Raw genomic sequence first — 461,373 nt, forward strand, 5'->3', positions numbered from 1 at the left:
ATTATTCAAACAACCATTTCAACCATTAAATATCCCTGATTGCATATTATTAGGTACAGCAGACATTCGCCAAGCTTACCTAGCTGGTCTTGCTGATGCAGATGGTTGTCATTCTCAAGGCGTTTTAGTTGCTTCAATTCACGAGAGATTTTTACAGCAAATTCAAGCACTTTACGCATCCCTGGGAATTACAACCCGGATGTGTAGTTCAATTCGCAAGCGGACTAGTAAATGGGAAGGTGAATTAGTCACAGTTGGTGAAGCGGCATATCAATCTGTTGAAAACTGCTTTGAAAAATATTCCCTGCAATTTTCTAGCCAAAAACGTCAAACCCCAAAATCATTTAAAGATCATGGTTTCCCGAAAACTATGGTACGTCCGATTATTAACTCCTATCAGTATGGATGGAGTAATAATCAGGAGCAAATGATACTCCCTACCTTGAAAAAATATCTTCCTGAAGCGACTGAATTAGTTCCAGTCAAGGTTTTAGGAGTAGAAATGAATGTACGGACTGCACAAACCTATGATATTGAAGTTGCCAGTATCCATGAATTTGTTTGTGAAGGCATTTTAGTTTCTAACAGTGCCGGTATGCGTCAATTCGTTTCTGAAGATGAACAAGGCGCAACTGCTAAAGATAACCTCTGGCAACAGGATGCAGAAGGTAGCTGGCGCATAGATCCAGAGCGTGATTCTTTGCGGATGTCCAACCATACACGAGTCTTTCACCGCAAACCAACCTTAGAAGAATCCATTGCTGCTGTACGTAAACAATACTATAGCGGTGAAGGGGCAATTCAATGGGCTGGTGAAGCAGTTGCTAGAGCTAATGCTGATTTATTAAATACACCAGAAATCAAAAAAGACTTTTTGCAAGCTTACGAGCAAGGAAAAGCTAAAGCATGGATACAAGAAAGTTACCCAAATATTGATGATCAAGAATTAGAACATCGTTTGGGTAGATATGGTTTAAACCCGTGTGGTATTTTATAATACTTGCCTCACGTAAAAAACCTCGCAAATACGGGGAAAGCTGAGAAGCTAATCCCGTGGTAATCAATAGAACTAAAAAGCTATTGACACCGTACAGCGTAGAGAGTGAAACTAGATGGCAATGTAAATCCTTTTCTAGAATATAAACTCTCCAAGAGTGTGGGGATACGTAATTCATACGTATAAAAGGTACGCGGAGCTACAGGGAATGTAGAACCTGTAGAACTAGAGGATAAAAAGCCTTTAGGATAACAAAACTGGAGATAATAGGTGCTAATTTCCACTGTAATCTTTCGGAGGTGCATCTAAACCAACTAGATCCTGACAACTATAAAGAACAAGAAGAAGCATTTACCGCTGGGGCGCTTTCTGTCGTCGCCCTCTTAAATCATCAATTCCTAGAACCCCGCTATCAATACAGCCGGGAATTAGATCCCATTGTCGGTGTATCCTTCACTGGTTTATTTGACTTCTTTGTTCATGCTTTTGGTTCAGAGTGGTTACGCTGGTGGGAAGCAGGAAGACCAGAAACCCCCCAAGGACTGATATTTAAAAGTGGTGAGCAAAAATATCTCAACCGCTGGAAAGATGTAGTTCATAAAGTAGTGTGGGAATATTGCGATCGCCATCACATCAAACGCCCTAACCGTTGTACTACGGTCCAACCAGCCGGCACAAAATCCCTTTTAACAGGAGCATCTCCCGGTTGGCATCCCCCCAAGGCACAAAGATTCATCCGTCGCATTACCTTCCGTAAAAATGACCCCGTAGCCCTAGCTTGTATAGACTATGGTTACAACATCATCCCCTCCCAATCTGACAAAGACGAAACCGGCAACCTACTCAACGATCCTTTTGATCCTCGGTGTACAGAATGGTTAGTAGAAATCCCCGTTGCTGTATCTTGGGCAGATTTACCCGGTGCTGACGTAATTGATGTATCTCAGTTTTCTGCCTTAGCGCAGTTAGACTTCATTATGCAAGTACAAAATCACTATGTCACTCATAACACCTCAGCTACTTTGGAACTACGTTCTGAAGAAGTTGAAATTTTGGGAACGCGTATCTATGAAGCCATCCAAAATGATGAAGGCTATATTTCTGCTGCATTGTTAGCCCGATTTGACGATTTGCAATCCTTTCCCCGTTTACCCTTTGAACCAATAGACAAAGCCACATATCAAAGTTTGTCTCAAGAAGTTAAAGCCAGACGGAAAACAGATGATTTCTGTGGGGCGCTAAGTCGTTACGATTTAGGGGAATTATCAGAAGCTGGCCCTAGTGGTTGTGATTCTGATAAATGTATGTTCCCAGAACAGCCACCCACATCATAAAACAAATCCGTTTGAGCTATACCATTTCTCAAAGCCCCCTCCTCGCAAGCGGGGTGGGGGTTGGGGGTGGGGTTTTATACCTGACTCCTGTTATATGTTCTCAATTTTATATTCAATAATATGAGTTGAGCTAATCCATTCCCCTTTTTCGCTATAGCTACGAATTAAGCGTTGACGTTCATTTTCTCTAACTAACCAACCAGCTTCCAGAAAAAAAGGTTTTCTCAGTTCCAGTTGCAAAGGAACATTACTAGAAGTTCCATCTGGTAATAACAAAATTTGTCGCGGAATTCCTTCCGTCTCCGAAATGATTTTATTTCCTTCTATTCTGGCTTTTGCAGTAATAATTTGGGATTGAAAAGATAACTTTTGTTCTAAATAGCCATCACCTATTTTTTGAACTTCTAAATAAGTAGGGAATATTTCCGATTGTCTCAAGTCCGAGTAAACTGTATGAGCTTGTCCTTGCCAAGTACCAATTAACTGTTCTCCGGTCAGTTGAGGACGTTCGTAAGCATCTGTAGAACTGCGAAATTCTCTAATCAGCGTTAAATTAATGAAATTGCCTTGTTGATCATATAATTGTACTAAACGCGATCGCCGATTATCATCCACAAAGCCATATTCAGCCCCAAATTCAGAAAAAGGCGCTAATTGCAACGTTCCTTTAGAAAAAGCTCCTGTGGCAAAAAAGATATTCTCTTTTCCTAAATAACGATATTCCTGTTGATAATCCTGAATAGGAGGACTATCATAATTACTAGAATCAAAACGACGCAATCTAAAAAGTACAGCTTGATTATTATCAAACCCTTCTAAATTTAAAATACTCGGAGTAGAATCTAATATTTCACCGTCGCGGGAAATTTTAGTAAATGAACCACGCCATTCACCTAAATTTTTGAGGAAATTTTCCCAATTGCTTGCCATAATTTAATGTTTAATTTAAATAGTTTATTTTAATTAAATACTGGCTGAAAGTCAAGGTTAATGATGTCAGTGATAATTTGACCAATGATAAATATCATCCAGCTAAATATTATCTGCTCTGTTGCTAGTTGCTTATTAGCCAGTATCTGTTAAGATTAATGAAGAATTAATAATTTTTTACAGCAATACTTGGAGAGTGTAATGTTTATTAGTGAATTATCGCCCCTATTTCAAGAACTTGCCCAACATCCAGTTTCATTTTTGGGTGGATTCGTTTCTGGTGTCCTCCGACTCAACCTCACCGAAGATCCTGTCAAAAGTTGGCTAAATAAAAAGGGTTGTGGAAATAGCTCTAACAACCTGAGTACAGGGGTGCAAAACGGCAAAGCCAATGGACCGCAACAAATTACAATTGACTAAATAACGCAAGTTATTAGTTATTTACAATTTATGCTGGTAATGGGTAAAATTCTTACCTGTTACCTATTACTTACGCAGTAAATTAACTAAAATTTACCAAAAAATCAAGATTTAATTGGCGGTATGTCATAGAATAGTGACAAACTCAGAAGTGCCTGTAAACTTCAGCAGTTATAAAGAAATAATTAAGAGTCCGATTATCTATCGTCGTGATCATTCTGAAGTTAGAACAAAGGAACAGAATGGAATTAAAGTGATTCAGATAAGTTTATCAGATTAGCTCATCCGAAAGTTTGATATTTAGGCAATCACAAACTATATTCTGTGATAAAACTGCACGATAAACCGTGAAATCTGCCCTTGTGTCAGTTAATATTGTAGTCTGTGGGTGCAACTAGCCAAAGTGACCAAAAACTTGTTGAGCAAGGATATTGCCAGAGACTTGTTTTGATGATAGGGTAGGTTGAGTTGCTATTTTCAAGAAAAAACCCCCAGTGGAAGTTAGCCAGCTAGGGGAGTTTAGTTATCAGGGTGCATCTACCAATTAAATGTTCTCAAGTGCATAACGATCCTCCGGATAAATTTATTTTTAACAAGTTTGTTTTGAGTTCGGGAGTCAACTACCCAGAGGTTTTTGGCAACATTGGGAAAAGAAAAAAACCCCCAGTGGAAGTTAGCCAGCTAGGGGAGTTTAATTATCAGGGTGCATCTACCAATTTAGTATTCTGGCATTAACTTGTAAATTCCGGATAGGCAGTAGATATTTTCTCTAAAATCTCTAACCATAAGGATACTAGAAACAAAAAAATCCCCAACTGGAAGTTAGCCAGCTAGGGAAGTTAGTTATCAGGGTGCATCTACTTATTAACTGTTCTGGTGTTCTATGTAATGCTCCGGGAAAAAATGGGTAGATGGCAATAATTGTGTTGTCCTAACCATAAACAAAAAAACCCCCAGAGGTGTTAGCCAGCTAGGGGAAGTTAGTTATCAGGGTGCATCTACTTATTAACTGTTCTAGGGTTCTATGTGATATTCCGGAAAAAAATGGGTGGATGGCAATAATTGTGTTGTCCTAACCATAAACAAAAAAACCCCCAGAGGTGTTAGCCAGCTAGGGGAAGTTAGTTATCAGGGTGCATCTACTTATTAACTGTTCTAGGGTTCTATGTGATATTCCGGAAAAAAATGGATGTATAGCAATAATTATGTTGTGCTAACCATAAACAAGAAAAAACCCCCAGAGGTGTTAGCCAGCTAGGGGAAGTTAGTTATCAGGGTGCATCTACTTATTAAATGTTCAATGTTTTTAACTTATGCTCCGGAAAAAATTACCCGCTTATTGTTGTTTGTCACATACGGAAAAAATTCCTGTGGCTGGTAGCTGGGTAGGGGAGTTAATTGTTAGGATCTCATCTACTTAATAGTTTATATACAAATAATTGTAAACGTTCTTGGCAACCAAGAGCGTTTTTTATTTGCCAGAATAAAAAAAGAAAACCCCTAGTGAGTTTTAACCAACTAGGGGAATTGAAGATCAAGGTGCATCTACCAATAAACAGTTCTCCACGGGGATCAAGCAATCCGGATAAAGTAGTAGCAGCGGAACAGGCACAAAACCGTTCTATAAAACTAGATTAAGATCAATAGCAATGCACATCTGAAACATTAGAATGACAAAATACATCTAAGGTATTAGCAGGATTAGCCACTTGTGACGTGATTCCCAAAAGTAATACTGCTAATTTTTCATGTTTCCTTGTGTAAATTAAACAGGATCATGTTTACCGATGCCAGAACAGTTAATGTTTAAGGCATATAATCACAATGGATAGAAATTGTGCGATTCGTTGTTAGCTGAATCACGGTATCCAGCCCGTACATAAGCTAACCAACCCAATCTAATCATGGAAAAAGGCTGAACTCTCGGTCTGATATGGGTGAAAGTCCCATCTGCCAGACTCAGGTATGACTCCCTATCTGCCTACGATGACCCGACTCGGTTTCGGGAGGTCGAAGCTAGGAACAGGGCGCAATCAGACATCCGTTGTGGGTTGACACTGGTGCTAACGGGGAGTTCCCACGGTGAAACAGAGCCTAGAAAAGCGACCTACCCATAAGCAGGACACAACACCAAGAACCTGACTTCATTGGAGCTAATCCCCGCCGCATCTCGGTTTCAATAGCGGCAAGAGTCCAGGGAATCCAATGGTTGAAATGGCTACACCTAACGGAACTAACAATCAACCGAGGGAACGAATAAAAACGGGTTGAGGGTCTAAGGGCGGTCGAACCCTAAGTAGGCTGGACGAGCAGCGGAACTCCTTTAATTCGGGTAGGACAGACCGTAATTGGTCTGAGGTGTTCAGAATACACAAATTGGAACAGAGCATGATTAGACACAGAGACAACTCTAGTGAATCCTGGAAGACGTTGCCTTGGAAGAAATTCCGCCGTAACTTATTCCGCCTACAAAAACGAGTGTACAAAGCGGTTCAAGTTGGAGACAAGCGTAAAGCTAAGTCCCTACAAAAGCTGATTCTGAAATCTACCGCAGCAAGATTACTGGCTATCCGTCAAGTATCACAGCTAAACGCCGGGAAAAAGACCGCAGGAATTGATGGCAAAAAGTCCCTTACCTTTAAGGAACGCTTTGAGCTTAATGAACTGCTAAAAGCATCCGTTAGCAACTGGAAACACCAGGGGCTAAGAGAAATACCTATCCCTAAAAAGGACGGCACTATCAGGATGTTGAAAATCCCTACTATTGCTGATAGGGCGTATCAATGCCTTATCAAATACGCATTAGAACCAGCACACGAGGCAACTTTCCACGCTAGGAGCTACGGGTTTAGGACGGGACGCTCGGCACATGACGCGCAAAAAGCCCTGTTTGACAATTTACGCTCATCAAGCAATGGAATAGACAAACGAGTTATAGAACTCGATATCGAAAAATGCTTTGACAGGATAAACCACACCGCCATAATGGACAGACTCATCGCTCCTTATAGCATAAGACAGGGAATTTTTCGCTGTCTCAAAGCCGGAGTCAATCCAGAATTTCCCGAACAAGGAACACCACAAGGCGGAGTGGTAAGTCCACTTTTAGCTAACATCGCCTTAAATGGGATTGAAAGTATTCATAGATATCACAGGACATCTAGCTTCAGAATTACAGACAAGACCTCAAGGGAACATATTATTGAGCCAACAATCCGGTACGCGGATGATATGGTAATAATACTTAGACCCCAAGACGATGCCACAGAAATACTTGACAAAATCAGTCAGTTCCTAGCAGAGCGGGGAATGAAAGTCAGTGAGAAAAAGACAAAGCTAACCGCCACGACAGATGGGTTTGATTTCCTCGGCTGGCACTTCAAAGTCCAGAAAAACGGGAAGTTTAGATGCGTTCCATCAGTGGACAACTTTAAATCTTTTCGCAAGAAAGTAAAACACATCGTTAACAACTCGAATTATGGAGCTACCACAAAGGCTGAGAAATTAGCCCCAGTAGTTAGAGGTTGGAGAAATTACCACCGCTTCTGCAAGATGGATGGGTCTAGAAACTCTTTATCCCATATCAAAACAAGAGCTTTCAGGGTATTCAATAAGGAAACTAAACAGAACCGCCATACCTGTAAGCAATTAATAGATAAGGCATTCCCATCAGTTCCTTACTCCGAAAACAAACACATCAATGTTAAAGGTGAGAAATCACCCTACGACGGAGATTTGAGTTATTGGAGCGAACGTAACAGCAAGCTCTATAACAACGATACCTCTAAAGCCCTTAAACGGCAAAGCCATAAATGCGGTCATTGTGGTCTAAAAATGCTTAGTGATGAGAAGGTACATTTACATCATGTTGATGGAAACCACCAAAACTGGAAAACTAAAAACCTTCTAGCCATTCACTTTCATCTGCCACGATTACATACACATGAGCAAAAGCGAAAGCTAAGAACATCGGAAGCTGGGTGCGGTGAAAGTCGCACGCCCAGATTTAACAGAGAGGGGCGGGAAATAATATTCCCCCTCGACTCTACCTAAATGTGGCTTATAAACTGCTGAATGTACGAAAGCAATTTGTACGGTTGGCTCATCGGCAAGTTACACCCGTGGACAAAAAGTAGTCTTTTACCTTAGTGGAAGCGGGAAATAAACAGCAATGTATGGCTTGCGCCACGCTGTGCTATCAGCATTGTCTAAGTTTTATGGAGCAGAAATTGTGACCCAGGAATTTCACCTTTCCGCAACGCCTGTGGGGCAAAATGACTATCTAGTGCGGACGGAACAAGTTGCACCTGGGGTACCGGTGGCAGAAGAACTGGTGCATTGGCCTGTGGCTGAGTGGTTAGCGGCGGCAGGAGATTTAATGGATGATCCTTTGCAGTTAGTATTGCAGGGGAATATGGCAGCCAGAAACTCTGTTAACTTGGTGGCCTTGGGTCAGGAGTTGTATAATGCGCTGTTTCAAGGATCTCTTAGAGATAGTTGGATTACTGCCCAAGGGATTGCCCAAAATCACCAACAGGTACTACGGCTAAGATTAGGACTCAAGGATACGAGGTTGGCGCGGTTGCCTTGGGAAGTCATGCACGCAGGTGATAATGGCGGGCGCTGCCTACGTCCCTTAGTTACTGGTCCTGATATTACCTTTGCCCGTTACCAAACTGGTCTAGCCCCAGCATCGCGGTTGCTAACTCATAATATCCCCACGTCGTCGGAAGCACGGGGGGTAAGAGTGCTAATGGTAATTTCCTCGCCTACTGACTTAGCACGGCTGGATTTGCTCAAACAAGAAGCCATCAACCTGAAAGCAGAACTGCACCGCCAAGCATTAAGAGTGGCTGATGGTAATCATTATCTACCAGAAATTGAATTGACTGTTCTTGACGGGCCGGGTAGGGAAGAACTCACTCAATCTTTGGAACAGGGAAATTACCATATTTTCCACTATTCTGGTCATAGCAACTTGGGGGCAAATGGTGGGCAAATTTATTTGGTAAGTAAAAAAACTGGTTTAACAGAAACTCTGAATGGGGATGATTTAGCTGGGTTACTAGTTAATAATAATATTCAAATGGCAGTGTTTAACTCCTGCTTGGGGGCATATCGGGCTAAGTCCGAGACGGGGGAAGACTCAGGAGAACGGAATTTAACTGAAAGTTTGGTAAAACGGGGAATTAGAAGTATTTTGGCGATGTCAGAACGGATACCTGATGAGGTGGCTCTGACGTTGACACAATTGTTTTACCGCAATTTGAGTCAAGGCTATGCTTTAGATTTATGTATAAGTCGGGTCCGTCAAGGGTTAATTTCTGCCTATGGTTCTCAACAGATGTACTGGGCTTTACCGATTTTGTATCTTCAGCGAGAATTTGATGGTTATTTAACTCCACAAGTTAATTTATCTAGACATATAGCTACGCCACGCGGGCTATCGGAGTTACTGAACCAATATCAGCCTCCCCAGGAAACAAATAATTATAACTATTCTGATTTGGGAACTAATCCAGAGATTTCTTTAGCTATTGATGATATTCTCAATCCTAATTTTGGCGAGGAAATAACGGAGGTAGACTGGCTAGGGGAAGATACTTGGGGTGATCTGGTTGATGAAATTGAGTATGATGACCCCAGCTATAATGAAGATTCGGCTATAGTTTCGGATTTGTTTCGTCAACTTGGTAATCCGATTGCTAAAACAGAAGAACCAAGGATGAAGGCGGAATTAATCGCAGATAATCATCATTATCTGTCGGAAATGCAGGTTTCCCAGCCGCAACAAAATTTAGATTGGGGAAATGTCCCCACTCAGATTACTCCAACTCCGTTGAATCTGGAGCAGCGTGAGGTAAATCCTCAGTTATCACCTTCACTGGTGCCTCAACAGGGTAATCGCTTTCATCGGCAAAAATGGGCAGCCAGAGGCGGACTGCCCTTACTGTTGTTATATGGTTTGGTGGGAGCAAGTGCAATTACTATTATCCTTGGTATTGGTTGGTGGTGGCATCAACGACAAGCTCAGAAGTCTTCTGATATTCCGCCGATTCCTGGACAAAATTTTGCCAATAATCAGTATCCAAGGATTAATTTAGCTAATTCAGCTACGGGAATTGTGACGGCTATGGCTACGACGCAGTTGAGTCAAGGTAATTTAAAGGCTGGGTTGGATGCTATTAATGAATTACTGAATCGTGGTGCTTTTACGGGTGCGGAAACGGCTTTAAATTTGATTCCTGCTCAGGATACTGATAATCCATCTGTGAACTTTTTCCGTGGGCGTTTAGCTTGGCAGTCAGTACAAACGAAAAATAATAAATATAGTATTGATGATGCTCGTCGTTATTGGGCTAGGGCTGTAGAAAAGCAGCCAGATTCTCTTTTGTATAGTAATTCGTTAGGATTTGCCTATTATGCGGAGAATAATCTTAATTATGCCAATGATGCTTGGTTCAAATCACTGAACTTAGCCTTAAAACCCCAGGAGAATAAAAATTCTAGCCCCATGAAATATCCACAAATAGCTGGAGAACCGGAAGCTTTGACGGCTTATGCTGGGTTAGCTTTGGGTTTATATAAATCTGCTAAAAGTCAACCCGCTGATAAACGCCAGCAATATTTACAGGAAGCGATTAAACTCCGGCAAATGGTCATTCAAAATGCGCCCGCAGACTTTACTATTGAGAGGTTATCACAAAATTGGCTATGGACTGAACAGGCGATCGCAGATTGGCGATTGCTTTTGCAAGAAAATAGTCCATAATTAGAAACGTAAAAAAGTGGTAAATTCCATATATCAAGCTGAAATGTCATAACTATGGCTATATTTACAGTGTGAGACAGTCAGTAACTCAGCCCGAAAGGGACTGAGCTTGTAAGAAATTGCCAGCTGTACTGACCAGTCTAAGTCTTCACTGACTACGTTTTTTGAGTCACGACACCATGGGATGCGTAGCTAGTTCCCTGCTCTGTCATTTGCAATTAAACAGTTTTAAAGTCACTGAAACAGTGTTGCAAGTCTAAAGAGCTTCTTAAAACATTGACGTTCGCGCCAGCGTGCCGGAGGCATTCAGCTAACATCACCCCGAAAGGGAGGCACATCGCGTGCAACACATTATGCGTACAGAGTTGGGAAATTTGAATCGGTAATTGTCCCGTTGAAAGTACACCACAAAAGTACCCCGAATTTCTTAACTCCAAGGCGGTAATGAAAAAAGATTCAAAGCGGTTAAAACCGCCCTTGTCGTTTTCCTCTCACCGGCTAAAGCCGCTGAGTTTCCCTCTTACCGGGTATTCTTATGAATCTGGTATATATAAACAACGCTATTGGAAGTCAGGAATCAAAAAAAATGAAAAAAGTAGAAGCCATTATCCGTCCATTTAAGCTGGATGAAGTTAAAATTGCCCTAGTTAATGCGGGTATTGTCGGGATGACAGTTTCTGAAGTTCGAGGTTTCGGGCGGCAAAAAGGGCAAACTGAACGCTATCGAGGTTCGGAATACACCGTAGAATTTCTCCAAAAACTGAAGGTGGAAATCGTTGTTGAAGATGCCCAAGTTGATATGGTTGTAGATAAGATTATCTCCGCAGCCCGTACTGGTGAAATTGGTGATGGTAAAATTTTCATCTCCTCTGTTGAACAAATTGTCCGCATTCGCACAGGAGAAAAGAATACAGAAGCCGTATAAGTAGTAAATATTGGGTGAAAAATGGGCGTTGCTGAGTCTGTAAATATGAAAACAGGAAATCAGCAGCACCTTTTTTAATGTTTAACTAGGGCTTGCCAAATGTGGGTTTGAGTTGTGTTTGGTCTGTACCATAACCTAATTGCCAATTGTTTACTTGTGTGAGGTCATTTATTTGACCTTCAAGAATCAATTTGATGGTAATTCGTGTTTGCAAATATCCTTTAACTAAATAATGTCCTGGTTGAGCATTAATTTCATCTATAGTTTGACTGGGATTGGTCATAATTCCACAGAAGGTTTTATTAACTGGCAAATTAATTGTCATAAACCGATCATATACATAATTATTTGGCAGCATAAATATAGCGTATACATTATGCTCACCTAACCAAGGATGAACTACAACTTTTTCAGGATGAATATAAGATTTTGTAATTTGGCTGACCATAAATCCTTCTTGCTTACAGGAAAAGGTTGGTAATTTATCCAAAAACTTATCACAGCCAATAATCGCAACTAAAATTAAGGAAAAGCAGAAATAAGTGAGTTGACGGTTTCGCACTGCTATTATTAATGATTATGTTTTTGCTTATAGTCTCTATTTTACTCAGACATTTAAAATAATTGTATTGAATTTTGCCAGAAGTTGGGCATAATACTGTTTATGTTTGCACTTTTTGGCTGAATGTAACTAATGAAAAGGGTATTTTTTCAAAAACTTAGATTGTGGTGGTTATTCCTGATCTATTGCGGCCTTGTCTGGTGTATTGTCATCCTATTGCCAGTATCGGCAAATTCTATTAATACCCTTCAACAACAACAGCAACAAGTTCAGCAACAACGTCAGAATATTATTCAGGAACAAAATCGTTTAACTAATTTGCAAACAGAAGCGCAAAAACATCTCGGCGGTTTGAGCCAAAATCTGCAAGTGACTAATAATTACATTCAAGATAGCGAAATAAAATTACAACAAGCTAACCAATTTCTTCAACAGTTAGAAGCTGATTTATCTATTGCTAAACGTGATTATCAAAATCGCCAAATAGCCACAGTGGCAAGATTGCGGTTTCTCCAACGTTCACCAACTTCTCAAGGTTGGGCAGTTTTATTGCAAAGTCAAAATATTAACGATTTTATCAGTCGTCGTTATCGCCTCAAGTTAGTTTATCAGGCAGATAAAGGAATTTTAGCCAAACTATCTCAACAGGCAAATTTATTAATTCAACAAAGAACAAAAGTAGCCGGACAGAAAAATCAAATTGCTTTAATTAGAGAGCAATTATTCGCCCAAAAAGCCGATTATCAAACTCAAGCACAATCACAAACGGAATTAGTGCAACGTTTAAATAATGATCGATTGTCCTTAGAAGCCGCCCAAAATCAACTAGAACAAGATTCCCAAAATCTCACTGTTTTAATTCAACAAAAAATTGCCGAACAAAAAGCGAGAGAAGCAGCTAGGGCGAAAACCGCTAGTAAAAATGTCATTATTCCCGGTACAGGTATCTTTGCGTTTCCCAGCGATGCACCCACCAGTAGCCCCTTTGGTTGGCGTGTACATCCTATTTTGGGTTATCGGCGTTTTCATGCCGGTTTGGACTTTGCAGCCAGCTATGGGAGTACAATTCGCGCCGCAGATTCAGGTACGGTGATTTTTGCGGGTTGGTATGGGGGTTACGGTAAAGCTGTAATTATCAGTCACAGCAAGGGAATCACCACTCTCTATGGACACACCAGCGAATTATATGTAAGTGAAGGACAAACTGTACAAAAAGGACAAGTGATCGCTGCTGTCGGTTCTACAGGCTTCTCCACAGGGCCTCACCTCCATTTTGAAGTCCGCCGTGATGGTACACCTGTTGACCCAGCAAATTATTTATAATTAAATTTTGTTTAAATTTAAAAAGTATGTTATACTGCGAAATGTGTAAGGGCGCGTGGCTCAGTGGATAGAGCAACAGGTTCCGGTCCTGTCGATCGGGGGTTCGAATCCCTCCGCGCTCATTTTTTGATTTTTATTACAATGACATACCAGTTCCGAGCCTTGTAGAAAAAGTTTTGGTTGGAATTTGTGCCGGAAGAAGCGAAAACAAAACAATCAAACAAATAAGAGACGATTTAAACGCAATCGGATACAAAATAAGTAAAAGAGATGTGAGTGGAGTTTTGAGCGCACATGAAGAACATACGGGAGATGACATGAAATTAAATGGGATCGGTGAATAAAAATGCTGCTTAACTATCAGTACCGTACATATCCAGATACCAATCAAAAACTACAATTAAATAGTTGGTTAAGAATTTGTCGTTACTGGTACAACAAGCAATTAGGAGACAGGTTCGACTGGTATCAGCAGAATCGCACGTCAATTAATTCTTGTCCGTTAATTTGCTCAATACCAATACTGCGAGATAAACCCAGCTATTACTTACAGAAAAAACAATTACCCTTTATTAAAAAAGATTTAATAAAGGTAAGCTACTCTGGTGAACTACTTGACTTTACAAGTGTTCCATCTCAGACTTTACAGGATGTATCAAAACGTGTAGAGTTGTCCTTTTCTCGCTTTCTCGAAGGTGATTGTAAAGGGAATCACAGTGGTAAACCACGTTTTAAAAATGCTGCACGTTATCGCACAATAAAGATTGAAGGACAAGCTATTACTATTGAGCGTATTGAAAAAGATTGGTTGTTTTTATCTTTTTCAAAATTAAAAGGTTGGGTAAAAATTCGATTACACCGCCCATTGCCCAATGGATTTACGCTAAAAAATGCACTTTTAACAAATAAGTCTGATGGTTGGTATATTACCATCTGCTTGGAAGATCCGAATGTGCCGATTTTTATTCCAGAAGAATCAATCCCTACTTGGGATAATACTCTTGGACTGGATGCGGTATTGCATGAAGATGATTATTTGGCAACATCGGAGAATACTAAATTACCTTCTTTGAAGTCTTTCAGAAAATCAGAGAAGCGATTGGCTAAGGTTTCTAATCGCAAGTCTGCTAAAAAGAAAGGTAGCAAACAACGTCGTAAGCTCGCTAAACGAGAAGGTCGTGAACATCAACGTATTGCTAGGGCAAGGAAAGACCACTCGTTCAAAACTGCTCATGGGTTAGTACGTATTGGTAAAAAAGTCATTGTTCACGAAGATTTAAATTTAAAGGCTTTATCGAAACGGAATAAAGCTAAAAAAGACGAAGATGGTAAATATTTACCAAACGGACAATCAGCTAAGTCTGGGCTAAACAAGTCCTGGAATGATGCTGCATTTGGACAATTTTTCACAATCCTAGAATACATAGCTGAAAAAGCTGGGACTAGGGTAATAGCAGTAAAACCTGCATATACTTCTCAATTACTCGCATATCGAGATGAATTTATCTTCACTGATTGTAGTATCCGCGAGTATTGGGATGCAAAAGAATTGCTTTGGGTTGACCGAGATGTCAATGCTTCTATCAACGTAAAGCGCGTTGGGCTGGGACTGTTCCCAACGATAAAACGCCGTAAAGGGAATCCGGTAGTGGGTGAATCTACTACTAATAGTACCTCTAAGGAAGTTCTGGTAATATTAAGAATGTGCCAGAAGCCTACACCGACCTGTACTCAGGCGGTGTAGGTAGTTCACTAGCCTACACTGACTCTTTGAGTACAGTGTAGAAATATTTCACACATTCTGGGGAGCAGGAATATGATCGGGAGCAACTTCTGAACGAGGAAAAGTAGGTAAATCAATACCGCCATGATTTGTGTAGCGGTTCTTGAGTGCTAAACGATAACTCACACTTTGCAATTCGGCTTGCAATTGGCGATTTTCTCGTTGTAGGATTGTAACTTTGTCTCGTACTGGTGTCATGCGTTCCTCAAACTTCCGACGGTAAATTTGAGGTAATTCCTGTACTACCTGCTCCAACATTCGACTACGATCAGTTAGTTCTTGTACAGACTGGCGTAATTGGTGAATCTCAGTATCACGATTCGTAATTTGCTCTTGGTAGAACGTTACCTGCTCTTCCACAGCTTGGATTTGTTCTCTTAAAGCCTGTAATTGGCCTAAATCTACTTCTGGCTCGGATTTTGGCGGTGTAAAGTTTGTATTACCCTTGACTAGCCGGAATAGTTCTTGAGACAACTGTTGGACTAATTGATCTCGCAGTTGCAAGTCTTGACGCAACTGGGATATTTCCGTAGACAGTTCTTGGATGTTTGGTATATCAGATTGGCTCACAGTTACTTAAAGCTCTTACTTAATATATATACAGTTATACTTGATTTTTGACTTGCGCCGATTTTATCACATCCGGGGCAATCTGAGGAAAATAATTTAAAGATTTTTATTGTTCAAGTTGCGTTGCTGAACTTGAAACATGAATTAGTAGGGGTAAAGTATTGGTCATTGCTGTCAACTTAACGTAAAACCTATTACCCGACTAGGAATGATAGCGTAGCGTAAGCCATATTCCCAGTCTCATAGCAAAAGTCATCTAAAGATGACTGAATAACCGGAAAATTGTTTAAATTGTTCAGTAAGAGACTTCCAATTAAAAAAATATCCCAAAATTTCTTGTGGTGCGGGCATCTGGTCCCCTAATAATATAAGGAGGGCCCAGATGCCCATCCCACAAAATTGGATAGCGAAGCGCTGCTGCAAGCAGTTCATCTTTTTTGTGTAGTTCTCTAAACTAAAGTTTACTTTGGTTATTAGCCCTGAAATATGGCTTACGCCACGCTACGCTATTATTTCTGGGCGGGTGTGGAAGCTAACAGATAAGTAGGGGCGTATTGCAATACGCCCCTACTTAAGTTGACACCTATGAAGCTCTTGCTTTACCCCTACGATAGATGTAGTTTTTCTCACTACATATACTTAATATTGAGAATGTTAATGGGTAAGTCTGTTGACACTCTCACTGGCTTTAGCCGCTGAGATTCTTGGTTCAACGAGTCCACTTAACTTAGAACCCTTGCGGTATCTAAGCCAGAGGTGGTTCTCTCCCCAAGCGTTAACTTTCCCTCTGCCCGAAGGTAGTTGCATTACTGCAAATTTTGCTTGCTAGGGGCGTATTGCAATACGCCCGTACAATTCTGTGTTGTCTAGCTCCCATGAAGATTTTACCTATTCGGAGGGTAGTCACTAAAACTATGGAATAGAACCCTATATCCTCAATTGTCAAGGACCAGAAAAGCCGTTAGGCAGTTAGGTTTTTATACAGGTTGATTACCATTCCTGTTGTGAATAGTATAACATCATCAAATACAAAGGCGATAAACCTTTGCTCATTTTAACCAATCTTTATAAAAAGAAAAACTCTATGCGCTTTATTACCGCACGAGTCGCTTATATCTCAGGTCTAAAGACACTGAGTTTTACGCTTACCGGATATCTCTATAAATCACGAATTTCCTGATATCGCAGCATGACGCAAGCCATACTGCTGAAATCCTAACTAATCACTTCGGAAAATGTGGTTATTAAGCTGCTACAACAACTTCTTCTGCTGCTTTTTCTTGGTGAACTTCTTGTTTGACGGTCATATAACGAATTACGTCTTCGCTCAATCGCATTGCCCGTTCCATGATAGCAATTATAGTTCCAGGACCGGTGTAATTCATTTGGATATAAATGCCATCACGATGTCTTTGAATTTCATAAGCGAGACGACGCTTACCACGGGTTTGAATTTCAATATTCTCAGCGCCGTGTTCACGAATTAAGTTTTCGTATTTGGCAATTTGTTGTACTACCTGTTCATCTCCCAAGTCAGGACGCAGGATGTACATGGTTTCGTAAACTGTGGTCATGTTCTTTAATTTACCTTTTGGACAAAATGGCTGAAGAGGTGTTAATTCATACAAATATTGCTGTGAGCGACACTTTTATTGATCAACATCTCAAGCAACAAGGAATTTTAACAATTTTTTAGCCATTCTACACTAACACAATTTTGAGCAAGATTTGTCCACTGTTTAATAGTTGATCAATTAAATTTATCAGATTTTCCATATTTATCTTATAATCTTACCAGTTTTCAATGGCAATCATTAACCACATTCTGCAAAAAAGAAAGCATATTTAAGGATATTTGTCAAACTTATGGCGCAGCGATATGTGCGAGTTCAAAGTCAAGAAGGGAAGATTTACTATGGTTTGCTCCAGCTTTCTATGAATGTAGAAGTGCTAGATGCTCCACCCTGGTTGGATGGTCAACCTACGGATTTAATCCTACCATCCAACTCCTATACAATTTTAGCCCCTTGTTCACCTTCCAAAATTGTGGGAGTAGGCAAGAATTATGCGGATCATGCAGCGGAAATGGGAACACCTGTACCTGCTGAACCGCTGATTTTTTTCAAACCTTCTACATCTGTGATTGCATCGGCAGGAGAAATTAAGTATCCCTATCAGTCCCAAAGGGTAGACTATGAAGGAGAATTGGCGTTAGTGATTGGCGATCGCACAAATGATTGTACCCCAGCCCAAGCCCAAAGTAAAATTTGGGGTTATACCATTGCCAATGATGTCACAGCCAGAGATTTACAAAAAAAAGATCCCCAATGGACAAGAGCCAAAGGTTTTGATACTTTTTGTCCAATAGGTCCTTGGATTGTCCGTGAATTAAACCCAGGGGCTAGATTACAGACATTTTTGAATGATAGTTCCTACCCAGTTCAGTCTGCTTGTATTGATCAAATGGTCTTTCCCCCAGATTTTTTGGTGTCTTATATTAGTCAAGTGATGACTTTATTACCTGGGGATATAGTATTAACTGGTACACCTATGGGGGTAGGAGCTTTGCAAATAGGCGATCGCATCCGTGTGGAAATTGAGGGAATTGGTCGCCTAGAAAACACAGTTATCCGTCGTTAGCTGTTAGCGTACCTGCATATGCACTGCATCGGAAATCGCGGGAATTTCTGCATATTTCCCCATTAATGACTGAGCAACGGAATAAACAACCGCTGCTACTATCCCCATAAAAATGGTTGTATAAAGTGTTTGCATAGCAAATCCACTACCAGGAACTAATTTGACAATATCGGTCAAAATGCTACATAAAAAGATCACAATATCTAAAATGATGGCTTGCATCGTGTTAAAACGAATAAAATGGGAAATTTTCTCGTTTCTGACCACTAGCAGCCATAAAGCAAAGAAAATAATCATTCCCGCATAGCGGACACCATAATAAATTCTTAACAGTGGTAACAGAGGTAAAAATATCAGTCCTAAAAGTGGAAAATCATTCAGCAAAAACTGACCGAAAGCAAACACCTCAATTAAAGGCAGTAAATAAGGTAAACAAGCCAAAGCTCGATCTGGAAAAGTTGTAGACCCGCGCAAAGACATTTTGTGTTCTCCTGTGGCTAAATTTCAACAGCTATTGAGCTTAGGATAACGCAGATACTCTACCTTGCTGGCAAATCCAATGTTTCAACTGCGCTCAACAACCATTATTCTATATTGGCGACACGAAAACCCATTACACATTCGTATTGATCTGGTTGTTGTTCAGTAAATTTATTAATTGCTTGACCACAGCGCAGTTTACCCCCACCCCAGCGTGGTTGTCCGCTACCATTTGCCAGTAAACAAGACTGACAAACTTTTTCCGGGCTAAGGATTTGATTTTCCATTAAAATAACTAACATCTAAACCCCTCCTTTTCTGAAATGGAGCAACCTATATTAATGGTTTAGGAAAAAATTTTGTTAATTGGATTTACTTTTATTGTATCTTATATATCCGAGACTTTTGTTCCTTTTAGTACAAATTAATACATAAATTCAGATAACCAGGTTTATTAAATTCAAAGATTCCGATATGATGACACTTCCAGTTATCACAGGTTTTCAGCTTAAATTCTTATAATAAACAAATTGCCTGATTTATAACTTTGGTAATAGGTCTAAACTCAATCTCCATTTTTGTCAACCTCCATAAGGATAATAAACGTGACTAAAACGAACTCAGACATTCTCAAAAACTCAGATCCTGCCATTAATGAACTAATTAACCAAGAATTACAGCGTCAACGTGACCACTTGGAATTAATTGCTAGTGAAAACTTTACCTCTGCTGCCGTATTAGCTGCCCAAGGGTCGGCATTAACCAATAAATACGCCGAAGGATTACCTGGTAAACGCTACTATGGCGGTTGCGAGTTTGTTGATAAAATCGAACAAATAGCCATTGACCGAGCTAAACAGTTATTTGGTGCGGCTCATGCCAATGTTCAACCTCATTCTGGCGCACAAGCTAATTTTGCTGTTTTCCTGACTCTGCTGCAACCAGGAGACAAAATTATGGGTATGGATTTATCTCACGGGGGACACCTTACCCACGGTTCACCGGTGAACGTCTCTGGTAAATGGTTTCAAGTCTGTCATTATGGAGTAAGTAAAGAAACTGAACAGTTAGACTATGACCAAATTCGGGATTTAGCTATTAAAGAACGGCCTAAACTGTTAATTTGTGGTTATTCAGCCTATCCTCGGATTATTGACTTTGAAAAGTTCCGCAGTATTGCTGATGAAGTTGGTGCTTACTTACTCGCAGATATTGCTCACATTGCTGGTTTAGTCGCTACAGGTCATCATCCTAACCCGCTGCCTTATTGTGATGTTGTCACCACTACAACTCACAAAACCTTACGCGGACCTCGCGGGGGCTTGATTTTAACCCGTGATGCTGAATTGGGTAAAAAGCTGGATAAATCAGTTTTCCCAGGTACTCAAGGTGGACCACTAGAACACGTAATTGCTGGTAAAGCTGTAGCTTTTGGTGAAGCTCTCAAACCTGAGTTTACCAACTATTCTGGACAAGTAATTGCCAATGCTCGCGCTTTAGCTACTCAATTACAAGATAGAGGCTTTAAGTTAGTATCGGGTGGTACGGATAATCACCTCATGCTAGTAGATTTACGTTCTGTTGGCATGACTGGAAAGAAAGGAGATCAGTTAGTCAGCACTGTTAATATTACTGCCAATAAAAATACAGTTCCTTTTGATACGGAATCACCTTTTGTTACCAGTGGTTTAAGATTGGGTTCACCTGCTATGACTACCAGAGGTTTAGGTGTGGCAGAATTTACGGAAATTGGCAATATTATTGCTGACCGTTTACTCTCTCCAGAGTCGGATACAGTAACTAAGGATTGTTTACAAAGAGTGGCAGCATTGTGCGATCGCTTCCCATTATATCCTCATCTGGAAATTCCTGTACCAGCCATAGTTTAAACAACTTTGGATTAGTAGGGTGGGCAATGCCCACCTTCCATCCTCTCTATACCTCAGTTTTCATTATAAATTTGTGCTTGACAAAGTTCTGAGTTTTGACTATGCTTATGTTATGAGTGGAGAATCGTGCGCCCATATATTTAGGGTGTTTATTTGTCTGAATCAGGATGTCCAGGATTTAAGGATTTTCAGGATGATTTTGTTTATCTGTGATTTATTGATAAGATTATTTGTCTGCATCAGGATGTCCACCGATTTAAGGATTTTCAGGATGATGTTTTTTGATTATCTGTGATTTATTGATAAGATTATTTGTCTGCATCAGGATTTCCACCGATTTCAGGATTTTCAGGATGATTTTGTTTGATTATCTGTGATTTATTGATAAGATTATTTGTCTGAATCAGGATGTCCAGGATTTAAGGATTTTCAGGATGATGTTGTTTGTTTATCTGTGATTTATTGCAATACCTTAGCCAAATTACGAGGGTGAGATGATAATGCTTTAACCATGACCTCCCGTTTCTCGCTCTTGCTTGGCAAAAACAATCAGCCTTAAAAATTCCTTAAAGGTTTCCGACAAGGATTTTTTAAATGTATTGACGGGGTAGATAAGGGTTTTAGATTCTAAATTACCTTTTCCTAGAAACGCTTATGTATGCTTATTTTTGCCGTTTTTGCCAAAAATTATCAAGGCTCTTATTTTGGCAATAGTATTGTTATTGATAAGATTATTTGTCTGCATCAGGATGTCCAGGATTTAAGGATTTTCAGGATGATGTTGTTTGTTTATCTGTGATTTATTGATAAGATTATTTGTCTGCATCAGGATGTCCAGGATTTAAGGATTTTCAGGATGATGTTGTTTGTTTATCTGTGATTTATTGATAAGATTATTTGTCTGCATCAGGATGTCCAGGATTTAAGGATTTTCAGGATGATGTTGTTTGTTTATCTGTGATTTATTGATAAGATTATTTGTCTGCATCAGGATGTCCAGGATTTAAGGATTTTCAAGATGATGTTGTTTGTTTATCTGTGATTTATTGATAAGATTATTTGTCTGCATCAGGATGTCCAGGATTTAAGGATTTTCAGGATGATGTTGTTTGTTTGATGTTAGATTTTTTGAGAATATTTATTTTATAGTTTACCAAGAATCCACAATAACAATCCTGTAAATCCTTAAATCGGTGTAAATCCTGATTCAGACAATATTTTTATTGATTGCTGACTATTAACTTTAACATCTTTCCCATGACCAAGAATCCACAATAACAATCCTGAAAATCCTTAAATCCTGAAAATCCTGATTCAGACAATTCCCATGACCAAGAATCCACAAATAACAATCCTGAAAATCCTTAAATCCTGAAAATCCTGATTCAGACAATTCCCATTACAAAGAATCCACAAATAACAATCCTAAAAATCCTTAAATCCTGAAAATCCTGATTCAGACAATTCCCATGACCAAGAATCCACAATAACAATCCTGAAAATCCTTAAATCCTGGACATCCTGATTCAGACAATATTGTGTTTAAAAGCTACTGCAAAACGTTCAATTCCTGCTAAATCAGCATGAATGGAAATATTGCCATAATTACCATTATTTTCTAACAATTCTCGCACCGTTTCCGCCTGTCCTGCCATCATTTCAATTAACCACACCCCTCCAGGACGCAAATAACCAGGGGAAACATTAATTAAATGACGAATATAGTCTAAACCATCTGCACCACCATCTAAAGCTAAATGGGGTTCATGTTTCACCACTTCTGGCTGTAAACTGAGGACAGTATCACTAGGGATATAGGGCGGATTTGATATCATACCGCTAAATTGACCTTTGAGAGATTCTAGGGGTTGCCACCAAGAACCTTGATAAAATTGAATCCGTTTCCCAAAACCCAAATTTTCCGCGTTGGTTTGAGCAACAGCTAAAGCGGCTGGACTAATATCTACAGCATGAATAGTGGCATTTATGAATACTTCAGCTAGTCCCAGCGCGATCGCACCGCTACCAGTCCCCAAATCTGCCCAGTGACCTGCTTGTATTTGATTATTAGCAGCAGATATAGCCAAATCAATCAATATTTCTGTTTCTGGTCTAGGAATTAAGACCGCAGGGGAAACTGTGAGTTGAAACTTTCGCCAAGCTGTCGTCCCCGCAATATACTGAACTGGTAAATGATCATGTAATCGTCTTTGCCACAATTGCTCTAATTCGGTTAAAGACAATTGTAGGGGGATTTGATGCCATGTTTTGAAAGACTCTAAACGCAGTGCCAAACGGTCTAAATTAGCTATTGTTAATAATAACCAATCTACCTCCATTGGGGATATATCCGCGGCTGTAGCTGCTTGAATTGCAGTTTTTCGCCACTGCCAAAGTTCTAATCCAGAAACTATTTGATTTGGCTTTAACATATCAGGAGGTAAAGATTATTTTCTATTTTTTGGGTTGAGCGGGAGCTAGAGAACGAATAAATTCTATTGATTCCTGTGAGGGAAACAATAAAATCTTATTAGTGTTGGGATCATTACTACTATTGAGTGTTTCAATCACGTTATACAAATCTAAGACTTGAATTTCCGTATTAGTTGATTCTTGTGGTTTGGCCTTTTTAAAGGCTTCTAAAAGAGCCACTGCTTGTTCTTTTTCAAAATAGAAAGGAATGAACCGCTCTTTTCCTTGAGGAATTGTCAGATAGCTGTTTTCTTTCTTGAATTTTGGCACAAACAAAGGAATACCATTAAATTTTTTGTCTGTTTTATCAGTGGTATTCAACATAGTTGTTGCCTGCTTAACTTGTTGTTGAGTAGGAACTAAAGTAAAAACTAAATTAGAGTCTTTTTTCTTGTTATTTTCTACTACTAATTTATAGTAATCTGCTAAAGAAACAGGCTTAATTTGGATAGTGCTTGCTAACTGAGAATTTTCCTTTTTAAGCCGATTTTCTAGGAAAGTTTGAGCATCTTTCTTACTAAGAAAAAAGCCTATTTGGGAAATAGTTTTGGATTGGTTTTTTCTGGAGATGACTACAAATTCTCCTTGGGAATTAGTCAGGGTAAAAACGGGTACTTCTCGTAAAGTTTTTACCACCTGCTCCTCTGGTAGAGCTAGGGCTTGTAGATTATTTATTCCCAATATGCCGGCAAACATCACACTACTAGCCAAACCTAATGTTAAGCCCCAACGTACGAATAATTTCATGATCACTCATCCCCCTCAATAATTTTATTAATGCCAGCAACTAGACAAATTGTGAGATTTATGTACCAATAACCAGTTTTAGTTATATAGCAAGCCATGTAATTTACAAAAAACTTATGGTCGCTATTTGGTATCAATTCTCAATTCTCAAAATAGGATTTTGTCAAACCTTTTGGTGATGATGATATTATTACCTCTAGAAATTGAATATAGGCACTAAAGTTATCTTATTTTTATTTTTGCTTGGCTATTCATTTCCATTATCCCACCCAAAAGCCTGAAAACCCTATTATATGTCTTCTCTAAAAAGAAGGAAGATCCTGGTGTTTTACCATTGCATCCTATATTTCAGTGCCGCTCTGATTCTATCTAACGTTCCAAAAACTACCAAACAGGAGTTTAGGGAAGTTTCAAAAATAAACAGTATCAAAACAACTTTTCCTCTCCCCGCTCTCTGTTATGTGTTATACTTGACTAAGTAAAAGGTAACTATATGGTTCTTCTAGGGATTGCACGGTACTGGATTTAATGGCATCTAAATAACGCAATAATAACTGGACTTGTGGAAAATTGGGACGATAGGAGAGATTACCTTGTTTTTCAAATAGGGGTGGAGAGTTTATGCCTGCTGTGAGGGAAGCAATCTCTTTGTAGTCGGGATTTTCCTGGGAATTATGGGTCAGCCAAAGGTGATCTGAAGCCGCAGGAATTAAGCCTGGTGGTAGTTCACCCTCCAAGAAAGCTAGTAATCGCTGTTGACAGATGCGGGTATTAATACCACGACTTTCAAATAACTGCAAGACTTCACCAAAGGATAAAGAACGGTTGGGTAATAGTTTTAGCAATTCAGAAAATAAGAAATAATCTGTGTATTGCTGTTTAGGTATGTCTAAAACTTGGGGATGTAAAGGTAACATGGTTAAACCTAGTGCAACTCGACTACAATTGGGAGCGCCGTTTTCACCTAGATATAAGTCTTGAATAATCTTGGCATTAGGCAGTTTTTGCCGTAACCATCGGTTAATAGTGCCGACAGAAGCCACACCACCGCTGAGGACAGCTTGATTAATAGCTTCGGTGGGAATACCACGGGCTACTAATAATTTGTTCAGCTCTCGATTGAGACGACGGACAAAGGGAACAAAGACTTGACTTTCTAAATCTCGGCGCTGTAATACCCAGCGTTGATCGGCAAATTCTAGGGTAAAGGTTTCTTGGTGTTGTAAAATCAATTTCAAGGCCAAAGCTGCATCTAATAAAGCTTGTCCTAGGAGAGAACTTTCTAAACGTTGCTGGAGACGAATTCGCGCTTCTGTATCTGGTTCTCCAACTTTAGGTAGTGTTAAAGCTTCTAAACCTAAATTAGAAAATTGCATTTGGTCTAAGCCAGGAATGGAAGGTTGCCAATGCCAAGGATTAGCATTTGCAGGTTCATGATTAGATTGTCCAAGTTGACGGGGTTCGCGGGATTTTGGTGGGAGTAGTAACTGACAAATAATATCCTGTTCAATGCCTTTGCCAGAGTAGGCAAAATTGTGCAGCATGAAGTCTTTATATGTCAAGTTTTCCAGATTTGCTGGTATAGCTACTAAGGTCATTTCTACCTGCGTTGCCCCAATATTAATTGCTAAGGTGTTACCTAATAAGGGATAATCGCTAGTTTTTAAAGCCCGTAAACCCTGATTTTCACTAATTCGGATAGATTGACCATTAGCACTGTCTAATTCTGGTAGTAAACTAGCGATCGCTTCTTCTACAAAAAAGATTTGTTGGGGATGAGAAACAAGTTCACTAGTGACAACCGCTTCCCGAACATTAAAGCGATATTGTTCAGTCCAACTAGAAGGACAAGTACAAATGACACCAGCGATATTCTTAATTACTTGGGAAAAAGTTGGTGTATTCATCCCCACTGCATTAGCAATTAAAGCTGGGGTGGTACTAGTTTGACTAGACCTAAGAGTTGATAGTAGCTTAGAAAGCGATCGCACAACCCAAATTAATGGCCCTGCGGAAAACTCATTTAATTGCAACATTGGTTCCCATTTTTGTCGTTCTTGCTGGTAGGGAACTGCTATTTGTAAATAAGGCTTTAACTGTGCTGAATAAAGATGAGAGGAAAAATCTGATTCTCCACTTTTCCCTGGATGAGAACCTGAATTAGTCGGTAAATAAACTTCTGCTGGTAAACGGAATGATTGCTGAAAAGCCGAACCATCAACTTGACTTTCTGCTGACCAATAAATCGGATAAACTACCAATTTAGAGCGATTCAATAAAGCAGCAGAAATTCCCGTCGTCCCAATATCAATTCCTAAATACCAAGTTGCATCTAAAGTATCTGCTGGAAGATGATTATTTTCATCATTGGGAATTGAAGTTTGCGGAATAGTAATTGGAGATTGCTGACTAGTGATTGAAGATGGGGGAAAATCTTCTTTTTCATCTTTTATATATGTCTGAGTTATTAAACTTAAATCTACTTCCTGACTGGGAACTATATTTACATTATCAACCTGACTTTCAGAATCTAACTTAGTTATAGATTCCCCAGAATAATTTAATGGTTGATCAAAATTATCTAAATCTTGATCTAATTGTTGCAACTGATTGGCATCTAAAGTAATTTGTGGAATACCAGGATCATCATTATCTAACAAAGACAGTAAATTTTCTTCAGAATCAGCCGCAACAAAGTTATCCAAAGGTAGATATTTATTTTCCGGTTCTGTTCCTGAATTATCTAATTGATTGACGACTTCTAATGGTGCTTGTTCATTACCAGTATCTACCAACAAATCAGTCAAAACTATAATTGTATCAACAGGATTTGCTGCTTCTGGAAGTTGCTCTAATTCTGTTTCTTCTGGTGAAAATGTGAGATCAGGCTCTGGAGGAATAGGAGAAATTATTGCTTGCGGCTCCGAGTTCTCATTATCATCTTTTAGTAATAATAGTAACTCTTCTCTTGGTTCTGCTAATATAGTGCTATCAGCTATATTAGCAACTGTTAAATTATTAATTTCTACTGTTGAGAAATCATTAATGACAACTTCGGAATCAATAGATAAAATTTGATCTTCTTTAAGTAGAATATCATGAGAAAATGAAAGATTCAGCGGTGAAGAAATTTCAGTATTAAAGAAACTTGCATAAAGTTTATCTACTTCATCAGTATTTGTTAACTGTAAATTTTTTGCAGATTGTGATTGATCTTGTAAAAACTCTGTATCCAGATGAATTGGCACTATTTCCGCAGTAGGAATTTCGATAGATACATCTTTTGAAGGTATTAATTCTGCAACTTCAAGTCCAGGAGATTCAGCTAATAATGGTGATGCCGAGACTATTTCAGTATTTACATGAGAAATAGAAGGTTCATTAATCAAAACTTGCTGTTGTAAATATTGAGTCAAATTATTGAGGAAATCTGCCATCAATTGTTCACCTTGCATCCCCTTATCGTGCATTTTAGCTAGTGCTTGGGACAAGGAATGATAGTAGGTATTAATATTACGTTCTAGGGCTTCAAAAATAGTATTGACAGTTCCATCTAGAGACAGTAACCGTTGGTCTAAATTACGAGCTAAATTTGCTAACTGCTCTACCCGTTCTGCTGATTCTAAAATAGGTTGAATAGCCGAGGTCATTGCTTCTAAATTCTGCAAATCAGGGTTAATTATTAGCTCAGAATTTGATTTTAAATGTGGTACTAAACGACCCATGAGGACTTCTAAAAATTCAGAAATCATCTCCTCTTGGTTGGCTAACTGCTGGCTTAATGAAGAGTTTTGCAGTCGCTTTTGCTCTAGTTGTCTAATTTCTTGAATCAAATCTGCTCTTTCTGCCAACAGCCTGGACAATTCCGCTTGTAAAGGCTGAAATAAAACAGTTAATTCTTGTTTGGTTTGTACTGTTTCAATACTACTTAACTCTGGTGAATCCGAGGAAGGTTCTAAAATAGATGAGACATTACTCTGTTGATTAAATTGTGTCAACAGAGATGAAAATGCTGGTGTGGGTGATGGGTTGGTGGTTTCTGGGAGGACATTATCTTTTGATCCTTCATCCTCGCCCAGTTGTACCAAAAAGTTACGCACTCGTTCTAAAACCTCTTTTTCCTGTTGTCCCTGCTTAGGCAGGAATTTAGAAAGACCTTTGGCACTATTAGACAGTAAGTGATCAATATCTGCAATTAGTTGGTGAATTTCATCAGTATGGTAAGTCACGTTAAATTACCTTAGTTAAAAATGTAGGTTGATTTGCAAGGGAATGACAATTACAGAAGTTTCGAGTATCAAAATTTGTTACTGGCACTTCTAAGGCTAATTATGTTATTACTAGTAGGTTGTAGGATGTAGCCATATTTACTCATGGAGACAGTGAATAAGATTTTAGAAGATTAAGGTTTAACTAGTTTTTAACCGCAGAGCGCGGTCTACGAGATTGCGTGGTGTTGGTCATACACTCCCGTTAGGGATACACGAAAATTAAATAATACTTCTATATTAGTCAATATTGTCAATCAGTATTTACGAGAACAACAGGCAAGAATAAAAGAGGAAAAGGTTATGGTGTCAAATTTTGCGTCCTTTTTACAGATATATACTAAATTAAAAATTAAAAAAGCAGATAATACAGGCTTTTAAGTATTTTTAATGATTGGTTGACTAACACAGTCCTGTATTAGTACAAATTGGCGTAAATAAACTAACCGTGACAAATCTCCCAAAAGCTGATTCCATATTCATTTTGACTTTTGACTTCTAACTTTTGACTTATGGCGGTATACACTTGAATGAGGTACAAAATTGACAAATCCTATTTTTACTTTTTTATATAACATAGTTGGTCTGATCTGAGACAATCTCTGTTAAAGGCGGTTATATTTTAATGACTTAGGTTTAAAATAACTATCTTAGTGTTGTGATAATAGCAGCTTTAATAATCAAAATGCCCTGATGGAAGAACGATATAATACACACAATACATCTCATACATGGATGATTTCAGCCCCATTTTTTCAAGCCTTGCCAGAACCAGGCGTGGAAAAAGCTCTGATTCATCTTGTTACACGAACTCACCCAGCTAACCAAGTAATTTTACTGGAAAATGACTGGGGGGGTTCAGTATACTTCATTATGAGTGGATGGGTTAAAATCCGTACCTACAATTTAGATGGGAAAGAGGTAACACTAAATATTATTGGCAGTGGGGAATTATTTGGGGAAATGGCAGCACTAGATGAGGTTCCTCGTTCTACTGATGTCATTACTCTGGTACCGACGATGATTGCGAGTATACCTGCTCAGGATTTTGTGCATTTGCTGCAAACAGAACCTTTAGCAGGAATGAGATTGGCGCAATTAATGGCTAAAAGGTTGCGACAAGTCAACAGAAGATTGCGTTTGCGGGAATCAGATAGTCAGTCACGAGTGGCTGATACCTTGCTGTTTTTGGCCGAGGGGCAAAGAAAAGAAGACAATACAGGTAAGGAAATTCCTAATTTACCCCACCGCGAGTTAAGTAGTTTAAGTGGATTAGCACGGGAAACTGTGACAAGAGTGCTGACAAAATTAGAGAAAAAGGGTTTGATTGTCAGGGAGCAAGATAGAATTCGGATTCCTGATTGGTCAGCTTTGGAAAAAACCATAGTTTAATTTAGTAGCCCAGCATGAGTATTGTTGATTCCCTACCAGAAGAACCAGAGAAGGATTCATCTTCTGAATCTCTTTCCCAACCTCGATTACAGTACCAACCTCTCAAAGTTGAGAGTACCTTGAGGATGGTGGAAACGGCTTTTTTAGCCAGTACAGCAAGTTTAATTTGGTTTATTAATTTTTATTTTCCTTTGGGTCCAGTATTACGGGTGTTTTTTCCTATTCCTATTGCTTTGGTTTATTTACGTTGGGGTAAACGGGCAGCTTGGATGGCAGCCCTGACTTCTGGGTTGTTGTTGTCTGTGTTGATGGGTCCGGTTCGCAGTTTGTTATTTGTCATGCCTTTTGGCTTGATGGGTGTGCTATTGGGGGCGACTTGGTATCGTCGTGTTCCCTGGATTGTTTCGATGACTTTAGGGACGTTGTTGGGGACGTTGGGGGTATTTTTTAGACTGTGGTTTCTGTCTGTGTTATCCGGGGAAGATTTATGGGTTTATGTGATTAATCAGGTAACAGAAATTATTGAATGGATTTTTTTAAAGTTGGAATTGTTAATGACTCCCAATTTATTATTAATTCAATTAGGAGCGATCGCTCTCATTCTTTTTAATAATTTTATTTACTTGTTTATAGTTCATCTGACTGCTTGGTTACTTTTGGATCGCTTAGGAAATTCTATTCCCCGTCCACCTCATTGGGTGCAAGTTTTGATGGATTATGAATAAGTCTGAACTATGATTTTTTTGATTAAGTAGGTGAACAAAATAAAAACAAGGGATATTGCGTTTTGTAAAATGGCTGAAACTCAATCAGAATCTCGCATTGGGACAACTTTATATATCGTTACATACCCTTAAATTTTTCTGTTCACCTACTTAATTTGATTTAGATGATAGTCTGAACTATGATTTTTGTGATTAACTTGATTTAGATGATAGTCTGAACTATAATTTTTGTGATTAATTTGATTTAGATGATTCATCATACGAATCATAAAAATCATACAAATCACAGTTCGGAATGATTATTGTCTGAACTATGATTTTTGTGATTAATTTGATTTAGATGATTCATCATACGAATCATAAAAATCATACAAATCACAGTTCGGAATGATTATTGTCTGAACTATGATTTTTGTGATTAATTTGATTTAGATGATTCATCATACAAATCATAAAAATCATACAAATCACAGTTCAGAATGATTATTGTCTGAACTATGATTTCTGTGATTAATTTGATTTAGATGATTCATCATACGAATCATAAAAATCATACAAATCACAGTTCGGAATGATTATTGTCTGAACTATGATTTTTGTGATTAATTTGATTTAGATGATTCATCATACAAATCATAAAAATCATACAAATCACAGTTCAGAATGATTATTGTCTGAACTATGATTTCTGTGATTAATTTGATTTAGATGATTCATCATACGAATCATAAAAATCATACAAATCACAGTTCGGAATGATTATTGTCTGAACTATGATTTCTGTGATTAATTTGATTTAGATGATTCATCATACGAATCATAAAAATCATACAAATCACAGTTCGGAATGATTATTGTCTGAACTATGATTTTTGTGATTAACTTGATTTAGATGATTCATCATACGAATCATAAAAATCATACAAATCACAGTTCGGAATGATTATTGTCTGAACTATGATTTCTGTGATTAATTTGATTTAGATGATTCATCATACGAATCATAAAAATCATACAAATCACAGTTCGGAATGATTATTGTCTGAACTATGATTTCTGTGATTAATTTGATTTAGATGATTCATCATACGAATCATAAAAATCATACAAATCACAGTTCAGAATGATTATTGTCTGAACTATGATTTCTGTGATTAATTTGATTTAGATGATTCATCATACGAATCATAAAAATCATACAAATCACAGTTCAGAATGATTATTGTCTGAACTATGATTTTTGTGATTAATTTGATTTAGATGATTCATCATACGAATCATAAAAATCATACAAATCATACAAATCACAGTTCGGAATGATTATTGTCTGAACTATGATTTCTGTGATTAATTTGATTTAGATGATTCATCATACGAATCATAAAAATCATACAAATCACAGTTCAGAATGATTATTGTCTGAACTATGATTTTTGTGATTAATTTGATTTAGATGATTCATCATACAAATCATAAAAATCATACAAATCACAGTTCGGAATGATTATTGTCTGAACTATGATTTTTGTGATTAACTTGATTTAGATGATTCATCATACGAATCATAAAAATCATACAAATCACAGTTCGGAATGATTATTGTCTGAACTATGATTTTTGTGATTAATTTGATTTAGATGATTCATCATACAAATCATAAAAATCATACAAATCACAGTTCGGAATGATTATTGTCTGAACTATGATTTTTGTGATTAACTTGATTTAGATGATTCATCATACGAATCATAAAAATCATACAAATCACAGTTCGGAATGATTATTGTCTGAACTATGATTTCTGTGATTAATTTGATTTAGATGATTCATCATACGAATCATAAAAATCATACAAATCACAGTTCGGAATGATTATTGTCTGAACTATGATTTCTGTGATTAATTTGATTTAGATGATTCATCATACGAATCATAAAAATCATACAAATCACAGTTCGGAATGATTATTGTCTGAACTATGATTTCTGTGATTAATTTGATTTAGATGATTCATCATACGAATCATAAAAATCATACAAATCACAGTTCAGAATGATTATTGTCTGAACTATGATTTCTGTGATTAATTTGATTTAGATGATTCATCATACGAATCATAAAAATCATAAAAATCACAGTTCGGAATGATTATTGTCTGAACTATGATTTCTGTGATTAATTTGATTTAGATGATTCATCATACGAATCATAAAAATCATACAAATCACAGTTCAGAATGATTATTGTCTGAACTATGATTTTTGTGATTAATTTGATTTAGATGATTCATCATACGAATCATAAAAATCATAAAAATCACAGTTCGGAATGATTATTGTCTGAACTATGATTTTTGTGATTAATTTGATTTAGATGATTCATCATACAAATCATAAAAATCATACAAATCACAGTTCAGAATGATTATTGTCTGAACTATGATTTCTGTGATTAATTTGATTTAGATGATTCATCATACGAATCATAAAAATCATACAAATCACAGTTCGGAATGATTATTGTCTGAACTATGATTTTTGTGATTAATTTGATTTAGATGATTCATCATACGAATCATACAAATCATACAAATCATACAAATCACAGTTCGGAATGATTATTGTCTGAACTATGATTTCTGTGATTAATTTGATTTAGATGATTCATCATACGAATCATAAAAATCATACAAATCACAGTTCGGAATGATTATTGTCTGAACTATGATTTTTGTGATTAACTTGATTTAGATGATTCATCATACGAATCATAAAAATCATACAAATCACAGTTCGGAATGATTATTGTCTGAACTATGATTTTTGTGATTAACTTGATTTAGATGATTCATCATACGAATCATAAAAATCATACAAATCACAGTTCGGAATGATTATTGTCTGAACTATGATTTTTGTGATTAACTTGATTTAGATGATTCATCATACGAATCATAAAAATCATACAAATCACAGTTCAGAATGATTATTGTCTGAACTATGATTTCTGTGATTAATTTGATTTAGATGATTCATCATACGAATCATACAAATCATAAAAATCATACAAATCACAGTTCGGAATGATTATTGTCTGAACTATGATTTTTGTGATTAACTTGATTTAGATGATTCATCATACGAATCATAAAAATCATACAAATCACAGTTCGGAATGATTATTGTCTGAACTATGATTTTTGTGATTAACTTGATTTAGATGATTCATCATACGAATCATAAAAATCATACAAATCACAGTTCGGAATGATTATTGTCTGAACTATGATTTTTGTGATTAACTTGATTTAGATGATTCATCATACGAATCATAAAAATCATACAAATCACAGTTCAGAATGATTATTGTCTGAACTATGATTTTTGTGATTAATTTGATTTAGATGATTCATCATACGAATCATAAAAATCATACAAATCACAGTTCAGAATGATTATTGTCTGAACTATGATTTTTGTGATTAATTTGATTTAGATGATTCATCATACGAATCATAAAAATCATACAAATCACAGTTCGGAATGATTATTGTCTGAACTATGATTTCTGTGATTAATTTGATTTAGATGATTCATCATACGAATCATAAAAATCATACAAATCACAGTTCAGAATGATTATTGTCTGAACTATGATTTCTGTGATTAATTTGATTTAGATGATTCATCATACGAATCATAAAAATCATACAAATCACAGTTCAGAATGATTATTGTCTGAACTATGATTTCTGTGATTAATTTGATTTAGATGATTCATCATACGAATCATAAAAATCATACAAATCACAGTTCAGAATGATTATTGTCTGAACTATGATTTTTGTGATTAATTTGATTTAGATGATTCATCATACAAATCATACAAATCATACAAATCACAGTTCAGAATGATTATTGTCTGAACTATGATTTTTGTGATTAATTTGATTTAGATGATTCATCATACAAATCATACAAATCATACAAATCATACAAATCATACAAATCATACAAATCATACAAATCATACAAATCATACAAATCATACAAATCACAGTTCAGAATGATTAATATTTACACACAAGTTCCCCAAGGGGAAGTATGGCTCAATCGTTATCGGGGTAAATTACCGCTATTTGCTTGTGTTTTAGGATTTACAGAAACTGGTCTAATTCCTGGTATTTCTGCGGCTGGGTTGACTCCAGATGATCGTCAATATACGGCTTGTGCTGATGCGGAATTTCTCTATTACGGTGGTGAACATCAACCCAAGTACCCTCTGCCACCTTTGACTTCGGGGGCTTCTCCTGTGCTGATTTCGCGGGCAGTGGTGGCTAATTTAAATATCCCTGTTTACTTGTTTAATGCGGGATTACCACATACTCCACCTGTACCATTAATTGATTTGGGTGGTGCGCCGGCTAGGTGTTTAAGTCAAGGTGCGGCTATGGATATAGATATTGTTAAACATTTACTGGCACAAGGTTTACTTTGGGGTTCTCAATTAAGTTCTCAATTGAGTTCTCATGGGTATTTAATTCTCAGCGAGTGCGTTGTTGGTGGCACAACAACCGCTTTGGCAGTTTTAACTGGTTTGGGGATTGATGCTGTCGGTAAAGTTAACAGTAGCCATCCTGTCTGTAATCATGGGCAAAAATGGGATTTAGTGCAAGCTGGATTGGCAAAAATGCCCCATTCCGGTGATCCTTTAGCACTGGTGGCAGCGGTAGGTGATCCTATGCAGGTGGTAGTAGCCGGAATGGCGATCGCTGGTAGTCGGAGTTGTGGGGTATTATTGGGTGGAGGTACACAAATGTTAGCAGTTTATGCTTTAATTCAAGCGATCGCCCACAAGTATTCTTTATTTTGGCAACCCAGAGAAATTGTCATCGGTACAACCCGTTGGGTAGCAGAAGATCCTACAGGTGCAACAGTTGATTTAGCCCAGAGTTTAAACAAAGATAGTATTCCTCCCTTGTTAGCTACACAATTAAGTTTTGCTAATTCTCGATACCCCCAACTTCAAGCTTATGAACGGGGTTTTGTCAAAGAAGGTATTGGTGCGGGTGCAGCTTGTATCGCTGCTTCTTTAACTCAAAATTGGCAACAAAATCAACTATTAGCAGCTATTGAAGCCCAACTTGAGCAACTTAGCACCAATCAATCAACTTAATAAATTTGACTAGAAAGTGAGCTACGCTTAAAAATATCTGACCCTCTATCCTTATTCCCCATCTTATGGACTAACGCCATGATTACCAACCTTATCCCACAACTGGATGATAGCATTGAAGAACAACGCATCATCATCAATAATGTGACTTGGCAACAATATGAAACCCTCAGAGCTACCCTAGATAATATTCCAGGGTTACGCATGACTTACCTAGAAGGCACTTTAGAACTAATGAATCCATCTAAAAAACACGAATTAGACAAAAAAACAATTGCGCGTTTAGTCGAAATCTACGTCTTAGAGATGGATATTGATTTAACAGGCTATGGTTCTACCACATTTCGCAAACAAATCAAAGCCAGAGGATTAGAACCAGATGAATGTTACTGTTTTGGACAAATCAAAGAAGTTCCCGATATTGCCATAGAAGTTGTTTTATCTAGTGGAGGAATTGATAAATTATCTGTTTATCAAGGTTTAGCAATTCCCGAAGTTTGGTTTTGGCAAAATAATCAATTTGCTGTATATCATTTACGTCAGGAAGGCTATGAATTAATTAACCGCAGTGAATTTCTCCCTGAATTAGATTTAACTATTTTAGCTCAATATGTCCAATTGCCCCATCAAACTCAAGCTGTAAAAGCCTATCGAGATAGTTTACGGTAAAAATGATTGAGGATAGCTATATTCACCCACTGTAAAATCCATGGACCGACGATCTTTTTTATTGGGTACAAGTACCTTAGCACTTGCTCAAGTCATCACAGGATGCGGAACAAACCAGCAACCGCTCTTAAATGTACAATTATTAAAAGACTCTATACCTGGTCAGGTAGTTAATCAGTTTCGGAAAACTGTAACTGAAGGGGGAAAATTAAAATTTACCCCAATTAATCAACTTCAGGATCTATTTAAATTATTACAAACTTGGCAACATCCACAAATCAATAATCAGCAAGGATTGACTCGTTATATCCCATTTAGTCAAAATCAAAAATCACCGACCGCCAATTTAGTCACATTGGGAGATTATTGGTTACAAGCAGCCATTAATCAAAAACTAATTCAACCATTGGAAACAGCAAATATCAAAAATTTAGCTAACTTAAATGAAAAATGGCAACAAATAGTTAAGCGTGATGCCCAAGGTAATATTTGGGCTGTTCCTTATAGTTGGGGGAATACAGTAATTATTTATAATCAAGAAAAGTTTCAACAGTTGGGTTGGAAACCACCAACAGATTGGAGTGATTTATGGCGGAGTGAATTGCAAAATCGGATTTCTTTACTGAATCATCCTCGAGAAGTAATTGGTTTGGTTCTGAAGAAATTAGGAAAATCTTATAATACAGAAAATCTTCATCAAATCTCTTCTTTAAAATCAGAATTAAAAACATTAAATCAACAAGTAAAATTTTATGACTCTAAAAACTATTTAGAACCATTAATTACTGGAGATACTTGGTTAGCAGTTGGTTGGTCTGGTGACATTATCCCAGTAATCAGTCGTTATCAAAAATTTGCCGCAGTTGTTCCCCAATCAGGAACAGCAATTTGGGCTAATTTATGGGTAAGTCCCACAGGTGTTAGTAATAATAATTTAGCATATCAATGGCTAGACTTTTGTTTACAACCCAAGACATCTAAACAAATTGCCTTACTAACTAAAAGCAATTCTCCTATTGACAATACTATGGTCGCAGGGGATATTGATCAGCGGTTACAGAACTTATTATTGACTGATTCAGAAATTTTTGCCAAAAGTGAATTTTTACTTCCCTTATCTTCAGCAGCTATGAAAGAGTACGAAGATTTATTTATCAAGATGAAAAAATCATGATTTTATAAGGAATAACTAAAACTAACTTTGCTTTGACTATTCATCTGAAGCCGACAGGAAGAAGGGCTTTGAGGGAAATTACAGGTGTAAGTTGCTAAAGGTTCTTTTTCGTAATTAAAAATTCGGATATTGTAACCAGATTGACTGGCTAGGCTACCTAAACGATTCACAAAAACATACTTTTGTACATAGTCTAATAAACCAGGCGCAGAGACGCGAAGAGTATTTTGAGTATTTTTGTGTTTGGGACTGAAGCCAAAACGATTAAAAAAGCCAGAAGAACAACCTGATTTTTCTGGTATTTTTTTATTATCCCAAACAAAAGTATTTAATTAGGAAATATTAGTTTTAAGGACTTCGTAATCCTTAAATTCCTTTAAAAATTGATGTGGATTAACTATTTGTATTTGTTGGTAATTTTTTAAAGGTAATAGGTGTTCTCTGTCTAAACTTATGATGTAATCAGCTTTACTTTCTAAAGCTGCGGCCAATATCATATTGTCTTTTATATCTATATCATCTAATTTGTAGCAAGTGTAATCACCCGATATGATAATTATATTTGATTTTATGCCACTAAAAAAATTCCGAACATAATTTTCGGTGAAACCATGTTTTAGTCTAGTAGCAACATCTTGAATTTCTAAAAATATTTGAGGGCTTAAAATAGCCAAAAAATTGCCCTCGCGTAAGTTATCTATAACTTTTACGGGGGCGCTTGTTGTACTTCTTGATTTAAAAGATGCTAAATAAACAGAGGTATCAATTACAGCCCTAACCTTGGTTTCCATTGGAAGTAGAATATTTTACGGTTTTTATCGCTATCTAACCTCCTGTCAGAATGAAAGAACTTAATACGTTTTATTCTGAACACTAAAGGAAAGACAAAATTTCTTTTGCTTCCTTAATTCTACTAATTTCCAAAGGTTTTGACCGTAATTCTCTCACTTCATCTGTTATATCCGCAGATTCTACTGTGTCAATAATTACATCTTGATAATGTTTAAGAGCTTCTGTCAACGCATTTAAGCCTTTTTGAAGAGTCAGGTTTACAAATTGCTGTTTTTCTTTGATAGTTGACTCTATTGAAGTTAATTGTTTTGTCAATTCTTCAATGTTACTTAATTCATTTTCCAGATTCTCTGATGACACAGTGTTGGTATAATAATCCCAGTCAGTTTCAATTTGATTTGCTCTTTCTTGGAACTTTTGGCTAATTTGCAGAAATAAATTTCCGAAATCAAGATATATTTTTGTTGCGTGAGCTTGGGGTTTGCAGTCTATCTGCTTTGGTAAATCTGCGATTAATTGAGAAACGTCGCGCTCTAGTGTCAGCATTTTTTTATGCTCTTAGCTTGACAATGGGATATAAAGATGTTGTTTGTATTTTACCCCACTTTACCCAACTTACCCAACCTTTTGATTTAAAATATTTAGAATTGATTATCAAGAATTATTCCCTGTTCTCAACAAGAGTGCTAGGCTTGACGGTATTCGGGGCAATGGCACGATAAAATTCTATAACGATAAATTGCAATAAAGGTCTAAATGGCAGAAACACTATTTTTCAACGCCCTGCGGGAAGCTATTGACGAAGAAATGGCACGCGATTCCAGCGTATTCATTATGGGTGAGGACGTAGGACACTACGGCGGTTCTTATAAGGTTACTAAAGATCTACACAAAAAATATGGTGATCTGCGAGTTTTAGATACCCCCATTGCTGAAAATAGCTTTACAGGGATGGCTGTAGGGGCAGCTATGACGGGATTAAGACCAATCATTGAAGGGATGAATATGGGCTTTCTGCTCCTGGCCTTCAACCAAATTTCTAATAATGCGGGTATGTTACGCTACACTTCCGGTGGTAACTTTACAATCCCTATGGTGATTCGTGGTCCTGGGGGTGTGGGTAGACAATTAGGTGCGGAACATTCCCAACGTCTAGAAGCTTATTTTCAAGCTGTTCCTGGTTTAAAAATTGTGGCTTGTTCCACACCTTATAACGCTAAAGGATTGCTCAAAGCAGCTATCCGCGATCATAACCCAGTGTTATTTTTTGAACACGTTTTACTTTATAACTTAAAAGAAGACCTACCAGAAACAGAATATGTCCTCCCGTTAGATAAGGCTGAGGTTGTCCGTCAAGGTAAAGATGTAACAATTCTCACTTATTCGCGGATGCGGTATCATGTCCTGCAAGCTGTGAAATCTTTGGAAAAAGAAGGTTATGATCCAGAAGTTATTGACTTAATTTCCTTAAAACCTCTTGATTTTGAGACTATTGGCGCATCAATTCGGAAAACCCACCGGGTGATTGTTGTCGAAGAGTGCATGAGAACTGGGGGTATTGGTGCAGAATTAGTCGCATCTATTAATGACCGCTTATTTGATGAATTAGATGCACCTGTTCTGCGGCTTTCTTCTCAAGATATTCCTACACCTTACAACGGTAATCTTGAGCGCTTAACTATTATCCAACCAGAACAAATCGTGGAAGCGGTTCAAAAAATGGTGGCTTTGCGAGTTTAGAAAATTGTCAGTAGTCAGTTGTTCGTTGTCAGTTGCTATGAACCACTGACAAATGACCACTGACAACTGACCAAACTTCTCTCACAACTGGCAAAAAGAACGTTATTATAACCTTTGTCAGTTGTGAGTGATGGTATGCAAAAACAGCGATCGCTATTAGCATTAATTATAGTATTGGTAATCGCCGCTATTACGGTGATTGTGACAATTCCTGTCCCCTTGGGATTAGACTTACGGGGGGGTTCACAGCTCACCATTCAGGTGAAACCAACGGCGGAAATTCCGCAAATCACCGAAAGAGAATTGGAAGCTGTAAAAAAAGTAGTCGAAGGGCGGATTAATGGTCTTGGTGTTTCCGAACCATTAATTCAAACTATAGGTACAGATAAGATTTCCGTGCAATTACCTGGTGTCAATGACCCAGAACAAGCTGAACGGGTATTAGGCGGTACAGCGCAGTTAGAGTTCCGGATCCAAAAACCGAATACAGAAACTCAACTTTTTGCTTTTCAGGTGACACGGAACGACCTAAAAACCAAGCGGGAAGAGTTGAAAAAGACGAAAGATCAAACTGCAATTGATAAAAATAAGGAAGAGTTACAAAAAAGTAATCAAGCAGTTGCTGAATTGTTTGAAAGTACCAACCCACCCCTAACGGGTAAATATCTCAAGGATGCCTACGGTGAACCCAATCAAGGGACAAACTGGAATGTGGCTATCCGTTTTGATCCAAAGGGTGGTGAACTCTTTGCTGGACTGACAAAAGACCTGGCTGGTACGGGTCGGAGTATTGGTATTTTCCTAGATAATGAAATGATCAGTTCACCCACCGTCGGGGTAGAACACGCTGCTACTGGGATTACTGGTGGTGCTGCTATCATTACAGGTAATTTTAAAGCCCAAGAAGCCAATGATTTAGGAGTACAGTTACGCGGGGGTGCATTACCTGTTCCTGTGGAAATTGTCGAAAGAAGAACAGTAGGAGCTACTTTAGGGAAAGATAGTATTCAAAGAAGCGTATATGCTGGTATTGGTGGTCTGACCTTAGTATTAATATTCATGGTGTTGTACTATCGCCTACCAGGAATGATAGCAAATGTGTCACTATTGATTTACTCACTACTGACTTGGGCAGCATTTTGTTTACTAAGTGTCACCCTCACCTTACCAGGAATTGCTGGTTTTATTCTCAGTATTGGTATGGCTGTTGATGCTAACGTCTTGATTTTTGAACGCACTAGAGAAGAATTACAAGCAGGTAAATCTTTGTATCGTTCTGTAGAATCTGGTTTTTACCGAGCCTTTTCTAGTATTTTAGATAGTAACGTAACTACCTGGATTGCTTGTGCTGCATTATTTTGGTTAGGTTCAGGGTTAGTAAAAGGCTTTGCCCTTACATTAGCTTTAGGCGTAGGGGTGAGTATGTTCACCGCAATTACTTGTAGTCGCACTTTGATGTTTTTAGTTATTTCTATTCCCTCTTTGCGGAAAACAGAATTTTATGCTCCTAATGTGCCAACAGCGAATAAGACAGGAGTGGCACAATGAGATTAGATATTAACAAAGCCAGGGGTACTTGGTGGACTATTTCCGCTACTATTATTCTGGTCGGTATCATCTCTATGGTGATATCTTCATTGAATCCCAATATCAAAGCACCTCTGCGTCCCAGCTTAGACTTTATTGGGGGAACAAGGTTGCAACTTGTCCGAGACTGTGGCAAACCTGGTAACTGTGACCAACCAATAGATATCAATGTTGTGCGAGAAGTGGCTAAATCCCAGGGACTGGGAGATAGTAGCATTCAGTTAATTTCTGAAAATGGCCAAGAAAATGGCATCACTATTCGCAGCAAAAAACTCGAAGCCGAACAAAAATCAAATTTGCAAAATGCGTTAAGTGAAAAAATTGGGGCTTTTGACCCGAAAAAAAATCTAGATGACTCTGTTGGTGCGACATTAGGAAAAGAGTTATTTACTTCTGGGGTCTTAGCTTTAATAGTTTCCTTTGTCGGGATTACTGTTTACATGGCTTTCCGGTTTCAATTGGATTATGCCTTGTTAGCTATTGTGGCGTTGTTTCACGATATTCTGATTACAACTGGGGTTTTCTCAATTTTAGGCTTAGTTTTTGGTGTTGAAGTAGATAGCCTTTTTATTGTAGCTTTGCTGACTATTACAGGGTTTTCAGTTAATGATACTGTCGTAATTTATGACCGGATTCGGGAAACTATTAAACTTCATCCCGAACAACCAATTGCTCAGGTTGTTGATGATGCCGTTAACCAAACTTTATCTAGGTCAATCAACACAACTTTAACAGTTCTATTGACATTATCTGCTATTTTCTTTTTTGGTGGAGAAACTCTCCATTATTTCTCTCTAGCCTTAATTGTGGGCTTTGTAATGGGGGCTTATTCTAGTATTTTCATCGCTAGTACACTCCTAATTTGGTGGAGAGAACGGAGTGAAAATTATCCAGTTGAAACCCCTATAAGTTCCCCAGAAATTTAAATTTATGAATGGGTGATTGGTGATTGGTAATTATTAATTACTACCCAATTCCCAGAATTTAAAAAAGTTGAAAATCCAAGAAAGATTTTTGAATTTGGAATTAATTTCTTATCTATGGATAACCCTGAAGAATCACAAATTGAGCCAGAAGCATTAGTATTAGATCCTCTTTTTGCTGAACAAATACAAAAACTACATAGACTGACAGTATATGGCAGATGGTTATTTTCTCTCTGTTTATGGTTAATAATTGCCCCTTTGTGCTTGTGGGATTTACGAGTTGAAATTTCTTTACTGCAACAATATTTTACTTGGGTAGGATTACGATATGCACTAATTTTTCATCCTCTATCCACTCTTGGTTTAAGTTTATGTATTGCCATGACAACTTCTGTTTTAGTCTGGCAAAGTCGCAATATTCTTTGGGGATTACCATTAGAAGAACAGGAAAATTTAAAAAAGCAAGTTTATCGAATTCGTCAACAAGGATCTTCTCACCCTCTATGGAAGTGGGTATGCGAAAATAATCTACCAAAATAATCAATTACCGTGATTAATGACTATAGTAGGGAACAGGGAACAGGGAATAGAGTTAAAAGTCTTTTTCTGTATGGTTTTTTAGGAAAATTTTGTATCTCATTCAACTGCATACCGCTATATAATTAATCACTATTAAAAATAATTAAAATATGATAACTTTATGTTGAAAGCAGAAGCACAATGGCTGGGAAAAATGATTTATTCCCTAGATGAAAATACCGTATTTCCTTTGTTAAACCTTGGTAGTTCTAGTGAGAAATTTCGAGAACAGGAGCAACCCTGGATACATGAATTTCTATTTAAACCTGCTAAAATTAATGGTAATTTAGTGATTCATGCTGATTTAAAACAGGATACTGGTATTAACTTAATAGGAGATTTAAATGATCCAGTCTTTTTAAAGAGTATTTCTGAATTAAATATTAAATCGGTTATTTGTTCTAATTTACTAGAACATCTTCTTAATAAAGAAGAAATTTGTCAAAATATTAGTTCTATTATTCCTGTCAATGGTTATTTATTTCTCACAGTTCCTTATCAATTTCCTTTACATTTAGATCCCATTGATACTTTGTTTCGTCCTAATATTGAGCAATTGTGTGAGCTTTTCCCTGAGTTGGAAATAGTCAATGCAGAAATTATTGCTGGGGGAAAATTATATAAATGCACATCTATTCCACCTGTTTTATATGTAATGCTGATGATGATAAGATTACTGTTACCCATGTATCAACCACTACAATGGCTAAATTCGTTACGCTATAGTTTATGGTTATTTAGAAATATTTCTGTTACTTGTGTGGTTTTGAAAAAAACTGAGAAACCCAACCCCCAAACTCCCTCCCCACCAAGAATGCCAGGGTAATCTACTCTTAGGGATAACTAATTATGACTGCATAAAATGCTTTGGAATTAGCTAAACAAGGTGATACTCAAACTATTACTACCGTAATGAGCGATCGCTAACGAAGGAGAGATAGGGTTTTATTGCGTGATGGTATTCGTACTGTTAGGTTTGATGCTAGTGAGTGCTGTAATCGTCCTATGGATGTTGTTACAGAGTTTTTAAATTTGTTTTAATCGCCAGGATTTTATGCTTTTAAACAACTATATAAAATCTCTTTCCATCTTGGTATATCAATTTCCCAAACCACAGTTATATTTGGTTGTTTGTCAAGAACACCTAATTGATCAACCACTGTCATCCCACGAGTTAAATCACTTATTGTTTCTACATCCACAAAATATTTTCCTTGACGGGTAACAATGGCTGGATCAAGAGCAACTGCCATTGCTACTGGATCTGCTAGTGTTAATCCCATAGCTCCTTGCAGATTGATAGAAGCTTCAATAGCAACTCGATTGCTATTCACTGCTAAAAGTGACTTCTGTGTTCCGAAAGCCGCAATCATATCAATTTCAGTTGAGGTTAACGCAGCAGCATATCGGCTAAGTTCCCAACCAACCATTTCCATCGGCATTCCGCTATGAAAAACTACCTTTGCTGCTTCTGGATCTACCCAAATATTGTACTCGGCAGCAGGTGTAACATTGCCCACCGTATTGGCAGCCCCACCCATGACTACACAGCGATGAACGAGAGAAGCTATTTCAGGAGCGCGACTTAATGCGATAGCGATATTTGTCAGAGGTCCTAAAGTGACGAGGGTAATTTCACCAGGATAAGTTTTTAGTAAATCTATGATTGCATCAGTTGCATCTGACAGTTGAGGTTTGAGATGTGAATCAGGATAATACATATTTCCCATGCCATCTTTGCCATGAAACCATTCAGCATAATTACTTTCTCTGAGAATTGGTTTTTTGCATCCAACATACACAGGTGTATTGGCTTTACAAGTTTCTAAAGTGTGAAGTGCATTTTTCAACCCCTGTTCAACAGGCACATTTCCATTAACAATTGTGATGCCAACAACTTCCACATCTGTCCACGAATGAGCCATCATAATTGCCACCGCATCATCAGAAGCAGTATCTGTATCAATTAGTAGTTTACGCATAAAAAATGTAACTTTCCTTATAGTTAAGAAGACAATCAATTTATCGAATATACCAAGTTAGTGGCACAGAGTAGAGCTACAGTAAGTAGAAAGCGATAGCGAACGCATTGCGTCCCGGAGGGAACTAGCGCGACCTAGGAATCGCTTCCCCCTTCGTAGACATTGCCCCTACCAATATTTCCCCCAATAAAATTATCAATTACTACCCCAAACAAATATAATAAGGTCAAAATATGGAATTTCTTTTTGTTTACGTCACTTGTAAAGTTGGAACGCAGCGCGTAACATATTAGAAAAAGGATTGAGTACGGCGGGTCACGTCGGAACTAACGCCTCGGGAGAGACTGATCAATACTTGAGTGGGGAAACTCCTTCAAGCAAATCAACTCGTGGAAAGAGGAAGCCCAAAGAGTGATCTTTGGAATCCCCACCTTCAACGAAGTAAGGTGGGGAGGATGTCAATTGCAGAATTAACAGCTAAAGTAAAATCAGTACACTCTTATCAAGTACCTTGTGTGGTGGCTTTACCAATTGAGGCAGGAAATGAGGATTATCTGAATTGGCTAATGGCAGAAACCAAGGCTACAGATATCACCAAATAGTTGCAAATTTTACGTTACCCCATTATTGAGGGAAACTAGAGAGCGATTCCTACGGAGCGCTTCGCTATCGCTACCCTAATGAACAAAGCCTTAGAACCTAAAGGAATTGCAGTACAAGTAAACATCACAGGTGAAAGTATAATAGTAATCGGGGAAGGACTTGTATAGTTTAAAGTGACAGTTCCAGGACATGAAACCTTATTAGGTAGTCTTCTATCTAATACTTCCAATGCTTTTCCTAGTTATCCTGAACCTGAATTAAAGCGTATTTGAAACTCTATTTTAATAACATCAAGCTGACAGGTAATAAACATGACTCCGGTAACTCATCGTTTTATTAAAACCAACAACATTGAGATGCACATTGCCGAACAAGGGCAGGGTAAACTAGTCATCTTATGTCATGGTTTTCCCGAAAGTTGGTACTCTTGGCGACATCAGTTATCTGCATTAGCTGAAGCAGGATTTCATGTGGTAGCACCAGATCAACGCGGCTATGGGCAGACAGACAGACCAGCAGCCATTGAAGATTACAATATTTTTGAGTTGGTGGGTGATATCGTTGGTCTAGTTAATGCTTTAGGTGAAGAACAAGCATTTATCGTTGGACATGATTGGGGTGCAGTTGTGGCCTGGTATTGTGCCTTGCTCCGTCCAGATATTTTCCGTTCTCTCACCCTGCTTAGTGTGCCTTATCAACCCCGTACCTGGGATAATATAAGACCGACAGAAGCGATGAAACTGATGGCAGGTGAGCAAGAATTTTATCAACTAAACTTTCAAGAACCAGGTAAAGCAGAAGCAGAACTAGAATCAGATGTGCGGACAAATATACTTTCAATGCTTTACTCTGCATCAGGAGATCCACCACCTGCTAAACGTTGGCGTTTTCTCTACAACAAGTCAGAAAAATTAACAAATAGGTCTTTACCAGATCAACTTCCTACTTGGTTAACAGAGCAGGATATTGACTTTTTCACCTCTGAGTTTGAACGAACTGGTTTCCGGGGAGGACTGAATTGGTATCGCAATATAGATAGAAATTGGGAACTAACACATTTTCTCAGTGGGGCAAAGATTTACCAACCAGTACTGTTTGTGGCAGGAGAAGTAGATGCAGTAATTACGATGTACCATGAAGCATTTGATAACTTAGAACACAATGTACCTAATTTAAAGCAGAAGGTATTGCTACCGGGGGTTGGTCACTGGATTCAACAAGAACGCTCAATTGAAGTTAACAAACTGCTGATTCAGTTTTTGACAGATCAAATGGGTAATTAGAAAATAATTGTAACTTTTCTCTTTTAGAAAATTATTATAGCGATTCCTATGATCGCTGAAGGCATTGCTTTAATAATTTTCAGCATTGACGGAAATAGGCGATAGCGAAGCGCTCCGTAGGAATCGCTTTACTTTGAATAGTAGGAACGATTTGCGTTCAATTGGTCAAAACTGTTGAATTGCGTAGCATTGTGGATAGATAGGTATACTTGTAAAAAGTCGCTAAATCTTCCAAAAAAATGATTTTATCTGGCAATTTCTATACTAAAAGCTATTTAACTTATTATTAATGTTACTAAATATACTTTTAAGTATTGGTTTCTATGCAATACTCTATACCTAAATCAAAGTTTTAACCATATTCTGTCATCTTACAAACTAAGGTTTTGTAATACTTGTTTCTGATGGTACATTCGCTAGATTTACTAAAATAACGAGGTACAAAAATGACTGGCAGTAAAAGAATTAAAATTCGCAAATTAGATTCAATAACAGTGGGAATGGTTTCATTCTACTCTCTAGCTAATAGTAATCAAACTACATTGGTTCATATTTCTAGTAATTTTATAGATGATATGTTTGTCCATAGGCATCAAACAGATCAACTATTAGTAGTGAAGGGACAAATTTTAATAACTAGTCTACACAACCGTGAATATCAATATACATTTTTAAGTGAAAAAGAACCAACAATTATTACAATTCCTCCAGGAGTATTACATGGTGCAATTAATTTGAGTGAAGAACCCTGTATAGTCGTTAATGCTATTTTACACGACGGACAAACCCATGAGAAAGATTATCGTCCAATCAAGCCTCCTTTACCTTATGATATAGATTGGGCGCAAAAATTATTTAGAGATTATGCTTCTACAAATCGAGAGATATAGGAATATTGTTGTGCAAAAGTTGTAGATTTTGGCCCCATTTCCTTGTTCATCAATTTCGATATAAGCCTGTACTTCCATATTAAAATATTCTTCATCCCAATTCGACATTTCATAAATATGCCAAGTTCCAGTAAATTCCATGATTTGATGCTCCAGAAAATAAATTAAATAAAAAAGCCAATCAAGAATTATATTACATCACTTTTTACTAAAAATCTCCTCTAGGGTTAGGGGTTTACCCGCAAGTTCAGAAGCTAAATCTCTGAGTTTAAACAAACTTTCAAAATGTCCTTCCTAAGAGGGTGTTTGATAGCGTTCACGAAGTGTGCCGTATCCCTGCGGGAGCCGGAGGCATCAGGCATAGCGTGGCGTTAGCCATAAAGTATTAAATAAAACCAATAATCTCCAAAAACCTAACCCCCCTACCCCCATTCCCTTGTAGGGAATGGGGATTTTAAAGCCTCTCTCCTTATAGGGGAGAGGTTTACAAGAGGGGTTAATTTATACCTTGAAAACTTTTAAAACATCCTCTAACGCACCCTCCAAATACTAGAATTTTAAAATAGGATCTTGAATGTTGCATATCTATATACATAATTACTATTTTTGGGGAAAATATGCCATAACAGAAACGAAGATACTCCGATCATTGGGTGTTTATAGATGATGAAATATTCTCAGATTCAATTTAGCCAAAGCCTTGCGGATATTGATCTTTACCAAGTCCAAGAACTGTTTAATCTGGCTGCTTTTTGGGCAAAAGGACGCAGTATTAAGGATTGGGGTATAGCTATTGCTAACAGTGAACCTGTTATTTCTATCTGGGATAGGGAATTATTAATTGGTTTTGCCAGAGCCACTTCTGATGGCATCTATCGCGCTACGATTTGGGATGTTGTCATTCATCCAGAATATCAAGGTAAGGGACTGGGCATCAAGTTGGTAGAAACGGTTTTAAGTCATCCCCGGATGCAAAAGGTAGAGCGTGTATACTTGATGACAACTCACCAACAGGAATTTTATGAAAAGATTGGTTTTCAAGCAAATAACACGACGACAATGGTTTTAAACAATCAGTCTAATTTTGATGCTTTTATGACTGAGGAGATTTGTTTGCAACAGTCTCTATAGGCATGGATATTTGCAGTCTAGTTAACTGTGGTGTATCTTCTTTGTTAGTGGGGAAAGACAAAATTTCTAACTTTCCTCCCATTAATTCTACTAAACTTTGATTAATTGCCAGTTTCATTCCTGCTGACAAAACTATATTTTTCTGATTTGTTTGATGTTCCGATTTCATTAAATCTATAGATTCACTTATAATTACTGTCTCAGTCGGTACGTCTAACCAAATATTTGCATAATTACCTGTTAATGATAAATTGCTAGAAAGATAAATATTGCCTTCTTCCATTTTATCAATTGTGGTATTTATCAAATTTATTAATACTTGTTTGAGCCAATGGTAATCTGCTAAAATGTGAATTTCTGAATCTGACGGTGAAAGAACGAAAGGATAATTACGGTTGACTGCTAATAGATAGGTTAAGTTATAAATTTCTTCTAAAAATTCACTTAATTGTAAAGTCTGAATATCTAATTTATTTCTACCAGATTCGATTTTAGAAACATTCAGAATCTCATCAATTAGTTTTAATAATTTTAGTGATTTTTGGTGAGCTTGGCCGATAAATTCCCGCTCTTCTTCGGGATTTTCACATAAATCTGCCAAAATCAATTGATGTAATCCTATGATACTACTTAATGGCGATCGCAATTCATGACTAATTCTAGCTAAAAACCCCGCTTGAAACTGACTCATTTCCCGCGCTTGATGATATGCGAGTTGAGTTTGCTGCAATTCTTGTAAAAGTGGGTTTTCTTGCTGTTGTGGCGCATTTTGAATGGAAATGGATGGAGATTTAACGGACTGTAGGAATAATTTACAAATACCTATTCCTAATCCTACTCCTGTTCCTAAATATAGCCAGTTACTAAAGTTCATAATTATCTAATTTAATACTACCTTGTCTTAAAATCTGCCAGTTATTTTCTGTCCATTTAGCAACGGTGGAAGGTATTCCCAAACCCTGATATTCTATAGCTTCTAATGTTAAAACCTCTGGAAATTGAGCTTCTATTTCGGCTTTGGTTTCTAAAGCTGGTTGACCTGATAAATTAGCGCTAGTTGTAGCCATTGGACCTGTTTGCGCTAAAATAGTTTGGGCAATTGGATTATTTGGGACTCTAATACCAATAGTGCTAGGATCATGGGGATTCATGACTTGGGGAATTTTATCACTAGCTGGTAATACTAAGGTTAATGCACCTGGCCAGTATTGATTCACAATTTTTTGCCAAATTTGATATTCTATCTCGCTACCTTGAACATAATCCCATAAATCTTCGGCTTTGGCTGCCATTAAAATCAAGGGTTTATCGAAACTGCGTTGTTTTGCCGCATAAATTAATTCTGCTTGTGTGGGTATAGTGGCTAATGCAGGGACGGTATCTGTGGGAAAACTGATGAGTTTTCCAGTTTTTGCAGCTTCTATAAGTCCTGATAATGAAAGGTTCATAAGTAGGGTTTTTCTGTTGGTGTTTTGAACTGGGGATGATTTTTTTGATATTATTATAATAGTAGAAATGGGGTTTAAAAACATGACTCAACTAACACCAAAACAACCAGCAAGCACGAGAGAAACACCCTCATGCTGTACATTGTATGTTTCGGTTGAATGAAATTGGAGCAGTTGGGAGAATATGATCGAGGGTTATTTTTGTTATTATTAATTTAATATAGTCATAAAATTGGAGTTTAAACCCATGACACAACTAACACCAAAAACAGCAAGAAGAAGAGGAAGGATTTTTCCTGAACTGACTTTATCACCGGAAGAATTAGCTAGACGTAAAGCAGAAGATGAACAATTTTATCAACGTTGTTGGGCAATTTTTGAAAAATTGCTTCCTGAGTTGATAAAAGATCATTATGGTTGGTATATTGCCATAGAACCCGATAGTGGTGATTATTTCGTTAATCAAAATAAGGAAGTTGCTAGTAAGAAAGCAAGGGAGAAACATCCTAATCTGATACATTTTTTATTTGGCATCAATGAAACTGGAGTAACTGGGAGAATATGATCGAGGGTTATTTTGGTGATGGGGGGCGGTTATTTTTTGAGGTTGAATTAATTACTACTGATGGCTTAAATCTGCCTGTGGATACTTTGTTTGATACTGGTTTCACAGGCTTTATGGCTATTAATAAACAAGATTTACAAGGTCTAAATTGGCCATTTATATCTAAGGAAAAGTTAAGAACTGCACAGGGAGAGTCGAGATTTGATCTTTATTCTGGTAAGGTGATTTTGGATAATCAAGAGTATAAAATTCCTGTTTATGCTGGAGATGAATTAACGGAAATTTTATTGGGTTCAGCGTGGTTGGAGTTTTTGCCTTTGGTGGTGAATTTTCAACAGAGTATTTTGACTTTGGGATGATTTTTTTGATAAAATTAAAATTAGTTGATAGTTAACCGTTAATCTTGCCAGTAGAGGTAATTTTATGCAATTGGAAATTCAGCTTGATGATGACTGTGTTCAAAAACTTGCGTATATTCAGGAACAGACTAATCAAGATTTTAGTGAAGCTATTAAACAAGCTATTGAAAAATACTATAACCAAGTTCAAACTAATAATAAACCGCCTTTAGCAATATTTAAAGAACTTGGTTTAGTCGGATGTTTTAATGGTGATTCTGATCTGTCTGTTACTTATAAAACAAAAATGGCTGACTATCTTCAGGATAAACAAAAAGAAGAGCGATTATGATTATTGTTGATACTGGTGCTTTATTAGCGTTGTTTAACCAAAGAGATACTTATCATTTTCAAGCACAAATTGCATTTAATAATATTTCAGAACCACTAATTTCAACTTATCCAGTAGTTACTGAAACTTGTTATATGTTAACACAATTTGCTAGTGATACAGCCTCATTCAATTTTTTAAAAAGTTTTTGTTTAGGTGCTTTTGAGATTTTTTATCTTGAAAAGTATCATGTTGAAAGGATAATTGAATTAATGGAAAATTACGCAAATTTACCAATGGATTTAGCAGATGCTTCGCTGGTTGTACTTGCTGAACATCTGCAAAATGGGCGGATTTTTACAAAAGAAGGGAACAGGGAACAGGGAACAGGGAACAGGGAACAGGGAACAGATAAGAAACACTCATTTGCACCAGTTTAAAGCTCAGTCAAAAAAAAGATGTTTTTACAAGATGCGTAGCACGAAAAAAAACAGTGTCATTATCTCAATCTCATGTTTTTAAACATGAGTTTTTCCTGTTAGAAAGTTGCCCGTTCCCTGTTCCCTCTGAATGTTGATAGAAGAGATTTTAATACTTACCGATGGAATAAAACTAATTCATTTGAAAATTTGTTTTTTTGACAAGCATAAAAGATGCAAAGAAGAGGGTTATTTTTAATTAATTGGTAAATCTCGTAGGTAGTAAAATTTATCTGTTTTCCCATCGTTTGCTTTTTCTCTTCCTAAGTAACCTGTTAATGGTGATGATAGTTCTATTAAAATTTCGTGCATTTCTCCTGGTTTTAATGGTTGTGGTGGGTTTGAACCGAAATATGCACCATCTAAAGTATCAACTCCAGCAGATTCTATTCCTGAGTTTTGTAGATAGTTTTTGACAAGTTGGATAATGTGCGATCGCAATTTAATCTCTTTTTCTATTTTATCTATATATTCATTAATTTTATCATCAATTTGCCCCGGTTCTAAGTATTTCTGTAATTCAATTAAGTTTATTGCACCTGGATATTTTGCTTTGAGTTCTACTAATTTTTGTAATGTCATAGCTTTGATAATACTGACTTTCCATTGTTGTGATGATTTTTGAGTATCTGAGGTAGCGTTACCTGGTCCTATTACCAATTTGGCCGAGTTGATAAATTGTTCTCTACCTAAGTGCATTCCACCAAGTTTAATTAATTCCTCAACTGTACGGCTAGGAATACTTTTACCTGCTTTACATTCACAAACTAAAGCATAAGGTTGTGAACAATATAAGTCTAAACCTCCTGCACCTCCTTTATAAGCAGTTTCAACTTTAAATCCTAAAAAATCAAGGCTATCCCGTGCGATATTTTCAAAGTCTGTACCCGCTTGATAGTTGCTTTTTTTCTCTTCTAGTTCTATGCTTCTATCTCCTAATGTTGTAATTGTTTTTATCCAATCCAGACTTTGATCTAATTTTGTAATAGGTGGAACACTATACCAGCCTAGAAATTGCTTAATGTCGTGATTAAGTTTTTCAATATCTGGATTGGTTGCTGAAATATTTTGACATTGAAACTGTAAGGTTTCTATATTTTGGTATGGAGAAATATTTCCAGACAAAATTAAGCTTTTTCGGTTGCTAAAACTAGAATCAGAAACCACAGAAATATCATTTTCACTTGCATGATTTACTATATCTTCAGATTTAGTCCAATAAAATGAACCTGTATCAGTTGGTATATTAACTATGCAATGTTTGGAAAGATAGTAAACTCGCAATATCAATAATTTGAGAAATTTCTGCTGTTCAAATATCTTTTCTAAAGCAGTCAAATTCCAAATTGTTGATTGTGCAATTTTCGGTAAAAGATCCTTTTGCTCAGGATTAATACGCCATTGATATTCACAACGCGCCCAAAATTTAAGATGAATAGGATATGTTGAATATTTAGCTAAGGCATTTTTAGCTTTTGCTAAATATTCAGGTTGATAGTATTCCTCTAAGCTGAGATTATCTGGAAGTTTTTGAGATGGATATAACCAAAATGATTTACCTTCATTTTGAAACTGCTTAAAAGGTACTACAATCAATTTCCCCAAAGCCAGCATTTCTATATCAAAAGCTGGTAATTGAATTCCATTCATTATTTGAATATTCATATCACACCGGCGCACTCAAAATTTCACAAATTAATAGATTATCAGCAGCAAGACTTAAATCTTTCACAAATTGAGTTACCTCTTCTTTGGTAAATCCATAGTCTTCAGCTTGTTCATAAATTTTTTGAATCGCTACTAGAGGTTTAATATCATTTTTTTTCAAAACGACTACTTCACCACCTTGCTGTTTTTCCAGTTTTTCTTTAAGCTCATATCCAGTTTTCCAATTGCGAGGAACATCAGTAGAACGTACTAAACAACCACGAGTAATTCCATATTTATGATAATCTAATAATCTCCTAATTACTGCATTAAATGTATTTCCATTTGTTGTTTCACATATTCTTACACCAATTTTTACCTCGCATATATTTAAGCAGTCATAACCAGAGATAATAAAATGTAAATCATGTGTTGCATCAGCAATTTTTTTAACTTCTTGAATTACTACATCTGCTGTACCACCATTAGGAATCATAGTCATAGCACAGAGAATTATTGCTGCTAACTGATCATCCTCTTTCATTGGTACACGAATTTGTTTAAGTAACTCTTGATAGGTTTCTAAAAATTGTTTATTTTTATCTAGTGGTAATGGGGGATCTACTGGTTCGTTACCTTTTGTTCCCAGTGGTTGAATAATTACCTTTTCAAACTCGTCAGCGCACCAGATCATCAAAGAACGCGCACCAGCAGATTCACTAGCAATATGTCTAATTTTGCTTTCCTCAAAAGGATATAAATGAGGATAATCTTGAGAATTGAGGCTATTATTTTTATAAAACCAATCTAGTCTGAGCTTAACCAATTCTATAGTTTCTTCAGTAGTAGGTGGTTTGGCTCTAACTGCTCTTTGACCAACTCGATCTGGAATACCACTTCCCATTTGCTCAATTTCTCGCCATGTGTCACTAATAACGCAGCAAATCAGAATTACATTACTACATTGAAAGTAGATTTGATCGATACATTTAGCAATTGTTTGAGCAGGACTATCTCCAGAATCATTATCAGTACCAGCACTATCAAGTTGATCAAAACAAATTACCACTGGTAATGATGCTACTTCAGCTAATTTGCAAATTTGCTGTATCATCCAGATAGATTTATCTTCTTGTATATCAAGTGAAAATTCTGGTAATCCTATTGTTTTAAGCTCTGAATTATCCTCTCCTTTAATCCAAGCTAAAGAAATTTGAGCAATTTTTACATTTTTCAAAAGTAGAAATAATAGTGCTTTTAAAAAGTTGAAATCAATTCCAGTTTGATTTTCTAAAATTGCTTCAACTAATTCATCAAAAAAGCTTAATAGAGTGGTTTTAGTTTGACTTGCTACAATATATTTTCGTAATTCATCAGGTGAATTACATTTTTCAATATATGAGCGATATTTATCCTCAAACTCTGTTCCTTTTAAAGTATTAATTGCTGCTGCTGCTAATTTTTGCCATTGAGTGATTCCTTTACTATTTTGATATGTAAAACTATCAGCTAAGTATAAACGTACATGAGAGTTAATTCGTTTGGGATTAGCACAAGGACCAATATAGGCAAAAATAGAATCTCCTTCTTGTGTTATTTTTTTCCATACCCTATGTATAATATGACTTTTGCCAGTACCTCGATCACCTTTAATTGTAATTCCAATTTTACTAGAATACTTTTTACGTACCTCAGAAATTGCATCAAATATTCTTTCGTCAATATGTTGATTCAGTCCAGATAAATCAGTAATAACATCACCCCAAACTTCATTAGCTGTTATTACTGATTTCAGTCGAAAAGGATTTGCAGATTCTTTACGTGCCTTATCAAGTAAGGCATATTTATCTGTATTTGACATTTTAATTATTTTCCTATTTGACAATTACAATGGTTTACTAACGAAAAATAGAAGCCCTCTTATTTCACTATTAATAGAGTCTTTTTTCTGTTCTTCAGTCGCTCCTCGTGCTTCTCCACTTTGGAGATATAATAATTTCTCTGCTTGCATATCCATGATCCAAGTATTAAATTGATCGCGTTGTAAACGATTTTCTACCTCTTTGCGTATCTGCCAAATAGGAACTAACCCAGCATGACTATAGCTTTTATCTAGCTTGTTAAATAAATCAATAATCTCTGACTTAAACTCCTCATAAGAACCAATCACCCCACCAACAGAAACAACCGACGCAGCTATCACAACTGTATCCTTACCTATCCACCGTAACAACGCATTAGCTGCCCAAGTCCCAACAATAGTTCCCTCAAACTTAAACTCACCACTACGCAAACCCGCACCCAACACATCTAAACCGATTGGTGACTTGAGAGTATAACCAGTCCTAGAAATAGTAACAGCCCCCTGTCCCTGCAAATCCTCTAAAATATCCTTATAGTCCGCCATTTTCTGACCCTTAGCTACTATCCGCTTCGTCAGCAAACCTTTTTGCACTTCTTGTTGACTTGCTCCTAAATCCCATAAGGCAAGCAACAAGCGTGTTTGAGCATACAAAGTCTGTGAATTCTTTTGTTCAGCGTTCATATTTGGTATCCTACTTAACTAAAAGATATTATATGTATTTTATTTGTTACTTGGATAAACTTCAAACAATAAAGTTCAAACAATATTGACTATTTTGATATAAATAAGACAAAAATCAATATTTTTTTAGAGCCAATTATCATATTTTTATATTCTTACTTAACAAAAAATTACTGATGATAAAAATAATAAATCAATATTCATAATTTATACCGCAAATACCCTGAGCCAAAAAACTGAATTGCATATTTCCTCAGAGGTAAATAAGTAATCTTCGCTTATATCAGCAGCAAGATGGAAGACTAACAAAAATAGTTCATGATTACATACAAATACTAGACCCATATTTTTCTAGGTACAAAAAAACAACCAAAAGCCCAACTCTATCTTTGCATTAGTACGGAGATTAAAAAGTCGTAAATAATGGGAATAAAAAATGCAGATTATATATAAAGAGCGTAAATTCGGATTACGCGTGCAAGCAATACTGTTGTCAACATTACTCTCAGTGCTTTTATTAACAGGCTGTGGCGGTGGTTCTCGAAACGCATCAGTACCACCACCTGTTGATGATACAGCAGGAAGAAACATGAGCGATCGCTCTTTAGTTAATCAACCCGAAGCTAAAAAAGGTTTATCCACAGGTCAGACGTTTGCACTTTTAGGAGGAGCAGCGGCTCTTTACTATCTCTATAACAAACAAAAAAACGCTCAAGGAACAGGAGAGAAAGGCAAATATTACCTTTCTAAAAATGGGCGCGTATATTACCGCGACGAGCAAAACCGCGCTCACTGGGTAACTCCCCCCCCTGGTGGTATTCGTGTTCCCGAATCAGAAGCACAACGGTATCAAGATTTTCAAGGCTATAACGGACGCACCACAGGTCGGGATCTCACTCAAGTCCCAGATGCACGACAATAAGGAGACAGATCATGGTTAACGAATTTTTGCAAAAAGCGAAAGATTTTTTCGTAGGGTTGGGCGATAAACGAGAAGAAGAAGATACACGTCCACCTCGTGAAAATCCCTACAGCGACCCCGCAAACCAAGGCAACTTTGGCAATGTCCGTCCCGCTAGTGAAGACCCCTATGGCGACCCCGCCGACCAAGGCAACTTTGGCAATGTTCGCCCCGCTAGTGAAGACCCCTATGGCGACCCCGCCGACCAAGGCAATTTTGGTAATGTTCGTCCCGCTAGTGAAGACCCCTATGGCGACCCCGCTGACGAGGAAAATTAACTTTTGACATTTGGTGGCAAAGAATGTAGAGACGCTATCCAATCTTGTGGGATGGGCATCCTGCCCGTCCTGATATTATTAGCAGGCAAGACTTGTACTGAGCTTGTCGAAGTATGCCTGCACCACAAGAAATTTTGGGATATTTTTTTATTTGGAAGTCTCCAAAATCTCCAACGCCCTAGTAATATTTCCCCTCACCGACTCCGCCGAAGTCTGCAAAGCTGCTCTTTCTTGATCATTAATATTCACTTCCACAATTTTTCTAATGCCCTCATTGCCTAAGAAACAAGGAACACCAATTACCACATCATTTAAACCATATTCCCCTTGCACATAAGCCGCCATTGGTAACAACCGCGATTCATTTAATAATATTGACTGCACCATCATACAAGTTGCTGAAGCCGGCGCAAAAAATGCCCCCCCAGTTTGCATTAACTCCACAATTTCTGCTCCACTATTGCGAGTTCTAGCGACTAAATTATCAATGGTTTCTTGACTTAATAATTCTGTAATGGGAATCCCATTTACTGTGGCATAGCGAGATAAAGGAACCATTAAATCTCCATGACTTCCTAATACCATTGCTTTCACATCTGCGGGTAAAACTCCTAATTCTAAAGCCACAAAAGTTGCAAATCTAGCAGAATCTAAAACCCCAGCCATACCCATAACTCGACTTTTTGGTAAACCCGTAGTTTGCCAAGTTAAATAAGTCATCACATCCAAAGGATTTGTGACTACTATAAAAATAGCATTGGGAGAATGAGCGATAGCATTTTTAGCCGCATTTACCACAATTTTGGCATTGACTTTCAGCAAATCATCCCGACTCATACCTGGTTTGCGGGGAAAACCTGCCGTAATCACCACAATATTTGAATTAGCCGTATCTGCATAATTAATAGTCCCGCTAATTTGCCGATTATGGGACTCAATTCCCCGCGCTTCCAGCAAATCTAACGCCAAACCTTGAGGCATTCCGTCCACAATATCCAACAATACCACATCAGCCAGATTTTTCTGGGCAATGCGTTGGGCTAAAGTGCTTCCAACTCTACCCGCACCCACAATAGTCACACGAGGAGAATTATAAACAATTGGGGAAGAGGGAGAATAAGACATAATTTCTGAAGTGATTGCAATTATTCCATCATTGTAGGGTGGGTTAGTGACCACGTAACCCACCATGCTACTGACTTTTTCCCTAATATAGCGGTTTCTAAACGTATCAGGTATATCATAGCCCCCTCCTCGCTTGCGGGGAGGGGGTTGGGGGGTGGGGTTCTTGTATATTAAACAAACTCTTCTAACTGTTCTAACTTTAACCAAATATTTGGCGTTGGCACTTGTCCAAACTTGACCAAAGCATAATCACCCTTGATATCCACAATTTCCCCTTGAGTTTCAAACAAATAACTAGGAAAGCGGGAATCACTAGCTTTAGCTTCTAAACTATTTTCCAACTTCTCCCGAATAGCCCGCACCATATTTCCTTTTTTAACAGCCATAATTTCCCCTCGTTCTCAAATAAATGCTTGTAATCAGAATTTTATCTTAGTACCCAAAGATAAAAGCATAATTTCTTTCCTGAAAACAAATAACCGTCTACCTTGCTGGTAAGCGGTTTCAAAGAAAAATCTTATATTATTTTTACCTAGTTCTTCCTTATCAGTTTCATCATAACAAATCCCGAAGCAATTGTCAACCCCCCAATACTCTATTTTCGCGCGTGATTTATTTGCAAATTCTGTGAGAGGTTGCTGATTTTTCTATCCATTAGAGACTTCCAATTAAAAAAATATCCCAAAATTTCTTGTGGTGCGGGCATCTTGCCCGCTAATAATACAAGGACGGGCAAGATGCCCATCCCACAAAATTGGATAATCTTTTTTGTGGAGTTCTCTTACTAGACAAACCTAGCTATTGACATTACCAGATGCTCTTATAAATGTTGGGTTTCCTCACGTCAACCCAACCTACGATTAGATAAACGGTGTTAAGTCTAAATGTTCTTCAATTTGGGTAGCTAAAGCATCTAAAATTTGTTCTCGCTGTTCTCGATAGTTAGCTACACCTGTGGGTAAAGATTTCAAACCCCGTTGTTGACGCAGACGATTTACCCAAGCCCGTCTCCAAGGGCCATTATCAAAAATTCCATGTAGATAAGTTCCCCAAATTGATTGACAACTATCTACTAACCCTAAATTAGCATCATCAAATAAGGGTTGACAAGATTTTTGTTCACCTGGGTTTTCTACGCGTGATAGCGAAGCAATGTTGCTAACAGTTCGCCCTTGGTGGATTTCAAACCCACTGACAGGTAAGCCCGCTTGGGGATAATTGGAAGTAACTTGACGCTGACGGGCAATTTTTTGACCTGTAATTACGGTTTTTACTGGTAATAAATTTAGCCCTTGATATTTACCCGCTTGTCCTTCCATTCCTTCAGGATCAGCAATAGTTTGCCCCAGCATTTGGAAACCGCCACAAATACCTAAAACTGTGCCACCAGAAGCTGCATAGTTTTGAATTGCTTCTGCCATACCGCTTTTTTGCAAGGTAATTAAATCGGCAATTGTGGTTTTTGTTCCTGGAATAATTACTGCATCTGGATGTCCTAAATCTTGCTTAGGATGCAAATATTTTACCGTAACAGATGGTTCTGATTCCAAGGGGTCAAAATCGGTAAAATTGGCAATTCTGGGTAACCGAATGACAGCAATATTTAATTCAGAGTTGGCTTTTGCTGGTTTCCGTTCTAATAAGTCCAAGGAATCTTCCGCTGGGAAAACTTGGTCTAAATAGGGAATCACCCCGACAACAGGTATACCTGTGCGTTCTTCTAACCATTTGATTCCCGGTTCGAGAATTGATCTCTGTCCTCGGAATTTGTTAATCACAACTCCTTTAATTAATGCGCGTTCATCTTCATCTAATAGTTCTAATGTTCCGACCACATGAGCAAATGCTCCACCTCGATCAATATCAACTACTAATAGTGTGGGTGCATTCAAATGTTTCGCAACCCGCATATTAGTTAAATCACGGTGTTTGAGATTAATTTCGGCAGGACTACCAGCACCCTCACAAACGAGAGCATCAAACTCTGTTGATAGGTGTTGTAGACATTCTTTGATGGTTTGCCAACCTAGTTCAAAATATTTTTCATAGTAGTCTGTGGCACTGACTGTACCTATGGCTTTACCTTTGAGGATGATTTGGGATGTCATATCCCCTTGGGGTTTAAGTAAAATGGGATTCATTTCTACTGACGGTGCTATTCCCGCAGCCCAAGCTTGCACTGCTTGAGCATAGCCAATTTCGCCCCCACTGGCTGTCACATAGGCATTTAAAGCCATATTTTGACCTTTAAAGGGAGATACTCGCCAGCCGCGTCGGGAAAGAATCCGACAAATGGCTGTGGTTATCAGTGATTTCCCTGCGTGGGATGTTGTTCCCACTACCATGATTGATTTCATTTTTAACTACAATTTAGTATGTTGAGATTCGTATAACTATGGGGGACAGATGCCCACCCCACAAGAGTTGTAATCAAAACCAATGATCAACATCGGTCAAAAGGGTAAACGTAACCAACGAGTTATAAAATCATTGTAGCGATCGCTCAGGGAAGGACTACCCCGCTTGTGATCTTTTAACTTAGTGATCAATTGATGACCCATAGGAGTTAGACGAAAACTATCTGTAATTCCCTGTCCATCAACTTCTCTCCGCAATACTCCGACATCAATTAACCAGGCTAAAGCGTTTTCACAGGTCAATTCTGATAATGGGCGGTTGGTGTAATTCTGCTTAACTCCTTTATCCATTGCTATAGCACCTAACTGGATGCTTTGGCTAGTCATGGCTACAAACAAATTCAGGTTAAAGGGTGAACAGATTAGCGATCGCTCGGCTCTGTCTAGGGCTTTACTAGTATAAACTAAGGGCTTGAAGTTGGGAAAATCCACGGTCGGCATTTTTTTAATCACTCTAAGTTGGGCTTTTTCTCAATAATTGGAAAATAAATACTTCTAATTGAGGATATTTAATCAACTATTTATTTAAATATTGTAAATTATTGTAAAATTTTTATTGCATAAAGATTTTAAACAGGACAAGGTGAATCATGGCTCTAGCAATTGGTACAGATGCACCTGCATTTACCACTAAAGACACTAACGGCAACACAGTTTCATTATCTGATTTTAAAGGTAAGACCGTTGTTCTCTACTTTTACCCTAAAGATGACACACCTGGCTGCACCAAACAAGCTCAAAGCTTCCGGGATGCCCAACCTGATTATCAAGTTAAAGATATTGTCGTGTTGGGAGTAAGTGCTGATGATGAATCTTCTCACCAAGCATTCACAGCTAAATATAATTTGAATTTCCCCTTACTAGCTGATACCAACAAATCTCTAATTACCGCTTATAATGTTGATGGTGGTGGTTATGCCAAGCGGGTTACCTACGTAATTGATAGTAGCGGCAAAATCATCCATGTTGATGCTACCGTTAATACACCCACCCACGCAAGTGATATTTTAACAGCACTTGGTTTGTAAGCATTAAGGAATCCGTAGGGGCGCAGGGCCTGCGCCCCAACCTACGCAGATCCTGCGCCCCAAATTATCCAAAGCAGGTGTTATTTACCTGCTGATGGTAAAATTTGTAAAGGGAATAAATTTTGACCAGATGTAATTCCTAATGCACCTGAGTTTTGTTGGATCTGAGGCTGAAGAAGTTTCTGTTGTGCAGATCTAAATGCGGTTGCGGCTAGGTCTAACTGTTGACTTTGTTGATCAGCATTCCATTGCACAGTCCCGATTTGTGCTTGATGAATCATGTTCATCATATCGAAACCTGACCCATTACCAGACAAAGCATTGCTATTCCGGTCACTCTCTAAACTACCAAAGGGTTGATTTGTATCAGCTAAGGTGGGTTCTGTAACTAACATAGAAGCAAAGCTAATACCAGCGATAGTGGCAAGAATAATTTTGTGAACTGGTAAAAATGATTTTCTCATGAAATTTCTCCTTATAATCTTACGCGAGAGTCCGACGGAGTTGGGGTTGAATAGTGAGTAAAGCCACGATTGCGAAACCCAGTAACACTAACAACGCTCCCCCAAAGGTAACATCACCCCAAAAAGCGTGCATTACTATATCATTTAATCCCCAACTGCTGTGTAGATACAAATAGCGAATTGGTTCAATGGCATAGCTGAGAGGATTAAGGGTAGCAATAACCTGTAACCAACCAGGCATAAAAGATAAAGGTGCTAAGGCTGTACTGGCAAATAATAGCGGTAGGTTAGTGACAAAAATTACGGCGATAAGTTCAATGTGTCCTGGTAATGCAAAAGCCAAACCGAGAGAAATGGCAGTTACGCCTAAAGCCAGGAGCAGGACAATGAGAGCGATCGCACACAATCCTGTAAAATTAGGTAAACCAGCCCCTATAAATGCCGCTGCTGCTACAATTACTGCTGCTTGGAGTAAACTTTGGCTAATAATAAAAATAGCAGACGCAAAAACAATTGAAAAGCGCGAGGCTAAGGGTGCAACCAGCAAGCGATTTAGAAAGCCAAATTCCCTGTCAAACATCACAGGTAAACCGGCATTTAAAGCCCCAGCAAAGGCGGTAAATACTATTACACCCGCTGCTAGAAATTGCCCGTAATTTGTCGTAGTCCCAAATAATCCTTTAGGCGCATTTTGGAATAATGCCCCAAATAAAACTAACCACATGACGGGCTGAATAATCCCGGCTATCAGGCTAGAAGGACGGCGTTGGAGTTGAATAAACAGACGACGGGTTAAGGCAAAAGTTTCTTGAACAATTTCTCCCAGGAAACTGGAATTGGTATCGGCAACTACAGTAGATGCGGTTAATTGTTGCCAATTCATCACTACTTTATCATTATTCATAGAGAAAACTAAAATTAAACGGTATCAATTATAAACATCTCTGCAATTCTTAATTAGCAAAGAATATTTATAATTCTTAATACTATATTATAGCGAAAATCATTACAGTATATTGCAGGTATATCAAATCCAGATTTTATTATTTTCTGGTTTCGGCAAAGGGTCTGAAGGCGAGGATGCCAATTTTGCTAAAATCTTAAAATATATTGCGATAGTTCTTCCTCATCAACTTTATGATAACAGATTTAAAATCATCTGTCAAGTGTTTTATGCTCTTATTTTGGCGACGCGATAAAAGTAGATTATGCAAATATTTTTCTGGATTGTTATCTGATGCTTTTGAAATAATTGTCTGAATCAGGATTTCCAGGATTTGAGGATGTACAGGATGATATGTTTGACACTCTCACTGGCTAAAGCCGCTGAGATTCTTGGTTCAACGAGTCCACTTAACTTAGAACCCTTGCGGTATCTAAGCCAGAGGTGGTTCTCTCCCCAAGCGTTAACTTTCCCTCTGCCCGAAGGTAGTTGCATTACTGCAAATTTTGCTTGAGTTTAAATTCTGTGTTGTCTAGCTCCCATGAAGATTTTACCTATTCGGAGGGTAGTCACTAAAACTATGGAATAGAACCCTATATCCTCAATTGTCAAGGTACAGAAAAGCCGTTAGGCAGTTAGGTTTTTATACAGGTTGATTACCATTCCTGTTGTGAACAGTATAACACCATTGAGAGCAAAGATAACAAAACTTCGCGCACCTCAACCAATCTTCATGAAAAGAAAGACTCTATGCGCTTTATTACCGCAGGATTCGCTTATATCTCACGTATAAAGACACTGAGCTTTACGCTTAACGGATGCTCTTGTAATTGTTGTGGATGATTTATGAGTTTTACTTTAATTATTGCGTCATTTTGCATCTACGCAGGTTTCTATCTAGGGTTTTAGTAATTGTTATTAATGGGTTTTTGTAAGTTAATGATAAATTACGCAAATCACAATTGGTTTTGTGAGAATTTCCCATAAAATCGCAGTATATTAAACTCAAGCATGATTTTATTCAGGATTTTAGTGATTTATCAAGTATTTTTCTACTTGTAATCCTGTAAATCCTTAAATCCTGGACATCCTGATATGGCTTACGCTACGCTTCGCTATCAGACAATTTTATTATTATGTATTGTTATCTGATGCTTCTGCTTGCTGTTGCAAAAATTCTTGAATAGATGACAATAGCTCAGGATTGGTTTCTATTTGTTCTAGCATTGCTAATGCTGTTTCTGGATTAAGTTCGGGAAGGTTTTCTTGTTGTGCGAGTGCTTGGAGAATAATAAACAATGTTTGTTTATCGCAATCAAAAAGCTATAGTATGCCTATTTAATCATAATTACTTAAAACTTTCAATACCATTTTCTGTACTATGTATCACAATTATAACTGTTTTCGGTCGGATGAAATACAATTGAGGGCGGGGAAACCCCGCCTCATTCTATTGCATACCTCTATAATTAATTATGAGTGAAACCTTATTTAGTGTTGAAAATCTCCGTGTAGCTTATCCTCAACGCAGTGGAGAAGAAGAAAGCTGGGCTGTTGATGATGTATCTTTTACACTTCAACCAGGTGAAAGAATGGGCTTGGTGGGTGAGTCTGGTTGTGGTAAATCTACGATTGGCAGGGCAATCATGCGTTTGTTGCCTGCCTCAAGCCGCACTGAGGGATTAGTAAATTTTCAGGGGCAATCTGTATTGTATTTGACACCAATTCAAATGCGGAAGTTTCGGGGTGAAGCGATAGCTTTAATTTTCCAAGACCCGATGACGCGCCTTGATCCGTTGATGACAATTGGCAATCATTGTATTGAAACTCTACAAGCCCATTTACCGGAATTATCCAAACAGCAAGCGAAGGAAAAGGCTTTAGCTACTTTGGAAAAGGTAAAAATTCCTGCTAGTCGTTGGAGTCAGTATCCCCATGAGTTTAGCGGAGGAATGCGTCAACGGGTAGCTATTGCTTTGGCTTTGTTGTTGAGTCCTAAGTTAATTATTGCGGATGAACCAACAACGAGTTTAGATGTGACTGTTTCTGCTCAAATTCTCCAAGAACTAACGCGATTGTGTGGGGAGGAAAATATGGGATTATTGTTAATTTCCCATGATTTAGCCATGGTGGGGGAATATTGCGATCGCATTGGAGTCATGTATCAGGGTAAAATGGTAGAAATGGGGAAAACGGAAACTGTTTTTGCTCATCCTCAGCATGAATATACTCAATCTTTATTAAAAGCAGCTTTACATATTCAAGCGGTAGAAGGTAATGGGGAATTGGTAATTGGTAATGGGAAAGAAAGTCAATCACCCATTTTAAAAATTACAGAACTCAAGCAGCATTATACGATAGAACCGAATTTTATTGAACGCATATTTAAGGGAGAAGGACAAACAATTAAAGCTGTAGATGGAATTAACTTAGAATTGTATTCTGGGGAAATTTTAGGATTGGTCGGAGAGTCCGGTTGTGGAAAAAGTACGCTTTCAAGAACTATTTTACAATTGATTAGTCCGACATCTGGAAAAGTCGAATTTTTAGGACAGGAATTAACAAGTTTATCCCGGCAAGAAATCCGTTCTTCTCGCAGACAAATCCAAATGATCTTTCAAGATCCTCATGCTTGTTTAAATCCAGCTATGACGGTAGGACAAAGTATTGCAGACCCTTTATTAATTCATAATTTAGCTAATACCGCAAAAGCTAAAGAACAAGTTTTATGGATGTTGGAAAAAGTGGGTTTAACACCCGCAGAATTATATTATCAACGTTATCCCTCCGATTTATCTGGGGGACAACAACAACGGGTCGCTATAGCAAGGGCTTTAATTACTCGTCCAAAACTGATAATATGTGATGAACCGGTGAGTATGCTAGATGCTAGTGTGCAAACCCAAGTTCTTGATTTGATGTTACAACTAAAGGCAGAATTTGATTTAACCTATTTGTTTATTACCCATGATTTATGGTTAGCGCGGTTTTTGTGCGATCGCATCGCCGTGATGAATGGTGGTAAAATAGTTGAATTAGGACAGACTAAACAAATTTTTGCTCACCCTCAACATCCCTACACCCAAACCCTCTTAGCTGCTGCACCTCTCCTAGCAAAAGCTTGAAATTAGGAGTAGGGGCAATCCCCCCGTGGTTGCCCCTCTTGTGAAGTCAGGAGAAGGAAGAATAAAGAAAATTACCCATTACCCATTACCAAACTAATTAATGTCTAAAAATATTCCTGCCAATACTTACAAAAATAGGATTCATGCCGCAGATAAATGGCAAGAGAGAATATCACAAATAGCATATCGCTTTAATCGCCAATATGAAAATCAAAAGTTTGATGTCCCTGACGAAGTGGAAGCAATGCCAATTTTTCGGGAATGGATTAATGGCAGATTAAATGAGAGAATAGTTTCACCATTTTGGGAAGTTGCTCAACCTCAAAAAAACGAACATTGTTTGGATATTGGTTGCGGTGTCAGTTTTTTAATCTATCCTTGGAGAGATTGGCAAGCATTCTTTTATGGGCAAGAAATTAGTAGTATAGCTAGAGATACTCTCAACTCCCGTGGTTCACAATTAAACTCGAAGTTGTTCAAAGGTGTTGAGTTGGGACCATCTCATCATCTAAACTATGATGACAGTCAATTTGATTTAGTAATTGCCACAGGGTTTAGTTGTTATTTTCCCCTAGAATATTGGCAAGCCGTTTTAGTGGAAGTCAAACGAGTATTAAAACCAGGAGGGCATTTTATTTTTGATATTCTGAATTCAGAACAACCTTTAGCAGAAGATTGGGCTGTGCTGGAAACTTATTTGGGTGCAGAGGTGTTTCTTGAACCCGTCGCGGAGTGGGAAAAAACCATTAAAGCTGGGGATGCTAAGATAGTTAAGCGGCAATTAGGCGAATTGTTCGAGTTGTACAAAGTGCGGTTTTGAGAGAACATTATCAATAAATAGTCTCTTAACGCTGTATTATTTTTAAATATTTTATCAATAATTTTGCCCAAATACCAGCAATGATCATCCGCCATGCCTCAGAAACTGACTTACCCGCTATTGTCGCCATTTATAACGCTTCTGTTCCTGGCCGCATGGCCACTGCTGATTTAGAACCTGTGACTGTGGAAAGCCGTTTGACTTGGTTTAATGGACGAGTTCCCTCAAAATTCCCTTTGTGGGTAATAGAAACCGAGGGGGTAATTGCTGGCTGGTTAAGTTTTCAATCATTCTACGGTAGACCAGCTTACTATTCTACAGCGGAAATTAGTATTTACATTTCTCCAGATTTTCAAGGACGTGGTTTGGGAAAACAACTTTTAGAAAAAGCAATTCAGGAAAGTCCCAATTTAGGTTTAAAGACTTTAGTTAGTTTTATTTTCGCTCACAATCAACCCAGTTTAAAGTTATTTGCTTGGTTCGGTTTTCAAGCTTGGGGAAATTTACCGAAAATTGCTGATTTGGACGGTGTGGAACGGGATTTGATGATTTTGGGTTTGCGTGTGATGTAGGGAATATGGAAAATGCTTATTTATTGGGAATTTTTCTCAATTTGTTGGTAATCTTCAGGTGTATCAATATCAATTGCACCCAAAGGAAAGGGAATACTAAAAACTTCGTGATAGTGGTTTTTAATTAATTTTTTTGCGCCTACATCCTCACTCAAAATTGCTAATTCCGAGAAAAAAATCTGACTAAATAAAACAGGCACACCTAATGTATCTGCGTATTCACAAGCAATGATGGGTTTCTTTGTAGAATGGTATGTTGCGACTAAATGATTGATAATTTCCGCAGAAAGAAACGGTTGATCAAAAACAGTAATAACTACTGCATCTATGGTAGGATAACAATTTGCAAGTGAGATAATTCCGCAGCGAATTGATGAACTCATTCCCAAATGCCAATCTGGATTTTCAACTATTCTCACACTAGCTTCCCTAATTTCAGAACGGATATTTTCTGCATTTGCTCCTAATACTACTATTATAGGGTTGCACACCGAAGCGATCGCATTTTTAATTGTATGATTAACTAAACTTTCTCCCTGATAGGATAAAAGTTGTTTTGGTGAACCCATGCGGGTTGATGCCCCTGCGGCTAGAATAATAATAGCAATATTTGATTCAGTCATTTTTCTGATAACACTGGACTTTGATTAATTTTAATTTCTCCGGCTTGATTTCGGTAGTGAATTGGTTCAGTCCGGTCTTTTAAAAACCCACCATTACGGTTTTTAAGTATAGCTTGAATTTCTGCAACAATGGATAATGCTATTGCTTCTGGTGTTTCTGCACCAATATCCATACCCACAGGAGCATATAACTTTTGTAATTGTTTAGAAGTAAATTCTTCACCATCTTTCTGTAAATCTGTGAGTAATCTTTCAGTTCGCTGCTTTGAACCCAAACAACCTAAATATTTGAGATTAGATGGTATTAGTAATTTCAAAATTTCTAAATCATCAAAGTAATTATGAGTCATTATTACCGCAAAAGTATATTCATTAATAGATATTTGTTGATATAAAATTTCTCGACGTGTGAGCATAACTTCATCAGCCATAATAAACCGTTCTTTACTTGTTTCTATGGCTCGACAATCAATAATTTTTACCTGCCAACCTAATGCTTTTGCAAAGTTGGCTACTGGAATAGCGTCACGTCCAGCACCAAAAATAATTAAGTTTGGTGGTGGTTTAATCAACTCCATAAAAACATTAACTTCACCTGATAAAAGTTGATATTTATGAAAACTTGAATTTTGATTTTTTAATGCTAATTGTGCATCTTTAATTAAGACTTGAGTTAAAGCAGATTCAACAATATTACTATTTACAGCACCATCATAATTGAGGATTAACCGCGCTCCTACCTGAACATTTATTGTCCCTGCAACAGCGAAAACAGTAGCAATAATTCCTGGTTGCTGATTGCAAAAACATTGATGAATAAAAGTTAAGGGATTAACTAGATCATCTTCAACAAGATGCTCAATCAGAACATCTACCACACCATTACAACCCAAACCAAAACCCCAAATAATATCTTCATCAGCACTAGTGTCATAAGTAACAACTTTTATCTGTCCATCTGCCATTAAGCGAGTATGCTCACATACATCGTTTTCTAGACAGCCACCGCTAATTGTTCCTACTATTTTACCTGATGATGTCATCAGCATCCGCGCCCCTGGTTGACGATAGGTAGAACCTTGAACATTGACAACTGTTGCTAAAAATACCTTTTCACTATTGTGTTGACTATTTACAAATTCTGTAATAATAGAATTTATCTCTTTCATCTTTACAGCCTGACAGGTATAGGTTTTTTACAATTGGGTTTTATGCAGGACGAAAGAAGACAAGGAAGGAAAGTAGACAAGGGAGTGTGAAGTGAAAGAACCGGAAAATTCTGCCCGCTATGTTCGCTGTGGGAGCAATCATCACTTATTACCAATTAGCCAACTTTCTGGATGATTAATCAGTTTTAATTCTTCTTTGTTCTTCTTCCTTGTCCACTTTCCCTCTTTGTCTGCCAAGTCTGGCCCCTATTATAAATCTCAATGTCAAAAACCTACACCTGTCAGGGGTGGGGTTCATGTACCTCATTCAATCAAGAACCGCTGTAATTTTCATTATTTTATAAAAACAAGTTGTTCGCCTTTATTGACTAAAAAAACACCGGATTTTCCAAAGTCAACCATAAAAATCTTATTATTAAGAGAGTAAAATAGATTCTCATAAATGCCAGTAGCTAATATTTGTTGTGTTTGCTCTGGATTTAAATCACATAATAATCTCTCATCTTCAATAGTTTGTAAATCAGAAATTATGATTGTGGACATTATTTTATTTCCTTTAAATTAACTGAAATAATTAACCGTAAATCCAAGTATTTGTTGTCCGAGAATAATCTACTTATATTTATTTACCTTGACTATTACATTTTTACATTATTCTCTTATCAAGAACCTAAAAGTTGTATAGGAATATCTTTTTTCTTAGACATAAGTTCATGAATTTTGTCTTTTATTTCAATTAGTCTAAACTCCAGTAAGTTAGAGGCAGAGCTTTCTACTATTCATTCCCATACAGAGCATGGGAACGAGGAAATAATGTTGTTGATTAAAAACCCGTTAGAGGGTGTTTGAAAAGTATTAAATAAAACCAATAATCTCCAAAAACCTAACCCCCCTGCCCCCCTTCCCTTGTAGGGAAGGGGGGTTTCAAAGCCTCTCTCCGCTTCGGGGAGAGGTTTACAAGAGGGGTTAATTTATACCTTGAAAACTTTTAAAACATCCTCTTATATATGGGCGCACTATTTTCCACCCATAACATATAGGATAAAACAATTTTCACGTCTTGTCAAGTCTTAACGATAAAATTCTGCAAAAATCCTTTTCTGTTTCTTTGCGCCTTTACGTGAGAAAAAGAATTTAATTTCCCACAGAGACGCAAAAACACAATCAAATAAACTTATCCGGCGTAATTGGTAAATCACGGATGCGTTTACCTGTAGCATGATAAACAGCATTAGCAATAGCAGCGGAAACACCTGTAATCCCAATTTCACCGACACCACGAACCCCAGCCCGGTTAAAATTCAAATCAGGTTCACCCACAAAACTCACATCAATGCGGGGAATATCTGCATGAGTTGGGTAATGGTAAGTACCCAGATCATAAACCACCGGATAACCGATATGAGGATCAAAGCGGCAATCTTCCATCAAAGCTTGACCGATACCCATAATTACAGCCCCTCGGACTTGAGAAGCTGCGGTTTTAGCATTCATCACCTTGCCAATATTCATCACAGACACCCACCGCGTCACCTGTAAGCGGCTGATTTCTTCATCAAGGCTGATTTCGCAAAAATGTGCGCCCCAGGACTGGAAAGCCCATTTTTTGCCCTCTGAGCCGGGAGCAGAAGCGCCTGTAGCTTCAAAAGCAGCCCGTTGGGACTGACGCAAAGTTGCAAAGGCTTCTGGGGCGGTTTTAGCTTGGGCAGTTTTCAAAACTTCCTCACAGGCTACCATTACTGCTGGAATCAGGGTGGCTGTCATTTGCGAACCACCAGCGATACTACCGTTAGGGAATAAAGAATCACCCAGTTCCACTTGCACCTTTTCCACAGGTAGTCCTAATCCTGCGGCTGCTGTACTGGCAATAATGGTATATGCACCTGTACCCATGTCATTACCGCTGGTGAGAATATGAGCTGTACCATCTGCTAATAGCCTGATTTTAACTGAGGCTGCACCCCGTAAACCGGGAAAAGTGGAAGCAGCCATACCCCAACCAATGAGTTTACCATCGCGGGATAGAGAACGGGGTTTTTTAGTTCTATTTTCCCAACCAAATTGTTTTGCACCCACCCGCAAACATTCCCCAAAATGTTTAGCAGAGAAAGGTAAACCTTGGCTTTGATGTTCTTTCGTTTCGTTCTTTAGCCGTAATTCTACTGGGTCTATTCCCAAATCCCAAGCCAGTTCATCCATTGCTGACTCTAAAGCATACAAACCGGGATTTTCTCCAGGCGCTCGCATAAAGGTAGGTGTACCAATATTCATGACTCCTAATTCTTGCAGAGTTCGCAAATTTGGAGCAGCATACATTACCGGGGTAATCCCTGTACATGGTTCAGTAAAAACATCCACAGGAGAAGTATAAGATTTTGCTGTATGTTCAATTCCCCGCAAACTACCATCAGCATTTGCCGCTAAACTAATGGTTTGCTCAGTTGCGGAACGGTGTCCAGCATTTGCCGTCATTTGTCTGCGGCTGAGAACCACTTTCAATGGCCGCTGAAGTTTACGAGCTGCTGCTGCACAGAGAATAGCGTGTGGCCAGGGAAAGGCTTTAGAACCAAATCCCCCGCCTAAAAATGGTGTAATAATTCTTACTTGTTCTGGGGCAAGTCCAAATAATTCTGAATATGTATTTTGGCTACCTTTTACCCACTGAGTCGGTTCATAGATGGTGAGAGAGTGGGAATTTTGCCACTGGGCAATAATGGCATGAGGTTCCATTGGTGCGTGTAGTTCCGTAGCTGTTTTGTAGGTGGCGGTAATTTTCGCTGCTGCACCTGCCATTATATCGGTCGAATTACCCGTGGCAAAACTACCTTTGGCAAATTTCATGTCTTCTCCAAACATGGATGGAGCATTTTTTAAGGTGACTTGTTGGGGATCTAAAATTGGCTTTTGGCTGGTATATTCAACTTTGACTAAATGGGCTGCTTCTTTTGCTTGTTCAAAGGTATCTGCTACTACTAAACCAATAATTTGCCCTGCGTAGTGAATTTGGTCATCTGCTAATGGTAGTCGCGCTTCGTAAATTTTAGAATTGACAAAGTTGTTACTAGGCTTAAAAATCTGAGGGGCATTTTTATGAGTGAAAACCGCAATTACCCCCGGTACTGTTTCTGCTGCTTGGGTGTTGATACTTTGAATATTCCCATTGGCAATACTAGCAGTGACGAGATAACCATGAACTAAATTCGGTATTTGGTGTTCAGCGGCATAGGTGGCTGTACCTGTTACTTTTGCCTGTCCATCTTTACGGTTAATGCCAGTCCCAATTACTTGATTCATGCTATCCCTCCTCCTTGAGCAGAAACCGTGAGAGCGCGACGAATTGCCCGTTTTGTCAGTTCAACTTTATAACCATTGTCAGCTAGGGGTTGCGCTGCTTCTAAGGCGATATTTGCAGCTTGGGTAAATGTGGAAATATCGGCAGATTTACCAATTAAAAACTTTTCGGCTGCTGTGGCTCGCCAAGGCTTATGTGCAACTCCGCCCATGGCTAAACGGACATCTTTAATTTTATCATCAACAATTTCCACAGCAGCAGCTACAGATATTAAAGCAAAAGAATAGGAAGTGCGATCGCGCAGTTTTAAATAAACTCCTGACTTGGCAAAAGCTAGAGGAGGTAAAATCACAGAAGTAATTAATTCTCCTGGTGCTAAATTACTATCTTTTTGTGGTGTATTTTCTGGTAAACGGTGGAAATCTACAAAGGGAATTTGCCTTTTATCTTGTGGTCCTGCTACTTCTACCACCGCATCTAAAGCCGTCAGAGCCACACACATATCAGAAGGATGAACTGCCACACATTGATCACTAGCACCGAGAATAGCGTGCATTCTGTTAATTCCCGTAGCTGCCGGACAACCAGTTCCCGGCTGGCGTTTGTTGCAAGGGAAAGCAGGATCGTAGTAATAGGGACAACGAGTTTTTTGTAAGAGATTACCGCCAACTGTGGCTATGTTGCGAATTTGTTGAGATGCACCAGAGAGAATCGCCCTGGTTAACATGGGGTAATTACGGCGAATATCAGTATTATCAGCTACAGCCGTATTTGTCACCAAAGCTCCCAACCGCAGACTACCATTAGCCATTTTTTCGATCTTCTGCATCTGTAAGCGGGAGATATCAATCAGTTGTGATGGCTCTTTGACGAAGGCTTTAAGAAGATCAACTAAATTTGTCCCCCCACCAATAAACATAGCATTTTGATCAGCAACGGCTCGGTTGACGGCATCTTTTACCGTGGTAGCCCGAACATAAGTAAAGTTATTCATGATCCTTGTATTCCCTGGGATTCACTGACCATTACATTTGCCATAGGAGAGGGGGGTTTTTGGCCAATTGCTTGCTGGACTGCGGCAACAATGCCGTTGTAAGCACTACACCGACAGAGATTCCCACTCAATCGCTCCTTGATTTCTGCGTCTGAAAGTTCAACTAATTGGGGAGGAGTATTCAAATCTGAAGTTACAGCACTGGCACAACCGCGTTTAACTTCCTCTAGTAGTGCCACAGAGGCGCAAATTTGCCCTGGTGTGCAGTAACCACATTGAAAGCCATCATTTTCAATAAAGGCTGTCTGCATGGGATGGAGAGTATCCCCTGTTGCCAGTCCTTCAATGGTGACAATTTTTTTATCTTCCTGCATGACCGCCAAAGAAAGACAAGAATATACTCGTTGTCCATCAATCAGCACTGTACAAGCTCCACACTGACCATGATCACATCCTTTTTTGCTGCCTACTAATCCCAAACGTTCCCGTAGGGCATCGAGGAGAGTCACACGCGGCTCAATACTTAGGGGGCGTTGTTCACCATTAACATTGAGTATTATATTCATTTCACCATTGCCTTACGTCCTAATCCCAGAATAATGTAGTGTTTCGTAGTCAAAAGTAGGAATAAGCATCTTTGCTGTGGAGTTTTTTGAAATCAGTAAGTTTACCGCCAATTCTTTTCCCGTCTACCCTTATCTCTAGCCTAGTCGCAGATTGCACTACAACTCGACCTGAGACACCTTGACAACAGGCTCCTAGAGTAGTTTCTTTGGCTACACTTTCTTGATTCAGCAATGCAGGAACATTTTTTGGTTAGCTTATTGAGAATAGGACTTACCCATTGACAAAAAATATCAAATATGTATTGCTGTGAAAATCAACGGATAAGTAGGGGCGTATTGCAATACGCCCCTACCCCACCTTAACTAATTCTCAAGTTACGGTATTGATGACACCTTCACTTTCATTCCCTAATCTATCCACAGCGCATACTGCATAAGTTCCGGGGGTGACTGTAGCAAAGGTAGTTCCAGCAGATAAAATTCGGTGAATTATCCAATTATTACTATTTTGCACATACAGTGTCCAAGAACGCACGGGTTGATCATTTCCCGGTTCCCAGTTTAATTTACCATCAATAAACTTGAGGTTTTGGGGAGGTGGTGGCGTTGTCGGATTTTGCCATAACAGACTAGGAACTAAAGCAGGTTTGGAATAATCGCTTTTGAATTGGTCAGCTATGCTTTGGCGATTTTCTTGAATACTACTCATACTAAAAAAGATATTACCCAAGGAAAGATTACCCGCTAAATTTCGAGAAATCTGTATTTGCTTGGCAATTTCGCTATTTTTCCAGTCTTTACCATCTAGTTGTCCCAGATTGTTGCCTGCATAAACGTGACGCTGCTTAATGTTAATTTCAGTCCACCACTTTAGCAATACTTCGTAGCTTTGTTTGGTTTGGTCGGTACGCCAGTAGAGTTGAGGAGCAATATAATCTATCCAGCCTTGTTGTAACCATTTTTTAGAATCTGCATAAAGGACATTATAGGCATCTAAACCGACAATTCCCGCAGGTTCTCCTGAACGATAAATCCCAAAGGGACTAATTCCAAATTTAACATGAGACTTGGTGGCTTTAATTCCTTGAGCAAGTCGCATTACCATTTGATTGACGTTTTCCCGTCTCCAATTTTCTAAACTCAGTTTACCTCCACTAGCTTGATAAGCTGCGTAAGTTTTATGGTCAGGGAAAGATTGACCAGATATGGGATAGGGATAAAAATAATCATCTAGATGAATGGCATCTAAATCATAACGCCGGACAACATCAATAATGACATCATAAGCTCTGTCTTGAACGATTTTTGCACCGGGGTCCATCCATTGTTGAGTACCCCATTGATAAACTAGTTCTGGGTTGGTAACTGCGATGTGGGGATAAACAGGGGAAATTTTACTGTTGGCTCTAGCGCGGTAGGGATTGAACCAAGCGTGTAATTCAATATTGCGTTTATGACATTCAGCGATCGCAAACTCCAAAGGATCATAAAATGGTATTGGTGCTTTTCCCTGAGTTCCTGTGAGCCAAGCACTCCAAGGTTCTAACTCGGAAGCATATAAAGCATCACCTTCTGGTCTAACCTGCAAAACTAAAGCATTGAAATTCAAAGCTTGTAACTGTTTAATAATCTCTAGCAATTCCGCTTTTTGCTGTTCTACACTTAGTCCTGATTTAGAAGGCCAATCACTATTCCACACAGACGCAACCCAAGCCCCCCGAAATTCCCGACGATGACTCACTTTAACAGTCTCAGACGTTTTAGATGGGGGAATAACAATATAATCAGAGGGGATTTTTGCGGCTTTTCCCAAATATACTAAAACCTGATAAACCATTACTGCTACATCTGCACGGGTAGCGGCTGTTTTATAATTCAGGATTTTTCTGTTGGGATAACTCACCACCCAACCAGCGCGAGTTGCTAAAGCTATTTGATTAATTCCATAGTAGGGAATTAAAGATCCATCTTGATAAATTTCTGCCAGTTGATTTACTAAGTCCAGGTCAACTTTACCAGCAATTTCTAAGCCATTGACCATTGCTACCAAGGCATCACCTCTAGCAATACTGTCATCTAAGCCGAAACGCCTATTCGGATAACCTGTCAAAAATCCAGTTTCATAAACTTTTTTAATCGCGTTTATTGCCCAATGAGTCTGAGGAACATCCACAAAAGGCACATATTCCCGTTTGACTGGTTGAGAAAAAACTGAAGCGATAATGGCCGCAAACTCAGCCCGTGTTACAGGACTATTGGGGCGACAAGTTCCATCAGGATAACCACTGAGAATTCGCCTGGCTGCTAAAGCTTCAATAAATGGTTTAGACCAATGACTTTGAATATCGGAGAATGTTATAGGAGTAGATACCATATTTAATTAGATAAGTAGGTTAGCATTGAAAATTGTTGTTATGGCAAGGCAAGAGGCAAGAGGCAAAAGGCAAGATTGAAGAGGTTTTAGGAGATTTTACTTTTCTTTACATACCTTTAAATTTTTATGTTCACCTACTTAGTTGCATCTTCTCTTAATTTAACAATATTTCCGCTATAATTGCTAATTTTCTCCTCATTCACTTCGATATATAAGTTTTTTTTATCATCCGTTTGCGAAAAAAGTTCCTGACCATGTTTATTGATAATATCTGGGGTTCATTCTCAAGATTATTGAGAATCTAGTCAATAAGCCAACGATTTTACTAGGGTATTGACATCTGTAAATTTTGTGCTATTGTCAAGGTATACGATCTGAAAGTATTCATATCTAAAATTCAATATTCTCTAGAATCATCCTGTTGTCGTTGAGAGTTGAAGCGACACAAAGTTTACATATTAACACTAAATAGCCTAATAAAAAAGAATTCACCGAGTCAGAATCAATGAGTGAGGGTATTAAACCCGCTTATTCATCTACTAGTCGTGCGGAATTCATTCTGACTCGGTGACTCGGTGATTCCTGAATTCTCTTTGATAAAATAATGATATTTGTTATCTGTAATTTTAGTGAGTGAGTATAATTCGTGATAAATTAATTACGAATTGGCAAGTAATACCAGTTAACATGAATAATCGTCGGTTGCTAGAAGTAAGCGAATACGTATGCTTAGGGTTGTCAATATCGGGAACAATAGTAGCTACAGTGACGCAACAAGTGGTTTATGCGGTTATTCCCCTAAATTTAAGCATGGCTTTTAATTTAGTCAATCGTTATAAGTTTAATTATTCCCAATTACAATTACAAATTGACCAATTACAGACAAATTTGCAAAATATTACTGAAGAATTTCATCAAATCACTAAAACCATGAATACATCTAATCAACGTTTAGAACAAATCGTAGCTTGGAGACAACAACTAAGCCAAATTATTGACCAAACAATTGAGATTGCAATTAATGACCGTTTAGGGGAAATCGAGACTTATAAACAACAAATTAGTCAAGCCGTTGATCAGAAATTTCAAGCATTAGCTCAAAAATTAAATAGAGAATTTAACGGACTTAATCAACAACTTAGAACTGTTAATAATCGGTTGCAGGAGTTAGATAGTTCTCTGGTAAATTTGAATTCCACTGTTGAAAAAGACGAATATTTAAACAATATTTCCGAATTAAAAGCTGAATTATCACAAATTAATCAAGAGATACAGGTCGTTAATTCTCGATTTGCAGAATTTGAGATCTCTATCAAAAATGGTTATCAAAGCACTCAGCAGCAATTAGCAGAATTACGCGATAATCAACAAAATCAAAATCTGGAATTTACCCAGATTTATGAAAAAATTGAAATTGTAAATTCTCGATTTGAACAAATTGATAATTCAACACATAAATTACAGCAAATAATTCTAGAACAAAGCCAAGAAATCAGTGAAATTAAAGAAAAGCAGAAAAGTGAAAGCTCTAAAATTAATGATATCCTGGATGCTATTAACCACCGATTGACAAAATTAGATGGATTAACAGAATTAGATAGTTTATTTACAGCTTTAATACAACCGTTACAGATAGAAAATAAATCAAATTTGCTCACAAATCAAATCACAGCAGAACCAAGCGAAGAAGTAGGGGAAATATTCACAATTAATAACTTGGATTCTCTGAGCGATTCTCTTGATGAATCTTTCGATGCATTGACAGAATTAAATACTTGGTTAAACCCGTCACAGGTAGCAAATCCATCAAATTTGCAAAAATCAGATAACTATCCAGAAAAATCAGAAATACCGAACATAATTCCTACCACATCTATATTAGATGACAAAACCGGAAAATTAGTAACTGTTGGGACTCTTAAAGGACATCAAAGTAAAGTTCTCTCTGTCGCTTTTAGTCCCAATGGTAGGTTTTTAGCAAGTGGCAGTGATGATAAGATAATTAAATTGTGGGATTTAGCCAAAGAGGAACACCTGACTCTGAAAGGACATGGAGAGTCTTCTGGGTCTAGAGGGATTAATTCATTAGCTTTTAGTCCAGATAGTAGAATTTTAGCCAGTGGAAGTGATGACAAAACTATTAAATTGTGGGATGTAAGTATAGGAATAGAAATTTTCACTTTTCCAGAACAAGAAGAAAGAATTTATGCTATCTCATTTAATCCGTCGGGAAAAATATTAGCCAGTGGTAGTAAAGATAAGACTGTGAAAATATGGTCACTAGAAACAGGAAAAGAAACTTACTCTTTCAAAGGTCATACAGATGATGTTTTGTGTGTGGCTTTTAGTCCTGACGGTAAACTATTAGCTAGTGGTGCAGGTGGTAATGATAAAACTATCAAAATTTTACAATTAGCTGAAAATAAAGTGAAAACTTTAACAGGACATTCTGATTGGTTTGGAGGGATTACTTCTTTGGCCTTTAGTCCAGACGGAAAAATTTTAATGAGTGGTAGTCAAGATAATACTATCAAACTTTGGAATGTAGAAACTAGTCAAGAAATTAGAACTTTATTAGGACATTCTGATACTATTTGTGCTGTTGCATATAGTCCAAATGGACAGATTTTAGCTAGTGCGAGTAAAGATAAGATGGTGAAATTATGGTCAGTTGCTAATGGTGAAGAAATTTCTAGCGTAAAATGCAATGATTCAGTGATTTATTCCATTGCCTTCAGTCCAGATGGTAAAATGTTAGCTGCTGGGAATGGAGATACAACTATTACGCTCTTTCCTGTAGCATAATTTGTGATCACAGGGAACAGGGAACAGGGAACAGGGAACAGGGAACAGGGAACACCGAAACAGGGAAGAGAATTGAAAGTCTTTTGCTGTATGTTTCTTTAGGTAAATTTTGTATTTCATGCAACCGCATACCGCTATATTAATCAGCGGAAACGAGGAAGTCTGCAATAGTGGAGATTATTTAAATGCTGTTATATTTAAGAATTGAAAATTTTGCTTTAGTTGATCATCTGGAATTGGATTTTGGTGCAGGTTTGAATGTTTTAACAGGGGAAACTGGCGCTGGAAAATCAATTATCTTAGATGCCATTGATGCGGTTTTAGGTGGTAAAGTCTCTAGTCGGGTGATTCGGACTGGCACAAATCGTGCTATTGTGGAAGCAACTTTTAGTGTGACTCCGCCTCTAGCTGCTTGGTTAAATGAACAAGAAATTGATTTAACAGATGATAATGCTGTGATCATTAGTCGAGAAATTACTACCACTACCACTAATATTCGCAGTCGGTCACGAGTGAATGGGGTACTGGTAAATCGTCCCTTAATGGGAGGACTACGGAACTTCTTAGTAGAAATTACGGCACAAGGACAAACAGTACAAGTGGGACAATCTGCCCAAGTTCGAGATTGGGTAGATTTATATGGTGGTGATACTTTATGGCAAAAACGCCAAAATGTCGCTGCTGCTTTTATTGTCTATCAACAAGCCCGTCAAGCCCTGGAAAAACGCCGGACATCGGAACGGGAACGACTGCAACAATTGGATTTACTCACCTATCAAGTGCAAGAATTGGGTGGGGCTAATCTTGATGATGCCCAGGAAATGGAACAGTTAAATCAAGAACGGGACCGCCTGAATCATGTTGTGGATTTACAACAAATGAGTTATAAGGTTTATCAGGCTTTGTATCAAGATGATCAGGAAACTCGCACTGCGGCTGATTTATTAGCCGATGGGGAGATGACATTAACTCACATGGTGGCGTATGATTCTCAATTACAATCTATGCTAGAATTGGTGCGAGATGCGATCGCAGCAGTCATGGAAGTTGGTAAACAAATTAATATTTATGGGGAAAGTTTAGAAGCAGACCCTCAACGGTTGGAGGAGGTGGAGGAACGAGTCCGGGAATTAAAACAAATTTGTCGCAAATATGGACCAACTCTGACGGAAGCTATTGCTTATTATGAAAAAATTCAAAGTGAGTTAGCCCAATTAAATAATAGTGAACAATCTATAGAAACCTTAGAACAACAAGAAAAATTATATTTACAAGAACTCCAGCAAGTTAGTTACCAATTAACCCAATTACGTCAGCAAAGTGCGGCTAATTTAGAATCTCGGTTACTAGCGGAACTCAAACCATTAGCTATGGATAAGGTGAAATTTCAAGTGGAAATTGTCCCCGTCTCTCCCACAGCTACAGGTGCAGATAAAATTACTTTTATGTTTAGTCCTAATCCTGGTGAACCTATTCAACCATTAACAGAAATTGCTTCTGGTGGGGAAATGAGCCGATTTTTACTAGCGTTAAAAGCTTGTTTTCACCGAGGGAATGAAGTCGGAACGATGATCTTTGATGAAATTGATGTAGGGGTTTCTGGTAGAGTTGCCCAAGCTATAGCGGAAAAATTGCACCAACTTAGTCAAGGACATCAAGTATTATGTGTCACCCATCAACCTCTAATTGCCGCCATGGCAGATCGTCATTTTCGTGTTGATAAACTAGTAATTAATAAAACCCGAAATAGTAATGATGAACAGCGGACTGTGGTGAGAGTCACCAGTTTAGATAATTTAACTACCCGCAGAGAAGAATTAGCGCAGTTAGCCGGTGGTAAATCTGCCAACGAAGCTATCTCCTTTGCAGAATCCTTATTATTACAAGCTGCGAATCATCGGGAAACTCAGCAACCAAAATAACCGATACAAACAGTTTTTTGAAAACCACAGAATCCATTGATGGATACATCTTTATCAGCGTTCATCAGCGTTTATCCGCGTTCACTTATTCTTAATATTATCGGGTAGCGACCGTAGTTAATCGCTACCCTACAAAAGTGTTATTTATCGAATCGCTGTAAGACCCCCGTCTCAAGGTCTCCTAGGCGGGGGATGTAAAGCGGTTCAAAACGCAGCACTAGGCAGATCAATATTGAGCGTTAGCGAAATAGAATCTGCATAGTAGCTAAGTTTTTAACAAATCATGATATACTATTTATGTACCATAGTTAGACATAAATGATCGTATTTGAGGCAAAACTTGAAGGACTTGACGAGCAGTATCGAGCGCTTGATGAAGCGATTAGAACTGCTCGTTTTGTGCGGAATAGTTGCCTAAGATACTGGATGGACAATAAGGGCATTGGACGCTATGACCTGAATAAGTTCTGCGCTGTACTTGCTGCTAATATTGAGTTTCCTTGGGTATGCAAATTAAACTCAATGGCCAGACAAGCCAGTGCAGAAAGAGCGTGGTCTGCTATTGCTAGGTTTTTTGATAACTGCAAGAAATGCAAACCAGGGAAGAAAGGTTTTCCAAAGTTTAAGAAAGAACAAACACACGGTTCTGTTGAATACAAAACCTGTGGTTGGAAACTTTCTGACGACCGCAGGTACATCACTTTTACCGATGGATTTGAAGCAGGAACATTTAAACTTTGGGGAACTCGTGACCTACATTTCTACCAACTCAAACAGTTTAAAAGAGTGCGGGTTGTGCGTCGTGCTGATGGGTATTATGCCCAGTTTTGCATTGACCAAGAACGAGTAGAAAGGCGTGAACCAACGGGTAAGACTATTGGTATTGATGTGGGATTGAACCATTTCTACACCGATAGTAACGGTGAAACAATCGCCAATCCTAGACATCTTCGCCAGAGTGAGAAGTCTTTAAAACGATTGCAACGCCGGATGTCCAAGACTAAAAAGGGTTCTCAAAATAGAGTCAAGTTGAGAAATAAACTGGCGCGTAAGCACCTGAAAGTAAGTCGCCAACGTAAAGACTTTGCTGTAAAAACAGCAAGGTGCGTAGTGAAGTCTAACGACCTTGTGGCGTATGAAGATTTGATGGTGCGGAATATGGTCAAGAATCACCGATTGGCGAAATCAATTAATGATGCGTCATGGTCGTTGTTCCGTGAATGGGTTGAGTATTTTGGTAAAGTGTTTGGTGTGGTAACTGTTGCCGTGCCGCCCCACTTCACCTCACAAAACTGCTCAAATTGTGGGCAAGTGGTTAAGAAAACCCTTAGCACTAGAACCCATATATGCCCGCATTGTGGACATACACAAGATCGCGATGGGAACGCAGCGCGGAACATACTAGAAAAAGGTCTAAGTACGGTGGGTCACACCGGAACTAACGCCTCTGGAGAGACTGACCAATACTTGAGTGAGGTAACTCCTTCAAGCAAGTCAACTCGTGGAAAGAGGAAACCCAAAGAGCGATCTTTGGAATCCCCACCCTCTACGGAGTAGGGTGGGGAGGATGTCAACTAAACACTTACTTATGCAGGAATCAAGACTGTATCAATGACATGAATAACGCCATTATCAGCAGCAATATCTGGTGTTGCTACAGTAGCATTATTTATCTTCACACCATGAGAAGCGTCAATTTTTACATCTGAACCCTCTACAGTAGTAGCTGATTTAAGTTTAGCTACATCAGCAGCTAATACTTTACCAGAAACAACATGATAAGTCAGGATTTTCTGGAGCTTGGGAATATCCTTCAGTAAAGAATCTACCGTGCCTTTTGGCAGTTTAGCAAACGCCTCATCAGTAGGTGCAAAAAGAGTAAATGGTCCATCACCTTTGAGAGTATCAACTAACCCAGCGGCTTTAACCGCAGCAATTAAGGTACTGAAAGAGCCAGCTTTTACAGCAGTATCAACAATGTCAGCCATGTTTTTTCACTAATTTCTCAACATTTCCTGACTAATGTAAACATTTCTATAGTGGATTTAATCTATCTTTGGATATGTACTTAAGCTCAAGGCAGAATTTAGAATTTAGAATTTAGAATTTAGAATTTAGAATTTAGAATTTAGAATTTAGAATTTAGAATGAATACAGCCCACATTCCGCACTTCATTTTGTAATACATCAAGATTACCAATATCGGGCTAATAATGGTCAGATAGGGATCACATAACCACCAGGAAAAACCAGGATTAATACTTAATAAAACTACCCCAATTTAGTAACATTTTTTGAAGTATTAGTATGTGACATTTTGAAGTGCGGAATGCCGGCTGTAGGGGAAAGTATAGATTACACAAAAAGCGATAAAGGAGGAGTTGGCATCATCTTTAAGTTTTTGCTCTATTTATGTTAAAATTTTAGGACTATAGGTTTTCTAGCTCTGGTAAGGTACGTATTCAGTAAACCACAAACCTTTAAAAACCAACGTAAAACCAATAGTTTCAGCCATTAAAAATACTCCTTATTCATGATTAGTAATAGAGCGTTGATAAAATGAAAGACATATTTTTTGATGCCTTTAAAATAATACGGAACTCTTTAACAAGTCCTTTAGAGAACTCCATAATTACCCGAAGCAATAGTGATACTGGTAGGACTCTTTATTCTCGTGGATCTTATGAATCATCAGAACTAGATACAGAAAATAGAAGGTTAAAAAATGAAATTACCATTAGCCCTATGTTCAAGTTGGGGTTTTGGGCAGCATTAGTTTTAACAAGTGCTTCTTTGGTTTTATCGTTTTTCCTTCTGCCTAAAGACGCGCAAACTATATTATCTGAGCAGCAAAAGCAACTTTTTGAAACCTGTAATACTACTTGGAAAATGGGATTTGGAGCGATTATTGGTTTGATAGGAGGTAAGGCAACTTAGCTTAAGCGTTACCTCTTTTTGTCAATTTTCGTGGATTCACATCTTGCATAAATAAAAATTGATATTGATGTGGTTCAATTACATAGTATTAAGCCTTTTCTCCTGACCTGTCTCCTACTTCACGAATTCGGCTCTTCGGTACTTGCTATGCTAAACTATTAAACAAAATGCCAGTTTAATAAGCATCTAATTCGGAAATTCTCAAAGTTTTTAAATCCATATCCGTGTCACTTGAACATCCTCCCACATATCGAATAAATCCCCTTGTCAATAGGGTTTGAGATGCGCTAACCCTGCATTCCATAAGGGTTTGTTTGATTATTTCTTGTGTTCGTCCACTTAAAATTGCATTTAGTTTACTTTGATCTAAATCTACTAATACCGCACAGTAATTTCCATGTCCTTTCTTCAAAGCTATTTCATCAATTCCTAGTCTTTTCAGATTTATAGGTTTTAAATTTGGTAGTTCTGACGATGCGTCTTTTAACATTCTTTCTATTTCGTCTTCTGTTACTATACCTTTTGCTGCTACACTATGAATATCATTTTCTGAAACTTCTTGTATCGTCTTATGTGCAAGACGGTTTGTATAGGTTCTTTTCTTTTTTACAAAATCTAAATCTTCACTAAACGGTTTTTTACATTTTTCACATTTAAACTGTCGGCGATTAATTTCTAAAAATACTTCTTTTTCTCCAAACGGGAGATCCTTAATAATATGTCTATGATTTTGATGTAATTTATGGCTGGTTGTGCCACACTTAGGACAGGTAGCAAATGACTTTTCTTGTTCAATTTGTAAAATCATCCCAATTCCAGTGTGAAGACGATGTGATATAACTTTTACATCGCTTAAATCAAGAATCTCTGTTAGAACTTTAATATCTCTTTTACCAGTCATAGCACTAATTTCATCTAAAAATAATCTGCATTGTATTTATAGTTAATAACAAATATTCTTTATATGTCAACCTTTACAGCACTTTTAGATATTTATTGATACATTTTGTAATATTTTTTAGTGAGCGTAGCTAATAGTTTGGCATAACAACTACCGAAGAGCCACGAATTCTATGTTTTTAACATCTATACACTTTCTAAGTGAGTTTCAAGAAGAGATAAAGTCAAGACTGCTAGGGGTCTTGCGAAAAATTATTCCATTATCTGTGAACTATGAGTATGAAGGCTTGATTTTACGGATTGTGAATCATAGTGAAATTCTATCAAAAAGTGACCTTATTGAGCTAGGAAATTTCATTACTCAAGAACTTGATCTTTTTAGTATCGAGGAGTTCTCTTTGCTTGAAAGTATAATAATAGACACGAAAAAAGATTTAAATGTAGAAGGCTTTTGGAGGGCTAAATTTTCTAAAAATAAGAATAATCCAAAGGAAACTACTGGTGTCTATGCCTGGATTTTTTTAAATGCTGCTTACCTAACTACACTTAAAGATTTCAAAACAACTTTAGCGCATGAATATGGACACCATTGGACAATACTATACTTTATTAAGAATCATGGGTTTCAACTAGAACAAAGGCTATCGGATCAATACTATCAACTTCGAGGACTAAACAACAAAGATTATGCTCCCGATTATACTAAAGGTTGGCTGAGGTGTGATAGAGAAATTATAGCGGAGGATTATCGTGTAATTTCTGCTTATTCACCTCACAATCAAGAACATAGAATGGCTAGTGATTCAGGCATCGAACTAACGTTTCCTAATGAAGAAATCAAGTTATATATAAAAGGGCTAAAACAACAACAGTAAATCTATGTAACCTGAATCCATACTAACTAGTATTTTGATCCAAAGCAGGCATAATCTATGCTACTGGTATTTGTAGTTATCAAAACCAGTAAATTCATTTGTTGGCAAATAGGTTAGAAATCTTTTAGATTTTTTACGCTGTTGTGCCAACACAAAGCCTTAAGATTTGATAATAGCTCTGAATGGTCTGTAATAAATACCCTTTGCCTTGGGACGAACTTCGGATATACAACCATCTGTACTAATGTTAATGCTTGTTTCATCCTCTTTTTCCAGGTCTTCTTTGGCTACACTAAAAAATATTCCATTCTTTGCGTCCTGCAATTTCTCCTCTAGATACCTAATTTTTCTTCTAGGAGCGCCTGCCTCCTTAGCATTTTCAAGGAGTTGTTTAAGTCTATCGATTGTTACACGCATAATTTTGTTCCTCAAATAGTTCAAAGGCTTTAGGTATAAAAACCTTCACAGCTTTCCATACATTGGAACCGTTAATAGAAAGACTGAGTTTTTGAGCGTTTTAATGATTCTTTCACATCCTTAATTAAACCGTGGATTTTGTTTACAATGGTCTGTTGTATGTATAACTTATATGTAAATTTTATGTAAAAGTTGTGTTAGAGTTAGATCCGACATTCCGTACTTCATAATGTAGTATGAGCCTTTTCAAGAATTATTCTTAATAAGGGTCAAAGGCTTACGTATTAAAACTTGAAATATTTGGCTCTTCGGTGCTTACTATGCTAAATTAACCAATAAAATCTTAAAATCCTTGCCATATAAGGATTATAGGTTGATTGGACATAAATTTGGCATCAAAAACAATAAAGTCCTTTATTTATAAGGGTTCTGGGGTAAATAAACTCATATTTGGCATAACAAATACCGAAGAGCCAAATATTTGATAAAATATGTATTTTTAAGGACAATAAAAAATAAAATTAAGGAAACATTCGCATATTACAAAATAAAGTGCGGAATATGGGTTAGATAATGTAAAACTTTTACAAAAGTCATTGTGAGTGAGTAATGAGCCGATCACATCGAGCATCAAAAGAAGGAATTCAAAAGCTTTATCAAACATTTTATATTTATGGTAGAACGCAGGATTACCTAGCTGGAACAGTAGGGTGTACTCGACAAACTGTAAACAAATTTTTAGCAGGACGACCTATTGATAAGCGATTATTTCAAGCTCTGTGTGATGAGTTACGGTTGAACTGGCAAGATATTGCTGAACTAGAGATGGAAGAATATGAAAATTCCAGGACTGTTGGTAGTATTAATAGAACCAGGAATACTTTTGCATTCGCAACTGAAGAAACTATATCAATACCTCTAAAAGAAGGACAAGACAGTAACCAAACTATTGTTACATATATTACCAATGGCGGGGAATTTGTTATTAAAATCCCAGGTGATATTAATAGCTTTTTACAAAATGTTGAAGAACAAAATATTTGGCTGGAAGCTGTAAAGAGAACTTCAGGTGATCAAAATGTAAAAATAGTTAAAATTGAAAGAGGTAGTATCAAAATAATCTTTAATGTTTCTCAAGATGGGATTAAAAACCTAGCGAAACTAATTAACTCAGGCAAACTTGAGGACAACCTAGACTGCGATCGCCTCATTACCGTAGACGATCGCTCTCATCATTAGTATCATTCCCCACTCAAAACAGACTCAACTGCTTTCCCACATCACCTTGAGGCTCAACAACCGAAAGTAACTCATCTCGTTTTTTAGCCATCAACTCCAAATAATACCCACTGGAATAGGCTTCAGAATTAGTCAATCCCGTAATTCCTTGATAAAACGTGACAACATCCCCAGTATTACCCAGAACCAAAAGAGCCTTTTCACCTTTCTTAATTTTCCGAGTAACCTGTAACTGCCTATCTTTTCCTTTGACTTTGAACTCGTAAATTATCATGGCTGCGACCTAAACACCACGAAGCTGTGCTAACTCACAGAGCATAATCTTGTCAATAGGACAAACTTTCAGTGGAGGCTAAAGCCTCTGGCTGGCTTTCATCCCTTGCCTAAAGGACAGTTAAGTTTTTCCGCCACGCTCCAAAACTTAACTTCAAGGGTTTTCAGCCTAGTCTCTTATAAGATTTTAGCTCTAGATTATCCTGTAATAAAATCTATATGTGCAGCTACAAGCATTTGTGCTTGTCTTAAAATGTTGCCAAATAAATAAGTAGGAATTTGCCAAGCTACTACTGTCCTTTCTTTAATAACATCCTGGATGCTAATTGATATTAATTCATACTCTGACGGCTCTCCTTCAACTGCACCAGACCAAGTAAAAGCTAATAAGAAATCATCATGTCCTGGTAAAGATGCAACCAAGCACTCTTCTGGGACTGCGTGGCAATTAATCCCGTGTTCATTTACAAGCGCTACTAATTTCTGAAAATTATTTGAATTCATTATTTATATATTGCATTGCATTAACAGCAGCTACTATCAAATTTCTAGGTGACGTGAGTAAAAATTTCCGTGTCTGTTTAAAGTTGGAAGTTTTTACTCCAGTTCATCCAAAAATATGATTACTAATATTACTCGGCATTAGCAATAATGGCTACAGTTATGAATAAAAATTTAGGGGTAATCTCCCTCTGGTTGTTTTCATTAACAAAAAAACAATCACAGGGCTGTTACCCCTATATATTCTGAGAAAAGTTAATATTTCTCAACTACTCAGCAGTTACCAATTCAGTGCTGCCTTTGGCACGTTTCCGGGTTAAGGTGTTGTAAACCATGATACCAATGGCTTTAATTAAGTTACCTTCTAATTCTTGGAACATTTTCATGTTGATTGTAAAAGCAGCATTTGCTTCTTCTGTAATGCGATCGCCTGTAGTATCATCAATGGGCATAGCATCTAAATTTTGCCGATACTGGGCTTTAAATGCCTTTTCATCGGTAATATCTGCAAACTCATAAAAGGCAGTCCCTTCACCTTCTCCCAGTTTCATCGCAGTTTGAGCAATACCTTTAAGGATTTGTCCCCCAGATAAGTCACCTAAATAACGGGTATAAGAATGAGCAATTAATAATTCTGGTTCGGTAGCGGAAATTTCCCGAATCCGCTTTACATAAGCCGCACCCGCAGCAGATAATTTGATTTCCTCCCGCCAGTTATAACCAAAGTAGTAATGAAGATCCTGCTCTAAGGTATGCTTACGGTTAAGTTCAGGAAAATAGATTTTACTCAAAATTGGGTGATGCTTGTGTTTCTCCATTTCCTCTTCCATAGCTGAGTAAATGAAGTAAAAGTTAGCAACCAACTTGCGGTAAGAGTTTTTTTCCACAACCCCTTTTAAAAAACACTTGACAAAACCTACGTTTTCTGCCATAGTGTGTGCTTTCTTTGTACCTATACGTAATTTGCTGGCTAAATTGCTGCTCATATTAAAAATTATCAACTGTAAAAAAATTAACTGTTGGCGTTTTTTGGAGATAATGGTGAAAAAACCCCATTAAAACCTTAGACTAAAACTATTTGATGAGAATTTATATTAAAAATCATTAAGCAATCAGTCTATTTGGCGTTTCATTAACGTCAACAATAATGGCGGAAGGTGCTATTCTCCTGTGTGATTGTGTGTGGAGTTTCTAAATTTATGGTTTCATCAATGGCTCGGACTCAAGGCTATGTTTCAGAATTGGTGACAAGTGTGGAAAATAGTTGGATGTTAAATTCTATCGCACTACCCACCAATGCTTTATTCGGTACAGATGGGATTCGCAGTAAGGTGGGGGAGTTGCTCAATGCACCTTTGGCTTTACAAGTGGGTTTTTGGGCAGGGATTGTTTTGCGTAGTCATGCTCCTCATTCAGGACCAATTATTCTGGGACAAGACTCCAGAAACTCCAGTGATATGTTAGCTATGGCTTTAAGTGCTGGGTTAACTGCTGCTGGTGTGGAAGTCTGGTATTTGGGATTATGTCCTACTCCTTGCGTAGCCTATCTGGCTAGTATTACTAATGCCATTGGTGGAATCATGATTTCCGCCAGCCACAATCCCCCAGAAGACAACGGAATTAAAATCTTTGATGGCGATGGTGGTAAGTTACCCAAAGCTCTCCAAGGCGAAATTGAGGCAGGATTACGAGGTCAATTATCCCCAGATTTGCGGACGAATAATTGCGGTAGACATTATGCCCGGACAGAGTTAATTAAAACCTATAGCCAATCTATTACAACACCGTTAGCATCTGGACTCAATCTCCAGGGGATGAAGATTGTTTTGGATTTGGCTTGGGGTGCGGCTGTGGGTTTAGCTCCAGCAGTATTTACGGAAATGGGTGCTGAGGTTATTTGTTTACATAATGAGGCAGATGGCGATCGCATTAATGTTAATTGCGGTTCTACACATTTGGATATTCTCCAAGCCGCTGTCAAGGAACATCAAGCCGACATGGGTTTTGCTTTTGATGGTGATGCAGATCGGGTTTTAGCTGTGGATAATACGGGCAGATCAGTTAATGGTGATTACATTCTTTACCTGTGGGGTCGCCATTTACAACAAAGGCAACAATTACCAGATAATCTGATAGTTTCCACTGTTATGGCGAATTTAGGCTTTGAAAAGGCTTGGCAACAATTAGGTGGTAAACTAATTCGTACCGCGGTGGGTGATCAATATGTGCAAGCCGAAATGCGGAAAACTGGGGGGATGTTGGGAGGAGAACAATCAGGACATATCCTTTGTAGTCATTATGCCATGACTGGAGATGGTTTATTAACAGCTTTACACATTGCGGCTGTGGTAAAGGAGGCTAATCTGTCTCTGGGAGAAATGGTAGATCAAAGTTTCCAAACCTATCCGCAAATATTAAAAAATGTGCGCGTCTTAGATCGGGAACGACGCTTAGGATGGGAAAGTTGTCAACCTCTCCAACAAGCGATCGCAAAAGCTGAAGTCGCAATGGGTGATCATGGTAGAATCCTGGTGCGAGCTTCGGGAACAGAACCGGTAATTAGAGTTATGGTAGAAGCAGCAAATGCTGAAATTGTCCACCATTGGACAAATGAATTAGTCTCACAAGTTGAACAACACCTGGCGTGACGTACTCCACACACTCCTAAGAGTGAGACGTGGGACTTCTGCTGTTTGTGTTAAAATTTTGTTGCCAACCGCGACAGTCCGATAGGATAATCGGTCTTTTGTGTCATACTGTCACAGTAGAATATAGATGTCTTTTTAGAATACAGGGAATCTTACATGACTCTTCGTCTTGGTGATACAGTACCTAACTTTACTCAAGCCTCCACCCATGGGGAAATTGATTTTTACGCCTGGGCTGGTGATAGCTGGGTGGTACTATTTTCTCATCCTGCTGACTTTACACCAGTTTGCACGACCGAACTCGGCACAGTTGCCAAACTCAAACCAGAATTTGACAAACGCAATGTGAAAGCGATCGCATTGAGTGTTGATGATGTAGACTCTCATAATGGTTGGGTAGGTGATATTGAAGAAACCCAAAGCACCACTCTCAATTACCCAATTTTGGCAGATCCAGATCGTAAGGTTTCTGAACTTTATGACATGATTCACCCCAACGCAGCGGCTACTGTTACCGTGCGTTCAGTTTTCGTAATTGACAACAATAAAAAACTCCGTCTAACCTTTACCTATCCTCCCAGCACTGGACGCAATTTTGATGAAATTTTGCGCGTCATTGATTCTCTGCAATTAACTGATAATTACAGTGTTGCTACTCCCGCAGACTGGAAAGATGGTGAAGATGTGGTGATTGTGCCATCTTTGAAAGATCCTGAAGTCCTCAAAGCTAAGTTTCCTAAAGGTTATGCAGAAATTAAACCTTATTTGCGGATGACTCCTCAACCTAACAAGTAAGTTTTCAATGTCGGGTGGGTTATGCTGTTGTTAACCCACCAGGGGATTGCGGGAAGGCTGGGAGCCGCGTCTCTTTAGAGCGCGGGGGAAAGCCTACCCGTGCGGTTTTAACCGCTTCCAATATTCTCAACCATGATGCGGGTCATTAATATATCTTTCTATAGTATCAGCAGCAACGTTTCCAGCAGTTGAAAAGAAATAGCTACTAGTCCAAAGTGACGGTAGCTTTTTTAATTCTGGGAACTCTTTTCTTAGATAATTAGATGAGCGTCCTTTAAATGCTTTAACTACCTGAAATATTGCATCAGTTGGATGAATCTCTACAAATAAATGAATATGATCTGGCGCAACTTCTAACGCACGAATATTCCAATCTTTTTCAATAGCTAATAATGATCATCAATGGAAAGCAGCCAATAAAGTTGTTAACACCGCTGAGGCAATTGTCCAAGAGGATTTAAATGTCACGGCTATGAAGTCCCGTTGCAAACCCAAAAGGCAGCAAGGACGATTTATGGCTAATGGTCAGGCTGCAAAACGTGGGTTAAATCGCTCTATTTCTGATGCTAGTTGGGGTGAATTATTTTCTAAAATCGCTTGGTTAGCATTGAAGTCTGGTAAACCAGTATTATCCGTTAATCAATCATTTACTTCTCAAGAATGTTCAGCTTGTCATCATATTAGTCAAGCTAATAGAAATGGCGAAAAGTTTATTTGTGAAAACTGCGGTCATATTGACCATGCTGATACTCAAGCCTCTCGGACAATTTTACAAAGAGCTAATTTAAAATTCGTCAGTATAAGACGTAAAAACCTATCGGGGGACTCTCGAAAAGTTACGCTTGTCAGAGATGATTCTGCCAGTAATGGCAAACAGGATCAGGGCAAGAACCGTACATCTAAGGTAATACCTGAAAAGCGGATATTATTCGAGCAGTTGTCTTTACAATTGTTTGATTAAGAATCCCCGCGTCTTTAGACCGGGGAGTGTCAACATTACTTGTATTATTGGTGTGGTGATTGAAAGTAGGAATTTTTTTCACGCAGAGGCACAGAGAGTAAGAGTTTGACGGCTATTTAAATCATCTCAAAGGATAAATTATGACTTTTGAGAAAATCATGGCTGAAATGATCTACCACATTGGTATCACTCAATTCTAAATTGTAGAAATCTGCAAACTCATGATCAATATATGGTCCTGCGTGCCAAGTTCCTACCTCTAATTTAATAAAACAATTTCCCGGAATCCGAAAAGCTGCAATTTCTGATAACACAGGTTCATTCATATCATTATTAGGTGGACAAACTGCAATTAACCATTCTTTACCATCCAAAGAACCTAAACATTGAGTGCATTTACTATGACGAGTAATTTGATGAAATTTTCGGCCATTTTCCTGCAACCGCATAATATAAAAATGGGGAATACCATTTTTTAAATTTAACTGTGCATCTTCTTGATCGAAATTTTCTCCATCTTTACTTGCATATATCACTTGTCCATAAAGTTGAAAATTTGCTGGTGTAATTAATTGAGACTGCAATTTTTGAATTGTTGGTAATGCACTCATAACTTCTTTCCTCAATATTTTATTTACATACAATCTAACAACGCCTGTTTAAATTCTGCTGCTGTTTGAAAATAAATTTGCGGTTTTTCCTGCAAAGCTAAATCTATCACCTTTGCTAACTTTTGGGGAATACCTTGATGACGTTGAAGAATAGGAACAGGATTATTTTGCAAAACCGATAACCAAGGATCACCTGTAAAATCACGGGGAAAATATCCCGTCAACATATTATACAAACAAGCTGCCGTTGCCCATACATCAATTTCTGGTAATTCATCTTTGAAATTTAGCACCTGTTGACGGGGCATAAATGCAGGTGTTCCCATCTTTGTCCCTGTTAAAGTTTGTCCACTTAACCCAGCTAAATCAAACGCTTTAGATAAACCATAATCGCCTATTTTTACCACTATCTTATCGTTTATTTTACTAATAAAAATATTATTTGGTTTTAAATCTTGATGAACTAAACCCTGACCTTTAGTTATTATGCCATCAACTGATTTAATATCGGGAATTTCGACTTCATGGGCATATATTAAACCGTCGAGAACTTGCAAAGTTACATCTACGGCAATATCCACAGGTAAACGCCACCCGGATCTTTGCATTAAGTCCCAAACATTACCCCCTGAAAAATATTCCATTGTAAAAAAGAAAGTATTTTCCACAAAGCCATAATCTAACAATTGCACAATATGAGGATGTTGTAAAATCTTGATATTTTCTGTTTCTCTCAAAAACATTTCTATCCCCTGTTTTTGAGTCGCAACCGCAGGTAACATGATCTTAATAGCGATGGATCTCTTAGTTTGGGTATGCTTGGCTAAAAATACTTCTCCAAAGTCACCTTTACCTAATGACTTGATTAAATTATAGCCAGATATACTTTGAAGACTGACATTACCACTTTGAGCTAAATTTAGAAGCTTTTTAGTAATGTTTAAAAATTTTATTTTATCATTTTCTTCTTGAACAGGTAAATCTGGGATTTTGTTTAATTCTTCTTCTACTTGTACACCAATCTTAAAAAGAATATCACCCAATTTAATTTCATCACCATCTTGTAAATTATATTCGGGAAAGGTTAATTTTACAGCTTCCTTTGCTAGTTGTTGTTTTTGTCTTTGTCCAATATTTTTGCCGTTTACAAAAGTACCATTTAAACTTCCTAAATCTCGCACACGAATATCTGGAGGATTAATATCAAGTAAACAGTGGTAGCGGGAAATAGTCATATCAACCTTATCCGCTATTTGCAGGTTGCAATCATCGTTTCTGCCAACAATACAAGTGCTGCGAGATTCAAAAGTATATTGTTGTCCAGACAGTTTACCCTGTGTGATGGTAAGTGTAATTTTAGATGGCATTTTTAATAATTAATAATTTAACTTTTAACTAGTGCTTATGCAAAGTTAATTTATATAGCATAACAGATTCATGAATACTTGAGTTTTTACGGAAAATATTTTTTATTATATGCCTAAAAAGCTCTGCGTATGCTCTTGGGAGCTAAATAATAAAAAAGGGAGAAGAAAAATATATTCCTTTCCCTAATTTTTAATTCAGTAAAATTTAGATTTTACCAATACTGTGTAGTCCTAAAATAATCCCTGCTCCTAAAATATGCCCAAAGGAAGCAGTTGCTAGTACCGCAGGTAAACCAAAACCACCAAAAAATTGAGGTGCTGGTAATTCTGGTTTAGCGTTAGGTTGCTGGATAGTAAATTTACCTACAGCAATCGCAAAAATATTGGCAATAATCATAATTATGCCAATATTAGGACTCCATTCTAGAGATGTGGTAACTGTAGCTAGTAAGCTTGAAGTCAACATCTAATTTACTCCTGATATGCTTGGATGCTTGACAATATCATCTAAATATTAAGTAATAAAAATCTATATCATTGCTTACTTTGTAGCTAATTTTAACATTTGTTTTCACTTCACAATAGAAACAGTTGCTGTACTTAATAGAAATTTTTGATCTTTGTTGTCATGGGATGGTATCTGGAAAGCCTAGTAGTTGCTAAGATAAGAGTAATTATTTCCTGGATTGATCATGTCCTCAACTCTTGATTCCTTACCACCTGCACTAAATAAAATCGTCCACCGCTTTCAACGTGCTACAGAACCTAAACGACGCTATGAACAGTTAATATGGTATGCTCAAAGGTTACCAGAGTTCCCTGAAACTGCGAAACTTCCAGAAAATAAAGTTCCGGGTTGTGTTTCTCAGGTGTATGTTACGGCATCATTAGAAGATGATAAAGTCATGTTTCAGGGTGATTCTGATTCCCAATTAACTAAGGGATTGTTAGCATTATTAATAGAAGGATTAAATGGATCAACACCTACAGAAATAGTCCAACTTACTCCTGATTTTATTCAAGAAACTGGCTTAAATGTGAGTTTGACACCTTCCCGTGCTAATGGGTTTTACAATATTTTCAAAACAATGCAAAAAAAAGCTTTGGAATCTAAATTAGTAAATTAGGACTTGGGGAAAAAATAAAGTTTTTTTAAAGTTTTAGTTGAAGAAGGAGTCACCGAGTCAGTAGCCACCGAGTCAGAATCAATCAGTCGAGGATTCAGACCTGCGACTGATTAAAGACCACCAAATCGCAGATTTGGTGGGGGTGCAAAAACGCCGGTTATTCATCCGCCACTCGCACAGAATACCCAACTGAATTCTGACTCCTGAATTCTGTTTGATAAAGTTTAACTCGTTCCCATACAGAGTATGGGAACGAGATATTATCTATAGCGTTCCGTATCTGGGAATTGATAAATTATGCTCCTTCTGAGCGGTCAATTTTCTGACCAGGAGAAGATTCATAAAGAGCATCTAACTGTTCCCGCGCATCATCAAGATTAATTGAACGCATGACCAACAGTGGTTCTTTAATCATATTACCTGCACTATCTAACAATTCAGGATGGGGGACATACTGCTTTCTAGCTGCATAATAACCAAAGCCACCTTGTGATGATTGGTTAGTTGGATAAGTTCGTTCCCTATCGAAACTGAACATGATCAGATTCCGAATTAAATTACCAACAGCCATGAATGCCAAAACGGTGAAAGCTAAAATATAAAGTAGGTGTAGCATTAGATTTTCCTCCAGAACAGCAAAGGTTCAAATGTTATTTGGTAAAACTTAAAACTCCGCAAAGAAATAATTTACGGTAAAAGAAAATGTAAAATTCTTTACTTGTGCGCTTATGTTATATGATGCAATCCTTATATTCATATTAAGGTAACATGAGATACATTATTTTTTATGAAAAGAATGTTAAGAATTGTCTAGTATCTTTACAATTTTCACTTTATTTAGATTTCGTCAAGGGGGTGATTATTCCTTGGACTGACCTAAACGCATTCCCACACTCCAACATTCTGTAACTAATTGATGCCAAGGCATTACAGTTGCCATATCAATTCCCACTTCTTGATCAGTTGCGTTGAACAACATCTTTGCCGTGTTGAGTTCATGTTGTGCATCCTTAACTCGCTTTAGTAAGTTTAGTTGCTCTTGTTCACTCATGAATTGAATTCTCTCATTTTCCAGAATTTGACGATATCGCTCAAACCAATATTGAAAATCGTCTAACAGTGGTTCTAAGACTGATTTGAGTAAATCAGCATTTGATAGACTCGAGTCCCCCATATATGAGAAGCATATTTCCTAATTCTTTTTTTATATTAACATTCTTTACGACTCTTAACAATCAGTTCAGAATTGCTCACATCAAAAAAGCTTGTAACTTGGTATCTGAAGCACAATTATATAAATTTGGCAATAAGTTTGTAAAGCTCCTTGGGGGTAAATCTAGATACCTCTGAAGGAATAAATCAGTCAGGAGTCAGGAGCGTCCCGGAGGGATATAGGGACGAAGAACACGAAGGAAGAAGAAAGAAGGGAGGAAGGAGGACATATTGTTTTTTTGTTTCCTGTCCCATACTCGTAGTTGGGCTAAATTAGGAAAAACTATAGCCAGTGGACTATTATTTAGTTTGTAAAGATATTTTTTGTCAAGTTTATTTTTATCACTTCGTTAAAAGTTTAACAGCCGATGTCGCCAAATCAAGAAACCCAACCAGCCGAAAAAATCTATTTACCCCGTACCAGCGAATCAGAAACATTAAAAAAGATTCGTCACACAGCTTCGCATATCATGGCAATGGCAGTGCAAAAGCTGTTTCCTAAAGCGCAAGTTACAATTGGACCTTGGATTGAAAATGGGTTTTATTATGACTTTGATAGTCCAGAACCCTTTAGCGATAAGGATTTGAAAACCATTCAAAAAGAAATGGTGAAGATTATTAATCGCAAATTGCCATTAGTTCGGGAAGAAGTTAGTAGAGAAGAAGCACAAAGCCGCATTGAAGCTATTAAAGAACCCTATAAGCTGGAAATTCTCGGAGATATTAAAGAAGAACCCATCACAATTTACCATTTAGGAGATCTATGGTGGGATTTGTGCGCTGGTCCCCACCTCGAAAATACTAGCGAAATTAATCCCAAAGCTATAGAATTAGAAAGCGTCGCTGGTGCTTATTGGCGGGGCAATGAGAATAATGCCCAATTACAGCGCATTTATGCCACTGCTTGGGAAACTCCCGAACAACTTGCAGAGTATAAACGCCGGAAAGAAGAAGCCCTGCGCCGTGACCATCGTAAACTAGGGAAAGAACTAGGATTGTTTATCTTTTCTGATTTAGTCGGTCCTGGTTTACCTTTGTGGACTCCTAAAGGGACTTTACTCAAAACGATTTTAGAAGACTTCCTCAAAAAAGAACAATTAAAACGGGGTTATTTACCTGTATCTACTCCTCACATTGCCAGAGTTGATTTGTTTAAAACATCTGGACACTGGCAGAAATACAAGGAAGATATGTTTCCTTTAATGGCTGAAGATGAGGAAGCAAGAGCCATAGAACAGGGTTTTGTCCTCAAGCCAATGAACTGTCCTTTCCATATCCAAATATACAAGAGTGAATTACGCTCTTATCGGGAATTACCGATGCGTTTGGCAGAATTTGGCACAGTTTACCGTTATGAACAATCGGGAGAATTGGGTGGTTTAACCAGAGTGCGCGGTTTTACTGTTGATGATTCTCACTTGTTTGTGACTCCTGAACAGCTAGACAGTGAATTTCTCAATGTTGTAGATTTGATTTTGAGCGTTTTCAAAAGTCTGCAATTAAAGAATTTTAAAGCTAGACTCAGTTTCCGTGATCCTACCAGTGATAAGTATATTGGTTCCGATGAAGCTTGGGATAAAGCTGAGGGGGCGATTCGTCGCGCTGTGGAACAGTTGGGAATGGATTATTTTGAAGGGATTGGGGAAGCGGCTTTTTATGGACCAAAGCTTGATTTTATCTTCAGTGATGCTTTAGAACGGGAATGGCAATTGGGAACTGTCCAGGTAGATTATAATTTGCCGGAACGTTTTGATTTAGAATACGTGGCTGAAGATGGTTCGCGCAAACGTCCGGTAATGATTCACCGCGCCCCTTTTGGATCTTTAGAACGGTTAATTGGGATTTTAATTGAAGAGTATGCGGGTGATTTTCCGTTATGGTTAGCACCTGTGCAAATTAGGCTTTTACCTGTCGGTGATGTTCAGTTAGATTTTACCAAAGAGGTGGCAGCAAAGATGGTGGCGTTGGGTATTCGGGCGGAAGTTGATTTAAGTGGCGATCGCTTGGGTAAGTTGATTCGCAACGCCGAAAAGGATAAAATACCTGTAATGGCCGTGGTTGGTGCCAAGGAAGTGGAAGCCAATAGTTTGAGTATTCGTACCCGTGCTTCTGGGGAATTGGGAGTAATCACCGTAGATGAAGTTGCGGGTAAAATTACAGAAGCGATTACTAACTTTAGTAACTTCTAAAACAACTACGAGGGTAAAGCCAGCGCTTCATTGGTGTCAACTTAAGTAAGGGCGTATTGCAATACGCCCCTACTTATCCGTTGGCTTCCACACCTGTCAGGGAATTTATTCCCTGTCTAATAGCTCAAGTCCACGCTTAGTGGATTTGTGGAATTTTCCAATTGTTTAGTTATCAAAAGACAACTTTGGCTATTAGCAAGGAACTTGAGTTCATTGCGGGATGTAGGTTTTACGTTAAGTTGACACCAATAAGCATTGCTAAAGCCCTACATAAATCGAAGAGGATTGCCATGACTATAAATATAATCTTGAAACCTTAAAATTTTCTGCGCTCCTGTGTGAAAAAATTATCTTTTTACCCAGCAAAATCCCAAAATTTTTACTTATCATCAAGCAGATTCATCTAGTCAATCATTAGCATAAGATTTACTTAGGTATATATTCTCTTATGCTAATCTAGGGAAGAAACTTATAAAGAAATTGTTACAAAGTTTAGTAGAATGACCTCATTACACAAATGAGTATTTTTTCTTATTGACATGATAGCGGATCAATTTCCTTGGCTTACCGCAATTGTCCTATTTCCCCTCCTGGCATCCTTTCTTATCCCTGTATTGCCTGATAAAGATGGCAAACTTGTCCGTTGGTATGCACTGGGCGTAGGTATTGCCGACTTTGTTTTGATGTGTTACGCCTTTTGGAAGCATTACGATGCCAGTAATACCAGTTTTCAACTCGTAGAAAATTATGCCTGGATGCCCCAGATAGGACTCCACTGGGCAGTTTCCGTTGATGGCATTTCCGCACCGTTGGTACTTTTAGCGGGCTTTGTTACCACATTGGCGATTTTTTCAGCTTGGCAAGTTGACCGCAGACCAAAGCTTTTCTATTTTCTCATGCTTGTGTTGTATTCTGCACAGGTTGGGGTATTTGTCGCCCAAGACTTACTGTTATTTTTCATCATGTGGGAAGTTGAACTAATTCCCGTATATTTACTAGTTTGTATTTGGGGTGGACAACGGCGACGCTACGCAGCTACAAAATTTTTACTTTATACCGCAGCAGCTTCTATATTTATCTTGGTAGCAGCCCTAGGATTGGGCTTCAATGGTGGCGGAAATGTCACTTTTGATGTTGCAGAACTGGCACAAAAACAATATCCCCTCACGCTGCAACTGTTACTATATGCAGGTTTGTTAATTGCCTTCGGCGTAAAATTGGCAATTTTCCCCTTCCATACTTGGCTACCTGATGCCCACGGTGAAGCATCTTCTCCCGTATCTATGATTTTGGCGGGCGTGTTGTTGAAAATGGGTGGATATGGACTAATTCGCCTGAATCTTGACCTGCTTGCCGATGCTCATGTTTACTTTGCCCCGGTTTTGGCTATTCTCGGTGTTGTCAATATTATCTATGGTGCTTTAAATTCTTTTGCCCAAACGAATATGAAACGGCGTTTGGCTAATTCATCAATTTCCCACATGGGTTTTGTATTACTAGGAATTGCATCTTTCACCGATTTGGGCATCAACGGCGCAATGTTGCAAATGATCTCCCATGGCTTAATTGCTTCCGTGTTGTTCTTTTTGGCTGGTGTAACTTATGACCGTTCCCGCACAATGGTAATGGCAGAAATGGGCGGTATTGGTCAAGCCATGCCAAAAGTATTTGCGCTCTTTACAATGGGAGCAATGGCATCTTTGGCGTTACCAGGAATGAGTGGCTTTGTGAGTGAACTGGCGATTTTTATCGGCATCACAACTAGCGATGTTTACACTTCCACATTCTGCACTGTCACGGTTTTTCTAGCCGCTGTGGGAGTTATTCTCACACCTATTTATCTACTTTCTATGCTGCGTCAAGTATTTTACGGTTCTGGAGCAGCCCTGATGTGCGATATTAACAATGTCGGCTTTGAAAATCTCGAAGATGAAGGAACGGCTTGTTTTGGTACAGATTGTCTCCTCCCTGGGGAAACTTTATATACTGATGCCAGACCCCGTGAAGTGTTTATTGCCACCTGTTTTCTGGTGTTGATTATTGGCATTGGTTTCTATCCGAAAGTGGCTATGCAGATGTATGACGCGAAAACTGTAGCTATCAATACTCATGTTCGCCAATCTTATACGATCATTTCCCAAACTAATCCTCGTGTTTATGCCAGTGGATTCTTAAATCCGCAAATTCCAGCAACCGAGTTAACACCTGTCTTGGGAACATTAAAATAGGCAACTAACGACTAAGAGAAGTATGGAGAACTTGACACTCTCCTACTCCTTGAATATTTATCAAATTACTTAACTTCATATTGAGGACAAAGAGAGTTAAGATACTCAAGGTTTCCTAACTTTTTCTATAAAATTATTGCCCTAATTAAACTCATGAATGCTGCTCCCTTAATTCGCTTTACATTTTTATCACTCATAACAGTTTTGGGGCTGCTATCACCTGCCTATGCTGAGGCAAAAAAGCCATTAAATCCTGTTAGTCAAACAAAACCCACTACTCCAACAAAACCCACTACTCAAACAAAACCCGCTACTCAAACAAAACCTGCTACTCCAGCAAAACCAACTACTCCAGTCAATCCCGTTAATACAGATCAGCCTAACACCCTCAGCCCAACTGGAATAAGTGGTAATATCTTAAGTATTGAGGGAGGCGATCGCTTAATCAAAGAGGCAGAGCAAGCAGTTACTAGTCAAAACTACACCCTAGCTATCAAAAAATTCCAAGAAGCTCGCCAAGTTTATAATCAATTATCCAGCATTTATCAAGACCTCAATGCTAGTTTTACAGGTATTGACATTCGTGCCGCTGATTCTCACCGCAAGAATGCCTTAGCAACTGCCCAAAAACGAGATGAAGCCACCTATCAATTAGCCCTAGTACATCGAGCGCAAAATCAGCCAGAATTAGCTATACCTTTGCTAGTGCAAATCATTAAAAGTCAAAACCCTACCAGAGAATTAGGTAAAAAAGCTTATCAACAATTATTAGAATTAGGTTTTGTAGATGTACCCTTTCCCCGTCAAGGTAATAAATAATTGGCAAAGGGTAACAGGCAACAGTCAACCGCAACATATCTGTTAATAATAGAGAAGTAAGTTTTTTCAGAAATTGCAATGATAAGTCCGCAGCAAGTCGAGGAAATGATCAAGGCAGGGCTGCCAGATGCCCAAGTGCAAGTACAAGACTTGACAGGTGGTGGTGATCACTATCAGGTAACAGTAGTTTCATCGCAGTTTGCAGATAAAAGACTGGTGCAACAACACCAACTAGTTTATGGCGCATTGCAACAAGCCCTGTCAAGCGAAGCCATTCATGCTTTAGCTCTTAAAACCTACAGTCCCGCAGATTGGCAAGCAGCAAACTAATTTGAGATTGAGGATTTTGCATTGAGAAAACAAAATCTAAAATTGTATCAACTATTGACTTTCACAAAATAAAGGAAATAACTAATCATGACCCCAGAAACCAAAGCAAAAATTGATAACTTAGTACAACAAAACAAAATTATGGTTTTCATGAAGGGCAACAAATTAATGCCCCAATGTGGTTTCTCTAATAATGTCGTGCAAATTCTCAATACCTTGGGAGTTCCCTTTGAAACCCTAGACGTACTTGCAGATTCTGAAGTTCGTCAAGGCATCAAAGAATATTCCAACTGGCCAACAATTCCCCAAGTATACGTTAATGGTGAATTCCTGGGCGGTTCTGATATTCTGATTGAAATGTACAACAAAGGTGAATTACAAGAAACAGTAGAAGTAGCTCTAGCTTCTTAATATCATTTTTTAGGTGTAGGTTGGGTTAAGAGGATGTTTTAAAAGTCTCTTGTGGTGTATCAAATATTTTTAGATCCCCCTAAATCCCCCTTAAAAAGGGGGACTTTGATTCTAGTTCCCCCCTCAGAAAGGGGGGTTAGGGGGGATCAGTAAATGCCTAAAATCACCACCCAAAACTTTTCAAACAACCTCTAAGGAACGCAACCCAACACCTGATTTTTATTAGCTACAATTGCAAATTTATTTTTAAATATTAAATTATTTATTACTAATATCTTTTACCAAAACTATGAATAATAAAACAAAGATAGAAGATTGTGGTTATACGTTTATAGGTTCAGCCGTTGATAATGTAGTTCGCCATTTTGAAGGCCAATCATCTCTACAATTATATCCTGACTTTCGAGAACGGCGAGAACGTGCTAATGAATTATTATTTGAGTTAGTTGGTAAACAACCTGGCTTATTTTATATTCGTCGTCAAGGAACTGGAAAAGAACCAGGAGAAGAAATTTGGGAGTTAATTATTGCCACAGACCAAGATAACTTTCAACTACCAAAAAGATTAAAAAAATTAGAAAAAACTTTAGGATTTAAAGCTGCTATTCGTCAAGATGGATATGGCGGATTTAAAATTTTATCAGCTTATTTACTACATGAATTGCGGGGAAATATTGACGGCTATGCTTTACCTTATTGGTTGCGGTTAATCCCCAATAATCAACATCGTCTAGATATTCCCAAACCATTATTGGCAAAAATTAAAAATATGCCAATTTGCGGAAATCATGTCCCCACAGAAGATCAACTTAAAGCCTGGAAAGCATTTTTAAAAGTTGAAGAACGCATTGCTAAATCACGGCAATTTTGTGTATCTTTCCGAATTTATCATAATGGCTCAAATTCTCGACAAATCGCTTTAGAAGTTAAAGTTAATTCAGCTACCCTTAACGGTTCTGACGAAAATATTTTAGGGATAGAGAACTTTTGGGAACGGGTAAGAAAAGCCAAAAATCAAGAAGTTAAATTTTTAGATTCTGTACCCACAGACAGAAATCGTCGTAACAGTCGTCAATTAGGAACTATTGAAAAAATTGATCAAAAAAATAATTTGATTCATGTTCGATTAGAACGGGAAATAATCGAATATATAGCCAAAGGTAATTATCAACTTCCCAATAAAGGCTATTTATTTTTTGATGCTGCTGGAGATATCAAACAAATTGAACGGAAAGAAAAAGCCTTAGAACAATTAAAACAAGGACGCACTCAAAATCCCTATTTAGGTAACTTTCTATTTGACGCTTCCCAAGCCAGACCGATTATCAAAAGGATTAAACTTCAATCAAAAGACTTATTATTATCTACCGCTAATGCTGGACAAAAAGCCGCAGTGGAAAAAGTCCTTTCCGCAGAGGATTTAGTGCTGATTCAAGGACCTCCAGGTACAGGTAAAACTACCGTAATTGCAGAGATTTGCTATCAGGTAGCATTGCGCGGTGGACGAACATTAATTACATCTCAAGCCAATTTAGCAGTTGATAACGCCCTCAGTCGCTTAGTTCACAATCCCGTTATTCGCGCTATCAGAAAAGGACGAGCCGAAAAAGTGGGAGAGGAAGGACAACCATTTTTAGAAGATCAAGTAATTGGTACATGGCTACAAAATACCGCGACTGACTGCGAAAATAATCTCAGTCAACGTCACGAAAATATTAAAATCTTAAATCAATTATTACCATTATCATCACGATTTACAGACTATTTTCTCGCGGAGGCAGAAGTAAATCACCAACAGAATGAACTCAAGAATGAAAAACTAAATTTAGAAGCATCTTATCAAAAACAAGAACTTGAATATAATCAAACTTTAGTAAATAAAAATGAAATTGCATCCTTAATTACTGGGTTAGAAAATATTCTCAAAAATCCCACTAATATAGATTGGGAATCTTCAGAAATTAACAATTTTTTACCACAAATTAAACCTTATACAGAAAATAACCAACAAGTAGAGGATTTTCGGGAAAATGTGCGTCAAGCTATTAAATGTATTGAGGAACTTGGTTTTGTCCGTCCGGGATTTGGTGCATTTGGGTTAGCAGTTTGGTTACAGGAAAATATCACAACTCATATTTCTCAATTTAAACCAGGATTAAAGGATGCTAATGATGTTGGTTTAGCTATTTCAGAAGTAGCAAAATTAGTTTATATTTGTCAACAGCATTCTGTATCTTTGGAGAAATTAGAAACAGATCATCAAAATTCTCATGACCAAAACGATTTACAGTCAACAATTCAAATTTGGGAAAATCGCAAACGAGAAATTGATTATATTGTTGAAGCCATTGTCGAATGGAAATCTACAGCTTACAATAACTTGTATCAAGCATTGAAAGAATGTCAAGAATCTGATTTTGAATTAACAGAAAGTATGGTGGGTTTACCATTAGGTCTATTAATGTTTGCTAAGACATTAAAATTAACTATTGTTCCTAAAAATTATCAAATCAGTTTACCAGATTGGGGAGTATTAACAAAAGCCATATCTTATGAAATAGCGGGTAACTTTACTGATAGAAAAGGGAAAAAACATGATTTTAGTTATTTTTTACAAGAAAGTTTTAGTCAAATTCCTATAGTATTATCAAAAATTGATCAAATTCAATGGCAAACAACCTATCAAAAACTCCAAAATTATCAACTCCTGCACCCAAAACAGCGAAAATTGCTAGTTGAAAATACTCAAGTCTTTTTAATTAGATTAGAAAAAACTTATGGTAAATCCTTTGAATGGAATAATATTGAAGCTACTCTTACCCGCATTACCCAAGAATTACTAGATATTATCTTAGTTTATGCCCGTCAATGTGTTTTAAGACTTAAAACTGAAGCTGAACAACAATTAGAAATTTTACAAGAACAATTTCAAGAACTTCCGCAAAATACAATTTCTTCAGAAGAAATATCTGAAGCTAAATCTCAGGTAAAGAAAACTAAAGAAGCTGCTAATTTAAAATTAGCAGAAGTTATTAATAAATTACAAGCACTTCATAAACAGCAAAATATCCCGCTGCCATTACGGATTTTAGCAGAAAAATATCTAACTAGACAAGCAAATATTTGGGAAAAACCCCGGGAATTTTGTCAACAAGTCAAGTTTTGGGAAAATCGCATCAATGAAATAGAACCTCTAATTTCATCATTAGCACCTTTTACTATTTTAGAAACAATTAAAGACTCTTTAAATCAGGAGTTTACAAATTCACAAGCAGAAGCTGATATTTATCAACAACAAGTTGCAGAATTACGAATCATAATATCTGATTTAGAACAGCAATTACAATTACAGTTATCAGATAGTTTGATTAGAGAACGGAATTGGTGGCAATCCATTTGGCAAACTATACCAGATAAATTAAAACCAGAATTATCTAATGATAATTTATGTGACCCAGACTCTTTAGTCAGTATTCAAAATAAATTTAAGTCATGGAAACGACAGCTAAAAAGTGAAGAAAATTATCTGCACAAATATCAAAATTTTGTGCAAGATTGGGTTGCAAAACTCCGTCAACCGTCAGAACGAGATAGTCAAGATCTCAGACGAATTTATTTAGATAATGCTAATGTAGTGGGGATTACTTGTGTTCAAGCTGCTAATTATAATTTCTCAGAAGAATTTCAATCTTTTGATGTTGTGATTATTGATGAAGTTAGTAAATGCACTCCTCCAGAGTTACTAATTCCGGCGTTGAAAGGTAAAAAATTAGTCATGGTAGGAGATCATCGGCAATTACCACCCATGCTTGATACTAGCACTGTGGAAGAAGTTGCTAAAGCAATGGGTAATACTAGAGAAGAATTGCAATTTTTAGAAGAATCATTATTTAAAAGTCAGTTTGAAACCGCTGATAAAAGCATTAAAAAAATGCTAAATACTCAATATCGAATGCACCCGATGATTATGGGTGCAATTAATCAATTTTATCATGGTAAATTGGAATGTGGGATTTTAGAACCTGATACCAAACGCGCTCATAATTTAGCAGGGGAAGTTATTCAATCTGATCATCATCTATGCTGGGTGAAAATGCCTAGAGAAAATGAGTTTCAAGAAGAACGAAATGGAACTTCATTTTTTAATACTAAAGAAATTGATGTGATTGAAAGTATTTGTCAGCAATTTGAAACTGTTTGGGTTCATAAAGTTGCGAATGGAGAACCAAAAAAAGAAATAGCTGTAATTACATTTTATGGCGCTCAATTAAGAAAAATTGATGAACGCTTACAATCTGAACTTTTTCCTTCTTTACAAATTAGAACGGGTACAGTTGACAGATTTCAAGGTATGGAAAGACCAGTGGTAATTGTGAGTATGGTAAGAAATAATCAACAAGGAGATGTGGGATTTGCCAATAAACCAGAACGGGTAAATGTGGCTTTTTCTCGCGCTCAAGAATTACTGGTAATTGTCGGTTGTCACGATTTATTTACAGCTAAACCCGGTACAGTAGGTAATATGTATTCTCAAGTTGCAAATACTGTTAATGATCATGGAGGGTTTATTGATGTTTCCTGCTTCTGTAGTTAAAAAAATTGATGAAAATCTGAAATATATAGTTGAGAAAATTGAAGCTGAAAGTTCTGGTTTGTCAGTTTTAGCAGCGCGTCAGTTTCGCTATACTGTGACTCAAAATTCTCTAGAATTGACTATTAAAGAACCTCGCAATTTTAATATCTTAGAAGAGTTTATTATTCGGGCTGGTATGGAGTTTAATCCTCCGCCTACAGCTAATGACTTAGCATCTATCTTAGGGCTGGATTCTGTCTTTGTTAAAAGTACCATTGCTAATTTGCAATCTTTACAAACTCTAGCAGATACACCTCAAATTACTGTCACAGCAGAAGGTAGTTTATTTTATGCCCAGGGTTCTGTGCCTAAGCCTCCATACACTGTGCAAATTTATGCAATTACTGATAATTTAGCCGGGAAAATTATATTTCAATATGAATCATTGGAAGATATTGCAATTAATCAGCCAGATTTATCAGAATTCGTGAATATTGAAGCAAAAAATCCAGCAATTTCTAGTTTAAAACTTGCAGATATTCAGGACATGGTGCAAGCTTCTAATTTACCTCTTCATGTCCCCACAGAAGGTAAATTTATTACTGATTTTAAAGTGCGAGGTATTACACAAACTATGGGGAAAAATATCTCCCTGTTTGTGATTTATGATAGTAATCAAGATAAATTAAATATCCAAATTAGAAGCGGTAAGGAAATTTTGGAAGTTGCGACAAAGAAGATTGCTCAATTGTACAGTGCAGAAAAACTATCTCTAGAAGAATTGTGTCAATTATCGGAAGAAACTAATTCTCCGTAGGTTGGGTTGACGCTCATGTTACCCAACATTTACTCGACTTGGTTGGGTTTGGTCTTCGTTCTACCCAACCTACAATTCAGTTTTAATCGTTTATATAAACTTAAGCATAAATATTTACAATAAATAAAAGGAAAATTCCCCTCAGCAGTATGAAACTGGAGGGGTTTGATCATATCAATTGCAGTATTTCCCAAATTCCATCCCCCTATACCCCATTGACCGCTGCAAAAATTGTGCTACAATCGTCTGCGGTAATAGGCTAATCAACAAAATCAGATCATCCTTTAGTAGTAGCCATGTTGTTTTTCAGGTTCCGGTTGAACCATGGCGAAGTTAGATACATCATGCAAGTAACGGCTGGCTTCCTCTTCTAAGCGATGAACCCAATATGGTTCCATGATGTTACTATGTCGAAGTGCGGCAAGGTATCCATCCAAATACATCCGCATATCATCCATACGATAACCACGGTTCCATAATTCGATGAAGGCATCGGTAAGTCTCTGGTAGTAACGGATTGCTTGTGTGTCTTGGAGCATAACTGCTGTATTAGTCTCTTTGGTATGAGAATTGTAGATGATGATTCACGCTCAATGAAGTATCACTTCATTCCTATGTATTAACTCATAAGTTAATATTTTCACCTTGGGTGAGACCCCCCAGCAGCTAACAACTTAATTAGATCCTACGCCAAAAAATTGGAACTATGGTAATTTTGTAAGGTATATTTACGATTTTTTTGTCAAAAGTTTGATCTGATATTATGGCGTTAGCCATATATTTACAATCACAAAGGGTAATTGATTTTTATCCAATTTTTGGCGCGGTTTCCTTTGGAAATACAAATCTAGCCATTAGGGCATAAATCTGTAAAATTAAGTTTGAGAATTTATTAGCTGTTTCCGGGACTAATAACAAACCATGTCTACCTTTGGTCGTAATCGGGTGTGATTTTTATGCTACTCCCTTTGGTAAATGATTGTTCTATTAAGTTTACCATATCTCTTAAGGAGTAGGACAGATAACCATAAATAAACTTTAATGATAGGGGTTAGGAGTCACCGAGTCAGGAGTCAGGGGTTAGGAGTCACCGAGTCAGGAGTCACCGAGTCAGGAGGAAGTAAGAATGGAGTCAGGAGGAAGTAAGAATGGAGTCAGGAGGAAGTAAGAATGGAGTCAGGAGGAAGTAAGAATGGAGGAAGTAATTGTGCTATTTAACTTTTTGAAGTAAATTTTGTACCTGATTCTAGTTCATAGTGCTACAAGTGATGGGGAAGTAATTTTATTTACCTATTACCGCTGCAAAATGGATTAATAGTAACTTGAGCTAATATAATATAAACGTAATAAAAATTTAATAAAGCTACTAGCATGGCTGCAAATAAAGTAAAAAATAAATTTTTTGCAAGGTTTTTTAAAGGAAATGTGAAGGCTGTGCCTATGGAAGTAACAAAAACTACAAAACCTTGAGCATGAGATTGTTAATTTGAGATTCATCAACGCTAAGGGGTCTTACCACTGTGGGTTCGGTTTGTATAGAAATTGTTGAGGGGAATCCCCATCTGAGGTCCTTGTTGGGTTGGCACTTGCAACAACTAGAATACCGAGTTCATCAAGCTGCCAGTATTTATCAAGCAAAAGAAGTATTTTTGGGACATCAACCCACTCTAGTCATTCTAGATGCGGATTTATCAGATGGTGATGGTGTGGAGTTTTGTCGCTGGTTGCATCGTCAACAACAGCCTCTAATTCTCATGTTATCTGCTCGAACTAATGAAGCTGATATTGTTGCGGGCTTAAAAGCGGGAGCAGATGACTATTTAAGCAAACCTTTTGGAATGCAAGAATTTTTGGCTCGGGTTGAGGCAATTATTCGCCGTAACCGGACACCGACCGCACCGGCTCATTTAGATTATGGTAGTTTGCAAATTGATTTAGTCCAGCGTCGTGTTCGTTTCCAAGGGGAGTTTATTGACTTAACACCCCAGGAATTCAGTTTATTGTATGTCTTGGCACAAGCTGGAGGAATGCCTTTAAGTAGATCGGAATTATTACGTCGTGCTTGGCCTGACGCTATTGATAACCCACGCACCATTGATACTCATGTTTTATCGCTGCGGAAGAAGGTGGAACTTGATCCGCGTCAACCCAGCTTAATCCAAACTATTCGCAATGTTGGATACCGATTTAACATGGAAATTTTGAACACCAATATTCCGCAAACGCCAGCAAAATTACCAAGAGAGAGATTTACTAATCAGTTACCTGTATTGACTACTCAAAGTTCTTAGCCTCTTTCTGGCGATTTTAAACTGTTAGCAAGAGGTGCTTCTAAGGAGATTTATTAAGTCCATTCTGCTACTGCTTGAGTTTCCGCTTGAGTTAAACTGGCTGCTAAGTTACCCCAATCTATTTCAGCGGCAGGTTGATTGATAACTAATTGACCTTGCTGAAGATGTAAGAGGTGAGTACAAAACTCTTGTGCTAGATCAATTTGACGATTTACCATCAAAATCGCCGAGGAAGGGGGTTGATTTAGGTTGGTGAGGATGTCCATTAAAGGACCAGATGTGGCATTGTCTAAGGCTGATGTAGGCTCATCTAAGAGTAAAATCTGGGGTTCGGTAACTAGGGCGCGAGCGATCGCAATTAACTGTTTTTGTCCGCTGGAAAGTTGTACTTCAGTCCGTCCTAACCATTGTTCAGGAATTTGGAGTTGTTCTTGCCAATAACTGACTTTTTCCTGAATAATTGGCTGCGGTAGACCCCGGAGAATTAAAGGATAAGCTAAAGCCTGTGCAACTGTCATCCCCAATAGTTTAGATTCTTGTTGTACCAGCATCACCTGTTGACGGAGTTGGATAACGGGAATTTGGCGATATTCCTGATTTTTCAGATAGATTTTTCCGCTGCTGGGTTCATTTAAGCGGTTAATGAGACGTAACAAAGAAGTTTTACCAGCACCAGATTCACCGACAATTACCAAGCGATCGCCAGGTGACACATTAAAGGAAATATCCTGTAGAATCGGGTATTGGTGTTGATGCTGTAACCGCCGATAAAAATTAACAGATTCTAGCCTGAGCATAGGGAATAAGTGATAATTAATAATTAACAAGTGCTATAACCCAATTAATTATCTGCTCATTTAAGACGAAAAAACCCTATGTTAGCAGGAACAACTTTGCAGAATGGAAAATATACCATCCTCCAGGAAATAGGGCGGGGCGGATTTGGTGTTACATTCAAAGCTATGCACCACTATTTAGGTCAAGAAGTGGTGATGAAAACAATGAATGAGAAATTGCGGAAACACCCCGATTTTTCCAAATTTCAGCGCCAATTTCAAGATGAAGCTAGGAGATTGGCCGCTTGTGTTCATCCTCATATTGTCCGAGTCAGCGACTTTTTTGAGGAAGATACTTTATCTTATATGGTGATGGAATACGTCCGTGGAGACACTTTAGGTGCAGCATTTGTGTTACCAGGAATACCTCTAGCAGAAGCCACAGCTATTCATTATATCCGCCAAATAGGTGCAGCATTGCAGGTGGTACATAATAATGGTTTATTGCACCGAGATGTTAAACCAGATAATATTATTTTGCGTCAAGGAACGCAGGAAGTAGTGCTAATTGATTTTGGCATTGCTAGAGAATTTAATAATGGGGTAAAACAGACACATACAGGTTTGGTTAGTGAAGGATATGCACCCATTGAACAGTATTTAACTCAAGCGAAGCGCACAGCAGCTACTGATGTTTATGGTTTAGCCGCAACTTTATATGCACTGTTAACAGCACAAGTTCCCATTCCTGCATTATTACGTGACCGGGAACAAATGCCCTCTCCTCGTGAACTACAACCCCATCTGAGTGGAGCTGTTAATCAAGCAGTTAATCGGGGAATGGCTGTAGAACCCCATTTTCGCCCTACTTCAGTAGCAGAATGGCTGCAACTACTACCAGGAAATGGGCTGAATGTCACATCACCAAGTTTACCTACCCAAGCAGTAGCTACTATTAATTTATCAGATTTAAAATCAGAAGATTTACTTAAAAAAGCTCCTTCCCATCCTATTGCGACACCATTAAAAGTTGCAAATATAGGAAAAAAAGCAGGTGTATCTAAGGGAGTTATTAGCATTAGTATCGCCTTAGTTGCAGCTACAGCAGGTTTTAGTATGACGCGGATATTATCAAAACCTAATTTGCAATCATCACCTAAACCAGTTTTTGAACAATCTACTTACGAGTCTAATCCACCCAAGCCTGTTATTGTCATACCACCAGCAGCTACAAATCAAAAAATTCAAAATTCCTCTTTGGGCGAATCTGCACCAGTACCTAGTGTGAGGAGAAAACGCAGAAATATTCGTGTTTCCCCAGAACCAATTCCTACTAGTAATTCTGAGGAAAAAGCACCTGAGAATAAGGACTCTCAACCCACACCAAAGCCAAAGACCACAATCAAGCAATCAACACCAGTTGTTACTTCTGCACCTTCCTTAATGGATACTTTGCGTGAGGCCAAAGAATCCCAGAAAGCTTCTCCTCCTTCGGAAAATACTGCACCAAAATCTCGTCCCGTAGTTACTCCACCCCAGGAATCTCAACCAGAAAATTCTTCTTCTGTGGTAGTTCCAACAGTAGAAACAAACCCCAATCAAGCGCCGGAAAGTCAGCAGCAAAAGGAAGAAAAGCCGCAATAATAATGGCAACAATAATGGCAACGGAGAGGGGGGGATTTGAACCCCCGTTGGGTTTCCCCAAAACGCATTTCGAGTGCGTCACCATCAACCACTCGGACACCTCTCCAAAAAAAAACTTGTGGCACTGGCCATTCTAACATATAGGAGTCAGGAGTTCAAGGAGGAAGAAAGATTTAAATTCAATAGATTAATATCAAGTTAAGTAGGTAGGGACAATTAAATATAATATGGGCAGGTAAGAAGCCCACCCCACAAGAAGCATGATATTTTTGTGGGGTGGGCTTCTAGTCTGCCCAAAGTCAACAATATTATTTTGATATTTATTTCAGCCTATTTTTGACACTCTCAGGTCTAAAGACACTGAGATTCTCCAGACAGAATTAGTTTAATCTAATTCTCGTTACGGTGGTCAAATATCGAAAGAGTGAGTTTACTTAAATTGAGTCTAAGTTTTCCCGTTACTTTTATCGTTTCTAATTGTCAACTTAAGCTCAAACCTTTGTCTTGCAAGGAACACAAGTTCAACTTGTTCCCATACTCTGTATGGGAATGAATTTTAGAAGGCTCTGCTTTCAATGAATAAAGAGGCACCAGCCTCTGTGATGGCATTCCCAGTCGGAGACTGGGAACGAGATATGGTAAGAGTTTGAGCTTAAGTTGACACCAATGGCTGAATGTGGGTTGTATTATTAGCAGGCAAGAATGCCTGCACCACAAGAGAATTTGGGATATTTTTTTATTTGGAAGTCTCGATAGTATTTTTTTAGGTAAGTAGCATAAATTATTGAATTTTGAGAAGGTGCGTTACAAGTTGTACCGCACCCTTTTTGTCTCATTTCTGGGCGATCATATTCATATCCCAAGTATACAAACCAATTTGGTGAGGAACTCTCACAAATCGGCCTGTACGATGCCCCCTAGATAGTTCATTGAGAACCTTATTTTTGACCTCTCTGACTTCCTCTGCATCTAGATGTCCATAAATACCATTAACTATCTCATTCACATTGAAAATTCGTCCCGCATTTTGTTCTAGAAACAAGGTCAGAGCATCAATTAAAAATTGACCATCAAATTGTGCCAACATGGGAACTACTTTCATCTGGGGTTTGACGAAATGTTTGTTGGTTTTGCTGGATTTAATGCTCCTAGATATTCCCTTACCCTGAATTGGTCCTAGTGCATTTAAATCTAAGGTATAACAACCAGGTTCATTAGGAATCGCTGACCAATAACCACTTTCTCTCCCCTGAGTTAGAGATGATTGGACTCTACCTTTGACAACTTTAAAAATAGTAGACTCTAAATCACCATAGAGCGATCGCACAACAAAATCTATGTGACAGACAGTCCCCACATATTCATGCAATAGCTTTTTCAGTGCTTCCATGCGAGTCATATTTTCATAGTGAGCAAGCATGGGAATTTCTTCCCCTTTACCGAGATAGTGACGACGCTGGAAGGAAAAATTTCCTGAGTCTCTAACTTCATTAAAGGAATGATCTACTTTGAAAGAGTCTAATTTAGGAATTTCTGACTCTATAGAATCCAAATATTCCAGATGAGAACCGTGATTAGGAGACAACAACAACAGTGAATCTTCTTCAACTGGCTCAACTTGGTTGTTGTCATCACTATAAGACCAAGTAGACAACAAAGATTCTACATTATCTAATTGCGATCGCGCCTCTATAAATAGACGTTGGTACTTTTGTGCGAGACTCCCATAGTAATCTCGCAATTCCAACAATGGCGTAATAAATACATCGGGTGGAGCTTGTAATTGTCCTGGAGAATTCATAGGGATTCACTCAACCTAAATCTATATTGCTGGTATAAGTCATGGCTCTAGGCTTGCTTGGTGTAGATACCTGGAGTGATTTTTTAGGAGGTTGGGGAGGACGACAACTTTCACAGTATAAAGGACGAGTTCCAAAAGTTTCCCGCTTTGTAGCCTGATTACATTCCTTACAAACAAAGTTGAAAACTCGCGTGTGAATCTGCCTTTTGTGCGCTCGGACAGTATATTCTCTAACATCAATTACTTTGGTTGCCATAATTAATAATTGCTAATCTCAATCCTCTTTATATAGCTATTCAAGCAAATGAAACTGTATCAGTGTGTGTTTTTAGAGAAGTTTTCCAATTTTTGGGAAAGTCCTATCTAAGTCAGGGATACAAACTGCTATTTCCGATATATTAACAGTGAATGAGATATATTTGCTCATCTCTTACATAAAAGCATGAAAAGGAATATAGGCTAAATTTGTTGCACTCATAACTCTTAAATACAAGAATGTCTTTTAGCATCTATCTTGAGAATTAACTATATAAACCATATTCCGCACTTCATTTTGTAATATGCGAATGTTTCCTTAATTTTATTTTTTATTGTCATTAAAAATACATAGTTTATCAAATATTTCCAGTTTTAATACGTAAGCCTTTGACCCTTATTAAGAATAATTCTTGAAAAGTCTCATACTATATTATGAAGTGCGGAATGTCGGATATAATTGGAAACATATTTTTAGGCCCATTTTAAACTCAGGGTAATTGATAGTGAGTTATTCTCTGCTCTAATCAGCACAAAAAAATGAAGGATGAAATGATTGTAAAATCCTTCATCCTTCCCAATTTAGTCTCCAAAAAGGCCATTAACCAAGACGAACCTTCACAGCTTTGTGTTTTTCCGACTCAGCTTTAGGAATAGTCAGATGGAGAATTCCATTCTTATATTCGGCCTCTACTTTTTCATTATCGACAACAGCAGGCAAGGTAATTAACCGTTGGAACTTGCCATAACGAAACTCAGAGCGAGTCATACCCTCGGCTTCCGTTGTCGTTTCCGATTTGCGCTCACCGCTAATAGAAACCGATTCGGGAGTGACTTCGACATCAAGATCCTTTGCGTCCAAGCCTGGTATTTCTACCCTCAACTGCAAATCACTATCAGTTTCTACAATTTCAGCAGGAGGAATGAAAGTTAATCCTATTTTCTCACTGGCATCAGGTGGTAATAATTGTTCAAACAACCGATCCATTTGTTGCCGGATAATACCCATTTCAGGGAATGGTTCCCAGCGTTCTATTTCCCGTAAAGGGTTCCAACGGACAAGTGTCATAACCATCTCCTCAAAAATCTATAATTTGATTTTCTGATTCGGCAAGACTAAATCTTCAGCTTCTGATCTGGTAAACAATAATACTACTAACAAAACTTCTAACTTTTAACTTCTTGAAGCCTAATCTCTTGCTTCCTAATTAAATGGTAGCACTAAACAATTAATTGATTACAGTTCGGTTTTATAGATATAATTGTCGTAATAACCGTATTATTTAGCTAATAATTCCATGTTTATATTTTAGAATGAAAATGGGGGTGTTACTACTATTTTTTAGACAAAATTATCTTAAATATGGAACTGTAAAGATTGAATTATACTATTAAGTAAAATGCTTTTATCTGTATTGATGAAAAAATGATCTCCATCTATCTGATGTAAACAAAAAGAGGCAAGAGTTTGCTCTTTCCATCCAAAAAGAGCAGTATAACTAACTGTTGGGTCTTGTAAACCACCAAAGGCAGTAATAGGAGAATCTAGCGGAGGTTGAGGAGTATACACATAGGATTCTAAAACTTTAAAATCAGCGCGGATAATCGGCAAAAACATCTGCATCAATTCGGCATTTTTCAGCACTGCGCTCGAAATTCCATTAAACTGGGATATTGCAGTTAAAAAATCCGGATCTGGTAATTGAGAAATTGGCGGTTTTTCAGCAGTAAACTGTGGTGCTTGACGGGCGGCAATAATAAGATGTAAAGGGTGAAAATTATATTCAGAACGCAGTAGCTTAGTTAACTCAAAACTAATTAATGAACCCATACTATAACCGAAAAAAGCAAAAGGTTTATCTAGATAGGGGATGATATTGATAGCTATTGCTCTAACTAAAGGTTGAATTTCTGTGTATGCAGGTGATTTGATTTGTCTTCCTCTACCGGGAATTTCGATAGGACATAATTCCATAGTTTTGGGTAAATAATTAGCCCAAGTCCGAAAAACTGTGGCACTACCACCAGCATAAGCAAAACAAAATAGGCGTAATTTGGCTTGAGGATTGGGTTGAGGGCAAGTTACCCAAAGGGTGAAGGTAGTTTTGATTGTCATCACGTAAAATAGGAGAAAATGATATAATTTAACAGGATTTTTGAGATATATTCATTTAATCAGCATCAAATAAATAAATAATTCTCACTCGATGAAAATTTACTCTTTTAATTACTGACTCAATTGGCAATATGCAAGCAACTGATAAAAAGTCACATAAAAAAGCATGGGCTGGGGCAATATCTCAACCTGCAACAGAATTTGCTGCTACTCAATTACCCATTCTCGCTGGCAGAATCCCCGATGGTTTACGGGGTACACTGTACCGCAATGGACCAGCACGACTAGAACGGAATGGTATGAGGGTGGGACATTGGTTTGATGGAGATGGGGCAATTCTCGCGGTTAATTTCACCAATGTAGAACCAGTTGGAGTTTATCGCTATGTGCAAACAACTGGTTATCAAGAAGAAACTACTGCGGGTAAATTGCTTTATGGTAATTATGGCATGACTGCACCAGGAATTATTTGGAATCAATGGATAAAACCCGTAAAAAATGCAGCTAATACTTCCGTTTTAGCGTTACCTGATAAACTTCTCGCATTGTGGGAAGGTGGTAAACCTCATGCTTTAGATTTGCAAACTTTAGAAAGTTGTGGTGAAGATGATTTAGGATATTTAACTAAAGGATTAAGCTATTCTGCACATTGTAAACAGGATGGAAATACAGGGGAAATTTTTAATTTTGGTGTGACTCCTGCCTTAAATGCCATACTTAATATTTATAAAAGTGACTCCACTGGCAAAATTATCAAAACAGCAACACATCAATTGAAAGGAGTACCAATAATACATGATTTTGTTTTAGCGGGACAGTATTTAATTTTTTTTATCAGCCCAGTCCGGTTAAATCTTTGGCCTGTTTTGCTAGGAACAAGTAATTATAGTGACTCTCTAGAATGGCTTCCCAAATTAGGAACTCAGATCATAGTCTTTAACAGAGAAAGTTTATCTTTAGTTAGTCAGGGAGAAACTGAATCTTGGTTTCAATGGCATTTTGCTAATGGTTATGTAGATGCTACTGGTGCAGTAATTGTAGATATTGCCCGTTATGAAGATTTTCAAACTAATCAATATTTACGAGAGGTAGCTACAGGGGAAACTCACACAATTGCTAAGAGTACATTTTCCCAAGTGCAACTTAATCCTCTCACGGGAAAAGTAATTAAAATTGAACAACTTTCGGATAAACATTGTGAGTTTCCTAGTGTTCCTCAACAAAATGTAGGTCAATTTTCTCGCTATACCTATATGTCTGGATTTCAACCAGGAACAGATATGGCTAAGGAGATTGTCAATACTATTGCTTGTTTTGATCATCAAACTGGAAATTTAATAGCAGCGAATATAGGAGAAAATCGCTATCCTTCTGAACCTATTTATGTGCAAGATTCGCAAAAATCTGATCAAGGTTGGTTGTTAACAGTGATTTATGACGGTAATACTCACAGTAGCGAAGTTTGGGTATTTGCCAGCGACGCGCTAAATCAAGAACCTGTTTGTAAATTGGGATTACCCAGCGTTATTCCTCATAGTTTTCATGGTACATGGAAACCTGCTAATACACCAGGCGACTAGAAGTCGCGGCTAAACAGACAAAACCCACCTTCGTGGGTTTCAAATTCCTGGAGTCCGCGTAGCGTGTTATGAGCTAAAAAACATCTAATTTACATAATCAAATTAAATATAACTCTTGTGGGGTGGGCATCTTGCCCGCCCAGAATTAAATATAACTCTTGTGGGGTAGGCATCTTGCCCGCAGCTTAATTTTTTTAATCATTGGGTATATTTGCTTTATTTTTTGATTGTAAAGTTTTGTAAAGATATAGATAATAAGACTCTGCTTTGACAGAAGAACTCATAGAAGCAAAAATTAATTACCCAATTCTATGAATCTTCAACAAGCAGAATTATATCAACGTCTTCAAGAATTTTCTTTAGATGAAAAAAATGTTTCTTTCTCTTTTAGTCAGAGGTTAGCAAGGGAGAATAACTGGACATTTGAATATACTCAACGTGTAATTGATGAATATAAAAAGTTTGCTGTTATTGCTGTTTTTGCTGGACACCCAGTTACACCTTCTGATCAAGTAGATCAAGTTTGGCATTTACATTTAACATATACTCAGTCTTATTGGGATGATTTTTGTGGAATATTAGGAATAGAACTAGATCATGGTCCGACTCGTGGTGGTAACAAAGAATATAATAAATTTAATAATTGGTATCTGAATACTGTAGATACTTATAAACAGTTTTTTGAAGAAACTCCACCCATAGATATTTGGCCAGCTTCTCATATTCGTTTTGATAAAGAAGCTAATTTTCAGCGTGTAGATACTCAGAGAAATTGGATTTTAGCCAAACCTAATTTGAAGTCTCTCAATATAAATATTTCTCGTTTTATTCCTCAGAAATTTTATCTATCATTCTTGTTTACCTTGACATTAATTTTCACAAATTCTCGGATTTTATTAGCATCTAATAACACTAATTCCCAAACTTCTCAAGGTTCCGAAAATACTATTGTAGTCGGGTTTTTAATAGCGATCGCTTGTTTTGTGATCTTTTTTGTTTGTAGTGGTGGTGGTGGTAGCAGTGGCGGTGGTGGTAGCAGTCGTGGTGGTGGTTGCGGTGGTGGAGGTTGCGGTGGTGGAGGTTGCGGTGGTGGAGGCTGCGGTGGTGGAGGCTGCGGTGGTGGAGGCTGCGGTGGTGGCGGTTAATCGTCTTATAGGCTATTGATTTTTATCTCATACAGAGAAAAGGAAAATATGAAGAAGGTTTTGATCAAAAGAATTGGGTTTTGTTTAATTGCTATCTTGGTAACAGTGCTGATTACATTTACTCATGCTGTTGCACAGGAAGTACCATTTTATTGGGACTATATCAACGTTAATATTGACGTACAAACTAACGGAGATATGTTAGTTACGGAAGAACAAAAGTATGTGTTTAAATCAGATTACTCTAATCAACGATATCGTTATATTCGTTTAGATAAAGTTGATGAAATTAAGGATGTAACAGTTCAAGAGAATAATAAAATCATTCCTAGTGAAACTGGAATTGAAAATAATCAATTTTGGATTCGTTGGCAACATCAATTAAAACCACCAGAATCACATATATTTGTTTTAAAATATCGTGTAATTGGGGGATTACATATCAACAATGAAAATACTCAAGTTTACTGGAAAGCCATTTTTGCTGACCGTAAAGCCCCAATTCAAGCAGCAAAGGTTCGGGTACAATTACCAGAAGCTTTATCTGGTAAAGTATTGGAATTTATGAAATTTGGGACTCCAGCTACAGCCCGTCAAGTAAATCCTAGAATATTTGAATTTGTTGCTAATCAGCCTATTTTACCAAAAGAAATTCTGGAAGTTCAAATTAAATTTCCTAGCGAAATTCTCAATATTAGTAAACCTCATTGGCAACAAAGCAACTTCTGGGGCAGTTGGAAAATTATACTTGCTGGGTTATTTGTGCTGGTCTTTTTTTAACAAAAATAGGTTTAGCAATTAATAATCGTCAATGTCCTCAATGCAAAAAAAATACTCTCAACTGGACTTATCAATTATTTGATGTTACAACCATTAAGGAATATGAATTAAATAAAGTGCAAAAGTAGGGTGTGTTAGCGACAGCGTAACGCACCATTTCAGGTTAAGTCAGAATTGTAGGTTATTAAATTTGCGTTCCTAAAGGAAAAATAAAAGTCATCAGATTCATCCAAGAGGGCAAAAATTGTTCTGACAACAACAAGGATTAAAAAGCGATTACATTAATTAGTGAAAGTAAAATCATAGCCCGCCTGGGAATGAATTCCCAGTCTAATAGCCAAAGTAAAATCATAGCCCGCCTGGGAATGAATTCCCAGTCTAATAGCTAAAGTTATCTTTAGATAACTAAATATCCCAAAAATCTTTAGTCCACTTCAGCAGACTTTGGTTATTAGCCCTGAAATATGGCTTACGCTGAGGGGATGTGAAAGCCAACGGATAAGTAAGGACGTATTGGAATACACCCTTATTTAAGTGGACACTTATGAGCAGTGCTAAACCCTTACCTGCTTAAATCAAATAATTAAGCCGTTTTGAGTATACATCAATAAAATGGATGAATTAGAACTAAAAATCCTCCAACTTATTCAAGAAACCTGTCAACATCCCAGTGGTAGTCTTGCCCGTCAAAAAGGACTCAATCAAATTATTTTATTGATTCAAAAAACAGGTAAATTATTGCGGGGTACAGGTATACCTGATGCCGAAGAAGCTTTACAGGAAACTTGGTGGTATTTTTGCCGCAATCTCTGTGAAGCAACTACCGCCAAAGAACCATATAATCCTGAAAAAGCTAGTGTAATAACTTGGATTAATAATTATTTAAGTTATCGCTTGCAAGATAAAAAGATTAGTTTTTATGAACAAAAAAAGAAATTTAATTTCCTGTTAGAAGACAATGAACAACAAATAGATCCTGCAAATTTAATTCCTGCACCACCAGAACCAAGACCAATATTAAATGAAATTCAAGAATGGTTGAAAAATGAATCTACCCAACTGCAACGTATTCATATTAGAGATCGTCCAGATGTTAATTGTTATGTTTTAATTACCCGTCGTTTACCACCAGAAACAGGTTGGATAGATTTATCTGTAGAGTTTGATATACCTGTAGCAACTCTCAGCAATTTCTATCAACGTCAATGCTTTCCCCGTCTTCTCAATTTTGGTAAATCCCAAGCTTATTTTGATAGCGAAGGTTACTTTGATATATAAATTATGAATTATTACACTGAACAACAAAGCATTTCTATTCCTATTTCCGCAAAGTTCCGAAATACGGCTTTGCAATTTGCCCAAGAACAACCAAATCAACAAAAAGCTAAACTCATATATCTGAATACTTTAGCCGTACAAGTTGTTAATAATTACTTGCAAATGTTAGATATTTCCACCACATTAGAAGCTAGTCAGAGTTGGGATGTTTGGGGAAGAATGGCTGGAGATGTTGCAGATTTAGTATTAACTGGAATTGGACATTTAGAATGTAGATATATCAGAACAGGAGAAGAAGTTTGTCCTATTCCTCCGGAAGTTTGGCATCATCGTTTTGGTTATGTAGTAGTAGAAATTAATCAAACCTGCCAAGAAGGAAAAATCAGAGGCTTTTTAGCACAAATTACCACAACAGAAATCAACCTAGAACAGTTACAACCATTAGAAACATTCATAGAATATTATCATCAATTTTCTGGTGTGCAGTTGCGACAATGGTTAGAAGGAATATATACATCTCAATGGCAAAGTGTAGAAGAATTAGCTTTACAAAAAAGCCCACAATTAGCTTTTCGTTCTCCACAAGTCAGAGGATTTGAAATAGATACATCCAAAAAAGTTTGGCAAGTTATTGAACAATTGTATCCCCAGCGAAGTTGGGAAAAAATCTTACCATCAAGATTATTATCAAATTTAGATAGAGAAGTAAACGATATTCTTGTTTATCTTTTACAAACTACCAATGATGAAGAAATTCGTTGGACTCTAGCAGAAGTTTTATGGACAATTACACCCAATCATCCTGTAATTACTGCTAGACGGATTATGGATTTAGGAATGCAGTTAGCAGGAAATTCTGTAGCTTTAATGGTGGCTATTTTACCCAAAATAGATAAAACTTATGCTGTGCTTTTGCGGGTATATCCAATGGGAACTAAACCCTATTTACCAGCAGATTTACAATTAGCAGGATTATATGAAAATGGAGAGGCATTTTTAGAAGTAAAAGCCAGAGAACAACGAGATAATTACATTCAATTAAAATTTTGTGCTGAATTGGGTGAAAAATTCCAAATTCGGGTTACTCTAAATGATGCAACCATTACAGAAAAATTTGTCATTTAGTCAAGCAAATCAATTAGACATCTCCCAGATTGAATGTAGAGCCGAGAATCTCTACCCAGGTCACGTCTCTACAAGGGTTTCAGGTCACGCGTATTTAATTTTTACCAGATGTCTATTAGAGGATGAATGAACAAGTTTTTAATGTATAAACAAACCCCTCTTGTAAACCTCTCCCCGAAGCGCGGAGAGGCTTTGAAACCCCCCTTCCCTCCTAGGGAAGGGGGGCAGGGGGGTTAGGTTTTTGGAGATTATCGGTAAACACAATGGGTAAGCTGATCATATTCGAGATTGGAGAAGGTAGTTTTGAAACAGGATTTCCTGTCAAAATCAGAATTGGGGAAGACGGTAAACCCCATTTCGCAGAAATTTCTGGCAGGTTCCCCCCAGATTTAGAAATTCCTCGAACCTATTATGAATGGCAATCAGCTTATTATAAATTGCCTGGTAATTGGTTAATTACTGTTCCCCAAACCCAAATAACTAACGTATCTACCACAGAAGTTTGTCATATTGCTGCTCAAAAATTCCAATCTAGGTTTAATAATTGGTTAAATCAACCATCTGTGAGAAAATTAGAAAGGCAATTTTTACAAAAAATTGGTGAATGGGATCATGTTCGCTTTATTTTACAAACACAAGATTCACTACTAAGAAAACTGCCTTGGCATTTGTGGGAAATATTTCAAATAAGTCATATTCAACCAGAGGTTGTGATTAGTTCAGAGTATGAACCATCAAAAATTCAATTAAAAAGTCCGGTGAAAATTCTGGCTATTTTTGGAAATAGTCAAGGAATAGATATTCAACCAGATTTACAAGCATTGACGGCAAAATTACCAGGTGCAATTATTGAACCTTTGCTGCAACCATCACGCCAAGAAATTGTTAAAAAATTATGGAATCAACCTTGGGATATTTTATTTTTTGCTGGACATAGTTCTAGTGAAAAAGATGGTAGTTGGGGAGAAATTCAAATTAATGAAACTGAAATTTTATCACTTTTACAGTTACGGCATAGTTTAGGATATGCTGTTAAAAAAGGATTGAAATTAGCTATTTTTAATTCTTGTGATGGTTTAGGACTAGCGCGTAATTTAGCTGATTTACGCATACCTTATACAATTGTTATGAGAGAACCTATTCCTGATATTGTCGCTCAACATTTTCTAGAATATTTTCTCACAGTTTTTGCATCTGGAGAATCTTTATATACATCTGTACAACAAGCCCGTGTGCGGTTACAGGAAGAATTAGAAAGTCAATATCCTTGTGCTTCTTGGATACCTGTAATTTTTCAAAATCCAGCCGCAGCATTACTTAAATATCCCCAACCTCGCAATTTCCAAAAAATAGGTTTACAGTCAGTTATAGCTACGATGTTATTAGGAATTTTTGGGACTATTGTATGGCTAAGTTTCCAAGAAATAAAATTGCAAAATCGGTTTAGTTATGGTGAAAAAATATTATTTAATTCTCCAACTAATTTAGATAAAGAAGCAGCTATAAAAGCATTTTGGTGGAAAAATTACCATCAAGCTATTAAAAAATTCACTAAATATTTACAAGAATATCCCGATGATCCAGAAGCGAGCATATATTTAGAAAATGCCAAGATTGGTAATAAGAAAGTTATCAAAATTGGTGTAGCTGTACCGATAGGAAGTAATCGTCCCGTAGCACAAGAAATTCTGCGAGGGGTTGCACAAGCTCAACAAGAGATTAATCATGATAGTGGTGTAAATGGTAGGTTTTTACAAATCCAAATTGCTAATGATGATAATCACCCAGAAATAGCTCAAGAAATTGCTAAAAGATTTGTTGAAAGTGCGGATATTCTAGCTGTAATTGGTCATAATAGTAGTGATGCAAGTATACCCGCTTCTAATATATATCAAGCTGGAAAGTTGGTGATGATTTCTCCAACTAGTACCTCTATAATATTAACAGCTAAGACAGGTAAGCAGGATGATAATTATATTTATAGAACTGTCGTTAGTTCTGAGGTTATTGCCGAAGCTTTGGCTGAATATGCTGAAAATAATCAAAAAAGCAAGATAGTGATTTGTAATGATTTTCAAGCAACAGATCAATCTTTCTACCAGACTTTTATTAATGCTATTAATAAAAGAAAATTAGCGCTAATAAGTGATATTAGTTGTGATTTTGCGGCTGATAACTTCCAACCTGAGCAAATTATTCAAAGTGCAATTAAAGAAAATGTTAATACTATTATGATGAGTCCTCACGTTGATAAAATTCATCAAGCTATCAAACTAGCTGAAAGTAATCAAGGTAAGTTACTTTTATTAGGAAATCCCAGTTTACAAACACAAAAAACTCTAGCTGCTGGTAATATAGTTAATGGGATGATTATGGCAGTTCCTTGGCAAATTGGTATTGTAGATAATCAAGAATTTGTAAAAAATGCTAATCATCTTTGGGGTAAAAAAAAGTTAATTACTTGGCGTACGGCTATGGCTTTTGATGCTACTAAAATAGTGGTTAATGCTATACAAAAAAAGGGGAGTACGAGAACAGATATTCAACAAGCTTTAAGTAGTAATAAGTTTTCTTTTTTAGGTGTAACAGGAACAATTAAGTTTTCACAATGGGGCGATACCTTTGGTAGCCGAAGGCATCGCATCGGTAATGCTGTGTTAGTTCAAATACAACCAGATCCCCAAGCCCCCACAGGTTATAATTTTATGGAAAAATAGTATACAATAATTCAGTATAATAGTGTAAAAATATTGTGGGGTGGGCATCTTACCCACCATTGTCCACCAATTATAAAATGTTCTGTAAAAGTAAGTTGTAATTATTTGACTAATGACTCAACAAAACCGCATTGGTATTATTTTAGGGACTCGTCCCGAAGCAATTAAACTAGCTCCAGTAATTCAGGTTTTTCAAAATTCTCCAGATTTTGAATTGCAAGTAATTCTGACAGGACAACATCGAGAAATGGTTGAACAAGTGATGAAATTGTTCAAACTTAAAGCCGATTGGAATTTAGAGATTATGCAGCGTCAGCAATCTCTGAGTGATATTACTTGTCGAAGTTTACAAGGTTTAGAAGCATTATTTCAAGCGCAAAAGTTAGATTTTGTAATTGTTCAAGGAGATACAACAACAGCCTTTGCAGCAACCTTAGCAGCATTTTATCAGCAAATTCCTGTTGGTCATGTGGAAGCAGGTTTAAGAACTGATGATTTATTTAATCCCTTTCCAGAAGAAGCTAATAGAAGATTAATTTCCCAACTCACACAATTACATTTTGCTCCTACTACCTTAGCTGTAGAAAACTTACAACGTTCTGGAGTCTTAGGAGAAATTCATCTCACAGGTAATACAGTTATTGATGCCTTGTTAAATGTGGCTGCTAAAAAACCAGCTTGTGATATTCCGGGTTTAGATTGGCATCAATATAGGACAATATTGGCAACAGTTCATCGTCGAGAAAATTGGGGAGAACCTCTGCAAGATATTGCTCAAAGTTTCTTGCAAATTTTAGAGCAATTTCCTGATACAGCCTTATTACTACCATTACATAAAAATCCCACAGTTAGAGAACCATTACAAGAGTTGTTAGGGAATAATCCGCGAATTTTCTTAACAGAACCCTTAGATTATGCTGAATTAGTGGGGGCTATCGAGCGATCGCATTTAATATTAACAGATTCTGGTGGTTTACAAGAAGAAGCCCCCAGTCTTGGTAAACCAGTGTTAGTTCTCAGAGATACTACAGAAAGACCAGAAGCAGTTACCGCAGGGACAGCCAAACTCGTGGGTACACAAACCGCAAATATTGTCACAGCCGCTAGTGAACTACTCAGCAACCCCGACGCTTATACTAAAATGGCCACCGCCATTAATCCCTTTGGCGATGGCCATGCAGCAGAACGCATCCTACAACTGGTCAAAAATTATTTAGAGACTTCCAATTAAAAAAATATCCTCAAATTTCTTGTGGTGCGGGCCGAAAAGTTCCCTAATAATACAAGGACGGGCAAGATGCCCATCCCACAAGATTGGATAATTTATTTTTTGGAATTCTCTTAGAGGATATTTTAAAAGTCTCTCATGGTGTATCAAATATTGTTTTACCCCTCCCTAACCCTCCCCTTAGAAAGGTGAGGGGACTTGATTCTCCTTAGTTCCCCCTTGGAAAGGGGGGACTAAGGGGGGTAAGCAATCACACCTGATATCACTTTTCAACGTGTCGCTTATATCTCAGCACTAAAGTGATTGAGCTTTACGCTTACCAGGTAATACTGTAAGGCATCTCTTGTGGGGTGGGCATCTGGTTCCCCCATGTGTTTAAATACCTAAAGCTCTCCGAGTTTGATAACCAACAACGCCATCTACACGTAGTCCGTTACGTCTTTGGAAGTGACGAATTGAGTTAATGGTTCGTGAGCCGTAAACACCATCAACTCTAATACCTAAAGCTCTTTGGATTTCTCTGACTCGTTCACCTCTTGAGCCGTATCCTACTTTTACCCTACCACCAACACCGGATCCAGAACGATATCTGTGGTGAGAACGACCAGGAGTGTTACCAATCCATCTTTCAGCAGCATAGTATCCTCGGTAACGTCCCGAAGAAATTCTTGCAAATCCATTTCTCACACTACCAGTTTCACCAATGTACGCACCATTACGGACACAAGCTACAGATGAATTTTCAGTGCTAGGTCCTGTGCGAAGATAAAGACAACTTCCATTAGTGCTGACATATTCGGCAGAAGCAAACTGCATTTGAGCAACTGTAGCTAGTAATATAGTCACGCCGGTGAAGGTTAACCATGCAGAAGATTTAAAAATTTTCCGCCAATTAAATGACGATTTGGAAAGATTTAATGCGAAAATTTCATTTGGTAGTTCATCTTCTATATACATATATGAATAAGCCAAATATTCCATAATCACCTGCTCCTTTATATGAATTTTTGCGATACTTTTGTCTAGTTCTGATCTTCATTAATTTTATACTTCTTCAGGACAATATGTTGGCTACTATATTCCGCCATTTGAACTGTCACATCAGGTATTTGTAATGAAATCATCAATTACTCATGATGGTGAGTAGTTTTATTTCCCTAAACCATGAGAAGTGAGAAAACTATCAGCCCGAATTGGACTACCATTGCGCCAAATTTCTATTTTTTCTGGGCTGATTAAGTAGGAAAAAGTACCGTTATCTGCCTGATATTTGTTATTATCAACTTTCCAAGCTAGAAGTTTTAAAATTTGATTTGGTTCTTGTTTCAATTTCCCCAAATAAAATAACTGACCATTTTCTTCACAAACTTTGATACTGACTGTTGCTGTCTCTCCTGTCATAATTATAGTCCCCTTGCAATCAGTATTATTACTTATAGGTAAAACTTGTTTTGGAGTTGGGATAACTGGTTGATTTACTGGTGTTTTCGCAATGATGGCGGACTGTAATAAACTAATAGGATTAATAGCTAAACGACCATCTGCATAAAATTCAAAATGCAAATGAGGGGCGGTGCTATTGCCTGTTGAACCCATTTCGGCAATAATTTGACCTTGTTTGACCTGTTGACCTTTACTGACTAATAAACGGCTATTGTGTCCGTAAACCGTCACATTGCCATTAAAATGTTTAATTTCAATAAAATTGCCTAATCCCCAATCATCCCAACCAGCTTTCACGACTGTACCAGCAGCAGCAGCCAAAATTGGAGTCCCTTTTGCACCAGCAATATCAATTCCCTCATGTTTATACTTAATGAAACCTTGAGAAAGAACCCCTTGAGTAGGCCAAATTAAGTTAGTCGTAGCTGGGGGGTTAATTAGAGAAACTGTCTGAGTTAAAGCTGGGGAAACTATATTTAACACTAAAGAGCAGGAGATGACAGCCATCAAAGCATAATTACAAAAGCGGTAGATATTAACTTTTTTCATCTGTTTCTAGCCTAATGATTGCTATAGCAGCGAAAAGGAAATTAAAGCCGACTGCTTTAAATGGAGAAATGCTATAGTTAATTGCTATTTCAGTCTCAAATGTGTCACATCAGGACAATTAGCTGGTTAAATTGACAACTTGTACAAATTTACTATTTCCCAAACCTCTTTCCTTGTCATCAGGATAATTTTCAACGCCAACCTAACCTGATTAAGCTGAAACAATCAGATTTTCTAAAAAACCTATTTCTAATTCTGATGCAGGTTTACCACCACCATCTATATTGGGAGGTATAACTATAAAGATTTCATCAAAACGACCAGCACTAAACAATTTTGGGGGTAATTTTTCTCTAGGTCTTTTCTGGTATATTACTAATATTAATTCTATGAACTACCTCTAGTTAGCTTCGCTTGAACTAGAGGTTTCTGCATCCTCTAGTTTGTTATTAGCAGAGTTACTTTGAGATTTTTGACGCTTCTTTTCCCCTAGTTGCCTCATGCTTCCTGCTTGTTTGCGGGTACGTGAAGTAGAGCTAGAAAGATCAGCGTCTGCGAGGCTAGTTCCTAGCCCCGGCAGAGTACCTTTTGCCCAATAAAGCATCACCTCGGCAGCGGCAATATCCCTATCCTGAACATACCCACAGACACCGCACTCATGCACTCGGATGTCGAGTGTTTTCTTATGCTGATTTCCGCATTTCGGACAGGTTTGACTGGGTTTTACTTGACGGGTTGGGACTTCCACAAAGACACCACCAATTTGTTCGACTTTGTATTTAATAGATGCTCGAAGCATACCAAAACCTACGTCAAGGATTGACTTATTTAACCCAGCTTTTTGCTTTTTACGCTTACCTTTTTTCGCTTTACTGGTCATGTTCTTGACTTCTAGTTTTTCCGTTGCAATGAAGCTATTACTGCTGATTATTTCTACTGCAACTTGATGTACCCAATTTTGACGTTGGTTAGCAACTCGTGCGATTAGCAAACTAACTTTCGCTTGGGCTTTTTTATATCTTCTAGAAGCCTTGATTTTTTTGTTTCTATTTGGTGCGCGTTTGCGTCTCTTCTCTTTAGAAGCTTTTTTGATTTTCTGTTCAGCAATTCTATAAAACTTAGGAGCATCAATTTGTTGATGATTTTCCCCGTCGGTAATTGATAATGCTGATTTACAACCTAAGTCAATTCCCACCGCACCAATAGGTAAAATCTCTGGTTTTAGAACTTGCTCTAAAACATTAACTGTTATAGAGGCGTACCATTTACCATTGCGAAAAACGATAGTACAAGTAGTAGCCTTTCCCCAGTATTTAGCTTGACCCCGCATCTGAATCTTACCAATTTTGGATAGATTCAGATACCCATTCTCGCCATTAGATTCTACTTTAAATCCCGCAGGATCTGGATATGTCCACCCAGAATAATGCCTAATTGATTTGAATCTAGGGCGTTTACCTAATCCTTTGAACCAACGTTCAAAAGCAAAATCAACCCGCTTTAAAGTCGCCTGTAAAGCATGGCTAGGAAGCTCTTTGTATTCTACCCAGACTTCTTTAAACGCTGGCAAACAATTCTGTTGCTCAAAATAATCAACCTTGTGATTAAACTTTTGATATTGAGTGAATCTGTTATTGACTGCGGCGTTGTATAAGTCTTTGTGTAACTTTCGGTGATACCGCAGGATTTGTTCTGTTTGAGTATTTGGATATAAACGAAAAGTCATTCTTCTTGTAGCCACAGTTTAATCACCCCCTTGCTTTGTTTATCTGTATGTGTATACAATTAGGATAACACATATTTGAGAAAAATATATGGCTAGAACCGAGAAAGTTATTGTAAGACTCACTAAGCAAGAAAAAGAAAAAATAGAAAAATATGCTAAATATCTAGGGGTTTCTATGTCCGAGGTCATTCAAGATTACATAAAATCGCTACCAAATAAAGATTAGCTTATTAAATAAAGATTGGTTATTTTCGCTTTGCTGCAATAACCCGCTCTAATCCCTACCTTATGGGTACATTGAAGGTAGGGACTGCCGCGATGCGTTCAATTATCGACAAGCTCAGTACAAGTCTGGTCCCCTAATAATACAGGGACGGGCAAGATGCCCATCCCACAAAATTGGATAGCGAAGCGCTGCTGCAAGCAGTTCATCTTTTTTGTGGAGTTCTCTAAAGTATATTCAGACATCATGAAAACACTATTATTAATTATGGATTTTGTATGACGAGAGAAGCCCATGACCAATTTGCGAAAGAATATCTAGAGGAATTATTAAAACCTTTAGGTCAAGTAGACATTGGTAAAGACATAAAAAGCGAAGTTAGAGAAATAGATATTTGGTTTATTCCCAATCAATTAAAACCTGTAACTTCCGATTTAGGATTATTAGCAAAAATGGCGGTTACAAGCTGTCTATTTGAACCTTTTCGCAATCCTCCCAATGAAATGACAATTAGAAGTTGTATGTCAAAATTATACAGCCTTCATGAAGAATTGTTTAGACAAGCAAAAAGAGAAAATCGGCGGATAATGGAAACCGAGTTCCCTGTTTTATGGATTTTAACACCAACCTGCTCAAAAAATAAACTAGATGGATTTAGAGCTACACTCAAAGATGATTGGGAAACAGGAGTTTATTTTCTAGGAGAATCGCATAAAACCGCAATTGTCGCAATTAACCAATTACCCAAAAATCAGGATACACTATGGTTAAGGGTGTTAGGTAATGGGGAAACCCAAAAACAAGCAGTACAAGAACTAATCACAGTTTCCACAGAAAACCAGCGTAATTATCTACTGGAAATGTTAGCATCTTGGCGTAAAAATATAGAGATTAACACTAATATCAACGATGAAGATAGGGAGTTGATTATGACTTTATCACCAGCATATCTCAAACAACGCGAGGAATGGCGACAAGAGGGACTACAAACGGGACTGCAAACGGGACTGCAAACGGGACTACAAACGGGATTGCAAACGGGAAGACAAGAAGAATTGCGGTTAATAGTAGGAAGTTTACTAACAGCACGTTTTGGTAATTTAGATGAGCAATTATTAGCTGTTGTTACTCCTATTATGGAACTTTCTCTCACAGAAAGAACTGATTTATTCCTCAATTTATCTCAGTTGTCTCGTGAGGAATTATTAGCTAAATTCCCCATTAAATAACCCATTTTTGTAGGTTGGGTAGAACGAAGTGAAACCCAACAAGTTAGCCCAAATGTTGGGTTTCGTACCTCAATCCAACCTACCCTACACCGTTAATAATTGTTTGACAGCAGCATTGATGATTTTTTCGCTCTCTGTTTGAGTTTGTGTTAGTTTGGTTTCTAGTTCATCACATAGTTTCATTAATTTATCTACTTTTGTAACTATGCGTTTTTGTTCATTAAGAGCAGGGAGAGGAACTAAAATTAGTTTTAGTTTAGCTGCTTTTATTCCTTCAGCAGTCATTCCCGTTGCTTTATTACGAATAAAATCTTGCACGATAGAACTCATTAAAGCAAATTTTAAATAGGGTGAAAATAGGTCAGCAAAAATTTGAAAATCAATTTCGTTTAATTTATTAATTACTTGGCGGATAAGAGTGCCATTTTTCATATAATTATAGGCATCCTCAAATACCGCCCTAATAACAAACCCGCGAGGGTTTTTATCTTGATAGGTATTCGCGTCTTTTAGAGTTTTGAATAAAACATTATCCACAAAATCCAGTAAAGTATCCCCCGTCATTCCTTCCGAGTCTGTAGCCCAATTTCGCCACCTTAAAGCCTCTGGAATAGGAGAATGGTAATGATCATCTAACAATTCATATTCGGCTTCTCTGTCGTCAAAAATCTTGAGAAAAATCATCCATACTAATTGACTAATGCGTTGGGCATCACCATCCACACCAGCATCTTTACGCATGATGTCTTGGATAGTTTTAATTGTGGTACTAATTGACATTTTTTATAAACTATATTCCGCACTGCGATTAATATTACACCAAGTCGGGCAAATATAATTCACTATCAGGATATCCACCGATTATCAGGAATTAATATTTGTCTGAATCAGGATATCCAGGATTAGAGGATTATCAGGATTAATATTTGTCTGAATCAGGATATCTGGTTACTGAGCGACTTGTACTGAGCGAAGCCGAAGTAAGTCGAAGTACAGAATTAGAGGATTATCATGATTATTTTATTAATCTTAACAAACATCCTGTAAATCCGGAAATCCTGGACATCCTGATTCAGACAAAATTATGATGCCATGTAAAGTTGATTTTTTAACTCCTGTAATGCCTCTAAATACTTTTGTTTGCTGCCAAATATTTTATTGACAATTTCTGGAAGCGTACCTATTTTATCAAACGGTTGCACATTTAAAATATTTAGGTGTTCAATATTTTCAATCCCTTCATCTGCATATTTATCTAAAAGTGCATCTATAACCGCACGGGCTTTTTGACTATATTGATGAAAGTAATCACGCTCACGTACCTTTTTAGCCCGTTCCTTACGACTTAATGCAGGTTGGTCAAAAGCTACATGACAAATTAAATCAAAAGGATCAAAATCTTTCCCTACTTCCTCCGCTAAAGCTTCTAATAAAATTCCCTGTTCATTCAATTCTTGAATAATAGCTTGTTTCTGTGCTGCTGCACTCCAACGCCGCAGAAATTTATCTAAAGTCGTAAATTCTTGCTGGACAGTTTTGCGGGTATAGTCCTTAATAGATTCGGTGATTAATTTACCATCTTTACCATAATAAAGAGTCCTTTCAGAAATTATTGCAGCATCTACACCTACAGGTACAAATTTAACTCGCTTTTGTCCTGGTTTTTCAGGTAAATCATCAACATTATCTCCACTATCTGGACTACCATCATAATCATCTGGAGGTACGGGAGATTGCCCTGTTTTTGGTTCGTATATTTGTACAGGTTCACCATCAAAATCTGGATCATCAAACTTTTTAGTGGCTTTTTTGAAATCTATAATTGTGAAATATTTTTTATCAAATTCTTCATTAATTCGTGTTCCTCTACCAATAATTTGTTTAAACTCAGTCGGTGAATTAATATCTTTATCTAAAACAATTAATTTACAGGTTTGGGCATCTATTCCTGTAGTCATTAATTTAGATGTTGTCACAATCACAGGATAGGGACTTTCTGGTAAAATGAAATTATCTAATTCTGCTTTTCCCTGTTCATCATCTCCCGTAATTCGCATAATATATTTACGATTTTGGGAAACTAAATCACTATTTTCATTAATTAAGGCACAGCGCATTCTTTCTGCGTGGTCTATATCTTCACAAAAAACAATGGTTTTATCAAATCTGTTGGTAGCTTTAAGAAATTCGGTAATTTTCTTAGCTACTAAAATATCTCGGTTTTCTAATACCAATGTGCGGTTAATATCTTTTTGGGTGTAAAGTTTATCTTCAATTAATTGATTATATTTATCTAATTCTCCCGGTGCTGGTTGCCACCCTTCTAAATCTTTATCAATGTCAATTCTGACAACTTTATAGGGGGCTAAAAATCCATCTTCTATGCCTTGTTTGAGAGAATAAATATAAATTGGTTCGCCAAAATAATCTATGTTAGAAACTTCTTTAGTTTCTTTAGGTGTAGCTGTTAAACCGATTTGGGTTGCAGCAGTAAAGTATTCTAAAATTTCTCGCCATGCAGAATCATCAGCCGCGCTACCGCGATGACATTCATCAATGACAATTAAATCAAAAAATCCCCTAGAGAATTGTTTATAGATATTTTTAGATTCTTCTGTTCCTGATACACCTTGATAAAGGGCTAAATAAATTTCATAAGATTTATCTACCTGACGTTTAGTGATTTTCGTCATAGCAGAACCAAAGGGTTTAAAATCGTTGGTTTTAGTTTGGTCTATGAGAATATTTCTATCTGCTAAAAATAAGATTCTCGTCTTGATTTTAGATTTCCATAATCGCCAAATAATTTGAAAAGCCGTGAAGGTTTTACCCGTACCTGTAGCCATAACTAATAATATCCGATTTTCACCTTTAGCAATGGCTTCTACAGTTTTATTAATAGCAATTTCTTGATAATAACGGGGGAATTTACCACTACCATCATCATAATAACTTTGGGTAACAATAGGCTGCAATTGATCATCAATATTTTTCCATTGACAGTAACGTTGCCATAATTCTGCCGGTGTGGGAAAACTATCTAAAGGAATTTCTCTTGCCATTATTCCTGATGTCACAGTTCTATCATGTTCTAAAAATGCGTCACCATTGCAACTATAAACAAAGGGAATATCTAATATTTCTGCATAGTTGAGTGCTTGCTGCATTCCACTACCAAAACTGTGATTATTATCTTTAGCTTCAATGACAGCAATTTTGATATTAGGTTTGTAATAAAGAATATAATCAGCACGTTTACTTTCTCCTCGTGTGACTAATTTACCTCTTACATAGACCCGACCGGCGGTAAAAGTTACTTCTTCACGGATTTGGGTATGTAAATCCCATCCTGCTGTTTGCACTATGGCAGGGGTGATGTATTTGGTACAAATGTCACGTTCGCTGAGGGATTTTTTGTCAAATTCCATGTAGGTAAAGTGTATTAACTATAATTAATGGGGACAACGTAGCTATATTATTTAGTCTACCCAATACCTGGTGTAATTTACATTTGTGACTAATACACCCTACAATGAGTATTAACTTATATTCTGTAAGATATTTACGCATAATACCCTATAAAGTTATAATTAGACATAAACTTCTTAATCAGGGTAACTATGCGCTTTTTAATGAGAATTGCCGGCTTTGGTTTGCTGATTTTAGGTATTTACTTGGTTGGGAAAAATATATTCTTTACAACCAACGTCTATCCTTACTGGTGGCGAGGAATTTCCGCTGATATTTCAGTGTTATCACTAACATTAGGTGTACTCATGCTAGTTTTCTTCTCAGAAAGTATGAAAAATCTAGGATGGATTGCTATTTCTGTGGGTATTATGGCGGTATTTATTAGTAGTCGTGCAATTCTTAGTCCTACCAGTTTATGGCAATTTTTTCTCTCCTTAATTTGTATTACCTCTGGTTATAAAATGTTCACAACTGGATACTCACCTTTTTGATTTTGTTGCTCAGGAGTTAAAGGAGTATTGGCTTCTCAACTCCTATTTTATGTTTAATTTTCTATTTCCATAGGTGGACGGACACACAAATATATCAAAGGCCCGAACAAAGGAATTGTAAATAACCAAAATAACTGATTATTTTGCCAACCCCGTCGCGTCATATCATCTCCTAACAAAGTGGGAAATAATAAACTCAACATCACAAAATCTAAACTCATAACATGAATAAATCGGCTATTTTGCCACTGTTGCCCAAAATTACCCCAATCTCCTTGTAAACCAGATGCTAATAAAATCGCCGCACCTATAGTTAATAAAAGTCCAAAAATACGGGAATCTAGTATTTTGAGAAATAAATTTTTTTCACCTACAAACTTTTGATTAGGTGATCTTAAAGCCAAATATGGTAAAAGCATAAAAGCACCAAGAGCAAAAGAACCAATAGCAAACGGCCAAGCAGGTATTTTTTGACCTCTGCCATCAAAAAAAACTACGGCACTATAGATCAAAGGCCAAATCCCCATGATATTAAATAAAGATATAATCAGAGGATTAATTCCTTGCCAATTTCCTGTAGAGAGATTTTTAATCAACTCAAAAGTATCAGGTTGTTCAGGAGGAGCAAAGAAAAAGGCATAGGAAATAAATCCTAGCCATAATAGACCAAAAATGATTTTTCTAATCATGAATTTAGGGAAATTAACTAAAAGCTTCCGAGAGATAATCTGCCGCTGCTGCAACTACAGCGATCGCACTCTCATAGTTTAACCGAGTTGGACCCAAAACCCCCACACTTCCCACAGGTACAGAACCTCGACGATAAATAGCAGAAATTAAAGTACAAGTCCGAATAGGTTCGAGAGGATTTTCTGTACCAATCCGCACCGTTACCTTAGACTTATTTGGATCGTCCATTCCCGCTTCTTCACAAATTAAATGCCAAAGTTGGTCTTGTTCCTCTTCCAATAAGTGGATAATAGTCTGTACCTGCTGTACCTGAGAAAACTCTGGTTGGCGTAAAACCTCTCCAATCCCTCGTACCATAATTTGTGTAGTTGTCGGTGCCAGAGCGCGATGAGTCAATTCTACCAAAGAACTTTTTAATAATTCGCCATAACTTTGAAACTCTTGATCCAATTCACTCCAATCCAGATAGCCTAATTCTAATAAACTCCGTCCTCGTAAGTGAGTATTTAAAAAGTTAGAAACAATCTGCAATTGATGATCAATTACCTCAGCTTCCGGTTTATTTTCTGAAGTTGGTGGAAATAAATCCATCACCTTAGAATGGGTTTCATAACTATCTGTCACCACAATCAACATAATCTTCCCCGATTCAACTTGCACCAATTGCAAATGTCGTAACTTTGCTGTGGTGGTTTGGGGCATAGTAATCAAAGTAATGCAGCCGCTTAATGTTGCTAAAATTTGAGCAGCACCTTGTAATAACGCCTCCAAACTCCAATCTTCCCAATGCAGATGTTTTTGTAATGCTGTTTCTACTTCTTTACCTAAAGTTTCTGATGGTTTAATAAGTTGATCAACATAAATACGATAACCAGAATCAGAAGGAATTCTGCCCGCAGAAGTATGTGGTTGATAAAGTAACCCCGATTTTTCTAAAACACCCATCACACTGCGAATCGTAGCAGAGCTAACACCTAAATCAAAACCTTCAATTAAAGCCTTAGAACCCACAGGCTCTGCTGTAGCAATATACTGCCGGACAGTTGCCCAAAGTATATTCTGTTGCCGATTAGTCAGGTGAAGTTGCATAGGTGATATTTTTACTGAAGGCAAATCTTAATCAAAATTTGAGAAAATATGTGATTTTCACCACAAAACTGGAAAAAAATAATTAGTTATTAATTAACTTAAGATAGCAAATTATATACTTATATTGTATTAATTAAACACAAAATTTACCTTTAGCATTTATTTGCTGTATTTGTCATAAGACCTCGCGGTAAGTGGGAAACGAGCGCGTCTTTAGACCTGAGAGGGAAGCGACTCGTGCGGTTTTAACCGCCTTGAATGTTTTTTCATTACCGCCTTGGAGTTAAGAAATTCGGGGTACTTTTGTGGTGTACTTTCAACGGGACAATTACCGATTCAAATTTCCCAACTCTGTACGCATAATGTTTTGCTCACTCATAGCCTCCCATTTCTGGGGTAATGTTAGCTTCGACCAGTTATAAGAGCTTGTTAGACTTGCAACACTGTTTCAGTGACCTTAAAACTGTTTAATTGCAAATGACAGAGCAGGGAACTAGCTTCGCATTCCGGGGTGTCGTGACTCAAATAACGGCTACCTATTTCTAGGTGGTCTGGTCAGTACAGCTTGTTTGATTACTCTTGCAAGCTCAGTCCCTTTAGGGCTGGGTTACTGACTGCTACATAGCTGAAACCCAAAAAGAGGATAGATTTCTATGTCTTTCGGTATTATCTCATAGTCCGTTAACATAAGTTGTGGTTTTAACTACATAATCTCAAGAAGCAACGCGATTTTGTGAGGATTGATAAAAATCTTGGTATTCTCTTTCTTCTACTTTCAAATTTGTTCGTTTCGGCATATTTCGCCCCCTAAATCCCCCAATTTTGGGGCAAGACCAGGAAGACCAGGAAGACCAGGAAGGATAGTAGACAAGGAGGATTTTATCCACAGAATACTCGGTTTATGGGTTGTTTTGTTACCAATCATCCATTCGTTTGTCCGGTTTTCCTCCCTTGTCACCTTGTCTGCCTTCCCAAGTCTTGAATTTTGGGGGACTTTGAAAATTCTTGTTCCCCCAATTTTGGGGGTTAGGGGGCGATTCAATCACTTGTGTGTACACGGTAGCTTATCAAGGGGGTTAGGGAATATCTGAGAGTGTTTGATACACCATGAAGGACTTGTTCATTCATCCTCTCAGGCTTCTACAGCTATTTTTTTAACTTTTAATCAAGTAATTATGATATTTAGAACGACATGAAAAAAAAACGATAAATCCCTAAAATATGGACTTTGGGCGGGGAAACCCCGCCCCTACTGTTTTTTAATATTGGGGAACTGAAGGATCAACAAAAATTGAGTAAGCGGAAATACCACCCGTAATATTTTTAACTTGTGTAAATCCTTGAGTAACTAACCACTGACACATTTGAGCCGAGCGGATACCATGATGACAGAGAACAAGAGTTTCTGCGGATTGATCAAAGCGGATAGAAACTTGCCCACTCCATTGCTCATATTCACTCAGAGGAAGATTGACAAATCCATCTATCCGTGATAAAGCAAGTTCCTGGGGTTCACGCACATCTATTAACTGAAGCGTTTCTTCATCACTGGAAAGACGTTTTGCTAGTTCCTGGACAGTAATTTCGGAAAAAGGTTGATCAAATGATGTATCTGTCATGCAATTTTTCTAAAAAATCCTATACTATTCATGTTGGCAGAAAACCTAGAAAATATAAATAATTTTATGAACAGTCAATACTCAACAAAAAATATTAGACTTGGTTTCCTGGTTGCTGGTGTCATCACCCTGCTATTAATTGGTATAGCTGGTTTTTACTGGTTTTCGGGGAAAAATCCCGTTAATCTGCTGATTCAGAAGTCTCAACCCAGTGGTGCCATATTTGTTTCCAAGTCCTCACCCGCAATGGTTTCATTATTGGTAAATCCTGACGCTTTACAGACAATAGAACCAAAAGGAGAATTTTCTCAACTCAAAAATCGGTTACTAGCGCAAAGTAATATAGATTATCAAAATGATATTAAACCCTGGTTGAGTGATGAAGTTACCCTAGCTGTAACTACCATAGATATAGACCGTGACCCAGACAACGGACTCCAAACTGGGTATTTAATGGCACTCGCAACTGCAAAACCTCAGAAAAGCCGCGAGTTTTTAGAGTTGTTATTTTCTAATCGGGCTTTTAGTGGGGCTAATTTAGAGGTTGAACGGTACAAAGGTGTAAAGGTTATTCATGATCACCCAGAATATTTATCACAATCCAAAATCCAAAATAGTTTAGCTGGTGCAGTTGTTAATAATTTTGTTTTGCTGGCAAATCATCCCCAAGTTATCAAAGCAGCAATTAATAATTTACAAGCACCAGATTTAAACTTAATTAGTTCTCTTGAATATCAAAAAGCTACTCAACAAATTCCTAAAAATGCTGTAGCAGTAACTTTCTTGAATTTGCCCATAGTTGCCAAGTGGCAAGGTTTAGAATTGGCAAAATCAACTTATAATAGCCAAATTCTATCTTTAGTCTTAAATTCCCAAGGCTTGTTAGCAGAAAGCACATTTTTAACAACCTCAGAAATTGTCCCTCCATCTTTGCCACTATCTCAACCTGTAGCAGCATTACAATATATTCCAGAATCAACAGCTTTGGCGATCGCTGGCACAAATTTGAGTAATTTAGGTAATAGCAATTTAGCAAAACTGTGGCAACAAGGAACAGCAACTATCTACGGTGATAGTGAAGATACTATTTCTCGATTACTAAAACCTTGGGGAGATATCCAAAAAAACTGGGGTTTAAACTTTAATCAGGATATTTTCAATTGGGTAAAAGGAGAATATGCTTTAGCTTTATTGCCTAATTCAGAAAATCCAACTCCTCATTGGTTATTTGTCGTCGAAAAAACTCCAGAATTGGCATCAGGTATAGCACATTTAGATCATATTGCTAGGAAGGGCAGTTTAAATGTTAGTTCCTTAACTTTAGATGAACAGAAAGTATCTGCTTGGACAGAGATTACAGCTACAACTGAAAAGAATACATCTATTAATGTTGATGCAAAAATTAAAGGAGTGCATACAACTTTAGATAATTATGAAGTTTTTAGTTCTGACTTAAAGACACTCAAAGCAGCTTTGAGTCAAAAGCAAAAATCTCTCCTAGAAAATCCCCAATTTCAACATAGTATGGCTGTAATTCCCCAACCTAACCAAGGATATATTTATCTAGACTGGGAAAACAGTCAAGATATTCTCAAACGTCAACTACCTTTGCTTAAATTTGTAGAAGTTTTAGGTAAACCATTATTCAATAATTTAAAATCGCTGACAGTTAGCAGTTATAGCAGTGAACCAGGAACACTCAAAGGAGGTGTATTCTTGCAACTGCATTAAATAATCAAAGCGCAAGAATTTTTAATCACCAATTACCAATCTCTAATCCCCAAGTCACGATAATATAGGAAAGTAGCTTGTTGTGCTATCAAAGGGTACTATCTCAATGTTCTCTAGACTCCGTGCCGATTTTCGCATCATCTTTGAACGTGACCCCGCAGCCCGGAATTGGTTGGAGGTTCTGTTTTGCTATCCAGGTTTGCAGGCCCTAATTTTCCACCGCTTTGCCCACTGGTGGCATAGTATTGGTATTCCCTTCTTTCCCCGCTTGATTTCTCATATTGCCCGGTTTTTAACTGGTATTGAAATTCACCCAGGGGCTGTAATTGGTGAAGGAGTATTTATTGACCACGGAATGGGAGTAGTTATTGGAGAAACAGCTATTATCGGCAACTACGCGCTGATTTATCAAGGTGTCACCCTGGGGGGAACAGGTAAGGAAAGTGGTAAACGTCACCCCACATTGGGCGAAAATGTCGTGGTTGGCGCTGGTGCAAAAGTTTTAGGAAATATCGAAATTGGTAATAATGTTCGCATTGGTGCAGGTTCAGTGGTATTGAGAGATGTACCATCTAGTTGTACCGTTGTCGGTGTGCCTGGACGCATTATTTACCGTTCTGGCGTTCGCGTTGCACCTTTAGAACATAGTAATTTACCAGACTCGGAAGCTCAAGTAATTCGCACCTTAGTTGATCGCATTGAAGCATTAGAAGCACAAATTCAAGCTTTGCAAACTCCCGCAAAAACTCCGGTTTTAATTGGTCAATTCCTGCAAGCAGATGAATTACCAAAAGAACATAATTTTTGTAATCTTCGAGATAAACAGATTCAAGAATTTTTTGATGGTGCAGGAATTTAAAAAACCAAAAATTAAAATTATGGGTTTATTGCTTCAGTTAACCATTCCTGGTTTTCTGTATGGTGATAAACCCATCTATTTTGGGGTTCACCCCGCAATTCTAAATGATCTACTGTGATCGGTTCAAGTAATAATAAACAAAAATTTTCTACTGGTTGAATAGTGTCTGGTACTGGTGGTGTAAATGCTTCTGGTGTTGTCACTCTCGCTTTACCAGAATCAGGCCAAGCAAATTGTAATCTAGCTGCATCACTTAATTCTTGCCAAATTTTAATTCTCGCAGGTTGCAAATTGGGGTGAGAATTAGCAGTAATTAAAGTTAATTTTCCAGCAATCCGAAATTGTTCTCTGGTATGAGGAAAATACCAACAAATTTCCGCTGCTGGCTGTTTTGATATTTGTTCAGCTTTTTCACTACGGATATCGGTGATAAATTTTAGTTGGTTGCTATTGTCTAGAAAGCCACGAAAAACGACGGTACGATTCGCAGGAAAACCATTTTCTCGCACCGTTGCTAGTTGGACATAGCGGGAATAAACAAGACTGCGGTTTTTATGTAGTGCGCGAGTAATCAGACTGCGCCAAGGTGGAAGAGACATTTTAGATATAGTCATAATTTACACATCATAAGACATAGCGCAAAGTGATAAATTTTGCAATCTTCCATCCTTTAACTATTTTTAACTATAGCGGTATGCACTTGAATGAGATACATCATAGCCATAAAGTCAATAACTATTGATTATTATTAGAGATATAAGGATATACTAAATATCCAATAACCCATATCGTTTTTGTAAAGATAATAACTTCATCCTTGCTTCCCCAGCATTATCAGCCAAATCAGCAAACTCCACAAACCGCCGTAATTCCTTTTTTAATAAATTCCGTTCGACTTCAATAGTTTCTCTATCCAAATCTGGCGGTAAAACAATCATATCAAAAATAGTTGCCCGTTCCTTGCCAGGGTGAGGACGTAAAACCCTGCCCCGACGTTGGATAAATTGCCGGGGATTTCCTGAACTTGATAAAATCACTGCGGTTTGAATTGCGGGAATATCCACACCTTCATCTAAACAACGAATGGCTACTAAACCTTGTAATTCTCCACTCTCAAATTGACAACGTAAAGTTTCCCTTTCCTCCAAAGAAGTCTCTGCTGTATAGGTACTAATTTTATAACCTAATTCTCCTCCCAAAAGTTGAGAAACAGCTTTGAGTTGACGTAAAGAGTAACGTTGTCCAATTTCTTGAGAACCATCACTACAATAAAATAATGTATGGGTAGTTTCTCGACGACTTTCCATTAACTCTTGTAAGGCTATTAATTTATTTTCCGCAGTTCCAATTAACCGCGCCCTTTGCATTAATAATGATTTAATATCTTCGTTTTCTTCAAAATCTCCCGCTTCACCTATATCTCGTTCTCGATACAGTAAAGAACGCCCAATTTTTTTAGTTAATTTTAAATAGGCTATACTCTCAGTTTCTGTTAATTCTACTAATATGGGATGATAATTATAATGGACTAATGCACCTTGAGAAATTGCATCTTGTAAATTAAATTCAGGTTGGAGAACTGGACCAAAATAATCTAATAAAGATTGTGTTCCCCCGTCATCAAAATATCTTTCTGGTGTGGCTGATAAAGCTAGACGTAAACCAACTTTTCGCGGTAAACTTTCTTCTAACTTAGGCGCGCCTAAATTATGTGCCTCGTCGCCAATAATCAAAGTTTTTGGCGGAAAATATTTAAGTTGTGTTTGAAAACCATCACCTATTAAAGTCGAGTTAGTGGTAATTACTGTCACGAAATCTTGAGAACCAGAACACAGATTGTAGATTTGTGTAGAAAGTTGACCTTGCCAACTGCGTAAATTATCAAATGCTAAAATTGGCTGTAAGTTAAATTTCTCACATTCCCTAGCCCACTGGGTAACAAGATGACGATAAGGACACACCACCAACAAGACTTGTAAACCAATTTGCTGGTACAATTCACAAGCGATCGCTAATGCAGTAATAGTCTTACCACTACCAGTAGCCATTTTTAAAGTCCCCCTACCATGATTAGCAAACCAGCTAGTCACAGCCTGATGTTGATATCCCCGTAATTGCAGAGATAAAGGCATTTTCGGACATCCCGGTAATGATTTATTAACTTGATAACTACCTTTTTTCTCCCCCACGTAAGGTAACTTGAGTTTAAAAGTAGGCAATTTCTGGACTGCATTTCGCGTTAAGTACATAGATTTGCAAATTGGTAATTGGTAATTATCGGTAGGGGTTTAGCACTGCTCATAGGTGTCAACTTAAGTAAGGGCGTATTGCAATACGCCCCTACTTATCCGTTGGCTTCCACACCCGCCCAGAAATGATAGCGTAGCGTGGCGTAAGCCATATTTCAGGGCTAATAGCCAAAGTCTACTAAAGTAGACTAAAGATTTTCGGAATATTTAGTCATCTTTAGATGACTTTAGCTATTAGACTGGGAATTCATTCCCAGTCGGGTAATAAGTTTTACGTTAAGTTGACACCTATGAGTTTTTGCTAAACCCCTACAGTCTATAACTGACATATTTTAGTTATAATTACGCCAAATCCCAACTAAAGAACCTTGCACTTCTACTTGCATTGCCGATACTTCTATCGGATGATAATTAGGATTTGCAGGTTTGAGAGTGACAAGATCATCATGGCGATAAAAACGTTTTAAAGTTGTTCCGTGGCCTTCCACCCTTGCAGCGACAATAGTTCCATTTTTTAACTGATTGGGTTCAGCGACAGGACGCAAAAATACTACATCACCATCTGCTATTAAATCTTCAATCATACTATCCCCAGCGACCCGTAAAGCGTAGCTTTGGGGAGGTAATGATAAATTAGCCAAATCCAAATGTTCCACCACATCTGTGAACGGTTCTATCAAACCACCTGCCGCAATAGTTCCTAAAATTGGTACACCTTGTTTAGGAGGATGAAGGATACGAAGAGTTCTAGCTCTCCCTTCATTCCAGCCAATATAACCCTTATTGCGTAAATGTTCCAACCGACTTTGAATGGGTGCAGGAGATTTCAAATTCATCCCTTGCATCATTTGGCGAATCGAGGGAGAATGTTGATTTAACCTGATATATTCAACCAACCATTCATATAGTTCTTTTTGAGGATCTGTGAGACGTTCCATAATTTTTTCACCGAAGTAAATAATAAATGCCCATAGAACATTGGTACTACAAAAATCTTCCCTTAACAAGCTTTAATTAAATATTCATGATAATTGGTAACTGATAATGAGTAACCTAAGTTGCTAAACAGATAACAGGTAAAAATTTCATCAATTACCAATTACCCATCACCAATTACCAATTACCAATCCGTCATTCTGCTCCTAAAACACTGGCAAGTAAAGCTTTTTGAGCGTGGAGGCGATTTTCTGCCTGATCCCAAACTCGTGATTGTGAACCTTCAATTACTTCTTGAGTAATTTCTTCACCACGATGGGCTGGTAAGCAGTGTAAAACAATTGCCTCTGGATCTGCAAGACTTAATAATTGTTCAGAAATTTGATAGGGTTGGAAAACAGGAAAACGATTATTAGCTTGGGTTTCTTGTCCCATACTTGCCCAAACATCAGTGTAAAGTACAGATGCACCTTTGGCTGCTGCTTCAGGATCATGAGTCAGAATAACTTCAGTTTTTTTATTCGCTATTTCTCGAGTTTTTTCCACAATTTCTGCATCTGGGGCATATCCTGACGGGAAAGCTATTCTCACATTCATTCCCACCAAAGCACAACCCAACATCAGGGAATTAGCAACATTATTCCCATCACCGACATAGGTTAATGTTAAACCAGCTAAAGTCCCAAACTTTTCTTGAATGGTCATTAAATCAGCCAATATTTGACAAGGGTGTTCTAAATCTGTGAGGGCATTGATCACAGGAATCTTCGCATATTTGGCAAATGTTTCCAATTCTTGTTGGGCAAAGGTGCGAATTGCCAAAACATCCAAATAACGATCTAACACTCTAGCAGTATCCTGGATAGGTTCTCCACGACTCACCTGAGTGACATTGGGATGAAGATCAATTACCTGTCCCCCCAGTTGGTACATTGCCACTGTGAAGCTGACTCTAGTGCGGGTTGAAGCTTTGGAAAACAATAAACCTAGAACCTTATTACAATGCAACTTGAGTTTTCCCGACTTGAGTTGAGTGGCTAATTCCAGAAGTTCTTGCAGTTCTCCAGAACTTAGATCCGCTAAACTTAATAAATCTCTGCCTATCAATGCTGTCATGCTTGATTATCTATAAAAAACTATACCAAATATTTTTGCATCAATCTACAACATGAGGGCTAGTTTTCCCGATTTTTGGCAACCAGAAAAATATTTGGTTTACCCTCTAGACAAATCATATCCCTATGCTATAATATGGAATCGGTGGGCAAATAAAAAGTTTCCCTAGCAAAATCGCCAGCATAGCACAGTGGTAGTGCATCCGACTTGTAATCGGAAGGTCGTAGGTTCAAATCCAACTGCTGGCCCTAACGAAACCCTTGAGAAATCAGGGGTTTTGTCGTTTCAATGCCCTGTTATATTAACCTTTTGATATTTCTCCATCGTGCCGCAACACTTTAGAATTTAATGGAAAATGACAGAATAATAGATCAACTTTAGATCCCACATTCCGCACTTCATTGTGTAGTACAGGCACGAGTGTAATAACCCACATTCCGCACTTCATTGTGTAGTACAGGCACGAGTGTAATAAGTAGCAGAAATAGGTTAAACATAAACACATAGTTTAGTTAGTAATAAATATAGACAGTAATATAAAGATTGCCAACGAATTCAAATTAATCAGGTATTGACAATAAATTCAGAAGAAAAAATGAGAAAATGAGTCTGGATGAAATCAAAATACCAAAAAATATGAATAACCAAAAAGAAGAGTTGGAAAGTAAAAACTTAGATCACTTAGGAATAATAGCAGGAATAATAGATGAAATAGGAATAGTAGAAAAAATCAATGAGATATTTTTGGTAGATAGCCTCAGAGAAAGTAAATACAGGAGAAGTAGTCAAAGCAATCATTCTCAATGGACTGGGTTTTGTATCAAGACCATTATATTTATTCCCTGATTTTTTTCAGGATAAACCCATAGAACATTTAATAAAAGAAGGCATAAAAGCATCAGATTTAAATGATGATAAAATAGGTAGAGTAATGGATAAGCTTTACAAATATGGATTAACAAAAATATTCCTAATCATTGCCTTAGAAGTAGTCAAGAAATTTGGGATAGAAACTAAATATTCCCATTTAGATTCAAGCTCATTACATTTACATGGAGAGTATAAAAATTGCCTAAATAATGGAGAAAAAGAACAAGTAATAAACAAAGAAAATCCGATTAATATCACACAGGGCTATTCCCGTGACCACCGCCCAGACTTAAAACAATGTATATTAGATTTAATAGTAAGTAGTGATGGAGATATACCTTTATTTTTTAGAGGGGCATCAGGAAACGAATCAGATAAAGCCGTATTCGCTCACATTTTAGTGGAATATTCTAAACAAATAGATTTTGATAGCATAATGGTCGCCGACAGTGCATTATACAGTGAAAATAATTTAAAGTTAATGGTGAATATGAACTGGATAAGTCGAGTCCCATTATCCATTAAAAAAGCTAAAAACTTGGGTTATAGCATCGATAAGTAAAGAACTGAAACCAAGTGATATCAAAGGATATAGCTATCAAGAAGAAAAAGTATCTTACGGGGGAATAGAGCAAAGATGGTTATTAATTGAAAGCACAGAAAGAAAAAAAGCGGATTTAAAGAAATTAACCAAAAAAATCGCAGAAGAGTTTCTGAAAACTAATAAACAGCTAGTCAAGTTAGAAAAAGAAGATTTTTGTTCAAGATCTTTAGCAGAATTAAAAATTAAAGACCTGGCGGCAAAATTAAAATATCATCAAATATCGGACATAGAAATTACCGAAAAATTAAATAAAGTACAAACAGTAGTTTATCAAGTCAAAGGTAAATTAATAGAAAATCAAGAATTAATTACAAAACATGAAAATTCTTGTGGTCGATTTATTTTATTCTTCGAATATTTTAGACACAACCAAATTAGCACCAACAGAAATATTGAGAATATATAAAGAACAGCAATCAACAGAGCGAGGATTTAGATTTATCAAAGACCCGTTATTTTTTGCCGATAGTCTTTTTGTGAAGAATCCAGAAAGAGTAGAGACAATGATGATGTTAATGGCATTGTGTCTTTTGGTTTATAATCTGGGACAAAGACAATTACGAATCGCATTAAAAGCACAAAAAGCTACTGTTAAAAATCAACTGAATAAACCCACAGAATCTCCCACATTAAGGTGGATATTTCAATGTTTTCAGGGGATTCATATTCTCATCACACAAGGAGTTGATAGGATTCTTAATTTAACGAATGAACATTGTAGGATATGACAATTCCTACCTAATTCTTGTCAAAAATATTATTTATTGTGTTAGTTGCCGAATCTATAATTCCCTATTGCATAGTTTATAGATCCAGGCAAAAAATGGATGAATCTTCAAAGTGTAGGAATGGTAGAATATATAAGAAAAGTCAATGGAAAAACAAAAGTTGAAACCCGTTATTATATTAGTAGTTTGACGGATAATGCGAAATTATTAGGAGAATCAGTGAGGAGTCATTGGGGTATAGAAAACTCATTACATTGGGTTTTGGATGTAGCTTTAAGAGAAGATGATTGTAGGATAAGAAAGGATAATGCACCGCAAAATTTTGCAGTTCTACGTCATATAGCAGTAAATGCCGTAGGAAAAGAAAAAAGCCAAAAACTAGGAATTAAAAATAAACAGGTTTGTGCAGGATGGGATAATGAATATTTAGAGAAAATTTTAGAATGGATCTGATAAAAGTCAGAATATTTAGATAAACATAAATAATTTATTCTCACCAGATTCTCAAAAGAATCTAGATTTATGATGTCAAAAATCTAGATATTCAGAGAATTAATATATAGAAATGAACAAAATCAATTCATTATTGAAAATAACTAATTACTCTAAATTTATTAAATTTTTAGGATATTAATAAAGGACTTAATAAGCATTTCAATTTCATTTTATGTTTTTCTTTGTCTAAATACACTAATATAACATTTTGTCAACATAATTTTAGATGCGTTTCCCCTGCCCGACTTCTTAATTAAATTTTTTGTAAATAATGAACATCATTCAAAGAAGTCGGGGATCTCAAAGTATTGAATACAACACCAAAAATTTTCAAACATCCTCTTACAGAAAATTCATAACTGCTATATAATAGAATTCCAAATTATTTCCCAGATTTTACTCAAAATTAAAATTTAATGACGCGCTTTATACATGATAAATTCGCCAAAGACTATCTAGAAGAATTATTAAAAGATTACGGAGAAGTCAAAGCATCAGAAAAAGTCTCAGGAGAAATTAAAGAAATAGATGTTTTATTCACACCTGCTAAACAACAAAGTTCTAAATTACAAATACTGGGGTTACTAGGAAGACTTGCCGAAAATCCTGCAATAATAGAACCATACCGCAATCCAGCTTCTAGCGATGAAATCTGCGACTGTATTCTCAAATTATTAGAAGTCAAGGCTTCATTGCGACGAGAAGCCAAAGCCAATAAAATCAAACTTCAGGAGTCAGAAATTCCTAAATTGTGGATTTTAACCCCCACCATATCTGAAACTCGTTTATCTAGCTTTGGAACTATCCAAAAAGAAGGTTGGTTATCGGGAGTACATTTTTTAGCAGATGCCATGCGTTCAGCAATTGTGGCAATACACCAACTACCACAAACACCAGATACTTTATGGTTGAGGCTTTTGGGTAGGGGAAGCGTACAATCACAAGCAATTATCGAGTTGCAAGCGTTACCATTAGATCACCCTTACCAAAAAGCCACCCTGGAATTAGTTTACAACTTGCGCGAAAATTTGAGAGTAAATCAAGAACTAGAAACAGATGATAGGGAGTTAATTATGCGACTAGAACCACTTTATCAAAGAAATAGAGAACAAGCTAAAGAAGAAGGAAGACAAGAAGGAAAGCAAGAAGGAAAGCAAGAAGGAGAAAAAAACTTAATACTGCGTCTGCTACATCGTCGGATTGGGGAAATTGATTTGTTATTAATCGAGCGAATTACAGGATTATCAATTGAACAGTTAGAAAATTTAGGAGAGGCGTTATTAGACTTTTCTAGTGTTGCTGATTTAGAAGCTTGGTTAACCCAACACTCAATCTAATTCATTTTGATTATTCGGGAGTTAATCATGCAATTAGAACCATTTTTCAAACAACCTATACTTGTCATAATCTAAAAACATTAAATCAGGTAGGTTGGGTTGACGTTAGGAAACCCAACATTTACAGACGTTTGTTGGGTTGCGCTGTCGCTTAACCCAACCTACAAAAACTCTTAACCAAACAGTATTGTAATCATTAATGGCTCTTCGGTATTTGTTATGCCAAATATGAGTTTATTTACCCCAGAACCCTTATAAATAAAGGACTTTATTGTTTTTGATGCCAAATTTATGTCGAATTAACCTATAATCCTTATATGGCAAGGATTTTAAGATTTTATTGGTTAATTTAGCATAGTAAGTACCGAAGAGCCTCATTAATAAGTTCCACTTGCTAAACTAAAAGGGTGTAATGCAATGGAAAAACCTATTTAAAATATCAAATCCTAAAAACATGAACAGCCTCAAAACTCTTTGTAAAACTCTAGCTATTAGTACAGGAATCTTTTTATTATCTGTGCCTACTACCTACGGGATACCACCAAAACCGTTGTTAACTGCCAAAACAACTTACAATCAAACAGGTTGTTGGGATGCAACTTATTATTTTACAATCAAATTACCAGAATCTCTGGCTAATTAATATATGTCCAGTCCGGCCAATTCCACCAGCACAATGCACAACTACTTTTTCATTTTGTTTATCTGCTGTGATTAAAAAAGGCAGGATTTTTTGTGTGAGTATTTCTAAATCGGATAAATGAAAATCTTCAATTGGTGACCAACAAACTTGTTGATTACCAAATTCTTGCTGATATATATCTAAAAGATGAGCATAATTAGCTAGTTGTTTTTCACTAAGTAAACAACAAACTCGCTGAATGTTTTGAGATTTCATAAACTCAATCCAATCATACACCTGATGAGCAGCATATCCAGGACGAGAAGCACCAAAAACTATTGTTTCTTGTTCCCAAGCAGGGGCAAATTTGTACATTTTCAACTAGCTAAATTTTGAATTTTTTTAATTGCTCATCATCTGATTCTTGTCTAAAAGAGACTACCATTTCATTCAATGCTTCCATATCAATTAAAAAAGCATCATGTCCGTGAGTTGATTTCAGTAATCCTAGTTGAGCATGAGGAATTAAATCTACTAATTCTTGTTGTTCTACTGGAGGATAAAGAACATCAGAATCAATGGAGATAATTAAAGTCCGTTGTTTGATACTTTGCAAAACAGATTGATAATCTTTTCTGTTCCAACTAACATCATGACTATCCATTGCATGAGTTAATGTAATATAAGTATTAGCATCAAAACGTTCTATTAGTTTTTGACCTTGATATTGTAAATAACTAGCGATCGCAAATTGATTAGATTCATCCTGCTGTCTGCCAAAACGATTTGTAAAACTCTCCCAATAACGATAGGTAATCATTGCCATCATCCGCGCTACCGCTAATCCTTGGACTGGTGGTGTATCAATTGTATAGTTCCCACCTTGCCAATTGCGATCGCTATAAATTGCCTGTCTTTGGGCTTCACTCAAGCCAATAGACCAAGCTGAATGTCTTCCAGGTGATGCCATTGGTGCGATCGCTCTCACCTTTTCTGGATATAATAAAGCCCATTCTAAAACTTGCATTCCACCCAATGAACCGCCAATTGCTAACCGTAGAGATTTAACTTCCAGATATTCTAATAGTGCAGCTTGGAGGTTAACCATATCCCTAATTGTAATTCTGGGAAAAGATCCACCATAAACCTCAGGGGAAACGCATCTAAATTATTTTGACAAAATGTAACTTATATGAATACAGAAAAAGGATGATATCAGTAGATTGGTATCAAGGTAATAAACATACGTAAAGAAAATTTGATGGTAAATTTCGTTTCTAGAAGAATCAATAAAATGGTATGAAGTGGTATTATCTTTTGAATTAAAAGAGATAATACCAGAAAATGAAGCTACCACCAAAAATCACAATAGTAGATCACTTTAAAGATTTAGAAGATAAGAGAGTAGAACGGACAAAAAGGCATGAATTAATTGATATAGTCACGATTGCCATTTGTGCAGTAATATGTGGAGCAGATAGTTGGGTATTGATGGAGACTTATGGAAAAAAGAAAGAAGAATGGCTAAAGCAATTAAAGGACTTAATAAGCATTTCAATTTCATTTTATGTTTTTCTTTGTCTAAATACACTAATATAACATTTTGTCAACATAATTTTAGATGCGTTTCCCCTGCATAAAACGATTTCCATATTTAGTAAAGATATCAGCGATCGCTTGATTGTGAGTTAATTTATGTGCTATATAACACAACACTCCCACTAATGAAATCTCACATTAGGAACTGTTGATTGGAGTCTAGTAATCCCGATTTGGATAGGTTCTGTTCCTGGAGTTCTTATTGGTGCTAAACTTTGTGAAATTACCCCTCAACGTCCACTAAGATTTATTATCTATAGCATTTTAATGATGGTAAGTTGGAAATTAGTTGCACAAGCATAATTAATTATCTCTACATTTGCATTTTAATTGACTTGCCCAAATAATAAATTAAATGTCCCTCGTTCATAAATAATAAATAACCCCAACCCAATTAATACAAAAGGGACAATAGCCTGACCATAACGACTTAAAATATAACTAATGTTAGGTTGACGAGTTAATAAATAAGCGATACCGCACCAAACTCCTACCATGCTGAAAAATACAGCTAAAATAATTCCTAACCTGGCAAAATCTTGACCAGCAAATAAGGGTATGTAAATACTAATATTATCACCCCCATTAGCAACTGTCACAGCCGCAACTTTATAAGTATTGGGATGTAAAATGCTTGATATAAAAGAAGATTGAGGGCTATACTGTTCAGTATTCACTGTCTGAACTTCTCCGCTTTCTTCTTCCCGATTTACTAATTGTTTAATTCCAATTGCAATTGGTAATATTCCTAATAATCCAATCCATTCTCGCTGGATGACTAAACCACCAAAAAACCCTGGTAAACTGAGGATAATAATAGCTGTAAAACCAAGATATTGACCGATAAAAATATGTCTACGCCGAAAAGTTCTATCTATTTGCGAAAAAAATAGTAGTAAAATAATGATATCGTCAATATTAGTGGCAGCAAAGGCAATTATGCCTTCTGTAAAAGCAGTAGCAAACTTATTCATGGTAAAATTGCATAATATAACACCCGGATTTCTCACAAAGAAAAGAAAAAAGGGGTCAAAAACTGCGAAAATGTATATGTAGAAAGCATTTGAGCAGTTATAAAGTATGACCCCAGTAAGAATAGATCGTATACCAAAACAGTTCACTTTTAAACAAGAAAAACTTCCTCCAGTAGTAGTTAATTTCCAGGGTGGACAAGTAACATCAGATGCACCTTCTTTGTTTAATTGCGGAAATAGATCGAAAGTTACAAATAATATCACGGTTAGCCAAGTGTTTCCAAGACTACAGAAATCCAAATAAGACATTGCATCCTGTAGAAAGTCTATTAGCACAACGAATCTATGGCTTAATTATGGGATATGAAGACTTAAACGACCATGAAGAATTACGCCATGATCCAATGTTTGCTCTGGCATTAGGAAAAAATATTAGTCAAGAGAATGAACCATTTATATTGGCAGGAAAAAGTACGTTAAACAGGATAGAACATTGTCCTGAAAATGTAGAACAAGGTGCGAAAAGTCGTTACCATAAAATTAGTCATTGTCAAGAAGAAATTGAAAAATTATTTGTAGACATATTTTTAGAATCTTATTCATCACCACCAAAACAAATAACCTTAGATTTGGACGTAACAGATGATTTAGTGCATGGAAATCAAGAACAAGCTTTTTTTAATACTTATTATGGAGGATATTGCTATGCACCACTTTATATTTTCTGTGGAAAACATTTATTAGCAGCGAAACTTAGGGCTTCAAATGTAGATCCAGCGGAGGGAGCATTATCAGAATTACAAAGAGTCATTCAACAAATACGTGCGAAATGGAATAAAAAACTCTATTTAGTATAAAACTATTGACTATCAAACCCATGAATCTTGGAGTCGTAGTCGTCGTGTAGTCACTAAAGTTGAGTATGGGGCAAAAGGAACTAATATCCGTTTTGTTGTCACCTCAATTCCTGCTAATAGAATGTCTCCAAGTGAAGTTTATACCAAAAAATATTGTCCTAGAGGTGAAATGGAAAATCGCTTTAAGGAACAAAAATTAGAATTATTTAGTGATAGAACCAGTACCCATACATTTGCAGGTAATCAACTACGTTTGTGGTTCTCTTCCATTGCTTATGTTTTGATGAATGCTTTGCGAAATAAATGTTTGGTTAAAACTGAATTACACAATGCTCAAGTTGGCACTATCCGTACCAAGTTATTGAAGTTAGGAGCTTTGATTACTGTGAGTACCCGGCGAGTTTTAATTGCGATTAATAGTTCTTGTCCCTACCAGCATATTTATGCTACTGCTTACCGTTATTTGCAGTTGTTACCAAATCCTGGTTAATTCTTTTGGAACGATTATTTCTGAATTTTTAAATTTTATTTAGGTTTGGGAGAAAAGTTTTTTTTCACTCTTTTTTGTCATGTCTGATTTTAATACTCAATTAGTTATATCAGTATATTTTGTCTGAATACTCTTTATATTTAACGAAAGTTCTTAAATATATACTGAAGAGATTTCCTTTTTTCATCTTTGCTACTTATGTATTAAATAAACTTCCTTTTTTTCGTTCTTTATCAATGATTTTTTTCACTTGTGAGAAATCCGGGTTAGCAGCACTGATCAGTTCTACCCGTGTAACTATCACTCGTCTGCTGGGACAATTGGAACAGGAGGGATTGATTGATAGACTTCCCCTGCATCGAATTATCGTGAAACAAGAGGATATTTGGTATTACGAAATTTAATTTGGAAAATACCAAAAAATAACTCTGTGAAGGGTAACCGTTCACGGGGGTACTTGGTGACTCAAATCCCGTAAAATCCAAGATGTGAAGTAGTTACAGCTATGAAAATCACTTGCTAATCCATCTGGAATACAAATGAATAACTACGCAAAACACAGCAGTATTTATAACTTATTTAGGGGCATGAACTTGTGGGAGTAGAGAAAGAGAAGGTTGACTCCCACGCGCAGATATAATAGCTGAGTTCATTACGAAGGATTCCAAATCGAAATTTATGAAAATCATCCTACCTGGATTGAACAACGATATGCTTCCGAAGTTAGTCTTTCTTCCGATCCTGATTTCTATATATATGATGGATTACATGGACATTATGAAAAGGTATTGATTCGGTACAAACACTTATGTTAAGCTATGTAGTAACAAATAGAATCTAGTTATATATTTTGCATCCCACCTTGATTAACCAGGAGTATCAAAAATGCCAGTATGTTTACCTGAATTTGTGGAAAACCCGGAAAATCGTTGTCCGGTAATTCTCTTGCTTGATACCTCTAGCTCAATGTCAGGACAACCTATCCAGGAGTTAAATAGAGGTTTGGCAGCTTTAAAAGAAGATGTGATGAAAGATGCTCAAGCTTCTTTAAGTGTAGAAGTTGCTATTGTCACCTTTGGACCGGTGAAACTAACGCAAGATTTTGTCACCATTGATAATTTTACACCGCCCAAGCTAGAAACAGAGGGTGTGACACCAATGGGTGAAGCCATAGAATACGCTTTGGATTTATTAGAAACCCGCAAACAGTCTTATAAGGATAACGGAGTTCTCTATTATCGTCCTTGGGTATTTTTAATTACCGATGGTGCGCCTACAGATGCTTGGGAGGGTGCAGCGCAAAGGGTGAGGGAAGAAGAAGCACAGCGCCGAATGTTGTTTTTTACTGTTGGTATTCAAGGTGCAGATATGAACAAACTTAGACAAATTGCCCCTCCAGAACGTCCTCCAGTGATGCTGAATGGCTTAGATTTTCGTTCTTTATTTGTTTGGCTTTCCACTTCCATGAAACGGGTTTCTAGTGGCAAAGTAGGGGAAGCTGTGGCATTACCGCCGGTGGGATGGGGTCAAATTACTACTTAGAGAGTGTTTTAAAAGTCTATCATGATAGTAGATCCCCCTAAATCCCCCTTGAAAAGGGGGACTTTGAAGAATTTAGCCCCCCTTTCTAAGGGGGGTTGGGGGGGATCAATCAGTGTGATACTACAACCAAAAACTTTTGAAACATACTCTTAAATTTAAAGATTAGATTTTGAGGATTTATTTATTGTGGGTTGGAAAGCTATAGCGCGTTCTGCTGTGGGAACGAGTCATCAAGAGCAAAAAATACCTTGTCAAGACTGCGGAAATTATCGCATTTTTAATGATGTGATTGTTGGCGCGGTTGCTGACGGTGCTGGGAGTGCTAAATATTCTCATTTTGGTTCTGAATTGGCGGTAGAGACTGTAATTAAATGCTTTGCTGATATTAATGAACTTCCTGATAAACAAGGTTTTTCTCAACCACTTTCGGAAATTGAAGCTAAGGAAGTTTTTACTAAGTTTGTCAAAGATGTTATTACTGCGTTAAACAAAAAAGCAGATAATAATGATTATTCTATTCATGATTTAGCTTGTACTCTTTTAGTTTTTGCAGCGACTTCTGAATGGGTTGCAGCTATGCAAATTGGGGATGGATTTATGGTGGTGCGTTTCCAAGATGCAGAATATCAATTGTTGTTTGAACCAGATAAGGGGGAATTTTTCAACGAAACAACTTTTGTGACTTCAGTTAATGCGCTGGAGGAAATGCAGGTAAAGGTGATTTTAGGAAAGCAAGAGTTTATTTGTGCTTCTACTGATGGATTAGAAAAAGTGGCGATTCGCTTGAGTGACTGGAAACCTCATGCGCCATTCTTTAAGCCTTTTGAGGAATATTTGCGAGAACCTGCTAAACCAGAAGATGATGAAAAATATGTAATTGATTTTCTCAATTCTGAAAGGTTAAATTCTCGCACTGATGATGATAAAACTTTGCTTTTGTGTCTTTTTGAAGAAGATATTTAGTAGATAAGAACCTCTCCCTAACCCTCTCCTAAGAGGAGAGGGGACATGAAAAGATAAGTTGTGAAAGGGGGCATTTTAAAGCCTCTCCCCTTGCAGGGGTATTTTATAAGAACCTCTCCCTAGCCTTCTCCTAAGAGGAGAGGGGACATGAAAAAATGAGTTTTCATACAGGGAGTTTTAAAGCCTCTCCCCTTGCAGGGGAGAGGTTTGGAGAGGGGTCTAAAATTGATTTTGCAACTTTTCAAATACCATTTGATATTTATTTCAACCCATCTAATTAAAATTATATGACAGTTCTTACCTGTGCCATTACAGGAAAATCAATTACTCTATTGGGTGAAGAGATTGCTAATAGTGGTGAAGCGAAAGTTTGGCGAACTAATCAAAAAGGTTATTTAGCGAAAATTTACCATTCTCCAACACCTGAACGGGTGCAGAAGTTAGCGGTAATGATAGCACATCCGCCCACAGAACCAAATTCCCATCTTAATCATGTTTCTTTTGCTTGGCCTAAGTCAGTTTTGAAAAATGCTCAGGGGGATTTTGTGGGCTTTTTGATGCCAGAAATTAAGGATGGAAAAGAACTTCTTGATGTTTATAATCCCCGTCGTCGTCAAGCTTTGAAACTTGAAATTGATTGGCGGTTTTTGCACACAACGGCGCTGAATATTGTCTCAATTATTGAAGCATTGCACGCTGCTGGTTATGTTTTGGGAGATATTAAACCACAAAATATTTTAGTTAATAATCGGGCTTTACCTTCAATTATTGATACAGATTCTTTTCAGGTGAAAAATCCAAAAAACGGTAAGGTTTATTATTGTTTAGTTGGTTCAGAGGGATATACACCACCGGAACTGATTGGAAAAGATTTTGATAGGATTGAGCAAACGGAAGTACATGATAGATTCCGGTTAGGAGTAATTATCTATCAATTATTATTTGGTGGTAATAATCCTTTTCAGGGAAAATGGACTGGTGCGGGGGAAACTCCAGATATAAATGAACTTATCTGTCAGGGTTTATGGGTTAATGGGTCAACTAATTTAATTGCAGCAGTAGCAAGAACAATTCCCCTGGAGATTGTTCATCCAGAGATTCAGCAATGTTTTCTGAAATGCTTTAATGATGGGTATAAAAATCCTAATTTCCGCCCTACGGCTAGGAAGTGGTTGGAGGCGTTAAAAGTAGGGAATGATAGGCTAACTATTTGCGGCACGGTAGATAATCATTACTATAGCCGAACTTATGGTAAATGCTATTGGTGCGATCGCTTTGCAAAACTTGGTATTGATATTTTTCCTGGTGTTGTGAAAGCAAAACCATCTGCTGTGGTTGAATCAATATCACAACCACGAGTTATTAGTAATCAATTCATAGGAAACCTACTGCAAACCTTCACTGGTCATTCTAACTGGGTTTTTTCAGTAGCATACAGCCCCGATGGTCAAACCCTGGCTAATGGGAGTGGTGACAACACTATCAAACTGTGGGATGTAAAAACGGGAAACCTACTGCAAACCCTCAAAGGTCATTCTCACCAGGTTAGGTCAGTAGCATACAGCCCCGATGGTCAAACCTTAGCTAGTGGGAGTGTTGACAGGACTATCAAACTGTGGGATGTAAAAACGGGAAACCTACTGCAAACCCTCAAAGGTCATTCTCACCAGGTTAGGTCAGTAGCATACAGCCCCGATGGTCAAACTCTAGCTAGTGGGAGTTATGACAACACTATCAAACTGTGGAATGTAAACACGGGAAACCTACTGCAAACCCTTGAAGGTCATTCTGACTGGGTTATTTCAGTAGCATACAGCCCCGATGGTCAAACCTTAGCTAGTGGGAGTATTGACAGGACTATCAAACTGTGGAATGTAAACACGGGAAACCTACTGCAAACCCTTGAAGGTCATTCTGACTGGGTTATTTCAGTAGCATACAGCCCCGATGGTCAAACGGTCGCTAGTGGGAGTAATGACAATACTATCAAACTGTGGAATGTAAACACGGGAAACCTACTGCAAACCTTCGCTGCTCATTCTAGATCGGTTATTTCAGTAGCATACAGCCCCGATGGTCAAACGGTCGCTAGTGGGAGTAATGACAATACTATCAAACTGTGGAATGTAAAAACGGGAAAGCTACTGCAAACCTTCACTGCTCATTCTAGCTCGGTTCTTTCAGTAGCATACAGCCCCGACGGTCAAACCCTGGCTAGTGGGAGTAGTGACAACACTATCAAGATTTGGCGGTTAAAGTAGTCATTGATAAGGTTTTATTAGCAATGGTCTATTTTAACATCCTGTAAATCCTAAAATCCTGGACATCCTGATTCAGACAATTTTACTAACCTATTTCCTCACCATAAATCTATGAATCATAATGATGATAATGATTTGGAGGAAAATATATTCTTGATTCTGGATAAGAGTTGTCTGAATCAGGATAACCAGGATTTAAGGATGTACACCGATTGTTATTTGTAGGTTTTCTGTGAATAGTTAATGGTTATAAATTCTGATTCAGAGAAAAATATATTTTCTATCATTCACAACAACCTATATTTTCTAAAAAACATCCTGTTAATCCTTTAATCGGTGGACATCCTGATTCAGACAATTAAAAAAGTTTCTTCCCCTGAATTACCTGCAAACTCCCACCAGCATATAAAATAGGTGACTGAACATCAAAACCATTTTCTCTTAACAAACCAGGTAAATCCGTTTTCAACAATTCCCAAGCCGTCTCGGTTTCAAACAACCAGAAAAATACCGCCAACCCCGGCCAAAATATCGGATTTGTGGGAGTGTGAAAATCCACCAAAGTAAACACTCCCCCCGGTTTTAACACCCGATAAACCTCTGCAATGATTTTTCGTAGTTGTTCCGGCTGCATTTCATGTAAAGCTGCGCTAGTATGGACAACATCAAATGAATTATCTGCAAAAGGCATATCCTCAGCAAACGCTTCTACATACATAGCATTTGTTACATTCTTCTTTGCTCGCTGTAGAGATAAGCTCGAAGCATCCAAGCCCGTGACATTTTCTGAAAGATTTACCAGAAATCTAGTAACTTGACCACTACCACAACATAAATCTAAAATATGAGGATCTGATTGTAGTTTTAAATTTTGTAAAGCCAATTGACGAAACCGGACTTCACCACCTACACTCACAGCCGCTAACCGAGAAATACCATCATATAGCCATTGATATCTGTAACTCAAATTTCTAAAAATTGTTGCCATTGTTTTTTTCCTGCCGATAAAGCTTTATATTTAATAAAGATATATTGTTAACAGTAGTAAAAAATCTGCAAAGATTGGGGGAAAGTAACTGCTATGGGTCGTATAGGGGTATTATTACTTAATCTAGGTGGTCCCGACAAACTCGAAGATGTCGGACCTTTCTTGTATAATCTGTTTTCTGATCCCGAAATTATCCGCTTACCATTTAGTTGGATGCAAAAACCTCTAGCTTGGTTTATTGCTAAACGTAGAGAAAAAACATCTCAAGCAAATTATAAAGAAATCGGTGGCGGTTCTCCATTGCGGCGCATGACAGAAGAGCAAGGAGAAGCCATTAAAGCCCAACTAGGTAAATTAGGACAAGAAGCTAATATCTATGTGGGAATGCGTTATTGGCATCCTTACACAGAAGAAGCGATCGCCCAACTGACTCAAGATAACATTGATAAGTTAGTAATTCTCCCACTTTACCCCCAGTTCTCTATCAGCACCAGTGGTTCTAGTTTCCGGTTATTAGAACAACTATGGAAAGAAAACCCCAAACTCCAAAATCTCGAATATACTGTCATTGCCTCCTGGTACAAAGAACCAGGTTATCTGCAAGCAATGGCAGAACTCATAATTGGGGAACTTGAGAAATTTCCTCATCCTGAGAACGTGCATATTTTCTTTAGCGCCCACGGTGTCCCCAGGAGCTACGTAGAAGAAGCTGGCGACCCCTATCAGCAAGAAATTGAGGAATGTACATACTTAATTATGCAAACCCTCGACCGTGCCAATCCCCACACCCTAGCCTATCAAAGTCGAGTTGGCCCTGTAGAATGGCTACAACCATATACAGAAGATGCGCTAAAAGAACTCGGTGCAAAAGGCGTGAAAGATTTGGTAGTTGTCCCCATTAGTTTTGTTTCTGAACACATCGAAACACTCCAAGAAATTGACATTGAATATCGAGAAATAGCTGAAGAAGCAGGAATACACAACTTCGGACGTGTCCCTGCTCCCAACACCAACCCAGTGTTTATTAAAGCCCTATCTGACTTGATAATTGATGCTCTTGAGCAACCTGATTTAAAACTCTCTCAAGTCACTCAAATGAAGAAAAGGGTAAAAATGTATCCCCAAGAACGTTGGGCATGGGGAATCACTACCAGCGCCGAAGTCTGGAATGGTCGGATAGCCATGCTAGGATTTATCGGGCTGATTATTGAGTTAGTCACTGGTAAAGGCTTACTGCACGTTGTTGGACTTTTACATTAGACATCTGGTAGAAATGAAATGTGCGGTTTTTAGAACCCTTGTAGAGACGTTCCATGGAACTTCTCTACAATCTTTTTCACAAGATGTTTACTAATCTTTCTCATTGATAATTGTCAATTATCAATTTTTAACTTTATACCAGCTATATCAGTATTTCGCGCTAAGAATAGCCACCCAGAGGAGGACTAAAGCAATTAATCCTCCTTTACGAGGAGCATCCACAGCAAAAAAAACCAGTGTAATACACAAGACATCTTGCTTATAAACCACCAATTAAGGCAACTAACCAGCTTGGTGTTTGAGTCGCTGAAGCAACAGCTAAACCCATTAAAGCTCCGACGAAGGGAGACAAAAATAAATGAACCTGCTGTACTATTCTCTGGCCAATCAGTTTTTTGGAAGCGAATAGTTCAAATAAAGACCAACTGGTTAACAACCCGATCAAAATATGGGGAGAAATACGTGATAATACTGGCATTTGTGACCAGAGTTCTTCACCTTGGAGGATGCCAATCATTAGTAAAGGTACACCTATTCTCATCCCAGCAGCAGCACCAGCAGATAGTATGGCGAGAATTTCAATCATGGGCATATATCCCTGACTTCACTAAATTAGCAAAGGTGCTTTGTTTATACCAACTCTTATTAATAAGGGCTGCTGATCAAGACTAATTAAAATTAACATAGTCATAGCAGATACAGATTTAATTTCTATATATACACTTTTGTAGCCTATGCCTTTCTGTTTTGAGTATAGTAATAAAGCGTATATTTTTTCTCACTTTGCAACACAAAAAAAAGTAAGTAGTTAGGCAATAGTCAAGAGGCAATAGGCTAATGACTAATGACTAATGACTAATGACTAATGACTAATTCTAAATACCCAGTCGTTGATAAACTTGTTCTAAATGCTTGAGATGATGTAGTGGATCAAAACAGGCTTCTATCTCTGCGGGTGACAAGCTTTGAGTGACGCGAGGGTCTTTGCTGATTAAATCACGAAAGTTGCCTTCCGGTTTGTTCCAAGCAATGTGGGCGCTTTCTTGGACTATGCTATAGGCTTCTTCCCGGTTAAGTCCTTTGTCAATTAAGGTGAGTAATACTCTTTGACTAAAGACTACTCCACCATAACAGTTGAGATTTCGGGCCATGTTTTCGGGATAAACCAACAGGTTATTTACCAAATTGGTGATTTCATGCAGCATGAAATGAGTCAAAATGCAAGCATCCGGTAAAACTACCCGTTCTACGGAACTGTGGGAAATATCCCGTTCGTGCCACAAAGCGACGTTTTCTAATACTGCACCAGCATGACTTCTTACCAGTCGCGCCATCCCTGTTAACCGTTCAGACCGGATAGGATTACGCTTGTGAGGCATAGCACTAGAGCCTTTTTGCCCTTTGGAGAAAAATTCCTCAACTTCTAAAACGTCTGTTTTTTGCAAGTTGCGAATTTCTACAGCAAAGCGTTCTATGGATGCAGCCAGTAATGCTAACTGTTGAACAAAATCAGCATGAATATCGCGGGAAATTACCTGAGTGGATGCAGTATCGGGTTTAAGTCCAAGTTTTGCACAAGCGATCGCTTCTACACGCGGTTCAATATGGGCGTAAGTTCCCACAGCACCGGATATTTTCCCTACAGCAATGGTTTTTTTGAGAATTTGCAGCCGTTCTTGGTGTCGTAACACTTCTGCTAACCAACCAGCTAATTTAAAACCAAAGGTAATTGGTTCAGCGTGAATACCATGCGATCGCCCAATCATGACCGTATTCCGATGTGCTGTGGCTTTTTTACGAATTGCCTCAATTACGTCTTCCAGGCGTTTTAACAACAGATCCAAACTAGCCACTAATTGTAGCGCTAAAGCAGTATCTAAGACATCAGAACTAGTTAAACCTAAGTGAATATAGCGTCCTGCCTCACCTACATATTCATTAACATTTGTTAAAAAAGCAATCACATCATGACGGACTTCCGCCTCAATTTCTAGCACCCGCTTCGGGTCAAAATTCGCCTTAGCCTTAATTTCCTCTACTGCTGCTGCTGGAATATAACCCAGTTCTGCCTGTGCTTCGCAAACTGCGATCTCTACATCTAGCCAGGTTTTCAGCTTATAGGTTTCACTCCACAAATCGCCCATTTCGGGCAAGGTATAACGCTCAATCACATTCGGGCATCTAATACAACTGTCATATTTTACATTGGAAATTACCTACTATAAAGCATATCGCTACCAGATAACCGTCATATTTCCATTGTGAAAATCTTTATTCATAAAACTTCGCGGGATGTGGGAAACTCAGTCACAAAGCGTGCTGAGAGGGAAACGGCACGAGCGGTTTTAACCGCAGTCAGTATTTTTGGAACAAATGAGTCGTCCCTATGGGTTAGGACTGGTCGCTGGCAGGCCTATTGAATATCTTTTTGACACTCTCAGGTCTAAAGACACTGAGATTCTACAGACAGAATTAGTTTAATCTAATTCTCGTTACGATGGTCAAACACCGTCTAGTGAGTTTACTTAAATTGAGTTTAAGTTTTCCCGTTACTTTTTTTAAGATATTCGCTGCTCCATTAAGATCAGCATTTACTAAAAACTTTTCACCTGTTAAGTAAAGTCCTCTCAAAATTCGTCTCCCAGATGCTTTCCACCCTTGGGGTTGTTCACCGTACTTGGGTAGGGAGTCTCCATCTAAAAAACTCGATTTTGAAGTATAACTCTCCTCTGTCAGATGAAAGTTGATCCCATATTGGCAACACAGTTGATTAAGTCGATCTTTCAACTTACCTAATGGCATTTGAACAAATTTTTGATTGTTCAAGTTACCCATATTGGAGTTCATTTTAAACCCATCGTTCCAACCTAAAACTAAGTTACCTATTTTATTTTTGAGGCAGTGATCAATAATCAACCTTGCACTTTTGTTGATCCCATCTCTCATTTGATGGTTTCGTTTTCTGGTAACTCGATCTAACCAACTGTCCCAGTAGTCACTTGACTTGCCTTCTTTTTTAGTAGAGACTTTTTTATTCCAGAGTTGATTGTCAGCTTTTAGTTTTCTTGAGTCAATTAAAAAAGAATTTCCTAAAGTATCTACACAGGCTGCTAAATTATCGGCAGTTCCCAAATCAATTGATAGGGCTTCACTAATATTTAAGTCAGTTATCTCTGGCTCAACCAAATAAGACAACTCCAGGTAAAAAGCCCCATTTTTGGGTAATATAGTCAACTCTTTGATCTTTGAGAAATCTAAGTTAATTGGCATCGGGAGAAAGAATTCAGATATTCCAAACCATCTTTTTACTGTCAACCCTAAAGGAAATCTAATTTGATTATTTTCAAGAGTTGGCTTACCCGCTCCAGTGTTGGGAAACGCAACTTTAAAAAGTTTAGATCCTTCGAGGTAACTAGGAGGCTTAGGTCTAAAAAGTAACTCACCTTTGTTGAACTTGTTTTTTAATTCTTTAAAGGATTTAAAAGCTTCGCTCACTGAAATTAGTGTTTGTTGAGCAACTACCGAAGGTAGTGAACTTGCTAATTTGGTCTTGCTCACAGTTGACTCATATATTAGGTCAAATTTACCAGTTAGTAACTTACCAGTTTTAAAAAGTGTTTGTCTAGCAAAATAGACCCCTGAGTTATAGAGTTTACCCGATTGTTGACAAAGATACTCTAATATTGCTTTAGTATCTTTATTAGGGGATAATAGGACTTGTTGAACTCCCATTAAGAGTTTATTTTTGACCATAATTTGGATTTTTACTATTATATTTATGATCTCACAAAATGATAAATTAATCAAGAAGAACGTAGGCGACTAAAGTCGCACGAGTCGCTTATATCTCAGGTCTGAAGACGCTGAGTTTTACGCTTACCGAGAGATTTATAATTTTTTGCAACCTCAAACATTTGTCTGCTCAGAGGATACTACAATTGTTGAAGCAACTCAAATAGCTTTAGGGCAATCGCACAAATACGTATATGAACCAATTGTAATTACAGATCAATCTTATCAGTATGGATTATTAGATTTTCATCATTTACTTTTAGCCAACTCCCAAATTCATGTTTTAACATTAAATCGCCTGCAAAAAGAAAAAGAAAAAGCTAGAGCAGCTAAAGCTGATTTTCGTGATCTTCAGCATAACTATAGCCGATTATTACAAAATGACAAAATGATCGCCTTGGGACAATTAGTAGCTGGTATCGCCCATGAAATCAATAATCCTATGAATTTTATTTATGGCAACCTTAATTATGCCATTGAATATGTGCAAGATCTACTTTTTATGATGGAATGTTATCAACAAAATAAACCGTATTCTGATGTATTATTTCAAGCCAAAGAAAAAGGAATTGAAATAGAATTTATCAGAGAAGATTTGCCAAAATTATTATCTTCTATGAAAGTTGGAGCTACAAGAGTAAATGAAATTGTCTTATCTTTACGTAACTTTTCTAGACTAGATCAAGCAGAAATTAAGAGTGTTGATATTCATGAAGGTATAGAGAATGCTTTAATAATTCTTAAACATAATTTAAAGGCTAAACCTGATCGTTTGGAAATTGAACTAATTAAAGAATATGATAATTTACCTCTAATATATTGCTATGCAGGGCAGCTAAATCAGGTATTTATGAATATTATTGCCAATGCAATTGATGCTCTTTCTGAAAGTAATAATTTGATTTTAAAAACCCGTAAAAAGCTGCAAATTCGGATTCAGACAGAACTAACTGATGATAATCATGTTGTTATTCGTATTAGCGATAATGGATCAGGTATTCCAGAGGAAGTCCAAAAGCGATTATTTGAACCATTTTTTACGACCAAGGCTGTTGGGAAAGGGACAGGATTGGGATTATCAATTAGCTATCAAATTGTAGTTGAACAACATGGTGGTGAACTTTACTGTATATCTACTTCTGAAGAAGGTTCTGAGTTTATTATCAAAATCCCAGTTGTCTCCCATAACTCAAAATAAATACAGCAAAATTCAAGAGTTGGGACTGCAATCTCGGCAAAATTCTCAGTAATCAGTTAGAAATTAGTAGTTTCGTAGCGAATGCATTCAGAAGTTACAATAATCGCCATAGCTTAAGGATGAATTTGACTTAAAATAAAACGTAGACGATCATAATCATCTTTGAGTAACATACTCAGATGTCGTCCAGCTTTAATCAACCATTCTCGGTCAGTTTTACGTAACTGATATATTCCTCGAATAGCGGCTGCGGCTAAAGAATCTACTGGCGCACCACTAATTAAAAGTAATGTTCGTAAAAAATCTAATTTTTCCGTAAACTGAATAATTTCTTCTGCTTGACAGTGATTAACAGCTTGATGAATTTGTGGCGGACGGGGTGGCAAATATTGATACATTTTGCTGTTATTACTATTTATAGATTTTTCCTTAAATCCCACAATCGCCGCTCGAAATTCAGTTTTGAGCATGGAAAATATTTGCGGTTGTTCCTCACGCAAAGCTTCTAAAGATAATCCTAGCGCAACTGCCCGATGTACAGAATCAATAGGCATAGTTGTAGCATGATAAACTACAGCATAAACTTGATTACCAGATTCTTCATCCACAGCGCAGACCCAACTCCCAAAAGGTGGCATTGGAGGAAAACTCAAGTCTTCTGGTTCTAAACACTGAGCTAAAAATTCTGTACTTGTGGTTTCAATAATCTCTGCAAAGTGATGAGAATGGCGATTTTCAGTGGCAAACTGTGGTAAAGGCAGACGCATAAGCAATTAAAAATTAAGAATTAAAAATGAAGAAATATATTAGTCAATAGTTTTAGATAACTCCAAAAAATAAATTATCCAATATTGTGGGATGGGCATCTTGCCCGTCCTGATATTATTAGCAGGCAAGATGGCTACACCACAAGAAATTCTGGGCTATTTTTTTACTTGCAAATCTCTTAGCAAAAAAACTAATAACCACTGACTAATGACTATTTCCCTTTTTTCTGGACTGTAATTTCAACCGGTTCTAATTCTGTGAGACGGAAAGTAATTATTTTATCCCAATTGCCACCTTCAAATAATACAGCTACTTTACCATCACTAACTCTTTGTACAAGTCCTTCAGACCGATAATATGTATCTGCGGGATTTTTGACGCGAACAGTTGCTCCAGGCAAGATCATCATATTTACCTTCATTTATTAGTTTCCTATTCATAGCTTAATGCTTATGGTAGGGAATAGGGAACAGGGAACAGGGAATAGGGAACAGGGAATAGGGAACAGGGAACAGGGAACAGGGAATAGTTGACCAATGACCAATGACCAATGACTAATGACTAATGACTAATGACTAATGACTAATGACTAATGACTAATGACCAATGACCAATGACCAATGACCAATGACCAATGACCAATGACTAATGACTAATGACTAATGACCAATGACCAATGACCAATGACTAATGACTAATAATACTTTTGCCGTTGACGATAATTAGCTACAGATTCTACTATGCCGATAGAAATAAAGTTAGTTAGCATAGCTGAACGCCCATAACTCATCCACGGCAAGGGAATTCCCGCTACAGGAGCTAAACCCACAGTCATACCAACATTAACAATCAGTTGAAACACAATCATGGATAAAACACCAATAGCCAAAAGTGAGCCAAAGTTATCTTTAGCTGTTTGTGCTACATGAAGCAAACGGAAGCAAATTAAGAAAAAGACAGATAATAGAATTAAGCAACCCACAAGACCAAATTCTTCAGCAACAGCCGAAAAAATAAAATCTGTATGCTGTTCAGGAACAAAATTCAGTTGAGTCATAGGACCTTTAAACAAACCCCAGCCCCAAACTTCACCGGCACCAATGGCAATGCGAGATTGAATCAAGTGATAACCAGCACCAAGAGGATCATGTTCAGGGTTAATAAATACACTAAGACGGTTTTTTTGATATGCCTTTAATACATGATTCCAGGCAAAAAGGCCTAATTCACCACCAAGCATATTCAGACAGAATGAAGTAATAGCTGCAATACCAAATCGCTTCCAGGGGAGACTAAACCAACCGACTATCCCCATCGCTACTGCCCATATTAAACCTAATACACTGAGTGATATATCTTTAGATAAAAATATTGGCGTTGATAATGGCCAAGAGATACTAAATAGGATTGCTGCTATTACCGGGGAAACCATAAGTATTAACCAGCAAGGGTTAGCATTTGCCCAGTACAACATTCCTAAAAATATTGCCCCAAAAACAAGAGATGTCGCTAAATCTGGCTGTAAAAATACCAATGCCCAAGGTACAGCAGTAATTGCCAAGACACGAAAAACACTCTCTAATGTAGAGGCTGTACGCCGATGTAGCAAGGCTGCTAAGGTGATGATTAATCCTATTTTGGCAAATTCTGAGGGTTGGACATTAAAACCAGCAATACTAATCCAACGCTGTGCGCCTTTGGCACTAGTACCAGCGATCATGACAATTATTAAACTAAAATTCGTTAGTCCGTAGGTGAACCAATGCCACTGCATGAGGTTTTCATAGCGGCAACGAGCTAAAAATAAGGCAATAGTTGAGCCAATAGCGGCTATCAACCAGTGCCACCACCAGTCAGTTACAGGTTGCTTCAGTTCTGTACTCAGAATCATCAGCCCACCGAACATACTAACAGCAACAGGTAGAACAAATAGTAGCCCATCCATTTGTTGCCAGGGCTTAAACCAAGATAGCCAACTAATTTTAGGGAACGAAGGTTTTGATAACATTGTGTGAGGAGGAGAGCTTTAAACGGTAATGGGTAATGGGTAATGGGTAATGGGTAATGGGTAATGGGTAATGGGTAATGGGTAATGGGTAATGGGTAATGGGTAATGGGTAATGGGTAATGGGTAATGGGTAATGGGTAATGGGTAATGGGTAATAAATTCTTCCCAATTACCAATTACCCATTACCAATCACCAGATTTTATGTCAAAGCATTAACTGATACTTTACCTGCTACAGTGAAAGCGATCGCTGTTAGTGCTTTGGCTGCGGCTGAGTTGGGTTCACCAATAACTATCGGTACACCAGTATCACCGCCAATTCGGGTGGAAATTTCTAATGGTACACATCCTAACAGAGGGACTCCTAATTCTGCGGCTGTTTTGGAACCACCACCAGAACCAAAAATGTCATATTGCTTATCGGGTTGATCTGGGGGGATAAAATAGCTCATATTTTCCACAATTCCCAAAACTGGGACATTTAGCTGCTGGAACATCCGCAACCCTTTTCGGGAATCCAACAAAGCTACAGTTTGTGGTGTGGTGACAATTACTACTCCTGCCATTGGCACAGATTGGGCTAAAGTTAACTGAGCATCTCCAGTTCCTGGGGGCATATCCACAATTAAATAGTCCAGTTCTCCCCATTCGACTTGATAGAGAAACTGACGAATCACACCATTGAGCATAGGACCACGCCAAATTACTGGCTGATCTCGGTCAATTAAAAAACCCATTGAAACCAGCTTTACACCATGATTAAATGCTGGTTCGAGGATGTCCCCTGCTGCCGTAGAACGGACATTAATTTCAGAATCGCTCAAACCCAACATTGTGGGATCATTGGGTCCATAAATATCAGCATCTAATAAACCAACTTTTGCCCCGGTTTGTGCTAGAGCAACTGCAATATTTACAGCCACTGTACTTTTACCAACACCACCTTTACCACTGGAAATAGCAATAATATTTTTTACCCCAGCAATACCAGTCCGGTCAGGTAGGCTTTTTTGTTGAGGTGTTTCTGCTGTTACTTCTACGCTGATATCTGTAACACCTGGTAGTTTTTGAACAGCTTTTTTACAATCTTCGACAATAAATTCCCGTAGGGGACAAGCAGGAGTAGTTAACACCAAAGTGAAACTAACCTTGCCACCGTCAATTTTGACGTTGCGAATCATATTCAGTTCTACCAGACTTTTGCGAAGTTCTGGATCTTCTACTGGTCGCAACACTTCTAGGACTGAGTGGGAATCTAAGACATCATACATATTGTGTTTACCGTTGCCGCTTACTATAAAGCTTAAAAAATTTTCATTGACAGATACTAGAATCTTAACTTTATTGGGGCAATTGTTCAGTTGTCAGTTGTCAGTTGTCAGTTGTCAGTTGTCAGTTGTCAGTGGTAAGGAATTTTCTGTTTAATTCCTCTAAAAATCAAAGCAACTACCATTTAGAGATTTTTTTTGGGACAATGCTGGGTTTTCTACGGATTCTATCAGCGCACGAGCTACCTGATCTACATAGGGACGAGATAAACACCAAATTAGCGGTGATAACCAACCACGTAAAGTTACAGAATAAGACAAGTAAGATCCACAGACGCTTGATTCTACTTGATATATGACTCTTTCCTCAATTCCTGGAATGGTTAGAATGCGGATACTTAGCATCTGTTTGGGATTGACTCGTTCCACAAAAATCTGGATGGGAATAGGCCAAAACCTTGTGAATGCTTGAAAAATCAAGCCCGGTTTGGGGACTAATCCTAATGGAACGTTGGTACTCTTGAGGAGGGGATGCCAGGAAACATCTGTTAAGTCCACCACTTTCTGCCATAGTTCGTCTACAGATGCAGAACTAATCTCCCGATATGTTCGCACCAAAGATGCACAAAATCGCCGCCGTTTATGGTGAATGAGTTTGGATAACCAACTGGGCATTGTTTTGATCTGTTCCATACTACTTTGACAATGCTTAACATTACTTTACATCTTGCCTGGTAACTATGAGATTTGAGAAAATTCTCCTCAAACTCTTCTTTGTGGAAAAAATATGCAGAAAAACTGTAACCAAAATAATAAGATTATTTCTATAACTGTCAAAACGGCTCTTCAGATATGATATGTGTAAGTTGGAATGAAAATTTGAAGACGTTTTGAACAGTTGTGTTTTGACGGATAATAAAAAACTGTTTTGGCAAAATTAAGCCGGATTTGTCAGTAACCCAGCCCTAAAGGGACTGAGCTTCCCGCATAACGTGAGGTTTTGTAAATCTCACTGCTGACAAGTTTTGACAACAAAAATTTGTAATTGTTTGGAAATTGTAATTTTAGGTTCGGGAATCTATGTTAACCAACGCGCAAACCCCCACTATCACAAAAGAATCATCTGATCTTCTCCCTGGTGTCAATGCTCAGGCTAGAGTTAGTCAGTTTATGCAGAATGTGCAGGATGAGATTACCCAAGGGTTAGAGAAATTAGATGGTCTTGGCAAGTTTCAAGAAGATAGTTGGCAGCGTCCAGAAGGGGGTGGTGGGCGATCGCGTGTACTCCGTGATGGGGCAATTTTTGAACAAGCAGGTGTGAATTTTTCTGAAGTTTGGGGTTCTCATTTACCTCCTTCGATTTTAGCCCAACGTCCTGAAGCCGCAGGACATGGTTTTTATGCAACGGGTACTTCTTTGGTGTTGCATCCACGGAATCCTTATGTGCCTACAGTTCATTTAAATTACCGCTATTTTGAAGCTGGCCCTGTTTGGTGGTTTGGTGGTGGTGCGGATTTAACACCTTATTACCCCTTTGCTGAGGACGCGAAACATTTTCATAACACTTTCAAACAAGCTTGTGATCAACACCATCCTGAATACTATCCAGTGTTTAAGCGTTGGTGCGATGAATATTTTTATTTGAAACATCGGGATGAAAACCGGGGAATTGGTGGTTTATTTTTAGATTACCAAGATGGTCAAGGTTCTATCTATCGCGGCCCAGATCCCCATGGAGAAGCGGCTATTTATAGTGATCAGGTAGGCACGTTACCGTCGCGGAGTTGGGAAGATATATTTGCTTTAGTTCAAGATTGTGCTGGAGCATTTTTACCTGCTTATGCTCCAATTGCAGAACGCCGACAGGGGATGGAATATGGCGATCGCCAACGGAATTTTCAATTATACCGTCGCGGTAGATATGTGGAATTTAACCTAGTTTATGACCGGGGAACAATTTTTGGACTCCAAACCAACGGACGCACAGAATCAATTCTCATGTCTCTACCACCGTTAGTGCGTTGGGAATATGGCTACCAACCAGAACCTAATTCTCCTGAAGCCGAGTTATACGAGACTTTCCTCAAGCCTCAAGATTGGATAAACTGGAAAAATGGGTAATGGGTAATGGGTAATGGGTAATCATCAATCATAAGACCTCGCGGTAAGTGGGAAGCTCAGTGGCTGTCTTCCCTGAGAGTGTCAATATCGTTAAACACCATGATGTTAAGGTACACTAGTAAGCAAGTGTCATTTTCTATAAATGGTTTGATACTTGCTGCATTTGTGAGTGTATTGATTAGCCAATATTAGTAAAAAAGTATCGGTTCAGTGATTAATATAGATCAAAAAATCTTTACAACTGAAGACGGTCATACCATTATGGTATTGGCACCTGCTGGTCGCTTAGATATTACTACTGCTTGGCAATTCCGTCTCAAACTACAGGAATGTATTTCTAAACACAGTCCTCATGTTGTTGTTAATCTAAGCCAAGTAAATTTTATTGATAGTTCTGGTCTGACTTCTTTGTTAGCTGGAATGCGTGAAGCTGATAAAGTTAATGGCAGTTTTCGGATTTGTAATGTTCATCCAGAAGCCAGACTGGTGTTTGAAGTAACAATGATGGATACCGTATTTGAAATCTTTGATACTGAAGAACAAGTTTTACAGACTCCGGTACGAAGTCTGGCTAGTTCTTGACATCCTCCCCACCTTACTTCGTTGAAGGTGGGGATTCCAAAGATCACTCTTTGGGCTTCCTCTTTCCACGAGTTGATTTGCATAAAATTTGTGAACTGCTTTTTTATCTGACCTTCACGAATTAGGTCTGATTAGTTCATACTAGATAATAGCAATAAGTCTTTACTAAAATTTTCTTTGTGAATAACGTCCGTACAGTATCTGATACAAAAAGAACCTTTTACACCCTCCATACCAGGCCAATTAACACTATTTACCGCCGGGTAGTGGAAGAATTGATGGTAGAAATGCACCTGCTATCAGTCAATGTTGATTTTAGCTACAATGCGATTTATGCCTTGGGCGTTGTCACAAGCTTTGACCGCTTCATGGACGGCTACCAACCAGAACAGGATCAAGAGTCAATTTTCCGAGCTATTTGTCAGGCTGTGGAACAAGACCCCCAGCGCTACCGACAGGATGCCTTAAGATTGCAAGCTTTAGCTGCTAGTTTACCAGCTAAGGACTTAATTGCTGGTTTGAGTCAAGCAACTTCTCTAAATCAGGATGTAGATTTGCAAAAGCAACTAGAGGTGGTTGCTGGAAATACCAACTTTAAATACAGTCGGTTATTTGGTATTGGTTTATTTGCATTATTAGTACAGTCAGATCCCGAACTTGTCAAAGATGATCAACGAAAGGCTGAAGCACTAAAAGCGATCGCTAACGGGTTACATCTCTCTGAAGATAAACTCATCAAAGATTTAGAACTGTACAGTTCTAACCTAGAAAAAATGGCGCAAGCACTCATAGTCATGGCCGATATAGTGTCAGCAGATCGCAAAAAGCGGGATGCTTTAAAGCAAGCTTAACTACCAGCACCATCTCGTACCAATGAATAATTTTTGAACGGGATCAGCTAAAACGCATTTAATTTAAATATTCGGGCGGGCAAGATGCCCACCCCACAATATTTAAACTCCTAATGGGTTGTCTAATTTAAATGCGGAACAGCTTATTCGCATCGAATAAACCCCTAGATAGCAAAAAGCCCGCTGACACATTGAAGTGTATAGCGGGCTTAAAAAATTATTGAAAATGGAGCTTATGGGAGTCGAACCCATGTCCAAATTGGATATTAACTCTCCACTCGTTCACAGGTTTAGCCTTTCTGACCCTCAAGGCGGGAATCGTTCATTATCCCGAACGTAGGATGCTCTGATTTAATCTTAACCATCAAGCCAACCAGAGAACGCTTGAATAGTGCATCCGTTGGGGGTTAGGTCTTTAATCCTTAACGGAGTCAAATTAAAGACGCTCGAACCTATTAGAGGTTTCTTAGGCAGCTACTAGAGCTTCCCGACGAGCAAATTTTACGATATTGTTCGCATTTACTTTTTTTTCGAGTCATTGATTTCCGAGAGGTAACTCGCTCTCGACCTGAATCACAGAGTAGCTTTCGCCAACCTGTCGAAACCGTTAAAGCCCCATGTACTTCACACCTTTATTATAGTACGCAATTTTGCCAATTGACAATTAAAAAAATAGTTATTTGATTTTTGGCATAGATTAAAGGTAGAGATAGATAATTTATAACTAATTCTAATAAGCCATGACTAGCCAAACACTGATTCAGCCGGCAGAAATCGTCCATTTATCAGGTATCAGTTGGCACACTTATGAAAGTTTGCTAAATGAACTTAGTTCCACTAACCATTTTCGCTTAACTTATTATCGGGGTAATTTGGAAATTATGGCTCCTTCACCTGAACGCGAACGTTATAAGAAAATTGTTGGTCGTTTTGTAGAAACTTTAGCGGAAGAATTGGAATTGGATATTGATCCTCTAGGTTCTACAACTTTCAAACGTCCAGAAATATCTGGTGGAGAACCTGATGAATGTTTCTATATCAAAAATGTTAAGTTCATTCAAGGTAAAACCAGAATTAATTTACAACAAGATCCACCACCTGATTTAGTTGTAGAGATTTATATTACTAGCAGTTCAAAAGATCGTTTTGCAGTTTATGCAGAAATGAGAGTACCAGAAATTTGGCGATATGATGGAAAGGTGTTTACTATCAATATTTTAGAAGATGGTAAATATATAGTTGTTGAAGAAAGTTTAGCTTTTCCTAATTTACCTTTAACAGAAATTTCTAATTTCTTAGAAAATGCTGGTAGTAAAAAATATTTAGATTTAGTTAGGGAATTTAGAGATTGGGTAAGGAGTCAAATTCATTTATGATCATGATCAAATTATGTGGTAAATCACAATGACTAAACGAAAAATTCTCCAGAAAGAACGTGAATATACCTTTCTTTAGTTCTTATTTTGAAATTTCCTATCCACTGGCAGAAATTTTAGCTTAATCAGCAGAAGCCCCACGTCTCACTATACCGGAGCGTGGGATGAATGCGCGTGAGTTGAGTTGCGTAGCTAGAATTGTATTTGAGCGTAGCGAAAACAAAGAAGGCTACAGCGACGAAACGTAGCTTGCTTCTCGCCCTGCGAGTACAAAATATTGATTTTATGTTATAAGACCTCGCGGTAAGCGTAAAACTCAGCGGCTTTAGCCCTGAGAGTGTCAATGGGTTATGCCTTAGAGGATGTTTGAAAAGTTTTGGGCGAATATAAAGATGCCTCCGGCACGCTTCGCGTAGCTTGCTTCCCGAAGGGTACGCTACTACACAAGCAAAGTCCAGATGGTGCGTGGACTAACGAAAAATTAAGGTTATTTAACCCACGAAGGTGGGTTTTGTCTGTGTAGCTGTGACTTCTAGTCGCCAGGTGGGTATAAATTAGACTTTTCAAACACCCTCTTAGAGGATATTTTAAAATTGTTTCTTGTTTCCTGCTATATCTAATTTATTACTGATTGGGCTTCCTGATACATAATTTCCTGGAAGTGAATCATATCTTTTTGAGGATCAGCCAAACTAACCTTCACTAATAAATTTTCTCCCAAATTGACAGAACGCCGGAAGGACATAGGCAACTGTAAACCCAAATCCTCTAATAAAATTAGTGCTAAATTGCTATCTTCTCGTAACCACATTAATACTGTTACCTGCCAAACTTGTTCAGGATGACGACGTAAATATTCTAAAGCGTAATATCTATTAGTTTGTCGTTCCACCATTGTCGCTTCTTGAGTGGTACTCAGAACTGTCATCATCACTTCTTTAAGTTGTTCAGCAGAGAAGGGTAAGCCTTCACCACGTAAATGCGCTTTTAGTTGGAAGTGGGTGAGTAAGTCACTATAACGGCGAATGGGGGAGGTAGCTTGTGTATAGGTATCCAAACCCAAGCCAGCGTGACGCACAGGTGTAATGCTCATTTCACTCTTAGGCATACAGCGGCGCATAGCGCAGGAACGCACAAAACCGGCGGGAAGTTGCAGTAATTCTTCGTCTGGGGGTAATTCTGGTTGGGGTTGTCCGCGAAAGGGGAGAGGGATATTATGGGTTTGACCATAACGCGCTGCGACTTCCCCAGCGAGAATCATCATTTCTGCGACTAATTGCCGAGAAGAGGAATCATCTAAAACATCAATATTGATATCATCGTCTTTGACTTTGATCATCGCTTCGGGCATATTGATACTGATAGCGCCTTGACCATAACGCCAAGTTTTGCGGATTTTTGCCCAATTAGCGATCGCTTCAATTTCTGGTTCTGCTTGTACTCCCAACTCCAACATCTCATTCACATCTTCATAGGTGAGACGATAGGTAGGCTTAATTAAACCAGTGTGGATACAATAATCTTCCACAGCCCCAAATTCATCTAAAATCACCCCAAAACTGAGGGCGCAACACACTTGCCCCTGTACCAAACTCATTGGCCCTGTAGCCAATACCTCTGGAAACATGGGAATCATCCCTGTGGGTAAATATACCGTACTACCCCGTTTTCTGGCTTCTAAATCTAACTCATCATCTGGGATTAATAATCTAGTAGGATCAGCGATATGTACCCATAACCGTTCTTTACCATCTGGTAATATTTCCCAACTCAAACCATCGTCTATTTCTGTCGTGCTTTCATCATCAATGGTATATACCTTGAGATGTGTGAGATCAAGACGGTTTGTATCTAAATCTGTAGGAGGGAAATCCAAACGTTCTTGCGCCACTTCTAATACCTGATGAGGAAATTGAACGGAAATTGATGAACGGCGCAGGAACAGGTTTTCATGGAGACTCCACAAACCCAAATCTATCAAGAGTTGAAAGGCCGCCTGGGGCGTAGCAGAACGTCCCAGCATATTCATAGTTTCTAACACTGCAACTGGGGGCGGACAAGCACGAGCTAAAGAGTCGTAATTTACCTTGAGCATTACAACATCTGCAAGTAGAGTTGCATACTTCTCTATTGCATCTAAACGCTGGCGATCCCATCGTTGCCATTCTACTGCTTCGCCCCGTAGTGCCTGTTCTACACGGGCTAAAAATTCCTGCTGTCCCTTTGCTTTTTGAGATTCTACTTCAATCTGGTGTTTGCGTTCAGCTATTTGTGCCGCGCTGCGGGGTTCGTAAGCGTCTCCTTTTTGTTTGAAATAGAGTTTATCTTCCGATAACAAACAATGGGCTGCATAACACTGGGGAGGTGTAGATTCCGAAAATAATATATTTGCCATTTGGCTGGGAGTGACAGTTTCCCCATCTTCAATGAGTAGTTCCCAAGCTACTTCCAGACTCGATGGGTCTAGATAAGGCTGGACTTGACTTAAAAACTCAGCAATTTCGCTAGGTTTATAGGTCTGTCCGTTAACTGTGTAGGTACATTGGCGCGGTGCAAGGCTGTGGGATTGACCCCTTTCATCTACTACAAACCAACGAGTCTTACCGTCTGGACGATCTACCACTCCTAGACGGCGATCGCTTTGAACCCTAAATTCAACTAACGTCCCCTTATCCACAACTGTCGCACTTTAATATTTTTAGATTTTTAAACTGGAGATTTTAGATTAAATAACGGGTATTTAATCCTTTATCTAATAATTTCCTATGAGGAATGCTATGACAATTGACAAATTCATCCCCAAATTTAGCGATATCGTACCATCTTTGAGTATGAATTTATTAAATGTTTTTGGCAATTTCCGATTATTAAATCTTAAATTTTAGATTTTGGACTCAAAGTAACCGGGCAATATCTCTACAACTGTTACTTTTTTTAGATAATAATCCAAAATCCAAAATCCAAAATATTCTTAACCTTCGGCGTTAATAAAAGGCAACAAAGCCACAATGCGAGAGCGTTTAATCGCTAGAGTTAGAGCGCGTTGTTGCTGACAGGTTAAACCAGTGATTCTCCGAGGCAGGATTTTACCACGTTCGGTAAGAAACTTCCGCAACAAGTCTACATCTTTGTAATCAATGGGGTCTCCGGGCTTAATGGGAGAAAGGCGACGACGATAGTAACTCATTCTTACTTAATTTCCTTGTGAACAGTGTGTTTGTTGCAGTGGGTACAGAACTTTTTCAGTTCTAAGCGGTTGGTTGTGTTCCGACGGTTTTTAGTGCTGGTATAACGGGATACACCACGGGAACGTTTATCTGGATTTGTTCGACACTCGGTGCATTCTAGTGTCACTATTATGCGCGCACCTTTACTCTTAGCCATAAATCTTACAAACTGTAAAGCCTGGAGATAATTAACACAAATGGTTATTATCTCACATTTCGCTGAATTTTTTCAACTAGTCTTTTAATTTTTATATCTAATGAATAACCACGTTGGGAAGAAACTATGATAGTTCTAAAAAAGCGGTCGTGGAAAGCCTGACGCATTTGAGTATCCGATAAAGCTGCACCTCCGTCTATGATTAGAGGCAGCAATAGCACGACAGCAGCAGGATTGAGAATAATATTCCCCAAGAAAATGGATAATAACAAGCTAGAAAAGCAAATAACCCCTTCTCTGAGCAATAATGTCTGAAATTGGGGGATTCTATTGACTATTTCCCCATTTGCGATTTCTAGCACCTTTAAATCAAATGCCCAACGTCCTAAACTTTGTCCTTGATTGTTGTAAACTATGATGACGCGGAAAATGATCCAAGCAAAAATAAAAATAAAGATTTGTCCAAATTGAATACCGATTTGGTTACTTCTGACGATAGAACTGAGAAACCATGCACCAAAGAAGTCAACTGCTAAGGCCATGCCTCGACGGGTAATATCCCCTCTTTGGTAGTGTCTTCGATTTACTTTAACAAGAGTCATAGCCTTTACCTCGCTGGTGGTAGGATAGCAATTTTATTTAAACTTGTATCAATATCTCTTAACAATTTAAAATCATCCTCTGATAAAGGATAACTATTACTACTAACTAAGAGGATGTTTGAAAAGTTTTGGGCGAATATAATTCGCTACTACACAAGCAAAGTCCAGATGGTGCGTGGACTAACGAAAAATTAAGGTTATTTAACCCACGAAGGTGGGTTTTGTCTGTGTAGCTGTGACTTCTAGTCGCCAGGTGGGTATAAATTAGACTTTTCAAACACCCTCTAAGGTCTAGATTTTCTATCAAACTATAATTTTGCCAGACAGAGTTAACTTTTTTAGTAAAATTGTACTAATTTGGTAATCCCAGATTATAATATTATATGAGGCTTGCTAAAGGTGCTTCTGGACAAATTAGATTGATGTATTTAGTCAATTCAGAAATTTGTGTAATTAAGCCTGTGTGGATTTATAGTCATGAACAGTTCACAAAACGCCCTGCTGACGCAGATTTAAAGAGCGTGACTAGGGAAATATTAGACTATTAATTTCGGCTATTTTACTTATTTATTAACAACTTCATTTAATGCTTCATGAATAACATCATCACTCACACCATGTCGTTTTAAACTAGCAATTAAAGCATTAACTGTATTATTTTCTAATTTTTCTAAATCTGCTCTCATTCCCTGTCCAATGTATGCTCGAATCAAAGGTTGATAACCAGAAAAACCAAGTATGGGTGCAAGTTGTTTCAATTCTTCTACTACATCTTCTGGTATTCTTAGAGTAACCGTAATCATGGGGCGATTTTTGTCTAAGCGTTGTTTTAATGTTTCAATCTTCATAATATTCTCGCTCCTTGCGTGTGGCTTTACGCGCTGAAATAATTCTAATTACATCATCTTCAAATTCGATATGGACTACAAATAAAAGATTCCAACGGGTATCTAAACCAATAATGGCATCTCTGGCTTCATCATTGCGACTAGCATCTACTATTTTGATGAATGGATCAAAAAATGCCTCTGCTGCTTGTTGAAAGGTTATTCCATTGTGTTTACTGGGGTTATTTCGACTTTTTTCCTCGTTCCAGACGAAGGTAATACCATTTAAAATAAAGTAGACATCCATAAAATAAATGATAGATTACTGTATTTACATTGTCAATATGGTATGTTATATATTGACAACTTTTAGAAAAATATTCTATGGTATACAGCTTGAGCTAAAATAAGCCTATGAGCAATTTAGAAAACGTCACAATTCATCAATTTAGAGGACTTCGAGATTTAGAACTAAAGGATATTGGACGGATTAACCTACTTGTTGGTATTAACAACTCAGGTAAAACCAGTGTTCTAGAAGCATTATCTGTTTACTGTCATCCATTAGATATTAAAGTATGGCTCAGTACAGCACGTCAACGAGAACAGGATATTAGAGTATCCCGTACTCAGTCAATTGATGCACTAAGATGGTTATTTACACATAATTCTGCGTCTATTGTAGAACCTGATAAACCTATTATTCTTATTTCTAGTACAGGTTTATTTTCCGTAGAAAAGTTAATAGCAAGATATGAAGAAATGGAGGGAATATGGTTATCTGAAGAAAGAGATATAATAAATCCCATTGATAGAAACGAAGAAGAAATTGAAAATGAGCAGGAAATTGAAAATGAATATAGCCCAGGAGTTAGGAAAGGAATAGATTTAAAAATAGAGGTATTTACAAATGATCATCATTTAAGTTTAATTGATCAATCACCTAACTTTACTGAAAATTTTTTGCTATGGGAGGATGAACCTTTATATAGATTATCTGGAACTAGAGAGCCTAGCTTAAATACTTCTATAGTTACTCCATCATCTCATCGTTCAACAATTGGTCAGTTTCGATTACTTACAGAAGCTAGATTTCAAAATTTTAAATCTGATGTAGTGAAATTATTACAACAGATGGATAAAAATATTTCTGACATAGAAATTTTGTTATCCCCAGAGTCTATGAATTCTCGATTTAATATATATATTCAACATGAAAGACTGGGACTTGCACCAGTTAGCACTTTTGGTGATGGTATCCGTCGCTTATTACATATAGCTCTTAAACTTGCCAGTGTCAAAGGTGGTATTCTCTTAATTGATGAATTGGAATCAACAATTCATACAGAAGCCTTGCAAAATTCTTTTCAATGGTTAGTTAAATGGTGTACAGAAATGGATGTTCAATTATTTGCAACTACCCATAGTCTTGAAGCTGTTGATGCTTTATTAGAAGTTACTGAATCAGATTCAGATTTAGTGCTTTATCGCTTAGAACCAAAGGAAGAAAAAACAAAAGTAGTTAGACATGATGGACATAGATTAAGACGTTTAAGAGAAGAATTAGGTCAGGAGGTTCGTTGGTGAATCGGCAATATGTTTTAATTGGTGTTGAGGGGAATCATGATCAGGCTTTTATATCTAAGATTTTGTGTAAATTATTAGGCTTCTCTAAATTTGATGGGAAGATATCAGAACTAGATCCTTTTTGGCGGAAATTTATCCCTAATTACCCTAAAGGGGGAAATTTATATGTAAGACTTGATATGCCTGCAATTTTGTATACAGAAACTTTATCAGTCGCTTTATATGCAGGTGAAGGAAGTAATTTAATTACTAATTTGAATGATAAATTATCTGATATTGATTATTCTACTCTTTTAGCTTTTGCAATTATAGCTGATGCTGATGACGATACACCTAACAAAGTTGCAGAAAAATATCATCATGGTTTTCAAAAATATTTTCCTAATTTTCCTATTACAGTCAATGCAACTGGTAATGTCATAGCAGGTTCACCAAAATTAGGAATTTACATATTACCAGATAATTCTCAACAAGGAGTTTTAGATACTTTGATATGTGACTGTGGAGATTTAGTTTATCCTGAATATATGCAAAGAGCGAGAGAGTATGTAGATAGATTTTCTGAAGAAGAGAGAAAGAAAAAGCCTTTAAAATGGAAACCTTTTGATCAAGAAAAGGCGATAATTGCTACAGTGGTAAGTGTTCTAAAACCTGGTAAAACTAATCAAACAAGTATTAGTGATAACGGTTGGATTAGTTCTGAAACAGAATCTCAAATTCCAGCAATTCAAAATTTAACTAATTTTTTCAGGGATTTGTTGAATTTAGAACCTTGAATAATACCCTATAATTCTATACCTTATCTCTCGCAGGTGGCACAATACCAAGCTTATTTAACCCGGCATCAATATCTCTCAACAACTTAAAATCATCCTCCGGTAAAGGATAACTATTACTACTAACTAAACCCCCAACAGGCTGTTTTTCTAAAAATGCAAATGCTTGGCGAAATTGTTGCGGTTCTGCCTTAATTGGGGCATCAAAATGACAGGGAATAATCCATTTAAAATCCCAATTAGCAACTTTATCAGCCCAATTTATTGTTTCCTGCGGTGCGCGATTTAAAATCAAACTTTGTAAAATTGGCGCAACAAATACACGCCCATTTCCTCGTAAAATATCAAATGAATCTTGCCAATTTTCCCGCCATTGGAAAGGGAAAAACCCGAAATAGGCTTTGCGCGAACGTTCTGGGGCTTTTTCGGCATCACGCCATACTTCACTCCATGTAGGTACTTCTAACACACTGGGGCTGAAATATAAGGCGAATAATGTTACCCGTTGCCACCCTTTAAGGCGATTTGCTGGGCTATCTGTAACCATGTCAAAGGCTTTATTCTTAGCGTGGTAGAGTAAGGGATAGGGGTCAAGTTGGACAATTGCTGGTGGCTCTGCTGGTACTGAAACTATAGTATCTGTAAGTAGGAGGGTGTGCGATCGCTTGTGAAAAAAAGCCACCTCTGCAAACTTACCCAAACCTAAATCAATGGGTCCTAGTATCGCATAATCAAAATCCTCAGCAAAAGGGGCTTCCTGGCTATTTTCAGGCAGTATCTGAGTGCGTTTACCTGGTAAACCCAACCAACTTAAAGGCAGATTGATCGGAAAACTCCATTGTCCGGGCGCAACAAAAACCTGTGCATTGGTAAAACGTCGCGCAAAAGGACCAACAAAAACTTTATGTTCTATTCCCGATATCGTGGGCAAAATAATATACTTAACATCGCCGTGTTTTACCACCAACTCATTCAGCAAACGGACACATTCTCCCGTGGGTGCGACGGGTGCATAAACCAGCAAACCGCCTTTTTCTAGCTTAACTACAGTCATGCGAATTGGCACAACTACGTAGAAAATTCCCTGTAATTGATCAAAGGTCCAAATGGTATCTTTGACAACTTCTTTACGGATAGTACGCCGTTGACCATAAGGATAAATTGGCACAACAGGCCAAAACCGCCACGAAAAATCCTGGGGATGAATTTTTTCTATGTCTTCACTTTCCACCACTTTGCGAACCTCTCTCAATTCCCAATACTCAAATTTTTGTTTGCTTTTCTAAATTTGGAGTTTAGCAAATTATGGGGGTAATCAACATAAGATTATTTATTTTTTAGAAAGATTGGGTTTTTCACCAGGAGTGATTTTCATATCCCAGCTTGAGTTAATACCTCACTCAAATCAGCAACTAAATCTAAATTTTCTGCCCATTCTGTTAAATAACCATAATCCAAATTATCTCCTTGTAACTTAATTATCCCCAAAACATCACGCCATTGTTTTTCTAATTTACTTCCTTTTCCCCCACGCAGTTTTTGTAAAATAATATCTTCGGCTGAAGCTATCCAAAAAGCAGGTATTCCATCTAAATCAATTAATATTATCCTATTCATTTGTGATCTACTATAAGGTGAATTATCCGTAATATATATATCAGCATTAGCAATAGTTTCTGTATGGGTAATATTTAACATATTACCATAACCATTTTGTAAATATTCTACCGCACTGGCTAGACAATAATATCCAGCGGCTTCTAAAGTTTTTACCAGCAAATCTATTTGATTTAGTTTAATTTCTATCACCAAATCTAAATCACGAGTAGAACGTGGTTCTCCATGAATAGAACTAGCAACACCTTCACTAACATAGTAATCAATATTAATTGATTCAAAAAGTTGATGTAATTCACCTGCTAAAGAAATTGAATCTTGAATCCACATATTTTCATTAATACCTTTTGGTTGAAAATCATTAGTAAATTTTTCTCCTAATACAGCACGGGTAAATTTATTTCTAATTTCTTCTATTGTTAAATTACGATGTCTAAATTTAATTCCAGTCAGACATAGTTTTTTTACTCCCTTATCATGGGAAATAAACATTTCTAGGCGTTGTTTTAAAGTTAATTCTCTCAACCTATTAAACAAACAAATATCAGCTTCTATGGCTGTATCTGGGCTTTGGGGTTGATAATTAGACTTGGGAAGTGTTGGAAAAGACAAGTTTGATTTTCTCAGCATAGTTTAGAGGTTGGAGATATTAGAAAATACTTATAAAAACTGATTACTATGTGTATTGATAGAAAAATCAATGGATATGAACAATAGTCAATGTTTATGCAAGTTATTCAATTAATTACTTAGAGGATGTTTGAAAAGTTTTGGGCGAATATAAAGATGCCTCCGGCACGCTTCGCGAACGCTACTACACAAGCAAAGTCCAGATGGTGCGTGGACTAACGAAAAATTAAGGTTCTTTAACCCACGAAGGTGGGTTTTGTCTGTGTAGCTGCGACTTCTAGTCGCCAGGTGGGTATAAATTAGACTTTTCAAACACCCTCTTATTTTTATTTAAACATTTTTTTAACTCTTCTGCCAATTCAAATAAAAAATCTGGCTGATGTTTAATTATCAAGTCTGTAATCCGAAGACAATATTTAGGTTTGTTGTCATTAAAATTTAATTGAGTTTCACACAATTCTTGAAACACACTTTGAATAACATCTGCACCATGAACCTTAAATAACCAATTATCATTTTCTACACCTTTAAGCAAATATTGTTTTTCTTGCTGAATTTTATCAAAACATTCTTGAACTTGAGTGCTAGTAATAGGTGATTTTAACCATTTAGAATCTGCATTTTCAACACCAATTTCAGTTAATATTTTCTCTCGTTCTTTATTAATTATCACTGATATTGCTTCTGGGTGAAGTATGTAATTTTCATACATAGGTCGTTCTAAGAAATTAAAACCGCTCCTCTCTAAGTCTTTAAGCTGAGTAATTGTCTTACCTTCTCTATCAAATATAAATATAGATTTCTCTGGTATTAAACTTATTCCTGATGTGAGTTGCTTATGAAGTCTAGCAACAAGAGATGTGTGTTTACCATCTAATAGACCAGATACACTATCTACAGGTAAAATTTTCATGCCTTTCAATGACATTTCTGCTAAAAATTTCTCTATGATTAGCGGAAAACATTTTTTCTCAGTCGGACCTTCCACCCAAAGAACACTATCAGCACCAAAAACGTCTGATAATCTAACCCCTAGTTCATCTAGAATTTCCTTTTGGGACTTTATATCTATTTCACGTATAACTGATGCAGTTGTTTCACAATTTTCATATTTCAGCTTGATAATCTTAGAAGGATCTGCCGTTGTGATAATATCTGGTGAATGAGTAGCAATAAAATATTGATGCTGGGGAAATTGTTTAATAGTCTCTATCATCTTTTTAGCTGCACCTGGATGTAAAAATGATTGTGGTTCATCAATAATTAATGTTCTAGGTTCTTCCGAACAAACTAGGATATATACAATTGCTAAAACTTGACTAACGCCACTTCCACATGAAGATAGAGGAAGTGATAAATCATCTCTGTTAAGTTGAGTATCTAGCGTCCAAACTATAATTTCAACATTTGAATTATCTCTTGGTACTACAGAAATCCATTTTATTTCCTCCATAATTTCTGAAACTAATTTATTGAATTTTGCAAACATCCCTGGATTTTTGCCTTGTAAAATACATATTACTTCAGCAAGATTAGAAGCATCTGATTTGAGTTGATCATTATTTTCAAATTTGCAAATATCTATATTAAGGCGTTCAGCTTTAAATTTATAGATACTACTTGAAAATGTCTTGAACATTTGATAGCCTATACTATCATAAAATTCTGCTTTATAGCTACGATGCCTATATATATCACCATCTTCTGTATCTTTAGTAATATCGTATGAAAAAGAAATTTTTTCATTATCTTTATATTCAATTCTATAGAAAGAATTGCCATCACTCTTAAATTCTGTTGGAAAAGACTCAAAATTAAGTAACTTTTCCAAATCTTTATTCTTCATTTTTCTACCAGCGAATAAAAAGAACTGTATTTCCAATGAATCATGTTCTAGTTTTTTATTAAATTGTTGCAATGCTTCAGACATATATCGATCAAATTTATCTTCAGGATGTTCTTGAGGTTCATATCCATCTTCATCTTCATACTGATATTGATCTTTAGAACCAATTGAAGATACTCCTTTGCGTGCAGGTATTCCAACATTGGGAGAGAACTGTTTGATAAAATTTCGGACTTCTTCTGTGCTAATCTCCCAAATAATTGCTATTTTCGATTCTTCTTCTAAAGTCACTCCCTTATTTGGTAATGTTTTTAAACTTCTATGCTGCTGATCTTTAAAATCCAGAGTCAGCACCTCAAGTAAAGATGTTTTGCCCGCATTATTTTTTCCAACAATAATATTGACCCCTGGCGTAAATTCCATTACCCCAGAGTCGAAATAAGACTTATAATTAAATACTTGAAGTTTCTTGATGTACATTTTGTGTTATTTATTTACTCGGTTAATCCTAATATTAGCAATTTTACTTAAATTTGACAAGTAAAATAGAATAAATACAGCACAGCATTGTATAAAATACTCGACAGATGTTAATGATAAAGAGCGTTAGCTTAACTAAGCGCTAAAATAATTAAAAATTAGGAGATCAACAAATGACATTAGGAAATTTAGCAATTGTTAGAAATGGAAAAATAGAATTACTAGATCCTCTATCTATCCCAGAAGGAACAAAAGTATTTATTATTCCTATTCTAGCAGAAGAAAATAATCCAGAAGAAACAGAAAACTGGGATAATTTCTCTTTAAATAACTTAAATAAATGTTATGCAGAGAATGAACCAGAATATACATTAGAATCAATCAAAGAATATAATCCTGATTATGAAAAATTATCTCACTTTGTCTGAAAAATATTCTGCACCATTTTCTTCTCCACCTTATCAGCAGCAATATCCAACTCTACAACCTCACCATCACTTAAAAACCACCCCAAAGCCCCAATATTATCTTTCACTTGTTCCACACTTTTAGCACCAGGAATGGGAATTGTCCCTTTACTAATACACCAATTAATCGCCACTTGAGACATAGTTTTATTTCTATTATTTGCTATTTCCTGCAAACAGCCTAAAAGCGGTTTCATTCCTGGTAATAACTGCTTACATAAAAAACCCCGAATACCTTTAGGAAAACTACTATTTTCGGAAAACTTCCCAGTTAATAAACCCAAGCCTAAAGGACTATAAGCAATTAATTTAATTCCCAAATCATCACAAACTTCTTTTAAACCTAATTCCGTGACTGGATAAGTAGATAAAAGTGAATATTGTACCTGCAAAGTTTTAATAGATATGCCTCTTTCCTGAAATCTTTGATGTACCCATAAAAGTCTTTTTGTGCCGTAATTAGATAAACCGACACCTTTCACCAAACCTTGCTTATATAAATCTGCTAAACCATCTAATAAACCCACCTCTTGCCAAGGTGCATAATTAGCGGTAGACCAGTGCATTTGCACCAAATCAACATTTTTACCTAATCTTTTTGCCGAAGCATTACAAGCTGATATAATTGAGTTTCTTGTCCATCTCCAAGGATAAGCAGCTAACTTAGTCGCAATGCAAATATTCTCTTTATCTATGCCTGGATATTCTTGGGCAAATTTTCCTAAAAGTAACTCACTGCGTCCCTTTAATCTGCCTGTCCCGTAGGAATCGCCCGTATCAAATAAAGTGATACCATTGCCAACACAGAGATTAAATACCTCTTGCAACTGGTTATCCATGCTTTCATTGTATCCCCAGAGCAGTTGGTTTCCCCAAGCCCAAGTTCCGCATCCCATCAGAGGTAGATTTAGTGATTGGTCAGTTTGCATACTCAAGAAGTAGTTTATGGTTTTATTTAATGATATTATGGATAGTATCCATTTTTTTCAGAATTAAGTAAATGAGGTAATTATGGAACAAACAATTACTATTACCTTTACCCCAGAAGGAAACCTAGAACTTCCTCCAGAAATTCGAGAACAGTTTGTTAATGGTGAAAAATATTCAGTTACGATAAATGAAAATGGTATTTTTTTTAGAAAAGCTCCTAAATTTGATTGGCAGGAATTAAGGAAGAGAAGAGAAGCCGTAAATGATCCTCATCCTTTAACAACAGCAGAAATTTGTGAAATTGTCCGAGAAGTTCGCCAAGAAAATACTCAATAATGAAAGTAGTTTTAGATACAAATATTTGGGTATCTGCTATCATTTGGGGTGGTATTCCTGATCAGATTTTACTTTTACGTGAACAACAAAAACTAACAATTGTTATGTCTCAAGAATTGTTAGATGAATTGGAAAGCACATTCAATAAAAGAAAACTAGCACCAAAATTAAAAGCATTAAGTTTAACAGTTCCCACAGTCATCAATCTTATTCAAGAATCAGTGATTTTTTATCCTATTCAACAATTGAATGTTCCTGAACTAAGAGATGCAGATGATAATATTATTTTGGCTACTGCTATTGCTGCTAAAGCTGATGTGATTATTACAGGTGATCAAGATTTACTAATTTTATTTGCATATCAAGGAATTGCAATTAGAACAGCAAAAGATTTCTTGAACGAATATCAAATTTAATTTAATTCACGATTTATTACACGAAACGTATCCTTATTATTCACCATATCAAATCAAGTAAATGCCCATTATTATTTGCCCTGGAATTCATGAACCAGCATTAACAGAAAGCTTTATCCAAGCGTGCTTACATCAAAGTGGTGAAAGCGTTAGCAATGTAAAGCAAGTAGATATACTGATTTTTCCTGGACAGGGTTATTTAACTTTATCAACATTTCATATTTTACATTTTTTGTGCGATTCCTTCGGAGCGCCTAGCTATCGCCTGAGTAATAAGCTAAAATCGCCTGTTATGTTCATTTGCTTTAGTGCTGGTGTAATTGGAGGTATAGGTGCGGCCACAGCCTGGCAACTTTTGGGAGGTCATGTTCAAGCTTTTATTGCCATTGATGGTTGGGGAGTCCCTCTAGTGGGTAACTTTCCTATTCACCGTTTAAGTCATGATCATTTCACCCATTGGACTTCAGCTTACCTCGGCATGGGCGAAAATAACTTTTACGCCGAGCCAGCAGTTGACCATTTAGCAATGTGGCAGTCCCCCCAATCTGTCCAAGGGCAGTGGGTAAACCCCTCTTTTGGTTTCTCTCCCCCCAAAAATTACCTCAGTGCATCTGAATTTCTCAATCTCATATTAGAACGCTATAAAGAGAAATAGTAATTATTTATCCCCCATTCCCAAGTATCTAATGTTTCCCACTGAACCTACTACCGTTAACAATGGTTTTGCCGCATTACTGAAAAACAGGGGTTTTATGCTTCTGTGGATTGGTCAACTGATTTCTCAATTGGCAGATAAGGTGTTCTTTGTCTTAATGATTGCCTTACTCAAACTATACTTGCCTGTTAATGACCTAGGGCAAGACGGCCGCTTTTATTTGTATATGGCATTTACAGTGCCAGCAATGTTGTTTGGTTCTGCCGGTGGTGTGATAGTTGACCGTGTACCAAAAAAACTGATTATGGTCGGTTCAGATGTGGTGCGGGGGATATTCATGTTGTTAATTCCCTTCCTGCCACGAGAATTTGCAATTCTGTTATTCTTTACCTTTGCCATATCCACCGTTACCCAGTTTTTTGCTCCCGCAGAACAAGCTTCAATTCCGCTGTTGGTGAAAAGAGAGAGTTTAATGGCTGCCAATGCCTTATTTAGTAGCACAATGATGGCAGCATTAATTATTGGTAATGCAGTGGCTACTCCCATGTTGAATTGGTTTGAAAGCTTTAATCAAGGCTTTGGTAAAGAATTGGTAGTGGGCTGCTTGTATCTGCTTTCTGCCGTAATTATGATGCCAATTCATTTTCAAGAACGCAAACATATTGATAAAAACGCAGCCGCAATTAATCCCTGGGCTGAATTTTTGCTAGGACTGCGCTATCTCAAACAAAATCGGCTGGTGTGGAATGCCATGCTACAAATTGTCACATTATACTGTGTATTTGCCGCCTTGATAGAATTAGCCATTGGCATGGCGGCGAGGTTACATTTAGCACCAGAAGAATTTAGCTCTTTTGTAGCTGCGGCTGGGGTGGGTATGGTGATAGGGGCTGCTATTTTGGGGAATTTTGGACATCGCTTACATGATAAACCCTTGCCCTTAATTGGGTTTTTGATTATGGCTTTTTCATTAAGTTTATTCGTCTTTATTGATAACCAACCCCTAGCATTAGGAGTCTGCATTTTCTTGGGCGTGGGTGCGGCTATTATCAACGTGCCAATGCAAACATTAATTCAGCAACAAACACCACCAGAAATGCACGGTAAGGTATTTGGATTTCAAAATCATGCCATTAACATCGCCCTTACTGCACCTCTGCTAATTACAACAAAGCTAGTTAATGCCTTTGGTTTATCAGCAGTTTTGTTAGGAATGAGTATAGTTGTCGGGGCTGTTGGTTTCTGGACTTGGCAAAATACTCGGCGGGTATTGCAAGATGTGATCTAAAAATTGTACAATTATAATTCCTTCTCAATGCTAATAAATATAGCTTTCTTGTGCAATTGTGAGAATTCTTACATTAAAATGAAGTTTTAAATACAGAATCTAAGCGTTAATTTTAGCTATACTTTGAGGTTAACCGTGCTTTCGTCTTCTCAAATCAGTCCCCCAAAATCTGAAAATCACAACCAGTCTTCTGTCTCTAACTCCCCAGTTGTCTTACCCCAACGGGCATCTGGCGGTTTTGCACTCATAGATAGTCTTCTCCGTCACGGCGTTGAGCATATTTTTGGTTATCCCGGTGGCGCAATTCTGCCAATTTATGATGACCTCTACAAAATAGAAGCGGCGGGTGCAGTCAAACATATCTTAGTTAGACACGAACAAGGTGCGGCACACGCCGCTGACGGTTATGCTCGTGCTACTGGTAAAGTTGGAATATGCTTTGGTACTTCTGGTCCTGGAGCAACCAACTTAGTTACAGGTATTGCTACGGCTTACATGGATTCTATTCCCATGATTGTAGTCACGGGACAAGTACCTAGAGCTTCTATTGGTACAGATGCTTTCCAAGAAACAGATATTTACGGGATTACCTTACCCATTGTCAAGCATTCCTATGTAGTCCGTAATACTAAGGATATGGCACGGATTGTCGCGGAAGCTTTTCATATTGCCAGCACGGGGAGACCGGGACCTGTTTTAATTGATGTTCCTAAAGATGTGGCACTAGAAGAATTTGATTATATACCTGTAGAACCTGGTTCAATTAAATTACCTGGCTATCGTCCTACAGTCAAGGGAAATCCTCGGCAAATTAATGCCGCCATTCAATTAATTCGTGAAAGTCGCCGCCCATTGTTGTATGTTGGGGGAGGAGCGATCGCCGCCAATGCCCACGAAGAAATCAAGGAACTGGCAGAATTATTTAATATCCCCGTCACCACTACCTTAATGGGTATCGGTGCATTTGACGAACATCATCCCCTCTCCTTGGGAATGTTGGGAATGCACGGCACAGCTTACGCAAACTTTGCCGTTACAGATTGCGATTTATTAATTTGCGTTGGGGCGAGATTTGATGACCGAGTTACAGGTAAATTAGATGAATTTGCCTCTTTAGCTAAAGTCATTCACATTGATATTGACCCCGCAGAAGTCGGTAAAAACCGCGTTCCTGAAGTTCCCATTGTCGGTGATGTTAAAAACGTCTTAAAAGACTTATTACGCCGATGTCAAGACGCAAATACTAAAGCTACACCTAACCAAAACCAAGAATGGTTAAACTTGATTAACCGTTGGCGACAAGATTACCCTTTAATTGTCCCTCATTACGCTGACAGTATTTCCCCCCAAGAGGTCATTGTTGAAGTTTCCAACCAAGCCCCCCACGCATTTTATACTACAGATGTTGGTCAACATCAAATGTGGGCTGCCCAATTCCTCAAAAATGGACCAAGACGCTGGATTTCTAGCGCCGGTTTAGGAACAATGGGTTTTGGTGTTCCTGCGGCTATGGGTGCAAAAGTGGCTTTTCCTGACGAAGAAGTTATCTGTATCAGCGGTGATGCCAGTTTCCAAATGTGTTTGCAAGAGTTAGGAACATTAGCACAATATGGCATTAATGTCAAGACTTTAATCTTAAATAATGGTTGGCAGGGAATGGTGCGTCAGTGGCAAGAAGCTTTCTATGGACAGCGTTATTCATCTTCTAACATGGAAGTAGGAATGCCAGATATTGAGCTTTTAGCACAGGCTTATGGTATCAAGGGGATGGTAATTACTAAACGGGAAGAGTTGGCAGATAAAATTGCCGAAATGCTGGCACACAATGGACCCGTGATTGTGAATGTCCACGTTACCAGAGATGAAAATTGTTATCCAATGGTAGCCCCTGGTAAGAATAACTCGCAAATGGTTGGTTTACCTAAGCCGACACCAAGAAACGCAGTTGAATCAATTGCTTGTAGTAATTGTGGGACCCAAAACCAACCTAATCATAATTTCTGTGGTGAGTGTGGAACTAAGTTGTAGTTAGATTTTGTAGGGGTAAAGCGTAATGTGCTTTACCCTTGTGTGGAATTGTGATGTGATTTTCAATCAATAGATGCCAATTCAACGGATTGTAAAGGTTTTGTCTTATCTGCAATTTTCTTATTGATTTCTGACCCTATTGAATTATTACTACTAGGATTTATCCCCGCAGATGAGTTATTTTGTTCTTCATCAGTGGTAACTTCATGGATGATCATGCGATTGCACGGAATCGTATCTGATATAATAGCGCTTGCCATCATCCCAGTGTGGATTTCCATTTGCGCTGCTGGAGGAACTTCAAACACTAGCCTTTGTCCAGGAAATACAACCCTTTCAAAGTACCAGTTAGGAATATTGGAGATACGAGCCACCTGGATCTTACTCGTAGCGTTGACGTAGCAGCAGAGAATCTTCCCCGAATGCTCCGGTGGTAGAGGATCTAATATCTGAGCCATAACTGCTGAGGAGCTTATTTGCGCCACAATTTTACATTACATCAGTAAAGCTAACACCCGATGATCCCAAGTTACTGTAACTGCGACTACCAACTGCAATTTTCTGCATTATTTCTATCTAAAGTTATGTTTTTTTTATAAACATTTCCTGAAAAATCGGAGATCTAGGAATTATTTGTAAATAGTTCTTCCTCGTCTATTTTATCATAACAGATTCTCAACCTGTTGTCAACCCCTGAATACTCTTTTTTGGGCTTTTGTCTGAATCAGGATTTACAGGATGGTTTTTTGGTTAACATCAGGATTTGAGGAGTTTATGAACTGACATTGTCTGAATCAGGATTTTCAGGATTTAAGGATTTACAGGATGGTTTTTGGTTAACATCAGGATTTGAGGAGTTTATGAACTGACATTGTCTGAATCAGGATTTTCAGGATTTAAGGATTTACAGGATGGTTTTTGGTTAACATCAGGATTTGAGGAGTTTATGAACTGACATTGTCTGAATCAGGATTTTCAGGATTTAAGGATTTACAGGATGGTTTTTGGTTAACATCAGGATTTGAGGAGTTTATGAACTGACATTGTCTGAATCAGGATATCCAGGATTTAAGGATTTACAGGATGGTTTGTTGGTTAACATCAGGATTTGAGGAGTTTATGAACTGACATTGTCTGAATCAGGATATCCAGGATTTAAGGATTTACAGGATGGTTTGTTGGTTAACATCAGGATTTGAGGAGTTTATGAACTGACATTGTCTGAATCAGGATTTTCAGGATGGTTTTTTGTTGACATCAGGATTTGAGGAGTTTATGAACTGACATTGTCTGAATCAGGATTTACAGGATTTAAGGATTTACAGGATGGTTTTTTGTTGACATCAGGATTTGAGGAGTTTCTGAACTGACAATAAATGTAAAATATGTTTCAAGCATATTTTTCTTAGGAGTTTAGCTATAGAATGTGTCAGAAAACAGAAATATATCAAACAAACAGATTTTCAATATCTAAAACCCCCTAAGAAAACCATCCTGAAAATCCTCAAATCCTGAAAATCCTGATTCAGACAGTTGATAGAATGTGTCAGAGAACAGAAATATATCAAACAAACAGATTTTCAATATTTAAAACCCCCTAAAAAACCATCCTGAAAATCCTCAAATCCTGAAAATCCTGATTCAGACAGTTGATAGAATGTGTCAGAGAACAGAAATATATCAAAAAAAGAGATTTTCAATATCTAAAACCCCCTAAGAAAACCATCCTGAAAATCCTCAAATCCTGAAAATCCTGATTCAGACAGTTGATAGAATGTGTCAGAGAACAGAAATATATCAAACAAACAGATTTTCAATATTTAAAACCCCCTAAAAAACCATCCTGAAAATCCTCAAATCCTGAAAATCCTGATTCAGACAGTTGATAGAATGTGTCAGAGAACAGAAATATATCAAAAAAAGAGATTTTCAATATCTAAAACCCCCTAAGAAAACCATCCTGAAAATCCTCAAATCCTGAAAATCCTGATTCAGACAGTTGATAGAATGTGTCAGAGAACAGAAATATATCAAAAAAAGAGATTTTCAATATCTAAAACCCCCTAAGAAAACCATCCTGAAAATCCTCAAATCCTGAAAATCCTGATTCAGACACGGAACGGCTCTACTTTTTCACCAGATGTCTAATCAGCCAAATAAAATTGACATACTCCCCATCCTAGAAGGGTGAGGATTCTGGATTCAAACAACAGTTGCGGGCATAACCCGTCTTACACTATCTCGCCCAACAGACAATGCCCTGCCTGTTCTCACCATTATATCAAAAAGCCGTCCTAGAAGGACGGGGCTTTAAACCCAAATTTTTGGTAAATATTGGTAGATTAATATTAAGCCCACAAAATCCCTGACAATTGGTAAGATGGCAGTTGAAATAACCATGATGGAAAACCGAATTCTTTACGTTCGCCTTCCCTGTAACCCTATCTTTCCTATTGGGGTTGTTTATCTTAGTGATCACGTCCACAAGCAATTCCCCAGCATTGAACAGCGGATTTTTGACTTAGGCACAGTCCCACCGCTAGATTATGCCACTGCCCTAGATACCTGTATTGATGAATTCAAACCCACACTAATAGTATTTTCTTGGCGAGATATTCAAATATATGCACCAGTAGGCGGTCGTGGCGGAAATCCCCTGCAAAACGCTTTTGAATTTTATTATGCCAAAAACCCATTCATCAAATTACGTGGGGCATTGGGCGGGTTAAGAATCTTTATTGCTTATTATGTAGAATTGTGGCGTAACCTAGGTTTAGTTAAACGCGGATTAAAACGCGCCCAAAAATATCACTCTCAAGCCCGTGTAGTTTTGGGTGGTGGTGCAGTTAGTGTGTTTTATGAACAGTTGGGTAAAAGTTCACCGCCAGGAACTATTATTTCTGTAGGTGAAGGAGAAATCCTGCTAACCAAATTACTAAGTGGTGAAGATTTTCGGGACGAGCGTTGCTATGTGGTGGGAGAAAATCAACCACGAGAACGTCTTATCCATGAACAACCCACACCATTAGAAAAAACCGCTTGTAACTATGACTACATAGAAACCATCTGGCCGGAATTTAATTATTACCTGCAAGATCAAGATTTTTATGTCGGTGTGCAAACCAAACGTGGTTGTCCCCATAATTGCTGTTATTGCGTCTATACTGTAGTTGAGGGTAAACAAGTTCGCATTAATCCGGCTGATGAAGTCGTGGCTGAAATCCGGCAATTATATAATCGTGGTGTTCGTAACTTTTGGTTTACTGATGCTCAATTTATCCCTGCCCGTAAATTCATTGATGATGCTGTAGAACTGTTACAAAAGATTGTCAATTCTGGCATGACCGATATAAACTGGGCAGCATACATCAGAGCAGATAACTTGACACCAGAGTTGTGTGAGTTGATGGCAAAAACGGGAATGAATTATTTTGAAATCGGCATCACTAGCGGTTCTCAAGAACTTGTTCGCAAAATGCGAATGGGTTATAACCTGCGAACTGTTTTGCAAAATTGCCGTGATTTAAAGGCGGCTGGTTTCAATGATTTAGTTTCTGTCAATTACTCTTTTAATGTGATTGATGAACGTCACGAAACTATTCGCCAAACTATCGCTTATCACCGCGAACTAGAACGGATTTTTGGAGCTGATAAAGTTGAACCTGCTATTTTCTTTATTGGACTCCAACCCCATACCCACTTAGAAGAATATGCTTTTAAAGAGGGTATTCTCAAACCAGGTTATGATCCCATGAGTTTAATGCCTTGGACAGCGAAAAAACTCCTGTGGAATCCTGAACCTTTAGGTTCTTTCTTTGGTGAAGTTTGCTTACAAGCTTGGCGACAAAATCCTAATGACTTTGGACGAGAAGTGATGAATATTTTAGAAGCTAAATTGGGTTGTGCTGATTTAGAAACAGCTCTTTCCGCACCAATAGATAAACCAGAGAAACAGTTAGCAGGCGTATCTTAGAAAACATATACATTTTCATTGTCAGGGTTTAGCATTGTTTATTGGTGTCAACTTAACGTAAAATCCATAGCCCGCCTGGGAATGATAGCGTAGCTTGGCGTAAGCCATATTCCCAGCCTAATAGCTCAAGTCATGTAAAGATAACTAAGATATCCCAAAAAATCTTTAGTAAACTTTAGTTTACTTTGGTTATTAGCTCTGAACTATGGCTTACGCCACGCTACGCTATCAGTTCTGGGCTGGTGTGGAATCTAACGGATAGGTAGGGGCGTATTGCAATACGCCCCTACTAAGTTGACACCAATGAGCATTGCTAAACCCCTATTCCTGAAATCCCCAATCCTTAATTCCATGTTACAAGGTTCAATTCTCCAACAATTAGAAGCCTCTCACCGCCATAGTGCTAGACCAATTCATTTTGGCGTGTACTATAAAAATACCTTAGTTTCCCTCTGTCATGCCTTGGAAGACCATGTTTTAACTAAGGATAATGGACCATTGGTAATTACGGCTTTTCAACAGGGTACATGGTATCTGGAAGAGGCGCAAAGATATGCAGATATGGCGCAACACAGCCGCGAAATTGTGATTATGGCGACGGCTGATTCTGGCTTTGCTGAACATCCTACGGGAAAATTACCTAATATTAATTTAGTGGGATTGGCTACAGATGATCCGGTGGCGCAGGAGTGGCACTTGATTATTTTGGCTCCTGACTACACAGCAATGGTAATTTGTCAAGAATTATCTGAAGCTGATTATGGGGTTGGGGGTTTGCCAACTTGCGATTTAGAGCGTAAATTCTACGGTTTATGGACATTTGAACCGGAATTAGTCGAAGAAACCGCAGAGTTAGCGATCGCTCATATCAAAGACTATCATCCTGAACTAGCACTTAAACTTAGTCAATATAAACAGGCAATTCACCCAGCTATATGTCCAGCGGCAGAAGTGGCTACCGTCGTCACTCGTGTTGTTGACTACCTGAAAATAGGACAAGGTAACTTACCTATTCTCACAGCATCCCACCAACAATTTCTAGATCGTAACTTGGTATCTAACGAAATTCAAGCATTTTTGCGGATGGCGCAATTGATTGATCTAGCAGATACCAGTAATCCTATGGCCGCATCAGAAGTGGCATCTGTCGCGGAAACAATGGGGCAATTATTGGATTTACCTGCATGGCAAATTAAAAGACTACGCCTTGCGGCTTTGTTACATCGCCTAGACCCACTGCAAAACGCTGAAAGTCTGATTACTCCCAGTCACATCAGAAACACTTATCAAGAAGAAGCTCCCAGTTGTCCCTTAGCTTGTCCCCTAGTCCCAGGAGCGCAAGCATTACGAATAATGCCCCGATTACGGGCTATAGCTCAAATTATTACCCACCAAAGCGAATGGTGGAATGGGACAGGTGAACCCGCCGGTTTAGCTGCTGATGATATTCCCTTGGAATCACGAATTTTGTCTTTGATATCAGAATTTCAGATCCAAGTGAATCAGTATAAATACTCAAATAAAGGCGGAACAGAGATATTTTCTCAGGCTTTAGATCAGTGCCGAAAACAACAATCTACCCGCTTTGATCCTAAACTTGTAGATACATTAACTTTATTAGTTATGGGTTTACAGCAGGGACTTGATTTACCCATAATGACACCTAAAGTCAGCAGTGGACTATGGTTACTTGATTCTCGTTGGGATAGTCACAGCAAAGATAGTGAACAAATTTCAATTTACAGCAAATGAATGAAAAATTACAGATGATTGGACCTAACAAACAACTTCCCGGTGCAAATTTAGAAGATGAGGATCTATCTCACCTAGATTTAAGGAAGATAAATTTAACAGGGGCTACCTTGGTGGGAACTAACTTCACTGGTTCTCAACTGGAAGGTGGCCATTTTGAAGGTGCTAATTTCATGGGCGCTAACCTACAAGAAGCTGACTTGCGGGCTAACCTTATGGGTACAAATTTGATGCAAGCTAACTTGACAAATGCGGACTTACGGGGTAGTAATTTGCGGGGTAGTAACTTGATGGGGGCAATCCTTAATGATGCGTCTTTAGCAGGTGCTTTTTTAAGTGGTGCTAATTTAAGGAATGTAAATTTGCAAGGTGTTGATTTACGCGGTGCGGATTTACGCGGTGCAAATTTAACGGGGGCTAATCTCAAAGGTGCAGATTTAAGTAGTGCAGATTTACAAGGGGCTTTATTAATTGAAGCGAATCTTGAAGAAGCTGATCTACGAGCAGCAAACTTAGCAGGAGCGAATTTAACAGGAGCGAATTTACTCTGTGCTGAATTAGATGCAGTGAAGTTAAATGGTGCAAATTTAGATGGGGTATGTTTGGTAGGAACAGTTCTAGAAACTAGTACGATAGGGCATAATTAAAAATTAAAAATTAAAAAGCAAACGATACAGGCTTTTCAGCTATTTTTAATAGTTGCTTGACAAATAAGGTTCTGTACTAATACAATGCGGCATCATTAAATAAGAATAATGTAATTCTCTCTCGCTTTAATTGTTTTAGAGTATCAAATCAAGTAACTTTTGTGTATGAAAACTTAGATCCCCGACTTCTTGAAGAAGTCGGGGATCTAAACCTTTGCATAATGATATTATTACAAGTGTTCTTTAAAATATTCAACCGCTTCATGAACATTATCCCCACATCTATTCCTGATATCTTTCTGTTAGAACCCCAAGTATTTCTAGATTCACGGGGCTTTTTTTTGGAATCATACAATCAAAAAATATTCACAGAAAAACTGGGAATCACAGCCAACTTCATCCAAGATAATCACTCAAAATCTGAATGCAATGTGCTGCGAGGATTACATTATCAAATCATCCAACCTCAAGGTAAACTAGTCCGCACCATTGTGGGGACAATCTTTGATGTTGCGGTAGATGTGAGAAAAAACTCCCCTACATTTAGACAATGGGTAGGTTATGAACTTAGTGCCGAAAACAAACGCCAATTGTGGATACCACCAGGTTTTGCCCATGGCTTTCTCGTACTTTCAGAAATTGCCGAAGTTCTATATAAAGCTACAGATTATTATGCACCAAAAGGCGATCGCGCAATACTTTGGAATGACCCAGATTTAGCTATAGATTGGCCTTTAAAAACACCCCCAATTTTATCCGCAAAAGACAGTAACGCTCAAACATTCAAAAATGCCGAAGTTTATGAATAAATCAATATTACTAATAGGTAGTAATGGACAAGTTGGGACAGAATTACAAAACACCCTTTCCCCCAACTACAAAGTTATTGCCGTTACCCGTCCACAAATAGACCTAACCCAAGCTGATAATTTACGCCAAATTATCAGAGAAAACCAACCAGAAATCATCATTAACGCTGCTGCTTACACCGCAGTAGACAAAGCCGAAAGCGAACCAGAACTGGCTACAGCCATCAATGCTATGGCTCCCCAAATTATCGCTGAAGAAAGTCAAAAATTAGGAAGTTTCTTAATTCATCTTTCCACAGATTACGTATTCAATGGCAAGAGTCACTATCCCTATCAAGAAACCGATATTACCAATCCAGTGAGTGTATACGGGCAGACAAAATTAGCGGGAGAAATAGCAATTCAAAAAGCTTGTTCCCAGTATATGATTCTCCGTACAGCTTGGGTTTATGGAACTTATGGAAAAAGTAACTTTGTTAAAACCATGTTACGACTTGGTAAAGAAAGACCAGAAGTGAGAGTCGTTGCAGATCAAATTGGTAGTCCAACTTGGGCAAAAGATATAGCTTTAACAATTACCCAAATTATCCCCCAATTAACTCTAGAACTCACAGGTACTTATCACTATACAAATAGTGGTGTAGCCAGTTGGTATGACTTTGCCATAGCTATCTTTGAAGAAGCAGAAAAACTCGGTTTTCCCCTAAAAATTAACCAAGTTATCCCTATTACCACCCCCGAATATCCGACACCAGCAAAACGTCCTGCTTATTCTATCCTTGCTTGTGAGAAAATATCCAAAGTCTTGGGAACTCATCCTCCCCATTGGCGACAAAGACTAATATTAATGTTAAAAGAATTACAAGAACAATCTCTATGAAAGCCTTAATTTTATCCGGTGGAAAAGGGACAAGATTACGCCCATTAACATATACTGGCGCAAAACAACTTGTCCCAGTTGCCAATAAACCTATTTTATGGTACGGCATTGAAGAAATGGCTGCTGCGGGGATTACTGATATTGGGATTATTATCAGCCCAGAAACAGGGGAAGAAGTCAAGAATAAAACTGGAAATGGCGAAAAGTTCGGTGTTAACATCACCTATATTTTACAAGAAAAACCAGCAGGATTAGCCCAAGCTGTTCAAGTTGCCCGTCCTTTTTTAAAAGATTCCCCATTTGTGATGTATTTGGGAGATAACCTCATTCAAAAAGGGGATTTAATTTCATTTTTAGCTAAATTTACCCAACAAGAACCAGATGCTTTAATTCTGTTGCATGAAGTCACAAATCCCAGTGCTTTTGGGGTGGCAAAGGTAGATGAAAAAGGCAGAGTATTACAGTTAATTGAAAAACCCAAAATTCCCCCTTCAAATTTAGCCTTGGTAGGGGTTTACTTCTTTTCACCAGTTATCCATGATGCAATTTCTCTGATTAAACCTTCAGCTAGAGGAGAATTAGAAATTACTGATGCTATTCAATGTTTAATAGCTCAAGAAAAGGAAGTTTTAGCTTGTAATCTTGACGGTTGGTGGTTAGATACAGGTAAGAAAGATGATTTATTAGAAGCTAACCGATTAATTCTAGATACCTATTTAAAAACATCAATTTTAAGCGATATTGATCCCAAAACCCAGATTACAGGAAGAGTACAAATTGGGGCTAAATCTCAAATTATCAACTGTACAATTCGTGGACCTGTGGTAATTGGTGATAATTGTTATTTAGAAAATTGTTTTATCGGTCCTTATAGTAGTATCGCCGACAATTCAACACTCATAGAAACAGATTTAGAACACAGTGTGGTTTTAGAAGGTGCTAAAATCACTGGAATTCAGCAACGGATTATTGATAGCCTAATCGGACAACGCGCCCAATTAACTATTGCCCCCCGTCGCCCTAAAGCATTACGTTTTTTAATTGGTGATGATTCTCAAATTGAATTAACTTGAATGGGTAATGGGTAATGGGTAATGGGTAATGGGTAATGGGTAGTAATCACCTATTACCAATCACCTATTACCTATTACCAAATTTAAGTTCCCACCGCACCGGAGTAAATTAAACCCCGCTGCATATCCAGAGTTAAAATTGCACCATCTTTAATTACCTGTGTTGCTTCCTTCACACCCACAATCACCGGTACACCAAGACGTAAACCAATAACTGCGGCATGACTTGTGAGACTTTCCTCTTCAGTAATAATCCCCCCGGCTTTGCGAATGGCTTCTACAAAATCAACACCAGTGCGGGATGCTACCAAAATATCTCCAGGGGTAAAATTACTGGCATCCATAGCATTATGAACTACTCTAGCGCGGCCACTTACTGAACCTTGACCTAGACCAATTCCCTGACCGAGGATAGCAGTAACTATTTCCACCTTAATCAAGTCTGTTGAGCCAGAAACACCCTGAAGTGTCCCCGCAGTCATCACAACTAAATCACCTTCAGTTAAAAGGTTTTTTTCCTGGGCTACATTGATAGCTGCTTGGAATGTTTGACCAGTAGAAGGTAATTCCAGCACCAACAGCGGTTTGACACCCCATACCATCTGTAACTGTCGCGCCACGTTGACATGAGGTGTGATAGCTAAAATTGGCGTTTTAGGACGGAACTTAGAAACGTTGCGGGCTGTAGCCCCGGTTTGTGTCAAAGTCATAATTGCTGCTGCGCCCAAACTTTCAGCAATTTGACTGACGGCTTGGCTAATCGCATTGGGAATTGAACGCCTGTTATCTCTTGATAAACGGGAGTTGGTGTTAAGGATTTCTTCCTGTTCAATACGTTCGGCGATTCTGGCCATTGTCGCTACTGCTTCGACCGCGAAACTACCAACAGCGGTTTCATTGGAAAGCATCACCGCATCTGTCCCGTCTAAAATCGCATTGGCGACATCAGATACTTCTGCACGAGTGGGACGGGGGTTGCTGACCATGCTATCTAGCATTTGGGTAGCGGTAATGATGGGAATACCCAAACGGTTGGCTGTAGCAATGAGGCGTTTTTGCAACACTGGTACATCTTCCGCTGGTAGTTCCACCCCTAAGTCACCTCTAGCCACCATTACGCCGTCGCACAAAGACAGAACTGCTTCCATTTGTTCAATGGCTTCGTGCTTTTCGATTTTGGCAATTACAGGGACATTTTTGCCAGCGCTGGAAATTAGTTCTTTAATTTCGATAATGTCCTGGGGATTACGGACAAAGGACAGGGCTACCCAATCCACACCTTGATCTAAACCGAACATCAGATCCTCTCGGTCTTTGTCGGTCATGGCTTTGATGGATAAGTAAACTCCTGGGAAGTTAACACCTTTGTTGTTGGAAAGTTTACCAGGAACTGTTACCCGACAATGTAAATCACCTTTTTCGTGGTTAATCTCCTCGACTACCATTTCGACTTTGCCATCATCAAGGAGGATATTTGAACCAACGGGGACTTCATCTGCTAAATAATCGTAGGTAACGCAGCTTATTTCCTGAGTTCCTTCTATGGGGCGATTTGTTAAGGTGAAGCGATCGCCTTTTGCTAAAATTATAGAACCAGTTTCAAACCGCCCCAAGCGAATTTTTGGCCCCTGTAAATCTTGCAGAATTGCTACTGGTCTATTAAGTTCAAAAGCGGTTTGCCGAATTAACCGAATACTACGCTGATGGTCGGCATGAGTTCCGTGGGAAAAGTTTAGCCGCAGGGTTGTTGCACCCGCTTCAATAATCGCTTTCAGCATTTCTGGGCTGCTGGTAGCAGGTCCGACAGTAGCAACAATTTTAGTTCGGCGCTGAGAATCTCTTAATTGCGTCATGGGCTGGGTTCAAGATTTTTGGGATCTACCTGGGAATTAATCGTAAATGTTTTCTCATCCCATTTGAGATTTGAGATTTTGGATGATGAAAGACTGACTGTAGCAGCAAATCATTTTTCCATTTATCGCCATCATTTTACAAATTGGGATGAATTAAACGGACTCTCTCTTTTAGTCACTGCTATATCAATGTTATAGGCAGTTAGAGAGGTAATTATGGTATAGATTTGATATCGTACACTAATCTGATTGGCAAGCTTCCTCAAAGAGAGTTTTTTGCTTAAAGCACTGGTTTAGACAAGAATCATAGCCTCATTTATTGATTCTTCAGCAAGATTGTAAATAAATCTTGCTTTACATAACTTTACTCTTAACTAAGATTAATAGTATGATCCGTAAAGATTGATTATTAAAGGAGTTAAGAATGCTCACGTCGGAGGCACAGAAGCCACTGACAATTCCCCCCAAAGAACTTTTATCACCTCCTGGTGATTTTAACCCCACATTACTGATGTTTTTAGTTGTGGTGATGATGTTAGTTTTGTCTAACTTTGGGTATTGGCTTTGGGAATGGCCGCATTGGTTGTGTTTTAGTGTGAATACTCTAGCATTACATTGTTCAGGAACAGTGATTCATGATGCTTGTCACCAGTCTGCCCATCGCAATCGAATTGTTAACGCTATCTTGGGGCATTGTAGTGCTTTAATTCTAGTTTTCGCTTTTCCAGTATTTACACGAGTACATTTACAGCATCATGGTAATGTTAATCACCCAAAAGATGACCCAGATCATTATGTTTCAACTGGTGGTCCACTGTGGTTAATTGCGGTGAGATTTTTGTACCATGAAATATTTTTCTTTCAGAGACGGTTATGGCGTAATTATGAACTACTAGAATGGTTTATTAGTCGCTTAATTGTCATTACTATTGTTTATATTTCTGTCCAATATCATTTTTTGGGCTATATTCTTAACTTTTGGTTTATTCCCGCTTTTATAGTGGGGATAACATTGGGGTTATTTTTCGATTATTTACCCCACCGTCCCTTTGTAGAACGCAGTCGCTGGAAAAATGCTCGCGTCTATCCTGGTAAAGTTCTGAATATCCTGATTTTGGGGCAAAATTATCATTTAATTCATCATCTGTGGCCTTCGATTCCTTGGTATAATTACCAGCCGGCTTATTATTTGATGAAGCCGTTATTGGATGAAAAAGGTAGTCCGCAAACTTCTGGGTTATTGCAGAAGAAGGACTTTTTTGAGTTTGTCTATGATGTTTTCATAGGTATTCATTTTCATCAGCATCATGATTGATGTGGTTTTCTACATCTGAAGTTGTAATTTGGGCGGGCAAGATGCCCACCCCACAATATTTATTCAATTTGCCTTTTTTTCCAATAATTTGGTCTTCGCTTTCCATGGGCGATGCCTGCGGCGAGCGAAGCTATCGCAATTACCCAAATAAACTCCTCTAATTCTCCGGAGAAAATGAGGTATGGAAACCCCTGGATGACGTAACGACGTACCCCTAAAATTGTGTGTTGCGTTCCTAAATTGGGATTTTGTTGTATTTTTTCCAGAGCTTCTTCTACTTGAGATAGTAAATCCAGCCCCAATCCTATCTTTTGATCTTCATAGTAAGCGATAGCGCTATCAAACTCCTGATAGCTTCGGTGTGGATAATAATTGGCTTCACGAATACTTCTCTCGCAACTTAGAAAATACTTGATTCGATGATTCACCAATAGCTTTTCCGCTCAGGATTTCGTCTAATCTTCCAGTTAATTCTCTATCCCAAGCAACCTCTACATCATCATCTATACTTTCTTCTAGAGCATGAATTAAAAAGTAGGCAAGTTCTGCCCGATCTTTTATGGAGAGTTGAGAGAGTTCAACTTTGAGTTTTCGGCAACTTTTCTAACTACTTCATCCATAATTTTTCTACTTACTAGAATGCTTTTTGATTTATTGTATTAAATATCCGTTCCTAAACTCTGCGCGTAAATCACCTCAATATTGCTACTAAACTCCAATTTATCTAAGGATTCTGTAACCAATGATCGCCCGATTTTCTATTTTAGACAAACGCTGTGACTATAATATATAAACTATTAGCTTAGTAATCTACAGTAATTATACGTAATAGCATGATTTAATCAACCTAAAAACCAGGTCAGAAAACCCAACCAGCATTGTTGGGTTATTTTACTTCAATTCTTGCCTATGCTGCTTGACAAACTGTTGCTTCTGGAAGTGCATCACCCGCAGCTTCATAAGCAATAATAAGAGAGTCTAAGGCTTCTATTCCATTCGTTACTGCTAACTCGTAAGTATCTCCATGAGTGCGCCATTTTTGTCCGGGAAAATCAGGGAATCCTACTAAAAAGCAATTATCTTCCTCAGTCCACTGGATAATCATTTGGTACTTGAGTTTATTCATCTTTTTTCTTATCCACTATTGACTCTATTGCCTGTTTTACTTCTTTTTCTTGATAGCGTTTAGCATCTGCTCCGTCTTTGCCTGAAATCGTTACCTTTCCATAATATAAGTGATGTATCCAGTTCGTATGACTTCCTTTTCCTGGTAGTTCTGTAAAACCAGCCTGGACAAGCATTTGCTTTAGTTCTCTAATGTTTTTAGGCATAATTTATAAGATTTAAATATTAAGTTATCAAATAATTTATTAGTAATATTGAGTAAGTCTCAACTAGTTAATAATTTAACATGATTTTAGTGAAAGGTCAAACAAATTACGCAAATTTGTCCTAATTTGTTGATACTTTCTGCATTCTTTCCGATCAAAACCTGTTGACGGCAGAATTCAGTAATGGCTGCTGGTGAATCTTTTGCAACACACTTTTCTGTTTGAATTTCACAAATATCTTTTAGTATGACACCGCTGGATTCTACTCTTGTAATCATAGTCAGATTTATTTTATCAAATATCTGTCCCTAAACTCTGAGCATAAATCACTTCAATATTGCTACCAAATTCCAATTTATCTCAGGACTTTGTAAAAACACAAAACCCTGATAATCCGTCACATACTTCCATATTTTTGGAAAATAACCTTCACTAGTGACAATGACAAGCGGCTCTTCACCTTTGGTGAGAATATTCAAAAAAGCATCTAACTTCACACATACACCAGTCCCCCGATGAGTGAAAATACTCCCACCAATAGCAGCAGGTTGAGCAGCCGCGTCACCACTGTAATAGCTCATTTGGCGCTAACTTTTACTTATGTTATTGACCTGCTAATTTTAAACTTTCGTCTCCACTGCGTGTTGTGAGGTTTGTAACTTCTGCGGTAAACTCCAATCTGGACGCAGTTTAGCTGCTTGACGTAAATAAACGTGATGAATTGGGGTAGAAGTTGGTAAATTGGCGTGAATGAGAAAGCGAATGCAGCGCGGTAAACTGCCTTCAACGTGCATTTGTTGAACATCTAACATCACTACACTATCCCATAAAGGACGACTGCGAGCGATCGCCGCTGGAAAGATAGCATCTAAATCCTTGGTCACGGAAAAAGTCACACTAATCATATCGTCTGGTTGGAGTTGATTTCTTTGCTCCAATTCATCTAATAATTCTGTCACTGAATCTCGAATTGCTTCGACACTGTTTTCTGCAACAGTTGTTGCACCACGAATTGCTCGCATTTGCCATTCCACTATCAAAATCCTCCTTAATTTAGTCATTGGTCATTAGTCATTGGTCATTAGTCATTAGTACAAAGACTATTTTTGACTTTTGACTTCTGACTTTTGACTTTTACTTTATGGCCGATATAACCACATGGGTAAACCACTTGTAGACACTTCAAATTCTAGCCAATCAATTCCAGCACTAATAACTGATTTAGCTTGACGACTTCCTGGGAGAAAACGACTCCAGAAGGGTTTTTGTTCTTCTAGCGTATAGCAAAGAGTTTTCTCAGGATCAAGTCCTACTAATTCCGCTGTCCATCGTCGTGCATCTTCTTCTGTTCCCAATCGGTCTACAACGCCCAATGCTAAGGCTTGCTGTCCAGTAAAAATCCTCCCATCGGCAAAGCTTTTTACCTTTTCTACAGTGAGTGAACGAGCCTCTGCTATCGTTTCCACAAATTGCTGATAGCTACAATCAATCAATTCTTGCAGAATAGTTTGTTCCGGTTCTGTCAGTTGCCGATCAAAAGCTAATATATCTTTGTAGGGACCTGACTTAATGACTTTAAAGGAAACACCAATTTTTTCCAGTAATACTTCTAGATTATTTCCTCGCAGAATCACCCCAATACTGCCTGTAATCGTGCCTGGATTCGCCATAATATGTTCTGCCCCCATACCAATATAAACGCCTCCAGAGGCGGAAATATTGCCAAAACTGGCGACAATCTTCGTTTTTTTAGCTAATCTCTTCATGGCACTGTATATTTCTTGGGAATCTCCTACTGTCCCCCCAGGACTATCAATGCGTAGTAGTAAAGCGGGAAATTTACTTTCTTCTACGGTTTTCAGGGCTGCTAGGACGTGCTTACGGGTTGCACCAGCGATCGCACCGCTTACTTCAATCCGCGCAATTTGTTTCCGAAAGTTGGGCTTAAAAGGCCAAATCATGGGCAATTAAATAACTTTTTAATCTTTGTGAATATCTTTAATATAGAACCCCCAGCGTGAAGCTAACGGGCTTTACCTTTAATCCGATTGGGAATTAGGGATTGAAAAGGGGACAGGGAGCAACAATTTTTTTATTTTGAATTGTTTTCTCCGCTCCTGGCTGTGAATAAAAGTTAGTAGCTAGATCATTATTGAAAAGCTTTAGGAAATTTTTAGATTTGATGTGTAGTTTTATTTGGTATGTTTAAGGGGCAAAAGACAAGTATTGAAAAATATTCGCTTTTACTAAATATAGACATCTGAAAATATTGTGTCGTACCACTGCACTACACAAGCATTTGGGAAAATAAGGATCTTAAAAAACAGAATTTTTCAGCACAAAGTCAATAGCTTTTAGAAAAATTAGCTACAATTAACAATTGGTTAAGATTATTTGTTTTTGATTGTGTAACTCATCAACACTGATTTGATGCGTTATTAACTTTTAAGAGTCGGTGCGGAGAATTTGATAGCGGTAATAAACGTAGATATCAAATAACGCCCCGACAAAGCCGCAAGTCAAACCAATTGTCAGGAGACCGTTGAGGGAACTACCACTGCCGAAAGTGGCGAGAAAATGCAGAATTTGGATAGAGACATCCGAAATCATCCCTTGTAGACCAGGAACATAACTAAAAAGGGATAAAACCACCAACAAACCACCCACGAGGAAGACAGGCACAAGAAAACTAAAAATGGTGGTGAGGATGAGAGAGCGAAAAAAGTTACTAAAAATAGTCATAAGACCTCGCAGTAAGTGGGAACCTCAGTGTCTTTAGACCTGAGAGGGAAGCGACACGTGCGGTTTTAACCGCTGTGGATATTAAAATTGAAACCAGATTTTTGATTGGAATCTGGAAACCAACTCCCATTTCTGGGGTGATGTTAGCAACGACTGCGTTATAAGAGCTTGTTAGACTTGCAACACTGTTTCTGTTACCTTAAAACTGTTTAATTGCAAATGACAGAGCAGGGAACTAGCTATGCCTGACGGCACGCTGGCGCGAACGCATTCGGTGGGTGTCGTGACTCAAATAACGGCTACCCTTCGACTACCCTTCGACATCGCTCAGGGTGGTCTGGTCAGCACGGCTTGCTTGATTACTCTTGCAAGCCCAGTCCCTTTAGGGCTGGGTTACTGACTGTGAGACCGAGGTAGTGGGTAACTTGAGAGAGCGGAAAAATTTATCTGCTACTTTCTACAATACTAGCGATCGCTCTCAAACATTCATTTCGTCAAGAATCTTAAGTTTTCATTAAATTGTACGGGTAATAGTTATCCCAAGTGCATTGGATATTTTTGATATTTAAAATCTGTAACCCCCTTAATAAATAAGGATTTATCTCTCAGTGTGCAGTTTACCAGAAGTAAAAACACTGTAAAAACCTGCTCAATTTTATGAGACTAGCCGTAAACTAAGTTAATAATTCGATGAACAAGCAAAACGCTGATAGGACAGCGTAGCTGCTAGTAATAAAGATATGAAAAATGCTTCTACAAATCCTCAACGGATTTTATTTTTACACCCCAACTTTCCCGCTCAATTTCGCCACTTGGCTACCGCTTTAGCCCAAAATAGCAATTACCAAGTTGTATTTGGCACTAATCGTCAGGAAGGAACAATACCTGGTGTATTTAAAGCCATATATCAACCTTCCCGTCAAGCTACTGCACCAACTCATCATTATGTCCGTAATTTAGAAAATGCGGTTATTACAGGACAAGCTGTATATAGGATGACAGAACAACTTAAAGCACAGGGTTTTGTACCAGACATAGTTTATGGTCATTCTGGTTGGGGTCCAACATTATTTATGAAAGAAATTTTTCCCAAAGCGAAATTATTGTGTTTCTTTGAATGGTTTTATCACGCTCACGGGTCTGATGCCGATTTTGACCCCAGCGAGCCTCTAAGTATAGATGATAAATGTCGAATTTCTGTAAAAAATGCCCCAATTTTGATGGACTTATATGGTTGTGATCGCGGACTTGCGCCCACTAATTGGCAACGTCAACAATTTCCTTCAGAATATCATAGTAAAATTACTGTATGTCACGATGGTATTGATACTAATTTTTTTAAACCCAACCCCGGAGCTAAATTAGTTTTACCCCGTATTCATCTTGATCTTTCCCACGTAGAAGAATTAGTAACTTATGTAGGTAGGGGAATGGAACCTTATCGAGGATTTCCCCAGTTTATGGAAGCAGTCGCCTTAATTCAACAACGACGACCTCACACTCATGTTGTAGTTGTGGGAGAAGATAGAGTAGCCTATGGAAAAAATCTCCCCGATGGTAAGACTTATAAACAGTTAATGTTAGAAAAGTTAGATTTGGATTTATCTAGATTGCACTTTACGGGTAGACTTCCTTACAATGAATATCTGCAAGTATTACAAGCTTCCTCAGCCCATATTTATTTAACCCGTCCATTTGTTTTATCCTGGTCAATGTTAGAAGCCATGTCCACTGGATGTTTATTAGTAGCTTCTAATACTCCGCCAGTTTTAGAGGTAATTAAAGATGGAAAAAATGGACTGTTGGTAGATTTCTTTTCTCCCCGGGAAATTGCTCAAAGGGTAGATGAAGCTTTAGATAATTCCGAAGATATGATATCTATTCGTACCAAAGCGCGAAAAACAATTATCCAGAATTATGATTTAGATACCCTTTTACCACAGCATTTAGATTGGTTACTAGGTAAAAAAACCATCGTTAAGTCTCATGGGTTTGCTAAGTAATGTGATTGACACAGCGCAGCCACAGAAAATTCAACTAATGCAGGTAAGCCGCAGGTATCGCTTCTTGGTAGAATTCAAGTATGCACCATAACATGACCCATTTTAGAGATCAATATCCTTAGTGTTAAAAATCATTGTAGGGGCAAAGTGTCAACTTAAGTAGGGGCGTATTGCAATACGCCCCTACTTGTATACGCCCCTAGTTATATACACCCCTAGTTATCCGTTGACTTCCACACCCGTCAGGGAATTTATTCCCTGTCTAATAGCTCAAGTCCACACTTAGTGGACTAAGGAATCTTTCAAGTGTTTAGTCATCAAAAGACAACTTTGGCTATGAGCAAGGAACTTGAGTTCCTATTGGGATTTAGGTTTTACGTTAAGTTGACACCAATGAGCAATGCTCTTCCCCTACCTAGTTCATATATTTATTGTTGATTCTACTCCCAATTACCAGTAACCAATGACCAAATCCAGTTTAGGAACATGGAGTCAGCGATTGCTGGCCGCGATTTTTTTAGGTGGACAAGTCTTATTTCACCTAATCCAAGGTAAAATTCACCGTCGTAATACCCTAGAACAATTGGCAATGGTGGGGCCAGACTCCCTATTTATTGCCTTATTGACAGCTATATTTGTCGGTGCTGTATTTACAATTCAGGTAGCACGGGAATTTATCAACTTTGGGGCTGGAAACCTCGTTGGTGGCGTGTTAGCCGTAGCATTAACCAGAGAACTTACCCCCGTATTGACAGCGGTAATTTTAGCAGGAAGAGTAGGTTCAGCCTTTGCGGCAGAAATCGGCACAATGAAAGTCACAGAACAAATAGATGCTCTGTTAATGTTAAAAACAGATCCGATTGATTATTTAGTCATTCCCCGGCTTCTGGCTTGCTTAATCATGCTACCTATTTTAACTTTGCTATCCTTAATAACAGGAATGTCTGGAGGAATGCTTATAGCCACTCGTATTTACAACCTTTCCGATACAGTATTTTTAGACTCAGCGCGGGACTTTCTCGATATATGGGATATTGGCAGTGCTATGATTAAAGCTTGTTGCTTTGGTGTATTAATCGCCATTATCGGTTGTAGTTGGGGCTTGACCACTACTGGAGGTGCTAAAGGTGTAGGACAATCAACTACAACGGCTGTTGTCACTGCCTTACTAGTTATATTTGTTAGCAACTTCTTTCTCTCTTGGGTGATGTTTCAAGGTCCAGGTAGTGGATTAAAACATTAAGGGTGATTTAGAGTTAAGAGAAAGTAATTATGAATTATAGAAATAGGAGAAAAGATTTTGACTAGTTCATTGACACCTAAAATCACATCAACAGTGGAACTGAAGCCAAGTTACAATATTCCTGTTGTTTTGGTGCTGGTTGCTATTCCCGTACTGTTGATACAACCTTGGATAGGTGGCATATTAACCCTATTAGGTTTGTTTTTGATGTTGCAAGCTGTAACACTGCGCTTTCAATTTACTGCTACCGATTTTGATCTTTATAGAGGAGAGAAGTTAATTCGGCGTTTTCCTTACCAAGAATGGCAAAACTGGCGGATATTCTGGAATCCGGTACCCATTTTGTTCTATTTTAAGGAAGTTAACAGTATTCACTTTTTGCCAATTTTGTTTGACCCCAAAACCTTAAAATCTTGTTTAGAAGAACGTTGTCCAAGGATTGATTAGGTTTTGGAGCTATTCGATTGTATATTTTGTGAAAGATATTTTTTGGATCATGGGAAATTTGGTACTCAATCATGTATGAATTATATTATGCCTATGACACGCTGCGCGAATGTGCATAGACGCGAAAGGTAAGAGTTTTGAATATTAAAGTCAAAGAATTTCATGGCGAAAATTTAGATTATTATTTATGAACCCAGAGGAATCTCAAACTCCAGAATCAATAGATGAGTGGTTGGAACAAATAGAAGTGCAACCCCCTACAGATAAAATGTCTGAAACTCCATCTACTGATTTAGAATTAGAAACTGAAGAATTGAATCAGGAAGTAGATTTTAATTCAGCCATTATTGACGCAACGACTCTAGAATTGGAAAACTCAGTATATACACAAGCAGCGGCAAGATTAACCCATTTGCAGCAAAGGTCATTAGACCTAAACGCGGAAATTGCTCAATTGGAAACTACGTATAAAACCCTTCAAAGTCAAGTTAGTGTTACTCAAACTGCACTTTCACAAGTTGTCCAAGAGTCATTATCACAGTTAGAACAACGCAAACAAGCTTTACAAATTTCTGTAGAACAACTCGAACGTCGTCAAGAACGGATTCGCAATGAAATGCGGACTACATTTGCGGGAACATCTCAAGATATAGCAATTCGGGTACAGGGTTTTAAAGACTATCTCACAGGCAGTTTACAAGATTTGGCATCATCAGCGGAACAAATGCAACTTGTACAACCAGTGAAAGAACGGGAAAAACCAGCACCCAGAGAAGCAAAACCTGTTAAAGAACAGTCCGAAATGCCACAACTTGGACAGCAGCAGTTTCAGGATACTACTAAAAAAATCCGTCGCTTGCTTGACCAATACCGCAACCAACCAGATTACTATGGACCACCTTGGCAGTTACGCCGCACCTTTGAACCAATTCATGCAGAAAAAATCTCAAATTGGTTGTTTACTTTAGGTGGACGGGGTGCTTTGCGGACAATGGGTAGCCGCTTACAAAATATTTTAATTGCTTCGTCGGCAATTTCGATATTGCATCAATTATATGGCGACCGTGTGCGAACTCTAATTTTAGCCAATACACCGGAACGTTTAGGCGAATGGCGGCGGGGTTTACAAGATTGTTTAGGTATCGCTCGTCCTGATTTTGGACCTGATAGAGGCGTGGTATTATTTGAAGCCCCAACAGCGTTGGCTCAGAAAGCAGAAAGATTAGTTAAAGCCAATCAAATGCCTTTCATTATTATTGATGATTCTGAAGAACAAATCAGTTTAGCTTTGCTACAATTCCCTCTCTGGTTAGCTTTTGCCCCTGACCCAAAAACTATGAAAGATCGGGATTTTGATGATGATTTTTAATTAGTCAGTGGTCAGTGGTCAGTGGCAAAACAACTGACAACTAACAACTGACAACTAACAACTGACAACTAACAACTGACAACTGACAAACTTATGTTTATTTGGTTAACTTTGTGTGTAGTAGTGATTTTATTAGCTTACCTCTTTGGTTCTTTTCCGACTGGATATATTGCCGGGAAGCTATTAAAAGGAATTGATATTCGAGAAGTTGGTTCTGGTTCAACAGGGGCAACTAATGTTCTGAGAACTTTAGGCAAAGGTCCTGGAGCATTTGTGTTATTAATTGATGCTTTCAAGGGAGTATTAGCAATAAATCTAGCTTATGCTTTATGTACTATTGAACCCGTTCAAAATTTAATTCCAGCAAATATCAATATTGAAATTTGGCAACCTTATTTAGTCACATTAGCTGGATTTGCTGCCCTTTTAGGACATAGTAAATCAATCTTTCTTGGCTTTACAGGTGGTAAATCTGTGGCTACTGGTGTGGGAATTTTATTAGCTATAAGTTGGCAAGTAGGATTATCAACATTAGGGGTTTTTGCTGTCGTATTTGCCATTTCTAGAATTGTGTCTTTGAGTTCTATTGCTGGGGCTGTAGCGGTTTCTATTTTAATGGTAATTTTCCAGCAACCTTTAGCCTATATTCTTCTTGGTATTGCTGGTGGTTTATATGTCATTATCCGTCACCGCACTAATATTGAGCGATTAATTGCGGGTACAGAACCGAAAATTGGGCAGAAAGTAGAAACAGAAGAGAATTCAAACTTAACAATTCAAAATTAGCAGCTACAACTTTACACTAAGAGAACTCCACAAAAAAATGAACTGCTTGCAGCAGCGCTAGTTCCCTCCGGGACGCTCTCGCGTTCGCTATCCAATGGTATCTTGCCCGTCCTTGTATTATTAGGGGACCAGATGCCCGCACTACAAGAAATTTTAGGATATTTTTTAAATTGGAAGTCTCTAAGAGGATGTTTTAAAAGTTTTCAAGGTATAAATTAACCCCTCTGGTAAACCTCTCCCCTATAAGGAGAGAGGCTTTAAAATCCCCCTTCCCTTGTAGGGAAGGGGGGTCTGACAAGTGTAGGTTTTTTACATTGAGATTGATAATAGGGGCCAGACTTGGCAGACAAGGAGGGAAAGTGGACAAGGAGGAAGGAGAAAGAAGAATTAAAACCTATGAAGATAGGGAACATATCGGGCAGAATTTTCCGGTTCTTTTTCTTCATACTCCCTTGTCTACTTTCCTTCCTTGTCTTCCAAGTCCAGCATAAAACCCAATTGTAAAAAACCTACACCTGTCAGGGAAGGGGGGTAGGGGGGTTAGGTTTTTGGAGATTATTGGTTTTATTTAATACTTTATGGCTAACGCCACGCTATGCCTTCGGCACACTTCGTGAACGCTATCAAACACCCTCTAACTGAGGAGGTTCATTGAACGCGGATAAACGCAGATAAAAATGTGTTAATCAATGGATTTTAGAATTCTGTGCAGTATGTTTAATCGCTAATGGGTGCAGGACTAATAAAAAATTGTAGAGACGTTCAGGCTGAACGTCTCTTAATTAAGATTCCATTAGGGAGCTAAAGCGTTACCACGAATCAAACTACCAATGGTTTTGGCAGTAATTTTTAATTGGGTAAAGGGGTTAGCGGGAACTACAGTTTTATAAAGATAACTATCAAAAGTTAGCTTTTGTACATCCAAATCATCACACATTTCTACAAATGCTTCGCGGGTAGCATCGGAACGATAGAAGACGTTTTGGAGAATGTCTAATACTTTGTAGGTGAGTCCGTATTTCTTATCCCAACGCTTGATGTATACCTTGAGGTCGCCTTCTGTGGGAATCTGCGCCCCACCGTTAGCGGCTTCTACTATGGCTTCAGCACACATTCTACCAGATTTGGCGGCGAAATAAATACCTTCACCGGAGGACTTGGTAACATAACCAGCCGCATCTCCTACCAAGGCAATCCGTCCAACGACGCGACGGGGACGGGGATGTTCAGGAATGGGGTGAGCTTCTACTCTAATGATTGTACCGCCGGCTAGTTTTTCGGCAGCACGGGCGCGAATACCTGCTTGTAATTGTTTGATACTGGTTTTATTGACGTGCATTGTACCAGTACCTACTGCGACGTGATCATGTTTGGGGAATACCCAAGCGTAGAAGTCGGTAGAAACATCATCGCCAACGTACATTTCGGCGAGTTCGTTGTAATAGGCCATTTTGTCTTCGGGAAGACGAATGCGTTCTTGGAAAGCGATCGCATAATTGTAATCCCCTGCATCCATATCCTTAGCAATGCGGGAATTTGCCCCGTCAGCACCAACGATTAAATCCACCTTTAGGGTTTTAGTAACGCCCTGTACCCCTTCTCCTGAGTGGTCAACGTAATGGATTGTATAGGGGTCTTTATTGTTGCCAGGAATATCAACTTTATGAACGGTAGCGTTAATTAAATTTGTACCTAATTTTACCGCTCTGTCCCGCAAAAAGCCATCCAGCACTTCTCTACGGCACATTCCTATATATTCATCTTCATTTATCAAATTGATATCAACCTCACGATTAGAGGGAGAAATCATTTTCATTTTCCGGACCCGACGGTCAATAATTTCTGGTGGTAAGTCAAACTCCTGCACCATGCACAGGGGAATAGCACCCCCACAAGGTTTGACGTTATCTAATTTTCGTTCAAACAAATAAGTTTCAATTCCAGCTTTAGCTAGTGTTTCAGCAGTGCATGAACCCGCAGGGCCAGAACCAACAACAGCAACCCGTAGTGTCAAAGGTTTTCTCCCAATTATAAATATTTTCCCAAAGTATCCTATCACGGACTTTTGTCCGAAATCCCGCTTACGGTTCAGGTTTTGACAGAAATACAATATTCCTTAACATTTCGACATAAAAACTACATATTTTTGGATCTTATGCTAAGATAGTTTTGAGAAAAAGCGCGTAATCGTCATTGTTTCGCAAGTATACTGATTTAAGCAAAATTATAATAATCCAAGCATAAATTAGTTTGGTGAATGCGGCTGAGATTTCACAAGATTATTAAAAACCTAAATTTGTAAGGTTTTAGCACTGCTGAACCCCTACTTATCTTCCTGCATACTTCTAACAATTTTTGTGACGATTTTTCTAGGAATAAACCTTACACATTTTGCCATCATTTTATTCATAAAATTAAATTCTGTCATTATTATAATGTGAGGCGATGAGTCTAATTAGTAATTTGCTAACTATTCTTCACTTGTGATACACTCAACGAGAGTTAATCTGTAGCCTTTGCAATGAGAGTTAATCTATCGCGTTTGGCTACAGCGTGTAAATCTACTGAGAAATAACCGATCCCATCCTCCTGTTGAAGTAAAAAGTAAAGTCTAGTTTTGTCTAGGTTTTATATAGTAGCAAAACACCTTTTGGGAGAAATCTTAACTTACAGCACTTCCCGGTGTTATGAGGTACATATCTAGCTGGCAAGATGCCCGCATCACAAGAGTTTCATAATTCAACTTTGTACCTCATCTTCAGCGGAAAACGCTGTATATGTTTGTTGATTAATATTAGTTAGTAAAAAAGTATCGTCATGGGATCTCACAAAAACGAAGAGAAGAAAGGAGAATATTCGATGTTCCAATGCGAAAAAGTTTTCCTAGAGCAGTTAGAACCCACGACATCACTAGAATACCAGTGGGATTTAGTATTTGATGATGAACGAAGAGTTAGGTGGAAAGGTTTTTATACTGGACCTCTGACTTTGACCACTGAAAAAATTGCAGCACTGTGTCTAAAGCTTTTGGGGATAGACATCACAGAATTGCAAAAAGTAGCATCTCAGGAATTACAGCCTACTCCCCTCGGAAAGAATTGGCCAGCCCTAATCATGCACTCACAAACCCCCGATGTCAAATCCTTTGAACAAGATCTCCTCGATCTGATGAATGGTCCGACTCCTTTAGACCACACAACTTATGCTGAAGCTCGTTCCGCTTATTTTGCGCGACAACAGGATCTAGCGATTGGTCGTACTAACCCGTGGAAAACCGCAGTTGAATTGGAGAAGATTAATGCCATTGAAATTCCGGGTATTGATTACTACTACCTTTCCCATGCGCTGCTGCTACTTGCTGAAGAGCATCTAATCTCACCCAGTTTAGAAATTAATCAGATCCTTGAGTTTTTGAGAAGCAACGAATATACGATTGTTCGCGTATATAACCTGGAGAAAGAGATGCAAATATTTCTTATCTGGCTAAAGCGCTTGGCAAATTTAGAAAACCTATCTATAGACACCAATACTCCTGATGTAGCTCAATCTTGGAATCGCAAAAGTATACTCTATCCAACAGTTCGAGACGCACTGGCACTGGAAACAATTTTACTAAACCACTCCCCTCGACATATATTAGAGGTTGAATCACGTTCTTCACTTTTATATAAAAAACTAAACCTGACGATTCCCGTACTACCGGGCTATACAATTGAACGTTCGGGAGAAGATATAGACTCTTTTGTTCAGCAAACAATTCAGGCCACAAGGTTGCTCAAGACAAGATATGGACTTGAACGCGCTTGTCTAAAAGCTTCCGAAGCAGCTGATGGCGCACGTATTTTTGCGGGTCTTGATCTCAGAGATGAATTGAAAATCGAGGATCTTGCCAAGGATGCTTATCAGCATGGAGATGACTATCTCCTCGAAGCACATATTGAATATCTGCAAGTTAACGTAGGTGGACAAATGCTGAAAACTACACCCTCTGCACATATCCGTTGGGGAGAGGTTGCAGAAGGTTTAACCCTGCAAATGACACAGGGAACTTCCTGGAAAGGTAATATTTATATCAACGAAGCAGTTGGGGATTTATTCGGAGTCTCCAAAGCACATTATCAGATTATTGCTGAAACAATGAACGATTTTCTATGTGCCTTTCAAAGTAAAAACCTTGGCTTAATGATTGCCGGCTTTGATTTCGCTATTGGTAGAATCGGGGGAGTATTTGAGGACGAGGTGCTGGTAGCCGCACAAGACCCGAATGTTTCTTTCAATGGTGCCGAATGTCTCAGAATCTTTAGAGAAAAGGTTAAGGATCACCACTTATGGACAGATGATCACTTTTATGCAGTTACCAGGGTGATACGTCCAACCCTTCAGGGCACACTCCCCGTTATTCGACAAATCACTGATGTTGTTACTGATACAGAAACTTATGCCACCACGATTGCCTCAATTCCTGGTTGTTGGGGTATGATCGCGGTGGCAAATAGAGATCCTGAAGAAGTGCTCAAAAAGCTTTCTTCTCTTTATGATTCTTTGATTCGTCAGAATCTCATTACCTGAGTTTTCCATTCTTAATTAGGGTTTGCTGAATAAGTCTTTTCGTAAGGACTAGGAGTCAGGAGTCACCGAGTCAGGAGTCACCGAGTCAGGAGGAATAAGGGACTTCCAAGAAATAAATTATCCCAATAAACGAACCACAGAGGCACAGAGAACACAGAGAGAGAATTTTTGCGTCAGTTTTGGGACATTTTTTTATTTGGAAGTCCCTAAAGAGGAGGAATAAAGAGGAGGAAGAAGAAGGAAGAGAAGGTTGGACAATTAGTCCTCAAATTTACGCGATTATTTTTGATGAAAATGCCAGGGTTTTAAACATCTATTGTCAATAATCTTGCACTTGTTTGGTTATAAAACCCTGCAAACCTTTATCTATCAACCCTTTTGCTTTCTTTTTTGCAAACCCTAATTAGACATCTCCAGAAAGGAAATACGCCTATCGTAGAAGCGGGTAGGAATTCTCGGATCTACATTTTTTTTGGAGGTGTCTATTGTATCCTACCTTCCGCACCCTAAACTGTCACACAACGAAAATTGGTTGTTTGGAGATTTGGTTTTAGCGAACTGCTTGCAGCAGCACTAGTTCCCTGCGGGACGCTCCGCGTAGTTTGCTTCCCGTAGGATACGCTATCGCCTGCCAATATTTTTTGATATTAGTATAAAATTTAATAATCATGGTTAATTTGTACAGTGTATAATTCCTAAAAATTTTCCTCATGACAAGATTCTTAAATCAATTTCTTTAATACAAAGTTCTCTCTGTGATATTATCAATCGTATGTTGTACTGTCTCAATATACCTACCATTTTTGAGCCTCGTAATCAATCAAATTTTCTTGGCTTTTATATGGTCATGTTATTTAAACCGTGTTACATTAATCAGTGAAAGACGCAATCCATAGTGTAGTTTAAGATGATTCATGAATCAGTAGCAAGCTCTATAGGTCAAACACCCTTAGTATCTTTGTCTAGATTATTCCCCTATAAAAACATTAAAGTTATAGCAAAACTGGAGTTTTTAAATCCTGGAGGTAGTATTAAAGACCGTCCGGCTCGCTTTATTATTGAACAAGGGTTGCAGGATGGAAGCATTTCTAGAAAAACCCACCTAATTGAAAGTACGTCTGGGAACTTAGGTATTGCCTTGGCCATGCTGGCACGAGTCCACGAGCTTAAATTCACGTGTGTAGTAGATCCCAAAATATCAACAGTGAACTTACAGATGTTGAAGCTTTTGGGGGCTAATATTGAGATGGTTGACACACCTGACAATCAAGGCGGCTATCTACAGTCTAGAATTAAACGGGTGCAGGAATTATTAAAGACCATTCCCCAAAGTTATTGGATTAACCAGTATGCTAACGAACTTAACTGGAAGGCACATTACTATGGAACTGGCGCTGAAATTGTTTCCAGTCTAGACCACCCCATTGATTGTCTGATCATTGCTACCAGTACCACAGGAACACTATTGGGAGTGTCGAAACGTCTCCGTCAGGAGTTTCCTAACTTGCGAGTTGTTGCCGTGGATGCTGTGGGTTCGGTTATTTTTGGGGCACAACCAGGCGCGAGGGAGATACCTGGCATTGGTGCAAGTCGGGTACCTGAACTTAGCAGTCAGCTTGAAGTAGATGAAGTTATCTACGTTAACGATAGAGAGTCCGCTTTGGGGTGTCGCGCTCTTCTTGAACATGAAGGTATTTTTGCTGGTGGTTCTTCAGGGTCAGTGATTGCCGCTATTCAGAAACTCATCCCGACTTTGCCTTCTTCTTACCGTGTCCTCACTATTTTACCTGATCGAGGAGAACGGTACTTAAATTCAGTCTATGACGATAACTGGTTAATGCAATTGCCCACGCCACTAACAACGGCTAAACTACCTGATATGATCACCCAGATGGTCTAGTTTGCAAACGAATCTAGCACTTATCCCCAGCAAAAAAAATATGACCTCCCAACTTACACAACCGCCAAAGATTCTTTATCTGAGCAAATCAGACATTATTCAACTGTGCGGAAATTCTTCTCAGTTGTACATAGATGCAGTCAGCCATGCTCTTGTTCTTCATGCTGAGGGCAAAATTGTCCAACCCCTCAAGCCATATTTGCGCTGGCGCGGTGATGAAAATCATATTGCTGACCGGATAATAGCCATGCCGGCCTATTTGGGTGGTGATAACCCAGTCGCTGGTTTAAAGTGGGTTGGAAGTAAGCATGATAATCCTTCTGTACACGGTATAGACCGAGCTAGTGCGATCATCATTCTGAATGACACCCAAACTCATTACCCAATTGCTATTCTTGAGGGCAGTCTAATCAGCGGTATGCGAACCGCGGCTGTTACTTCGGTAGCGGCTAAGTACCTAGCGCGAACAGGTTTTTCTCGTGTAACCTGCATTGGCTGTGGACCCATTGCCAAGATGCAACTATTGACAATTCTTGAGCAATTCCCTTTAATTACTACCATTTATCTATTCGACCTCAACTCCCTCGCTGCTAAGAATTTAGTTCTTGAGCTAAACCAACACTTCCCAGGAGTAGAATACCATATTGCAGCAACGGCAGAGGAAGCAGTGCGCCAGGGCGAGGTGGTTATAACCTGTACGGTTACGGACAAACCCTATATACCCTACGAATGGCTGCAAAAAGGAACTTTTGTGAGCAATATTTCCATTATGGACCTACACAAAGAGGTCTTCTTGAAAGCTGATAAGGTAGTAGTGGACGACTGGGAACAATCCAATCGTGAGAAGAAAATAATTAATCAGTTAGTAATTGAAGGGAGCTTTTCCCGCGAGCATCTACACGCGGAACTAGGTGAAATAATCCTTGGAAACCGATCAGGTCGGGAGTCAAATGAAGAAATCATCGTTCTTAATCCCATGGGAATGGCAATTGAAGATATGGCTTGTTCCCAAAGCATCTACGAGAAAGCCCTGGCTACGGGGGTTGGCTTTTGGTTGAATCTTGATTAAGGGCAAATCACAAATTGGACAGGGAGATAATATTTAATATCAATGCAACGGGATACAAGTGTTGGCATTGTGTTATGTAAATCTCAATCAGTTGTATACTACTTGAATTTTAAAGGAGTTGTCAGGTGCTAAGTATTAATCAGTTACAGGAAAAGTCCTCAAATTTACAAGATCGGAGTTGGCCTCCTGTCAACAAATTTCAGGGTTTCAGCGGTTTAATCAAAGACTTTCTTTATTTAGATGTAACTCAGCAATATGAAATATTAGCTAAAAGCAGGGATAACTCTGAAGAACATGGTAAATTTATTCACGAAAGTTTAGGATTAATTTATGCCTATGTACTCGGTTATGAAGATAGCCCTTGCTATATCACGACCAATGAAGAATTAGAAATAAAATTACAGCAATTAAAGATTGTTTTAGAAAGAGAATTAATGAATTATTGGTTAGATATACCAGCAATTCCCCAACAGCTAAATCAGGGGGAAGCGGTTGATTATCTTAACAAAAAAATACTTGATAATTCCGGCGTTTACCATGAACTATTTGATTATATTGCGACAAAGGCCTCAAAAACGGCTGTTATAACTTTTTTACAAAATGAAGTCATCCGCAATGAGGTGGTTGATGATGAGGTAGCTTTACTGGTAAAGGGTTTACAAGGGCTACTAAAAAAGGTAGTTGCATCAAATCTTTGGGATGAGTGCGGTCGTGGCAAGCTTAATGATTTCCACACATATTGGTTAAGAATGTTGTTGGAAGAATTAAATGGTTGGAATCAACTATCTGATTATCGAAAACTAACGAGTCCCTGGTACGCTAAGATAACATCAAACTCATTTAATATGCTGTTGACACGTCCAGGATACAAATATATGGCATATGGAGCTTTCTTGGTATTTGAAAGTTGGGTGCATCCACATTTTGAAAGAATTATTGCGGGTTTAAAAAGAGTTGGTATTGATCAGGAAGATTTGAGTGTTTATTTTACTGCTCACCTAGCCATTGATCAATATCACACAAGAGAGTTACTTGCCGGTATAGCTAATCAAGAGCCGAGGTTAAATCAAGCAGAAGTTGACCAAATTCTTCTGGGATCACATTTAGCAATAGCAGCGGGAACAGCACAGTATGGGCGGATGTTGTCTTATCTTTCAACTCTCAAATAGTAAGCTGTTCGGAATTTAAACTGTATAACTTAAAACAAGTTTAATTATTGTGGGGTGGGACTCCTTACCCGCCCTGTTTATTTTGTACAACATTACCTCCAAAAGTCTTTGCCACAAAATCATTATGACTAATACCGTGGAATTGCCAGAGCAACAGACAGATTTTAGATCCGATAAAATACAGATTATTTTATTGTTCGTAGCAGTATTTACTTTATCACTAGCAGCAATCTTAATCAAATTTAGCGAACAATATATTGGTCCTAATGCTACGATTTTCAATCGCTTCTGGATAGCCACTTTTATTCTAGGACTGTGGAAAGGTGGTAAATATTTAGCTTCTCAACTATTCCAAGATACTTCCAGTGTAAAAGAAAGTTATACAATATTCGATATATCACTATTGGTGTTAACGGCTATCTTAATTTCACTTTCCCAGCTTTCCTGGGCTTGGTCTATAACTACAACAAGCGTTGCTAACGCGAATTTATTACATAATATGACCCCAATTTTCACCATATTAGGGGGATGGCTGCTATTAAATTATTCCTTTAACAGTAAATTTCTCATCGGTATGGTTTTAGCTATAGGAGGAGCTATAACTATTAGCATTCAAGATTTACAAATTTCTACAGATCATCTGAATGGTGATAGTTTAGCTTTACTATCTGCTATATTTTTTGGAGCTAACAATTTAGTGGTAGAAAAATTAAGAGTCAAGTTTTCGACAATAAGCATATTATTATGGTCTTGTTTTTTCCGAATATTTTTGACATTTCCAGTAGTGATATTAACTGAAGATAAAATTTTCCCATCTTCCTGGCAGGGATGGTTACCAGTCATCTTTCTAGCTATTTTCTGCCAAGTGATTGGTTCGGGGATTCTCTTCTATAGCCTCAAACACTTCTCTTCAGGATTTATTTCTTTGTTCCTTCTGCTTGAGCCGATCATTGCTACAATTCTTGCATGGATCTTCTTTGGTGAAGATTTAAGTCTCCTAAATGGGTTAGCTTTTATTGTAGTTTTAGTTGGTATATATGTCGCTAAATCTGCTCAAGAATCTGATGGTGAGGTTAACCCTCTTCCGTCAAAATAAGTACCTGGAAAAAATTAATTACACAAACATCAGGGCTGAAATCCTTGACTGGTAAAGAATTGGTAAATAACTAATATGTAATTAATTCTGTCTAGGTACTTATGAATCTGAATCGCAAAAATAATTGCCTAATTTCCAAATCCAGATGAAACATTAATAAATCGCCAAGAACTTTATGTGGCGTTAAAATTCGTTTTTATGACAAGGGGACAGGGAAGAGGTCTTGGGAGATTTTACTTTTTATTACTTATCTTCTTGCATACTTCTGACAATTTTCGTCACCATTTTCCTAGGAATAAACCGCACACATTTTGACATAAGTTTATTCATGAAACCAGGAATAATAATAGTTTTTCCTTTAATTAAAGCATCATAACCAATCTGTGCAACCGTTTCCGCATCCATCATTTTTTTACCTTTAAGCATTTTAGAATCAGCCATGCCGCTTCTTTCATGAAATGCTGATACAGTAGAACCCGGACAAAGAACTGTTACAGTTACACCTGTACCTTCTAATTCATTAGCGATCGCTTCTGAAAATGATAAAATATAGGCTTTAGTGGCAAAATACACTGCCATTAACGGACCTGGTTGAAATGCAGCCGCAGAAGCAACATTTAATATCTTGCCATGACCTTGTTTAACCATTTGTTTGAGAAATAACTTGGTTAAATGGGTTAAACAAACTAAATTTACCTGTAACATTTCCAGTTCGGTACTGAGGTTAGTTTCATTAAATAATCCATGATTTCCAAACCCGGCATTATTTACTAAAATATCAACCTTAATTCCAGCCTCTTGCAACTCTGTAAAAATTTCTTCTGGAGATGTGGATATAGATAAATCTTTGATAATAGGTTTAACAGAAACCCCAAACTCTTCTTGAAAATCAACAGCTATTTTCGTAAGTTTTTCACCTACCCTATCTACCAATACAAGATTGTAATTTTCACGAGCAAAAATCCGGGCTAACTGATAACCAATACCATTGGCTGAACCCGTAATTAAAACAGTTCCCTGACATTTTACGTTCATTTTAAAAAAGTTAATTAGCTAGGCACGGTTTACCCGTGCCAATACCATTAGGCAAGAGTCAAGAAACCAGTTTGCACTAAATAGGATGTATAAGTCATCAACAATTGAGAATCAATAGGAGGACAAACAATAGAACTGCCTTTTAGTGCTTCTAGAGTTTCTTCACAACTAATAATTGGTCTTCTAGCTTGTAAATACAAATCAGGAATAGTGATTTGTTCATCAGACCAACGTTCTAGTAAAAACGGACGCAAAGTGTATAAAGGATTATCTTGAGATGTCACATTATTAATTAACTCTGCTTGCCATTCTTCGTAGGGAATCATCTTCAATGAAAATCCAAAAGAACGCACCCAATCAACCAAAGATTTTAAGGAAGCAGGTTGAGGATGTTGTAAGTGAAAAGCCTTACCTACAGATGTTTCTTGTCGAGAAAGATAAACAACAGATTTGCTCACATAATCAACAGGAGACATATCTAACATATAATCTACATCAGGAAAAGATCCCATTTGTAGACAACCTTTAATCATCAAATTGATAAAGTCATGGGTATTACAAATCCCAGTTTTGCTATCTCCAGAAATTAAAGGAGGTCGGTGAATAGTAATAGGTAATCCTCGACTACCAGCAATTTTCACTAATTTTTCCGACACCCATTTAGTTTGGGAATAACCGAGAAAAATGCCTTCCCAGTCATCAAAACTATCCTGCTCTTTAACTACCTGACCAGCATAGGCACTTGACTCAAATACAGCCACACTAGAAACATAATGCAATGGCTTCACTTTCGTTTGACAAGCTAAACGCAAAACTTCCTGTGTCCCTAAAACATTGGCTGTTTTTAATGCTGAGTAAGGATAAACATAATTCAGTAAAGCTGCACTATGATAAATAGTATCAATATTAGCGGCTAAACTTTCAAATTGTTCTGCACCAATTCCCAAATGTGGCTGTGCTAAATCACCAATGATAGGGATAATACGGCTACTATATTCATCTTGCCAAATTCCATATTGTTGCAAATTATTTTCTAATTTGCTTTTACCTTCTTCCACATTACTAGCACGAACCAAGCAATAAAGAGTTGCTTCAGATACTTCTAGCAATTCCTTGATGATAAAAGCCCCTAAATAACCCGTTCCTCCGGTTAAAAAGATATTTTTGGGGTTAGTGATAAAAACTGTATTACCTACAGGTTGAATAGTAGGGTCTAGGACAGCTTCCGCAGCTAAATCTAGAAGAGGAGGAGCAAAACTAACAGGGGAATTTGTCCCTGAATCTTTTGCTTGAGAATCATCAGTTGATTCTTCTGACAACCGTTGAGAAAGGGCTGCAATATTGGGATAATGCCAAAGTAAAATAGGAGAGGGTTTAAATCCTAGTAATTCTTCTAATTTACTAATGATCATCATGGCTTGAGCGGAATCCAAACCATAATTTTCTAAATTTTCATTAACATCAATTTCTGCGGTTTCTACTCCGACAACTTCCGCGAGATGAGAAACTAGAAATGCTTGAATACTTTCAGCATTATAAGACTGTTTTAAACTCATTTTTACTTCTCCAATATAGAAGGAATTGGTTGATATTGACTGTAATAAGCAGGCATTTGCAAACCTTGCATTTTTAAACTGTGGCTGCGATATAAAAACCCAGCCCCTTTCATAATTTGGTTAGCAACATCAACAACATGACGATGATTAGGTTCTGACAAATATGAACCACGTACCCAGTCATTGAAGCCACCCATAGCTGGTCCACACCAAATTTGATAATCAACTTCCCGACCTTTTTCACCAGTGCTAGACCAGCGGGAAGATAATCCTAAATACCAGCGAAAGATTACAGCCATTTTGAGTTTAGGATTGTTAACAGCTTTCCCCAATTTTTCTGGATTCTTTTGGGATAAATAAGCCGCTGCACCTTCCCAAACTTCTGCAAGACTTTTACGGAAAATTTGTTTTTCTAACTTATCTTTTTCTGCTTGCGGAATCTGTTCAATAGAGTCGTAAGTGCGATATAATTCATACAATTTTTGCGCTCGCATGGGAAACATTGTCCCCCGTTTGAGAACTTGTAATTTCACTCCCATTTCAAACATATCGGCTGCGGGAGCCATAATCATATCCGCCATTTCTGCTTGTGCTAATAACTTTTTAGTATGTTCACAAGCACCAGACTCAACACAAGATTGATTAATTGAACCAGTCATTATATAAGCAGCACCCATCATAAAACCAGCTAAAGCTGATTCTGGTGTGCCAATTCCTCCAGCTACTCCAATCCTAATAGGAACTGAGTAATTATATTGAGCTTGAGTTCCATCTCTGAGCGCAATAATTGAAGGTAATAAACATACTAAAGGACGATTATCTGTATGACCACCAGAGTCAGCTTCAACAGTAATATCATCAGCCATGGGCACTTGACTAGCCAAATTGGCTTGTAATTCAGTAATTAGTCCTTGCTGAATTAATTCTTTGAGAATTCGTTCTGGTGCGGGTTGCAAAAATTTAGTAGCAACTTCCCGTCGGGAAACTTTAGCTATTACCTTATTTCTGATATCAATTTGGTTAGCTGCATTCAATCTTAACCCAGCAACTCGATAATAAACAATATTCGGAGTTAAGTCTAAAAATGCTGATGCTTCTACTGTTCTGACACCATATTTTAGATATAAATCTACAGCCCGGCGTTCAATAGCTGGTTCGTTAGGACTGTGAATTAAATTGAACGCGTAGGGTCCATCGGGTAACGCTTGTTGAATATTATTAATCGCAGATTCTAAGCGTTCTGGAAGTAAACCACCTGCACCAAAGGAACTTAAAATTTTCTCTTTTCCTAGGGCAATTACCATTTCTTCAGAAGAAATACCTCCAGCCATTGCTCCCGTCATATAGGCATATTTTACACCATAAGCAGCAAGAAAACTAGAATCCCCAAGTTGTTGTAACCGTAGGGGTGGAAGTGATATTAAAAGTTCTGCTTGTCCAGATACACTATCATCAGCAGGTGCTAAATAGCCATCATTAGTAGCACCAATTTTTCCGGCTATTTTAATGAGATAACAAGGTTTATCTAATGTTAAAAGTTTATCTTTGATAGCACTTTTTTCAAAGCTAACACAATCTAATGAACCTTTCCAAACTTGGTTTTGATGATTACAGGTAAAAAAACCAAGCCCATTATCATGTTTATTTAGTACCGTCTCGATTGTTGTCACGGTAATTATTCCTCAAATAAAAAAAAGTTGAGAATGAAGAATTTAGCTCACGCAAAGGCGCAGAGGCGCAAAGAAAGAGAGTAAATACAATTTCTATTAAATTTTTTCTTCCCTCTGTGTCCTCTGTGCCTCTGTGGTTCGTTTAAAAAAGAGCTTTAAGCTCAACCCAAGTGCATTATTTCTCTTCGTTAAGCAAATTTTGAGCGCAAGCTAATTGCAATTGAATGATTTCGCTCATTTGCTGACTAAAATCTTGTCTAGCTGTTAAAAAACTTGTGTGCGTTTTAGTTAATTTGGCAGTGTTGTTACTCAGTTTTTGATACTGAGAAATTTTTAAATCATTCATGCTAACTTTTTCACCAGATTCTTGATTTATATTTTGCTTGAGGATTTTAGTTGACTCAAAGAATTTTAGTTTCTTTGACAATTCCAAACCGTTCTCCATGATAGTTTTCATGGTATTTTTTGCTAGTTTAGGTTGGGGTTTGGGGTAAATGTCTGTAGGGGCTATTTTCTCCGATGTTTGTAAGGAATTGATGATTTTATACTCTTGATGAGTAAAAATTGTTTGCTTTTGGTTATTAGCAAAAATTTGCCGATTTTCTGCATTTAAAATTGCAGAAGTCATGGAATTACCACCTAAAGTAACTGTCCTCAGTGCAGCTTTTTTCTGTTGTGTATTTTCTGAGGATAAGTTATACAAAGGAGTTAGATTCACATTTACTTGATGACTCAATAGTTTTGCTAATGCTTTAATTAGGGAACTATGGTCATCTGTGCCGCGTCGGTTTAGGGATACGGTAAGATGTTCTTGATTACCCAGATTTTTATCTATCCAGCGTGAACAAATACCACCAGCACCGGCTTCAATAAAGATTTTTGCTCCGTCAGCATAGACGCGATTAACTAAGCGGGGAAAGTCGAGTTGTTGACATAATCCTGTGGCAATATTGTGGGCAATTTGTTGGCTATCAATTTCAATTGATTGATATTCAGCAGCGGAGTAAAACTTGACTCCGGGGATTTTTTGCGCTGGTATAGTGTATAGTTTTTCCAATTCTTGAGACTCTGATTTCATTGCTTGACAATGAATTACATGATCAAAAGGAGCAGGAAAAGAATTACAACCCAGGGTTTTAATCACTCGTCCACAAGCTGCGGGATCTCCAGCAATTAATACTTCTTCTGGTGTATTAATCTGTGTTAAGTAAACGCGAGTTTCATTTTTTAAACATTCTCTGACTTGCTCAGGACTAGCCATAAGAACGTAATTACTCCACAACTTATTCTCTGGAGTTGTGGCAGTTTTTGGTAGTCCCCAATACTCACGCACAGCATTTTTAGAACCTGATAATCTATCTCCAAATAAAGCTGATGAATTAAAGGTGTGACTAACTTCATAAAAATTGCTCCATACTCCTTGAGCAACCATCATGCTAGTTTCACCTAAGCTATATCCGAAAATATATTTGGGTTTAATTTGAAAATCTTCGGTAATAATTGTGGAGATTAATCTGGTAAAAAGCACTTCGGCTTCAAACATTGCTAATGAATCAGCCAACAATTTCTTTTCTAGAGTTTCCAATTGTCGAGTTGATAATTTACTTAAACTTCTAGGAAATACCAGTTTTTCAACATCGGCTGCCCGTTCGTCAAGACTTTTGATAATTACATCATCTAAGACTTTAGGAAATAGCCGGAAAAGACTCCGACCGATACCCAGATAAGTATTGACAGCAGCGGGATAAACAAAGGCTATTTCTCCATCTTTACCCAATGGTTTTGGTGTAAAATAACTACCTATGGGAGTCTGCCAATCTTTACCATTTGCAAAGGCATTAGTTACACCTTTTTTAGCAGAATTAATTTCTTTAATTAATTCTTTTTGGTTACGTCCAGTCAGAGATAAGGTATATTTTGGCTGAGAATGTTGTTGAAATTTAACAAAGGTTTGACTAGCAATATTTTTGAGAGAATCAGCATTTTCAATTGTTTGTTGCAAATGATCCAATGCTACTAATAAGCTAGATTGATCATCTGCTGCAATGGGTAACAAATGCAAAGGTCTTGATTCTAGGTATGTGCTAATGCGTTCTGGTTGTTGGATTTCTTCTGATAAGATGACATGAGCAAAAGAACCGTCACAACCAATACTATTAATCGCCGAAATTCGAGATTTGACCTCTTTTTGCAAGAACCAAGGTCTGGATTCCGTCGCAACATAGAAAGGACTGCCTTCCCATACTTGCGGTGTTTTAACACCAGACCAATTAGGAGTTCCTGGAATATATCTGTGATAAATACTCAGTGCAGTTTTAATTAAACTGGCAATTCCTGATGCAACGAAGGTATGACCAATATTAGATTTAATGCTACCTATAGCGCAGTGTAAACCATCTCCAACTTGAGGATAAGCTTGCAGGATACCGTTAATTTCGGCTTCGTCTTCTGCGGGAATACCACTAGCGCAGACTTCTAAATAGTTGACTTTTGTGGGTTCAATCCCTGCTTGTTGAAAAGCCTGTTGACAGACTTGAGTAATGGTATTGCTATCTACAGCCATTGAGGGAGATTGACCAATGCTAATACCATCAATTACTGCATAGATACGTTCATTGTTGTTTAATGCCGTATCATGACGTTTGAGAACAACTGCACCGGCACCTTCTCCCACATTCCAACCATTAGCTTTTTCGTCAAAACTTAAAGTATTGACTCCTGTATTAATTTTTCCAAATTGACTTCGCAGTAATACATTTTCTACACCTCCTGCTAAGTCAACAGCACCGACAACTACAGCATCTACTTCATTAGTATCAAGTAGCATTTGCGCGAGTTCTAAAGCTTTAAAAGCGGCAGTTTCGACGGCACTAATTGTGAAAGATGGGCCTGAGAAATTCCATAAAGAAGAAATCCGGCTGGCCATAATGTTGGTAACATAACTGAGATATTCACTAAGTTCAACTTGATTATGAATACTATCTTGAACAATGCCTTCTAATTGATGGATTTTTTCTGGTGATAAAGCAATTTCTGCACCATTCAAACCATCTTTAATTTGCCAAGATGAATTCCATCTTTGCTGTAGTTGGTGTACAGATAATTCTGTATCTGCGGCGATAATTACCGCTACATTGCTATTAGGTGAAATATTCGCATCTTTGAGGGCGCGGTCAGCAACTCTTAATAATAAAAGTTGTTGAGAGTTGATTTTTTCAACTTCATTAGGAGGTATCTTGTAACCTAAAGTATCAACTTCAAAATTATCAATATACGCTCCTTGTGGTACTTTTCCAGCTTCTAAACCATACTCTCGCAGTAAAGTTTCTTGCTCATTAATCCCATGCCATCTGGATTCTGGCAGAGGAATAAAATGCTGTTTTCCGTCATAAATACTGCTCTCAAAAGCATCTAATTCTTGACATTCACCAAAGAAGGCATCCATGCCCACAATTGCCATTTTTGCAGTCAGATTTTGCTCAATATTCATTTGCTTACTTCCCCTGTTCTAGAATGATGTGAGAGTTTGTTCCACCAAAACCAAATGCACTTAAAGCTACTCTTTTAGTTTCTTGACTCGGCCATTTAGTAGGCGTTCTGACAATGTTTTTTGGAGAGACAACATTATTTTCAGAACCTATGGGTTGAGTCACATTAATAGTGGGAGGAATAACGCCATGAGACATACTTAAAATTGTCTTGGTTATCCCCACCATGCCCGCAGCAACAAGTAAATGACCAACATTTGTTTTAGTTGAACCTACTAAAGGTGCTGCTTGATATGGACTAAAAAAGCCTTCAATGGAGTTACATTCGGTGGTATCTCCCAATAGAGTGCCAGTAGCATGACACTCTAAATAATCAATTGTTTGGGGGTTAAGTTTAGCTTCTGAATAAGCTCTTTGATATGCCAGAGTTTGCCCTTGAGGATTAGGACTAAGAAGATGTTTACCTTTACCATCATTAGATAAACCATTACCACAAATTGTTGCCAGAATTTTATCCCCATCTCTAACAGCATCACTATATCTTTTGAGCATTACCATTCCTATGCCTTCGGAGGTAATTAACCCGCGTGATGACTTGTCAAGAGGACGACTAATACCATTATCGGGATATCCTTGAATCCCAGAAAATAACATTCTGATAAATAATGGATCTGAACAACTAATAGCACCAGCTAACATCAAATCAGCTTTGCCAGATTGCAGATAATGGGATGCTAATTTAATGGCATAAAATGATGAGGAACAAGCAGCATCTATAGAGAAATGAGTTGGAGACAGAGAGAATGCTTTGGAAACTATAGCAGCAGGTAAACCTGAAACCATAGCATTGTATGGAGAGACTTTTTGAGAGGTGGATAAACCCCCTAAACGAAAATCTTTTTCCTGTAAAAGTTCACCAATTGCAGGTTCAATATTTTGCTGATAAATAGGAGCAAATAATTGATTAGATGCTTTCGTTGGTAATCCCAGAGTTCCTAAAATGACTCCACATTTTGCCAGTGCAGTTTGATTTCCCCAATAACCACTTTGAACAATGGCTTGTTTTGCAGCGTACAATGACCATTTGAAGGTGTTATCTAAGCTTTCTAGAAATGATTCAGGTAAATTATATTCATTAGCATCAAACTTAAAGTTGCGGATAAATCCACCTTTTGAAAAGTAGAATTTTTCCGGTTTACCTTTATTAGAATCGTAGAATATAGCGGGATCTATTCCCAAATCCGCTATAGTTATAGATGATGTGGAATCTTTTTCTTCGGTAAGATTCTGCCAAAATTCTTCAGGATTATGAGCATCGGGAAATAGGCAAGATAACCCGATGATTGCTATTTTTTCCACTTTTGAAATCCTCATTGGGGGATGAGGGAAAGAGATATTTTTTACTCTGTTCCCTATGTTATTTAGGATTTACGCGATTCCCCAATGTTTATGGATTTATGGACGCAGGAAGATAATTAAGAGAAATTAACCACGAAGGAGCGTTCGCGGAGCGTCTCGTAGAGATAGGACACGAAGGAAGAAAGGAAGAAGAAGAGAACAGAAGAAAGAAAATAAATTGTGGTTTTTTACTTCTTATTTAACATTTTCATTGGCCAAATTACGGCTTTTGCTCCTAAGATTTTGGAGTAGATTTTTCCTTCACGATTATGGATAATGAAGTTGACGGTTGCTCCAGTGTCAGTTTTAGCAATGATTTCACAGGAAACATAAAAGGGGACGTTAAATGGCACTGCTAAATATTGTTCACAGTATGTTAATTGTCCTGGTAAACAAACTTCTTGATGGATATGATTTAACCATAGCCATAATGTTTGGGTACTCAAGTCAATGATATAAGGATTGTGCCATTTGACGGGAAATTGTCCTTGTTGTTGAGGGGTGATTTCTTGCCAGCAACATTCGGCTGTGAGTTTTTCAGAACTAATGTTTAAAACTCTGGTAATTTCTTGGAATGCTGGTCCATGAAATAAGGATAAATCACCATTTTGATAGAATCCTTTACCTGTGGTTGTGACAATATTATCTTCTCTGAGATCCATTGCTTCATAAATGGGTGCTTCTGGCATATTTTTTACCAGTTTTATCAGAGAACTGAAATGATAATGAGTTTTACCTTCAGGTGTTTTACTCCATATTTTGGTCTGAAATTCTACAAAATCACCATCGCTTTTGGCAACTTCTTTGATTTCTAAAATATGTTCTTTAGCTAGGGTAGCATTAAAGGTAATTCCTTTTAAAACTTTGAAGTCTTGACAACTAAAATATGTATACCCTGGATAAATTTCTTCACAACCATTAACCATCCATGATTTAGCACAGGTAGCGGGTAATACGGGTGATCCTGCAATTGTATGATCATGCAAAAATGGATTTTCTGCTAATGTCATCCGTCGTCTAATTCGGTAGCTCCGCAGTTCTGAACCTAAAGGAGCAGGTGGTAATTTCATGGGGCTACCAATGACAACTTGAGCATCATTAGTGTAGAGAGGATGTAGTTCATTAACTAACATTTGTGTGCCAACTTCTATAGGGATAATATCAATTCCTCTTTCTGCAAATGCTTTTTTTAATTGTGGTGTTACCATACCACTATCCCAACCACCCCAGTTAATTGCCACTACATGACAATTAGGGTTATATTGTTTCATTAAGTGGGCTGATTTACTCAGAATTTCGTTGGCTATAGCATAGTCACTTTGACCAATATTCCCATAAAAACCAGTCACTGAAGAAAACAATACTAAATGTTCTAATTGTTGGGGATTAACACAACTGAGGAGATTTTCTAAACCCTGAACTTTAGCTGTGTAAACTTTCTCAAAATCATCTTCTGTCTTTTTTTCAATTAATTTATCTGCTAAGTTACCAGCACCGTGAATAATCCCGGTAATTTGACCAGTTTTTTGAGATATTTCCTGGAGTTTTGCTTTCAATTTTACGGTATCAGTGACATCAACGCTGATATATTCAGCCGTTCCTCCTGCTGCTTCAATAGCTGCTAAGGTCTTTTTAATTTCTCGACTAGAATTAATTTGATTAAATATCTTTTGTACCATTATGGGTGTTGGTTTCTCTCCTTGAGAAATCAACTTTTCCATGATGCGCTTTTTTAAGGCTGAATCTTCTAAACAATCCCGAACATATTCTGGTTCTGTGGTAATTTCTGAACGACCTAAAAGAATAAATTTACAAGGTTGTTCTTGTGCTAATTTAATTGTACATTGAGCAGTGATTCCCTTTGCGCCACCACTGACAACAAAGACAGAAGATGGTCTAACTTGAACGGTTGCAGTCATAACTATGATTTTTGTGATTAAATAGTCGGAACTATGATTTATGTAATTTGTTTGATTGGGATGATTAATTTGTCTGAACTGTGATTCTTGTGATTAGTTTGATTAAGATGATTTGATTTGTTAATCATCTCAATCACATAAATCAAATTAATCATAGTTCAGAAATTATTCGTCTGAACTGTGATTCTTGTGATTAGTTTGATTAAGATGATTTGATTTGTTAATCATCTCAATCACATAAATCAAATTAATCATAGTTCAGAAATTATTCGTCTGAACTGTGATTCTTGTGATTAGTTTGATTAAGATGATTTGATTTGTTAATCATCTCAATCACATAAATCAAATTAATCATAGTTCAGAAATTATTCGTCGGAACTGTGATTCTTGTGATTAGTTTGATTAAGATGATTTGATTTGTTAATCATCTAAATCACATAAATCAAATTAATCATAGTTCAGAAATTATTCGTCGGAACTGTGATTCTTGTAATTAGTTTGATTAAGATGATTTGATTTGTTAATCATCTCAATCACAAAAATCAAATTAATCATAGTTCAGAAATTATTCGTCTGAACTGTGATTCTTGTGATTAGTTTGATTAAGATGATTTGATTTGTTAATCATCTCAATCACATAAATCAAATTAATCATAGTTCAGAAATTATTCGTCGGAACTGTGATTCTTGTGATTAGTTTGATTAAGATGATTTGATTTGTTAATCATCTCAATCACATAAATCAAATTAATCATAGTTCAGAAATTATTCGTCGGAACTGTGATTCTTGTGATTAGTTTGATTAAGATGATTTGATTTGTTAATCATCTCAATCACATAAATCAAATTAATCATAGTTCAGAAATTATTAGTCTGAACTGTGATTCTTGTGATTAGTTTGATTAAGATGATTTGATTTGTTAATCATCTCAATCACATAAATCAAATTAATCATAGTTCAGAAATTATTAGTCTGAACTGTGATTCTTGTGATTAGTTTGATTAAGATGATTTGATTTGTTAATCATCTCAATCACATAAATCAAATTAATCATAGTTCAGAAATTATTAGTCTGAACTGTGATTCTTGTGATTAGTTTGATTAAGATGATTTGATTTGTTAATCATCTCAATCACATAAATCAAATTAATCATAGTTCAGAAATTATTAGTCTGAACTGTGATTCTTGTGATTAGTTTGATTAAGATGATTTGATTTGTTAATCATCTCAATCACATAAATCAAATTAATCATAGTTCAGAAATTATTCGTCGGAACTGTGATTCTTGTGATTAGTTTGATTAAGATGATTTGATTTGTTAATCATCTCAATCACATAAATCAAATTAATCATAGTTCAGAAATTATTCGTCTGAACTGTGATTCTTGTGATTAGTTTGATTAAGATGATTTGATTTGTTAATCATCTCAATCACATAAATCAAATTAATCATAGTTCAGAAATTATTCGTCTGAACTGTGATTCTTGTGATTAGTTTGATTAAGATGATTTGATTTGTTAATCATCTCAATCACAAAAATCAAATTAATCATAGTTCAGAAATTATTCGTCGGAACTGTGATTCTTGTGATTAGTTTGATTAAGATGATTTGATTTGTTAATCATCTCAATCACATAAATCAAATTAATCATAGTTCAGAAATTATTCGTCGGAACTGTGATTCTTGTGATTAGTTTGATTAAGATGATTTGATTTGTTAATCATCTAAATCACATAAATCAAATTAATCATAGTTCAGAAATTATTCGTCGGAACTGTGATTCTTGTAATTAGTTTGATTAAGATGATTTGATTTGTTAATCATCTCAATCACAAAAATCAAATTAATCATAGTTCAGAAATTATTCGTCGGAACTGTGATTCTTGTGATTAGTTTGATTAAGATGATTTGATTTGTTAATCATCTCAATCACATAAATCAAATTAATCATAGTTCAGAAATTATTAGTCTGAACTGTGATTCTTGTGATTAGTTTGATTAAGATGATTTGATTTGTTAATCATCTCAATCACATAAATCAAATTAATCATAGTTCAGAAATTATTAGTCTGAACTGTGATTCTTGTGATTAGTTTGATTAAGATGATTTGATTTGTTAATCATCTCAATCACATAAATCAAATTAATCATAGTTCAGAAATTATTCGTCGGAACTGTGATTCTTGTGATTAGTTTGATTAAGATGATTTGATTTGTTAATCATCTTAATCACATAAATCAAATTAATCATAGTTCAGAAATTATTCGTCTGAACTGTGATTCTTGTGATTAGTTTGATTAAGATGATTTGATTTGTTAATCATCTAAATCACATAAATCAAATTAATCATAGTTCAGAAATTATTCGTCTGAACTGTGATTCTTGTGATTAGTTTGATTAAGATGATTTGATTTGTTAATCATCTTAATCACAAAAATCAAATTAATCATAGTTCAGAAATTATTCGTCTGAACTGTGATTCTTGTGATTAGTTTGATTAAGATGATTTGATTTGTTAATCATCTCAATCACATAAATCAAATTAATCATAGTTCAGAAATTATTCGTCGGAACTGTGATTCTTGTGATTAGTTTGATTAAGATGATTTGATTAATCACAAAAATCAGATAAATCATAAAAATCATAGTTCAGAAATTATTCGTCTGAACTGTGATTCTTGTGATTAGTTTGATTCAGATGATTTGATTTGTTAATCATCTCAATCACATAAATCAAATTAATCAAATTAATCATAGTTCAGAAATTATTCGTCTGAACTGTGATTCTTGTGATTAGTTTGATTAAGATGATTTGATTTGTTAATCATCTTAATCACATAAATCAAATTAATCATAGTTCAGAAATTATTCGGCTTTGGCTACTAGGGTTACTCGTCCTTGAGAACTATAACCAACTTCACCAATATATCTATTGGAATCATGCAATTCAGCAACAATATATTCGGCAGATTCGTGAGGATCTAAAGTAGGATTGAGGTCAATTGCTCGGAAAAATACCTGTGGCCATTCCCATCGCAAACTCTTAGTTAAACCAAACAAACCAGCAGCAATTGCACTAAAATTACCTTGATGTCCTAATCCAAATTCACCGTCAAGATGGGCAACTGTGCAGAAACTTGTTCTTCCTTCTAAAGCTGCGGCATTATTCAAAGTTGCTTTCAGGTTTTTAGCCATTAAAAACACTTGTTTAATAATTGCTTTTTCGGCTTCTGGATAGGAAATATGCCCAGGTTTTTCAGGAGTAAATTGAGGATGTAGGTGAATAAATGCCCCAATCGGTCCGTGTTTAGTCATCACACTTTGCAATAATAATTGCAGATGTTGTTCACTCATATTTGCCAAAGTTACGCGGGTAACACCTACGGGTAATGGCAATTGCTCGGAAACTAACGATTGGGGGAAACTCAAAACTACTATTTGCCAACCTTGTTCAATCAGTGCATGGGCTAGTTTGGTGGTAGTTAAAGAACCATCATCAGTGATTAAAGCAATGTGTCCTTCTGGTAATTTCGCTTCCCAAAAATCTGGGCGTGGTAAGGTTTTGAGTTTAGCAGGACGACGGGGAAGATTTGTGGGTACTATTGGTGGTGGGGTTAAATCGGCTGTGATATTAGACCCCACCCCTGTGGTTGTTACCGAGTTAACATCAAACTGCGACTTTTTTTTTTCACCTCCCACCAATGATTGGAGGTAGTTTACGATTTGCCCGATTGTCCGTAGGTCGCCTAATTCTTCTATATTTGGTTTGGGTAAGTCGGGATATGCTTCCTGCATTGCTCCCAGTATTTCTACCCGTTTGATGGAATCTATGCCTAAGTCGGCTTCCATGTCCATGTCCAGTTCTAGCATTTCCACTGGATAACCTGTTTTTTCACTGGTGATGTTTAACAGGGTTTGTCCTAAATCAGCGTATTCGTTGCTGTTTTCTGAACTGGCTTCTGGAGGTGTGAAGACGGGAATAAATTCGGAAGTAGGAACTAATGGTAACTCAGGTATACTGATGATTGGTTCGGGGGCAATTTCTTCTTTTACCTCTTCCTTATCACCTTCTTTACTGTTACCTGTAACCTGTCCCCTGTCACCCATTCCTTGCAGATATTCAACAACTTGACCAATAGTGCGTTTTTCTGCGAGTTCTTCAAGGTTAGGTTTGGGTAAGTTAGGGTATAACTCTTGCAATCCTCCCAGAATTTCTACTCGTTTAATAGAGTCAATTCCTAAGTCTGCTTCCATATCCATATCGAGTTCTAGCATTTCGATAGGATAACCAGTTTTTTCGCTGGTAATACTTAATAAGTTGTTAGCTAGATCATCCAGATTCAGATTGCTGGTTACAGGTTCTGGTTCGGGAATAAATGCAACTACGGGAGCAACTGGTTCTGGAGTTGGTTCGGGAATAAATGCAACTACGGGAGCAATTGGTTCTGGAGTTGGTTCGGGAATAAATGCAACCACAGGAGCAACTGGTGCAGCAATTACAGGTTCTGCAACTTTCACGACAGGGGGAATAGTTGCTTCTACAAGTTGAACTTTTGGCTCAATTACTGGTAGTGCCTGAGGAGGAATAATGTTAACGTTAGCAGCACTGGTATTTACAGATGTTCCTTCTTGGGTATCAGAAATTAGTTGAGAATATTCTTCTTGAATGAGTTGGAAAAAGTGTTTGGTATATTCCACCTGTTCCCGCAGATATTGTTCATGAATGCGGAGGGTTTCACCTTGTTGGGAATGAAACTGCATCATGCTGCGCTCTAAGCTTTCCATGATTACTTGCTTAATTTGAGCAGCATCTACGGAAGATTTAACATTAGCAAATAAGGTGTTTTGCTGTTGCATTAATTGGAAGAAGGTTTTGGCATATTCCATCTGATGATTGAGATATGTACCGTGAACTTCTAAATTCTCGCTTTGATTGTCTTGAAACTGGCTCAAAAGTGTTTCTAAGCTAGTGAGAATTTGTTGGCAATTTACAAGCTTATTTGGTGTTTGCATCTTCTCTATGGATTGCTGCGCGAAAATTGCTGGAACTGGTTCTTTTATAATAGTTGCAGTTGTCATTTGGGGCTGTAACAGGGTTTCAATGACAGGTTGTTTTTTATGTCCATTACCGTTGCCGTTATGTCCATTGGTTGCGGCAATTTTGGTAATTACAGAAGTTTCAATTTCTGCAATTTTTGGCGCGGTTTCTGGTTCTGGATTTTTGGGTGCAGACCCTGCGCTCCTACTTCCCACTTGATGCCCGTCTGCTAATGCTTCCTGAAAGGCATTTCTGGTTTTGTCGGAAACGTAGTTAATGCCGGTTAATTTGACGCTGAGGGTCTTTTTGGTGGAAATGGGAGGCAATACGGCAGGAAGTTGGTAGGGGTCGAGATTGCTAAGATTCATCCCGATAACGCGCAACTGAACTGCGGCTTCTCGCAAAGAGCGATCGCTGTTTTTTGAGCTACTAGGATTCAGCGATATGGTAAGATGTGGGCGATCGCCTAAGGTATCTTTTACCAAGTTACTCAAAACCCGTTTGGGACCAAATTCTACGAAGCAATAACCACCAGCCCCATAGATATTTTCAATCTCTTGCTTAAACAAAACTGAACTAGCTAAATGGCTTTCTAAGTTCTTTTGAATTGCTGCTGCATTCTGGGGATAATGTTTACCGGTGACGTTACTAAAAACGGGAATTTGGGGATTTTGGAAAGTTACAGATTTGGTCGCAATAGCAAAGGATTTTTGCGCGAATGCAATCAACGGAGTATGGAAAGCCGCAGATACAGGCAATAAAACTGCACTATATCCCAACTTTTGGCAAGCATCCTGGATTTTCTGAATTTCTAACTTTGGCCCAGCCAAAACAATCTGCGTGGGAGAATTAAAGTTAGCAATACTTACTTTGGGAAATTGCTTCAGCACAGGTTCAATTTTGCTGATATCTTCCTTCACCGCTAACATACTTCCAGCATCATGATCTGGGTCTTTGGGTGCAGCCATTGCTTGTCCTCTAGCCTTCACCAGAAACAAGTAATCAGCCTCACTCAACACTCCAGCCGCCCACAAAGCCGTTAATTCACCAAAACTATGTCCAGCGGTGAAATCTGCTTTAAACCCAGCTTGCTGCAAAATCCCATATAAACCAGCACTAAATACCCCAATTGCTGGCTGTGCATATTCGGTTCTTTGTAAAGCTGCAATTTGCGCTTTTTTCTCAACTTCATCAAAGGAAGAATGGGGGAAAACAATTTCAGAAACTGGTTGCAAATTACTTTGCTTGAATAGATGATCCATCTTGCCATATAACTGTCGCAAGCTGGGGAAATTCATCACCGCTTCTCTTCCCATTTCCAGATATTGAGAACCTTGTCCAGAGAATAAAGCGACAACTTTTCCAGCTAATTCTATGCCATTAGAACGGTAATAAATTCCTTGAGGATGTTCCCAAGCTGTTACATCAGGCTTATTTTTAAGTAAATCAATCCCAGTTTTGAGTAACTTACAAGCCTCTGGCAAATTCTCAGCTACAAACCCAATTCTTGCTGCCGTTTTGGGAATAGTTAGAGATTGACAATCTAGGACTAATTGGGAATAGTATCTATCCCCATCATTAGCTTGTAAATTATTGAAAGTTGCTTCTAACTTAGTAATTAATTCGGCGTGAGTTGCACCAAATAACAACACTTCACTAGCCCCACCATGTAAACGATAAGGATTTTGTTGTTCTGGTTCGTATTCTTCTAAAACAACGTGGTAATTTGTGCCACCAAAACCAAAAGCACTTACACCCGCACGTCGGGGAGTTTCACCTTCTGCTTTTATCCAAGGTCTAGTTTGAGTGTTGAGATAAAAGGAGGAATTTTCAATATCTAATTTGGGATTTGGTTCGGTAATATTGATAGTTGCTGGTAATATCTTGTGATGCAATGCTAAGGCAGTTTTAATTAAACTAGCTGTACCAGCAGCGGCTTTTGTATGTCCAATTTGGGATTTTACACTTCCCAAAGCAATATGTTGTTTTTGGGTATCATGTTTACCAAAGAAATCTCTTAAAGAACTAAATTCTATAGGATCTCCTGCCATTGTTCCTGTACCATGTGCCTCCATCAAACCTACAGTAGCAGGAGAGAAACCAGCATCATCATAAGCCCGTTCTAAGGCTTTAACTTGTCCTTCTTTTCTAGGAGCATAAATACTCTTGTAACGACCATCACTAGAAGTACCAATTCCCTTAATTACCGCATAGATTTTATCCCCATCTCTTTGGGCATCTTCTAAGCGTTTGAGGAGAATCATCCCAATACCTTCTCCTAACATCATCCCGTCAGATTTAGCATCAAATGGTTTGACATTTTCGCTAGAAGTAACTGCTGGAGTTTTGCTAAAAGAGATGTAAGCCATGATAGTGTTATCGGTGTCTACTCCACCAGTTAACATCATATCGCTACGATGTTCAACTAATTCACTAATGGCCATTTTTAATGCGCCAAAGGAACTAGCACAAGCCGCATCAACTACACAGTTTGTACCACCAAAATTGAAACGATTAGCAATTCTACCAGCAACCACATTTGCTAACATTCCAGGAAAAGCATTTTCATCCCATTTCACATAAGCAGATTTAATTTTATCAACGATTTTTTTAGTATCTTCGTCAGATAAACCACTGCTTTTAAGGACTTTTTCCCAAACCGGATATTCTAATCTGGCAGCTAATGGCATTCCCAATTGTTTGCCCATTGCTACACCCAAAATTACGCCGATATTCTCGCGGCTAAATTCACGGGAGTCACCATAACCAGCATCTTCCATTGTTTCTTTCGCAACTACTAAACTTAATAGTTGGGAAACATCTGTAACTTCTAAAATGCTGGGAGGAATGCCAAATTCCATGGGGTTAAAATCAACTTCAGGAATAAAACCACCACGTTTACAATAGGTTTTATCTTCTGGTGTTCTAGGATTAGGATCATAGTAGTCTTCTACACTCCAATGACTAGAAGGAACATCAGTAATACAATCAATTTTATTAACAATATTTCGCCAATAGTCTCTTAATGTTCTGGACTGAGGCATTAAAGATGCCATACCAACAATAGCTATGGGAGTTGTATGTAGTTTTCTATTAATTTCGTTAGTTGGCATGGAATTTTCTGATTGCGTGGCGTTAGTCATGTTCATTTTTTCTTCCTTGATAAACCTAAGCAAAGCTTGTTCACAACTATTAATTTGGGATTCTAATTCCGCTAAACCATTATTAATTGTGTCTATCTTTTTGGGGGGACAAGACATAGGACATAGACTAATTTTGAGTACCGTGAATGATGCAACACACTGCGCTATTAGTAGGTAGCTATCCTATCTGTCTTCGCGCAACTACCGCAGGTAATACTAAGAGGATGAATGAACAAGTCTCTCATTGTGTATCAAATGTTGTTTTACCCCTCCCTAACCCTCCCCTTAGAAAGGGGAGGGGACTTGATTTTCTGTTATCCCCCCTTTCTAAGGGGGAACTAAGGGGGGTAAATAATCATACTCAACTTGTGAATATTGAAAAAGTGTCAATCACTTTGTGGTAATAACTGGCAAAAGGACATACTTAAATGGAGGGATATGTATGAAGACAGAAGCATTTTTATCTCTTAATCATTGAATGTTTTACCTAGTGGAGAATAATGTTCTGTATGTTGATATAGCAGTTGCCAGTTTTTAAAGTCCAGGATAACCTATTTTAGATGATTAGACTGATAAAAGCTGCCAAAATCGTTACAAAATAATAAGCACTCTGTGGCAAATTCTCTAAATAGTGAAAAAATACTTAAACAGCTTTTCAAGAGTCTAGCAGTTTGTAACTTAATCAGATACAGAACCAAATTTATCAAGGGATAGGTTTTGTTTCTTTAGGCAATTCTGCTGTAAAAAACTGAATGGATTTTAGTATTTCTTCTGTTTATGGATATCAACTCAACAATTTATTTTTCATCTGTAAATGTTGAATTAATAAAAAGACTAGCATAGCTTATGAAAACTGAATAGTTCATTTTTGCTAATTTTTGGAGGAAAATATTTGTTGATTTACCTCCTTTTAAATAAAACATAATTAGCTGAGTATAATCTACAACCGTATTTGTTAATAACATTCCCTGGGTAATTACGGAGTTAACAGGCATATTTTCCTGATAATTCTAGGATTTTATCTAAATTGTCTCATAAGTAACTAATCAATAAATATACACAGGAAACATTTGAACATAATTGGGGTTTTTTTGAGCAAACTATCATAATCAAGCCTTGGTTTTTGATGAATTTATAAGATAACTCACCTTTTCCAGATAATTGGTTATTTATAAACCAAACATTAATTTTCGGGATGTTGAACACTAACCTATAGATATATCAATTGTGATGAAATGTGGACAGTTGCCATTTATTTATGATAATTTGCTAAAAAAAGTACAGATTTTTATATTAATTCATGAGTAATTAAATATAGTATGTAGTTAAGGATTTTATTAATTAAAATAACTAATTTTAGTTGACAATATCAAAGTTATTTGGGATAATTGCAGGTAAGTTTATTCATTCCCTCTAAGAGGTTGTTTGAAAAGTTTTGGGTGGTGATCTTAGGCGCTTGCTGATCCCCCCTAACCCCCCTTAAAAAGGGGGGAACTAGAGTCAAAGTCCCCCTTAAAAAGGGGGATTTAGGGGGATCTGAAAATATTTGATACACCACGAAGGACTTTTAAAACATCCTCTAAGTTATTAGCATCATTACTGCTGGGAATTGAAGATTTTCATTTCTCCCTAGAGCTATCGTATTTTAGGCTACTTAATTAAATGCCAATTCAAGATAAAATTGATAGCATAGCGTGGCCTTAGTTATGAATGATTGGAAGTAAAAAACCCGTTAATCCTACCGCTAATTTTGGTATTTATAACAGCTAGAACTGCTGGCAACAATTCATACATAAATAATTAGACGTATCACCTCTATGCAAGCAACAGAGGATAAGTCTGTAAACATGACAAGTATTTTCCGAAATAATACCATTGGAATAAAAATATGGCAGTAAATAAAGAACGCCAATTATTCAACCTAGCTGCGTTAAAGTGGAGAATAATTCTGGCAACTTCTCTAACTTTAGCTACGGGATTAGTATCTGTATACATTTTTCATCAGTCGAAAGTAAATTCTCAGACTCAAGCTCCTGCTGTTACTTCGGTAATTAAATCCCAACCCACTTCTGTTAAAGTTGCTGTCACGGCTTTAGGAAGATTACAACCACAGGACAAAATTACATATTTATCTGCTCCTAATTCTATCAACGGTGTCCGAGTAGAAAAACTGTTGGTAAAGGAAGGAGATAATGTTAAAAAAGGACAAGTATTAGCTTATCTAGAAAACTATACTCGTTCTCAAGTAGCTATCCAACAAGCATTTGATAAATTGTTAATTGCCAGAACTAAACTCGCACAGGTAAAAGCTGGAGCAAAAACTGGAGATATCAATGCTCAAAAAGCCACAATTACGCGGTTAAATTCCCAATTGAAAGGAGATATTGCGGCTCAAGCAGCCACAATTAACCGCATTCGGGCTGAAGTTGAAAATGCTCAAAAAGAGAGTAACCGCTATCAGCAATTATCGAAAGATGGTGCTGTTTCGGTTTCTGTTTTTGATAGTAAAAATTTAGTTCTAAAAACTACACAACAGCAGTTAAAAGAAGCCGAAGCTACTCTCAAACGCACACAAGATACTCTGCAAGATCAACTCAAAGAAGGACAATCCAAACTTAATAGTATTAAAGAAGTCCGGGTTGTAGATGTAGAATTGGCAAAAAGTGAAGTTAAAAGTGCAGAAACGGCAATTCAACAAGCCAAAGCCGACCATGATTTAACTTACATTACTTCTACTCTAGATGGCACAATTTTACGAATTCATTCCAGAAATGGCGAAGTAATTGGTACTTCTGGCTTTGCCGAAATCGGCAATACATCAAAAATGCAAATTTTAGCAGAAGTGTATCAAACCGATATTCGAAATGTTCGACTTGGACAAAAAGCTACCATTACCAGCACTACATTTCCGGGCAAATTACAAGGAACTGTCCAAGAAATTGGTTGGCAAGTTGATAAACAAGGCATCTTTAGTATTAATCCCAATTCTGACGCAGACCGCAGAGTAATTGAAGTCAAAATATCTATTGATAATCCCACCGATAGTCAAAAGATATCTCGATTAACTAACTTACAAGTTGATGTAGCAATTCAAATTTAGTCATGGGTCATTAGTTATTAGTCATTTTCAACAACTGACAACTGACAACTGACAACTGACAACTAACAACTGACAAATATATGAATATCAAAATTCCTTTAGGTTGGCTACAGCTTGTCCAGCAAAAACTCCGCTTTGTGATAGCTGTAGCCGGAATTGGCTTTATTGTGCTGTTAATGTTTATTCAACTTGGTTTCCAAGATGCGCTATTTTCTAGCGCCACAGCCCTACATCAAAAATTACACGGTGATTTATTTTTAGTTAGTTCTCAATATAAATCTTTGACAGCAATTCAAAGTTTTTCTCGCACTCGGTTATACCAAACTTTAGGATTTGATGGTGTTGATTCAGTTAGTTCAATTTATTTGCAATTTGCAAAATTAAAAAATCCCGTTAGCGGAGAGAAATATTCAATTTACGTTATTGGTTTTGATCCTGGAAAATCTGTGCTAGACATTCCAGAAGTACAACAAAATTTAGATAAACTGAAAATTTCTGATGTCATGCTATTTGATAGAGATGCCCGTCCAGAGTTTGGACCAATAGCAGAATTATTTAAACAGGGAAATATCGAACAGCCAATTGAAATTTTTCCCTTTGATGCTGTTAAAGGTTATCGAGTCAGAGTTGGTGGTTTATTTAGTTTAGGGCCTTCCTTTGGTGTTGATGGTAATTTAATAGTTAGCGACTCAACATTCCTAAGAATAAATCCTAACAGCCGTCCAGTTGAAAAAATAGATATGGGAGTAATTAAACTCAAAGATGGTGCTGATATAAAACAGGTTTTAGCAAATTTAAAAGCCAATCTACCAAAGGATGTAAAAATATTCACTCGTCAAGAATTTATTGATTTTGAAAAACAATATTGGTCAGTCAGAACTCCCATTGGTTTCATTCTTAACTTGATGTTAATTATGGCTTCAGTTGTCGGTGTGGTAATTGTTTATCAAATTCTCTATAGCAATATTTCTACTCAATTTATTGCCTATGCAACTTTAAAAGCTATTGGTTATGCTAATGGATATTTATTAAATGTTGTTTTTCAACAAGCATTAATCTTAGCATTATTAGGTTATATTCCTGGCTTTATTGTTTCCATCGGGTTATATGATTTTGCGATGAAAGCAACTAAATTACCCATCATGATGACAAGCAATAATGCCTCACTTGTCTTAATCTCTACAGTTCTAATTTGCATTACTTCTGGAGCATTAGCTATCAATAAACTCCGTTCTGCTGATCCTGCTGATAGTTTCTAGAAATTTGTTGCATTACAAATTAATCAGCTTCTGGCAAATATTTTCTAAATTAACACCAACCAAAGATAGAAGTTGAATGTTATTAATAACAGTAAGATTCTCTTGCGAGTACAACAGTTCATAGTTGCATCTCATCGCAATTATTCAACTTAGATTGTACAACTTTGTCAAATGTATGGCTAAAGCCATTTTATCACCAAACACCTATCTAAAACTCCATGAACCTCCAAAACAAAACTCTGCTGATTACTGGAATTGATGAATTTATTGGTTTACGTGCAGCCGAACTAGCTATAGCGCAAGGGATGAAAGTCCGAGGGATACAAAGTTCCCAAGTTAAGGATCAAACAGCACAAAAATTAGGTATTGAAATTTTAGTTGGTAATATCACTGATTCTGTATTTTGTGTGAAAGCTTGTCAGGGAGTAGATATAGTTTTACACAATGCTCAACTTGCCGAAGAAGCCGGAGATATTAAGCATTTTCGAGAAATAAATGTTTCTGGCACTGTTAATATCGCCAAGGCTGCTAAACAAGCTGGTGTAAAAACATTTGTCCATCTTTCTACCGCTTTAGTATATGGATTTGACTACCCAGAAAAAGTTACAGAATTAGGTGCGCTTTCTGGCGAAAATAATGCTTATTGTCAAACAAAAATTGAAGCAGAAATCGAAGTTTTAAAACTCAATAATGCCCCAGAATTTGGAGTCATTGTCATTCGGGCTGGAGATGTTTATGGGCCAGGAAGTCTTCCTTGGATTGTGCGGCCAATTCACATGATGCGACAAAAATTATTTGCCTATGCTAATGAAGGCAAAGGTGTGATGAATCATCTATATGTTGATAACTTAATTGATGCCATCTTTTTAGCTATAGAAAAATTAGCTTATGGAGAGGTTTTCAATATTACCGACGGTAAAGAAACTTCCTGGAAAGATTATTTTATTCATCTCGCTTCACTAGAAAATTTACCAGCACCAATGTCTTTACCTAAAGAGGAAATGAAATTATTTCTTCGAGTGCGTCTTCAAGGACAAAAACTATTTCGTAAAAAAGCTGATATTCTCCCCGAATCAGTTGATTTTATGAGTCGTCCTTATGCTTATTCTATTGCTAAAGCAGAAAGTGTTTTAAATTATCAAGCCAAAGTTGATTTAGCCGAAGGAATGCGCCGTACTCACGAATGGTTACAAAAAACTGACATTCAAAAATTGATGAAATAAATCAAACTTCATAAGAGCAAATTTTCATGACATGAAAAGGAAAAATAAACTCATGCTAAAAATTACAAATCTGTTCATTGCTACCTTGCTAACTATTAGCTTTGCTGAAGTAGCTTATGCTGAACCAACAACCTCTTTAACTGTAGTTGTTAATGGTATTCGTAACCAAACTGGGGAAATTTGTATGCGAGTTTATAACTCAGAAAAAGGATTTCCCAGCAGTGATAAAAGTGGCATTAAGAGTGGCTGTACTAAAATTACAGGAAATTCTATTAAACAGGTATTCTCTGGCTTAAAACCTGGTAATTATGCTGTAGCTGTAGTTGATGATCAAAATGGTGATCACAAACTGAATAAAGACTTTTTTGGAATTCCTCAAGAAGGTTTTGGAATTTCTAAAAATCCTCCTGTTTCTATCAGCACTGGCGCACCTAAATTCAATAATGCCAGTTTTAAAGTTGACAAGAATACTAGCATTAATATCTTTTTAAAGTATTCTCTTGATCCCTAATTGAGAATCAGGAATTGGGTATAAATCCTAATTCCTTATTTTCTTATTTCTTCTTCTTCTTCTTTCTTCTTATTTCTTCTTCTTCTTCCTTCTTTCTTCGTGTACTTCGCTCCTTCGTGGTTCAGTACGGGCGTATTGCTATACGCCCCTACTGACTCGGTGACTCCTTCCTAAGACTATAGAGATAATGCCAGATTTCATAATATTTCTATCTAAGTCTTTGTTCGGTTGGCTGATAATTCAAACTTGTTTAACGTTAGTATTTTTATGGTATTTACGTTCATACAAACCAAAGTTATTACCAGATGAACAGTTACCAAAAACGGCTGTAATACTTTGTTTACGAGGTGCAGATCCTTTTTTGCCTAATTGTTTGCGATCGCTCTTCCAACAAAATTACCCAGAATACGATTTAAAGCTAATCATTGATAGTAAAGACGATCCAGCTTTTAAAATCGCCACAGAAACAATCAATCAAATCGGTGCAACCAACGTCCAAATTAGCACATTAAGAGCAGTTCGTCATAATTGTAGTCTTAAATGCAGTTCCTTAGTACAAGCTGTTTCTGATTTGGATAATGCTTATCCAGTTATAGCTTTTATAGATGCTGATACCGTAGTTCATTCTAATTGGTTGCGAGAATTAGTTACCCCTCTTCTTGATGATCAAGTTGGAATCACAACCGGAAACCGTTGGTATGTTCCCACAGGTAATTATTGGGGTTCATTAGTTCGCTACTCCGGTAACGTTTCTACAGTTGTGCAAATGTTTCTCTTTCAAATTCCCTGGGGTGGAACTTTAGCAATCAAAACAGAAGTATTAAACCGGATCAAACTTTTAGATAAGTGGGGAGAAGTATTAACAGATGATATGCTTCTCCATAAACTTATCAAGCAAGAAAAGTTACAAATAAAGTTTATCCCTTCTTTATTGATGCTAAATCGGGAAGAAAGTAGTTTACGTAACTTACTAGAATCATTAAAAAGGTTAATAATTGGTTCTAAACTTTATCATCCCCGGTGGTTAGCAATAGTCAGTGAAGCATATTCTAGTATTCTCGTACCCAATGTAGTCATCATCCTTATCTTCCAACTATTGCTTGAGGCTAAATGGGACGCAGCGGCGTTATTATTTTCCGTGTATACTTCCTACACCATTGGCTTAGTCTTACTAATGCTATTAATGGAATTAGGGATACATCAAATGCTGCACAAGCAAGGTAAAAAAATACCTAAATTATCGCCTTTAATCATCTTCAAAATGTTGATAGTTATTCCCTTAACACAGTGGGTTTATGGTTTAACAATCCTATCTTCCTTGTGGACATCAAGCATTACATGGCGTGGACTTACTTATCGAATTAAAGGGCGTGAAAATATTCGCTTAATTGAATACCGTCCTTACCAGTGGTTAGATCAACCAATTGATCCAAAAGCTTCACTTTAAAGGAATAGGGAAAAATTTTAGATTTATTATTTACACTTCAATATCTAAAATCCCCAATCCAATAATTATTATAAACCAGCGCATCAGTAATCTATTTTTGCAGAAAAAATTACCTCAAAATCATGAAAAATAAACCTCTTCGCATTGCCTTATTTACAGGATTATATGCTCCATTCTTAACAGGAGTTTCTGTTGCAGTTCATCAACGAGTTCACTGGCTATTAAAGCAAGGACATGAAGTTTTTCTAGTCCACCCAGAAATCAATGATAAATATCCTCCACAAGTTGGGAATCGTCCCATGTCGGGAATAGAAGAACTAGAACCTTTTATCAACTTTTCTTCCTATTCATTTCCTACAGAACCACTGAGATTTTATAAATCTTTACCCCAACCATTAAACCATCGTTATTGGAGTGATACAAAATTACTGACTCACTTTCAACCTGATATTATTGTTGTGGAAGAAGCCCCACAAATGAGAGGTTTATACTCTGGATTTTTGCAAGGTTATGGGCGTTCTGTGGGAGTAGAATATGCAAAAAAAACTAAAACACCCATTATTTCAATTTTCCATACAGATATTATTGCCTATATCCAATATTATTTCGGGAATAAGTTTTTTAATTTAGTCCGTCCTCTTTTGCCAATTTTAGTGAAACAATTTAGCGAAACTTACGATTTAAGTTTATTCTCTTCCCGTGAACAATTAACCAAATACCAAAAACTAAAAGCTCAACGCAGCGAATATCTCCCCTATCAAGGAATTGATTGCGAGAAATTTCATCCTCGCAATATTTCTCATGATCCAATTCCTAATGATAAACGCCCAACCATTTTATTTGTGGGACGCATTACCCCAGAAAAAAATGTTAATCAACTTTTAGATATTTATCCTCTCATTGCTGCTAAAATTCCTGATGTGCATTTAGTAATTGTTGGTAGCGGTCCATTAGATGCAGAAATTCGCCGTCGCGCTGAAAAATTCCCCAATGGTGTCACAATTTGGGGTGAATCTCATGGTAAAGAACTTTTAGGTTGGTTTGCGAAAGCAGATATATTTGTCAACCCTTCAGTGACGGAAAATTTCTGTACTACAACTAACGAAGCCTTAGCCTCTGGAACTCCCGTAGTTGCTGTTGTTGCCCCTTCAACTGCTGAACAGGTTATTTCTGGAGTTAATGGTTTTTTAGCTGCACCTAATAACCCTGAAGACTTTGCCCAAAAGGTAATTACAATTCTCGAAAATCCTGACCTCAAAAACCAATTAACAGCACAAGCACGTCCCTCAATTCTGGAATTTGATTGGTCAGCTTGTACCCAAAAATTTGAAAACAAGCTTTATGAATTAGTGAATAAAAATCAAGCAGTTCAAGAGTCCAGAAGTTCAAAATTCTTCGGATAATTTTGTAGGGTGGGCATTGCCCACCAGCATTTTATAATACCTCTCCAAAGATAGAGGCAATGTGGGATACCACCTTTACCAACTCAGTTGGTGATGTTGTACTGGATGTTCACGATGTCGGAGAATGTCTCGGTTAAAAGTATCAGCAGAATCAAACTCTTAATTCATTTTAAAAAACGCCAACTTGGCTACTGAGATACAAACACCTCTGCTACAGTATTTAGGTAGTTGACCTGTGGGCTTTTAGGTTCTTAGTTTGAGATGCTGACAAAGCTATTTTGTGATCAGTCTAAAGATTGCCTACTCCAACTGATGACAAGATTGCTATTGTTCTCAATCGTTCCTAAAACTCTTTATACCTCAGAAGTTCTTGCTTCTGGGGTTTTTGTTATTTTAGTCATTAGAGGGTGTTTGATAGCGTTCACGAAGTGTGCCGTATCCCTGCGGGAGCCGGAGGCATCAGGCATAGCGTGGCGTTAGCCATAAAGTATTAAATAAAACCAATAATCTCCAAAAACCTAACCCCCCTGCCCCCCTTCCCTAGGAGGGAAGAGGGGTTTCAAAGCCTCTCCCCGCTTCGGGGAGAGGTTTACAAGAGGGGTTAATTTATACCTTGAAAACTTTTAAAACATCCTCTTAATCATTAGTCATTGCTCAAGCAAGAAAATCCTAGACCAAACAATCTTAATTATGTCCGCAATTTCTCAGATTTCCCACCTTTTTTAGGCATGGGAGATATTCATATGTATAAATTATTATCAATAAATCCCCATTTCTTCAGACATAAATAGAGGAATTATGTCCTAACTCTTAGATCAAACCACTTGATTTTCTAAAATTAATTCGTAAAAATATAAATAAGTCTAACATCTTGTAGGCTCTCTTGGTGACAACTTAACCTTATCCAATGTACAAAGTCCGCTTGCGCGGACTTTTTTATTTATCTTGATATCTTTTACATTTTTATCTCAGTTTTTAACTTTTCAATCTGTTTAGTAAAGTATGACTCTTGATACTTAAGTTGTTGTGCTATTTCTAATCCCTTCTGAAATGCTGTTAATGCTTGTGCATATTCTCGGCGTTCTAAATATAGATTACCAATTTCGCCATAAGCTAACATTAAACCATAAAAGTTGTTAGCTAGTGTTTGTGTTTCAATGAGAATTTTACTAGTTTCTAAAGCTGAATCTACTTGTTTTTGTGAACGGTAGAAAGCAATTAATTTCTCTAATGCTTCTGATGCCCTAGCGTACTGTTCTAATTGCCATGCAGTAGTATAAGCTGCTTGATAATTATCAAAAGCCAGTTGTTTTAAATTGGGATTTTCTTGAGCCAGAGATTCATAATTTGCAGCGATGGCTAATTTCAAAGCTGGAATCTCATCCAGATTTCGTTCACGAGTATAAACCTGGGCTAATTTATTCAATATATCTATTGCTGCTTGGGGTTGTTTTTCTCGCGTATAAATATAAGCTAACTGTTGTAAATATCCTAGTTCATTAGTTTTATCACCCTGATTAATTGCCAAATCTAATAATTTTTGGTAAGTATTAGCAGCTTGGGGATAATCAAACCAACTTAAATGTAATTCTCCAATATTTTTTAAAGTCTCAATTTCTCCAGATAAATCTTTTTGTTGTTTTACTAAGATTAAAACTTGTTCATAAGCCAATATTCCCAATTTAGGAAGACGGATTTTTTCATAAGCATTACCAAGAGATTTCCATAATTGTAAATCGTTACTTTTTTGTTTTCCTATCTCGCTTTGAATTACTTGTAATCGCTGACTAATATATTGCACCTCTTCCCGTTCATTTTGATTCCAAGCAATTTCCCCCACCCGTGATAACGCTTCCAATTCGGACAACGTACCCACATACCGTCTTAATCGTAATTCACGATTCCAAACCTCAAAGGCTTTCTTTTCATCTCCTCTTTGTAGTGTTACCTGTGCCTCTTGATTCAACCCATCTAAATCCGTCCTTAATTTTTGCAATTCTGTTAATGTTAATTGGCGTTTATCTGGCAAATTTGGTAACAGTGGATCAGGTAAAGTTATTTCTAGGGGGTTGGGAGGAAACTTATCTAAATCTTCAATTCTTTTTTCCTTGGCGAGTGTGCCAGAAATGCACAAATGCCAGACAATGATAGTAGTAATGATTAAAATAAAACGCTGTAGCATAGTAAATTTACCTTTCTGACATTAATTAAACGCAGTATGACAGATCAATAAAGGATCTAATTTAGGTTATAAGCAAATATCAAGTTTTACAAGTATTCTGACTCACTTACTCTTTATTTATTCTTCTTTTTCCTCCTCCTCCTTATTCTTCCTCCTGACTCCTGACTCGGTGACTCCTGACTCCTTTCTTATAAATATGAGTAAAATAATTCCGGCCATTAGTGTAAAAAACTTTAGTTTTTACTATAACAAGCAAAAAATTCTGGAAAATCTGTCAATGGATATTCCCCAAAATAAAATTATTGCCATTATGGGACCGAGTGGTTGTGGAAAATCTACCTTTTTAAAGTCTCTGAATCGCATGAGTGACTTAGAGGGAGAAGTCCAAACTGAAGGAAAAATAGAATTTTTTGGTCAAAATATTTATGAACGACGAATTAATCTCAATCGTCTTCGTCGTCAAATTAGTACAATTTACTCTAAGCCTAATCTTTTCCCCATGAGCATTTATGATAACGTTGCTTATGGTGTGAAACTAATTGGCTGGCGACCAAAACCAGAATTAGATGGAATTGTGGAATTAGCTCTTAAATCTACCGATATTTGGGAAGAAGTCAAAAATAAGCTCTATAAACCTGCTTTAGAACTCTCTTGTGGACAACAACAACGGCTGTGCATTGCTCGCGCTTTAGCTGTTAAACCCCAGGTTATTCTCATGGATGAACTTTGCTCTGGACTTGATCCCATCACTACCACAAAAATTGAAGAACTAATTGAGTGTTTGCGTTCTGAACTAACAATTATATTTATCTCTCAAAATATCCAACAAGTTTCTCGGCTCTCAGATTTTACAGCTTTATTTCAATACAACGAAAACCATGTTGGACAATTAAGAGAGTTTGCCTCAACTAAAAAAGTCTTAGCTCAAGCCACAGATTATCGTATCCGCGATTATGCTACTAGTTATTGCAGATAATTGTAGGAGGAGTCACCGAGTCAGAAGTCAGGAGGAAGAAAATTATTTACCTATTCCCTGTTCCCTGTTCCCTGTTCCCTGTTCCCTGTTCCCTGTTCCCTGTTCCCTGTTCCCTGTTCCCTATTACCTATTACCTATTGCCTATTACCTATTATAAAAATGAACGCAATAGGAAAAAACTAGCAATAGATTTAGCATCTACAGGTTCTCCTGCCAAAATGGCTTTTTCCAATTCTTCAGGAGTTAGTAATACTGTCTCAATGTCTTCATCTTCGTCTTGTTCTGGTGGTGTTTCCAGCTTTTCTAAATCTCTAGCAATAAATGCATAGATGATTTCATCGGAATAACCAGGAGCAAGGAAAAATTCTCCTAGCTTATCCCACTGACGAGCATGATAGCCAGTTTCTTCCTCAATTTCCCGTTTGACTGTCTCTAAAGGATCTTCATTGGGTTCTACCGTCCCCGCAGGAAATTCTAATAATCTGCCCTGCACTGCAAACCGATATTGACGTACAAGTACCAGTTTACCTTCTGCGGTAATGGGGATAGCCAGAGCGCCACCAGGGTGACGAATGCATTCCCATTCCCCTTCAGCTTTGTTGGGTAAACGCAAGCGATTAACCTCAAAGTTAAACTTGCGTCCTTTATAAAATAAGCGTTGCTTCAGCAACTGTGGTAATTCTCTACCTAATGGCATATTAAAATTCTACCGTCTGTAATACAGAGAACGTATACGGGGGTTTTTTGTTGTTATCAGTTCTTTTTGGGTTGCAAAAATGATAATTTTTTACCCACTACAACAAATATACATCAGAAGTGTCTATCTCCAGTAGTAAATTTTGAATTACCCTTTGAGATACAGGATCTATCCAATCTGGAGCAATTTCTGCTAGAGGGACTAAAACAAAAGCTCTTTCAGTCATGCGGGGATGGGGAATTTGGAGATTTGGCTGATCTAAAATTAAGTCATCATATAATAACAAATCTAGATCTAAAGTGCGTGGACCCCAGTGTTCCTGACGCACACGCCCAAACTCTTGTTCAATTGTTAGTAATTGTGCTAATAAAGCTTGTGGTGAAATTTGCACGGATAATATCGCACAACCATTTAAGTAATCTGGCTGAGTTGGTCCTATGGCTTTGGTACGATACCAACTCGATTTAGCTTGTATCGTTATACCTGATGTTTGGGCTAAAGCTTCTAAAGCTCCTGCTAAAATAGCTGGGGAATTACCCATATTACTACCGAGAGCGATCGCAGTTCTAGCGGCAGTTTTTACCATTCTATCAGACTCCTACACATCTGGGTTGGTTGTAATTTTGCAAAAGTCTATGTCTCAAACGTTTTCAGATAGCTTGATCATTTGTAGACAATCACAAGCAATTGCATTTTGTGGGTCAAATTTGAGTGCTTGTTGCCAAGATGCGATCGCTTCTCTCCATTCTCCTTGCAATGCCCATATTTTCCCAGCTAAGGTATGAAAGTCTGCATGACTGGAATACAAAGCTAAAGCTTGATTGTTGTGCGTTGCTGCTTCTGGATAAAACCCTTTTGAAAACAAATCCAGGGCTTGTCTGTGATACCAAATAGCTTGATCATGCAAAGTAATCAAGTCAGATAAATCGGCTTTGCAGCGTCTACAAGTTGGCGAATGGGGACGCAATGGAGAAGTCTGGCTGTGATTTTCTCCCCCTTGCGTCCCTGCTCCCTTTGTTGTCCGATAAATTGCTGCACAAACAGGACATTTCATAATTTCTTACTTTGACTGATTGGAAATTGCGTAGTACAGAAAATCTGAGAGTTCTTCTTGCAACTCGGATAATTCTGCACTCTGGTTTGCACTCGCATCTTCAATCTGGGCTAATAAGTCTTGTAATTCCTCTGCTTGTTCAGAATCTAGTGTGGGCAATGTTTGTTGAGCGCGGTCTAAAAGTGCTGCTAATTCTGGAGCTATTTCTACTGCGGAAACTGTCTCTTTAGCTGACATTCCGATAGTTTCATCAACTTCAAACAAGGCATCTAAATCTGCCCTTGCTTGCTTCAATTCATGGCTAGAAAGCTTCTCAATCCCTGCATTATTGACTACTAGCGTTCCCTGTTGTCCTTTACCTTTTTCAGTAGTGGTGACAGTCAGAATGCCATTGATATCAAAGTCAAAGTGAACCTCAACTTGAATACCTCCTGCGGGTTTGGGTGGTAAGTTCTCGACTCTAAAATCACCTAGCGGCACATTTTCTTCGGCGATCGCATTTTCTCCCTGAAAAACTTCAATTTCTACCACTTCTTGTTCATCAGACACAGTGTAATAAACTTGAGAGCGAGAAACGGGAACAACACTGTTACGGGGAATAATCACACTGAAGTAACCAGGCATAATCCCCATTGGTGTTGACACAGCCGCAGCAATACCCAAGGAATGGGGAATCACATCTACAAGAATGGCATCCACAGATTCACCTACCAACACCCCAGCTTGTAAAGCTGCTCCCAAAGCCACACAAAGGTCTGGTTGAATACCATCACTGGGAGTCTGTCCCAGATGTTCTGAAATCATTTCTTGGACTAGAGGAATGCGTGTCGAACCACCCACTAAGATAATCCGGTCAATATCACCAGGCAATAGATCTGCATCGGTGAGAGCGCGGTCAATGGCCTCTAAAGTTTCTGTTAATAAGGGGCGAATCAATTTTTCCAAATCTGCTCGCGGTACTTCTGTCTCTAGATGGAGTGCAGTCTTGCCTTTAGTACCTAAAAAGGCTTCCCGAACTGTGGCAAAACCATGGGAACTCAGATCAATTTTTAACTGCTCGGCTGCTCGTAAAAGACGCGCTTGGGTGACAGCATCATCTGGCACATCCACACTATGCTGTTTACGAAATAAATCCACTAGATAAAGTTGTAACAGCCTGTCAAAATCGTCTCCACCCAAGCGGTTATTACCATGAGTAGCTAATACTTCTGTGACTTCGCCTGTAATTTCGACTACCGACACATCAAAAGTACCACCTCCCAAGTCATAAACCACAACCCGTTCTGTCTCTTCGGAACGCAAATCATAAGCTAAAGCGGCTGCTGTTGGTTCGTTGATAATTTGCAGCACCTCTAAACCAGCGATCTCCCCAGCGGTTTTAGTTGCTTGCCGTTGAGCATCTGTAAAGTAAGCGGGAACTGTAATCACTGCTTGGGTAATTGCTTCTCCCAAAGCATTTTCAGCCCGTTGTTTGAGAGCGCGGAGAATAATGGCGGAAACTTCATGGGGTAAGTATTCTTTATCTCCTAAAGTGGTTTTGTGGTCAGTTCCCATCCACCGTTTAATTGACTTCACGGTGCGTTCGGGAGCGGCAGCATATTGACGCAGTGCTTCTCGTCCCACTAGCACTTTACCCGTATCGCTAAACCCTACACAGGAAGGCAAAATCAGGTCACCATCTTCTCCTGGCAATACCCGCACCTGTCCGTTTTCGACAATTGCTACTTCAGAATTTGTTGTCCCTAAATCAATACCAACTGCTTTCATAATTTCTAAATTTAAAAGTTTTTTGCCCCTGGTGCGATTGTGAAGCGCGACCCAGTAATCGCGTCAGATCACATCGTATGGTAGAGTCGAGGAGGGATATTATTCCCTGCCCCTCTCTGTTAAATCTGGGCGTGCAGCTTTCACTGCACCCAGCTTCCGATGTTCTTAACTTTCGCTTTTGCTCATGTGAATGTAATCGTGGCAGATGAAAGTGAATTGCTAGAAGGTTTTTGGGTTTACCATTCTTATGGTTTCCATCTATATGATGTAAGTGTACCTTCTCATCACTGAGCATTTTTAGACCACAATGACCACATTTATGGCTTTGCCGTTTGAGGGCTTTAGAGGTATTGTTGTTATAGAGCTTGCTGTTACGCTCGCTCCAGTAACTCAAATCTCCGTCGTATGGTGATTTCTCACCTTTGACATTGATGTGTTTGTTTACGGAGTAAGGAACTGCTGGGAATGCCTTCTTTATTAACTCTTGGCTAGTAAGGCGATTCTGTTTAGTTTCCTTGTTGAATACCCTAAATGCTCTGTGATTGATGTGCCATAGGGAGAACCTTGACCCATCCATCTTGCAGAAGCGGTGGTAGTTCCTCCAACCTCTAACTACAGGGGCTAATTTCTCAGCCTTTGTGGTAGCACCATAATTCGAGTTGTTGACGATGTGTTTTACTTTCTTGCGAAAAGATTTAAAGTTGTCCGCAGATGGAACGCATCTAAACTTCCCGTTTTTCTGGACTTTAAAATGCCAGCCGAGGAAATCAAACCCATCTGTCGCGGCGGTTAGCTTTGTCTTTTTCTCGCTGACTTTCATTCCCCGCTCTGCTAGGAACTGACTGATTTTGTCAAGTATTTCTGTGGCATCGTCTTGAGGTCTAAGTATTATTACCATGTCATCCGCATAACGGATTGATGGTTCTTTTATTGACCCTCCGGCATCTTTATATGTATGAATACTTTCGATACCGTTTAAGGCGATGTTAGCTAATAGTGGACTTACCACTCCGCCTTGAGGTGTTCCTTGTTCAGGAAACTCTGGATTAACTCCGGCTTTGAGACATCGGAAGATTCCTTGTCTTATGCTATAAGGAGCGATGAGTTTATCCATGATAGCGGTGTGGTTTATCCTATCGAAACATTTTTCGATATCGAGTTCTATAACTCGTTTATCTATTCCGTTGGCGATAGAGCTTAGGTTGATGAACAAGATTTTCTGTGCGTCATGCGCTGAACGTCCTGTCCTAAATCCGTAGCTTCTAGCGTGGAATGTTGCTTCGTGTGCTGGTTCTAATGCGTACTTGATAAGGCACTGATATGCTCTATCTGCAATAGTGGGGACTTTGAGAATTCGGGTTTTACCATCCTTTTTAGGAATGGGTATTTCACGCAATCCCTGGTGTTTCCAGTCATTGCATTCGGTTCTAAGTTTTTCATTTAGTTCAAACCTTTGCTCGAATGAGAGCGCGGTTTTCCCGTCAATTCCCGCTGTCTTTTTCCCGGCATTTAGCTGTGTTACTTGACGGATAGCCAGTAATCTCGCTGCGGTAGACTTCAGAATCAGCTTTTGTAGGGACTTCGCTTTGCGCTTGTCGCCAACTTGAACCGCTTTGTACACTCGTTTTTGTAGGCGGAATAAGCTACGGCGGAATTTCTTCCAGGGCAACGTCTTCCAAGATTCACTAGAGTTGTCTCTGTGTCCAATCATGCTCTGCTCCAATCTGTGTATTCTGAACACCTCAGACCAATTACGGTCTGTCCTACCCGAATTGAGGGAGTTCCGCTGCTCGTCTAGCCTACTTATGGGGTTCGACCACCCTTAGACCCTCAATCCGTTTTTATTCGTTCCCTCGGTTGATTGTTCGTTCCTTTAGGTGTAGCCAATTCAACCACTGGATTCCCTGGACTCTTGCCGCTATTATTTAGAGATGCGGCGGGAATTAACTCCAGTAAAGTCAGGATTTTGATGTTGTGTCCTGCTTTATCCTAGGTTGCTTTTCTAGGCTCTGTTTCACCGTGGGAACTCCCCATTAACGCCGAGTGTCATCCCACAACGGATGTCTGATTGCGTCCTGTTCCTAGCTTCGACCTCCCGAAACCGAGTCGGGTCATCGTAGGCAGATAGGGAGTCATACCTGAGTCTGGCAGATGGGACTTGCACCCATATCAGACCGAGAGTTCAACCTTTCTCTATTTCTAGATTGGGTTGGTTAGCTTATGTACGGGCTGGATACCGTGATTCAGCTAACAACGAATCGCACCTAAATAAAATATCGCATTTTGGCAGCATGACGGCTTCATCACTAGGGATAAGATTACAAGATATTGACCAAATAATTCATAATTTTTAGTTGATAATGCAATAGCGAAACACTATCAAGCCGAAAGACAGAACTGCGTGGGGAGAATGGTTGGATAAACACCACAAAATACTCACGCCCGAATCACAGTAATCGCCCGTTGATTTTCCGTCACCATAACCTGAGTTGACAAACGTTCTTCCATTGGTAGGGCATTTTTACGCCTGTCAAACACAAATAACCAACCAAAATCTAACCCCAAACGCCCTAAATAGGATTCTAATTGCTCAATACCATCAGTTTGGGGGTCACGCTTTTTCTCGCGCCATACCTTTAACTCCATACCTAATGTTACATCTTTATACCGCAGACATAAATCCATTCTGTCACTACCAATTGCATATTCCCTCTCCAGAGTTCCACCACCGTTAACAACACGATGTAAGAAAGCCATTAATACAATATGCGGTGCGATTTCATGATAGCCAGTGCTACCTAATAACGGTTCTCCATGCTGTCGCCAAAACTTGAGAAATGCTGCAAGTAATGTATCTATATTTAATTCCCCTTCTGAGGTTAACCAAGTTGGTGCAATCCTTGGTAGGGAAGCCATTGGTGTCACAGTTAACACTCTGGGTAAAACTTCTCGATAAATTGGATTAGCAATGCTTAATCCACCTTGGGGGTGCATTTTACACAAACCCAAATCAATCACAAATTGAATATCATCGTTGGGTATATTCCCCAATTCCAAACCCGCTAACATTGGCTCGATAATTGCTTTTATCCTTGGCTCTCGTAAACGTTCAGCTAAACTATCAAGATGAGTATCTTGACGGGCAATTAATATTTCTTTAGCTTGTAAAATATGTTCTTTTGTAATAGCAATACTTCTATCTTTAACCATTTTTTCCACAACTTCTTTAGCAAGAGCATTAACTAACCAAGGTTGTCCCTGGGTTAAATCAAAAGCTGTGGCTGTGGCTTCTGAAGTGAAAATTTGTCCTGTTTCTTCTGTGTGTTGTTGATATAGTTCTTGCACCTCTACAGCATTAAAATTTCTCAAGGTAATGGAAATGACTTTAATATTAAAAGGACTGGATGTGTTTAATCTGTCACTACCACCGGATGCCACCTTATAATCTCGCACATCACGTAAACCAATTAATCCCACAGATATGGGAAAATTTTCTGGACGACTGCGATAACCATCTCGTAATTGCCTTAGTACCGAAATTAGGGTTTCGTCTTGCAAAGAGTCAATTTCATCTATAAATAATACCAAGGGACGCTTAATCGCTCGTGACCAAGCTCTTAAATTTTCGCCAATTCTCTGACCAGGAGCATTATAAACCCACGTTGGGGGTTGTAGTTCTGGGGATAGGTCATCCTCAATTGTATTCTGCCAAGTTCCCAAAATCGCTAATTCTGCTGCACTGGGGTCATGATTAAAAGCACTTCCCACCTCTGCCGATACCATTACTGCTGCATAACGTCCAGTTGCGGTAAGTTGCTGCGCTAGGGCTAACATTGCCGTTGTTTTCCCCGTTTGTCGGGGTGCATGAACGACAAAATAACTTTCTTGTTCAATCAGCACCGACAAGTCGGGGAGACGACTTGTTGCTGAGAGCGTATAGTGTTTATCAGGTTTACACGGACCTGCAATATTAAACCAGCGAGACATGGGATTTTGGCAGTTAGCGGACACTTTGAGTGTAGACTATTTTAAGGTTGGGGATTTTTGTTCGTTTAAGCATCGGGTATATATACTGAATTATTCCGTCTATTACACGGAAAAGGATGATAGCTAGAAAATTTATTGCTATTCACCCTGATTTGAGTAGTTATGCGGAAATTTTCTGTATAATAGGTGTATTTTGATCGTCAGTCTACATTTAGCTAAAAATATGCTTGGGCAAAACTATTTTGAGAAACGACTAGGTGATATATATCAATATTCACGTATTGCATATAAAAATGGTAAAGGTATAATTAATGACAGAGAATATTTTTGGGAGTTATGTGTAGATGCTTGTGGAAATATAATATTCATTCTAAGTTTATACAACTCCCTTCAAGATTCAACTAATATATCTAAAATCAAACATTTTTCTGGAGTATCTGATGACGATATTTGGAGTTTAAATTGCACTGATATTCATATTTTAGCAAAAGAAGTTGAAGTTTCTGAAAAGCTAGTAAAGCTAGTTCTATTTTGCCTTCCAAGCTCTATTGTTCTAGTACGCAAAGATCAGTTACCGAGTGAAATCACTTTAGCAAAAGCTTATTTTAGTAATTTCAATTTCTCTGGAGTTGACTGTGAACGAGGATTCTTCATCAACGTTGGTAGTAAAAAGTTTTGTTTCCAAACCCTTGAGACTAATAAAGAGCTTATTAAACTTATTGAGATTGGTAGAATTCCTAATGCACTCCTTTCTCAAGTAAGCATCCCGGTTAATAAAAATGACAGTATTTCCGCGATTGAGGACGAAGCCAATTCGATAAGCTGGTTTTTGAGTCTTCTAAACCTTAATTTGGGTTTTATTCCAATTATCGAATATTCTTCTGATAGTGAGATTCTTCAATATTCTTTGGAGAACACTGTTAAAACTTCTTTTTGTAGAAGATATATAATCGATAATTTTCGTATAAATGAGGGTATCCCAAAGGCTTTTGAAAGTTGTTATGAAAGCTATAAGAATTGGCAAACCAAAATAGATATTAATTCTGTAATTGGCTTCTTAGTGGAAATTAATCAACAAGAATAAGTAGGTTAGCATTAAAAATTGTCGTTATGGCAAGGCAAGAGGCAAGAGGCAAAAGGCAAGATTGAAGAGGGTTTGGGCGATTTTACTTTTCTTTACACAGATTGGTTTTATTCTGTTCACCTACTTATATAGATTTAAAATTAGCAGTAATGCTAATGGCTTATGAATCCTTGTTATTTAAATATTTGTTAAATCAAGGACTATCTCAAGATAAGATTGGAGAGAATATCCAGCAGAAGCTAGGACAAATAAATAAATATTTGCGTTTTATTCCTAGCGACATGATGGATGATATGTTGCGAGCTTCAGTGCGTAATCCATTATTCCATCAAGGAGAAATTCCATTGCTAACACTTGATGATAAAATAAATTTATTTAAGAAATACTACGACTTGCTTATAAAAATTATTCTAAGAATTCTTGGTTACACAGGTCAGTATATGTCTGTGGACACTCATAGACCTTCCCAACCGTGAAGGCACTACCTAACTAACTGCACCGTTAAACATCTTAGAGAAAAGCGATTCCTAGGTCGCGCTTCGCTGTCGCTCAATTTCTAAACTCTCTATAACCCTTGTAGAGACGTTCCATGGAACGTCTCTACATTATTTTTCGGAGATATCTAATTTGCAATTATTTAAACTCAAATATTACTATTTGCGTATTTATATTGAGAAAACCCTGGTTTATACTTCAATTGTAATATAAAATATCGCATTTTGGCAGCATGACTGCCTCACCACTAGGGATAAGATTACAAGATATTGACCAAATAATTCATAATTTTTAGTTGATAATGCGATAGCGAAGCGCGACCTAGGAATCTCGAAGCGCTTTGTAGGAATCGCGGTCAGCGGATAAACACCACAAGAGGAACGCGGTAGCGTTAGGAGCTTCGTGCCGGACTATACTTATAATTAAATACACGATAAATAGATCCCGTTGAGGATCTAACTTGTAGAGTATCACTTTGCCTCAGAGATAAAGATGCTGTTGACAGTTAGCTGTTAACAGTCAAATGCTAACTGTCAAACCATCAATATATTTATTTCTATGCTGCCTTCTATCTTCAAAACCTGCATTCCCAGAGACGAAATTTTAGCAGGGGAACTCTCCCCGGAATTATTTGCTGCCAAATTGAGGTTAGTAGTGGAAGGTACAGCACCTTACGTCTACCAAGATCCGACAACCTTTTTTGCTAACACCTTTCCTACAGATGGCTTAAAAACCCTGATTTCCGAAGTATTTGGGCGATTAGGAGGGGCTGCTATTGGTTCTCCTATCATTCGCTTAGAAACCAGCTTCGGAGGTGGGAAAACCCATGATGAAATCGCCTTGTGGCATATCGCCAAAAAGGGGCGAGAAATCCCTGGATTAGAGCGTTTTGTTGATAATATTAATTTAATTCCAGAGCGTCCAATTCAAGCATCGGCGATCGCTTGCCAAGACTTAGATCCAGTTAACGGTGTTTACCATTCAGATACAGGCATTACCACCTATACCCTGTGGGGAGAAATAGCTTATCAAATTGGTGGTGTAGCAGGTTACAGCTTACTTAAAGGTTCTGATGAGCAAAGAGTTAGCCCTGGTACTGTAGTTTTAGAACGCATTACCCAAGGGCAACCCACAGTAATTATTCTCGATGAAATAGCCCGTTATCTAAGAGCAGCTAAAGCCACAGTAGTTGGTAATAGCGACTTAGCAGAACAAGTTGTCGCCTTTTTATTCTCCCTCATGGACTTGGCAGCAGCTTCTAATAATTTAGTCTTTGTTTACACCCTCGCCTCCTCCACTGACAGTTTTGGGGCAGAAACTACAGAAATTCGGGAAACCATTTCGGCCACAGCTAGACAAGAACGGATTCTCAAACCCAGTACCGATGTAGAAATTTACAATATCGTTAAACAACGGATGTTTAACAGCATTGAAGCCAATGCAGCCAGTGATGCCGCTAAAGAATATCTGCAAACTTATAAAGCTAGTCGCATTGACTTACCAGATGGCTGCAAAGATGCCCGTTATGCCGAAGGGATTGAACAGAGTTATCCCTTCCATCCTGAACTATTTAGCCTATTAACCAAAAAAATCGCCTCCATTGCCAACTTCCAACGCACCAGGGGCGCATTACGCCTATTTGCTGGAGTTATACGTTATCTCTGGCAAAACGTTAACAGTCAACAGCCAACAGCCAACAGTCAACAATCCCCAATTTGGATACCCCTAATTCACACCCATCATATCCCTGTAGGCATTGAAGAAGAAATTACCAGTGATTTAACTTCTCGACTGGGTAGAGAATTAATGCGAATCCCCATCCAAGCAGACATTTATAACCCAGATGGTAGAGAAGCATATAGCCAATTACAAGACGCAGAATGGCAAGCAGCCGGCAAACCTCCCTTTTCTACCTGGGTAGCTAGAACCATTTTCTTACATTCCATTAACCAAGGAATTGCCGCAGGTATTCGTCGTCCTGAATTAAACTTATCCCTACTGACACCAGGATTAGAAATTGGCTTTGTAGATACTGTTTTAGACAGACTCACAGCAGTAGCGTGGTATTTAGAAAATGATCCGATTACCTTGATTGCCAGATTTAAAGAAGAACCATCACTCAATAAAATCATTTCCGAAGAAAAAGCACAAATTGGCATTACTGAAGCCAAAGATGAATTAAGAAAACGCCGTGATACGATTTTCGCGGCTAAATTCTTTAAATTAGTTTCTGCACCAGAAACTCCCGCCGATGTAGATGATGTTGCTGATAGTGTAGTCTTGTGCATTATTGATTTTGACGAAGAGACAATTTCTTCTACCACAGATGGACCACCTGCCATAGTAGAACGCATTTTCAACAACACTGGAGAAGCTGGTAAATTCCGCACTTATAGAAATCGCCTGTTATTTCTTATTGCTAACAAACAAGAATTACAACGTGCCATTGAGAATGTGCGAGAATATCGGGCTATGCAAAATATTCTCAATTCTCCTAATCGTTTGCAAGACTTATCAGAAAACCAGCAGAAACAACTTAAAGCACGTAAAGATGATTGTGAATTAAAGATTAGAGTATCAATTACTAATACCTATCAGCATTTATTTTATCCTGCCAATGATCCGGTAAAAGCACCAAAGGGCTTAATGCACTATACTTTACCTGCCCAAGAACGTAGTGAAGTCAAAGGTAATAACCAACAGGATATTATTTTAAAATCTCTCAAAGATTGTCAAAAAATCCGTCAAGATGAAGCACAATCTTATGCACCAGCATTCATATTACAGAAAGTTTGGCCAGCAGGGATAAATCATTGGACAACAAAAGCATTAAAAGAAAATTTTGCTAAAGATTTGAGTTTAAATATTTTCGCTGATGCTGAAATATCTAAATTACGAGAAACAATTCGCACGGGAATTTTAGATGGTAGTTGGGATATAAAAATTGGTGAAAAACTATTCATCAAAACTGATGATAATAAAATTGTTCCTCCTGATTCGATAGAATTTTCTGAAAGAATAGAATTGTATCGTCGGGGTATTCTGCAACCACCTAAACCACGAGAAATTGAACTGAATGCCCAAGTTATGCCTAGTACAGATAAGCTAAAACCTGTGCGGTTAAGGTGGAAAGCATCTGGGGCATTAACCATTAAATTGTATCAAGAAAATACAGAAGTTAATGATAGGGTGTTTCGTCCTAGTGATGAATATGAAACTAGCATTACCCAAACTACAATTTTTAAACTAGTTGTTGATTACGGTAATGAAGAAATAGTTGAAAAAGAAACTAAAGCCTCCATAATTACTTATGGTACTGGTACTTATGGTACTGGTGGAACTTCTTCTCCTAGTGTGGCAGAACCAGGAAGTTTATTTGCCGTCAAACCAGAAACATTTAATGCTGAAGGTACACACAATAGTGTATTTACTCAATTAGCTGATTTTATCAAAGATAATAAAGCCGAAGGAATTGAATTGTTAGAAATTTCAGTAGCAGAAGTAATGGACTACCGCAAGTTATTAACTGCCTTTCCTTTATTGATGAAATTACCCCTGCAAATTGACCAGACAGCAAGTATAACCTTGGGAGAGCAATTTATTCGTTTAGAGTACCAAGGACCATATAAAGGGTTTAATAGTTTTCAGAATACTCTTAATACCTTATTGGGTAGTAAAGATGTCAAAGCAGATGTATTCTTGAAATTGGAATTTAAATTTTTGTCACCAATTCTGCCAGAGGGAACAGAAATAAGTAATATCAAAAGTGCCTTAAACCGAAATCCGGTGGACAGGTTGAATTTAATGGCGAAATTGACGTATTAGTTGACGGTTGACGGTTGACGGTTGACGGTTGACTGTTGACTGCTGACGGTTGACGGTTGACAGTGAACAGTGAACAGTGAACAGTGAACAGTGAACAAATATGGAAAGCTTCCAAAATTTACGCGTTTACCAACTATCGGAACAACTTGCCAATGAAATTTGGTTTATTGTTATAGAATGGGATTATTTTGCTAAAGATACTATTGGTAAACAATTAGTGAAATCTACAGATAGTATTGGTGCTAATATTGCTGAGGGTAATGGACGTTACAACCTACAAGATAATCAACGTTTTGTCAAGATAGCTAGAGGTTCTTTAAACGAAACAAGACACTGGTTAAGACTAGCTTATCAGCGCAAGTTGTTGACTCAAGCCCAAACAGACAAAATCAAACCAATTATTGATGAACTATCACCTAAATTAAATGCTTATCTTAACTCCTTTAAAAATAAATCAGGAAAGACTTGACGGTTCACAGTCAACAGTCAACAGTCAACAGTCAACGGTTAACAGTCAACAAATATGCAAGAATTTCAGTTGCGTATAGTTTCTACAGATAACAATAACTTTGTAGTAGAATTATACCAGTGTGCTTATAAAAAGGCAGGAGAGAAAAAACGTCCTTCTGCCAAGCGCATTGGTAGATTAAAGGGTAATGCTTTAATTCAGGTAAAACAGGCAATTTATGATTGTTTAAAGGCCAATAATTATGATCCTAAAACTTTAAGTCATAATCGCCAAAGTCCTTATGTTTTAAGTGAGGAAACAGGGATAAATTTAGCTTTGTTATTTCAGACGGTGCAACCACTTTCTAAGCCAGAACGTATTGCTAATATTGCCCAAGGTATCAAAGCAATGAGTTATGAGGAATCCCATTATTGGTTTGCTAAGATCAGTAATGGGAAGCGTAGTCAAGCGTTAAAAGCAATTAGGGTATTATTAGGAGATTGAGGTTTGCTAACTGTTGACTGTGGTGTAATTAATTAAAGGTAATAAAGATGGCTTACAGTGATTTTAAATTAAGTGAAATTATCCAAAAATTTGAATTAACATTAAATGAAGTATCAGGATTATTTGGAGATGTTCCAGAGGAAGAATCTAGTGATTTACTAACAACAATCCTCAAGGAAAATGTTGATTTAGCTGTTTCAATTAATACTGAAAAAGCTCGTTCTGAGATGATAATTAGTCCAATTTTACTAGAAGTAAGAAGAAAGTTAAATAATGAAATCAGTTTATTTTCGGGAGTAGATTTTAATGTTGATAGTCAACAAGGTTTAAATGGTTTTTGTGACTTCTTAATTAGTCTTTCTAAAGAACAACTTTTTGTTCGCGCACCTATAATTACTTTGGTAGAAAGTAAAAATGAAAACTTGAAATCAGGTTTGGCTCAATGTATAGCTGAAATGTTGGCTGCTCAATTGTTTAATGAACAAAAACAAAATGCGATTAAGATTATTTATGGTGCTGTAACTATCGGTACTATTTGGCAGTTTTTGAAGTTAGAAGATAAAACTATTTCTATTGATTTAACTGAATATTATATTAAGGATGTGAAAAAGATTTTAGGAATTTTAATAAGTGCGATTAAGCAAGAATAGTGGAATAATTGTCTGAATCAGGATTTCCAGGATTACAGGATTTACAGGATGGTTTTTTTGTCTGAATCAGGATTTCCAGGATTACAGGATTTACAGGATGGTTTTTTTGTCTGAATCAGGATTTCCAGGATTACAGGATTTACAGGATGGTTTTTTTGTCTGAATCAGGATTTCCAGGATTACAGGATTTACAGGATGGTTTTTTTGTCTGAATCAGGATTTCCAGGATTACAGGATTTACAGGATGGTTTTTTTGTCTGAATCAGGATTTCCAGGATTACAGGATTTACAGGATGGTTTTTTTGTCTGAATCAGGATTTCCAGGATTACAGGATTTACAGGATGGTTTTTTTGTCTGAATCAGGATTTCCAGGATTACAGGATTTACAGGATGGTTTTTTTGTCTGAATCAGGATTTCCAGGATTACAGGATTTACAGGATGGTTTTTTTGTCTGAATCAGGATTTCCAGGATTACAGGATTTACAGGATGGTTTTTTTGTCTGAATCAGGATTTCCAGGATTACAGGATTTACAGGATGGTTTTTTTGTCTGAATCAGGATTTCCAGGATTACAGGATTTACAGGATGGTTTTTTTGTCTGAATCAGGATTTCCAGGATTACAGGATTTACAGGATGGTTTTTTTGTCTGAATCAGGATTTCCAGGATTACAGGATTTACAGGATGGTTTTTTTGTGAGGATCATAATTGATTAAATTTATCTAATATAATAGAGAGAGTAAACTGACAAAAAATACTTCCATCTCACAGAAAATTCATCAATAACAATCCTGTAAATCCTAAAATCCTGGAAATCCTGATTCAGACAATTAAATACTTCCATCTCACAGAAAATTCATCAATAACAATCCTGTAAATCCTAAAATCCTGGAAATCCTGATTCAGACAATTAAATACTTCCATCTCACAGAAAATTCATCAATAACCATCCTGAAAATCCTCAAATCCTGGAAATCCTGATTCAGACAATTAAATATTTGCAACTCACAGAAAATTCATCAATAACCATCCTGAAAATCCTCAAATCCTGGAAATCCTGATTCAGACAACATTGACAAACCACCCACTTCCATTACAATTAATCAATACCCACACATCTACACCCCCATGACTAACCCAACCCCCAAACGTCCCCACTTATTCATAGAAGAAAGAATGCCTGTCCAACTCCTCAACGAACAGGTTTACTATGAACATGGGGGAAATCCTTTTAAGGGGTTACATCGTTGGTATTCTCGCAAACCATTGTCCTTTAGTCGTGCTAGTGTGTTGGCTTCCTTGTTACCGGCAGATGTGACAATGGAGGAATTTGAATATTTATTGGGGTTAGAACCAGGGAAGGAAGTTAAACTCTACAAAACTCCTCCTACTGCTGTGCGAATTAAGAAAGTGCATGATTATTGTGAGCAAATTTGGGGAACTCGCACACCTACTGTTTTAGATGCTTTTGCAGGTGGTGGAAGTATCCCTTTTGAAGCTGCGAGATATGGGTTAAATGTGCTGGCTTCTGATTTGAATCCTGTGGCTGTGGTGACGATGAAAGCAGCTATGGAATATCCTTTAAAGTTTGGACCAGATTTACAGCATGATATTGATAAATGGGTGAAGTGGGTAGGTGATGAAGCTGAAAAAAGGTTAGCTGAATTTTTCCCTTCTTTACCCGGAGAAACGGTACAATATTATTTATGGGCGCATACTGTTGTTTGTCCAAGTTGTGAGTCTGTTGTTCCTTTAAGTCCTACTTGGTGGGTTTATAATCGTCCTGAAAAGCAAAACTGGCACAGATGGTGTGCAGTCAAACCTATTTCTAATCCTGATAAGAGTCGGATTGATTTTGAGTTGGTTAGAGGAATAAAAGGGAAAGGAACAACGATTGTTATTGAAAACAATGAAGAATATAATCCTAATACAACTATAACAATTAACAGAAGTGTTGGTAGATGTCCTAACTGTGGCAATACACTTGAGCAAGACTACTTAATTAATTATGCACAAGCTACTGGATTTGGACATCAACTTTATGCTGTTGCTTATAACCAGGGTTATGGCTCTATTCAATTTAAAATTCCTGATGAGAAAGATGTACAAGGATATAACAAAGCGCTAGTAGAATATAATAAAATGTTTATTGATCCTCATCTTCAGGCTTTAATTCCTAAAGAACCATGCAGCGACAATCCTCAATACATGATGGCATATCGTTATGGATTAACTACATGGTATAAATATTTTAATCCTCGTCAACTTTTAACCCTTGTAACTTATATACAAATTATCAATGAAGCTAAAACTTTAATTCAATCTGAATATGAATGGGAAAAATCACAAGCAATATCGACTTATTTAGCTTTAGTATTAGATAGGTGTGTTGATAAGAACTGTAAATTAGCCCATTGGCAATCATCTGTAGGTGTTCCACAAGCAGCATCAGCTCAACATTCTCTTAATTTAATGTGGAATTATCCAGAAGTTTGTGGAACAAATAGACTCTATCAATGGTGTGCAGAAACAGTTGCTGATGACTATTCAAAACTTTGTAATTATTTTGGTACAAAGCCACATTCCATAGGCTTGCAAGGCATCGAACAAAACGACCCAAAATTTATTCAAATTAATTCTGAATCAGCAGATAATTTAACTCATATTCCTGATAATTCTGTGGATGCAGTTATCACAGACCCACCTTATTACGACACAATACCTTATGCTGAAATCTCAGACTTTTTCTACGTCTGGCTAAAACGCACCCTTGGCGATATTTTCCCCGACTTATTCTATTTAGAACTTACCGACAAAGAACGAGAAGCTGTTGCCAATTTAGGACGCTTCCGTAACATGGGCATTTCACCCAAAGAACTTGCTTATCAAGACTACGAAGCCAAAATGGCCATGGCCTTCGCCGAATACCACCGCGTATTACGGGACGACGGGGTAATGACAGTCCAATTCAACCATAAAGACTCCGGTGCATGGGATGTCCTAGCCAAGTCCCTGATAGACGCTGGCTTTGAAATCACCGCATCCTGGGCTGTCAGCACCGAAAACCCCCAAAACCTCCACCAAGCACAGAAAAACGCCGTATCCAGCACCGTGCTTTTAGTCTGTCGCAAACGTCAACCCAACGCCGAACAAGCATGGTGGGATGATGTCCGCATAGAAGTGCGTAATATCGTCTTTGAGAAAGCCCCAGAAATCGAAAAATCCTTAACAGCAGATAGCCGTCCCGCCGCAGACAGAGTAGCAGACCCCCGCCGTCGCATCAAACCCCCAGGTATTGACCTATGCTTAACAGCCTTTGGTAGTGCATTAAGCGTATTTACCCGCTACAGTTCCATTCTCGACAGTGCCGGCAACCCAGTAGAACCCAAAGCCGCCTTTGAAGAAGTGCGTCAAACCATCGTCGCATACCGACTAGAAAAGCTATTAGCAGGTAAAGACTTTAACGGCATAGACCCCCTCACCCAATGGTATATACTCGCCTGGGATACCTTTGAAGCGCGGGAATTTCCCTTTGATGAAGCCCGACAATTAGCTTTAGCAGTGGGAGGTTTTGATGTTTCCGACTTAGTTAAAACCCATAAATTACTAGATTCTGGTAGTGGCTTTTGTAAATTACTCACCCCAGAACAACGCTTAAAAAAACGCGCCTTTTCTACCATTGATACAGAATTTTCTGGCAGATATTTAGTAGATGGACTGCACGCCATTATTGCCATTTACCAAGCAGAAGAAAATACAGAACCAGTGCGGAGATTTCTCAAAAATACAGGATTAGTTAGCAATGATTCCTTTATGCGGACATTTGAAGTAGCGTTAAAAGTAATTCCCCACATCAAAGATGAAAAGAAACGCATTTTGGAAGAGAAAGCTTTATTAGATTTGTGGTTAGCAATGGATGAAATAAAAGCTAAAGTCTCCTATCAACAAACTGAGATACAATTAGATAATCAGGGGGGACAAATGAGTTTATTTTGATCACTGAATTTTGTCTGAATCAGGATTTTCAGGATTAGAGGATTTACAGGATGTTAATTTTTGTCTGAATCAGGATTTCCAGGATTATGAGGATTTACAGGATGTTAATTTTTGTCTGAATCAGGATTTCCAGGATTAGAGGATTTACAGGATGAGTTTATTTGTCTGAATCAGGATTTCCAGGATTAGAGGATTTACAGGATGAGTTTATTTGTCTGAATCAGGATTTCCAGGATTATGAGGATGTACAGGATGGGTTTTTTTTGTCTGAATCAGGATTTCCAGGATTAGAGGATTTACAGGATGGGTTTTTTTTGTCTGAATCAGGATTTCCAGGATTAGAGGATTTACAGGATGGGTTTTTTTGTGAGGATCATAATTGATTAAATTCATGTAATATAATAGAGAGAGTAAACTGACAAAAAATATTTGTATCTCACAGACAATTAATAAATAACAATCCTGAAAATCCTAAAATCCTGGTTATCCTGATTCAGACAAAAAAATCCTGACAACTCACAGACAATTAAACAGTCAACTAATAACTATTAATCACAGGAGATTGAAAATGAAAGTAAGAGGCATAAAACGGGGACAGAATATAGAAATATTAGAACAACTTAACAATATTCCAGATGGAACAGAAATCATAGTAGACTTAGAAATAGTAGACTTAGAATTTATTGAAAATCAAATCAGAAAAACAAAACAACCATTAACAGAACAGGAGAGACTAGCTAAACTAAATAAATTATTCGGTACTTGGAAAAATCAACCTGAATTAACCGAAATATTTGCAGAAATTGACAAAGAACGCCATACTTATCAAGGTAGAATTATAGACTCAATTGATAATCAGGATAACGACTAATGTATCTACTAGATACCAATATTTGCATTGCACTATTTAACAAAAATCCCCAAGCTGTTGCCAAATTCAACCGCTACTTTAGCCAATGTTATCTATCCATCATCGTCGTTTCAGAACTTTATAAAGGAGTTTATTGTTCTCAACAAGTAGCCAAAAATATAGAAACATTAACTGAGTTCATAGAACTACTACCAGTAGAACCATTTGAAATCGCAGCAGCTATCGAATTTGGCAAGATTCAAAGCGAACTCAGAAAAATTGGCAAACCAACAGGAGAATTTGATGCTTTAATTGCTGCTGTAGCCCGTTCTCGTGACGATATTCTCGTTACTAATAATATCAAAGATTTTATAAATATTCCCAATTTAAAATTAGATAACTGGTTAGAAAATTGAAAACTCTACGCGATACCTCTTGGAAAATTAGCTACTCCAGCAACACCCATAATACCATTGCTGACTTCTATATTCCTGCTTTAGAATCTGCCATCCAATATGACAGAAAATCAGGCTTCTTTAGCAGCGCCATATTAAGTAAAGTAGCGCGGGGTTTAGGGGCAATGCTACACAATCAAGGCAAAATCCGGTTAATGATGGGATGCCAATTTAGTCCCCAAGACTTGGAAGCAATAGAACAAGGATACGCATTACGGGATGCTTTACTAACTCGTTTAGATGCCGACTTAACACCACCCGAAAACTTTGCCCAACTCAAACATTTAGAAATACTCAGTTGGTTAATTCAAAATCAATATCTCGACATCAAAATAGCTATTCCTCTTCAAGAAAATGGACTTCCAGAAAATAGCATCCAACAACTAGATCCTCAACATATATTTCATGAAAAAGTTGGCATCTTTACAGATAGCAACGGTGATAAATTAGCATTTAATGGTTCTAATAACGAATCTATTGCCGGTTGGGAGAAAAACGTCGAATCATTTCACGTTTATTGTTCCTGGGAAGGAGGAAGAGAATTAGATAGAGTAGAAGAAGAAGTTTCCAGATTTGAACAACTGTGGTATAACTTATCCCCCAACGTGCGCGTATTTGAAATTCCCGAAGCAGTACAACAAAAATTGTTAAATTATGCCCCAACATCTAAACCTACCTGGAATCCTCAAATTGAATTTGATGACAGTTCACGGTTCACAGTTGACGGTTCACAGTTCACAGTTCACAGTCAACAGCCAACAGTCAACAGTCAACAGTCAACAGCCAACAGTCAACAGTTAACAGTCATCAACGAAGAAGAAAAACAAGCATTTTACCAACTAGCGAATATTCATCAACATCCTGGATGTTTAGACTTTTGTTTAAAATCAATTCCCATAAAACCCTGGCCACACCAAATTAAAATATTGCGTCGGGTAGCAGAAACCTTTCCTAAAAGTTTTCTTATTGCTGACGAAGTTGGATTAGGTAAAACCATTGAAACAGGATTAATTTTACGTTATCTCCTCTTAGCTAAAAAAGCCAAACGGGTACTCATCCTTTCCCCTGCAAGTGTCCAACCACAATGGCAAGAAGAATTAAGAGAAAAATTCAATCTGCATTTTTGGAGTTACAATCAAAATTTATTCACTGTTCACAGTTCACTGTTAACTGAACAATACCGTCAACAGTCAACAGTCAACAATCAACAGTCAACAGTCAACAATCAACAATCAACAGTCAACAGTCAGCAGTCAACAGTCAACAGTCAACAGTCAACAATTAACAATCCTTGGAATAGCCAAGATTTAATTCTCGCTTCTTCCCATTTAGTGCGGAGAAAAGAAAGAATGCAGGAATTATTAGCAGCAGAACCTTGGGATTTAGTCATATTAGATGAAGCACACCACGCTAGAAGAAAAAGCCCTCAAAATCGCAAAGAAACACCCAATCGGTTATTAGAATTAATGCAGCAATTAAAGGATAAAACTCAAGCCTTAATTCTGCTTTCTGCTACTCCCATGCAAATTGATGCTATAGAAGTTTTTGATTTATTGAATTTACTAGGAATGCAAGGACATTGGAGTTATGGAGATAACTTCTGTAATTATTTTGAATCATTACCAAATAGTGTTAAACCAGAAATCCTGAATTTTTGGCAAGTCATGTCTAGTGACTATTTTCAACAAGGAGGAAAACCTTGTACTCGGTTACAGCAATTTTTAAACCAACAAGATAGAAATATTGCTTATAAAATGCAGGATTTATGGGAACGAGGTAGAAAAATCTCTAATCATAAACAATTATTAGCAGATGAAAATTTTATCAATACTTCCAGACAATATTTAACAGTTAATACCCCTTTAAAAGATTTGATGTTTCGTCATACCCGCGATACATTGAGACAATATTATCAACGCGGATTATTAGCCCAAGATATTCCTAGTAGAATTGTGCAAGATAATGCCATTAGTTTAGAAATTAACCGTGAAGTTCCGCTTTACCAAGCTGTTAGTAATTATGTCCGTCATTTTTACAGACTAGCACAAAAAGATCAGCGTACCTGTCGCGGTTTCTTGATGACTTTGTACAGGAAACGTTTAACCAGTTCATTCTACGCTATCAAAGCATCTTTACAACGGGGTTTAGATTGTTTATTAACTAAACAAGGCAGTTTTATTACAGAAGATGATTATGTAGATATTGATGAAGCTAATGATGCAGTAATTTCGGGGATGGAATCTTTCTTTGAAGAAGTAGACCCCCAGGAAATTCAATATTTAGAAGATTTATTACAGCAATTTGAAAATACAGGAGAAGATAGCAAACTTTCCCATTTTATTCAGATTTTACGTCAAGAATTAAGCCAAAGAGAAAGTGCTATTGTCTTTACTCAATACACAGACACAATGGACTATCTGCGAGATGCTTTAAAAGAATTATATGGTAGTCAAGTAGCTTGTTATTCTGGACGTGGTGGGGAATTATTAAAAGTTAACAGTTCACGGTTGACAGTTGACAGTTCACGGTTAACAGTTAACAGTTCACGGTTGACAGTTGACAGTTCACGGTTGACAGTTAACAGTCATCAGTCAACAGTCAACAACCAACAGTCATCAGTCAACAGTCATCCAACTTGGTGTGTAGTTCCCAAGGAAGAAATTAAACACAAATTTCGCCAGGATGAAATTAAAATTCTTTTGTGTACGGAATCTGCGTCAGAAGGGTTAAACTTGCAAAATTGTGGGGTATTAATCAATTATGATATGCCCTGGAATCCCATGCGTGTGGAACAAAGAATTGGCAGAATTGATAGAATTGGACAAAGGTATGAAACTGTCCGCATTCACAATTTTTATTATGATGGCACAGTAGAAGCAAAAGTTTACAGAAAATTGCGCGATCGCATTAACGCCTTTGCTACAGTTGTTGGTAATCTCCAACCCATTTTAGCTAAAGTTCCCACATTCATTGAACAAGCAGCAATGAGCGCAGATCCAGAAGAAGAGGATGTATTAATGTCTGAGTTTGACTCGGTATTAGACGCGCCTCTCCGTCCAGGAATTGAAGCAATGGTAACAATGGATTTGGATGCTGATTTAGCGGAAATTCAAAAGCCTATTCCACCTACTCCTTTTACACCAGAAAGCATTGAACATTTATTTACCACATCTGCAATTTTAAAAACTGCTGGGGTGATTTTTCAGCCAAAAGACGAAAAAACGTGGCTACTTACCTATAAAAACCGGGAATACATGATTACCTTTTACCCAGATATGTTTGATGAAATACCTTCTCTGAGATTAATGAATTTTGGAGAACCTTTGTTTGCGGAGTTTTTACAGATTTTCTCTGAACCCCTTCAATTTAAATCATAACCTGTTGGTGGTGATAGATCCATTACTTCGGTAAACCGGGAATATTTCACCTCACCAGTTGGGGGAAACTGTGCAGAAACACCCATTAAACCGACTTTGATATCCTCAAAGAAAATCACACCACCAATTCGTCCGCTTGCTTGGAATGGGCCATGGAAAAATTGCTGTCGGGGAATATGGATGATGAGAGAATTGGTAATTTTGACGTTTTGACCAAATAGTTGTTGACAGGTTTTTTTGACAACTGCATCAATATATTGATTCTGGACAGGTTGACCCAAGTTGATGAATTTGGGATGATCCGCAAAATGATCCATGTAATATAACCAAATAGTAGACAAATCTTTTTCTTCAGTGAGGATTTGCTTGAGTTCCTGCCATCGTTTGAAATTCATAATAGGGAAGGAAATTAAAAGAGGATAGGTAGATTGGATTATTCTTTGCTTACTAAAAATTTACCATAGTTATGCGATAGCGAACGCGAGAGCGTCCCGGAGGGAACTAGCGCGACCTAGGAATCGCCGATCTTGTAGGATACGTTAATCAAATGTAACGCACCTTTTTGAATTTAAAGAGTCTCTTTTAAGTTTTCTAGTCAGCTAGAATTTTGAAACCTGAAGTAATGCGAGCATCTTGCTCGCTACCTAACAGCAGGGAGCAAGATGCTCCCACTACTTTCAATAACTATAGTCAGCTAGAATTTTGAAACCTGAAGTAATGCGAGCATCTTGCTCGCTACCTAACAGCAGGGAGCAAGATGCTCCCACTACTTTCAATAACTATAGTTTTCATCTTAGATGGGGTTTATTTATAAAAGGGCTAGATACAATATTTTTTATTATTGCCTTAAAATCCGCCAAAAACTTGATGTGTCTTTAGCGATATCATATCTAGCTCATCATCAGTATATTTACATGGACAATACAAAACCACAGGACTTGTGCGATTCCTAGGTCGGGCTTCGCTATCGCCCCAAACTCAATACCAAAATATCACAATATTATCCGCTTCAATGATTCCTTGTGCTGTGTATGTATCTTATTTCTAGCCAGTTAGATTTCTGCTTTGACTGCTTTCTCTAAACGATTAGTTTCACATTTTGCATCTTTGAGTAAATCATTCCAATTGTCTGGAGGATGACCAGTTTCCAGCATTTTCTTAAAAACTCGATAAGCGTCTGTGTTACTGTCATAAGAACGCTTAGAGTTCTCATCATTAACCCAAGCGAAAACAATTATTTTGCTCTCTTGATGATATCGAAAAAACAGTCGGTATTGCTGAAAAAATTTAGCTCTAAACCAGTGTTTGTAGTCGTCACCAAGCGTACTGCCTTGGCGATAATTACTAAGTGTTGGATCTTGAGGAATAAAATCAAATGCCAGCTTTGCTATTGCAGCTAGACGCTTTGTGGCGTTTTTTTTATTGTAGTCTTGAGGATACTTCTGACGCAAATGTTCAACCTGCCTTAGAAGTTCTTCAAACTGGTTAAGAAAGAGAGAATGAGCAAATACGTCCCACCCATTAATCACTAGCGGCTGATTTACAGACAAACTTATTCATCCTCGTCAGATAGTGGGGAATCAAGATCAAGATAGACTTCAGCAACTAAGGACTGAACACGGCTGACTAAATCAGAGCTAATGGTTTGTAAGTGCTGAGGATTCTTTTCGATATCTTGGGCAATAAAATTTAGAAACTTTCCAAGTATAGGATCGCTCTCCGTCTTATCAACGCGAGAAATCACTACCTTACCGTCAGGCTGGATAGTGTAGCAGATTTTATCACGCTTATCCAAGCCAAGGAACTTGCGAACGGGATCAGGGATGGTAGTCTGATAGCGATCAGTAAGAGTAGATTCTGAAGATGGGGCTAGTATTACAGCCATAGCGACCTCTAAACCTATCGGTTAAATTCTATCTCCAAGGTAATGCAATTGCATTGTCTTGTCAAGAGTGGTATTTCTGGTTTGGACGATCTAGTGCGAAGTGCGCTGCAATGTCCTCTTCTGCTTGAGCAATGAGACGATCTAATTCTCCTGATGCTAAGTCCGCTTCGATTTGCTGATCCCACATCTCATCGAGATATTCTTGAAGCCATCCTGCCAGATTACGAACTTCATCCTCTGGTAATTGCTTAATTGCTAATTCAACTTCTAGGCGGGTGTTCATCGGGTACTCCACATACTAACAGCAGACTTGTATGCCTACTAATTATAACTTAGAGGTCAGCACTTGCGCGATTCCTAGGTCGCGCTTCGCTATTGCCCTCAACTCAATAGCAAAATATCACAATATTGTCCGCTCCAATAATTTGCTATACAGCGATTCCTCAGTCGCGCTAGTTCCCTCCGGGACGCTCTCGCGTTCGCTATCGCCCTGAATAAATTGCTTTAATCCAAACAAAAACAAGGGGCGTTACATTTCATTAGCGCGACCTAGGAATCGCTATTTTCCTCGTATGTATCGTATATTAAGTATTAGAACCCAAATCAAATTCCTAAACTTCTAAAATTCATGTAACTACTGCAAGGATTTAACTGTGATTACAAATGCTAGTAGCCTTACCCTTAGCAATCTCCGTCAAACCTTTGGCTTGAGACTCGACACTAGCGATCGCTTTTTTGATGAATGGTTAAATAATTCACCAGCACTAACCGAAGCGGAACTACAAGGACTAGATCGCCTCACTCGCAACTATACTTATCTCAGTCAAGAAGAACCGCCCCTTGAAGAAATTGTTAAGCTTGTTGTGGTATCGCCATTGCTAGATTTGGCTGGTTTCTATCAATTTCCTTTTTTGGTAAAAGCAGAAGTAAGTACCAGTATCGAAGTTGCTGACGAAGCTAATGCTATGGTGGTTCAAGGCAGAATTGATATTTTGGTAATCCAAGATAGTTTTTGGATTTTGGTAATCGAATCAAAACCTGCAAGACTAGACGTTACCGCAGGAATTCCCCAAGCACTTACTTATTTGTTGAGCGCTCCTAATCTGCAATCAAGTTGTTATGGAATGGTTACAAATGGAAGAGAAGTATTGTTTTTGAAATGTGACCGCCATCAAAATGTCCCTCAATATACGCGATCACCTACCTATCGGTTACTTGAAAATACAGCAGAACGTATCCAAGTTTTACAGGGACTTAAACAAATTGGGGCTTATATTGGCGACTTGAGGAGTTAGGCGATGCTTCCGGTAAGCGAAGTGATCGCTATTTCTGTGAGTCGTGATTTTTAGGCGATTGCGATGATTTGGGTGTTGAGGGGCGATCGCTATCTGTAAAGGAGTTACTTAAGGCGATCGATAGTTTAATTTTTATGGCTACAATTTACAATTTTTATTTTCGATTTGGGAATGAGGTTTAGGATAACTTGGTTGATTCAGTCTCTGGTGTGAGATCGAGGTTGCGATAGATTTGCTCAATGGGAAAGCTTAAATTAATGCTTTTGAGTTCCACGTTGTCGCTTGCTTGATAGTTAATAATTAACCAATCACCTGCTTCGTTTTTGTGATACAAATCCATTTCGATGCTGGTGGAACTCACTAATAAATAATCCTGTAAGACTGGATTTTTGCGGTATAGTCTAAATTTGCCACTGCGATCGTAGATTTCAGTGCTAGGAGAGAGAACTTCAACGATGAGGCAGGGATAGGTGAAATAATTGGGGGTGTTTTTGTCGCGATCGTCGCAGGTGACGCTGACATCTGGGTAGGTGTAGTTATTGGTGCCAACAATTTTAACTTTCAGGTCTGAGTTACCTGTTATGCAGTTACTAGCGTCTAAATGGGTATCAACCATAGTCGCAAATCGAATTGCAATGCGGCTATGATTAACGCTGCCGCCGCTCATGGCGTAAACTTGACCGTTAATCAGTTCGTGTTTTTCTAGTTGCTTTTCTTCCCAAGCAAAGTATTCTTCTGGGGTAAGCTTGGGGAAGTTTTCTTTAATGGCAATCATTTTTTGTAATGGGTAATGGGGAATGGATAATGGTTTTATTTTATCTATTTTCGTGTCGCTACAATTACCTGTGCTTCTCTTAAGACCCTATCCCCCCAAAAATAACCCCGGACTACTTCCTGAATCACCGTATTTTCTGTGACATCTGCCCTTGATTGACGACCGACAGCATACATTATTTGGGAATCAAAGGGTTTGCCCTGAGCGACAATGGGAACAACACGGCGTTGTTTGAGTATTTCTAAAAGCGATCGCCTAATTAACTCCACTCCCTGCTGATTACTGGTGAAAATTTCCGTTAATGATTCTGACATTGATAGTTTTTCTGGCTCACTAGCTTGAGTATAATTACCATTAATCCAATCTAATAGCTTTTCCCAGAATCCTTTTTCTATTAATGGTTTTGAGTTTGAAGTAGTAGATAATGCTTCTAGTTCTTCTTGCCAGTAAGTACAAGCCTGATCTAAAGCATCCATAATCCCTAGTAAATCTTTGAGGAGTTTCTCCTGCTGCTGCTCAAATTTTCCCGATGCCTGTTTTTGAATTTCTTCCAAACGTATTGGCATCTGTTCTTGCTCTGTTCGAGTTATTGCCAATGCTTGTACCAGAGCATCTTGGGTAGAATGCAATAACTTACCCTGTTGCTTAACTTCATGGCGGAGAGCAGTCCATTCAGACACCATTTGATAGGGATCAAAGGCATTAGCAGATAATGGTGGTTTGCCTAAATATTCAGGGGGTACTTGTTCTGATTGTAAATAATCTAGAAATTTGGCAAATAAAGCTTCTTTGTCAGTTGTCATTTGTCAGTTGTTAGTTGTTAGTTGTTAGTTGCCCGTTGTTAGCTTTGTACATTCTTTGAATTAGGAATTACGAATTATTTAAAATGTCGCACGAATTAAATCATCTAAACTAACTTCTAGTTGAGTTAGGGCTTTTTCTCGCAACTGTTTTAATATCGCTGGATTCAGTTCTGCTTCTAGGGGACGAACTTTCAAAAAATCCTCATATTGACTGGTCTCTCCTTTGCGAAGTGCCTCGTAAGCTCCTCGAATTGCCTTAAACTCTTCTGGATGAGTGTGAGCAGGGAATTCACGTAGCTTGGCATGATACGCCGCTTTAATTTGAGCGCTGGTTGCTCCTGGTGAAATTTCTAAACGTTCGTAGTGGTCAGCCATAAATAATTTTCAATTAAGATGATATCAATTGAACTATCTGTGTTTATCTGCGTTTATCTGCGTTCAAATACCTTTGATATCTGACCTTTAAAGCAATTCCTGAAAACCTGCTTTTTTTCTACCCTTGCGTTTTTGAGTAGATGATGAGTTTCTAAAGATAAAATCTATTTCATCTTCTTCGTCTTCTTCATCTTCATCATCTGACAAATCAGGCATATTGTTTAACATCATTTTTTTGAGTTCTGGAAGCATCCGTTCAAACTCCGCTTGAGGCATTTTGTTGCCAAATAATTTTTTAATCATCCCTTCTAATAAATCATCAACGTCTGATATATCTAGATTGTCAAATCGCTCTGGATCTGGCATGGCACTCTGAGTTTCTCTATCATTAACAAATGCCTGTTCTTCTCGAAATGCTTGTAAGGCTTTGGCATCTTGTAGACGACGGGCTAATTCAAATCCCTGTTGTTTTAATTGTTCATAGTTTGGGTGATCAACGTCGTAGGTAGTGGCTTTAGCTAATAGCAATAAAGGGTTTTGGGGTTCTCGACGTAGTGCTTCATCTAGGAACGGGACAAGGGTTTTAATTTCGCCAAAACGGCGGGATTGAAGTTGAATATTTGCCAGGGCGTTGCCTGGTTGGGGCATGGTGTCGAGGTAGAAACGCACGGGAAGCTCTAGTTTTTTGGGGCTATTTTCTTTGACAGCTAAGATAACTAAATTGGCAACTCTAGCTTCTGGGTGTTCTATGGATAGGCTAATTAACTTTTGCTGATACTGGCTGATTAAAGCGGCGATGCCTTTTTCTCGTTTGGCAAAAAGTTGGATAGAAAGAGCGATCGCTTGCAATACGGAAATTTGTTCTTGACCTGCTAATCTTTGAAGGAGAGTATCCCATACTTGGGCTGCGGCTTTTTGGTCTAATGAAACCCGACCACCGGAATTAGGCGGACTTTGGACTGAATTCACGAATATCTGACAAGCACGGACACCCGGATCTGTCGGATCTTCTGCCTCCACAAAACGGCTAAATAAGGGATAACTTAACGTAGAGAGAGCATCTACCCAAGGTAATGTTTCTACTTCAGATTCCATATTCACGTCGTCAAAATGCTTGCCAAATTTGCGCCGAACTTCATTGAATGCTTGTTTGTTATCTAGTCTCTTCCAACAGTGCAGCAACATTCCATAAACTTCTTCATACCGACATCCATTTTCTATCGCTTGGGTCAGCAGTGCGATCGCTTCATCATAATTTTCTTCTCCTGCTTCAATTAATCCCTTGCGTCCCAGCACTTCTGCGGATGTCGGACAGATCCGTTCTGCTTGTTGCACAGATCCTAAAGCTACACGTTGACGATCTATTGCCATGTAAGCATCTGCCATCCAGCAGTGGAGATGTGCTTGGGTCGCTTTCAATCGTTGTGCAGGCCATTCTTGAGGTTTTCGTTTCGCTTCCTGGTCTAACCACTTTAAAAACCGTGTCAACAGCCGTGGACGTTCTTGATCGTTATCATTGGCATCGAAAACTTCTAAGAGATTGATTGCCAATTGGGGGTTAAAGGGTTGCTCTGTCAACAAAGGCTGCCAGAATAGTTCAGCACAGTTTGGTTCTCCTTGATTCAGCGCTTGTTGTCCGGCTAGGGTAAACAGCAGTGGACGGAGACTTTCTAGTTCTGGAAAATGTGGAGAACGTCGCTCCATCTTCAATAGCAAATGGGCGGTATTATGGTAATTATCTTGGTCAATCAGTTGCAGCATTCGCAATACTGCTAATGCCTCTTGGATATTTTTATCTAGTGTTGTTCGTGGATTTATAGATTGGAGGAGTTCTGGCGCTGTTTTTCCCTGTTGAAAAATTGCCAATCGCTCTAAAATTGGATGCTCCAAATACTTTGGTTGACTATATGCAGATGAAGGTGATTTCAACCCCAAAAGATGAGCCGCAGCATCCCAATTACCGCTGACTTGTTGAGTATAAACAATCCAAGCTATGGGCAAGTCTCCATCGGTGACGGCTCGCTTAATTTTCTGAAAAGCTGTCAAAGCTGCTTCTGTTTGCTCATTTTTGAGTGCCAGAACACCTCGTACCCAGTGGAGTTGGTTTGCACTAAAGCGTTTGGATTGTTCCTGAATTAATTGCTCAACTGTAGCGGTATCTCCTTTGAGTAACAAGAGTTTTAGGTAAGAGATGCTGTAATCTTTCGGTAGATTACCTGCCTCAAAGGCATTTTTAAGCAATTTTAGTGCCGGATCTAATTGCTTTAACTCCAGCAAACATCTAGCTTGCCAGTAATGAACTTCTCCCACTAAACCAAATTCTAGAGCGCGGGTAAAGGATTTTTCTGCCTGTTTAAAATCTTGCTTTTGAAATTCTTGCTGACCCCGTAGCAACCAAATTTCTGATTCTGGGGGAGTAAATTCAATATTAGGGTGCAAGCGTTGATTTTTCTTAATTTCTTCCAATGCTTGCCGATATTTTTTTTGGTTCAGCAATTCTTGTAGTTGCTGCTGGAAAGAGTTTTCCGCAACTTTTGTCTCTGTGTTAGAGACCTGTGGTTGTGAGTGCTGTTTAGACTTATTTTTAACCACTGGGCTTTCTTCCTAATTGTTTTTTTATTTTTACCCTGATAGTTAAGGGCGGCTCCAACTACTGTCTTAATTTCTATATTAGTAGGCAGTTTGCATTAATGTTACAGCGAGTTGTAACATTTTCCTCTCAGAGAGTATTTGCAAAGTTTTCAGATGCCAAAACTTATGTAATTTAGCGCACAATGATCCAGGTTAGGACATTCGTAAATTCATATTAAAGCACGCAATATTGATAAAGTATTCTTTTTTTTACTGCTACTTTCTCCGTGCGGATTACCATCTGTTTTTAGTATATATTGAGAGAGATTTTTTACCAATTTTCAGACTTTTTCCATATCTTCCTATGCGATAATTGCATAATTCAATTGTCATTAATGATATTAATATTAATGATATAGCTTTGCAGAAAACACATATTAGCACTGAATTAAGTTAATGATTTATGGGGTATTATATGAGTTATTATATTAACGCCAATATATTGCACTCAAACCAAACAGGAGAAACTGCTATTGCCATTGGGTAATCATCAACAAAATGACGAGTCCACAAATGAAAACTTACTACCGAGAATGCAGGTGAAGGCAAAGCAGTTAATAACCCAGATGACAAATTTATCATCGGGAATCTTGGGCAAAATTGCCAGCAGCGATAAACCCTTTTATCGTCGTTTTTGGTTTTGGGCCGGGTTAGGTGTTGGTAGTGGGATCATAGCTTTCCATTACACAATCTTAGAAATAGATAGGAATTTACCAGATCAGTCCGCACTCAGGGCATTGGTGCGAGAGCAAACACTGACAATTAAAGCGAATGATGGTAGTGTGCTACAACAGCAGGGAGAAGCAACCAGAGAAGCACTGAAAATAGAGCAAATACCAGATACTTTAAAGAAAGCTTTTATTGCTTCAGAAGATAGAAGATTTCATGAACACAATGGATTTGATGCTCAGGGAATTGCTAGAGCAGTTATTAATAATTTGCGATCGCAAAATGTGGTAGAAGGTGGTAGTACCATCACCCAACAAGTAGCGCGAATTCTCTTCCTCAAACAAGAAAAAACCTTCTGGCGTAAACTCAAAGAAGTTCGATTATCCCAAAAAATAGAGCAAGAATTGACTAAAGATCAAATTCTGGAACGTTATTTAAATCTCGTATATTTAGGCTCTGGGGCTTACGGTGTCGGTGATGCAGCTTGGGTATACTTTAGTAAAACTGTAGATCAACTTACTTTGTCAGAAATGGCCACCTTAGCTGGTTTAGCTCCTGCACCTAACGTCTACGCCCCCGATAAAAACCCTAAAATAGCTACAGAACGGCGAAATCTGGTGTTACAGCGAATGCAGGAAGATGGAGTCATTACACCAGCCGAAAAACAAACTGCTACTCAGGAAGCATTAGTAGTTAATAGCAGTTTACCCAAACGGTTACAAGTTGATTTTCCCTACTTTACTACCTACGTGCAGAAGGAATTGCCAAAGCACGTTTCCGCTGATGTTTTAGCTATTGGTGGTTTAGTCATAGAAACAACCTTAAATCCAACTGAGCAAAAAGCCGCAGAAGCCGCAGTTGCCAAAATCTTGAAAAATGAAGGCCGTTGGCAAAACTTTAAACAAGCGGCCATGGTTGCCATAGATCCTCGCAATGGTGAAATTCAGGCAATGGTAGGCGGTAAAGACTTTGGTAAAAACCAGTTTAATCGTGTCACTCAAGCTCAACGTCAACCAGGATCGACCTTCAAAGGTTTTATCTATGCTACAGCGATCGCTACTGGTAAAAGTCCCTACGATAGCTATTTAGATGAACCTTTCTCAATAGATGGTTATGAGCCAAAAAACTCCCATGATAAATTCTCAGGCTGGTTAAATATCAGAGATGCTCTCACCAAATCTATCAATACAATTGCACTGAAAGTATTAATAGAAATAGGTTTTAACCCCACCATTAAACTCGCCCATGATATGGGTATTAAGTCAGAACTCAAACCTAACTATTCCTTAGCTCTTGGTTCTAATGAAGTCAACTTACTAGAATTAACCAACGCCTATGGTACATTCGCTAACCAGGGAAATTATACAGAGGCTCATGGCATTCGTCGCATCCTTAACCGCGAAGGAGATGTAATTTGGTCAGCTAAATATGAACCTAAGCAAGTTTTAGATGCTGATAGTAACGCCATCATGACTTGGATGTTACGAAATGTTGTCACCGATGGCACTGGTGCTGCGGCTCAATTAAATGATAGACAAGTTGCTGGCAAAACAGGTACTACTGATGAATCCCGTGATTTATGGTTTATTGGTTATATTCCCCAATTAGTCACAGGTGTATGGTTAGGGAATGACGATAACACCCCCACCTATGGTAACAGTGGTAGTGCGGCTTATGCCTGGCATGAATTTATGGAAAAAGCAGTAGAGGGAATGCCTGTAGAAAAGTTTCCTCCCAGTCCTAAATTAGAAAATCGCAAAGGGACTATCAAAGCCGAACCTCTCAAACCGAAAAGAATTGTCCATAAATCGGTTGATGATAACAATCAAAAATCAGATGAGGATAATACCGACAATTCTGATAACTCAAGCAGACGCAGACGACGCTATAGTCAATCGGAAGATTCTTCAGAAAATAGACCAAGACGGAGACGACGCTATAGTGAGGAAAATAATGACACATCTTCTTCTACCTCTGGCAGACGACGACGAAGACGCAGCGAAGAATCTAATAGCGACTCTACTCCTAGATCATCTCGTTCACGACGCAGCCGCAGCGAAGAATCACGTCCTTCAAGATCATCATCTTCAGAAAATCGTAGTTCTGAAGGATCTTCATCATCACAACCTTCTTGGAGAGAAAGACTCAAACCCATTTCTTCAGGGGAATAATTGATGTTATACCTTTTAATACAGCAAAGATTTTTCCTAGGGTAGATGCAAATGATATGCTGAGTTTATACTTTGTTAAGAAGTGTAACCTAACATTAGACGAAATTTACTCATGAGTTATTTATTCCTCCAAGTGCAAGCACAAGATGTTGGCAATCACTTTCCCTTAGCTTTTACTTTGGTGTATGTAGTGGGTTTTATCGCTGCTATCACCATTGGTTCAATTGCTTGGTACAACTCCAAACGTCCCCCTGGTTGGGAAAATAAAGAGCGTCCTGATATTATCCCCAAGGTTGAAAAGGAATAAAATTTGGTGATTGGTAATTGGCGATAGGGAAAAATTTACTACCAATTACCCATTACTAATTACCTAATTTTGCACGTCAACCCAACGACGGTAGAGCTTTTGAATTTGTTTAAGGAGTGTAGTGTGGGCTGCTGGGTTAGCTCCACTAGACTTACTTAACTCTTCCAATTGAGAGAGCAGTCTTGCCTCTTCAACGGCTACATCACCATCACTATAAATTAAGCCACTAATAGCTTCAATTAAATCCTCATAATCTTCCTGAGTTGGGCGATCGCCTAAATACTCTTTCACCCATTTATAACATTCATTAGGCTTAACTGGTACTAATTCGTACAACCAAGGCTTAATTTCTGGATCATGAGCTAAACCCTTAGCTTGAGCTATTTCCCTTAGATATTGCCGTTCCTCTGGCTGGATTTTGCCATCAATCCAAGCTGCTCCAATCAGGATTTTTACTAGGTTTTTTACATGAGAATCATTAACCATCACTGCCTCCTCTGGTAGATTCGGACTGTGATTAAATCTTACAATTACTCTTGGTATTCACTCGGAATCATTAGTTTTTCTTAAGCGCACCATAAAAAAACCATCCATATCCTGTTGATGAGGCCAAACTTTTAACCAACCAGGATCAGTATTATTAAGTAAATTGAAAGAGTGAGGCTCTATTTGCCAATGGGGATTTGCGGCTAAAAACTCCGAAATTACCTGTTCATTTTCCGCTGGGTGCAATGTACAAGTTGCATAAACTAAAACGCCACCAGTCTTGACAAAAGTTGCATTGTGTGATAGCAATTCCTTCTGTAATTGGGAAAGTTTTTGCACAGAATCCGGTGTTTGTCGCCAACGCGCATCAGCGTGACGGTGCATAGTTCCCAAACCGGAACAAGGAGCATCAAGTAATACCCGGTCAGCAGTTTGGTAGAATTGCGGTAAGTTGCGGCTATCTCCTGTACAAATTTCGATAGATTGTAAATGCAGACGCTGGGCATTTTCTTTTAATTTACGCAATCGAGAAGCAGTTTGATCACAGGCATAAATTTTGCCCTTATCTGCCATTAATTCAGCAATATGGGTGGTTTTTCCCCCTGGGGCTGCACAAACGTCAATCACCACATCACCGGGTTGCGGGTCAAGCAAATGACCAACTAACTGGGCGCTACTATCTTGAACAGTCCACCAACCTTCACGAAAACCAGGTAAATTTGGAATTGCGCCATTATTACCAATTAATCGTAAAGCTTGGGGTAAATGGGGAATCCGTTTCACTAAAACACCAGCAGATTCAAAAGCTGATTCTACTTCTTCTAAAGAACTTTTGAGAATATTTACTCGTAAATCAATTGTCGGGGTTTGATTCATCCAGAGACAGAGTTTTTGTGTTTCTGCAAAACCCAGTTCTTCTAGCCAAACTTCAATTATCCAATTAGGGAAACTGTATAAAACTCCTAATTTTTCTGTGGGATTTTCTGGTAAATTTAAAGGTTCTGAAGATTTTTCTGCAAGTCGGAGATATTGACGTAATAAACCATTCACAAAACCAGTTAAACCAGGAAAACCATTTTCCTTTGCTAATTCGACGGTAGTATTTACAGCCGCAGAAAAGGGGATTCTTTCTTGATAACGCAGTTGGTAAAAACCGAGATGCAAAATGGTGCGGAGGTCTTTTGGTTGTTGCTCGGTTTTCTTAGTAGCAAGTTGGTCAATGATAGCATCTAGGGTGCGTTGTCTTCGTACACTCCCATAAACTAATTCTGTCATTAACCGACGGTCATTGTCGGGTAACTTAAACTTTTGTAGCGCTCGGTCTAAAGCAACATCAGCATAGGCTCCTTTGTGAACTTCTTTGAGGGCAATAAAGGCAACTTGACGAGGGTTATAATTACTCACAAATATCCTGATACATATAAAATTTTTGTCGGGGTTTAGCAATGCTCGTTTGTGTCAACTTAAGTAGGGGCGTATTGCAATACGCCCCTACTTATCTGTTCGCTTCCATACCCACCAGGGAATAAATTCCCTGTCTGATAGCTCAAGTCCACGCTTAGTGGACTAAGGAATTTTCCCAGTGTTTAGTCATCAAAAGACAACTTTGGCTATTAGCAAGGAACTTGAGTTCCTTGCTGAACATCGGTTTTACCTTAAGTTGACACCAATGAAGCTCTTACTAAACCCTTAACCATATATTTGTATCATTATTAAAGTGAAATATATTAGTTATAGAAGATAATAATTCTGTCTTAATCCTGTTCATCCTTAAATCTTGGATATCCTGATTCTGAAAGTATTATAGCGGTTCTTTTGTTAAGTGAGATACAAGAACCCCAACCCCCTCCCCTGACAGGTGTAGGTTTTTAATATTCTCTGTAAAGGCAAGACCAGGAAGACAAGGAAGGATAGTAGACAAGGAGGATTTTATACAAAAAATACTCGGTTTATGGGTTGTTTTGTTACCAATCATACATTCCTTCTCCGTTTTCCTCCCTTGTCACCTTGTCTGCCTTGTCCCCCAAGTCTTGTTCTCAAGACAATGTAAAAAACCTACACTTGTCAGAACCCCCTCCCCGTTCTTTGAAAGGGGGCTTAGGATGTATTTTATCCTCGGTTTTCGTGTTGTGTTGTGGTCTTCCTCGTGAGGACTTTCTTGAACTCTACCCTCTTTCGCTTTTGCGCTCTTCTTTTTCTTCTTTGCACTTCCCCTTCGTCTCCAGACGATAAAATCAATGGGGGATATTCAAATTAAATTTAAATAATGCACACAGACACTATATTTTACCAAATCTTCCTCACCTTCCACACTCTGTTATTTGAACTCCTGGGACAACCCACAGAAAATGCGGAAGGTTATAATTTCACATCAGTAGAAATCAAAGAAAAAGCATTTAGATTTGATGGTATCTTCATGCCAGATACGGTAGAAAAACCCATCTATTTTGTCGAAGTGCAATTTCAACCCAAACCAGACTTTTACTGGGAATTAGTCGCAGAAATAAACATTTATCTCAATCAATACAAACCGCAACAAGATTGGCAAGCAGTCGCTTTATTTGCTAAACGTAGTTTAGATGTAGAAGTATTAACTCCTTACCAACAAGAATTAGTTAATAGCGGAAGAATTAAACGCATTTATTTAGATGAAATCCCAGCAGGTTCAATTGGTATGGGGTTAATTGAATTAATTCTGAGTAAAGAAGCCCAAGCACCAGAATTAGTTCAAACCCTCATGCAAAGAACAAAAACAGAGATTGCCAATTCCACAGAAAGACAAGGTATTATAGAGTTGTTGGAAAGTGTTTTGGTGTCCAAATTTTCAAAATTAAGCCGTCAGGAGATTGAAGCAATGTTTTTAGTCAGTGATATCAAGCAAACTAGGGTATATCAGGAAGCAAAGCAGGAAGGTAGACAAGAAGGTAGGCAAGAAGGTAGACAAGAAGGTAGACAGCAAGGTGAGACAAGCTTACTAATGCGTCAGTTATCGAAGAGATTTGGGAAATTGACAAATAGTTACACCGAAAATATTAATAGTCTGACAATAGTGCAACTAGAAGACCTGGGAGAAGCATTATTAGATTTTGTAGACATTACCGACTTGGAACAATGGCTAAAAGCCCATAAAGAATCATAAATAATGCACACAGACACAATATTTTATTAGATCTTCCTCACCTTCCACACCCTATTATTTGAACTTCTGGGACAACCCACAGAAAACGCTGAAGGTTATAATTTCACATCAGTAGAAGTCAAAGAAAAAGCCTTTCAATTTAATGGTATTTTCATGCTAGATACGGTAGAAAAACCCATCTATTTTGTCGAAATTCAATTTCAAAACAAACCAGCATTTTACTGGGAATTAATCACAGAAATAAACATTTATCTCAATCAATGTCACTAATGACTTGGGGGATGAGCCATATTGGAGTAGTTCATCTTGAGGATTAATTGTTAATAGAATCAGTAGGTGTCTTTGTCAGCACCAATAAAATTTGTTGGATCGTGATGACCAATTGTTTAAGTTTAACTGGTTTGGTCAAATAATCATTTGCTCCTGCTTCCAAGCAGCGATCGCGATCGCCCGTCATGGCTAATGCTGTGAGCGCAATTATCGGTGTATCAATCAAATTAGAATCAAAGCGAATTTGTCTGATTGCCTCTAATCCATCCATTCCCGGCATTTGGATATCCATCAAAATTAAGTCAGGCTGGTGAGTTTTAGCAAGATCGATGGCTTCTTGACCATCCCTAGCTACGAGGATGCGATAACCTTTAGCCTCAAGGTAGCTAAAAAATGTAATGATATTGTCTTGCAGCACTTCCGTGAGTCCCAAAATGGCGTTGAGGGGGGTGCGGAGTTCGTGACTCATATTAGCTAAGAATTCATCTTTGAGACGGGTGTCCCGGGCTAGTTCTTCGTTAGAGATGGCGAGTTTTTGATTAGTTTCGGTAAGCTGTGTCTCTGCTTGCTGCCGTTCGGCTAATTCCGTCTGTAACTGGTCAAAAAGACTAGCTTGCTGAATAGCGATCGCTAATTGGTTGGCAATTTGTTGGAGAAGTTGGGCTTCAGACTTTTTCCAAACTCGTTTTTCCGTGCAAGCATGAACGATGATAAACCCCCACAGCTTATTGTGTTGGCCGGAGCAAATCCAACGATGGCTTTCCCCATTTCGTGTTTCTTGCAAAATCGGGGCTACGATTTCTGACTGGATTTGACCTTCAATGGCATATTCTACCAGACAATTTGTCCCAGTATCTTTTGTAACATCAGCGACGATGCGAGGCTGTCCTTGCCAATAATAATCAAGAACTTCTGGAGACCATACTTCATGATGACAGTGGCGGTCTTTGAGCTTTACTAACTCCCTAGAAACGGCTTCTTCGACAATTTGACTACTACCATCAGCAAAGAGCTGGAAGACGATGACGCGATCGCTCTGTATTGACACTCTCAGGTCTAAAGACACTGAGATTCTTTAATCAATGAGCCAACTTACAATTGCTGGATTACTCCAACAAAAACAGAGGTCGATTCTCCTAAAGCGTTAATTCCGGTATGCCCTACCGTACTCGATTTTTGTATTTCATTTTTCACCAAATTTAGCTTTCCTAAACTGCAATACTGTTAGGTATGACTACGCACTCAACCAAATTAGTTAAGTTTTTACGTTGTTTAGTTATACTTAAATTATGGAACTTTTAAAAGCATATCACACCTACTGTTACTAGTCAACGAGTTAGGCTAAATATTTTCGCCCGTGTCGCTTATATCTCAGCACTAAAGTGACTGAGCTTTACGCTTACCGAGTAATCTTGTAAGTCTTTGCTCTCCTGAGTCACTGTTGCCAGAATATCTTTGATATCTAGAGACTCTCGAATTTTTTGGACAATTGTTCCTAGTATACGCTGTTGCTGTAATTGTCGGGAGATTGCGGCTTCCGTGTGTTGACGGATGATCAATTCTGATTGAGCTTGTTCATATAAACTTGCCTGGTAAATAGCGATCGCCAATTGACTAGCAATTTGTTCTAACAATTCAATTTCCGCTGTTGTCCATACATAAGGCTGACTATTTTGGTACATCCCTAAAAAACCCCACGGTGACTCACCGACAAAAATGGGTGCAATCACATAGGCTCTTGCTTGAACCTGTTCCAAAAGTTCAATATGGCAGGGCTGTAAACCAGCTTGATAAATATCATTAACTGTCAAGATTTCGTGGTTTTGGAATCTACCTCCTTGAGTTTCTTGGAGATATATATCTTGCCAAATATGCTTAAGGTCAGATCCGGCAAGTTTTGTCCAACCATTAACTACAGCCTCAATGATAAATTCACCACTCCAATCAGGTTGAAAGCGGTAAATCACCACTCGATCTACCACTAATATTGATCTAGCCTCCTGTACGGCTGTATTGAGAATGACTTTGAGGTCTAGAGATTGGCGAATGGCTTGGGTAATAGTTAAGAGTAATTGTTTGTAAGTTGCCTGTTGTTGTAGGGCGAGTTCACTACTTTGCAATGCCAATTCAGTTTGTTTACGCTCGGTAATATCTTGATAAGTTCCTAAAACACCAATCACTTCGCCGTTGAGGTTACGCAAGGGCAATTTATTGGTTTCTATCCAGATCATTGCCCCATTGGGCTGATGCAGAGTTTCGATAATGCCGAGTTTGGCTATGCCGGAATCCATGACTAGGCGATCATCGGCCTGGTAAAGATCGGCTTCCGTTGTCCCCCAAGATAAATCGTAGTCCGTCTTACCGATAATATCAGCGGGCGAAGGGATATCTGCTTGGTTGGCAAAGTTTTGATTGCATCCGAAGTAGACTGATTGGCGATCCTTCCAAAAGACTGAGAGGGGAAAGGTATCTAGGACTGTTTGCAGAAATTTTTCTGATTCGCGCAGTTCTTGAGTCCGCTGTTCTACCCTCACTTCCAAGTCTTGATTTAAACTATGGAGAGCATCATTAGCTACTTGACGCTGCAATTCTGCGGCTACTCTGGCGGCAAATATCTGGAGGATAGTGATCGCTTCTTGGCGCCTGGATTCCTGAAGGGGCTGTACGTCTAGAATACAAAGATTGCCAATGGCATTGCCGAAATTGTCTTTTAAGCTAATGCCCAAATAACTATCTGCCTGCATTGTCACCAAGTCTAAATCATCAGGAAAAGAAAAAGTGCGATTCGTTGTGAGTGAATCACGGTGAAAGTCCGTAAATAACCTCACCAACCAAACCCGACGACGGGGAAAGGTTGAACTCTCGGCTAGATATGGGTGAAAGTCCCATCTACCAGACTCAGGTATGAACCCCTATCTGTCCACACTGACCAGACTCGGTATCTGGAGGGTGAAGCTGGAAACAGGGCGCAATCAGACATCCATTGTGGGGTGACACTGGTGCTAACGGGAAGTTCCCATGATGAAACACAAGCCTAGAAAAGCAACCTATGTCCAGGCGGGACACAATACAAAAACCCGACCTCACTGGAGTTAATACCCGCCTTCGACTCTACCAGTTCTTGGAGTTGGCTTTGGCAGTAAAATTCCCCATCTCTGAGGGCGAATTCGCAGAGAGTGTGAGCCAGATGATAGGAGATTGATGGCTGTAAAGCTCCATTTGCCCAAAACCCCAGGGTATGGAGTTGATCACCCACCAATTTAGTGACTAAGGCATATCGGACAGCCAAGGCTTCGGCAATGTGATGCACTAGGGCAGGGAAAAAATCCTCTCCAGTCACGGCGGCAGTTCCTGCTATCAGCTTTTGCAGGGTTAATTCAGCCTGTTGGCGCTTGATCAATTGTTCCTGTAATTGTTCGTGGGTACTGGCTTGATGAATGGCGATCGCTAGTTGTACAGATAAATTTTGCAGCAGTTCAATTTCTGACTCTTGCCACTCACGGGGATGCTGGCTTTCGATAGCATTGAGAAAACCCCACAGTTGATCATCACATACAATCGGCACTAAAATTTTGGCACGGGTCTGAGTCTGAATTAACAGATTGCGATGACAGTCGGACATTTCCATCGTGTAAATATCTGGCACAACACGAATCTTGCCTTGGCGATACATCTCAATCTGTTCTTGTCTCATACAACCATCTTTAACCTGTTGTTTGATCAAAGATAAGGCGGATTCTTTGGACTCAGCTACGACTATGACTTCCCCATTATTATCTAATTGCCAAATATTAACGCGATCGCAACCCAACAATTGCCGCACTTGTGTAACTGTTGTATCGAGAATTATTTGTAAATTCAAGACTGATGTCTCTGGTTTAACTATCAGGGGATCGCGGACAATGGCAGATTTTAATTCTGATGAGTTGACACTCTCAGGTCTAAAGACGCGCTCGATTCTTTAATCAATGAGCCAACTTACAATTGCTGGATTACTCCAACAAAAACAGAGGTCGATTCTCCTAAAGCGTTAATTCCGGTATGCCCTACCGTACTCGTTTTTTGCATTTCATTTTTCACCAAATTTAGCTTTCCTAAACAGCAATACCGTTAGGTATGACTACGCACTCAACCAAATAAGTTAAGTTTTTACGTCGTTTAGTTATACTTAAATTCTAGAATTGTTTACATTGTATCACATCTACTGTTATCAAGTCAATGAGTTAGGCTAAATATTTTCGCCCGTGTCGCTTATATCTCAGCACGCTTTGTGACTGAGCTTTACGCTTACCGGGTAATACTGTAAGCTCCGTAGAAAGATTGAGCATGGTTCTTTAGGCACTATGATATACAGCACTTCCTTTGTGTTATGAGGTACAAGAACCCCACCCCCAACCCCCTCATCGCTTGCGGGGAGGGGGCTAAGATGTACCTCCTAAGAGCGAAAACCGCTGTAAACATATTTTAACAATGGGGGTTAATTGTCAGAGATCTCAGAAGGATTTGATATAGATATAACAAAAACTGCCAAAATTATTAATAAATTAATTGTAATATATCATTCACAGTAATGGTAAATTCTGATAAAATTTAGACACAAGTAGATTCTTAACCCTGCCTGCTTCCCATAATTAATATTTGTTTCTTTTTCCTGAATCCTGACTGGTAACAGAGCTTGCCCAAGAGTTAAAATGTTGATTCCCGACCTCTCTAAAAAGCCGGGAAGACGGTTAAAGATGGATGTAAGGATCTCTATTGCCAACTTCAAATTCACAAGCTCTAGAAACCACATCTGCTGGTAATTTATCAAAACTGATTAATGGTAAATAATCAGGATTATCTATGAGTTCCTGCGCTAATAAATATCCAGCAATTGTCCAAGTTTGATACTTTCTAGATTGTTTACCAATTAATCTCCCTTTCTTCCCATCATAATATTCTGGCCATTCATCTTCACTTAGTCTAGTTTTAGCAATTTCAATGGCTTTTTCTGCTAACTGCGGTTTCTTGGTTTTCACTGCTGCTGCTGCTAACATCCACATTAAAACAGGCCAACTTCCAGCATTATGATATGACCAAGGAATGTTTTTCGGATCACATCCTGTGACAACTCGATATTCTTCACCTTGTAAGGCAGGATAACAGATTTTCATAGGCATATCGCCTACTAAATCTTCCCATCTTTTTTCAATCAGATTCATAATTGCCTGAGACTGTTCTTCAGTGGAAAGATCAGAAATCACAGCCATCAAATTTCCCAGAGTGAAGAACCGAGTATCCATTTGTGATGGTCCCACATTTCCGGCAAAATAACCACCTTTTTTGGGGAGCCATTTATCTAATTCATAATAAGGTAAAGAATCTGCGTAAATATTGAAAAGATTGACAGCAGCTTTCCCGTATTCTTCTCCTTTGAAACGATAAATTGCATTGAGTCGAGTAATATCTATCCAATAATGTTGACGAATATGTCCACACAATAAAGGTAACCGGTTATCAATTGCTTCCACAATATCCTGATTACCTTGACAAATTAGGAGTTCCCTCGCTGCACGTAAAGCTGCAAAAAATAGAACTTGAATTTCTAAAGGATGTCCATGAATACCCATGCGTCTATCTATCATACACGCACCATCAGGAACTAATAGTGTTGGGTACATATCAAAACGATTAGCCAAACAGATATCCATAATTAACCTAATTCCTGTTTGGAATTCCGGTCGATAAGCAAGGGAAGGATCTTTTGTGGCAACTACATAAGCACGTAATAAAATTAACCACCATAAACAAGAATCCACAGGTGTGACTCTGGCAATTGCGTGTTCTCCAAAATCAGCTTCTAAATGTTCTTCACCATTGATAGATACAACTTTGAAACTGGCTGGAATTAAGCCTCTACCGGGTTTATAGGCATCTAATGCCTTTTCTTTAGGCTGTAACTTTAATGTTTCCTCTAGGAAATTTTTAACAATGTCTGTTCTGCCTTTAATCAAAAAAATTAAAGCTGAAGAAACAAAATCTCTGATAAAACATTGGTCATAATTTAGTGCTTCTACTGATGAATCATAAGCTGCTACAGTGCCTACAGGTTGACCTTTGTAGTAGAGAATTGAATTCTCTAATGCTTGCCACGCTTCATTTTCTATATTATTACTTGTCTCTAATTTGTTTAGTTGCATTACCAGACTAACTCCATTTAGATAGTAGATTTGTTGGAAGTAGATGCACCTTTAATTATTCTTTATGCCATTTTCATCATAACTTTTAAATAGCAAATATCAATCCAGTCAAAATACTAAAAATCCTTGAATATGGCATTGCTGCTAAATATGAGGCAGCTTTTTTCATGAGTAAAAATACACGCCCTTCTATTTGTCGAATTAACTGACTATAGTATATATACTTAATCAGAAATTGGCTATTGAGATGACGAAATATATTATTCCCCTACAACTTAACAATTTATAACCTTTTTTTAGAATATGCAATATAAACAATTAAAAAAATTGCAGGATTAATACTAATGAAGGGATATAGAACTTATACACTGTACAAATTAATCATTGTCAGGGGTTAGCAATGCTAAACCCCTACAGGCTCACTAAATTATGTTTAATTGCTGTTGAAACTTTTGATATGCCTGATTAACTGCTTGCATAGCAGTTTTAGCACTAGTATTAGGGTTAATATCAGGGTGATACAATCTAGCTAATCTCAGATAGGCAAGTTTGACATCTTTGGGGTGAGTTTTGGGTTCTACATCTAAAATTTCCCACCATTCCCCAGTTAGGGGTGGTAAATCATCACTGTTGTGAACTTGTCGCCAAATTTTGATAGTTCCACCTTTACCACCACTAATAAATAGTTTACCATCTGCACTAAAAACTAGGGGACAAAATCCAGAAAAATTTTCTAATAATTCCCCAGTTTGAATATGCCAAAGTTTGATAGTGCCATCTTGACTACTACTAGCAATAATTTTACCATCTGGGTGAATAGCCAGAGCAGAAATAGCTGTTAAGTGTGCCTCAAGGGTATAATTTAATTCCCCAGTATAGAGATTCCAAAATTTAATTATACCATCGGCACTGCCACTAATTAAAGTTTGATGATCGGGAGCGATTCCTAGGTCACGCTTCGCTATCGCTAATGTATTTACTGCTGCTAAATGTTGGTTAATAATATAACGAGTTTCACCAGTTTGTAAATTCCAAATTCTGATAGTTTTATCAGCACTACCACTAACAAGAGTTGTATTGTCAGAACTAATAGCTATAGATAAAACTGCGTCTGTATGTCCATTTAAAGTGCGTTTAACTGTTCCGGTATAGCTTCCCCAAATTCTGATAGTTTTATCCGTACTAGCACTAACAATAATATTACCATTAGGACTATAAACAACTGCATTGACAAAACCATTATGACTATAGGGAGAATTTAAATAAGAAAATGTGCGATTATATTTTTTTGTTGCTAATTGCCAACTACTGATTTTTCTATCTACACTACCACTAATTACCTGTTTTCCATCGGGACTAATAGCGACAGATAAAATAGCCTCAGCTTGTCCAGAAAAAGTATATAGCAATTTTCCAGTTGGCAAATTCCATAAATTAATTTGTCTATCATCACTACCACTGATCAAAGTATTACCATCAGGATGAATAGCTATTGCATTGACATTACCAAAATGTCCTTTTATCGTTTTTACATATTGCCAATTTTGGGGTAATTGATTAGAAATAGATAAAGTTTTTGTTTCAATTTTAGAAGAGTTACTATTTACTTTGCTCTGAAGTTGTTCCAATTCATGATCAATTTCTAAAGCTGCAAATTTTTGATTAATATCATTACCAGATAAATATAAATCTAATTCAATAACTGCGGCGTTATAGTCGTCCATTTCTAAAATTTTTGCTTCCATGCGTTCAAAAAGCTGCATGGGAGTTTCTGGAAATTCTGAATCATCTAATAATTTAGCCACACCATAAGCAGCAAGTCCTAAAACTGCACCAATTCCCGCCATTGGTACTGTACCAATCCCAAAAGCTAAACCAATTTTAGGCGCGACAAATCCAATATTACCGATAATACCAGAAACCCCAATACCACCCGCAGCACCTATTCCTATTGCGCTAAAAGCTAATGTATCCACTTCCGTGATTCCTTTGAAAACACCATAAACAGCAGCACCAACAACAGCACCCGCAGTGGTTACAGAAGCAGCACCTATTCCCAGACCACCGAAACTTCCTGCTAGTCCAATTCCACCAATTGTAGAGGAGATACCCGCGCCTGTTAATGTTCCTGTGGTGATGAATGCTGCACCTGTTTGGGATGTTGGTTTCATGGGATTTTCAGGTTAATGAAATTTTGTCTCACGCAAAAGAAGAGAGATTCATTCAGACTAGAGAGTATTACTTATTCTTTAATCAGTTCCCCCCCAAGTCCATACGGGATTACCTATTTTTATTCCCTGTTTAAGAACTATTAAGGGATAATTATTAGGATCAAAACCGCCGGCTAAATCAAGCATAAAATAAACTTTACCTTTGACAAAATGCAGCCGCAAATGATTAATATTTCCAGTATATTTTTCGCCATTAATCTTGGTTATTCCCGCAGAAGCAAAGCATTTTGCATATTTTGGTTTTAATGTCCCTACCCATGTGGTGCTAAAGCTATTATTTGCGCTGACAGAAATATTATTTGCGTATTCACTCAAATTCACAGAACCGTCGGTAGCAAAACTACCTTCTTGATAAGGACGGGGAATTTCAGTTACAATAATTTTGTCTGGACAGCTTTGTTTTTGCTCGTTTTCACTATAAATTTTGAGTTCTATTTTATTTCCTCCCTTTTGCGCTTGGACGTTTAAGAAGGGGAATAGGGAGAGAAAAATAATGCTTATTCCTATGGTTAAACGCTGAGTGAAAAGCTTATACATGGCGTTCTGTATTGAATATGTGAGAATAATATACTCGATATAAAATAAAAAGCACTGGACAAAACCAATGCTTGATTACGTAATTAATAAAAGTTGTTAGTAATTTAAGAACTGGATTTTTTTAACTTTTGTTTTTTCCGGCGTTTCTCTGTGGTGGCTACACCATGTTCTACTGGATAACCGACTACAGGAATTACCTGATATTTTCTGTCTTCTTCTAAATTTTTCAGTTCTGTGTAATCAACCCAGTCAATACAATTAACGGGGCAGGTATCTATTGCTTCTTGAATTATTTCTTCTGTGTCTGCATCTTGACGAATAACACGCGATCGCCCATAATCTTCTTCAATAAAAAAAGTATTTCGGGCTACATGGGCGCAATGTTTACAGCCAATACAGGTAATTTCATCAACATAAACGCCTTTTTGCCGCACCAGTCCGCCTAATTCCGGTTCTAACCCAGAACGTTCGGGGACATCTCGGAAAAAACTCCCTAGTTCTGGTTCTAACCCAGAACGGTGATATTCCTCTTCCTTTGGCGACTGCGGCAAATTAGACATTATGCACTCCAGCGTTGTACTACTAGACGAATAGAACCATCTTGATTTTGTTGTTGTTCGGCTACTTGGAAGCCAACTTTAGTAGTTTCTTTGACTACTGTTTGATAAGCATAACGTTGAGTTACTTGACGGACAAATCCATCTACAGATAGATTTTGTTGCCAATATTGTAAATCTGTAACTAATTCATATTCTTGACCATTCCATCTAAACCCGATATCATACCCATTTTGCTGCTCAATTGTGACTTCAGCAGCATGAGTTTGACCACGATAACCGCGCACCTCACGAGGTCCAGGTTTCCAGTCTATTCCCAAGTCGGAAAGGGCATCTTTCAAGGATTCCAGATTACGGATTTGTGTCTTAATTTGGCTAAAGTGTGACATAGTGGTTTGTAATCAATGAACATTAACTAGTTGGAAAACTTACCATTCGCTGTGGGCGGTTTGTGTATTCGCTATATTCGTTTGTTGCGGGTTAGTGGCGAAAAAATCTGAGGTTGGTTCATGACTCAACACTCTTCCTAGCTGGGCTTCTATGGCTGCTGTCACTTCAGAACAAGATGCACCGATAATACCGGTGACTTTTTCTTGGACTCGACCATCTGGATAAATGATGAATTCTAATGTTTCCATAGTCAAAAAAGCCAACCTAGATAGTGTGTTTGAACTTTGCTGTTTTACCAGACTTGCTCAAAATTTAGGGGGTAGGAACTTAGATACAAACTTGCCACTTGTTTCATACTGTTCCACACTTAGGCATATATATTTCATAATTTTTACAAAATTTATTATTTACCTTAGTACTCACATCTATACAATTAGAATTTTCTCTTAACCTGATCAAATAGTCAAGGTGAAGACCAAAAATTATCAAGAATATGATTAAATAAAGCTTGTATACAAAATCCCTAGATAGGAATAAAGATCAAAAAAATCTTAAATCTATCAAAAAATCTTATCAATATCATTGACTTGAACCAAGTAATTGATTTTATACTGGTGATCAAGTATAATTTTTACTAGTGCCGCATCATGAATGTTGACAACTATAACAGGAGTCAGGATTCAGGAAGAAGGAGTGAAAGTCTCCTGCTATATGTCTTGTTGGAAAAATTCATTATATATTATATGAGATTATATGAGATTTAGAGAGTGGGCGACTAGAGTAATACTGATATTTCTGATGTTAGCTACCCTAATTTTGGCTATATTTATGGGGGGTGCGAGAAAACTACACAATCAAACAATTGCATCAACTTCAGCAGCTAAAACTTGGAATCAATATCTACCAACGCAATTAAAATCATCAGTAACTACACAGCAAAAGAAGCGGAATTTAGTACCATCTCCAGTCAAGATTCATAAAATCAATCCTATCTATACAACTACTATTGCTTTTGCTAAGTATAGACCTAATTTTGCACAGGCTAAAGTTGATCCTAGCAATTATGGCGATCGCTATACCGCAGATATTAATGGTGTCCCCTTTAATAATCAGCCTATTATTGTCCTTCATGAAACCACCGATTCCACCTCCAGTGCCATTAATTTTTTTCAAACACCTCATGATGATGAAAGTGTCCAAGCTAGTTATCACGCCATAATTAGCTTAGAGGGACAGGTTATTTATTTAGTTCCCCCAGAAAAACGTGCTTTTGGGGCTGGTAATTCAGTGTTTAAAGGTGCTAATGGTGTGGAAACTGTGCAGACTAATCCCAATTTACCCCCATCTGTGAATAATTTTGCTTATCATGTATCTCTAGAAACGCCTCCTGATGCTTGGGGGAAAAATAATATAGAAGCACATTCAGGATATACAGAAGCTCAATATAATTCTTTAGCTTGGTTAATTGCTCAAAGTCAAGTTTCAGATGATAGAATTACAACCCATCGGGCTGTAGATGTGGGTAATGGAAAAGTTGATCCCTTGAGTTTTGATTTTGATAAGTTTTTCCATAAATTGCATTCTTTTCGCCAGTTGGAGACTATTAATAATGCAAAAATGTAAATAATAATAATAATAATAATAATAATAATAATAATTCATTTAAAGTCTTTTTGTTTTTGTAGTTTATCAATTAGAATATGTACTTTTGTTGATGGTTTTTGACATCCATCAATATTAGGATGCTTTTGTTCTAATTTAATCGCATTATTTATTGCTGTCTCCTGGTCAGGTCTAAGTTTTTCATATAGTAATTTATCGCTTTTATCATAATTTTCTCCTTGGTTGAGAATACCCGCTTTTCTCATTTCTGCTTCTAATTTTGGACATAGTTCTTTGTAATTGGTGAATGGACTAGTAGTATAACAATAATGTAGTAAAAACCAAAATTCAAAACAGGGTATTGATGTTATGGGTTCAAAATTATATTCTTTTGCAGTGCTGAGAGCTTTTTTATATTTCTCTGGTTTATTATCATCATCAAATATACAAAATACGTCATCATATTTTGGTTCACCTCCCCTGTTACTTTCCCGTTGTTTTTCTTGATATAATTTATAAGCTGTATTTACAATCACTAAAGGATCTCCACCAGAAGCAGAAACAACTTTTATTTTAATTGCGGTCAGTTTTAGTTCTCTTATGAGAGAATTAAAATAGTTATATTCTGTTTCTTCACCTTCAACTACAATTAAAAAGGAACTTCTAGATTTTTTATTCCCGAAATTTCGTCTTAAATTATTGGCAGATTTTCCCTGTGACATATTTTTTAGATCCTTAACCCATTAATAAAAGGAATAGCACCATAACGACCTAGTAAATAACCTTTTTGTAAAGATTCATTTTCACGAGGTCGAAAATCAAGCAATGAATATAATTTGGTCATGCTGTTATCTTTTTCAGTAAACCATACTTGGTCAGGTCTGAATATGTCACCATCTAAAAGTGTAGTGTCATGAGTTGTAAATATTAATTGAGCATTGTTTTTATTAATTTCTGGGTTATTAAACATTTTTATTAATGCTTTAGAAAGAACTGGGTGTAAACTTCTATCTAATTCATCTACTATTAATACTTCTCCTTTTTCCAATACATCTAACCAAGGTCCAGATATATCAAACAAACGTTGTGTACCATCAGATTCTTCATCCATAGTCAGTTCATCTATTTCATTGTCCGAATCATTCATCTTGTGAATAGTTACTATTCGCATTGCTTTCGGTTCGTCTATATGATTTTCTATAGCTTGGTTGTCAATTTCTTGGTTTATTAAACTCTTTATGAGTTGTCTAACTTCTTCAGGGATATTAATCAATTCAGTTCTTATATTTGAAATACCAATATCAGCTTCGTTTAATAATTTAACAACTTGTTCCCGAAAAGTATGATCTTCATTACATTTTTCAAAAGTAAATGTCTTTGAATTTACATCAATAGTAAGCATATTTATGTTATCTCGAAAATATTCAAATATTTCGGTTAATTGTGGATGAGTATTTTGTGCAGCATGAGATAGAAATAAAGAATTATAACGAACAAGTTTTTGAATAGGCTTTTTTGGACTTTTTAATCCTTTACCAAAAGACCATTTGTAACCTTTATGTGCTTGAAATTCTGGATTATCTGGTAGATATTCACGAGAAAACCAGTTTTGTTGAATTTCATTTGGATATGCAATTAACCATTCTTCATATATTCTTTCTTTATCAGCGGAGATTCCATACTCATAACGTATACCTTTATGAATGAAAATTATCTCAAAGCTACTAGGCTTTTTTGCTGTTTCACTATTTAGTATAAATGGCTCAATACCAAATTTATCACCAGTTTGCATTCTACTAGCTGAGTTAATAACAAGACTTCTAAGCTTTTGCATAGCTTTGAGGAAATTACTTTTTCCTGAAGCATTTGGTCCATAAATTACACTACTTGTAACTAAGCGCAAATCGCTACTATTGGGCATAGGAAAAGTATTACTGTCCATTAGCATGGTTTCCTCTTCAGCAGCTACCATACTTAATGTTTGCTTTTCTTGGATTGAACGATAATTTTCTACGCTGAATTCTACAAGCATGACTTTACTCTTGGTTGGTTATCTGTATATAACCCACAAATTATTATCAATAGCAAAAATTATACTTGTTTTACTTGCCAATTGTCTAGTTGATAGCAACTTTTATTTGTGGGGTTACTCAAGCATACATAAATAATGAACAAATAGCTCTAGTTATCAAACTAAAGCTATTATCAATGTGTGGAAATTCAGCCAATCCTACTTAATAAAACTGTAAATGTGCTGTGTCTGTAAATTATCTTGTAAAGAAGAAGGTAAGACACTATCAGAAAAAGTTTGCCTGTCTAACTGTACCTGCAAATTACTCAGCGGATCACTACCTGTTGCAATCAGAAATTCCATTTTCTGAATATATGGTAAAGTTGCTATTTCATCTAAAATCTGGCAGACTGCTTGTAGGTAAGGATGACCCTTCTGTTGATACCAATTGGGTTCAGCAATATTAGCTTGGTCAAAACCTAGATGCACAGTTAAAGAGGGTTGATCAAATAAAGCGATGCCCAAGGGACGGGCTTCTTCCTGTAACAATAAATGCTGGTTTTTCGATAACTGCCGTAATTTTTCTAACCGTTCATAGCGTTCAGTCACGGATTCTAGTTCATCTTGCCAATGTATTGCTACTGTGACTAGATAAGTTTGTAACAGCATATGCCCCAATTTTTTGGCCTTAGTAGCGAGGTAATAGGAATTGAAATCATTGGACTCAATTAAGAGGGGAACACGATCTACAACGTCTAAGCCATAACCTTTAACACCAGCAATTTTCCGGGGATTATTGGTAATGAGACGAATTTTTTTGATGCCCAAATCCATGAGAATTTGCGCCCCCATGCCATAATCACGCAAATCAGCCGGAAACCCTAAACGCTCATTTGCTTCCACTGTATCCAAGCCCATATCTTGTAAAGAGTAGGCTTTCAACTTGTTAACTAAGCCTATGCCTCGTCCTTCTTGACGCAGGTAAACAACGACACCTTGACCTGCATTCTCAATCATTTTCAATGCGGCTTGTAACTGCATCCGACAATCACAGCGCAAAGAACCCAAAGCATCACCGGTTAAACATTCCGAGTGCATTCGCACCATCACAGCATCGTCTTGGAAATTTGCCGGATCTCCCTTGACAATGGCGACGTGTTCTGTATTATCTAGGGTGTGACGGTAGCCGTAAATATCAAATTGACCGAATTCGCTAGGTAGCTTAGTAACGATTTCTCGGTATATCAAGCGATCATTTTGGAGACGATAACTGATTAAATCGGCAATGCTAATAATTTTTAGGTGATGATTTTTAGCATATTCCACTAATTGATGTAACCGCGCCATTGAACCATCAGGGTTTTGAATTTCGCAAATTACCCCGGCTGGATACAGTCCTGCTAGTCTGGATAGGTCAACTGCGGCTTCTGTATGTCCTGCCCGTTTGAGTACGCCTCCAGCCCTAGCCCGCAGGGGGAAAATATGACCCGGACGGCGTAATTCTTCTGGTTGTGTGGCTGGGTTGAGGGTGACTTGGATAGTGCGGGCGCGGTCTTCGGCGGAAATGCCGGTGCTAACGCCTAAATGGGGACCAGCATCAATACTAACAGTGAAGGCGGTTTGGTTAGTATCTGTGAGTTTGCTGACCATTAATGGTAAGTCTAGTTCATCCAAGCGATCGCCTGTCATTGCCAGACAAATTAACCCTCTGGCTTCCACAGCCATGAAATTAATCATATCAGGGGTAGCAAATTGGGCGGCGCAAATTAAATCGCCTTCATTTTCTCGATTTTCGTCATCTACTACGACGATGACACGACCAGCTTTGAGATCGGACAAAGCGGCATCAATAGAGTCAAATTTAAAGGTTTGGGTGGTCTTAGGCTGTGACACAGAAAATTTCCAACTATAAACGTAAAGTTTTTTAACAATTTCTTATTTTAAATTGTAGCTTGTTTGTCGGAATTAGAGCTTTTGGGAGATAACAAAACTGTTACTTAACATCAATATGGTTCATATATACTATAAGTAATTTAGAATACTATATACATAGAGTATGCAGCTATAGACATAAGTAAATTGTGAGTACAGCACGGCACAAATAAACCAACTATTTAGATAGCCAATCGTCCCATCTCAAATCTCTAACGGCTTTCTATCTAATTTTTACCAAGGGATAACTAAAGGTAGAGAAATCTCCATCCAATGGTAGACAGTGTATCGGGCATTTTCTATAAGAATTCAATATGACGGTATGACGGTCAAAAACCCCAATCTGAATATTCAATCAAAACTCGACGAAGTAGAGACAAAAACTTCGCCATGAATTGGTTTTAAGGTTTTGATATTTCCTCTAAACCTGAGATTTCAATGTTGCACCATAAAAACAACGCAAGAACCGAAAATTGTTATGACCTTGTACAAACTGGTTGATTCAGGACAACCTTTGCTACCACCACCTGACGTGCAGAGAACTACATTTTCAATAGATGCAGTTGCTCGGTTCGTTTGCAATACGTGGGATGAAATTCTGGCAGCACAAGCTGGTGGTCAATTTGATGCGATTGTCATTGGCTCAGGTATGTATGGTGCATACACCGCTACCAAGCTATTCGAGTTTGGTCGCCGGATGAAAACAAAAGAAGAGCAGGAGCAGGCTCCACGAGTTTTAGTTTTAGAGTCTGGTCCATTCCTGATTAGTGAACATATTCAAAACCTTACCAATGTAGGTAATGTCGGTCAGTTTGTTGAAGAAGTCTTGTTTGAGCCAGGGCAAGTAAGCGGTACACCTTTTGAGAAGTTTGTTAAACATCACCGATGTGTCGGTGGCAAATCTCTCTTCTGGGGAGGCTGGACACCACGTCTAGTCGATACCGATGTTGAGAAAGTCGATGCAGATGGAGCTAAACTTTGGCCCGACGATGTTCGAGAGTATCTATTTCGCCAACCTCAACCAGATGGGTCTGTGTTTGATGGGTATGAATTTATTGAGAGAGAAATCGGTGCCGTTTCCGTTCAAGACTTTATCAATGGCTCTTTATATGAAGCTTTGAAAACTCTTGCTCAAGACGTTGTAGCCAATAACCGTGTTGCCTCTCTTAATGCAGTCCTGCCACCGCCAATTGCTGTGCAGGGTGATTCACCAGTCTCAGGCTTGTTCAGTATGGATAAGTTCAGCAGCTTGCCTTTGCTGCTTGATTCTATCCGCGAAGCCAAAGGTAAACCAGATACCGAAAGTAAGCTATTCCTGGTTCCTTACGCTGAGGTTCTCAAACTAGAAACAGTTAAGGGTGTTGTCACCCAAGTTGTGATTGCTTTAATCGATCCGTCCGCACCGAAGGATAAGAGCAAAGCTCGTGTTGTGAGGTTGAATCTCAAGTCCAGTGCTATGGTAATCATCGCTGGCAATACCATCAACTCCACACGTCTAGCTTTAAATTCCTTCCCTCATCCTTCTCAGTTAGCACCTAATGGAGAATTAATGGGACGAAACCTCATGTCCCACGTTCGCGGTAACTTTGTCTGGAAAGTCACCCGAAATGCCCTAGGAATCTCAGCAACCGATACCACTTTGAGAACTGCTGCGTTACATATTCAAGGTTCAACTCAGACATCACAAGAACCAGGGCAATTCCATTTTCAATTTTATGCCGCTCCCAATGTGAATACAGGATTCTTCCTCGGTGCTGCTAACAATCCAGAAGAGTTTCTGTACCGGATGATACCTAATTTGGATGATGTACAATCCATTCTCGACTCCCAGAAAGGTCTGGGGGACAGAGTTGTGATCGGCATTCGCACCACGGGAGAAACTTTTGGCGACAGAACCAGCCCCATTGGTAGCAACAACAACGTCAGTTGGATGAATGTTAGTCCTTTCGCTAATGATGTGTACTTTGAGAACGGTCAGCCCCTGCGGATACCTAAAGCTTTTGTGAACCTAGTTGAAACCCCTGCCGACAGACAAGTTCGAGACGCTCAGTCCGAGGCAGCTTTTGCCTTCATAGAGGCGTTGGCGAATCAACCAAAAGGCGGTGCAAGGAGTAAGGATGATAACGGACCGATTTATTTCTTCAGTGGAAACGAAGATGCACCTGGAACTACTTTTCATGAATCTGGTACTCTCTGGATGGGAACTGATTACACCAAATCTGTCACAGATACTAATGGGCGTTTCCACCATGTCTCCAATGCCTACTGCGTAGATCAGTCAATTTTCCCCACTGCTGGTTCTGCCAATCCCGTACCCACAGGATTAACCTTATCCCGTAAAATTGCTCGTTCAATTATTGAACGCTATACCTCAGAGGATATTAGTGACGAACCAGGCTTTCAAACTCTTTATAGCGGCAACTTCAAAGCAGATGGCTGGGAAATTGCGGCATCAGGTAGCCAAAACTTCTTTGATGTTTTAGGTCAGAATCCTCCAGTGCTGGGTACTGGTGTTGATAATCAGAACGTCGGACTTGGTGTTATCTGGTTTAAAAGTAAAAAATTCAAGAATTTCATCTTGAAGTTGCAGTGGAAAGCCTTTGACATCGAAGCCAATTCTGGGATCTTTTTGAGAATGCCAGAACCAACTGCTCTAAATGATAGTTTCTATAACTCCAGCATCGAAATTCAAATTGATGAGCGGGGTTATGACTATCCCCATAATATCTATGGTAGCCCATTACACAAGACGGGTGCAGTATACGAGGTTTTCCCTGCCCAACGATGGGCAGCCAAGGTATTAAGTCCTCGCAACTCAGGTAATTCTGGCTACTGGAATAGCTATGAAATCACAGTGCAGAATAATAATATTGAGGTCAAACTCAATGGTCAATTAGTTAGTCAAGGAACACTTTCAGACCTGTTGCCGTTCGATGCCCCCAATGATGGCAAGAAAAAACGTTCTGAGGGTTTTATTGGTTTGCAGTGCCATACGGAAGTAGTACAGTTTCGTAATATTCGCATCAAGGAACTGTAAAGCCGCAATCAGGTTATTTATGTAAGAAATTATAATTTAAATCGCTTCTTACATAAGTAATTTCTTTAATCATTTCCGAAAGAATTTTAGTAGTTTAAGGAGTCATCAATGCCACTCAATTTAAAGACTAATCAAGAGCCAATTAATCCTAATGATCCAGAGTATCAAGATGTACTTAAAGATTTGCAAGGCAATATTCTTAAAGGACATGGAAGAGACAAATCTGGACATATTTTCTTGACTTTTCCCAATCCTCAAGAAAATCCCGAAAAAATTGCTGCTCTCAAAAATTGGATTGCTCAACTCGCCATTAATGAAATTACATCTGCTCAACAGCAATTAAATGAGTCTAAAGCCTGGAGAGAAAATAAAACTCCAGGAAAAACATTTGTCCACTTTGCCTTATCTTCCAGTGGCTATACTAAACTAGGTTTTTCTGATTCTCAGCAACCCAAGGGAGCAAATCTGCAAAAACGAACGAAAGAGAAAGACGATTATGAAGAAGTTTTTCAACAAGGAATGAAGTTGCGAAAGAATGCACTTTTAGATCCGCCTGTTAGCTCTTGGGATGACAATTTTAGGAAAGATATTGATGCCTTAGTTATCATTGCAGATGATAATTCAGAAATTCTGAATCAAAAATTTTTAGAAATTGAGAAACAGCTAAAGGATATCACCACAAATATTTTTAATGAGCAAGGTGATACGGTGCGAAAATCTTTTAATGGCAATGACCCTATCGTAGTTGAGCATTTTGGCTATGCAGATGGAATCAGTCAACCGATCTTTTTGCAGCAGGGTGTCACATCTGGGAGTAATTTTTCCCAGGATGCGCCGCTTAATCTTGTCTTGATTCCTGATCCTTTTGGCACGTCAGGGGTTAGCTTTGGTAGCTTCCTTCTCTTTCGCAAGCTTGAGCAAAATGTTCAAGGATTTAAGAAGGCAGAATTTGCCCTTTCCCAAGCATTAGGTACTCCTTTTGCGTTAGCTGGAGCAATGGCAGTGGGACGTTTTGAAGATGGGACTCCACTAGTTTTGCAGTCTAATGATGGTTCTATCGGTTTAAATGACTTTGACTATCAAGGTGATTCTCAAGGGCTAAGATGCCCATTTCAATCCCATATTCGCAAAAGCAATCCCCGTCTGGAGTCTGTTAAACAAGGTGGACCTTTTGCTCAAAGCACAGAACAAGAACTTGGTCATCGAATTGCCAGACGAGGAGTGACCTATGGCGGACCTTTAAGCGATTTTTCACAAGACTTTGATCGTCTGCCGAGAACTGGAGTCGGTTTATTATTTATGTGTTACCAGTCCGATATTTGGGAACAGTTTGAGTTTATTCAACGCTTCTGGTGTAATAATCCCAAATTCCTTGAACCTGCCATGAACAATAATCCCAATTATCATAGAACCGGATTGGATGCAGTGATTGGTCAAAGACAAGGAAACCAAGAAGATCCCTTAATCAAGGAAGTTCCCGAAGTGCCAAAAAATTGGCCTGAGTCCTATGGACAGCCGACTGTCAAACCCGATATTACCCCAGAAAATGAATTTGGACAGTTTGTGACTTTAAAAGGGGGTGAATACTTTTTTTCTGCGAGTATAACTTTCCTCAAAAGCTTGAGTAACCAATCTTCTCCTGAAGAAACTGCTGAACCTACACCTGGCGCATTTTATGTTGTCAAATCTGGCGACACCCTATTCATAATAGCTGAGAATGCTTATGGAGATGGGAGTAATTTTTCAGTAATTTACGAAGCTAATCAAGACGCGATTGGAAATAATTCTGAAGTGATCGTTCCTGGACAGAGGCTTTTTATCCCCTTACTTTAATAGTGCAATAGTGAAGCGCTGCTGCAAGCATATCACTCCTTTTGTAGTATTATATTTCATGGTGGTATGAAAAAGCTTAAATAAAAAGTTAACCCATAACTGTTCTTGGGGAAGATTTTGTACTTTTCTGATTATGCGAATATATTCGCATAATTTTTTTAATTTGAGAATTTTTTATCACATTAAAAACATAATATTTATCAGTATTAATTATCTACACACTGTGAGTGTGATTATTTCTTAAAGATATTTCTAATTATAGATACGCTAAAAGATACTCTTTGCTATACAATGCTGCGAAAGTTCAATAAAAAATTAAGTCATTAGTAATTAGCAACTAGCTAGACTACTGATGATTGATAATAGATAACTAAAAGTGGATAAGGATTTAAGATCATGGGAAATTTAAGACGCGTACCAGTTGGAATTGTTGGCGCGTCAGGGTATGGTGGAGTGCAGCTAGTGCGACTGCTGATGGATCATCCTGAAGTAGAACTTGTTTATTTAGGTGGTGAAAGCAGCGCGGGTAAATCCTTTGCTGACCTTTATCCACATTTCGGTAATATAGTAAATTTGCCCATTGAAGCAGTAGAACCGGACATTATTGCTAGTCGTTGTGAAGTGGTATTTCTGTCTTTACCCAATGGACTGGCTTGCCAAATTGCTCCCCAACTTATAGAAAAAGGTTGTAAGGTACTGGATCTGAGTGCTGATTATCGCTTTGGTGATTTGAAAACTTATACAGATTGGTATGGTACTCAAAGAAGCGATCGCACCCTAGCCGCGACAGCAGTTTATGGGTTACCAGAATTGTACCGCGATCGCATTGCCGAAGCCAATCTAGTCGGCTGTCCCGGTTGCTATCCTACAGCCAGTTTACTCGCACTTTCCCCACTTTTAAAACAAGGTTTAATCGTTCCCGAAACAGCCATTATTGATGCCAAATCTGGCACATCTGGAGGTGGAAGACAAGCGAAGGTAAACCTGTTATTAGCCGAAGCTGATAACTCCCTGGGTGCTTATAACGTCGGTAGCCACCGCCACACACCAGAAATTGAGCAGATTTGTAGCGAATTGGCAGGTCATGAAGTCACAATCCAATTTACACCCCATTTGATCCCAATGGTACGGGGGATTTTAGCCACTGTGTACGCCTCTATGCGTGATCCTGGTTTAGTTCGTGATGACCTAATTACTATCTATAGTGCCTTTTATCGCAATTCTCCTTGGGTGAAAATCTGCAATAGTGGTACTTATCCTCAAACAAAATGGGCGTGCGGAAGCAATAATTGTTATATCGGCATAGAAGTTGACCCCCGCACAGGGCGCGTTATTGTCATGTCAGCTATTGACAACCTGATTAAAGGTCAAGCCGGACAAGCAATTCAATGTATGAACCTGATGCTAGGCTGGGATGAAACCTTGGGATTACCTAAAGTTGGGTTTTATCCTTAACAGGTGACAGGGAACAGGTGACAGGGAACAGGGAACAGGGAACAGGGAAAAAATCAATTCTTCCTCCTGACTCCTGACTCCTGACTCCTGACTCGGTGACTCCTATTTTGGTCCTAAACCAACAGTACCAGCATAGATGGCGCGATCGCCTAATTCATGCTCAATGCGGAGGAGGCGATTGTATTTAGCTACTCGTTCACTGCGACACAGAGAACCGGTTTTAATTTGACCGGCGCGAGTAGCTACAGCTAAATCAGCAATGGTTGTATCTTCAGTTTCACCGGAACGATGGCTAATTACTGAACGGAAACCGTTGCGAGTTGCTAAATCAATGGTTTCTAAAGTTTCAGTCAGAGAACCGATTTGATTCAATTTAATCAAAATCGAGTTAGCGGCTTTTTGTTCAATACCTTTTTGTAAGCGGGTGGCATTAGTTACAAACAAATCATCGCCCACCAATTGTACTTTTGAGCCGATTTTTTGAGTCAGTAATTGCCAACTTTGCCAATCTTCCTCATGTAAACCATCTTCAATGGAAACAATGGGATATTGGTCTACCAATTGTCCTAAATAATCAATAAACTCGCTGGGTGCATGAGGTTTACCATCATAGACATATTGGCCATTTTTGTAAAATTCACTAGCAGCCACATCTAAAGCTAAAGCTACTTCTTCACCAGGTTTGTAACCAGCTTGTTTAATCGCATCTACCAGTAAATCTAAAGCCACTTGATTAGATTCTAGATTAGGTGCAAAACCACCTTCATCACCCACACCTGTCAGCAAACCTTTATCATCTAAGACTTTGCTGAGAGTGGCAAACACTTCTGCACCCCAACGCAAAGCTTCTTTGAAAGAAGGAGCGCCAATAGGAACAATCATGAACTCTTGAAAGTCAACGTTATTAGACGCGTGCGCGCCACCGTTGATCACATTCATTAAGGGGACTGGCAATAAATTCGCCAAAGGGCCACCTAAATAACGGTAGAGGGGAATTTCTAAAGACTCTGCACCGGCTTTTGCAGCCGCCAGGGAAATCCCCAAAATGGCATTTGCTCCCAAATTCGCTTTATTGGGTGAACCATCGAGGGAAATCATTAATCTGTCTAGGGCTTCTTGGTTGAGAGCATCCAAACCTAGTAATTTGGGAGCTAGTACCTCATTGACATTCTGGACTGCCTTGAGTACGCCTTTGCCACCATAACGGCTTTTATCGCCATCACGCAATTCATGAGCCTCAAATGTGCCTGTAGAAGCCCCGCTGGGAACTTGTGCTACTCCGATAGCGCCGTTAGCCAAATGTACTTCGGCTTCAACTGTGGGTTTTCCCCGTGAGTCGAGGATTTCGCGGGCGACAATGGCTTCAATAGCTGTATCTAGAAATTTCGTCATTCTTGGTTCGTCCTTGTTTTGTGAATGTATTGGGTTGAACTTTTACATATTCATAACCCAATCGCTAGTTTATGTGTTTCTGGGGGAAAATCGGCTGACATTAAAGAAGATTTCCAATCGTGAAGGGTGATAATGCTCGCTGAGTATGGAAAGAAACATGGAATTTGTCTAAATCAGGATGCTCAGGATTATATAAGGATGTACAGGATTATTTATTGATCATTTACTGATTTTGAATATATGAATTGCCATTTTTAATATTTATGGTTTTTGCGTCTCTTTTATGGAGAATTAATACTAAAGTGCCAGTTTAATAAACTACGTAATCTGAAATTACTAAAGTTGCGAAAACCATATCCAAGTCGTTTAATGAGTTTGAGTTTATTATTAATTCCTTCTACAGTACCACTCGTAGTTCTGCCATCAAAATAACCGACTACTTCACCAAACCATCTAATCATTGTTCCGTAATTATTAAAAATTATAAATTAACTGACATTTCTCATTTTTTCGGCGATTCCTAAGTATCTTTACGCATATAAACATAATATACATTCTAAGTACCATCCCAGTCTTACTGATTTGAAAGCAGCGATCTCAAACTGTATTTTCAGTGTCAAAACTGATAAGAGAGAAAAGCTAGATGGTTTATTAACTCTCAATTTTCAGGTTTTTAGAAAGTCCCAGTTTTTATCCGTGAATATACTAAATAAGTATATCTGCCACTACATTTAATTAATTGTGAAAATTTCGTAAAGTGGTAATAATACTATAGACAATTATTTTTTATTATTATACATTCAGATTAAAGGAATTAATCAGGTGATAGACCTAACCTAATATTATGCCTTCTTCCTTAACAGTTATTAATTATACAAGTGGCATCTCTAACGATGGTAGTCCCACTCCTACACTTACATTTGGCAATGACAATTATCTCATCAATGCTACAGGTGGTAGTTACGGCATATTTAACAATGGCACTATTCAATTTGGCCATGGTAACAATAGTATAACTGCTACAGGTAGTAGCTACGGCATACTTAACAATGACACTATTAAATTCGGCAATGGTAACAATAGTATTACTGCTACAGGTGGTAGCAACAGCATTGATAACAATGGCACTATTCAATTCGGCAATGGTAACAATAGTATAACTGCTACAGGTGGTATTTACGGCATTTATAACAGGACGACTGGCACTATTGACCTCGGCGGTGGTACTAATAACATCACTGCGAGAGGTAGTAGTTACGGCATTGAGAACTTTGGTACTATTAAATCCGGCAGTGGTAACGATAGTATAACTGCTACAGGTAGTAGTTACGGCATTGAGAACTATGGCACTATTGACCTCGGCATTGGTAACAATAGTATCACTGCTACAGGTGGTAGCAACACCATTGATAACTATGGCACTATTAAATCCGGCACTGGTAACGATAGTATAACTGCTACAGGTGGTAGTTACGGCATTTATAACAGGAGGACTGGCAATACTGACCTCGGAGATGGTACTAATAACATCACTGCAATAGGTAGTATTGACGGCATTGAGAACTTTGGTACTATTAAATCCGGCAGTGGTAACGATAGTATAACTGCTACAGGTGCTACTTACGGCATTGAGAACTATGGCAATATTGACCTCGGCGATGGTACCAATAACATTACTACTACAGGTAGTCTTTACAGCATTGAGAACTATGGTACTATTAAATCCGGCATTGGTGACGATAGTATAACTGCTACAGGTGGTAGTTACGGCATTGATAACTATGGCACTATTGACTTCGGAAATGGTACTAATAACATCACTACGACAGGTAGTAGTTACGGCATTGAGAACTATGGTACTATTAAGTCCGGCATTGGTAACGATAGTATAACTGCTACAGGTGGTACTTACGGCATTGAGAACTATCGCACTATTGACCTCGGAGATGGTACTAATAACATCACTGTGACAGGCGGTAGTTACAGCATCTTGAACAGCACCAGCACCACTACTAAATCTTCAAATAGTAGCTCTAATAACATCACTACCAAAGGTTGCGACGACAAGGAGAAGAGCCGGAATAGTCAATCTTTAAATAGTAGATATGACAAAGATTGTGACGACAAGGAGAAGAGCCGGAATAGTCAATCTTTAAATAGTAGATATGACAAAGATTGTGACGACAAGGAGAAGAGCCGGAATAGTCAATCTTTAAATAGTAGATATGACAAAGATTGTGACGACAAGGAGAAGAGCCGGAATAGTCAATCTTTAAATAGTAGATATGACAAAGATTGTGACGACAAGGAGAAGAGCCGGAATAGTCAATCTTTAAATAGTAGATATGACAAAGATTGTGACGACAAGGAGAAGAGCCGGAATAGTCAATCTTTAAATAGTAGATATGACAAAGATTGTGACGACAAGGAGAAGAGCCGGAATAGTCAATCTTTAAATGGTAGCTCTAATAACGTAACCACTACTACTGTTACTACTGTTACTACTGTTACTAATACAGGCAATGCTTTTGGCATTGAGAACTATGGTACTATTCAATCCGGCAGTGGTAACGATAGTATAACTGCTAGAGGTGGTCTTTATGGGATTGATAACTATGGCACTATTGACCTTGGCAATGGTAACAATAACATCAATGCGACAGGTGGTAGTTACAGCATCTTGAACATCAGCACTACTCAATCTTCAAATAGTGTTTTTAATAACACATCTAGCAGCGATTGTGACGACAAGAAGAAGAGCGGGAATAGTCAATCTTTAAATGGTAGATATGACAAAGATTGTGACGACAAGAAGAAGAGCCGGAATAGTCAATCTTTAAATGGTAGATATGACAAAGATTGTGACGACAACGAGAAGAGCCGGAATAGTCAATCTTTAAATGGTAGATATGACAAAGATTGTGATGACAACGAGAAGAGCCGGAATAGTCAATCTTTAAATGGTAGATATGACAAAGATTGTGATGACAACGAGAAGAGCGGGAATAGTCAATCTTTAAATGGTAGCTCTAATAATGTGACCACTACTAACGTTACTACTATTACTACTACAGGTAATGCTATTGGTATCCAGAACGATGGGACTATTAAATCCGGCAGTGGTAACGATAGTATAACTGCGATAGGTGGTCTTTATGGCATCTTGAATAGCGGCACTATTGACCATAGCGGCACTATTGACCTTGGCAGTGGTAACGATAGTATAACTGCTATAGGTGGTGTTTACGGCATCTTGAATAATGGCACTATTAACCTCGGTGATGGTAACGATAGTATAACTGCTATAGGTGGATTTTTCGGTAATGGTTATGTTCTTCTAGGAACTGGTGATGATACTGTATCTGGTTTTGGTACGGGATACTTTGTTGGTGGACAAGGTGTAAACACCCTAATATTATCTAGTGGTAGCTATACTCTTGGTTCTACAACTGTTAATAATGAGAATTTTGTGACAATTACACAAGGTGCTACGACTATGAATATAAATGGTTTTACTAACTTAATGGTTGGAAACCAATCCTATTCTTTTAGTAGTCTATCTAGCGCTCAAGTAATAACTGCGTAGGATAAATTTTTTGGGTGCGGCTCTTTTAGGAAGACAAAGAGGAGGTTAAACAACCATTGCTATTAGCGGTGGAGTAGTAGAAGAACGAGCTTGAGTGACACCTTCAAGCAAAAGCTCAAATTGTGACCTTGCGAAGTATAGATGATGTCATTGACGTTATATCGTCTTTTGAAAAGAGCCGCACCCTTTTGAAATAGCACTTTCCCATCATTCAGGATCAATCAAACGTAGTTTTTCACTCTCCCCCCAGTTTCGAGAGTTTGTAGGGTAGGTAGAAGTAGGGGTATGCATGATATGGTAATGTAAAAAAATCCGCAATGTAATTGAAGCCAAGAGGGAATGAACAGTTTAGCTTACTGCTCGATTTTAAGTGTGATTGAAACTTGTCGTCTTAGAAAAATTGACCCTTGGGATTATATTGCGATGGTTCTTACCCAGGCTCGTAGAGGTATAAAACATCCTCCTATCCCCGTTGCTTCTTAATTCCTTTTTACTGGGGGAGTGTGAACAGTTACCATAAGTTGCCATTTTTCATATTTATGTACAAAATCCTGTAAATCCTCACATCCTGGAATTTGTCTGAATCAGGATATCCAGGATTAAAGGATTAACAGGATTATTTATTGATACTTTGCTTGTTGTGAATACATAAGTTGCTATTTTTAATATTTATGTACAAAATCTTGAAAATCCTCACATCCTGTAAATCCTGATATGGCCACGCTACGCTACGCTATCAGACAGATATTTCTACATTCGTATATGTTATAATTTTAAAAAAATGGCAAAGATGATTTATGAATACAGTAGAAATTCGTCAACAAATTCAAGAATATGTTGATCAACTGTCACCAGAAAGATTATTGGTGGCTGCTGATTTTTTGGCGTATTTGGCAGATAGAGAAGATAATGATGCCACTGAAGATTTATTGAAAATTCCAGGATTTAAAGAAGATTTTGCTAAAGCGAAAGAAAATGTTAAAGAAGGTAAGGTGATTTCTATTGAGCAACTTAAACGAAAATATTAACTATACGGTTGTTATTGGCATTGATGCTCAAGATTTTTTTGAATCTGCTGCTGGTGCTTTACAAAAAAAGTTAGACAGATGTTTTGAGATTTTAAAGATTGAGCCTCGTAATTATTCTAATATAAAAGCCCTGAAAGGTGAATTCTCAGGTTATTATCGTTATCGTGTGGGTGACTATCGAGTTATTTATGAGATTGATGATAGTTCAAAGCTGGTAACTATTTTGTTCATTGCACATCGAAGTAGAGTTTATGAGTAGGAAATTTCAGTGAATAAGAAAAGCGATCGCTCTTTTAAAGTCAATGTGGCTAGAGAGTAATCGCTTTTCATAAATATTTAATCCAAGCACCGCCTGATATTCAATCAATGATTATTAATATTAATCACTGGTGGACTTGATTGATTAGGTGGAAAAACAAAAGTAGGATTATAAATGAATGGTTGCGGATTAGGATAATATGGCTGTTGCTGTTGTGGGTAAATTTGCTGCGGATAATATGGCTGTTGCTGTTGTTGATAAGTTTGCTGCGGATAATACTGCTGTTGTGGTTGTTGATAAGGTTGTGGAGGATAAGTATTATAAGGATTTTGTTCTTGAGGCATAACTACAGGTTGTCCAGACGATTGAGGTGGATAATTTGAAGGATAGCTATTACTTGAACCTCCAGGGTAAATATTGACAGGATATAGTGAATTGCTATTAATTCCTAATGATCGTTCTATGATTACTCTACCTACCTGATCTAGAATGGGATTCAGGGGAATGGCATTAGCTGGTTGACCTGATAGGGGAACTAAGAAAGATGAACATAGCAAACAATAAACAATCTTTTTGAGCATAATATTAACATCGTATAAATAGGATTGTTTTTAAGGATTAAACAATGTTTAACCCCTAAAGAGAAATGATAAATAAGTGATATTAATTACTATCTTTATAAAAACTCACGTGCCTTCACAATGGGTACACGACGTTATTGGTAGTGACATCAAATAAAAGTGGAAGCGATACTTACTCCAGATCCAAAGCAAACTTACCCAATCTGCAATTGCAGGTATCTCGGCGACCACCCAATATCTTACCTATTGCACTGTATACCAAATGCCCTACCACGCCAAGTGGTGTAGCCGCTCATGTACCTCTTGTTCCAAGTATGCATCAGTAGTAACCAAGGCTCGTTGTTTAATCTCAATGGAATCACATGATTATATTTTGGAAGTTCACCCCGTTCAGGGTAAAAAGGTCTAGTATAAATAGTTTGCCAAGAACCTCCATTATCACTCAAACGCCCAGCTATATTAGTGGATGTACCTATAAGAGTACAGACAAATTCACCAGCTTGTTTGTCGAACAAACACGTATTAGGGTCTCTATTTCCTGTTAGTTCTATTACTGCGGGACGACCATCGAGATTGCATGACCATCGACCACTCCACTCAGCCTGATTTACGGACTGAGCAGTTGTAGGGATGGAAATCAAAGTTGCAGAAATCAAACAAACTAAGGGAATCGAAGTAATCCAACCGCTTTTCATAAATACCTCCTATTCAAGCGGGAAAAAAGCAACGATTGGCGAGTTCAACAAGGAAAAATTTTAATTTTTAGCTATCCGGTAAGTAGTTCAAGGCTTACAGCAGCATTTTTGAATTCAGTTCTTTTCTACTCTACCGAACAAATGTTTGATTTTTCATCTAGCTAATGTGAGTAAATCTCTAACAAAATGTTATGCCTTCAGCAAGATAGCTAAAGCTGTGAAAGTTAACACCATAGGTAGACATCATCACATCATTTCTATCACATCACTTCTATAAGAAGAAAATGCTTATCAAAGGTATAGCATCTATTGCTGTAGCGATAGTTTTGATTACTGCTATTGATAGATGATTCTTTTGTTAGGGGATGTTTTAACTTTTGTAAGAGGATGTTCTAAAAGTAGGGGCTATATATGAATGCTAAAAAAATATTACTGCTCGGAGTTGCCACTGTAATAACTGGTATGTCAGTGCTTGGTTTAACGCAAGAGGTTATTGCCACAGTAGGAAGAACCAGTGGTGGAACTCTCTTATTTGGTTATTGGTGCAATAATGTCACAACTTCTGAAGAAAAGGGGGTTCTGGATGGAGTCAATAAATTTCGTAATGAGGAGAAAAAAAGCTTGTTACCTTGTGATTCCATAGCATCAGAAGCAGCTAGGAGTTATAGCCAAACTATGTGCAATTATCGTCTTGCTGAAAAAGAGAGAACAATCAAGAACCGTCGTATTCTTCATACTATAAATGGCAGAAGTCCAATTGAACGACTCAGAGATGCAGGACATACTAGGTTAACTGAAGATGTAGCTGAAAATATTTTTTGGGGTTCAGGTTCGCCGGTTGAGTGGTGGAAAGGCTCTTCTGGACACAGAGCAAATATGCTAGATAGTCGTTTTACACAAATGGGAGTAGGAAGTTTTCAATGTCAGGGAGATGGCTATACCTACTGGACTCTGATTTTATTAAAAGGAAATCCCCCTTTAGTGGGAGAAAATACAATTTTCTTGCCGTGATCACAACAATTTGCTTCTTTTTGCGATCGCGTTTAAATTTCGTATCAATCTCTGTAACTGCTGCTGTCTAAGGTTTATAGCCATAGGCTGCATTTGGTGGCACGAACCTTCAATCTACGCTATTAAGTAGGTTAGCATTGAAAATTGTCGTTATGGCAAGGCAAGAGGCAAGAGGCACTCATGCAAGAATGAAGAGGTTTTGGGAGATTTTACTTTTCTTTACATACCTTTAATTTTTTATGTTCACCTACTTACGGCATCTTATCAAAATACCATTCACCAGTTCTTAACTTTTAACTCTTTCACTACTTCCGGATCACTACCGTAAATTTCACTTAAAAAACAAGAGTCGTTATGAAACCTTTATTAATAACTGCAAAAATCATATTACTCACAGCATTTTTTACTTTTCCAAGAATATCTCCAGCAAATCCTAATAATATCATTCAAATCGCACAGAACCCAAAGTGTGATCAGTTAGCAGGGCGGTATAAACAACTATCATCTTGGATGAATGAGTATCTCAAAACACATTATGGAATCAGTACGACATACGTGAGATGGTTTCAAGAAAGGCAGCAAATACAAAAACAAATGGCAGATTTGAATTGCTCCGTAGGCCCTGATCATCCTTATAATATAAATCGTCGCGAGCTACTGGAAGCTCATAATAAATATCGTCGATCAGTAGGAGTTCCACCTCTAGAATGGTCTGATGATCTAGAGCAGTCTGCTCAAAAATGGGCTAATCAAGTAGCTAATCGCCACAAAGATGGTACTGGTATAACTATGAAAGATCATAGTAGAGGGGGAGAAAATATTAGCCAAGGCTTTTTAACTGACTCGTTGACTCAGATGGTAGATGGCTGGGGTAGCGAAAAGCAAAAGTTCAGAAATGCGGTGTTCGATGCTAAGGAGAAGGGAAGTGCGATCAGTACCACTGGTAATTGGCAGAACGTTGGTCACTATACTCAAATAGTTTGGCGTAATACTCAAAAAGTAGGATGTGGACTGGCTAAAACTAATCAATATCAGTTTCTGGTTTGCCACTATGCTCCTCCAGGTAACTTACCTGGACAGAAAGCTTATTAGGGTCTAGATCAGAAGTGTTGAATGTTTATAGAGCGTGATGCTTTAACTCTTTCTATTCGATAACCAGCATAAGCTGTTTCAAAGAAGTCATCTTCGATATCTTGATTTTTGGGGTCTGAGTTACTCAGAAGCATAAAAGCACCTTTTTCATCTAGACTTTTCAAAAATTCTCGTAATCTCATCAAAGGATAAATCTTTATTACTCAAAATGCGGTATAAAATTTGCAAATTGTATAAATTAATAGTTTATCAATACCTTGTCCATTTTCTATAGGTTGGGTTAAGCGACAGCGCAACCCAACGCATTTGTTGGGTTTCATGCTTCAACCCAACCTACAAATCAAGGCTTTTTCTAATTTGGACAAGGTATTGTTTATGATTAACTTTTAATTACAAATTACTTATGAAGCGGACACCATCAGCGATTGCATTTATCAGCATCATGGCCTTTTAGCGGAATAAATTATTTATTTTCAATCAAAACCTTATATTAAGCCACAGAAAAATCACTAAACTGCCGATATTCAGGACGAATAAACCCTAAAATAATATCATCCTTTCCTACTCCTAATTCCAATAATTCCGCAGTTATTCCCCTTTCTGTACCATCCCATTCAATGCAGATTTCACCATCAATCATTCGCAAATGAAACACCACTGCATGAACTCTACCTGTTAAGTAAGTAAACAGAAAAAATTAAAGGTATGTGACGAAATGTAAATTCAATGAATGTCTTACAAATAGGTTGTTTCACCGTTTTTACAAAACTAAACATATATCGTTTTTATTATGTATACCTACTTATATAAATCCTATTTATGAAATAAACCTGCTTCTACATGAAAAAAATCTCCCAGTTTTTGCGCTAACTCTAAAGTTATTTTCTGCTTTCCATTGAAAATGTTATCAACTACGCTTTCTGAACCCAAAACCGCTTGTAAATCAACTTTGCTTTTATCAGATTGTTCCAAAAGAAATAACAACATAGATTGAGGATCATGTTGTTGATTAATCTGATAATATTCTTGTTCAAATTTTTTAATTAAAGTAATTAATAATTCATAAAGCTCATCTTCTTCAGGACAGCGTTTTCGGTGCATTAAATCTTCCACAATAGCTAAAGCTTGTTCATTTTCTGCTTCAGTTTTGATAATTTTAGGAAGATATGCTGTTAATAATTCCTTGTATTTCTCTGGATTAAAAGTAAGGGTCATTTTTCCAATTGTCCTTATCGTATTCTGCGTGAGTGAGGATATATTTAATATAAATTAATTGACCTTCGTAATCTATGCTAACAATCAAACGGTATTTATTGCCTTTAATATTGAAAACTGTAAAATTCCTAACAGCTTCAGTTTTCGGAAACACCTGCTGTACTTCAACTAAATTTGACCATTTAGCTTTACTAGCAATCTTATACCAGTTGTTCAGTGATTCCTGACAATCTGCATGATTTTCTGCATATTCTCTTACTATTCTAAAACTAATAACGTGCATCTTCTTGTTGATAACTACCAAATTTTATCCATATTCAAAACAAACCCCGGTAAAACAGCTTCACAATTCACAGTATCAGGATTTTCTAAACATTCCTCTATTTGTCCAGGACGATAAACATAAACTCGGCGATTTTTACGGTCAATTAATAAACCTAATTGTATGCCTGGTTCTTGCATATATTCCTGCATTTTCTCTTTTAAAGGCTGCAAATTATCAGAAGCTGACCTTAATTCAACCACAAAATCAGGACAAATAGGAGCAAACTTTTTTTGTTGTGCTGATATAAGTTTATTCCACCTTGATAATTTTATCCAAGAAGCATCAGGAGAGCGTTTTGCACCTGTGGAAAGTGTAAATCCTGTGCTTGATGAAAATGCTATTCCTGTTCCATTTTCATCTGTCCAATTCATTAATTGTTGAATGATTCTACCTTCTCGATTTCCTGTTTCTGAACCTGCGGGTGACATAATTGATATATCTCCAAATTGATTTCTCTCAATGCGTAAATCACGATTTAGTTGACAAAATTCAAAAAACTGATCATCTGTCATTGATGATGGCATTTGTAACATTAAGGGAGATGAAAGCATAATGATTTCCTTTAATTGATTTTATGACTACCAAATTTTCCCCATATTCAAAACAAACCCCGGTAAAACAGGTTCACAACTGACAGTATTGGGATTTTCTAAACATTCCTCTATTTCTCCAGGACGATAAACATAAACTCGGCGATTTTTGCGGTCAATTAATAAACCTAATTGTATTCCTGGTTCTTGCATATATTCCTGCATTTTCTCTTTTAAAAGCTGCCAATTATCAGAAGCTGACCTTAACTCGATGACAAAATCAGGACAAATAGGAGCAAACTTTTTTTGTTGTGCTGATGTGAGTTTATTCCATCTTGATAATTTTATCCAGGAAGCATCAGGAGAACGTTCTGCACCCGTGGACAATTTAAAACCTGTATTGGAAGAAAACCCAATTCCCGTTCCATCTTTTTCTGACCAAACACTTAGCTGTCCAATAATATGAAATTCTCGATTTCCTGTTTCTGAATCTACTGGAGACATAATTAATATATCTCCAAATTGATTTCTTTCAATGCGTAATTCCCGGTTTTCTCGACAGAAATCAAAAAACTGATCATCTGTTATTAGCATTGATGAGGGAAAATGTAATATCAAAGGTGATGAAATCATCATTATTTCCTCCATCTGAAATTAGAATCAATTTTATCACAAACTATAGCTAAAATTAGTTAATATAGAATTACCAACGATTGAGCAATCATCAGCAGAATTAAACGCAGCCTTCGAGAAAATTCCCTATCAGAGATAAAATATAGAAATTGAATCAAGGATAAGTAAATATGCGATTACTACACACCATGCTACGGGTAGGTAACTTAGAAGAGTCTTTGAAATTTTACTGTGAAGTTCTGGAAATGAAGTTACTCCGACGGAAAGACTATCCCAGTGGAGAATTTACCCTGGCTTTTGTCGGTTATGGAGAAGAAAGTGATCACTCAGTTTTAGAACTCACCCACAACTGGGGCGTAGAAAAGTATGATTTAGGTAATGCCTATGGTCATATCGCTTTGGGTGTGGATGATATTTACGCTACCTGTGAGACTATTAAACAACTGGGTGGTAAAGTAGTTCGAGAACCGGGACCAATGAAACATGGTTCAACCGTAATAGCTTTCGTGGAAGATCCAGATGGTTATAAAGTTGAATTGATTCAATTGAAAACTCCAGAATAGTTGAGGGTAGAGGGTAGGAAGAGAACTTCTTTACCCATTACCCAATTCCCCCCCTAAACTTAAATTACAAGTCTAAAATCTAAAATTTTACAAATGCAGCCTACAGATCCTGATAAATTTACTGATACAGCCTGGGAAGCGGTAACAAAATCCCAAGACGTGGTTCGTGCTTATAAACAACAACAGTTAGAAGTTGAACATTTAATCCTCGCTCTTTTAGAAGAACCTACCAGCCTAGCTACAGCCATTCTCACCCGTGCGGGAGTTGATTCTGTCCGGTTCAAACAACAACTAGAGGCTTTTACCCAACGTCAACCCAAGGTTGGTAAAAGTGATCAACTTTACCTGGGGCGAAATTTAGATTTACTCTTAGATAAAGCCGATGAAATTAGAACCAAAATGAGAGAAGAGGAGATTTCAGAAGGGCATATAATTTTAGCGTTTGGTAATGATGAACGGGTTGGTAGAAGGTTATTCAAAAGCTTGAATATAGATATTGCTCAGGTAGAACTTGGGGTTAAATCTGTTCGCGCTACTCCTCAAATCAAAGCATCACCAAAAGCAGAAGCGGATGTGCAAGAGGAAGCTTTAAAAAGATTTGGACGAGATTTGACAGAACAAGCAAAAGCAGGAAAATTAGATCCTGTGATTGGGAGAGATGATGAAATTCGGCGGGTAATTCAGGTATTGTCTCGACGTAGCAAAAATAACCCTGTGTTAATTGGTGAGCCGGGAGTTGGGAAAACTGCGATCGCTGAGGCATTAGCACAAAGAATGGTAAATGGTGATGTTCCTGAGTCTTTGAAGAATCGCCAATTAATCTCTTTAGATATCGGTAGCCTGATTGCTGGCGCAAAATATAGAGGTGAATTTGAAGACCGTTTAAAAAATGTCCTCCGTGAAGTTACGGAATCGAATGGGCAAGTAGTCCTCTTTATTGATGAACTACATACTGTTGTTGGGGCTGGTTCCAATCAACAAGGTTCAATGGATGCGGGTAACTTACTCAAACCAATGTTAGCGCGAGGTGAATTGCGTTGTATTGGTGCAACTACCTTAGATGAATATCGCAAATTTATTGAAAAAGATGCGGCATTAGAAAGAAGATTTCAACAAGTATATGTAGATCAACCAACTGTAGAAAATACAATTTCGATTTTGCGAGGTTTAAAAGAACGTTATGAAGTACATCATAATGTGAAAATTTCTGATTCCGCTTTAGTTGCTGCGGCAACCTTATCAGCGCGTTATATTGCTGATAGATTTCTACCAGACAAAGCGATAGACTTAGTAGACGAAGCCGCAGCGAAATTAAAAATGGAGATTACATCTAAACCTGCGGAATTAGAAACTATTGACCGGCGTTTAATGCAGCTAGAAATGGAAAAGCTGTCATTATCTGGAGAAGAACAGAGTATTTCCCCAACCAAAGAACGATTAGAACGGATTCAGGCAGAAATTGCCAGTTTAACAGTTAAACAGCAAATATTTAATGAACAATGGCAAGGGGAAAAACAGATATTAGAATCTATTAGCAGTTTAAAAAAAGAAGAAGACGCACTGCGGGTGCAAATTGAACAAGCAGAACGGGACTATGATTTAAACAAAGCTGCTCAACTCAAGTTTGGTAAATTAGAGGGAGTGCAGAGAGAACGCGAAGTTAAAGAAGCGCAACTATTACAAATGCAAAGCCAAGGTTCTACCCTGCTGCGCGAACAGGTAACAGAAGCCGATATTGCCGAAATCGTGGCTAAATGGACAGGAATCCCCGTAAATCGGCTTTTGGCATCAGAACGGCAGAAATTACTACAACTAGAAAGTCATTTACATGAACGAGTAATTGGTCAAGAAGAAGCTGTTTCCGCCGTCTCTGCGGCAATTCGTCGCGCCCGTGCAGGGATGAAAGACCCCTCTCGACCTATTGGTTCATTCTTGTTTATGGGACCAACTGGCGTAGGTAAAACTGAACTCGCCCGCGCCTTAGCTCAGTTTCTCTTTGATTCTGATGATGCTTTGGTGCGGTTGGATATGTCCGAATACATGGAGAAACATTCCGTTTCCCGTCTTGTCGGTGCGCCTCCTGGATATGTGGGTTATGAAGAAGGGGGACAACTTTCGGAAGCAATTCGCAGACATCCTTACTCGGTTGTGCTTTTAGATGAAGTGGAAAAAGCTCACCCCGATGTATTTAATATTTTGCTACAAGTGTTAGATGATGGTAGAGTTACTGATTCCCAAGGTAGAGCCGTAGATTTCCGAAATACTGTCATAGTAATGACTAGCAATATTGGTAGTGAACATATTTTGGATGTAGCTGGTGATGATTCCAAGTATGATTTGATGCGAAATAGAGTTATGGAAGGTTTGCGAAGTCACTTCCGTCCCGAATTCCTGAACCGCATTGATGATTTAATTCTTTTCCACACTCTTAACCGTTCAGAAATGGGGCATATTATCCGCATTCAACTGAAACGGGTAGAAAATCTCCTCAAAGAACAAAAAATCTCTTTTGAGATATCTCAAGCCGCTTGTGAACATCTTGTAGAAGCTGGCTATGATCCTGTTTACGGCGCACGTCCATTAAAACGGTCTATTCAGCGAGAGGTAGAAAATCCTCTGGCTACCAAGTTACTGGAAAATACTTTTGTTTCTGGTGATACTATTATCATTGATAAAGTTGAAACTGGGTTAAGTTTTAGTAAAAAACCTTAAATGAATTGTTAATAATCAAATAGGAGTTTTACATGGAATTGATTTCTTCATTAGGAATTACAAGTTCGCAATATCTTTCTAAGGAGAGATTTATTAGTTATCATCATCAGTCGCGGTTATTGTTTTCATTAGGTAATGAAGTTAAAAATGTCCTGGAAATTGGGATTTTTAATTCTTTACTCACAGAAATACTCAGACAAAGTAACTATAACGTAACCACTGCTGACATTGACCCCAGCCTTAAATCAGATATAATTTTGGATTTGACGGAGGATTTTACATTACCAAAAGATAAGTTTGATGCAATTGTTCTGTTTCAGGTACTAGAACATTTTCCTTATGAAAAGTCAGAATTAGCATTGCAAAAACTCGCCACATTCACTAAGAAATATTTGGTTATTTCTATTCCTAATACTACTGAATATCTGTCATTACAAATCAAAACTTCCTTTTTACTTAAAGCCAGACATTTACTATGGGAAATACCCAAATTTTGGGGAACAATACCACTTTGTGATGAACACTATTGGGAAATGGGATTGAAAGGATATCCTAAAAAACGGATTTTAGACTCTGTTGCTAAAGCTGGTTTGAGTGTGAAGGAAGAATATGTTGATCCTACTTTCCCATATCACTACTTTTTGATTTTAGAAAAAAATAAATAACAAGTTCTTCCCAGGCTAATTACCACAAGACCTTGATTTATATCGTGTTCCAGCGAATGAGGAGGATATTTTGCTAGTTTTAATGAAAATTCTGCAATCTTAGAGGGTGTTTATTTGTGTGCCTTTAACCAATTTTCCAAATCTATAACTTCTGAAAAGTCTAATAATGCTTCTCCTAAATTCTCCAATTTTTCTACGGATAGAGTTTGAATCTGTTCAATTAATGATGGTTCAATTTCACCAAATCGGCGATTAAGTTGACGGATCACTAGACGTTCTTCTCCTTGTTGTAGTCCTTCTTGTATGGCTTGTTCTCTATCTTGTTGGTAATATGGGGTTAAACGCATAATCAACTCCTTATCTTCTAGGTCTGAACTGTTATTAATATTTAAAGTTTTTTGGAGGTTGTAAACTAATCCTATGGTAGCTTTTTGGAAAGGATAGTTACTGGGTAATGTTTTTAATTCATCAATTGCTTGTTTTTGGACTGTTTCTCGTCCTAATAGTCTTAACCAGAGGGTTTCAGGAGTACGTGGTAATTGATGAATGACGACAATTGCTGTATTCAAGTAATCTGCTAAAAAGTATATTCCTGCTGGCCAATGGCTGTTTTCTGTGGCTCTAAATCCCAATAATAAGGTTTGTGAAGCTGTGGGGGTAAGAATCCATAACTTTGTTGCTTCTATTGAAGCTTGAGGATTTTTGTTACGTTTGGCTTCTCGTTGTGATGCGCCTCTTACTTCTAATAATTTTAACAGACAATCACAGATTTCTTCTTTGGAGGCTGGATTGCGATAGGGTTCAAAGATAGCGGGTGTTGTTATTAGTTTACCTAACAATCCTAATATTTCGATGTCGGCTGTTTTTGTGTTTGTAGGCGAAAACAATACATCTATTTCTCTGATTTCTCCAGCTAGATTACTGGGTGCTTCGACTGTTCCAAAAGGTGTGAGTAGTTCCTCTAAATAGTCCTTGGCAAATTGGTCATGGATAAAACGGGTCATTCAATTTTAGATTTTAGATTGATTCCACAGATAATATAAATTGAGTAGACGGAAGAAAACCTCACATTTTCGGAATCTTGTTGCATGACCTGATTATTTAACCCATTATTTTGCAAGATAGTTCTTCCTTATCAATTTTATGATAACAAATTTTAAATCAGTTGTCAAGTGTTTTGTTCTCTTATTTTGGCGACGTGTGCGTACTTGGGTGTTGATTTAATCTTCTTGGTATATTGCTAACACTTGTTTAGCTATATTTTCAGCCTAAGAGGATGTTTAAAAAGTTCTGTTGTCGGGATCAAAAGTTTTAGATCCCTCTAAATCTCCCTTAAAAAGGGAGACTTTGATCTGGTGTACGCACAATTCCTACCTGTCTTCGTATCGGACTATTTCGCCCCCTAAATCCCCCAATTCTGGGGGACTTTGAAAATTCTTGTTCCCCCAATTCTGGGGGTTAGGGGGCGATTCAATAATTACTACAATCTGTTTTTTGCAGCCTCTTGAGTTAAAATACTTAGAGGAATCACATCAATATGCGTTAAATAAAATTCCTCACCCTCTGACTCACGTAGCGCATCTAAATAGGCATCAATACCACGAGGCTGGGGAACTGATTCGCTATCTTGAAGATGATAAACCAAAGCTGAACGCATATTCTTTAAAGTTTTTTCCAGTGTTTCACCTGTAGCAATACAACCCCATACATCAGGAGAGTATGCGGAAAATCCTGTTGCAGTTTTTTCTAAAACGATCAGATATTTATCCATTATTTGAGTCCTGCTTGTCTGAGAATACTTGCTAACGTTCCTTTGCGGACATCATCACTTGTTTTGCCTGATACAGTTACTTTACCTAATTTTGTTGGATGTTTAAACTGGCGATGACTACCTTCTGTTCCTGCTAAATACCAACCATCTGATTCAAGCAAATTGATGACTTCTCGTACTTTCATCATCATAAATTTAAATCCTCACAGATGGTAGTGTAATCCGAATCATAATCAGCAGGTATTCCTGACCCCAAAAGCGATAAAATCACGGAAAATTGATTTTCACAAATTATCAGCACGCAACTAAAACTAACGGATAACTATGCTAGAACAAGGCAATATCAGTATTCATACCGATAATATTTTCCCGATTATCAAGAAGTCTCTCTACTCAGATCATCAAATCTTCTTGCGGGAATTGGTATCCAACGCGGTAGACGCTATCCAAAAGTTAAACATGGTATCCCGCGCTGGGGAATACAATGGCGAAATTGGCGAACCAGAAATTACAATTAGTATTGATAAGGACAACAAAACCCTTTCCATTACTGATAATGGCATTGGTATGACAGCAGAGGAAGTAAAAAAATATATTAACCAAGTTGCTTTCTCTAGTGCTGAAGAATTTATTAATAAGTATGAAGGGAAAGCAGATCAACCGATTATCGGTCATTTCGGTTTGGGTTTCTACTCTTCCTTTATGGTGGCAAAACAAGTAGAAATTGATACTTTATCTTACCAAGAAGGCGCACAAGCTGTCCGTTGGAGTTGTGATGGTTCACCTAAATTTATCTTAGATGAATCTCCTCGCACCACTCGCGGAACTACGATTATCCTGACTTTAGAAGGGGAAGAAGAGGAATTTCTAGAGCCAGCACGAATCAAGAATCTTGTCAAGACTTATTGTGATTTCATGTCAGTTCCCATTAAGATGGATGGGGAAGTTTTAAATAAACAAAAAGCGGCATGGCGTGAATCTCCCAATAATCTCAAAGAAGAAGATTATTTAGAGTTTTACCGCTACTTGTATCCTTTCCAAGAAGAACCCCTGTTATGGGTGCATTTAAATACAGATTATCCTTTTGTGATTAATGGGATTTTGTATTTCCCGAAAATGCGTCCTGATGTAGATGTTACCAAAGGACAAATTAAGTTATTCTGCAATCAGGTATTTGTGAGTGATAACTGTGAGGAAATTATTCCCCAGTTTTTAATGCCTATGCGGGGGGTAATTGATAGCACTGATATACCTTTAAACGTTTCTCGAAGTGCATTACAAGGCGATCGCACTATTAAGAGAATTGGAGATTATATCGCCAAAAAAGTCGGCGATAGACTCAAAGAATTATACCGCGAAAACCGCGAACAATACGTAACAGCCTGGAAAGACTTGGGAACATTTGTCAAATTTGGCGTTCTCAATGATGACAAATTCAAGAAACAAGTTGAAGATATCATCATCTTCCGTAGCACAGCCAAATTAGAAGCCCCAGCAGCCGACACCGCAGCCGTTGAAGTTCAATCTGCTGAAGGTGATGCGTGGCAAGATATCACTCCAACCAGCACTACTAGCATTCCCTACACCACCCTCAAAGAATACCTAGAACGTAATAAAGAACGTAACGAAAACAAGGTATTTTATAGCACCGATGCAGCTAGTCAAGCTACTTATATTGAACTCCACAAAAATCAAGGTTTGGAAGTCCTATTTATGGATTCCTTCATTGATACCCACTTCATTAACTTCCTAGAACAAGAATATCGAGATGTGAAGTTTACACGGGTAGACTCTGACCTTGACAATACCCTCCTCGATGACAAAACTAGCGAAATTGTTGACCCCACCACCAACAAGACCAAAGGAGAAGTCATTAAAGAACTATTTGAGAAAGCCCTCAATAAGCCAAAACTCAGCATCCGCACTGAATCCTTGAAATCAGATGACCCTCAAGGAACACCACCTGCAATGGTATTATTACCTGAATTTCTGCGACGGATGCGGGAAATGAGCGCCATGATGCAGCAGCAAAACGTTGAATTTCCTGAAGATCATATTTTACTGATCAATACTGCTCATCCGTTAATTCAAAATCTGGTTAATCTTAGTCAGGGCAGTATTATTCAAGGTGATGGTGAATCAACGTCTAATCCATTAGTTAATATGATGTGTCAGCACGTTTATGATTTGGCACTGATGTCTCAAAAGGGCTTTGATGCAGATGGAATGAAATCTTTTGTAGAACGTTCCAATGATGTACTTACCAAACTCACAGAACAAGCCAGCAAATAAAAATCACTCTTTATCATCTTAGATCAAAGAATGTAAAGACGTTCTTAGACATAACAATGTAGAGACTTTTTTTGATTAAAAAACGTAGAGACGTTCCATGGAACGTCTCTACATGAAAATATTTCCCCAATCACCAATCCCTGTCAATCTAGCCTTTGAGCAGATATAATAGGAAGGTTGTCTTTAAATAACACTCTAGGAGATATTTATTATGTCCCGTCGTTGTCAATTAACTGGTAAAAAAGCCAATAACGCTTGTTCCGTATCCCACTCCAACCGTCACACCAACCGTCTACAACACGTTAATCTGCAAAGTAAGCGGATTTGGTGGGCTGCTGGGAACCGTTGGGTAAAATTGAAACTTTCCACCAAAGCTATCAAAACCTTAGAATTCAAAGGTTTAGACGCAATGGCAAAAGAAGCAGGAATCAACCTCAACCATTACTAAATAGTAGGGAATAGGGAACAGGGAACAGGGAATAGGGAACAGGGAACAGGGGGAAGAAAAGACCTTTGATATTGATTATTATACTTTTTTCTTCCTGACTGGGCGCAGGTCTTGATTGGGCGCAGGTCTTGATTGGGCGCAGGTCTTGATTGGGCGCAGGTCTTGATTGGGCGCAGGTCTTGATTGGGCGCAGGTCTTGACTGGGCGCAGGCCCTGCGCCCCTACTGACTCCTTTTATTAAATACTATTTAACTTAATTACACCCCGATCAAAAATGCGGTTATTAGTACCAATTCCACTCACTTCCATTTTATCTGCATAGACATTATAAGCTGCAAAACTCAAATCACTTGTGGAATATTCTGTCCATTGAGAACGGCCAACGGGACGATTTCCAGCGCCAGCACCACAGATTAAATAGGTAGTGCCATTAATGGCGCGAGTCCGTTCATAATTATGTTCATGACCATTGATATAAAGTTGGACATTGTATTTTTTAAATAAAGGAGTAAAGGTTTTAATAAAACTTGCATTACTCCCATATTGACCAGATGAATAAATGGGATGATGACCAAAGACAACCTTCCAAGGTGCTTTACTCATACTTAATTCCTTCTCTAACCAAATTAACTGATTTTTCCAATCAGCATTACCATTAGTATCTAAAGCAAAAAACTGAACTTTATTTTGACTAAAAGTGTAATAACGCCCCTGCATATTCAAGCCAGGATATTTAAGTTGCGGAACACCATTATCAGTGCGAATATCATGATTACCTAAACAAGCATGAAACTTGACACCATTTTTAAGTAAAGGTTGATAGGGACGTTCAAAAACTTCATTAATTTTTTCAATTTCGCCATTATTATAGATATTGTCACCAGCTAAAACTACTAAATTGTAGGGATTTTGCTGATGATAAAAATTCATAGCATTAGCTACACCATATTGGCCTTTTGTCCCAGTTCCCGTATCAGCAACGGAGACAAAACGCAATAATAAATCTTTTTTAACTGGTTTAGCTGCTATTGCAGTTTCTATGAGAGAATTTGTATTTGATAATTTCCCACTTAGAAATCCAGTTGCTATGGTACTGATTCCACTTAAAAGTAAAAATTGACGGCGTTTAATATTCATTTTTGAATTTTGAATTGTTAAGTATTTTTGATTCGCTAATCTGGGTAAAAGTTCCATGTCACCAGACAAACGCAGAAAACTAATAAATGAACCCCCGTCTACACTCTATCAAAAAAATCAACCAATTTGGAAAAGGACATTTATCCAAATTTTGCGGGGAACGATTGGTGTTTTAGAAACTACAGTAGTCAAACTGGAGACAGAAATACCTGGTGATAATCAGAATAAAACTAATTTTTTATCGCGTTGGGATGGATTTTTAAGAACATTCCGCTTATTTTTACCATCAAATATATCTAACAATGTGTCAGATACAGTTTTGACAGGAGTTTTTGCAGTAATTTTTGTGGTGACAATAGGGATAACTACATTTATGTTTATTCCTAAATCTGCTGAAGTGGCAACTGTTCCCCCAGTAGAAGAAGTTATCCCACCAACCGCAGTTATAAAAGCAGAACCTATTCCCACTCCAGTTATAGAAGCAAAACCCATTCCCACCGCAGTTGTAGAAGCACAACCTATTCCAACTCCAGTTGTAGAACCAGAACCCACTCTAACTCCAGTTGTAGAACCAGAAGCCACTCCAACTCCAGTTGTAGAATTAACACCAGAACAAACTTTATTAGCAGCAATTGAAAATCAGTTTTCAGACATTAGCGTTGCTGTTAAGAATACGAAAGACAAAAATATTGTTTCTCAACTGATAAAACCTATCAATGCTAATTTTCGTACTAGCGATTTAACTCTAAAAATTAATAATATTTGGGATAAATTGGAAAAATCGCAACAGGATAAACTAGCTGCGAAAATATTACAACGTTCTCAAGAACTTAATTTTATCCATTTAGAAATTGTTGATTTTCAAGGGAAATTAATTGCCCGTAGTCCAGTAGTGGGTAATAAAATGATCATTTTTAAAAGGTAATATTCGAGATATAAGAACCCCACCCCCAACCCCCTCCCCGCAAGCGAGGAGGGGGCTATGATTTACCTCATTCAAGTGCATACCGCTATAAGAAAAATGTCCAATCTTGTGGGATGGGCATCTTGCCCGTCCTAATATTATTAGCAGGCAAGATGCCTGCACCACAAGAAATTTTGGGATATTTTTTTATTTGGAAGTCTCTAATTCTAATAAACCTTGATAACCTGTAACAATACGATTACCATCTTTGAGAATATGCACTTCAATTTGATCACTAGCCCAAGTAATTTTATCGGCAAATTCTGGGTTAAAGATATTGACATTTTGATTACTAGAAGAAACGGGAGAATCAGGAGAATTAATTGCTAGAGATTTGACAAAAGGACCATCAATCAAAATATCTAATTCTGCTAATAATTCTTTTGTACCTGGAGGTGCAGAATTAGATTGTAATTGCTGGAGTGTAAAACCAGTAAAAGACATGACATTTAATCCCGCTGCTTTTAACTTTTTAGCTAAAATTGTTAATGCGGGTGCTTGCCAAAATGGTTCACCACCGGAAAAAGTTATACCAGTATTGAGGGGATTTTTGAGAATACTTTCAGCTAAGGTATCAATAGCAACTAAATCATTAATTTCAAATGCCCAAGAGTCGGGATTAAAGCAACCAGAACACTCCCGGTTACAACCTTGCACCCAAACAACTGCGCGACAACCGGGGCCATTAACCTCTGATTGGTCAACATAACCCATAATATTAAGATAGCCGGGGGGGATATCAGCGAGTCCTAGTGATGGGTTCATAGGGTTGGTTTCCATCTCTTGTCAACTCCTTTTTAACTTTTCCTATTACTTGTTAATATAGCGAGACTATTGAAAGGTGTGGAGAAAGAAAATATAAGCTTTTTTAAAATTTGGCTATTTTGTGTAATTAAGCTTAGATCATTTGGTACTTAGTAAACCCAAATCAGCACATTTTTCATACTGCATTTCTCCGTTCTAATCGGCGAATTTGCATATCTGCTCTAGTCATATCTGGATCATAGGATTCCCACTCTTGTAGTTCTTGACGTATGCGTTTTGCTTCTTCTAATTGACCATTATCAATTGCTTCAAAAAGGCGTGTGAGTGTTCGTGATTCTTCTGTATCTGGTCTTAACTCACTCAACCCTAAAATATTTCTGACAATATCTGAACTTTTCCTGCCTTTGGTAGGTTCAGGACATGATTTTATTTGATAATCTTCTAATATCCATACTTGATTTTGTTTTACAGTTGTCACAACTTCAGGACTGTGAGTAGTAGCGATAATTTGAGTGTTGGGAAATACCTTTTTTAAATCAGGAATAATCTTTTGTTGCCAAGTTGGATGTAAATGCAAATCTAACTCATCAATCATTAAAATGGCTTCTGCTGCTAACGGGTTTTCCATTGGTGGGTTTGCTTGTGCTAACCGACGTGCAAAATCCATTACTAAAGCTAACATATTGCGATAATCGGCACTTAATTGACTAAGTAAAAGTTCTCTTTTTTCTCCTGTTTCCATTGTCCACTCAACCATCAATTTTGCAGATGTTGCACCTGAAAAATAAACGCGAGCATTGGGAGCAATAATTGTAGAAATAGCATTTCTTACTTGTTTTAAATCAGGAAGTTCAAAGTTAATATCTCTCCGCTTTTTCACCTCTCTTAATTCTTGTAACTCGCGCACAAAAAACCAGTTAGCTAAATCTGTAAAATCAGATGTTGCATCAAGAATGTTATTTAAAGCATCAAATCTATTGAAGTATTTATTTGAAATATATTCAATATCATCAATATTATTTAAGTGGCGATCACCTCTATAATAAGCTATAATGGAAAGGTCTGATTTTTTGTTATCTAATTGATTTAAAAATTTACTTTCCAGTTCGGCTAAAAGCTTTGTTAAACCTTTGAATGATAGAGATAAAGGCAACTTATTATTAGCAATCATTTCTTCATAAACACTTGTCCAATCTGAAAAACCAGTAGCAGATACAGTGAATTCTGGTGGATTTATTTTTCTATTATCTTCTTGATTGGCTGATACCTCTCGTCGTTCTAAAACAAGTGATTTGCCTTCTATCTCTTCTGTGGTCTCTTCTGTGGCTAAAAGCTTCTGAATCTTAATAACATAGGGAATCATTGCAATAGCAATAGCATCCAATAATGCACTTTTACCTGATCCATTATTGCCAACAAAAATATTGATGTCGGGATCTAAATTAACTTCCAAATGCTCAAAGCAGCGGAAGTTTTTGATAGTGACTTTTTGAATGTGCATTGATTTATTTTTCTTGATAAAATTACTAATCTTCTTCTAAAGCTACAGGTTCAGTAGGATCATCATAACGAATAACTTTGCCACGTAAAGGATAAAGATTGGTATTTTGTGTTTCTAGAGATTTAATTTGATGTTGTGCTGATTGAGGTTGTAAAATAATCACTTCCATAACATCACCAGCATGGAAAGGTAAACCTTGTAATAATAAAGTTCCATCTTCAGTTAAAGCAGTTTCGATTTTATGAGCATTCATATTATCAATAAGAGTGTGTTACAGTTGATCTTATTTTAACATATTATCTCATCACCCTTAATTGCATTTCTTTGGTGTTAATAATTCTAAGTTGTTCTCTAAAATTGTCCCTTTTAGATTTGCTCCTTGAAAATTTGTACCTCTAATAGTCGCACCTTGCAAATTTGCTCCTGCTAAATTCGCACCTTTTAAATTTGCCCAACTTAAATCAGCTTCCGTTAAATTCGCTTCACTCAAATTAGCTTTAGATAAAAATGCGTTTCCTAAATGAGCTTTAGTTAAATTGGCTTTATAGAGGTTAGCTTGATAAAGTTGAGCAGTCATTAATTCTGCTTCATATAAATTCGCTTCACTTAAATTAGCAGTAATTAAATTAGCTGCAATTAAAGTTGCAAAACTGAGATTACTGCGAATAAGTTGGGTGGCTGCTAAATCCGCATCTTTTAAATTAGCATTTTGAAAATCTGTACCAATTAAATTTGCATCGTTAATCACAGCATTTTCCAGATTTGCGGTACTAAAATCAGCACCAATAAAGTTTCCAAAACTTAAATTTGCTTGTGTCAAGATTGCACCACTCAAATTAGCAATGCTCAAGTTAGCTTTACTCAAGTTAGCTTCAATTAATTTAGCTTGATAAAAAATAGCATTACTAAGATTAGCATTACTAAAATTAGTTCGCACTAATAAAGCGTGAGCTAAATTGACTTTATTCAAATTTACTTCTTGGAGATTTGCCCCTCGGAGGTTTTCTCCTAGTAGATTTGCACCGCTAAGATCAATTTCAATTTGGGGATTTTTCTTTCTCCATTCTATCCAAGTAACCGCACCTGCTCGCAGTAAATTAAGATGTTGTTGGTTTGCCATTTTTTGCTCCTTTATTCGTTCCGCTTACCTTGAGGATTTTCTCTTCCTGGTGAATTTTCAATTGCGGCTAAAGCTCCCGCTGCTCCTGCTAAAATATCTTGTTCTGCTCCACCTAAATAAAGTCGGCCAAAACTACCGACAGCTTGAACTTCGAGAATATTAATTTGCGCGGCTTTTTCCGCTTCATTGGCTGCTAATGCAGCATAAGCCGCTGGTTCAACTTCTAATACATAAAGGGTTTGTCCTGCTAATAGGAGTTGTCCCCGACGACTACGGTTAATTAGTTGGGTTTGGTAAGCGTCAATGTTGCGGATAACTTGGCTAGAAATTACCCGCGGTTTGAGACATTCCTCTTTTTTCACACCTAAAAAGGCCAAAATAGCATCTCCAGCGGCTCGTGTTTCCCCTTGAGAGCCAGAATGTATTTCTAAAAGTCCGTATAACCGTTCTACTACTTGCACTCCAGGACGGACAGAAGCGGATTTCAGAGCTACGTCCGTAATTCTGTTGATTTCGATACCAGGGGAAATTTCAATCCATAGGGATGTGTCCCCCGGTAATGGTAAGAACCCCTGGGCTACTGTTCCCATGTATGCGGCGTGTTGAGGTTGCAGATTGTCTAGAAATACGAAGCTGCGTAGTTCTATACCCAAGGTCTTAATTCTCCAATAAACGTTAATTAACCCTAGCGATTAGAAATCGCGGAACCATACAAACGAAGTCAACCTATGCTGACTCAAAGAAAACGTAGCATTTCCAACCCACGCAGGTGGGTTTTGTCTGTGTAGCTGTGACTTCCAGTCGCCTAGTGCTACTCAAAGAAAACGTAGTATTTCCAACCCACGCAGGTGGGTTTTGTCTGTGTAGCTGTGACTTCCAGTTGCCTAGTGCAATATATGAGTTTACCGTGAAAGTGGTCAGTTATCAATTATCAATTAATTACTGCATCTATTATTACAAGTTTAATTTTAGGAAATATAGTTTTTATTACAGCTTTAAAAAAGAATACTAGCGAGAATGGTGGCAGAAGAAATGATTGTTTATTTATTTACTCTCAGACATAATGGTAGCTATCTCAGAGACTATTCAGAACCGATTAACTATACAAACTGTAGAAATTGCCCCTAACACTACCGCGATTCGTTCTCTTGATTGGGATCGGGATCGTTTTGATATTGAATTTGGTTTACAAAATGGTACAACCTATAATTCATACTTAATTAGAGGTGAACAAACAGTTTTAATTGATACTTCTCACCAGAAGTTTCGTGATCTGTATTTAGACACTCTCAAGGGTTTAGTTAATCCTAAAACTATTGACTATATAATTGTTAGCCATACTGAACCTGATCATAGTGGCTTGGTAGAAGATGTTTTACAGTTAGCACCAAGAGCCACAGTTTTAGCTTCCAAAGTAGCTTTGCAATTTTTAGAAGGTTTGGTACATGAACCTTTTTCTAAGCGGATTGTCAAAAGTGGCGATCGCCTAAAAATTGGTAAAGAACATGAAATGGAATTTGTCAGTGCGCCAAATTTACACTGGCCAGATACTATTTTTAGCTTTGATCGCAAAACCCAAATTCTCTACACTTGTGATGCGTTCGGAATGCACTTCTGTGATGATCGCACTTTCGACGAAGACTTAGAAGCAATTGAAGCTGATTTTCGCTTTTATTATGATTGTTTAATGGGCCCAAATGCTCGTTCTTTGCTGAATGCAATGAAAAGAATGGGGGAACTTGGCGAAATTAAAATTATTGCCAATGGACATGGGCCATTACTGCATCATAATTTAGATATCCTCACAGAATGTTATCACAATTGGAGTCAAAAACAAGCGAAAACAGAAACTACTGTGGGTTTATTTTATGTCTCTGGTTATGGACATAGCGATAAATTAGGACACGCAATTGGTGATGGTTTGCAAAAAGCTGGTGTCGGTGTAGAAGTATTGGATCTTAGTACCGCAGACAGTCAAGAAATTCAAGAATTAGCCGGGAGAGCATCTGGTTTAATTATTGGTATGCCTCCTACCAGCGCAATTAAAGCTCAATCTGCTATTAGTTCCTTATTAGCAGTTGCTAAAAATAAACAAGTAGTTGGTTTATTTGAATCCTATGGTGGAGATGATGAACCTATTGATACTCTCAGACGCAAATTTATTGACTTAGGTATTAAGGAAGCTTTCCCAGCTATTCGCATTAAAAATAATCCTACAGAGTCCACCTATCAACTATGTACTGATGCAGGTGCTGGTTTAGGACAATTATTAGTCCGAGAACGCAATATTAAACAAATCAAATCTCTCGACGTGAATATGGAAAAAGCGTTGGGAAGAATTAGTAATGGTTTGTATATTGTTACTGCCAAAAAAGGTGATGTTAGCGGTGCAATGATCGCTTCTTGGGTAACACAAGCCAGTTTACAGCCTTTAGGTTTTACTATTGCTGTAGCCAAAGATCGCGCTTTAGATAATTTATTGCACGTAGGCGATCGCTTTGTTCTTAATGTACTAGAAGAAGGCAACTATCAAGACCTGAAAAAGCATTTTCTCAAACGTTTAAATCCTGGCACTGATAGATTTGCAGACGTAAAAATCCAAACTGCTAAAAATGGTTCACCCATTCTTACTGATGCACTTGCATACATGGAATGCGAAGTAGTCAACAGTATGGAATGTAGTGATCACTGGATTTTATATTGCACAGTTGAAGATGGAAAAGTTTCTAAACCAGACGGAATTACCGCAGTCCGTCATCGCAAAGTCGGAAACTATTACTAATGGGTAATTGGTAATTGGTAATGGGTAATTGGTAATGGGTAATGGGTAATGGGTAATTCGTAATTCGTAATTCGTAATTGGTAATTCGTAATTGGTAATTGGTAATTCGTAATTACCCCCTTATCTATCTGTTCCCTGTTCCCTGTTCCCTGTTCCCTATTCCCTATTCCCTATTCCCTAATTATTAACTAACTATCTTTCATAATTACTATGACACTTCCAGATTCATTTTCTAACGTTGTTGAATCCGCTAAAAATTGGGTTTCTCAAGTGTTTTCACCGCAACAAGTAGCCATGAGTGACTCTCGTCCACGTGATGTCCAAATTCTACCTATTGCTACTAACACAAAAGTATTAAGATCACGGAGTAAATCACGGCTGAGATTTGAAATTGAATATGCACTGGAACGGGGAACTACATCCAATTGCTATTTAATAGAATCTGATAAAACTGCATTAATAGATCCTCCAGCGGAAGGATTTACAGAAATTTATCTGGAAGCATTGCAGAAAACCATTAATGTTCAAAAGTTAGATTATGTGATTTTGGGACATTTTAATCCCAATCGGATTCCTACCTTAAAAGCAATTTTAACAATTGCACCACAAATTACCTTTGTTTGTTCTCTTCCCGCTGCGAATAATTTACGTGCGGCTTTTACAGATCAAGATATCAAACTTTTAGTTATGCGGGGGAAAGAAACCCTAGATTTAGGGAAAGATCATGTTTTGAAATTCTTACCTACTCCTAGTCCCCGCTGGCCAGAAGCACTTTGTACTTATGATCAAAAAACCCAAATTCTCTTTACAGATAAACTGTTCGGCGCTCATATCTGTGGGGAAGAAGTATTTGATGATCATTGGGAAACCTTCAAAGAAGACCAACGTTATTACTTTAATTGTCTCATGGCTCCCCATGCAACTCACGTGGAATCAGCTTTGGAGAAAATCTCTGATTTACAGGTGAGAATGTATGCTGTCGGTCATGGTCCATTAGTACGTACCAGTTTAATTGACCTGACAAAATCGTACAGTGAGTGGAGTCGCGCTCAAAAAGATCGAGAAATATCTGTAGCACTACTCTACGCTTCAGCTTATGGCAACACTGCCACATTAGCACAGGCAATAGCGTTAGGATTAACCAAAGGTGGCGTTGCGGTTAAATCTGTGAACTGTGAATTTGCGACCGTTGACGAAATCCGTGCCAGCTTGGAACAAGCAGATGGTTTTATCATTGGGACTCCTACCATTGGCGGTCACGCACCTACGCCTATTCATACCGCCTTAGGTATTGTCCTCTCTATAGGTGATAATACTAAACCTGCGGGAGTATTTGGTTCTTACGGTTGGAGTGGTGAGGCTTTAGACTTGGTAGAATGTAAACTCCGAGACGCTGGTTATCGTTTTGGTTTTGATACCTTGAAGGTGAAATTTAAACCAGATGAAGTTACGCTCAAATATTGCGAAGAAGTTGGTACAGACTTTGCTCAAAGTTTAAGAAAGGCAAAAAAAGTGCGTGTTCCTCAACAAGCTTCAACCCCTACGGAACAAGCTGTAGGCAGAATTATTGGTTCTGTTTGTGTAATTAGTGCCAAGCAGGGAGAATTTTCTACAGGGATGATGGGTACATGGGTATCTCAAGCTACTTTTAATCCGCCAGGAATTACGGTAGCGATCGCCAAAGATCGCGCAGTTGAATCTCTATTATATCCTGGTGGTAAATTTGTCTTGAATATCCTCCCTGAAGGTGTTCATGTGGAATATATGAAACATTTCCGTAAGAGTTTCCAACCTGGAGAAGATAGATTTGCCAATTTCCCTAAAGTAGAAGCAGACAATGGTTGTACAGTTTTAACCGAAGCTTGTGCATATCTAGAATGTTTAGTGCAACAGCGCCTAGAATGCGGTGATCATTGGGTGATATATGCAACCGTAGATAATGGTAAATTACTCAAGCCTGATGCTATGACTGCTATTAACCACCGGAAAACAGGTTCATACTATTAGAAATCTGGATTTAAAGGATATAGAGACGTTCTATGGAACGTCTCTACAAGGGTGATCAGAAATTATTTTTTCTTTGTCCGATTTTTGCGTCGGGACTCTTTCTGCATTTTTTTCTTCTTATCAGCTTTATCTTTATTTTTGTTAACTGAGGGATTAAAGCCTTCTGAGACAATGGGTAAATTATACTTTTTATCTGGTGTCTTTGGTCGAAAACAAGCCCAATGCTCCATTTCTGATATAGTATTATCAATCAAGGAATAACGTTGATTATTACGTAATTTATCTAAGGCAGCTTCTACACCAATTTCAATAGCATCATGCACATTCTTTTGCCTAATATACCATAAATCAATTAAATCATTCTCAAAAGCTCTGTCAATATGTTCCTTCAATTCAATAGGACAAATATTGGCACTATTCTTAACTAAATGAGTCCAGACATAAGAATCTTCCGGTTCATTTTTAAGTTTGCTTACAAAAAGTTCCTCATAATATTTAATAACCTCCTCTCTAGTAATAATTCCTTGAAGCATGAGAACAACTAATGATTGAATAGCAGCATCTCTAACATATTCATTAAGTTCTGCATTTTCTATCAGTTGCTTGATTGGCTCAATATTTCCATCATAAACAGAAGCTAAAATTTTCGCTAAATCTTCAGTGACGACATCTCCAGTTATATCTAATGGCATATCACCCGGAATTGAAAAAAATTCAATAATTAGAGGATAAGCTTTAGTTTCTCTAAATTGTGCTAATAAATATAAGGCATAAATATGCAACATATATGCATCTTTATCAAAGAATTCCTCCAAATTATTTTTACATTCTTCCAAAGTAGCTAATAAAACAGGAGTAATAGCTTCTCGTTCTTCAATAGCTCTCTCTATAGCTAGACGGGGAAACGTTCCAGTATTGTTTTCTAATTCAGACAAAATTTCTTCTAACTGCATATCAAATATTAAAAATTAAGTTGACAAAAAATGGTAGTGCTGATGATCTACTAGAAGCACTCAGGAAATACTATACCATTCTTATTTGATTTGTCATAGATCAAATTACGTACTTGTATCTACTTCCAAAGATACAAAAAACTCAAAAAAAGTATATGCACTCAGTTTTGTAACAGTCTAAGCACACAGAAATAGGTAATAAATTTCATCCAGAGATATTGCGTTACAGGATTACCAACTTCGATTCTAATCAGTTATGGAGTGATGACATTCCCCGCAAACTAATTTTACTAGACACTAAAGATTTTTCATGTAGAACCTTTGCAGATTACTTCGCCGGTTTACCCAATGTAGAAATAGTTAATGGTACTATTAAAGAACTACCTATTTTCGATTGTGTAGTTACGGCTGCTAGTTCACTGACTTCTGCTAATAGTAAGGTATTGGTAAGTAGGTGGGCGTTAAAAATTGTCGTTATAACAAGGGAACAGAGAACTCCAGAAGAGGTTTTGGGATATTTTACTTTTCGTTACATATTAAGTAGGTAAACAGGAAAATTTAAAGGTATGTAACGGTATATAAAGTTATCTCAATGCGAGATTCTGATTGAGTTTCAGCCATTTTATAAAACGCAATAAATGTCGCTTTTATTATGTACACCTACTTACTCTTCGAGAAGCCGCTTCGCGTCTACGGTTTTTTCTGTTTACCTACTTAGTTGAAATCTATGAAGTAAACTGTCAACTCAGTCCGAGGTAATTACATAATATTTTATTCCTCCCATGACCCCCAAACACACAAAAATTAAATTTCCGCTTTGGCAATATTTAAACCAGCCATTGTTTAGCCATGATATTCAACTAGTTTGGAGTCCCCAACGCTTTGCCATTCTTTGGCGAATTCAACTTTTAGAACGATGCTGGAGCAAAAAATGTGCCTCCAAGGGTAAACAACAATCTTAATTGTAGTAGGAGTCACAGAGTCACAAAGTCACAGAGTCAGGAGAAAGAAAATTCTTTTCTGACCCCTTATTTAGTCCCTGTTCCCTCTTCCCTATTACATCGATTGACTAATGAATAAAAATCCTACTTGCAATAAACCGACAACAAAACCTAAAACACCACCTAAAGTTACAATTGCTTGTAATTCATTTCTGACAATTCCCTCAATTGCATCTTCCAATTCAGCCGGTGAAGTAGCTTTTACTCGTTCTACAATTACTTGATCTATAGATAAAATCGGAATTGCTTGCTGCACAATAACTTCCAAATCTTGAGTTAAATACTTCTCTAAAATTACTGCCAAATCCCGCGCTACAACTTCTAAAGAAGTATTGACAACTGGTGAACTACTTAACCGATTGAGTAAGACAATAGAAATTCTTTCCCAGTCAGCCGATTCTGTTAATTCTTTGAGCAAATCGCTACCACTATTTTGCAGATATTGACGCACATTATCTCTAATAGTTTTTCTCAGTTGCCGCACTGTACCAACCGGGAGATTTTGTAAAGATAAATTTTCTAATACTTCCTTAATGCGATCGCGCATTTTTAAATCTTTAATTAATTCTTGCAATCTTTTGTTCGTTGCTTCCTTTTCATCTAAGCAAAATGTCCGCAATCGAGTCAGAGTGTTCTTTAATCCAAATAGATTTGCTACTACCCAATAAGTACCACTGGTTTTTTCTCGAAAGCTTTCATCAATAGTTTGAATTGTGCGATCTGTTAAAAAATCAATGATAACTTGTCGTAACCTATCGGGAGGTAAAACTATCTCTAATAACCAATCAGCTAACCGGATAGATTGTTCTTCACTGAGTTGAAACTCTAGTAATACTTTGTCAAATATTTGGTTAATTTGCGTTTCTAAAAATGTTTCTTGTCGCGCTAAAACCTTCAAAAGACGAGGTAAAGATTCACCCAATAAATCACGCAAAATTCCCGCCAAAATCTTAGTGCTACGAGGATTTTTATCACCTTTAACTTGATCAACTACTAGACGTAATAACCAGAAAATCCCGCCCTGTAGCCGTTCAGGTTGCAGGAGTTTCCGCGCCAGATTTTGGATTTCTTCTGGAGTCAAGAGCGACTTCATAATCGCATTAGCAATATTTTGTCCTAACCGTTCCTGATTGCTAGGAATTAAACCAGGAGTAAACGGTACTTTTTGTCCCAAAATATAAACTGCTTTATAGGGACGAAATAACATTTTTATGGCTATGTCGTTGGTATAATAGCCAATTAATCCACCCAAAATTGGGGGAGATATATATAATAGAATTCGAGACAAATCCACAGGTTTTTGGATTGGGTGATTGGTAATTGGTAATCGGTAGAAGTTTTTTTAATTTTTAATTTTTAATTTTTAATTACTTACTACCAATACTCCCATCATATCGTTAGCAATGGGATAGTGTGTAACATCCACAAAACCAGCTTGACGCGCTAACTCTATTTGCTCCTTCCCAGTGGGGAAGCGGTCTAAACTAGGGCTAATATAAGCATATTCGTCTTTTAAGCCTAAATTAGTGGCCATGGGAACTACACAATTATTTAAATACCACTGTTGCACAGCGCGTAACTGTTCATTGCTGGGACGATGAAAATCTAAAATTGCAGCTTTTGCTCCTGGTTTGAGAACACGGTGTATTTCTTGAAGACTACCAGGAATATCTTTAACATTTCTTAATCCATAGCCCATAGTAGCTGCATCAAAATAATTATCATCAAAAGGTAAATTTAATACATCTGCTTCTATCCAAGTAATAGGAGGTTGGGGATAGGATTTTTTGCCGCGTTCTTGAGCAAAATTCAGTAAATTAGCCGAAAAATCAACTCCATAAACTTGGCCTGTCATTCCTACATGGCGTGCTAACCGAAAAGTTAAATCACCACTACCGCAGCACAAATCTAAGCTAGTATTACCAGATTTGGCTGCGCTCCATTTGACTGTCATTTCTTTCCAAATGCGGTGTTGTCCCCAGCTTAACTGATCGTTAAGTTGGTCATAAACAGGAGCAATACGATTAAATATAGTCTGAACTTCGTTACTCATTTTTGAGGGAATAGGGAATAGGGAATAGGGAACAGGGAATAGGGAATAGGGAACAGGGAATAGGGAATAGGGAATAAAGGAAGGAATTTTCTTATTTGTTCTTTTCCATGACTCCTTCCTGGGCGCAGGCCCTGCGCCCCTACCTCTTGCTATTCTGTTTTAGAAGAGCAACAACTACTACTAGCAAGGAAAATCGCTAATAATTCTACTGTTGACATCCTCCCCACCCTACTCCGTAGAGGGTGGGGATTCCAAAGATCACTCTTTGGGCTTCCTCTTTCCACGAGTTGATTTGCTTGAAGGAGTTTCCCCACTCAAGTATTGATCAGTCTCTCCAGAGGCGTTAGTTCCGACGTGACCCGCCGTACTCAATCCTTTTTCTAATATGTTACGCGCTGCGTTCCAATCACGGTCTTGGATATGCCCACAATGAAGGCATACATGGGTTCTGATACTCAGGGTTTTTTTCACCACTTCACCACAATTCGAGCAGTTTTGTGAGGTGAAATGAGGCGGCACCGCAACCGTGACTGCGCCAAACACTTTACCAAAATACTCAACCCATTCACGGAACAAAGTCCACGCTGCGTCACTAATCGACTTGGCAAGGTGTCTGTTCCTTACCATATTCCGCACTTTCAAATCTTCATACGCCACGAGGTCGTTAGACTTCACTACGCACCTTGCTGTTTTTACAGCAAAGTCTTTACGTTGGCGACTTACTTTGAGGTGCTTACGTGCCAGTTTATTTCTAAACTTAACTCTATTTTGAGAACCCTTTTTTGTCTTGGACATCCGGCGTTGCAACCGTTTTAAAGACTTCTCACTCTGGCGAAGATGTCTAGGATTGGCGATTGTTTCACCGTTACTATCGGTGTAGAAATGGTTCAAGCCCACATCAATACCAATAGTTTTACCCGTTGGCTCATGCTTTTCGAGTCGTTCTTGGTCAATGCAAAACTGAGCATAATACCCATCAGCCCGACGCACCACTCGCACTCTTTTAAACTGTTTAAGTTGGTAGAAGTGCAAGTCACGGGTTCCCCAAAGTTTAAATGTTCCTGCTTCAAATCCATCGGTGAAAGTGATGTACCTGCGGTCGTCAGAAAGTTTCCAACCACAGGTTTTGTATTCAACAGAACCGTGTGTTTGTTCTTTCTTAAACTTTGGAAAACCTTTCTTCCCTGGTTTGCTTTTCTTGCAGTTATCAAAAAACCTAGCAATAGCAGACCACGCTCTTTCTGCACTGGCTTGTCTGGCCATTGAGTTTAATTTGGATACCCAAGGAAACTCAATATTAGCAGCAAGTACAGCGCAGAATTTATTTAGGTCATAGCGTCCAATGCCCTGATTGTCCATCCAGTATCTCAGGCAACTATTCCGCACAAAACGAGCAGTTCTAATCGCTTCATCAAGCGCTCGATACTGTTCGTCAAGTCCTTCAAGTTTTGCCTCAAATACGATCATTTATGTCTAACTTTGGTACATAAATAGTATATCATGATTGTTAAAAACTTAGCTACTATGCAGATTCTATTTCGCTAACGCTCAATATTGATCTGCCTAGTGCTGCGTTTTGAACCGCTTTACATCCCCCGCCTGGGAGACCCTGAGACGGGAGTCTTACAGCGATTCGATAAATCCATTTGTCCATGGGCATACCGCAACTGATCTGTGCGCTGCTTGAGCGAATCATAGCTTTCTGCGGCTTTTTGGACTACAGCCTTTAATTCTCCTGCGTTCCACGGTTTAGTGATGTATTTATACACCTGTCCAGCGTTAATTGCTTCTACCGAATCTTCAATATCAGTAAACCCAGTCAGAATTATTCGCACTGTATCGGGAAATTGTGGTAGAGTCCGACTAAGGAATTCCGTACCTTTCATTTCTGGCATCCGTTGATCGGAGATAATGACTGCTACTTCCCCTTCCTGTGCCAATAGTTGTAAAGCCGTGACTCCACTATCAGCCTTTAGCACCTGAAAATCACGGCGAAATGTTCGATACAGTAGATCCAGATTATCTGGTTCATCGTCAACCACTAGGATTTTGAGTTTTTTGGGACTTTCCAGGGTAGTCAGTTGACGGCGAACTTTGTCAAGTTCAATATTGGGATTATCCATATTTATAGTCGTGTTATTTTCTATTTTGTTATATTTTGTACCTGTATGATATTAAGAATAGCACTAAAAAACCAAGTAAGATACAAAGTTGTTTGATACACTAATTTTACAATTATATATCATGGTTATTTTCTGCTGATATTCTTATCAGCAATAAGTCAAAATACAGATAAGAGAAGAAAATAGTTTCCCAACTTCATATTTCTTTACATTCATCAAACAGTATTAACTTGAAAAACGCACTTTTTAATAATTATGACCGAAATACAGCCCAATCTTCAAAATCCTGAACAGGAAACAGCACAGACAGCAACAGAATTATTAGTCAAACTGAGACAAAAACAAGGTACTTGGGTGGAATGGGGACAAGCGATCGCCTACCTGCAAAAAAACGGTTACAATCCCCAAGATATCTTTGAAGCCACAGGATTTGAACAGATTCAACAAAATCAAGTCATTGTTGGCTCTCAGGTTTACCATTCTATGGAAAAATGTGGCTCATCGCCAGAAACATTAGCATATTACCAGCACAAAAGCAGTGATGTGTTATATGAACTACGTGGGTTAACCCAAGAAGACCGGGCTACCACTGCCGACTTAACCTGTCAATACAAGCTTGATGCCGATGTAGTCAGGGATATAGCTAAAGCCGTTAAAGATTATTCTTGGTTTGCTAATTTACCAGAAGGTTTCAGTAAACATCCAGGAGATGCGATCGCTTACCAATCGTGGAAGTATGCTAAACAAAAATCTGACTTATCAGAGCGATCGCGCTTAATTGCCAAAGGTTTACGCTTTGTTCACTCCGAAACAGCGAGAAAACAACTAGAACAACTATTAATGGATTTTAGCGTTACTCCCAAACTAGCGCCCCCCATTCTGCCATTTTATCGTCTGGAAATTGACGAAGACTTACCCCGGATTTTACCAGTAGTAGGTGAATTGCCATTAACACCACAGGAGTTAAAAGCCGTCCCCTTTATTACCGAAATTCAACCATTCCGCATTGTTAAATTTGCCGGAGAACAAGCTTGGGTATCCTTACCAGGCTGGAAAGTGTTACTAAATGCAGAAGATCCTGTAGTCGTCATTGGGAATAGCGATATTTTCCCCAACCCCCATCAAAACAAAATTGAACCAATTATGATCGTCATAGATCGCGCCCAAAGAGAATGGGATATTTCCAACTATTTTGTATTTGAGAACGGCGATAGTATTGACTTTCAATGGTTTGAAACTGCACCAGCAATTCCCCTATTAGGAAAAATGATTGTCTTGGTTCGTCCTAAGAAAATTTTCGATGAAGAATATGCCAAAGATGCTTGGCAAATTGATGAATAATGTCGTAGGGGCATAGGGTTTATGCCCAGAACAAGCCCCGCTGGTTAGAAACCGCATCTATACAAACAAAGTCTACCTGCGTGGACTAAGAAAGAATACTTATTTTCAACCCACGGAGGTGGGTTTCGCCTGTGTAGATGCCGTTTCTAACCGCCGATTTAATCTTAATATTAGCTTGTTTTTAACCCACGGAGGTGGGTTTCGCCTGTGTAGATGAGGTTTCTAACCGCTGCGCTATCACGAAAAACTTTTATAACAACATTGTTGGGTAACATGAGCGTCAACCCAATCTACGATATTTATAAATTCTAAATTTCAATTATGTCAGATTCTCTAATTAATGCCGAAATATTGCCACCATCACCGCTTGCTAAATTAAAGGAAAATATCGCTGTCATTCGCGCCCAATTGCGTCCAGGACAAACACAAATGGCGGATTGGCAGGTGGGTCCATTGGCGGTGTCTGCTGTGCCTGGGGCGGGCAAATCTACGGGAATGGCTGCGGCTGCGGCGATCGCTATTGCTCGTCAATATGAGTATTATTTAAATACAGGCAATAAGGATTATAAACAGTTAATCGTTGTCACTTTCACCCGTTCTGCTACTGCCAATATTAAATTAAAAATTCGGGAAAACTTAAAAAAATTATCTTTACCACAAACAGGATTTGCCGTTTATACTTTGCATGGTTTAGCTTTAATTATCGCTAGTCGCCATCCTAATTTATCAGGGTTACAGTTAGAAAATGCGACTTTAATCACACCAAATCAAAGCCATAAATTTATTCGCACAGCAGTAGAAAAATGGATTACTAATTATCCAGAACTTTATCTGCGGTTACTTGCAGGAAAGGAATTTGATGGAGAAGAAACTGAAAAACTTCGTCGTCAGTCCGTGCTGCGAACGGAAATATTACCAGATTTAGCTTACACCGTGATTCATGAAGCTAAAAGTTCAGGAATATCACCAAAAGATTTATTAGAGTGGAGTGAAAAAACTCAAGATAAATATGGAATTTTAAAAGTAGCAGCGGGATTATATAAAGAATATCAAAACTTAATGCAGTTGCAGGATTTCATTGATTACGATGATATGATCTTAGGGGCTTTAAAAGTTTTGAGAAATCCCAGTACCTGCCGGATTGAACAAAGCAAAGTTTTTGCTGTTTTTGAAGATGAAGCTCAAGATTCTAGCCCTTTACAAACAGATTTATTAGAAATCCTCGCTAGTCAAGAATATGCAGATATTTTAGATAAATCAGCTTTGAATTTAATTAGAGTTGGTGATCCTAATCAAGCCATTAATTCAACCTTTACACCTGCTGACCCTATTTATTTTCGGGAATTTTGCGAAGATTGTCAAAGTAAAGATAGACTAGCCGAAATGGATCAAGCTGGGCGCAGTACACAAATAATTATTGATGCTGCTAACTTTGCTTTAGAATGGGTAAATAGTCAGGATTTTGCTAAAACTAAATCAGAACAAGCACCATTTAGAAATCAGAAAATTCAACCAGTTAATCAACCAAATGGAAATCCGCAACCTGTGGGACAGGGATTAGAACTTCATACCCCTAGAGATATTCATCATACAGTTGAATTACTTTCCCAAAGAGCGATTGAGTTATTTACAGAAAATCCTCAATCTTGTGCAGCCATATTAGTTCGAGAAAATCGCCAAGGTAGATGGTTAGCTGCTGCTTTAGAACCGATATGCAAAGAACATAAAATTAAACTTTATGATGTAGGAGAAAAAGAACGCCGTTCTCATGTTCCTCAAGAAATTCTTTCCTTATTGCAGTTTTGCGAGCGCCCCCATTCTCCCGATTATCTCAAAGCTACTTTAGATGTTCTGGTCGAACGGCAATTAATTCCTACTCAAGATATTAACACTCTAGCTAGTTTACCGGAAGAATTTTTATATCCAGGTCCTTTAGCCCCACCGCAAACAGAAATAGTGCAAAAAGTGGCTCATCTTTGTCGCAGTTTACTTCGTGCTTATTTAGAATTACCATTTTATCAAATAATTTCTTTTTTTGCCTTAACTTTAAAATATGATCAAGCCGAATTAGCCACTGCTGACAAACTTGCAGAACGGGTAAATCAGCAAATTTTTGGGAATAGTTCTATGGGGGCAATGATATCAGCTTTAAGTGAAATTGTCAGTTCTGAAAGATTTGAATCTGTAGAACCAGAAAATATAGAAGAACAATATACCAAAGCAGGGCAATTAACAATTATTACCATGCACAAAGCCAAAGGGTTAGACTGGGATTATGTATTTTTGCCTTTTCTCCATGAAAACTTAATTCCTGGCAGATTTTGGATTCCCCCCCAAGGTCAATTTCTAGGTGATTTTACCTTATCAGAAGTTGCCCGCGCCCAAATTCGTGCCGGACTGCACAAAAAACCCATCCCTGATATTAACCAAGCTTGGGAAGAATCAAAATACCTGAAAATGGCGGAGGAATATCGGTTACTTTATGTGGCTATGACTAGAGCGAAAAAACTTTTATGGATGTCTGCGGCGCAAAAAGCGCCCTTTACTTGGAGTAAACCGGACAATTTACAAACATCAGCCCCTTGTCCGGTTTTTGCAGCTTTAAAACGGCATTTTGTTCACTGAAAATTACTTGTATCTCAGGTCTAAAGACACTGAGCTTTACACATACCGAGTAAAGATATTACTTAAGATTTTGCCCAGGTGGGAATGGATGAACGCGCAGCAGCTATGGCATGAAAAAATGCAAATAGCCTGTGACTAGCTTGACCATAATCTCGGTATTTTTGGAGATCAAAAGATTTTAATTCTTTTTCTATTACGTCTTCGACATCAGCAGATAACTTTAACCTACTTTCATTGAAATAACATTCGGTTAAAAATAGGAATTTCTCAACATTAATTTCGTTGGTTTCCCATTGAATCTCCACAGGAAACGCATAGTTTTTTTCTAATGTTCCACCATGATAAACATTTTCTACAAGCTGATTGCCGATAATATATTTAACTTTATGGATGTCAGCCAATCCTAGCAAATCATCAGCAGTTGGTTTCAATCCCAGACGACGGCGGAACATAGAATCAATAATTTCATACTTACTATTGTCTGGAAATACTGTGACAACTACTGCTGCAATGCCTTCGATATTGCCATAACATCCAATGATGTTTTTACTTTCTTCACCGCTAACAAATAAGATATCCATAAGTAGTTAGACAAAATTAATGATAGGGAATCGAATTGTGCGAATTCTCCAGGATGAAACTTAACATGAAAAACTCAATCCCGATAATCTATCAGATTTTCTCCATATTCTTATCTATCTGTGGGTGGTTTTTTGCAAAACTTCCGGTGAGTACAGCTTAATCAAACCACGGTAGTTTTAACTACTCGTCTGGTCATTGAGCTTGTCAATAGCGTAGCGTGTATTTTTGTCGAGTAACAAATTATTTGTCGTTATAACAAAATAATGTCGTTAAAGTTAAAAACGCTGAAATTCTCACTGCATAAGTGTTTACAGCGTTTTTATTATTAAACCATTTACTCAGATATTTAACATTTTAATTGTCGTTATCTATTATAATAACATATTGTACGTCGCCTTTTAGTTTTTCCTGATTCTAAAATTTTTTTAGCATCATAACAAATTAACTGTCGCTTTTTAGGGTAAGAGGTGATATCATAGTTAAATGTTAATACATTTATATTAACAAATACATTCTGTACCCCAAGAAGGTTGGATGTACCCGCACAATAGCGAACTACTATTTTGTCTAAGTCCCACTATGGATGAAATACCTATCTTCAATCAAGACAACGAATCTCTGCCATTTGATGACAACAATGATTTGGCAGAAATTCAGAATGATGAGCCAGAAGAAACAAACGTAATTATTACAGAACTTTCGGCTGAAGCAAAACTCAAGATGGAAGTGATTCAAGGTCTACTTGAACCATGTGATCGCAAAACCTATGGTCAGAAATTAAGAGTAGCAGCAGAAAAACTGGGTAAGACTGTCAGAACTGTCCAGCGTCTAGTTAAGAAGTATCAACAAGACGGTCTATCTGCAATTGTTGACACTGAGAGAAATGATAAAGGCAGTTATCGGATAGACCCTGAGTGGCAAAAATTTATTATCAGCACTTTTAAAGAAGGTAATAAGGGTAGTAAAAAAATGACTCCGGCTCAAGTAGCAATCAGGGTACAAGTCAGAGCAGGACAGCTAGGTTTAGAAGATTACCCCAGTCACATGACAGTTTACAGAGTTCTTAACCCTATTATTGAGCGTCAAGAGCAAAAACAGAAAGTACGGAATGTTGGATGGCGGGGGTCACGAGTATCCCACAAAACTCGTGATGGGCAAACCTTAGATGTACATCATAGTAATCATGTTTGGCAGTGTGATCATACAAAACTAGATGTCATGTTGGTTGATCAATATGGTGAGCCTTTGTCTCGCCCTTGGTTCACCAAAATTACAGATAGTTACTCTCGTTGTATCATGGGTATTCATTTGGGCTTTGATGCACCAAGTTCTCAAGTGGTAGCCCTAGCATTACGCCATGCTATTTTGCCAAAGCAGTATAGTGCGGAATACAAACTTCATTGTGAATGGGCAACTTATGGTGTACCTGAAAATCTTTTCACTGATGGTGGCAGAGATTTTCGCTCAGACCACTTAAAACAGATTGGTTTCCAATTAGCCTTTGAGTGTCATCTGCGAGATCGCCCCAGTGAAGGTGGTATTGAAGAACGTAGTTTTGGCACTATCAATACAGAATTTCTCTCTGGTTTCTATGGTTATCTAGGCTCTAATATTCAGGAACGGTCTAAGACGGCAGAAGAAGAAGCTTGCTTAACTTTACGGGAACTACACCTATTATTAGTTCGCTACATTATTGACAACTATAATCAGCGTCTTGATGCACGTACAAAAGAGCAATCAAGATTTCAAAGATGGGAAGCAGGATTACCTGCTCTACCCAAAATTGTGAAGGAGCGCGAATTAGATGTCTGTTTGATGAAAAAAACTCGACGCAGTATTTACAAAGGTGGATATCTCAGCTTTGAAAATATTCTGTATCGAGGAGACTACCTAGCAGCTTACGCTGGAGAAAGTGTTGTACTCAGATATGATCCCAGGGATATTACAACTGTTTGGGTTTATCGAATAGATAAAGGGAAGGAAGAGCTTCTTTCTGCTGCTCATGCGTTGGATTGGGAAACAGAGCAATTATCTTTAGAAGAGGCTAAAGCTGCTAGTCAAAAAGTGCGTTCTGTGGGTAAAACACTCAGCAATAAATCCATTTTGGCAGAGATACACGATAGAGATACTTTCATCAAGCAAAAGAAAAAGACTCAGAAGGAACGCAAAAAAGAAGAACAGGCTCAAGTTCATCCTGTTTATGAATCCATCAATCTCAGTGATACAGAACTGGTAGAAACTCCAGAAGAAACGCCTAAAACCCAAGCACCACAATCTCGAAGACCTAGAGTTTTCAACTATGAACAACTACGTCAAGACTATGATGAGTAGTTTTTAATTCAATTCACAGATTAATTCTAGTAATACTTATCCAAGCAACGCAAATCATGAAAGACGATTATTGGCAGAAATGGGTACAAAATTTATGGGGAGATGAACCAATTCCAGAGGAATTACAGCCAGAAATTGAACGTCTTCTGGCTCCCAGTATTGTGGAATTAGAGCATATACAAAAAATCCATGATTGGTTAGATGGTTTGCGTCTTTCCAAACAATGTGGTCGAATTGTTGCACCTCCACGAGCAGGTAAGTCGGTTACTTGTGATGTGTATAGACTATTAAATAAGCCACAAAAAAGAGGAGGTAAAAAAGATATTGTACCTGTTTTGTATATGCAAGTTCCAGGAGATTGCTCATCGGGTGAATTATTAGTTCTTATCCTGGAAGGTTTGAAATATGAGTCAACTACCGGAAAACTTACTGACATCAGAAGACGGGTACAAAGACTACTCAAAGAATCCAAGGTAGAAATGCTAATTATTGATGAAGCAAATTTTCTCAAGTTGAATACTTTTAGTGAAATTGCCAGAATTTACGACTTGCTGAGAATTTCCATTGTTCTTGTTGGTACGGACGGTTTGGATAATCTAATTAAAAAAGAGCCTTACATTCATGATCGATTTATTGAATGTTATAGATTACCATTAGTATCAGAGAAAAGATTTGCTGAATTAGTAAAAATTTGGGAAGAAGAGGTTTTATGTTTGCCTCTTCCTTCTAATCTCACAAGAAATGAAACTTTATTGCCTTTGTATCAAAAAACAAGTGGAAAAATTGGTTTGGTGGATCGGGTATTGAGAAGAGCTTCAATCTTAGCCTTGAGAAAAGGATTGAAGAAAATAGATAAAGAGACTTTGACTGAAGTTTTAGATTGGTTTGAATAATGGAAATTGCTGCGGATGAACCTCGTTTTTTTGAGGTAGAACCCCTGGATGGAGAAAGTTTAAGTCATTTCTTAGGTCGCTTTCGCCGAGAAAATTATTTAACCTCTACCCAGTTGGGTAAATTGACTGGACTCGGTGCAGTTATTTTATGTTGGGAAAAGTTGTATTTCAATCCTTTTCCTACTCCACAAGAGTTGGAGGCTTTGTCCTCTGTGGTGGGAGTTAATGCTTATAGGTTAATGGAAATGCTCCCATCTCAGGGAATGACGATGAAGCCTAGACCAATTAGGTTATGTGCTGCTTGCTATGCAGAATCTCCTTGTCATCGGATGGAGTGGCAGTTAAAGGATAAAATCAGGTGCGATGGCTACACTGGACGAAGACATCCCCATAATTTACGCTTGTTAACGAAGTGTACTAACTGTGAAACACCTTTTCCTATTCCCGCAGATTGGGTACAAGGCGAATGTTCTCATTGTTTCCTACCTTTTGCAACAATGGCTAAACGCCAAAAGCGTGATTAGGAACTTTTGAACAACAAGAAAGAGACATGAAGCCAACCACGTCTCTAATGATGATGGTAAAGTAGTTTCTATGGTTGAAGTGGGATGAGTTCCTGTAAATAAATTGACATCTATCAGCTTTTTATTGCCTTCTCTTTCACCCATTGTTTAAATAGCTGAACTTTGCATATCTAAAAACACTGAGAGAATACCACTGGGAAATAAGCGAGGTAAGTTATATAAAAACGAAGTTTTACCACAGCGCCGGGGACCATGTAAAACCAGGGTGGGACGGTCATTGTTTAAAACTCGACTAACAACTTCATCAGCAAATCGCTGACGACCTTTAAACAAATCTTTTTGGTTAAGGCGCACTGGATTACCGTATTGGAAGGGATTAATTAGTTCACCTTCAGAGAGTTTACGTTGTTCATTTTGTTCCAGTTCAATCACTCTTTGCCAACGTTCCAGTACAGGTGTCCAACGTTTAATAGCTTCGCTTTTAAGTCCCAGTGATGGTAATTGAGCGTTTAACATAACAATATTATTATTAATTCGTTCTAATCCCCGTTCTCGTAAGGCTATATTTTTATTTTCCAGTGCGGACTGAATATCTCTCACAATAGTTTGTAAGCGAGGCAGCAAGATAGAAAGTTCGGGGTTTACTTTTGGTAATGGTGTTTCTGGAGTGGGATTGTCGCTGTCAGAATCAAAATGATAGAAGGGGGAAATTAGGAAGGGTAAGATAGGATGATCTGAGTTAGCAGTAAAGAGTAGTTCTGGAATACTTTGAATCTGCTTGAGTTGGTCAGCGACAATTTGCGCTAAGGCATTTTGTAGGGTGATTTGAAATCCAGGTAAGGAAAAAGTTTGGGTATATTGAAAGATGTTTAAAGCTTGTTGAGGATTGCTACGAAAAGCAGAAATGAAAAGCTGATCATGATTAGGTAATGCTAAGGGTAGCCAGAGAAACTCACTGGTATAGGGAGGTAATTGGTAAAGTAATTGTAATGGTTGAAGGCGGAGTCGATTAATAATTGATGTAAGAAAACTAAAAGGAGCTAAGAAAAAATAGTCAATTATTCTGTAATAGTTACATAAAGTCACAGGGATAACGAATGCTGAAGACAATCCTAAATCGTCAGCAGAAAGAACTATTAAAATTACTGTAGAGGAGATAAACACCCAGTTGTTACTCGCTGATACAAGAGCATTAATCTTTCTTGGTTACTAGCGATCGCTTCAAATTCATCCAATAAAATAATTAAACGATACCCTTCATTTAGCAACTCTTGTAAACCATCTTCTACTGCAAAACCATCCTCATTATCTTCCCTTAACCAAGGATAATTACACGTTAGTTTATTAATCCCTCGCCTTAAACCTTCAATCAGCCCTTCTGGAGTATGAAAATTTTTATTTGTTAAATCTAAGGAAACAACTAACGGCTTTTGTTGCACTGAACAAAATTCGTTGATTCTTTCTTTGATATATCGCAGTAGGGAAGATTTACCATTGCGTCGCAAACCCACCAAATTTACACATTGGGGACTAACTGCACCAATACGATTTTTAATATCTAAAATTTCCTTTCTCCGTCCGTAAAAACGTTGTGGAGGCACAGGAAGACCATATTCAAATGGATTTTCACCCTTCGGCTTTCGCTGATGAAATTGTTGATTCTGGAGGAAAATACCTGGAAACTTTTCTTGAATAACTTGGGATGAAACCGCACGTCCTCCTAAATCGGTACTTTCATCACGAGAAAGATGTACAATACCACAAACTTTTCCTGTTTGTAAGTTCAGCAAAGGCGAACCACTAAAACCAGAAATAATTTGTCCTTGCTTTAATTTATATAGAGTAATATCTTGTTTAAAACTTATTCCTTCATATTTAAAACTGGCTGAATCTCCTTGAGAATAATCAACTTCGCTATTCTTGGGATAGCCAAAAATATATAACCCACATTCCGCACTTCAAAAGTAGTATAAGCAAACTACATTAAGAGCCAATTAAAACTTATGATTTTAACAATCAAGTATCAATGAAAAATAAAATTATCAACGCAAAGAATTAAGCTTTTATTGGGTTTTAAAAGCTATTTCAACAACAATATTTAATTGGATGTGTGAATCAAATCTCAAAAAATTAACCGATAAGACCGTAAAACCAGAGAGAAAAACTAAGACAATAAATAATATTTTTGACAAGCCCTAGGTAGGAATTGCAAGATATGAAAATGCGAATCCGTTAAATTAAGAATTCGTTGAAATCCTTGTGTCATCAAAAGATGAATACCTTGGAAACATTGAAATATCCATCTTAATGTAGGAGATTCTGTGGGTCTATTCAGTTGATTTTTAACTGTGGCTTTTTGTGCCTTCAATGACATTCTTAATTGTCTTTGTCCTAAATTATAAACCAAAAGGCATAATGCCATTAACATCATCATTGTCTCTACTCTTTCAGGATTTTTCACAAACAGACTATCCGCGAAAAATAACGGGTCTTTGATAAATCTAAATCCTCTTTCTGTAGATTGTTGTTCTTTATATATTTTGAGGATTTCTTCTGACTCTAACTCAATCGTATCCAAAATATTGGTGGCTAAAATAAATCTGCCACAAGAGTTTTGCTGTTGTGTAATTAACTCCTGATTTTCTCTTAATTTACATTTCACTCTATAAACTGTTGTTTTCCCTTGATTGGTTTGAGTAATTTCCCAGTCTGATATTTGATGATATTTTAATTTGGCTGTTATTTCTTCGATTTTTAATTCTGTCAAAGATTTATCTGGAAATTCTTCCTGTTCTAATTTCGCTACTTGTTTGTTAACTTTCAAAAACTCTTCTTGGATTTTTTTGTCTAGTTTATTTAAGTCTGCTTTTTTCCTCTCTGCACTTTCTACTAATAACCATCTTTGCTCTATTCCTCCATAAGATACTTTCTCTTCGAGATAGCTATAACCCTTTATTTTAGAGGCTTTCAGGTCATTATTTATGAAGGCTTTCACTAAATTTTTCGCTTTTTTAATGGATAATGGTACTCGAGTTATCCATTTCATGTTCGACATTAATTTTAAGTTACTTTCGCTATACAATGCACTGTCAGCCACCATGATACTTTCAAAATCTACTTGTTTAGAATATTCTACTAAGATGTGAGCGAATACTGCTTTATCTGATTCGTTTCCTGATGCTCCTCTGAAAAATAATGGTATATCTCCATCACTACTTACTATTAAATCTAATATACATTGTTTTAAGTCGGGGCGATGGTCACGGGAATACCCCTGTGTGATATTAATCGGATTTTCTTTGTTTATTCCTAATTCTTTCTCTGGATTATTGAGGCAATTATCATATTTTCCATGTAAATGTAATGAGCTTGAGTCTAAATGGGAATATTTTGTGTCTATTCCATATTTCTTTACTACTTCTAAGGCAATGATTAAGAATAATTTAGTTAAGCCATATTTGTAAAGTTTATCCATGACTCTACCTATTTTATCGTCATTTAAATCTTCCGCTTTTATCCCTCCTCCTATTAAATGTTCTACGGCTTTGTCTTGAAAGAATTCTGGAAATAAATATAGTGGTCTTGATACAAAACCTAGTCTATTGAGAATAATTGCTTTGACTACTTCTCAATAGTTTACTTTCTCTCTACTATCCACCGAAAATATTTCATTGATTTTTTCTACTATTCCTATCTCATCTATTATTCCTGTTATTATTCCTAAGTGATCTATATTTTTACTCTCAATATCTTCTTGTTGGTAATTCATAATATGAAGGCATTTTTATGTAATTCAGTCTCATTCTCTCATTTTTTCCTGAATTTATGATCAATGCCTTATGAATTTCTATTTAGTAGTCAAATGGAAATTAATGTCTATATTTTTACTGGCTTAATTGCGTATTTGTGTTTAGCCCTCTATGCTGCTTATGATACTTGTATATGTACTACAAATTGAAGTGCGGAATGTGGGATAAAGGAATTACTAATCCTCAAGTTCCTGAAAACATCCGTTATTTACTACATACCTACTCAGATATGTCGGCGATCATTACTGGTTCGCGGCGTTTGAAGCGGTTGCGAGAAGAATACTGGTCAGTGCTATTTGGTTTTGGATATCAAATTGGTATTAGTGCCTTGCCACTAGATGCAGCAAAAAATCTAGTAACTGAACCTGTGAAGGGTCGATTGCAATTTCTACCTGAAGCCCGCGATCGCATCGTCAACCTGTGTGCCTGCCAACCTTTTTTAATCCAATCATTGTGTACTCGTATATTTGAGCAGACAAAGCGTCAAGCTGAAAGAACCGTTACATCTACTTTGGTTGAATCAGCAGCAACCACAATGGTAGAAGACAATGAACATTTCCGCACACTCTGGAATTATGCAGGAACTGAGCGCCGACGCATGATTTTGGCAATTTGTCAGCGTTTTGCTGGGGGTGATGATCCAACAAACCTCGATTTTTTAGAAACGAAATTTGAGGAATTTGGGGTTCCTGTGCCTCAAAAACGAGGGCTAGGTGAAGATTTAGACTTTTTAAGAGAATTAGAATTAATTGAGTTCCACTCCACACAGGGTCGAGAGGCTTATTCTCTCTCTATTCCACTAATGGAGAAATGGATTCAGCGTCATGTTGATTTTGAAGACCTTAAACGGGAAGCAATCAAAGAAAGTGAGGAGATATTGTAATGACTGAGTTTTATCAAGTGCTGGGTGGGAGTGTTCCAAAACTGTTGGGGCGGGAAAAAGTGCTGGCAAGCTTAGAAAGCCATTTGCTTAAGCCAACGCCTGATCATGTATCAGTTATTGGGTTTGCTCGTTATGGAAAAAGTGTATTACTTAATCATTTGGCAGATAAGTACCGTGACAGGAATGACTATTTTACAACTGCTTTATACATTGATTTCCGTCACACAACACCCACAACTGATGAGGAGTTCAGACACTGTTTTGCTAAGGGTGTTAAATCAACTATCGAGCCATTTAGACCAGAGGTGGCAGAGTATATCGAATTGACAGACAGTAGTAGCATTCATGAACTACTGGATTTTGCATTTGCGGAATTAGACAGAAATGGGGATAGCCTGCTTGCTGTTCTAGATGGATTCGATCACGTTCTTGCTGCTTCTGCTATTACCAGAATGCTGTGGGACAATATGCGAACGCTGGCACTTCACTCCAGTTTGACTCTGGTTACAGGTAGTCGTCGTCCTCTTCGCGAACTTTGTGCTTCTGAGGAATCGCAATCCTCGGACTTTTGGGAAATTTTTTATGATACGCCTTTAGAAATCAGCAAGCTTGAAGATTCTGACTGGGAAGGGTTTCTAGAACCCATGCTAGAGAAAAAAATTACAATTGAATCTGCGGCAAAAGAAGAAATTGTTATCTGGACTGGAGGAGTTCCCCTACTTGCTGCTGCACTGATGCGTGACCTTTTTCAAGAAACTGCTGAAGGTTCTACGCTATCGAATATTGATGTTGAGCGCATTGCTGAAAAAATGGTTGTTAGTCAGTCCAACTTCTTATTAGCACTGTGGGATGACTGTAGCGATGAAATGAAGAGTGATTTAGCTTCGGCTGCGGAACGAGGAATTCCTCAAAATCAATTACCGCACAGCAGAAAATCTGAATTAGAAAAAAGAGGTTTTCTCCAAGCCACGGGAGGCACTTTAAAACCAGCTTGTAAGATTATTAAGGAGTATGCTCGCCTAAGAACTCCAGGAGTTAACGATCTTTATCGCTTGTTTGGTATGGGTAATGCCTTTGACGAAAATATTCCAGGCACACTCGGACTGCGATTTGCACAAATTTCACAGGTTGATCCAGCCCTCAGCAACTATGTACGCATGGCTATTCGAGACTTATCTCCATCACCTGAAGGCTCACTCGTTTGGATGCGAAATATTGCAAAACGGTCACTGCAATTAATTTGGGAAAAGGAATTACCTCGCGATCGCTCAATTCCTCAGAACTGGATAAACGAATGGCAGCGATCCGGTGAGTGGAGAGATGGTTTGTTGGATTCTGGTAGGCTGCTTCCTGTAAGTGATGGAAGGCAATGTAGCATCTTGCGCCTTGCAACTGGTACACAAGATTCCCATCCTGTTACCAAGTACATTACCAAAACCACTTATGTCTTAGTTAATCATATTAAGTCCATTGGTGACTTTGGACAACATCGAGAAAACCAAGATTTTGTAAATATAGGAACTGCTGCCTCTTTTTGCATGAGTGCGATCGCTCTTTGCGAAAGCCTGTACAATGACCTGAATCGCCCATAAATACGTAAGTATCTTGATGAGAGTGATCGCTGTTAGCAATATGTGAGAGTCCTTATTTGGAATACTCACAACCAAGCTTTTAACCACAAGTCACCAAAAAATGCGATCGCTACCCTCACTATAAGCATCGCACTTTTAACTCCCCTTAGTGGATTATCTATATAAATCCTGGTTTGCCTTACAGAAACGAAGAAAGAACCAAATAGAAGGGAAACAGGGTTGGCTAAAAATGCTCAAAAGTGATCAAGAACTTGAGCAAGAAAGTCAATCTAGCTTAGACGTAATCCGTACTAAAGCTACTGAACTTCTTAGCAAATTTACCCCTCAGTCCGATAGCGAAGCGCTCCGTAGGAATCAAAATGACAAACAGAAAAAGGTAAAAAAGACTAAAAAACCCACAAAAGCCAAAACATCTTCAGTTTTCAAAATTCTTCTAAACACTTATGAAGAAACAGAAGAACCTCTTACTCGTTGCGCTTTAGCATATCTACTCAAAAATAACTGTCAAATTAGTGAACTGGATGAAAACCCAGAAGAATTTACTAGAAATAAACGCAGAAAAGAAATAGAAATTGAGCGATTAAAAGATCAACTCCAAAGTCGCATCCCCAAAGGTAGAGATTTGACAGGAGAAGAGTGGTTAGAAACCTTAGAAATTGCTACCTTGAATGTTCCGCAAAATGAAAATGAAGCAAAAGCATGGCAAGCAGCACTTTTAAGAAAAACTGCTAATGTGCCATTTCCTGTGGCTTACGAATCTAACGAGGATATGACATGGTTCAAGAATGATAAAAATCGTCTCTTTGTGCGGTTCAATGGCTTGGGAAAACTTACCTTTGAGATTTACTGCGATAAACGTCATTTGCACTACTTCCAACGCTTCCTAGAGGATCAAGAAATTCTACGCAATAGTAAAAGGCAACACTCAAGCAGTTTGTTTACTCTACGCTCAGGAAGAATTTCTTGGTTGCCAGGTGAAGAAAAAGGTCAAGCTTGGAAAGTAAATCAACTCAATTTCTATTGTTCTTTAGATACTCGGATGCTGACTACCGAAGGAACTCAACAGGTAGTTGAGGAGAAAGTTACAGCAATTACCGAAATTTTAACTAAAACAAAACAGAAAGATGATCTCAACGATAAACAACAAGCTTTTATCACTCGTCAGCAATCAACACTGGCTCGAATTAATAACCCTTTTCCTCGTCCCAGCAAACCTAATTATCAAGGTAAATCCTCTATCTTAATAGGTGTTAGTTTTGGACTAGAAAAACCAGTCACAGTAGCGATGGTAGATGTTGTTAAAAATCAAGTTATAGCTTATCGGAGTATTAAACAACTACTTGGTGAACACTATAATCTTCTGAATCGTCAGCGACAACAACAGCAACGCCTATCTCACGAACGCCACAAAGCCCAAAAACAAAATGCACCCAACTCTTTTGGTGAATCAGAATTAGGACAATATGTGGATAGATTGTTGGCTGATGAAATAATTGCGATCGCCAAAACTTACCAAGCAAACAGCATTGTTTTACCAAAACTGCGTGATATGCGGGAGCAAATCAGTAGTGAAATTCAATCCAGAGCAGAAAACAAATGCCCTGGTTACAAAGAAGGCCAACAGAAATATGCCAAAGAATATCGAATAAACGTTCATCGCTGGAGTTATGGACGATTAATAGAGAGTATCAAATCCCAAGCAGCACAAGCCGGAATTGCAATAGAAACTGGAACACAGCCAATCAGAGCGAGTTCACAGGAAAAAGCACGAGATTTAGCTGTCTTTACCTATCAAGAACGTCAAGCTGCACTAATTTAGTTTACTAATCCGAACCTTGAAAATATAATATAGATACAATAGTGCCGTAGTTCATGCTCCTTGGAGTCTCTGTACTATGAAAAATCTGGCTTAGTTTGGCAGTTGGAAGACTGTCATGCTTTCTGAGCCTGGTAGCTGCCCGCTTCTGATGCTGCTGTCGCAAGACAGGATAGGTGCGCTCCCAGCAATAAGAAGTAAGGCTTTTAGCCATAGTCGTTATTTATAACGATGTGGATTTCCACAGTGGTGGCTACTGAATCACCCCCTTCGTCGGGGGAATCCTCCCAAATTTTTTTTTTGGCGAACCATCAGCGGGGTCAAAAACCCTGGGGATCTGCCAAAACATTGAATCCCTTGTCCAGTATTGATTTGACTCATTTGAAGAGTGATGAATGTCCTCTATTGAAAGCAAAAAAACAGATTTTTTAACAGGTTTGCCAAAATCGCATCTGGAAACCTGTATTGGCAAGGGTCTAGACGGGCGCGGTTTCAACTACCATCCCGACTAGGGGTGGGTTGAAAGAAATCTGCGTTAACTGATGCGTTTATGTCATTTGTGTTTCAACTACCATCCCGACTAGGGGTGGGTTGAAAGCAATTATTCCGGTGGTAGTGAACCCGCCGATGGTTAAGTTTCAACTACCATCCCGACTAGGGGTGGGTTGAAAGAATTCACCTTACTCTCAATACCTGTCAACCTGGATTCAAGTTTCAACTACCATCCCGACTAGGGGTGGGTTGAAAGTAGATAATGATTTTTTCCCGCTGGAGACTGCCTCAAGTTTCAATTACCATCCCGACTAGGGGTGGGTTGAAAGAAGAAACCGGGACAAAAACAGTTTTTCAAAAAAGTTGTTTCAACTACCATCCCGACTAGGGGTGGGTTGAAAGAATGGACGCTGCGATCGCTAGTTAAGGAGGTTTGGATTTAAAATAGTTACAAAATAGAGTTGATTATGGGAGGATTGAAAGGAGTGCTGCGATCGAACCAATAATAGAACCAATATATTAATCATTGGTTCATCATGGATGATTTTCAACGACATTATTGTGTTAACAGTTGAAAAAATGACTTCGGCGACACTAATTTGTTAACAGAGACATAAATTTGTTAATAACGACATGAATCTGTTAACGACGACAAATAATTTGTTATTCGACAGTACAAATGGAGAATAGGAGACTCGAACCCCTGGCCTCTGCGGTGCGATCGCAGCACTCTACCAACTGAGCTAATTCCCCAGGCATACTATATTTTAACACTCATAGAACAATAGATTGCACATTTTTTTCTAAAAAAACTTCCTGTACTCGTTGTAAATCCAAATCAATCAAATAATCAATTGTCCAATTAGCTTGACGTTGTAACATATGGAAAGGATAAGTATTCGCTACACCTACCACTTGCATTTGAGCGCGTTTAGCTGCTTGAATACCGACTGGAGTATCTTCAATCACTAAACACTCATGAGGTTGCAGGTTTAATTCTGGATATGCCTGATTTATCCGGTCAACTGCCAGTAAATAACCCTCTGGATTGGGTTTGTTACTGCTGATATCATCCCCCGACACAATCACAGGAAAATATTCCGCTAATTTAGCAGATGTCAACACCATTTCTATCTCTAGGGATAAAGCATCACTAACTAACCCCAATTTGAGATCACGGGAACGAATTTGAAAAATCACATCATCAATTCCCGAATACAAAGGCAATTTTTCCAGCTTCTCCAATTCCAGCACATAAGCTTGAGCTTTGCGGGTGAGTAACTGAGTCATATACGCTTCTGTCACCACCCTACCACGACTTTTTAGCAGGTTTTGCAGATAAGCGCGATGACTTATCCCTAAATAGTCTTCACGTTCTTTTACCCGTTGAGGTTGAAGATTTTCCTGTATAAGAATCTCATCTATCAATTGAATATGGATTGATCCATCTTTAATAATGACACCATTAAAATCAAATAAAACTGCCTTTAAACTCATAGTGCAAACTGGGAACAATCCTCCAGATTATGATTATTCATTTTGGTATCTGGGGAAAGATGACCAGAGTGAATTATCGGAATACATTTAAGATTAACTCATTTTTGTAGATATAGCTTGACAGAATAACAATTTATGTAGTATAAATGTAGTACAAAAGGATTATGCTAAAGATTTCCTAGAGAAACACCACTCATAGGGAGTTTTTCACAAAATCTCAAATCTATCATTAAAATTATGCCCTACGAACAATTAGGAATTACCACACCCCACCCGGTTTTATCTTGGGCAAATCATTCATTAGGCTCAGATGAAACTAAAATGGCTAAAAATGTAGCCTCATTACCATTTGTATTTAAGCACGTGGCTTTAATGCCCGATGTTCACTTAGGAAAAGGGGCATTAGTTGGTTCAGTTATTGCTACTAAAGATGCCATTATTCCTGCGGCTGTGGGGGTGGACTTAGGTTGCTTTGTTGGAGAAACATTGATTCCTTTAGTTGATGGAAAATCTTATCAAATAAGAGAATTAGCTGATAAAAATGCAGAATTTATAGTTTATGCCTGTACACCAACAGGAAAAATTGTAGCTGCTAAAGCTAATGCAAAATTAACAAGAAAAAATGCGTCCCTTGTTAAAGTAATTTTAGATAACAATGAAGAGATTATCTGTACTCCAGATCATCAATTTATGCTTCGAGATGGCAGTTACCAAGAAGCACAATTACTGCAAACTGGTACTTCTTTAATGCCTTTTTATTCCCAAGTTGATAAAGATGGTTATACACTCATATCTCAACCATATTCTGGAAGATGGCAAAAGGCACATTGGATGATTGCTCGTTCTGGTTTATTAGGTAAAATTCCCAAATTTGAGGGACAAACAACAGTTATTCATCATTGCAATTTTCATGAATCAGATAATCATCCAGAAAATCTGGAATTCATGGGAGCAAATGATCATTCTGCCTATCATCGTTCTTTAGTAGAAAGTAATCAACATTGGCAGTCTCCCGAATTTGAAGCAAAAAGAAAAGCTGCTATTGCGCGAAAAGCACAAACTCCAGAAGGACATCAATATTATGCTGAACAAGGTACTAAAAATATTCTTCAGTATATGCAGCAGCAACCAGAACATTTTAAAAATGCAGTTGCAGATAATGGAATTCGGGGTAAGCAATATCTAGTCACATATAACAAAAGTGAAAAAGGAAGAGCAAAATCTCAAGAAATTGCCAATCGTTATTACACTTGTGAAATCTGTGGTGCAGAAGTTAAAACACCAATTGGACTACATAATCACCGTCGTAAAGAACATAAATGTAATCACAAAGTTGTCGCAGTAATTCCCCTAAATTACACGGAAAATGTGTATTGTTTGACAGTACCGGAGTATCATAACTTTGCTCTCAAAGCTGGGGTATTTGTTCACAACTGCGGTATGAGTGCTATTAAAACACAATTTACAGGTGAACAATTAGAAGGCAAACTAAAGAAAATTCGCCTCGATATTGAAGCCGCAATTCCCACAGGATTTAATGAAAACAAAGATGTAGAAAAAGCTGTAACTAACTGGCAACGGTGGCGCGATTTTTCTAATTTGCATCGTGGTGTGCAAGATTTAGAAGGTAAAGCGATGAAACAACTGGGTTCTCTCGGTTCGGGGAATCATTTTATTGAGATTTGTCTCGACACAGAAAATCAAGTTTGGTTAATGCTCCATTCTGGTTCTCGAAATATTGGTAATAAACTCGCCCAATGCCATATTAATACTGCTAAAGAATTAGCGAAAATGGCAAATAACAAATTACCAGATCCCGATTTAGCTCACTTTGTCGTGGGGACACCAGAATTTAAAGCCTATTGGGAAGACTTACAATGGGCGCAAAATTACGCACTTTTTAACCGTGATGTCATGATGTCACGATTTAAAAAGATTGTCGAAAAACATATTAATGGAGGGAAAGTTACCAAACCTTTATTAGAGGTAAATTGTCATCACAATTACGCCGAAAAAGAAGTACATTTTGGTGAAAATGTGTATGTCACTCGGAAAGGTGCAGTTCGCGCTCAAACCGAAGATTATGGGATTATTCCTGGTTCAATGGGAACAAAATCTTTCATTGTTAAAGGTAAAGGAAATGCCCATAGTTTTTGCAGTTGCAGTCATGGGTCCGGGCGCTTAATGTCAAGAAGTAAAGCCAAAAATATCTATACTCTTGATGATTTAATCGAGCAAACTCAGGGGGTAGAATGTCGTAAGGATACGGGAGTTTTAGATGAAATTCCGGCTGCTTATAAACCCATTGAACAGGTAATGGCAAACCAATCTGATTTGGTGGAAATTGTAGCAACTTTGAAGCAAGTTCTTTGTGTTAAAGGGTAAATTGTCTGATAGCGAAGCGTGGCGCAAGCCATATCAGGATATCCAGGATTTAAGGATGTACAGGATTCAGCCTGTATTGTACAGGTTTTTATTTGTCTGAATCAGGATATCCAGGATTTAAGGATGTACAGGATGTGGATTTTCGTGTTTAGTATGTGATTAAGCCTGTATTGTACAGGTTTTTATTTGTCTGAATCAGGATATCCAGGATTTAAGGATGTACAGGATGTGGATTTTCGTGTTTAGTATGTGATTCACCCTGTATTGTACAGATTTTTATTTGTCTGAATCAGGATATCCACCGATTTAAGGATTTATAGGATGTGGATTTTCGTGTTTAGTATGTGATTCACCCTGTATTGTACAGATTTTTATTTGTCTGAATGTGGAAGCAAACAGATTTATTTTCCAGGTAAATCTGCCACTTCTCCGGCGCTCACCATTGCCCGATATAATAAAGCACAAACATCGGCTCTAGTGGCAACTTTTTTAGGATTTAGCAATTTTTTATTGGGATAATTAGTAATTACATTATTTTCTGTTAATGCAGCAATAAAATTATGATGTTCACTTCTAATACTAGAAGCATCACTATAAACTGAAAGGATATTTTTTGTTGAACCTGTAAATTTATAATTCAATCCTTTAGCTAAAGTTATTAAAACATCTAGGCGATTCAGCTTTTGTGTAGGATTAAAGTTTTTAGTATTGAGAACAGTAAAAAAGCCCATTTCATAAGTTTCTCGAATAGCATCATAAGCCCAATATTTACTAGAAACATCTTTAAAATTAATTGCTTCTCGAACCTTAGTTTTAATAAAGATTTTTTGCAAAAGAGCGGCTAATTCTGCACGAGTTACAGGTGCATTCGGACGAAAATTACCATCAGGAAATCCGTCAATTACTTCCATTGCGGCTAATTCAGAAATATATTCTCTAGCCCAATATTTTTTAGAAATATCAGAAAATGATACCTGAATACCTTTAGCTACGCCTATTTGCCGATATTCACTTAATAACTGGCTAAGTTCAAAACTAGAGTTTTCAGCAATTGGTGTTAACTTAACCAAACTACCAGGAGCAACTGTTAAGGCTTTGGCTAATTTAGGATCAAAAGCATTAATAGATTTACCAACTACAGCAAAATCACCTTCACTAAAAGAAGTCGGATAAGTTCCAGTTGTCGTAACTTTAGAAAATCCTGCGGCTTGATATTGAACAATATTGATCTTTTCAGAACTATTGAGAAAAGTAACTTTTTGGTTATTAATTTCCGTAAAATAGTCGTAAGCATTAGTATTATCAACAATGCTATCATTGTTAACATCAAAACCATAAAAGGTGCGAACTACTTGATATTCGCTAGGATTGGCAGATAAAATCAAATTAACGGCAGTATTTTCCGGTAAACAGACAAATTCACTATAACCAATAAAGCGATTTTTAGTATCATATAAACGGATCACAATGCGATCGCCTAATTTAAATCCCTTAACAAACTTAGCCTTTTGTTTAATCTTATATTTATAATCACCTAAAAATCTTTCTTGACGGTATTTATTGCCATATTTACTCTTAATAGAAATACGGGCAATCACTTCTTTTATAGTCCCTCCCGGTTGCCATATAGCCAGAGTGAATGCTGATTTCTTCTCCGGTACAAGATTACTGGTAACTGGAATTGTGATTGCTTCACCATCAGATTGAGCTAGTAAAAGTTGCGTTTGTGGGGAACTACTAAATTTTGATGCAACTGGGGAAGAAAGTCTTGATACTGCTAATGCAGAAAATATTGGCGATAATGCGACAACAGAAACGGCTGTAACAACCAGCTTACTCCAACTTAAATTAATGGGATTCATAGTATATTATCTCGCACCTGGCCAATGGACTAATGTTCTCTAGATCAAAAATTTTTGATGCTAGTGAACCGTACTGGTAACACAGGGCATTTTATATTACTTTTGTCAAAGAAGCAAAAAAGAGACAATTACCCATTACCAGTTTCAATGTGAATAAGCTGTTACACACGGCAGAAATCACAAATTAAATGTAATTATTAACACAGGTTAATTTTATAAATTTTGTGTAGGTAGCGGTAGAAACACAGCAGGTGAAAGATGAAAAAACTCTGCTAACTCTTGGATGTGACTGACAGTGAGTTGGCTTTTTTCTGTTAAGATATCTGACACCATAGATTCTGTCTTAAATACAGAAATCAAATCTTTTTGATGAAAGCCATATTCTTCCATAAGAGCTTTGAGTAATTCTATTCCATAAATATCAGGAACAGATTCTTTTGTTTGCTCGTATTCGTAAACTAAAGTACCTAGTAAATCAAGATAGTCTTGCTCATCTGGTGTTAATGGAGTATTGTCTATGAGAGAATCAATTACATTTTGAGTAGCAAGTAGTTCCTCATCAGATTTGATAGGTCTAGGAGGGAACGTTTGTAATAATTTAATGTAGCTTGGCGCTTTATCTGAGGTCTTAATCATAATTTCTACCTTAACACCCGTTACAGCCGGTGACGCTTTTACTAATAGCTCAGAGCTTTAGCTGAACTCTTAATCATCTTTCCATCTATCTTTACTATAGTCCGCGTGAGTCAGGAAATATTTTAAGTATACTTTCTTGCCAATGAAATCAATATAAGTAATTAGGCGATAGTCTGTACCACAAATATCAAAAATAATAAAATCATCTACTTTATCAACGCTACCTTGTTTGAAATTTTGGCAGACTTCGTTAAAATCTTGCCATTTAGCTAATTTCGCTCGTTTATGCCAAGTTGAAAGATTAGCTTTAGCATCAGGATATTTGCTGGAGAATTCCTTGAATCTTGTTTCGGATATTATTTTCATAATATAATTTTGTGTTTTTTTAATTATAGGCATTGTTCAATGCTTAATATATCACAAAATTATTATAGTATGCCACTATCAACCATACCAAAATCAAAATCATTTGTCAACTGTTGTTTATTTATAATATTTGTGTAAGTATTTGTGTAGGTATGGTAGGCTTGTCCGGTTGGACTTATTTATCCCGCACCCCCGCAAAAATTTCATCGGGGTTAATTTCTGCTGACTCCACATTATATTCCTGACGAAATCGTTCTATAGATTCCCCAAAACTTGGTATTTTATTTAATAATCTTTCATATTCAGCAGTAGAAATAATCACAGCAATTTGTTTACCTGCTTGGGTAATTTCGATTTGTTCACCTTGTTCAACTTCCTGAATCATTTTGTTGAAGTTGACGGGAATTTGTTCAATTGAATATTGCATAAGACATAAAAATCATCCTGTACTTTATCCAAAATACCAAAAATCTCACGCCCAAACACAAAAACCCTCTCCGTGCCTCTGCGCCTCTGCGTGAGATAATACTCTAACTTACAACCACCGAGCCGCATCCTTAGCGTGGTAAGTCAAAATTAAATCAGCACCAGCCCGTTTAAAGCCAGTTAAAGTTTCCATCACAACGCGCTGTTCATCAATCCAACCATTCAAAGCCGCAGCTTTAACCATTGCATACTCACCGGACACATTGTAAGCTGCAACAGGTAAATTAGTGGCTTCTTTAACGCGCCAGATAATATCCATATATGCTAAAGCTGGTTTTACCATGAGCATATCAGCACCTTCAGCAATATCCAATTCAATTTCTTTCAGGGCTTCGCGGGCGTTACCAGGGTCCATTTGGTAAGTGCGTCTATCCCCAAATTGCGGTGTTGAGTCAGCAGCATCTCTAAACGGACCATAATAAGCCGAAGCATATTTGGCAGCATAGGACATAATGGGGATATCTTCAAATCCCGCTGCATCCAAACCTGCGCGAATAGCTTGGACAAAACCATCCATCATCCCCGAAGGTGCGATAATATCTGCACCAGCTTGAGCTTGGGAAACAGCGGTTTTCTTTAATAATTCCAAAGTTGGATCATTTAAAACTCTTCCGGTTAAATCACCAGTTTGTAAATAACCACAATGACCATGACTTGTATATTCACACAAACAAGTATCAGCCATAACAATTAAATCAGGAACTGCATTTTTAACTGCGGTTGCTGCTTTTTGCACAATCCCACAATCATGCCAAGCGCCTGTAGCATCTATGTCTTTATCTGCGGGAATTCCAAAGAGGATAATTGCCGGAATTCCTAAGTCATAGACCTCTTTAGCCTCTTCAACAATCTTATCTACTGAAAGTTGATAAACACCGGGCATAGATTTGACTTCCTTGGCAATACCTAATCCTGGCACAGCAAACAATGGATAAATCAAATCGCTAGTAGTTAAAACGGTTTCACGTACCATACGGCGTAATTGGGTATGGCTACGCAGACGACGAGGACGATGTATAGGAAACATAAATTTTGTTCAGACAAAACAATACAATAGACACAGAACAAAGCGTCACAAAAGCTAGTTTTTAACTTGCTCTATTCAGACAAACTAGAAACAGTGCTTTAACTGTCTTTTGCCCTACTGTGGATGAAGCTGTGGGGCAATTTTATATGTTACAACTGGATAGACATTTGCTTATAACAAATTTGTAAAAAACAATCTTAAAAAATCATGGAATTAATTTTGATAAGTTGTTTAATCACAGGTCTATGATTAATTAAACTACCATATTTTTCCTGATTTGATCTAAAAAACTCGGAAAATAAACGGATAACGGCAAGGTTGATTAGGCTCGCTAAAAACGCCTATAAGCGCCCAAATAGTTAATCCCCAGTGGATGATATATCCTAAACCGGCCAGTGGTAACAAGATGATTAGGGGTAAAACTAACCAACCAGTCAGAAAAAACAACGCTCCCAGAATTGCTCCATATAACCAAACATTAAAATGGAAATTGATGGATTCTTTGGCATTGTCTTTAACGACAGGATCATCTGATACAAATAGTATGGCTATGGGTAAACCAATGGAGACAATTGTGGTACTGAAAAAAATTGCTCCATGACACAATGCTGATAATAATTTACGTTTATCGCTGTCGTACATTGTTTACTCCTATACAATTTTAGTTAATTATTATATCAAGAATGAGCGCCGGATTTCCAAATAAGAAGATGCACAATTTCTGTCAAAAGTCAGAATCAGGATATGAGGTTAAGGTTTGATTTTTTGGATATTGATTTATCAAAGAAATAAATCCCACATTTTATACCATTAGTGACAATATTCTTAGCCACAAGCATCACAAGTCCCCTCAACTGTCACCTCATACCGTTCTACTTTTAACCCCTCCCGCAGTTGACTGACATCAATATCGGGGAAAACATTCCAGTTGATATCTTCAATTGCACCACAGCAGTTACAGCGAAAATGATGATGGGGGGCAACATTGGCATCATAACGGGATATCCCCTCTTGTAATAGCACTTCTCGCACCAAACCCACTTCCCGCAGTGCCTGAAGTGCCGCATACACTGTGGCTTGAGAGGAAGTAGGTGCTTCCTGATTCAAGTCTCGTAAAATTTGATCAACTGTAGGGTGATCTTCCCTTGCTAATAGATTTGCATAAACTCCAAATCTCTGGGGAGTGACTCGCAACCCTCTATCTTTCAGGGTTCTGACAATATCATTAGCTTTTTGCTGCATAGCATTTACTTAACTATATAAAGATATAAACTCCTATTATAGCTGTTCTCTTCTCATAACTAAAATTTTTTAATAAATACATTAGTAAATAAGTATTTATGACTATTGACTAATTCCTAAATCAGAATTATTCTGATTTATGTGATCAAGCTACTGATGCCCTAAAAAAACTCCACAAAAAAGATGATCCAATTTTGTGGGATGGGCATCTTGCCCGTCCCTGTATTATTAGCGGGCAAGATGCCCGCACCACAAGAAATTTTGGATATTTCTTTAATTGGAAGTCTCTAAGGAAAAGCAGCAACACGAGTTAAAATCTTCCATCGAAAAAAGAGGTATTTATGACTGCTATTACTCACGTTCCAAATGTAGTATTCAAGACTCGTGTTCGGGATGAATCTATAGGTGGACCCAATCCTTACACTTGGAAAGATTTAACCACACAAGAAATTTTTGCTGGTAAGAAAGTAGTATTATTTGCTCTTCCTGGTGCATTCACTCCTACCTGTTCTTCTACCCATTTACCTCGCTACGAAGAATTATTTGCAGAATTCAAAGCACAAGGTGTAGATCAAATCATTTGTTTGTCTGTTAATGACGCATTTGTGATGTTCCAATGGGGCAAACAACAAGGTGCTAAAAATGTTTTCTTGTTACCAGATGGTAGTGGAGAATTTAGCCGCAAAATGGGAATGTTAGTTGATAAATCTAACATCGGTTTTGGTATGCGTTCTTGGCGTTATGCAATGGTTGTCAATAACTGCGAAATTGAAAAGATGTTCATTGAATCTGGTTTTGCAGATAACTATGGTGATGATCCTTTTGAAGTTTCTGATGCTGATACCGTTTTAGCTTACCTCAAAGGTGTAGCTCGTTCTACAGAAGTTGCACCTCGGTTAGCATTTGTTGGTTAATTACTAAAAGTTACAAACTTCAACCTTTTGATAGAGGTTTATAGTTTTTAATTCATATAGTGCAATAAGGCAAGGGAAGTTAGTCTGATGAAACTTCCTTTGCTTTTTTGTTTTGATAGACAAAATACTATTAATTCTGTCTAAGAACTTAATTTAAAAATCATGGATTTGAGCAGATACTATTCCAAAATATAAGAGCAGGATAAATTTATAGCTTGATTCCATGCAAGTGGAGTATTCAAGGAGGTGAATCAATAATGAGAATTACAATTTCTGAATTAGAACTGAGGATTGCAGAACCGATTCTGGATGAACTAACACCTTGGGAAATGAAGACGCTTAAAGGTGGTTACACGATGAGAAAAGACAGAAAAACTCCAGAAACAACTAATACCACTGATTTTTCTACACTTTTCAAAGAATTAGACGATACTCTTGATAAGTGGAAAATTAGCCTCAAAGGGACAACAGATAGTCTGGGAAACAAGTTCAATTTTTAAGCTCTGCTGTTGAAAAATTAAATATTTAAGTTACTTTCGTGGATATTCAGATTTATTAACCTGAATATCCACGATTTTTTATTTAGTTAATTAATTCAAACTAAGAATTTACACTTTTAATAAAAGACATAATTCAGATATTTGTGTCTTTTTGACTGGGTTAAAACCCTTGATTTTTCTAGTTTCCCTGAATAAAAATAGTAGGAACAGTTAAGGAAACACAAACTTAACTGACTCGCAAATTCTCTTTACAAAATACAAATTTTCTTGGAGGAAATCATGGCAACTATTACTCTTTCTCAATTAAATGTAACTGGTTCTGAATTATTTCAAGATTCCGACAGCTATCTAAATGAATTGAATGATGCAGCTTCTGTATCAGTTCATGGTGGTGGTAGTGATTTTAGCGGTTTTGGTGAATATGGTGATTTTGGCGTTAAATACCTGGAATTCTTAGTTGATGGCTATGCGATCGCTAGTATCAAGCATATAGCTAAATCCTTCTCCAATGACTCTCATTCCGCACACTAATTGCTTGGCTTTGTAGTCAAATACAAAGCCCTTATGGCTATCCAGAATGAAAAAGTAAAAACCAATTTATAGGACTCCTATTTGATTTTTGAAATATACCTAGGGTGGGCATTGCCCACCGGATCAGGGTTTTGGTGGGCAATGTCCACCCTACACCACTTACTATTTTTTAGGAATCATTTAGGATTGCTATATACTGACTCGCAAATTGTCTTTACAAAATACAAGTTTTCTTGGAGGAAATCATGGCAACTATTACTCTTTCTCAATTAAATGTAACTGGTTCTGAATTATTTCAAGATTCCGACAGCTATCTAAATGAATTGAATGATGCAGCTTCTGTATCAGTGCATGGTGGTGGTAGTGATTTTAGCGGTTTTGGTGAATATGGTGATTTTGGCGTTAAATACCTGGAATTCTTAGTTGATGGCTATGCGATCGCTAGTATCAAGCATATAGCTAAATCCTTCTCCAATGACTCTCATTCCGCATACTAATTGCTTGGCTTTGTAGTCAAATACAAAGCCCTTATGGCTATCCAGAATGAAAAAGTAAAAACCAATTTATAGGACTCCTATTTGATTTTTGAAATATACTATTGGTGGGCAATGCCCACCGGATCAGGGTTTTGGTGGGCATTGCCCACCCTACACCACTTACTATTTTTTAGAAATCATTTAGGATTGCTATATATGCTGACTCGCAAATTCTCTTGACAAAATACAAGTTTTTTTGGAGGAAATTATGGCAAGTATTATTCTTTCTCAACTAAATGTAACTGGTTCTGAATTATTTCAAGATTCCGAAAGCTATTTGAATGAATTGAATGATACAGCTTCTTTATCAGTTCATGGTGGTGGTAGCGATTTTAGTGGTTTTGGTGAATATGGATATTTTGGTGTTAAGTACCTAGAATTCCTAGTTAATGGCTATGCGATCGCTAGTATCAAGCATATAGCTAAATCCTTCAGTCATGATGATTCTCATTCCGCATACTAATTGCTTGGCTTTGTAGTTAACTACAAAGCCCTTATGGCTATCCAGAATGAAAAAGTAAAAACCAATTTATAGGACTCCTATTTGATTTTTGGACTATAGGTAGAGTGGGCAATGCCCACCCTACACCACTTACTATTTTTTAGGAATCATTTAGGATTGCTATATATGCTGATTCGTAAATTCTCTTTACAAAATACAAGTTTTTTTGGAGGAAATTATGGCAAGTATTATTCTTTCTCAACTAAATGTAACTGGTTCTGAATTATTTCAAGATTCCGAAAGCTATTTGAATGAATTGAATGATACAGCTTCTTTATCAGTTCATGGTGGTGGTAGCGATTTTAGTGGTTTTGGTGAATATGGATATTTTGGTGTTAAGTACCTAGAATTCCTAGTTAATGGCTATGCGATCGCTAGTATCAAGGAAATAGCTAAATCCTTCTCCAATGACTCTCATTCTGGATACGGATACTAATTACTTGGCTTTGTATTCAACTACAAAGCCCTTATGGCTATCCAGAATGAAAAAGTAAAAACCAATTTTTGTTATTACTAATAATTCTGGATAGTTCATAAGATTGAATCTGACATTAAAGCTGGTGAAGTAAATGAATTTGCAGACATAAAAACTGAATTTTTGTAGAGGTAAGAAATGGCAAATATTACAATTTCTAATCTACATAGTGCGGATGAAAAAGAGTTTATTACCAATCTAAATAAGATGGACTATGTATCTATCTTTGGTGGTGAATATAATTCTGCTAATCAGATACTTTATTATGGTATTAAGGGATTAGAATTTGTATTGGCAATCTATGCCATAGATACCATTTCATTATTAACCAAGACATTCAAAAAATATTAAAATTATTTCATTTGCAATCATGGCATTCCTAATAAGTTCTACCAATGTTTTCAATTACCTGGTTGAAAACAAAATTTGTCAATCACAAGAGCAGTCATTAAGTAAAATCGAATTAAAATCTGCTAAAAACTTTAACTTGTTAATTAGTCTACCAGATGGTCGTCAACTCTTAGTAAAACAAGAGCGTCATGATCAAAATGGCAAAACTTTAGGTGAATTTACAGATGAATGGAGAATGCATGATTTTTGTCAAAAATTCCCAGAAATGAATCATTTACAAGGATCTTTATCAGAAGCAATTCATTTTGATTTAGAAAATTCCATCATTGTTTTTAACTATCTCAATCAATATCAAGATCTAGCAGAATTTTACGCTAAAGAACAGGAATTTCCTCCAGAAATTTCTCAGTTGGTTGGTACAACTCTTGCAACTATTCATCGCATCACAATAGATAATAAAAACTATCAAAAGTTTTTTGAAAATTCTCTCAAATCTCCAAATCTTACCAAAGGATTAGATAGAATTACACCAGAAATATTTGGCAAAGTTACGGCTGATGGTTTGAGGTTTTTTTCTCTTTATCAACGTTACGATAATTTAGGAAAAGCCATTGCCGAATTAAATCATAATTTTACTCCTTGTTGTCTTACCCATAATGATCTCAAACTCAATAATATTCTTTTATCTTTGCATTGGGAAACAGAACTTGAGGAGAAATTACCTGGAAGTAAAAATATCATCCGACTAATTGACTGGGAAAGAGGTAGTTGGGGAGATCCTGCTAATGATTTAGGCACAATAATTGCTAGTTATCTCCAAATTTGGTTGTATAGCATAGTATCTAGTAAAACTATACCAATTGAAGAATGTTTGCGGTTAGCTGCTATTCCTTTATCAATGATTCAACCTTCTTTATCAACATTAGTTAATGCTTATTTAACTACTTTTCCAGAAATTTTAGAACTGCGTCCAGATTTCTGGCAGTTAGTGATGCAATTTAGCGGTTTAGCTTTAATTAGAGCTATTCAAGCGAGACTGCAATATGAAAAGACTTTTGATAATACAGGTATCTGTATCCTTCAAGTTGCTAAGAGTTTATTATGTCGTCCACAGGCATCTATTCCTACAATTTTAGGGATGGAATTTTCCACAATTATTTCTAAAAATTTGTCTCTTGTTTAAAAAAGGAAAGCTTATATGCAAGTATTAGATTCTGTTTATAATCAACTTTTCCAATTACCAAAAGAATTACAAGTAGCACTGCAAAATATTGTTGATAATTTGGAAATAGAATCATTCTATTCCATTAAGCATCCAGAATACAAATTATTAGAGTTACCAGAATCAGTTATTTCTCGCTTTGAAAGTCTATCCTTAGATATTCAAAATAAACATTTGAGTATGCAATTACGTAATTTTCTCTACAGTGCTTATTATAACGGTTCTTGGCATAACTCCTCTCCGACTGATATCGAGACAAATAACCTCAGTAATAATAGCTTATTTGGCATGGATTTGGCATTTTATGAAAAACTACATACAAGTAATACAGGTGAAGGTTATTGGAGTAAAAATTGGCTAGTAGTTCATGAAGAAAGTGATGGTTGTTTAGTAGTACAGAAAAATGGTTTAACCTTACATATTGAGCGGGATTTATATTTATCAGAAATTGATAAATCTGCTAATATTGGTGATTTAGTTGCCATCAAAATGCCTAAAAATTTAGTCCAAAATGGATTTTATATGGCAGTATCTAATCTAGGAACTCAAAATAATCAAGATATTCTCAGAATATACTTTAATGTATCACCAGAAGGTGCGATTTCCGTGATAGAAAATGTAACTAGAGAACTCAATAATATGCAAGTTGCTTTTTCATTTAAAGCTCTATATAATCCTGATGAATATAGACGTTATGATTCAGCAGTGCTTTATTTTAGCAAACATCAATATCAAACTATTTACCCAATATTACAAAAGGTATATTTAGAAAATCAAGATAGTTTTTCTCAACAAGTACCGTTATTTACCAAGCAACTAGCACCGGGGTTAGGTTGTGCGGAAGAACCAGAAAATAAATTTGGTGAAAAAGAAAGTTTTGGGACTAATCGTTGTCAAATGATTGCTAATGGTTTAATTGCTGCTTGGCAAGCAGATAAGAATCACCCTGAAAGTCGAATGACAGCTATTTTTGAACAATTTGCATTACACAAAATTAAGCTACAATATCCTTATCTTAATGCCCATTCTGAGGATATTTATACTCCATTGGCTGGATAATGCTGCTTTTTTAATTAGAGGATGCTTGAACAAGTTTTTAATGTATAAACAAACCCCTCTTGTAAACCTCTCCCCGAAGCGGGGAGAGGCTTTGAAACCCCCCTTCCCTCCTAGGGAAGGGGGCAGGGGGGTTAGGTTTTTGGAGATTATTGGTTTCATCTAATACTTTATGGCTAACGCCACGCTATGCCTGATGCCTCCGGCTCCCGCAGGGATACGGCACACTTCGTGAACGCTATCAAACAACCTCTTAGGGCTACGATATTCTGGTTGTGGTGGGCATTGCCCACCCTACTTAATATCAATTAACTAGCTTCACTCAATATTTCTGCTGGAGCATAAGAAAAATTCGTATTGTCTGCTAATGTCGCCACAATTTCTAATTGATTAATTTGCTCTTTTAACCAATTATTAAATAAATCTCCGAGAATTGCTATCCGCATTTGTTCATTTAATTCTGGAGCAATAATTTCTTCAACTACAATGATATGGACTCCTTTGGGTGTAATCACTGGTTTAATAATTTCTGGGGGATTAGCGGCAAAAACTGCGGAAGCAATTTCTGGTCTAAAATCACTACGTTTGCGGATACCTTGATATCCTCCAGCGCGTTTTATTTCAGGATTTTGGATATATTGACGAGCAATTTCTTGAAAACTAATTTCCCCTTCCTTGAGAGCATAAAATAGTTCTAAAGCTAAATCTTCATCATCTAATATTACCTCATAGGTAACTGCTGCGCTGTAATCAATTTGGTGAGCATAAAAGAATGGTTCAATTTTCTCACCAAATAAATGATGAGCTAATTTTGCAGATAGAAGATTGAGATTGGCGATTTCTTCAAAGTTATCTAAGGAAAGATAATGTTTTCGTAACCATTCCCAGGTGTCTTCTGCTTTAACCAGGTTGTTAACTAATCGTAAACTATCTGCGGATTGTTGTAATTCTGCAATTTCGATGGCAATACCTTCTTTATCAGCAGTTTCTGTAATAATTTTTCTGCTGGCAATTGCCTCTAATAAACCAGGAATTTGACAAGATATTTTCAGGTGATAAATAATATCTTCATTGGATACTTTTATAATATTTGACATGATCTAATTCCTCAATTTACTAAATTGATTAAAAATTCTTTTTTCTTGAATAAATTATGAGCGTATCTATCATATTTAGCTAATATATTATTTTCTTATCTCTATCTAATGGTACTTTTACTATTTTTTATAATTTACATCAAAAAAAATTCTAGCATGATATTCTAATAGTTTTAATTTTAGGTAACATGAGCATCAACCCAACCTTGGTTAAAAATACCGCCTTGTAGCAGGGTTTCCCCGCTGACAGGTGTAGGTTTTTTACATTGTCTTGAGGACAAGACAAGGCAGACAAGGTGACAAGGGAGGAAAACCGGACAAATGAATGGATGATTAGTAACAAAACAACCCATGAATTGAGTATTTTGTGGATAAAATCCTCCTTGTCTACTATCCTTCCTTGTCTTCCCGGTCTGGCCTTTACAGAGAATATTAAAAACCTACACCTGTCAGGGGTTTCCCCGCCCCTGATTGTATTTTATTCGACTGAGAACCGCTATAATTTGCATAATAGTCTACTATATACTGAAGAGCCAAATTTGCTAACTTTGGGGATAATTTAAATTTTTGTAACATAACATAATCCTACACCGCACCTAAAAGCATGAGTGTAGGACTATCCTAATTATTACCCTACAGAAATAATCTGCGGTTGAGTTGCTACCTTTTTCATCGCTGTGAAAATTGCTTCTCTAGCCCATTTATCCGCTGCTAAGATGTCATCTAAAGAGGGATTTTGTGTGTGATCATTTTGATGTAAATCACACACAAATTCAATACACTTAGGAATATCCAAAAAGTGAATTTTCTCATCTAAAAATAATGCCACAACTTGTTCATTTGCAGCATTTAAAACCGCCGGCATAGAACCACCAGCCCTACCAGCCGCATAAGCTAAACGCATACAAGGATATTTTTGATGATCTGGTTCACGGAAAGTTAAATCACCAGATTTTACTAAATTCAATCTTTCCCAATTAGTGTAAATTCGCTCCGGCCAAGATAAAGCATACAGCAAAGGTAAACGCATATCTGGCCAACCCAGTTGAGCTAAAACAGAAGTATCTTGTAATTCTATTAAAGAGTGAATAATACTTTGAGGATGAATCACAATTTCGATATTGTCATAATCTACCCCAAATAAATAATGAGCCTCAATTACTTCTAAACCTTTATTCATTAAAGTTGCCGAATCAACGGTGATTTTTCGCCCCATTGACCAGTTAGGATGTTTAAGAGCATCAGCAACTTTTACTGTTGCTAATTTTTCCACAGGCCAATCTCGGAAAGCACCACCGGAAGCGGTTAGTAATATCTTTCTTAAACCATCTTTAGGAACACCTTGGAGACATTGAAAAATAGCAGAATGTTCGGAATCTGCTGGTAATAGCTTCACTCCGTGTTTTTCCACCAAAGGTAATACCACAGGAGCGCCCGCAATCAGAGTTTCTTTGTTGGCTAAAGCAATATCTTTGCCCGCTTCAATAGCTGCAATCGTTGGTAATAACCCCGCACAACCAACAATACCAGTAACAACGGTTTGAGCATCGCCATAACGAGCAACTTCTATCACTCCTGCTTCCCCAGCCAGTAAAATGGGTTGAGGAATTAAATCTTTGATGGCTTCTTTGAGTTCTGGTAATTTTTCAGCAGCAGAAATGGCGGCAATTTGGGGACGAAACTGGCGAATTTGCGCCGCGAATAGCTCTACATTTCGTCCAGCAGCTAATCCAACGATGCGGAATTTATCGGGGTGTTCAGAGACGATATCTAGGGTTTGCGTACCAATTGAGCCAGTAGAACCGAGGAGAGTAATAGCTTTCACAATTTTTTAAGAATTAACAGGTAATTTTAAATTTGACACTCTCAGGTCTAAAGACACTGAGATTCTACAGACAGAATTAGTTTAATCTAATTCTCGTTACGGTGGTCAAACACCGTCTAGTGAGTTTACTTAAATTAAGTTTAAGTTTTCCCGTTACTTTTTTTAAGATATTCGCTGATCCATTGAGATCAGCATTTACTAAAAACTTTTCACCTGTTAAGTAAAGTCCTCTCAAAATTCGTCTCCCAGATGCTTTCCACCCTTCGGGTTTTGGGCTTCGCCCCGCTTCGCTAACACCGTACTTGGGTAGGGAGTCTCCATCTAAAAAACTCGATTTTGAAGTATAACTCTCCTCTGTCAGATGAAAGTTTATCCCATATTGGCAACACAGTTGATTAAGTCGATCTTTCAACTTACCTAATGGCATTTGAACAAATTTTTGATTGTTCAAATTACCCATATTGGAGTTTAGTTTAAACCCATCGTTCCAACCTAGAACTAAGTTACCTATTTTATTTTTGAGGCAGTGGTCAATAATCAACCTTGCACTTTTGTTGATCCCATCTCTCATTTGATGGTTTCGTTTTCTGGTAACTCGATCTAACCAACTGTCCCAGTAGTCACTTGACTTGCCTTCTTTTTTAGTAGAGACTTTTTTATTCCAGAGTTGATTGTCAGCTTTTAGTTTTCTTGAGTCAATTAAAAAAGAATTTCCTAAAGTATCTACACAGGCTGCTAAATTATCGGCAGTTCCCAAATCAATTGATAGGGCTTCACTAATATTTAAGTCAGTTATCTCTGGCTCAACCAAATAAGACAACTCCAGGTAAAAAGCCCCATTTTTGGGGAATATAGTCAACTCTTTGATCTTTGAGAAATCTAAGTTAATTGGCATCGGGAGAAAGAATTCAGATATTCCAAACCATCTTTTTACTGTCAACCCTAAAGGAAATCTAATTTGATTATTTTCAAGAGTTGGCTTACCCGCTCCAGTATTGGGAAACGCAACTTTAAAAAGTTTAGATCCTTCGAGGTAACTAGGAGGCTTAGGTCTAAAAAGTAACTCACCTTTGTTGAACTTGTTTTTTAATTCTTTAAAGGATTTAAAAGCTTCGCTTACTGAGATTAGTGTTTGTTGAGCAACTACCGAAGGTAGTGAACTTGCTAATCTGGTCTTGCTCACAGTTGACTCATATATTAGGTCAAATTTACCAGTGAGTAACTTACCAGTTTTGAAAAGTGTTTGTCTAGCAAAATAGACCCCTGAGTTATAGAGTTTACCCGATTGTTGACAAAGGTACTCTAATATTGCTTTAGTATCTTTATCAGGGGATAATAGGATTTGTTGAACTCCCATTAAGGGTTTATTTTTTACCATGATTTGGATTTTCGCTATTATATTTATGATTTCACAAAATGATAAATTAATCAAGAAGAACGTAGGCGACTAAAGTCGCACGAGCGATGCCCTGAGCGTAGCCGAAGGGTCGCTTATATCTCAGGTCTGAAGACGCTGAGTTTTACGCTTACCGAGAGATTTATAAATGGCTGGGGACTCATTGATAAGAGCGATCGCCAGAATCAATTAACCCAAATCAAACTTTTTGCTATTTTTGGCACAAATGCGTAATATTACTCAAGAGTAACATTGTCATGACCTCAGAGTTAGAAAAATAAAAGCCTATGGTAAAAGTGCAAATAGCGATCGCTTCCCTCCGAGACGCTGTAATTACCTTACTGCCAAAGCGGTCTATTTTCCCCCCCAGGATCACAAAATTTATCTGGACAAGGGATTTTCTGTTTCCTGCGTCTATGTGGCTTTTGAGTCGCTTATGGATGGGAGCAGTGATGTTGTTGATTGCTCCCCACCTACCAGCTTTACAAAATGGCGTTACGCCCCATCTTGGTTGGGGGATTTTTGATGCTTGGGATAGTGTCCATTATCGAGCGATCGCCACTGAAGGATATGAATTTATTAATGATGGTAAACAGCATAATTTAGCATTTTTCCCTCTGTTTCCTGTCTGCATTTTTATCTTCATGAAATTAGGTTTTTCCTTTGAAATAGCTGGATTAATTATCAATAATTTGGCATTTTTAGGAACACTTTATTTCTTATATGCTTGGGTAAAAAAACAATGTGGCATAAATGCAGCCCATTGGACAATTGCTGTGATGGCTTACTGTCCCATGTCTCTGTTCACAGGAGTAATTTACACAGAAGGTTTGTATTTATTATTGAGTACAATGGCGTTACGCGCCTTTGACGAAAAACAATATCTTTGGACAGCAATTTGCGGGGGAATGGCAACAGCAACACGTCCGACAGGAATGGTACTAATTCCTGCATTTTTTATAGCAGCTTGGAAACAAAATAAACCATTAACTGCCTACATTGCAGGTTTATTATCTGCTACAGGTTTGTTAATATTTAGTGTGTATTGTGAGCTGAATTTTCATGACTTTTTAGCCTTTATTGCTGCACAAAAAGGATGGCGGCCTTCCTTCGGTTTTGATTGGGAAGGGTGGTTAAATATGTTCATGCAAATTCCCTTTGGCAACAATTGGCATTATGGTTGGGTAGAGAATGATGAAGGTGGAATTAAAGATATTTGGTATCCGCTATTTTTTGGCTTAATTGTCATTGGTTCTTCATGTTTATTGTATTGGCGTAAATATTTCAATCCTCTAGTATTCTATGCTGGCTATATAATTGTGATATTATCATTAATAATTGCCAATCAAGACTTAATAAATAATTTGCTTAACGTATCTATGATATTAGGTAGTAGCTACCTTTTATGGTATGTCCGTCAGCAACTGACTCCAGTTATGGTAGTTTATGGTTTTTGTGGTATTGGATTACTTTTAGCTTCTGGTGGCACAATTTCTTTAAGTCGTCTTGCTTATGGAATTGTTCCTTTGAACATAGCTATAGGTATGTGGTTATCTCGCTATCCCCGTCAAGCTTATTTAGTTCTGGGTTTGTTTATCACCTTACTTAGTAAATTAGCCATAGGTTTTGCTCAAGAACTTTGGGTAGGATAGGAGAAAAATATCAGGAATTAGAATTTTCATTTAGTGATTCTATGTCAGGAAACTTTACTTTATTGTATAAATCTTGTAAAGAAATTTCAAAAGGTAAGGTTTCCAAAGATATGTTTTCATCTTCTTCGTCATACTCACACAAATTCCATCTTTTCTTCCCAGTTTTGGAAAATTGTTCTACATAAATCCGGTTTTGATCAATTAATAGATATTCTTGAAAAGTGGGAATTGTCCTGTAAGCTGCAAATTTATCTTCTCTGTCGTAACTTTTCGTGGATTTAGATAAAACTTCAATAATTACCTGGGGATTTGTAATTGTATCTAAACGATTATTGAAAAATTCTGGTTTATCTGCAATAATTATTACATCTGGATAAGTATATATTAGTCTTTGAGGTATCTATAGACGCATATCACTCATAAAAACTTCATAATTTTTATCTCTAAAGGCAAAATTTAGCCCAGAACTTAGATTTAAAGAAATGCGGTTATGATTTATAGAAGCACCAGCCATAGCAGTCAGTAACCCAGCCCTAAAGGGACTGAGCTTGCAAGAGAAATCAAACAAGCTGTACTGACCAGACCACCCTGAGCATAGTCGAAGGGTAGCCGTTATTTGAGTCACGACACCCCGGAATGCGAAGCTAGTTCCCTGCTCTGTCGCTTGTGATTAAACAGTTCTAAGGTCACTGGAACAGTGTTACAAGCCTAAAAAGCTCTTATAACAGGTCGAAGCTAACATTACCCCAGCAATGGGAGTTGGTTTTTCAGGTTTCCAATCAAAAAACCTGACTAAAATTTAAGATTCAATGCGGTTAAAACCGCCCGTGCCGCTTCCCTCTCAGGTCTAAAGACACTGAGTTTTCCGCATACCGCGAGGTCTTATGATTTGTTCTTCAATATATTCGCTTTTGTAGTCAGCAGTTGCTTCTAATTCCAGATATTCCTCTGGAGTGTAATATTGCTTTTGGGTTAGTTGCATATTTTTGATGAGAAAGCTATGTTGATTACTTTAACGTATTAGTAATAATTATTGCTTAAATTTTTATCTATTAAGTTTCTAATACTTCTAATTTGTTGCCTCAGAGATTTAGCCAAAGTATGGTATATTTTATAGCGTTAGTAATAGATAAAATTTTTACCTCGGTTGTATATTTTGTATAATTGCTTCTTATTTAATTCTATTATTAACTGATCACTTATTCAGACAAAATCATATTCATGATAAAGAAATCAACTAATCATTTATTAGAAATAGTTAATCATAGGTTTAATCAAATATCAAAATCTCTACAATTACCTATACCAAGATATTTATTTATTGGTATTATTTTTGCTGTAGTTATTCGATTAGTTTGTGTTCCCAATCAATCAGTAGATTATAAATATTTTTTAGCTCCTTGGTATGATTTCATTGCATCTCATGGCGGATTTAGTGCATTGAAAGATGGTTTTGCTGATTATACACCTTCATATCTTTACTGGCTTGTCATTGCTTCTACCCTGCTTTCTGGACTACCGAAAATTTTGGCAATCAAACTTTTTGCCATGATTGTTGACTTTATTTGTGCATTTTTCACTTATAAAATTGTCAAACTTAAATATCCTGTGGGTAAAATGGCAAATTGGGCATTTTTAGCTGTCATATTAAGTCCCACTGTAATTTATAATAGTTCTCTTTGGGGACAATGTGATGTTATCTATACCACAGGATTAATTGCTTGTATTTACTTTTTATCTATTCACAAGCAAATTCCCGCATTAATTAGTTTTGGTATCGCACTTTCATTTAAATTACAAGCGATGTTTTTAGCACCTTTATTACTAATTTTATTAATTAAAAAGAGAGTATCTTGGTTTTATTTACCAATAATTCCTTTAGTATATGCAGGTGCAATGTTGCCAGCTTGGATTGCTGGTAGACCAATCAAAGAATTGCTATTAGTATATTTTGAGAATTCTAATAAATATAAAGATCTAGCTAAAAATATACCCAATCTTTATCAATGGATTCCTAACGAATTTTATAATATTGTTGTGCCAGTAGGTTTACTATTAACTGTAATTGCCATATTTTTGTTAGCATATCTAGTTTATAGAAGTAAATTAGAAATTACTCAAGACAGACTGATATATTTAGCGACAATATCAGTATTTTTTATGCCATATATCTTGCCAAAAATGCACGAAAGATATTTTTATCCTACAGATATTTTGTCTATTATCTTTGCTTTTTACTTTCCCCAATATCGCTGGGTAGCAATATCAGTACAACTAGCATCATTTTTTAGTTATCTAGGAGCTTTTAGTGCGGAAAGTCCCATATATATCAAAATATTTTCTATTCCTTTAGGTTTGACATTATGGTTTGTTGTCCGAAATTGTGATATGATATTTCCGCAAATCAAAGCTAATTTATCCTTGAATTTGAATAATAAGTTGTAGCGTGGAAAAGTCAAACATAAAAAATAATAATCTTGGTGTGATTGTTGGTATTAGTGCCTTAATATTATTAACATCTAGTCTTCTTAGACATGAGTTATTTAATTCAGGAGGAGATTTAGCATTTTTTGACCAATGTGTTTACTTAATTAGTCAAGGTAAACAACCAATCTCTTCTATACTTGGTTTTCATGTTTTAGCTGATCATGCTGCTGGGATTTTATACTTTTTGGCTTTATTGTACAAAATTCATCCTAGCGTTTATTGGCTATTTACAGTCCAATCAACTGCGTTAGCTTTAGGATCTATACCTACATATTTTTTAGCACTACAAGCAGGTTTAAAAGAAAATCAAGCAATAGCAATAGTAGCAGTATATCTACTCTATCCTCTGATATATAATGCTAACTTACTTGAATTTCATCCAGATACAATAGCTGTTCCTGCACTTTTGACAGCAGTTTTAGCTGCAAGAACAAAAAAAATAATTTGGTTTTGTGTAAGTGTTTTAGTAGTATTGGGATGTAAAGCTGTACTTTCATTAACAGTAGCAGCTATGGGGGTTTGGTTACTATTATTTGAAAAACGGCGTTTTTATGGTGCTATAGCTATTATTAGTGGGATAGCATGGTTTTTAATTGCTAATAAAATAATTATTCCTTTTTTTGGCAGCGAAGCAACATTACTAACTCGTCATCTTTATCGCTATAGCTATTTAGGTCACTCATTTTCTGAAACATTACAAATTATTCTGTTTCAACCACAAATTATTTTTAGCCATATTTTTACATTAATAAATTTAGAATATTTGTTTTATTTATTAGTGCCTGTAATATGGGGTTTAAGACCCAAATCCATGACACCTTTAATAAGTGCAATTCCTTGTTTAGCTTTAAATTTACTTGCTGATCATCCTTCCCAAAAAAACTTAATATGGCATTACTCTTTACCAATTATTACTTTTTTGATATTATCCTTAATTGCCAGTTTAGCAGCAGGTAAAGCTTGGATACAACAGAAAAAAGTAATTATTTTATGGTCTTTGTTTTGGTTTTTAGCATTAGGTAAATTTGGTTTTTTTGCGGGAAAATATCTTAAAAATTTAGATAATTGGCAAGCTACAAAAGAAGGAATATCTTTAATTAAAACCAAAGATAGCGTTCTAACTACAGATGTAATTACACCACATTTAACCCAGAGAGAGTTAATTAGATTTCAATATAATATTAATGAAGTTAACAATTTTCATTATATACTGATCAATGTTCGTAACCCTGGTTTGGTGGTAAGTACAGCAGATTATAATAATTTGGTCAATAAATTAAAAACAAATTCACAATTTGAATTAAAGTATCAGAAAGATGATGTATTTCTATTTGAACAAAAATAAATCTTTGCTTCTATGTTGATATTCAAAAAAAATAACTTCATTCAGAATAGTCTATTTTTTATCATGGCAATGTGGTTATCTAGTAGACTACTAATAACCGTTACTATGTTAATTATTGCCCCATTATTTCCAGTGTCATCAACAGGTGTTATTGCCACCTTTAGCTGGGATGTTTTTCATGCTTGGGATAGTGTTTGGTATGAAAAAATTGTGACTTCTGGTTATGATTTTTCTAGGGATGTAAAACAAATTCATACAGTAGCTTTTTTTCCTTTATTTCCATTATTATGTCGTTTAGTAATGACTACTGGTTTACCTTTTAAAGTTGCCGGTATTTTAGTAAATAACTTAGCATTTTTAGCGGCATTAATTACAGTTTATTTTTGGGTACAAGAACTTTATGGTAGAAATGCAGCAAGATGGATAATAGCAACTTTAGCATGGTGTCCTTATTCTCTATATGGAACTGTAATCTACACAGAGGGATTATTTTTATTATGTACTACCTCTGCTTTACGAGCTTTTGAAAAAAAACAATATATTTGGACAGCTTTTTGGGGTATATTATCTACGGCAACAAGAGTACCAGGAGTAGCATTAATACCAACTTTTTTGTTTGTTTCTTGGCAAGAAAAAAGAGGTATAAAAGCCTATATTGCTAGTTTAACAACCGGACTAGGTATTATCCTTTATAGTCTTTATTGTCAACTTAGATTTGGTGATGCTTTAGCTTTTATTCATGCACAAAAAGCATGGCGTGGTGATGTAACAGGCTTCGCTTGGCAGGGTTGGTGGCAAATGCTAATGCAAGTAGTAGTAGGTTTTAATAATTGGAAAGCTGGCTATATTCAAGATTATTTACAGCCAATTATATTTTTAATTATTGTCATATCTGGATATTTATTATGGAACTTTCGCTTACAAATAGGTTCAAAAAAAGTACACTATGGATTTTATTTTCTATGGTTATTAATGTGGTTATTAGCAGGAGATGAATTGTTTAAAATAGTAATTATTTTTGGTGGAATATATCTACTATGGTTTTTTCGGACTAAAATTCCTCTTGTTACCTTTGTCTATGGATTATGTTCCTATGGATTAATTTTAAATACTGGAATTACTCCTTCGGCTGAACGCTACGCTTATGGTATTGTATCTTTATCCATTGCTTTCGGTTTATTACTTGAACGCTATCCTCGTTTAAGATACCCAGTTATGTCTTTTTGGGGAATACTAATGGTGATATTTTCTATTCGTTTTGCCCGTGATCTTTGGGTAGCTTGAATTAAACACTATAGATTAGTATGCTGAAAAAATTAACCCAGTTTCAAATGCTTGCAAATTTAATGAAATAATATGAAACATAAATCTCACATCAGTCCAGGAGTACCAGCTTGAGAAAGAATCACTTCCTCTCCTGACAAAACTCGATGGAGTAATTCCCCAAAATCACCTAAATTATCTGGAAGTTCTGCATTATACATTGGTAAAATTAATTAGTGGTAATCAAGTTAAAACCCTTAGCTTCTCCTATCATTTTACTCTCTTTTAAATTCATTTTCTGCAAACTATCATGATCCAGCAACAAATAAGATTGATGAGAAAATCTATCTTGTAAATCGGCAATAGATGTAGGAATAACCTGACAATCACAATAAAAATCTAAGCTAGGACGACTATCAGGAAAAGAAGTATAAATTTTTGTTCCCGCAGGAACATTATTTTTAATTAATGTTGCTACTGGGACAACAGGGAATTTTTCATTTAACTCCCAAATCCAAGATTTAGAATTCATTAATAGTCCTAAAACAATATACATTCCCGCAAATAAAACCGGGATAAATTTACGGTTATGCTGATGAATTAACCATGCTGTTATTCCCATAGTTATTGCTAAAATAATACTCATGACAATTAACAATGGCTGTTTATCAACGGTACTAAAATAAACACAACCAGCTAAACCAACAATAACCAAAAATCCAAAAAATCCTGTCAGAAATTTGGTTTTAAACTTATTTTCTTGCCAAATATAGCTTAAATTAGCCCCAATTGCTAAAGCTAAAAATGGATAAACTGGCATAATATACCAGGGTAATTTTGTACCCATTAAAGAAACTATGGTAAAATAAATAATTGTCCCAATCAGAGTTAAACAACCCCAAGCAGTATTACGATTTTTCCAACATAAATATAAACCACCTGGTAAAAACAACAACCAGGGAAAGCCATATTTTAGTAACTCAAGTAAATAATACCAAATAGGACCACTATTCCCTTCCACAGCTTTTCCCAGTCTATCAAAAGCTTGAGATTGAAAATGCACTTGCAAAAAAGTATCTCCATAATGTTGATATTGGGCAAAATACCAAGCAACAGCAGGGAAATTACCCAAAAGCATTCCTATCCATAGAAATGGATTTTTCAATATAGCTAATTGTTTATTAGCAATAATAAATAAACCTGCTATTCCTGCTAAAACTAACACTAACATTCCCTTAGTTAGCGTAATTAAACCCAGACAAAAACCAATACCAAGAGCATATTTTTTATACTCACGTGATTTTAATGCACAAAATAATAATAATAGAAAAAAAGAAATAGTCATCCCATCTAACATTGCCAGTCTCCCATGACGCACCACAGGCAATAATGTTAAATAAACCAAAGCTGAAAATAAAGCTGGTAAATTTTCTAAAAAAACTAAACGCCCGATTAAGTAAAGTAAAGGAACTCCTAAAGCCGTTAAAAATGCTCCCGGAAATCGGGTAGTAAATTCTTGCACTCCTCCTATGTGATAGCAAATAGCAATTAACCATTGCATTAAAGGAGGTTTTAATAAAAAAGGATCTCCTTGTATAGTAGGATAAAGCCAGTTACCAGTTCGGTAAATTTCTCTAGCAACTATTGCATAAGTTCCTTCATCCCAATCTCGTAAAGGTAAATTACCCAAGCCTATCAACCATAACATTAAAGATGCAATTAACAACCCTAATAACCATTGTTTATCTCTCATATTTTAGAAATTAATTATTGGTAGAAATTTCATAATATTTGTCACAGTTTTTAAAGTTTTTAATTCTGGTATATCTGGTTTTAATTTTTCTGCTATGACTAAGTTTTTTTCAGCTTGTCTGGGTTGAAAGTCATAGAGATAAACAAATGCTAGATAAACCCAAGTATAAGGATTTTCAGCATCATATTTAGTTAATTCTGTTAAATTCTGGATTAATTCTGAGGCTTCGCGCTGTAAAAGTTGTGAGAGAACTAGAGTATAACGCCAATTCAAGTTATTTGGTTCATTTTGTAAGTAATAATTAGCAGCAAATTCAATTTGTTTTAAATAATCTTGAGTAGCATCATATTGATTGAAATTATCTATCTGTACAAATAGATTATCTAACTTTCCTTTTTGTAACTCTATTGCTAATTGTGACATTCGGGAAACTAAATCTAAAGGTGGTGTTTTTTCTAGTTTTCCTGTATCTGTTACATTTACAACTATATTGGAAATGTTTAATGGTATAATTTTGCCATCTCTTCTATCTAAATATAGGGCTGAGAGTTGATATTTTCCTGTGGGTAATGTCTGGGGAATAAATGTAGCTAGATTCTCAACTACTCGAAAACTTTCTTGGGGATGACATTTCAAACCACAATATAAATTCCCTAAAGCAATCCCATGATCATGATACCAAGATGATTGTCCATTCTGCCATTTTAATAGTAATAAACCATTTTGTAATTCATCCCATGAACCTGTTATTTGATAAGTAACTGAGTTATTTTGACCTATTATAAATTGATTAGGAGTTATTACTTTTTCTAGAGTAACTGGCTTATTGTCACTAGTTAATTTTTCAACAACTATCTGAGAATTTTTGCGATGATATAATCGCAATTTATCATTATGAGGTAATACCCAATTACCTTGTAATTGTAAATCAGGAGAAGTTTCTACCAAAAATTTTAACTTGCGTTTAGTTTCTCCCTTTTCTCCTTGTTCATCTGGTTCATTATCTTTAGTAACATACCAAGATAAATATTGTAAATCTTGATCTACTTGAGATAATTTCATAGTTAATTTTCTGCCATATATACGAAAATCAGCTAATGTACCAAAATAATCTAAAGTAAACTCATTAACTTGCGGTGTAGAAACTGGAATTACTCCTAAAGTTGTGCTTAAATATGGTGTAGTTTGACTAATTCTCTCCATTAATTGTGTTAGAGGATATTTTTTACCCTCATCATTAGGTAAATGTTTTCCTCCCCAGGCTTGAATTAGGGGTAAAGGAAACAAATTATTTAGTAAAATAATGCCACTTAATCCAATAGTTACTAATCTTAGTTTATCAAACCAAATATTTTCAACTAAGTTAAAAAAGTAAGCCAAAATTAAACTAATTATAGGAAAAGAGGGAAGAATAAATCTAATATCTTTATTTGTACCAAGAGAACAAATCACATAGCTACCCACCATGTATATAAATAACCAATTTAAACTAGATTTATGAAAAATAGCTGAAATTGTATCTTTGGAAAATCTATTTTTAATGAGATAAACTAATAAAATACCTAAACTTATAGATAATACTAGTAAACCAACACTTTCTGGTATAAATTGCGGATAATATAACCAACCAGCAATGGTTGTAGCAGAAGGATCACCTTCCCCTTTTCCTACATTGTTAGCATTTAAAGCAGACGTGATAATTGTTAACCAGTTCAAACTATACCAAGAGCCACAAATTAACCAAGCTAAAATTAAAGATAAACTTGTTTGAATTAATTTAATAAAATAACGTTTTCTAATAAATATGATTAATATCCAGATACTAGGAATTAAAATGAAAATAAAGCCTGTAGGTTTAGACAACATTATCAACCCGATTCCTAAACCCAAGATAATAGTGAGTATCCATGATATCCAACCAGTATAACTATCTTTCCAAATGGTTAAAATGGTAAATGTGAAAATGACAACTGCTGTTAAACCATAATCTAATAAATAATCTGTTCTGATAATTCCCAAAATAGGAAATAATAAACAAAATAAGCTGCCAGTTATAGCAATTTTTCGATTTTTAAATAAATATTTACCTAGATGATATACTGATAAAATAATTATGGCTGTATATAATAAATTAACTAAACTAGCTTGATCATGTCCCTTACCAAACAATACCAAAAATGGTACGGTACAAATGTATACAAAAGGAGCGCGATAACTAGGGCTTAATTGCCATAGAGATAACCACCAATCACTTGATAAAATATTCAAGTTTTGAAAAATTCGATAATGATGTAATGCTCCTGTTAAATGTGCGCTTTGATCATAAGAGGGAATAGATTCATCTAAAAAAAACCATGTTCTATCTATAACTAATCCGATTAACCAAATTACTAATAGTATGAGATAATCTTTTCTTAATTTAGAATCATTTAAATAATTCATATTTACAGGAATGCAAAGTTTTATTGAGTTTAATTATCTATAATTACCATGAATCAGCCCATCTACTCCCTAGTTATCCCCATTTATAACGAAGAAGAAAATATCACAGAGATGTATCGTCGGTTACATCATATCATGGAACAGTTAGACGGTGATGTTGAATTGATTTTAATTGATGATGGTAGCCGCGATCGCTCCTTAAGCATGATGCGCGAATTACACCATCATGATCATCGAGTTCATTACCTCAGTCTAGCCCGAAATTTTGGGCATCAAATCGCCGTCACCGCAGGTTTGAACTTTGTCCAAGGCAAATGTATCATTGTCATGGATGCTGACTTGCAAGATCCACCAGAATTAATTTTATCAATGATTGACAAATGGCATCAAGGATACCAAGTAGTATATGCCCAACGTTTATCCCGGCAACAAGAAAGTTTACTCAAACGCTTAACTGCGTATCTTTTTTATCGCATTCTTCGACGCTTGGCTAAAGTTGATATTCCTGTTGATACAGGGGACTTCTGTTTAATGGATAGACAGGTAGTAGATATTCTTAATGCTATGCCAGAGCGAAACCGCTATATTCGGGGTTTACGTGCTTGGGTAGGTTTCCGACAAACATCGGTATTATTTGAAAGAAGTCCTCGTTTTGCTGGAGATGTTAAATATACCTTTGGTAAATCTTTATCTTTAGCAATTGATGGTATTATTTCCTTCTCCATAGTTCCATTAAGACTAGCAACTTATTTAGGGCTTTTATCTGCTGCTATTGCCTTAATTATGATCTTACTTGTCCTTTATTGGCGAATATTTACCCCAGTATCTCATTTAATTGGCTATACATTAATTACAATTTCTATGTTTTTCTTAGGTTCAGTTCAGTTAATTTGTATTGGTATTTTAGGTGAATATATTGGTCGAATTTACGAAGAAGTCAAAGGCCGTCCCCTTTATACACTGAGAGAAAGTGGAGGTTTTACAAAAATTTGATATTTTCAGATCCTGGACTTCTTAAGAAACTTCCAAATAAAAAAATATCCCAAAATTTCTTGTGGTGCAGGCATCTTACCTGCTAATAATATCAGGACGGGCAGGATGCCCATCCCACAAGATTGAATTATCTTTTTTGTGGAGTCATCTAAGAGGTTGTTTGATAGCGTTCACGAAGTGTGCCGAAGGCATAGCGTGGCGTTAGCCATAAAGTATTAAATAAAACTAATAATCTCCAAAAACCTAACCCCCCTGCCCCCCTTCCCTCGTAGGGAAGGGGGGTTTCAAAGCCTCTCCCCGCTTCGGGGAGAGGTTTACAAGAGGAGTTAATTTATACCTGGAAAACTTTTAAAACATCCTCTAAGGAAGTCGGAGATCTAGATTTTGTTTTCTTGTTTAGCTAAAAAATTAAAATACTCAGGTAATATCTATGTCAATACCAGAATTCAGTTTACTACTAATATCAGTTCTCATCAGTGTAGCCGGACAATTTTTCTTAAAAATGGGAGCGATTAAATTAGGGAAAGTTGATCCAAGTAACGCTGTTAGTCATATTCTCAATATGATCACGATACCAGAACTTTTATTAGGATTAACCTGTTATGGTATTGGTGCAGTAGCCTATATTCTCCTCCTAACCAGAGTTAATTTGACTGTTGCTGCCCCTGCTGTATCAGTTGGTTATATATTTTCCGTATTACTAGGTTACTTTGTTTTAAAAGAACCTATTTCTTTAATCCGTGTTTTTGGATTAGGTTTCATTGTTACAGGAGTTATATTAGTAATTTGGAAAAAATAAAATTAAGATCCTCTTGAGTTATTATGAATAAAAAGTCATCAATCGGTGATGAAAATATCTCCGCTTAAGGCTAAAATCGTAGCTATCGTAACTCCCAAATATTATTCACAAATGAGAAACTATATTCAGTTAATTATCATCTAACTATTTCATGGCATTGAAGAAAAAATAACCTTTTCTTTAAGAGAAAATCATGAACTAAAGTAGTAAAATATACACGAATATTCAGGCAACTCATACCTCACAGTATGGCAAACAATCTCAATTTTATAGAAAAAATGTGTTATAACCTACCGTCAGAGCTATCAATGCCATTATTGATTGCTCACCCCTTGAAGGAGTTACGCTGTGGAAAATAATAAGTCATTTTTTGGGACTCAGGGAATATTAATTGCCATACTTGGCCTCACTGGCACTTTAAGCATTGCTTTAATGATTCTGTTCAAAGCTCAAACCTCCGATGCTCAAAACAAAAGTGCCATTGTTAAAAATAAAGATATTGCTGCTAATGTAAAAACTCAGCAGCGGCTAGAGGAATTTAAAACAGAAATGCTCACCAGTTGGCAGCAAGAAGCACAAGCCAAAGGGTTTTCTACTGATGTTCCATCTAACTTTCAAGGGATTGTGATTAGCGAAGCTAAACTTCCCCCAGAAAAAAAAGTTATTGCCCTAACGTTTGATGATGGACCTTGGCCTAGTAGTACAGCAAAAGTATTAGATATTCTCAAAAAAAATAATATCAAAGGTACATTTTTCGTAGTTGGCCAAAATGTCAAAAATTATCCTGACTTAACAAAGCGGGTCGTTACAGATGGTCATGTGATTGCTAACCATACTTGGCATCATTGGTATCATCACATGAATGCCCAAGCGGCGGCTTACGAAGTTGCTAATACAGGAGACATAATTTATCAAACTACAGGTGTCAAAACTAGTCTGTTTCGTCCACCAGGAGGGATTATGAGCAATGGAGTAGCAGCTTATGCTAAAAGTAATAAATATGCCATTATCATGTGGTCTGCTGACTCCATGGACTACTCTCGTCCAGGTGTGCCTCGATTAATGAATAATATATTTAGAGAAGCTAAACCAGGCGGTATTGTATTGATGCACGATGGTGGTGGTGATCGCTCTCACACTGTCACAGCTTTACCAGAAATTATTAGCAAGTTTCGGAAACAGGGTTATGAATTTGTGACTGTTCCCGAACTGTTAGAAATGCAAGATCAATATCCACAGTTACTTGCTCAGAAACCTCAAAAAACTGTAAAAACTCTTAAATCTCAGACATCTCCGAAACCTTAAAGAAAATGTCTGAATCAGGATGACCAGGATTTAAGGATTAACAGGATTAATACGGGTAAGAAAAATGTCTGATAGCGTAGCGTGGCGCAAGCCATATCAGGATGACCAGGATTACAGGATTAACAGGATTAATACGGATAATACAAATGTCTGATAGCGTAGCGTGGCGCAAGCCATATCAGGATGACCAGGATTAAAAGATTAACAGGATGAATACGGGTAAGAAAAATGTCTGATAGCGTAGCGTGGCGCAAGCCATATCAGGATGACCAGGATTAAAAGATTAACAGGATGAATACGGGTAAGAAAAATGTCTGATAGCGTAGCGTGGCGCAAGCCATATCAGGATGACCAGGATTACAGGATTAACAGGATTAATACGGGTAAGAAAAATGTCTGATAGCGTAGCGTGGCGCAAGCCATATCAGGATGACCAGGATTACAGGATTAACAGGATGAATACGGGTAAGAAAAATGTCTGAATCAGGATGACCAGGATTACAGGATGAACAGGATTAATACAGACAAAGTATTTAATTAAATCCTGTAAATCCTCAAATCCTGGAAATCCTGATTCAGACAAAGTATTTAATTAAATCCTGTAAATCCTCAAATCCTGGAAATCCTGATTCAGACAAAGTATTTAATTAAATCCTGTAAATCCTCAAATCCTGGAAATCCTGATTCAGACAAAGTATTTAATTAAATCCTGTAAATCCTCAAATCCTGGAAATCCTGATTCAGACAAAGTATTTAATTAAATCCTGTAAATCCTCAAATCCTGGAAATCCTGATTCAGACAAAGTATTTAATTAAATCCTGTAAATCCTCAAATCCTGGAAATCCTGATTCAGACAAATTACACAGAACTTAATTGTTTTTCCTCTGTTTTCGCTTCTGGACTATCAGCTTCAGATGGTGGTACTAACTGCCAGAATTTGGGTAAATATTCTGCCCAATTGGCGATAATTTCCTGGGCTTTTGGTGAACCAGTGCGATCGCCATGAGTTTTAATTAGATCATACAATTGTTGTGCGCCAACATTACTGACAACTCGCTGCACTTTAACAATAGCGTGATTAACTAACTCAGGGAAATTACCAACTTCATCCAGGAAGTAAGCCAAACCGCCGGTCATTCCTGCACCAACGTTGCGGCCCACCTTACCCAAGACAACAATCACACCACCAGTCATATACTCGCAGCAGTGATCACCAGCCCCTTCAATCACGGCTGTACCTTTAGAGTTCCGTACCGCAAACCGTTCTCCGGCTAAACCATTGGCAAATAACGCCCCACCGGTAGCACCATAAAGGCAGGTATTACCCACAATCACGTTTTCGGCTGGGTTGTATGTGGCATTTGCTGGGGGCTGAATAATAATTTCCCCACCATTCATTCCCTTACCTACATAGTCATTAGCTTCCCCTACTAAGTTGAGAATGACACCATCTAGGTTAAATGCGCCGAAGCTTTGCCCCACACTTCCGTGGAAATTGAGGTTAATTGCCCCTGTAAAGCCGTTGTCACCGTATTTAGCAGCGATCGCCCCAGTTAACCTCGCACCGACGGTTCTATCGGTATTGACGACGGTGAGAGTCTTGCTAACTTCAGTTTGATTCTCAATTGCGGCTTGAATATCTAAATCAGCCAGTAACTGATCATCCAATACAGATCCGTTGCTGTGAACTTTCTCATGCACCAACCAACTGCGATTAACTTTAGTATCTGGGAGCTTAGTTAAACAATCCAAATTCAAAGCTTGGGTTTTATTCAGTTGGATTTCCGAACGCACCGTTAATAAATCAGCCCGGCCAATTACTTCTGATAAAGAACGATATCCCAATTTAGCCAACAGACTCCGCACCTCTTCCGCAATGAAGTAGAAGAAATTGACAACGTGTTCGGGAATGCCGGTAAACCGCTTCCGCATTTCTTCTTTCTGAGAAGCTATCCCCACAGGACAGTTATTAGTGTGGCAAATCCGCGCCATAATACAGCCTTCAGCAATCATGGCGATAGAACCGAAGCCGAACTCCTCAGCCCCCATTAATGCCCCAATCAGGACATCCCAGCCACTTTTCAGACCACCATCTACACGCAAGATGACGCGATCGCGCAGGCTGTTTTCCATCAATACCCGATGCACTTCTGTTAACCCCAATTCCCAGGGACTACCAGCGTGTTTAATGGAAGAAAGCGGTGATGCACCAGTACCGCCATCATGTCCCGAAATTTGGATAATATCGGCATTAGCCTTAGCTACACCTGCCGCAATTGTGCCAATCCCTATTTCTGCGACTAATTTCACCGAAACTTGGGCTGTGGGGTTAATTTGGTGCAAGTCAAAAATCAACTGTGCTAAGTCTTCAATGGAATAAATATCATGGTGGGGTGGTGGTGAAATCAAAGTTACACCAGGCTTAGAACGGCGCAACATGGCAATATATGGGCTTACCTTTGGTCCAGGTAGTTGTCCACCTTCTCCAGGTTTTGCACCTTGGGCAATTTTGATTTCCAGTTGTTGGGCTGTGGCTAAGTATTGGGGAGTAACGCCAAACCGTCCCGATGCAATTTGTCTAATGGCACTTGCAGCGGTGTCACCATTTCTCAACCCATTGAGATGGGGCAGAGTGGGAGATTTACCAGCAGCATCCACATCCCTTAAAACATTGTAACGAACGGGATCTTCGCCACCTTCACCTGAATTAGATTTACCACCAATGCGATTCATGGCGATCGCTAAAGTTTCATGTGCTTCTCGTGATAACGCCCCTAAGGACATCCCACCGGTACAGAAACGTTTGACAATATCATTAACTGACTCTACCTGTTCTAAAGGAATTGATGAGCGCTCGCTTTGGAAATCCAGCAAATCACGCAACGCCGTCACCGGTCTATTGTGGAGATGCTGTTTGTAAACCTCATAATGGTCATATTGCTTACCATTTACCGCCTTATGTAGCGACTTAGCCAACTCTGGGCTGTTCATGTGGTATTCACCACCGGGTCGGTATTGGACAAAACCTAAGTTTTCCAACTTCTTCGCCGTCAATTCCGGGAAAGCCTTACTGTGGAAAGACAGCACCTCTTGCGCCAATTCATTCACACTTAAACCACCAATGCGGGAAGTTGTCCCCCGGAAACCCAAAGCTAACAAATCACCACCAATCCCAATCGCTTCAAATATTTGCGCGGCTTGATAACTGGAAAGGAGAGAAATTCCCATCTTCGAGAGGATTTTCAACAAACCTGATTCTATAGCTTGGCGATAATTTTCTATGGCTTGGTTTAAAGTCAAAGTGGCAATTTTGCCCCTAGTCATAAACTGCTGCGTTTTGGGTTCAGCCCACCAAGCACTGACAGTATCCAAAGCCATATAGGCACAAACAGCACCCGCACCATAACCCAATAAACAAGCAAAATGATGGGTACTCCAACATTGGGCGGTATCCACAATTAGGGATGTTTTCATCCGTAACCCTTCGCGGATTAAGTAATGATGAACCGCACCAATTGCCAATAAAGGGGGAATATAGGTATATTCAGCAGCAATACCTGTACCTGTTCTGTCACTTAATATTAAAATATTTGCACCAGCCCGCACCGATTCAGCAGCTTGTTTTTGCAAACATTCCACAGCCGTTTTTAAACCATTTGGGCCTGTGGCTATGGGGAATAAAGTTGATAACTCAGCCGTCGCAAATCCTGACAACTTAACAGTTTCTAACTCTGTCTGAGTGAGTACAGGTGACTCTAACTTGAGTCTGCGGGCGTATTCTGGTTTGGGTTCTAATAAATTTCCCTTTTCACCCAGTTCTACCGTCAGAGACATTACTAACTTTTCCCGTAAAGGGTCAATCGCTGGGTTCGTAACTTGGGCAAATCGCTGTTTAAAATAGTCATACAGCAAATGGGATTTTTCTGACAGTATAGCCAAGGGAATATCATCCCCCATACAGAAAGTCGCTTCTGCACCAGTGCTGGCCATGGGGTGAATCACCATTTCCACATCTTCTATGGTGTAACCAAAGGCTATTTGCTGTTGTAATAAGACTTGGGGATCAATTTTGTTAGTAGTCAGTTGTCCGTTGTTCGTTGATAAATGCCCATTCCCATTCCCGTTACCATTCCCGTTACCATTTCCATTTCCGTTACCATTCCCGACAGATTCGCCCTTAACTAATTTACTCAATTCTTGGCGATGCTGTTTCAACCATTCTCCATAGGGATGTTGTTTAGCAATGCGTTGTTTGATTTCCCAGTTTTTGAGGATTTCTTGGGTATTCAAATCCACCGCAATCATTTGTCCAGGTCCTAGTCTACCTTTTTCGAGAATATTCTCTTCTGGGATATCTACTACTCCAGCTTCAGAAGCAACAACGATATAATCATCTTTGGTAATCACATAACGTGCAGGTCTTAAACCATTGCGGTCTAGTGTCGCGCCAACTTTTTTTCCATCGCTAAATACTAACAGCGCAGGTCCATCCCATGATTCTTGCAACCCGCTGTAATATTCATAAAAATCCACAATTTCGGGATATTCAGCCAAAGAAGGTTGATTTTTGTAAGCTTCGGGAACCATCATCATCAACCCTTCTAAAGGGCTACGTCCCGAACGCACTAACAACTCTAGGACATTATCTAAAGTTGCGGAATCACTATTATCAATGTTGACCATTGGTTTGAGTTCATCAAACCGATCTTCCCAAATTGGATGACTCAGGGTAGCTTCCCGTGCCATCATCCAATTAATATTCCCCAATAGGGTATTAATTTCCCCGTTGTGACCTAATAGCCGCATTGGTTGGGCTAAAGGCCATTTAGGCATAGTGTTGGTACTAAAACGGCGATGATATACCGCAAATGCCACTTTAAAGGCAGGATTTTTTAAATCTTGATAAAAATCCCCTAATACAGCCGAACGCACCATGCCTTTATAAACAATTGTGCGGCTAGACAATGAACATACATAGAAATCTTCGGAAATTCTTCTCCCCGCTTGCATAATTCGGCGACGAGCAATATACAATTCTCTTTCTAGTTCATCTCCGCTTTTATCGGCGCAAGAAATTAAAACCTGTTCTATTAGGGGTTGATTCTCTTTAGCTTGTACCCCTAATACTTCTGGACGTACCGGAACTACTCGCCAGCCCAGTATAGTTAATTTTTCCTCTGCTGCTATTTGCTCAAATGCAGCTTTTGCAGCTTTAGCGGCTGTTTCATCTTGGGGAAAAAATATCATCCCCACAGCCATATGACTGGGCGCCGAAAAATCAATCTGATTACCATAATCTTGTGCCAATAATTCCCAAGGAATCGCTGTTAATATCCCCGCACCATCACCAGAATCTTGGTCAGCACTACAACCACCTCGATGTTCTAAGCAAGTTAAAGCAGTTAAGGCTTTATCCAAAATTTCATGACTGGCAATATTTTGACGATGAGTGATAAAACCCACTCCACAAGCATCTCTTTCTTCTACTAACCACTTTTGCCCTGGATATGTATCTTGAAAATTAGTATCTGACACTTTAATTTGCTGACCCTGATTTGATGGTTGATGATTCATATTTTATTCCTGAAGTGTTGAGGTACAGATGTTTTTATTACTGCTAGAGGGAAATTTTCTCAGTTATTGGCACTGGATAAAAATACATAATTATCAAAGTTTAGGGATAACAATTTTAGCTTGACATTTAGCCAAAGCTGTGCTACCAATGCCTATCTATTTTTATTTGTTTACTGCACTGTAAAAACAAACTACCTTAATCCAGAAGAACCTGTAAATCTAACGGTTTTTGAAGTTTGCAGTTTTTTTTGCTTGTGCCTGGGCTATCAAAATTCTACCGTATATTGTGAAGCTGTTTTAATGATTGTCGCTAAGACTATCATAAGACCTCGCGGTATGCGGGAAACTCAGTCCCTTTAGGGCTGAGAGGGAAGCGACACGGGCGGTAATAAAGGCTTTGAATTTTAAATTTTAGTCAGGTTTTTTGATTGGAAACCTGAAAAACCAACTCCCATTTCTGGGGTGATGTTAGCTTCGACTGCGTTATAAGAGCTTGTTATACTTGCAACACTGTTTCTGTTACCTTAAAACTGTTTAATTGCAAATGACAGAGCAGGGAACTAGCTATGCCTGATGGCACGCTTGCGCGAACGCATTCGGTGGGTGTCGTGACTCAAATAACGGCTACCCTTCGACTACGCTCAGGGTGGTCTGGTCAGTACAGCTTGTTTGATTTCTCTTGCAAGCTCAGTCCCTTTAGGGCTGGGTTACTGACAGTCTCCAAGCAGTTTGTATTATTTAAAACAATTGCAGCTAGTATTTCCAGCATGATCATTGCTTTTTACTCTGAATAAGAGACAAAAACCCAATATAGATAATATCACGATTATTTCTAAAAAAGGTAATTATTTTTTAAATTTCCTCATAAATTTTCGTTAGGCTGGGTTTTGCATATTCAAAAATACCGAATCAATGATCTTGAAAATACTGAATTCTGTGTTACCACTATTGTCAACGGCACTGTGTTTAACCGCTACTTATAGGGCATTAGCTCAAGATATTCCCAGTTTATCAACTCCCGTTCCTACTTCCGTTAGTGCTGGTAATCAAATTATTCTCAATGGCCGCACCTTACCAGGAGCATGGTTACAGCCAACAGCAACCAGCAAAGGAAAAACTTATCTCAGTGATGGCGCAGTTAAGCAGTTAATAGGGATAGATTTACTCAATAGTAGTAATCCTGGCAAACAACCAATACAGTGGTTTTCTGGCTTAACCAGTCCTCTCGTTCTCAATACCAATCTCAGTGGGGGATATCGCTATTTAGATATTACTCAATTAGCACTTAAACAAGGATGGAAAATTCAAGCCAGTGGTAATACCTTGGTAATTTCCACTCCCCCCTCCCAACTCAAAAATATCCGTCTGGGTCAACAACCAAAAGGAGATCGGGTTGTACTAGATTTAGATATGGCAACTCCTTGGCAAGTCAGACAAGAGTTACCAGTCAAAAAAGTAGTAGATCCTGATGAAATTATCCCCAAATCTACCACACCACCCAATCGAGAATGGACAGTCACTTTCGATGGTATTGCTGATCCGGCTTTACTTCAACGCTATAATTTTCAACCAACTACACCACCAATTCCTGCATCAATCATTCAAAAAGTGGAAGTGGTGAATAATCAAACAATTGTCCGTTTAAGTGTTCCCTTTGGTCAGTCTGTACAAGTTAGCACTATTCCCCAACCAAACCGCCTAGTTATTGATATTCAACCTGAGGCAATGGTCACCAAGAGTATTACCTGGGCGCAAGGATTACAATGGCGACAGCAGTTTGTGAATTTAGGAACAGACCGCTTTCCTGTGGTTTGGTTAGATATTAACCCCCGGACTGTGGGATTAAGCATTAAACCTATAATTACTAATCCGCAAACACTCACTGGTTCTGCCCCGATCATGCAAACTGCTCAGAATTACTTAGCAGTAGCCGCAATTAATGGTGGTTATTTTAACCGCAATAATAAATTACCTTTAGGCGCAATTCGGCGGGATAATCAATGGCTATCCGGTCCAATTCTCAACCGGGGAGCGATCGCTTGGAATAATAACGGACAATTTTATTTTGATCGGCTCACACTCACAGAAACCTTAATTACCAGCAATAATCAGCGTTTACCCATTTCCTTACTTAATACTGGCTATGTGCAACGCGGTATTGCTCGTTATACTCCTGCCTGGGGAAATACTTATACACCCCTATCTGATAATGAAACTATAGTGGTTGTCGAAAACAATCAAGTAATTAATCAGTTAGCAGGATCTAAAAGTGGTATCACTGCTATTCCTATTCCCCAAAATGGTTATCTCCTCACCTTCCGTAGTGAAATACCCCAGCTACCTATTGGCACAAAAGTCTCCCTTACCAGCACCACTACTACACCGGAATTTAGTCGCTATCCCCACATTATTGGTGCAGGTCCCCTATTAGTCCAAAATCGGCAAATAGTCCTGGACGGCCTAGCAGAAAAATTCAACCCCGCTTTTATGAAAGGTCAAGCGGTTCGTAGTAGTATTTGTACTACTTCTACAGGTAGTCTCATGATTGCTGCTGTACATAGTCGGGCTGGTGGTGGTGGTCCAACCTTAGCGGAACAAGCAAAATTAATGCAAACAATGGGTTGTATCAATGCTTTAAATTTAGACGGTGGTAGCTCTACTAGTCTTTATTTAAGTGGGCAATTGCTTGACCGTTCCCCCAATACAGCAGCGCGTGTACATAATGGTATTGGGATTTTTCTGGAAGCAAAGTAATTAGCTAAAATGCACCTAATTTAAATATTCAAAGCGGGCAAGGATGCCCACCCTACAATATTTAGACTCCTAACAGGTCATACAACTTAAATGCAGAACAGCTTTCTTTGAAGTCTATAGCGGTTATTGGTCGGATGAAATACAATCGAGGGCGAGGTTTCCTCGCCCCTAAAGGGTTTGTTCTATGTCTCTGACAATCGGTTAAGATTTTGGGGAGAAAGTTTGTCAGAAGTTTTAGGTATACTGATGTAAATATAGATAATTCTCCCGTGTACTAAATTGGCATGAAGTACCTAACTAGAAAGCTTCTAATTGAACCATTCCGCATTTGTGAAAAGCTTATGCTGTATTAATTCTAAATTTTAAATTCCGCCTTGCGGTACTAGACTGTCCTTCATAAAGATTTCATATAGATATAAAAAATTTTCAAAGACTGTTTTACACATCTAGCTTGACTTTTGCTATCTTTATCTAGGTAGAACCGCAGCAGTAATCAAAACCTGTTAAAACTTGACTTGATAACTAGATAAATGAGGTAACTATGGCTAAAATTTCTGAAACCCCCACAATTGATACATTTGCTCTCCCTACAACTCTCAACGGTAAAAGTATTGCGGCTGGTGAATTACGTCCTTGGGGTTCTTTTACAGTCTTGGAAGAAGGGCGCGGATATAAAATTAAACGCATTGAAGTTAAGCCTGGACACCGCCTCAGTTTACAAATGCACCATCATCGCAGTGAACACTGGATTGTTGTTTCCGGTACAGCTAAAGTAGTTTGTGGCGATAACGAAATCTTATTAAGCAATAATCAATCAACCTATGTCCCTCAATGTACAACCCATCGGTTAGAAAATCCCGGTGTGATTCCCTTGGTTTTGATTGAAGTCCAAAATGGCGAATATCTCGGAGAAGATGATATTATTCGCTATCAAGATGACTATGCTCGTTCCGAAAAATAGAACTACGGATTAGGGTACCACCTGGGTTAAAATTAATTGTGGAATTCTCAATACTGCAAAAATTCCATGATTCATTTGAGTCCAGCAGCTATTAATGAGATCGGACGCTTAAAATCTAAACAACCATCAAATATCTTGTTTCGCTTGCGAGTGAAATCAGGGGGCTGTGCCGATTTGTTTTATGATCTTGCTTTTGATGCAACAGTACAATCTAAAGATCAGGTTTTGGAGTTGCATGATATTCGTGTAGTTATAGACCCAGAAACCCTAAATTACATCACTGGGTTATCACTAGATTATTCAGAAGATTTGATGGGTGGGGGTTTTCGCTTTCATAACCCCCAAGCCACATCTACCTGTAGCTGTGGCAATTCTTTCTCTATTAGTCAGTAGTCAGTTGTCAGTTGTCAGTTGTCAGTTGTCAAGAAATTTGTTCCCTGTTCCCTGTTCCCTGTTCCCTATTTTTTGTTCCCTATTTTTTGTCTTTTGCCTTTTGTTTTTTAAATAATGATTGACAGAAAATCAGAAAAAAAGATATAATTAGGATTTGTTAAAACTTAGATCATAAAGCAGCTTCACGCGCTGTAACTCATGCCAACAATACAGCAGCTAATACGTAGTGAGCGCGAACTAGCGCGTCAAAAAACCAAGTCCCCTGCTCTGAAGCAATGCCCTCAACGTCGAGGCGTTTGCACCAGAGTATACACAACTACACCTAAAAAGCCTAACTCAGCACTCCGCAAGGTAGCCAGGGTAAGACTTACCTCTGGATTTGAAGTAACAGCTTACATCCCAGGTATCGGTCATAACTTACAAGAACATTCCGTAGTTATGATTCGTGGTGGTCGGGTCAAAGACTTGCCCGGAGTTAGATATCACATCATCCGTGGCACATTAGATACAGCCGGAGTTAAAGACCGGAAACAAAGCCGTTCCAAATATGGAACTAAACGCCTAAAAGCAGGTAAAAAATAGGTAAGCGACGGTTAATCGCATCTCATACGGTTAATCGTCCTACCTAAAATTGTATAAAAACCAGCAGTAAAGACTTTTTTCAGAAAATCCAACTGTATCTGGCATAAAAACAACTTGCATAAGTTTGGAGAGGATAATTCTGTAAACGATAACAGCGCTTTAATCTAAATTTTAAAGTTGATGAAGTTATTGTCTTCTGTGTTTAGTCACAGATGATTAAGCAAATTATTCAGCCTCCTAGCAATTGATAGCTGGCGCGTAGCGCGCCAGCTACAGATAAAAACTCAGGAAAAATCAGCGCCTAATTTAAACCGCTTTTAGTCTCCTGTGTTCTGATAGCATATAATTTCGTGGTCAAATTCCGTATTCAAGGATGAAGTATGTCTCGTCGTGGTGTTAGTCAAAGGCGCGCAGTTCCGCCTGACTCAGTATATAATAGTCGCCTGATCAGTATGATAATGCGACGGATAATGCGTCATGGCAAGAAATCAATTGCCGCAAGAATAGTTTATGACGCTTTGAAAACTATTGAAGAGCGCACTGGTGGAAGTCCATTAGAAACTTTTGAAAAAGCAGTTCGTAATGCCACACCATTAGTAGAAGTAAAAGCTCGCCGAGTTGGTGGAGCGACTTACCAAGTACCAATGGAAGTACGTACAGATCGTGGTACTACCTTAGCATTGCGGTGGTTAGTCCAGTATTCTCGTCAACGTCCAGGTAAAACCATGGCCGGAAGACTAGCTAATGAGTTAATGGACGCTGCAAATGAAACGGGCAGTGCTATTCGCAAGCGTGAAGAAACGCACCGCATGGCTGAAGCAAACAAAGCATTTGCACATTATCGTTACTAAATAGAAAAACGATATATCGTCTTCTCTTATGCGGTATATCGGAGAATTTATAGCTAATGCTCAAACAAAGGCAACTGCCTAGCTAGGCTCATAAAAAAAGACGGTTTTCCGTAATAAGTATAGAATCTTAACAAAGAGTAATATACAAGATATCATGAGACGACAACGATAGGAGGTAACTGTGGCACGCACGAACCCGCTAGAGAAAGTACGCAATATCGGTATTGCGGCGCATATAGATGCGGGCAAAACTACAACAACAGAGAGAATATTATTTTACTCTGGGATCATTCATAAAATTGGCGAAGTTCACGAAGGAACTGCCGTTACAGACTGGATGGAACAAGAACGGGAGCGGGGAATTACCATCACTGCTGCTGCGATTAGTACCAGTTGGAATGATCATCAAATTAACATTATTGATACTCCCGGTCACGTGGACTTCACCATTGAAGTTGAACGTTCCATGCGAGTATTAGATGGTGTAATCGCTGTATTTTGTTCCGTAGGTGGTGTACAACCCCAATCAGAAACAGTATGGCGACAAGCAGACCGCTATAAAGTCCCTCGTATTGCCTTTATTAACAAGATGGATCGCACTGGTGCGAACTTCTATAGAGTGCATGACCAGATGGTTGATCGCTTGCGGGCTAATGCCATTGCTATTCAATTGCCTATCGGTAGTGAAACTGAATTTAAAGGTATCATTGACTTGGTGAAAATGTGTGCATATATGTACACAAACGACCAAGGAACTGATATCGAAACAACAGAAATTCCCGCAGAACTAGCCGAAAAAGCAGCTCAATACCGCACCAAATTGGTAGAAGCAGTATCAGAAACTGATGACAGGCTGATGAATAAGTACTTCGAGGGCGAAGAACTTACAGAAGCAGAAATCTGTACTGCCCTCCGCAAAGGCACAATTGCTGGGAAAATCGTACCAGTGCTTTGCGGTTCAGCCTTTAAGAACAAAGGCGTGCAGTTGATGTTGGATGCGGTGATCGATTACCTACCATCACCACTGGAAGTGCCACCAATTCAAGGTACATTGCTGAACGGTGATCCCGTAGAACGTCATGCTGATGATAACGAACCATTATCAGCTTTGGCATTTAAGATTATGGCTGATCCTTACGGTCGCCTCACCTTCGTTCGTGTTTATTCTGGTGTGCTGAAGAAAGGTAGTTACGTTCTTAACGTCAGCAAGAATAAAAAAGAACGGATTTCTCGGTTAGTGCTGATGAAAGCAGATGACCGCCAAGACGTAGATGAACTACGGGCTGGTGATTTGGGTGCTGCTTTGGGATTGAAAGACACCTTAACAGGTGATACACTTTGTGATGAAAATTCACCAGTAATTCTAGAATCCCTATTTATTCCTGAGCCTGTGATCTCGGTAGCGGTTGAACCCAAAACCAAGAACGACATGGACAAGCTTTCCAAAGCCCTCCAATCTTTGAGTGAAGAAGACCCCACCTTCCGTGTGCGTGTTGATCCCGAAACCAACCAAACCGTAATTGCGGGAATGGGAGAATTGCACCTAGAAATTCTCGTAGACCGGATGTTACGCGAATTCAAGGTAGAAGCCAATGTGGGTCAGCCACAGGTAGCTTATCGAGAAACAATTCGCAAATCCGTCGAAAAAATTGATGGTAAATTTATTCGCCAGAGTGGTGGTAAGGGTCAGTATGGTCACGTAGTGATCAACTTAGAACCAGGTGAACCAGGCACAGGTTTTGTATTTGTTTCTAAAATTGTCGGGGGGATTGTACCGAAAGAGTACGTCGGACCTGCAGAACAGGGAATGAAAGAATGTTGTGAATCCGGTATTTTAGCTGGCTATCCACTCATTGATGTCAAAGCCACCTTGATACATGGTTCTTACCACGATGTAGACTCTTCAGAAATGGCTTTCAAAATTGCCGGTTCTATGGCAATGAAAGAGGCGGCATCAAAAGCCTCCCCTGTCATCTTAGAGCCAATGATGAAAGTTGAAGTTGAAGTACCTGACGACTATATGGGAACCGTCATAGGCGACTTGATCTCCCGCAGAGGACAGATTGAAAGCCAAAACACTGAAAATGGGCTTGCGAAAGTGGTATCGAAAGTTCCACTGGCAACCATGTTTGGTTATGCCACTGATATCCGGTCGAAAACCCAAGGTCGAGGTATCTTTACAATGGAGTTTAGTCACTACGAAGAAGTACCTCGTAGCGTGGCTGAAACTATCATTGCCAAAAGTAAAGGGAACACTTAATTAAAAAAGGAAACAATTATTCATGGCACGCGCAAAGTTTGAAAGAACTAAACCTCACGTTAATATCGGTACTGTTGGTCACGTTGACCACGGCAAAACTACTTTAACAGCAGCTATTACCATGACCTTGGCCGCTAATGGTCAAGCAATAGGTAAGGGTTACGACCAAATTGATAATGCTCCTGAAGAAAAAGCTCGGGGTATTACAATCAATACCGCTCACGTTGAGTATGAGACAGGCAGCCGTCACTATGCTCACGTAGATTGTCCTGGACACGCTGACTATGTGAAAAACATGATCACAGGTGCAGCACAAATGGATGGAGGTATCCTGGTAGTTGCGGCTACGGATGGTCCTATGCCCCAAACTCGTGAACACATCCTCTTGGCAAAACAAGTGGGTGTTCCTAGTCTTGTCGTCTTCTTGAACAAACAAGATATGATGGACGATGAAGAGTTGATGGAATTGGTAGAACTAGAACTACGCGAACTACTGACCGCTTATGATTTCCCCGGTGATGATATTCCCATTATCAAAGGTTCCGGTCTGAAAGCTCTCGAAGCCATGACCGCTAATCCCAAAACTCAGCGCGGCGAAAATGAGTGGGTAGACAAAATCTATGAGTTGATGGATGCTGTAGATGCTTCTATTCCTACTCCTGAACGGGATGTGGATAAACCATTCTTGATGGCTGTGGAAGATGTGTTCACCATCACAGGTCGTGGGACTGTGGCTACTGGACGGATCGAACGCGGTATTGTTAAGGTTGGTGATGCTGTTGAGCTAGTTGGGATTAGAGATACCAAGACTACCGCAGTCACTGGGATTGAAATGTTCAAAAAGAGCCTTGAGCAAGGTATGGCTGGGGATAATGCAGGCGTACTACTACGTGGTCTCAAAAAAGAAGATATTGAGCGCGGTATGGTAATTGCCAAACCTGGGACAATTAAACCTCACACTGAGTTTGAAGGCGAAGTTTACGTTTTAACTGAGAAAGAAGGTGGACGGAAAACACCATTTTTCTCCGGTTATCGTCCTCAGTTCTATGTGCGGACAACTGATGTAACTGGTACAATCAAAACCTTTACCGATAGGGAAGATAACGAGGTGGAAATGGTTATGCCTGGCGATAATATCAAAGTTACAGTAGAATTGATCAACGCAATTGCGATTGAACAAGGTATGCGCTTCGCTATTCGTGAAGGTGGACGCACTATTGGTGCTGGCGTTGTCGCTAAAATCTTGAAATAAAACTCACCTTTTGGCTCTCATGATCAAGGAGCGGAGATGAATTATAAAATCTCTGCTCCTTTCTATTCCCATAAATAATTTTAAATTTTGGATTGGGGATAAAACTTAACATCTCAAATCTAAAATCTAAAGTCTGAAATTTACCGAACCTGGAAAACTAAAAATGGCAACTCTACAGCAGCAGAAGATTAGAATTCGTTTAAAAGCATTTGATAGACGTTTGTTAGATACATCTTGCGAGAAGATTGTAGAAACCGCTAACCGTACTAACGCTACAGCTATCGGACCAATTCCTTTACCAACAAAACGGAAGATATATTGCGTACTGCGATCGCCTCACGTAGATAAGGATTCCCGCGAACACTTTGAAACCCGCACCCATCGCCGGATTATTGACATTTACCAGCCTTCTTCTAAAACTATTGATGCACTCATGAAGTTAGATTTGCCTTCTGGTGTAGATATTGAAGTCAAATTGTAAATTTGTCATTTGTCAGTGGTCAGTTGTCAGTGGAAAAAGAAAAATAACTGACGACAAACAACTGGCAACAAAAAGCCGACATTTAGCATCAAACCGACATTTAGCATCAATATTAACTAATTAGCCCTGAGAAAATTTATCTCAGGGCTTTTTATTAACTATAAAACCAAATGATAAAATACAAAATATGGGAAAAATAGGGAACAATATATTTTAAGAATAAAATTTATACTCAAATAGCCATGACATCTTTTTCTAAAATTGCCGTGCGTGAATTACCTCTGTTCCCATTACCCGAAGTGGTTCTATTTCCTAGCAGACCATTACCCCTGCATATCTTTGAATTTCGTTACCGAATCATGATGAACACGATTTTGGAGAGCGATCGCCGATTTGGGGTATTGATGATTGATCCCACAACAGGGACAATTGCTAATGTTGGTTGTTGTGCGGAAATTCTTCATTATCAACGGCTACCTGATGACAGGATTAAGTTGTTGGCTTTAGGACAGCAAAGATTTCGGGTTTTAGAATATGTCCGCGAAAAGCCTTATCGCGTCGGCTTGGTAGAATGGATTGAAGACGAACCACCAGTTAAAGATTTACGTCCTTTAGCTGCTGAGGTAGAGCAACTATTGCGGGATGTTGTTCGGCTCTCAGCCAAGTTAACAGAACAAGAGATTGAACTACCCAATGATTTACCAGATTTACCCACAGAACTATCTTATTGGATAGCTAGTAATCTCTATGGTGTCGCTCCCGAACAGCAAGCATTATTAGAAATACAGGATACAGTTGCTCGTTTAGAACGAGAAGCGGAAATTCTCACTTCTACTCGTAATCATTTAGCAGCGCGTTCTGTGCTTAAAGATACGTTTAATGACATGGAATAAACTTGCCAAACTTTAAACTTTCAGAGTTTGCACACAGCATCCAGTTTCCAGATTCCACAACTTGATTGTGTTGTCTTCACTCGCTGTTGCTAAGATTTGATCCATGGGATGAAAAGCCACACTCCACACACAGGAATTATGTCCTTCTAGGGTTTGCACACATTTTCCTGTGGGTAGATGCCATACTTTAACTATATAGTCATTGTTAGCACTGGCAAGAAATTGAGCGTCAGGACTAAAAGCTATCGCTTTTAAAATGCCAATTTGTTTATTAAAGTATTCATTGCTGCGGATATTTTGTTTCTGTACGGTTCGCTTCAAGACTTTGTGCAGGTTGGTTTTGGTGACTTTTTCTCCTAAAGCTTGGGAGAGCGATCTCCAGAGTTTTGAGCCAACGTCTTTAATGTAACCAAGATCGTAATCGGAGTCTATAGCCATGTCTAAGTACGTCTGTCCAGTCCAAGATTGACGGAATACAATCTCTTGAACTGTTACACAGTTAAAGCTGCATTACATAAAAACCTTGGTTGGGCTTATTTTCAGCAAACTTTTTATGAACTAGCAAAACAGCATTTATTCATATCTTTAGAATTGGAAAATGATTATCCTCCAGCCTATTGTTTATTAGCACAAGTCCAAGCAGCATTAGGAGATAAAGAAAATTCTATAATATCCTGGAGAAAATTCCTGGAATCTTATGCCCAAGAGCAAGAATTAAAAAGTGTTCAATGGCATTTACCAGAACTAGAAATTTGGAAACTTGATGCTATGAGAAATATCATGGAAACAGCGATATAAATAGGAAAATCGCTGTCATTTTTTTTAATGTAATATCAACTGGGTAGAATGATTGGATCATCATCCTCATCGTCACCATTAATGCTATTTCCCATCATTGATAATGTAAATATCATGGCTCTATCATTATCTACTACCCTATATATGTTATTTGCCATATTCGTTAATTAACTTTATTTGTATAGGTTCTGTTTTAGCCAATTTGAGTATAAATATTGTGATAGAAGATTGTAAGTGGATTGGTCTAAAAATGCAAGAATATAAAACCTATCTGCGAGAAATTAGTAAGGATTCAGGAAAATATACTGCTGAGGATATTGTTGTGATTAATCAGAGAATTATTCAGCAATTAAAGCAAATATATTTAGAGTTTATTCAAAAAACTCAACCGCATCTCAACCTATTTTTAGGGATTCAAATTGCTATTTCTACATTGAATACAAGTAATTTTTCAAAAAGTGCCTATACATGGACACAATTATTTTTTACATTTAGCTTAGTTCCCCCTATAAGTACACTAATCCTATGGGGATTATTAGGATACAATAAAATATTAGATCAAACTAGCGAAGTTTTATTTAATTTAAACTCTGATTTCAGTGAAATTGAAAGAAAGTATAATCCTTTAAATTTATTAAAGAAAATTTTCCTATCAAATTTTTTCTTCTGGATAATTTGCATAATATATATTTGGAAAATTGTTTATTTTATATTTACGTCTTATTTTAAATTGTCTATTTGATATATATAGTGGTTATTGGTTGATTGAAATACAAGAACCCCACCCCCAACCCCCTCCCCGCAAGCGAGGAGGGGGCTATGATGTATCTTATTTAAGTGCATACTGCTATATAATTTTGTGATTCCAATAGAAAATTTTTTACTATAGCGGTATGCACTTGACTGAGATACAGTCGTTAAATCGCAAAACCTGTAGGGGCGCAGGGCCTGCGCCCTATATTTTATTGCGTCCAACCGATAACCGCTATAACCCCCTTTGATTTATGTTTGAAATATCCAAAAGAAAAGTTACAAAAGCAGAAGCAGAGTTACTTGTTAGAGAAATAAAACTAACACCTAATATTATGGGTTATTCATTAACAGAATGGATGTCAGCCGAATATATTATAGTTGCGGAAGATGAAAATGGTAACATGGGAGGAGCTTGTTTAAATATGGAGGATTCATCATGCGTAAGTTGCTTTCTGCATTCAGCATCCCGCTTTTAGCTGTGGGATTTTTCTTAGCTAAACCTCAAGAAGCAAAAGCTTGGTTTAAAGTCTGTAATGATACAGGGCAAGATGCTCATGTTGCCTTTGCATATCCAGAAGGAAGAACATGGTACAGCGAAGGATGGTATGTCGTATCTGCGAGAACTTGTCAAGAAGTATATCCCCATGAACTACGCAATAGAACTTATTATGTTCATGCACAAAACTATGATGGTCAAACATGGGGGGACGATATAAGGTTCTGCAATTATTGGGTGCAGTTTCGCAGAAATTTTAAAATGGCACAAACTAAAGAACGCCGTGCAAGCTGCTCTCCTCCTAATCAAGATTTAATGCCTTTTGCTGAAGTAAACACAGGCGGCGATCGCAACTTTACATACCGTTTAACAGATTAATCTGTAGATTGAGCCGATACCTAAAACTCAACCTAACGCTGGAGTAGCGATCTCTATGAATAGCAATAGCGATCGCATTTATATAACATTTCCTCGTCTACTGAGTGTTATGAGGTACATATCTAGCGGGCAAGATGCCCGCACTACAAGAGTTTCATGATTCAACTTTGTACCTCATAAGAGCGGAAACCGCTGTAATTAATACATCTGGTCAATTAATCTACATTGATCGACTAAAAATGAAACTAAAGAATATAGGAGATAAACCAATGAAACCAGAATATGATTTCTCAAAAATGCAAAAAAGACCTAATCCTTTTGCTAAACAGTTAAAAGAACAAGTCACTATTCCTTTAGGAATTGATGTGATTGAATATTTTGAAACGATGGCTAAAGAAGAAGGTATATCTTATCAAGAATTAATTAATCTTTATTTACAAGATTGTGTAGTTTCGAGGAGAAAATTATCTTTAAAATAAGTTAAACTTTAACAGTAAATTAGGTTACAAGCAACTTATTACTCTAATAAACTCTTTTAGAAAATCTATAGTTTTAAAAGGGAGTACAATGAGTACCACAAGTTTATTCGCGTTTATCTGCGTTTAATTATTTATAACTCAACAAACTGCAATCAGATCATAGGATAGATATAACACTCTCATCTATCCTAAATTTATGTCTAACTCTAAAAAAGCTCTGACCTATCCCACCGTTAGCAAAAGCGATCAAGTAGATAATTATCACGGAACTGCGGTTGCAGACCCTTACCGCGCCTTAGAAGATCCGGATACGGAAGAAACAAAAGCTTGGATAAAAGCCCAAAATCAAGTTACTTTCAGCTACTTAAACGAAATTCCTATTAGAGAAAAAATTAAACAGCGTCTCACAAAGCTTTGGGATTATGAAAAATATGGAACTCCCTTTAAAGAAGGGGAAAGTTACTTTTATTTCAAAAACGATGGACTGCAAAATCAAAGTGTTCTCTACACTCTCCCAAGCTTGGAAGCCGAACCAAGAGTTTTACTTGATCCTAATCAACTTTCAGCAGATGGCACAATTGCCCTGTCAGGAATTTCCATCAGTGAAAATGGTCAACTTTTAGCTTATGGTTTATCTAGCTCTGGTTCAGATTGGCAAGAATGGAAAGTTAGAGATATTGCCACAGGTGAAGATAGACAAGATCATCTACAATGGATTAAATTTTCCAGTGCTTCTTGGACTCATGATCATCAAGGTTTTTTCTACAGTCGTTATGATGAACCCAACGAAAAAACCAAATTAGAAGATGTTAATTATTACCAAAAGCTCTATTATCATCAACTTGGTACACCCCAATCAGCAGACATCTTAATCTATCATCGTCCTGATGAAAAAGAATGGGGTTTTGGTGGAAGTGTCACCGAAGATGGTAGATATTTAATAATTTCCATCTGGCTAGGGACTGACTCCAAAAACTTAGTTTTTTACAAAGATATAACAAATCCAAATTCTCAAGTAATTGAACTAATTAACCAATTTGAAGCAGATTATAGCTTTATTGATAATGATGATCATCTTTTCTATTTTCGGACAGATTTAAATTCTCCAAAAGGCAGAGTTATTGCCATTGATACTAAAAATCCAACTTCAGAAAATTGGCAAGAAATTATTCCCCAAACTTTAGAAAAATTAGAAAGTGTTAGTATTCTGAATAATCAATTTGTAGCTGATTATTTACAAGATGCCCATAGCCAAATTAAGATATTTGATCTCAAAGGTAATTTTATTAGAGAAGTAGAATTACCCGGCATTGGTTCAGCAGGTGGATTTGCTGGTAAACGGCATGATACAGAAACATTTTATAATTTTACTAGCTTTACTACACCCGTAAGTATTTATCGCTACAACATGAAAACGGGTGAAAGTGAAATTTTCCGGCAGCCAAAAGTAGATTTTAATGCTGATGAATATGAGACAAAACAAGTTTTTTATGAAAGTAAAGATGGTACGAAAGTGCCAATGTTTATTACTCACAAAAAAGGCATTAAACTAGATGGGAATAATCCCACTTATCTCTATGGATATGGTGGTTTTAATATCTCATTAACACCAAGTTTTTCGGTTAGTCTTTTAATATGGCTAGAAATGGGGGGAGTATATGCTGTTCCTAATTTGCGTGGTGGGGGTGAATATGGAGAAGAATGGCATCAAGTAGGAATGAAACTGCAAAAACAAAACGTTTTTGACGATTTTATTAGTGCGGCTGAATGGTTAATTACTAATAATTACACTAAACCAGCAAAACTAGCTATTGGTGGGGGTAGTAATGGTGGTTTGCTAGTGGGTGCTTGTATGATACAACGGACTGATTTGTTTGGTGCAGCCTTACCAGCAGTCGGTGTTATGGATATGTTGCGTTTCCATAAATTTACCATTGGCTGGGCTTGGGTGGCTGAATATGGTTCTTCCGAAAATGCGGCAGAATTTGCAACTTTATATGCTTATTCACCTTTGCATAATTTAAAACCGGGAACAGCTTATCCGGCTACGTTAATTACTACCGCAGATCATGATGATCGAGTAGTCCCTGCACACAGTTTTAAATTTGCTGCGGCTTTACAAGCAGCGCATAGTGGTAATGCACCTGTATTAATTAGAATTGAGACAAAAGCGGGACATGGTGCAGGTAAACCAACAGCAAAAATTATTGAAGAAGCAGCAGATAAGTGGGGTTTTTTAGTCAGGGTTTTGGAAGTTGAAGAGGGTGTTTGAAAAGGCGAATATAATTCGCGTCTACACAGACAAAACCCACTTTCGTGGGTTAAAGGGCGAATATAATTCGCGTCTACACAGACAAAACCCACCTTCGTGGGTTAAAGGGCGAATATAATTCGCGTCTACACAGACAAAACCCACCTTCGTGGGTTAAAGGGCGAATATAATTCGCGTCTACACAGACAAAACCCACCTTCGTGGGTTAAAGGGCGAATATAATTCGCGTCTACACAGACAAAACCCACCTATTCCTTCGGAACGCTACGCGAACGTGGGTTAAAAAGCTGACTTTTTGGTTAGTCCACGCAGGTGGACTTCGTTTGTGTAGTAGCGAATTATATTCGCCGATAGCGAAGCGTGGCGTTAGCCATAAACTTTTCAAACATCCTCTCAGGTGGCATTTTCTTTTGTTCACCTCTATATTAAGAATAGTAAATAATAATTGCCTTTTCTGCCTATATTCGGTAAAGGCAGATTTGTTACCATGACCTGGTAACAGATGACACAGAAAAATATAGGAAATCAAGCAAAAATTTATGGATAAGTAAGGAAAATTAACAGTGAAAGCATCCCTCAAACTGCTTCAAACGGCTGATGAACGGCAGATTGCCGCGTTTTTTCAGGAATCCGTAGGTGAATGGCGTTCTGAACGGCGTTACTACACCCTACCCCAGGGAGAAACTAAGGAAATGGAAAGTATTATCACTATCCGATTTTTAGAACAGGGGTGTGAAGAGTTAGAAAAATTAGCCCAAATCCATGATTTAGTTGATTTGCAAAGTTTAACCTGTGGTGCTGAAGTATCTTGGCAAAGCACTGATATAATTAAAGCTAGACAAGAATCTCAAGGTTTAACGCTGTTTGGGGCTTTAGGCAATATATTATATAGAGATCGGGGTTTTGCCACTTCTAAACCAGTTACAGCAGATTATTATTTATCAAATCCTCAAACTCTGTGTTTGCGAACTGAATATAATAATTCGGTGTTTGAGGAAGAAATCAAACTTATTGGTCGTAAATATCGGACTCGACAAAGCATTATTTCCCGTGCCGGCGAACAATTAATGATTGGCCAATACTTGGAAAAGCGAATATAAGCTGAGATTTTGCGGTTGAAGTCGGGAGATAGGGTTAATTAAGGGCTGTAATTTGCAAAAGCAACTGCTCATAAGCAACAAATATGACTTTTTACAACATTTTTTCAACTTCTTGCCACAATTTTGATTTTTTGTGTAATCATTAGGGAGTGGGAATTAATTCGGCGGTAATGTTTGTGGTTAGTATTGACAGGCTTTCCCTTTTGGTATTTACAGACTTTTCTCCGAAATCTAAATCTCTACACTCTTATGATTTTGGAAATACTCTATGTCAATTTACGTTGGTAACCTCTCTTATGAAGTTACACAAGATGCCCTGAGTGCTGTTTTCGCAGAATACGGTTCTGTAAAACGCGTTCAACTTCCTACTGACCGTGAGACAGGTCGCTTGCGCGGCTTCGGTTTCGTAGAAATGGGTTCAGATGCTGAAGAAGAAAAAGCCATTGAAGCCCTTGATGGTGCTGAATGGATGGGTCGTGATTTGAAAGTGAATAAAGCTAAACCTAAGGAAGACAGAGGTTCTTTCGGTGGCGGCGGCGGTGGTAACCGTGGCGGCGGCGGTGGTAACCGTGGCGGCGGCGGCGGTGGCGGTCGTTACTAAGCTTAATTTGGCTAAGTTTTTTAGCTATTAAGTGCTGAAAAAATTACCTATTCCGTTCGCGGGGTGGGTAATTTTTTTGATCGTAATTTTCTAAAATTGCAATTCAAATCCTGGTAATACTTCTTCTCCAGAAAGTAATATGGGAAGTTGGACAATTTCTACAGGTTTTCCTAGTCGGTAGATTTCCACTTGTTGATTTTGGGGATTAATTAACCAACCCAAACGCAAACCATTATCTATCATTTAGCCTTCTTCGTCATCACCAAAATTAGGTTCAACACCAAGAGCGCGTAATTGTGCTGCTAATCTTTCTGCACGTCTTCTTTCTTGCTCCCCTTGTTTTCTTTCCCGTTCTTCCGGTGTGAGAACCCAGTTACCGGGCGCATCATACCAGCGTAACCACTGCCGTTCAATGCCTTCATAGACACCTGTCCACAGTCCCAAACCTAATTCAATATCATTCATTTAGCCATATTCTGGGATTGGAGGCAGAGCCTCCTGGTAGGCAACAAGGAATATGTCTGTTTTAATTCCATTCTAAAACAAGTAAAATAACTAAAATAAAACATGGTTAAATTTGTAAAATGGATGCTCTTGGTCAAATCCTAGTGCTTGTATATACATAAAATAGTAATGAGATTAAATTTGTTTCTACTCGCTTGCAACTATCCTTCCCTCTAAGAGTCGCTGCAATTTGAATGATTTTGAATTTACAAAGGTAGGTAAATTATGCTTCAAGCCTTACCAAAAATAGTAACTTTTGCAGAATTTATAGAATGGCTACCTGATAAGGGACGCTATGAATTACATGATGGAGTGATTGTTGAAATGAATCCACCAGTAGGTTTTCATGAGGATATTATTTGTTTTTTAGCTGAGAGAATCACGGCTGAGTATTTACGGTTGAATTTACCGTATGGAATCCCAAAAACCACTTTTGTTAAAACACCAGGAAGCGAATCCAGCTATTTACCAGATGTGTTAGTAATCAATAGAAACATTCTAGCAACTGACCCAAACTGGAGAAAATCAGCAGTAATTTCTGAACCTGATTCTATTCCTTTAGTTATTGAAGTTGTGAGTACAAATTGGCAAGATGACTATTATAAAAAGCTGGGAGATTACGAAAGATTAGGTATTCTTGAATATTGGATTGTGGATTATTTAGCACTGGGAAGTAAAAGGTTTATTGGTAGTCCTAAACAACCAACTATTTCTATTCATCAACTGACAGATGGAGAATACCAAGTTAGTCAATTTACAGGTAGTGAATTGATAGTATCATCAACTTTCCCAGAATTAAAGTTGACTGCGGAACGAATTTTTAAAGCTGGTAATATTGATTAAGTACATTATAAAAAAGGTTAAAATAGTTCGATAATACAATCTCTCAATATATCCATCAATTCTTCTTTACTCACTTTATCATCAGCCACTTGTATTGTTAATTGATATGCTTCTTCTGGTGTCATGTTCAGTTCATAATCATTTAAGTTCAAAAATGTTACCATGACATCAAAAGCAGTTCTTTTATTACTATCTATAAAAGCATGATTATTAGTAATATGAAATAAATATGCTGCTGCTTGTTCAATAAGAGGGTGTTTGAAAAGTATTAAATAAAACCAATAATCTCCAAAAACCTAACCCCCCTACCCCCCTTCCCTACGAGGGAAGGGGGGTTTCAAAGCCTCACCCCGCTTCGGGGAGAGGTTTGGAGAGGGGTTAATTTATACCTTGAAAACTTTTAAAACATCCTCTAATTGTAGGATGTAAAAACTCTCCTCCAAAACTTGCTTGAGGTTGGTAAATTGCAGAATCTAATAAACCTTCATCTCGGATACCTAATAAACCACCATATAGGTTAATCTGTTTATGATGTATATTTAACACATCTACTTTTTCAATAAATTTAGGATTATGCAAGTTTTCTATACACATAATCCCATTTTTTTGTAGATGCTAAAGAAGTCAACATGGCTTCTGATTCTTGGGGTGTGATATCTCCTAAGTTAAAAGTATTAATTTCTTCTTCCGTTAATGCGTTAACTCGTAAGCTTGCTTTGATTAAGGTTTGTAATAGGTGTTTTTGAGTTTCCAATAAAATGTATAAAACGTATTTTTCAACGTTTTTATCGCTTCCAAATTCAGCCTCATTTCTGGTTAATTGATATAGTTCAATCTCTTGTATAGTCTGTTTTTTTATACTTTCTATCTTGAATACTCGGATGAAAAAATCCCAGTATTTCTCAATAATTTCTTTTTGGAAGAAATTGTACCTAACGAATGCTAGAGGTACTACTTGACCCTGTGTTCCTTTTTCTATCAAAATTTCACACAACTTTATACTCCTAAGAAATTTTTCACGGAATTGTTTAAACTCTTCCGTAAGCTGACTCAGAGATACTTGTCTGCTATTAGCCAACTCAATCATTTCCGCAATTGCTTCATCTTGCGGATTAGCATTATTTAAGCATCTTTCCAGGATTTCTATCCTTTCCTGAATGCTGTCAATCATCTCTTGTGGGAATGTAAAGGTATGCAGCATATTTTATCTGTAATCCTAATTCAGAGAATTTGCTCGTTCCTAGATTTTACCTCGGAACGAGATCAGGCGCATTATTTTAATAATGACTCGCGGATTTGCGATAATGTACTGCTGTAACAGCATCTTGATTTAAGACTTTACCATCATCAATAGTGGCATAAACCAACCAATGATCACCGGCTTCCATGCGACTTTGGACAGAACACTCTAGATAAGCTAAAGCACCACTAAGAATAATCCCGCCATTATTGGCTTCTTGAGTTTCTAAACCAGCAAATCTATCTTGTCCAGGGACGTAGACTTTCATAAAATGCTTGCGTATTTCCCGACCTTCTGCCAAGATATTAACTACAAATTTGTTATCTGTGTGAGTCATGTTTTCCATGGCCCGGTCTTTAGCTACCGCAATGGTTAAACCAGGAGGATTAAAGCTGGCTTGTGTTATCCAAGAGGCTAACATTCCCGTTTTCACTTCTCCTTGAGTCGCTGTAACCACAGATATAGAACCAACAATCCGCCCTACAGCTTGTTCTACATTACTTGCAGGTTGTTTAGCGACAACAGATTTTTTTGCAGCGCGTTTCAAAGCTTGAGCAAAATCTGTTCCCGCTTCTTCACAGGTTTGCAGGGTGACTTCATTGGGTTTGAATTTGACGCGAATTGTGTCAAAACCAAATCTGTAACCTGCGTCTTTGAGTTTGCTTTCGATTAAATCAACCGCTTCTCCACTCCAACCAAAAGAACCAAACACACCAGCTAATTTATTGTTAGTAGCGGTAGAGAGGACAATTCCTAAAGCTGTTTGCACTGGGGTGGGTGCGTGTCCTCCTAAAGTGGGAGAACCAATCACAAAACCGGCAGATTTTTCAATTGCGGCTTTGATTTCTTCAGGTTCGGTAAATTCGCAATTGATAGATTCGACACTGACACCTGCTTTAGTGATACCGCGAGCGATCGCCTGTGCTAAAGTTGCAGTATTGCCATAGGCAGAAGCATAAATTAAAGCCACAGTCATATCAGCGGAAGTTTGCTGCTTAGTCCATTCCCGATAGCCTTGGGTAATGTCTATTAAACCATAGCGCACCATTGGCCCATGACCAGTAGCGTACATTCGTACAGGTAAATCTGCCAACTTCTCTAAAGCGGTTTCGATTTGTTTGGCGTGAGGTGCCATTAAACAGTCAAAATAATAGCGTCTATCTTCGTTAAATACTTCCCAACCTTCATCAAAAACCTGATCTGAGCAAATATGCGCCCCAAATAATTTATCAGAAAACAAAATTTCTGTTTGTGGGTCCCAGGTACAAAGTTCGTCAGCGTAACGGGGGTTAGGTGTGGGAATAAATTGTAAATGATGTCCCTTTCCTAAATCGAGGGTATCTTCCCCCCGCATAACCAAAATTGATAAATCGTCTTTTTCCAACGCAGTCCGTAAATTTATCGCTCCTGGGTTAGAACAAACAAAGGTAATTTGCGGAGCAATTGCGAGTAAGGCTTTTAATGTCGCGGCGCGGTTGGGGTTAATGTGACCTAAGATTACATAGTCTAATTTTTTAACATCAAACCGCTGTTGTAAAGCTTGGAGATAAATTTCGGTAAAAGTTTCGCCAGGAGGGTCAAGCAGGGCATTTTTATCACCTTGGATGAGATAAGAATTAGCCGTTGTTCCCTTAGCTAAAGCATATTCAATTTCAAATCTTAATCTTGCCCAACTGCGCGATCGCAATACAATAGTATCTGTACCAATGGGCAATATTTGCACGTCACGGGGTTTGGTTTCTGACATGATATTTTATCTCCTCTCTTTAAAATAATTTTGTTCTATTTGTATATACTGTCTTGTCCCCCTCCTCGCTTGCGGGGAGGGGTTAGGGGTGGGGTTTTATTGCAACCAACGCCCAATTTCTGCTAAAACACCCTCTATCCTTAACAAAACATCCTCATTCTTAAACCTAACTACCCGTAAACCCAAAGACTCTAAAAACTCTTGTCGAATAGAATCTTCTGCTTGAGTGTAATTGTGAATTTCTCCATCAACTTCAATTACTAATTTGACTTCATGGCAATAAAAGTCAACTATAAATCTGTCAATAACCTGCTGACGACGAAACTTAAAACCCAGGAGTTGCTTATTTTTTAATTTTTGCCACAGTTGCTTTTCTGCTAATGTGGGTTCAGTCCGCATCTGTCGGGCTAAAGGCTTGAGTTTTTCCCAGACTTCAGGTGGAGATTGCCAAGAAACCCCACCCCCTAACCCCCTCCCCGCAAGCGAGGAGGGGGGACAAGAGTTAGGATTTTGATCTTGTTTCATTTGGTATTACTGTTAATTTAAGGGGATGCGTTTAATAGTGGTTTCCTACTTTGCGGTGGTGTACGGCTGTCATGGCATCCGGGTTAGATACTCTACCGGCGTAGGCTGTACTGTATACTGCCCAATGATCGCCACAATCCATGCGGCTAACGACTTCGCATTCTATGTAAGCTAGGGCATCCGTGAGGATAGGTGCGCCATTTGCTGCGGCTTGGGTTTTGACTCCTTCAAAACGATCTGCACCGGGGGCAAATCTCTTTAAGAAGTGTTTCATTAATGGTTGATAGTTGCCTTCTTCGAGTACATTGAGAACGAAGCGATCGCCTACTTGCATGAGTGATTCTATCGCCCGATCTTTGGATACAGCAATGGAAAAGCCCAAGGGTTTGAAGCTGGCTTGACTTACCCAGGAAGCTAACATGGCACTGGATACGTCGTCTTTTTTGGCGGTGATGATATATAAACCACCACTAATTCTTCCCAGAGCTTTATCTAAATCAGCACCAAGGGATTTCATGGCTTTAATGCTTTTATCTCTTGTCACCCATTGTCCTAAGTCTGTACCGGCTTCTTCGCACTTTTTGTAGATGTTAGCTGTGGGGGTATCCCGAATTTCAATCACGGGAAAACATATATTTAAGCCCAAAGCCCGGAATTTATTTAATATGGGATAAGTGGGTTCATCATCTCCACCACCGGTTTCAAAAATACCAATTGCTTGTTTTTCTTTGGCAGAACCTAAAACGGTACTGAGTGCCGCTTGAATATTAGAATTGCCTGAAGCTGGGGGCATTCCTACAACTAAACCTGTACAACGTCCTACCAATTCCCGCAGTTCTTGTAATTCGTTAACGCTGGCTAAATCTACTATTTCTACAGCCACACCAGTTTTAGTAATCCCATTAGCGATAGATTGGGCTATGCGATCGCCAAAACCGTACTCAGAGACATAAAATATACCTACTGGGGTTTCCGCTTTGGTTTGCCCTTGACTCCAACTCCGATAGCGCCCGATTAATTCCTCAACGTTATGATAAAGTAAGGGACCATGACCAGTAGCCACCATGCGAATAGTTTTTAATTCTCCCATGCGCTTGAGTGCAGAGAGGACAGAACGGGCATTTGGCCCCATTAAACAATCATAGTAATATTGAAAATCGGGTTCAATGACTGCTAAATCATCATCAAAGGTGCTTTCTGAGCAGTAATGTAAGCCAAAAGCATCGCAAGTGTAGAGAATTTGGGTTTTGTGGTCAAAGCTGAAAATAGTGTCAGGCCAATGTAAATTAGGAGCAATGACAAATTCAAATTCATGGCCATTTCCTAAATCCAAGCGATCGCCATTCTTGACAATTTTACGGTTAAATGGCTGATGTACCATATCTTCCAAAAACTGAATTGCGACTTTTGACGCAACCACAGTAAGATTAGGAGCGAGTTGTAGTAAGTCTTTTACTAAACCGCTGTGATCTGGTTCAGTGTGGCTAACAATTAAATAATCAATATCTTGGGGATTAATTAAACCCGTGAGAGTATCAAAATAGAGTTTACGAAATTTTTCATGGGAGGTATCAACCAGGGCGATTTTTTCACCACGAATCAGAAAAGAGTTATATGTTGTCCCATTTTGTAAACCAAACTCAATATCAAAGCGATCGCGGTCCCAATCTAAAGACCGAATTGCAGTAGTATCTTCACTAATCTCTACAGTATTTATAGTTAGACGCTTTTCTAGTTTCTGGGTGAGTAATACCATAACGCCCCTCTTTAATAAATTGAGTATTTATGCCTTTTTCCTATTGTGGCACGGGTTGAATATTAATTTTTCTTAAAAAACATATACCTCAGTTAAGAAAATTTAAACTATGAACAATTATCCCCCGTCAAATCTTGACCTAGCCCTCATGATTGGTAATTCTCGGTTGCATTGGGCATTATTCATAGATAAAACCCTATACTCAACTGGGGATACATTCCATCTATCTGCATCTATGATCGAACAATTAGCTGAAAACCCAACCTTAGATAATTGGTTAACAGCTATTTCTTTACCCAGAAATCTTCCCATAATCCCAGATTCCCCCATTCCCCTGATTCTGGCTTCAGTCGTTCCCAGTCAAACTGAACTTTGGCAAACTTACCCCCATTTGCGCCTGATTACCTTAGCAGATGTACCATTACAGGGAATGTATCCCACACTAGGAATTGATCGGGCTTTAGCTGTCTGGGGTGCAGGGATAACATGGGAATTTCCCACATTAGTAATTGATGCCGGTACAGCATTAACATTTACAGGTGCAGATGATCATCAATCCTTAGTTGGTGGAGCAATATTGCCAGGTTTAGGGTTACAACTTGCCAGTTTGGGGCAAAACACCGGACAATTACCATTATTAGAAACTGGTATAATAACATCCTTACCACCACGTTTTGTCATGAATACATCAGATGCAATTCAAAGTGGAGTAATTTACACCTTATTAAGTGGGATAAAAGACTTTATTGCAGCTTGGTGGCAATTATTTCCTGAAAGTCAGATTGTGATAACTGGTGGAGATAGTAACTTATTAAAAAACTATCTTGATCAAAAATTTCCAGATATAGCGGCTCAATTAATTGTAGATCATAATTTGATATTTCAGGCAGTGGGAAATATAGTCTACAGCTTTATCTAATACCAATTTTATGTAAGAGGATGAATGAACAAGTTTTGGGCGAATATAAAGATGCCTCCGGCACGCTCCGCGTAGCTTGCTTCCCGAAGGGTACGCTACTACACAAGCGAAGTCCACCTATTCCTTAACTCCCCAACCTGCGGCTGTAAGGGCAGGATCAATTAATTCGGCGCGGGTTTCTGCTTCGTTCATTATTTTTTGTCTGAATCAGGATTTCCAGGATTTGAGGATTTTCAGGATTGATTTCCTCGTTTTCTGTCAGAAATAAATACTATTTTATTATATCAATAAACAGCCTATACATTTTTTGTCTGAATCAGGATTTCCAGGATTTGAGGATTTTCAGGATTGATTTCCTCGTTTTCTGTCAGAAATAAATACTATTTTATTATATCAATAAACAGCCTATACATTTTTTGTCTGAATCAGGATTTCCAGGATTTGAGGATTTTCAGGATTGATTTCCTCGTTTTCTGTCGGTAATTAATCTTATTTAATAATATCAATAAACAGCCTATACATTTTTTGTCTGAATCAGGATTTCCAGGATTTGAGGATTTTCAGGATTGATTTCCTCGTTTTCTGTCGGTAATTAATCTTATTTAATAATATCAATAAACAGCCTATACATTTTTTGTCTGAATCAGGATTTCCAGGATTTGAGGATTTTCAGGATTGATTTCCTCGTTTTCTGTCAGAAATAAATACTATTTGATTATATTAATAAACAGCCTATACATTTTTTGTCTGAATCAGGATTTCCAGGATTTGAGGATTTTCAGGATTGATTTCCTCCTTTTTTGTCAAAAATAAATACTATTTTATTATATCAATAAACATCCTGTACATCCTTAAATCCTGAGCATCCTGATTCAGACAAAATATTTTTATCATCTTTCCTATTTTTCCCCTTTATCTGCTGTTAATTCCCCTGTAAATGCTTTTTGTAGGATGGATTGTTTCAGTTCTTTTAATGGGGCGATTCCTTTACTGCTTTTTGTGAAGTTAAGACCATTTCTCAAAGTTGCTATATCTCCTAACTTCTTCTCTTCCCACCCGTCGCCTTTTTGGGTAAAGATTGAATTTAGATAACTTTCAAATAATTCGCGGGCATTAGAGAGGTTTTTTTCCGTGTTACGAATCGCTCTATCAATCCCCTCAAACGCCTCATCTGCGATCGCCACAATTCGCTTTTGTTCGGGAAGTGGGGGAATAGGAATCGCTATTGAGTTTAGCGATTTTTGATTAAGTTTTGGTTGTATCAGCGAAGAGAGTTTGCATTATTCTTGTGGAGTAATTTTACCCTGAATCAAATAATCTTCAATCTTCATAGTTACTTCTTAAATATAATTCTCTATTTTCTGTCTCCTCTATTCTATTTCTTGACACCCAAACTTGAGCATCTTCACCAACTAAAGGATAAGGTGCTTTACCTTGAATATCTGCCCATTTACGGCGTTTTTTTTGGTCTACATCCTGCTTTTGTCCTTTAAATTGCAAAAAATCAATAAAATTTAATACCTCCTCCTGTTGTTCCGGTGTTAAATTCTGGACTCTATCTAAAATAGATTCTTGTTTTGCTACAGCTTGAGTCATAACTAAAAAACCTCATAACTCCTAAAATTATTTTACACCACTAGCCAAAATTCCCAAAATTTTATTGACATCATTTAAAAAATATTCAGCCAAATCAATCTGCACCAGTTCACCTGATAACTTTAAAAACTTCCAAATTTCCCCCGTAGTTACCACCCCATAAATTTCTGTAATTTCATTTCCTTCACGTTCATTAAATAACCTAGCTGCATACATTTCGGCTATACATTGTCCTAAACCCCCTTTAATATTTTCCTTTTTCGCTTCCACAATGATAATTACAGGTGCATTAATCAATAAAAACTCAGGAGAACGACTAATTAAAAAATCACAATTTCCATTTAAACCCTGACTAGGTTCAATATTAAATTCCACACCAGAAAATAAACTAATTTGATTAGTAAGTTTTTTAGTTAGTTCTAATAAAATCGGGGCAATAATCATCTCAGAACGAGATTTTTCGGTATTACTAGCCAAAGCAAACGGTACATTATAGGCTAAAGTTTCCTGTAAATATTCACTAACTGGTAATGGTGCAACCTCAGAAAAAATATTGTCTCTACTAGAAATATTGAGATGTAGATTTTTTTTGACAGTTTCCAAAGTAAAATCACTATAAGACATAAAACTCCTATTTTATTTATAATGTAAATGTTGGGTTATGGCTTCGCCACACTTCGTGAACGTTCCTCAACCCAACCTACTTACTAAATTCAACTTAACTAAAACCTCATCTAAATCCTTATCAGCCCATTCTCTTGCTTGTCTTGCTGCTGCTAAATCTGCTAAAATATCACCAATTTCACGATGTATAAACTTCTTTTTAGAAGCAATTCCTACCTTAAACCGTTCAAAAGAATCAGCTTCATAATCATCAACATCATAATTATCATCATTCCACATCGGGTTAGAAACAGTATAATCAAACCGTTTTAATTTATTATCTTCTGTAAATTTAGGTTGGCGGAAAGTATCACCAATTTCAATAATTGAATCTGTAAAATCCTGTAAAAACATATTCATTTTGGCAATAGCGAAAGTAGTAGTATTCAACTCTTGTCCAAATAAACGGGGTGCTTTACTTTCTTGTCCTGGATGGTTGCGATTAAATACTAAACGCGGTTTAATTAATAATCTTCCCGACCCACAGGTGGGATCATAAACTGTAGTATAGGGTTCAGGATCAATAATTTCGGCTATTAGCCAACCCACCTCAGAAGGCGTGAGAAATTCCCCCGCACTTTGTCCTTGTCCTTCCGCAAATTTCCGCAGCAAATATTCATAAGCCTCGCCTAAAATATCAGCATTGGCATTTTTTAACCCCAAACGATGACGACTGATAACTTCAATTAAATCTGATAATCTATCATCATCTAAAACCCGCTGATCATGTTGTTTTTCGTTATAGTCTTTTAGTGTCAATATCCCCGATAAATTCTTATTAAAATCAGCTATTTTCCGCATAGCTGTAGTTATAAATTCCCCTAAACCCTCTTTAGGATGAAACCGAATTTTATCCCAATTATATTGTTGAGGAATATAGTATCTAACAATGGGCTGACGATTATTTTTAATTGCGTCTTGATGATCTGCTTCAATAAAATAACGGGCTAAATCTCCACTACCAAATTTTTCCGCACATTTTTCATATTCATCATCAAAAACATCAGATAAACGTTTATAGAAAATTAATGGTAGAATGAAATCTTTATATTTTGGTGCATCTGTAGAACCGCGTATTTTACAAGCTGCATCCCACAGCCATGTTTCCATTGTGGGAATGTCTAAACGTTCCTCAGTTTTATCAATTTCTTCTAATATAGATAACAGCCCAGGCGTATTATTTTCGGCTGGTTGTTTTTTAGTGCTTTTTCTAGTTCCACGTGGCAAAATGCTGTCTCCTATCAATGTATTGATTTTTGCAGGAAACTATCAGGTTAACGCAATTTGTTAACTAATTGTTGATAAATCCCACATTCCGCACCCTGGGGTGTCACATAGTATTATCACTTGATTTTCTCTTGATTTTTGGATACAAATTATGCCTTGTCGGCATCATGTATCCGTTAATTCATTGAGATTCGGTATATAATACATCCTCATTTCATCATAAAAAACAGTAAAAACCGATTGTGACAGTTGAGGGTGCGGAAGATAGGATAAATGATAAAAACACGCCACTGATTAACGAACTACTGAGTCAAATTGGTAAACACCCAGAATTTGAAACCTGGCGACAAAAAGGTAAACACCCTACAACAACATATAATTTGCGAACGGACAAAAGCCGATGATGAGAGTTGAACTCACGACAAAGCTTAGAACCCTGATTATAGCGTTATTATTATTTACTTACTCAGAACCTTGAAAATTAAATGAGTGAAAAATGAGTGAAATTATAGAAATCGGCGGGAATGGTAATTACAGCGATTTTGAGGACTTGCTTAAAACCTTTAAGCTTGTATCTAAACGTTTACCAACTGGTATAGGTTTTAAGCGCGAAAATCAAAAATCTGGTACTTACTTGAGATTCCAATTTACGCTAGGTGACAAGCGCGTTACCCGTGCAAGTGGCTGTGATTTTAGTGAGATGGGATTTGTTCAAGCCTTAGATAAGGCTATTAAAATCCGTCATGCACTGGATACCATCACAAGTATTACCCAGTTTGAAGAATGGTATGAACAAACTATTTTAGGTAAAAACCAGATTACCGATGACCGTATTACCTATCGTGAGATATTTACTCAAATAGAAACTAAGTATTGGAGTAGTAGAAACAAAAATACTAAGCGTAAACGTTCTCAAGCTATCGCTAACGATTTAGCATCATACCAACGGCAATATGATTATGTATTCAAGCGGTTTAATAATTGGGATATTCAACCTAATTGGGAAGATATCAAAGCGGTTTTACTTAGTTGGGAACAGGGAACTAAGTCTTTTCAAAACTCATATAGTGTTGTCAAAAAGATAATTGGTTATTGTCCTAACGCTGATAAAATGCTTGCTTTACTAGCTGATATTGATAGCAAACAAACTGAGTTTAAACAGAAACAGTCTATCAGTTTAGAACAGTTCCTAGAATGGCATACACTAGCATTATCTGATAGTAACACTAGATACGAAAATAACCGTAAATCTTGGTTATGGGTAGCTTCAATGTGTGTTGTGTATGGCTTGCGACCAACTGAAATTGCAGCCGCTTTAAACCTTGATAAACTTTACACAAAAGACGGTGTAACTATACCTGCTATCAATAATCCTGACAATCATGATTTATTGTTAGTGCTAGGAGATAGAACCTATTTTGGTATAACAATTAAAACAGGTTCTAGAATATGTAAACCAATGACTTTAAACGCTAAATTACTAGAACAATTAGCGGTAAGAAATCCGTATTTACCCGTTTATGAACATGATTTAAACTCTAAATCAGAAACTGTCTGCAATGGATTTAGCGCGCGATTAAGGGCAAATTTAATGCTGTGGAAGTGTCCAGTAACGCAAGCCTACGCATTTAGACACCTGTCTAATCAATTAGGTGAGAAATACGGCATACCACAAGAAATTAGGGCTAGGTCACTAGGTCACTCGGTTGCCGTCAATGAAAGCACCTACAAAAAACGTTCTAACCTACAGACAACAGTTGATTTGTTGACCAACCATAGCAAACAACCATTAAGTTTAGATATGGCTGTAAACCAGCTAGAATCACTTGGCTTTGATGTAGATGATAAATCAGTCAAGGCAATACTAAAAGTCATCTATCAGCTACCATAGAGCATACCCTGACAACAATTTACCCTAGCTAAAAAATATTTGAACTGTGTCAAGGGAACTTAGTCAAGGGTGAGCTTGCGAATACCATTTACCCTTGACTTAGTGACCGACACACGCAAAATAAACAAGCAAGCACAGGAAAGTTGTATCTATAAGTCATTTTTATCAAAAAGCCATAGTTGCCGGAAATTACCTCAAGTAGGTAGGTGCGCTTATACAGGTTGAATTATTTAGTTGCCTATAAATGGTAAAATAGTCTATTCACAAGTAAACCTAGTACACAATTACTATAGTAAAAATTTACTAGTTGTTCGCTCAGTTTACCAGTGCTATATTAGGGTTTGAGTGAATTGTGAGCGATAATGTTTTTTTTGGTAGAGAAACTGATTCGTAATCATTAGAGAGTAAGAGTTCAAATATAAAGCCGATGATGAGATTTGAACTCACGACCTACTGATTACGAATCAGTTGCTCTACCACTGAGCCACATCGGCGTATAAGCTTATAAATTATAGCATAATTTATTAATGATAGAACCAAATTCTCCAAAAAATCTCAAACCTCAACAATATGAACGTCTCAGAGCCGAAGCAGCCGCACCCTATCGGGGATTAAGACAATTTATCTATATCGGTGTTGGTGCTTCTGGCTTTATTGGTGCATTTGTCTTTTTCTTTCAACTCCTAGCTAGACGCGATATTGAACAAGCTTTGCCTAATTTCGCAATCCAACTAGGAGTAATTGGGTTAATGGTGTTGCTCTGGAAATGGGAAAGCAGAAATAACAAGTGATTATAAATCACTGCTACACAAACAAAGTCCACCTACGTGGACTAAGAAAAACTATTGAGAGAATTTCACAAAAAAGATGAACTGCTTGCAGCAGCGCTAGTTCTACCCTATCCAATCTTGTGGGATGGGCATCCTGCCCCTCCTAATATTATTAGCAGACAAGAATGCCCACACCACAAGAAATTTTGGGATATTTTTTGATTTGGAAGTCTCTTATTTTCAACCCACGGAGGTGGGTTTTGCCTGTGTAGGTGCGGTTTCTAACCGCCTTGTATTTACCCCCTCCCTACTTAGCAGTAACAAGATATGGAGAAGCAATTGGTTGAGCACGTCCAGCATTAACCAATGCTTGATACACAAATGCCGCAATTTCGGCTCTAGTTGCTTGACGCTTAGGTGCAAGCTCTTTCACAGTGGGATAATTAATGACTAATTGCCGTGAAGTTGCCGCCGCTACAGGACTTAGTGCATAATTAGGAATTTGACCAGCATCAGTATAAAAATTGATCACAGTCTGGGTATTTGCAGTTAAACCCAGACCATTAGCTAAAGCAACGATTGCTTGAACTCTAGGAATTTGTTGTTCTGGTTTAAAAGTTAAGTCAGGATAACCAGATAAGAACGGACTACTAGATGCAGTTTGAATGGCAGTATAAGCCCAATAATTGCTTTTTACATCATTAAAAGTAATTCCTGCTCGTGTTGCTGTTGGTTTGAAAGCCTTGTTGATAATCGCTGCAAATTGAGCGCGAGTTACGGGTTCATTGGGTTTAAAACTACCATCTGGGAAACCAGCGATAATATTTTGAGAAGCTAAAGCTTCAATGTAAGCTTTTGCCCAGTAACCTGTTTGCACATCTTTAAAAGCTGTATTTCCAGGATTACTATCAGGAGGAGTAGTTACGGTAGCAGCAACAAAATCAACAGCACCGAAAATGCGCTTTTCATTGATATCATTACCAACGGCTAAAATTCTGTTAATCTTAGTAGCATTATTTACATCATAGCGAGCATTGTCGCGGATGAGATTACCACCAGGACTTTCATTCGTACCCAGGTTAGGAACTGCATTAATTGTGACAATTACACCATCCCGTTTATTACTGCGAATGGCATTTTTACGGAGTACGGGTTTTGCAGTTTCCGAGATAAAAAGACCATCTGTATTTTGGGTAATGTTGTTACCTTCTAATAAAGGTGTGGAACTGCCACCAATCGCTACACCAAAACCAGTATCTTGAAATAAATTGCCACGAATTGAACCTTGGGCAGATTTAGTAACGGAAATCCCATTGCCCTTATTTTTCAAAAAGACGTTATTTTCAATTTGTGGATTTCCCGTACCTGTAACAAAAATCCCTTCTCTGACGCTGTTAGTAAAGGTACTATTTTTAATGACAGGGGTACTAGATTCTACCCATACACCAGTTCCCCGTGAATTAGGATTGGTAAAAGTTAAACCCGTAATGGTGGTGTTATTGTTAGCTAATAGTGTAATATCCTGTCTAGCAAAAGTGCGACTAGTGTAATAACCACCACCGATAATTAAGATTCCCTCACCTTTGTTGGATTCATTACCTTGAAGTGTGACTCCTGGATTGAGGACAAGGGGGAATTTTTCACCGCTCTCTTTACTATAATTTCCAGGGGCAACCTGAATTACTGTACCTGCTTGAGCTTTAGAAAGGGCAAAGGTGATTGTTTTATAGGGTGCTGCTGTAGTTCCACTACCAGAATCTTGTCCCGTCGCTGAGTTAACGTAAATTACAGTGGCACCAGTTGGAGCTTGGGCTGTTAACGTTGGAGCAGCACCAGCTTTAAATTGACTAGGTATGAGGGTAGAACTACCAGCAATTAATAATAAAGCTGTCAGGCTGGTTTGCAAAGATAACCTGGAGATGTGAAAACCCTGATTTTTCATTTTTTTTACTGAATAATTTGCTTAATGATGGTAATTTCCGAAAAGTATAAGGTAACAGATATTCATCTGTAAAACCCATGACACACTATAACGGATCATTTGCACTTATGCAGCTAAAATTTTAATTAAAAAAATCAGGTAAATTAACAGTTCAGTGACTTTTAGCCTATTATCTAATTTCCTCTGGCCTGTTGCCTCTGTCCTATTGCCTGTTCTTTTATATACATAAAAATTGAGGATAAGATTTCTCATCCTCAACTTCCCTACTCAAAGCAAGGGATAGGTATTTTGCAAAGGTTAATAGGCTAAAGTTTCTAAAGTTTCTCTTAAATACATTTGTACTTGCTGATCTAGACGTAAGCTTTGTAATTTAGTGTTACATTCTAATTGCCATCTTTTAAAACCGGAACTAGCAGAAATCACGTATTTCAGGTTATGCCAAAATTGAGTATTAGCAGATAATTGGTGATCTTTACGCTCACCGCTGACATAGCCTTTGCTGTCGGGACTATGTGCGTAATCGCTAGAAGTTGGAAATTGAGCCATAATTCCTCATTCCTTATTTTTTACTTCCAGAATTAGACAATTTAGAATTTAGGATTTTAGATTTCAGATTGATAATTTATTTCGCACTCAAGGGGAAAACGTAAATCTAGTCACCCAAACCTAAAATTGAAAATTTTTCTTTAATCTTTTCTGAAGATAATGGTTTTATACCTGAAAATTCTGTCTCATTCATCACTAAATGCGGAATTTCCAGCGAGAAATTTCCAAAATAACTTGTTCTTAATTAAACAGAGATTTTTTTAAATTTATAGCAACTCCTTCTTTCTTCTTTCTTATTTCTTCTGACTCGGTGACTCGGTGACTCGGTGACTCCTACTCTATCACTCGTAAATGACGGAGTGCTGAGTTTAATTTTTGAGTGTTGAACTCGAAACAGTCTCAATTCAACACTCATCAACTCAGCACTCAACGCTCTCCTCACCGGACTACTTTGTCATAGTCAAAGTCCGACGTTTAGTTACCAATTGGTAGGATTCAATGATGTCATTTTCCACCCAGTCATGGAACTTATCAATGCCGATACCACATTCATAACCTGCGTTGACTTCACGGGCATCTTCTTTCATCCGTTTGAGGGAATCGAGAACACCTTCATAAACTACCTTGTTATAGCGACGCACGCGCACTTTACAGTTGCGGACGAGTTTACCAGATTGTACATAACAACCGGCAACTGCACCACGACCAACTGGGAAGACAGCACGAACTTCTGTTTGTCCCAAGGGTTCTTCCACCAACTCTGGTTCGAGTAAACCTTCCAAAGCATCTTGGATATCTTCCAAGAGTTTGTAGATGATGTTATATTCCCGGACATCTATACCTGCTTCATCAGCAGCTTGTCTAGCACCACTGGCGTAGGTAGTATTGAAACCAATAATGACGGCATTACTAGCCGCAGCCAAGTCTATATCTGTTTCCGTGATTTCTCCAGCCGTAGCCAAGAGCATCCGTATTTGGACTTCGTTTTGAGGAATTTGCCGCAGAGAGCCGATAATAGCTTCCACAGAACCTTGCACGTCGCCCTTGAGGATCAAGTTGAGTTCTTTCAACTCGCCTTCTTGTGCCTGTGCTGACAGGGTTGTGAGGGTAACACGACCTTGTAACAAGCGGGATTGACGTTGTTTGTCGGCGCGATCGCTGGCTACGGTACGAGCTTCTTTCTCGTTTGCATAGACCTCGAAATCATCACCGGCTGCGGGAACATCACTTAAACCCAAGACCTCAACCGCAAAGGATGGACCGGCCATATCTACACGCTTGTTGCGATCATTGACCATAGCTCGGACTTTACCAAAGGCTGAACCAGCAACTAGCATATCTCCAACTCGGAGAGTACCGTTTTGAATCAGTAAGGTAGCAACTGCACCCTTAGCTTTATCCAAATGAGCCTCAATGACTGTTCCTTTCGCAACTCGATCTGGATTAGCAGATAGTTCGGCTACTTCCGACACCAACATAATCATTTCTAGGAGGGTATCGAGGTTTTCGCCCTTAATGGCACTAACGGGAACCATGATTGTTTCACCACCCCAGTCTTCAGCAGTCAGACCGTAATTGGTGAGTTCCTGTTTAACCCGTTCTGGCTGTGCGCCTTCTTTATCAACCTTGTTGATAGCAACGACAATGGGAACATTAGCAGCTTTAGCGTGGCTAATAGCTTCTATAGTTTGGGGACGAACACCGTCATCAGCCGCTACGACGAGAACGGCAATATCTGTCACCCTAGCTCCTCTGGCCCGCATCGCTGTGAAAGCTTCGTGACCTGGGGTATCTAGGAAAACAATCTGCTGTGGTTTGCCTTCATGAACTATATCAACATGATATGCACCGATATGCTGGGTAATACCGCCAGCTTCACCAGACGCAACCTTGGTTTTGCGAATAGAGTCAAGGAGAGTAGTTTTACCGTGGTCTACGTGACCCATGATGGTGACAACAGGGGGACGACGAATGAGGTGAGCCAAGTCGGACACGTCAATCATTTCTGTGACTTTCCGAGCTTCGGCCTCTCGTTCCACGATTTCGACTGCTACTTCTAGTTCTTTGGCTACTAGGGTAATAGTCGGAATGTCCAGATTTTGGGTGATACTTACGGCCATGCCTTTCATAAACAGGATTTTGACAATCTCTGTATCGGCAATTACTAAGGCATCAGCCAACTCTTGCACCGTCAATGGACCAGTAACAGCTAGTGTTGCTGGACGATCTGGTTTTTGCTCGACATTATTATTTTCTTGACGACGATTGTGATCACGGGAAGAACTAGATTTTTTACCTCTGGTGGTAGGAGCAGCCACAACCGCTACAGTTGGCATACCGGAGCGAGTCCCTTTGGGTTTGGGAGGACGAGCAATAGAAAGACTCACCTGGACGGCGGTGGAAGCTTCTAGACCGTCTTCATCTAAATCATCTTCATCTAAATCATCTTCGACGATGGGTTTGACCCGTTTGCCCTTGGGTCCAAGTTTCGCCTTTTCTTTGATTTCGTCAATGATTTCTTCTTCTTGCCATTTTTTCCCACCCTTGTTCAAACGAGGGGGTGTAGGGCGTTTTAAATCTAGGAGATCGGGTACTACTGGTATTTCATCCGCTCCTTCTTTTCTCGCTCCTCCCGCATTATGTCTGGGTGGAGTTGCCGTGGGGATGGCCGCTGGTTCACCGGGACGTGGAGGTCTAGGCCGTTGGATATCTCCGCCCACTGATGGTCTGCCAGTACGCTGTTCTGGTCTGGTCGGTGCTCCTGCATTAGCCCGACTTGGCCTAGGTGGTGCAGATGGTGAACCTGGGTCAGAAGATGGTTTACTAACCTTACTTCTAACTGGTTGCCGATCTTCCTCAACTCGCTGTGAGCGATCGCGCTTGAGGAGAGGTTTTTCCGATGTGCCTACGGCTTCTGTTTCTGGCGGTTTTGTGGCATCTACTCTGGCCGGAGGAGCAACCAATTGGGGTTTTTGAGGTTTCTCCGGTTTTGGTCTGGGAGTAGATATTTTCTCTGACTTTTCCGCTACTACCTTCTCCTCGACTGGTTGAGGAGTAGATACCTGTTCCGGTTGGGTAGGATTAGGTTTGAGTGGAGTCTCAGATTGATTCCGGATAACTGGTCTAATTGGTGCCGCCGGCTTCATAGATGAGACTGGTGTAGCGAAAGGCCTTGGAGGTGCAGGAGGATTAGCCTCAGTAGTGTCTGTGGCAGCAGTAGTAACTGAGGTATCTGGTGAGTTGGTGGTAGTGTTTATCAATATTTTCGGTTTGCGAATTTCCAGAATTTGCTGTTTGTGATTGGCGTTTGGACGGTTTTGGGATGAATTTGGTTTATGGACGTTTGCGCCTTGTTCCTTTTTAAAGGCTAAATTCGTGGCAATGACTTTTTCGGCCGCGCTCCGAATTTGTTCAGCTTCCGATTCGGAAATCGTGCTGCTATGGCTTTTGACCGCAATATCGAGCTGGTCGCAAATTGCTAGTAGCTCTTTATTGTCCAAATTCAATTCCTTTGATAAGTCATAGATTCTAACTTTTCCGTTGTTCATCCACTCTTTCCCCTTTAATTTACAGTTTTAACGGATGGTTGCCTGGTTTGTGACATCTCCACCCCTAAATCACTGTTTTTTTCGGTTGCCCTTGGTGATATTGCCGGTGCCTCCAGTTAGGAAAGAGAGATGTTTCGGTTTCATCCTGACATCTCCACCAGGAATGATGGTTGATGCAGATCGGCGATTTGACGCTACCAGGTTGCCATGTTTGGTTTTTTTGTTTTGCTGATTTGTGAGTCTTCCACAATACAATCAAAAAAAAACTTGTTGGGAGTAATGCCTTGCGTCTTGTCCAAAAAAGGAAGATCAAGAAAGCTATTTACATCCATTTACTATTTTGGCACTAACTTGAGCGATACTAAAGGTTATGATCAGAGCGCGAATAGTTCGGCTTTCGTCATAAGACCTCGCGGTATGCGAGAAACTCAGTCCCTTTAGGGCTGGGTTACTGACAATATCTTGAGAGATTATCGCAATTTTAGTTGTTACCATTAAATACGATCTTGGTGATCGCCCTGATTTAGACGTTGCCACAATGTTTGATACACTGTATCTGGCACTGTCCCATGCAAGGATCTCCCTAGTCTATTTTTTTTCTGAGCTGCTTGCAGGCAACTCACTTGTGGACAGATATAGGCAGAACGCCCCATGCCCTGATCTAATTGTACCTTTCCAGATGGAAAGACGCGGACAATCCGCCAAAACTCTTGTTTCAAGTTTACTTGACGACAACTAATACAACGCCGATAGTTCGGTTTCATCAGTCTTTTGCCAGATTAAGCCACATATTTTGGGGATACTGGACAATGTATTTTTAAGTACATTGAGAATGGGTAATGGGTAATGGGTAATGGGTAATGGGTAATGGGTAATGGGTAATTGGGTAAGATGCACCTCTTGTTACTTCTTTGCTAGGATTAGTGTTGACAACTCTGGGAATTAATCTTCCTCACGACTGTCAAATCTGTCTTCATCTAATTCTAATTGTTCTTGGATTTCATCTTCTCGGTTAGACCTGTCATTTTCATTGTTGTGTGATTGATATTGCGCTCTTACCGCTGCAAATTTAGTATTTTCGGCTGCTTCGTCATATTTAGCCTGATCTTTAATATCTATTTTCCAACCGGTAAGACGGGCTGCTAACCGCACATTTTGCCCTTCTTTACCAATGGCTAAACTCAATTGATCTTCCGCAACTAAAACGTGGGTTTGCCGACTTTCTGGGTCCATGAGTCTGACTTCATCTACCCGGGCTGGACTCAAAGCATTAGCAATATAGGTAGCTGGATCTGGAGACCAGCGAATCACATCAATTTTTTCACCGCGTAATTCATTGACTACCACCTGGATTCGTGATCCCCGCGCCCCAATACAAGCGCCAACAGGGTCTACATCCCGGTCTAGGGTATCAACGGCAATTTTTGTCCGCGGTCCAACATAACGAGAAGGGGGATTAGCTTCTCTGGCTACAGCCACAATTCGGACTACTTCATCTTCAATTTCTGGAACTTCGTTGGCAAATAGATAAACCACCAAACCTGCATCAGCCCGAGATACCATTAATTGTGGTCCCCGTTGCTGCCCTTGGGAAACTTTTTTCAGATATACCTTAAAAGTTGCATTAGCTCGATAGTTATCGTTGGGTAACTGTTCTCGCTTGGGTAATTCTGCTTCTACTTCTGATTGTCCAAATCCGCTACTAACTGCTAAAACTACAGATTGGCGTTCAAATCGTAAAACTCTAGCTTGTAAAACCGTGCCTTCTAAGTCTTGAAACTCTTCTTGCACCATTTGGCGTTGTTGATCTCGCAGTTTTTGTGCCAATACTTGCTTAGTTTGCATGGCTGCCATGCGCCCAAATTCTCCTTGATCTGGAGTGACATCCAATACTACAGAATCTCCCAGTTGGGCTTCTGGGGCTACTTGCTGGACTTCATCTAAGGAAATTTGATGATCGGTGTTACTAACTGCTTCGACAATGGTTTTGGTGGAAAGAACCCGAAATCCTTCACCATCTATATCCAGTTCTACTTCAAAATTATTAAAATACTCTTCATCAAATTGTCTGCGTTCTAAATTTTGGGCGCGACGATAACGTTCGTAACCCTTGATTAATGCTTCTCTAATAGCCGCTTGTACCGCTAAACGCGGTAAATTTCGGTCTTGGCTAATACTTTCGATTAGCTCTTTTAATCCAGATAAAGTCACCATTGACATACGCAGTCTCCTAAAATTTTATCTAAGCGGTCAGCACAATGAGATAACAGATAATGAGTAATAGCTTTTTATCACCAATTACCAATTACTAGTAGTCTGTCAAATAAATTTTGACGGATAAGAAACGAACCACGTTCGCGGAGCGTCCCGGAGGGATATAGGCACGAAGGACACGAAGGAAGAAGGAAGAAGGAAGAAGGAAGAATCAAAATGGCAACGAATGAACCCGTCAATTAGTTCTTGACAGACTACTAGTACAGTAGGGCGTAAATAAAACAACCATTCTCAATCGCCAAAAAGCTTACGCCATATTACTTTTGACTTTTGACTTTTGACTTTTGACTTTCGCCTTGCGGTACCAGTCCCTAATCCCAAGTCTAAAATTGATTAGCGAATCTCATCCATTTGGACTCTGGTAATGAGATTCCGGGGAATTTCCACTACACGACCTTTTTGATTAAGGTAAACTATAGTTTCATCCCGGCGAATCAATAGACCTATCCACTCTTGTTGTTCTTCGTAAGGTGGGGAAGTGGAAATAATTACAGGAAATCCTTTGAAGGAAATAAATTCCCTGTCTGTTACCAGTTGCCGGGAAATACCAGGACTAGATACTTCCAATACATAAGCATCTGGAATGATCTCTCCCGCATCTAATGAGGCTTCTAAGGCACGGCTCATCCTTACACAATCATCCAGTCCAATGTCCTGTAGAGGATTAAATATATCTACTCGCAAGATTGGGGGACTTTGGTTGGTATGAAAAACTATACTAACTACTTCCAATCCTAGTTCTGCTGCTACTGGTGTCGCCAAATCAATAATTTGTGGTATTAAAGGATGAGTCATTAGTCAGTGGTCAGTGGTCAGTGGTCAGTGGTCAGTGGTCAATAGTAAGGGAATTAGGAAATATTTATTTCCCCCTGCCTTCCTGCACTATGCTGTTTTTAACTGGAAATTTAAAGCTCCCCAGTTTAATCAACAAGGGAGCCAAAATTTTGTATTTCACCGCAACGCCGTTTTACCTAAGTTTATGACCTGGTTAAACCAGGTGGGAACTGAGGGTTCTCATTTAAAGTTTCCGGGTACAAGCCCGGTATACTGCCACGAGAATTGTTTAGCTCCCTTGTTGTTAAAGACATAGATCAAAAAACTTGATGGCAGTCACCAGTCGTCGTAGTGTAACCAACTCATTATAGCTTTGAAAAATGGTTTGTGTGTTTATTTGGGAAAATTCTGGCAAATTTTTGCGGGGGGATACCAGATAGATTCAATTTTGTGTATAATATCCTTTACTCCTTTACGGTTATCTGGCTCTAGTAAAACGGTGATATGTCCTAGTTTACGTCCGGGACGGGCTTCTGTTTTGCCATACCAGTGAACAGTAGCCTGGGGAATAGCTGCAAGTTGTTGACGTTGTTTTTGGTAGTCGCAATCGCTGCTTTCATATCCTAGCAAATTAACCATCACAGCACTGTTACAATGTAAAGCAGCATTGGTTAATGGTAAACCACATACGGCTCTCAGATGTTGTTCAAATTGGGAAGTTTCACAAGCATCAAGGGAAAAATGTCCAGAGTTATGGGTGCGTGGTGCTATTTCATTAATTAAAATTTTACCATCAGCAGTGAGAAATAGTTCAATGCCAAAGACTCCGACATATTGAAGACTATTTAATAGTTTATGGGCGATCGCTGCAATTTCTGAACTTTGTTCTTTGGTAATTATCGCTGGGGCAATTACCCATCTACAAACCTGTTCTTTTTGGAGAGTTTCTACCGTTGGATAGATGACAATTTCACCATTGACAGAACGGGCTGCAATTATCGCTAGTTCTTTGGTAAAAGGCACAAATTCTTCTACTAAAAACTGGCTATGATTTTGATTAACTGTTTTTGATAAAGTTGCAAAATCAGGAATGATAAAAGTTCCTTGACCATCATACCCATGTCTTCGCGCTTTGAGAACAACCGGGAAACCCAAATTTTCAATTTGAGATTCTAGCTTTTTTGCTGCTGATAATGCTAAAAACTGGGGAACGGGTAAACCTAAATCCCGTAAATAGCAACGTTGCTCATATTTGTCTAACAGAGGTGCTAAAGCGGCTAGTTGAGGACGAAAACAAACACCCTGTTTTTCTAGTAATGATAAAGCACCAAGGTTAACAAACTCATTCTCAAAGGTAATAATATCACACTTTGTAGCTAAAAGCTCTGTGGCTGCGGCATCATCAACTGGAGCAAAAATGCTATCTTGGGCAATAGATACAGCGGGATCATTTTGACTAGGAGTTTGGACTATTAATTCTACTCCCAGTTTACGCGCTGCATCTGCCATCATCCAAGCCAGTTGTCCACCACCAATTATCCCAAGTTTTATTGACATCCTAACGACTCACGAGTTTCTACACCAGTTTGAGAATTTACACCACTGGCTTTTTGACATAGCTGTTTAATTTGCGCTTTATCTAAAATTGCGTCTGTAAAATCTGCACCTGTGATATTAACATCTGTAAAAGCTGTACGGAGTAAAAGAGCTTCTATTAAAACGGCATTACTTAAATCAGCGCCCATTAATTTTACCTCATTTACCATGGCATTGGTTAAATCTGCTCCATGTAAATTTGCTTTTGTCATTACGGAAGCACTAAATACTGTTCCTCGTAAATCTGCACCTGCAAAGTTAGCCATTTCTAGGTTAGTGTTAGAAAATTCCGCAGCTTGTAAACTTTGTCCCGAGAAGTCTTGTCTTGATAATTCCGCGTTACTAAATGATAAAGGATGAGTCCAGTCTGCTAATGCTGGTTGTGCAACACACCAAAGCATAATTCCCAAAATCCATCCTAAGCTTTTTTGCCAAAACATAGTTGATGAGTCCAAGTTAGTGATTGATGATTAGTTCAGTTTTGTATAGTAATCCTATTTGATTTATAAATATTGGGAAGTTCAGATCCCCGACTTCTTGAAGAAGTCGGGGATCTTTGTCCCTGTTGTAAATTTTAACTGTTGCTGATTCTGGAAAAAGATGGCATTATTACCTTAGAAGGATTTTACTATTTACAATAATTCATTAAGTTTAATTGCAAGTAAAGTTTGTTATCTTTTGAAGTCCAGTAGTCAGAACAACTGATAATCTGTTATTCATGGTGATGGCTATGGGAACAGGATTTTTAATATGTATAAAATAGTTTGACAAACATCTAAAACGATGAACTCAAAGTTATAGCAATATGCAATTGAGTAAAATTCAAAAATTAGATCAAAAGCCATACAGAAAACCATTTTGATTTCTGACTTTTGACTAAAAATCTTTGAGCTATTGAGATTAAAAGACTACACACATTTACAATGCAAAGTTAGTATTTATTATGATAAATCATTACTCTATTCAATGGATTGAGGCATGGTGCTTAGAAAATGGCTGGACAGATTTATTTGTTGAGAGACGTGGTAACTACTGGGCGTTTCCTCCGGGGGGAGTTATGCCAGAACCAATCCCAATGAATGTATTGAGAGTAATTAAGGAAGAAAATGGTTTAACTAATCAAGAAATGTATTGGGCTTATGCGGCCATATCTACCACTATTTTAGCAGTGATTTACACCTTTTGCTTTAAATGTCCCATGCCCTTAGTTTTGTCTTTTGCGTTTAATGCTGTAACAGTGGCACAATTTGAACCAGAGGATGCTTAGAGTTTTGAAAATGAAATTCGCTGAATATGGATAACTTTTCTTTGTATAATCAAGATTTCTATGCTTGGACACAAAAACAAGCAAAAGCTTTAGAACAAAAGCTAGTTTTAGAATTAGATTGGCAACATTTGCAAGAGGAAGTTCAATCTTTGGGTACTTATTCAGCAAACCCTAGTTATTGAGTCGTCTTGAGACGACTTTTGCTATGAGACTGGGAATTCATTCCCAGTTGGGTTTTACGTTAAGTTGACACCATTAAGCATTGCTAAACCCCTACCGGGAGAATCAAATAATTAAGCCGTGTTGAGTATAAATTTTCAATTGCATATATGTCACGGATATAACTCTAAGTATGTGTCACAAAAAGATTATTTATAACTGAAATATCACGGTTGTGTTTACAAATAACACATTCTAGTATCATATACATATTTAACCTGTTTGGATAAGAATTTGTAAAGGTTTACCACTGCTCAACAGTGTCAAGTACCTTCAAGCCAGGGAATAAATTCCCTGTCTAATAGCTCAAGTCGGTTAAAACCGACTGTTTTGGCGGTATTTATTCGAGAAATAGGATAATTTTTGATTTCGATGTCATCAGAGACTTGAGCCAGGGAATAAATTCCCTGTCTAATAGCTCAAGTCGGTTAAAACCGACTATGTTGGCGGTATTTGTTTAAGAAATAGGATAATTTTTGATTTCGATGTCATTACAGTGCGTTTTAACGCACTTTAGCTATTAGACCGGAACTTCAGTTCCGGGCGGGTATAAAAGCTTAATTACCAAATACAAAGGAAAAAAATATGTTTAGCAACTCTTCCCTCAGTCAAACCGCGACAACCATTGTTGTTATTGATTCTTCTGTTTCCGACTATCACACCCTACAAACAGCAGTTGTAGAGGGTGTAGAAACGGTGATTCTTTCCCCAAATCAAGACGGGATTGAGCAAATTAGCCAAATTTTACAACAACATCCCCACATCACCACCATTCACATCCTTTCCCACGGTGCGCCGGGATGCTTGTATTTAGGAAATAGTCAATTAAACTTAACCAATATTCACAATTACACCCAACAGTTACAAAACTGGCAACGTCAGAATATTTTACTCTATGGTTGTAACGTCGCAGCCGGGGACGCTGGGGAAGAATTTATTCACAAATTACATCAAATTACAACCGCAACCATTAGCGCCTCCACCACAAAAACCGGCAATGCAGCATTAGGGGGAAATTGGGAGTTAGAGGTGAATATTCCCGTTACAGAGACATTCCATGGAACATCTCTACATTTGTCAGATATTGTTGCAGACACCCTCAACACCTACCAGGGAGTATTTGCACCCACATTAGTGGGCAATTATAAGACATATAATGATGTTAATGTTGTGCAAGTAGTCGGTAACTACGCTTATTTAGCTGATGGTTTATCAGGACTACAAATCATTGATATTAGCAACCCCACAACCCCCACCTTCAAAGGCAATTATGATACTTCTGGCTGGGCTTATGGTGTGCAAGTAGTCGGTAACTACGCTTACGTAGCTGATAATGCCAAAGGACTACAAATCATAGACATTAGCAACCCCACTGCTCCCACCCTCAAGGGCAATTATGATACTTCTGGCTATGCTCATTATGTGCAAGTAGTGGGCAACTACGCTTATGTTGCTGATTATGAGTCAGGACTACAAATCATAGATATTAGCAACCCCACTACCCCCACCCTCAAGGGCAATTATGATACTTCTGGCTATGCTAGAGGTGTGCAAGTGGTGGGTAACTACGCTTATATCGCTGATGGTAGTGCAGGACTACAAATCATTGATATTAGCAACCCCACTACCCCCACCCTCAAGGGCAATTATGATACTTCTGGCTCTGCTTTGGGTGTGCAAGTGGTGGGCAACTACGCTTATGTTGCTGATAATGGACTAGGACTACAAATCATAGACATTAGCAACCCCACAACCCCCACCCTCAAGGTCAATTATGATACATATTCTGCTAGAGGTGTGCAAGTAGTCGGTAACTACGCTTATGTAGCTGATGGTGGTTTAGGACTAACAATCATAGACATTAGCAACCCCACAACCCCCACCCTCAAAGGCGGTTTTCATACTGGTTCCTATAGTTTGGGTGTGCAAGTAGTCGGTAACTACGCTTATATGGCTGATAACAGTGGTTTGACGATTATTAATATCAGTGAGTTTAATAACCAAGCACCCACTAATCTCACTCTCTCCACCAGCACCATTGCCGAAAATCAAGTTATTGGTACAGTTGTTGGTAATTTCAGTAGCACAGACCCAGATACAGGAAACACCTTTACCTATAGTTTAGTATCAGGCACAGGTGCAACTGATAATAGTTTATTTACCATTACCAATAATCAACTCAAAACCAACTCTGTATTTGACTTTGAAACCAAAAACAGTTATGGCGTTAGACTCAGGACAACAGACCAAGGTGGGTTATCCTTTGAGAAACAATTAACTATTGGAGTCAGCAACGTTAACGAAACTCCTACCAACCTGTTAATTAACACCAGCACAGTTGCGGAAAATCAAGTTATTGGTACAGTGGTTGGTAATCTTTCCACAACTGACGTAGATACGGGAAACACTTTCGTTTATACCTTAGTTTCTGGAACAGGAGACAGCGATAACAGTTTGTTTTCAGTTACGAATAATCAACTTTTAACCAAAGCTGTTTTCGACTTTGAAACCAAAACCAGTTACAGCGTTCGAGTCCGCACAACGGACCAAGGTGGGTTATTCTTTGAGAAACAATTAACCATTGGTGTAACTGATGTAGAAGACATTAACGACAATTTAACCACCACACCACAACAAGATATTATTGACGCGCAAGGTGGAAATGACACAATTACCAGCACCTTTGCGAATTTACAACAAAACGACATCATCAACGGTGGTATTACAGGCACAGATACCTTGATCATTACTGGGGGAACAGTTGATGATAGTATTTCCATAGATGCCAATGACACCACAAATCAACTAGACATTGCCAGTACAACAGTATTGGGATTTGAACGCTTTGATTTAAGTGGCTTTGCTGCTGAAATCAACTTTATAGGTACTGCTGGTGATGATTGGGTTAAAGGAGGTTCAGGAAGTGATAACTTAGGTGGAGGGAATGGTAATGATTACCTGAGTGGTGGTACTGGTGCAGATGTCTTAATAGGTGGATTAGGCAATGATACTTATGTAATTGATAGTTCTGGAGATACTGTTGTCGAATTTCTCAATCAAGGAATAGATACCGTTGAATCTTCCATAACTTGGACATTAAAAGCCAACTTAGAAAATTTAACCCTCACCGGCAATGGAAACTTTAACGGTACAGGAAATAAACTCAATAATATCATCATTGGTAATGTTGGGAATAACGTTCTTAATGGTGGGACTGGTAATGATACCCTCATTGGTGGAACTGGTAACGATTCCTATTATGTGGACAATGCAGCAGATAGCATTACAGAATTAGTAGACCAGGGAACAGATAACGTTTTCAGCACCATTAATTACACATTAGGAAATAACCTAGAAAACCTGACTTTACAAGGAACATCTGCTATTAACGGTACAGGTAATGAACTAAATAATAGCATTACAGGTAACGCAGCAAATAACCTTCTCACAGGTGGAGCGGGTAACGATATTCTCAATGGTGGTGCTGGTAATGATACCTTCATTGGTGGAACTGGTAACGATTCCTATTATGTGGACAATGCAGCAGATAGCATTACAGAATTAGTGGACCAGGGAACAGATAACGTTTTCAGCACCATTAATTACACATTAGGAAATAACCTAGAAAACCTGACTTTACAAGGAACATCTGCTATTAACGGTACAGGTAATGAACTGAATAACAGCATTACAGGTAACGCAGCAAATAACCTTCTTACAGGTGGTGCGGGTAACGATATTCTCACAGGTAATGCTGGTACAGATACATTGGTTGGTGGAACAGGTAACGATAATTTGTATTTAGGTTTAAACGATAATGCTGTAGATAACGTTAATTACGTTCTTGGTGATGGTACAGATATAGTTTATCAATTTGTGCGCGGTGTCGGTGGTGATCAACTGAACTTTACAGGTATTGCCAATTTTGATGTTAAGACATTGGGTGCAAATACGGAAATACGAATTGGTGATGGTATTGGTGGTAATACTGGTTTTGGTAATGGTCAGTTATTAGTTACCTTATCAGGTACATCAGGATTTACCAGCGCCAATGCGAATTTAAACCTATTTAGCGGTAATTTCTTGTTCAATTAAGGGACTTTCAATAGACATCTGGTGAAAAAGAATGTAGGGACAATTCATGAATTGTCCCTACAAGGGTTTCAGGCTACGCATATTTAATTTCTATCAGATGTCTAATTAAAAAAATACCCAAAAATTTCTTGTAGTGCGGGCATCTTGCCCGCTAATCATCAAGCATCTGGTCCCCTAATCATCAAGTATCTGGTCCGCTAATCATCAAGCATCTTGCCCGCTAATCATCAAGCATCTGGTCTCCTAATCATCAAGCATCTGGTCCCCTAATCATCAAGTATCTGGTCCCCTAATCATCAAGTATCTGGTCCCCTAATAATACAGGGACGGGCAAGATGCCCATCCCACAAAATTGGGTAATTTATTTTTTGGTGTTCCCTAAAACTGAATTTAGCTAGAAGACAGGGAATCAATTCTCTGTCTTCCTGATTTACATCATCACTCCATGATGTTTCGCATAAAAACGCAAAAACGCCAACCGAAAAAAAGAGATTTTAGGTATTGACAAAGAATTTTAAAAATGTTATCGTGAAGTTGATAAGGAAGAACTATCTTGCAATTATTCAATTAATAAAAAGACAAAATCCCAATTATTCTCACTTGGGCATCAATCCGACAAGCGATCGCTTCAGAATACTCACTTACAAGGACACAAGAGTAATTAAAGCAGAAAATGGTTTAACTAATCAAGAAATGTATTGGGCTTATGCGGCTATATCCACCACCATTTTAGCACTGATTTACACCTTTTGGTTTAAATGTCCCATGCCCTTAGTTTTGTCTTTTGCGTTTAATGCTGTAACAGTGGCACAATTTGAACCAGAGGATGCTTAGAGTTTTGAAGATGAAATTCGCTGAATATGGATAACTTTTCTTTGTATAATCAAGATTTCTATGCTTGGACACAAAAACAAGCAAAAGCTTTAGAACAAAAGCTAGTTTTAGAATTAGACTGGCAACATTTGCAAGAAGAAGTTCAATCTTTGGGGAGACATGAATATCGAGAATTAATCAGTCGTTTGGGTGTGTTAATTGGTCATTTATTAAAGTGGGAATATCAACCTGAACAACGTTCTCGCAGTTGGTTTTTAACAATTAGAGAACAACGTCGTGCTATTGTGAGACATCTCAGACAAAACCCTAGTTTAAAATCTCGAATAACAGAAGCTATGTTAGATGCTTTTGAAATAGGAATTGATTTAGCTTTACGAGAAACTAATTTACCATTAAGAACTTTTCCTGAAAATTGTCCTTATTTATTTGATGATATAATTTCTGATAATTTTTTATGTGATACTCTTCAAGATTGGGAAGGATAACAGGGGAAACGCATCTAAATTTTATTGACAAAACACCATTTTTGTGTATAAACAAAGGAGTCGGTATTTACAGCACTTCCCGCTGTTATGAGGTACATCATAGCCCCCTCCTCGCTTGCGGGGAGGGGGTTGGGGGTGGGGTTCATATTCCTTAATTGATTTTGTTTGATGCCTATTATTGAAATCCTTCTCTCAACCCCATTGCTATTTTACTGTGTTTTTCAATTTGTCCCATCACCTGTTTTGCCCGTTGAATTACTACGGGGGGTAAACCCGCTAATCTTCCGGCTTCTATACCATAGGATTTATCAGCACCACCAGGTTGAACTTGATGTAAAAAGATAATTTGATCAGGTAACTCTTTAACTGTAACTTGATAATTAGCCACATTAGGAACAATAGTCGCCAATTCATTTAACTCATGATAATGAGTAGCAAAAATAGTCCGAGATTTAATATCAACAGCTAAATATTCAGCCACAGCCCAAGCAATTGATAAACCGTCAAAAGTTGCAGTTCCACGACCAATTTCATCCAACAAAACCAAAGACTTCAAAGTTGCATGATTAAGAATATTTGCAGTTTCATTCATCTCCACCATAAAAGTAGATTGACCAGTTGCTAAATCATCCACAGCGCCAACACGAGTAAAAATGCGATCGCACACAGCTAACCTAGCAGACCTAGCAGGGACAAAACTCCCAACTTGTGCCATCAACTGAATTAAACCCACCTGTCGCAAATAACAACTCTTCCCACTGGCATTAGGACCCGTCAAAATCACCAAATCAGGGTTGTTATCTATTATTGTTTCCACTGACGACTGACAACTGACAACTGACAACTGACCAAGTTTAGTAGAATTAGGCACAAAAAACCCAGCAGGTAAAGACTGCTCAACCACTGGGTGACGACCATCAACAACGTCAATCTCCCTTCCTGTCAGCATTTCCGGGCGACAATAACCTTGATGTACAGCCAATTCCCCCAAACCACATAATACATCCGCAGCAGCTACCGCACGGGAGATATTACGGATGATTTCAGCATGAGAACCCACCTCATCCCGTAATGCGTCAAAAATCTCATATTCCAACTCATTTAAATCATCCCGCGCTGTGAGAATGCGGGCTTCTCGTTCTTTCAAATCTGGAGTAATGTAACGTTCCTCATTCGTCAAAGTTTGTTTGCGAATGTAATTATCGGGAACTTGGTCAGATTTACTGCGGGAAATACTGATATAATAACCAAAAGTTTTATTAAATCCTACCTTCAAAGTGGGGATTCCTGTTCGCGCTCTTTCGTCAACTTCTAAGTTTGCAATCCATTGTTGATCACTTTCTACAGTAGCCTTTCTCTCATCCAAAAGCGAATTTATTCCTGCCCGAATTAAACCCCCTTCTTTTAAATAAATAGGTGGTGATTCTACGATATGAGCGTGTAACTTTTCTGCTAATTCTTCTAAGATGGGGGGGACTTTTTGCAAGGCTTTCAAGAAGGGGGAACGCGCATCTTCAACTAAGCGAGAAATTTGAGGTAATCGGGAGAAAGAATCAGCTAAAGCCACTAAATCCCGTGCATTTGCTCTACCAGAAGCGGCTCTGACTGTTAACCGTTCTAAATCGTAAATTTGCTTTAATAACTGCCGCAAATCTT

General features: G+C 37.9%; 373 protein-coding genes, 5 tRNA genes, 2 other RNA genes, 29 pseudogenes and 1 CRISPR repeat array (2 of these 410 cut by a window edge). Of the genes and pseudogenes, 201 read left to right on the forward strand and 208 right to left on the reverse strand.

The genetic code is table 11. The features are described from left to right. Together EZY12_23635 and nrdJ are read left to right on the forward strand one after the other, a co-directional pair. A protein-coding gene (locus EZY12_23635; protein ID QSX67627.1) for a hypothetical protein crosses the window boundary here: on the forward strand, positions 1-997 show its end. The gene continues 1,421 nt to the left of window position 1, outside the view; only the last 997 of its 2,418 coding nucleotides appear in the window; its start codon lies off the left edge, out of view; it ends in the stop codon at positions 995-997. A 260-nt stretch (positions 998-1,257) separates the two neighbouring features. Next, positions 1,258-2,331: pseudogene (gene nrdJ, locus EZY12_23640) on the forward strand (ribonucleoside-triphosphate reductase, adenosylcobalamin-dependent). 90 nt (positions 2,332-2,421) lie between these two features. Here the strand turns inward: nrdJ and EZY12_23645 are convergent. Then, complete coding sequence (locus EZY12_23645; protein ID QSX67628.1) at positions 2,422-3,261, reverse strand: DUF3598 family protein; 840 nt, start codon at positions 3,259-3,261, stop codon at positions 2,422-2,424. A 201-nt stretch (positions 3,262-3,462) separates the two neighbouring features. On the opposite strand from EZY12_23645, the gene EZY12_23650 reads away from it, so the two are divergent. The 4 genes and pseudogenes from EZY12_23650 to EZY12_23665 all read left to right on the forward strand — a co-directional run bounded on the left by EZY12_23650 (position 3,463) and on the right by EZY12_23665 (position 11,378). Beyond that, positions 3,463-3,681, forward strand: coding sequence for a hypothetical protein (locus tag EZY12_23650; protein ID QSX67629.1), 219 nt, complete (start codon positions 3,463-3,465; stop codon positions 3,679-3,681). A 2,388-nt stretch (positions 3,682-6,069) separates the two neighbouring features. Then, a pseudogene (locus EZY12_23655) lies at positions 6,070-7,645 on the forward strand (reverse transcriptase N-terminal domain-containing protein). 267 nt (positions 7,646-7,912) lie between these two features. Then, a complete protein-coding gene (locus EZY12_23660; protein QSX70809.1) occupies positions 7,913-10,453 on the forward strand; it encodes a CHAT domain-containing protein in 2,541 nt (846 codons plus the stop codon). Positions 10,454-11,039: 586 nt separating this feature from the next. Continuing rightward, a complete protein-coding gene (locus tag EZY12_23665) occupies positions 11,040-11,378 on the forward strand; it encodes a P-II family nitrogen regulator (GenBank protein ID QSX67630.1) in 339 nt (112 codons plus the stop codon). Positions 11,379-11,463: 85 nt separating this feature from the next. Here EZY12_23665 and EZY12_23670 read toward each other — a convergent pair whose 3' ends face one another. Beyond that, positions 11,464-11,940 (reverse strand): hypothetical protein, encoded by a 477-nt coding sequence (locus EZY12_23670; GenBank protein ID QSX67631.1) that lies wholly within the window; start codon positions 11,938-11,940, stop codon positions 11,464-11,466. Positions 11,941-12,072: 132 nt separating this feature from the next. On the opposite strand from EZY12_23670, the gene EZY12_23675 reads away from it, so the two are divergent. The 3 genes from EZY12_23675 to EZY12_23685 all read left to right on the forward strand — a co-directional run bounded on the left by EZY12_23675 (position 12,073) and on the right by EZY12_23685 (position 15,007). Next, complete coding sequence (locus tag EZY12_23675) at positions 12,073-13,263, forward strand: peptidoglycan DD-metalloendopeptidase family protein (GenBank protein QSX67632.1); 1,191 nt, start codon at positions 12,073-12,075, stop codon at positions 13,261-13,263. Positions 13,264-13,312: 49 nt separating this feature from the next. Continuing rightward, positions 13,313-13,385, forward strand: a tRNA-Arg gene (locus EZY12_23680). Between the two features lie 224 nt (positions 13,386-13,609). Then, positions 13,610-15,007, forward strand: coding sequence for a transposase (locus EZY12_23685; GenBank protein ID QSX67633.1), 1,398 nt, complete (start codon positions 13,610-13,612; stop codon positions 15,005-15,007). 48 nt (positions 15,008-15,055) lie between these two features. On the opposite strand, the gene EZY12_23690 is transcribed toward EZY12_23685, so the two are convergent. The 3 genes from EZY12_23690 to EZY12_23700 form a co-directional block, all read right to left on the reverse strand. Further along, entirely contained in the window at positions 15,056-15,616 is a 561-nt protein-coding gene (locus EZY12_23690; protein QSX67634.1) for a hypothetical protein, read from the reverse strand. A 654-nt stretch (positions 15,617-16,270) separates the two neighbouring features. Then, positions 16,271-16,423, reverse strand: coding sequence for a hypothetical protein (locus EZY12_23695; GenBank protein ID QSX67635.1), 153 nt, complete (start codon positions 16,421-16,423; stop codon positions 16,271-16,273). Between the two features lie 437 nt (positions 16,424-16,860). Next, positions 16,861-17,190 carry a 30S ribosomal protein S6 gene (locus EZY12_23700; GenBank protein ID QSX67636.1) on the reverse strand — a complete coding sequence of 110 codons (330 nt, stop codon included), beginning with the start codon at positions 17,188-17,190 and terminating at the stop codon, positions 16,861-16,863. Between the two features lie 292 nt (positions 17,191-17,482). On the opposite strand from EZY12_23700, the gene EZY12_23705 reads away from it, so the two are divergent. Next, a complete protein-coding gene (locus EZY12_23705; protein ID QSX67637.1) occupies positions 17,483-18,256 on the forward strand; it encodes a fumarylacetoacetate hydrolase family protein in 774 nt (257 codons plus the stop codon). A 3-nt stretch (positions 18,257-18,259) separates the two neighbouring features. On the opposite strand, the gene EZY12_23710 is transcribed toward EZY12_23705, so the two are convergent. Further along, positions 18,260-18,736, reverse strand: coding sequence for a hypothetical protein (locus EZY12_23710; GenBank protein QSX67638.1), 477 nt, complete (start codon positions 18,734-18,736; stop codon positions 18,260-18,262). Between the two features lie 104 nt (positions 18,737-18,840). Continuing rightward, positions 18,841-19,038 carry a hypothetical protein gene (locus EZY12_23715; protein ID QSX67639.1) on the reverse strand — a complete coding sequence of 66 codons (198 nt, stop codon included), beginning with the start codon at positions 19,036-19,038 and terminating at the stop codon, positions 18,841-18,843. Positions 19,039-19,341: 303 nt separating this feature from the next. Here EZY12_23715 and EZY12_23720 point away from each other — a divergent pair, with 303 nt between their 5' ends. Then, positions 19,342-20,625: a serine hydroxymethyltransferase gene (locus tag EZY12_23720; protein QSX67640.1), complete on the forward strand. Its 1,284-nt coding sequence runs from the start codon at positions 19,342-19,344 to the stop codon at positions 20,623-20,625. 1,526 nt (positions 20,626-22,151) lie between these two features. Here the strand turns inward: EZY12_23720 and prmC are convergent. The 3 genes from prmC to EZY12_23735 all read right to left on the reverse strand — a co-directional run bounded on the left by prmC (position 22,152) and on the right by EZY12_23735 (position 28,073). Beyond that, positions 22,152-23,057: a peptide chain release factor N(5)-glutamine methyltransferase gene (gene prmC, locus EZY12_23725; protein ID QSX67641.1), complete on the reverse strand. Its 906-nt coding sequence runs from the start codon at positions 23,055-23,057 to the stop codon at positions 22,152-22,154. A 22-nt stretch (positions 23,058-23,079) separates the two neighbouring features. Further along, the gene (locus tag EZY12_23730; protein ID QSX67642.1) at positions 23,080-23,844 is read right to left on the reverse strand and encodes a hypothetical protein; all 765 of its coding nucleotides are present in this window, start codon (positions 23,842-23,844) and stop codon (positions 23,080-23,082) included. A 464-nt stretch (positions 23,845-24,308) separates the two neighbouring features. After that, positions 24,309-28,073 carry a hypothetical protein gene (locus EZY12_23735; protein ID QSX67643.1) on the reverse strand — a complete coding sequence of 1,255 codons (3,765 nt, stop codon included), beginning with the start codon at positions 28,071-28,073 and terminating at the stop codon, positions 24,309-24,311. 732 nt (positions 28,074-28,805) lie between these two features. On the opposite strand from EZY12_23735, the gene EZY12_23740 reads away from it, so the two are divergent. The 5 genes from EZY12_23740 (at position 28,806) to EZY12_23760 (ending at position 37,247) form a co-directional block, all read left to right on the forward strand. Then, positions 28,806-29,504, forward strand: coding sequence for a Crp/Fnr family transcriptional regulator (locus EZY12_23740; GenBank protein QSX67644.1), 699 nt, complete (start codon positions 28,806-28,808; stop codon positions 29,502-29,504). Between the two features lie 14 nt (positions 29,505-29,518). After that, a complete protein-coding gene (locus tag EZY12_23745; GenBank protein QSX67645.1) occupies positions 29,519-30,229 on the forward strand; it encodes a DUF2232 domain-containing protein in 711 nt (236 codons plus the stop codon). 4,065 nt (positions 30,230-34,294) lie between these two features. Then, positions 34,295-35,404: a TIGR00303 family protein gene (locus tag EZY12_23750; GenBank protein ID QSX67646.1), complete on the forward strand. Its 1,110-nt coding sequence runs from the start codon at positions 34,295-34,297 to the stop codon at positions 35,402-35,404. Positions 35,405-35,482: 78 nt separating this feature from the next. Next, positions 35,483-36,073 carry a Uma2 family endonuclease gene (locus EZY12_23755; protein ID QSX67647.1) on the forward strand — a complete coding sequence of 197 codons (591 nt, stop codon included), beginning with the start codon at positions 35,483-35,485 and terminating at the stop codon, positions 36,071-36,073. Between the two features lie 40 nt (positions 36,074-36,113). Further along, positions 36,114-37,247: an extracellular solute-binding protein gene (locus tag EZY12_23760; protein QSX67648.1), complete on the forward strand. Its 1,134-nt coding sequence runs from the start codon at positions 36,114-36,116 to the stop codon at positions 37,245-37,247. A gap of 332 nt (positions 37,248-37,579) precedes the next feature. On the opposite strand, the gene EZY12_23765 is transcribed toward EZY12_23760, so the two are convergent. Continuing rightward, positions 37,580-38,038 (reverse strand): putative toxin-antitoxin system toxin component, PIN family, encoded by a 459-nt coding sequence (locus tag EZY12_23765; protein ID QSX67649.1) that lies wholly within the window; start codon positions 38,036-38,038, stop codon positions 37,580-37,582. Positions 38,039-38,120: 82 nt separating this feature from the next. Next, complete coding sequence (locus tag EZY12_23770) at positions 38,121-38,585, reverse strand: hypothetical protein (protein ID QSX67650.1); 465 nt, start codon at positions 38,583-38,585, stop codon at positions 38,121-38,123. Between the two features lie 210 nt (positions 38,586-38,795). Between EZY12_23770 and EZY12_23775 the strand changes: the two genes are divergently transcribed. From EZY12_23775 to EZY12_23795, 5 genes are all read left to right on the forward strand, one after another. Next, positions 38,796-39,779, forward strand: a complete 984-nt coding sequence (locus EZY12_23775) for an alpha-ketoacid dehydrogenase subunit beta (GenBank protein ID QSX67651.1) — start codon at positions 38,796-38,798, stop codon at positions 39,777-39,779. Positions 39,780-39,914: 135 nt separating this feature from the next. Next, a complete protein-coding gene (gene secD, locus EZY12_23780; GenBank protein QSX70810.1) occupies positions 39,915-41,327 on the forward strand; it encodes a protein translocase subunit SecD in 1,413 nt (470 codons plus the stop codon). Then, entirely contained in the window at positions 41,324-42,292 is a 969-nt protein-coding gene (gene secF, locus EZY12_23785; protein ID QSX67652.1) for a protein translocase subunit SecF, read from the forward strand. Before secD ends, secF begins: the two co-directional genes overlap by 4 nt. A gap of 114 nt (positions 42,293-42,406) precedes the next feature. Then, positions 42,407-42,832, forward strand: a complete 426-nt coding sequence (locus EZY12_23790; GenBank protein QSX67653.1) for a hypothetical protein — start codon at positions 42,407-42,409, stop codon at positions 42,830-42,832. 160 nt (positions 42,833-42,992) lie between these two features. Further along, complete coding sequence (locus EZY12_23795; protein ID QSX67654.1) at positions 42,993-43,697, forward strand: methyltransferase type 11; 705 nt, start codon at positions 42,993-42,995, stop codon at positions 43,695-43,697. Positions 43,698-43,923: 226 nt separating this feature from the next. Here EZY12_23795 and EZY12_23800 read toward each other — a convergent pair whose 3' ends face one another. Beyond that, entirely contained in the window at positions 43,924-44,853 is a 930-nt protein-coding gene (locus tag EZY12_23800) for a nucleoside hydrolase (protein QSX67655.1), read from the reverse strand. Between the two features lie 464 nt (positions 44,854-45,317). Here EZY12_23800 and cutA point away from each other — a divergent pair. The 4 genes and pseudogenes from cutA to EZY12_23820 all read left to right on the forward strand — a co-directional run bounded on the left by cutA (position 45,318) and on the right by EZY12_23820 (position 48,760). Then, positions 45,318-45,455: pseudogene (gene cutA, locus EZY12_23805) on the forward strand (divalent cation tolerance protein CutA). A 312-nt stretch (positions 45,456-45,767) separates the two neighbouring features. Then, complete coding sequence (locus EZY12_23810; GenBank protein QSX67656.1) at positions 45,768-46,739, forward strand: alpha/beta hydrolase; 972 nt, start codon at positions 45,768-45,770, stop codon at positions 46,737-46,739. A 446-nt stretch (positions 46,740-47,185) separates the two neighbouring features. Further along, entirely contained in the window at positions 47,186-47,629 is a 444-nt protein-coding gene (locus EZY12_23815; protein ID QSX67657.1) for a cupin, read from the forward strand. 666 nt (positions 47,630-48,295) lie between these two features. Then, positions 48,296-48,760, forward strand: a complete 465-nt coding sequence (locus EZY12_23820) for a GNAT family N-acetyltransferase (GenBank protein ID QSX70811.1) — start codon at positions 48,296-48,298, stop codon at positions 48,758-48,760. Here the strand turns inward: EZY12_23820 and EZY12_23825 are convergent. Together EZY12_23825 and EZY12_23830 are read right to left on the reverse strand one after the other, a co-directional pair. Continuing rightward, on the reverse strand, positions 48,723-49,634 hold the full coding sequence (locus EZY12_23825) for a HAMP domain-containing histidine kinase (protein QSX67658.1): 912 nt from the start codon (positions 49,632-49,634) through the stop codon (positions 48,723-48,725). The two genes, EZY12_23820 and EZY12_23825, sit on opposite strands and share 38 nt — an antisense overlap. Further along, positions 49,624-50,208, reverse strand: a complete 585-nt coding sequence (locus tag EZY12_23830; GenBank protein QSX67659.1) for an L-threonylcarbamoyladenylate synthase — start codon at positions 50,206-50,208, stop codon at positions 49,624-49,626. The genes EZY12_23825 and EZY12_23830 overlap by 11 nt, the downstream gene beginning before the upstream one ends. Positions 50,209-50,455: 247 nt before the next feature. Here EZY12_23830 and EZY12_23835 point away from each other — a divergent pair, with 247 nt between their 5' ends. The 4 genes from EZY12_23835 to EZY12_23850 all read left to right on the forward strand — a co-directional run bounded on the left by EZY12_23835 (position 50,456) and on the right by EZY12_23850 (position 51,882). Then, positions 50,456-50,773, forward strand: coding sequence for a hypothetical protein (locus EZY12_23835; protein ID QSX67660.1), 318 nt, complete (start codon positions 50,456-50,458; stop codon positions 50,771-50,773). Then, positions 50,770-51,132 (forward strand): aspartyl protease, encoded by a 363-nt coding sequence (locus EZY12_23840; GenBank protein QSX67661.1) that lies wholly within the window; start codon positions 50,770-50,772, stop codon positions 51,130-51,132. Before EZY12_23835 ends, EZY12_23840 begins: the two co-directional genes overlap by 4 nt. Before the next feature lie 64 nt (positions 51,133-51,196). After that, positions 51,197-51,463, forward strand: coding sequence for a CopG family transcriptional regulator (locus EZY12_23845; GenBank protein ID QSX67662.1), 267 nt, complete (start codon positions 51,197-51,199; stop codon positions 51,461-51,463). Then, positions 51,460-51,882 (forward strand): PIN domain-containing protein, encoded by a 423-nt coding sequence (locus tag EZY12_23850; protein ID QSX67663.1) that lies wholly within the window; start codon positions 51,460-51,462, stop codon positions 51,880-51,882. Before EZY12_23845 ends, EZY12_23850 begins: the two co-directional genes overlap by 4 nt. Before the next feature lie 234 nt (positions 51,883-52,116). Here the strand turns inward: EZY12_23850 and EZY12_23855 are convergent, their stop codons facing one another. The 3 genes from EZY12_23855 to EZY12_23865 are packed head-to-tail and all read right to left on the reverse strand — an operon-like array spanning position 52,117 to position 56,113. Continuing rightward, entirely contained in the window at positions 52,117-53,586 is a 1,470-nt protein-coding gene (locus tag EZY12_23855) for a DUF1802 family protein (GenBank protein ID QSX67664.1), read from the reverse strand. 1 nt (position 53,587) lies between these two features. After that, complete coding sequence (locus tag EZY12_23860; protein ID QSX67665.1) at positions 53,588-55,429, reverse strand: hypothetical protein; 1,842 nt, start codon at positions 55,427-55,429, stop codon at positions 53,588-53,590. Positions 55,430-55,453: 24 nt separating this feature from the next. Next, positions 55,454-56,113 carry a hypothetical protein gene (locus tag EZY12_23865; GenBank protein ID QSX67666.1) on the reverse strand — a complete coding sequence of 220 codons (660 nt, stop codon included), beginning with the start codon at positions 56,111-56,113 and terminating at the stop codon, positions 55,454-55,456. Between the two features lie 436 nt (positions 56,114-56,549). Here EZY12_23865 and EZY12_23870 point away from each other — a divergent pair, with 436 nt between their 5' ends. Then, positions 56,550-57,035: a hypothetical protein gene (locus tag EZY12_23870; protein QSX67667.1), complete on the forward strand. Its 486-nt coding sequence runs from the start codon at positions 56,550-56,552 to the stop codon at positions 57,033-57,035. Between the two features lie 11 nt (positions 57,036-57,046). After that, positions 57,047-57,352 (forward strand): translation initiation factor, encoded by a 306-nt coding sequence (locus tag EZY12_23875; protein QSX67668.1) that lies wholly within the window; start codon positions 57,047-57,049, stop codon positions 57,350-57,352. Between the two features lie 147 nt (positions 57,353-57,499). Here EZY12_23875 and mdh read toward each other — a convergent pair whose 3' ends face one another. From mdh to EZY12_23895, 4 genes are all read right to left on the reverse strand, one after another. Further along, positions 57,500-58,477, reverse strand: a complete 978-nt coding sequence (gene mdh, locus EZY12_23880) for a malate dehydrogenase (GenBank protein ID QSX67669.1) — start codon at positions 58,475-58,477, stop codon at positions 57,500-57,502. 170 nt (positions 58,478-58,647) lie between these two features. After that, on the reverse strand, positions 58,648-58,863 hold the full coding sequence (locus tag EZY12_23885; protein QSX67670.1) for an NAD(P)H-quinone oxidoreductase subunit O: 216 nt from the start codon (positions 58,861-58,863) through the stop codon (positions 58,648-58,650). A 474-nt stretch (positions 58,864-59,337) separates the two neighbouring features. Continuing rightward, the gene (gene cobQ / locus EZY12_23890; protein ID QSX67671.1) at positions 59,338-60,834 is read right to left on the reverse strand and encodes a cobyric acid synthase CobQ; all 1,497 of its coding nucleotides are present in this window, start codon (positions 60,832-60,834) and stop codon (positions 59,338-59,340) included. A 96-nt stretch (positions 60,835-60,930) separates the two neighbouring features. Further along, positions 60,931-61,335: a hypothetical protein gene (locus tag EZY12_23895; protein ID QSX67672.1), complete on the reverse strand. Its 405-nt coding sequence runs from the start codon at positions 61,333-61,335 to the stop codon at positions 60,931-60,933. Positions 61,336-61,484: 149 nt separating this feature from the next. Between EZY12_23895 and EZY12_23900 the strand changes: the two genes are divergently transcribed. After that, complete coding sequence (locus tag EZY12_23900) at positions 61,485-61,922, forward strand: peroxiredoxin (protein QSX67673.1); 438 nt, start codon at positions 61,485-61,487, stop codon at positions 61,920-61,922. 80 nt (positions 61,923-62,002) lie between these two features. On the opposite strand, the gene EZY12_23905 is transcribed toward EZY12_23900, so the two are convergent. The 4 genes from EZY12_23905 to EZY12_23920 all read right to left on the reverse strand — a co-directional run bounded on the left by EZY12_23905 (position 62,003) and on the right by EZY12_23920 (position 64,628). Continuing rightward, positions 62,003-62,386: a hypothetical protein gene (locus EZY12_23905; protein ID QSX67674.1), complete on the reverse strand. Its 384-nt coding sequence runs from the start codon at positions 62,384-62,386 to the stop codon at positions 62,003-62,005. Positions 62,387-62,405: 19 nt separating this feature from the next. Continuing rightward, positions 62,406-63,290, reverse strand: coding sequence for an ABC transporter permease (locus EZY12_23910; GenBank protein ID QSX67675.1), 885 nt, complete (start codon positions 63,288-63,290; stop codon positions 62,406-62,408). Positions 63,291-63,647: 357 nt separating this feature from the next. Beyond that, positions 63,648-63,824 carry a hypothetical protein gene (locus EZY12_23915; protein QSX67676.1) on the reverse strand — a complete coding sequence of 59 codons (177 nt, stop codon included), beginning with the start codon at positions 63,822-63,824 and terminating at the stop codon, positions 63,648-63,650. A gap of 639 nt (positions 63,825-64,463) precedes the next feature. After that, the gene (locus EZY12_23920) at positions 64,464-64,628 is read right to left on the reverse strand and encodes a hypothetical protein (GenBank protein QSX67677.1); all 165 of its coding nucleotides are present in this window, start codon (positions 64,626-64,628) and stop codon (positions 64,464-64,466) included. Between the two features lie 176 nt (positions 64,629-64,804). On the opposite strand from EZY12_23920, the gene EZY12_23925 reads away from it, so the two are divergent. The 3 genes from EZY12_23925 (at position 64,805) to EZY12_23935 (ending at position 67,846) form a co-directional block, all read left to right on the forward strand. Next, a complete protein-coding gene (locus EZY12_23925; protein ID QSX67678.1) occupies positions 64,805-66,454 on the forward strand; it encodes an ABC transporter ATP-binding protein in 1,650 nt (549 codons plus the stop codon). A 100-nt stretch (positions 66,455-66,554) separates the two neighbouring features. Beyond that, entirely contained in the window at positions 66,555-67,274 is a 720-nt protein-coding gene (locus EZY12_23930) for a methyltransferase domain-containing protein (GenBank protein QSX67679.1), read from the forward strand. Between the two features lie 80 nt (positions 67,275-67,354). Then, positions 67,355-67,846, forward strand: a complete 492-nt coding sequence (locus EZY12_23935) for an N-acetyltransferase (protein QSX67680.1) — start codon at positions 67,355-67,357, stop codon at positions 67,844-67,846. Positions 67,847-67,866: 20 nt separating this feature from the next. Here the strand turns inward: EZY12_23935 and EZY12_23940 are convergent, their stop codons facing one another. The 8 genes from EZY12_23940 to EZY12_23975 all read right to left on the reverse strand — a co-directional run bounded on the left by EZY12_23940 (position 67,867) and on the right by EZY12_23975 (position 76,864). Further along, positions 67,867-68,469, reverse strand: coding sequence for a nucleotidyltransferase family protein (locus EZY12_23940; protein ID QSX67681.1), 603 nt, complete (start codon positions 68,467-68,469; stop codon positions 67,867-67,869). Further along, positions 68,466-69,638 carry an XdhC family protein gene (locus EZY12_23945; GenBank protein ID QSX67682.1) on the reverse strand — a complete coding sequence of 391 codons (1,173 nt, stop codon included), beginning with the start codon at positions 69,636-69,638 and terminating at the stop codon, positions 68,466-68,468. Before EZY12_23945 ends, EZY12_23940 begins: the two co-directional genes overlap by 4 nt. Before the next feature lie 333 nt (positions 69,639-69,971). Next, positions 69,972-70,181, reverse strand: a complete 210-nt coding sequence (locus EZY12_23950) for a hypothetical protein (protein QSX67683.1) — start codon at positions 70,179-70,181, stop codon at positions 69,972-69,974. A gap of 621 nt (positions 70,182-70,802) precedes the next feature. Continuing rightward, the gene (locus tag EZY12_23955) at positions 70,803-72,932 is read right to left on the reverse strand and encodes a xanthine dehydrogenase family protein molybdopterin-binding subunit (protein ID QSX67684.1); all 2,130 of its coding nucleotides are present in this window, start codon (positions 72,930-72,932) and stop codon (positions 70,803-70,805) included. Then, positions 72,929-73,924, reverse strand: a complete 996-nt coding sequence (locus tag EZY12_23960; protein ID QSX67685.1) for a xanthine dehydrogenase family protein subunit M — start codon at positions 73,922-73,924, stop codon at positions 72,929-72,931. Before EZY12_23960 ends, EZY12_23955 begins: the two co-directional genes overlap by 4 nt. Next, entirely contained in the window at positions 73,921-74,490 is a 570-nt protein-coding gene (locus tag EZY12_23965; protein ID QSX67686.1) for a 2Fe-2S iron-sulfur cluster binding domain-containing protein, read from the reverse strand. Before EZY12_23965 ends, EZY12_23960 begins: the two co-directional genes overlap by 4 nt. Before the next feature lie 49 nt (positions 74,491-74,539). Next, the gene (locus tag EZY12_23970; GenBank protein ID QSX67687.1) at positions 74,540-74,722 is read right to left on the reverse strand and encodes a hypothetical protein; all 183 of its coding nucleotides are present in this window, start codon (positions 74,720-74,722) and stop codon (positions 74,540-74,542) included. Positions 74,723-74,860: 138 nt separating this feature from the next. Next, complete coding sequence (locus EZY12_23975; GenBank protein ID QSX67688.1) at positions 74,861-76,864, reverse strand: family 10 glycosylhydrolase; 2,004 nt, start codon at positions 76,862-76,864, stop codon at positions 74,861-74,863. Positions 76,865-77,551: 687 nt separating this feature from the next. On the opposite strand from EZY12_23975, the gene EZY12_23980 reads away from it, so the two are divergent. The 3 genes from EZY12_23980 (at position 77,552) to EZY12_23990 (ending at position 83,148) form a co-directional block, all read left to right on the forward strand. Further along, positions 77,552-79,669, forward strand: coding sequence for a hypothetical protein (locus EZY12_23980; protein ID QSX70812.1), 2,118 nt, complete (start codon positions 77,552-77,554; stop codon positions 79,667-79,669). Positions 79,670-79,854: 185 nt separating this feature from the next. Then, entirely contained in the window at positions 79,855-81,591 is a 1,737-nt protein-coding gene (gene recN / locus EZY12_23985) for a DNA repair protein RecN (protein ID QSX67689.1), read from the forward strand. A gap of 318 nt (positions 81,592-81,909) precedes the next feature. After that, positions 81,910-83,148: a transposase gene (locus EZY12_23990; protein ID QSX67690.1), complete on the forward strand. Its 1,239-nt coding sequence runs from the start codon at positions 81,910-81,912 to the stop codon at positions 83,146-83,148. A gap of 29 nt (positions 83,149-83,177) precedes the next feature. On the opposite strand, the gene EZY12_23995 is transcribed toward EZY12_23990, so the two are convergent. Further along, positions 83,178-83,579, reverse strand: a complete 402-nt coding sequence (locus EZY12_23995) for a fasciclin domain-containing protein (GenBank protein ID QSX67691.1) — start codon at positions 83,577-83,579, stop codon at positions 83,178-83,180. A 571-nt stretch (positions 83,580-84,150) separates the two neighbouring features. Here EZY12_23995 and EZY12_24000 point away from each other — a divergent pair. Continuing rightward, positions 84,151-84,528, forward strand: a complete 378-nt coding sequence (locus EZY12_24000; protein ID QSX67692.1) for a hypothetical protein — start codon at positions 84,151-84,153, stop codon at positions 84,526-84,528. 301 nt (positions 84,529-84,829) lie between these two features. Here EZY12_24000 and EZY12_24005 read toward each other — a convergent pair. Next, a pseudogene (locus tag EZY12_24005) lies at positions 84,830-85,429 on the reverse strand (transposase). Between the two features lie 172 nt (positions 85,430-85,601). Here EZY12_24005 and EZY12_24010 point away from each other — a divergent pair. Beyond that, entirely contained in the window at positions 85,602-86,303 is a 702-nt protein-coding gene (locus tag EZY12_24010; GenBank protein ID QSX67693.1) for a hypothetical protein, read from the forward strand. Between the two features lie 159 nt (positions 86,304-86,462). On the opposite strand, the gene EZY12_24015 is transcribed toward EZY12_24010, so the two are convergent. Then, positions 86,463-86,720, reverse strand: coding sequence for a hypothetical protein (locus EZY12_24015; GenBank protein QSX67694.1), 258 nt, complete (start codon positions 86,718-86,720; stop codon positions 86,463-86,465). Between the two features lie 609 nt (positions 86,721-87,329). Between EZY12_24015 and EZY12_24020 the strand changes: the two genes are divergently transcribed. Next, entirely contained in the window at positions 87,330-87,959 is a 630-nt protein-coding gene (locus tag EZY12_24020; protein QSX67695.1) for a hypothetical protein, read from the forward strand. A 13-nt stretch (positions 87,960-87,972) separates the two neighbouring features. On the opposite strand, the pseudogene EZY12_24025 reads toward EZY12_24020, so the two are convergent. The 3 genes and pseudogenes from EZY12_24025 to EZY12_24035 all read right to left on the reverse strand — a co-directional run bounded on the left by EZY12_24025 (position 87,973) and on the right by EZY12_24035 (position 89,719). Next, positions 87,973-88,194, reverse strand: a pseudogene (locus EZY12_24025) (DNA polymerase I). Positions 88,195-88,430: 236 nt separating this feature from the next. Then, the gene (locus tag EZY12_24030; protein QSX70813.1) at positions 88,431-88,739 is read right to left on the reverse strand and encodes a hypothetical protein; all 309 of its coding nucleotides are present in this window, start codon (positions 88,737-88,739) and stop codon (positions 88,431-88,433) included. Positions 88,740-89,002: 263 nt separating this feature from the next. Continuing rightward, the gene (locus EZY12_24035) at positions 89,003-89,719 is read right to left on the reverse strand and encodes a heme oxygenase (biliverdin-producing) (protein QSX67696.1); all 717 of its coding nucleotides are present in this window, start codon (positions 89,717-89,719) and stop codon (positions 89,003-89,005) included. 213 nt (positions 89,720-89,932) lie between these two features. Here EZY12_24035 and EZY12_24040 point away from each other — a divergent pair, with 213 nt between their 5' ends. After that, positions 89,933-91,381: a phosphoglucosamine mutase gene (locus tag EZY12_24040; GenBank protein QSX67697.1), complete on the forward strand. Its 1,449-nt coding sequence runs from the start codon at positions 89,933-89,935 to the stop codon at positions 91,379-91,381. Positions 91,382-91,537: 156 nt separating this feature from the next. After that, entirely contained in the window at positions 91,538-92,176 is a 639-nt protein-coding gene (locus tag EZY12_24045) for a peroxiredoxin (GenBank protein QSX67698.1), read from the forward strand. Positions 92,177-92,302: 126 nt separating this feature from the next. Here EZY12_24045 and tnpA read toward each other — a convergent pair. Then, positions 92,303-92,572: pseudogene (gene tnpA, locus EZY12_24050) on the reverse strand (IS200/IS605 family transposase). Here tnpA and EZY12_24055 point away from each other — a divergent pair. Beyond that, complete coding sequence (locus tag EZY12_24055) at positions 92,541-93,137, forward strand: transposase (protein ID QSX70814.1); 597 nt, start codon at positions 92,541-92,543, stop codon at positions 93,135-93,137. The pseudogene tnpA and the gene EZY12_24055 sit on opposite strands and share 32 nt — an antisense overlap. 116 nt (positions 93,138-93,253) lie before the next feature. On the opposite strand, the gene EZY12_24060 is transcribed toward EZY12_24055, so the two are convergent. The 3 genes from EZY12_24060 to psaK form a co-directional block, all read right to left on the reverse strand. Continuing rightward, positions 93,254-93,748, reverse strand: coding sequence for an ureidoglycolate lyase (locus EZY12_24060; protein ID QSX67699.1), 495 nt, complete (start codon positions 93,746-93,748; stop codon positions 93,254-93,256). A gap of 23 nt (positions 93,749-93,771) precedes the next feature. Continuing rightward, positions 93,772-95,115 carry a protein kinase gene (locus EZY12_24065; GenBank protein ID QSX67700.1) on the reverse strand — a complete coding sequence of 448 codons (1,344 nt, stop codon included), beginning with the start codon at positions 95,113-95,115 and terminating at the stop codon, positions 93,772-93,774. A gap of 205 nt (positions 95,116-95,320) precedes the next feature. Then, entirely contained in the window at positions 95,321-95,581 is a 261-nt protein-coding gene (gene psaK, locus EZY12_24070; GenBank protein QSX67701.1) for a photosystem I reaction center subunit PsaK, read from the reverse strand. 226 nt (positions 95,582-95,807) lie between these two features. Between psaK and EZY12_24075 the strand changes: the two genes are divergently transcribed. Beyond that, on the forward strand, positions 95,808-96,242 hold the full coding sequence (locus EZY12_24075) for a SufE family protein (GenBank protein QSX67702.1): 435 nt from the start codon (positions 95,808-95,810) through the stop codon (positions 96,240-96,242). Positions 96,243-96,537: 295 nt separating this feature from the next. On the opposite strand, the gene EZY12_24080 is transcribed toward EZY12_24075, so the two are convergent. Together EZY12_24080 and EZY12_24085 are read right to left on the reverse strand one after the other, a co-directional pair. After that, positions 96,538-96,858: a DUF2973 domain-containing protein gene (locus EZY12_24080; protein ID QSX67703.1), complete on the reverse strand. Its 321-nt coding sequence runs from the start codon at positions 96,856-96,858 to the stop codon at positions 96,538-96,540. 243 nt (positions 96,859-97,101) lie between these two features. After that, positions 97,102-97,416 (reverse strand): DUF2605 domain-containing protein, encoded by a 315-nt coding sequence (locus tag EZY12_24085; protein ID QSX67704.1) that lies wholly within the window; start codon positions 97,414-97,416, stop codon positions 97,102-97,104. A 406-nt stretch (positions 97,417-97,822) separates the two neighbouring features. Between EZY12_24085 and EZY12_24090 the strand changes: the two genes are divergently transcribed. The 7 genes from EZY12_24090 (at position 97,823) to EZY12_24120 (ending at position 108,821) form a co-directional block, all read left to right on the forward strand. Then, entirely contained in the window at positions 97,823-99,643 is a 1,821-nt protein-coding gene (locus EZY12_24090) for a threonine--tRNA ligase (GenBank protein QSX67705.1), read from the forward strand. Positions 99,644-100,182: 539 nt separating this feature from the next. Then, the gene (locus EZY12_24095; GenBank protein QSX67706.1) at positions 100,183-101,871 is read left to right on the forward strand and encodes an NAD(P)H-quinone oxidoreductase subunit 4; all 1,689 of its coding nucleotides are present in this window, start codon (positions 100,183-100,185) and stop codon (positions 101,869-101,871) included. Between the two features lie 153 nt (positions 101,872-102,024). Beyond that, positions 102,025-102,690: a hypothetical protein gene (locus EZY12_24100; GenBank protein QSX67707.1), complete on the forward strand. Its 666-nt coding sequence runs from the start codon at positions 102,025-102,027 to the stop codon at positions 102,688-102,690. A gap of 78 nt (positions 102,691-102,768) precedes the next feature. Beyond that, positions 102,769-103,020, forward strand: a complete 252-nt coding sequence (locus EZY12_24105) for a BolA family transcriptional regulator (protein QSX67708.1) — start codon at positions 102,769-102,771, stop codon at positions 103,018-103,020. An 87-nt stretch (positions 103,021-103,107) separates the two neighbouring features. Beyond that, complete coding sequence (grxD, locus tag EZY12_24110; GenBank protein QSX67709.1) at positions 103,108-103,431, forward strand: Grx4 family monothiol glutaredoxin; 324 nt, start codon at positions 103,108-103,110, stop codon at positions 103,429-103,431. 289 nt (positions 103,432-103,720) lie between these two features. Continuing rightward, positions 103,721-108,025 carry an AAA family ATPase gene (locus tag EZY12_24115; protein QSX67710.1) on the forward strand — a complete coding sequence of 1,435 codons (4,305 nt, stop codon included), beginning with the start codon at positions 103,721-103,723 and terminating at the stop codon, positions 108,023-108,025. Positions 108,026-108,062: 37 nt separating this feature from the next. Next, a complete protein-coding gene (locus tag EZY12_24120) occupies positions 108,063-108,821 on the forward strand; it encodes a hypothetical protein (GenBank protein ID QSX70815.1) in 759 nt (252 codons plus the stop codon). A gap of 284 nt (positions 108,822-109,105) precedes the next feature. Here EZY12_24120 and EZY12_24125 read toward each other — a convergent pair whose 3' ends face one another. Continuing rightward, positions 109,106-109,360: a hypothetical protein gene (locus tag EZY12_24125; GenBank protein ID QSX67711.1), complete on the reverse strand. Its 255-nt coding sequence runs from the start codon at positions 109,358-109,360 to the stop codon at positions 109,106-109,108. A 981-nt stretch (positions 109,361-110,341) separates the two neighbouring features. Between EZY12_24125 and EZY12_24130 the strand changes: the two genes are divergently transcribed. Next, positions 110,342-111,112 carry a response regulator transcription factor gene (locus tag EZY12_24130; GenBank protein QSX67712.1) on the forward strand — a complete coding sequence of 257 codons (771 nt, stop codon included), beginning with the start codon at positions 110,342-110,344 and terminating at the stop codon, positions 111,110-111,112. A 53-nt stretch (positions 111,113-111,165) separates the two neighbouring features. Here the strand turns inward: EZY12_24130 and EZY12_24135 are convergent, their stop codons facing one another. Next, on the reverse strand, positions 111,166-111,909 hold the full coding sequence (locus EZY12_24135; GenBank protein QSX67713.1) for an ATP-binding cassette domain-containing protein: 744 nt from the start codon (positions 111,907-111,909) through the stop codon (positions 111,166-111,168). Between the two features lie 78 nt (positions 111,910-111,987). On the opposite strand from EZY12_24135, the gene EZY12_24140 reads away from it, so the two are divergent. Next, on the forward strand, positions 111,988-113,532 hold the full coding sequence (locus EZY12_24140; protein QSX67714.1) for a protein kinase: 1,545 nt from the start codon (positions 111,988-111,990) through the stop codon (positions 113,530-113,532). A 21-nt stretch (positions 113,533-113,553) separates the two neighbouring features. Here EZY12_24140 and EZY12_24145 read toward each other — a convergent pair. The 5 genes from EZY12_24145 to EZY12_24165 all read right to left on the reverse strand — a co-directional run bounded on the left by EZY12_24145 (position 113,554) and on the right by EZY12_24165 (position 117,704). Further along, positions 113,554-113,638, reverse strand: a tRNA-Ser gene (locus EZY12_24145). A gap of 726 nt (positions 113,639-114,364) precedes the next feature. After that, complete coding sequence (locus EZY12_24150) at positions 114,365-115,333, reverse strand: hypothetical protein (protein ID QSX67715.1); 969 nt, start codon at positions 115,331-115,333, stop codon at positions 114,365-114,367. Between the two features lie 10 nt (positions 115,334-115,343). Next, positions 115,344-115,589, reverse strand: coding sequence for a hypothetical protein (locus EZY12_24155; GenBank protein QSX67716.1), 246 nt, complete (start codon positions 115,587-115,589; stop codon positions 115,344-115,346). 600 nt (positions 115,590-116,189) lie between these two features. Further along, positions 116,190-116,657: an Hsp20/alpha crystallin family protein gene (locus tag EZY12_24160; protein QSX67717.1), complete on the reverse strand. Its 468-nt coding sequence runs from the start codon at positions 116,655-116,657 to the stop codon at positions 116,190-116,192. Between the two features lie 288 nt (positions 116,658-116,945). Further along, a complete protein-coding gene (locus EZY12_24165) occupies positions 116,946-117,704 on the reverse strand; it encodes a thioesterase (GenBank protein QSX67718.1) in 759 nt (252 codons plus the stop codon). Positions 117,705-117,835: 131 nt separating this feature from the next. Between EZY12_24165 and EZY12_24170 the strand changes: the two genes are divergently transcribed. From EZY12_24170 to wecB, 7 genes are all read left to right on the forward strand, one after another. Then, positions 117,836-119,284, forward strand: a complete 1,449-nt coding sequence (locus EZY12_24170; GenBank protein QSX67719.1) for a carotenoid oxygenase family protein — start codon at positions 117,836-117,838, stop codon at positions 119,282-119,284. Between the two features lie 311 nt (positions 119,285-119,595). Further along, positions 119,596-120,429 carry a hypothetical protein gene (locus tag EZY12_24175; protein QSX70861.1) on the forward strand — a complete coding sequence of 278 codons (834 nt, stop codon included), beginning with the start codon at positions 119,596-119,598 and terminating at the stop codon, positions 120,427-120,429. 48 nt (positions 120,430-120,477) lie between these two features. Further along, positions 120,478-121,209, forward strand: a complete 732-nt coding sequence (locus EZY12_24180) for a DUF2207 domain-containing protein (GenBank protein ID QSX67720.1) — start codon at positions 120,478-120,480, stop codon at positions 121,207-121,209. A gap of 612 nt (positions 121,210-121,821) precedes the next feature. Beyond that, positions 121,822-122,487 (forward strand): sigma-70 family RNA polymerase sigma factor, encoded by a 666-nt coding sequence (locus EZY12_24185; GenBank protein QSX67721.1) that lies wholly within the window; start codon positions 121,822-121,824, stop codon positions 122,485-122,487. Positions 122,488-122,490: 3 nt separating this feature from the next. After that, complete coding sequence (locus tag EZY12_24190; protein ID QSX67722.1) at positions 122,491-123,612, forward strand: DUF1822 family protein; 1,122 nt, start codon at positions 122,491-122,493, stop codon at positions 123,610-123,612. 263 nt (positions 123,613-123,875) lie between these two features. Next, positions 123,876-126,329, forward strand: a complete 2,454-nt coding sequence (locus EZY12_24195) for an ABC transporter substrate-binding protein (GenBank protein ID QSX67723.1) — start codon at positions 123,876-123,878, stop codon at positions 126,327-126,329. A 112-nt stretch (positions 126,330-126,441) separates the two neighbouring features. Then, positions 126,442-127,560 (forward strand): UDP-N-acetylglucosamine 2-epimerase (non-hydrolyzing), encoded by a 1,119-nt coding sequence (gene wecB, locus EZY12_24200; GenBank protein ID QSX67724.1) that lies wholly within the window; start codon positions 126,442-126,444, stop codon positions 127,558-127,560. Between the two features lie 372 nt (positions 127,561-127,932). On the opposite strand, the gene EZY12_24205 is transcribed toward wecB, so the two are convergent. From EZY12_24205 to EZY12_24215, 3 genes are all read right to left on the reverse strand, one after another. Beyond that, positions 127,933-128,538: a peptidoglycan-binding protein gene (locus EZY12_24205; protein QSX67725.1), complete on the reverse strand. Its 606-nt coding sequence runs from the start codon at positions 128,536-128,538 to the stop codon at positions 127,933-127,935. A 168-nt stretch (positions 128,539-128,706) separates the two neighbouring features. Next, positions 128,707-129,549 carry a M23 family metallopeptidase gene (locus tag EZY12_24210; protein QSX67726.1) on the reverse strand — a complete coding sequence of 281 codons (843 nt, stop codon included), beginning with the start codon at positions 129,547-129,549 and terminating at the stop codon, positions 128,707-128,709. 400 nt (positions 129,550-129,949) lie between these two features. Continuing rightward, on the reverse strand, positions 129,950-131,275 hold the full coding sequence (locus EZY12_24215) for a transposase (GenBank protein ID QSX70816.1): 1,326 nt from the start codon (positions 131,273-131,275) through the stop codon (positions 129,950-129,952). Between the two features lie 88 nt (positions 131,276-131,363). Between EZY12_24215 and EZY12_24220 the strand changes: the two genes are divergently transcribed. Both EZY12_24220 and EZY12_24225 read left to right on the forward strand, forming a co-directional pair. Next, positions 131,364-131,501 carry a CopG family transcriptional regulator gene (locus tag EZY12_24220; protein ID QSX67727.1) on the forward strand — a complete coding sequence of 46 codons (138 nt, stop codon included), beginning with the start codon at positions 131,364-131,366 and terminating at the stop codon, positions 131,499-131,501. A 275-nt stretch (positions 131,502-131,776) separates the two neighbouring features. After that, positions 131,777-132,727 (forward strand): hypothetical protein, encoded by a 951-nt coding sequence (locus tag EZY12_24225; protein ID QSX67728.1) that lies wholly within the window; start codon positions 131,777-131,779, stop codon positions 132,725-132,727. 84 nt (positions 132,728-132,811) lie between these two features. Here the strand turns inward: EZY12_24225 and EZY12_24230 are convergent, their stop codons facing one another. Next, on the reverse strand, positions 132,812-133,507 hold the full coding sequence (locus tag EZY12_24230) for a type I restriction-modification system subunit M N-terminal domain-containing protein (protein QSX67729.1): 696 nt from the start codon (positions 133,505-133,507) through the stop codon (positions 132,812-132,814). Between the two features lie 302 nt (positions 133,508-133,809). Further along, positions 133,810-136,155, reverse strand: a complete 2,346-nt coding sequence (locus EZY12_24235) for a DEAD/DEAH box helicase family protein (GenBank protein QSX67730.1) — start codon at positions 136,153-136,155, stop codon at positions 133,810-133,812. A 192-nt stretch (positions 136,156-136,347) separates the two neighbouring features. Between EZY12_24235 and EZY12_24240 the strand changes: the two genes are divergently transcribed. Next, entirely contained in the window at positions 136,348-136,689 is a 342-nt protein-coding gene (locus EZY12_24240) for a hypothetical protein (GenBank protein QSX67731.1), read from the forward strand. A 53-nt stretch (positions 136,690-136,742) separates the two neighbouring features. Here the strand turns inward: EZY12_24240 and EZY12_24245 are convergent, their stop codons facing one another. From EZY12_24245 to EZY12_24255, 3 genes are all read right to left on the reverse strand, one after another. Continuing rightward, entirely contained in the window at positions 136,743-137,378 is a 636-nt protein-coding gene (locus EZY12_24245; GenBank protein QSX67732.1) for a DUF2834 domain-containing protein, read from the reverse strand. 13 nt (positions 137,379-137,391) lie between these two features. Beyond that, positions 137,392-138,468: a heat-inducible transcriptional repressor HrcA gene (gene hrcA, locus EZY12_24250; protein ID QSX67733.1), complete on the reverse strand. Its 1,077-nt coding sequence runs from the start codon at positions 138,466-138,468 to the stop codon at positions 137,392-137,394. Positions 138,469-139,727: 1,259 nt separating this feature from the next. After that, positions 139,728-140,087 carry a rhodanese-related sulfurtransferase gene (locus EZY12_24255; GenBank protein ID QSX67734.1) on the reverse strand — a complete coding sequence of 120 codons (360 nt, stop codon included), beginning with the start codon at positions 140,085-140,087 and terminating at the stop codon, positions 139,728-139,730. Between the two features lie 66 nt (positions 140,088-140,153). On the opposite strand from EZY12_24255, the gene EZY12_24260 reads away from it, so the two are divergent. Both EZY12_24260 and cysE read left to right on the forward strand, forming a co-directional pair. Continuing rightward, the gene (locus tag EZY12_24260; GenBank protein QSX67735.1) at positions 140,154-141,818 is read left to right on the forward strand and encodes a DUF3352 domain-containing protein; all 1,665 of its coding nucleotides are present in this window, start codon (positions 140,154-140,156) and stop codon (positions 141,816-141,818) included. A 106-nt stretch (positions 141,819-141,924) separates the two neighbouring features. Further along, on the forward strand, positions 141,925-142,677 hold the full coding sequence (cysE, locus tag EZY12_24265; GenBank protein ID QSX67736.1) for a serine O-acetyltransferase: 753 nt from the start codon (positions 141,925-141,927) through the stop codon (positions 142,675-142,677). Positions 142,678-142,694: 17 nt separating this feature from the next. On the opposite strand, the gene EZY12_24270 is transcribed toward cysE, so the two are convergent. The 4 genes from EZY12_24270 to argF form a co-directional block, all read right to left on the reverse strand. Beyond that, on the reverse strand, positions 142,695-143,276 hold the full coding sequence (locus EZY12_24270) for a pyridoxamine 5'-phosphate oxidase family protein (protein QSX70817.1): 582 nt from the start codon (positions 143,274-143,276) through the stop codon (positions 142,695-142,697). 168 nt (positions 143,277-143,444) lie between these two features. Beyond that, on the reverse strand, positions 143,445-144,926 hold the full coding sequence (locus tag EZY12_24275) for a DNA phosphorothioation system restriction enzyme (GenBank protein ID QSX67737.1): 1,482 nt from the start codon (positions 144,924-144,926) through the stop codon (positions 143,445-143,447). A 332-nt stretch (positions 144,927-145,258) separates the two neighbouring features. Then, positions 145,259-145,864: a repressor LexA gene (lexA, locus tag EZY12_24280; protein ID QSX67738.1), complete on the reverse strand. Its 606-nt coding sequence runs from the start codon at positions 145,862-145,864 to the stop codon at positions 145,259-145,261. Between the two features lie 193 nt (positions 145,865-146,057). Beyond that, positions 146,058-146,978 (reverse strand): ornithine carbamoyltransferase, encoded by a 921-nt coding sequence (gene argF / locus EZY12_24285; GenBank protein ID QSX67739.1) that lies wholly within the window; start codon positions 146,976-146,978, stop codon positions 146,058-146,060. A gap of 176 nt (positions 146,979-147,154) precedes the next feature. Here argF and EZY12_24290 point away from each other — a divergent pair. The 5 genes and pseudogenes from EZY12_24290 to EZY12_24310 all read left to right on the forward strand — a co-directional run bounded on the left by EZY12_24290 (position 147,155) and on the right by EZY12_24310 (position 151,655). Next, a tRNA-Thr gene (locus tag EZY12_24290) sits at positions 147,155-147,226 on the forward strand. Between the two features lie 388 nt (positions 147,227-147,614). Beyond that, a pseudogene (locus EZY12_24295) lies at positions 147,615-149,180 on the forward strand (IS1634 family transposase). Between the two features lie 90 nt (positions 149,181-149,270). Beyond that, positions 149,271-149,633: pseudogene (locus EZY12_24300) on the forward strand (ISAs1 family transposase). A 458-nt stretch (positions 149,634-150,091) separates the two neighbouring features. Further along, the gene (locus EZY12_24305) at positions 150,092-151,012 is read left to right on the forward strand and encodes a DUF4351 domain-containing protein (GenBank protein ID QSX67740.1); all 921 of its coding nucleotides are present in this window, start codon (positions 150,092-150,094) and stop codon (positions 151,010-151,012) included. Between the two features lie 412 nt (positions 151,013-151,424). Next, a complete protein-coding gene (locus EZY12_24310; protein ID QSX67741.1) occupies positions 151,425-151,655 on the forward strand; it encodes a hypothetical protein in 231 nt (76 codons plus the stop codon). Here the strand turns inward: EZY12_24310 and EZY12_24315 are convergent. Next, a complete protein-coding gene (locus EZY12_24315) occupies positions 151,632-152,009 on the reverse strand; it encodes a dual specificity protein phosphatase family protein (GenBank protein QSX67742.1) in 378 nt (125 codons plus the stop codon). The two genes, EZY12_24310 and EZY12_24315, sit on opposite strands and share 24 nt — an antisense overlap. A 10-nt stretch (positions 152,010-152,019) precedes the next feature. Then, the gene (locus EZY12_24320) at positions 152,020-152,742 is read right to left on the reverse strand and encodes an alpha/beta fold hydrolase (GenBank protein QSX67743.1); all 723 of its coding nucleotides are present in this window, start codon (positions 152,740-152,742) and stop codon (positions 152,020-152,022) included. A 236-nt stretch (positions 152,743-152,978) separates the two neighbouring features. Here EZY12_24320 and EZY12_24325 point away from each other — a divergent pair. Then, positions 152,979-153,167: pseudogene (locus EZY12_24325) on the forward strand (transposase family protein). A 392-nt stretch (positions 153,168-153,559) separates the two neighbouring features. Here EZY12_24325 and EZY12_24330 read toward each other — a convergent pair. Continuing rightward, positions 153,560-154,207 carry a cadmium resistance transporter gene (locus EZY12_24330; protein QSX67744.1) on the reverse strand — a complete coding sequence of 216 codons (648 nt, stop codon included), beginning with the start codon at positions 154,205-154,207 and terminating at the stop codon, positions 153,560-153,562. Between the two features lie 106 nt (positions 154,208-154,313). On the opposite strand from EZY12_24330, the pseudogene EZY12_24335 reads away from it, so the two are divergent. The 5 genes and pseudogenes from EZY12_24335 (at position 154,314) to EZY12_24355 (ending at position 160,320) form a co-directional block, all read left to right on the forward strand. Further along, positions 154,314-155,554, forward strand: a pseudogene (locus EZY12_24335) (IS1380 family transposase). A 266-nt stretch (positions 155,555-155,820) separates the two neighbouring features. Beyond that, positions 155,821-155,958: pseudogene (locus EZY12_24340) on the forward strand (winged helix-turn-helix domain-containing protein). A gap of 481 nt (positions 155,959-156,439) precedes the next feature. Next, the gene (locus tag EZY12_24345; protein QSX67745.1) at positions 156,440-157,096 is read left to right on the forward strand and encodes a VWA domain-containing protein; all 657 of its coding nucleotides are present in this window, start codon (positions 156,440-156,442) and stop codon (positions 157,094-157,096) included. A gap of 186 nt (positions 157,097-157,282) precedes the next feature. Further along, positions 157,283-158,059: a protein phosphatase 2C domain-containing protein gene (locus tag EZY12_24350; GenBank protein QSX67746.1), complete on the forward strand. Its 777-nt coding sequence runs from the start codon at positions 157,283-157,285 to the stop codon at positions 158,057-158,059. Between the two features lie 287 nt (positions 158,060-158,346). Then, entirely contained in the window at positions 158,347-160,320 is a 1,974-nt protein-coding gene (locus EZY12_24355; protein ID QSX67747.1) for a hypothetical protein, read from the forward strand. Between the two features lie 358 nt (positions 160,321-160,678). Here EZY12_24355 and EZY12_24360 read toward each other — a convergent pair whose 3' ends face one another. Further along, complete coding sequence (locus EZY12_24360) at positions 160,679-161,308, reverse strand: class I SAM-dependent methyltransferase (GenBank protein QSX67748.1); 630 nt, start codon at positions 161,306-161,308, stop codon at positions 160,679-160,681. A 93-nt stretch (positions 161,309-161,401) separates the two neighbouring features. Between EZY12_24360 and EZY12_24365 the strand changes: the two genes are divergently transcribed. Further along, positions 161,402-162,568 (forward strand): ferrochelatase, encoded by a 1,167-nt coding sequence (locus tag EZY12_24365; GenBank protein ID QSX67749.1) that lies wholly within the window; start codon positions 161,402-161,404, stop codon positions 162,566-162,568. A gap of 147 nt (positions 162,569-162,715) precedes the next feature. On the opposite strand, the pseudogene EZY12_24370 reads toward EZY12_24365, so the two are convergent. The 3 genes and pseudogenes from EZY12_24370 to EZY12_24380 form a co-directional block, all read right to left on the reverse strand. After that, a pseudogene (locus EZY12_24370) lies at positions 162,716-163,154 on the reverse strand (DUF4126 domain-containing protein). 289 nt (positions 163,155-163,443) lie between these two features. After that, positions 163,444-164,739: an adenylosuccinate lyase gene (locus EZY12_24375; GenBank protein QSX67750.1), complete on the reverse strand. Its 1,296-nt coding sequence runs from the start codon at positions 164,737-164,739 to the stop codon at positions 163,444-163,446. A 301-nt stretch (positions 164,740-165,040) separates the two neighbouring features. Continuing rightward, positions 165,041-166,300 (reverse strand): transposase, encoded by a 1,260-nt coding sequence (locus tag EZY12_24380; protein QSX70818.1) that lies wholly within the window; start codon positions 166,298-166,300, stop codon positions 165,041-165,043. Between the two features lie 46 nt (positions 166,301-166,346). Between EZY12_24380 and EZY12_24385 the strand changes: the two are divergent. Continuing rightward, positions 166,347-167,558: pseudogene (locus tag EZY12_24385) on the forward strand (GHKL domain-containing protein). 113 nt (positions 167,559-167,671) lie between these two features. On the opposite strand, the gene EZY12_24390 reads toward EZY12_24385, so the two are convergent. The 6 genes from EZY12_24390 to EZY12_24415 form a co-directional block, all read right to left on the reverse strand. Beyond that, positions 167,672-168,325, reverse strand: coding sequence for a hypothetical protein (locus tag EZY12_24390; protein ID QSX67751.1), 654 nt, complete (start codon positions 168,323-168,325; stop codon positions 167,672-167,674). Positions 168,326-168,537: 212 nt separating this feature from the next. After that, the gene (locus EZY12_24395; protein ID QSX70819.1) at positions 168,538-168,732 is read right to left on the reverse strand and encodes a DUF3252 domain-containing protein; all 195 of its coding nucleotides are present in this window, start codon (positions 168,730-168,732) and stop codon (positions 168,538-168,540) included. Between the two features lie 288 nt (positions 168,733-169,020). Continuing rightward, a complete protein-coding gene (gene rodA / locus EZY12_24400; protein QSX67752.1) occupies positions 169,021-170,334 on the reverse strand; it encodes a rod shape-determining protein RodA in 1,314 nt (437 codons plus the stop codon). Next, the gene (locus tag EZY12_24405) at positions 170,309-170,494 is read right to left on the reverse strand and encodes an alpha/beta hydrolase (protein ID QSX70820.1); all 186 of its coding nucleotides are present in this window, start codon (positions 170,492-170,494) and stop codon (positions 170,309-170,311) included. Before EZY12_24405 ends, rodA begins: the two co-directional genes overlap by 26 nt. A 40-nt stretch (positions 170,495-170,534) precedes the next feature. Beyond that, a complete protein-coding gene (locus EZY12_24410) occupies positions 170,535-171,605 on the reverse strand; it encodes an Mrp/NBP35 family ATP-binding protein (GenBank protein ID QSX67753.1) in 1,071 nt (356 codons plus the stop codon). Positions 171,606-171,764: 159 nt separating this feature from the next. After that, positions 171,765-172,277 (reverse strand): SRPBCC family protein, encoded by a 513-nt coding sequence (locus EZY12_24415; protein ID QSX70821.1) that lies wholly within the window; start codon positions 172,275-172,277, stop codon positions 171,765-171,767. Between the two features lie 405 nt (positions 172,278-172,682). On the opposite strand from EZY12_24415, the gene hemF reads away from it, so the two are divergent. The 3 genes from hemF (at position 172,683) to EZY12_24430 (ending at position 175,156) form a co-directional block, all read left to right on the forward strand. Then, positions 172,683-173,723: an oxygen-dependent coproporphyrinogen oxidase gene (gene hemF, locus EZY12_24420; GenBank protein QSX67754.1), complete on the forward strand. Its 1,041-nt coding sequence runs from the start codon at positions 172,683-172,685 to the stop codon at positions 173,721-173,723. Between the two features lie 210 nt (positions 173,724-173,933). Next, on the forward strand, positions 173,934-174,305 hold the full coding sequence (locus tag EZY12_24425) for an STAS domain-containing protein (GenBank protein ID QSX67755.1): 372 nt from the start codon (positions 173,934-173,936) through the stop codon (positions 174,303-174,305). A gap of 179 nt (positions 174,306-174,484) precedes the next feature. Continuing rightward, positions 174,485-175,156, forward strand: a complete 672-nt coding sequence (locus tag EZY12_24430; GenBank protein ID QSX67756.1) for a photosystem II biogenesis protein Psp29 — start codon at positions 174,485-174,487, stop codon at positions 175,154-175,156. A gap of 224 nt (positions 175,157-175,380) precedes the next feature. Here EZY12_24430 and ssrA read toward each other — a convergent pair. Next, positions 175,381-175,773: a transfer-messenger RNA gene (gene ssrA / locus EZY12_24435) on the reverse strand. Positions 175,774-175,896: 123 nt separating this feature from the next. On the opposite strand from ssrA, the gene EZY12_24440 reads away from it, so the two are divergent. Then, positions 175,897-176,532 carry a Uma2 family endonuclease gene (locus EZY12_24440; protein ID QSX67757.1) on the forward strand — a complete coding sequence of 212 codons (636 nt, stop codon included), beginning with the start codon at positions 175,897-175,899 and terminating at the stop codon, positions 176,530-176,532. 616 nt (positions 176,533-177,148) lie between these two features. Here the strand turns inward: EZY12_24440 and EZY12_24445 are convergent. The 4 genes from EZY12_24445 to EZY12_24460 all read right to left on the reverse strand — a co-directional run bounded on the left by EZY12_24445 (position 177,149) and on the right by EZY12_24460 (position 180,518). After that, positions 177,149-179,209: a VacB/RNase II family 3'-5' exoribonuclease gene (locus EZY12_24445; GenBank protein ID QSX67758.1), complete on the reverse strand. Its 2,061-nt coding sequence runs from the start codon at positions 179,207-179,209 to the stop codon at positions 177,149-177,151. A 294-nt stretch (positions 179,210-179,503) separates the two neighbouring features. Then, positions 179,504-179,719: a 30S ribosomal protein S18 gene (gene rpsR / locus EZY12_24450; protein ID QSX67759.1), complete on the reverse strand. Its 216-nt coding sequence runs from the start codon at positions 179,717-179,719 to the stop codon at positions 179,504-179,506. A gap of 2 nt (positions 179,720-179,721) precedes the next feature. Next, positions 179,722-179,916 carry a 50S ribosomal protein L33 gene (gene rpmG, locus EZY12_24455; protein QSX67760.1) on the reverse strand — a complete coding sequence of 65 codons (195 nt, stop codon included), beginning with the start codon at positions 179,914-179,916 and terminating at the stop codon, positions 179,722-179,724. Positions 179,917-179,963: 47 nt separating this feature from the next. Next, the gene (locus EZY12_24460) at positions 179,964-180,518 is read right to left on the reverse strand and encodes an RDD family protein (protein QSX67761.1); all 555 of its coding nucleotides are present in this window, start codon (positions 180,516-180,518) and stop codon (positions 179,964-179,966) included. Between the two features lie 383 nt (positions 180,519-180,901). On the opposite strand from EZY12_24460, the gene EZY12_24465 reads away from it, so the two are divergent. Then, positions 180,902-181,066: a hypothetical protein gene (locus EZY12_24465; GenBank protein ID QSX67762.1), complete on the forward strand. Its 165-nt coding sequence runs from the start codon at positions 180,902-180,904 to the stop codon at positions 181,064-181,066. 15 nt (positions 181,067-181,081) lie between these two features. Here EZY12_24465 and EZY12_24470 read toward each other — a convergent pair whose 3' ends face one another. Further along, positions 181,082-181,366, reverse strand: coding sequence for a hypothetical protein (locus EZY12_24470; protein ID QSX67763.1), 285 nt, complete (start codon positions 181,364-181,366; stop codon positions 181,082-181,084). Then, complete coding sequence (locus EZY12_24475; GenBank protein QSX67764.1) at positions 181,356-181,652, reverse strand: BrnT family toxin; 297 nt, start codon at positions 181,650-181,652, stop codon at positions 181,356-181,358. Before EZY12_24475 ends, EZY12_24470 begins: the two co-directional genes overlap by 11 nt. 107 nt (positions 181,653-181,759) lie before the next feature. On the opposite strand from EZY12_24475, the gene EZY12_24480 reads away from it, so the two are divergent. Continuing rightward, positions 181,760-182,932 carry an AAA family ATPase gene (locus EZY12_24480; protein QSX67765.1) on the forward strand — a complete coding sequence of 391 codons (1,173 nt, stop codon included), beginning with the start codon at positions 181,760-181,762 and terminating at the stop codon, positions 182,930-182,932. Continuing rightward, positions 182,929-183,708 (forward strand): hypothetical protein, encoded by a 780-nt coding sequence (locus EZY12_24485; protein QSX67766.1) that lies wholly within the window; start codon positions 182,929-182,931, stop codon positions 183,706-183,708. The genes EZY12_24480 and EZY12_24485 overlap by 4 nt, the downstream gene beginning before the upstream one ends. A gap of 16 nt (positions 183,709-183,724) precedes the next feature. Here the strand turns inward: EZY12_24485 and EZY12_24490 are convergent, their stop codons facing one another. From EZY12_24490 to EZY12_24500, 3 genes are all read right to left on the reverse strand, one after another. Beyond that, positions 183,725-184,942 (reverse strand): DUF4336 domain-containing protein, encoded by a 1,218-nt coding sequence (locus EZY12_24490; GenBank protein QSX67767.1) that lies wholly within the window; start codon positions 184,940-184,942, stop codon positions 183,725-183,727. A gap of 137 nt (positions 184,943-185,079) precedes the next feature. Beyond that, positions 185,080-185,955 (reverse strand): hypothetical protein, encoded by an 876-nt coding sequence (locus EZY12_24495; GenBank protein QSX67768.1) that lies wholly within the window; start codon positions 185,953-185,955, stop codon positions 185,080-185,082. A 277-nt stretch (positions 185,956-186,232) separates the two neighbouring features. Then, positions 186,233-188,281, reverse strand: coding sequence for an AAA family ATPase (locus tag EZY12_24500; protein ID QSX67769.1), 2,049 nt, complete (start codon positions 188,279-188,281; stop codon positions 186,233-186,235). Between the two features lie 173 nt (positions 188,282-188,454). On the opposite strand from EZY12_24500, the gene EZY12_24505 reads away from it, so the two are divergent. Continuing rightward, positions 188,455-188,709, forward strand: coding sequence for a glycosyl hydrolase family 31 (locus tag EZY12_24505; GenBank protein ID QSX67770.1), 255 nt, complete (start codon positions 188,455-188,457; stop codon positions 188,707-188,709). Here the strand turns inward: EZY12_24505 and EZY12_24510 are convergent. Next, positions 188,697-189,677 (reverse strand): aldo/keto reductase, encoded by a 981-nt coding sequence (locus tag EZY12_24510; GenBank protein QSX67771.1) that lies wholly within the window; start codon positions 189,675-189,677, stop codon positions 188,697-188,699. The two genes, EZY12_24505 and EZY12_24510, sit on opposite strands and share 13 nt — an antisense overlap. An 82-nt stretch (positions 189,678-189,759) precedes the next feature. Here EZY12_24510 and EZY12_24515 point away from each other — a divergent pair, with 82 nt between their 5' ends. The 5 genes from EZY12_24515 (at position 189,760) to ilvB (ending at position 194,401) form a co-directional block, all read left to right on the forward strand. Then, entirely contained in the window at positions 189,760-190,014 is a 255-nt protein-coding gene (locus EZY12_24515; protein QSX67772.1) for a hypothetical protein, read from the forward strand. Further along, positions 190,014-190,430, forward strand: coding sequence for a putative toxin-antitoxin system toxin component, PIN family (locus EZY12_24520; protein QSX67773.1), 417 nt, complete (start codon positions 190,014-190,016; stop codon positions 190,428-190,430). The genes EZY12_24515 and EZY12_24520 overlap by 1 nt, the downstream gene beginning before the upstream one ends. A gap of 61 nt (positions 190,431-190,491) precedes the next feature. After that, complete coding sequence (locus EZY12_24525; protein ID QSX67774.1) at positions 190,492-191,085, forward strand: hypothetical protein; 594 nt, start codon at positions 190,492-190,494, stop codon at positions 191,083-191,085. Between the two features lie 31 nt (positions 191,086-191,116). Beyond that, positions 191,117-192,373 (forward strand): MFS transporter, encoded by a 1,257-nt coding sequence (locus EZY12_24530; protein QSX67775.1) that lies wholly within the window; start codon positions 191,117-191,119, stop codon positions 192,371-192,373. 135 nt (positions 192,374-192,508) lie between these two features. Beyond that, on the forward strand, positions 192,509-194,401 hold the full coding sequence (ilvB, locus tag EZY12_24535) for a biosynthetic-type acetolactate synthase large subunit (protein QSX67776.1): 1,893 nt from the start codon (positions 192,509-192,511) through the stop codon (positions 194,399-194,401). 62 nt (positions 194,402-194,463) lie between these two features. Here ilvB and EZY12_24540 read toward each other — a convergent pair whose 3' ends face one another. After that, positions 194,464-194,859, reverse strand: a complete 396-nt coding sequence (locus EZY12_24540) for a DUF1830 domain-containing protein (protein QSX67777.1) — start codon at positions 194,857-194,859, stop codon at positions 194,464-194,466. A gap of 1,922 nt (positions 194,860-196,781) precedes the next feature. Between EZY12_24540 and EZY12_24545 the strand changes: the two genes are divergently transcribed. The 6 genes from EZY12_24545 to EZY12_24570 all read left to right on the forward strand — a co-directional run bounded on the left by EZY12_24545 (position 196,782) and on the right by EZY12_24570 (position 203,535). After that, complete coding sequence (locus EZY12_24545) at positions 196,782-198,374, forward strand: B12-binding domain-containing radical SAM protein (GenBank protein ID QSX67778.1); 1,593 nt, start codon at positions 196,782-196,784, stop codon at positions 198,372-198,374. Positions 198,375-198,725: 351 nt separating this feature from the next. Next, positions 198,726-200,126, forward strand: coding sequence for a metal-dependent phosphohydrolase (locus EZY12_24550; GenBank protein ID QSX70822.1), 1,401 nt, complete (start codon positions 198,726-198,728; stop codon positions 200,124-200,126). Next, positions 200,123-200,773: a pentapeptide repeat-containing protein gene (locus EZY12_24555; GenBank protein ID QSX67779.1), complete on the forward strand. Its 651-nt coding sequence runs from the start codon at positions 200,123-200,125 to the stop codon at positions 200,771-200,773. Before EZY12_24550 ends, EZY12_24555 begins: the two co-directional genes overlap by 4 nt. 263 nt (positions 200,774-201,036) lie before the next feature. Further along, entirely contained in the window at positions 201,037-201,582 is a 546-nt protein-coding gene (rfbC, locus tag EZY12_24560; GenBank protein QSX67780.1) for a dTDP-4-dehydrorhamnose 3,5-epimerase, read from the forward strand. Continuing rightward, positions 201,575-202,462, forward strand: a complete 888-nt coding sequence (gene rfbD / locus EZY12_24565; GenBank protein ID QSX67781.1) for a dTDP-4-dehydrorhamnose reductase — start codon at positions 201,575-201,577, stop codon at positions 202,460-202,462. Before rfbC ends, rfbD begins: the two co-directional genes overlap by 8 nt. Continuing rightward, positions 202,459-203,535, forward strand: coding sequence for a glucose-1-phosphate thymidylyltransferase (locus EZY12_24570; GenBank protein QSX67782.1), 1,077 nt, complete (start codon positions 202,459-202,461; stop codon positions 203,533-203,535). The genes rfbD and EZY12_24570 overlap by 4 nt, the downstream gene beginning before the upstream one ends. An 83-nt stretch (positions 203,536-203,618) precedes the next feature. Here the strand turns inward: EZY12_24570 and pyk are convergent, their stop codons facing one another. Next, positions 203,619-205,388, reverse strand: coding sequence for a pyruvate kinase (gene pyk / locus EZY12_24575; protein QSX67783.1), 1,770 nt, complete (start codon positions 205,386-205,388; stop codon positions 203,619-203,621). A gap of 424 nt (positions 205,389-205,812) precedes the next feature. Here pyk and EZY12_24580 point away from each other — a divergent pair, with 424 nt between their 5' ends. Continuing rightward, positions 205,813-206,703, forward strand: a complete 891-nt coding sequence (locus EZY12_24580) for a fatty acid desaturase (protein QSX67784.1) — start codon at positions 205,813-205,815, stop codon at positions 206,701-206,703. Positions 206,704-206,762: 59 nt separating this feature from the next. Here EZY12_24580 and EZY12_24585 read toward each other — a convergent pair. The 8 genes and pseudogenes from EZY12_24585 to EZY12_24620 all read right to left on the reverse strand — a co-directional run bounded on the left by EZY12_24585 (position 206,763) and on the right by EZY12_24620 (position 210,776). Next, positions 206,763-207,085: pseudogene (locus EZY12_24585) on the reverse strand (type II toxin-antitoxin system RelE/ParE family toxin). Further along, positions 207,082-207,264, reverse strand: coding sequence for an addiction module protein (locus EZY12_24590; protein ID QSX70823.1), 183 nt, complete (start codon positions 207,262-207,264; stop codon positions 207,082-207,084). Before EZY12_24590 ends, EZY12_24585 begins: the two are co-directional and overlap by 4 nt. 346 nt (positions 207,265-207,610) lie before the next feature. Then, positions 207,611-207,829 carry a type II toxin-antitoxin system HicB family antitoxin gene (locus EZY12_24595; protein ID QSX67785.1) on the reverse strand — a complete coding sequence of 73 codons (219 nt, stop codon included), beginning with the start codon at positions 207,827-207,829 and terminating at the stop codon, positions 207,611-207,613. Further along, positions 207,822-208,034, reverse strand: coding sequence for a type II toxin-antitoxin system HicA family toxin (locus tag EZY12_24600; protein QSX67786.1), 213 nt, complete (start codon positions 208,032-208,034; stop codon positions 207,822-207,824). Before EZY12_24600 ends, EZY12_24595 begins: the two co-directional genes overlap by 8 nt. Before the next feature lie 294 nt (positions 208,035-208,328). Further along, positions 208,329-208,615, reverse strand: a pseudogene (locus EZY12_24605) (hypothetical protein). A gap of 39 nt (positions 208,616-208,654) precedes the next feature. Continuing rightward, complete coding sequence (aroH, locus tag EZY12_24610; GenBank protein ID QSX70824.1) at positions 208,655-209,068, reverse strand: chorismate mutase; 414 nt, start codon at positions 209,066-209,068, stop codon at positions 208,655-208,657. A gap of 105 nt (positions 209,069-209,173) precedes the next feature. Continuing rightward, a complete protein-coding gene (gene sppA / locus EZY12_24615; protein QSX67787.1) occupies positions 209,174-209,995 on the reverse strand; it encodes a signal peptide peptidase SppA in 822 nt (273 codons plus the stop codon). A 484-nt stretch (positions 209,996-210,479) separates the two neighbouring features. Continuing rightward, on the reverse strand, positions 210,480-210,776 hold the full coding sequence (locus tag EZY12_24620) for a hypothetical protein (protein ID QSX67788.1): 297 nt from the start codon (positions 210,774-210,776) through the stop codon (positions 210,480-210,482). Between the two features lie 740 nt (positions 210,777-211,516). On the opposite strand from EZY12_24620, the gene EZY12_24625 reads away from it, so the two are divergent. From EZY12_24625 to plsY, 5 genes are all read left to right on the forward strand, one after another. After that, positions 211,517-212,779, forward strand: coding sequence for a glycosyltransferase family 4 protein (locus EZY12_24625; GenBank protein ID QSX67789.1), 1,263 nt, complete (start codon positions 211,517-211,519; stop codon positions 212,777-212,779). A 463-nt stretch (positions 212,780-213,242) separates the two neighbouring features. Continuing rightward, positions 213,243-214,022 (forward strand): MlaE family lipid ABC transporter permease subunit, encoded by a 780-nt coding sequence (locus tag EZY12_24630; protein ID QSX67790.1) that lies wholly within the window; start codon positions 213,243-213,245, stop codon positions 214,020-214,022. A gap of 57 nt (positions 214,023-214,079) precedes the next feature. Beyond that, positions 214,080-214,469, forward strand: a complete 390-nt coding sequence (locus tag EZY12_24635; GenBank protein QSX67791.1) for a DUF3119 family protein — start codon at positions 214,080-214,082, stop codon at positions 214,467-214,469. 187 nt (positions 214,470-214,656) lie between these two features. Then, positions 214,657-215,838 (forward strand): DUF3086 domain-containing protein, encoded by a 1,182-nt coding sequence (locus EZY12_24640; GenBank protein ID QSX67792.1) that lies wholly within the window; start codon positions 214,657-214,659, stop codon positions 215,836-215,838. Positions 215,839-215,931: 93 nt separating this feature from the next. Beyond that, a complete protein-coding gene (gene plsY, locus EZY12_24645) occupies positions 215,932-216,624 on the forward strand; it encodes a glycerol-3-phosphate 1-O-acyltransferase PlsY (GenBank protein QSX67793.1) in 693 nt (230 codons plus the stop codon). 793 nt (positions 216,625-217,417) lie between these two features. Here the strand turns inward: plsY and chlP are convergent. Continuing rightward, on the reverse strand, positions 217,418-218,638 hold the full coding sequence (gene chlP / locus EZY12_24650; protein QSX67794.1) for a geranylgeranyl reductase: 1,221 nt from the start codon (positions 218,636-218,638) through the stop codon (positions 217,418-217,420). An 803-nt stretch (positions 218,639-219,441) separates the two neighbouring features. On the opposite strand from chlP, the gene EZY12_24655 reads away from it, so the two are divergent. From EZY12_24655 to EZY12_24675, 5 genes are all read left to right on the forward strand, one after another. Continuing rightward, positions 219,442-221,193 (forward strand): hypothetical protein, encoded by a 1,752-nt coding sequence (locus EZY12_24655; GenBank protein ID QSX67795.1) that lies wholly within the window; start codon positions 219,442-219,444, stop codon positions 221,191-221,193. A gap of 907 nt (positions 221,194-222,100) precedes the next feature. Then, on the forward strand, positions 222,101-223,093 hold the full coding sequence (sbnA, locus tag EZY12_24660) for a 2,3-diaminopropionate biosynthesis protein SbnA (GenBank protein ID QSX67796.1): 993 nt from the start codon (positions 222,101-222,103) through the stop codon (positions 223,091-223,093). A 40-nt stretch (positions 223,094-223,133) separates the two neighbouring features. After that, on the forward strand, positions 223,134-224,162 hold the full coding sequence (sbnB, locus tag EZY12_24665) for a 2,3-diaminopropionate biosynthesis protein SbnB (protein QSX67797.1): 1,029 nt from the start codon (positions 223,134-223,136) through the stop codon (positions 224,160-224,162). Positions 224,163-224,287: 125 nt separating this feature from the next. Then, complete coding sequence (locus tag EZY12_24670) at positions 224,288-225,331, forward strand: iron-containing redox enzyme family protein (GenBank protein QSX67798.1); 1,044 nt, start codon at positions 224,288-224,290, stop codon at positions 225,329-225,331. 124 nt (positions 225,332-225,455) lie between these two features. Beyond that, positions 225,456-226,427 (forward strand): DMT family transporter, encoded by a 972-nt coding sequence (locus tag EZY12_24675; protein ID QSX67799.1) that lies wholly within the window; start codon positions 225,456-225,458, stop codon positions 226,425-226,427. Between the two features lie 243 nt (positions 226,428-226,670). Here EZY12_24675 and EZY12_24680 read toward each other — a convergent pair whose 3' ends face one another. The 8 genes from EZY12_24680 to EZY12_24715 all read right to left on the reverse strand — a co-directional run bounded on the left by EZY12_24680 (position 226,671) and on the right by EZY12_24715 (position 246,674). Then, on the reverse strand, positions 226,671-227,462 hold the full coding sequence (locus tag EZY12_24680) for an SDR family oxidoreductase (GenBank protein ID QSX67800.1): 792 nt from the start codon (positions 227,460-227,462) through the stop codon (positions 226,671-226,673). Between the two features lie 47 nt (positions 227,463-227,509). Further along, positions 227,510-229,018 (reverse strand): thioester reductase domain-containing protein, encoded by a 1,509-nt coding sequence (locus tag EZY12_24685; protein QSX67801.1) that lies wholly within the window; start codon positions 229,016-229,018, stop codon positions 227,510-227,512. 2 nt (positions 229,019-229,020) lie between these two features. Next, positions 229,021-230,688, reverse strand: a complete 1,668-nt coding sequence (locus tag EZY12_24690; protein ID QSX67802.1) for a PfaD family polyunsaturated fatty acid/polyketide biosynthesis protein — start codon at positions 230,686-230,688, stop codon at positions 229,021-229,023. A 175-nt stretch (positions 230,689-230,863) separates the two neighbouring features. After that, positions 230,864-234,178: a type I polyketide synthase gene (locus EZY12_24695; GenBank protein ID QSX67803.1), complete on the reverse strand. Its 3,315-nt coding sequence runs from the start codon at positions 234,176-234,178 to the stop codon at positions 230,864-230,866. A gap of 4 nt (positions 234,179-234,182) precedes the next feature. After that, complete coding sequence (locus EZY12_24700; GenBank protein QSX67804.1) at positions 234,183-235,535, reverse strand: polyketide synthase; 1,353 nt, start codon at positions 235,533-235,535, stop codon at positions 234,183-234,185. Positions 235,536-235,762: 227 nt separating this feature from the next. Continuing rightward, positions 235,763-237,493, reverse strand: a complete 1,731-nt coding sequence (locus EZY12_24705; protein QSX67805.1) for an SDR family NAD(P)-dependent oxidoreductase — start codon at positions 237,491-237,493, stop codon at positions 235,763-235,765. Positions 237,494-240,363: 2,870 nt separating this feature from the next. Further along, complete coding sequence (locus EZY12_24710; protein ID QSX67806.1) at positions 240,364-245,796, reverse strand: acyltransferase domain-containing protein; 5,433 nt, start codon at positions 245,794-245,796, stop codon at positions 240,364-240,366. Between the two features lie 680 nt (positions 245,797-246,476). Next, complete coding sequence (locus EZY12_24715; protein ID QSX67807.1) at positions 246,477-246,674, reverse strand: hypothetical protein; 198 nt, start codon at positions 246,672-246,674, stop codon at positions 246,477-246,479. 893 nt (positions 246,675-247,567) lie between these two features. On the opposite strand from EZY12_24715, the gene EZY12_24720 reads away from it, so the two are divergent. The 6 genes from EZY12_24720 to EZY12_24745 all read left to right on the forward strand — a co-directional run bounded on the left by EZY12_24720 (position 247,568) and on the right by EZY12_24745 (position 254,622). Continuing rightward, on the forward strand, positions 247,568-248,779 hold the full coding sequence (locus EZY12_24720) for an ABC exporter membrane fusion protein (protein ID QSX67808.1): 1,212 nt from the start codon (positions 247,568-247,570) through the stop codon (positions 248,777-248,779). A gap of 80 nt (positions 248,780-248,859) precedes the next feature. Beyond that, positions 248,860-250,038: an ABC transporter gene (locus EZY12_24725; protein ID QSX67809.1), complete on the forward strand. Its 1,179-nt coding sequence runs from the start codon at positions 248,860-248,862 to the stop codon at positions 250,036-250,038. A 218-nt stretch (positions 250,039-250,256) separates the two neighbouring features. Further along, positions 250,257-251,261: an NAD-dependent epimerase/dehydratase family protein gene (locus tag EZY12_24730; GenBank protein QSX67810.1), complete on the forward strand. Its 1,005-nt coding sequence runs from the start codon at positions 250,257-250,259 to the stop codon at positions 251,259-251,261. Between the two features lie 52 nt (positions 251,262-251,313). Further along, positions 251,314-251,772: a DUF2141 domain-containing protein gene (locus EZY12_24735; GenBank protein QSX67811.1), complete on the forward strand. Its 459-nt coding sequence runs from the start codon at positions 251,314-251,316 to the stop codon at positions 251,770-251,772. Between the two features lie 187 nt (positions 251,773-251,959). Beyond that, on the forward strand, positions 251,960-253,219 hold the full coding sequence (locus EZY12_24740; protein ID QSX67812.1) for a glycosyltransferase family 2 protein: 1,260 nt from the start codon (positions 251,960-251,962) through the stop codon (positions 253,217-253,219). Positions 253,220-253,341: 122 nt separating this feature from the next. Next, positions 253,342-254,622 (forward strand): glycosyltransferase, encoded by a 1,281-nt coding sequence (locus EZY12_24745; GenBank protein QSX67813.1) that lies wholly within the window; start codon positions 253,342-253,344, stop codon positions 254,620-254,622. A gap of 955 nt (positions 254,623-255,577) precedes the next feature. Here the strand turns inward: EZY12_24745 and EZY12_24750 are convergent. After that, positions 255,578-256,804: a hypothetical protein gene (locus tag EZY12_24750; protein QSX67814.1), complete on the reverse strand. Its 1,227-nt coding sequence runs from the start codon at positions 256,802-256,804 to the stop codon at positions 255,578-255,580. 196 nt (positions 256,805-257,000) lie between these two features. Here EZY12_24750 and EZY12_24755 point away from each other — a divergent pair, with 196 nt between their 5' ends. After that, positions 257,001-257,780 carry a phosphate ABC transporter ATP-binding protein gene (locus EZY12_24755; protein ID QSX67815.1) on the forward strand — a complete coding sequence of 260 codons (780 nt, stop codon included), beginning with the start codon at positions 257,001-257,003 and terminating at the stop codon, positions 257,778-257,780. Between the two features lie 151 nt (positions 257,781-257,931). On the opposite strand, the gene EZY12_24760 is transcribed toward EZY12_24755, so the two are convergent. The 6 genes and pseudogenes from EZY12_24760 to EZY12_24785 all read right to left on the reverse strand — a co-directional run bounded on the left by EZY12_24760 (position 257,932) and on the right by EZY12_24785 (position 265,285). Next, positions 257,932-258,477, reverse strand: a complete 546-nt coding sequence (locus EZY12_24760) for an NUDIX hydrolase (protein QSX67816.1) — start codon at positions 258,475-258,477, stop codon at positions 257,932-257,934. A gap of 97 nt (positions 258,478-258,574) precedes the next feature. Beyond that, positions 258,575-259,063, reverse strand: a complete 489-nt coding sequence (gene folK, locus EZY12_24765; GenBank protein QSX67817.1) for a 2-amino-4-hydroxy-6-hydroxymethyldihydropteridine diphosphokinase — start codon at positions 259,061-259,063, stop codon at positions 258,575-258,577. A gap of 54 nt (positions 259,064-259,117) precedes the next feature. After that, positions 259,118-259,531 carry a tetratricopeptide repeat protein gene (locus EZY12_24770; GenBank protein ID QSX67818.1) on the reverse strand — a complete coding sequence of 138 codons (414 nt, stop codon included), beginning with the start codon at positions 259,529-259,531 and terminating at the stop codon, positions 259,118-259,120. Positions 259,532-259,537: 6 nt separating this feature from the next. Continuing rightward, positions 259,538-261,298, reverse strand: a complete 1,761-nt coding sequence (locus EZY12_24775; GenBank protein ID QSX67819.1) for an Hsp70 family protein — start codon at positions 261,296-261,298, stop codon at positions 259,538-259,540. A 165-nt stretch (positions 261,299-261,463) separates the two neighbouring features. Next, a pseudogene (locus tag EZY12_24780) lies at positions 261,464-263,009 on the reverse strand (reverse transcriptase N-terminal domain-containing protein). Positions 263,010-263,734: 725 nt separating this feature from the next. Then, entirely contained in the window at positions 263,735-265,285 is a 1,551-nt protein-coding gene (locus tag EZY12_24785) for an AAA family ATPase (protein ID QSX67820.1), read from the reverse strand. Between the two features lie 223 nt (positions 265,286-265,508). On the opposite strand from EZY12_24785, the gene EZY12_24790 reads away from it, so the two are divergent. From EZY12_24790 to EZY12_24820, 7 genes are all read left to right on the forward strand, one after another. Next, a complete protein-coding gene (locus EZY12_24790) occupies positions 265,509-266,369 on the forward strand; it encodes a hypothetical protein (protein ID QSX67821.1) in 861 nt (286 codons plus the stop codon). Between the two features lie 155 nt (positions 266,370-266,524). Next, entirely contained in the window at positions 266,525-266,845 is a 321-nt protein-coding gene (locus EZY12_24795) for a hypothetical protein (GenBank protein QSX67822.1), read from the forward strand. Positions 266,846-267,422: 577 nt separating this feature from the next. Further along, positions 267,423-270,689 (forward strand): ATP-binding protein, encoded by a 3,267-nt coding sequence (locus EZY12_24800; protein ID QSX67823.1) that lies wholly within the window; start codon positions 267,423-267,425, stop codon positions 270,687-270,689. A 100-nt stretch (positions 270,690-270,789) separates the two neighbouring features. Continuing rightward, positions 270,790-271,158: a four helix bundle protein gene (locus tag EZY12_24805; protein ID QSX67824.1), complete on the forward strand. Its 369-nt coding sequence runs from the start codon at positions 270,790-270,792 to the stop codon at positions 271,156-271,158. A gap of 54 nt (positions 271,159-271,212) precedes the next feature. Continuing rightward, entirely contained in the window at positions 271,213-271,641 is a 429-nt protein-coding gene (locus tag EZY12_24810) for a hypothetical protein (GenBank protein QSX67825.1), read from the forward strand. 47 nt (positions 271,642-271,688) lie between these two features. Then, positions 271,689-272,291 (forward strand): hypothetical protein, encoded by a 603-nt coding sequence (locus EZY12_24815; protein QSX67826.1) that lies wholly within the window; start codon positions 271,689-271,691, stop codon positions 272,289-272,291. A 1,129-nt stretch (positions 272,292-273,420) separates the two neighbouring features. Beyond that, positions 273,421-276,288, forward strand: coding sequence for a DUF1156 domain-containing protein (locus EZY12_24820; protein QSX67827.1), 2,868 nt, complete (start codon positions 273,421-273,423; stop codon positions 276,286-276,288). 207 nt (positions 276,289-276,495) lie between these two features. Here EZY12_24820 and EZY12_24825 read toward each other — a convergent pair whose 3' ends face one another. Continuing rightward, positions 276,496-276,681 (reverse strand): hypothetical protein, encoded by a 186-nt coding sequence (locus EZY12_24825; protein ID QSX67828.1) that lies wholly within the window; start codon positions 276,679-276,681, stop codon positions 276,496-276,498. A 175-nt stretch (positions 276,682-276,856) separates the two neighbouring features. Between EZY12_24825 and EZY12_24830 the strand changes: the two genes are divergently transcribed. From EZY12_24830 to EZY12_24840, 3 genes are read left to right on the forward strand one after another with little or no spacing between them, the layout of a single operon-like run. Continuing rightward, on the forward strand, positions 276,857-277,159 hold the full coding sequence (locus tag EZY12_24830) for a hypothetical protein (protein ID QSX67829.1): 303 nt from the start codon (positions 276,857-276,859) through the stop codon (positions 277,157-277,159). Further along, entirely contained in the window at positions 277,159-277,554 is a 396-nt protein-coding gene (locus EZY12_24835) for a type II toxin-antitoxin system VapC family toxin (protein ID QSX67830.1), read from the forward strand. The genes EZY12_24830 and EZY12_24835 overlap by 1 nt, the downstream gene beginning before the upstream one ends. Then, on the forward strand, positions 277,551-280,970 hold the full coding sequence (locus EZY12_24840) for a DEAD/DEAH box helicase family protein (protein QSX67831.1): 3,420 nt from the start codon (positions 277,551-277,553) through the stop codon (positions 280,968-280,970). The genes EZY12_24835 and EZY12_24840 overlap by 4 nt, the downstream gene beginning before the upstream one ends. Here EZY12_24840 and EZY12_24845 read toward each other — a convergent pair. The 4 genes from EZY12_24845 to EZY12_24860 all read right to left on the reverse strand — a co-directional run bounded on the left by EZY12_24845 (position 280,955) and on the right by EZY12_24860 (position 283,138). Next, positions 280,955-281,365, reverse strand: a complete 411-nt coding sequence (locus tag EZY12_24845; GenBank protein ID QSX67832.1) for a hypothetical protein — start codon at positions 281,363-281,365, stop codon at positions 280,955-280,957. The two genes, EZY12_24840 and EZY12_24845, sit on opposite strands and share 16 nt — an antisense overlap. A gap of 657 nt (positions 281,366-282,022) precedes the next feature. Further along, positions 282,023-282,520, reverse strand: coding sequence for a type II toxin-antitoxin system YhaV family toxin (locus tag EZY12_24850; protein ID QSX67833.1), 498 nt, complete (start codon positions 282,518-282,520; stop codon positions 282,023-282,025). A 2-nt stretch (positions 282,521-282,522) separates the two neighbouring features. Beyond that, complete coding sequence (locus EZY12_24855; GenBank protein QSX67834.1) at positions 282,523-282,855, reverse strand: type II toxin-antitoxin system PrlF family antitoxin; 333 nt, start codon at positions 282,853-282,855, stop codon at positions 282,523-282,525. A 61-nt stretch (positions 282,856-282,916) separates the two neighbouring features. Beyond that, positions 282,917-283,138, reverse strand: a complete 222-nt coding sequence (locus tag EZY12_24860) for a hypothetical protein (GenBank protein QSX67835.1) — start codon at positions 283,136-283,138, stop codon at positions 282,917-282,919. 370 nt (positions 283,139-283,508) lie between these two features. Here EZY12_24860 and EZY12_24865 point away from each other — a divergent pair, with 370 nt between their 5' ends. After that, positions 283,509-284,150, forward strand: coding sequence for a type I restriction endonuclease subunit R (locus EZY12_24865; protein ID QSX67836.1), 642 nt, complete (start codon positions 283,509-283,511; stop codon positions 284,148-284,150). 178 nt (positions 284,151-284,328) lie between these two features. Here EZY12_24865 and EZY12_24870 read toward each other — a convergent pair whose 3' ends face one another. The 4 genes from EZY12_24870 to EZY12_24885 all read right to left on the reverse strand — a co-directional run bounded on the left by EZY12_24870 (position 284,329) and on the right by EZY12_24885 (position 288,695). Next, positions 284,329-284,925 carry a Uma2 family endonuclease gene (locus EZY12_24870; protein QSX67837.1) on the reverse strand — a complete coding sequence of 199 codons (597 nt, stop codon included), beginning with the start codon at positions 284,923-284,925 and terminating at the stop codon, positions 284,329-284,331. Between the two features lie 44 nt (positions 284,926-284,969). After that, positions 284,970-285,728: a nucleotide exchange factor GrpE gene (gene grpE / locus EZY12_24875; protein QSX67838.1), complete on the reverse strand. Its 759-nt coding sequence runs from the start codon at positions 285,726-285,728 to the stop codon at positions 284,970-284,972. A 78-nt stretch (positions 285,729-285,806) separates the two neighbouring features. Beyond that, positions 285,807-286,103 (reverse strand): DnaJ domain-containing protein, encoded by a 297-nt coding sequence (locus EZY12_24880; protein ID QSX67839.1) that lies wholly within the window; start codon positions 286,101-286,103, stop codon positions 285,807-285,809. Between the two features lie 87 nt (positions 286,104-286,190). Further along, on the reverse strand, positions 286,191-288,695 hold the full coding sequence (locus tag EZY12_24885; GenBank protein QSX67840.1) for a tetratricopeptide repeat protein: 2,505 nt from the start codon (positions 288,693-288,695) through the stop codon (positions 286,191-286,193). Positions 288,696-289,267: 572 nt separating this feature from the next. On the opposite strand from EZY12_24885, the gene EZY12_24890 reads away from it, so the two are divergent. Both EZY12_24890 and EZY12_24895 read left to right on the forward strand, forming a co-directional pair. Then, positions 289,268-291,574 carry a penicillin-binding protein 1A gene (locus tag EZY12_24890; GenBank protein QSX70825.1) on the forward strand — a complete coding sequence of 769 codons (2,307 nt, stop codon included), beginning with the start codon at positions 289,268-289,270 and terminating at the stop codon, positions 291,572-291,574. Positions 291,575-291,686: 112 nt separating this feature from the next. After that, entirely contained in the window at positions 291,687-291,881 is a 195-nt protein-coding gene (locus EZY12_24895; protein ID QSX67841.1) for a hypothetical protein, read from the forward strand. A 63-nt stretch (positions 291,882-291,944) separates the two neighbouring features. Here EZY12_24895 and EZY12_24900 read toward each other — a convergent pair whose 3' ends face one another. Then, positions 291,945-292,367: a TerB family tellurite resistance protein gene (locus EZY12_24900; protein ID QSX67842.1), complete on the reverse strand. Its 423-nt coding sequence runs from the start codon at positions 292,365-292,367 to the stop codon at positions 291,945-291,947. A 57-nt stretch (positions 292,368-292,424) separates the two neighbouring features. Then, positions 292,425-293,771, reverse strand: a complete 1,347-nt coding sequence (locus tag EZY12_24905) for a 16S rRNA (cytosine(967)-C(5))-methyltransferase (protein QSX67843.1) — start codon at positions 293,769-293,771, stop codon at positions 292,425-292,427. Between the two features lie 862 nt (positions 293,772-294,633). On the opposite strand from EZY12_24905, the gene EZY12_24910 reads away from it, so the two are divergent. Both EZY12_24910 and EZY12_24915 read left to right on the forward strand, forming a co-directional pair. Next, on the forward strand, positions 294,634-295,506 hold the full coding sequence (locus EZY12_24910) for an Rpn family recombination-promoting nuclease/putative transposase (protein ID QSX67844.1): 873 nt from the start codon (positions 294,634-294,636) through the stop codon (positions 295,504-295,506). Positions 295,507-295,509: 3 nt separating this feature from the next. Then, positions 295,510-295,767 (forward strand): annotated as a pseudogene (locus tag EZY12_24915) (DUF2887 domain-containing protein). A gap of 52 nt (positions 295,768-295,819) precedes the next feature. Here the strand turns inward: EZY12_24915 and EZY12_24920 are convergent. The 9 genes and pseudogenes from EZY12_24920 to EZY12_24960 form a co-directional block, all read right to left on the reverse strand. Next, a complete protein-coding gene (locus EZY12_24920) occupies positions 295,820-296,842 on the reverse strand; it encodes a response regulator (protein QSX67845.1) in 1,023 nt (340 codons plus the stop codon). A gap of 298 nt (positions 296,843-297,140) precedes the next feature. Continuing rightward, positions 297,141-298,604: a GAF domain-containing protein gene (locus EZY12_24925; protein ID QSX67846.1), complete on the reverse strand. Its 1,464-nt coding sequence runs from the start codon at positions 298,602-298,604 to the stop codon at positions 297,141-297,143. Between the two features lie 206 nt (positions 298,605-298,810). Continuing rightward, positions 298,811-299,734 carry a GAF domain-containing protein gene (locus EZY12_24930; GenBank protein ID QSX70826.1) on the reverse strand — a complete coding sequence of 308 codons (924 nt, stop codon included), beginning with the start codon at positions 299,732-299,734 and terminating at the stop codon, positions 298,811-298,813. Positions 299,735-300,506: 772 nt separating this feature from the next. Beyond that, positions 300,507-301,955: a glycoside hydrolase 100 family protein gene (locus EZY12_24935; GenBank protein ID QSX67847.1), complete on the reverse strand. Its 1,449-nt coding sequence runs from the start codon at positions 301,953-301,955 to the stop codon at positions 300,507-300,509. Positions 301,956-302,377: 422 nt separating this feature from the next. Then, a complete protein-coding gene (locus tag EZY12_24940; GenBank protein QSX67848.1) occupies positions 302,378-304,126 on the reverse strand; it encodes a DnaJ domain-containing protein in 1,749 nt (582 codons plus the stop codon). 78 nt (positions 304,127-304,204) lie between these two features. Then, positions 304,205-304,621: pseudogene (locus EZY12_24945) on the reverse strand (hypothetical protein). A 206-nt stretch (positions 304,622-304,827) separates the two neighbouring features. Further along, positions 304,828-305,283 (reverse strand): ferredoxin, encoded by a 456-nt coding sequence (locus EZY12_24950; protein ID QSX67849.1) that lies wholly within the window; start codon positions 305,281-305,283, stop codon positions 304,828-304,830. Beyond that, positions 305,283-305,669, reverse strand: coding sequence for a DUF1257 domain-containing protein (locus EZY12_24955; protein ID QSX67850.1), 387 nt, complete (start codon positions 305,667-305,669; stop codon positions 305,283-305,285). The genes EZY12_24950 and EZY12_24955 overlap by 1 nt, the downstream gene beginning before the upstream one ends. 39 nt (positions 305,670-305,708) lie before the next feature. After that, positions 305,709-305,918, reverse strand: a complete 210-nt coding sequence (locus EZY12_24960; GenBank protein QSX67851.1) for a DUF2997 domain-containing protein — start codon at positions 305,916-305,918, stop codon at positions 305,709-305,711. 505 nt (positions 305,919-306,423) lie between these two features. Between EZY12_24960 and EZY12_24965 the strand changes: the two genes are divergently transcribed. After that, positions 306,424-307,293 carry an N-acetylmuramoyl-L-alanine amidase gene (locus EZY12_24965; GenBank protein ID QSX67852.1) on the forward strand — a complete coding sequence of 290 codons (870 nt, stop codon included), beginning with the start codon at positions 306,424-306,426 and terminating at the stop codon, positions 307,291-307,293. Between the two features lie 35 nt (positions 307,294-307,328). Here EZY12_24965 and EZY12_24970 read toward each other — a convergent pair whose 3' ends face one another. The 3 genes from EZY12_24970 to ribA form a co-directional block, all read right to left on the reverse strand. Next, positions 307,329-307,994: an RloB domain-containing protein gene (locus EZY12_24970; protein ID QSX67853.1), complete on the reverse strand. Its 666-nt coding sequence runs from the start codon at positions 307,992-307,994 to the stop codon at positions 307,329-307,331. 5 nt (positions 307,995-307,999) lie between these two features. After that, complete coding sequence (locus EZY12_24975) at positions 308,000-309,304, reverse strand: ATP-binding protein (GenBank protein ID QSX67854.1); 1,305 nt, start codon at positions 309,302-309,304, stop codon at positions 308,000-308,002. Between the two features lie 198 nt (positions 309,305-309,502). Then, positions 309,503-311,176: a bifunctional 3,4-dihydroxy-2-butanone-4-phosphate synthase RibB/GTP cyclohydrolase II RibA gene (ribA, locus tag EZY12_24980; GenBank protein ID QSX67855.1), complete on the reverse strand. Its 1,674-nt coding sequence runs from the start codon at positions 311,174-311,176 to the stop codon at positions 309,503-309,505. A gap of 517 nt (positions 311,177-311,693) precedes the next feature. On the opposite strand from ribA, the gene EZY12_24985 reads away from it, so the two are divergent. The 3 genes from EZY12_24985 to EZY12_24995 all read left to right on the forward strand — a co-directional run bounded on the left by EZY12_24985 (position 311,694) and on the right by EZY12_24995 (position 317,540). After that, positions 311,694-314,252: a DUF1080 domain-containing protein gene (locus EZY12_24985; GenBank protein QSX67856.1), complete on the forward strand. Its 2,559-nt coding sequence runs from the start codon at positions 311,694-311,696 to the stop codon at positions 314,250-314,252. A 108-nt stretch (positions 314,253-314,360) separates the two neighbouring features. After that, on the forward strand, positions 314,361-316,085 hold the full coding sequence (locus tag EZY12_24990) for a LysM peptidoglycan-binding domain-containing protein (GenBank protein QSX67857.1): 1,725 nt from the start codon (positions 314,361-314,363) through the stop codon (positions 316,083-316,085). A gap of 396 nt (positions 316,086-316,481) precedes the next feature. Further along, positions 316,482-317,540, forward strand: a complete 1,059-nt coding sequence (locus EZY12_24995; protein QSX67858.1) for an N-acetyl-gamma-glutamyl-phosphate reductase — start codon at positions 316,482-316,484, stop codon at positions 317,538-317,540. 102 nt (positions 317,541-317,642) lie between these two features. Here the strand turns inward: EZY12_24995 and eno are convergent, their stop codons facing one another. Both eno and EZY12_25005 read right to left on the reverse strand, forming a co-directional pair. Next, positions 317,643-318,932 carry a phosphopyruvate hydratase gene (eno, locus tag EZY12_25000; protein ID QSX67859.1) on the reverse strand — a complete coding sequence of 430 codons (1,290 nt, stop codon included), beginning with the start codon at positions 318,930-318,932 and terminating at the stop codon, positions 317,643-317,645. Between the two features lie 281 nt (positions 318,933-319,213). After that, a pseudogene (locus tag EZY12_25005) lies at positions 319,214-319,399 on the reverse strand (transposase). Between the two features lie 377 nt (positions 319,400-319,776). Here EZY12_25005 and EZY12_25010 point away from each other — a divergent pair. The 3 genes from EZY12_25010 to EZY12_25020 all read left to right on the forward strand — a co-directional run bounded on the left by EZY12_25010 (position 319,777) and on the right by EZY12_25020 (position 323,805). After that, positions 319,777-322,518 (forward strand): hypothetical protein, encoded by a 2,742-nt coding sequence (locus tag EZY12_25010; protein QSX67860.1) that lies wholly within the window; start codon positions 319,777-319,779, stop codon positions 322,516-322,518. A gap of 797 nt (positions 322,519-323,315) precedes the next feature. After that, positions 323,316-323,546, forward strand: coding sequence for a hypothetical protein (locus tag EZY12_25015; protein ID QSX67861.1), 231 nt, complete (start codon positions 323,316-323,318; stop codon positions 323,544-323,546). After that, positions 323,521-323,805 carry a type II toxin-antitoxin system RelE/ParE family toxin gene (locus EZY12_25020; GenBank protein QSX67862.1) on the forward strand — a complete coding sequence of 95 codons (285 nt, stop codon included), beginning with the start codon at positions 323,521-323,523 and terminating at the stop codon, positions 323,803-323,805. Before EZY12_25015 ends, EZY12_25020 begins: the two co-directional genes overlap by 26 nt. 104 nt (positions 323,806-323,909) lie before the next feature. On the opposite strand, the gene EZY12_25025 is transcribed toward EZY12_25020, so the two are convergent. Beyond that, positions 323,910-324,386 (reverse strand): hypothetical protein, encoded by a 477-nt coding sequence (locus tag EZY12_25025; protein ID QSX67863.1) that lies wholly within the window; start codon positions 324,384-324,386, stop codon positions 323,910-323,912. A 239-nt stretch (positions 324,387-324,625) separates the two neighbouring features. Next, the gene (locus tag EZY12_25030; protein ID QSX67864.1) at positions 324,626-325,081 is read right to left on the reverse strand and encodes a hypothetical protein; all 456 of its coding nucleotides are present in this window, start codon (positions 325,079-325,081) and stop codon (positions 324,626-324,628) included. Positions 325,082-325,492: 411 nt separating this feature from the next. Here EZY12_25030 and EZY12_25035 point away from each other — a divergent pair, with 411 nt between their 5' ends. Together EZY12_25035 and EZY12_25040 are read left to right on the forward strand one after the other, a co-directional pair. After that, on the forward strand, positions 325,493-326,092 hold the full coding sequence (locus EZY12_25035) for a hypothetical protein (GenBank protein ID QSX67865.1): 600 nt from the start codon (positions 325,493-325,495) through the stop codon (positions 326,090-326,092). 354 nt (positions 326,093-326,446) lie between these two features. Continuing rightward, positions 326,447-327,184: a hypothetical protein gene (locus EZY12_25040; protein QSX67866.1), complete on the forward strand. Its 738-nt coding sequence runs from the start codon at positions 326,447-326,449 to the stop codon at positions 327,182-327,184. A gap of 8 nt (positions 327,185-327,192) precedes the next feature. Here EZY12_25040 and EZY12_25045 read toward each other — a convergent pair whose 3' ends face one another. From EZY12_25045 to EZY12_25070, 6 genes and pseudogenes are all read right to left on the reverse strand, one after another. Further along, positions 327,193-327,348 (reverse strand): hypothetical protein, encoded by a 156-nt coding sequence (locus tag EZY12_25045; GenBank protein ID QSX67867.1) that lies wholly within the window; start codon positions 327,346-327,348, stop codon positions 327,193-327,195. A 326-nt stretch (positions 327,349-327,674) separates the two neighbouring features. Further along, positions 327,675-327,860 (reverse strand): annotated as a pseudogene (locus tag EZY12_25050) (XisI protein). A gap of 137 nt (positions 327,861-327,997) precedes the next feature. Further along, entirely contained in the window at positions 327,998-328,399 is a 402-nt protein-coding gene (locus EZY12_25055; GenBank protein ID QSX67868.1) for a hypothetical protein, read from the reverse strand. Continuing rightward, positions 328,383-328,682: a type II toxin-antitoxin system HigB family toxin gene (locus tag EZY12_25060; GenBank protein ID QSX70827.1), complete on the reverse strand. Its 300-nt coding sequence runs from the start codon at positions 328,680-328,682 to the stop codon at positions 328,383-328,385. Before EZY12_25060 ends, EZY12_25055 begins: the two co-directional genes overlap by 17 nt. Positions 328,683-328,696: 14 nt before the next feature. Beyond that, on the reverse strand, positions 328,697-329,275 hold the full coding sequence (locus EZY12_25065; protein QSX67869.1) for a Uma2 family endonuclease: 579 nt from the start codon (positions 329,273-329,275) through the stop codon (positions 328,697-328,699). 27 nt (positions 329,276-329,302) lie between these two features. Next, a complete protein-coding gene (locus tag EZY12_25070) occupies positions 329,303-329,887 on the reverse strand; it encodes a Uma2 family endonuclease (GenBank protein QSX70828.1) in 585 nt (194 codons plus the stop codon). Between the two features lie 170 nt (positions 329,888-330,057). Here EZY12_25070 and gloA point away from each other — a divergent pair, with 170 nt between their 5' ends. From gloA to EZY12_25085, 3 genes are all read left to right on the forward strand, one after another. Further along, positions 330,058-330,450 (forward strand): lactoylglutathione lyase, encoded by a 393-nt coding sequence (gene gloA, locus EZY12_25075; GenBank protein QSX67870.1) that lies wholly within the window; start codon positions 330,058-330,060, stop codon positions 330,448-330,450. Positions 330,451-330,543: 93 nt separating this feature from the next. After that, complete coding sequence (clpB, locus tag EZY12_25080) at positions 330,544-333,162, forward strand: ATP-dependent chaperone ClpB (GenBank protein ID QSX67871.1); 2,619 nt, start codon at positions 330,544-330,546, stop codon at positions 333,160-333,162. A 32-nt stretch (positions 333,163-333,194) separates the two neighbouring features. Next, a complete protein-coding gene (locus tag EZY12_25085; GenBank protein QSX67872.1) occupies positions 333,195-333,827 on the forward strand; it encodes a methyltransferase domain-containing protein in 633 nt (210 codons plus the stop codon). 110 nt (positions 333,828-333,937) lie between these two features. Here the strand turns inward: EZY12_25085 and EZY12_25090 are convergent, their stop codons facing one another. The 3 genes from EZY12_25090 to EZY12_25100 all read right to left on the reverse strand — a co-directional run bounded on the left by EZY12_25090 (position 333,938) and on the right by EZY12_25100 (position 335,783). Further along, complete coding sequence (locus EZY12_25090) at positions 333,938-334,831, reverse strand: DUF4351 domain-containing protein (GenBank protein ID QSX67873.1); 894 nt, start codon at positions 334,829-334,831, stop codon at positions 333,938-333,940. A 476-nt stretch (positions 334,832-335,307) separates the two neighbouring features. Then, entirely contained in the window at positions 335,308-335,598 is a 291-nt protein-coding gene (locus EZY12_25095; protein QSX67874.1) for a type II toxin-antitoxin system HicB family antitoxin, read from the reverse strand. Beyond that, positions 335,598-335,783: a type II toxin-antitoxin system HicA family toxin gene (locus tag EZY12_25100; GenBank protein QSX70829.1), complete on the reverse strand. Its 186-nt coding sequence runs from the start codon at positions 335,781-335,783 to the stop codon at positions 335,598-335,600. The genes EZY12_25095 and EZY12_25100 overlap by 1 nt, the downstream gene beginning before the upstream one ends. A gap of 139 nt (positions 335,784-335,922) precedes the next feature. On the opposite strand from EZY12_25100, the gene htpG reads away from it, so the two are divergent. Both htpG and EZY12_25110 read left to right on the forward strand, forming a co-directional pair. Continuing rightward, positions 335,923-337,890 (forward strand): molecular chaperone HtpG, encoded by a 1,968-nt coding sequence (htpG, locus tag EZY12_25105; protein ID QSX67875.1) that lies wholly within the window; start codon positions 335,923-335,925, stop codon positions 337,888-337,890. A gap of 211 nt (positions 337,891-338,101) precedes the next feature. Further along, positions 338,102-338,338 carry a 50S ribosomal protein L28 gene (locus EZY12_25110; protein QSX67876.1) on the forward strand — a complete coding sequence of 79 codons (237 nt, stop codon included), beginning with the start codon at positions 338,102-338,104 and terminating at the stop codon, positions 338,336-338,338. 237 nt (positions 338,339-338,575) lie between these two features. Here EZY12_25110 and EZY12_25115 read toward each other — a convergent pair whose 3' ends face one another. Then, positions 338,576-339,475, reverse strand: coding sequence for a metallophosphoesterase (locus tag EZY12_25115; GenBank protein ID QSX67877.1), 900 nt, complete (start codon positions 339,473-339,475; stop codon positions 338,576-338,578). 55 nt (positions 339,476-339,530) lie between these two features. On the opposite strand from EZY12_25115, the gene EZY12_25120 reads away from it, so the two are divergent. Continuing rightward, positions 339,531-340,400 (forward strand): hypothetical protein, encoded by an 870-nt coding sequence (locus EZY12_25120; protein QSX67878.1) that lies wholly within the window; start codon positions 339,531-339,533, stop codon positions 340,398-340,400. 186 nt (positions 340,401-340,586) lie between these two features. Here EZY12_25120 and EZY12_25125 read toward each other — a convergent pair whose 3' ends face one another. The 5 genes from EZY12_25125 to EZY12_25145 form a co-directional block, all read right to left on the reverse strand. Then, the gene (locus EZY12_25125; protein QSX67879.1) at positions 340,587-341,219 is read right to left on the reverse strand and encodes a radical SAM protein; all 633 of its coding nucleotides are present in this window, start codon (positions 341,217-341,219) and stop codon (positions 340,587-340,589) included. A gap of 160 nt (positions 341,220-341,379) precedes the next feature. After that, the gene (locus EZY12_25130; protein ID QSX67880.1) at positions 341,380-342,705 is read right to left on the reverse strand and encodes an AAA family ATPase; all 1,326 of its coding nucleotides are present in this window, start codon (positions 342,703-342,705) and stop codon (positions 341,380-341,382) included. A gap of 25 nt (positions 342,706-342,730) precedes the next feature. After that, positions 342,731-342,958 (reverse strand): hypothetical protein, encoded by a 228-nt coding sequence (locus EZY12_25135; protein ID QSX67881.1) that lies wholly within the window; start codon positions 342,956-342,958, stop codon positions 342,731-342,733. A gap of 57 nt (positions 342,959-343,015) precedes the next feature. Further along, positions 343,016-343,825: a pentapeptide repeat-containing protein gene (locus EZY12_25140; protein QSX67882.1), complete on the reverse strand. Its 810-nt coding sequence runs from the start codon at positions 343,823-343,825 to the stop codon at positions 343,016-343,018. An 11-nt stretch (positions 343,826-343,836) separates the two neighbouring features. Next, complete coding sequence (locus EZY12_25145; GenBank protein QSX67883.1) at positions 343,837-344,478, reverse strand: hypothetical protein; 642 nt, start codon at positions 344,476-344,478, stop codon at positions 343,837-343,839. Between the two features lie 410 nt (positions 344,479-344,888). Between EZY12_25145 and EZY12_25150 the strand changes: the two genes are divergently transcribed. Together EZY12_25150 and EZY12_25155 are read left to right on the forward strand one after the other, a co-directional pair. Continuing rightward, complete coding sequence (locus EZY12_25150; protein ID QSX67884.1) at positions 344,889-346,607, forward strand: diflavin flavoprotein; 1,719 nt, start codon at positions 344,889-344,891, stop codon at positions 346,605-346,607. Between the two features lie 294 nt (positions 346,608-346,901). Then, positions 346,902-348,614, forward strand: coding sequence for a diflavin flavoprotein (locus EZY12_25155; protein ID QSX70830.1), 1,713 nt, complete (start codon positions 346,902-346,904; stop codon positions 348,612-348,614). A 62-nt stretch (positions 348,615-348,676) separates the two neighbouring features. On the opposite strand, the gene EZY12_25160 is transcribed toward EZY12_25155, so the two are convergent. Further along, a complete protein-coding gene (locus EZY12_25160) occupies positions 348,677-349,567 on the reverse strand; it encodes a DUF1186 domain-containing protein (protein ID QSX67885.1) in 891 nt (296 codons plus the stop codon). 218 nt (positions 349,568-349,785) lie between these two features. Here EZY12_25160 and EZY12_25165 point away from each other — a divergent pair, with 218 nt between their 5' ends. Next, positions 349,786-350,115, forward strand: a complete 330-nt coding sequence (locus tag EZY12_25165; GenBank protein ID QSX67886.1) for a hypothetical protein — start codon at positions 349,786-349,788, stop codon at positions 350,113-350,115. Between the two features lie 234 nt (positions 350,116-350,349). After that, the gene (locus EZY12_25170; GenBank protein QSX67887.1) at positions 350,350-350,529 is read left to right on the forward strand and encodes a hypothetical protein; all 180 of its coding nucleotides are present in this window, start codon (positions 350,350-350,352) and stop codon (positions 350,527-350,529) included. 94 nt (positions 350,530-350,623) lie between these two features. Here EZY12_25170 and EZY12_25175 read toward each other — a convergent pair whose 3' ends face one another. The 4 genes and pseudogenes from EZY12_25175 to EZY12_25190 form a co-directional block, all read right to left on the reverse strand. Next, the gene (locus EZY12_25175; GenBank protein QSX67888.1) at positions 350,624-351,862 is read right to left on the reverse strand and encodes a DUF445 domain-containing protein; all 1,239 of its coding nucleotides are present in this window, start codon (positions 351,860-351,862) and stop codon (positions 350,624-350,626) included. Positions 351,863-351,931: 69 nt separating this feature from the next. After that, positions 351,932-352,621: a bifunctional demethylmenaquinone methyltransferase/2-methoxy-6-polyprenyl-1,4-benzoquinol methylase UbiE gene (gene ubiE / locus EZY12_25180; GenBank protein ID QSX67889.1), complete on the reverse strand. Its 690-nt coding sequence runs from the start codon at positions 352,619-352,621 to the stop codon at positions 351,932-351,934. Between the two features lie 258 nt (positions 352,622-352,879). Next, the gene (locus EZY12_25185; protein QSX67890.1) at positions 352,880-354,088 is read right to left on the reverse strand and encodes a transposase; all 1,209 of its coding nucleotides are present in this window, start codon (positions 354,086-354,088) and stop codon (positions 352,880-352,882) included. Between the two features lie 176 nt (positions 354,089-354,264). Continuing rightward, a pseudogene (locus EZY12_25190) lies at positions 354,265-354,744 on the reverse strand (response regulator). Positions 354,745-354,999: 255 nt separating this feature from the next. On the opposite strand from EZY12_25190, the gene EZY12_25195 reads away from it, so the two are divergent. After that, entirely contained in the window at positions 355,000-356,085 is a 1,086-nt protein-coding gene (locus tag EZY12_25195; protein ID QSX67891.1) for a hypothetical protein, read from the forward strand. Between the two features lie 321 nt (positions 356,086-356,406). Then, positions 356,407-358,710 carry an ATP-dependent helicase gene (locus tag EZY12_25200; protein ID QSX67892.1) on the forward strand — a complete coding sequence of 768 codons (2,304 nt, stop codon included), beginning with the start codon at positions 356,407-356,409 and terminating at the stop codon, positions 358,708-358,710. Between the two features lie 62 nt (positions 358,711-358,772). Here the strand turns inward: EZY12_25200 and EZY12_25205 are convergent, their stop codons facing one another. Continuing rightward, complete coding sequence (locus tag EZY12_25205) at positions 358,773-359,291, reverse strand: hypothetical protein (protein ID QSX67893.1); 519 nt, start codon at positions 359,289-359,291, stop codon at positions 358,773-358,775. A gap of 580 nt (positions 359,292-359,871) precedes the next feature. Here EZY12_25205 and EZY12_25210 point away from each other — a divergent pair. The 3 genes from EZY12_25210 to EZY12_25220 are packed head-to-tail and all read left to right on the forward strand — an operon-like array spanning position 359,872 to position 363,040. Beyond that, positions 359,872-361,623, forward strand: a complete 1,752-nt coding sequence (locus tag EZY12_25210) for a Mu transposase C-terminal domain-containing protein (protein ID QSX67894.1) — start codon at positions 359,872-359,874, stop codon at positions 361,621-361,623. A 56-nt stretch (positions 361,624-361,679) separates the two neighbouring features. Then, a complete protein-coding gene (locus tag EZY12_25215; GenBank protein QSX67895.1) occupies positions 361,680-362,516 on the forward strand; it encodes a TniB family NTP-binding protein in 837 nt (278 codons plus the stop codon). Next, on the forward strand, positions 362,516-363,040 hold the full coding sequence (locus tag EZY12_25220) for a hypothetical protein (GenBank protein ID QSX67896.1): 525 nt from the start codon (positions 362,516-362,518) through the stop codon (positions 363,038-363,040). Before EZY12_25215 ends, EZY12_25220 begins: the two co-directional genes overlap by 1 nt. Positions 363,041-363,187: 147 nt before the next feature. On the opposite strand, the gene EZY12_25225 is transcribed toward EZY12_25220, so the two are convergent. From EZY12_25225 to EZY12_25235, 3 genes and pseudogenes are all read right to left on the reverse strand, one after another. Then, a complete protein-coding gene (locus EZY12_25225) occupies positions 363,188-364,204 on the reverse strand; it encodes a hypothetical protein (protein ID QSX67897.1) in 1,017 nt (338 codons plus the stop codon). After that, entirely contained in the window at positions 364,183-364,830 is a 648-nt protein-coding gene (locus tag EZY12_25230) for an ATP-binding protein (protein ID QSX67898.1), read from the reverse strand. Before EZY12_25230 ends, EZY12_25225 begins: the two co-directional genes overlap by 22 nt. A 374-nt stretch (positions 364,831-365,204) precedes the next feature. Next, positions 365,205-366,809, reverse strand: a pseudogene (locus EZY12_25235) (IS1634 family transposase). A gap of 173 nt (positions 366,810-366,982) precedes the next feature. Between EZY12_25235 and EZY12_25240 the strand changes: the two are divergent. From EZY12_25240 to cas12k, 3 genes and pseudogenes are all read left to right on the forward strand, one after another. Beyond that, the gene (locus EZY12_25240) at positions 366,983-367,732 is read left to right on the forward strand and encodes a hypothetical protein (GenBank protein ID QSX67899.1); all 750 of its coding nucleotides are present in this window, start codon (positions 366,983-366,985) and stop codon (positions 367,730-367,732) included. Next, the gene (locus EZY12_25245; GenBank protein ID QSX67900.1) at positions 367,732-369,324 is read left to right on the forward strand and encodes an ATP-binding protein; all 1,593 of its coding nucleotides are present in this window, start codon (positions 367,732-367,734) and stop codon (positions 369,322-369,324) included. Before EZY12_25240 ends, EZY12_25245 begins: the two co-directional genes overlap by 1 nt. Before the next feature lie 145 nt (positions 369,325-369,469). Continuing rightward, positions 369,470-371,143: pseudogene (gene cas12k, locus EZY12_25250) on the forward strand (type V CRISPR-associated protein Cas12k). Between the two features lie 486 nt (positions 371,144-371,629). Continuing rightward, positions 371,630-372,034: a CRISPR direct-repeat array (repeat unit 37 nt; unit sequence GTTTCAACTACCATCCCGACTAGGGGTGGGTTGAAAG). Between the two features lie 278 nt (positions 372,035-372,312). On the opposite strand, the gene EZY12_25255 reads toward cas12k, so the two are convergent. Beyond that, positions 372,313-372,385 (reverse strand) — tRNA-Ala (locus tag EZY12_25255). Positions 372,386-372,406: 21 nt separating this feature from the next. After that, entirely contained in the window at positions 372,407-373,129 is a 723-nt protein-coding gene (locus EZY12_25260; protein QSX67901.1) for an HAD family phosphatase, read from the reverse strand. 237 nt (positions 373,130-373,366) lie between these two features. On the opposite strand from EZY12_25260, the gene EZY12_25265 reads away from it, so the two are divergent. Further along, positions 373,367-375,514, forward strand: a complete 2,148-nt coding sequence (locus EZY12_25265) for an RtcB family protein (protein QSX67902.1) — start codon at positions 373,367-373,369, stop codon at positions 375,512-375,514. A 401-nt stretch (positions 375,515-375,915) separates the two neighbouring features. Here EZY12_25265 and EZY12_25270 read toward each other — a convergent pair whose 3' ends face one another. The 7 genes from EZY12_25270 to EZY12_25300 all read right to left on the reverse strand — a co-directional run bounded on the left by EZY12_25270 (position 375,916) and on the right by EZY12_25300 (position 381,133). Continuing rightward, a complete protein-coding gene (locus tag EZY12_25270) occupies positions 375,916-377,376 on the reverse strand; it encodes an S-layer homology domain-containing protein (GenBank protein ID QSX67903.1) in 1,461 nt (486 codons plus the stop codon). 213 nt (positions 377,377-377,589) lie between these two features. Continuing rightward, a complete protein-coding gene (locus tag EZY12_25275) occupies positions 377,590-378,012 on the reverse strand; it encodes a transcriptional regulator (protein ID QSX67904.1) in 423 nt (140 codons plus the stop codon). A 69-nt stretch (positions 378,013-378,081) separates the two neighbouring features. Continuing rightward, a complete protein-coding gene (locus EZY12_25280; GenBank protein QSX67905.1) occupies positions 378,082-378,378 on the reverse strand; it encodes a type II toxin-antitoxin system HigB family toxin in 297 nt (98 codons plus the stop codon). Positions 378,379-378,553: 175 nt separating this feature from the next. Continuing rightward, on the reverse strand, positions 378,554-378,805 hold the full coding sequence (locus tag EZY12_25285) for a type II toxin-antitoxin system prevent-host-death family antitoxin (GenBank protein ID QSX67906.1): 252 nt from the start codon (positions 378,803-378,805) through the stop codon (positions 378,554-378,556). 108 nt (positions 378,806-378,913) lie between these two features. Further along, positions 378,914-379,891: a porphobilinogen synthase gene (gene hemB / locus EZY12_25290; protein ID QSX67907.1), complete on the reverse strand. Its 978-nt coding sequence runs from the start codon at positions 379,889-379,891 to the stop codon at positions 378,914-378,916. Between the two features lie 282 nt (positions 379,892-380,173). Then, entirely contained in the window at positions 380,174-380,533 is a 360-nt protein-coding gene (locus EZY12_25295) for a DUF4870 domain-containing protein (protein QSX67908.1), read from the reverse strand. A 183-nt stretch (positions 380,534-380,716) separates the two neighbouring features. Then, a complete protein-coding gene (locus tag EZY12_25300; protein ID QSX67909.1) occupies positions 380,717-381,133 on the reverse strand; it encodes a transcriptional repressor in 417 nt (138 codons plus the stop codon). A 341-nt stretch (positions 381,134-381,474) separates the two neighbouring features. Here EZY12_25300 and EZY12_25305 point away from each other — a divergent pair, with 341 nt between their 5' ends. The 9 genes from EZY12_25305 to EZY12_25345 all read left to right on the forward strand — a co-directional run bounded on the left by EZY12_25305 (position 381,475) and on the right by EZY12_25345 (position 387,223). Further along, on the forward strand, positions 381,475-382,047 hold the full coding sequence (locus EZY12_25305; GenBank protein ID QSX67910.1) for a peroxiredoxin: 573 nt from the start codon (positions 381,475-381,477) through the stop codon (positions 382,045-382,047). Between the two features lie 257 nt (positions 382,048-382,304). Beyond that, entirely contained in the window at positions 382,305-382,547 is a 243-nt protein-coding gene (locus EZY12_25310) for a hypothetical protein (GenBank protein QSX67911.1), read from the forward strand. 279 nt (positions 382,548-382,826) lie between these two features. Then, a complete protein-coding gene (locus EZY12_25315) occupies positions 382,827-383,078 on the forward strand; it encodes a hypothetical protein (protein QSX67912.1) in 252 nt (83 codons plus the stop codon). Positions 383,079-383,323: 245 nt separating this feature from the next. Continuing rightward, positions 383,324-383,575, forward strand: coding sequence for a hypothetical protein (locus EZY12_25320; GenBank protein ID QSX67913.1), 252 nt, complete (start codon positions 383,324-383,326; stop codon positions 383,573-383,575). A gap of 247 nt (positions 383,576-383,822) precedes the next feature. Beyond that, positions 383,823-384,077, forward strand: a complete 255-nt coding sequence (locus tag EZY12_25325; GenBank protein ID QSX67914.1) for a hypothetical protein — start codon at positions 383,823-383,825, stop codon at positions 384,075-384,077. Between the two features lie 217 nt (positions 384,078-384,294). Further along, positions 384,295-384,552, forward strand: coding sequence for a hypothetical protein (locus EZY12_25330; GenBank protein QSX67915.1), 258 nt, complete (start codon positions 384,295-384,297; stop codon positions 384,550-384,552). A 177-nt stretch (positions 384,553-384,729) separates the two neighbouring features. Next, on the forward strand, positions 384,730-384,942 hold the full coding sequence (locus tag EZY12_25335) for a hypothetical protein (protein QSX67916.1): 213 nt from the start codon (positions 384,730-384,732) through the stop codon (positions 384,940-384,942). A 19-nt stretch (positions 384,943-384,961) separates the two neighbouring features. Then, on the forward strand, positions 384,962-386,125 hold the full coding sequence (locus EZY12_25340) for a phosphotransferase (protein QSX67917.1): 1,164 nt from the start codon (positions 384,962-384,964) through the stop codon (positions 386,123-386,125). Between the two features lie 15 nt (positions 386,126-386,140). After that, entirely contained in the window at positions 386,141-387,223 is a 1,083-nt protein-coding gene (locus tag EZY12_25345) for a hypothetical protein (GenBank protein ID QSX67918.1), read from the forward strand. A 305-nt stretch (positions 387,224-387,528) separates the two neighbouring features. Here the strand turns inward: EZY12_25345 and EZY12_25350 are convergent, their stop codons facing one another. The 3 genes from EZY12_25350 to EZY12_25360 all read right to left on the reverse strand — a co-directional run bounded on the left by EZY12_25350 (position 387,529) and on the right by EZY12_25360 (position 391,499). Further along, the gene (locus EZY12_25350) at positions 387,529-388,317 is read right to left on the reverse strand and encodes a peptidylprolyl isomerase (GenBank protein QSX67919.1); all 789 of its coding nucleotides are present in this window, start codon (positions 388,315-388,317) and stop codon (positions 387,529-387,531) included. Between the two features lie 628 nt (positions 388,318-388,945). Continuing rightward, positions 388,946-390,142 (reverse strand): 1-deoxy-D-xylulose-5-phosphate reductoisomerase, encoded by a 1,197-nt coding sequence (locus EZY12_25355; protein QSX67920.1) that lies wholly within the window; start codon positions 390,140-390,142, stop codon positions 388,946-388,948. A 76-nt stretch (positions 390,143-390,218) separates the two neighbouring features. Continuing rightward, positions 390,219-391,499, reverse strand: coding sequence for a transposase (locus tag EZY12_25360; protein QSX70831.1), 1,281 nt, complete (start codon positions 391,497-391,499; stop codon positions 390,219-390,221). Between the two features lie 326 nt (positions 391,500-391,825). Between EZY12_25360 and EZY12_25365 the strand changes: the two genes are divergently transcribed. Then, positions 391,826-393,190, forward strand: coding sequence for a glycosyltransferase family 39 protein (locus tag EZY12_25365; protein ID QSX67921.1), 1,365 nt, complete (start codon positions 391,826-391,828; stop codon positions 393,188-393,190). A gap of 10 nt (positions 393,191-393,200) precedes the next feature. On the opposite strand, the pseudogene EZY12_25370 reads toward EZY12_25365, so the two are convergent. Beyond that, positions 393,201-393,704: pseudogene (locus EZY12_25370) on the reverse strand (Uma2 family endonuclease). Positions 393,705-394,073: 369 nt separating this feature from the next. Beyond that, a pseudogene (locus tag EZY12_25375) lies at positions 394,074-394,172 on the reverse strand (Uma2 family endonuclease). A 239-nt stretch (positions 394,173-394,411) separates the two neighbouring features. On the opposite strand from EZY12_25375, the gene EZY12_25380 reads away from it, so the two are divergent. The 3 genes from EZY12_25380 to EZY12_25390 all read left to right on the forward strand — a co-directional run bounded on the left by EZY12_25380 (position 394,412) and on the right by EZY12_25390 (position 398,306). Further along, positions 394,412-395,635: a hypothetical protein gene (locus EZY12_25380; protein ID QSX67922.1), complete on the forward strand. Its 1,224-nt coding sequence runs from the start codon at positions 394,412-394,414 to the stop codon at positions 395,633-395,635. Between the two features lie 40 nt (positions 395,636-395,675). Continuing rightward, a complete protein-coding gene (locus tag EZY12_25385) occupies positions 395,676-397,022 on the forward strand; it encodes a DUF2079 domain-containing protein (GenBank protein ID QSX70832.1) in 1,347 nt (448 codons plus the stop codon). A 63-nt stretch (positions 397,023-397,085) separates the two neighbouring features. Then, positions 397,086-398,306 (forward strand): hypothetical protein, encoded by a 1,221-nt coding sequence (locus EZY12_25390; GenBank protein QSX67923.1) that lies wholly within the window; start codon positions 397,086-397,088, stop codon positions 398,304-398,306. A 208-nt stretch (positions 398,307-398,514) separates the two neighbouring features. On the opposite strand, the gene EZY12_25395 is transcribed toward EZY12_25390, so the two are convergent. Together EZY12_25395 and EZY12_25400 are read right to left on the reverse strand one after the other, a co-directional pair. After that, positions 398,515-400,038, reverse strand: coding sequence for a glycosyltransferase family 39 protein (locus tag EZY12_25395; protein ID QSX67924.1), 1,524 nt, complete (start codon positions 400,036-400,038; stop codon positions 398,515-398,517). A 3-nt stretch (positions 400,039-400,041) separates the two neighbouring features. Continuing rightward, positions 400,042-402,480 (reverse strand): hypothetical protein, encoded by a 2,439-nt coding sequence (locus EZY12_25400; GenBank protein ID QSX67925.1) that lies wholly within the window; start codon positions 402,478-402,480, stop codon positions 400,042-400,044. 48 nt (positions 402,481-402,528) lie between these two features. Here EZY12_25400 and EZY12_25405 point away from each other — a divergent pair, with 48 nt between their 5' ends. The 3 genes from EZY12_25405 to EZY12_25415 all read left to right on the forward strand — a co-directional run bounded on the left by EZY12_25405 (position 402,529) and on the right by EZY12_25415 (position 405,577). Then, positions 402,529-403,473: a glycosyltransferase family 2 protein gene (locus EZY12_25405; GenBank protein ID QSX67926.1), complete on the forward strand. Its 945-nt coding sequence runs from the start codon at positions 402,529-402,531 to the stop codon at positions 403,471-403,473. Between the two features lie 430 nt (positions 403,474-403,903). After that, positions 403,904-404,272, forward strand: a complete 369-nt coding sequence (locus EZY12_25410) for an EamA family transporter (GenBank protein ID QSX67927.1) — start codon at positions 403,904-403,906, stop codon at positions 404,270-404,272. A gap of 348 nt (positions 404,273-404,620) precedes the next feature. Beyond that, on the forward strand, positions 404,621-405,577 hold the full coding sequence (locus tag EZY12_25415; protein ID QSX67928.1) for a polysaccharide deacetylase family protein: 957 nt from the start codon (positions 404,621-404,623) through the stop codon (positions 405,575-405,577). Between the two features lie 859 nt (positions 405,578-406,436). Here the strand turns inward: EZY12_25415 and EZY12_25420 are convergent. Next, on the reverse strand, positions 406,437-411,152 hold the full coding sequence (locus tag EZY12_25420; protein QSX67929.1) for a glutamate synthase subunit alpha: 4,716 nt from the start codon (positions 411,150-411,152) through the stop codon (positions 406,437-406,439). Between the two features lie 912 nt (positions 411,153-412,064). Between EZY12_25420 and EZY12_25425 the strand changes: the two genes are divergently transcribed. The 9 genes from EZY12_25425 to EZY12_25465 all read left to right on the forward strand — a co-directional run bounded on the left by EZY12_25425 (position 412,065) and on the right by EZY12_25465 (position 421,579). Next, the gene (locus tag EZY12_25425) at positions 412,065-413,906 is read left to right on the forward strand and encodes a phosphodiester glycosidase family protein (GenBank protein QSX67930.1); all 1,842 of its coding nucleotides are present in this window, start codon (positions 412,065-412,067) and stop codon (positions 413,904-413,906) included. Positions 413,907-414,447: 541 nt separating this feature from the next. Beyond that, entirely contained in the window at positions 414,448-414,867 is a 420-nt protein-coding gene (locus EZY12_25430; GenBank protein ID QSX67931.1) for a cupin domain-containing protein, read from the forward strand. 66 nt (positions 414,868-414,933) lie between these two features. After that, the gene (locus EZY12_25435) at positions 414,934-415,260 is read left to right on the forward strand and encodes an iron-sulfur cluster assembly accessory protein (GenBank protein ID QSX67932.1); all 327 of its coding nucleotides are present in this window, start codon (positions 414,934-414,936) and stop codon (positions 415,258-415,260) included. A gap of 198 nt (positions 415,261-415,458) precedes the next feature. After that, a complete protein-coding gene (locus EZY12_25440) occupies positions 415,459-415,842 on the forward strand; it encodes a 30S ribosomal protein S12 (protein ID QSX67933.1) in 384 nt (127 codons plus the stop codon). A gap of 380 nt (positions 415,843-416,222) precedes the next feature. Further along, positions 416,223-416,693, forward strand: a complete 471-nt coding sequence (gene rpsG, locus EZY12_25445; protein QSX67934.1) for a 30S ribosomal protein S7 — start codon at positions 416,223-416,225, stop codon at positions 416,691-416,693. A gap of 181 nt (positions 416,694-416,874) precedes the next feature. Next, on the forward strand, positions 416,875-418,953 hold the full coding sequence (gene fusA, locus EZY12_25450; GenBank protein ID QSX67935.1) for an elongation factor G: 2,079 nt from the start codon (positions 416,875-416,877) through the stop codon (positions 418,951-418,953). Between the two features lie 22 nt (positions 418,954-418,975). Beyond that, entirely contained in the window at positions 418,976-420,205 is a 1,230-nt protein-coding gene (gene tuf / locus EZY12_25455) for an elongation factor Tu (protein QSX67936.1), read from the forward strand. 163 nt (positions 420,206-420,368) lie between these two features. Then, the gene (gene rpsJ / locus EZY12_25460) at positions 420,369-420,686 is read left to right on the forward strand and encodes a 30S ribosomal protein S10 (GenBank protein QSX67937.1); all 318 of its coding nucleotides are present in this window, start codon (positions 420,369-420,371) and stop codon (positions 420,684-420,686) included. Between the two features lie 242 nt (positions 420,687-420,928). Next, a complete protein-coding gene (locus tag EZY12_25465; protein QSX67938.1) occupies positions 420,929-421,579 on the forward strand; it encodes an LON peptidase substrate-binding domain-containing protein in 651 nt (216 codons plus the stop codon). Between the two features lie 12 nt (positions 421,580-421,591). On the opposite strand, the gene EZY12_25470 is transcribed toward EZY12_25465, so the two are convergent. Further along, on the reverse strand, positions 421,592-422,011 hold the full coding sequence (locus tag EZY12_25470) for a hypothetical protein (GenBank protein QSX70833.1): 420 nt from the start codon (positions 422,009-422,011) through the stop codon (positions 421,592-421,594). Between the two features lie 51 nt (positions 422,012-422,062). Here EZY12_25470 and EZY12_25475 point away from each other — a divergent pair, with 51 nt between their 5' ends. From EZY12_25475 to EZY12_25505, 7 genes are all read left to right on the forward strand, one after another. Next, the gene (locus EZY12_25475; GenBank protein ID QSX67939.1) at positions 422,063-422,377 is read left to right on the forward strand and encodes a hypothetical protein; all 315 of its coding nucleotides are present in this window, start codon (positions 422,063-422,065) and stop codon (positions 422,375-422,377) included. 250 nt (positions 422,378-422,627) lie between these two features. Beyond that, positions 422,628-423,119 (forward strand): hypothetical protein, encoded by a 492-nt coding sequence (locus EZY12_25480; GenBank protein QSX67940.1) that lies wholly within the window; start codon positions 422,628-422,630, stop codon positions 423,117-423,119. Positions 423,120-423,566: 447 nt separating this feature from the next. After that, positions 423,567-424,004: a DUF1036 domain-containing protein gene (locus tag EZY12_25485; protein ID QSX67941.1), complete on the forward strand. Its 438-nt coding sequence runs from the start codon at positions 423,567-423,569 to the stop codon at positions 424,002-424,004. Between the two features lie 269 nt (positions 424,005-424,273). Continuing rightward, entirely contained in the window at positions 424,274-424,483 is a 210-nt protein-coding gene (locus EZY12_25490; protein QSX70834.1) for an antitoxin, read from the forward strand. 196 nt (positions 424,484-424,679) lie between these two features. After that, a complete protein-coding gene (locus EZY12_25495) occupies positions 424,680-426,755 on the forward strand; it encodes a S9 family peptidase (GenBank protein ID QSX67942.1) in 2,076 nt (691 codons plus the stop codon). A 563-nt stretch (positions 426,756-427,318) separates the two neighbouring features. Continuing rightward, complete coding sequence (locus tag EZY12_25500) at positions 427,319-427,855, forward strand: phycobiliprotein lyase (protein ID QSX67943.1); 537 nt, start codon at positions 427,319-427,321, stop codon at positions 427,853-427,855. Between the two features lie 268 nt (positions 427,856-428,123). Then, entirely contained in the window at positions 428,124-428,456 is a 333-nt protein-coding gene (locus EZY12_25505; GenBank protein ID QSX67944.1) for an RNA-binding protein, read from the forward strand. A 90-nt stretch (positions 428,457-428,546) separates the two neighbouring features. Here the strand turns inward: EZY12_25505 and EZY12_25510 are convergent, their stop codons facing one another. Both EZY12_25510 and EZY12_25515 read right to left on the reverse strand, forming a co-directional pair. Next, complete coding sequence (locus EZY12_25510; GenBank protein QSX67945.1) at positions 428,547-428,699, reverse strand: Uma2 family endonuclease; 153 nt, start codon at positions 428,697-428,699, stop codon at positions 428,547-428,549. Next, positions 428,700-428,921, reverse strand: a pseudogene (locus EZY12_25515) (hypothetical protein). It lies immediately after the preceding gene. Positions 428,922-429,185: 264 nt separating this feature from the next. On the opposite strand from EZY12_25515, the gene EZY12_25520 reads away from it, so the two are divergent. Then, positions 429,186-429,803: a Uma2 family endonuclease gene (locus EZY12_25520; protein QSX67946.1), complete on the forward strand. Its 618-nt coding sequence runs from the start codon at positions 429,186-429,188 to the stop codon at positions 429,801-429,803. 17 nt (positions 429,804-429,820) lie between these two features. On the opposite strand, the gene EZY12_25525 is transcribed toward EZY12_25520, so the two are convergent. From EZY12_25525 to EZY12_25550, 6 genes and pseudogenes are all read right to left on the reverse strand, one after another. After that, positions 429,821-430,072, reverse strand: coding sequence for a type II toxin-antitoxin system death-on-curing family toxin (locus tag EZY12_25525; GenBank protein ID QSX70835.1), 252 nt, complete (start codon positions 430,070-430,072; stop codon positions 429,821-429,823). A gap of 145 nt (positions 430,073-430,217) precedes the next feature. Then, positions 430,218-430,382, reverse strand: a pseudogene (locus EZY12_25530) (type II toxin-antitoxin system death-on-curing family toxin). Next, positions 430,375-431,004 (reverse strand): hypothetical protein, encoded by a 630-nt coding sequence (locus tag EZY12_25535; protein ID QSX67947.1) that lies wholly within the window; start codon positions 431,002-431,004, stop codon positions 430,375-430,377. Before EZY12_25535 ends, EZY12_25530 begins: the two are co-directional and overlap by 8 nt. Before the next feature lie 76 nt (positions 431,005-431,080). Further along, positions 431,081-432,790 (reverse strand): diflavin flavoprotein, encoded by a 1,710-nt coding sequence (locus EZY12_25540; GenBank protein ID QSX67948.1) that lies wholly within the window; start codon positions 432,788-432,790, stop codon positions 431,081-431,083. Between the two features lie 96 nt (positions 432,791-432,886). Further along, complete coding sequence (locus EZY12_25545; GenBank protein QSX67949.1) at positions 432,887-433,315, reverse strand: endonuclease domain-containing protein; 429 nt, start codon at positions 433,313-433,315, stop codon at positions 432,887-432,889. A 31-nt stretch (positions 433,316-433,346) separates the two neighbouring features. Further along, a complete protein-coding gene (locus tag EZY12_25550) occupies positions 433,347-435,071 on the reverse strand; it encodes a diflavin flavoprotein (protein ID QSX67950.1) in 1,725 nt (574 codons plus the stop codon). A gap of 148 nt (positions 435,072-435,219) precedes the next feature. Between EZY12_25550 and EZY12_25555 the strand changes: the two genes are divergently transcribed. Further along, positions 435,220-435,990 carry a pantothenate kinase gene (locus EZY12_25555; GenBank protein ID QSX70836.1) on the forward strand — a complete coding sequence of 257 codons (771 nt, stop codon included), beginning with the start codon at positions 435,220-435,222 and terminating at the stop codon, positions 435,988-435,990. A gap of 899 nt (positions 435,991-436,889) precedes the next feature. Here EZY12_25555 and EZY12_25560 read toward each other — a convergent pair. From EZY12_25560 to EZY12_25575, 4 genes and pseudogenes are all read right to left on the reverse strand, one after another. Beyond that, positions 436,890-437,264: pseudogene (locus tag EZY12_25560) on the reverse strand (restriction endonuclease subunit S). Positions 437,265-437,310: 46 nt separating this feature from the next. Continuing rightward, entirely contained in the window at positions 437,311-437,586 is a 276-nt protein-coding gene (locus EZY12_25565) for a DUF2281 domain-containing protein (GenBank protein QSX67951.1), read from the reverse strand. A 27-nt stretch (positions 437,587-437,613) separates the two neighbouring features. Continuing rightward, positions 437,614-438,210, reverse strand: a complete 597-nt coding sequence (locus EZY12_25570; GenBank protein QSX67952.1) for a hypothetical protein — start codon at positions 438,208-438,210, stop codon at positions 437,614-437,616. A 66-nt stretch (positions 438,211-438,276) separates the two neighbouring features. Then, on the reverse strand, positions 438,277-439,479 hold the full coding sequence (locus EZY12_25575; protein QSX70837.1) for an SAM-dependent DNA methyltransferase: 1,203 nt from the start codon (positions 439,477-439,479) through the stop codon (positions 438,277-438,279). A gap of 239 nt (positions 439,480-439,718) precedes the next feature. On the opposite strand from EZY12_25575, the gene EZY12_25580 reads away from it, so the two are divergent. Together EZY12_25580 and EZY12_25585 are read left to right on the forward strand one after the other, a co-directional pair. Beyond that, the gene (locus EZY12_25580; GenBank protein QSX67953.1) at positions 439,719-439,880 is read left to right on the forward strand and encodes a hypothetical protein; all 162 of its coding nucleotides are present in this window, start codon (positions 439,719-439,721) and stop codon (positions 439,878-439,880) included. Between the two features lie 92 nt (positions 439,881-439,972). Then, entirely contained in the window at positions 439,973-441,367 is a 1,395-nt protein-coding gene (locus tag EZY12_25585; GenBank protein ID QSX67954.1) for a hypothetical protein, read from the forward strand. Positions 441,368-441,789: 422 nt separating this feature from the next. On the opposite strand, the gene EZY12_25590 is transcribed toward EZY12_25585, so the two are convergent. Beyond that, positions 441,790-441,861, reverse strand: a tRNA-Thr gene (locus tag EZY12_25590). Positions 441,862-441,894: 33 nt separating this feature from the next. On the opposite strand from EZY12_25590, the gene EZY12_25595 reads away from it, so the two are divergent. Then, positions 441,895-442,158 (forward strand): DUF3493 domain-containing protein, encoded by a 264-nt coding sequence (locus EZY12_25595; GenBank protein ID QSX67955.1) that lies wholly within the window; start codon positions 441,895-441,897, stop codon positions 442,156-442,158. A 286-nt stretch (positions 442,159-442,444) separates the two neighbouring features. Here EZY12_25595 and EZY12_25600 read toward each other — a convergent pair whose 3' ends face one another. From EZY12_25600 to EZY12_25645, 10 genes are all read right to left on the reverse strand, one after another. Continuing rightward, positions 442,445-444,079 carry a DUF1565 domain-containing protein gene (locus tag EZY12_25600; protein QSX67956.1) on the reverse strand — a complete coding sequence of 545 codons (1,635 nt, stop codon included), beginning with the start codon at positions 444,077-444,079 and terminating at the stop codon, positions 442,445-442,447. A 297-nt stretch (positions 444,080-444,376) separates the two neighbouring features. After that, positions 444,377-444,625, reverse strand: coding sequence for a hypothetical protein (locus EZY12_25605; protein QSX67957.1), 249 nt, complete (start codon positions 444,623-444,625; stop codon positions 444,377-444,379). Between the two features lie 446 nt (positions 444,626-445,071). Continuing rightward, positions 445,072-448,173, reverse strand: a complete 3,102-nt coding sequence (gene infB, locus EZY12_25610; protein QSX67958.1) for a translation initiation factor IF-2 — start codon at positions 448,171-448,173, stop codon at positions 445,072-445,074. 494 nt (positions 448,174-448,667) lie between these two features. Further along, the gene (locus tag EZY12_25615) at positions 448,668-448,937 is read right to left on the reverse strand and encodes a YlxR family protein (protein ID QSX67959.1); all 270 of its coding nucleotides are present in this window, start codon (positions 448,935-448,937) and stop codon (positions 448,668-448,670) included. Then, positions 448,909-449,070, reverse strand: a complete 162-nt coding sequence (locus EZY12_25620; GenBank protein QSX67960.1) for a hypothetical protein — start codon at positions 449,068-449,070, stop codon at positions 448,909-448,911. Before EZY12_25620 ends, EZY12_25615 begins: the two co-directional genes overlap by 29 nt. Before the next feature lie 45 nt (positions 449,071-449,115). Continuing rightward, positions 449,116-450,393: a transcription termination factor NusA gene (nusA, locus tag EZY12_25625; GenBank protein ID QSX67961.1), complete on the reverse strand. Its 1,278-nt coding sequence runs from the start codon at positions 450,391-450,393 to the stop codon at positions 449,116-449,118. A gap of 387 nt (positions 450,394-450,780) precedes the next feature. Next, the gene (rimP, locus tag EZY12_25630; protein QSX67962.1) at positions 450,781-451,242 is read right to left on the reverse strand and encodes a ribosome maturation factor RimP; all 462 of its coding nucleotides are present in this window, start codon (positions 451,240-451,242) and stop codon (positions 450,781-450,783) included. A gap of 152 nt (positions 451,243-451,394) precedes the next feature. After that, positions 451,395-451,579: non-coding RNA, 6S RNA (ssrS, locus tag EZY12_25635), on the reverse strand. A 35-nt stretch (positions 451,580-451,614) separates the two neighbouring features. After that, the gene (locus tag EZY12_25640) at positions 451,615-452,778 is read right to left on the reverse strand and encodes a 5-(carboxyamino)imidazole ribonucleotide synthase (protein ID QSX67963.1); all 1,164 of its coding nucleotides are present in this window, start codon (positions 452,776-452,778) and stop codon (positions 451,615-451,617) included. Beyond that, positions 452,769-453,257, reverse strand: coding sequence for a pentapeptide repeat-containing protein (locus EZY12_25645; GenBank protein QSX67964.1), 489 nt, complete (start codon positions 453,255-453,257; stop codon positions 452,769-452,771). Before EZY12_25645 ends, EZY12_25640 begins: the two co-directional genes overlap by 10 nt. A gap of 503 nt (positions 453,258-453,760) precedes the next feature. Here EZY12_25645 and EZY12_25650 point away from each other — a divergent pair. The 5 genes and pseudogenes from EZY12_25650 to EZY12_25670 all read left to right on the forward strand — a co-directional run bounded on the left by EZY12_25650 (position 453,761) and on the right by EZY12_25670 (position 459,717). Next, positions 453,761-454,084, forward strand: a complete 324-nt coding sequence (locus tag EZY12_25650) for a hypothetical protein (GenBank protein QSX67965.1) — start codon at positions 453,761-453,763, stop codon at positions 454,082-454,084. Between the two features lie 26 nt (positions 454,085-454,110). Continuing rightward, positions 454,111-454,266 (forward strand): DUF29 family protein, encoded by a 156-nt coding sequence (locus tag EZY12_25655; GenBank protein QSX67966.1) that lies wholly within the window; start codon positions 454,111-454,113, stop codon positions 454,264-454,266. A gap of 622 nt (positions 454,267-454,888) precedes the next feature. After that, complete coding sequence (locus EZY12_25660) at positions 454,889-458,398, forward strand: DUF4347 domain-containing protein (GenBank protein QSX67967.1); 3,510 nt, start codon at positions 454,889-454,891, stop codon at positions 458,396-458,398. 654 nt (positions 458,399-459,052) lie between these two features. Continuing rightward, a pseudogene (locus tag EZY12_25665) lies at positions 459,053-459,232 on the forward strand (hypothetical protein). A gap of 26 nt (positions 459,233-459,258) precedes the next feature. Further along, positions 459,259-459,717 (forward strand): DUF29 domain-containing protein, encoded by a 459-nt coding sequence (locus tag EZY12_25670; protein QSX67968.1) that lies wholly within the window; start codon positions 459,259-459,261, stop codon positions 459,715-459,717. A gap of 175 nt (positions 459,718-459,892) precedes the next feature. On the opposite strand, the gene mutS is transcribed toward EZY12_25670, so the two are convergent. Beyond that, a protein-coding gene (gene mutS / locus EZY12_25675) for a DNA mismatch repair protein MutS (protein QSX67969.1) crosses the window boundary here: on the reverse strand, positions 459,893-461,373 show its 3' portion. The gene runs 1,105 nt beyond the window's last position; 1,481 of the gene's 2,586 nt are visible here — the last part of the coding sequence; its start codon lies beyond the right edge, outside the window — the gene reads right to left on this strand; the stop codon is at positions 459,893-459,895.

It is taken from the genome of Dolichospermum sp. DET69 (assembly GCA_017355425.1).
Classification (GTDB): domain Bacteria; phylum Cyanobacteriota; class Cyanobacteriia; order Cyanobacteriales; family Nostocaceae; genus Dolichospermum.

Coding starts and splice junctions, on each gene's coding strand:
- EZY12_23645 (QSX67628.1), bottom strand. CDS start 3,261: ATGGCAAGCAATTGGGAAAATTTCCTCAAAAATTTAGGTGAATGGCGT.
- EZY12_23650 (QSX67629.1), top strand. CDS start 3,463: ATGTTTATTAGTGAATTATCGCCCCTATTTCAAGAACTTGCCCAACAT.
- EZY12_23665 (QSX67630.1), top strand. CDS start 11,040: ATGAAAAAAGTAGAAGCCATTATCCGTCCATTTAAGCTGGATGAAGTT.
- EZY12_23675 (QSX67632.1), top strand. CDS start 12,073: ATGAAAAGGGTATTTTTTCAAAAACTTAGATTGTGGTGGTTATTCCTG.
- EZY12_23685 (QSX67633.1), top strand. CDS start 13,610: ATGCTGCTTAACTATCAGTACCGTACATATCCAGATACCAATCAAAAA.
- EZY12_23695 (QSX67635.1), bottom strand. CDS start 16,423: ATGCAACTACCTTCGGGCAGAGGGAAAGTTAACGCTTGGGGAGAGAAC.
- EZY12_23700 (QSX67636.1), bottom strand. CDS start 17,190: ATGACCACAGTTTACGAAACCATGTACATCCTGCGTCCTGACTTGGGA.
- EZY12_23705 (QSX67637.1), top strand. CDS start 17,483: ATGGCGCAGCGATATGTGCGAGTTCAAAGTCAAGAAGGGAAGATTTAC.
- EZY12_23710 (QSX67638.1), bottom strand. CDS start 18,736: ATGTCTTTGCGCGGGTCTACAACTTTTCCAGATCGAGCTTTGGCTTGT.
- EZY12_23715 (QSX67639.1), bottom strand. CDS start 19,038: ATGTTAGTTATTTTAATGGAAAATCAAATCCTTAGCCCGGAAAAAGTT.
- prmC (QSX67641.1), bottom strand. CDS start 23,057: ATGTTAAAGCCAAATCAAATAGTTTCTGGATTAGAACTTTGGCAGTGG.
- EZY12_23730 (QSX67642.1), bottom strand. CDS start 23,844: ATGAAATTATTCGTACGTTGGGGCTTAACATTAGGTTTGGCTAGTAGT.
- EZY12_23740 (QSX67644.1), top strand. CDS start 28,806: ATGGAAGAACGATATAATACACACAATACATCTCATACATGGATGATT.
- EZY12_23745 (QSX67645.1), top strand. CDS start 29,519: ATGAGTATTGTTGATTCCCTACCAGAAGAACCAGAGAAGGATTCATCT.
- EZY12_23750 (QSX67646.1), top strand. CDS start 34,295: ATGATTAATATTTACACACAAGTTCCCCAAGGGGAAGTATGGCTCAAT.
- EZY12_23755 (QSX67647.1), top strand. CDS start 35,483: ATGATTACCAACCTTATCCCACAACTGGATGATAGCATTGAAGAACAA.
- EZY12_23760 (QSX67648.1), top strand. CDS start 36,114: ATGGACCGACGATCTTTTTTATTGGGTACAAGTACCTTAGCACTTGCT.
- EZY12_23765 (QSX67649.1), bottom strand. CDS start 38,038: ATGGAAACCAAGGTTAGGGCTGTAATTGATACCTCTGTTTATTTAGCA.
- EZY12_23770 (QSX67650.1), bottom strand. CDS start 38,585: ATGCTGACACTAGAGCGCGACGTTTCTCAATTAATCGCAGATTTACCA.
- EZY12_23775 (QSX67651.1), top strand. CDS start 38,796: ATGGCAGAAACACTATTTTTCAACGCCCTGCGGGAAGCTATTGACGAA.
- secD (QSX70810.1), top strand. CDS start 39,915: ATGCAAAAACAGCGATCGCTATTAGCATTAATTATAGTATTGGTAATC.
- secF (QSX67652.1), top strand. CDS start 41,324: ATGAGATTAGATATTAACAAAGCCAGGGGTACTTGGTGGACTATTTCC.
- EZY12_23790 (QSX67653.1), top strand. CDS start 42,407: ATGGATAACCCTGAAGAATCACAAATTGAGCCAGAAGCATTAGTATTA.
- EZY12_23795 (QSX67654.1), top strand. CDS start 42,993: ATGTTGAAAGCAGAAGCACAATGGCTGGGAAAAATGATTTATTCCCTA.
- EZY12_23800 (QSX67655.1), bottom strand. CDS start 44,853: ATGCGTAAACTACTAATTGATACAGATACTGCTTCTGATGATGCGGTG.
- EZY12_23810 (QSX67656.1), top strand. CDS start 45,768: ATGACTCCGGTAACTCATCGTTTTATTAAAACCAACAACATTGAGATG.
- EZY12_23815 (QSX67657.1), top strand. CDS start 47,186: ATGACTGGCAGTAAAAGAATTAAAATTCGCAAATTAGATTCAATAACA.
- EZY12_23820 (QSX70811.1), top strand. CDS start 48,296: ATGAAATATTCTCAGATTCAATTTAGCCAAAGCCTTGCGGATATTGAT.
- EZY12_23825 (QSX67658.1), bottom strand. CDS start 49,634: ATGAACTTTAGTAACTGGCTATATTTAGGAACAGGAGTAGGATTAGGA.
- EZY12_23830 (QSX67659.1), bottom strand. CDS start 50,208: ATGAACCTTTCATTATCAGGACTTATAGAAGCTGCAAAAACTGGAAAA.
- EZY12_23835 (QSX67660.1), top strand. CDS start 50,456: ATGACACAACTAACACCAAAAACAGCAAGAAGAAGAGGAAGGATTTTT.
- EZY12_23840 (QSX67661.1), top strand. CDS start 50,770: ATGATCGAGGGTTATTTTGGTGATGGGGGGCGGTTATTTTTTGAGGTT.
- EZY12_23845 (QSX67662.1), top strand. CDS start 51,197: ATGCAATTGGAAATTCAGCTTGATGATGACTGTGTTCAAAAACTTGCG.
- EZY12_23850 (QSX67663.1), top strand. CDS start 51,460: ATGATTATTGTTGATACTGGTGCTTTATTAGCGTTGTTTAACCAAAGA.
- EZY12_23855 (QSX67664.1), bottom strand. CDS start 53,586: ATGAATATTCAAATAATGAATGGAATTCAATTACCAGCTTTTGATATA.
- EZY12_23860 (QSX67665.1), bottom strand. CDS start 55,429: ATGTCAAATACAGATAAATATGCCTTACTTGATAAGGCACGTAAAGAA.
- EZY12_23865 (QSX67666.1), bottom strand. CDS start 56,113: ATGAACGCTGAACAAAAGAATTCACAGACTTTGTATGCTCAAACACGC.
- EZY12_23870 (QSX67667.1), top strand. CDS start 56,550: ATGCAGATTATATATAAAGAGCGTAAATTCGGATTACGCGTGCAAGCA.
- EZY12_23875 (QSX67668.1), top strand. CDS start 57,047: ATGGTTAACGAATTTTTGCAAAAAGCGAAAGATTTTTTCGTAGGGTTG.
- mdh (QSX67669.1), bottom strand. CDS start 58,477: ATGTCTTATTCTCCCTCTTCCCCAATTGTTTATAATTCTCCTCGTGTG.
- EZY12_23885 (QSX67670.1), bottom strand. CDS start 58,863: ATGGCTGTTAAAAAAGGAAATATGGTGCGGGCTATTCGGGAGAAGTTG.
- cobQ (QSX67671.1), bottom strand. CDS start 60,834: ATGAAATCAATCATGGTAGTGGGAACAACATCCCACGCAGGGAAATCA.
- EZY12_23895 (QSX67672.1), bottom strand. CDS start 61,335: ATGCCGACCGTGGATTTTCCCAACTTCAAGCCCTTAGTTTATACTAGT.
- EZY12_23900 (QSX67673.1), top strand. CDS start 61,485: ATGGCTCTAGCAATTGGTACAGATGCACCTGCATTTACCACTAAAGAC.
- EZY12_23905 (QSX67674.1), bottom strand. CDS start 62,386: ATGAGAAAATCATTTTTACCAGTTCACAAAATTATTCTTGCCACTATC.
- EZY12_23910 (QSX67675.1), bottom strand. CDS start 63,290: ATGAATAATGATAAAGTAGTGATGAATTGGCAACAATTAACCGCATCT.
- EZY12_23915 (QSX67676.1), bottom strand. CDS start 63,824: ATGCAACTACCTTCGGGCAGAGGGAAAGTTAACGCTTGGGGAGAGAAC.
- EZY12_23925 (QSX67678.1), top strand. CDS start 64,805: ATGAGTGAAACCTTATTTAGTGTTGAAAATCTCCGTGTAGCTTATCCT.
- EZY12_23930 (QSX67679.1), top strand. CDS start 66,555: ATGTCTAAAAATATTCCTGCCAATACTTACAAAAATAGGATTCATGCC.
- EZY12_23935 (QSX67680.1), top strand. CDS start 67,355: ATGATCATCCGCCATGCCTCAGAAACTGACTTACCCGCTATTGTCGCC.
- EZY12_23940 (QSX67681.1), bottom strand. CDS start 68,469: ATGACTGAATCAAATATTGCTATTATTATTCTAGCCGCAGGGGCATCA.
- EZY12_23945 (QSX67682.1), bottom strand. CDS start 69,638: ATGAAAGAGATAAATTCTATTATTACAGAATTTGTAAATAGTCAACAC.
- EZY12_23950 (QSX67683.1), bottom strand. CDS start 70,181: ATGTCCACAATCATAATTTCTGATTTACAAACTATTGAAGATGAGAGA.
- EZY12_23955 (QSX67684.1), bottom strand. CDS start 72,932: ATGAATCAAGTAATTGGGACTGGCATTAACCGTAAAGATGGACAGGCA.
- EZY12_23960 (QSX67685.1), bottom strand. CDS start 73,924: ATGAATAACTTTACTTATGTTCGGGCTACCACGGTAAAAGATGCCGTC.
- EZY12_23965 (QSX67686.1), bottom strand. CDS start 74,490: ATGAATATAATACTCAATGTTAATGGTGAACAACGCCCCCTAAGTATT.
- EZY12_23975 (QSX67688.1), bottom strand. CDS start 76,864: ATGGTATCTACTCCTATAACATTCTCCGATATTCAAAGTCATTGGTCT.
- EZY12_23980 (QSX70812.1), top strand. CDS start 77,552: ATGAATAATCGTCGGTTGCTAGAAGTAAGCGAATACGTATGCTTAGGG.
- recN (QSX67689.1), top strand. CDS start 79,855: ATGCTGTTATATTTAAGAATTGAAAATTTTGCTTTAGTTGATCATCTG.
- EZY12_23990 (QSX67690.1), top strand. CDS start 81,910: ATGATCGTATTTGAGGCAAAACTTGAAGGACTTGACGAGCAGTATCGA.
- EZY12_23995 (QSX67691.1), bottom strand. CDS start 83,579: ATGGCTGACATTGTTGATACTGCTGTAAAAGCTGGCTCTTTCAGTACC.
- EZY12_24000 (QSX67692.1), top strand. CDS start 84,151: ATGAAAGACATATTTTTTGATGCCTTTAAAATAATACGGAACTCTTTA.
- EZY12_24010 (QSX67693.1), top strand. CDS start 85,602: ATGTTTTTAACATCTATACACTTTCTAAGTGAGTTTCAAGAAGAGATA.
- EZY12_24015 (QSX67694.1), bottom strand. CDS start 86,720: ATGCGTGTAACAATCGATAGACTTAAACAACTCCTTGAAAATGCTAAG.
- EZY12_24020 (QSX67695.1), top strand. CDS start 87,330: ATGAGCCGATCACATCGAGCATCAAAAGAAGGAATTCAAAAGCTTTAT.
- EZY12_24035 (QSX67696.1), bottom strand. CDS start 89,719: ATGAGCAGCAATTTAGCCAGCAAATTACGTATAGGTACAAAGAAAGCA.
- EZY12_24040 (QSX67697.1), top strand. CDS start 89,933: ATGGTTTCATCAATGGCTCGGACTCAAGGCTATGTTTCAGAATTGGTG.
- EZY12_24045 (QSX67698.1), top strand. CDS start 91,538: ATGACTCTTCGTCTTGGTGATACAGTACCTAACTTTACTCAAGCCTCC.
- EZY12_24060 (QSX67699.1), bottom strand. CDS start 93,748: ATGAGTGCATTACCAACAATTCAAAAATTGCAGTCTCAATTAATTACA.
- EZY12_24065 (QSX67700.1), bottom strand. CDS start 95,115: ATGCCATCTAAAATTACACTTACCATCACACAGGGTAAACTGTCTGGA.
- psaK (QSX67701.1), bottom strand. CDS start 95,581: ATGTTGACTTCAAGCTTACTAGCTACAGTTACCACATCTCTAGAATGG.
- EZY12_24075 (QSX67702.1), top strand. CDS start 95,808: ATGTCCTCAACTCTTGATTCCTTACCACCTGCACTAAATAAAATCGTC.
- EZY12_24080 (QSX67703.1), bottom strand. CDS start 96,858: ATGCTACACCTACTTTATATTTTAGCTTTCACCGTTTTGGCATTCATG.
- EZY12_24085 (QSX67704.1), bottom strand. CDS start 97,416: ATGGGGGACTCGAGTCTATCAAATGCTGATTTACTCAAATCAGTCTTA.
- EZY12_24090 (QSX67705.1), top strand. CDS start 97,823: ATGTCGCCAAATCAAGAAACCCAACCAGCCGAAAAAATCTATTTACCC.
- EZY12_24095 (QSX67706.1), top strand. CDS start 100,183: ATGATAGCGGATCAATTTCCTTGGCTTACCGCAATTGTCCTATTTCCC.
- EZY12_24100 (QSX67707.1), top strand. CDS start 102,025: ATGAATGCTGCTCCCTTAATTCGCTTTACATTTTTATCACTCATAACA.
- EZY12_24105 (QSX67708.1), top strand. CDS start 102,769: ATGATAAGTCCGCAGCAAGTCGAGGAAATGATCAAGGCAGGGCTGCCA.
- grxD (QSX67709.1), top strand. CDS start 103,108: ATGACCCCAGAAACCAAAGCAAAAATTGATAACTTAGTACAACAAAAC.
- EZY12_24115 (QSX67710.1), top strand. CDS start 103,721: ATGAATAATAAAACAAAGATAGAAGATTGTGGTTATACGTTTATAGGT.
- EZY12_24125 (QSX67711.1), bottom strand. CDS start 109,360: ATGCTCCAAGACACACAAGCAATCCGTTACTACCAGAGACTTACCGAT.
- EZY12_24135 (QSX67713.1), bottom strand. CDS start 111,909: ATGCTCAGGCTAGAATCTGTTAATTTTTATCGGCGGTTACAGCATCAA.
- EZY12_24140 (QSX67714.1), top strand. CDS start 111,988: ATGTTAGCAGGAACAACTTTGCAGAATGGAAAATATACCATCCTCCAG.
- EZY12_24150 (QSX67715.1), bottom strand. CDS start 115,333: ATGAATTCTCCAGGACAATTACAAGCTCCACCCGATGTATTTATTACG.
- EZY12_24155 (QSX67716.1), bottom strand. CDS start 115,589: ATGGCAACCAAAGTAATTGATGTTAGAGAATATACTGTCCGAGCGCAC.
- EZY12_24160 (QSX67717.1), bottom strand. CDS start 116,657: ATGACACTTGTCCGTTGGAACCCTTTACGGGAAATAGAACGCTGGGAA.
- EZY12_24165 (QSX67718.1), bottom strand. CDS start 117,704: ATGACAATCAAAACTACCTTCACCCTTTGGGTAACTTGCCCTCAACCC.
- EZY12_24170 (QSX67719.1), top strand. CDS start 117,836: ATGCAAGCAACTGATAAAAAGTCACATAAAAAAGCATGGGCTGGGGCA.
- EZY12_24175 (QSX70861.1), top strand. CDS start 119,596: ATGAATCTTCAACAAGCAGAATTATATCAACGTCTTCAAGAATTTTCT.
- EZY12_24180 (QSX67720.1), top strand. CDS start 120,478: ATGAAGAAGGTTTTGATCAAAAGAATTGGGTTTTGTTTAATTGCTATC.
- EZY12_24185 (QSX67721.1), top strand. CDS start 121,822: ATGGATGAATTAGAACTAAAAATCCTCCAACTTATTCAAGAAACCTGT.
- EZY12_24190 (QSX67722.1), top strand. CDS start 122,491: ATGAATTATTACACTGAACAACAAAGCATTTCTATTCCTATTTCCGCA.
- EZY12_24195 (QSX67723.1), top strand. CDS start 123,876: ATGGGTAAGCTGATCATATTCGAGATTGGAGAAGGTAGTTTTGAAACA.
- wecB (QSX67724.1), top strand. CDS start 126,442: ATGACTCAACAAAACCGCATTGGTATTATTTTAGGGACTCGTCCCGAA.
- EZY12_24205 (QSX67725.1), bottom strand. CDS start 128,538: ATGGAATATTTGGCTTATTCATATATGTATATAGAAGATGAACTACCA.
- EZY12_24210 (QSX67726.1), bottom strand. CDS start 129,549: ATGAAAAAAGTTAATATCTACCGCTTTTGTAATTATGCTTTGATGGCT.
- EZY12_24215 (QSX70816.1), bottom strand. CDS start 131,275: ATGACTTTTCGTTTATATCCAAATACTCAAACAGAACAAATCCTGCGG.
- EZY12_24220 (QSX67727.1), top strand. CDS start 131,364: ATGGCTAGAACCGAGAAAGTTATTGTAAGACTCACTAAGCAAGAAAAA.
- EZY12_24225 (QSX67728.1), top strand. CDS start 131,777: ATGACGAGAGAAGCCCATGACCAATTTGCGAAAGAATATCTAGAGGAA.
- EZY12_24230 (QSX67729.1), bottom strand. CDS start 133,507: ATGTCAATTAGTACCACAATTAAAACTATCCAAGACATCATGCGTAAA.
- EZY12_24235 (QSX67730.1), bottom strand. CDS start 136,155: ATGGAATTTGACAAAAAATCCCTCAGCGAACGTGACATTTGTACCAAA.
- EZY12_24240 (QSX67731.1), top strand. CDS start 136,348: ATGCGCTTTTTAATGAGAATTGCCGGCTTTGGTTTGCTGATTTTAGGT.
- EZY12_24245 (QSX67732.1), bottom strand. CDS start 137,378: ATGATTAGAAAAATCATTTTTGGTCTATTATGGCTAGGATTTATTTCC.
- hrcA (QSX67733.1), bottom strand. CDS start 138,468: ATGCAACTTCACCTGACTAATCGGCAACAGAATATACTTTGGGCAACT.
- EZY12_24255 (QSX67734.1), bottom strand. CDS start 140,087: ATGACAGATACATCATTTGATCAACCTTTTTCCGAAATTACTGTCCAG.
- EZY12_24260 (QSX67735.1), top strand. CDS start 140,154: ATGAACAGTCAATACTCAACAAAAAATATTAGACTTGGTTTCCTGGTT.
- cysE (QSX67736.1), top strand. CDS start 141,925: ATGTTCTCTAGACTCCGTGCCGATTTTCGCATCATCTTTGAACGTGAC.
- EZY12_24270 (QSX70817.1), bottom strand. CDS start 143,276: ATGTCTCTTCCACCTTGGCGCAGTCTGATTACTCGCGCACTACATAAA.
- EZY12_24275 (QSX67737.1), bottom strand. CDS start 144,926: ATGTACTTAACGCGAAATGCAGTCCAGAAATTGCCTACTTTTAAACTC.
- lexA (QSX67738.1), bottom strand. CDS start 145,864: ATGGAACGTCTCACAGATCCTCAAAAAGAACTATATGAATGGTTGGTT.
- argF (QSX67739.1), bottom strand. CDS start 146,978: ATGACAGCATTGATAGGCAGAGATTTATTAAGTTTAGCGGATCTAAGT.
- EZY12_24305 (QSX67740.1), top strand. CDS start 150,092: ATGACGCGCTTTATACATGATAAATTCGCCAAAGACTATCTAGAAGAA.
- EZY12_24310 (QSX67741.1), top strand. CDS start 151,425: ATGCAATGGAAAAACCTATTTAAAATATCAAATCCTAAAAACATGAAC.
- EZY12_24315 (QSX67742.1), bottom strand. CDS start 152,009: ATGTACAAATTTGCCCCTGCTTGGGAACAAGAAACAATAGTTTTTGGT.
- EZY12_24320 (QSX67743.1), bottom strand. CDS start 152,742: ATGGTTAACCTCCAAGCTGCACTATTAGAATATCTGGAAGTTAAATCT.
- EZY12_24330 (QSX67744.1), bottom strand. CDS start 154,207: ATGAATAAGTTTGCTACTGCTTTTACAGAAGGCATAATTGCCTTTGCT.
- EZY12_24345 (QSX67745.1), top strand. CDS start 156,440: ATGCCAGTATGTTTACCTGAATTTGTGGAAAACCCGGAAAATCGTTGT.
- EZY12_24355 (QSX67747.1), top strand. CDS start 158,347: ATGACAGTTCTTACCTGTGCCATTACAGGAAAATCAATTACTCTATTG.
- EZY12_24360 (QSX67748.1), bottom strand. CDS start 161,308: ATGGCAACAATTTTTAGAAATTTGAGTTACAGATATCAATGGCTATAT.
- EZY12_24365 (QSX67749.1), top strand. CDS start 161,402: ATGGGTCGTATAGGGGTATTATTACTTAATCTAGGTGGTCCCGACAAA.
- EZY12_24380 (QSX70818.1), bottom strand. CDS start 166,300: ATGGGAGTTCAACAAGTCCTATTATCCCCTAATAAAGATACTAAAGCA.
- EZY12_24390 (QSX67751.1), bottom strand. CDS start 168,325: ATGCGTCTGCCTTTACCACAGTTTGCCACTGAAAATCGCCATTCTCAT.
- EZY12_24395 (QSX70819.1), bottom strand. CDS start 168,732: ATGATCTTGCCTGGAGCAACTGTTCGCGTCAAAAATCCCGCAGATACA.
- rodA (QSX67752.1), bottom strand. CDS start 170,334: ATGTTATCAAAACCTTCGTTCCCTAAAATTAGTTGGCTATCTTGGTTT.
- EZY12_24410 (QSX67753.1), bottom strand. CDS start 171,605: ATGTATGATGTCTTAGATTCCCACTCAGTCCTAGAAGTGTTGCGACCA.
- EZY12_24415 (QSX70821.1), bottom strand. CDS start 172,277: ATGCCCAGTTGGTTATCCAAACTCATTCACCATAAACGGCGGCGATTT.
- hemF (QSX67754.1), top strand. CDS start 172,683: ATGTTAACCAACGCGCAAACCCCCACTATCACAAAAGAATCATCTGAT.
- EZY12_24440 (QSX67757.1), top strand. CDS start 175,897: ATGACTAGCCAAACACTGATTCAGCCGGCAGAAATCGTCCATTTATCA.
- rpsR (QSX67759.1), bottom strand. CDS start 179,719: ATGAGTTACTATCGTCGTCGCCTTTCTCCCATTAAGCCCGGAGACCCC.
- rpmG (QSX67760.1), bottom strand. CDS start 179,916: ATGGCTAAGAGTAAAGGTGCGCGCATAATAGTGACACTAGAATGCACC.
- EZY12_24460 (QSX67761.1), bottom strand. CDS start 180,518: ATGACTCTTGTTAAAGTAAATCGAAGACACTACCAAAGAGGGGATATT.
- EZY12_24465 (QSX67762.1), top strand. CDS start 180,902: ATGAGGCTTGCTAAAGGTGCTTCTGGACAAATTAGATTGATGTATTTA.
- EZY12_24470 (QSX67763.1), bottom strand. CDS start 181,366: ATGAAGATTGAAACATTAAAACAACGCTTAGACAAAAATCGCCCCATG.
- EZY12_24475 (QSX67764.1), bottom strand. CDS start 181,652: ATGGATGTCTACTTTATTTTAAATGGTATTACCTTCGTCTGGAACGAG.
- EZY12_24480 (QSX67765.1), top strand. CDS start 181,760: ATGAGCAATTTAGAAAACGTCACAATTCATCAATTTAGAGGACTTCGA.
- EZY12_24495 (QSX67768.1), bottom strand. CDS start 185,955: ATGCTGAGAAAATCAAACTTGTCTTTTCCAACACTTCCCAAGTCTAAT.
- EZY12_24500 (QSX67769.1), bottom strand. CDS start 188,281: ATGTACATCAAGAAACTTCAAGTATTTAATTATAAGTCTTATTTCGAC.
- EZY12_24505 (QSX67770.1), top strand. CDS start 188,455: ATGACATTAGGAAATTTAGCAATTGTTAGAAATGGAAAAATAGAATTA.
- EZY12_24510 (QSX67771.1), bottom strand. CDS start 189,677: ATGCAAACTGACCAATCACTAAATCTACCTCTGATGGGATGCGGAACT.
- EZY12_24515 (QSX67772.1), top strand. CDS start 189,760: ATGGAACAAACAATTACTATTACCTTTACCCCAGAAGGAAACCTAGAA.
- EZY12_24520 (QSX67773.1), top strand. CDS start 190,014: ATGAAAGTAGTTTTAGATACAAATATTTGGGTATCTGCTATCATTTGG.
- EZY12_24525 (QSX67774.1), top strand. CDS start 190,492: ATGCCCATTATTATTTGCCCTGGAATTCATGAACCAGCATTAACAGAA.
- EZY12_24530 (QSX67775.1), top strand. CDS start 191,117: ATGTTTCCCACTGAACCTACTACCGTTAACAATGGTTTTGCCGCATTA.
- EZY12_24540 (QSX67777.1), bottom strand. CDS start 194,859: ATGGCTCAGATATTAGATCCTCTACCACCGGAGCATTCGGGGAAGATT.
- EZY12_24545 (QSX67778.1), top strand. CDS start 196,782: ATGGCAGTTGAAATAACCATGATGGAAAACCGAATTCTTTACGTTCGC.
- EZY12_24550 (QSX70822.1), top strand. CDS start 198,726: ATGTTACAAGGTTCAATTCTCCAACAATTAGAAGCCTCTCACCGCCAT.
- EZY12_24555 (QSX67779.1), top strand. CDS start 200,123: ATGAATGAAAAATTACAGATGATTGGACCTAACAAACAACTTCCCGGT.
- rfbC (QSX67780.1), top strand. CDS start 201,037: ATGAACATTATCCCCACATCTATTCCTGATATCTTTCTGTTAGAACCC.
- rfbD (QSX67781.1), top strand. CDS start 201,575: ATGAATAAATCAATATTACTAATAGGTAGTAATGGACAAGTTGGGACA.
- EZY12_24570 (QSX67782.1), top strand. CDS start 202,459: ATGAAAGCCTTAATTTTATCCGGTGGAAAAGGGACAAGATTACGCCCA.
- pyk (QSX67783.1), bottom strand. CDS start 205,388: ATGACGCAATTAAGAGATTCTCAGCGCCGAACTAAAATTGTTGCTACT.
- EZY12_24580 (QSX67784.1), top strand. CDS start 205,813: ATGCTCACGTCGGAGGCACAGAAGCCACTGACAATTCCCCCCAAAGAA.
- EZY12_24595 (QSX67785.1), bottom strand. CDS start 207,829: ATGAATAAACTCAAGTACCAAATGATTATCCAGTGGACTGAGGAAGAT.
- EZY12_24600 (QSX67786.1), bottom strand. CDS start 208,034: ATGCCTAAAAACATTAGAGAACTAAAGCAAATGCTTGTCCAGGCTGGT.
- sppA (QSX67787.1), bottom strand. CDS start 209,995: ATGATTTGGCCTTTTAAGCCCAACTTTCGGAAACAAATTGCGCGGATT.
- EZY12_24620 (QSX67788.1), bottom strand. CDS start 210,776: ATGACTATTTTTAGTAACTTTTTTCGCTCTCTCATCCTCACCACCATT.
- EZY12_24625 (QSX67789.1), top strand. CDS start 211,517: ATGAAAAATGCTTCTACAAATCCTCAACGGATTTTATTTTTACACCCC.
- EZY12_24630 (QSX67790.1), top strand. CDS start 213,243: ATGACCAAATCCAGTTTAGGAACATGGAGTCAGCGATTGCTGGCCGCG.
- EZY12_24640 (QSX67792.1), top strand. CDS start 214,657: ATGAACCCAGAGGAATCTCAAACTCCAGAATCAATAGATGAGTGGTTG.
- plsY (QSX67793.1), top strand. CDS start 215,932: ATGTTTATTTGGTTAACTTTGTGTGTAGTAGTGATTTTATTAGCTTAC.
- EZY12_24655 (QSX67795.1), top strand. CDS start 219,442: ATGGGATCTCACAAAAACGAAGAGAAGAAAGGAGAATATTCGATGTTC.
- sbnA (QSX67796.1), top strand. CDS start 222,101: ATGATTCATGAATCAGTAGCAAGCTCTATAGGTCAAACACCCTTAGTA.
- sbnB (QSX67797.1), top strand. CDS start 223,134: ATGACCTCCCAACTTACACAACCGCCAAAGATTCTTTATCTGAGCAAA.
- EZY12_24675 (QSX67799.1), top strand. CDS start 225,456: ATGACTAATACCGTGGAATTGCCAGAGCAACAGACAGATTTTAGATCC.
- EZY12_24680 (QSX67800.1), bottom strand. CDS start 227,462: ATGAACGTAAAATGTCAGGGAACTGTTTTAATTACGGGTTCAGCCAAT.
- EZY12_24685 (QSX67801.1), bottom strand. CDS start 229,018: ATGAGTTTAAAACAGTCTTATAATGCTGAAAGTATTCAAGCATTTCTA.
- EZY12_24695 (QSX67803.1), bottom strand. CDS start 234,178: ATGAATATTGAGCAAAATCTGACTGCAAAAATGGCAATTGTGGGCATG.
- EZY12_24705 (QSX67805.1), bottom strand. CDS start 237,493: ATGACTGCAACCGTTCAAGTTAGACCATCTTCTGTCTTTGTTGTCAGT.
- EZY12_24710 (QSX67806.1), bottom strand. CDS start 245,796: ATGTCTTGTCCCCCCAAAAAGATAGACACAATTAATAATGGTTTAGCG.
- EZY12_24715 (QSX67807.1), bottom strand. CDS start 246,674: ATGCCTGTTAACTCCGTAATTACCCAGGGAATGTTATTAACAAATACG.
- EZY12_24720 (QSX67808.1), top strand. CDS start 247,568: ATGGCAGTAAATAAAGAACGCCAATTATTCAACCTAGCTGCGTTAAAG.
- EZY12_24725 (QSX67809.1), top strand. CDS start 248,860: ATGAATATCAAAATTCCTTTAGGTTGGCTACAGCTTGTCCAGCAAAAA.
- EZY12_24730 (QSX67810.1), top strand. CDS start 250,257: ATGAACCTCCAAAACAAAACTCTGCTGATTACTGGAATTGATGAATTT.
- EZY12_24735 (QSX67811.1), top strand. CDS start 251,314: ATGCTAAAAATTACAAATCTGTTCATTGCTACCTTGCTAACTATTAGC.
- EZY12_24740 (QSX67812.1), top strand. CDS start 251,960: ATGCCAGATTTCATAATATTTCTATCTAAGTCTTTGTTCGGTTGGCTG.
- EZY12_24745 (QSX67813.1), top strand. CDS start 253,342: ATGAAAAATAAACCTCTTCGCATTGCCTTATTTACAGGATTATATGCT.
- EZY12_24750 (QSX67814.1), bottom strand. CDS start 256,804: ATGCTACAGCGTTTTATTTTAATCATTACTACTATCATTGTCTGGCAT.
- EZY12_24755 (QSX67815.1), top strand. CDS start 257,001: ATGAGTAAAATAATTCCGGCCATTAGTGTAAAAAACTTTAGTTTTTAC.
- EZY12_24760 (QSX67816.1), bottom strand. CDS start 258,477: ATGCCATTAGGTAGAGAATTACCACAGTTGCTGAAGCAACGCTTATTT.
- folK (QSX67817.1), bottom strand. CDS start 259,063: ATGGTAAAAACTGCCGCTAGAACTGCGATCGCTCTCGGTAGTAATATG.
- EZY12_24770 (QSX67818.1), bottom strand. CDS start 259,531: ATGAAATGTCCTGTTTGTGCAGCAATTTATCGGACAACAAAGGGAGCA.
- EZY12_24775 (QSX67819.1), bottom strand. CDS start 261,298: ATGAAAGCAGTTGGTATTGATTTAGGGACAACAAATTCTGAAGTAGCA.
- EZY12_24785 (QSX67820.1), bottom strand. CDS start 265,285: ATGTCTCGCTGGTTTAATATTGCAGGTCCGTGTAAACCTGATAAACAC.
- EZY12_24790 (QSX67821.1), top strand. CDS start 265,509: ATGCTTGGGCAAAACTATTTTGAGAAACGACTAGGTGATATATATCAA.
- EZY12_24795 (QSX67822.1), top strand. CDS start 266,525: ATGGCTTATGAATCCTTGTTATTTAAATATTTGTTAAATCAAGGACTA.
- EZY12_24800 (QSX67823.1), top strand. CDS start 267,423: ATGCTGCCTTCTATCTTCAAAACCTGCATTCCCAGAGACGAAATTTTA.
- EZY12_24805 (QSX67824.1), top strand. CDS start 270,790: ATGGAAAGCTTCCAAAATTTACGCGTTTACCAACTATCGGAACAACTT.
- EZY12_24810 (QSX67825.1), top strand. CDS start 271,213: ATGCAAGAATTTCAGTTGCGTATAGTTTCTACAGATAACAATAACTTT.
- EZY12_24815 (QSX67826.1), top strand. CDS start 271,689: ATGGCTTACAGTGATTTTAAATTAAGTGAAATTATCCAAAAATTTGAA.
- EZY12_24820 (QSX67827.1), top strand. CDS start 273,421: ATGACTAACCCAACCCCCAAACGTCCCCACTTATTCATAGAAGAAAGA.
- EZY12_24825 (QSX67828.1), bottom strand. CDS start 276,681: ATGAATTTAATCAATTATGATCCTCACAAAAAAACCCATCCTGTAAAT.
- EZY12_24830 (QSX67829.1), top strand. CDS start 276,857: ATGAAAGTAAGAGGCATAAAACGGGGACAGAATATAGAAATATTAGAA.
- EZY12_24835 (QSX67830.1), top strand. CDS start 277,159: ATGTATCTACTAGATACCAATATTTGCATTGCACTATTTAACAAAAAT.
- EZY12_24845 (QSX67832.1), bottom strand. CDS start 281,365: ATGAATTTCAAACGATGGCAGGAACTCAAGCAAATCCTCACTGAAGAA.
- EZY12_24855 (QSX67834.1), bottom strand. CDS start 282,855: ATGGCTGTAATACTAGCCCCATCTTCAGAATCTACTCTTACTGATCGC.
- EZY12_24860 (QSX67835.1), bottom strand. CDS start 283,138: ATGAACACCCGCCTAGAAGTTGAATTAGCAATTAAGCAATTACCAGAG.
- EZY12_24870 (QSX67837.1), bottom strand. CDS start 284,925: ATGATTGCCATTAAAGAAAACTTCCCCAAGCTTACCCCAGAAGAATAC.
- grpE (QSX67838.1), bottom strand. CDS start 285,728: ATGACAACTGACAAAGAAGCTTTATTTGCCAAATTTCTAGATTATTTA.
- EZY12_24880 (QSX67839.1), bottom strand. CDS start 286,103: ATGGCTGACCACTACGAACGTTTAGAAATTTCACCAGGAGCAACCAGC.
- EZY12_24890 (QSX70825.1), top strand. CDS start 289,268: ATGCAGGTGAAGGCAAAGCAGTTAATAACCCAGATGACAAATTTATCA.
- EZY12_24895 (QSX67841.1), top strand. CDS start 291,687: ATGAGTTATTTATTCCTCCAAGTGCAAGCACAAGATGTTGGCAATCAC.
- EZY12_24900 (QSX67842.1), bottom strand. CDS start 292,367: ATGGTTAATGATTCTCATGTAAAAAACCTAGTAAAAATCCTGATTGGA.
- EZY12_24910 (QSX67844.1), top strand. CDS start 294,634: ATGCACACAGACACTATATTTTACCAAATCTTCCTCACCTTCCACACT.
- EZY12_24935 (QSX67847.1), bottom strand. CDS start 301,955: ATGCAACTAAACAAATTAGAGACAAGTAATAATATAGAAAATGAAGCG.
- EZY12_24940 (QSX67848.1), bottom strand. CDS start 304,126: ATGAAACCAACATCCCAAACAGGTGCAGCATTCATCACCACAGGAACA.
- EZY12_24950 (QSX67849.1), bottom strand. CDS start 305,283: ATGTCTAATTTGCCGCAGTCGCCAAAGGAAGAGGAATATCACCGTTCT.
- EZY12_24955 (QSX67850.1), bottom strand. CDS start 305,669: ATGTCACACTTTAGCCAAATTAAGACACAAATCCGTAATCTGGAATCC.
- EZY12_24960 (QSX67851.1), bottom strand. CDS start 305,918: ATGGAAACATTAGAATTCATCATTTATCCAGATGGTCGAGTCCAAGAA.
- EZY12_24965 (QSX67852.1), top strand. CDS start 306,424: ATGAGATTTAGAGAGTGGGCGACTAGAGTAATACTGATATTTCTGATG.
- EZY12_24970 (QSX67853.1), bottom strand. CDS start 307,994: ATGTCACAGGGAAAATCTGCCAATAATTTAAGACGAAATTTCGGGAAT.
- EZY12_24975 (QSX67854.1), bottom strand. CDS start 309,304: ATGCTTGTAGAATTCAGCGTAGAAAATTATCGTTCAATCCAAGAAAAG.
- EZY12_24985 (QSX67856.1), top strand. CDS start 311,694: ATGACCTTGTACAAACTGGTTGATTCAGGACAACCTTTGCTACCACCA.
- EZY12_24990 (QSX67857.1), top strand. CDS start 314,361: ATGCCACTCAATTTAAAGACTAATCAAGAGCCAATTAATCCTAATGAT.
- EZY12_24995 (QSX67858.1), top strand. CDS start 316,482: ATGGGAAATTTAAGACGCGTACCAGTTGGAATTGTTGGCGCGTCAGGG.
- eno (QSX67859.1), bottom strand. CDS start 318,932: ATGACGAAATTTCTAGATACAGCTATTGAAGCCATTGTCGCCCGCGAA.
- EZY12_25010 (QSX67860.1), top strand. CDS start 319,777: ATGCCTTCTTCCTTAACAGTTATTAATTATACAAGTGGCATCTCTAAC.
- EZY12_25015 (QSX67861.1), top strand. CDS start 323,316: ATGAATACAGTAGAAATTCGTCAACAAATTCAAGAATATGTTGATCAA.
- EZY12_25025 (QSX67863.1), bottom strand. CDS start 324,386: ATGCTCAAAAAGATTGTTTATTGTTTGCTATGTTCATCTTTCTTAGTT.
- EZY12_25030 (QSX67864.1), bottom strand. CDS start 325,081: ATGAAAAGCGGTTGGATTACTTCGATTCCCTTAGTTTGTTTGATTTCT.
- EZY12_25035 (QSX67865.1), top strand. CDS start 325,493: ATGAATGCTAAAAAAATATTACTGCTCGGAGTTGCCACTGTAATAACT.
- EZY12_25040 (QSX67866.1), top strand. CDS start 326,447: ATGAAACCTTTATTAATAACTGCAAAAATCATATTACTCACAGCATTT.
- EZY12_25055 (QSX67868.1), bottom strand. CDS start 328,399: ATGACCCTTACTTTTAATCCAGAGAAATACAAGGAATTATTAACAGCA.
- EZY12_25060 (QSX70827.1), bottom strand. CDS start 328,682: ATGCACGTTATTAGTTTTAGAATAGTAAGAGAATATGCAGAAAATCAT.
- EZY12_25065 (QSX67869.1), bottom strand. CDS start 329,275: ATGCTTTCATCTCCCTTAATGTTACAAATGCCATCATCAATGACAGAT.
- EZY12_25070 (QSX70828.1), bottom strand. CDS start 329,887: ATGATTTCATCACCTTTGATATTACATTTTCCCTCATCAATGCTAATA.
- gloA (QSX67870.1), top strand. CDS start 330,058: ATGCGATTACTACACACCATGCTACGGGTAGGTAACTTAGAAGAGTCT.
- clpB (QSX67871.1), top strand. CDS start 330,544: ATGCAGCCTACAGATCCTGATAAATTTACTGATACAGCCTGGGAAGCG.
- EZY12_25085 (QSX67872.1), top strand. CDS start 333,195: ATGGAATTGATTTCTTCATTAGGAATTACAAGTTCGCAATATCTTTCT.
- EZY12_25090 (QSX67873.1), bottom strand. CDS start 334,831: ATGACCCGTTTTATCCATGACCAATTTGCCAAGGACTATTTAGAGGAA.
- EZY12_25095 (QSX67874.1), bottom strand. CDS start 335,598: ATGGATAAATATCTGATCGTTTTAGAAAAAACTGCAACAGGATTTTCC.
- EZY12_25100 (QSX70829.1), bottom strand. CDS start 335,783: ATGAAAGTACGAGAAGTCATCAATTTGCTTGAATCAGATGGTTGGTAT.
- htpG (QSX67875.1), top strand. CDS start 335,923: ATGCTAGAACAAGGCAATATCAGTATTCATACCGATAATATTTTCCCG.
- EZY12_25110 (QSX67876.1), top strand. CDS start 338,102: ATGTCCCGTCGTTGTCAATTAACTGGTAAAAAAGCCAATAACGCTTGT.
- EZY12_25115 (QSX67877.1), bottom strand. CDS start 339,475: ATGAATATTAAACGCCGTCAATTTTTACTTTTAAGTGGAATCAGTACC.
- EZY12_25120 (QSX67878.1), top strand. CDS start 339,531: ATGTCACCAGACAAACGCAGAAAACTAATAAATGAACCCCCGTCTACA.
- EZY12_25125 (QSX67879.1), bottom strand. CDS start 341,219: ATGGAAACCAACCCTATGAACCCATCACTAGGACTCGCTGATATCCCC.
- EZY12_25130 (QSX67880.1), bottom strand. CDS start 342,705: ATGCACATTCAAAAAGTCACTATCAAAAACTTCCGCTGCTTTGAGCAT.
- EZY12_25135 (QSX67881.1), bottom strand. CDS start 342,958: ATGAATGCTCATAAAATCGAAACTGCTTTAACTGAAGATGGAACTTTA.
- EZY12_25140 (QSX67882.1), bottom strand. CDS start 343,825: ATGGCAAACCAACAACATCTTAATTTACTGCGAGCAGGTGCGGTTACT.
- EZY12_25150 (QSX67884.1), top strand. CDS start 344,889: ATGGTAGCTATCTCAGAGACTATTCAGAACCGATTAACTATACAAACT.
- EZY12_25155 (QSX70830.1), top strand. CDS start 346,902: ATGAGTGACTCTCGTCCACGTGATGTCCAAATTCTACCTATTGCTACT.
- EZY12_25160 (QSX67885.1), bottom strand. CDS start 349,567: ATGCAGTTAGAAGAAATTTTGTCTGAATTAGAAAACAATACTGGAACG.
- EZY12_25170 (QSX67887.1), top strand. CDS start 350,350: ATGACCCCCAAACACACAAAAATTAAATTTCCGCTTTGGCAATATTTA.
- ubiE (QSX67889.1), bottom strand. CDS start 352,621: ATGAGTAACGAAGTTCAGACTATATTTAATCGTATTGCTCCTGTTTAT.
- EZY12_25185 (QSX67890.1), bottom strand. CDS start 354,088: ATGATCGTATTTGAGGCAAAACTTGAAGGACTTGACGAACAGTATCGA.
- EZY12_25195 (QSX67891.1), top strand. CDS start 355,000: ATGACCGAAATACAGCCCAATCTTCAAAATCCTGAACAGGAAACAGCA.
- EZY12_25200 (QSX67892.1), top strand. CDS start 356,407: ATGTCAGATTCTCTAATTAATGCCGAAATATTGCCACCATCACCGCTT.
- EZY12_25205 (QSX67893.1), bottom strand. CDS start 359,291: ATGGATATCTTATTTGTTAGCGGTGAAGAAAGTAAAAACATCATTGGA.
- EZY12_25210 (QSX67894.1), top strand. CDS start 359,872: ATGGATGAAATACCTATCTTCAATCAAGACAACGAATCTCTGCCATTT.
- EZY12_25215 (QSX67895.1), top strand. CDS start 361,680: ATGAAAGACGATTATTGGCAGAAATGGGTACAAAATTTATGGGGAGAT.
- EZY12_25220 (QSX67896.1), top strand. CDS start 362,516: ATGGAAATTGCTGCGGATGAACCTCGTTTTTTTGAGGTAGAACCCCTG.
- EZY12_25240 (QSX67899.1), top strand. CDS start 366,983: ATGTACTACAAATTGAAGTGCGGAATGTGGGATAAAGGAATTACTAAT.
- EZY12_25245 (QSX67900.1), top strand. CDS start 367,732: ATGACTGAGTTTTATCAAGTGCTGGGTGGGAGTGTTCCAAAACTGTTG.
- EZY12_25260 (QSX67901.1), bottom strand. CDS start 373,129: ATGAGTTTAAAGGCAGTTTTATTTGATTTTAATGGTGTCATTATTAAA.
- EZY12_25265 (QSX67902.1), top strand. CDS start 373,367: ATGCCCTACGAACAATTAGGAATTACCACACCCCACCCGGTTTTATCT.
- EZY12_25270 (QSX67903.1), bottom strand. CDS start 377,376: ATGAATCCCATTAATTTAAGTTGGAGTAAGCTGGTTGTTACAGCCGTT.
- EZY12_25275 (QSX67904.1), bottom strand. CDS start 378,012: ATGATTAAGACCTCAGATAAAGCGCCAAGCTACATTAAATTATTACAA.
- EZY12_25280 (QSX67905.1), bottom strand. CDS start 378,378: ATGAAAATAATATCCGAAACAAGATTCAAGGAATTCTCCAGCAAATAT.
- EZY12_25285 (QSX67906.1), bottom strand. CDS start 378,805: ATGCAATATTCAATTGAACAAATTCCCGTCAACTTCAACAAAATGATT.
- hemB (QSX67907.1), bottom strand. CDS start 379,891: ATGTTTCCTATACATCGTCCTCGTCGTCTGCGTAGCCATACCCAATTA.
- EZY12_25295 (QSX67908.1), bottom strand. CDS start 380,533: ATGTACGACAGCGATAAACGTAAATTATTATCAGCATTGTGTCATGGA.
- EZY12_25300 (QSX67909.1), bottom strand. CDS start 381,133: ATGCAGCAAAAAGCTAATGATATTGTCAGAACCCTGAAAGATAGAGGG.
- EZY12_25305 (QSX67910.1), top strand. CDS start 381,475: ATGACTGCTATTACTCACGTTCCAAATGTAGTATTCAAGACTCGTGTT.
- EZY12_25310 (QSX67911.1), top strand. CDS start 382,305: ATGAGAATTACAATTTCTGAATTAGAACTGAGGATTGCAGAACCGATT.
- EZY12_25315 (QSX67912.1), top strand. CDS start 382,827: ATGGCAACTATTACTCTTTCTCAATTAAATGTAACTGGTTCTGAATTA.
- EZY12_25320 (QSX67913.1), top strand. CDS start 383,324: ATGGCAACTATTACTCTTTCTCAATTAAATGTAACTGGTTCTGAATTA.
- EZY12_25325 (QSX67914.1), top strand. CDS start 383,823: ATGGCAAGTATTATTCTTTCTCAACTAAATGTAACTGGTTCTGAATTA.
- EZY12_25330 (QSX67915.1), top strand. CDS start 384,295: ATGGCAAGTATTATTCTTTCTCAACTAAATGTAACTGGTTCTGAATTA.
- EZY12_25335 (QSX67916.1), top strand. CDS start 384,730: ATGGCAAATATTACAATTTCTAATCTACATAGTGCGGATGAAAAAGAG.
- EZY12_25340 (QSX67917.1), top strand. CDS start 384,962: ATGGCATTCCTAATAAGTTCTACCAATGTTTTCAATTACCTGGTTGAA.
- EZY12_25345 (QSX67918.1), top strand. CDS start 386,141: ATGCAAGTATTAGATTCTGTTTATAATCAACTTTTCCAATTACCAAAA.
- EZY12_25350 (QSX67919.1), bottom strand. CDS start 388,317: ATGTCAAATATTATAAAAGTATCCAATGAAGATATTATTTATCACCTG.
- EZY12_25360 (QSX70831.1), bottom strand. CDS start 391,499: ATGGGAGTTCAACAAATCCTATTATCCCCTGATAAAGATACTAAAGCA.
- EZY12_25365 (QSX67921.1), top strand. CDS start 391,826: ATGGTAAAAGTGCAAATAGCGATCGCTTCCCTCCGAGACGCTGTAATT.
- EZY12_25380 (QSX67922.1), top strand. CDS start 394,412: ATGATAAAGAAATCAACTAATCATTTATTAGAAATAGTTAATCATAGG.
- EZY12_25390 (QSX67923.1), top strand. CDS start 397,086: ATGGCAATGTGGTTATCTAGTAGACTACTAATAACCGTTACTATGTTA.
- EZY12_25395 (QSX67924.1), bottom strand. CDS start 400,038: ATGAGAGATAAACAATGGTTATTAGGGTTGTTAATTGCATCTTTAATG.
- EZY12_25400 (QSX67925.1), bottom strand. CDS start 402,480: ATGAATTATTTAAATGATTCTAAATTAAGAAAAGATTATCTCATACTA.
- EZY12_25405 (QSX67926.1), top strand. CDS start 402,529: ATGAATCAGCCCATCTACTCCCTAGTTATCCCCATTTATAACGAAGAA.
- EZY12_25410 (QSX67927.1), top strand. CDS start 403,904: ATGTCAATACCAGAATTCAGTTTACTACTAATATCAGTTCTCATCAGT.
- EZY12_25420 (QSX67929.1), bottom strand. CDS start 411,152: ATGAATCATCAACCATCAAATCAGGGTCAGCAAATTAAAGTGTCAGAT.
- EZY12_25425 (QSX67930.1), top strand. CDS start 412,065: ATGATCTTGAAAATACTGAATTCTGTGTTACCACTATTGTCAACGGCA.
- EZY12_25430 (QSX67931.1), top strand. CDS start 414,448: ATGGCTAAAATTTCTGAAACCCCCACAATTGATACATTTGCTCTCCCT.
- EZY12_25435 (QSX67932.1), top strand. CDS start 414,934: ATGATTCATTTGAGTCCAGCAGCTATTAATGAGATCGGACGCTTAAAA.
- EZY12_25440 (QSX67933.1), top strand. CDS start 415,459: ATGCCAACAATACAGCAGCTAATACGTAGTGAGCGCGAACTAGCGCGT.
- rpsG (QSX67934.1), top strand. CDS start 416,223: ATGTCTCGTCGTGGTGTTAGTCAAAGGCGCGCAGTTCCGCCTGACTCA.
- tuf (QSX67936.1), top strand. CDS start 418,976: ATGGCACGCGCAAAGTTTGAAAGAACTAAACCTCACGTTAATATCGGT.
- rpsJ (QSX67937.1), top strand. CDS start 420,369: ATGGCAACTCTACAGCAGCAGAAGATTAGAATTCGTTTAAAAGCATTT.
- EZY12_25465 (QSX67938.1), top strand. CDS start 420,929: ATGACATCTTTTTCTAAAATTGCCGTGCGTGAATTACCTCTGTTCCCA.
- EZY12_25480 (QSX67940.1), top strand. CDS start 422,628: ATGCAAGAATATAAAACCTATCTGCGAGAAATTAGTAAGGATTCAGGA.
- EZY12_25485 (QSX67941.1), top strand. CDS start 423,567: ATGCGTAAGTTGCTTTCTGCATTCAGCATCCCGCTTTTAGCTGTGGGA.
- EZY12_25490 (QSX70834.1), top strand. CDS start 424,274: ATGAAACCAGAATATGATTTCTCAAAAATGCAAAAAAGACCTAATCCT.
- EZY12_25495 (QSX67942.1), top strand. CDS start 424,680: ATGTCTAACTCTAAAAAAGCTCTGACCTATCCCACCGTTAGCAAAAGC.
- EZY12_25505 (QSX67944.1), top strand. CDS start 428,124: ATGTCAATTTACGTTGGTAACCTCTCTTATGAAGTTACACAAGATGCC.
- EZY12_25510 (QSX67945.1), bottom strand. CDS start 428,699: ATGATAGATAATGGTTTGCGTTTGGGTTGGTTAATTAATCCCCAAAAT.
- EZY12_25520 (QSX67946.1), top strand. CDS start 429,186: ATGCTTCAAGCCTTACCAAAAATAGTAACTTTTGCAGAATTTATAGAA.
- EZY12_25535 (QSX67947.1), bottom strand. CDS start 431,004: ATGCTGCATACCTTTACATTCCCACAAGAGATGATTGACAGCATTCAG.
- EZY12_25540 (QSX67948.1), bottom strand. CDS start 432,790: ATGTCAGAAACCAAACCCCGTGACGTGCAAATATTGCCCATTGGTACA.
- EZY12_25545 (QSX67949.1), bottom strand. CDS start 433,315: ATGAAACAAGATCAAAATCCTAACTCTTGTCCCCCCTCCTCGCTTGCG.
- EZY12_25550 (QSX67950.1), bottom strand. CDS start 435,071: ATGGTATTACTCACCCAGAAACTAGAAAAGCGTCTAACTATAAATACT.
- EZY12_25555 (QSX70836.1), top strand. CDS start 435,220: ATGATTGGTAATTCTCGGTTGCATTGGGCATTATTCATAGATAAAACC.
- EZY12_25565 (QSX67951.1), bottom strand. CDS start 437,586: ATGACTCAAGCTGTAGCAAAACAAGAATCTATTTTAGATAGAGTCCAG.
- EZY12_25570 (QSX67952.1), bottom strand. CDS start 438,210: ATGTCTTATAGTGATTTTACTTTGGAAACTGTCAAAAAAAATCTACAT.
- EZY12_25585 (QSX67954.1), top strand. CDS start 439,973: ATGAGTGAAATTATAGAAATCGGCGGGAATGGTAATTACAGCGATTTT.
- EZY12_25595 (QSX67955.1), top strand. CDS start 441,895: ATGATAGAACCAAATTCTCCAAAAAATCTCAAACCTCAACAATATGAA.
- EZY12_25600 (QSX67956.1), bottom strand. CDS start 444,079: ATGAAAAATCAGGGTTTTCACATCTCCAGGTTATCTTTGCAAACCAGC.
- EZY12_25605 (QSX67957.1), bottom strand. CDS start 444,625: ATGGCTCAATTTCCAACTTCTAGCGATTACGCACATAGTCCCGACAGC.
- infB (QSX67958.1), bottom strand. CDS start 448,173: ATGAACAACGGAAAAGTTAGAATCTATGACTTATCAAAGGAATTGAAT.
- EZY12_25615 (QSX67959.1), bottom strand. CDS start 448,937: ATGAAACCGAACTATCGGCGTTGTATTAGTTGTCGTCAAGTAAACTTG.
- nusA (QSX67961.1), bottom strand. CDS start 450,393: ATGTCAATGGTGACTTTATCTGGATTAAAAGAGCTAATCGAAAGTATT.
- rimP (QSX67962.1), bottom strand. CDS start 451,242: ATGACTCATCCTTTAATACCACAAATTATTGATTTGGCGACACCAGTA.
- EZY12_25640 (QSX67963.1), bottom strand. CDS start 452,778: ATGTCAATAAAACTTGGGATAATTGGTGGTGGACAACTGGCTTGGATG.
- EZY12_25645 (QSX67964.1), bottom strand. CDS start 453,257: ATGTTTTGGCAAAAAAGCTTAGGATGGATTTTGGGAATTATGCTTTGG.
- EZY12_25650 (QSX67965.1), top strand. CDS start 453,761: ATGATAAATCATTACTCTATTCAATGGATTGAGGCATGGTGCTTAGAA.
- EZY12_25655 (QSX67966.1), top strand. CDS start 454,111: ATGGATAACTTTTCTTTGTATAATCAAGATTTCTATGCTTGGACACAA.
- EZY12_25660 (QSX67967.1), top strand. CDS start 454,889: ATGTTTAGCAACTCTTCCCTCAGTCAAACCGCGACAACCATTGTTGTT.
- EZY12_25670 (QSX67968.1), top strand. CDS start 459,259: ATGGATAACTTTTCTTTGTATAATCAAGATTTCTATGCTTGGACACAA.